Origin of the sequence: Nocardioides sp. zg-1308, assembly GCF_013155375.1 — a bacterium.
Classification (GTDB): Bacteria; Actinomycetota; Actinomycetes; order Propionibacteriales; family Nocardioidaceae; genus Nocardioides; species Nocardioides renjunii.
The window spans coordinates 284,492-745,864 of sequence record NZ_JABJQY010000004.1 but is presented as its reverse complement, the minus strand read 5'-3'; the positions used below and the strand labels follow the sequence as shown (position 1 = coordinate 745,864).

Below are 461,373 nucleotides of genomic sequence, written 5' to 3'. Positions count from 1 at the left end.
CGGGACCGCCGACGCGGTCAACGAGCGCGTGATCGCCTGCGCGGAGGAGCGGGGCGTCGTGCCGTCGGGCCTGTGGCGCGCGGCCGACGTGCCGGGCTGGGCCGAGACCGAGCTGACCTGCTACGAGCCCGCCCTGGCCCGCGATCCTTCGGAGGTGGCCCGGATGCTGGCCGAGGTCGTCCTGGGGCCGTCGGCGGCTTCAGAGACCTGAGGTGCGTGGCCTACATTCCTCCCGTGAGTGCCCAGGCCCCTTCCGCTGTCATCCTCGTCCGCGCGACGAGCTTCGTCCCCAACCCGGCGACGGCTGCCGACAACGCCTTCCAGGCCGACGCCCCTCCCGGGCAGTCCGACGAGGCCACGTCGGCGAAGGCCGTCGCGGAGATGGACGCGCTGGCCGCGGCGCTGCGGGAGGCCGGCGTACGGGTCCACGTCTTCGACGACGACGACCACACCCGCCCCGACAGCGTGTTCCCCAACAACTGGCTGTCCACCCACGCGGGAGGCACCGTCGCGGTCTACCCGATGTATGCCTCCAACCGCCGCCACGAGCGGCGCGCCGACGTCCTCGAGATGCTCAAGTCGGAGTACCGCGTGCAGACCGTCGTCGACTACTCCGGGCTCGAGCCCGACGGCGTCTTCCTCGAGGGCACCGGCGCGATGGTGCTCGACCACGTCTCCCGCGTGGCCTACACCGCTAAGAGCCACCGCGCCGACGTGACGGTGCTGGAGCGCTTCTGCACGGACTTCAACTACGAGCCGATGGCCTTCGACGCGATCGACTCCGACGGCGTGCCCGTCTACCACACCAACGTGATCGCGTGCGTCGGCACGGAGGTCGCGATGATCGCCCTCGAGATGATCCCCGACGAGCACCGGCGCGAGCAGGTCTGCGAGCGGCTCGCGGTCACCGGCCGCACCGTCATCGAGCTCACCGAGGAGCAGATCCGCGAGTTCGCCGGCAACGCCGTCGAGCTGTGCGGTCGTACGTCGACGGGCAAGCGCCGCTACGTCATGGCCATGTCGGCCCGGGCCAAGCGCTCGCTGCGGCCCGACCAGGTGGCGGCCATCGAGGAGTCGTGCGAGATCGTCGCCGTCGACATCCCGACCATCGAGCTGGCCGGCGGCTCCGTGCGGTGCATGATCGCCGGAATCCACCTCGACCGCCGTCCGCCACTGGCCGAGGCCGAGCTCACCGAGGCGGTGGCCGCGATCAACGAGGACAACCCGGTCACGCCCGACGGCCGCTACGTGGCCATGGCCGACGCCTGAGCCTCGTTCTCGAGGATCGGGCGGAGCCGCGACGGGTCCTGCTCAGACTGGGCTCGTGGGCGAGGAGCCGCGCACCGGTCCTCAGGTCGCGAGCTGCACGAGCAGCACGAGGTTGAGCGCGATGATCGCCCCGGCGGCGAGGGCTCCCGCGACGGTCGTGACCCGGCGGTTGACCAGGGAGCCCATCACGTCGCGGCGCGCGGTGAACCACACCAGCGGCACGAGCGCGAACGGGATGCCGAAGGACAGCACGACCTGCGAGGCGACCAGCGCCTGCGTGGGGTCGATGCCGACGGCCAGCACCACGACGGCCGGGAGCAGCGTGACCAGCCGGCGCACCGCCAGGGGGATGCGTCGCCGGATGAAGCCCTCCATGATCACCTGTCCCGACAGGGTGCCGACGCTGCTGGAGGCGAACCCCGAGGCCAGCAGGCCGAGGGCGAACAGCAGCGCGGCGGCCTGCCCGAGGGTCTGCCCGAGGGCGGCGTGGGCGCCCTCGATGGTGTCGATGCCCCGGCCGGACAGCGCCGACGCGGCGACGAGCAGCAGGGAGAGGTTCATCAGCCCGGCGATGGTCATCGCGACGACCACGTCGACACGCTGGCCGCGCATCACCGTGCGTCGCTCGGCCTCGGACCGGGCGTGCAGCCGCTCGCTGGTGAGGGCGCTGTGGAGGTAGATGGCGTGCGGCATGACGGTGGCGCCGAGCATGCCGGCGGCCAGCATCACGCTGTCGGCCCCCGCGAAGCGGGGCAGGGTGCCGTCGAGCACCGCGATCGCGTCGACGCCGCTGATCGCGACGTCGTAGACGAACCCGACCAGGATGACGCCGAGCAGGCCGACGATCACCGTTTCGAAGTGCCGGTGGCCGGTGCCCTTGAGCGCCAGCAGCGCGAAGGCGACCAGCGCGGTGATGGTGCCGCCGGCGAGCAGCGGGAGGTCGAAGAGCAGCTTGAGCGCGAGCGCGCCGCCGACGACCTCGGCGAGGTCGGTGGCGATGGCGACCAGCTCCGCCTGGCCCCACAGTCCGCGGACGACCGGACGGGGCAGGTGCGCCCGGCACAGGGCGGGCAGGCTCATGCCGGTGGCGACGCCGGCCTTGGCGGAGAGGTACTGGATGAGCATCGCCATCACGTTGCTGACGACCACCACCCAGACGAGGAGGTAGCCGTAGGCCGAGCCGGCGGCGATGTTGGTGGCGAAGTTGCCCGGGTCGACATAGGCGACCGCCGTGACGAACGCGGGGCCGAGCAGCGGCCACAGGCGGGTGGATCGGCGCCGGGCACCCGTGCCCCCGGTGCCCGGGCCCGCCGGACCCGTGGCCCGGCGCGTCGGGGGAGCGGCGTACCGCTTCGTCTGGAACACCTCAGCCCTCGTTCCACGGGTCGACCTGGGCGAGGGTGCGGGTGCGGCGTCGCCGGTCGATCAGCCGCGTGACCACCTCGGCCAGGACGAACAGCACCATCATCGGGACGGCGAGCATGAGCATCGAGAACGGGTCGGTGGAGGGGGTGGCGATCGCGGCGAACACCACGGTGCCCATCAGGATGATCGAGCGGTGCCGGCCGAGCTGGGCGCCGGTGACGACCCCCGCGAGGTTGAGCAGCACCAGGAAGAAGGGCAGCTCGACGGCGAGCCCGAAGACCAGGAGCATCCGGGTGAAGAACGAGAAGTAGTCGCCGAACTCGACCAGGTTGTCGAGGCCGTCCGGGGTGAAGCCGATGAGCACGCCGAGCCCCTTGGGGAGCACGTAGTAGCCCAGGGCCACACCGCCGATGAAGAGCGGACCCGCCACGATGGCGAAGACCCGCGACCACCGCTTCTCCCGCTCCAGCAGGCCCGGCACGACGAACGCCCACGCCTGCCAGAGCCAGTAGGGGCTGGCAGCCATGAGCGCGGCGACGCCGCACAGCTTGAGGTGCAGCATCAGCGGTCCCGTGGCACCGGCGACGTACGCCGTCGTGGTGGTGTCGGCGCCGACCAGGTCGCGGGCCTGGTTGTAGGGACCGAGGACGAGGGACAGGAGCGGGTCGAAGAAGAGCAGGGAGACGAAGAACGCCACCACCAGGACGAGCGCGGACCGGATGAGCCTGGCCCGCAGCTCGCGCAGGTGGTCAGCCAGGGTCATGTGCCCGGCCGAGGCACCGGGTCGGCTGGGGGAGACCCGCAGCACGGAGACGGCAGTGGCGATCGACATCGGTGGCTCCCGTCAGCCGCGGGGTGCGTCGTGCTCGCGGGGCGTCTCGACGACGGGCGTCTCGACGATGACCGGCTCGGACACGGCGTGCGCGGCGCGTACGCCGTCCTGGTGGCCGACCGCGTGGTCGACCTTGTGGTCGACCTTGTGGTCGTCCTTGTGGTCGTCCTTGTCGCCGTCCATGAGTCCCTTGGTCTCGGACTTGAAGATGCGCAGCGCCTGGCCGGAGCCGCGGGCGAGCTCGGGCAGCTTGGAGGCCCCGAACAGCAGGACCAGGACGGCCAGGATGATGAGCAGCTCCATGCCGCCCAGCCCGCCGACCAGGAGGGTCGTGGTCGTGGAAGTCATGCGGTCTTCCTTTCATCGGGTGTGGCGTGGGGGACGAGCTCAGGCTCGAGCTCGTCGTCGTCCTCGTCCGTGTCGGCCGGGTCGTCACGCTCGGCGAGCGCTTCCTCGACCTGGCGGCGGATGAGCTCGCGCGGGTTCAGGTCGCGCAGCTCGAGGTCGGAGTACTCCTCCCCGAGGGAGGAGCGGAGGTCGTCGCGCACGGAGTCGCTCATGCGCTTGGCGGTCTTGATGCCCTGCGCCAGCTGCTTGGCGAGGCCGGGCAGCTTGTCGGGGCCCATCAGCACGACTGCGAAGAAGGCGATGACCGCGAGCTCGGGCAGTCCGATGCCGAACATGGCGTGTCCTCTCGTCGGCTCGGGGTGGCCCGGGCACCACAGGGGTGCCCGGGCCACCGGGAGCGGTCAGGCCCGGTGCCGGGGGTGCTGCTGGTGCAGCACCCGGTCGACCTCGCGGGACCAGTGGTCCGGCCGCAGCGCGGCGTGGTGCAGGGCGGGGTGCGTGGCCAGCCACGCGGCGCGGAGCACCACGAGGCCGAGCAGCAGCATCCCGACCAGCTCGATCGCCGGCACGACGATCACGCGCTCTTGTTGATGACGCCGTTGACGCCGTCGGGGAAGAACCCGCCCTTGGTGACGGACTTCGGGTTGAGGTAGACCACGTTGAGCACCTCGCCGGCCGAGCGGCTGAAGGCGATGCCGTTGCCGTCGACGGGCGTGATGTTGGCCGACGTGGCGTTGCCGATGGGCTGGTCCCGGTTGCCCTTGCCGTCCAGGCTGTCGCGGGCGTTGGAGATGGCCCGGGCAGCGTCCTGCAGGTCCTTGGAGTAGAGGGCCGAGCGGACGAGGCCGGCGTGGTAGGCCTCGACGGCCAGGATGCCCGCGGCGGCCTCCAGGTAGGTCTTGTTGGAGATCAGCGGGGCCGCGCCCTTGTAGGCCGTGACGCCGACGTCCTCGAAGAGGTAGGCCGCCAGGAGGAAGTTGTTCTCGTTGGCGAACGGGTCGAAGGTCTGGCCGGCCTGGATCAGCCCGGCCGCCGTGGCGGCCGCGGTGAAGCTGGACTGCAGGTCGATCGTGGGTCGGGCGACCTTGGCGCTGCCCAGCGCCTTGCGGAGGAACTCGACGTGGTGGAGCTCGTCCCACGCGATCTCCTTGGCGTAGTTGTAGATCGCCGGCGTCTGGAAGGGGACCTTCTTGCCGCCGACCACGCCGCCCTTCTTGCCCTTGCCCGACGTCAGCTTGTCGTCGATGCCGCGGCCGTAGAAGGCGTAGGAGTAGAACTCCGCCTCGAGGTACTCGAGGTTGAGGGCGAAGTTGAGGACCGCGCCGTCGCTGATCGCGGCGGCCTGCGCGGGCGCCGCGGTCGCGCCACCGAGGGCTCCGGCTCCGACCATGCCGAGACCGGCGACGCCGGCCGACTTGAGGAACAGGCGGCGGTCCGTCTCGTTCTCCGCGCTCCGGTTGATCATGTCTGTGATGACTGCCTTGCCGAACATGCGTACTCCATCCAGTGGCTCTGCGCTCAAGGACGCCCAGCCTCTGGCGACCCCGCCGGGACTGTGGCCCGGCTGGTGTGACGCAGGGCATTCGGCGTGACGGGGCCCGGCGGATTGGATGGTGTGCCGGGTTCACACCCGCGCGGGTGAAGGGGAGCGCTCCGAGTCGTAGAGCCGGAAGAGCCAGTACGCCGCCACCGCGCACAGCAGGTGCCACGCGGCGTGGCCCTGCAGCACCGAGTCCGGGTCGCACCAGCCGGCGTTGCTGAGCAGCCAGATGGCGAAGGCCAGGAGCATCGCCGCGAGCGCGACCACGCCGTGGCGGAAGGCGATGACCGTGTCCCCACGACGCCAGATCCGGGTCTCGAGGACGACGGCCACGACGAGGAGGACGCCGAAGGCGAGGTTGCCGGAGTAGTGCACGACGGGGATCGGCTCGGGCCACAGGCCGACGACCTCGCAGGCGGCGACGCAGGCGACGTACGCCGCCGCGAACGCCGCCGGGCCGCGGCGGGTCCAGCGCACCCATGCCCACGACGACGCGAAGCCGGCGACGAGGTACATGCTCAGCATGTCGAGGTGGCCGCCCCACTCGGTCTGGGTGGCGTGCATCGCCGCGGACGCGGGGCCGAGCAGCACGACGACGCAGGCGTAGGCGGTGGCGACCGCGGTGGGCATGACGCGTGGCGACGTGGCGCTGTCCGGCGGCCGGTGCGCGGCGCGGCCGGCGACCAGGAGCCCGGCGACGACGAAGCCGAGGTTCGACAGGGTGTTGACCGGCTGGCGGACCCAGCCGCCGTGCGGCGCCTCGCAGAAGTCGGCCCCGCGTCCGACGTCGGGGCCGAGCCAGCCGCCGCCGACGGCAAGGGCCAGCAGTGCCGTGGAGACAACGGCGACTGCGCCGGTGACCACCAGGGGACGGGTCATGGCGCGATCGTAGGGCGCCCGGGGCGCGGGCCCCGGACGCACGAGGCCCCGCCGGCGGTGTCGCCGGCGGGGCCTGTGGTGTAGCGGGTGGTCAGGCGCCCTGCGTCACCGGCTGCGCGTCACCTGCACGACGGTGGGTCGCGGGCCGCTGAACTGCCCGGCAGCGGGTGCGCCGCCGGCCGGGACGAAGTCGGGGAAGCGCGACTGCGGCGCGTCCCAGGTCCCGTCCTCACCGGGGTGCTGCACGGCGACGAAGACGGAGCCGTCGCGGTCGTGGACCACGGGTCCGCACGTCTCGGCCCCCGACGGGACGGCCAGGAACTGCTGGACCCGGCCACGCTCGGGACCCTCGACCGGCACCTTGAAGAGGCCGTCGCTGACCTTGATGGCGCTGGGCTGGCCGTCGGTCGAGACCCAGAGGTTGCCCTCGCTGTCGAAGGCGACGTTGTCGGGGCAGGAGATCGGGGAGACGGGCCCGGTCCAGCCGCCGAAGTAGGTGCCGGCGGAGGCCGCGTCGCCGCAGATCAGCAGCAGGTTCCAGGTGAACTGGTCGACGGTGTGGTCGCCGTCGGCCGGGATCAGCTCCACCACGTGGCCGTCCTTGTTCAGCGGGCGCGGGTTGGGCTCGGTCGGCCCCTCCTTGCCCACCTTGCCGCGGTCGGTGTTGTTGGTGCAGGCCACGTAGACCCGGCCGCTGTGCCGGCTCGGCTCGACGTCCTCGGGACGGTCCATCTTGGTGGGCTGCACGGCGTCGGCGGCCAGCCGCGTGTAGACCAGCACCTCCTCGATCGTGAAGCCGGGCACCATCGACTGGCCGTCGCGGGTGAGGGGGAGCCACTCGCCGGTGCCGTCGCTGACGCCGTCCTCGAGGCCGTCACCGGTGAAACGGGCCACCGACAGGTCGCCCTCGCTGAGCAGGCGCAGGTTGTGGCGGCGGGCCCACCAGCTGTTGCCCGGACGGATCCGGTCGCGGGACACGAAGCGGTAGAGGTAGTCGAAGCGCTCGTCGTCGCCCATGTAGGCCACCACGTGGCCGTCGCGGTTGACGATGACGTTGGCGCCCTCGTGCTTGAAGCGACCCATCGCGGTGTGCTTCACGGGCGTGGAGGTCGGGTCGGTCGGGTCGACCTCGACGATCCAGCCGAACCGGTTGGGCTCGTGGACGAAGTCGGGGGAGGTCGCGTCCCAGCGCGGGTCGAGCGAGCGCCAGTTGCGGGTGTCCTGGGTCGCGGAGAGGCCGTAGCGGGCCTCCTTGGGGTCGGTGCCGGTGGCGCGGAAGTACTGGTTGAAGTTCTCCTCGCCCGACAGCACCGTGCCCCACGGCGTCGTGCCGCCCGCGCAGTTGTTGATCGTCCCGCGCACGACCCGGCCCGTCGGGTCCTCCTTGGTCGTCAGCAGCTCCGAGCCGGCGGCGGGACCGTCGACGGCGAAGGGCGTGTCGAGGGTGATCCGGCGGTTCAGCCGGGCGCCGGGGACGTACGTCCACTTCTCGCCGCGCCGGCGGCGCCGCAGCTCGACCACGGACATGCCGTGCGCCGCCCAGGCCGTGCGGATGATGGTCGCCGGGTCGGTGCCGGGCGGGAACATGATGTTCTCGTTGGTGTACTCGTGGTTGCACACGAGCAGGGCGCTGGTGCCGGAGCGGCTGGTCTCGATGATGTCGAGGTAGTCGTTGTTGTAGCCGAACTGGCCGGCCTGCGCCTCGGGGGACTGGCGGGCCTGGTCGAAGGCGGGCGCGCCGCGCAGGATCGGGTCGCCCCAGCGGAGGATCGGGTCCCAGCGGTAGCCGGCCGGCACGCTCACGGTGTCGACGGTGACCGCGGCGGGGGCGATGGCCGTGAACGGGAGGCCGTGCGCGCCACCGCCGTGGCCGTTCCCGTGCCCGTGGCCGCCACCCTTGCCGGGCTTCGCGGCGGCGGGGAGCGCCGGCACCGCGGTGAGGGCGGCGACGGCCACACCCGTGCCGACCACGGAGCGGCGGCTCAGCGCCTGGGCGGCGACGTCGCGGAAGTAGGACGTCTCGGTGGTGTTGGGGGCGGCCAGGGAGCAGGCGTCACCGCAGCGGAGGTGGCAGGTGACCGCGCTCCGGTTGCCGTGCGTCTGGCCGGCCATCGGGAGCAGGGTCGGGCTCGTGCGAAGAGTCATGGGGGGACTTTCCGAGGAGAGGTGATCGGACGCCCCGACTCTGGTCATCCCGGTCGCCCCGCGGAGGGCGGGGAGGTGGACGGTCGGTGAACAGCGGTCGGCCGCTCCGCGAAGCGGCTGCGGGGGTCAGCGGCGGTGTGCGCCGCGCAGCCGTACGTCGACCCAGACCAGGCGGTGGTCGCTCGCCGGGAACGGGTAGACGCCCACCAGGCGGCTGAAGAGCGGGTCGCTGGTCGGCAGCCAGTAGACGCCGGCGCCGCGGACCTGGAGCGTACGGCTGGGCAGGACGTAGTCGGCGCGGAGGTTGCCCGGCCCCCTGCCGACGAGGTCGTCGAAGTCGGCGGTGTCCTCGGCGTCCGGGCCGGTGTGCGTCAGGTTGGCGCCGGCCTGGAGCCGGGCCTGCTCGACGGCGCCCGTGGACGTCGGGTGCGGGTCCTGGACGCGCGGGTGGTCGAGGAGCTGGTTGATCGCCTCGTCGACCGAGTCGCCGTCGTAGGGGTCGGCGTTCTGGTCTCCGGCGATCACGAAGTGCCGGTGGCGCTCGAGGCCGCCGCGCCGGCCCTCGTCGTCGTAGATGTAGCCGGCCTGCCGGCCACCGCTGACGTAGTCGGCCCAGAAGCGGATCTCGTCGTGGTTGCGCGTGCCGTTGCGGTCCTCGGTGCCGTCGAAGGTCGGCGGCGTCGGGTGCGAGACGAGGAAGTGCACGGGCTCGCGACCCGGCACCCGGATCGGCACGTCCCAGTGCGACTTCGACGAGAGCCGGAAGACGTCGAGCTCGGCGGGGGAGTACCAGTCCCGCGGCGCGGGCGTGGCGGGGTCGTCCGGGAGCAGCGCCCCGGGCATGTCCTTCCAGAGGAAGTCCTGGAAGGTGCGGACGTCGTCCGAGGCGATCGGGTACTTGGAGTAGACGACCATCCCGTACTGGCCGGGGAACGTGCCGAAGCCGTACGCGTCGTTGCCGCCCTCGACGGTCCCGCTGTTGTCGAGGTCGAGGCCGCTCGGGACGCCGGTGTTGACCGGGGCGACGAAGTAGTAGGGGTAGTCGACCGGCGCGGCGCCGTTGTGGCCGACCTCGAGGTAGTTCTCGCGGAACAGCTCGGCCGCCACGCCGCCCTCGACGTAGTCGAACTCGTTGATCAGCAGCACGTCGGGGTCGGTGCGCTGGATCGTCTCCGCCACGGCGGCGGCCTGCGGGTCGTCGGGTGTCGAGAGGTCGCTGACGAGCTCGCCCGCGGTCAGGCGGTTGAGTGAGGCGTTGAAGGTCGAGAAGCGGAGCTCGGCGTGCTTCGGGCCGTGCCCGTGGCCGTGGCCGTGGCCGTGGCCGTTCCCGTGGCCGTGCCCGTGGCCGCCTCCGGGTCCTCCGGCGTCGGCGGGGAGCGCCAGCCCGGCGACGGCGAGGGCGGCGGTGGTGGCCGCGGTGGCGAGGCTCGTGACGAGGGAGGGGCGGGTGCGCATGGGGAGGACCTTCCGAGTGGGGGTCCGGCCAACCTACGACGGGGCGCGACGGGCCGGGAAGGCGCCGGGGGAGGCGTTGGCGGAGGTCTCACCTCGTGTTCAGCGGGTGGTCACCTGGCGCCTGCGGTCGTGGGGTCCGCGCGGTTCCTCGCCACGAGGATCGCGGAAGATCCGAGCCATCTGGTGACCCGGATCTTCCGCGATCCGCCGGCGGTCCCCGGATATCCGGTGACTCCAGAGGCCGGACCCCTGAGATGCTGGCGCCGTGATCCCCAGCCCTCGCCGTACGGCGCTGCTCCTGGTCGGCTGCGTCGTGCTGGGCACGGGCGTGGCGATGCTGCTGGCGGCCGACCTCGGCTCCGACGGCTACTCGACATTCGTCAACGGCCTCTCCCTCTCGAGCGGGATCGACTTCTGGATCGTCAACCTCGTCGTCGGGGTGCTGCTGGTCGCGCTCGCGGCCCTGCGGGGCGTCCGCCCGGGCGTCGGCACGGTGGTGCAGGTCGTGCTGGTCGGTGTGACGGTCTCGGTGGTGCTCGACCTGCTGGCGACGCCCGACGACCTGGTGTGGCGCTGCGTGCTGCTCGCGGCGGCGTTCCCGGTGCTCGCGGTCGGCATCGCGACCTACCTCGGCAGCCACACCGGGGCGGGGCCGGCCGAGGCCGCGGCGCTCGCCTGGGACCCGCCGGTGCCCTTCAAGTGGACCTACAGCATCGTGCAGGGCGGGGGTGCGCTGGGCGGCTGGCTGCTGGGTGCGACGGTCGGCGTGGGCACGCTCGCGGTGATCCTGCTCCTCGGTCCCGCGGTGGAGCTGACGGCCCGGATCCTGTCCCTCGAGATCCACCAGGAGACGGATCCCGCACGCGAGGACGCTGCCTAGGCTGGTCGGCATGCTGATCGCCGAAGAACTGTTCCTGCTCCTGCGTCGCGACGACGGCAAGGCCGAGAGCGCCACCGCGCAGAACGGCTACGGGCTCGCCGCCGCGGTCGTCACCGACCTCGTGCTGGCCGAGCGCATCACGCTCAGCGACGACAAGGACCCGCGGATGACCGTGACGGCGCCCCACCCGACCGGCCACCCCGTGCTCGACGCGGCGCTCGAGCGCCTTTGCGACCGCGACGGGAAGAAGCTGTCGTCGCTGGTCACCGACGGCAGGCTCGCCGCCGTGGAGCCGGTGGCGCTCGCGCTCCGCGACGCGGGGGTCGTCGACATCGAGGAGAAGCGGGCGCTCGGGCTGGTGCCGGCGAAGTACCCGGTGCGTGACCCCGAGCCCGAGCGGCGCGTGCGCGAGCGCCTGCGGACCGTGCTGGCGGGTGGTACGCCGCAGCCGGCGGACGCCACGCTGCTGGCGATCCTGCAGGGGCTGGGCATCGCAGCGAAGGTGCTCGAGGACGAGGCGGGCGGCCTCGGTCGCAAGGAGCTGAAGGCCCGGATCGAGGACGTCGCCACCCATGTGCAGGCAGGGACGGCGGTGGCGCGGGCGGTCGAGGCCATGAACACCGCGATCATGACCGCAGCGATCGTGCCCGTCATCATCTCGACGACCGGGAGCTGAGCCCGGGGCCGGGCTCGAGCCGCCCCGGACGTGCGTCGTGGGGCCGCAGCACACTGCGCAAGGGCTGCGACCCCACGACGGGAAGTGGGTCAGGCGGTCAGCTCGGCCGGCTCGCCGGAGCGGTCGGAGCCGTGCTGGGCGATCTCGATCTTGCGGGGCTTGGCCTTCTCCGCGACCGGCACGACCAGGCGCAGCACGCCGTCGGCGTACGCCGCCTCGATGCGGTCGAGGTCGAGGTTGTCGCCGAGCACGAGCTGGCGGCTGAAGGCACCCCTCGGGCGCTCCGAGGCGAGCGCCTCCCAGTCGCCGTTGCGGGCGACGCGCTCGGCGCGCACGGTCAGCACGTTGCGCTCGACGTCGAGGTCGATGCTGTCGCGGCTCACGCCGGGCAGGTCGAACTCGATGACGAAGCGGTCACCCTCGCGCCAGGCGTCCATCGGCATCACGGCCGGACGGTTGGTCGTGCCGAGCAGCTGCTGGGTCAGGCGGTCGAGGTCACGGAACGGGTCGGTCGTGCGAAGCAACATCGTCTCCTCCTTGGGTCAGCCGGGTGGTCCTCGCGGATCCACGACCTGTATTGCTGGATACAGGTTTGTTATAGCGCCGGCGTGAGGCATGATCAAGTCCTCAGCAGGATTTTCTGGTCGCGGCGGAGGAGGTCGGATGACGAGCAGCGACGACGGCGTCTACGCCATCTCGGTGGCCGCCTCCATGGTGTCGATGGAGATCCAGAACCTCCGCGTCTACGAGCGCCGCGGGCTCCTGACCCCGGGCCGGACCGCCGGCGGCACGCGCCTCTACAGCGCCGACGACGTCGAGCGGCTGGAGCGGATCCGCGACCTGCTGGCCGAGGGGCTCAACCTCGCGGGCATCGCCCGGGTGCTGGAGCTCGAGGACGAGGTGTCAGCGCTCCGCGGCGAGCTCGGCGAGCGACCCGACGCCGCGGAGTCAGCCTGACGCCGGACGGCTCGTCAGCACCCGGACGGCGAAGTCGGTGGTGAAGTCGTTGTCGAGGAACCCGACCACGCGGGTGACCCGGTCCAGGTCGAGGGGCAGCAGCCCGCGCGACCCCGGGACGTCGGGCGTGAGCCCGAGGTCGAGGTCGTGCCGCCCCGACATCATCTCGACGTTGAAGTCGTAGCGCTCGCGCGCGCCGGGCGCGGTGAGGCGGCGTACGACGGTCGCGCCGACGCGACGGCCGCCGGTCTCGGCCGACCAGTCGTCGAGGGCGTCGAGCAGCGCGTGCCCGCCGTTGTGGTCGATGTCGGCCCAGGCCGCGTCCATCGACCCGGCAACGTCGAGCAGGATCGCCGCCGTCTTCTCGCCGATCCCCTGGACGCCGGGCAGGTTGTCGCTGGAGTCGCCGCGGAGGGCGGCGAAGGCGAGGTAGTTGGCCGCACGGACGCCGTACATGTTGAACAAGCGCGCCGGGTTGAGCATGGGCGAGCCGTGGATGCCGCCGTCGATGAGCCGCAGCACCTGCGTGTGCGGACTGATGTGCGCGAAGGCGTCGCGGTCGGAGGTGATGATCACGCAGTCCCACCCGTGGGCCTCGGCCCACGTCGCGCCCGAGGCGTTGACGTCGTCGGCCTCGAGGCCCGGTGGCGTCAGCGTCGCCAGGCCGAGGGCGTCGAGGAGGGCGCCCGCGCGGTCGAGCTGGTCGACGAGCTCGGGGTCCTTCTCGGCGCGGCCGGCCTTGTAGTCGGGATAGGCCTCCCGGCGCACCGAGCCGGTGCGGTCGTCGAGGCCGAACAGGACGGCGTCGGGAGCGATCGTGTCGATCGACTCGAGGATCTGGCGCAGCATGCCCTGCAGGGCCCAGATCGGCCGGCCGTGGCGGTCCCGGAGGCCGGTGTGCGCCCGGGCGTGGTGGTTGCGGTGCAGCAGCGATGGTGCGTCGACGACCAGCAGCAGCCTGCGGGGGCGGGAGGCGGCTCGGGTCAGGGCGGGTCCGGTCATGGCGATCAGCCGTAGCCTAGGGGGTCCCTCACCGGGTCCGACCGGTCCCGACCCCCGCACCCCAGGGAGAGCACGCCTTGATCTTCATCACCGCCAAGTTCGCCGTCCGCCCCGAGCACGCCGACGCGTGGCCCGAGCTGTCCCGGTCGTTCACCGAGGCCACCCGCGCCGAGGAGGGCTGCCTGTGGTTCGACTGGTCGCGCAGCCTGGACGACCCCGACGAGTACGTCCTCGTGGAGGCGTTCCGCGACGGCGACGCGGGTGCGGCGCACGTCGGCTCCGAGCACTTCAGGGCGGCGCAGGCCGAGCTGCCGCGCTACCTCGCCGCGACGCCGCGGATCGTCAGCCACGAGGTCGACCAGGACGGCTGGTCGGAGCTGGGCGAGATGAAGGTCGACTGACCCGTCCACGGCGGCGGTCCGGCGGGACCGTCAGTCGGACACGTCGAGGACGTCGACGACCAGGCGCGGCGGGTCGGCGAGGCCGAACACGCGGAAGGGCCGCTCGTCCCCCTCGAGCCCGACGAGCACCTGCGTGTAGCCCTCGAACCAGCCGATGACGTGGACGTCGGCGATGTCGCCGGCCGGCCCGAGGCGTCGCGGGACCTCGAAGGAGCCCTCCTCGGGCAGGCCCGTCCCCGACGCGCTGACGTTGAGGACGCGATCGCCGCCGAGCGCGACCGCCTCACCGCTGCCCTCGGCGCGGGCACGCTCGACGTGGTTCACACCCCAACCCGGGGTGCCGGTGCCGCTGAACTCGAGCACCACCCGGTCGAAGCCGTCATGGTCGCCGAGTCGTACGTCCTCGAGCTGGAGGTCCCACTCGCCGGAGGGCCGGGCGTCCTGCGCGTCGCCGGGCGGCCCGAAGGGCGGACCCTCCGGCGCCGTGGACGGCGAGGTGGACCGCTCGTCCGCCGGGCCGGTCGGCGGGCCGCCGGCGGAGCTCGCCGCGGAGCCGTGGCCCGCGCCGGTCCCGCAGGCCGTCAGCAGGAGTGCGCCGAGCGTCGCCGACAGTGCCGCGCGGAGTCGTGGGGTCACGGTCGCAGCAGGACCTTGCCGCGGCGTCCCGGCTCGGCGCTGGCCCGCGCGGCGTCGGCGATCTCGTCGAGGCCGAAGACCTCCTCCACCGGCAGCGTCAGCGCGCCGGAGCCGATGCCGGAGACGAGCTCGCCCATCAGCGCGGCGCGCTTCTCCCGCGACATGGCTGCGAAGACCCTGCTGCCCCAGAAGCCCTTGATCGTGACCTGCTTGAAGATGACGTCCCCCGAGCCGATCTCGAGGGTCGGCGACGCCATCGCGCCGAAGACCACCAGCACGCCGTCGTCGGCGAGCAGGGAGACGACGTCGCCCGCGGCGCTGCCGCCGACCGAGTCGACCCCTGCCACGACCGGCGAGTCGCCGACGACGTCACGGACCCGGTCGCGCCACCCGTCGTCGTCGGTGGCGACCACGCGCTCGATGCCCTGCTCGCGCAGCTCCTCGACGCCGGCGGAGCGACGCACGAGCCCGAGCACGTGGACCCCGCGGGCCGCGGCGAGCTGGGCGACCAGGCGGCCGACCGCGCCGTTGGCGGCGTTCTGGACGATCCAGTCGCCCTCGGAGAGGTCGAGGAGGTCCAGCAGCGCGATCGCGCTGAACGGCATCGAGACGAGCTGGCAGGCGGCCTCGTCGCCGATCCCGTCGGGCACCGGCACCAGGCCGGCCGCCGGCGCCACGATGAGCTCGGCCCAAGCGCCGAAGCTGCCTCCGGTCGCCACCCGCTGGCCGACGGCGAGGTGCTCGACGCCCTCGCCCAGGGCCTCGACGACGCCGACGGCCTCGGTGCCGGCACGGGCGGGCATCTCCGGCTTGAAGCCGTAGCTGCCGCGCACGGTCCAGAGGTCGTGGTTGTGGATGGGGGAGAGCAGGACCCGCACGAGCGCCTGTCCCGGGCCGGGCTCGGGGTCCGGGACCTCCTGGACCGAGAGGACCCGGGCGGGGTCACCGAACTGGGGCTGGACGAGTGCACGCATGCCGCCAGTCAAACAGGTGGGCGCGCGGACCGGCGAGGCAGACTGGGGGCATGCCGCCGGAGCCGAAGACCTGCCAGTCCTGCGGGCGCACCATCGAGTGGCGCAAGAAGTGGGAGCGCGACTGGGACCAGGTGCGCTACTGCTCGACGTCGTGCCGCAAGCGTGGGGTGAGCGACGTCGACCGACGGCTGGAGGAGGCGATCACCGACCTGTTGGCCCAGCGCGCCGCGTCGGCGACGATCTGTCCGTCCGAGGCGGCCCGGCAGGTGGGCGGCGACGGTGACGCGTGGCGCGAGCTGATGGAGCCCGCCCGGCGGGCCGCCCGGCGCATGGTCGACCGCGGAGAGGTCGAGATCACCCAGGGTGGTCGGGTGGTCGACCCCTCCACGGCCAAGGGCCCGATCCGGATCAGGCGGCGTTAGCGGCCCGCCGGAGCCTCAGGCGCCGAGACGGCGGAAGGCGCGCACCGACAGCGGGACGAACACCGCCGTCAGCACGGCCGGCCAGGCGACCGCGAGGAGCAGGGCGTGGTCGGCCAGCAGGCCCTCGGTGATCCCGGTGGGGTTGCCGAACAGCTGACGGCACGCGGCGGCGGTGGCCGACACCGGGTTGAGGTCGGCGACGACGCCGAGCCACCCCGGCATCGTCTCGGGCGGGACGATGACGCCGGAGAGGAAGCCGATCGGCCAGACCAGCACCTGCACGGCCACCATCGCCCCCTCGGACCGGAACGCGAGCCCGAGGAAGATGCCGAGCCACAGCACCGCGAAGCGCAGCCACAGCAGCAGGCCGACGGCGACGAACGCGTCGAGCAGGCTGCCCGAGACGCTCCAGCCGATGAGCAGCCCGCCGCCCATCAGCACGGCCAGCTGGACCGCCGAGTTGAGCAGGTCGGCCATCGCCCGGCCGAGCGGGACCGCCACCCCGCTCATCGGCAGCGAGCGGAATCGGTCCATGACGCCGCGGCGGGAGTCGGTCGCCATCGCGGCCATCGTGCTCTCGACGCCGAACATCATCGACAGCGCGAGCATCCCTGGCAGCAGGTAGGCGAGGTAGTCACCGCCGCCCGGCAGCGCCACGGCACCACCGAAGAGGTAGCCGAAGACGAGGACCAGCATGACCGAGAACGCCATCCCGAAGACGGGCGTCCACGGGTCGCGGAGCCAGTGACGCAGGTCGCGACCGGTGACCAGCCAGCTCTCCCGGGCGGTGCTGGCGAGCGTGTGGGTGGGGGAGGTGTGGATGGTGCTCATCGGGCGGCTCCTTCGGTGACGGTGACGGTGTCCGCGACGGTGTCTGTCTCGGTGAGGTGGAGGAAGACCTCGTCCAGGGTGGGTTGGCGTACGTCGACCTCGACGCCGGTGATGCCGGCGCGGGCCAGCGACTCCCGGGCCGCACCGGCGTCGGCGCCGATCGGCAGGGTCAGCACGGGCTGGTCGCCCCCGAGCCGGCTCTTGAGCTCCGTCGGCGTCCCCTCGGCGACGACCCGACCGTCGCGCAGCACCGTGATGCGGTCGGCGAGGCGGTCGGCCTCCTCCATGTGCTGCGTCGTGAGCAGGACCGTGGTGCCCTCCGCGACGACCTCGCGCACCATGTCCCACACGTCGGCGCGGGCCCGCGGGTCGAGTCCGGTCGTCGGCTCGTCGAGGAAGAGCAGGACCGGACGCAGCACCAGGCCGGTGGCGATGTCGAGGCGGCGCCGCATGCCGCCGGAGTAGGTGGAGACCGGGCGGTCGGCGGCCTCGGTCAGGCCGAACCGCTCGAGCAGCTCCTCCGCACGGGCGCGGGCGGGCGCGTGGTGGAGGCCGTGCAGGCGGGCGAAGAGCACGAGGTTCTCACGCCCGTGGAGCTTCTCGTCGAGCGCGGGGGACTGGCCGACGAGGCCGACCGCCCGGCGGACGCCGGCCGGGTCGGTGCGCACGTCGCGCCCGGCCACGCTCACCTCGCCCTCGCCGATGCGGGTCAGGGTGGCACTGGTGCGCACCAAGGTGGTCTTGCCGGCGCCGTTGGGCCCGAGCAGGGCGTGCACGTGGCCGTGCTGCACGGTGAGGTCGACGCCGTCGAGCGCCACCGTCGAGCCGTAGGTCTTGCGCAGTCCGCGGATGGTCAGGGGAGCAGTGGACATCTCGTCCTCCTTGTTTCGTACGCTGTACGACGATGAACGCGCGGAGCCTAGCATTTGTTCCGTACGTTGTACGAGGTAGTTAGGATGGCCGGGTGACCGACCCCACCGCCGACCGTGCCCTGCCGCTCCTGTGGCGCGGGTCGGGCGCCGAGGGCGCGGCCCCGCGACGAGGCCCGCGCCCCAAGGTGTCGATCGACGACGTGGTCGACGCCGGGATCGAGGTCGCCGACGCCGCGGGCCTCGACACGCTGTCCATGCGCGGGCTCGCCCAGCGCCTCGGGATCGGCGCCATGACGGTCTACACCTACGTGCCCGGACGCGACGAGCTGATCGTGCTGATGACCGACCAGGTGCTGGGGCGGACCGAGCGACCGGCGCACCCCGACGACACGCGGCGGCGGCTGGAGGCGGTCGCCGAGGCGGCGTACGCCGAGTACTCCGCCCACCCGTGGCTGCTCGAGGTCGCCGGCCTGCGGGCCTGGCTGGGCCCGCACGCCGCCGACCGCTACGAGTGGCAGCTCACCGCGGTCGAGGGCCTCGGGCTCGACGACCTCGAGATGGACCGGACCGTCGCGCTGCTGGACGGCTGCGCCTCGTCCGCGGTCCGGGCCCGCCAGGAGGTCCGGCTGGCCGAGCGGAGCTCCGGTCTGACCGAGCTCCAGTGGTGGGAGGCCAACTACGAGCTGCTGGGCGAGCTGATGGCCGGGCGGAGCTATCCGCTGGCCGGCCGGGTGGGCACGGCGGCCGGGGAGGCCTACCAGGCGGCGAGCGACCCCGAGGGCCAGTTCCGCTTCTCCCTCGACCGGATCGTCGACGGCCTGCTGGTGCTCCTCGACCGATGAGCGACGGGTGGGTGGCGGCCCGCGTCGCCACCCGGGTCGCCGCCTGTGGTCACCGGGGGAGGGGGAGACCGTGCTCGATGATCTCGAAGGCGTCCGCGGCAGCGACGAAGTCCACGTCGAGCGGGTAGCCCGCGATCAGCAGCCCTCGCTCGAGCGCCTTGCCGGCCTCGGTCTCGTCGAGGCCGTGGAGATCCGTGAGGACGGTGCGGAGCTCGTTCGTCCACACCGGGCCCAAGGCAGGCAGGCCGAACGAGGGGGTGTTGCCCATGTGGGTCCTTCCGGAGCTGGTGGTCGCCCATCGCCCAGTATGCCCCGGGCCGGAGCATGCAGCAGCACGGCCCGGCCACCGCGACCCCTCGCCGGTGGGGCACTCACTCCTCGAAGAGCCGGTCCTCGGCCTCGCTCGAGGTGACCTCCAGCCTCAGGGCCAGCACCTGCTGCGGTGGCAGCCCGAGGCGGGACATGATGACCTGGACCTGCGGCAGCACCCAGCTGTAGGACTGCAGGGCGACGCGGTCGGCCTCGGTCCGCACGCGCACCCAGACCACGGGGTCACCCGCCCGATCGGGCAGCCAGTGCGCCTCGAGCACGCCGGCCGGGGCGAGCGAGGCCACGACCGGCAGCATCGCCGCGTCCGCGGCCCGTCGCAGCTCCTCGCTCACCCCCGCCACGCTAGCGGGTGCAGCGGCTCAGGACTCGAGCCTCTTCGCCACGTCGAGGACCCGCGTCACGAGGTGGTCGAGGGCGGTGTTGGCGGTGTCGTCGACCCCGCCCTGGCCCGTGACGACGCCGACGCCGTAGGGGTTGCCGTCGTTGAACTTGGTCTGGTCGGTGTAGCCGGGCGGCACGATGATCCCGCCGAAGTGGGCGAAGGTCGTGAGCATGGCCAGGATCGTCGTCTCCTGGCCCCCGTGCAGGGTCTGGCTGGAGGTGAAGGACGCGTAGACCTTGTCCGCCAGCCGGCCCTCCTGCCAGAGGGGTCCCAGGGTGTCGATGAAGGACTGGAGCTGGCTGGTGACGTGGCCGTAGCGGGTGCCGGAGCCCATGATCACGGCGTCGGCCCAGTCGAGGTCCTCGGGCTCGGCGACGGGCTGGTCGGCCACCGAGGCGGCGTGGGCCGCCCAGGCCTCGACGCCCTGCACGACCTCGTCGGGGGCGGTCTCGCGGACCCGGCGGAGGCGGACCTCGGCGCCGCGGGCCTCGGCGGTCTCGGCCATCCGTGTCGCCATCGTGTGAGCGGTGCCGTAGCTGGAGTAGTAGACGATCGCTAGCTTGGTCATACCTTGGACGCTAGCCGGGGACCGGTGGGCGGTCCCCGTCCGGGAGGGTGGGAGCGACGTGCGCACGACGGTCTTCACGAACGCAGCCGTCTTCGACGGGACGTCCTACCGCGGCCGCGTCGGCGATGTCGTGGTGGACGCCGGCCGGGTCGTCGCGGTCGGACCGGACCTCGCGCCCGCCGGGGCGGCGGTCGTCGACGTCGCCGGAGGCCTGCTGCTGCCCGGCTTCACCGACGCCCACGTCCATCCCGTGCAGGGCGGGCTCGAACGCCTCGGCTGCGACCTGAGCGGGCTCCCGGCCGACGCCGCCGCCTACGTGGCGCACGTCGCCGCCCATGCCGCCGCGCACCCGGACCAGGAGTGGGTGCAGGGCGGCGGCTGGGCGATGGCAGCCTTCCCGGGCGGGCTCCCGACCGCCTCCGCCCTCGACGAGGCGGTCGGGCCGCGGCCCGTGGCCCTCGCCAACCGCGACCACCACGGCATGTGGGTCAGCTCCCGGGCCCTCGAGCTGGCCGGCATCACTGCGGCGACCGCGGACCCTGCCGACGGCCGCATCGAGCGGGACGAGCACGGGCAGCCGACCGGGATGCTCCACGAGGGCGCCATGGACCTGCTGGCGGGCGTCCTGCCACCGGCGGACGACGCGCAGCTCCACGCCGCCCTCCTCGAGGGCCAGCGGCACCTCCACTCGCTCGGCGTCACCGGCTGGCAGGACGCGATCATCGGGGCGTACTCCGGCATGCGCGACGCCGGACCGACGTACGCCCGCGCGGCGGCGGGCGGCGACCTCACCGGCTCGGTGGTCGGGGCGCTCTGGTGGGACCGCGAGCGCGGCGCCGAGCAGGTGGCGGAGCTGGTGGCGCGGCGCGAGGCGTACTCGGTCGGCCGGTTCGCCGCGACGGCGGTGAAGATCATGCAGGACGGCGTGGCGGAGAACGGCACGGCGGCGCTCGTCGAGCCCTACCTCGACCGGTGCGGCCACGCCACGCGCAACACCGGGATCTCGTTCGTCGACCCCCGCGAGCTGCGCGGGCACGTGGCAGCGCTCGACGCACACGGGTTCCAGGTCCACGTCCACGGCCTCGGTGACCGGGCGGTGCGCGAGGCGCTCGACGCGCTCGATGGCACCGACCCCCGGCGGCGGCACCACGTCGCACACCTGCAGCTGGTCCACCCGGCCGATGTCCCGCGCTTCGGGGCGCTCGGGGTGGCGGCCAACATCCAGGCGCTCTGGGCCTGCCACGACGACCAGATGACCGAGCTCACCATCCCGTTCCTCGGGGAGGAGCGGGCTCGTCGGCAGTACCCCTTCGCCGACCTGCACGCCGCCGGCGCGCGGCTCGTCGCCGGAAGCGACTGGCCGGTGAGCACCCCCGACCCGCTGGCGGCGATCCACACCGCCGTGCACCGGACGTCGTACGACGAGCCGGGTCCCGCCGGCACGGACCCGTTCCACCCGGAGCAGGCGCTCGACGTCGAGGTGGCGTTCGCGGCGTACACGAGCGGGTCGGCCTGGGTGAACCACCGCGACGACGCCGGCAGGATCGCGCCCGGCGCGGTGGCCGACCTGGTGGTGCTGGACCGCGACCCGTTCACCGCACGGCACGAGATCGGTGCCGCGCGGGTCCGCTCCACCTGGATCGACGGGACGTGCGTCCACGAGGCGTGACTCGTCAGCAGGGTGTGTCCCGCGACCCCGGTGGGGTACTGCTCCGCCGACGTTGAGCAGTGGCGTGATGGACCCGCGTCCTGGAAGTGATCGACATGCGTGCCACTGGATCTCCTCCTCCCAGCCCGGTGGAGCAGGACCACCGCGCAGCCGCCGGTGACGGGCGCGCGCGGGGCTCAGGTGCCGCAGAAGGTCGTGTAGGCGCCGAAGGACTCGGGGGCGGGCAGGGCGTGCTGCTCGAGCCCCGGGCGCTCGTCGTAGGGCGAGGACACCGCCTCGAGCAGGCGCTCGAGGGGTGCGAGGTCGCCCGCCGTGGCCGCGGTCAGCGACTCCTCGACGAGGTGGTTGCGGGGGATGTAGACGGGGTTGACGCGGTCCATGGCCTCGGCGTCGGGCGACAGTGCCGACCACCGCTCCGCCCAGGCGTCGAAGCCGGCGAGGTCGAGCACGAGGCTGCGGGCCGGCTCGGCGTTCCCGCGTGCCGCCGCACCCAGGCCGCGGAAGAACGACGTGTGGTCGACGTGGTTGTCCTGCATGAGCGTGACGAGGTCCGTCACCAGCGGCGAGGCCGTCGCGTCGTCGGTGTCGGGGGACAGGCCGAGCTTGGCGCGCATGCCCGACGACCAGGCGGCGCTGTACTGGTCGCGGAAACGGCCCAGCGACTCGGTGGCGATCGCGACGGCGTCGTCCTGCTCGTCCGCCAAGAGCGGCAGCAGGGTCTCGGCGAAGCGGGCCAGGTTCCACTCGGCGACGACCGGCTGGTTGCCGTAGGCGTAGCGCCCGCCGGTGTCGATGGAGCTGAAGACGGTGGCGGGGTCGAAGACGTCGAGGAAGGCGCACGGGCCGTAGTCGATCGTCTCGCCGGAGATGGTCGTGTTGTCGGTGTTCATCACCCCGTGCACGAAGCCGACCAGCATCCACTGCGCCACCAGCGAGGCCTGGGCGGACACCACTGCCTCGAAGAGGGCGAGGTGCGGCTGCTCCGCCTCGGCGGCCACCGGGTGGTGGCGAGCGATGGCGTGGTCGGCGAGGCGGCGCAGGAGGTCGAGGTCGCCGGTGGAGCGGGCGTACTGGAAGGTCCCGACGCGCAGGTGGCTGCTGGCCACGCGCGCCAGCACCGCTCCCGGGAGCACGGTCTCGCGGTGCACCTCGCGCCCGGTCGCGACGACGGCGAGCGAGCGGGTGGTGGGGATGCCCAGGGCGTGCATGGCCTCGCTGACGACGTGCTCGCGCAGCATCGGACCCACGGCCGCCAGGCCGTCGCCGCCACGGGAGAACGGCGTTCGGCCCGAGCCCTTGAGGTGCAGGTCGCGCACGCGGCCGGAGCGGTCTCGCAGCTCCCCGACCAGCAATGCCCTGCCGTCGCCGAGCCGCGGGGAGTAGCCGCCGAACTGGTGGCCGGCGTACGCCTGGGCGACGGGGGTCGCTCTCTCGGGGACGCGGGTGCCGGTCAGCAGGCCGAGGCCGTCGTCGGTCCGCAGCCACGCCGGGTCGAGGCCGAGGTCCGCGGTCGCCGGCTCGTTGAGCACGAGCAGCCGCGGCTGCGGCGCCTCGAGGCCCTGCCACGGCATCGCGAGCTCGGGGAGCTCGCGCGCGAACTGGTCGTCCAGCGAGATGGTGGCCAGGGTCGTCGACTGTGCCTCGATCACCCCGTCGACGATACGTCGCGGACCTGAGCCGACCACCCCTCGGGGCGGGACGGGGTCGGGACCGGTCAGCTGCCGCCGGCGGGGAGGGCCTCGAGCATCACGTCGGGGTTGTCGCGCGCGGTGACCATGGCCCGCCACTGGTCCACGAACAGCGCCAGCCGCGTGCCGTCGCTGCGCTCGAGGACCTCGACGCCGCGGATGCCGGCGAGCGCCGCGGCGCCGGCGGCGTCCGTGCGCCGGGCGACCTGGTAGTCGAGCCGCGAGAACCGGATGGGGGAGTTGAACTCGTGGGTCATCCGGTCCTCGACGACCTCGAACTGCATGGGGCCGACGGCGGCGAGGACGGGGTTCTGGTCGCCGCGCAGGTCCGAGCGCAGCACCTGGACCACGCCCTCCTGGTCGAGCTGCTCGATGCCGCGACGGAACTGCTTGTAGCGACCGATGTCGCCGGCGCTGGCCGTCACGAAGTGCTCGGGCGCGAAGCTGGGGACCGGCGGGTACTCGATGGGGTCGCCGACGTAGACGGTGTCGCCGACCCGCAACGACTGCGCGTTGACGAAGCCGACGATGTCGCCCGGCTGCGCGGTCTCGACCGACGTGGTCTCGCGGCCGAAGACCGCCTGGGCGAACTTCGTCGCGAAGGGTCGCCCGGTCGTGGCGTGGGTGACGACCATGCCGCGCTCGAACGTCCCGGAGACGACCCGGGCGTAGGCCAGGCGGTCGCGGTGGGCGTTGTTCATCCCCGACTGCACCTTGAACACGAAGGCGCTGAAGTCGTCCTCGACCTTGCGGACCGAGCCGTCGACGCCCTCGGTCGGGCTCGGGTCCGGTGCCAGGTCGAGCAGCAGGTCGAGCAGCTGGGCGACACCGAAGTTCTGCAGGGCCGAGGCGAACATGACGGGGGTCGTCTCGCCGGCCAGGAAGCGCTCCTGGTCGTGGTCGGCCTCGTCGAGGGCGAGCAGCTCGTGCTCCTCGACCGCCGCCGCCCACGTGGCGGCGTCGTCCGGCTCGACCTCGTCGGGGCCCATCCGTCGCTCGGGCGCACGGGTCGCGCCGCCGGCGGTGCGGGTGTACTTCACGAACTCACCCGTGCGCCGGTCGATGACGCCGCGGAAGTCGCCCGCCTCGCCGACGGGCCAGGTGAGGGGCGTGGGCCGCAGCTTGATCTTCTCCTGGATCAGGTCCATCAGCTCGAGGGCCGAGAGCCCGGGGCGGTCCCACTTGTTGATCACGGTGATCACCGGGATGCCGCGCAGCGCGCACACCTTGAACAGCTTGAGGGTCTGCGGCTCGAGCCCCTTGCCCGCGTCGACCAGCATCACCGCGGAGTCGACCGCGGACAGCACCCGGTAGGTGTCCTCGGAGAAGTCGCTGTGGCCGGGCGTGTCGACGAGGTTGACCACGTGGTCGCGGTAGACGAACTGCAGGGCGGCGGAGGTGATCGAGATCCCGCGCGCCTTCTCCATCGCCATCCAGTCCGACACCGTGGCGCGCCGGTCGCCCTTGCCGTGCACGGCCCCGGCTTCGGTGATCACCCGCGCGTGCAGCGCGAGCGCCTCGGTCAACGTGGACTTGCCGGCGTCGGGGTGGCTGATGACGGCGAACGTACGACGGGGACGGGTGTCGGGCACCGGGGAAATCTACCCGTCGGGGCGTGCCGACCCCCAGCCCACGGCTCAGCGATCGTCGTCACGCTCGCGGGCGACGGCGTCCTCCTTGTCCTGCACGAGCTCCTGCGCGACCAGGCGGATCTTGCGGTTGCTCGTGCTCGAGTCCCGCAGCAGGTAGTTGAACGCCGCCTCCTTGCCGATGCCGTGGCGCTCCATCAGCAACCCGATCGCCGTGCCGATGACCGTGCGGGTGCCGATGGCGGTCTTCAGCTGGTCCGCGGACTCCACGTGCCCCAGCGCGGCGCCGGCCTGGACGGCGAAGTGCTCGGCCACGCCGACCGACCCGCCGTCGATTTGCTCGGTCGTGGTCGAGTGCAGGTTGAGGCAGATGGCGCCCCGGGAGTCGCTGAAGAGCATGATGCCGAGCTGCGAGCGCAGGCCCAGGGGAAGGGCTCGCCTGATGTAGGCCGGCCACCGCTGCTCGTGGCGTGCGTCGTTGACGAGCACGACCTCGTCCAGCTTGCCGGCCTCGACGCACGGCCCGCCGCGCGCCTCGGACTGCACGCGGTCGAACTGCCGGGCGAGGTCCGTCGTCACGGCGAGCGTCTCGAGGTGGCGGTCCTCACGGATGCGGGAGACGCTGACGTGCTCGAACTCCGGGAGGCAGCGGGCCGCCTGCTCGACGATCTCCTGCAGCACGTCGGAGGGCGTCCGGTGCTTGGCCATCGCCTGGGTGGCCCGCGTGAGCGGCTCCAGGGTGTCTCGTTCCATCAGTCGGGTGGCTCTCTTCGCGCACAACGCCGTGCTTCGGCAGCCACATGATGCCATTGCCACCCAAGCACCAGTGCGTCGCGACGTGCCCGGTGGCGCGGCTCACGGTGCGGGTGGTGCGGCGGCCAGGCCGGGGTCCTCCCCGGCCTCGGCCAGGGCGTCGTGCACGAACCCGCTCGCCAGCAGGTTGCCGACCGTGTCGGCGACGAACCGGGCGGCCGCGTCCGTCCGGTCCCGCGGGATGCCGACGGCCTGTCGGATCTGCATGAACGCGGGCTCGAGGACGCGATGCGTCGGGTGCTGGGCGACGAACGCCACGGCCGGCTGGCGAATGCCCGCGCCGACGTCGAGGTGCTCGGCGAGGTAGACGTCGATGCCGTCGGTGCCGCGCACCACCTCGGCCTCGCGGAGGGTGCGGGTGAGGAACAGGTCGTAGGCCGACCCCTCCTTCACGCCGACGCGGGTGCCGGTGCGGTCGACCTCGCCGGCCGAGGCGGGGCCTCGGCCACGTTGGGTGACGTAGACGCCCTCGATCGCGAGGTAGGACGGGCTGAAGCGGACCTCCGCCTCCCGCGCTGGGTCGACGGCCAGGAAGGTGAGGTCCGCCTCGCCGCCCGCCATCGCGGCGTACGCCTCGCGCGCGGCGTGGAAGCAGAGGAGCTCCAGCGGCACGTCGAGGCGTGCGGCGAGCTCGCGGGCGATGGCGACCGTGACGCCGCCCGGTTCGTCGTGCGTCCCGTGGGCGAGCACCGGGTTGCCGAGGTTGATCGTGGCGCGCAGGACCCCGGTGGGCGCCAGGTCGCGCACGACGTCGTCGGAGGGTCTCATCGCGACGACGTCCGGAGGTGACGACCCGGAGCCGGGGTGTCCGGCGCGGACGCAGCACAGCGACTCATGGGGGTCGTCACTGGTGGTCCGGGACGCGCTCGAAGACCGCTGCGAGACCCTGGCCGCCGCCGATGCACATGGTCTCGAGGCCCCAGCGCGCCTCGCGGCGGCGCACCTCGTGGGCGAGGGTGGCGAGGATCCGGGCGCCGGTCGCACCGACGGGGTGGCCGAGGGAGATGCCGGACCCGTTCGGGTTGAGGCGGTCGTCGCCCGGGTCCACCTTCCACTCGCGCAGGCACGCGAGCACCTGCGCGGCGAACGCCTCGTTGAGCTCGATCACGTCGATCTCGTCGAGGGTGAGCCCGGCGCGCTCGAGGGCGGCGGCGGTCGCGGGGACCGGGCCGATGCCCATCACCTCCGGGCCGACGCCGGCGACGGCCCACGACCTCAGCGCGAGGAGGGGGCGCAGGCCGCGGCGGTCGGCTTCCTCGCGTGTGGTGACCAGGCACATGGCTGCTCCGTCGTTCTGGCCGCTGGCGTTGCCGGCGGTGACGGTCGCCCCGGGGTCGACCTTCTGGCGCACGGGCCGCAGGGCGGCGAGCTCCTCGAGGGTGGTCTTCGGTCGGGGGTGCTCGTCGCGGTCGACCACCACCTCGGGCTGTCCCCGGCGGCCCGGCACGGTGACGGGCACGAGCTCGTCGTCGAACCTGCCCGCGTCGTGGGCCGCGCCGGCCCGCTGCTGCGAGCGGACGGCGAGCTCGTCCTGCTCCTCACGGGAGATGCCGTAGTCGCGGCGCAGGTTCTCCGCCGTCTCGAGCATCCCGCCGGGGACCGGGTGGTCCCTGCCGCCGGCGGTCTCACGGGCCCGGTCGAGGCGGTCCACCAGCTCGACGCCGCCGCTGCGGACGCCGGTGCGCAGGCCGAGGGCGTAGTGCTCGACGTTGGACATCGACTCGACGCCACCGGCCACGACCACCGTGGCGGCACCGCTGGCGACCTGCCCCGCGGCGTGGAGCACGGCCTGGAGTCCGGAGCCGCAGCGGCGGTCCAGCTGGAGGCCGGGCACGCCGGTGCCGAGGCCTGCGTCGAGGGCGGCGATCCGGCCGATGGCGGGGTGCTCGCCGCTGGGGTAGGAGTGGCCGAGGACCACGTCGTCGACGTCGCCCTCGCCCAGGCCCGTACGCCGGACGAGCTCGCGCAGCGTCTGCGCGGCGAGGTCCGTGGCGGAGAGCGGGGCGAGCGCGCCGCCGAAGCGGCCCACGGGCGTGCGGACGGGCTCGCAGATCACGATGTCGACCATGGGGCCGACGCTATCCGAGCGCGCGGGCCGGCTCGGCGGGGGCGGGAAGTGCCGGCGCTGGTGCCGGCGGCTCGAGGCGCGGGGGATCGACCCGGTTCGTGTCCTTGAGGTAGATCCAGCCGACCCCGCCGTAGGTGAAGACGTTGATGCCGACGGCGGCGACGAGGAAGACGAGCGTGGCGACCACGGCGACCTCCTCGTGTCGACGACCGGGTCACCTCGAGTGCACCACTGCCGCGGGGGCGGCGCCTCACTCGTGGCGGGGGAGGGGTCCCACGTCGCTGTGGCGGCCGGGGCGCAGCCGTGCGTGCCGGAGACCCGGTCCGGGGCCGTCCTTGGCGGCGAGCGCATCGGCGACCACGCCGGTGGCGAAGGCGTACACGGCCTTGTGCAGCAGGTCCACGGCCAGCTCCTTGCGCGGCCAGGTCTGCGGAGGTGCGCCGACCCCGGTCAGGTTCTCCAGGACCTGGTCGGTGGTGAGCCGCACGACCATGAACTTGGCCGACGACACCGGACCCCGCAGCCCGGCCTGCGCCATCAGCGACCGCACCGCACCGACGAGCGCGGCCTGGCCGTAGTGCATCGTCAGGTTGAGGACCCGATCCTTCCTCTGCTCGGGCAGACCGGTCACCCTCGCCAGCACCCGGGCCGGGACGTACGAGTCCGGCCGCCCGGTGAGCCGCTGCTCGAGCTTCTCCCCGGCCGTCATCGCCGCGGCGCCCACCGCGCCGGCCACCAGGCCCTGCCACACCACCCGTCGGATCATGCCCAGCCGTACCCGGGTCGCCGGGGGTCATGCCGGTGGGGGCGCTCCTCTGTGCGGCCGGTGCCGGGTGTGCCTGGCGCTCCGCCGGGCGGTGGCTGGGCGGCATTCCTGCGTCCAAGGACGTGGCTGGCGCACCGCCGGCGGGCTCGATGTGCGACGTGGCCTGCGGAGGAAGCTGTGCTTCGGGGCGGGGGTGACTGGTCTGTACACGTGCCACTGCTTGGCCTGTTTGCACCGAGGCGAATCGTGTCTGCGGCTGCACGGGATGGGGCTCGCATCAGGGGAGCCTGGGCGAGCAGGGCGACGGCCGTCCGATGCCGGGACGTGCCGGTGGCCCCGCCGTGGTCAGGTCGGCGGGGTGTGGGGCGGGGTCATGGTCGCTCGGGTGGAGCCGGCTCGTGGTCGGACGAGTCGGGACCGGGGATGCGGGTGGTGCCGGTGTGGTCGCGTCGGTAGCAGTGGCCGTGCGGGCTGGTCCACTCGTAGACACCCGGCGCGGTCACGGCGTAGCGCCAGGCTGTGTGGGTCTTGAGTCGGTGGTGCCAGCGGCACTCCGGTGCGAGGTTCGAGGGCACGGTCGGCCCCGGCTGGGGAGTGCCCTCGGCGTCGGCGTCGTGGTCGTACGGGACGACGTGGTCGATGTCGCAGCCCCGGGCGGGGCGGGTGCACCACGGGAACACGCAGGTGCGGTCGCGCAGGATCACCTGTTCGCGGATCCGGTCGGGGATGTCGTAGCCGGGTGAGGTGAGCTCGGCGGTCAGGTCGATGAGCGGCTTGACGGTGACCTTGGTGCGGGAGTCGCGGCACCAGTCCTTGACCTGCTCGAGGAGGACGAGCCGCTGGCCCTCCTCCATCCGGCCGGTGGGACCGAACACGGTGTCCAGCCGGTCGAGCCCGTCGAGGCTGGCGTCGAAGTGGGCGTGCAGGACGACTTCCCGGGCGATGGGCAGGCCGTCCTCGCTCCTGGCGGCGGTCGAGCCTTGGGCGTGGAGGTCGAGCGCGGTCTGGGTCCGGGCCAGGTCGCCCAGCGCTTGCGAGCGACGGGAATCCAAGGGTGCTGCCGAGCCGAGTGCCTTCAGCGTCCCCGCGCCGTGGGCGAGGGCCCGGTCCAGGTCGAGGGCGTCGGCGATGTCGAGCTCGGCCTCGAACCGCATGGTGCCGGCGTAGTGCACGTCCTCGGAGTGGAGGGTGGCGTGGCGCGGGTCGACCGACAGGTAGCCGTCCTCCGGATCACTCGTGGGGTCGTGGGCGTCGAGGTGGTGGCGCTTGATCGTCTCCGCGACCAACCGGTCCAGCTGCGCGGGACCGACCCGCCCGGCGACGGCCGCGACCTGGGCGTCGACCCACCGCGCTGCTTCGACCGTGAGGGACGCGGTCGAGTGGATCGTGGCTTCCGCGACCGTGCGGGCCCGCCACGCCGGCACCGCACCGGCCTGGACCTGCGCCCACAGGCGTGGGAGGCGGTGCCGCAGCTCGAGCGCATGGCCGATGAGCCGCTTCGCCGACGTGGAGGAGATGCCGAGGACGGTGCCGAGCTCGGCGATGCAGAACTCCGCCACCGCCGGACAGCCCTCGCCGGCGATGGGCTCCTCGTGCTCGAGGCCGTAACGGCCACCGTCGGCGAAGACCGCGGCGGTGTGGATCGACTCCGGCGGGTGCAGGTCCGCCCACCGGGCGGCCACCTCCAGCACGTCCGCTGCCGCGCGGTCCTCAGCGGCCTTCCGGTCGCGGGCGAGTGCCAGCAGCGCGGAGGCCGAGAGGTCCTCGACCTCTGCCTCGGGTGCCGCTGCCAGCGTCTCGATCATGTGTTCGATTCTACGGTGGACCACCGACAACGGCGCGAGCTCGGACAACGCCGTGGAAGGGGTCTCGATACGCCTCGTTCCCCGGCTACTCGACCACCGAGAGCAGTGAGGTCTCGATACGCCTCGCTCGCGCCTCGCTCGGCTACTCGACCACCGAGAGCAGTGAGGTCTCGATACGCCTCGCTCGTGCCTCGCTCGGCTACTCGACCACCGAGAGCAGTGAGGTCTCGATACGCCTCGCTCGCGCCTCGCTCGGCTACTCGACCACCGAGAGCAGTGAGGTCTCGATACGCCTCGTTTCTCGGCTACTCGACCAGCGACGTGGGAGGTCTCGATACGCCTCGTTCCTCGGCTACTCGACCACCGAGGAGACCGCCGAGCCCCCGGGCACCCACCCCCACCCCTGCGGTCGTGAACGCGTGTGCCGTGCCCGCTGGTGGGTACCGCATCGGTCCGAGACCACGAGGTCGAGACGACGAGAGGGAGGGCCCCGTCATGGCGACGAACCGGCTCAGGAACGACAAGCGCGCCGAGGGAGGCGTCCGGATGACCGACGACAGCCTCCGGGTGCGGCAGCTCAGCCACTACCAGTTCTCCTGGACCGCCGGGGAGGGCGGCCAGAGCGGCACCTGGACGCTCCAGCTGGTGCTGGACGAGGGAGCGTGGGAGGAGGTCCTCACCGTCACGGCGGAGGACGCCGACAACCTGCAGGACACCCTGCGCAACACGAAGAGCGTCTTCTACGACATCGACCGTCGCGTGTTGATGTTCGGGGTGACGAAGAGCGGCGAGTGACCACGAGCGGCGAGTGAGAACGGGGCCGTGTCGTGCATCGGTGGTCGTCCTGGCTGAACGGCACCCTCGCGCTGGGGAGCGTGGGGGTGTGCGCCGCGCTGGTCACGTGGGGGCCGTTGCGGCTGGTGGCGGTGGCCATCCCGGTCACCTGCATCGTGACGCTCGCGCACGTGCTGGTGCGCGTCGAGCACCGGACCACCGGGGGCGTGCTCGGGACGTGCGTGTCGGTCGTCCGGTCGTCCGCCTCCGCCACGTCGCTGCTCCTGCTGGCCTACGTCCTCGCGTCCCTGCACCTCGGGCTCGGCCTGCTGCTCGTGGCCGGGCTGGTGGTCACCGCGCCGCCGGTGCGTGACGCCGTACGACGACGCAGCCGGCTGCAGCGGGTCGGGTGGAACCCGGCCGCACCGGACCCGGCGGCGGTCACGCCGAGCGGCGTCGCGCACCTGACCGACTCCGAGCTGACCCACGCCTGGTGCCACACGTCGCGGGCGTTGGACGGTGTCACGCACCCCGGCCGGCGGCTGGCGCTGGTGGTCACCCGCCAGCACCTGCTCGACGAGATGTGGGCCCGCGACCGCGAGGCGCTCGAGGCGTGGGTCGCCTGCGGTGCCCGACCCGCCGACCGGCCGCCGCGCTACTTCCGCCAGCCGTGACGGCACGGGTCCGCTAGGCCGGTCCCGGCTCGAGGACGACGACCGACCACGACACGGGCGGCAGGGTCAGCGTGATCGCGTCGCCGTCGACGCGGAGGGTGCTGTTGTCGCGCACCCCGACCCGGGTCGGGTCGGCGAGCGTGTTCACCGCGTGGTGGTCGTCGTCGTGCAGGGTCCGGGCGTGGCCCCTTGCGAACGCCCGCCCGCCGGCGACGACGACGTCGAGCTCCACGGGCCCGGACTGCGAGCGGTTCACGACGAAGAGGCTGACTGTGCCGTCCTCGTCCCGCGTGGCGGCGGCGTCCACGAGCGGGACCACGCCGTGGCGCGCGGTCTCCTGCTCGTCGCACTCGATCCGCACGGGCAGGCTCGACCCGCGGGCGTGGCGGGACGTGAGCGCGAACGGGAAGAACGTGGTCTGCCGCCAGGCCGGACCGCCCGGCTCGGTCATGACGGGGGCGATGGCGTTGACGAGCTGGGCCAGCGAGGCGCTCCTGACCCGGTCCGCGTGGCGCAGCAGCGAGATGAGCAGGCTCCCCACCACGACGGCGTCCGCCACCGTGTAGACGTCCTCGAGCAGGCGCGGCGCCCGCGGCCAGTGGTCGAGCGAGGTGATCCGCTCCTCCGCCTGGAAGCGGGAGAGGTACCAGACGTTCCACTCGTCGAAGGAGATGTCGACGCGGTGCTCGCTGCCCTTCACGGCGCGGACGTGGTCGATCGTCGCGACGACCGAGTCGATGAAGGCGTCCATGTCGACGGCCGAGGCGAGGAAGCTCGCGAGGTCGCCGTCGCGCTCCTCGTAGTAGGCGTGGCAGGAGATGAGGTCGACCTCGTCGTAGGCGTGGGTCAGCACGGTGCGCTCCCACTCGCCGAAGGTCGGCATGTCGCGGCTCGAGGACCCGCACAGCACCAGCTCGAGGTCCGGGTCGAGGAGCCGCATGGCGCGCGCGGTCTGCGCGGCGAGCTTGCCGTAGTCGTCGGCGGAGCGGTGCCCCAGCTGCCAGGGCCCGTCCATCTCGTTGCCCAGGCACCACGTGCGTACGCCGAACGGGTGCGGGCGGCCGTTGCGCGCCCGCTCGTCCGTGCGGGTCGTGCCGCCGGCGACGTTGGCGTACTCGAGCAGGTCGAGTGCCTCGAGCGTCCCGCGAGTGCCGAGGTTGAGCGCCAGCACCAGGTCGCTCCCGACCTCCTCGAGCCACTCGGCGAACTCATGGAGGCCGACCTCGTTGGTCTCGGTGGAGTGCCAGGCCAGGTCCAGCCGCGTGGGGCGTGACTCCCGCGGTCCCACCCCGTCCTCCCACCGGTAGCCGGACACGAAGTTGCCACCGGGGTAGCGAACGGCGCTCACGCCCAGCTCGCGCACCAGCTCGACGACGTCGGTGCGGAAGCCGCGCGCGTCGGCGCTCGGGTGGCCGGGCTCGTGGACGCCGGTGTGGATCGCGCGGCCCACGTGCTCGACGAAGGCACCGAACAGGCGCCGGTCGACGGGGACGCCGGGGCGCTCGAGGTCGACGACCAGCCGGGCCTGCCCGCTGCTCACCGGTCCACCACCACCTCGAGGTCCGGCCGGTCGGCCGAGAGCTCCACCGTCGCTGTGCCGTCAGGGGTGGTCACCGAGTAGGTGCCCGCCCAGCCGTGCAGGACGACGCTGCCGCGCTCGTCGGTGCGCGCGTAGGTCGGGGCCAGCCACCACTCCTCCTTCACCAGCCTGCGCAGGGCGTCGTACGCCGGCTTCGGGGTGCCGTCGGCGCGGACGAGGCCCGACGGCGCCCCGAGCCACGCCCCCGCGTCGGTGATGCCCCAGTAGGTCACCGCGGCGACGGAGGGGTGGGACAGCAGCGTGCGGTAGTGCCGGACGATCTCGTCGGCCTGCCGCTCCTCGCCCTCGGCGGTGGAGGGCCAGTGCTCCGGCTGGAAGTCGTTGAGGTCCTCGATGTGGGCCGGCATCGTGTCGCCGGACACCAGGGTGGTCTCGCTGAGGTGGAGCGGCAGGCCGTAGCGCGCGAACCGGTCGAGGACGGCGAGCGTGCGGTCCTCGCCCCAGTAGCCCTGGTGCATGTGGCTCTGGAGGCCGATCGCGTCGATCGCGATCCCGGCCTCGAGCACGCCCTCGATCAGGCACTCGTAGGCGGTCGACATGTCGAAGTCGTTGAGGACGAGGGTGGCCCGCGGGTCGGCCGTCCGGGCCTCGTCGAACGCCAGCCGGATCGTCGCCAGGCGGCCTCGGCTGCGGCACAGCCGCGTGACGGCGTTGGTCGTCTCCTCGTTGTCGAAGACCGGCATGATCACGACCTCGTTGATCACGTCCCACGTCGGCACGAGCCCGTCGAAGGCCGACACCTCCCGGCGGACCCGCGCGCGGACCGCCTCCTCGACCTCGGCGTCCGGGAGCTCGTCGAGCCAGGTCGGCGCCAGCGTGTGCCACACCAGCGGGTGGCCCTTCGTCGCGACGCCGCGCTCCTGCAGCCAGCGGGCGGTGACGAGGAGCCGCTCGGTCTGCGGCTCGCCCCGCACGGGCTCGAACCCCTGCCAGTAGAAGGGCAGCGTGGCGGTGTTGAACACGTCCAGCCACAGGTCCACGAGCCGCGCGGCGGCGTCCGGCTCCGCGCCACCGAAGACGTTGCCTGCCGCCGTCGTCTCGCCATTGGCGAGGCCGACGAAGTCGAAGCCGATGTTGCCGAACGCGAACGCGTGCCGCTGCTGCTCGACGACCACGTCGGTGCCGGCGAGCGGCGTGCCGTCGCTGCGTCGTACGGTCACGTCGGCGCGCAGCACGCGGTGGTCCAGGGGACTGTGCGAGTCGACGTCGCGCGGGCTCTGAACCGGGTCGAGCGAGGGCATGGGACCTCCAGCGAGGGGCGGGACGTGTGAAGGACATCACGGGAACGGATCGATGTAAAACGTTATCGATAACGATTGACAAGGGGTAGAACCGTCGTTCAGGGTCATCCAGTGTGGTCCACGTCACTCCGGCGTGGCGCGGATGAAGGAGGATCTCGATGCCTAGGAGCACCCGAGTGGCGGGACTCGCCGCTCTCTGCGCCGTCACGTTGATGACAGCGGCCTGCGGTGGCGACGACAGCGCCTCAGGCGACGGCGACGCCAACACGATCACCTGGTGGCACAACTCCAACAACGAGCCGGGCAAGGGCTACTACGAGCAGGTCGCCAAGGACTTCGAGGCCGAGAACCCCGGCATCGACGTCAAGGTCAGCGCCATGGCGCACGAGGACATGGTCAGCAAGCTCGAGGCGGCGTTCCAGAGCGGCGACGTGCCGGACGTCTACATGGAGCGCGGCGGCGGCGAGCTCGCCGACCACGTCGAGGCGGGGTTGACGAAGGACCTCTCGGAGGCGGCGTCCGAGGAGATCTCCAAGCTCGGCGGCAACGTCGCCGGCTGGCAGGTGGACGGCAAGACCTACGCCCTGCCGTTCTCGGTGGGCGTCGTCGGCTTCTGGTACAACAAGGCGCTCTTCGAGGAGGCCGGCATCGAGGCGCCGCCGACCACCATGGACGAGTTCTACGACGTGGTCGACCAGCTCAAGGCCGCCGACATCACGCCCGTCTCGGTCGGTGCCGGTGACAAGTGGCCCGCTGCCCACTACTGGTACTACACCGCCCTGCGCACCTGCCCCCAGGACGTCCTGGAGGGTGCCGTGACCAGCCTCGACTTCTCGGACCCGTGCTTCGTCGAGGCGGGTGCGGCGCTCGAGGACGTCATCGCGGCGGAGCCGTTCAACCCCGGTTTCCTCACCACGCCCGCGCAGGAGGGAGCGACCTCCGCCTCCGGCCTGCTCGCGACCGACAAGGTCGCCATGGAGCTGGCGGGTCACTGGGAGCCGGGCGTCATGCAGGGACTCACCGACGACGGCAAGGGCCTGGGGGAGGACACGGGTTGGTTCCCGTTCCCCGAGGTCGAGGGCGGCGCGGGTGACCCGACGGCACAGCTCGGCGGTGGTGACGCGTGGGCCGTCGCAGAGGGCGCGCCCGACGAGGCCGTCGACCTGGTGAGGACGCTGCTCTCGGACGAGGTGCAGACCGGCTTCGCCGAGAACGACATGGGCCTGCCGACCAATCCGGCCGCGGGCGGTGCCGTGAGCGACCCGGCGCTCGCCGAGCTGCTCAGCGTGCGCGACGAGTCGCCCTACATCCAGCTCTACTTCGACACCGCCTTCGGCACGTCCGTCGGTGGCGCGATGAACGACGAGATCGCGCTCCTCTTCGCCGGTCAGGCGAGCCCGGAGGACGTCGTCGAGGCCACGCAGCAGGCTGCCGACCAGGAGATGTGATCACGAGCATGACCGATCAGGGCGCCACGATGGTGGCAACTCGACCGGAGGAGGGGGCCGCCCGCCGCGCGACGTCGCGCCGGGCGGCCGCCCGGCCGCCGCGCCTCGGATGGGGTCAGCGCCTCGAGGTGCTGCTCTTCGTGGCCCCGGCGCTCGTCCTGATGTCGATCTTCATCGTCTGGCCGGTGGTCTCCGCCGTGCGGATGTCGTTGTACCGATGGAAGGGCTTCGGCCCGATGGACGACTTCGTCGGCTGGCAGAACTACAGCCTGGTGCTCGGCGACGACGTCTTCACCGGTGCCGTCGGGCACAACTTCACGATCGTGGTGGCCTCGATCGCGGTCCAGCTCCCGATCGGCCTGGGCCTGGCCCTCCTGCTCAACCGCAACATCCGGTTCCGCGGCGTGCTGCGGACCGTGGTCTTCGTGCCGTACGTGGTGGCCGAGGTCATCGCCGGCGTCATCTGGTTCCAGCTGCTGCAGCCCGGCTACGGCCTCGTGGACACCCTCGTCGGAGCCGTCGGCCTGACCCCGCCGGAGCAGGGTTTCCTCGGCAGCCCCGACATCACGTTGTGGACGGTGTTCGTGGTGCTGACGTGGAAGTACGTCGGGCTGGCCGTGCTGCTCTTCCTCGCCGGTCTGCAGAACATCCCGCAGGAGCTCTACGAGTCCGCGCAGATCGACGGCGCCTCGTGGTGGCAGACCCAGTGGCAGATCGCCGTCCCGCTGCTGGGGCCCACGATCCGGACCTGGGCGTTCCTCTCGATGATCGGCTCCATCCAGCTCTTCGACATCGTGTGGGTGCTGACCGGTGGCGGCCCCGCCAACGCGACGACCACGATGGCGACGTACCTCATCAACCAGGGCACCTCCCGGGGCAACTACGGCATCGCCGGCGCCGCGTCGGTCGTGCTGTTCGTCATCGCGCTCGTGATGGCCGTGCTCTACCAGGCTCTCGTCCTGCGCCGCGACAGCCAGGAGGCACGATGACGACCGGGACGGGGACGCAGAGGTTCGGCGGCGGGGGACCGCTGGTCTACGGGCTGGCTGCGATCGTGGCCGCGCTCACCCTCGGGCCGGTGGTGTACGGCGCGCTCGGCGGCTTCCGCAGCAACGAGCAGCTGGCGCGGGACCCGGCCGGCCTGCCCGACCCGTGGGTCGGCACCAACTACGAGAACGTCTTCAGCAACAGCGGCTTCTGGACCTATGCCCTCAACTCGACGGCGATCGCAGTGATCACGACCGTGGTCACCGTCCTGTGCGGCGTGATGGCGGCCTATCCCCTCGCCCGCTACCGGTTCCGCTTCCGTGAGCCCCTCTTCATGGTCTTCGTGCTCGGGCTGCTCTTCCCGCTCGCGGTGGCGATCATCCCGCTCTTCATCCTCATCACGCGCAACCTCCAGCTCGGCAACACCTGGTGGGGCGTCGCGCTGCCGCAGGCTGCGTTCGCGCTGCCGATGACGGTCGTGATCCTGCGGCCGTTCCTGATGGCGCTGCCCAAGGAGCTCGAGGAGGCGGCGCTCATCGACGGCGCCTCGCGGGTGAGCGTGTTCTGGCGCATCGTGCTGCCGCTGTCGGTGCCCGGGATGATCACCGTGGGGGTCCTGGCCTTCGTCGCCTCGTGGAACTCCTACCTGCTTCCCCTGCTGCTGCTGCGCGACGAGATGCGTACCCTGCCCCTCGGGGTCGCCGACTACTCCACCGAGTTCTCGGCCGACACCGCGGGCGTCCTGGCGTTCACCACCATCGCCATGATCCCCGCACTGATCCTGTTCCTCGCGCTGCAGGGCCGGATCGTCAACGGCCTCCAGGGCGCGGTCAAGGGCTGAGGGCACGCTGATGGCGGATGCTGACGGGAGAGGCGGGGTGTCACGGGTGAAGGAGCGCATCGTGGAACCGACGGACACGGCGGTGCCGGTGCACGGTGACGCGCGCCGCGGCATGGGGCGGGTGACCATGCAGCAGGTGGCGGCGGAGGCCGGGGTGTCGGTCTCGACCGTCTCCAAGGTCATCAACGACCGCTACGGCGTGGCGAGCGAGACCTCGCGGGTCGTCACCGAGGTCATCGAGCGGCTCGGCTACGAGGCCAGCCTGGTCGCGCGCAGCCTGCGCAACCGGCGTACGAACGTGATCGGCGTGCTGGTCGCGGACTTCGAGCCGTTCAGCACCGAGGTGCTCAAGGGCGCCGCCGACGCGATCCGCAGCACGGGCTACGAGCTCGTCGCCTACTCCGCCGGCGGCCGGGTCGACGCCCACGTCGGGTGGGAGCGCCGCTACCTGTCCCGCGTCATGGGCACCCTGGTCGACGGGGCAGTGCTCGTCACGCCGACCATCACCGAGGTGCAGTACGAAGGACCGATCGTCGCGGTCGACCCGCACACCGGACCATCCGACCTGCCCACCGTCACCGCCGACAACCTCGGCGGCGCGCGGCTCGGGGTCGACCACCTGATCGCGCTCGGGCACCGCCGCATCGGCATGGTCACCGGCCGCCCCGACCTGGTCTCGGCGCAGCTGCGCGAGCAGGGCTACCGCGACTCGCACGCCGCCGCGGGGATCGCGGTCGACGAGCAGCTCCTCGCGGCCGGTGCCTTCGAGCCCGAGCCCGCCCGCGCCGCAGCCCGCTCCCTGCTGGAGCTGGCCGATCCGCCCACCGCGATCTTCGCGGCCAACGACCTCTCCGCCCTGGCCACCCTGGAGGCCGCCGCGGAGCTGGACATCGACGTGCCCGGCCGCCTGTCGGTGGTGGGCTTCGACAACATCCCGGAGTCCGCGCTCGCGCACCCGCCTCTCACGACGGTGCAGCAGCCGATCCGGCAGATGGGAAGGGAAGCGATATCGATGCTCGTCACGCTGATCACCGGCGACCACGTGGTGGAGGAGGTGCACGTCAGCCTGGACACCACGCTGGTGGTGCGCCGATCCACGGCAGCTCCGGGCGGCGCCTCATGAGCGAGGTGTGGCAGGACCCGACGGCCGAGGTGGCCGAGCGGGTCTCGGACCTGGTGTCCCGGATGACGCTGGAGGAGAAGGTCGCCCAGCTGTCCGGGGTCTGGGGCGTCGACCCGACCGTGGGCGACATGGCGCCGATGCTCCGCGACGCGATGGGACCGGTGCTCCCGTGGGAGGAGGTCATCGCCGACGGCCTCGGCCAGCTGACCCGCCCCTTCGGCACCGAGCCCGTCGAGCCCGCGGAGGGCGTGCGCGCGCTGGCCGAGCGGCAGCGCCAGGTCGTCGCGGCCAACCGCTTCGGCATCCCGGCCCAGGTCCACGAGGAGTGCCTCACGGGCCTCGCCGCCTGGCGGGCCACCGTCTACCCCTCGCCGCTGTGCTGGGCCTCGTCCTTCGACCCTGCGCTCGTGGAGCGGATGGGTGCCCGGATCGGGGCGACGATGCGCAGCCTCGGCGTGCACCAGGGCCTCGCGCCGGTGCTCGACGTGGTCCGCGACCTGCGCTGGGGACGCGTCGAGGAGACGATGGGTGAGGACCCGTTCTGGGTCGGCACGACCGGCGCGGCCTACGTCCGCGGCCTGGAGAGCGCCGGCGTGGTCTCCACGCTCAAGCACTTCGCCGGCTACTCCGCCTCCCGCGCGGCCCGCAACCACGCCCCCGTCGGGATGGGGCCCCGCGAGCTCGCCGACGTCATCCTGCCGCCGTTCGAGATGGCGCTGCGCGCCGGAGCCCGCTCGGTGATGAACTCCTACACCGACACCGACGGGGTGCCGGCGGCGTCCGACCGGGCCCTGCTCACCACGCTGCTGCGCGACACCCTCGGCTTCGACGGGACGGTCGTGGCCGACTACTTCTCCATCGCGTTCCTGTGCACCCTGCACCACGTCGCCGAGACCGACCAGGACGCCGCCGGCCTCGCGCTGGAGGCGGGCATCGACGTGGAGCTGCCCTCGCCCAACGCGTACGCCGACCCGCTGCTCGCCGCGGTGGTCGCCGGCAAGGTCGACGAGAAGCTCGTCGACCGGGCGCTCTTCCGGGTGCTGCGCCAGAAGTGCGAGCTCGGGCTGCTCGATCCCGGGTGGCGACCCGTCGAGTCGTCCAAGTCGCTCGACCTCGACGACCCCGAGTCGCGGGAGGTGGCGCTCGAGCTCGCGCGTCGCTCGGTCGTCCTGCTCAGCAACGACGGCACGCTGCCGCTGCGGCCCGACGCCAGGCTCGCCGTCGTCGGCCCCCGCGCCGACACGTTCGAGGCGATGCTGGGGTGCTACTCCTTCCCGATGCACGTGCTGGTGCACTACGACGGCATCGAGCGCGGTGTCGACATCGCGACGGTGCGCGAGGCGCTGGCCGCCTCGCACGACGTCACCCACGCGCTCGGCTGCCCCGTGCTGGGCGGCGACGACAGCCAGATCGAGGAGGCGGTCGCGGTGGCCGCGGAGGCCGACGTGTGCGTGGTCGTCCTCGGCGACCAGGCGGGCCTCTTCGGCAACGGCACCTCGGGGGAGGGCTGCGACGTGGCCGACCTCCGCCTGCCCGGACGCCAGGAGGAGCTGCTCGAGGCGTTGCTCGCGACCGGCACCCCCGTCGTGGCCGTGTTGCTCGTCGGCCGGCCCTACGACCTCAGCCGGCAGGCCGACCGGCTCGCTGGCCTGGTCTGCGGGTTCTTCCCGGGCGAGGAGGGCGCCCGCGCCGTCGCGGACGTCCTCACCGGCCGGGTGGACCCGTCGGGACGCCTGCCGGTGAGCTTCCCTGGCGCCGGCTCGACCCAGCCGTCGACCTACCTCGCGCCCACCCTCGGGCAGCGCAGCGAGGTGAGCGTGGTCGACCCGACCCCGCTGTTCCCGTTCGGCCACGGGCTCTCCTACGCGAGCCCGACCTGGGGGCCGGTCACCTCGGCCGGCGGCACCACCTGGGACGTCGAGGGCACCGCCGAGGTCTCCGTGGAGCTGCGCAACGACACCGACCGCCCGGTGAGCGACGTGGTGCAGGTCTACCTCCACGACGTTGCCGCCTCGGTCGTCCGGCCCGTCCAGCAGCTCGTCGCGGCCGCCCGCGTCGACCTGCCCCCGGGCGCCGCCCGGCGCGTCACCATCGGGCTGCACGCCGACCTCACCTCGTTCACCGGGCGCGACCTGGTGCGCATCGTGGAGCCCGGCGCGGTCGAGCTGTGGGTCGGTGCCTCGAGCGCCGACATCCGCGGCACGGTCGCCCTGGACCTCACGGGGTCCGCGCGGCAGGTGGGCGCCGAGCGCGTGCTCGAGCCGACGGTGGCGATCGAGACGCCCTGATGCAGGTCGACTGGCCGCTGGAGCAGGCCCGGGCCCACCACCCCGACCTGCCCGCACCGGACGACCTCGCCCGGTTCTGGGCCGACACCCTCGACGAGGAGCCGGTGGAGGTCCGCACCGAGCCGGTCGACAACGGCCTGCTCGGCGTGGACTCCCACGACGTGACCTTCACCGGCCACGGCGGCGCGCCGGTGCGGGCGTGGCTGCACCTGCCCGCCGCGCCCCTCGTGTCCGGCCGGCTGCCCGGTGTCGTCCAGCTCCAGGGCTACAACGGCGGACGCGGCCTCGTGCACGAGCACGTCTTCTGGGCGACGGCCGGTTTCGCACACCTCGTCGTCGACACGCGCGGGCAGGGGAGCGGCTGGACGACCGGCGCGACGGCCGACCCCGGCCCGAGCGGCCCCTCCCAGCCGGGGTTCCTCACCCGCGGCATCGAGGCGCCCGAGACCTACTACTACCGACGCGCGTACGCCGACGCGTGCCGGGCCGTGGAGGTGCTTCGCGGGCACCCGGCAGTCGATGCGCGGCGGGTGGTCGCCGCGGGCGCCAGCCAGGGCGGCGCGCTGGCGCTGGCCGTCGCCGCCCTCGTCCCCGACGCGGTGGCCGCCGTCCTGTGCGACGTCCCGTTCCTGTGCGACGTGCGGCGCGCGGCAGCGATCGCGCAGTCCGACCCCTACCTCGAGCTGGTCCGCTACCTCGCCGCGCACCGCGACCGGGTCGAGCAGGCCTTCGCCACGCTGGCCTACTTCGACGGTGCGGTGCTGGCCCGGCTCGCGACCGCCCCGGCCCTGTTCTCCGTGGCGATGATGGACCAGGTCTGCCCGCCCACCACCGTGTTCGCCGCCTACAACGCCTACGCCGGTCCCAAGGACATCGAGGTCTACGAGTTCAACGGGCACGAGGGCGGCGAGGCGTTCCAGCGCTCGCGCCAGCTCGAGTGGCTGGCCACGACCCTGGCCCCAGCCCTCTGAGCGACGACAGGGCGCCGACCGTCTGCGAGCATCGGGCCATGGACGTCGAGCTGCTCAGCGCCGACCGGCTTCGCTTCGACGACGGGACCCCCGTGCGGGCCGCGTCGGCCGTCGCGGCCCTCGGCGACGGCCACCTGGTGGTCTCCGACGACGCCACCCACGCGGCATGGTTCCGCCGCGGGACGGCGACGAGCGTACGGCTCCTGCCGCCCGTCGCCGGGCACGAGCTGTTCGACGAGGCCTCCGGCACCAAGCACCTGAAGCCCGACCTGGAGACCGCCTGCCGGGTCGAGGTCGACGGCTCGCCGGCGCTCCTGGTGATGGGCTCGGGGTCGTCGCCGGCGCGGATGCGGTGGTGCCTGGTGCGGCTCGAGGACGACCGACCGGCGAGCGTGGTCGCCGACATGGCCGACACCTACGCCTCGGTCGCGGCCGCGCTGGACGTCCACGCCGACGTGCTCAACCTCGAGGGCGCCTGCCTCGTCGACGGCACGCTGCGCTGGTTCCACCGGGGGCTGCCGTCGGCCGGCCTGCCCTCGGCCAGCGTCGACCTCGACCTGGCCGCCGCCCTCTCCGTCCTGCTCGGTCGGTCGGGCGCGGCGGACCTGACGCCCACCCGTCCCGTGCACTACGACCTCGGCACCGCGGAGGGCGTCGGCCTGGCCGTCACCGACGTCGTCGCCCTGCCCGGCGGCGACCTCCTCGCCAGCGCGGCGGCCGAGGACAGCCCCAACGTGCGGGACGACGGACCGGTGGTCGCCTCGGCCCTGGCGCGGATCCGCGGCGACCGGGTCGTCGACGTCGTGCCGCTGCCCGAGCTCGACGGCAGCGTCATCAAGGTCGAGGGACTGATGGTCCTCGACGCCGACGAGGAGCAGGCCACCCTGCTCGCGGTGACCGACGTCGACGACCCGGACGCCGCGTCCTGGGAGGCCCGGCTCAGGGTCCGGCTGTGAGGTTCTGCTGCGAGGTCCTGCTGGGTGCCGGCGACGCCCGGGCGAGACCGTCAGCCCTCGACCGAGCCGTCGTGCCGGCCGAGCCGCACGGAGTGACCCGCGCGGATGCTGGTGGCGATCTCGCCGATCGTCGCCTCCGACACCGCCCTGATGCCGCGGCCCTGCAGCTGCTCGCGCAGCGTCTGCTCGACGTCGATGTCGGGGGTGCGGGTGTACCTCGTCGCGGTCGCGTCGACCGCCTCCTGCGCCACGTCCTGAACGGGCGCTCCCAGGTCTCCGTCACGGGCCATCTCGAACTCCATCCGGTTGCAGTACCCCGAGCCGTCGGGTCGATGAACCCGGGGGCACACGTGTCCGAGTCGCTGCCCCCGCGCGGGGCCTACGGGGTCCGCGACCGGGACACGTGTCCGAGTTGCTGCCCTCGCGGCGGGCGTACGGGGTCCGCGACCGGGACACGTGTCCGAATTGCTGCCCCGCCGACGCCCCCACCGGCAGCGCGCCGGCGCCTGCCGCATGCCCGCACGCCCGACGGGGTAGCGGAGGGCGTACGGCACCTACCGAGACGAGGACGGCGAGCATGGCTGACGACTTCAAGAAGGGCGACCACGTGACGTGGAAGAGCCACGGCGGCACGGCCGAGGGCGAGGTCGTCCGCAAGATCACCGAGGACACCGAGGCGGCCGGGCGGCAGGTGCGAGCCAGCAAGGACGAGCCGCAGTACCTCGTCAAGAGCGAGAAGAGCGGCGGGGAGGCCGTGCACAAGGGCTCGGCCCTCACGAAGAAGTGAGCACCGAGGAGCAGGTCGACGTGGTCCTGCGCGGCGGGGCCGGTGACGGCATGCTGGCCGTGGCCGACGCTGCCGGCGCGGCGGTGTCCTTCGAGGACGTCGGGGGCGGGTCGATCACCTACGTCCCCACCGACCGGTCGGAGGAGCACGACGGCCGGCAGATGGCGGTGTACGAGCCGGCTACTTGATGCCGGTGCGCGCGAGGCCCTGCACGAAGTAGCGCTGGAGCAGGACGAAGAGCAGCACCAGCGGCAGGCAGGTGATGAGGGCGGCCGCCATCAGCCCGCCGTAGTCGGCGTCGTACTGCCCCTGGAGGAAGCGCAGCGAGACCGGGAGCGTGTAGAGCGCCGGGTCCTTGAGCGCGATCAGCGGCCAGAGGAAGTCGTTCCACTGCGCCATGAAGGCCAGCAGGACCAGGACCGCGATGAGCGGCTTGCAGAGGGGCAGCACGATGCGGAGGAAGATCCGCACCTGCCCGGCGCCGTCCATGGTGGCTGCCTCGATGAGCTCGTCGGGGATCGCCAGCAGGAACTGGCGGGCGAGGAAGATCCCGAACGCGGTCGCGGCGGACGGCAGGATCACCGCCCAGAAGGTGCCGAACAGGCCGAGGTCGATCACCGTGCGGAACTGCGGGAACATGATCGCCTGGGCCGGGATCATCATCGTGGAGATGATCAGGACGAACACGGCGTCCCGGCCGAGGAAGCGCAGCTTGGCCAGGGCGTAGCCGGCCAGCAGGTTGACCGTCACCGAGAGCGCGGTGGTGATGCCGGCGACCATCACCGAGTTGAGGAACCAGGTGCCGACCGGGAACCGGTCGAAGAGCCGGGTGAAGTTCTCCGTGGTGAACGCGTCGGGCCACAGCTGCGCGCCCGAGTCGAAGAGGGCGTCGCGCGGGGTGAAGGCGACCACGAGCATGCAGTAGAGCGGGAACAGCATCACCGCGCACACGACGGCGACCACGAGGAAGCGCACCCAGCGGCTCACCGGACACCTCCGCTGCGGGCCTCGCGCCGCTCCCGATGGAGCCGGAGGACCACGACCACGAGGGTGAGCAGGAAGATCACCACGCCGATCGTCGAGCCGTAGCCGAAGTCGCGGGTCGGCCCGAAGCCCTGGTCGTACGCGTACGTCACCAGCATCTCGGTGTCGTTGCCCGGGCCGCCGCCCGTCATCACGTAGACGATGTCGAACACCTGGAAGGACCAGATGATGTTCATGACGACGAGGAAGAAGGTCGGCGCCGACAGCATCGGCACGGTGACCCACCAGAAGCGCTGCACGGCGCCCGCGCCGTCGACCTGGGCCGCCTCGTGGATCTCGCGCGGCACGTCCTGCAGCGCGGCGAGGTAGATGACCATGGCGAACCCGACGCGCGTCCAGACGGTCATCACGACCACCGACACCATGGCGAGGGTGCCGTCGGTCTGCCACCGTACGTCGTCGATGCCGACCGCGGCGAGCATGCCGTTGAGCATGCCGACCCCCTCGTCGAACATCAGCAGCCCGATCAGCGCGACGACGAGGCCGCTGATGACGATCGGCACGAAGATGATCGTCCGCAGGACGGTGCGGGCCGGCACGGCGGTGTCGAGCAGCACCGCGAGCACCAGGCCGATCGCGATGCTGGTCGGCACGGTGGCGAGCGTGAACACCAGCGTGTTGGTCAGCGTGCGCCAGAAGACGTCCTCCGACAGCAGCCGCCGGTAGTTGTCGGTCCCGACCCAGCTGCTCGGTCCGAACGACGAGACGTCCTGGAACGACATCAGGATCGCGGAGACGAGCGGGACGAACAGGAAGAGGACAAGCAGCACGAGGTTGGGCGAGACGAAGGCGTAGCCGACGAGCGACTCACGCCACGAGCGGCCGGCCGGTCCCGTCCGCCCCGGACCGTTGGGGAGAGGCGCCCCAGCGGTCGGGGGCGTGGCGGCCGGGGCCGCCTGCGTGGACGTGCTCATGCCCGGTGCGTCCTCAGCCCGCCGCGGACTCGAGCGCGTCCGCGATGTTGGTCAGGGTGTCGTCCACCGACTGGCCGTCGACGAAGCACAGCTCGAGCTCGTTCTGCAGGACGGTGTTGATCTCGGCGAAGAACGGCACCGTCACCTGCGCGACGTCGTCGGGCGTGAGCGTGGTGGCCTGCTCGACGAAGGTCGGCATCAGGTCGGGGCGTACGGCGAAGTCGAGCTCGGTGTCCACCAGCGACTGGCGGGTGGGCAGCTCGGTCGTCTCCTCGCAGAACGTACGCATGTTGTCGGGGTCGACCATGAAGCGCAGGAACGTCGCGGCCAGGTCGGCGTTCTCCGTGGCGGCCGCGGCGACCAGCGCGTTGCCACCGAGGTCGGTGCTGGCCCGGACGTCGCGCGGCTGGTAGGTCACCTGCCACTCGAACCCGTCGCCGATGGTGGTCTCCATCGACGGGAGCAGGAAGTCGCCGACGAAGGCCATCGCCACCTTCTGGGACGCGAAGGCGGTGTCGGGGTAGGTGGCGCCCTTGACGGAGGTGTTGGGCGGCACCCAGCCCTTCTCCAGGAACTGGCGGGTGAACTCCAGGGCCTTGCGACCCTCGGCGCTGACGATCTCGGGGGTGCGCAGGTCCTCGCCGAGGAGCCGGCCGTCGGCCTCGAACAGCCAGGTGAGCCAGCGGTAGGCGCCGAGCTGCTGCCAGTCGTACGCGAACGGGAAGACGCCGTCCGGCAGCGAGGCCCGCAGCTGGTCGGACACGGTGGCGAACTCCTCCCACGTCCAGGCCGAGTCGAGGGAGTCCGGGACGCCGGTGATGCCGGCCTCACGCAGCAGGCGGGGCTGGTAGACGACAGCGGTCGTGTCGGTCTGGTGCGGGACGCCGAACGGCGTGCCGTCGTACTGGACCGCCTGGTAGAGCGCCGGGATGAGGTCGTCGGTCAGGTCACCCTCGAGCTGGTCGCTCAGGTCGAGCAGCTGGTCGGTGCTGCTGTAGGTGCCGAGGGTGGGGTAGTCGACGCGGAAGACGTCGGGCGGGCTGCCTGCCTGCAGCTCGGTGTCGATGCCGGTGAACATCTCGGCGTAGGGCACCACCTCGAGCTCGACCGTGACCCCCTCCGCCTCGTTGAAGGCCTTGACGAGGCGGGTGAACGCGGACTTCTCCGCGTCGCTCGCCCAGGTCTTGAACCGCAGCGTGTCGCCACCGCCGCCGCCGCTGCTCTCCGGCCTCGAGAAGCCGCCGCAGGAGCTGAGCGCCGACGAGGCGGCCACCCCGCCGAGGCCGCCGAGCAGCGCGCGGCGGGAGAGGGTGAACGACGTGGGCATGCCCGAGGGACTCGCACTCATGGAACACACCTTCCCTCATCCGTGGACGGCTTCGCACCTACCTGTCGGGGTGAGGTTTGCCTGCGCACGTTGCCTACATTTTGACCCCGCGCCGCGAGTGGGCTTCGCTGGCTCGATGACGACGGTGGATGCGGCGGACAGGGACGCAGGGCTTCGCGACGTGACGGACCGGTTCGTGGACGCGCTCGGCGCCGACCGGCTCATCGAGTTCCCCGTCACGGAGCTCGACCACGTCGGCGTCCCGGTCTGGGCGACGTGGTGGACGGACGCCGACGGTCGCGGCGAGTCCTCCACGTCGGGCATCGGCTACGGCGCCAGCGAGCTGCGGGCCCGCGTCGGCGCGCTGGGGGAGTGCGTCGAGCACGTCGCCTCGCGCCGCGCCCTGACCGGGCGCCCCGTACGCCACGGGTCGCTACGGGAGATGCGGGACCGTCACGGCCCCCCGGGGGTCGTCGACCCGCGCCTCCTCGGGCTGCCGGCCGGCGCGGACTTCGACGACGACCGGGCGCTGGCGTGGTGGCCGGTGCGCCGCGTGCGCGCGGGCGTGGTCACCGACGAGCAGGTGTGGGCGCCCGTGGAGCACGTCGCGAGCGCCGGCGGCGAGCTGCCCGCCGAGGCCCCGCCGGGCGGCTGGCTGATCACGCCGGTCACCAACGGGCTCGGCGCCGGCGGCACGCTCGAGCAGGCGATCTCGCACGGCGTCCTCGAGGTGCTGCAGCGCGATGGCAACGGGCTGACCTTCCGGGCCCTCGACACCGGCGTCGTGCTGGACCTCGACGGCGTCCGCGACCCCGAGACCCTGGCCGTCCTCGAGCGGCTGCGGTCGGCCGGGGTGGACGTCCTGGCCAAGGTGGCCGCGACCGACTTCGCGATGGCCGACATCGACGTGGTCGGCATGGCGCCCGGGGACGACGTGCTGTCCGCCACCGCCTGCGGCGAGGCCGTGCACCCGGACCGGGAGGTGGCCCTGCGCAAGGCGGTGCTGGAGTTCGCCAGCGCCCGCGCGCGCAAGCAGCTCATGCACGGCCCGCTCGACGCCGTGCGCGCCGTGGCACCGCCGGACCTCGTCGCCCAGCTCGCCCGTGTGGACCCCGCGGCGGAGGAGCAGCGGGTGCTGGACGCGATGGTGGCGTGGCTGCGCGCACCCCGGGAGGTCTGGGAGCCGCCGCTGCGCCGCACCGTGCTGTCCCGCGTGCGCACCGTGCCGTTCACCGACCTGCCGACCGCGGAGGTCGCGCCCGGCGACCTGCTGCCCGAGCTGTGCGCCCGCCTCGAAGCCGAGGGGCACGAGGTGCTGGTGGCCGACCTGTCGCCGGCCGGCGCGGACCGCGTGCACGCCGCCAAGGTGCTCGTGCCGGGCCTCGAGGTGGAGACCGTCGCCTACGCACGGATCGGTGAGCGCAACGTACGCCGCCTGCGCGAGGCCGGTCGCGACGACCTGGTCCGGGTCGGCGACGCGCCGCCGGGCTGGGCGCGGGTCCACCTGACCGGCGAGGCGGAGGAGCGGCTGGGCGGGCCGGCGTGGCTCGACCGCGCCGCGCTCGACGCCGTGGCCGGCGACCTGCTGCCGCTCTATCGCGAGCCGGGCTGGCAGGCCGCTCAGTCGGCGATGCGGACGTAGGCCGTGTTGGTGATCGCCCACCTCACGCCGGACGACAGGACCGCGTCGCCAGCCGTGGTGCCGGCGACCGGGACCGTGCCGTGGAGGAAGGCGAAGGCAGGGGGGACCGTCCCGGTGACCTCGGTGAGCCGCCGGACCGGTTCGTGGATCTCCCGCTCGGCGTCCTCGTCGGTGCGGATGTCGACCGCTGCGCTGTGGTGCGCGGTGTGCGCCGCCACGACGTGGCGTTCGGAGATGCGGGCGAGGTCGTCCCACGTCATCAGCCACGGCGCGTCCGGCTCGTCGGGGAGCAGCCCGATGTCGTGGGCGTCGGCATAGGCCCGCTGCTCCTCGGCCGGCACGTCGAGCGCGCCGGTGGGCGGCAGGAACCAGCCGGTCAGGCCCAGCTCTTCGAGGACGGGTGCGGCCACGGTGACGTGGTTGAGGTAGGCGTCGTAGAAGCACAGGGCGACGCCCGGGCGGTCCAGCCCCCAGTCGCCGGTCTCGACGAAGCGGTCGAGGTGCTCGGGTCGCACCGGGTCGAAGCGCGCGGCGTACCAGGCGAGCTCGGCGCGCAGCCGGGCCCGGTCGGTCGCCGGGGTGTTGTGCCAATTGACCACCCGCAGGAAGCGGCCCGCGGCGAAGGCGGCCCGCTGGCTCGCGGGAACGAGGAGCTCGCTCACGACTGCCGCCCCTCGTGCGACGGCTGCTCGGGGCGGGCGTGAAGGTGCCGGTCGCTCAGCACCACGAGCACGTCGATCAGCTCGCGGCCACCGCCGGTGAGGTCCGGGGCGTCGGGCGGCTCGTGCGCCGACCGCGGGAAGCCGGCGGCGGCCAGGGCGTCGTGGTAGTGGTCGAAGAGCTCGGCCAGCCGGGTCGCAGCCGGGTCCGGAGCGGAGTCAGTGGCGGGCGCCGGACGGCCCGGGCGCGCGTCGGCCACGGCGACGTACATCGCGATGCCCTCGCGCTCGAGCTCGGCGCTGCGGCACTCCTCCAGCGCCGCGAGGACGTCGGGTGCGGGTGCTGTGGTGAGGTCGTCGGACAGCATGCACCGGAGCCTGTCACAGGACGCCGCAGCGGCCCGGTGGATGGTCGCGGGCGATCGGGGTACGACGCGCCATGGACACCGAGATCAGCCTGGTCGTCGACGGCACGCCGCACGCGGTGGTCGTCGACACGCGGACCACCCTCCTCGACGCACTGCGCGAGCGACTGGGCGTCACGTCGCCCAAGAAGGGGTGCGACCACGGCCAGTGCGGGACCTGCACGGTCCTCCTCGACGGGCGCCGGCACCTCACCTGCCTCTCGCTCGCCGTGGCACAGGACGGGGCCGAGGTCGTCACCGCGGCCGGGCTCGCGGACGGCGGCCTGCACCCCGTGCAGCAGTCCATGCTCGAGCACGACGGCTACCAGTGCGGCTACTGCACCCCCGGACAGGTGTGCTCGATGGTCGGCATGCTCGACGAGGCGGCCCAGGGCCACCCCAGCCACGTCACGGACGACCTCACCGCCGACGTGGAGCTCGACGACGCGGAGGTCCGGGAGCGGATGAGCGGCAACCTGTGCCGCTGCGGCGCCTATCCGGGCATCCTGGCGGCGGCCCGTCAGGCGGCACGCGGATGAGGGCCCTCGACTACCGGCGGGCCGGCTCGGCCGAGGAGGCTGTGGAGCTGGTCGCGACGCACCCCGGGGCCAGGTTCCTGGCCGGCGGCAGCAACCTCGTCGACCACCTCAAGCTCGGCATCACCGCACCCGGGCTTCTGGTCGACGTCAGCCGCCTGCCGCTCGACACCGTCGAGCACCTCGACGGCGACCACGGCAGCGTCCTCCGCATCGGCGCCAACGTCCGCAACAGCGACCTCGCCGCCCACCCGGTCGTCCGCTCCCGCTTCCCCGTCGTCGCCCGCGCCACGCTCGCCGGCGCGTCCGGCCAGATCCGCAACCAGGCGACGACCGCCGGCAACCTCCTGCAGCGCACCCGCTGCGTCTACTTCCAGGACGTCACCACGCCGTGCAACAAGCGGGACCCGGGGAGCGGCTGCTCGGCCATCGGCGGCTACGGGCGCTACAACGCCATCCTCGGCGCCAGCGACCAGTGCGTGACCACGCACCCCTCCGACCTCGCCGTCGGACTCGCCGCCGTGGACGCACCGTCGTGGTGCTCGGCGCCGAGGGGGAGCGGCGGATCCCCTTCGAGGACCTGCACCGCCTGCCCGGGGACCGCCCGGAGGCCGACACCACCCTCGCGCCGAGCGACCTCGTCACGGCCGTCGAGCTGCCGATGGGTCCCGAGGTCGAGCGCTCCACCTACACCAAGGTCCGTGACCGTGCGTCGTACGCCTTCGCCCTCGTCTCCGTCGCGGCGACGCTGCGGCTGGAGGACGACCGCGTCGACCGCGTCCGCATCGCCTGGGGAGGCGTCGCGCACAAGCCGTGGCGCGCCCGTCGGGCCGAGGAGGCGCTGACCGGGGGGCCTCTTGACGAGCAGGCGGTCCGCGCCGCCGTCGACGAGGAGCTCGCCGCGGCCACGACCGACGACGAGACGGCCTTCAAGGTCGCGATGGTCCGCAACACGACGACCATGACGCTGCTGGGCCTGGCGGGGGAGGCGGCACGATGACCGAGCAGCAGACGCGGACCGTCCGGCCCCGCTCCATCGGCACCTCGCTGGACCGGGTCGACGGGGTCGAGAAGGTCACCGGACTCGCGTCGTACGCCGTCGAGCACGGCGCCGACGACGGGGTCAGCGCCCCGCTCAGCCTGTGGCTCGTCACCTCGACCGTGGCCAGGGGACGGGTCGCCCGGGTCGACGCGTCGCGCGCCCTGGACCACCCGGGCGTGACGGCGGTCCTCGACCACACGAACGCACCCCGTCTCGAGCAGACCGACAACGGCGAGCTGGCGATCCTGCAGGACGACCGCGTCGGCTTCCGCGGCCAGGTCGTCGCCCTCGTCCTCGCCGAGACGTCGGAGGCGGCGCGCGAGGGCGCGGCGCTGGTCGACGTCGCCTACGAGCAGGAGCCGCACGAGGCGGAGCTGCGCGAGGACAACGCCACCTACCGGCCCGAGCAGGTCAACCCCGCGATGGAGACCGACACCGACGAGGGCGACGTGGACGCCGCCTTCGCCTCGGCGCAGGTGCTCGTCGAGCAGACCTACCGCACGCCCTACGAGCACAACAACCCGCTCGAGCCGCACGCGACCGTCGCGTGGTGGGAGCAGCACGACGGTCGCGACCTGCTCTCGATGTACGACTCGACGCAGGGCGTGCACGGCGTCGTCCAGGCCCTCGCGCCGATGCTCGGGCTCGAGCCCGACCAGGTGCGGGTGCGGGCGCCGTACGTCGGGGGCGGGTTCGGCAGCAAGGGCGAGGCGCACGCCCACGTCATGGCGACCGCGCTCGCCGCACGCACGACAGGGGGCCGCCCGGTCCGCCTGGCGGTCACCCGCCAGCAGATGTTCGCCCTCACCGGCTACCGCACGGCGACGATCTCGCACCTGCGCCTCGGCGCCGACGCCGACGGCCGGCTGACCGCCATCGAGCACGCCGTGCAGGAGCAGACCTCCGTCGTGCGCGAGTTCGCCGAGCAGACCGCCTCGCCCACGCGGATGCTCTACGCCGCCCCGAACCGCCGCACCAGCCACCGGCTCGCGCGGCTCGACGTGGCCGTCCCGTCGTGGATGCGTGCTCCCGGCGAGATGCCGGGCATGTACGCCCACGAGGTCGCCATGGACGAGCTCGCCGTCGCGTGCGACCTCGACCCGATCGTGCTGCGCGAGCGCAACGAGCCCGACCTGGACCCCGAGACCGGCAAGCCGTTCAACGACCGCCGTCTGCTCGACTGCCTGCACCGCGGCGCCGAGCGGTTCGGGTGGGACGCCCGTCCGCGCGAGCCGCGGGCGGTGCTGGACGGCGACTGGTGGGTCGGCACCGGTGTCGCGTCGGCGACCTACCCGGCCATGAGGCAGCCGGGCAACAGCGCGCGCGTCACGTCGCTGGGCGACGGCCGCTACGCCGTCGCGATCGGCTCGGTCGACATCGGCACGGGTGCCCGCACCGTGCTCACCCAGATCGCCGCCGACGCGCTCGAGGTGGACCCCTCGGACGTCGACCTGGAGATCGCCGACAGCCTGCTGCCGTCGGCATCGGTCGCCGGCGGGTCGTCCGGCACCAGCTCGTGGGGGAGCGCGATCGTCGCGGCCGCGCAGCTGTTCCGCCACGACCACGGCGCCCGACCCGACCCGGGCCTGCACACCACTGCGTCCGCGGCCGACGACCCGGCCGCCGAGGAGCTCGCCTTCCACTCCTTCGGCGCCGTGTTCGCCGAGGCGCGCGTCAACCGCTGGACCGGGGAGGTCCGCGTGCCGCGCCTCCACGGGATCTACTCCGTCGGTCGCGTCATCAACCCGAGGACCGCGCGCTCGCAGCTCGTGGGCGGGCTCGTCATGGGCCTCTCGGCCGGCCTCTTCGAGGAGTCCCACCGGGACCCGCGCTTCGGTCACGTCGTCACGCAGGACCTCGCGACCTACCACGTGGCCTCGCACGCCGACGTGCTCGACGTGGACGCCGAGTGGCTCGAGGAGTCCGACGAGGCCTTCACGCCCATGGGCTCGCGCGGCATCGGCGAGATCGGCATCGTCGGCACGGCGGCCGCGGTCGCCAACGCGACGTTCCACGCGACCGGCGTACGCGTGCGCTCGCTGCCGCTCACGCCCGACCACTTCCTGGAGTGACCTCCCGGTCCGGCGGCGGCGGTCGGGACCCGCGAGCCCCTACGGTGTCCCCATGAGCCCTCGCCGGTGGGTGGTCGCCCTCGAACGCGCCTGGGACTCCACCCGCCTGCGGCGTGACCGCTCGAGCCCGCCGACGCACTTCCGGATCGAGCCCTACATCGGCCACGGCGGCCCCGACGGCGTGGTCGTGCGGGGCCGCGTCCTGGACAACCCGCCCGGCACCGACGCGGTGGACGGCGAGGGCGTGGGTGCCGCCGTGCGCCGCACGCTCCAGCACTTCGCGACCCGCGAGCTGCCGGGCGTGCCGCTGCGGGTCACGGTGGCGGGCGCCGTGGCGGAGACCGTCACCGACGAGGAGGGCTACTTCCGGGTGCGGCTGGAGCCACCGCCGGGCGCCCTGACGAGCCCGTGGACGCCGGGCACGGTCGAGCTCGTCGGCGACTACCGGGGGACCACCGCGCCCGCGGCCGTCGTGCAGGTGAGGGTCCCGTCCGCCGAGGCACGCTTCGGCATCCTCTCCGACGTCGACGACACGATCCTGGAGACCGGCGTGCAGCGGGTGCTGCGCATGGTGCTGCGGACGCTGACCGGCTCGTCGCTGACCCGGACGCCGTTCCCCGGGGCGGTGGAGCTCTACCGGGACCTGGAGGCGAGCGTGAACCCGGTCTTCTACGTCTCGTCGAGCCCGTGGAACCTGCACGCCTTCCTGCTCGCCTTCCTCCGGCACCGCGGCTTCCCGCTGGGACCGGTGCTCCTGCGCGACCTCCTCGGGACCTGGGCGGGCCGCGAGCACAAGGACGACCGGATCCGGGAGGTGCTCGACCTCCACCCGCACCTGTCCTTCGTCCTGCTCGGCGACTCGGGCGAGCACGACCCGCAGATCTACGCCGAGACCGTGCGGGCCTACCCGGGCCGCATCCTCGCCGTCTACATCCGCGAGGTGCGCCTCGACCCCGGCGACGGCCGTGTCGAGATGGTCTCGGGCAGCTGGGGCTCGGAGGTGCCGTTCGTGCTCGCCGCCGACACCGACGCCGTACGCCGGCACGCGACGGGGCTCGGCCTGCTCTGACCGGCTGCGGGCGAGGGGCTGAGGACCGCTCAGCGGCCGTCGTCGGGCACGACGAACCCGGACTCGTAGGCCCGGATGACCGCCTGCGTGCGGTCACGGACGCCCAGCTTGGCCAGCACGGCGGCGACGTGGGTCTTCACCGTCTCCAGGCCGAGGTGCAGCTCGACGGCGATCTCCGGGTTCGACAGGCCACGCGCCACCGCGCGGAGCACCTCGCCCTCCCTCGTCGAGAGCCTGGCCATGTCGGGGGCGCTCGCGACCGGCTGCCGCGACCGCTGGCGCACCAGGTCGCGCAACCTCGCCGGGAAGAGGAGGGTGTCCGGCTGCGCGGCCAGCCGCACCGCGGTGACGACGTCGTCGGCCGGGGCCCGCTTGAGCAGGTAGCCCCGGGCGCCGGCCAGCAGCGCGTCGTAGACGTGGTCGTCGTTCTCGAACGTCGTCAGCACGACGACCGCGGGCGGCCGGTCGGCCGCCATGATGGTGCGCGTCGCGCTGATGCCGTCGACCCGGGGCATCCGGATGTCCATGAGGACGACCTCGGGCCGCAGGCGGCGCACCTGCGAGACCGCCTCCGCGCCGTCCTCCGCCTCGCCGACGACCTCGATGTCGGACTCCGTGGACAGCGTGACGGAGATGCCGCGGCGGACCAGGGGCTCGTCGTCCACGAGCAGGACCCGCGTCACCGCGCGGCTCCGAGGGGCAGCACGACGTGCAGCCGCCAGCCGTCGTCGACCGGACCGGCGGTCGCGGTGCCGCCGATGGCCGCGGCCCGCTCCCGGATGCCGCGCAGTCCGTGGCCGCGCCGGCCGCCGGCGCGCGACGCGGCCGGCCCGGCGCCGCTGGTCACCTCGAGCGTGACGGCGCGCTCGCCCCGGTCGAGTCGCACGCGGCACGGCCCGGACCCGTGGCGCAGCACGTTGGACAGCGCCTCCTGCGTCACGCGGTAGAGCTCGCGCGAGACCACCTGCGGCAGCTCGACGGCCGGGGACGGCACCTCGAGGGTCACGTCGAGGCCCGCGCGCCGGGCGGCGTCGACGAGGTCGGGGAGGGCGGTGAGGTCGGGGCTCGGGCGCTGCGGCACGTCCTCGACCCGCAGCAGGCCGAGGACGTGGTCGAGCTCGCCGGCCGCCCGGCGGGCCGCGCCCTCGATCGCGGCGAGCGCCTCCGCGACGAAGTCCGGGTCGGAGTGCTGGACGCGTGCGGCCGCGGCGGCCTGCACCGTGACCAGGCTCAGGGCGTGCCCGACGCTGTCGTGGATCTCGCGGGCGATCCGGTGGCGTTCACCCAGGTCGACGGCCTCGCGCTCCAGGCGGTCCACGCGCTCGCGCAGCGACGGCCCGAGCAGCACCGGGGCCAGGCGTCGCAGGCCGGTCACCAGCAGCGCCGCGACCACCGGGACGCCGAGGATGGCCGGCACCAGCAGCCACGGGCTCCGTTCGAAGGCCACGACCGGCACCGCCGCCGCCCAGACGGCGAGCGCCGCCCCGGCCAGCGCGTGCGTGCACAGCCAGCCGACACTGCGCCAGCGGTCGTGCCAGTGCGCGGCGGCCTGCGGAGGCCCTCCGTCGAAGGTCACCAGGAGCATCGACTCGGTCGCGACGCCCTCGATGCGGCGTACGGCGGGCACGGCGCCGACGACGACCAGGAGGAGCGCGCCCAGCAGGACCGCCGTGGTGACGATCGCCCATCGCGGCACCCCCTCGGCGTCGACCAGGGGCGAGACGAGGAAGCCGGCCAGCAGGGCGAACGCGAGCGCCAGCGCGGCGCCGAGCATCACGAACGCCAGCCCGAGGAACGCGGTGGGCCCCAGCGTGGCGGCAACGGCTCGGCGCGTCAGGCTCACGGTCCCATCGTGTCAGGTCCGCGCGGCCCGCGGTCTCCCTCGCACGGGGGAGCGGGACCCCTCACGAGCGGGGGGCGCCGGCCGCCGCTGCGGCGCGACGGTGGAGGCATGGACACCACCACACCCCTCGCCCACCCAGACCTTCCAGCCCACCCGGCCCACCCACCCGGCCCGTCGGACCCCCGCTCGCTCGGCCGGGCGCGGACCGCGGCCGCCGTCACCTCGGTCCTCGTCACCGCGATCGGCGCGGCGTGGTTCGCCGGCGACACGCTCTGGTACTTCGCCGCGGACAGCGACCGCGGCAGCACCTCGCTGCTGACGCTCGTGCCGAAGCGGGTGGACGCGACGCTCGCCGTGCTCCTCGGGGCCGTCGGCCTCGTCGCCGCCCTCGCCGCCCGTGGGCGCTGGCTCGTCGGGGTGGCGGTCGTGCAGGTGGTGGCCTTCGTGCTGCTCGCCGGGGACGCGGGCGTGCTGCTGCTGCTCGCCTACCTGACGGCCCTGCTCTTCCCCGTCGCGCTCGTCGCGTGCCTGCTGTGGGGCGCGGCCCGGCACCGGTCGGCGCGGATCGGCCTCGGCATCCTGCTGGCCGTCGGCGGCGCCGCGGTCGTGGGCAGCGGCATCTTCGACGGCGAGAGCCTGCGCTCCCTCGGGGACGGGCTCGGCACCGGCGTCCGCCGCCACCTCGCTCCGCACCTCGTGGTGACCCTCTTCGTCGGCCACGGCCTCCTCTGGGCCGCCATCGGGATCCGCGCGGCGAGGTCGGTGCGTCACGCCTGCGAGGCGTGCGGACGGCCCGGGAGCGGTCGGCTCCTGCTGCGCTGGCGCGTGCCGGTGACACTCCTCGCCGCGGCGTGCGGCCTGCCGTACTTCCTGGTCCGGCTCACCTGGCTCACCGGTGACCCCTTCGGCGTCGACGGCCACGCAGTGGACGCGCAACCCGGACTGCAGCTGATGGGCTTCCTCCTCGGCCTCACCGGTCTCGTCGCGGCCGTCCTCACGATCGGCCTGCTCCGGCCGTGGGGACGCGTGTTCCCAGGGTGGATCCCCGTCATCGGGCGCCGTGAGGTCCCGGTGCTGTTCCCCACGCTGGCGGCGGGCCTCGTCGGCGTCCTGATGACCGTGGCGGGCCGCGCGATGGTGCAGTCGCACCTCCACGAGGCCGCGACCGGCGGGGAGACGCGCCTCCTCTACCTGTTCGTGCTGCCGTTGCCCGTCTGGGGGCCGGCGCTGCTGCTCGCCGCTGCCGCCTACTACCTGGCGCACCGCGGGCCGTGCGCTGACTGCGGCCGGGGCGACGCGACGCCGAGCCCCGCCGGAACTCGGGCGCAGCGCCCCTGTAGCGAACACGCCCGGTGACGCCGTCACGCTGGTCTACGCTGTGCCGGTGACTGAAGAGGATCGACTCATCGAGGCGTCGCGCCAGCTGGCCGCCGCCCTGCGCCCGGGCGACCTCGACACCACCCTGGCCAACATCACGGCCGCGGCGGTCGACGTGCTCCCGGACGTCCAGTGGAGCAGCCTGACGATCCGGCACGCCGACGGCCGCCTCGAGACCGTGGCCCCGACCCACGACGTCCTCCTGGACGTCGACGCCGCGCAGTACGAGCTGCGGGAGGGGCCCTGCTACGAGGCGGCCACCGACACGGTCCACGTGACGTCCCCGGACCTGGCGGCCGACGAGCGGTTCCCCCGCTACGCGCCGGTGGCCCTGGAGGCCGGCATCCGGGCCCAGGCGGGCATCCGGCTCTTCGACGCGCCGGGCTCCAACGGCGCGCTCAACCTCTACTCCGCGACGGTCGGTGCCTTCGCCGACCTGGAGATCCTCTCCCAGCTCTTCGCGCACCAGTCCGCCGTCGCGCTCGACTACGCCCGGCAGATCGACCAGCTGCAGGAGGCCGTCTCGACCCGGCAGCTCATCGGGCAGGCGGTCGGCATGGTGCGGGAGCGCTACACCCTGGACGAGGCGCGGGCGTTCGGCTTCCTGACGCGCCTCTCGAGCCACGAGAACGTCAAGCTGCGCACCGTCGCCGAGCGGATGCTGCAGGCGCACGACGCCACCCGCTCCTAGGTCTGCCGATGCACCCTCGCGCTCCCTCGCTGGGCGCCGGACCTCGCATCCGCCGGTCGCCGGCGCGGCGTGACGGGATGCCCGGCCCTAGGGTGAGTCCTGTTGTCAACCACGATCAAGGGAGAACAGATGAACAAGCGTGAGCTCGCCGATGCCGTCGCCGAGAGCACCGGGCTGTCCAGGTCGCAGGCGGAGGGCGCCGTCGAGGCGGTCGCCGAGGCGATCTCCAAGGCCCTCGCCGCCGGTGACAAGGTGACGGTTCCCGGCTTCGGCACGTTCGACGTGCGCGAGCGCGCCGCCCGCACCGGCCGCAACCCGCAGACCGGCGAGTCGATGGACATCGCGGCCTCGAGGAGCGCCGGGTTCAAGCCGGCCACGGCCCTCAAGCAGGCGCTCAACGGCTGACCTGAACGGTCGGGTCGGGGGCCGCCTCACGGCGGCCCCCGACCTTTGTCCATCCACGGGCGTGCGCCAGCGATCGGCCCTCTCCGGCCCCGGCTTCGCTGCCGTTCGGCGCGTCTGCCCCTCGGTCCCAGCCCTTCGGGTGACCCCCGGGGCGAGCGACTTGTCACCTGATCTGGACCTGTGGCAACTTCTCTCCACCTGGCTCGTTGGAGACCACGGCGAGCACCCCTTGCTGCACGAGAGGAGTGACCGCCGTGGTCTCCGTGTCCGTCGTCCCCGAGCACCCTGTGCACGCCATGGCCCCCACCGGGCGCAGTGAGCGCCAGCACCGCACCGAGTCCATCGTGTCCCACCTGCGGCTGGTCGAGCCGAGCTCGTCCGACTCGCTCGACCTGACCCGCCAGCTCATCGAGAGCAACACCCGGTTGGCCCGCTCGATCGCCTCCCGCTACAAGAACCGCGGCATCGACCTGGACGACCTCGAGCAGGTCGCACTGCTCGGGCTCACCAAGGCCGCGCGCCGGTTCGACCCCACCGCCGGCCACGACTTCATGGCCTTCGCCGTCCCCACCATCCGCGGGGAGCTCCGCCGCTGGTTCCGTGACCACGGCTGGACGGTCCGCCCGCCCCGCCGTGTCCAGGAGCTCCAGGCCCGCATCATGAAGGCGCAGGGCGAGCTCGAGCAGGCGCTCGGTCGCTCGCCCCGGCCCAGCGAGATCGCCGCGCACCTCGGTGAGGACCTCGACGCCGTGGTGGAGGCGCTGTCGGCGGACGGCTTCTTCACGCCCACGTCGCTGGACGCTGCGGTCGGCGACGGCTCGTCGGGGCTCGCCGACCTGCTCGGCGAGGAGGACCCGGCGATGCGTTCCGCCGAGGCGCGGGCGGTGCTCGATCCGCTGCTCGCCGCCCTGTCCGACCGCGACCGGTCGGTCCTGCGCCTGCGGTTCTACGAGCAGCGGACCCAGCAGGAGATCGCCGAGGCGTTCGGCATCACGCAGGCCCAGGTGTCGCGCATCCTGGCGCGGATCCTGGCCGAGCTCCGCGCCCGGCTGGCTGACCCCGGGGCCGACCCGGCGGCAGGCCCGCCGGCAGGCCAGGCTCCAGACGGGTGCCCCACCCGCTGCGTGACCTACGCGTCGCCGGTCACCCGAGCAGGCTAGACACCACGCGAGCCGCCACCGGGCCCGGCAAGGCCCCGGTGGCGGCTCGTGCTGTCCTGGCGCCGTCGCGCATGCCTTCTGGTGCGCCGCCGCAAGGGTTTTGCACGGATGTCGTGAAAAGTGCCGGTGCTTATGTGTTGACGTCGACGAATCGGCGTCCCTAGTGTGACGTACATCACGGTGACCGCCCGTCGCCGTCTCGGGGCAAGAAGGGCGTCGTCGCCATGGCACGAGAAGTCAGGCCGTCAGGTCGAGACCGCCGAGGACCGGCCGGCGCCCGCAGGAGCCGGCGCCGGCCCGCAGGTGCCCTCGCGTCCGCCTGCCCCACCGTCATCCCGCCGTGCCCGACCACGACACGGACCCCCGCTCGGTCACCAGAAGGCAGGACAGCATGAGCATCCTCCGCACCTCGGCAGCACGTGTCCGGACGTCACTCGCAGGGCTGGTGGCGGTGGCGGTGGCGAGCGGTGGCGTGGCCGTCGCCCCTGCCGCCGCCGAACCGGAGGCGCCCGACGTCGCGGCGGCGGGAACCGCGGCCGGCGCTGGAGCCGCCCGGTCCGCCGCCCTGGCGGTGCCGACCTACGACGTCCTCGTCTTCAGCAAGACCACCGGCTTCCGCCACGGCTCGATCGGTGCCGGCATCCGCTCGATCAAGCGACTCGGCGCCCAGTACGGCTTCACCGTCGACGCCACCGAGGACGCCGGGCAGTTCACCGCCGCCAACCTCGTGCAGTACGAGGCCGTCGTCTGGCTCTCGACGACCAGCGACGTGCTCGACGCCGCCCAGCAGGCGGCGTTCGAGGACTACATCCAGGCCGGTGGCGGCTACGTCGGCGTCCACGCGGCCTCCGACACCGAGTACACCTGGCCCTGGTACGGCGACCTCGTCGGCGCCTACTTCCAGAGCCACCCGGCCGGCACCCCCACCGCCACGATCGACGTCGAGGACACCACCACGGCCTCCTCCTGCGCGTTGCCGGCGCGCTGGGAGCGCACCGACGAGTGGTACAACTTCCAGGGCCCGGACAACCCGGTGGTCAACGGCGGTGGCACCGACTACAGCCCCCGGACCAACGGCAACATCAACGTGATCGCGACGCTCGACGAGTCCACCTACGTCGAGAACGACGGCAACGGCACCGACGACGACCACCCGATCGCGTGGTACCAGGAGTTCGACGGCGGCCGCAGCTTCTACACCGGCGGCGGCCACACGGACGCGTCCTTCTCCGAGCCGCTGTTCCGCCTGCACCTCCTCGGCGGCATCCAGTACGCCGCCGGCCAGGAGCCCGACGCGTGCACGGCCGTGCCTCCCACGGACGCGTCGTTCGAGCAGGTCACCCTCGCCAAGGGCGTCGACAAGGTCGGCGAGCCGATGAGCATCTCGGTGCTGCCCGACGGGCGGGTCCTGCACAACGCCCGCGACGGCCGGATCTTCCTGACCGACCTCGAGGGCAACACGACCCTCCTGCACGACGTCCCGATCTACTCCCACGACGAGGACGGGCTGCAGAGCCTCACGGTGAGCCCGACCTTCGAGGACGACGGCTGGGTCTACCTCTACTACGCCCCGCCGCTGGCGACGCCGACCGGTGACGCCCCCAACGACGGCACCGCCGCGCAGTTCGCCACCTGGCAGGGCTACAACGTCCTGACCCGGATGAAGATGGTCGACGACGACCTCGTGCCCTCGACCGAGCAGGAGCTGCTGCGGGTCGAGGCCGACCGGGGGATCTGCTGCCACGCCGGTGGGGCCATCGACTTCGACGCCGACGGCAACCTCTACCTGTCCACCGGCGACGACTCGAACCCGTTCGCCTCGGACGGCTACGCGCCGCTCGACGAGCGAGCCACCCGCAACCCGGCGTACGACGCACAGCGCAGCGCAGCCAACACCAACGACCTGCGCGGCAAGCTGCTGCGCATCACCCCCGACCCGACCGCGGCGTCGTACTCGATCCCGGAGGGCAACCTCTTCGACGAGTCGGCCGGCACCGGGGACCGGACGCGCCCGGAGATCTACGCGATGGGCTTCCGCAACCCGTTCCGGATGACCGTCGACAAGCGGACCGGCTACGTCTACCTCGGCGAGTACGGCCCGGACGCCGGTGGCGCCAACCCCAACCGCGGCCCCGGCGGCATCGTGGAGTTCAACCAGGTCCGCGAGGCGGGCAACTTCGGCTGGCCCTACTGCACGGGCAGCAACACCCCGGCCGAGACCTACAACGACTGGGACTTCGCGACCAACACCACCGGCCCCAAGTTCGACTGCACGGCGCCGGTCAACAACAGCCCGCGCAACACCGGCCTGACCAACCTGCCGCCGGCCCAGCCCGCGTGGATCAAGTACGACGGCGGCAACGTCACCTACGGCGGCGTCACCACCAACGAGTTCGGCGGCGGCGGCGAGGGCCCGATGGCCGGCCCGGTCTACAACTACGACCCCGACCTCGAGTCCGACGTGAAGTTCCCCGAGTACTTCGACAACCACTTCTTCGCCGGTGAGTGGACGCGCGGCTGGATCCGCGACGTCGCGATGGACGCCGAGGGCGACGTGGTGGGCATCGACCCCTTCTTCGAGTCCTCGACGCTCTACGCCGCCATGGACATGGAGTTCGGCCCCGACGGCTCGCTCTACGTCCTCGACTACGGCAACGGCGGCTACTTCACCGGCAACGAGAACTCGGCCGTCTACAAGATCAACGCCATCAACGAGGGCGCCCGCTCGCCGTCGGCGTCCGCCACCGCCACGCCCAGCTCGGGAGTGGCCCCGCTGACGGTGCAGTTCTCGAGCGCCGGGTCGCGCGACCCCGACGAGGGCGACTCGATCGTCGGCTACGCCTGGGACTTCCAGAACGACGGCACGGTCGACTCCACGCAGCCCGACCCGACGTTCACCTACACCGCCAACGGCGTCTACGACGCCCGCCTCACGGTGACCGACGAGACCGGCCGGACCGGCGTGGCCACGGCGGTCGTCACCGTCGGCAACACCCGGCCGACGGTCGAGATCGAGCTGCCGCCCGACGGTGGGTTCTTCGAGTTCGGCGACTCCGTGCGGGTCAAGGTCACGGTGACCGACCCCGAGGACGGGACCGTCGACTGCTCCAAGGTCGAGATCGACTACATCCTCGGCCACGACTCGCACGGGCACCCGCTCAGCTCGCGCACCGGGTGCGACGTCGTCCTGCCGACCGTGCAGGACCAGGGCCACGACGCCTCGGCCGACATCTTCGGGGTGATCAACGCCAGCTACACCGACGGCGGCGCCGGGAGCATCCCCGCGCTCATCGGTGAGGACGAGGTCGTCCTGCAGCCCAAGCGCAAGCAGGCCGAGCACTACGACTCGCAGCAGGGGGCCGCCACCGAGGCCACCACCGACCCGCTCGGGGGGTCCAGCAACCTGTCCAACATCGACGCCGGCGACCACGTGTCCTACCGGCCGATCAGCCTCTCGCAGGTGCCGAGGCTGCGGTTCCGGGTCGCGTCCGCCGGCGCCGGGGGCACCATCGAGGCCCGCCTCGACAGCCCGACAGGGCCGCTCGCCGGATCGGTCACCGTGCCGGTGACCGGCGGCTGGCAGCAGTGGCAGTTCGTCGACATGGACATCGCACCGTCGGCGCAGGAGGGCTCGCACGAGCTGTTCCTCGTCTTCACCAACCCCGACCCGACGGCCACCGGCCTGTTCAACCTCAACTTCTTCGACGCGGCCGGCAAGGGTGTCTCGGTCAACTCCAAGCCCCAGGTCGGCGCCCAGGGCACGCCCACGCAGGGCACCGCTCCGCTCACCGTCGACTTCACCGGCTCCGCGTCCGACTTCGACGGTGACCAGCTCACCTACCAGTGGGACTTCGGTGCCCCGGGCGCCGGCGACACGGCCACCACCCTCGACGCCGAGTACACCTACACGGAGCCCGGCACCTACACCGCCCGCCTGAGCGCGACCGACCCCTCTGGGGCCACCGGCTACGCGACGGTCCCCGTCCGGGTGCTGAGCTCGTGCGGTGTCCAGCAGTCCGACGAGTTCGACGGCACGACGCTCGACGGCAAGTGGGACGTCATCCGCGACAGCGGCGACTGGAGCGTCGCCGACGGCGGGCTCCGGGTGCCGATCAGCAGCGGCAGCCTCTACGGGCCCGGCGGCAACGCGGAGGACATCATCGTGCAGCGGGCGCCCGACGGTGCGTTCCAGGTGACCGCCAAGGTCACCGCCGACGTGAGCGAGAACTACCACCAGGCCGGTCTGCGCCTCTACTCCGACGACGAGAACTGGGCCTCGGTCCACCTCATCTCGGCCGGGGGCAACCGCGACGTCGAGTTCATCTACGAGGCACAGGGCTCGCCCCGCAACAACGCCGAGGACAAGCTCGGTGGCGTCCCCGTCGGCTTCCCGACCACCTACTACGTGCGGCTGACGTCCGACGGGACCGACCTGCGGGCGTCGTACTCCGCGGACGGCCAGACGTTCTCGCCCGTCGGACGGCCGGCGCCGATGAGCACCCTGGCCGACCCGAAGATCGGTCCGGCCGCCGTCTCCGGTGGCGCGACGTCCAGCCCGACGGCGACGTTCGACTGGATCCGCTTCGACCCCGACGGCACGAGCGGCTCGACCGACCCGACCGACGAGTTCGACGGGGCCGAGCTCGACGGCTGCCGGTGGAACGCCTCCGTGCGCGAGGACCCCTCGCGCCACGAGGTGGCCGGCGGTGCGCTGACGATCACCACGACAGGAGGAGACCTCTACCAGACCTCGGACCCCTCCGGCACGACGAACCTGCTCCTGCAGTCGGACGCCGGCACGACCGAGGACTACACCCTCGAGACGCGGGTCTCCACGACCTTCACCGACGGCTACGCCCAGGCGGGCCTGCTCGTCTACGGCGACGACGACAACTACGTCAAGCTCGACCCCATCTCCGACACCAACGCCGGACGCATCAACCGGGTGGAGCTGCGCTCGGAGTCGAACGCCGCGATCCTCAACCCGCAGCCCGAGCTGGCCGCCCCGGCCAACGTGACGTCGTACCGGCTCCGGCTCACAAAGGTGGGCACCAGCTACACCGGTGAGGTCGCGTTCGACGGCGGTGACTGGCAGCCCATCGGCACCGTGACCAACCCGACGGCCGACATGGACTTCGGTCTCTTCGCCATCGGGGTGCAGCAGCCCGGCCGGACCGCGACGTTCGACTACTTCCGGGTCACCCCGGCGGCAGCCGCCAACCGCACGCCGGTCGCCGACGACGACGCGGCGATCACCACGGCAGGGAGCGCGGTGAGGATCTCGGTCCTGGCCGGCGACACCGACCCGGACGGCGACCCCCTCACCGTCGAGTCGGTCACCGATCCCGCCGGCGGCAGCGCCAAGCTCGCCCCCGCAGGCACGGTCCGCTACGCACCCGACGACGGCTTCGCCGGCAGCGACACGTTCGACTACACCGTCGCCGACGGCCAGGGCGGCACCGACACGGGCACCGTCACCGTGACGGTGACCGAGGCCTGCGACCTGGAGACGCCGGACGACACCTTCGAGGGCGACGCCCTCGACACGTGCCGCTGGAACGCCGTGGTGGCGGGTGACCCGACCAAGCGCCGGGTCGCCGACGGCCGCCTGTTCATGACCACGACGCCGGGCGAGATCTACCAGTCCGGGACCGGCAAGTCGAACCTCGTCATGCAGTCCGCCGACCACGCCGGCGAGGACTGGACGCTCGAGACCCACGCCGACGTCTCGTCCCTCGACGGCGGCTACAGCCAAGCGGGTCTGATGGCCTACGGCGACGACGCCAACTACGTCAAGGTCGTGGTCATCGCCGACGACGGCAGGACGGCTCCCAACCGGGTCGAGCTGCGGTCAGAGGTCGACAACGCCATCGTCGGGACGAACCCGCAGCCGGAGCTGGCGATCCCCGCCGGCACCGACCTGACCGACATGCGGCTCCGCCTGACGAAGGCCGGCACGGCCTACTCGGGCGCGGCGTCGTTCGACGGTGGTGCGACGTGGGTCGACCTGCCGCGGGCGGTCGACAACGCGATGGTCGACCCGCGCTTCGGCATCTTCGCCGCGGGCGTGGTGCAGGAGGGCGACGAGGTCTCCTTCGACGCCTTCCTCGTCGACGGCGTGGACCCGGTCGACCCGGTCAACACGGCGCCGGTCGCTGTCGACGACGCGGCGACCACGCCGCAGGGCACCGCCGTCGCCGTCCCGGTGCTGGCCAACGACACCGACGCCGACCCCGACGACGAGCTATCCGTGACGTCGGTGACGTCGCCTGCGCACGGCACCGCTGTCGTGGCCGCCGACGGGACGGTGACCTACACCCCGACCAGCGGCTACGCGGGCGGTGACTCGTTCGACTACGTCGTCAGCGACGGTGAGGACACCGACACCGGAACCGTCACCGTGACCGTCACCCGGGTCGCGCAGCCCACTCCGGACACCCGGATCACCTCGGCGCCGCGCGGCACCACCCGGGCCACCACGGCGGTCATCCGGTTCACGGCCACCGGCCCCGGTGCCGGGGCGGCGACCTTCGAGTGCTCGCTCGACGGGTCCGCCTTCACGGCGTGCACGTCGCCCCGGACCTACCGCGACCTGCGCGACGGTGAGCACGTGGTGCGGGTGCGCGCGGTCGGCCCCGACGGTGCCGACCCGACGCCGGCGACGGTGACCTGGACGGTCGACAACACCGGCCCGCGGGTGCGGGCACTCACCCCGACCGGCACGACCCGCGACCGTACGCCCGAGGTCGGTGCGACCGTCACGGACGCGCGGTCGTCGGTGCGCGGCCGGTCGCTGGCGCTGTCGATCGACGGCAAGCGGGTCGACGGCGTGCGCTTCGACGCGAGGCGGGACCGGATGACGTGGCTGCCCGAGCGCGCCCTGGCTCGCGGCCGGCACACTGTGCGCCTCGTCGCCGAGGACGCGCTCGGCAACCGGACCGTCACCACCTGGAGGTTCACCGTCCGGCGCTGAGCCGGCGACGGCGGGAGCGTCACACGTGCCGCACCACGACGCTCCCGCCGTCGACCTCCCACCGCTGGTCGAGGCGGACGTTCTCCAGCAGCCGGCGGTCGTGCGAGACGAGCAGCAGCGCTCCGTCGTACGACGCCAGCGCCTGCTCGAGCTGCTGGATCGCCGGCAGGTCGAGGTGGTTGGTGGGCTCGTCGAGGACGAGCAGGTTGACCCCGCGCGCCTGCAGCAGCGCCATCGCCGCCCGGGTGCGCTCACCGGGGGAGAGGCGGGAGACCCGGCTGGTCACCTGGTCGGCCTTGAGCCCGAACTTCGCGAGCAGCGTGCGCACCTCGGCCTGCGTCATCTGCGGGACCGCGGCCTCGACGGCGTCCCCGAGCGGGAGCTCCTCGTCGAGGACGGTGCGCGCCTGGTCGATGACCCCGACCGCGACGGAGGCACCCAGCGACGCCGACCCGGTGTCGGGCGGGGCCTCACCGAGGAGGACTCGCAGGAGGGTGGTCTTGCCGGCCCCGTTGGGGCCGGTGATGCCGATGCGGTCGCCCGCGTCGACCTGCACGGACACCGGCCCGAGGAGGAAGTCGCCCAGCCGGCACGTCGCCTGGTTGAGAGTGGCCACCACGCCGCTCGATCGCGGTGCGGCGGCGATGTCGAACTGGAGCACCCACTCCTTGCGCGGCTCCTCGACCTCCTCCAGCCGGGCGATGCGCGACTCCATCTGGCGGACCTTCTGCGCCTGCTTCTCCGACGACTCGGTGGCCGCCTTGCGCCGGATCTTGTCGTTGTCGGGGTTCTTGCGCATCGCGTTGCGCACGCCCTGGGAGCTCCACTCGCGCTGGGTGCGGGCCCGCTGCACCAGGTCGGCACGCGTCCCGGCGTACTGCTCGTACGCTTCCCGCGCGTGCCGTCGGGCGATGGCGCGCTCCTCGAGGAAGGCGTCGTAGCCGCCGTCGTAGACGGTGACCTGCCCCTGGGCCAGGTCGAGCTCGACGATCCTCGTGACGCACCGCGCGAGGAACTCCCGGTCGTGCGACACGAGGACGACACCGCCGCGCAGGCCCTGCACGAAGCGCTCGAGCCGCTCGAGGCCGTCGAGGTCGAGGTCGTTGGTGGGCTCGTCGAGCAGGACCACGTCGAACCGGCTCAGCAGCAGCGCGGCGAGCGCAACCCGTGCCGCCTGGCCGCCCGAGAGCCCGGTCATCAGGCTGCCGGGACCGACATCGAGCCCGAGGTCGGCGAGCGTGGGTGCCAGGCGCTCGTCGAGGTCGGCCGCGCCGCTGGCCATCCAGCGGTCGAACGCGACCGCGTAGGCGTCGTCGACGCCGGGGTCGCCCGAGCCCAGGGCCGCCGCCGTCGCCTCCATCGCCGCGGTCGCCTCGCTCGCGCCGGTGCGGCGGGCGACGTACTGCGCGACGGTCTCGCCGGGCACCCGCTCGTGCTCCTGGGGGACCAGCCCGACGAACGCGTCCCTCGGCGAGCACGCCACGGAGCCGGCCAGGGGTGATGCCGCTCCGGCGAGCAACGAGAGCAGCGTCGACTTCCCCGCACCGTTGGCTCCGACGACGCCGATCACGTTGCCCGGCGCGACGGTGAGGTCGAGTCCCTCGAACAAAACGCGGTGACCGTGCCCACCGGACAGGTCCTTCGCGACGAGCGTGGCGGTCACGCGGACGAGCCTATCGCCGAGCCCGGGTCCGGCAGCCCCGCGGGTCGCAGGGGTGCACACACCGCTCGGGATCGGGTACGAAGGAGCATGGCGACCCTCACCGACGACCAGGTCCGGCAGCTCGACTCCTGGTTCCGCGCGGCCAACTACCTCTCCGTCGGCCAGATCTACCTGATGGACAACCCGCTGCTGCAGCGAGGCCTGGTGCCTGAGGACATCAAGCCGCGCCTGCTCGGCCACTGGGGAACGACCCCGGGACTCAACCTTCTGTGGACCCACCTCAACCGGTTGATCCGTGAGCGCGACGTCGACGCGATCTTCCTGGCGGGCCCCGGCCACGGCGGCCCGGCGGCCGTCGCGAACGCCTGGCTGGAGGGGACCTACAGCGAGGTCTATCCGCACGTCGGCGACGACGCCCGGGGGATGCAGGAGCTGTTCCGTCAGTTCTCCTTCCCCGGCGGGGTGCCGAGCCACGTCGCCCCGGAGACCCCGGGCTCGATCCACGAGGGCGGCGAGCTGGGCTACGTCCTCTCGCACGCGTATGGCGCCGCGATGGACAACCCCGACCTCGTGGTCGCCGCGGTGGTGGGGGACGGCGAGTTCGAGACCGGACCCCTGGCCACGTCCTGGCACGCCAACAAGTTCGTCGACCCCGTCAACGACGGGGCGGTGCTGCCGATCCTGCACCTCAACGGCTACAAGATCGCCAATCCCACCATCCCGGCGCGCATCCCGCGCGAGGAGCTGCACGACCTGCTCCGCGGCTACGGGCACGAGGTGCTCACGGTCGAGGGCGACGACCCCGACGACGTCCACCGCCAGATGGCCGCAGCCCTCGACGAGGCGCACGACCGGATCCGCGAGATCCAGCGCGCCGCCCGCGAGGACGGGGACGTCGAGCGGCGCCCGTGGCCGATGGTCCTGCTCGTCACGCCGAAGGGCTGGACCGGGCCGGGCGTCGTCGACGGCGTGCAGGTGGAGGGCACGTGGCGCTCGCACCAGGTCCCGCTCGCCGGCACCCGCGACAACGACGAGCACCGGGCGCTCCTCGAGTCGTGGCTGCGGTCCTACCGTCCCGACGAGATCTTCGACGACGACGGGCGGCTGGTGCCGGAGCTCCGGGAGCTGGCGCCGGCGGGGGAGCGGCGGATGAGCGCCAACCCCCACGCCAACGGCGGCCTGCTGCGGCGTCCGCTGCGGCTGCCGGACTTCCGCACGTCCGCGGTCGAGGTGGAGTCGCCGGGTGCGTCGGTGCACGAGGCGACGCGGGTGCTGGGCACCTACCTGGTCGACGTGGTGCGCGACAACCCCGATAACTTCCGCATCTTCGGTCCCGACGAGACCGCCTCCAACCGGCTCGACGCGGTCTACGAGGTGACCGACAAGGTGTTCGCGGGAGAGATCCTCGACGTCGACGAGCACCTCGGACGCTCGGGCCGCGTCGTCGAGATGCTGTCGGAGCACACGTGCCAAGGGTGGCTGGAGGGCTACCTCCTCACCGGTCGGCACGGCCTCTTCAGCTGCTACGAGGCCTTCATCCACCTCGTGGACTCGATGCTCAACCAGCACGCGAAGTGGCTCAAGACCACGCGCACGATCGACTGGCGCCCGCCGATCGCGTCGCTCAACTACCTGCTCACCTCGCACGTGTGGCGCCAGGACCACAACGGCTTCTCCCACCAGGACCCGGGCTTCATCGATCACGTCGTCAACAAGCGGGCCGAGGTGGTCCGCGTCTACCTGCCGCCGGACACCAACACCCTCCTGTCGACGATGCGTCACTGCCTCGACAGCACGCACTACGTCAACGTCGTCGTGGCCGGCAAGCAGCCGACCTTCGACTGGCTGGACGCCAAGGCCGCCGACCTGCACTGCGCCCGCGGGCTCGGCATCTGGGACTGGGCCTCCACCACCGACGGCGACCCCGACGTGGTGATCGCCTGCGCGGGCGACGTGCCGACGCTCGAGGCCCTCGCCGCGACGGCCGTCCTGCGCGAGCACCTGCCCGACCTCGCGGTGCGGTTCGTCAACGTGGTCGACCTGATGCGCCTGCAGGACGAGACCGAGCACCCCCACGGCCTCTCGGCGCGCGACTTCGACACGGTCTTCACGGCGGACAAGCCCGTGATCTTCGCCTACCACGGCTATCCGTGGCTGATCCACCGGCTCACCTACCGCCGCACCAACCACACCAACATCCACGTGCGTGGCTACAAGGAGGAGGGCACCACCACCACGCCCTTCGACATGGTGATGATGAACGACCTCGACCGCTACCACCTCGTCATGGACGTGATCGACCGCGTCCCGGGCCTGGGCCAGCGCGCCGCGGGCCTGCGGCAGCAGATGGTCGACACCCGCCGCCGGGCGCGCGCCTGGACGCGCGAGCACGGCGAGGACCTGCCGGAGGTCCGCGACTGGGCGTGGGCGTCGGAGGCCAGCCCCGGGCGCAGCGCCTCGCCGTCGACCACCGCGCAGCCCGACACGTCGGCCGACGACAACTGAGCCCGCCGACCACTGGGCTCGCCGACGAGCGAGACGGCCGACCACCGCTGGCCGCCCCGTCCCGGTAGCCTGCCGTCGACCGACTGGTGACCGTCCCACCACGTGCACCCTGTCCAGGAGGAGGCCCCGATGCCGGTGACCCGAGGATTCTCGCGACGTCGCGCCGAGCCACCGCGGCGCCTGCCTCCCGGGCAGTACGACGTGGGTGCCGGCTGGCCGGTGCTGACCGCCGAGGCGACGCCGCGGATCGCCCGCGAGTCGTGGAGCGTGGGCGTCGACGGCCTCGTGGAGCGACCCACCACCTGGACGTGGCAGGAGGTGCAGCAGCTGCCGCGGTCGTCCTACCAGGGCGACATCCACTGCGTGACGACCTGGTCGAAGTTCGACACGCTGTTCACCGGCGTGTCCGTCGACACCCTGCTCGAGGCCGCCGGACCGCTGCCGGAGGCCGGGTTCGTCATGGCCCACTCCTCCACGGGCTACACGACGAACCTGCCCCTGGCCGACATCACCGACGGCCGGGCGTGGATCGTCTGGGAGCACGACGGACGGCCGCTGACGGCCGAGCACGGCGGCCCGGTCCGGTTGCTGGTCCCGCACCTCTACTTCTGGAAGTCCGCCAAGTGGATCAGCCGGCTCGAGCTGACGGCGGAGGACCGCCCCGGCTTCTGGGAGCGCAACGGCTACCACGACCGGGGCGACCCGTGGCTCGAGCAGCGCTACCAGGGCGACCCGTGACCGGCGGCGACGCGGTGGCGCTCGAGGACGAGTTCGCGCCGGGCGGCACGGGTGCGACGGCGTGGACGACCGGGCGCATCATCACCAAGGAGCTCCCCGCGCCGCACCTGGTCCGGCTGCGCCTGCACGTGGAGGACCGGCAGCGCCACTGGCCCGGACAGCACTACCTGCTCCGGCTGCGTGCGCCCGACGACTACACCGCGCAGCGGTCCTACTCCGTCGCGTCCGACGACAGCGACCCGCTCGTCGAGCTGCTCGTCGAGAGGCTCCCGGACGGCGAGGTCTCGGAGTTCCTCGCCGACGTGGCCGAGGTCGGCGACGTCCTCGAGATGCGCGGTCCCATCGGACGCTGGTTCCGCTGGGACACGCGCACCCCCGCGCTGTGCCTGGTCGGTGGCACCGGCGTCGTGCCGGCGATCTCGATGATCCGCGCGGCCCGCCACCTCGGCCGCTCCGACCTGCTCCGGGTGCTCGCCGTCGCGCGCACCCCCGAGGAGCTCCCCTACGCCGAGGAGCTCGCGCGGGCGGGCGCCACCATCGCCTTCACCCGCCACGCCACCAGCACGCGGCCCGCCGGCCCGCCGACCGCGGCCGAGGTCGCCCCGCTCCTGGCCGGCGCCGAGGTCGCCTACGTCTGCGGGTCGTCCCGGTTCGCCGGCTTCGGCGAGGAGCTCCTGGTGGGGTCCGGGTTCAGCCCGGAGGCGATCCGCGTCGAGCGGTTCGGCGTGACGGGTAGCTAGGCTCGGACCCATGGCGCGCAGCGTGTACGTGGCCGGTGTCGAGGGGTTCACCGGCAAGTCCGCGGTGGCGCTCGGTGTGCTGGAGCAGCTCTCGCGCCGGGTGGCGCGCGTCGCGGTGTTCCGGCCGGTGGTCCGTGCCGAGGCGTCGACGGGCGGCGTCCACGACTACGTCCTCGACCTGCTCGTGTCGCACGACTCGGTCTCGCTGTCCTACGACGAGTGCGCCGGCGTGAGCTACGACGACGTGCACGCCGACCCCGACGGCGCGATGGACCGGATCGTCGCGCGCTACCACCAGGTCGCGGAGAAGAGCGACGCCGTCGTGGTCGTCGGCAGCGACTACACCGACGTCGGCGCACCGGCCGAGTTCGCCTTCAACGCGCGCGTCGCGGCCAACCTGGGTGCGCCGGTCCTGCTGGTCCTCAACGGCCACGGCCGCAGCGTCGACCAGCTCCGCACGGCGGCCGCGATGGCCGAGGCCGAGCTGGCCGCCGGCCACGCGACGCTCTTCGCCGTCATCGCCAACCGCGTCGACCCCGACGCCACCGACCGCACGGCGGCGGCGCTGCGACGCGACGGCACACCGGCCTTCGCGCTGCCCGAGCAGCCGCTGCTCAGCGCTCCCTCGGTCGCCGAGCTGATGGCGGCGTGCGACGGCCGTCTGGTCCGCGGCGACGAGACCCAGCTGGCGCGGGAGGTGCCGGGCCTCGTGGTGGCGGCGATGACGATGCCCAACGTGCTGGACCGACTCTTCGACGGTGCCCTCGTCGTCACCCCCGGGGACCGTCCCGAGGTGGTCCTCGGGGTGCTCACCGCCCACCAGTCCGCCAGCTTTCCGCAGATCTCCGGCATCGTCCTCAACGGCGGGCTCGAGCTGCCCGAGCAGGTCGGGCGGCTGCTCGACGGGCTCGACGTCGCCCTGCCGATGATCGCCACCGACCTCGGCACCCACGCCACCTCGACGGCGTTGACCAACCGCCGAGGGAGGCTCGACAAGGACTCGCCGCGCAAGATCGCGACGGCGCTGACCCTCTTCGCCGAGAACGTCGACGGCGAGGAGCTGATGAGCGGGCTCGAGGTGGCGCGCACCTCGGTGGTGACGCCGCTGATGTTCGAGCACCAGCTCCTCGACGACGCGATCGACGACCGCCGCCGCATCGTGCTGCCGGAGGGGGAGGAGGAGCGGATCCTGCGTGCCGCCGACATCCTCCTGCGCCGCAACGTGGCCGACCTGACCCTGCTCGGCGACCCGATGGTGGTCCGCGCGAAGGCAGCCCACCTCGGCATCGACGTGTCCGGGGCCCAGCTGCTCAGCCCCTACGACGAGGAGCTGCGCGAGCGGTTCGCGCAGGAGTACCACCAGCGGCGCGCGCACAAGGGTGTCGACCTCGAGGCCGCCCGCGACATCGTGGTCGACGTGTCCTACTTCGGCACGATGATGGTGGAGCTCGGTCTCGCCGACGGGATGGTGTCGGGGTCGGTGCACACCACCGCGCACACCATCCGCCCCGCGCTCGAGGTCATCCGCACCGTCCCCGAGGTGTCGGTGGTGTCCTCGGTGTTCTTCATGTGCCTGCGCGACCAGGTGCTGGTCTACGGCGACTGCGCCGTGAACCCCGACCCCACCGCGACCCAGCTCGCCGACATCGCCATCGCCTCGGCCCGCACCGCGGCGGCGTTCGGGGTCGAGCCGCGGGTCGCGATGCTGTCCTACTCCACCGGAACCTCCGGCAGCGGCACCGACGTCGACAAGGTCACCGAGGCGACGGCGCGGGTCCGCGAGCGCGCACCCGACCTGCTCGTCGAGGGCCCGATCCAGTACGACGCCGCGATCGACGCCGCGGTCGCGCGCACCAAGCTGCCCGACTCCGCGGTCGCCGGCCGGGCCACCGTCTTCGTCTTCCCGGACCTCAACACGGGCAACAACACCTACAAGGCCGTGCAGCGCTCGGCCGGCGCGCTGGCCGTCGGCCCCGTGCTGCAGGGGCTGCGCAAGCCGGTCAACGACCTCTCGCGCGGGGCGCTGGTGCGCGACATCGTCAACACCGTCGCGATCACCGCGATCCAGGCCCAGGGACAGGCCCAGGAGCAGGCCCAGGGACAGGCCCGGGAGGAGCGGTCGTGACGCGGCGGGTGCTGGTCCTCAACGCCGGGTCGTCGTCGCTGAAGTACCGCCTCCTCGACGGCGTCTCCGGCGTCGCCGAGGCGTCCGGCTCGGTGGAGCGGATCGGCGAGGACAGCGGGACGCTCACGCACTCGGTCGGCGGGCAGGACCACACGGAGGAGCGTCGGGTCGCGGACTTCGAGGACGCGCTGCGCTCGGCCCTCGGCGCCTTCGACCGCCACGGCCCGCCCATCGACCGGGACAGCCTGGCCGCGGTGGGTCACCGGGTCGTGCACGGCGGGGACCTCTTCGCCGAGCCGGTCCTGGTCGACGACCGCCTGCTCGACACCGTCGAGGACCTCGTCCCGCTGGCGCCGCTGCACAACCCGGCCAACCTGGAGGGCCTGCGGGTCGCGCAGCGGCTGTTCCCCGACGTGCCGCAGGTCGCGGTCTTCGACACCGCCTTCCACCAGACGATGCCCGAGCGCGCCTACACCTACGCGGTGCCGGCGAGCTGGCGCGAGGAGCACCGCATCCGGCGCTACGGCTTCCACGGCACGTCGTACGCCTTCGTCTCGCGCCGCGCCGCGGAGCTGCTCGGACGGGCGGTCGAGGACACGAACCTCGTGGTGCTGCACCTGGGCAACGGCGCGTCGGCCGCGGCCGTCCGCGGCGGCCGGTCGGTGGACACGTCCATGGGGTTCACCCCGCTCGAGGGACTGGTGATGGGCACCCGCTCCGGTGACGTCGACCCGGCGATCCACGGCCACCTGCACCGCGAGCTCGGCTGGTCGCTGGACGAGATCGACCGGGCGCTCTACCGCGAGTCGGGCCTGCTCGGGCTGTCCGGCGCCAACGACTTCCGCGAGGTGACCCGGCGTCGGGCGGCCGGCGACGAGGCCGCCACGCTGGCCTTCGACGTCTACGCCTATCGCGTGCGCAAGTACGTCGGGGCCTACTACGCCGCGCTCGGCGAGCTGGACGCCGTCGTCCTCACCGGTGGCGTCGGGCAGCACAGTGCCGAGCTGCGCGCCGCCGCCCTCGGCGGGCTGGAGCGGCTCGGGATCGTGCTCGACCCCGCACGCAACGAGGCCCGGGCGACGGACGCCCGCGCAGTCTCGGCCGACGGGTCGGACGTCGCCGTGCTCGTCGTGCCCACCGACGAGGAGTGGGAGATCGCCCGGCAGGCCCTGGAGGTCGTGGAGGCCTAGGGCCCCGCGGGCGGCGGCGGGCTCCCGGCAGCCTCCCGCCCCACCACGCCGAGGGTGCGAGCGACCGCCGCCACGGTCGGGGTCCGGGCGCGCCGGGTGAGGAGGAAGACCTCGCGGCCGAGGTGGCCGTACCTGAGCGGTCGCACGGCCACCCCCGCCGCGACGGACCCCACGGCGAGGTCCGGGAGGAGGGCCCCCGCACCGGTCGTGCGCACCAGCTCGAGGAGGATGGCGAAGTCGTCGGAGGTGTAGCGGAGGTCCGGCTCGAACCGGCCGATCTCCCGGCAGGCACGCAGGTGCATCTCGTGGTGGCCCGTGCCCGGCTGGCAGGCGGCCCACCGCAGGTCGGCCAGGTCGGCGAGGTCGACGTGCGTCGCGGACGCGCGCGGGTGCCCGGCGGGCAGGACCACGTGGATGGCCTCGCGCAGGACCGGCTGCCGCTCGAGCTCGGGGTGCACGACCCGTGGCTGGCCGTCGTACTCGTCACCCACGAGGACGTCGAGCTGCTGCAGGCGCAGGGCCGGCACGGCCAGCTCCACCTCGGTCTCGGTCGCCTCGACCCGGATGCCCGGGTGCGAGTCGGCCAGCACCCCGACGGCCGGGGCCACGATCCTGAGGAAGGCGGACTGGAACGCCGAGATCCGCACGGTCCCCGTGAGCCTGCCCGCGGCCACGGCGGCGACCTCCGCCTCGGCCGCCTCCACGCCCTCGAGCAGCAGGTCGGCGTGCCGCACGAGGACGTGGCCGGCGTCGGTGAGCCGGACCCGACGGCCCACGCGCTCGAGGAGCGGCGCCCCGGCCTCGCGCTCGAGGACCGCGAGGTGCTGCGAGATCGCGCTGGGGGAGTAGCCGAGCGCGCCGGCTGCCGCGTGCAGCGTGCCGCGGACGTGGACCTCGCGCAGCAGGCGGAGGCGGTGGAGGTCGAGCATCCGTTCAGTATGACTGAACAAAATGCTTCGCGAAGTCGCGGTGGACCTGAACAGTGCTCGGACCGAGACTGGACGACATGGGACCTCTGGCGTGCCTCCTCTCCGCCGTCGCGTTCGGCGTGATGGCCGTCTTCGCCAAGCTGGCCTACGACGACGGCGTGACGCTCGAGGCCCTGCTGCTCGTCCGGTTCGGGGTCGCCGGGGCCTTGTTGCTGACCGTCGCCGGTCTCCGGAGGAGGTTCCGCGGCACCAGCCGGCGAGCCGTCGTCGCGGGCCTGCTGATGGGGGCGGTGGGGTACGCCGCCCAGGCCGGCCTCTACTTCGGTGCGCTGACCCGCGTCGACGCCTCCCAGGTCGCGCTGGTGTTCTGCGTCTACCCGCTCCTGGTCATGGTGGCCGCGGTGCTGACGGGGCGCGAGCGGGCGTCGCGCACGCGGGGAGCCGCGCTGGCCGTCGCGTTGCTCGGGGTCGCGCTGGTGCTCGGCGGTGCGTCGGCGGACGGCTTCGACGCCGGCGGGGCGGCCCTCGCCCTCGGGTCGGCCGTCGTCTACTCGGTCTACATCCTCGTCGGCGACCGGGTGGCGGCCGCCGACCCGCTCGCCTTCGCCGCCCTGGTGTGCTGTGGCGCCTTCGGCACCTTCGCCGTGTGGTCGGCGGCGCGCGGCGTCCCCGACCTGGCCTTCCCGGCCACGGGGTGGCTGTGGCTCCTCCTGATCGCCCTGGTCAGCACCGTCGCCGCGATCGTGCTGTTCTTCTTCGGCCTCGCCCGCGTCGGGCCGACGGTCGCCTCGATCCTCTCGATCGTCGAGCCCGTGGTCACGGTGACCGGCGCGGCGCTCGTCTTCGGCGAGTCCCTGTCCGTGCGGCAGGCGTGCGGTGGGCTGCTGGTCCTCGGGGCCGTCGCCATCGTGCAGTGGCCGCGTCCGCGCGCGGCGTCGCCGGCCGGCGGGGGACCGGGCCGGACGGCCGACCCGGTCCCACGAGGCAGCGATGCAGTCAGCCCGCGGTGACCGCGCTGCGTGCGGCTTCGTCGATCGTGCCGGCGACGACGTCCGGCTGGGTGATGAAGACGGCGTGGCTGGCCGCGACCTCGGTGACCTCGGCCCCGATGCGTGCCGCCATGTGCTGGAGCATGGCCTGGTCGAACGCCCGGTCCTCGGTGGCGATGACCGCCCAGCTCGGCTTGGTGCGCCAGGCCGCGTGGGCGACGGGCGCGCCGAACGCGGACATGTTGACCGGCACCTGCGAGTCGCGCAGGAAGGCGGCCTGCGCGTCGTCGACGTCGTGTGCGAAGCCGGCCTGGAACGTGTCCGGACGGAGGAAGCCGTAGCCGTCGTCGCCGACGTCGATGACGAACTCGGGCGTGGGGGCGAAGCCCTCGTACTGCTGGCCGGTCGTCTCGCCCGTGTCGGGGGCCAGTGCGGAGACGTAGACCAGGCCGACCACGTCGGGGTGCCCGCCCGCCTCGGTGATCACCGTGCCGCCCCAGGAGTGGCCGACGAGGATGGTCGGCCCGCCCTGCCGGTCGAGGACCCGCCGGGTCGCCGCCACGTCCTCGGCGAGCGAGGTGAGCGGGTTCTGGACGATGCTCACCCGGTAGCCGCGGGCGGTGAGGCGCTCGTGCACGCCGCGCCAGCCGGCGCCGTCGGCGAAGGCGCCGTGCACGAGCACGACGTTGCGCACGGACTGGTCGTCGGGGATGGCCTCGGCGGGCGCGCGGTCGAAGGTGTCGGTGGTCATGGGGGAGTCCTCTCGGGGGATGTGGTCCTGCCTGGTCCCGTCGAACCTAGGAGCCGGCGATGCCCGGTCGCTTCAGTCAGATGACCCAATCCGCAGGGCGGGCGAGCGCGGATCGGGGAGGAACCGGCGGGATACCATCGCGCATGCCACCGGCCCTCGTCGGACGGGACGACGAGGTCGCCGTGCTCCGCGCGCTCCTGGGCCGGTCGGCGGACCACGGGGCGGTGCTGCTCGTCCGGGGCGAGCCGGGAGTGGGCAAGTCGTCGCTCCTCGACGTCGTCGCGCGGGAGGCCGTCCAGGCGGGCCGGCAGGTCCTGCGCGTGACCGGCGTCGAGTCCGAGGCGCAGGTGCCGTGGTCCGGTCTGCACCGCCTGCTCGGGTCGGTCCTGCCGCTCGCCGACCGCCTGCCCGAGCCGCAGCGTGCGGCGCTGCTCTCCGCGTTCGGCCTGGCCGCGCCGGCCGCTCCCCCCTACCTCGTGGGCTACGCGGCGCTCGAGCTGGTCGCCGACCGCGCTGCCGACGCGCCGGTCGTGCTGCTGGTCGACGACGTCCAGTGGATCGATCCGGCCAGTGCGTGCGCCCTGGCCTTCCTCGCCCGGCGGATCCAGGACGAACCGGTGGCCGTGGTCGCCGCCCAGCGCGACGGCGTCGACTCCGCGCTCTCGGACGGCACCTTCCCCGAGCTGGTCGTCGGCCCGCTCGACGACACGCACGCCGCCGAGGTGCTGGAGCGCGCCGGAGCCCTGTCGACGGGCGCCCGGCGCGAGGTCCTCCGACTGGCCGAGGGCAACCCGCTCGCCCTGGTCGAGCTGTCGAGGTCGTGGACGCCGACCGACGCGGGCCTCGTCGCCCCGGGTGCCATGACGTCCCGTCTCGAGCGGGCCTTCGCGCGACGCCTCGAGGACCTGCGCGACGACGTACGCCTGGCAGCGCTCGTCGTGGCGGCCGACGACACCGACTCGCTGGTCGAGGTCGTCCGCGCCACGGAGCTCGTGGCCGGGGACTCCCACGCCGAGGACCTGCTGGCGGAGGCGGTCGACGCCGGGGTCCTGGTCGTGGAGGGCGGCGCGGTGCGCTTCCGGCACCCCCTCGTCAGGTCGGCGTGCTACCAGGGAGCCACGCCGTCCGAGCGCCGCGCGGCCCACGCGGCGCTGGCGGAGGTCCTCGTCGCGTCCACAGGACGGCGCACGTGGCACCTGGCCGCCTCGACGGTCGGCCCGGCAGACGACGTCGCCGACGACCTCGAGGCCGCGGCCGACCGGGCCATCGAGCAGGGCGCCACCCGCGCCGCCGTCGCAGCACTGGCCCGGGCCGCCGAGCTGAGCGGGACCGCACTCGAGCGGGGGCGCCGCCTGGTCGGCGCCGCCGAGCTCGCCTTCGACTCCGGCCTCTACCAGGAGGGCACGGCGCTCCTCGTCCGGGTCGACGCCGCCGACCTGTCAGAGGAGCACCGGCTGCGGCTCTCGTGGCTCCACGAGGTGTTCGGCGACCGGGCCTGGTCGGGGGCGGCCAAGGTGCCGGCGCTGTGCGACGTCGCGAGCAGGCTGGCCGCGGAGGGGGAGCGCGAGCACGCCCTCAAGATGATGGTGAGCCTGGCGCTGCGGTGCTGGTGGTCCAACGCGGACGCGACCACCCGGCTCGGGCTGGTGGAGGCGGCCGAGGGCGTCGGTGCCGCGCCGGACGACCCCACGCTCCTGGCGATCGTCGCCTATGCGGCTCCGGTCGAGCGGGGCCGCGCCGTCGGGCAGCGGATCGCCGCGCTCACCCCCGGTGTCCTCGGTGATGCCATCGACGACCTCGACCTGGGCGCCGCGGCCACCGGCATCGGCGCCTTCCCCCTGGCGGCTCCGCTGCTCGACAGCGCCGTCTCACGCTTCCGCTCCCGCGGCGAGATGCCGCTGCTCCTGCAGGCGCTGGTGTCCCGCATGCTCACCGACCACCACCTCGGGCGCTGGCAGGCGGCGCGGGCCGCGGGGGACGAGGTGCAGCGGCTGGCCGTCGACACGGGCGAGCGCCTGTGGGGCATGGCGGGCGCGGCCACCGAGGCGCTCGTGGCCGCGGCCCAGGGCGACGACGAGGGTGCGGACTACCTGGGCAGGACCGCGGAGGCGTTCTTCCTGCCGCTGGGCGCCCACACCTTCCTCGCCCCGGTCGAGCTGGCCCGGACGCTCTCGGCGGTGGCCCACGGGCGTCACGAGCAGGCCCTCCACCACGTGCGCCGCGTGTTCGACCCCGCCAGCCCGGTCCACCACGCCAACGCCCGCCACTGGGGGTCCGTGGACCACGTCTTGTCGGCCCTGGCGCTCGACCGGCGCGCCGAGGCCGGGCAGGTCGTCGAGGAGCTGGAGTCGGTGTGGGAGGCCTCGCGATCGCCCCTCGTCGGCGCCTCCCTGCTGGTCGCCAGGCCGCTGGTCGCGACCGGGTCCCGGGCCGAGGCGCTCTTCGTGGACGGGCTCCGGGGCGGCCTCGTGCCGTGGCCGTTCCTCCACGCCCGGCACCTCCTCGCGTACGGCACGTGGCTGAGGCGGCGCCGGCGCTCGCGGGACTCCCGGCCCCACCTGCGGTCGGCGCGCGACATGTTCGAGGCGCTGGGGGCCGCGCCGTGGGTCGACCAGGCGAACCGCGAGCTGCGCGCGTCGGGGGAGACGGTGCGCGAGCCCGACCGCGGAGCCGGCGACCTGCTCTCCCCGCAGGAGCGCCAGATCGCCCAGCTGGCCGCGTCGGGCCTGACCAACCGCGAGATCGGTCAGCACCTCTACCTCTCCCACCGCACGGTCGGGTCGCACCTCTACCGCATCTTCCCCAAGCTCGGCATCACCTCGCGCGCGCAGCTCGTCTCGGCGCTCGGTGGGTCCCGGCCCGGGACGGGTGCTACGTGACCTCCGAGCGGCGCAGGGTGAGCAGCCCGACGACGAGCGGGACCACGATCCAGATCATGGTGGTCGAGGCGAGCATCGCCCACTCCTCACCGGTGTTCGTGACGCCCTCGAAGAGCTCCAGCTGCGTGTAGTTCCAGTCGATCCACGGCTGCAGGTCGAGGAACCACTCCCGCACGAGGGCGAGCAGCTCGAGGACGCCGGGCAGCACGAGCGAGACCACGAAGTAGGCGACGATCGCTGCGGCCGAGGCCCGCAGCACCACGCCGAGCGTGAAGCCGATCGCCATGCCGACCAGGTTGGCGAGCACGATCTGCGGTGCGGCGGCGAGCGACACGTCCCAGACGGTGTCCACGCCGGCGAGCGCGGAGCCGACGACGTTGCCGACGGCGCCCACCGCGAAGGCGACGACCATCGAGCCCAGGCCCACCACGACGGTCGCGATCGCCTTGGCGCCGATCACCCGTCCTCGGCTCGGGACCAGCGTGAACGTGGTGAGCCCGCTGCGCTGGCTCCACTCGCTCGTGACGGCGAGGATCGCGATCATCGGCAGGATCACCGACATCGGGAGGCCGATCGCGGCCGCGAAGCTCTCGTAGGTGACGGAGCTGTCGGGGGCGAAGACGATGACGGCCCCCGTGGCGACGACCGACAGGACGCCGATGCTGACGAGCATCCAGAACCCCGAGCGGGTGTCGAACATCTTGCGCAGCTCGACCGTGCCCAGCCGGGCGGTGGGGACGGGAGGGGAGGACCGGCGCGCCGGCGCGGCCTGTGTGGTGGCGGCTGTCGGGACGGTCGTGGCGGTCATGCCGCAGCTCCTTCGCGTTGGGTGTCGGCAGTGAGTGACAGGAACATGTCCTCGAGCCCGGCGCCCTCGGCCGAGCGGAGCTCGGTGAGGGCGATGCCGGCGGTCAGGGCGACGGCTCCGACCTGGGCTGGGTCGGCATCCGTGCGGACCGAGCCGTCGCTGGCGACGGTGCTGGGGATCCCGGCCTGCTCGAGCGCGTGGGCGAGGTCGCGGGGTGACGTCGAGCGGGCGAGCGTCCCGGCGGCGGCGAGCAGCTCGTCCTTGGTGCCGGCCGCGACGATCCTGCCGTCGCCGATCACCACCAGGTCGTCGGCGATGACCTCGATCTCGTGGAGCAGGTGCGAGGACAACAGCACCGTGCCGCCCCGGCCGGCGAACCCCGTGAGCAGGTCGCGCATCCACCGGATCCCCGCGGGGTCGAGCCCGTTGGCGGGCTCGTCGAGGATCAGCACCCTCGGGTCGCCGAGCAGCGCGGTGGCGATGCCGAGGCGCTGACGCATCCCGAGCGAGTAGTCGCGCACGCGGCGCCCGGCCTCGGTGGGGGTGAGACCCACCAGCCGCACCATCTCCTCGACCCGGGCGCGTGGCAGGCCCATGGTGTCGGCGGCGATGGTGAGGATCTCGCGTCCGGTGCGGCCGGCGTGCTGGGCCGAGGCGTCGAGGAGGACGCCGACCTCGCGACCGGGGTTGGGGAGGTCGGCGAACCGGACGCCGTCGATGGTGGCCGAGCCGGACGTCGGGGCGGTGAGACCGACCATGACGCGCATCGTTGGGACCGAGGAAACCGGTCACGCGGCCGGGCCGGGCGGTGAAGGAGACGTCGTCGACGGCGGTGAAGCCGGCGTACCTCCGGGTCAGTGACTCGACTGTGATCATGGCCCAACCCTCGCGGCGTCGCGCGCTGGGCGTATCGGTTCGACGGCTCGTCCTGCCCTGACCGAAAGTACGGGGCCGCGAGGTCGGGTCGGACTTTCGGCCGGTACGGCGACGGCGCTCCATCCCTACGCTGAGGGGGTGAGCACTCCACTGCGGTCCCTGCTGCAGGAACCGCGGCCCCCGTCCGCACCGGTCCGGGTGTGGTGGGACTGGGCGCTGCTGGCGGTCGTGACGGTCGCCGGGGTGCTGGAGGGTGTCCTGCGGGAGGACCTGCCGCTGCCGGGCCTGTCGGTGCTGCTGACGGTCGGACTGGCGCCGCTGCTGCTGTGGCGACGTACGCACCCGCTGGCAGCGGTCGCGACCACCTTCGGCGTGGTCGCCGTCGTGGACGTCGGTCTGATCGCGTCCGACGCACCGGCGCTCGACGTCTACACGATGCTCTACTTCCTGCTGCTGCCCTACGCGCTGTTCCGGTGGGGGTCCGGGCGAGAGGCGGTGGCGGGCCTGGCGATCATCCTGGTCGCGGCCACGCTGGGGTTCTTCGTCAGCTGGACGGGGATCGCCGACGCGATCGGCGGGCTCGCCGTCCTGATGTCCGCCTTCGCCCTGGGCTGGGCCGCGCGCTCCCAGCACGGCGCCCGCGAGCGACGGCTGGAGCAGGCGAAGTCGGAGGAGCGGGTCCTGCTGGCGCGCGAGCTGCACGACACGGTGGCCCACCACGTCTCCGCCATCGCCGTCCAGGCACAGGCAGGGCGGGCCCTGGCGGCGACCCACCCGTCGTCGCCGCTGGAGGCCCTGGAGGTGATCGAGGTGGAGGCGTCGCGCACGCTCGCGGAGATGCGGGCGATGGTCCGGGTGCTGCGCAACGAGGCACCCGTCGACTACGCCCCGCAGCCCGGCGTGGCCGACCTCGAGCGGCTGGCCGGGGCGTCGCCCGCCGGGCCACGGGTGCAGGTCAGCGTCGACGGTGACGTGACCTCCCTCCCGGCGGCGATCGACGCGGCTGTGTTCCGGATCGCCCAGGAGGCGGTCACCAACGCCCGGCGGCACGCCCGCAACGCCACGGTGATCGACGTGTGCGTCGACGTCGACGAGTCCACGGTCACGCTCGTCGTCCGCGACGACGGCGACCCGGCGGCCGCCGACCCCGCGCACGAGGCGGGGTTCGGACTCACCGGGATGGTGGAGCGCGCGCTGCTCCTGGGCGGCGCGTGCCGGGCAGGTCCCGGTGCCGGTCGCGGCTGGGCCGTCAGCGCGACGCTGCCCCTGCAGGTGCCGGCGTGAGCATCCGGGTGCTTGTCGCCGACGACCAGGACCTCGTGCGGACCGGGCTCAGGCTGATCCTCGGCACCCTGGACGGCATCGAGGTCGTGGGGGAGGCGCGCGACGGTCAGGAGGCGGTGCGGCTGGCCCGCGAGCTCCGTCCCGACGTGTGCCTGATGGACATCCGGATGCCCGTCCTCGACGGGGTCGAGGCGACCCGCCTGCTGGCCGGGCCGGGCGTCTCGGACCCGGTCGCGGTCGTCGTCATCACCACCTTCGACCTCGACGAGTACGTCCACGGCGCCCTGGCGGCCGGCGCCTCCGGCTTCCTGCTGAAGGACGCCGGACCGGAGCTCCTCGGCGAGGCGGTCCGGGCGGCCACCCGGGGCGACTCGCTCATCTCGCCCAGCATCACCCGCCGGCTGCTGTCGACGTTCGCTGGCACGGGCCGGGCGGCACGTCCCGCCCAGCCCCTCGACCCGCTCACCGAGCGCGAGGAGCAGGTGCTGCTCACCATCGCGCGGGGTCGCACCAACGCCGAGATCGCCACCGAGCTGCACATCAGCCTCAGCACGGTGAAGACCCACATCGGCGCGCTCATGGCCAAGCTCGGTGCCCGCAACCGGGTGGAGGTCGCGATGTGGGCCTACGAGACCGGGCGGGTCCGGGAGTAGTGCGGGCCCCCTGGACTGGTCGAGGAGGGACGTGCCGCTCGATCGCCGCACCCGGCCGGAGAGGTCCGGCCTCAGGCGAGAGCCTTCTGCTTGATCGCGTCGAACTCGGCCTGGTTGATGGTGCCGGCATCCATGAGGGACTTGGCCTGGGCGATGTCCGCGGCCGCACCGTTGGTGGTGGCGACGGACCGGATGTAGTCCTCCTGCTGCGCCCGTGCCTGCTCGAGGACACGGTTCTGCCGCTGCGCCATCCCGGGACCCCGCATCGCGAGGTAGACCAGCGCGGTCAGGAACGGCACGAAGACCAGGGCGAGCACCCAGGCCGCCTTGGCCAGACCGGACAGGTCACGGTCACGGAACACGTCGCTGATGATGGTGAAGAGCACCATCAACCAGGCGACGAACACGTAGCTGATGATGATGAACCAGATGATGTCCCAGAAGCTCATGGCGGTCCTTCTCTCCTGTGCCGGAGGTGGCACTGGCGGGAGCCTGACGTGCCTGCTGGTCGCGTGCCTCATCCGTGCCGGGTGAGGCCCGCTGTCGAGGCGACGGCCGGGTGACGACCGTCGAGGTCGTCCGGGACGCCTCAGACCAGCCCCTGCCGTCGTGCTGCGGTCACGGCCTCGGCCCGGGTATGTGCCCCGAGCTTGCGGTAGACGGCACGAGAGTGCGTCTTGACCGTGTTGGACGACAGGTACAGCTCGTCCGCTATCTGCCGCAGGCTCATGCTGCCCTGCAGCAGCTGCAGGATCTCCATCTCCCGCTCGGTGAGCTCCTGCCCGGCGAGGCTGCCCACGTGCGTCGACCTGAGCGTCCTCCGAACGGCCTCCGTGCGGACGTGCATCGCCGTCATGCCGTCGGCGTACGCCGCCGTCCGTGACTCGAGCTCGCCGAGGAGGCTGGTGGCGAGGGCGGTCTCGCCGGCCTCGGCGGCCACCCCGGCGTGGACGAGGAGGTGGTGGATCATCCCCCACGGGCCGTGGGCTGAGGTGTCGCGTCGCAGCTCCAGCCCCCTGCCCAGGATGACGAGCGCATCGTCGACCCGGCCGACTGCTGCGCGTGCCCGACCGAGCGCCGTGTAGGCCAAGGAGGCTTGGGGCACTGCCCGCAACCCGTTGGCGTCGAGGACTTCCATGGCCCGCTCCGCATGTTCCTGGCTCTGCTCCAGGTGGCCCAGCTCGTCCTCGACGAGCGACTCCGTGGCCAGGCTCAGAGACCTGATGATGGAGGGGGCCCGATCGTTGTGCCTGGCCTCGGACAGCGGGACGCGGGCCCGGTCGAGGTCGCCTGCGACGTAGTAGGCGTGCCCGAGCGCGGTCTGGGCGAGTGCGTAGAACGGCGAATGGCGATCGGTCTCGAGGGTGGCGGCGCGCTGCGCCGAGGCACGCATGGTGAGGGGGCCGCCGTATCCGAAGAGGCCCTCGATCATCGCCATGGCAGACTCCACCGACCGTGTCCCGTCAGGAAGCGGTCCATGGTCTCGATGGTCCCGCAGCGCCGCCAGGCTGGCCTCCAGCGTGGACTCGTCGCCGATCAGGGCTGCCAGCCATGCGGCGTTCACGGTCGCTGCGGGTGGGGCTCCGTCAGGGGACGGCCCGAGGGCCGCGGACCAGCCGAGCACGGTGGCGACGCGTCCCGCGTCGACGTACTGGAGCCAGTGGCGCTGCGCGAGCGTGGCAGCACCCGGGGCGTCACCAGCAGCGATGAGGTGGCTGATCGCCTCGTCGACGTGGCCCGCCTCGGTGAACCACTGGGCGGCTCGGGAGTGCAGGGTGGCGACGTCATCCGGACGCGACACCTCGAGCTCGGTGCGCGCGACGGCCGCGAACAGGTGGTGGAAGCGATACCAGTGCCCGTCCTGGTCCAGCGGCGTGAGGAACAGGTTCGTGCGTTCCAGGTCGCGGAGGATGGTGGCCGATCCTGTGCTTCCGCGCACGTGGTCGCACAGAGAGGCAGTGAAGCGCTCGAGCAGCGAGACCTCGGTGATGAAGTCACGGACGTGGCTCGGATGCCGACCGAGGACCTCCTCGGTCAGGTAGTCGGCGGTGAAGCGGTTGCCGTCGCGAAAGGCGCGGACGACGGCGCTGGGTGCCGACCGGCCCTCGAGCGACAAGGAGGCGAGATAGACGCCGGCGGGCCAGCCCTCGGTGCTCTCCATGAGCAGGTCGAACGACTCGGGGTCGAGCTCGACGTCGCTGCGCCCGAGCAGCAGTCCGGCCTCGTGAGGCGTGAAGCCCAAGGCGTCCGATCGGAGCTCGAGCAGGTCGCTCGATGCCCGGAGCCGCCCCAGTCGTAGACCCGGGTCCGACCTGGTCGAGATGAGCAGGTGCGCCTGGGGCGGCAGGTGAGCGATGAGGAACTCCACCTGCGAGTGGGTGCGCGCGTCCTGGACGTACTGGAAGTCGTCGAGCACGATGACGATGTCGTCCGGTGCCGCGCGAAGGGCGTCGACGATGGCAGTCAGCGTCGAGCCAGGAGTGGTGGTGGCGCCGACCGTGCGGTCGACGGGTCCACCGGTCTCGAGCCGGCATCCCGCGCGCTCGAGTGCCGCAGCCACGTGGGCCCACAGCCGGTTGGCGTCGTTGTCGCCCGAGTCGAGGGACACCCATGCTGCCCGGGGGTGCTCCGCCTCCAGCCACTGCGCCAGCAGGGTCGTCTTCCCATACCCGGCGGGAGCGGCCGCCAGCGTGACGGGGTGGTCGCACACCGCACCCAGCCTCGTCAGCAGGCGCTGCCGCGGCACCCAGCTCTCGCGCGGTGGAGGCCACCGGAGCTTCGCCTCCAGGAACGGGTCGACCGTGGCGGCCGGAGCGGCTGGCACGTGGTCGCGACCACGCCTGCCGTCAGCGCTCCCCGCCATCATCGTGCTCCTCGTCTGCGCCTGTGACGCCAGTCTGGCCCGATGTCTCACCCCATCGTGGAGCCGGACCAGACCGCGAGACCGGCGCGTCGAGCGGGGTGCGGGAGCTGTCGGATGGAGGGAGCTGTCCGCCCGACGTGCTGACCACCCGGCCGCTCACCCGGCGGGGGTGAGCCGTGGCCCCGTCGTGGAGCGCCATATTCGGCGCTGGAACCCATCCGGCAGGTGCCGATCGAGCGGCGGTGGTCGGACGACCTGGAAGGCAGCTGCCCGTGGAATCGACTCTGGTCAAGGTCGGCGAAGCCGACATCGAGTGCTTCGTGCACGGCACCGGGAGGTCCATCATCCTCCTGCCGGGCGGCAGCTTGTCCGTCGGCTATCTCTCCGACCTGGCGAGCGCCCTTGCCGCGTCGGGCCTGTGCGCAGTGCGGCTGAACCCACGAGGCGCCGGACGGAGCGTGGGGCCGATGGAGGACCTGACGCTGCACGACTACGCATCGGACGTCGCCGGTGTGGCGCAGGAGCTCGGCCTCGCTCCCACGGTCGTGCTCGGACACGCCTTCGGCAACCGCATCGCGCGAACCGTCGCCGCCGACCGCCCGGACCTCGTCCGAGGCGTCGTCCTGGTCTCCGCGGGTGGGAAGGTCGAGCCGGTCCCCGAGGCACAGCGCGCGTTGGCGACGCTGTTCACGCCGACCGCCACGGAGGCCGAGGTGGTGGAGGCGATGCGCTGGATGGTGGGCTCGCCGGAGAACGCGGCGAGCGTCTGGGAGCGGTTCAAGGGCGACCGCGCTCCAGGGGCGGCCGCGGCACAGATGAGCGCCGCCCGAGCCACCCCTCTGGAGGAGTGGTGGGCTCCACCCGGTGACGTCGCCTACCTCGTGGTGCAAGGTCTGGACGACGCTCCGGCGCCGCCGGCGAACGGGCATCTCCTGAAGGACGAGCTGGGTGATCGAGTGACCGTGGTGGACATCCCCGACGCCGGACATCTGCAGCCGCTCGAGGCGCCGTCGGTGGTGGCCGAGGCCGTCATCTCGTTCGTCTCGTCCCTCGACGATCCCGTGCCGTCGGGCCGGCCCGTGCGATCGAGCGGGAGCTGAGGAGCGATGGAGCTCAGCAGCGTGATCCTGGTCCTCGCCCAAGTGGCGGGTCTGCTGTTCGTCATCGCCAGCATGCTCGCGATGGGCCTGGCGCTCACCATCCCCCACATCCTCGCGTCGGTGTCGAACGTGCGCCTGATGCTCTTCGCGCTGGGGGTGAACTTCATCCTCGTGCCTGGCCTCGCCTATGCGGCGGCCGAGCTGCTCATCTCCGACGACAACCCGGGGCTCAAGACCGGTCTCATCCTCGTCGGCGCGGCGGCGGGAGCGCCGTTCCTCCCGAAGCTGGTGCAGACCGCCGGCGGACCGCTCGGGCTGGGTGTGGGGCTCATGGTCGCGCTGATGGTGGTGACCATCGTGTACCTCCCGCTCGCCCTCCCGGTCCTGCTCCCCGGCGACGTGCAGGTCGACTCGTGGGAGATCGCCAAGTCCTTGATCTTCCTCATGCTCCTGCCCCTCGGCGTCGGGCTGCTCGTCCGAGCCCGCTACCAGGAGCTCGCGGCCAGGTTCCAGCCCGTCGCCACCCAGGTGTCGACGATGGCGGTCGCGTTCTTGATGGTGACCCTGCTGGTGGTCAACTTCCGTCAGATCGTCGACACGGTCGGTACGGGAGGCATCCTCGCCGCGCTCATCGTCCTGGCCGGCTCGTTCGCCGCCGGCTTCGTCGTGGGCGGTCGTCCCGAGGAGAACCGATCAGTCCTCGGCCTCGGCACGGCTCAGCGCAACCTGTCTGCGGCGATCGTCGTCGCCGCGCAGAACTTCGGGGACGATCCCGAGGTCATCACCATGGTCATGGTGGTCGGTGTCATCGGCCTCGTGATGCTGTTCGCCGTTGCCGGCGAGCTGGGGAGGCGGTCGAAGGCCCGCGCCACCGCCGAGCCGACCGAGCCTGCGACCAACGCCGGCTGACTGCCACCGCGAGCGTGAGGAAGGGAAGTGCCCCATGGTCACAGCTGGGCCGGAGCGCCGCACGGTCGAGGAGCGCACGGCGCTGGGCAAGCGTTCCCGCGAGCGGGCACCCCGGTCCGGGCAGGCGGCCTGGGCCCCACCACCGGACCGGGTGGACCCGGTCGCGCTGCTCGAGGAGCAGGGCCTGACCCGTGAGCAGGACCTGTTGCCGGTCCGGTACGGGCGGATGATGGCGTCGGCGTTCACGTTCTACCGCGGAGCGGCGAAGATCATGGCCGCCGACCTGCGCCACACCGACACGGCCGGCCTGGACGCCCAGCTGTGCGGCGACACCCACCTGTCGAACTTCGGCATGTTCGCCTCGCCCGAACGCATCCTGCTGATCGACCTGAACGACTTCGACGAGACGCTGCCCGGCCCCTTCGAGTACGACGTGAAGCGGCTGGCGACGAGCGTCACGATCGCGGCGCGCCACAACGGGTTGACCGAGGACGAGGCACGGGAGGCGACCTCGGCGTCGGTCACTGCCTACCGCACCGCGATGACGGAGTTCGCCGGCATGCGCACCCTCGACGTCTGGTACGCCCGTCGCTCCGAACGCGACTTCAGTGCCGCGCTCGCGGAGGCGGCGGAGAGCCAGACGGACAAGAACCGCCGCAAGGTCGTACGAGAGGCATCGCGCGCCACGGCGAAGGCCGTCCGGAAGGCACGGACGCGCGACAGCTCCCAGGCGCTGGCGAAGCTCGCCGAGCACGTGGACGGCAGCTACCGGATCGCGAGCCGGCCACCGAACATCGTTCCCGCACGCGAGCTCAGTGGCGTGATGGGAGTCTCCTCCACCGAGCTGCAGTCGGCGATCGAGACGCAGTTCGCCGCATACCGGGCGTCGTTGCCAGACGACCGACGTCACCTGCTCGACAGGTTCGAGCTGGTCGACGTGGCCCGCAAGGTCGGGGGAGTCGGCAGCGTCGGCACCCGCACCTACATCGCCCTGCTCCAGGGGCGCGACGAGCGGGACCCACTCTTCCTGCAGGTGAAGGAGGCGACGAGGTCGGTGCTCGAGGACCACCTGCCGGCGAGCGGCTACGACCAGCCCGGCGAGCGGGTGGTGCGTGGGCAACGGATGATGCAGGCGGCGAGCGACATCTTCCTGGGCTGGGCGCCGGGCGTGGAGACCGACCGCCACTACTACTGGCGCCAGCTGCGGGACATGAACGCGTCGGCGGACGTCGAGTCGATGGCCGGTCCGGTCCTGACGCTGTACGCACGCGAGTGCGGGTGGACGCTGGCCCGCGCCCATGCCCGGTCCGGTGACCCGGTCGCCATCTCGGCCTACCTGGGGAGGGGCGACGACTTCGACGGCGCCGTGACCGAGTTCGCCAGCGCGTACGCCGACCAGAACGAGCGGGACTTCGACGAGTTCAGGCAGGCGGTCCGGAGCGGACGACTGGCGGCCACCGACGGGGTCTGACCGACCGCGGACCACCCGTCCCGGGGGAGGCGACCGGCTGCGCCCCCGCGGCACCCTGCGGCATGGGCCGGGAGTCGGGAGCGGCGTCAGCCGGCGCAGCCGGGGGCTTCGTGCTCCTCACACTGAGCTCCGGCCAGTTCCTGATGACCTTGGACAGCTCGGTCATGAACGTGTCCATCGCCCAGGTCGCCAAGGACGTCGGCACGACCGTCACCGGCGTCCAGACGGCCATCACGTTGTACACGCTCGTGATGGCCACCCTCATGATCACCGGCGGCAAGATCGGCACGATGATCGGGCACCGCCGCGCGTTCTCGATCGGGTGCGTCATCTACGCGGCGGGTTCCCTGACCACCGCCCTGGCGCCGAGCCTCGCCGTCCTCATCCTCGGGTGGTCGTTCCTCGAGGGCATCGGAGCCGCACTCATCATGCCCGCGATCGTGGCGATGGTGGCGTCGAACTTCCCGGCGGACCAGCGCCCACGCGCCTACGGCCTCGTCGCCGCGGCCGGAGCGATCGCCGTGGCCGCGGGTCCGCTGATCGGCGGCGCCTTCACGACGTACCTGTCCTGGCGACTGGTGTTCGTCGGCGAGGTCGTCGTGGTCGTGGTGATCCTCGTGATGGTCCGGAGGTTGCAGGGCGTCGAGAGCCGACAGGCGTTCGCCCTCGACCACGTCGGCGTCGTGCTGTCCGCTGCCGGCCTCGGGACCGCCGTGTACGGCGTCCTCCGGTCGGGCGAGTGGGGCTGGGTGCAGGCCAAGCCGGGGGCGCCGGACCTGATCGGCCTGTCCGGCACGCTGTGGCTGGTCCTGGGCGGTCTCGTCATCGTGCGGGTGTTCTTCTGGTGGGAGCAGCGGGTCACAGCGTCTGGTGGAGAGGCGCTCATCGACCCCCGGGTGCTGGGCAACCCGGTGCTCGTCGGCGGGCTGCTCATGTTCTTCTTCCAGTACCTCATCCAGGCCGGTCTGTTCTTCATCGTCCCGCTCTTCCTGTCCGTCGCCCTCGGGCTGAGCGCCGTCGAGACCGGCGTCCGGCTGCTCCCGCTGTCGGTGGCCCTGCTGGTGGCCGCCGTCGGCGTGCCGAAGGTCTGGCCCGGCGCATCGCCGCGACGCGTCGTCACCGTCGGGCTGGCCCTCCTCCTGGCCGGTGTCGTCTCACTGATGGCGGCCCTGGAGGTCGGGGTCGGTGCGGAGGTCGTCACCGTTCCGCTGCTCCTGGCCGGTCTCGGCGTCGGCGCGCTGGCGTCGCAGCTGGGTGCGGTGACGGTGTCCGCCGTGCCCGACGAGCAGGCCGGCGATGTCGGGGGGCTGCAGAACACCTCGAGCAACCTCGGTGCCTCGCTGGGCACGGCGCTCGCCGGCTCCGTGCTGATCGGCGCCCTGACCGCCAGCCTCGTGCAGGGCATCCAGGACAACCCGGACGTGCCGGCTTCTGTGTCCATGTCAGCATCTGTCGAGCTGTCCGGAGGCGTTCCGTTCGTCTCGACCGCCGACCTCGAGGCGGCGCTCAGCGACGCGGACGTCGCCGGTGCGACCGCCGACGCGGTGGTCGAGGAGAACGAGTCGGCGCGCATCGCCGGGCTCAGGGCCAGCCTGGCCATCCTCGCCCTGCTGGCGACGGTCGCGCTGTTCCTGACCCGTTTCGTCCCGCGGTCACCAGTCGGGCGGCTCCCCGCCGAGACGGCGAGCGGTCCGCCCGGAGCGGCCTGAGCCGGACCCCCACCGCACGTGCGTACGACGCGGCACTGACGGGGGCCGAGCGTCCCGCGCACCTGGGTCGTCACTAGCCAACTCAGACATGCGAAACGCCGCCGAACGACCGGGAGGTCGATCGTCGGCGTTCCTGCCTATCAGCGAGGATCCAGGCTCAGCTGTCGTAGTAGAGCCGAAACTCCAGTCTTAGGTGTAGCCGCGTTACTGTGTTTCCGGAGGTCAGGCGTCCAGGATGTCAGATTTCAAACTTCACGAGTGCTCCCCGCCGAGGGTCTGTGGAGGGACGGTTCGGGGGAAACTCGGGGGAAGGCAGCTGAGCCAGGGCTGCCGTGTCCGATTAGACACCTCGCACGCCATCCTCCGGCGAGGGACGGGGCCATGGGCTTTGCGCAGGCGCAACGGGCGCGATGATGCGCAGCACGGGATGGACGTTGGCGACTCGGTGCGCTCCCACAGGGACCCGGCCCAGGCGGTGCAAGCTGCACCTTGGGCAAGGACAGCCAACATGCTGATGCGAGCGAGGTGATCGCCGACGACGGGGTGGTCTGCGACGGCGCAGGCAGCGTTCGGAAGGGCGTACGTCAGCGGTCGAGGTAGCGCCCTCCAGCCGTCATGAGCGGTAGTCGGTTTCCCGGAGCGTCGGGGCCCGCACGTCGCGTGCGCGCGAGCTCGCACGAAGTTGTCGCCGTGCCCGCGGGCCCGGTCGGGCGGGCTAGAAGGTGACCAGCACGACGCCGTCGATGTCGACATCGCGAAGAACCCGTGGTCGTCGTGGGCCACGCGGCGGCCCAGCTATGCCGGGGAGGTAGCTAATGGTCCCGTCGTGCCGTCGGGTGCGCTGGAGCTGGCGAACGTACCCCGGTGGGCTCTCGCGCAGGCCCTGCAGGAAGTGATGGAAGTACGGTCCGGGGTAGTGACCAGTGTCTTCGGGCACCTCGGGGAACAGCGGAGCGCCTGGGATGGTGATCGCTTCGGCGCTCGCCGCCGACAAGCCACGCGCCCGGTGCTCGGAGACAGCTTGGAAGATCCGCTTGGCAACCTCGAGTGGACCCTGCTGATTCTCTAGCAGGAAGTCGCGCAACTGGCCGGGCGGGATCTCGCGAAGGTTCAGGTCCCGCACCGCGCCGCTGGCTATGCCCGGGTCAACGAGGTTCTCCAAGGGGACCGATTCGGTAAGCACCAGGTCTGCGGTGGTTGTCGGAGACCAGACGTCGGCCAGCTGGTAGGCGCTGATCATCGAGATCGCCATCCTCCGGCAGCCTAAGCAGTTGGGTTCGCGGTCGTGGAAGCAGGGCATCTCAGCCCGGAACACCCGCCCACCGGTGTAGACGCCGTACATCGCGGGTACCTCGAGCTGGCGTGCGGTGGCAAGGAGGTCAGAGAACTGCCTACCCTCCTTGTGACGGATGTCGACCTTCCACCTGCCATTGTCAAGGTTCAGGCGCTTGGCCTGCACCAGCATTCCGAAGCAGGCGCTGCTGGCCTGGTCGAGGAACCACCACAGGTAGTCGGCGCCTGTCGCTTGGCCTTCCTGCACCCGGTTGAACGGAATGACTGTCACCACCGGCAGGCCCTGATGGCTGCAAACCTCGGTCACAGTCTCCTCCGACCACCCCACCCGCGCCCGATCGCGATCGTCCATGTGGGCCTCTGCGGCCACGCGGATGCGCGTGAACGCCTCCAGTACTTCTGTCTTGCCCATCAGTCGGCTTTCGCTTCGAGGTAACCGATCGGTCCACCGCTCGCGACCACAATCCGGCTGTGCATGATCTGCTTGGCCAGGCCGCGCAGGTGGCCAGGCGTGTCCTGCGGGTAGGTGACCTCCATGCCGGGGTGCACGCGGGCGAGGAGCTGTCCGGCGTAGTGATGCCGCGGCGTGTCCTCGTCGGCTCGGGTGATGCTCCCAGCGGTTCCGAGGATCCGGTAGACCGCAACCGGGAAGGTCGCCACGCTCACCGCGAAGAGTTCGTTGTCGACCACCCGGTGCATGTCCGAGCGCCACCAGCGCAGGCTGGCCGCCTCGAGGTCCTCGTCGCTGTGCTCGACGTGGAAGCCCATCCAGGTCCGGCGATCGTCAGGGTACTTGTCGCGGTCAGCCGACGCGCGGGCGTCGGTGCGTAGCACCGTCAATTCTCCATCGAGGACCTGCAGCCGTTCCCTCCCAGTAAGTCTTGCGATCGAGTCGGCCTTGATCGGGAGGCCGAGAATGCCGGCCTTGACGAGCTTGTCGACGCCGGCCGGGTTGAGCTCCAGTCGAGCGGCGGCCTGAGTTCGGTTGAGGGTGGCCGGGCGCGGGGTCGGTGTCGCGGCAGGCGCGAACGTAGGCAGGGGCATGTTCTTCCCTTCGGTAGGGGCCGGCCCTGGACCTTGCTGGTCCCTGGGCATCGGTACACCCCGACGGTAACTTGTGTTGACTAACGCACGAAGTCCCGCGGATGCCTCGGGACCGCCCATGCCGGCTTGGACCGCATTCGGTTCGCAGACGGACGAGATGCGAAACCCAAAGCCCGCACGCAACAGTCAACGGAGGGCCGATGACGGACGTGGCGACCAGTCCGTGCTTGGGGCCTGGCGTAGCGGGTGCGTCTAGGTCACGCCGTCGGCTGCAGCCTTTAGGCTCCCACTGTGCCTGCGCCCGACGAACGCCCAGAACAGGACTACGCCGAGGCATTCTTCAGCCTCCGGGCCCCCAGGGTCGCCATCGTCTTCCCGGCCGATACACCGCACTGGGACTTCTTCGCCCGCAAGGCGCTATGGCGGGCGAACCAACTCTGGGGCGGGGCCGGATTCGTGCTCGTTCCCCACCACGCTGGAGACGTCTCCGACAGCGTCCTGCGGGGGGTAGCGGCTTACGACCCTGACTACGTGGTCGGCCATCAGGTGAGTTGGAAGGAGCTGCTCACCGCGTACCCGAAGGCACGGGACATGTTCGTGGACGAGCATGGCGCGAAGATCGACTTTCAGACCCTGTCCCTCAACGATTCGGCAGAGACGGCGCCAGCAGCAGACCCCAACACAGAGCGAGCCAGACGGACGGTTGCCGTCGCCTGCCAGGTGTACCGACGGCGCCACGAGCCGGAAGCGTCGCCAACGCCGGACCCCAAGGTGCCGGTGCGCTGGGACCAGGCTTGGACGGAGCCTGATGAGTCCCATACGCAGCTAGATGACGGTGAGCACCTCACGGCAACGGCGGCGTTCGGCGCCCAGGGCGAGGACATGTACTTGGCGACACCGTCGGACCTTGCCGGTGAATGGGGGGCTTGGAGTGCCGCCCTCATCGGTGTCTTGAAAGAACCGGACCTGCCCGCGCTGGCGGTAGCGGAGCGTCCCGGTGAAGCGCAAACGGATGCGGACAGCAACGAGCATGTCGGCCCGACGATTACGCCCGATGGGTCGACCGGGCTGTCAGCCTCAGATCCAGCGGACGCGGCCGAGATCGCTGCCTGGTTCTACTCTCATCTCGACCGCCGCTCGCGAGTCGTGGACCCGAGGCCGCCGACACGCTTTGCCCATCATCCTGACGAGCTGCAAGTCGATGTCGACACCACGACACTCTCAAGCGCTTGGGACTGCACCGCTCAAGCACTGGTGCCAGTCGGCGACGCTTTCGCAAGGCGACGCATCACTCTTGTCGTTGGCGACACCGCAGACGACTTCGCGGTCGCGCTGATCTACCACAGGCTGTACGCCAACACGATCTGGATCCACTCGCACTGGTCACCAAAAGCCGGGGGGAGAGCGGGTAGGACGGCCCGAACGGCCCTGACGATGCTTGGCTACCGAACTCGCCAGCTTGGCCACGCCGTGATCACCACCACGTCCGAAAGCGAGCTTCTGCTCAATGACGTGGCCGACATCATCGGACGCACCGCCCGACAGGACGAGACCGCGGACAACAGGACCGCATTCGGCAAGTCTCAGACAAGCGGCCCGGTCGGAGGGGACGATCCGACAACGTCTACTGAACCGGGGGGCCACCGGGGATCTACGCGGCGCGCGAACCCACGACTGGACCCGCTGCGGGTAGAGCTATCAGCGGCATTCCCTGAGAGAGGAATGCTCCACTTTGCCGTTGCGGAGTCGTACTCGACCCGGCTGACCGTGCCGGTCCTCTGCAACGACAAGGCCGTCGTCATGACCGCCACGCCACCGGCTCTGCGTCCCTCGGTAGCAACGTTGAATGGCGCAGACGCAGCCTGGCACGTCGATCTCCTTATAGCCGGAACGACAATGCCTTCTGGACGCGGTCTCGACGGCGAGCACCTGGCGGCGAGCGGCGATGCGAAGTACGAGACGTGGATCCGGTCCGGTAACCGCGGCGTCAGTTACGAGAGCCGGAGGTACGACTTCGTTCCTGCCGGTGCGAACCCCGAGCAACGGCTAGCGCGCCCGCGACTTCAGATGTTGTCACTGCAGGAGTGGTGCCGTGCCATGGCCACGCAGGTGGGATACGACGTCGGCTGGTCTGACGCCGGTCGCCGGGCTCGGCTCTTGGAACGACTGTGGGGCGACCGAAGTCTGATGACGACCGACTTCGCCGGCACCTTCACCGATCTGGCGCGCGCCTTCTCTCCAGGCGGCAAGAGCAGTAGAGAGGCGTACCCAGACGGCAGCGGAGTCCTCATCACTGGCGTGGGAGCCTTTCTTACGTTCCCCGCGATCCGAGACGTCCTGGTCCCGGCCGCCGCCAGCGGCGGCAAACAGCAACCAACTGAAGTACGTGACCTCGAGGCTCGAGAGCGGCTAGACACTTACGTGAACCGCGGCATCATCCGCCGTGGGCTCATCCTGGGTTGTCGCATGTGTGAGGCACCCAGCTTCGTGCCCGTCGGCGATGTCCGACAGAACAACCGATGTCCTCGGTGTGGGTCAGAGAACAGCCTGACGCTCGAGGCCTGGCGTACGCCAGCGAACGAGCCGTCGTGGTTCTACGACCTCCATCAGGTCGCGCGCGACTTCCTTCGCGACAACGGCTACGCGCCTGCTCAATTAGCCCACCACTTGTCCGCAGGCGCCCGGATCTACGCCGACTGCGCCGAGATGAACCTCCTTCGGCGGGGCACGCGGGCATCCGTCGCCGAGGTCGATCTCGTGTCCTTTGCCGATGGCAAGCTTCTGACGGCCGAGGTAAAAACCTGCGACTACATCGGCAACTCGACTGCCGAACGCAAGGCTGCAGCGAACAAGAGAATCCATTGGGCGGCCGTCCTCCAAGCAGACGAGGTGTTGTTGGCCTCTACCGAGGCGTCGTGGCAGCGCAGCAGCGTCGAAGCCATGCGCACGAAACTCGCTGACGCGATCTCGTCGCGGACCTTCGCGCCTGACCGCACACCGCGGCTCCGTCTCATCAACAACCTCGGCAAGACCAACCTCACCACCACCTATGTGAATCTCTAACTCTGCGGGCGGCAGATCGTGACGCGTATCGACGTCGGTCGGTCCGTCCGAGGTAAGCGCGCCAAGCACGGTGGTTGTCAAGACTCGGCCAGTGCGCTGCGCGAGGTCCCACCGAAGTGCGCCGGACGTCGCCGCTTCAGGCATACGCGGACCGGTGGCGACTGCGTCCGCTACGGACTCCGCAGCTTGCAGCGGTAGCACTCGTTCCCCAAGGGCTTGTCGGCCCCGCCGCAGTCCCCGCAGTGGGGGCACACGTAGTTCGAATCCGACTCTCCATCGCGCCAGCAAGGCGACGCCAGGGCGTCCTGGCCGTACGTCCGCTCGACCCAGCCAGGACCGGAGGATGCCCGCGGCGGTACCTGGCGGGTCGGTGCAATGAATGGGATCCGACCCCGGCACCGCGCGCAGCGGTGGTGTCCCCAACGTGCCCCGCAGGAGCAGGACACCAGGAGCAGGTCGTCGACGCGGTCCCGATCCAAGGCCCTCACATCGGCTCGTTGGCCGCAAGCGGGACAAGACATGACGCGGTCCGCGCGCTCACCGGCGTCTGCGATCAGCTTCGGCAGCCGCTCGATCACGCCCGTGTGATCGCGCTCCCAGCCGGTTCCGCGAGCGCTCGCGAGCCGATCCCTGACCCACCCGTCCAACGCCGCAGTCTCGCCAGGATTCAACCGTCGACGGACGTGCAGCACGTCCTGGTCAGCACGGAAGAACAGGGAGGGGAGTGGATGAGCGGAGATCTGCCCGTCTAGGAGCGAGGTGATCACCCGTCGCGCGATCGGGCCGGCGACGTCAGCGACGACCGGGGGGTACGCTTCGAGCGCCGGGGCTCGTACGGCGAGCGCCACTGCGCGGGCGACTCGCTCGAGGCTGGTCGTTTCCAGCGGCGTGACCGGTACGGCGGAGACCCGCGTGCGTCCGTTCGGACCGTCGCCACCAGCCGATGTCAGTGGTTGCGCCAGAACGCCGGGCAGCGCGGACACCGGGCGGAAGGGTGCGAGGTAGACGACCACGGACGGGTCGGTGACCTGAGCCTGGACAGCGGACCAGCGTGCGAGCGCGTCCTCGGGACGGTCCGCGGGGCCGACGAGATCGATGAGCGGGATGAACCGTGTGCTGTGTCCTTCCGAGGCCAGCAGAACCGTGTCCTGTTCGGTCCACGTGAGCTCGGCGGCCGCCCAGGTCGCGGGACCGTTCAGCTGGAGCGTGCGCCCCTTGACCGGAGCATGGTCGCGCTCTGGTCGGTAGCCGAGGTCGTCAAGAGCACGGACGATCAGAGCGAGGGCGTAGGCGCTGAATGCAGCGTGCCGTTCCGCGAGGCGGGCGGCCCGCTCGTCTGCGGACTCGACGGCTCGGTCCCCACGTTCATACGCCTGCCAGACCACGCCGGCTGCGTGATAGTGACGGTCATTGGCGATCACGTTGGTAGGGCGGAGCTGGCGCTGGCTTGTACGTCGGTCGCCGAGCAGGCGCACCAGCGGCCGTCCGCGGAGCACCCTCACCGCGGCCGCCAGCCGCTCGAGTTCAGCGAGGGTCTCGGCAGCCTGGTGCGACAACGTGCCGGGATCGGACTGACCGCCACCCCAGAACGCGTAGAGGCGCTGGCGGCGCAGGTATGTGCCTTCCGCGGTCGCGTCGCTCAGGTCGGCCAGGTCGGTGCTGGCTCGCCTTAGCTGGCGGATCCGCCGAGCGAGCCCGGAGGAGAGGATCGGGTGAATCAGCTCGTTCACCATCCGGTTCTCGTACAGGTCCGCGTCGTCGACGCGCAGCAGCGCGAGCGCCCGTCGGGGGATTGGGCCCAGAAGGGTGCGACCGGCCCAGTCCTCGGTGTTCGCTGCGAACCGTTCGACGGCCCTCTTCGCGGGCCGGCGAACCCGAGGCACGGGCAGCAGCTCGACCTCGTCGTTCAGCCTGGTGAGATAGGTCTGGCAGATCCGTGCGAGTGACGGGAGGTGCTGGGCGAGGACGCTCTCACGATCTGCGAGCAGGAGGTCGTCGTCTCGGCGCACGGTCGGGTCTGCGGCGAGGGCGAACAGGACCCAGGACTCCGAGCCGGTCCGGTCCCGCAGCTGGGCGACGTGGTCGGCGAGCGCGTCCAGGTCGTCCGAGGCAGCCCGGTCCCGATCCGACGCAGGATCGAGCACGTAGCCGTCGTCGTCCAGCCATCGCCCGGTCCACCCGTTCTCCGGTGCTGTTGGACGTCCCGTGAGCCGGTCGATCCCTGTGTGCATGGCTAGCCGAGACCACCCTTCAGTCGGTGCATCTCGTCGTCCAGCTTGGTCAGCGAGCGGGTGGGTGAGCCGGGCTCCAGCCGGTCCCAGACCTCCGCGAGCTGGTCCCGGAGGTCGGCCAGCTGGTCGGACGTGATCTCGAACTGGTCGCGGAGCTTGCGCATGATTTTGGCCTCGATCACGTGGTCGACGGCCTCGGTCAGCGAGCCGCCGGCGGCCAGGTCGACGGGCACGAAGCGACCGAGCTGGACGTTCAACCGGTTGGCCCATCCGATCCGCAATGGCGTGAACAGCGGACGCACGTCCTCGGCGAGGAAGCGCCGCGCCCTGTCTGCCGCGGCCTTGTGCTCCTTCTGGGCCGCGGCGAAAGCGTCCTGGAGCGCGCTGAAGGAGACGGGGTCCCGGGCCTCCTGAGCTTGCGCCGGGAACGGCTCGTAGGTGTGCGGCAGTTCCTGGACGTGGGCACGGTCGTACGTCTTGTCGGCGAACGACACGGTCGTCTCGTCGTGGTTGGCAGTGCCGACGAACCAGACGTGCGGCGCCAGCGGCATCTTGGAGCCATCGGTGAACCGCGCAGGCACGTTCGGCACCGGACTGTTCAGGATGTCGAGCACGGCGCCGCGCTCGACGTTCTCCAGCTTGGAGAGCATCGTGCTGAAGTACTGCTCGGGGTGTGCGAGGTTCATCTCGTCTAGGACGATGACGGCCGGCACATTGGCGTTCGCGGGGAGGAGGGCGCGGTAGAGAGCCTTGGTGAACTCGGTCTCGCTGAATCTCTTCTCGAACGCGTTGTAGAAGCCGAAGAGGTCGTCCTTGTCCCGCCAACCCGCCTGGACCTCGACCACGCTGCTCTGGCCACCCAGCGCGTTGAAGAACTCGATCGGCAGACTCGTCTTGCCTGTGCCCGAGATGCCCTGCAGCAGGTGGAGCCGACTCGACGCGAGACCCGCGAGGAACAATCGCACGTCAGTCTCGGCGTAGTAGAACTCCCGCTCGCCAGCCATGCGGGACCGCACCTCGTCCGTGAGGCTGCGCAGGTCGAGATCGCCGGAACGGGTGGACGGCACGCGGTGCATGGCCGGGTTGTCGTCGTAGTTGCTCAGGGTGACGAACGGCTTCTTCTCCGCTTCTTCGCCCTGCAACACGCCCCAGCGTTCGCCCATCTCCTCGAGAGCGGCCCGCAGTCCGGCGTTCTGTCGTTCTAGACCCAGGTTGATGTCGCGAGCCGTCTCCACGTCTCCCACGGCGATGAGCTGGCGCTCGAGGCGCTGGACGGCCTCATCCCGCTGGCGGCGCCAGTCGCCCGCGTCGAGCTCAGCCTGACGGGTCCGGTCCGCGGCCGCGCGCAGGTCGGCAAGCAGCGTGTCGTCGGGAACGTTCGTCAAGCGGTCCTGCAGGATCTCGATCTCGGTTCGCAGCCGTGCGTTCTCCTCGACGAGTCGTTCCGGCCGTTCGCCGAGCCGGTCCAGCCTGGACCGCATCTCAGCGTTCTCCGCCTCGGCTGCCTCACGCGCCTCGACCTCCTTCTGACGCAGCCGCTCAGGCCTCGCGAGCTTCAGGGCGAGGTCAGCCTCGGCGAGTTCGCGTTCGTGCTCGCGCTGCCTTTTTTGGAGAGCCTTCTCCTGCTCGAAGAGCGCGCGATCGGCATCGAGATCCCGAGCCGCACGCTCGTGCTCTGCACGGGCGCGGGCGAGCTCGCCCAGGTCCGCCTCGAGTCGGACGCGTTCACTGGCCAGCGCGGCTCGCTCCTCGGAGGCGCCAACAGCCCGCCGGCTCGCCAACTCCTCCTCCAACCCGTTGATCTCGACCTGGAGTGCGTCCCGCCTGTTGCGTAGCTGCTCGGTTGCCTTGGTCTGCTCGCTTGCGAAGCCCGCGGCGGCGTCAGCTCGCTGGTCCTCGAGCGATCGCTCGTCCGCAACGACCGCCCGCTCACGCTCGGTGACGTCGTTCTTGAGCTTGGTGAGCTCCTGCTTCTCATCCCGCAGGGCGCGCTCTCGGCTGTCGAACGCCGCCTCGCGCGCGTCGGCGCGCTCCGAGGCTCGACGCCACAGATCCTTGGCACGCGTCGCGCTCGCCCAAGCCTCGCGAAGCTCCTTTTCCAGGACGCGGAGGTCGTCAGGCGCACCGGCTGCGCTCGGCAGGGGATCGTCGCCGTCGACGTCCGGTGGCACCGTGTGGTTCTCGATGTCCGCGAGGAGGTCCTCGAGCGGCTTTGCCGTTCCCTGAGCAGGCCTCTGAGGCTGCCGCGCCGGGGTCCGGTTCTTCTTGCTAGCCATGCTGACCTTCCTGAGCGTTGAGAGCCTGGCGTCCGAGGTCCTCTACCTCGCGTGCGCACCGGTCCACTCGTTCGAACTGTCCGTTGGTGCAGCGCAGCAGCACGAACTCTGCCCCAAGACTGGCGATCGCGACCGCGTTCACCGAAGCGAGGTCGGGTCGGTGCCGACTCTCCAGGGCCAGCTTGACCACGGCTCGAGCGGTACGCCGGGCGTCGGGGTCATCGGCGCCGAGCAACGCTGCCGCGTCCGACTCGGCAAGCCCGAACGCCGCGGCAAATGAACGCATGTCGACGGTCGCCGGCGGCACCGTGGCGGGGTCGACTTCGATGCGAAACCACGTCTCAGCGCAGTAACGCCCCAGGACCAGCTCGACGGAGTCCAACAGCCGCTCGGCGGCTGGCGCCGATCGGTGGGCTTGAAAATCGTGGCGCGCCCGGGACAGCGCGGCCACTGCTCGTCCCAATGGGGAGTCGGCACGATCCGGGACGGTCGAGGCGGACTCGGTCGCGACGGCTCGGGAGATCCAGGTGCGGAGCACGGCCTGCTTCTCCGCGCCCTCACGAAGTGCGCGAGTCAGGCGAAGCTGCGGGCGTCCGGTGACATCGGTGACGACGATCTCCCCGTCCACGACCAGCACCGGATGCACGAGGAGACACGTCTCGGACGCGCCGACCAGCCGCAGGCGCGGCTCGCCGAACGACTTGTTCGACGTCAACCGGGCGAGCTCGTACGGGGTCGGCCGCGCCGGCTCGGAGCGACGCGCGAACAGCGCCACCGCGCTGATCGGGCGGGGATTGCCGGTGGTCCCAGGCGAGAATGTCGCTTTATGTTGCCCCTGCCACCGGATCCCAACCGGCGGAAACTGCGGGCCGATCACCGGGCAGAGGTCGTCGGAGATCAGGTCGCGGTACGTCCAGCCGACGTCCGCGGTCTCGCTGACCAGCGTGCGGCCGTCCTCGGCGACCTTGATGCGCTCCAGCCTCACACGGGCGACCAGGTGGTCGATCAGGTCGTGCGGCAGCTGCAGCGCCTCGCTGATCTGCAGTGCACCGCAGCCGACAGCGGTCAGTCGAGCAACGGTGGTGAGCAGCACGTCGCCGCGCTCGCGCTTGACTCCGTCGACCAAGGTTCGCCATCGCTGGGCGGGGGCGAGCACCGCGAGCGTTGTGCCCCCGTCAAGTTCGGCGGCGAGATGCACCGGGAGCTCACGCTGGTCGTAGGTGGCCATCGATCCCCCTGCAGAGCTCGAAGAACGCGGCCAGCGCGGGCACCGTCGTTTTGGCGTCGTCGTGGGTGAACATGGCTGAGTCGCCGACGACAACCAGCAGCTTGCGTTGTCGGCTCATGGCGACGCAGAGCCGGTTGGGCAGAGCTAGGAAACCGAAGCGGGGACCGTGGCGCGGGCCGAGGCGTTGCGATCGCGTGGTGGAGAGGTACACCACGTCGAACTCGCGGCCCTGGAAGGCGTCGACTGTCCCCACCCGCACGCGTTCCATGCCGTCGGCGGTCCAGAGGGCTCGGGCCGAGGGCGCGAGTGAGAAGTCGTTCCCCTCGCGGACGGCGTAGCCGACCCGCTCCAACTCCTCCCAGACAGCTCGGACCTGTCCGGAGTAGAACGCGATGACGCCGAAGGTGAGATGCGGAACGGCCGTCAGGGCCGCGACCAGCTCACGGACGATCACTTGGGCCTCGATCTTGCGGGTCTTGCTCTGACCGGCCTCAGGCCCCATCGTCGCCGGTACGTCGATCCACGCCGCTGGCCGTCCGTCGTACGCCGTCAAGCCGTGCTGGAACTCGGCCGGGTCCGGGCGGCCGTTGCTGAAGGCCTCCCCGTGCTGGGCGTAGAACTGCGCGTTCACGAACTCGCCGAGGACGGGGTGGGTGCGGAACTGCTGGTCCAAGGTGACGATGCGTCGGATCCCGTCGGTGCTCTCCAAAGTGCGCAGCTGCTGGAATAGCTGCTCGAACATCGACTTCTCCAGAACCCGCTTGAGCTCGGCATCGGGATCCTTGCCCTCTAGGGAGTCGACGACCTCTTCATCGAGCAGTTGTGGGAGCTGCCGGTGATCTCCGACGAGGATGATCCGGCGTCGAGCCAGGGTCAGGGGGATCAGTAGGTCGAGCGGGTTGGCGCGCGCTGCCTCGTCAACGATGACGGTGTCGAACTCCAGGGTGGCCTGGATGTCCTTCATCGGGCCCGCGACGGCCTGCTGACAGGTCGCCGCGAGGGCGCGGGAGTGCGTGCCGATGGCGTTCTCGATGGTCTCGGGTTGCTCGAGGAGGGCACCCCGGAAGTCCTCGACGATCCGGTCTGCGGCTGATGTGACTTCCAGAACGCGCGCGTCGGCGGCGGACAGGGATCGTTGTAGGAGTGCGATGAGCTCGGGCATGGATGCTGTGACCGCGGAGCGGGCGCGCGAGGTCAGGAGCCGGTCGAGTACGTCGTTCTGGAGCTGTGATGCCGCGGCCAACATGTCCGGGTCGGCTTCGCGAGCACGAGCGAGGCGAGCGAGGAGCGCCGCCTGTCCCTCGGAGAGCGCGGCGCTCACCCCCTCGTCAGTGAGCGCGCTCGCGGCGTTGTCGGCGCCGTCGTCCTCGAACGTCACCGCTGTGGTCCGCAGCGCCCGGACGCGACGAAGGATCTCGACGAACCGTTCTTGGGTGTGCTGGAGGCCGACCTGATGCTTCAGCTTGGCGATCAGGTCTTCGGCGTCGACTGCGACCTCGGAACCGACCAGTGCTGCGCGCGCCGCCAGCCAGCCTAGGACTTCGATGCTGCCGGCTATGTCTGCGTGCATGAGTCGGTACGCCGTCGTTCGGTCACGGAGCTCTATCCAGTCGCGCACGAGTTGGCTCTCCTCGCGTCCGGCGTGGTGCTCGTCGATCCGTGCAACTGTGGCGCGCGCCCATTGCGCGATCTGCGTGTTCCCGCTCTGCCCGCTTCGGGTGGCGACCTTGATCGCCGGGAGGCGGCCGTCGTCGGCACCGAAGGCGAGGTTGTCGACCGCATCGTGCTGGTAGCTGGTTAGCAGGGTACGGCGGATCGCGGCTGGGTGGTTGGCGTTGATCTCGGTCAGCCGGGCGTTGACAGCGGCGATCACTCTGGTCTTGCCGGTCCCGGGTGGACCCTGGATGAGGGCGATGTCGGGGGTGTTCAGCGCGATCGTGATCGCGTCGACCTGTGCTGCCGTTGGCGGCGCGCCGAGGGCATCCGAGGATCGCCGCGAGAGCGGTTCGTGGTGTTCGAGCCGTCCGGGAGCCAGCGGCGACTGTCCCGCGAGCACGCGCGAGAGCTGGAGGACGGGAAACGCGCGAGCACTGACTGCCCGTGCCTGAGCCTCGTGGCGACGCTTCAGGCGAATCCGGTCGGCGGTGAAGGAGCCGGAGAGCACCCCCCTCCTGGGCAGGTCGACCCCGTAGTCGTCCACGTCGGGCTCGATCACGACGGTGCCGCGGGTGCTCAGCATGGCGGATCCGGCCAGGGTCCGGCGGCCAGTCGTAGGGCGTGAGTCGACACCTGACTCGTCGTAGGCTGCCTCCGCACCGGCCTCAAGGGCGATCTCGCCCACCTTGAGCGCCTCCAGCAGTCGGCTCGACCGGACGCTGGGCACGAGGTCGAACTCCCAGCGACCGTCCATCAACCTGCGCCGGTCGTCGTACGCCGCTGTCCCAGCCAGCCGGGCTGTTCGCTCGCGACTCTCGCGCTCGATCACGTTGTAGCGGTTCCACACCTGGAGGTAGGAGTTGTCGGCGTCGGTAAGGCGGCGTAGCTCCGCGCGATCGGCTGCCGTCACCTTGCCGAGGCGCGTCGCGTCTACGAAGCGGACCGATCCGTGTACCAGGCACACGGTCCCCGGCTCGCGTCCGCGGCGCGACGTGACCCGTTCGACGAGCAAGCGGTCCGCGACGAGTCGGACGTCGACGTAGTGCGACTGGCCGACTAGACGGAACGCCTGGACGTTGAGGTCCCGCGAGCCGCCGCCACTGACGATGAGTGCGGGACCCGGAGCGTCAAACCCAATCTGCTCGTCGAGCCAGGCCAGGACCTCGTCCGCGCGCCGGCGTCTCAACTGGGCGACCCCCACCGCGATCCGGTCGAGTGCCTGCTCGTCGACGCCGATCTCCCGCGTCCCGGCCCAGTGCTCGACCTGATCGAAGGGAGTGACACGGAGCCGCACCCCCTGGTCGACCGTCACCACCTCGGCGACGTATGCACGGGAGGTCACGACCTGCGTCAGCCATTCGGCGTCGGGCTCGTCGGGCTCTGCGCAAAGACTCGTCGTGGTGCCGTCGAGGATCGCGATGCCGCCCGGCGTCACCGCCACGCGCACGGGCTGTCCGTCCCGGATCGGCGCTTCGCTGATCCGAGGTAGGTCCAGGAGTCGCGTGCTGTCCCCACCCACCGACTCGAGCCTCATCGGGGGCCCGTCCAGCGAAGCGCGATAAGCCGAGGCGGTCGCCCGGGGACTGTCACTCGGAACCACGGCGTGTCGCCAGAGGGAAGGCGGAGGCTTGTGATTGGTCGTCCATCAGTGTCTGTGACCTCGGCGTCGCCCTCGCCGCGGACCTCGACGCTCTCGCCGTGCGCATACAGCGTGACCACCGTCGCGACCCCCTCCGAGGATCCCCAGATGTGACGCGAGTTGAGATCCGTCTGGCTTCCGCGTTCGAGGGCGATCACGTGGCACTGCGAGGCAGGACTCGGGTCCTGGTCGGCGACGTGCACCGAGACCACCAGCGTCCGACCGACCGGCGCCAAGCACAGTGGGCAGGTCGCAGTGGTGCGGTACATGGTCCAAGCACATCCGCTCGGGCACGCGACGGTGTTGTCATGGGCGCTGTGAAGAGCATCGCGCCACGCGGCCGCACCAGGGCGATGCCGGGGGTCTAGCTTGCCGGCGACGAACGTGCGCTCGGCGGTCTGGGCGAGCCGGGTCGTCATGCCCAGCGACAGGAGAGTCGAGGTCAGAGGGGTCGCGGGGGAGTTAGCGCTGTCGTCAACAGGTCCGATGTAGTCGAAATCTCCGGCGTCCACCCGGTCGTACGCTTCGTCCGCAGCAAGGTCCTCGCTGGCGGCGCCTGCTAAGGGGTGGCTCAGAAATAGCATCTTGAACGCGGTGATCGCGAGGCTGTAAGCGTCGGCCAGGGTGCTCGGTGGGCCGAGCGACTCGGGCCGAGAACGCTCGGGTGCCAGGTAGCCGCGCATCCCCATCACCCGAGTCGTCGCACCGTAGGCAGAGGTGAGGTTGTCGGTGTCGATCAGCCATGTCTCAGAGAGCGCCTGGTCCTCGGAGACCAGGACGTTGTTTGGGTTCAGGTCAACGTATGCAAGGGCTCGGTCATGCAGGGCGACGATCAGGTCCGCTAACCGGGCAGCCACCGCGAGGCGCCGTCGAAGTCCTCCCGAGTCGCGGTACCAGGCAGCGTCGTGTCCGGTGCCGAACTGCCCAGGCAGGTAGGCATCGGCCAGGGTCGTCATGTCTCGCGCCAGACGCATGACGTACCCCGGGCGGTCGCCTCGCAGCAGCGTGGTAGGGCCAGCGACGTTGAGACCGTCGAGCGGCAGTCGGCGCACCTCTGCGATGCGGGATAGGGACTCCGGCGCGAACAGCAGCTTGATCGCGAGGTCTGGCTGGCCGACGACACGGTGCACCACGCCCTGGCCGCCCTTGGCGATCTGCTCCCCGAGTTGGTACTCGACGTCGGCTTCGTCGATGACGTAACGAACCTCAGAAATCGTCATCCTGCCAGACCATGTGATCGATGGACTCCCCGCCCGACATCGAGGAGGCGTCCGCCACGACGCCCGTCACCGTCGCCTCGGTGACGGTCATTGTGACGAACTGCAGGAACGTGCGGATCCGGGTCGCGTCCCCGGCCCGGTGGACCAGGCCACCGCTGAAGGCGGCGAGCATCTCGCGATCGGCTTCCTCGCCCACGCCCAACGCAAACCGGGTCGCCTTCGCGCCGCGGCTGCTCGCCAGCAGTGTGGAGAGCTGCTCGCGCCAGTCGTCGCTCTGGTTGGGGATTCCGTCCGAGACCAGGGCGATCGTCGGCCGGTGCGAGTTGGAGGGCAGCGCCGACGTGTCGCTGATCAGCTCCTGCGCGCGAGCGAACGCCTGGCCAAGCGGGGTGCGTCCGCCGGCCTCGAGCGTCGTGAACGCCACTTCGGCGACCGGGGTGTGTGCGAGGACGACCCGGGCATGCTCACCCCCGAAGGCGACGAGCGAGAGTCGGATCGAACCGGTGCGGGCATCGGCCTCCTTGAGGGCGCCGATCATCTCCCGGACGCTGTCGTTGAGCACTTCGATCTTGTCGTTTGTGCGCATGCTGCCGCTGGTGTCGAGCAGCAGCACCACCGGCAGGGCACGAGGGACGATGGCGGGAACGTCGAGTATGGACACAGTCGCCTCTCAGGCAGGGGTCGGCGGGGGAGCGACAAGGGTGGCGCCAGCGGGTGCTGCGGCGCCACGGTCAGGGATGTAGGCGCCGCGCGCGTAGCGCTTGCCCGAGAGTCGGAATTCCACAACTCCGCCGGCGATGCTGACGAACTCGTGCAGCTCCATCCTTTGCTCAACGCCGGCCGGGATCGGGTCTTTCCGACCGTCCTCGCGCACCAACGACGTCCCGTTCTTCGAGCCGAGGTCCGAGACCAGGATCCGGCCCCCCTGGTTGCGGAACGCGACGTGCTCACGACTGATGAGCGTCTGATTGCTTGCGACGAGCGGACGGAGGTCGAAGCGGTCCTCGCCGCCACTTCGGCCGAATGTGAGACGAGCCCCCTCGACCAGAGGGAGGTGCGCGACGTCGTTGCCCTCAATCAGCAGCTTGAGCTCTCGTGTCTGCGCAGCCTCGCCGACATCATGCAGCGGCTGGCGACATTCAGGGCACACCGCCTTGCCGAACTTGTTGTAGGGAAGGGTGTCGATCGCCGACGCTGCACTGCTCGGGCACCTCGGGTTGCTGCAGGCCCATTCCCGGCGGAGCATCTGGCGCCCCTCCGGCGTGCCGAGGTTGCGCGGCTTCAACGCCGCCGCCTCGCCGTACTGCGAGACGTCCTCGTCCCGCACGTGGCCCATCTCCGAGCGCCGGAGCGACACCCCGTTTGCGGAGAAGTCGAAGCTGTAGAAGCGGTCGCTGTTCTGGAGCCACACGAAGTCGCGACGAAGGTCGCGGTAGAGGTCGCGTGTGAGTACCTTCGCGTGCGGGTGCTTCTCCGCCATCTCGCAGACGAGCGGGTCGGCCCACGCCGCCCGGGTCCCGCGTCCTGCGGCCTGCCAGGCGGCGAAGCTCGCCTGGTCCGCGTCGTCCAGCAAGTACCACGACTTGTGGTCGAGCACCCCGTAGAACACGGCCCGCTCGTCCATCTCCTGCCGCCAGAGCGCGATCAAGGCGTCCATGCGGTGCCAGCCCGGATCGTCGTCGTCGCGCACCACCGTCGACACATCGACGATGACAGTAGGGGTCCGCATCAGAGCTCTCCTTCGGTGCCGCGACAAGTCCGAGCGAGCGTAACTGCGGGACAGGGCGCGTGAGTGTGGTTCAGTCGGATCCTGCGGCCGACGGCGCGGTGCGTTGCCAGGCAGCGACGAGCTCGCGGCGAAGTGCCCCGGAGGAACGACCCGCCTGAACCACGTCGTCCCAAGCGAGCCGGGCCGCCTTCTCAACGGCGGGATCCTGCACGACCAGGCCCGTGCGGTGGGCGACCGCGACCGTGTCGGCGACCAGAGCAGCCTTCTTGATGCGAGCCATGACTGGCGTCCTTCCGTCGGGATCGTCCCGAGTGAGGGACGAAAAGCAGCCTAACGCTAAGTGACCACGCTAAGTCAATAGGTCAGTGCTTAGTCATGCTAAGTTGAGGCTATGAGTGTGTCGACCAAGGCCATGGGTCGGGCGATCAGGACGCTGCGCGAAGAGGCCGACCTCAGTCAGCAGGAACTCGGGGAGCGCGCCGGCTACAGCAAGGGAGCCGGCGCCGGGGTGTCGATGTCACGGGTCGAGGCCGGTCGCATGAGGCCGGGACCAGCCAAGCTCGGTGGGATCGCGCACGCCCTGGGAGTCTCGCTGGAGCTCCTCGCCGAGACCGCCGAGCAGCTCGTGCCTGAGGTAGAGGCGGAGGATGAGCGCGCGACGCGGGAGGCGGCCGCGAGCCCTCGGCCCGTCGAGGGGTCCACCTCGGGGCTACCGCTCAAGCAGCGACTACCGATGCTGCAGACCGCGATCGATCGGCGCATCAAAGCGGTCGAAGACTTGAGCGACCGGTTCAACGCTGAGCACGACCGAGCCCGCGATGACTTCTTCGTGCCGTTCATCGTCACCGCGCAGCAGGTTCGCGGTGCGCCGCGCCCACCTGAACCGGCCGCGCTCGGCGAGGAGGAGCTGGCCGATCCGGACGCGGTCGCGGACTACCGCCTGACCGTGACGACCAGCAGAATTGCCAACAACATCGGTGCAACCGCTGGGGGTGCCGCCGTGGGTAGCGCGGTCGGCGGAGCGGCCGCCTACGGGACGTTCACCGCCGCAGCCATGTTCGGGACGGCCTCGACGGGTGCAGCCTTGTCCGGGCTCCAAGGCGCGGCTGCCACGAGCGCCACCTACGCATTCCTCGGCGGGGGGAGCCTTGCTGCCGGGGGTGCGGGAGTGGCGGGCGGGGTCGGTGTCCTAGCCGGCATCGTCGCCGCCCCGGCGGCCCTGCTGGCAGTCGCTGGTTACGTGTGGATGTCGCGGCGCAACAAGCAGAAGGAGCGCGAGGCCCATGCGCGCCTCGACGCGGTCGAAGTCGAGCTACTTGTCTCGGAGCGGGGCTACGAGGCACTCCTCGACGCAATCGCCGGTGCGGCCGACCTCCTCGACTACATCGCCACGCACGCCGGTCACGCGCAGGGCAGGTGGAGCAAGGACCTGGGCCCCGACCTTCCCGTCGAGTGGGCAGACCTCACGGCCGCGCAGCGTGACCAGTACGACGGGTTCCTCTCGATCGCGGCGTGCCAGATCTCGGTGGCGAACTTAAACTTCGCGGCCTTCTCGGCGGTACGCGACGGAGACCTCGACGACCTGATCCGTTCAACCAAGGAGAATCTGACCCACGCGCGTGAGACGGTCTCGAACCTCGTCTAACCGTGCCTCCGTCGGGCGCCCCGACATGGCTCCCGCACCGAAAAAATGACGATGGCGGCTCGGCACGATAGTCCAGTCGCCCCGGCCGCGAGCGCGTTCCTGCCCTCCTTCAAACGAGAACTTGCGCGCAATCAGCGTCATTCATGCAGTGCTATGTACCGCTGGACGCAGTTGGCTCTCGTCTGGCGACCCGCTGTTCGAGTCGAGGCACATGCTCATGGGCCAGTCCGACGCTCGTGCGCGGGGACTATGAGCAGAACATCCTCCACTCCGTGCTCGGCCAGAACCCGGCGCACAGCCCGGGGTCTACCGCCGCGCGTGTGGTCATCGCACCACGCGACCGCCTTGACGTCTGGGCTGCTTTCCAACCAGATGCCAGCGCGCTTCAACTTCCGATCGACATAGTCACGAGATCCACCGGTGTCATCCTTTTTTGCCTACGCGTCGTTTGATTCGCAGTTGATCCTGTGGGAGTCGAACATCGCCCAAGCATCAGCCGGATCTATCTTGCGAGCGCTGTACCAATAGCACCCCCGACAGTGCACCACGGTGTAGCCGGTGGCGGTCTCGGACCCTGTTCCCTCTGGTTCGGACATCGTGCTTACTCCTCACATGGTCGACATCCCTCGAACGACCGCAAACCCCGCGCGCGGTGGTCCAGGTCGGGCATGCCGGTAAGCCTAGGTCTCGGCGCCGAGACGACAGACCACCCGGCGTTCGGAGTGCCCGGTGGTCTGCTTCCAGAAACCTGATCAAGCGTGAGCTGGTTCCGACCGCTGCGATGGTTTCTCAGCAATTCAGCCGGTAGCACCGCCTACAGAACGATCCGCCATCGAAGCTGCGATGACGGCTCGTGCTGAGGCGCGAGCGGACTGTGTGCGACGTAGGTGCGATGTACGCGTGTCCGCGGGTCAGAGGCTCACCGAGGGCAAACGTCGTAGTAGCACCGAAACTCCGATCGTGCTCGCGGTGGATACAGGCCGTTTCCGCAGGTGAGAGCCACACTGTGTCAGGTTTCGTGTCCGCTGCAGTCCCACTCGAAGTGAGTTGTGGGGGAAATTCGGGGGAAGACACGCGACGAGCGACCTCATGCTCATGCGATGCGGAGCGGCCAGGCACCTCGCTTGAGGGTCGGACAGGGGCGCCCAGCGCGACGTGCGCAGCGAGTGGGGTGGTGCTTGACCTGGTGGTCATGCGGGTCTGTCGGTGCGCGCAGGCAAGATGGCCTGCGTGAGCGAAGCGATCCCTGAGGCCGAAGCCTTCCTGCGTTTCAGACTTGAGGAGATGTCGTCGCGCAACGAACACCACCGATTCGAAGAGATCGCGGCTCGCGTCGCGCACAAGCGCATCAGTGCAAACATCCTCGTCGCGACCGGACCTGTCAGCGCCGGCGGAGACCAGCAGCGTGATGCGGAGACGTTCCACACCAGGATCCCAGACGAGCTCCCGCACGCCACGGGGTTCGCTGCCTCCGCCAGTACCTCTCCGATCGTGGTCGCCTGCACGGTCCAGCGCACCGGCCTACGGCAGAAGGTCCGCGACGACCTCGCGGGCATCTGCGCCGAGGACGCCGCAGCGGTCGGACATGTCGCCTTCTTCTGCGTACATCCCATCTCGGAGGGGCACACCCACGAACTACAAAGGTTTGCCCGGGAGACATACGGGGTGACTCTCGACATCTTCTGCGGCGACGACATCGCCACACAGCTCGCCCAGCCGGACTTGATCTGGGTCGCGCGTCACTACTTAGAACTCCCGTCCTCGATGGTGCCGCCACCCGAAGGCGATCCGGCGCCCGAGTGGTACACCGAGCTGCTCGACAAGCTCCGACGCAACAACGGACCCAGCATGCTGACGCCTGCCACCCAAGGCGAGGTGACCGAAGGACTGCGGTTCGCAACCTGGGACGCCGACGCCAACGCCGACATCCCCGAATGGCTGGCGTTCATGCGCTCGTTTCTCTCACACACGGACGAGGACGAAGCCGACGGAGAGCTGGCGTTCCGTGCCTGCTACGAGATTGCGGTCGCGCGATTCCGCGGAACCGGTGTAGCCGAAGACATCGAGGACCTTGTTCGGCGCGCGCTCGAGTACGCGTGCACTAGCGAGCAGCCCAACATCGTCGACGACGCCGTGACCCTCGCGTCGTACTGGGGTGTCATGTGGACCACTGGCGTAGGGCGCGCCGACGCCGTCGAGATTGCCGCGGCACTGCAACGCCTTCGCGAGCACGTGTCCTCACTCCTCATCGGCACCAATCCCGACACCCATCCGGTACGCGCCGCGTCCCTGAACGGGACGCTTGCGTTCTCCTACCTGCTGCCCAACTGGGAGCTCGCCGCATCCAGCTACGGCACGCCTGAGCCCGCAGAGCGTGCCCGCCACGTCGGGGTCATGCTGGATGACTTCGAGGTCAACGTGGGGCTTCTCGACCCCCGCTACTTCATTGGTCTCAAGCAGGCTATGGAGCAGTTGGATGCGCTGATCGACCTCCTTCCTCGCGCGAAGCCCTACTCGGTGCGCCAACTTGCGCGGGTCTTCAACCTGGTGGCTCCGCTGACCGTCGAGCACCCCTCCTACGCGAAGGTCCGCGATGGTCTCGACGAGGCCACCGCTGCGGTCCGCGGAGATGCCGCCACGGCTGAGGCGTGTCGCGACCGGGGGACCGCGTTCCTAGAGGCGGATCAACCCCTGCATGCGTTGGCTGAACTGCACACCGCGAAGGTCAAGTGGTTCAACGGCGACACGATGTACGGCGCCATCCTCACCATGCGCTTCATCGCACAGGTCTACGCGGAGCTGGGCCTGATGTACGCCGCCAAGATGTACGGGTGCGCAGCCGCGACCCTCGCTTTGTTATCCGATGACACCGACGTCAAGTCCCAGCTCCCGAAGGCGCTGCTGGAGAGCGCGGGCTTCGCCCAGCGGGCTGGAACGTGGGTGGACGCCGCGGCGCTGACAGAGGTCGCACTTCTTGCCCGCGCCCAGTTCATGGTGGACGGGTTCGACTACGACACGAACCCCGACTTGGCGCACCACGAGACCAACGCAGCCCTTGAGCTGGCAGGAATCCGAAGCTTCTGGCCGGAGATCGAGCCCCTCATCGCTGCCGCCCACCCGACCACACGGTGGTACGAGGGCCTCGTCGAGCTCATCGAGACCGACGGCTCAACGTTCGACCTGAGCGAAGACGAGTTCCAAGACCGAGCCACAGCGCAGCTCGGGGGACCCGTCCTGAGCGATGTCGGCCCTAGCCGCATCATCGACTTCACTGCGCTGGGCGTGCGGTGGACCTTCACTTTCGACAACGACCAGACATCTGTCCTGACCGCCGAAGCGGCCGTGGCAACCTTTCAGGTGCTCCTCGCCGACATCGCGCACCTGCACCCGGTGCTCATCCCAGCGACCGTGCACACGACGATCGACGTTGTGCCCGGAGCGGACCGAGCAGACGACAACATCGAGATCGACGAATCCAATTCAGAGGTGCACGCCCAGATCACGCTGACAGACGACTGCGCAGACGCCGACGCACGATGCCAGGCGTTGATGGTCATAGGTTTCCAGCTCATCCAGTCGGCGCATGTGCGTCCGCCCGGCGAACTTCAGGACCTCATGGAGCCACTATTCCGGGGCGGCATTACACACAAGATCGCAATCGGCAGGCCCTACGAGGAGACCACGCGGCTCTTCCCGCCGGAGCACTACACGCGACTTGCGGAAGCGACCCGCCCAGCATCGTCCGACTCATTTCGACCGACCGATCGGCCGGCGCTCGCGGCCTCGACCAAGCGAGGTCCGGGCTACGACGAAGCTGCCTCGCTCCGGACCATTCGGGAGCGCTACGAGGTCACGAATGACGCTCTGCGATACACGTTGCCCCGCATCCTCGCCGACGCTCACGGCCGGGCACAGATCGAACGCCTGCGCGCGGACGGGTGGCTCGACTGGCAGATCTTGGTCACGTTCCTCAATGCGGCCCTCAATTGGAAAATGCAAGTCGCCGGAATGACGCCCGACCATCACGACAACGCTGCGCTCATGAGGCTCGCCCGCGCTCCGGAGACTGCCGACTCCCCGGAGATCCCGCTCAGCGTGTTCGACGCGGACGACCTCGAACTGCACTTCTTCATGCAGACCGTCACTGTCGCGCGTCGATGGAACGTCCGTGGGCGAAACGAAGGCAAGGAAGAGGGCGCGTTGCGAGACCTTCTCACGCGGCGCTATCGGTACGCGGTCGATGATGTCCCTCATCGCGATCTCCTCGACTGTGTCGACGCTGATGGGGCTCTCCTGCCGCTGCTCGACATCAACGAGTAAGTTCAATGGCCCATAACTCGAGTCACATTCCTACCGATCGCTTAGGGACGAACCTTGTTCGCTGACGACGCGCGGCTGTCGCATCGCGGCCTGCCCAAGGAGGTGGCTGTGGTCGGCGCAAGACTCGACCGCAGTGTCGAGCATTTCGGCGCATTCCGAGACGCCTGGGCAGCTCACCTCGATACCAGCCCCCATACCGTCGGTGTCGAGGTTGGTGACGACGGGCTGGGCCGCATCGTGTTCACGCGCCTGCAGGAACCTCCTGCGAAGTTGTCCCTCATCCTGGGTGAGTTCCTCTACGAGCTACGCGCCGCACTCGACAATGCTCTGTACGCCGTAGCCATCCTGGACTCCGGACAAGACCCCCCACCCAAGGCGTCAGCCCTCGAGTGGCCAATCTGCGCTGATGAGAAGACCTGGAAGTCACATCGAGATCGCCGGCTGAGTGCGCTCTCGATCGAAATTCAGGACGCTCTTTACGCGATCCAGCCGTTCCAAGCGGAATTGCCCAGCTGGAACTGTCTCAGGATCCTCAACGAGATGGCACGCACCGATCGGCACCGCGCAGTCCACTTCGTCACGTCGTTCGCGTCGAACGGGTGGCTCCAGCACGACATGAACCTTGTAAAGGATTTGCAGGTCTTCCCAGGCCCCGTGGCCCCTGACGGGACATTGGCGACCTTCCGATGGCTCGGCGACTTCCCCATCAACCCCGACTACCTCGATGGCGGGACCGAGTTCGACGTCGAGGTAGCTGGAGTCGAGCTCGGGCCGGGACCCAACGGTGACGAGGACGTCAGACCATGGCGCACTTTCGAAGGACGACTCCGCGCGCTTCACCGTGCGGTCACCGAGTACGTGTATGGCCTGATCGACCTGGGAATCGAACTTGCCTACGAGCGCGAGCATGGCATGGACGCGAAGCCGCCGTGTTAGACCGACGTGCTGCATTACTGGCGGGCCCTACTCAGGCTGTCTGGCGAACGTCGAAGCCGTCGCGATTGTCAGGCAGGTAGTCAGGAACTGTGGCGTACCACCACGACATTTGTGCGAGTCGGCTCCATCTATCCACAGGCTCGGACGTGGAGGTGCCGTAGAACGCGTGCAAGGGAGGTGACCGTGCGTCTCGAGCGCCGCTTCCGCCCAGGCTGGGCTGGTGCCAGTGATGCGCCCGGTGTCAATGTGCCGAACACCTCCCCGCTCAGAGCAGGCTGGCGTAGGTTGCTACGCAGTAAGGACAGAGGCCGGTCTTGACGGGGAGAGATGGACGTCTTCAAGGTCCACGAGCAGGTGATCGAGGACTACCGCGCCTTCACCTCGGGGTTCGTGGAAGTACGCGACGAGCGCATCAAGGCGTTCGTCGACCAGCAGTTCGACGACGGCGTGCAGTGGCCTGACCCCTGGGTCGGCCTGAACCCATCCTTCGCCAGCGGCGGTGCGGTCTCCGAGCTAGTCGCCGAGGACCTTCTGCACCCCGAGGCCGCACGGATCTTCCGCCGCAAGGAAGGTCCGCAGGACGCCGGCCGGGACCCACTCGTCCTGCACCGCCACCAGCGCCAGGCCCTCGAGGTCGCACGAACGGGCGCCAGCTACGTGCTGACCACCGGCACCGGATCCGGTAAGTCCCTGGCCTACATCGTCCCGATCGTCGACGCGGTCCTGCGCGAGAACGAGGAGCGAGGCAGCCGACGCCCAGGCGTGAAGGCGATCGTCGTCTACCCGATGAACGCGCTCGCCAACTCGCAGGTGGAGGAGCTACGGAAATTCCTGCAGTTCGGCTACCCCGAGGGCGGCGAACCGGTGACGTTCGCCCGATACACAGGCCAGGAGAGCCCTGACGAGCGCCGCCGCATCCTTGCGGGCCCCCCCGACATCCTGCTGACCAACTACGTGATGCTCGACCTCGTCCTGACGCGCCCCGACGAGCGCAACCAGCTGGTCAGGGCGGCGCAGGGGCTGCGATTCCTCGCGCTCGACGAGCTGCACACCTATCGCGGCCGGCAGGGCGCCGACGTCGCCCTGCTCGTCCGCCGCCTCCGCGACGAGTGCCGGGCCGATGACCTTCAGGTGATCGGCACCAGCGCGACTATGTCGAGCGAGGGCACCCTCGAGGAGCGAGCGACAGTGGTGGCCGGCGTGGCGACCCGCCTCTTCGGGACCGAAGTCCGCCCCGAGCACGTGGTGGGGGAGACGCTGGTCCGCGCCACTCCAGACGTTGAACCTGATGCCGCACGGCTGGTTGGTTCGATCCGTGCGAACGGCACCCAACAGGAGCGCGACTTCGAGGCGTTTGTCGGCGACCCGTTGACCAGCTGGGTCGAGACGACGTTCGGTCTTGCGATCGAGACAACGGCTACTGGCACCGAGCGTCTCGTCCGTCGCCCTCCCACGACCCTGCCAGAGGCGGCTAACGAACTGTCGGAACTGACCGGCCTCGACGGGCCCACATGCGCGATTGCGCTCCGCAACGTCCTACGCGAGGGATCCGCGGTCGCGCACCCGACGAGCAAGCGACCGATCTTCGCGTTCAGGCTTCATCAGTTTCTTTCCAAGGGCGACACGGTCTACGTGTCGCTGGAGCCCGAGCCGACACGTCACATCACCGGCAGCTACCAGGTCCGGGTGCCTGGGCAGCCCGACAAGGCGCTCCTGCCGCTCGGCTTCTGCCGCGAGTGCGGCCAGGAGTACCTCGTGGTCGCGCGCACGACGGCAGACGGCGAGAGCCAGTTCGTGTCGCGCCGCGACGCCGACGCCAGTGGAGGCGATGCCGTTACTGGCTACCTCTACGTCTCCTCCGACTACCCGTGGCCGGACAAGGACGTCGAGATCAACCGCGTCCCCGAGCCGTGGCTGGTCACCGACCCGGAGACCGACCGGGTCGAGGTCATCGACAGCAAGAAGAAGTACCTGCCGACACCGGTCTGGCTCCGTCCTGACGGCAGCATCGACGGCACACGCGCCGGGCTCCAGGCGTGGTTCGTCTCCACGCCCTTTGCGTTCTGCATGCGGTGCGGGGTCTCCTACGAGCAGGTACGCGGCCAGGACTTCGGCAAGCTAGCCACGCTGGACGCCGAGGGCCGGTCCAGCGCAGTCTCCCTGCTGTCCGCGTCGGTTGTCCGCAGCCTGAAGACGCTGCCCGAAGCCCAGCTGCCTCCCACGGCACGCAAGCTCCTCGCCTTCGTCGACAACCGTCAGGACGCCAGCCTTCAGGCCGGCCACTTCAACGACTTCGTCCAGGTCTCCCAGCTCCGGGCCGCGCTCTACGCGGCGCTGGTCAAGTCCGGCCCCGACGGACTCACCCATGATGTCCTCGCCGACGTCGTGACCGAGACCCTCGGTCTGCGGATGGCCGACTTCGCCCAGGCGCCGGAGGTGAAGTTCAGCGCGAAGAAGGACGCCGAGCGAGCTCTGCGAGGCGCCGTCGAGTACCAGCTGTACGTCGACCTGCAACGCGGCTGGCGTGTCACGATGCCCAACCTCGAGCAGACCGGACTGCTCAAGCTGGCCTACCGCGACCTTCCCGAGCTCGCCGCCGACGAGGAGTCCTGGGACGGCACCTACCTGCTCGATCAGATCAGCGCCGCGCAACGGCAGGAGCTGTGCCAGATCCTGCTCGACGAGCTGCGCCGGGTCCGGGCGATCGCCGTCGACTGCCTCACCGAGGACGGGTTCGACCGGCTCAAGCGGCTCACCCGCGCCCACCTCATCGAGCCGTGGAGCATGGGGGAGGACGACCGCATGGTTGAGGCCGGAGTGGCGATCCCGCGTCCGGCCAGGGCCGGCGGCCGACGGTCCGTCCTGGCCGTCTCCGGCCGAGGGGCCTTCGGCAAGTACCTGCGCCGCGACGTCGCCGGGCTGCCCGACAACGCAACGCTCACCTCTGAGGACTCCGGGCGGGTCATCGTCGACCTCTTCAGGGTCCTGACCCGGGCAGGCCTCCTCGTGCAGAGCGAGGTTGAAGACGGCGCCGGCTACCGGATCAACGCCGGTGCGCTGCGCTGGATCGCCGAGAACGGCACGTCCGGGGCAGGTGACCCCCTGCGCAAGTCGTTCGCCGGCGAGGAGACGGCACGGGTCAACCCCTTCTTCCGTGAGCTCTACCGCGACCTCGCACGCGGCTTCGCCGGACTCCTCGCACGCGAGCACACCGCGCAGGTCTCGCAGGAGGACCGCCTCGAGCGCGAACGCCAGTTCCGTGCAGGTGAGCTGCCCCTGCTCTACTGCTCGCCGACCATGGAGCTCGGCGTCGACATCTCCGACCTCAACGCCGTCGCGCTCCGCAACGTTCCGCCCACCCCGGCGAACTACGCCCAGCGTTCGGGTCGTGCCGGCCGCAGCGGTCAGCAGGCGCTCGTGCTCACCTACTGCTCCACCGGCAACGCCCACGACAGCTACTGGTTCCGACGTTCACGCGAGATGGTCGCCGGATCCGTGATCGCCCCACGCCTCGACCTGACCAACGAGGACCTGGTCCGGTCCCACGTCCACGCCATCTGGCTGGCCGAGACCAACGAGTCGATGAAGTCTTCCATCACCTCCCTGGTGGACGCCGACAGCGACAATCCCCGCTACGCCCTGTTCCCTGACCTCTGGCGCGCCGTGACCGAGCCCGACGTGGCACGTCGTGCCCAGACCCGGGCCGAGCGCGTCCTCGCCGGCCTGCGCCACACGTGGCAGCTCGACGGGGGAGACCCCACGTGGTGGTCCGACGTGTGGGTGCACGACCAGGTCGCCCGCGCGCCACAGGCCCTCGACGGTGCCTTCGAGCGGTGGCGGACGCTCTACCGCACTGCCCTCACCGAAGCCAACGAGCAGCACAAGCTGGCCCTCAGCACGACGGCGAGCAGGTACGACCGCACGATCGCGGAGCGGCGCCGCACCGACGCACGCAACCAGCTTCGCCTGCTCCGCAACGACGACTCCGAGATGGGTGCCACCGACTTCTACAGCTACCGCTACTTGGCCAGCGAGGGCTTCTTGCCCGGCTACTCCTTCCCGCGGCTACCTCTGGCGGCGTACATCCCTGCCCGCCGCGGCGGCAACCATGACGGCGACTACCTCCAGCGTCCCCGTTTCCTCGCGATTTCCGAGTTCGGACCGAACAGCCTGATCTACCACGAAGGCGCCCGCTACGAAGTCACGCGGATCCAGCTTCCTCGGGACCCCGGCGACACGAGCGGCGGCGGCGCCATCACGGAGACCGCCAAGCGCTGCAACTCCTGCGGCTACCACCACCCCGTGCAGGTCGGCACCGACGTGTGTGAGAACTGCGGCGAACAGCTCGGCGCGACCCAGCACGGGCTGCTCCGATTGCAGACGGTGTTCACCCGTCGACGCGAACGGATCAGCAGCGATGAAGAAGAACGCCGCCGGTCCGGCTTCGAGCTGGAGGTCTCCTACCGGTTCCCCCAGCGCGGAGGCGCACCAGACTGCATCCGCGCGGAGGCGGCTCGCCAGGGCATCACGATCCTCGAGCTCACCCACGCCGAGGCCGCCGACATGCGGATCACCAACGTCGGACGTCGGCGCCGGAAGAACCCCGACGACCGCGGATTCTGGCTGGACCTGCGCGAGGGACGCTGGCTGACTGACAAGCAAGCCACGGACACCACTGTCGACACCGACGACCTCCCGGACGCCCAGGACGTCAAGGAGCGCGAGAAGGTCGTGCCCTTCGTCCAAGACCGCCGCAACATCCTCATCCTCCGTGCCGCCGCGCACCTGCCGGAGGAAGTCTCGGTCTCTCTCCGCTCGGCGCTTGAGCGCGCCATCGAGGCGGAGTTCCAGCTCGAGGACGCCGAGCTCGACAGCAGAGACCTACCCGACCCGGACGACCACGGCCGCATGCTCCTCACCGAGGCCGCCGAGGGCGGCGCCGGCGTGCTGCGTCGCCTCGTCGACGAGCCCGAGGCGATTCAACGTGTCGCACGGACAGCGCTCGAGATCATCCACTACAACCCCGACACCGGTGCCGACCTCGACCACGCCGACGGCGCGACCGTTCGTTGCGAGCGCGGCTGCTACGACTGCCTCCTCTCCTACGGCAACCAGTACGAGCACACGCTCATCAACCGCCACAGCATCGTCGAGATCCTCCGCAGCCTCCTCGACGCCCGCGTCGAAGCCGGAGCCGCCGGACGCCGCCGCGCCGACCAGGCCGACTGGCTCGCCAAGCTCGGCGACTCAACGCTAGAAGCCCGTTTCATCGCCTGGCTCCAGGACACGGGTCGCCGCCTTCCCGACGACGCCCAGCGCACCGTCGAGGCCTGCCGCGCCCGACCCGACTTCATCTACAACAGTGACATCAAGGTGGCCGTGTTCATCGACGGTCCCCACCATGACCGGGAGATCCAGAAGCAGCGCGACCGCGAGGCAGAAACCCGCCTCACCAACGCGTCCTGGCTCGTGATCAGATTCCGGCACGACGACGACTGGCCCACCCTCGCCGACCAGAACGAGTGGCTGTTCGGTCCCGGAAGGAGCACCACCCGATGAGCACCACCCACGCCGTGGGCAGCCTGGTCCGAGCCCGCGGTCGCGAGTGGGTCGTCCTGCCGGGAACGACACCCGACTTCCTGCTCCTCCAGCCCCTCGGCGGCGGCAGCGCCGACATCGCCGGAGTCTTCCCCGACGAAGGCGTCGAGGCCGCCACGTTCCCGACCCCCACCCTCGACGACCTCGGCGACAGCACCGCCACCGCCCTGCTGCGCACCGCGCTACGCGTCGGATTCACCGCCAGCGCCGGCCCGTTCCGGTCGCTCGCCGGCATCTCGGTCAGCCCCCGCAGCTACCAGTACGTCCCCCTCCTGATGGCCCTGCGCCAGGAGGTAGTCCGCCTCCTGATCGCCGACGACGTCGGCATCGGCAAGACCATCGAAGCCGGGCTCATCGCCGCCGAGCTCCTCGCCCAAGGCTCCGCCCAGCGGATGGCCGTCCTGTGCTCCCCAGCGCTGGCCGAGCAGTGGCAGCGCGAGCTCTCGGCCAAGTTCGGCATCGACGCGGTCCTGCTGCTCACCAGCACCGTCAAGAGCCTCGAGCGCGGCCTGATGATGAACGAGTCGCTGTTCGACCGCCACCCGCACGTCATCGTCTCCACCGACTTCATCAAGTCCGACCGACGTCGCCACGACTTCCTGCTCCGCTGCCCCGAGCTGGTGATCGTCGACGAGGCGCACAACAGCGTCGCCGGGTCCGGTCTCGGGCAGAAGGGCCGCCACCAGCGCTACGAGCTGCTGCGCGACCTCGCCGCCGACCAGAACCGGCATCTCGTCCTCGCCACCGCTACCCCTCACTCCGGGGACGAGGAAGCTTTCTCCAACCTCGTCGGGCTGCTCCACCCGGACCTCGGCAGCGCCGACCTCGCGAGCCCCAAGGGTCGCGAGCTCCTTGCCCGGCACTTCGTCCAGCGTCGCCGCGGCGATATCCGCCGCTACCTTGACGAGGACACGCCGTTCCCCAGCGACCGGCTCACCCTCGACGTTCCCTACAGCCTCTCCCCGGCCTACCGCGACCTCTTCGACGACGTGCTCGCGTACGCACGCGACCAGGTCCACCTGGACGCCGGGAGCCCGAAGGCTCGAGTGCGCTGGTGGTCGGTCCTCGCATTGCTCCGCGCCCTCGCGTCCAGCCCCCGCGCCGCGGAAGCCACCCTGCGCACGCGCGCGGCCAACAGCGAGGCCACTACGGTCGGCGAGGCCGACAGCGTCGGCCGCGCCGCCGTCCTCGACGAGAACGACGACGAGTCGCTCGAGGGCATGGACACCACGCCCGGCGCCCTCATTCAGGACGACAGCGACGGCGAGAGCGACGAGTCCACCACCCCCAGCGCCACCGAACGCCGCCGCCTGCTCGACTTCGCACGTCGCGCCGCGCAGCTCCACGGACCCGACCAGGATCGCAAGCTCGGCAGCCTGACCGACCAGGTCAAGAAGCTTCTTGCCGGCGGAGACAATCCCATCGTCTTCTGCCGCTTCATCGACACCGCCCACTACGTTCAGGAGCACCTCGCCGACGTCCTCAGCACCAAGCGATCGCGGGTCACGGTCATCAGCGTCACCGGTGAGCTGCCGCCCGCCGAGCGCGCGCGTCGCGTCGCCGAGCTCACCGCCACCGAGGGCATGCACGTCCTTGTCGCCACCGACTGCCTGTCCGAGGGCGTCAACCTCCAAGAGGGATTCTCGGCCGTCGTCCACTACGACCTGTGCTGGAATCCCACCCGCCATGAGCAACGCGAGGGGCGCGTCGACCGCTACCTCCAGCGCAAGGACGTCGTCCGCGCGTTGACGCTCTACGGTGAGGACAACGGCATCGACGGGATCGTCCTCGACGTCCTCATCCGCCGCCACCGCGCAATCGCCAAGGCCACCGGCGTCGCCGTTCCCGTCCCCGGCGACGGCCAAGGCCTCATCGACGCGCTCGCCGAAGGACTGCTGCTGCGCGGTGAGTCCTCCCGCGACCAGCTCATGCTCGACATCGATCTCAACGCGAAGGCCGCCGAGCTCGAGAAGGCATGGTCGTCTGCGGCGGAGAAGGAGCGGGCATCCCGCGCACGCTTCGCCCAGAACACCATCCAGCCCGAGGAGGTCGCTCAACAGGTGGAGGAGGTTCGCGCGGCACTCGGCTCGCATGGCGACCTCGAGAAGTTCCTCACCGCCTCGCTGAGCTCGCTTGGGTCCACCATCACCTCCACCGATGACGGCTTCACCGCGGTCACCGCCGCACTGCCGCTCGGTGCCCGCACCAGCCTCCCGCCGGGCCTGCACGACCCGCTGCCGTTCCATGCCGACCCGCCAGCCGATCGCGGCCACGCCGTGATCGCGCGCACCGACCCCGCTGTCCAGGCACTGGCGCGCTACGTGCTCGAGAGCGCCCTGGACTCCACCGTCGCACCGCGCGCGCGACCCGCACGCCGTGCCGGCGTGATTATCACGGACGCCGTCAACACCCGCACGACCCTGCTGCTCGTGCGACTCCGGTTCCACCTCACCCTGCCGACCACGTCCGGGCCCAGGCAGAAGGTCGCCGAGGACGCCGCAGTCCTGGCATTCGAGGGCCCGCCGGACGCAGCAGCATGGCTCACCGACGACGACGCCGAACGCCTCGTCTCGGCTCGGCCCGCCGGCAACGTGCCGCCGCCGGTCGCCCAGCAGTGGATGCAAGGCGTCCTCAGCGGGCTCGACGCGCTGCAGCCGGTCCTGGCTCAGGTCGCCGAGCACCGCGCGCAACGGATCCTCGACGCACACCTCCGAGCCCGCGCCGGCACGGGCAGGGATGCAGAACGATCACGCCGCGGCCTCACCGTCACCCCCCAACAACCCGTGGACATCCTCAGCGTCCAACTGCTCATGCCCACCGGAGGCGCACAGTGAGCCCCCAGCCCATGACCGCAGCCGCTACCAGCGCCCGGCTCTCCGCCGTCCGGGTCGTCGGCGGACTGCTGCCGAACGACGTGGTCACAGCCGTGCTGGCCGGCACTGTCGGCGGCCTCAGGAGCAACGACTACCACCTCGGATCCGAGACACCTCGAGAAGCCGCCGCCCGTGCCTGGACCCATCTCCTCGCCACCTACCGGCGCTTCCGCGACGACCTCGCCACGCTCCCCGCAGGCGACCCGGCCGTTGCTCTCACCCGGGAGCGTTGGCTCAGTCAGGTCCTGGCCGACCTCGGCTACGGCCGGGTCCCGGCCACCCCGGCCGGTGGCCTCAGCGTCGGCGAGGGCGCGGCGGCCAAGTCCTACCCGGTCAGCCACCTGTGGGGCAGGACCCCGATCCACCAGCTCGGGTGGGGCGTTCCCCTCGACACGCGTAGTGCGGGTGTCGCTGGCGCCGCCCGCGCTCCGCACGCGATGTTGCAGGAGCTGCTCAACCGCACCGACGACTACCTCTGGGCGATCCTCACCAACGGGCGCACCCTGCGGCTCCTGCGCGACTCCACCACCCTGACCGGGTTCGCCTACGTCGAGTTCGACCTCGAGACCATGTTCGACGGCGAGCTCTTCTCAGAGTTCGCGCTGCTCTACCTCCTCGTCCACCAGTCTCGCGTCGAGGTCGCCGACGACGCCGCACCGAGTTCCTGCTGGCTCGAGCGGTGGCGCACCACCGCCATCGGCCAGGGTGTACGCGCGCTCACGCTGCTGCGCGACGGCGTCGAGACCGCCCTGGAGACCCTGGGCACGGGGTTCCTACAGCACCCGGCGAACTCCGCGCTGCGCGGAAAGATCGCGGACGGCACCGTACGCCTCGCCGACGTCCACGCGGCGCTCCTTCGCACCGTCTACCGGCTCCTGTTCTGGGCCGTAGCCGAGGACCGCGACGCGCTGCTCGCGCCGGACGCCACCGCCGAGCAGCGGACCCGCTACCAGGGCTACTACTCCTCGGCCCGCCTGCGCGACTTGGCACTCAAGCGCCACGGCAGCGGACACGACGACCTCTGGCAGTCAGCCACGTTCGTCCTCGACGCCCTCGGCCGATCCGGGGGAGAGCCCCGCCTCGGGCTGCCGGGCCTCGGCGGGCTCTTCAGCACCACCGCCGCCGACGTGCTCGCCGACTGCCGTTTGCCCAACACCGCGCTGCTCTCGGCAGTCAGGTCGTTGTCCGTCGTGCAGCCCAAGGGGGAGCCTCGACGGACGGTTGACTTCGCCCACCTGGGCGCCGAGGAGCTCGGCTCCGTCTACGAGTCACTTCTCGAGCTCGTGCCGCGCTACGACCCGGTCAGCCACGCGTTCAGTCTGGAAACACTGGCCGGCAACGACCGGAAGACCTCCGGCAGCTACTACACCCCCTCCGAGCTGGTCGAGCTCGTCCTCGACACTGCGCTCGACCCCGTGCTCGACGACGTCGAGAAGCGCACCCGGACGCCAGAGGAGCGGGCCGAGGCCCTGGTCGAGCTCAAGGTCTGTGACCCCGCCGTCGGGTCGGCACACTTCCTCGTCGCAGCCGCCCGCCGGATCGCCCTACGCCTCGCCGTGGCCCGCACCGGAGAGCTCGACCCCACCCCCACCGACTACTCGGATGCCCTCCACGACGTCGTCGGCAGCTGCCTCTACGGCGTCGACATCAACCCCATGGCCGCCGACCTCGCCAAGGTCAGCCTGTGGCTCACCGCCATGACCCCCGGCAAGCCCTTGTCCTTCCTCGACCACCACATCAAGGTCGGCAACGCCCTCCTCGGCGCCACCCCGGCCCTGCTCCGCGACGGCGTCCCCGACGCCGCCTTCACCGCCCTCACCGGCGATGACAAGAGCGAAGTCACCCGGTGGAAGAAAGCCAACAAGGCCGAACGCGCCAACCGCGGCGGCGACGACCTCTTCAGCGACACCGCAGCCGACCTCGACCCGACCCACGCCCGCACCATCACCACCGAGGTCGACCGGGCCCTCCGAACCGCCACATCACTCGACGAGGTCACTTTCGCAGCCCAGCGCTACGCCACCCTCGAAGGCGACGCTGAGACTCAACGGCACCGACTCGCCGCCGACGCCTGGTGCGCGGCCTTCCTCGGGGACAAGACTCCGACGTCGGTCCCCATCACCACCGCGGTCGTGGACGCCATCGCCGCCGGCACCGCCGACGAGACGATCATCAACGCGGTCCACGCCATCGCCGCCAGACACCGTCTGTTCCATTGGCACCTCGAGTTCCCCGAGGTCTTCCGCATCCCGGGCGACGGCCCTGCCGGCGACACCTACGGCTGGACGGGCGGCTTTTCGGCTTCGCTCGGCAACCCCCCTTGGGAGCGGGTGAAGCTCCAGGAGCAGGAGTTCTTCGCCACCCGCGCCGACGACATCGCCAACGCCAGGAACGCTGCCGCCCGCAAGAAAGCCATCGCCGCGCTCGAGGACAGCGAACGCCACGCCCTCTTCGTCGAGTTCAACGACGCGAAGCGTCGCTCCGAGGCCGAGAGCCACTTCCTCCGCACGAGCGGCCGCTACCCGCTCACCGGAGTCGGCGACGTCAACACCTACCAGGTCTTCGCCGAGCACTTCCGGGCATCGCTCTCCACCCATGGACGCAGTGGCGTCATCACGCCGACTGGCCTTGCGACGGACGCCACAACGGCGCCCTTCTTCGCCGACACTCTGGCGAAGGGTCGACTGGTGGCGTTTCTGGACTTCGTGACCGGGCCGGAAGTCTGGAGCGGCATCGGCCACAATCGCTTCCGCTTCGCCATCTCGTGCATGACCGGAGGCGAGCGCTCAGTGGAAGCCAAGCTGTCCTTCTACAAGCGACACCCTCGCGAGGTCGCTGTACCCGGGGCCACTTACGCGCTGTCAGCCGAGGAGCTGCTCCTGCTCAACCCGAACACCGGGACACTGCCCATTTTCGCGAACCGGATCGATGCTGAGATCACTCTGGGCTGTTACCGACGGCACCCGGTGCTTGTGAGGGACGGCGGCGCAAACCCCTGGAGCCTGACCTTCGTTCGCCTCTTCGACATGGCGAACGACTCCAACCTCTTCATGGCGCCGGACGATCTGGAAAACGCCGGCGCGATCTACGACGGCTGGTCCTGGAGGGCGCCAGACCGGTCCTGGCTGCCCCTGTACGAGGCAAAGATGCTCACCCACTGGAACAACCGGCTCGCTGGGTACGCAAACCTGCCTGAAGGGTTCCTCGGAACGTCCATACCGCGTCTGACGGTCGACGAGCTCGATGATCCAGATGCTGATGTGCTGGCTCGGTACTGGGTCGAGAAGGACGTCGTTCTAGGCGCCGTGCCGGGGTGGTGGGAGCGGGACTGGCTGTTCGGGTGGCGCGACATCGCCCGCGCAGACGACGCCCGCACATTCGTCCCAAGCGCGTTGCCGCTCTCGGCAGTCGGCGACAAGTTCCTGTTGGCGTTCCCACTGGAGCCAAAGCACGCACCACTGCTTCAGTCCGTCTGGTCGTCGATGGCGTTCGACTTCGTGTCTCGGCAGAAGATCAGCGGAACTGGAATGAAGTACTTCTTGGTCAAACAACTGGCGTGCCCAACCCCGGCAACTTTCGACGAACTCGTTCCATGGGCGAGCACGACTCTCGCGGAGTTCGTACGCCCTCGCGTGCTGGAGCTGACCTACACCAACCACCGGATGGCCGGGTACGCCCTCGACGTTCTAGCCCTGCCTGCCGGGTCCGCCGTTGGTGGGCCGTTCCGTTGGCTCCCGGAACGCCGCGCCCAACTCGTCGCCGAGCTCGATGCCGCAATGATGCACGTCTACGGCCTGTCCCGTGCCGAGGCCGAACACGTCCTCGACTCGTTCCCCATCGTTCGTCGCAACGAGGAGCGCGCCGCGGGGGAGTACCGCACAAAGCGGCTGGTCCTGGACGCCTACAACGCCCTCGCCGGTGCGGCCGCCACCGGCGTCCCGTTCGCCTCTCCGCTCGACCCGCCGCCCGGCGACGGCCCACGACACCCGGAGCGTGACCGATGACCAGTGATCCCAGCGACGCAGCCGAAGCGGCACCTGACACCGACCTGAAGCCGGATGTCGACTGGCCTGCGCGCTATCGCCTGCGTCTGCGCGAAGCGATGGTCGTGCTCGCTGAGCAGGACGAGCCGACCGCGGACGTCTTCACGCCGGCCGCTGAGCGAGTACCGCTCACGGCCTACGACGCCAGCCTCACCAAGAGCGGCAAGGGCCGCGCCTCGATCAACCTCGGGTGGAACCTCACCACCATCATCGAGCACGCCGGCTGGCTCCATGCCACGAGTGAGGGCGGCTATCGGCTGACCCGGGAGGGCCGCGCGGCACTCGAGAGGCTCCGTGACCCTCAGGAGCTCTACGACGAGGCCAACACCAGCTACTCCACCTGGGACGAGGTCCGCAAAGCAGCGCTCGACGAGCCGACGGCGGATCCCAGCACGGACATCCTGCACACCGGAAGCGGCCACGCGCGCCTAGCCGTCGAGCCGGTGCTCGAGGCGTGGCGCACCGGAGGATCGGCGTTCGTGCCAAACGGGGCCGTCTGGACCGAGCCGAGCGCACGCGAGCTCGCGGCGTACCTGGCCTCGACGCCGTCGACGGCGCAGATCACGGCGACGATGCCGGGGCTGGAGTCGCTCTCGGCACGCGTGTTGGCGTCGGAGGCTCTGGTGCTGCTGGTCGGCCCGCTCAGCGACATGGTGGGGAGCACGAAGCGCAGCCGGGTCCGCAACCCGCTCGTGCCACCGGTCGACCCACCCGGCCTGCCGTGGGAGCTGTCCGCTCACCTCGAGCAGGGCTTCGTCCACGGAGGACAGGCCCTGATCGCCACGCCCATGGCGATGCTCGCCTCCTTCGTCGACATTCTGGTGGCATGGTTCGAGCGGCCCGTGGAGGAGCGCGCGGCAGCCTGGGATGACCCTTGGCTCTTCCGCGACCTCGTCACGTCTCCCTCGGGCGTCGACGGGCGCGTCGCGGCGCTGCTGTGCGTCGTCGTGCACCCGGGGTCGTTCACCACGATCCTGCGGCCGGCCGACCGGGCGGCGATCGTCGAGGCTCTCGCCACGGACGCCGACCAGGTGACCGGTGACGTCGAGAAGGACCTGAAGACCATCACGCTGCGCCTGCAGGGCGAGTCTGGCGGGGCGCCGGTGCGCTACGACCAGGCGCCGCTGGTGCAGGCCTGGAGCGACGCCGAGGGGGGCCGAGCGTGGTTGGTCCGCGGCGAGGTGGACCAGCAGAACCGCGTGCCCACCTGGATGCGGCAGGCGATCGTGTCGATCACCGTCGGGAAGCTGACCCAGCTGCCGAAGGAGCTGACGCAGAAGTCGCTGAGCGACCTGGTCGACGAGCACTACGGCGACCTTCAGGTGGTAAAGCGGGAAGCGAAGAAGCGGGACGTCCTCTCCTTCGCCCTCGGCATGACCGACGGCGACCTCGTCGCGACCGTCGATGGTGGCGCGCTCCGGCTGGGGGTTGTGCAGGACGAGCCCGCGCGGCTGCAGTCGATCGGCGGCATGACACTGCTGACCCGGGCGGTGACGTGGTATCCGGACCTCGCACCCGAGGTGAAGTCCCTTCCAGCGAGCATCCGTACCCGGGTGAGGTTCAAGGGCGAGGACGTGCTGGACCTCACCGACCTCGCGAGCGCCCTTGCCGACCTACGCCCCGAGGACGAGGAGCCCGAACGCCCGGAGGATCTGGGGGATCAGGACGACCTGGCGATGCCGAAGAGCGCCGAGCCCGAACAGACCGATGTAACGCCAGAAGTCGTCGAGCCGGCAGTCCTGACGTGTGACGAGGCGGCGCTGGCGGCGCAGCTCCACCATGCGGACGCGTCATGGATCTCCGAGCTGCTGATCAGCATCAACGAGCGGCGGCAGGTAGTGCTGGAGGGCCCACCCGGGACGGGGAAGACCTTCCTCGTGCAGGCGCTGCTGGAGGCCTGCGGGCTCACGGAGGCGCAGTCGGCGCTGGTCCAGTTTCACCCCACCTACTCCTACGAGGACTTCGTGGAGGGCTTCCGTCCGGTGGAGACGACAGACGGCGGCGGCGCGTCCCTGACAGTGACGCCCGGGCCGCTGAAGCGGATCGCGGAGGAGGCGCGCAACGCGCCCAGCAAGCCGTTCGTGCTGGTAATCGACGAGATCAACCGTGCCAACATCGCCAAGGTGTTCGGCGAGCTGTACTTCCTGCTGGAGTACCGCGGCTCCGAGGTCGAGCTCCTCTACAGCGCGGGAGAGCGGTTCGCGCTGCCGCCGAACCTGTTCGTCATCGGCACGATGAACACCGCTGACCGCTCCATCGCCCTCCTAGACGCGGCGATGCGGCGTCGGTTCGTGTTCTTGTCAATGGGGTCCGAGGAGCCTGCGCTCTCGGGCATGCTGCGCCGCTGGTGCCTTGCAAGCAACCGGCCGCCCGCACTGGCAGACCTCCGCGACCGGCTCAACGCCGAGATGGAGAAGCGCGGCTTGGACGCGGCGCTAGCTTTCGGCCCGTCGTACTTCATGCGGGACGGAGTCGAGACCCCGGCGGCGCTCGGCCGCTTGTGGAGGCGCGAGCTCCGTCCGATGCTGGTCGAGCACCACTACGGCAAGCACCAACAGGTCGACGCGTGGTACCCGTTCCCGGCGTGGGTCCGCGAGCTGGGGCTCGGCGCCCCCACGGCCGATGCGGAGCAGGTTGACGACGCGATGGTGGGCGACGCCGGTGCCGGCACGCAGTGACCTGGAGCGGCTGTCCGAGGGACAGACGCTGTACCCGGTCGACCTCACCACAGCCGAGGCCGCAGCGCTGAACACCTCGCAGCTGGTGAAGGCGATCCCGGATGAGCTCGGGTGGAGAGTCACCGCCGAGTACTGGGTCGGTGCGGTGGCCCGCGGCGACCTCGTTGTGCGGGTCGCGCCCAAGATCGGGGCGGTCCAGGTGCTGCGGCTTCTTGCCATGGCGGACGGCGCCTCCGACCTGACGGTCGACGATCAGCGGGTCGCGGTTGCGGACGATGCCGACTTGTCCGCTGTACTGGCACGCATGTTCGTCCTCGAGGCCGAGCACGCGCTCGCGGCAGGTCCGCTGCGCGGTTACCGGACCGAGGACCAGACGCTGCCGGTGCTACGCGGAAGGTTGCGGCTGCGGGACCAGTACCTGCGGCGGTTCGGGCAGCTGAGTCCGCTCGAGGTCACGGTGGACGAGTGGACGGTCGACACGGCGGAGAACCGCCTCATCCGATCGGCCGCACTCGCCCTGCTCGCTCTGCCCGGCCTGGTGCCCGGGGTGGAAGCTGATCTGCGTCGGCTGGACCGGATGTTGGTCGAGGCCGATCGTCTGGTACCCGGTGCTGCGCTGCCGGCATGGCAGCCGACGCGTCTGAATGCACGGTTGCACGCCCTGCTCGGGTTGTCCGAGCTGACGCTGCGACACCTGAGCGTCGAGAGTAGGGCGGGGGCCACCGTCGTCCACGGCTTCCGCGTGAACATGGCTCACCTGTTCGAGCGGCTAGTGGCTCGGCTGCTGGCCGACGTGGACCCGGCGTGGTCGGCCCAGGTCACTTTGCCGCTCGACCAGTTGGAGACGCTCGTGATCCGCCCGGACCTGGTGCGTGACGACGGCACTGGGCGGAGCGGCGTCGCGGACACCAAGTACAAGGTCCTTGACGACGCCGGCAAGGTCTCGAACGCCGACATCTACCAGCTCGTCACCTACTGCGCCCGTCTCGGCCTCACCGCCGGACACCTGATCTACGCCGACGGCGGAACTGCTCCTCCGCCATACGAGGTGACAGGCACCGACGCCGCGATCGCGGTCCACCGGATCGACCTCACCGCTTCACCCGACGCCTTGCGGGCCAAGGTGTCGGAGCTGGCAGCAAGACTGACACCGACAACAACCGGCACGGCACTGAAAATGGTGGAGAGCGCGTGAGCGACGACGAGACTCCGGACGCCGTCGAGATCCAACTGGTGGCCGACGACCACGGCCTAGCGGTACTCGGGGAGCCCAGCGCCGTCGAGCAGTTCCTCGCCTCAGAAGGGCTGGTTGCCGTAGGACCGGCGTCAACCGGCCTGGGCGTCGGACGCCTCCGTGGCCTAACGCGGACCGGCTCCGTGACGGCCCAGGCTGGGTCGGACATCGCCGCGAACTCGGGACGCTGGGTGAAGCTCAGCGAGGAGTCAGCCAAGGCCGTGAAGAAGTACGGGCTTCGGGAAAGCTCGAAGAGCGGCCTGTCGACCGGCGTGGTCAAGGGGGACAAGGGGCAGATCAAGGGCTTCGTCGAGTTCGTCCGCGGGCCCGGGACCGGTCTCACCAACCCCGCCATGCTCGCCGGCGCAGCCGGCATCATGGCGCAGCTGGCCATGCAGCAGACGATGGACGAGATCACCGACTACCTCGAGCGCATCGACGCCAAGCTCGACGACGTTCTGCGTGCGCAGAAGGACTCCGTGGTCTCGCGGCTGACCGGCGCGGGGATGGCGATCGACGAAGCCATGACGGTCAGTCGCGCCCGGGGCAAGGTCGACGAGGTGACCTGGTCGAAGGTGCAGAACCTTTCCACCACCATCGCCGAGGTCCAGGGTTATGCACTGGCACAGCTCGACGCGCTGGCCGACAAGCTTGAGTCCGCCGGCAAGGTGTCGGACATCGCGAGCGCGACCGGTGCCGCTGCGTCGGTGACCCAGGAGTGGCTGGCGGTGCTGGCGCGCACCTTCCAGCTGCAGGAGGGTCTCGACGTCCTCGAGCTCGACCGCGTGCTCGACGCATCGCCGGATGAGGTCGATGACCACCGCCGGGGGCTGGAGGAGGCCCGTCGCAAGCGCCTCACCGACATCGGCGTAGCCACCGAGAGACTGCTCGTGCGGATCGTCGCGGCCGCTGGCACCGCCAACGAGAAGGTCTTGCTGCATCCCGCCGCGTCACCCAAGACGGTGCGCGCGAGCGAACGGGTCAGCGGCACCATCCTCGACTTCCACGGACTGCTCGGACTGCAGACGACCCGCGAGGACGTGGAAGTCCGCCGGTGGTCATCCGCGGCCGGGGACATCCGAGACCGGGCACTCGAGACCGGCGGGCACGGCGTCGGGGCGATCCGGCGCGGAGGAGGCGCGGCCGCCACGCGTGTCCGTGAAGGCGCAGGTGGTGCGCGTCGATCGGTGCAGGCGCTGCCCAGCCGCGTAAGGCCCGGTCGTGGCCGACGGGCTGACGGTGCCGAGAACGCTCAAGAGTGACGTCGCGCTCCTAACCGGCGGAACTTTGTAGCGGATCGAGACCAGCCTGCAGCCACCTTCAAGGGCCCCAGTACACGTAGTCCATCGAAAGAAGGAAAGACTCACCGTGCAGCAGACCAACCGCGTGAACGCCGTACAAAGGCTAGCGGGAGCTATGGGTATCGCGTCATGGAAGACTCGGGCCACGCTCAAGGAATACGCCCTCGCTTCTGACGCAGCGGGAAGGATCCTTGAAAAGAAGGGGGCGGGGGTCGCAACAGCTGTACCTAGCAGGTGGTCAGTCAACGAGGTCGGTGTCACCGACGGTTCGATGACTAGCCTTTGGAGGCATGCGCAGGTCGGGTCGACCTACGCCATCACCTCGCAGGCCGAGTCGCAGGTGCTGGGCGGCGACCTGGCGATCGTTGATGGCGCCGACAGCTTGCGGATCTACCAGGCCAAGCTGGTCGAACGAGTGGACACGGCGACGAACGAGTACGTGCTGAAGTCCCCGTTGACGCACGCGCACACATTTCTGCTGCACACCGGTACCTTCGACTGGGACGGGCGCACATTCAAGAAGCGAGGCTTCCTCGCGCTTTACCAGCAAGACCTCGGCCTTATCCCCGGCACTAGAACTCCGACTCGTTCCGTTTGGTGGGCGGCGACGGCAACTTCGGTGAACGCACCACCGCTGGGTGCGGTGTACTACTGGGACATGATGGGCGGGACGCAGAGGAACCCAGCTCGCATGGCCTCCGCGCGAGGAATCATGGCAGCCCCGATTCCTCCGTTGCCGGCGCCGAAGAAGGTCGACCGAGTCCCCTTATTGGACAGTTGGCCCTGGGAGTTTTTCGTAGCAAACGTCTGGACCGGACCGTCTGCCGGTGGAGACAGCGACGACGCAAGCCCGCGCAGTTCCCAGCGTTATTTCGAAGGAGCTCCGTCTCCGCTCGTCGTGTCCACCGGTGACGCGGTCCTCTCTAGCGACCAGCGAGCTGACTTCGCCGCCCGGCTCTTCGACGACCTCTATCGGGACCAGCCGGCGTCACTTACCGTCGCCTTCGTATGAGATGTCGCCTCTCGGGTGGTACCCGTGTTCAACCCTCCACAACTGGGGCCTCACATTGGGTGAAATTGCGAGGCACTCACTTTCTCTGTGGTGGCGGTCGCTATGAGAGGACCGCTCGCGGGCCCCTGTAGGAGCGGTTTGCGTGCTCGTCTGGAACTCGGCTAGGAGTCGCGGTCGTAGACAACGATTCGGGCATGGCGGACGATCGCGCGGATGAAGCCTTCCCCGCGTTGCATCAACGAGTGCTCAAACCGGTGATTCGAGCCATCGGGGCCGAGGGAAAGAGGTCGACCGCGCACGCGAGGGTGTCAGTCGAAAGCGGCCGTCGCCTGGTTGTTGGCATCGTCACCGCTCCGGTAGTAGCGGTTCTGGACCGTGGCGATGTTGGTCCAGCCGCCGGCGGCCATGAGGGCGCTTTCGGACAGCTTCTTCTGGTCGACGCAGATGCGGGCGAATCGGTGGCGCAGGGAGTGCCAGGTCAGGCGAGCGTCGCGACGGCGCGAGACCCGTTCGACGAACTTCTCACCGTCCCACTGGTGCCAGGTGTCCTCGTAGACGTCGATCGGCCACCCCGCCTTCTCCATGGCGGGCAGGAGGTGGTCGGCGTTGAAGGAGGTGTGCCAGAGCATGCCTCCGTTCTCGGCAGGGAAGAGCAGAGCCTCGGGGTTGGTGCCTGCGGCCTGCTCGTGTCGCGCCTGGTCGACGCGTTTGCGCATCTCGTCACGGAGGGGGTAGCCGGTGAAGGATTCGCGGGCCAAGGGGATGCGCCGCACGCTGTTGCCCTTGGGCAGGCACCTGCGGTCCTCGTCGGCCTTCCCGTTGGGGTTGATCTGCCAGTGGATGTGGATGTGCGCGGACGGGTCCTCGTCGCAGCCGTCGGGGTGAGCGTCGTCGGCCGTGAGCTGGAACTGCTCGCCCCACCGGGGGCCACCGTTCGCCGCGAGCTCGGGGGCCATGGCACCCCAGAGCGGGAAGCTGTCGGCCAGAGCCGAGCCGAGTGCCCGGACCTGGACCGCGCTCGGGGCGTCCTCGTCGCGGACGAACATGTACGCGTCGCCGCTGTGCCGCGAGCGGGCAGGGGAGTCAGCCCTCTCCACGATGCGTGACACCCTCGACAAGGCGGGGTCGGGGGCGAGCGCGCCTCGCGGCAGGACCTCCGCCTGCCGGTACGAGATGTACTTGCGCTTGCCCGCCCAGGTGAGGAAGGCGCGCATCGCGGAGGTGTTCTGCCGCACCATGTTGTAGGTCCCGCCCTGTGCGCGCATCGTGTCGATCACCTGGCGCTCCAGGTCGATGTCCATGCAGCGCAGGCCCGCGTGCCCGTACAAGCAGCGGTTGAGAGCCTTGCGCATGTTGTTGCGCTGGGCGGGCTTCCACAGCTCGGGCTTGTTGGTGCGCTTGTGCGGGTAGGGGCTGCGTCCCTCTGTGATCAAGAGGTCGACCGCGTCGCGGAGAGAGGTCATCGCGAGGGGGCCGACGGCCAGGTCGAGGCGGGCGTTGATCTGAGTGGCCTTGGCTCGTGCGGTCTGCATGGTCGGCCCGCCGCTCGTGTCGCCCCGGGTGCCGTCGGGCTCCGTCCACTTGAGCCGAAAGTAGCCCTTGGAGCAGCGATCGAAGATGTTGACCTTGCCGATGCTCTCGAGCGGGAGGGTGCGCTTCTGGGTCTGTGTCATGGACCGACCGGTCCGGCGCGAGCCAAAGCCGCGCAATCGCTGCGCGCCCGCGTGCCAGAAGTTCTGACGCGATGCCCACCCCGTGTCAGTTCGCCGGCTCAGCCCTACTCGAACAGCGCCAGCCCACGCGCGGTGTGCTCGCGGCCAGTCCGGTAGTACCGGTGCAGCACGGTCAGCTCGTTCTCCCATCCGCCCAGTGCCATCAGGACGCCGGGATCGGCGCCGTAGACGTCGATGGCGACCCGGGCGAACCGGTGTCGGAGGGAGTGCCAGGGCATCACAGCCAGAGTCCGGGTCCGGGTCCGGCGGGCGTAGCTCCCCGTCCGCGCGTCCCAGACGTCCCGCTCCTCCTCCCAGACGCGCAGCGGCCAACCGGCCTCTTGCATGGCGGGTCTTAGCACGTCGGCCTCGAACGCCGAGTGCCACCACATGCCGCCGCGCGGTGCCGGGAACAGCAGGGCGTCGGGGTTGGCGCCGGAATGCTGCTCAGCCAGCGCTGCGGTGAGTCGAGCAGCGACCATCGCCTTTAACGGAGTGCCGGTGAACGACTCAGTCGCCAGAGGCGCGATGCGGGTCTTGTCGCCCTTCGGTCGGGCGCGCCGTCCGTTCGGGCAGTCCGCGGGCGCGCCCGGGTCGACGGCCCAGTCGATGTGGAAGTGCGACTGCTCGGCTTCGTTGCACCCGTCGAGGTGGACGTCGGGGGCGCGCAGCTGGAACTGCTCACCCCAGCGCGGCCCGAAGTTCGCTGCGAGCTCCGGCGCCAGGGCACCCCACGTGCCCACGACCCGCTCGAGCGCGGCGGAGAGCGCTCGGACCTGGCCAGCGGACGGGGCGTCCTCCTCGTGGACGTAGTCGTCGGCCTGCCCCACGCGACGGGCCCGGGTCCGTCGTGTCGGTGCCTGGGTGCCCTTTACCGCTGGTGCCGGCATGACGACCCGCGGCGGGAGCAGCTCGGCCTGGGTGATGGTGAAGAAGCTGGGGGAGTGGCGGTACCCCCACAGCAGGAACGACCGCAGCGCCGTGGTGTTGATCCGCACCATGTGTGGTGTTCCCGCTTGAGCGCGCATCCGGTCGAGCACCTCGCGGGTGACGTCCATCACTGCGACGTGTGCGTGTCCGCGCAAGGCACGACCCAGGTTGTCCTCGATCTAAGTGCGGGTCGATCGCTTCCACGGACGGCCGGTGTAAGGGCTGCGTCCCTCGTCGAGGTATCTCGTGAAGAGCTCGTCCAGTGTGGCGGCGGCTTGGGGACCGGCCGCCCGGGCGAGCCCGGCGGCGATGTCGGCCGCCTTGGCCCGTGCAGCGTCGAGGTCGCGCCCGCCCGAGGTGTCCGCGCGTCTACCGTCGAGGCCGGTCCACCGCAGCCTGAAGTAGCCGCCGGGGCTGGCGGGGGCGAACACGGCGACCTCGCCGACCACCTCCACGGGGCGGCTCCGCGGTCCACCGCGGCCGCTCACGAATGCCGCCCGGTACGCAGGCGCGCCAAAGCCCCCGCCCGTGGGCCGCCAGATCCTCGGGGGAATCCGGGGGAAACCCGGGCAGGGGCTTCGCGTTTGTGCAGGTCAGGGCCGGTAAGACCCCTGTGGCTCAGATGTCGTAGTAGAGCTCGAACTCGTGCGGGTGCGGCCGCAGCTGCACCGGGGCGATCTCCTGGGTCCGCTTGAAGTGGATCCACGTCTCGATCAGGTCGTCGGTGAAGACACCGCCGGCCGTCAGGTAGTCGTGGTCCGCCTCGAGGGCGTCCAGCACGGCACCCAGGGAGGTCGGCACCTGGTCGATGTCGGCCATCTCGTCCGGCGGCAGCTCGTAGATGTCCTTGTCGATCGGGTCGGCCGGCTCGATCTTGTTCTGCACGCCGTCGAGGCCGGCGAGCATGAGCGCGGCGAAGGCGAGGTAGGGGTTCGCCGACGGGTCGGGGAAGCGGGTCTCGACGCGCTTGGCCTTGGGGTTGGCACCGGTGATCGGGATGCGGACCGAGGCGGAGCGGTTGCGCGAGGAGTAGACCAGGGAGATCGGCGCCTCGAAGCCCGGCACCAGGCGGTGGTAGGAGTTCACCGTCGGGTTGGTGAACGCCAGCAGCGACGGCGCGTGCGCCAGGATGCCGCCGATGTACCAGCGGGCGGTGTCGGACAGGCCGGCGTAGCCGGTCTCGTCGAAGAACAGCGGCTCGCCGTCCTTCCACAGCGACTGGTGGACGTGCATCCCGGAGCCGTTGTCGCCGAAGATCGGCTTGGGCATGAACGTGACCGACTTGCCCTGCTCCCAAGCGGTGTTCTTGATGAGGTACTTGAACTTCATCACGTCGTCGGCGGCCTTGAGCAGCGTGTCGAAGCGGTAGTTGATCTCCGCCTGGCCGGCCGTGCCGACCTCGTGGTGGGCACGCTCGACGAGCAGGCCGCACGCCTCGAGGTTCTTGACCATGTCGGCGCGCAGGTCGCTGTAATGGTCGTAGGGCTCGACGGGGAAGTAGCCGCCCTTGAGCCGGGTCTTGTAGCCCTTGTTGTCGCCGTCGTCCTTGCCGGAGTTCCACCAGCCCTCGACGGAGTCGATGTGGTAGTAGCCCTCGTTGACGCCGGTGCTGTAGCGGACGCTGTCGAAGATGTAGAACTCGGCCTCGGGGGCGAAGTACGCCGTGTCGGCGATGCCGGTCGAGTCGAGGTAGGCCAGCGCCTTGCGCGCGATGTTGCGCGGGTCGCGGCTGTAGGCCTCGCCGGTGATCGGGTCGTGGATGAAGAAGTTGACGTTCAGCGTCTTGGACTTGCGGAACGGGTCGACGTACGCCGTGGTCGGGTCGGGGAAGAGCGACATGTCCGACTCGTTGATCGCCTGGAAGCCGCGGATGGAGGAGCCGTCGAAGCCGAGGCCGTCGTCGAACACGCTCTGGTCGAACGAGGACACCGGGACCGTGAAGTGCTGCATCACACCCGGCAGGTCGCAGAAGCGGACGTCGACCATCTCGACGCCCTCGTCCTTGATGAACTTCAAGAGCTCATCGGAGTTGTTGAACATTCGGAGATCCTCCTTGACGGCGGCGAGCGCACGTCGAGTTGCAGCGTCACGGAACGGGGCCTCGTTGCACCGTGCCGCCACGCTAGGCGGGAGCAGTTTCCTGACCGTATCCCGATTGTTTCGGCCGTGTTACAAGTGCCCGGTCGGTGGCCGCCGTACGGACCCCACCTAGGCTGGGAGCGTGTCGAGCGTCGTAACACCGGAGCTGCGGTCCGCCACCTGGGGCCGGCGGGTCCTCGCGCTGTTCATCGACTGGGTGACGTGCCTCGCCATCGTCGAGGGCCTCGTCGCGACCGGGTTCCTCGGCGGCAACCCCAACGGCCTGGGCACGCTGGCGCTCTTCGTCGTCGAGTCGGCGCTGTTCACCGCCGTGACCGGCGGCTCGTTCGGCAAGCTCGCCACCCGGCTGCGCGTCATCCGCCACGACGCCCCGGGCCAGCCCGTGTCGCTGCTGCGGGCGCTGGTGCGCTCGGTGCTGATCGCGCTGCTCGTCCCGCCGCTGCTGACGTTCGACGGGCGCGGCCTGCACGACGTCGCCGCGGGGACGCGGACCGTCGCGCTCTAGGCGTGCTGGTCGGGTCAGCGGCCGCGCTGCTGCGAGCGCATCCCCTTCATGGAGGTCGGGACCGGGCCCTTGGGCAGCGGCAGCTTGCCGCGCTGGGCGTCGAGGGCCCTGAGGCGCTGGAGGATGTCGGTCATCTCGGCCGGCTTCACCGAGCGGCCGAGCTTCTGCACGTGGCGCACCAGCTTGGGCAGCGGGACCTCGCCCTCGCCCCGGCCGCAGACGACCTCGTGGATGGGCACCTCGTAGGCGACGCGCTCGTGCTTCTTGCGCTCGGTGACGAGCAGCTGCTTGACGCGGCTCTGGCTCGAGCCCTCGCCGACCAGGACGATCCCGGGCGGACCGACGACGCGGTGCACGACGTCCTGCTGCTTGGTGAAGCCGACGACCGGGTCGACCTTCCAGCCGCGGCGCAGCATCTGGAGCGCACCCGCGGCGGCGGCCGGCTGGCCCTCCATCTGGGTGTACGCCGCCTTCTGCGCACGGCGGCCGAACACCAGCAGCGTGCAGAGCAGGCCGATGAGCAGGGCGCCGACGATCGAGATGATCAGCGAGATGGTGCCCGAGCCCGGCAGCAGCCACATGACGCCGAAGCCGATGGCCGCGCCCAGGACGAAGACGCCCAGGAGGATCCAACCCAGGCGCGGGTCGCTGCGCTTGGCCATCGTGTAGGTCTGCATGATCTGCCCGCGGCGCGAGCTCGGCGTGGGTGCGGCGGTCGACATCAGGATGGCCCTGTCCAGCTAGGTGCGGTCGGTGAGGTGGAGCGGGTGGGGTCGGGACGTGCCCGACGGGGGGCGGTTCAGGCGGTCGCGGCGGCGCGCGCGTCCATGGCCTGACCGTACAGCCGTCCGGCGCGGTAGGACGAGCGGACCAGCGGACCCGACAGCGCGCCGGCGAAGCCGATCTCGTCCGCCTCGGCCTTGAGCTCGACGAACTCCTCGGGCTTGACCCAGCGCTCGACGGGGTGGTGCCGGGGGGAGGGGCGGAGGTACTGCGTGATCGTGATCAGCTCGCACCCGGCGTCGTGCAGGTCGCGCAGCGCCTGACTGACCTCCTCACGGGTCTCGCCCATGCCGAGGATCAGGTTGGACTTGGTCACCAGGCCGAAGTCGCGGGCCTGGGTGATGACGTCGAGCGAGCGGTCGTAGCGGAACGCGGGGCGGATCCGCTTGAAGATCCGCGGGACCGTCTCGACGTTGTGGGCGAGGACCTCGGGACGCGACTCGAAGACCTCGGTGAGGAGGTCCGGCTTGCCGTTGAAGTCGGGGATGAGGTTCTCCACGCCCGTGTCGGGATTGAGCTCGTGGATGGCGCGCACCGTCTCGGCGTACAGCCAGGCGCCGCCGTCGGGCAGGTCGTCGCGGGCGACGCCGGTGATGGTGGCGTAGCGCAGCTGCATCTTCTGCACGGACTCGGCCACGCGGCGCGGCTCGTCGCGGTCGAGCGGCTGGGGCTTGCCGGTGTCGATCTGGCAGAAGTCGCAACGGCGGGTGCACTGGTCGCCACCGATGAGGAAGGTGGCCTCGCGGTCCTCCCAGCACTCGAAGATGTTGGGGCAGCCGGCTTCCTGGCACACCGTGTGCAGCCCCTCGGACTTCACCAGGTTCTGCAGCGAGGTGTACTCCGGGCCCATCTTGGCCCGGGTCTTGATCCACTCCGGCTTGCGTTCGATCGGGGTCTCCGCGTTGCGGATCTCCAGTCGGAGGAGCTTGCGTCCTTCAGGTGCGGGAGCGGTGGTCACACGCCTCACTCTACGACGGCGTCCGGGCGCCCCCAACTCGCCCTGAGCCGGAGCCGGAGGCACGTCCCGGGGACGACGCCGCGCTGAGCGGCGTACGCCTCAGGCGCCCGGCCGGACCAGCTCGATGCGCGGCGCGCGGGCCGGCTCGGGACGCGGCTCGTAGTCGGGCGTGGCGTCGTAGGGCTGCCAGGCGAGGTAGGCCGACAGGTGCTCGCGCACGCTCGGCAGCACGTCGCGCACGGTGACGTCGCGCCCCAGCTCCTGCGACAGCGAGGTGACGCCGGCGTCGGCGATCCCGCACGGCACGAACCGGTCGTACCAGCCGAGGTCGACGTCGCAGTTGAGCGCGAAGCCGTGCATCGTCACGCCGCGGCTGACCCGGATGCCGATGGCGGCGATCTTGCGCTCCGGGCCGCGGTCGTCGGCCCGCAGCCACACCCCGCTGCGCCCCGGCACGCGCGCCGTGGTGACCCCGAGGTCGGCGCACACCGCGATCAGCGCCTCCTCGACGCGACGGACGTAGTCGACGACCTTGACGTGGTCGGGCAGCCGGACGATCGGGTAGCCGACCAGCTGGCCGGGGCCGTGGAAGGTGATCTTGCCGCCACGGTCGACGTCGATGACGTCCGCGCCGCCCGGGTCGAGCGGCCGCTCGTGGGGGTCGGTGCGCTTGCCGGCCGTGAAGACCGGCGGGTGCTCGAGGAGCAGGACCGTGTCGGGGCGGCTGCCGGCGACGACGGCCTCGTGCACGTGGCGCTGGGCGTCCCAGGCGGCGAGGTAGTCGACGGCGTCGTCGCCGAGGCCGGCGATCTCGTAGTCCAGCGGCATGCCGCGAGCCTACGCCGCTGGCCTCGGCCGCCGGGTGGGGGACACGTGTCCGAGACGTTGCCCTCGTACGCCCGGCGCGGGAGCGGCTTCTCGGACACGTGTCCGGGACATGGCCCTCGTACGGCCGGCGCGGGGGCGGCTTCGCGGACACGTGTCCGGGACATGGCCGTCGTACGGCCGGCGCGGGGGCGGCTTTTCGGACACGTGTCCCCGTCACCCGCACCCCGAGCGGCCTGTGGATGACGCCTGCAGCAGGATCGGGGATCCGCCACGCTGGACAGGTGGACCCCCGACGCCTCCTGCCCGTCCTCGCGGCGCTGGCCTCGGCCTGCGTGGCGGCGACGCTGGTCGTGTCGCTCGGCCGGGCCGGCGAGGACGCTCGAGGTGGCGCGTCACCCGCGGAGCGAGCGACGCAGGCGGCCGGGGCGGTGACCGACGGACCGGCCGCCATCCTGGCGCACTGGGACGCGCGGCGGGCGGAGGCGTGGGCCGCCGCGGACGCGGAGGCGCTGGCGGAGCTGTACGTCGCCGGCTCGCGCACCGGGGCGGCGGACGTGCGGCTGCTGCGCGACTACCGCGAGCGCGGGCTCACCGTCGAGGGACTGACGACCCAGCTCCTGGCCGTCGAGGTGGTGGAGCGGACGCCGGACCGGCTGGTGCTGGTGGTCACCGACCGCGTCTCGGGCGGCCGGGTGGTCGGCGCGGACACCGATGTCGTGCTTCCTGCCGACCGGGCGTCCACGCGCCGGGTGGTCCTGGTGCGGGACCACGCCGGCGGGGGAGCGGCCTGGCTCGTGGCCGAGGCGTCCGCCCGGGGCGGAGCTCAGGACAGGGCGGCGGCGAGGACCTCGCGGACGTCCTCGTCCTCGAAGTCGTAGCCCGCACGCTCGAGCGCCGCGGGGCGGGCGTTGACCGAGCCCAGCAGCTCGGGCGCCATGTCGCCGGCAGCCGCCTTCAGGACCGAGCCGGGCACCGCGAGGAACGCCTTGCGGTGCAGCGCGTGGGCGAGGGCCCGGGTGAACTCGGCGTTGGTGGGCGTACGCGGGCAGCACAGGTTGAAGGGCCCCGAGACGTCGCGCGACTCGATCAGGTAGCTCGTCGCGCCGATCCAGTCGCGCAGCGAGATCATCGGCATGTGCTGCTCGCCCGAGCCGAGGCGGGCGCCGCCACCCGCTTGGAAGAGAAGTCGGAGCTGCTTGAGCGGGGGAGCCGTGCGGTCCATCACCGGAGCCGTGCGCAGGACGCACACCCGCGAGCCTGCGGCGCGGGCCTCCTCGGCGGCCTCGTCCCACTCCCGGGCGACCCGGGTGAGGAGCGCGTCGCCGCGGCTGTCGGACTCCTCGGTGACCGGGGCGTCGCCGTGGTCGCCGTAGAAGCTGATGCCGTTGCCGGCCATGAACGCCGCCGGGCGCTCGCTCGCCGCGATGGTCCGGGCCAGCAGCCGGGTGGTCGCGACCCGCGACTCCATGACCTCCTCGGCCCACTTCCGCGAGTGCGGGTTGCCGGCGACGCTGGCGCCCGCGAGGTTGACGACGGCGTCGGCGCGGTCGACGACGGCGGCGTCGATCTGGCCGGCGGCCGGGTCCCACCGCGACTCGTGCTCGGAGGCCGGCTCACGCCGGACGAGCGCGGTCACCTCGTGCCCGTGGACCCGGAGGTGGTCGGAGAGGTGGGTGCCGAGGAAGCCCGACGCTCCGGCGATGAGGACACGCATGCCTCCACCCAACCATGTGCTCCAAGCTGGTCCGGGCGGCTCCGCGGCGTCAGCCGGCCAGGTGTGCCCAGCGCGCGGAGAGCTCGGACCACGGGCCGTCGTCGACCACACGACCGGAGTCGAGCACGACCACCCGGTCGGCCTGGGCGAGCGCGGCGGACTTGCTGGTGGCTCCGATCACCGCAGCGCCGCGGGCGCGAAGCGCGTGCCACAGCTCGATCTCCGTGCTCGCGTCGAGCGCCGACGACACGTCGTCGGCCAGCAGCACGTCGGCCTCGGCCGCGAGCGCGCGGGCCAGCGCGAGCCGCTGGACCTGGCCTCCGGAGAGGCGGACGCCGCGGTGGCCGACGAGGGCGTCCGGGCCGCCGGCCTCGGCCACGTCGCGGCCCATGCGGGCCGCCTCCAGGGCGGGCACGACCGCGCGGTCGGGGTGGTCGAGGGCGACGTTGCCGGTGAAGGTGCCCGAGAGCACGCGCGGCACCTGGGCGACGTGCGCCACGCGACCGGGCCGCAGCGTGGTCTGGGGGTCGGTGACGACCTCGCCGTTCCACCGGATCTCGCCGGTGCTGGTCACCAGCCCGGCCAGCGCGCCGAGGAGGCTGGACTTGCCCGAGCCGACCTGGCCGAGCAGCAGCACCAGCTCGCCGGCCGCCACGTCGAGGTCGACCCCCTGGACGCCGAGGGTGCCGTCGTCGTGGATCGCGTCGAGGTCACGGATGCTGAGCGAGTGCAGCGGCTCGCGCGGTGCCCGGTCGGGCGCGGGGCCGGTCCCGGCGACGAGGTCGACGCCGGGCGGCAGGTCGACGAGGTCGCCGCCGCCCGCGAGCTCGCTGGTGGCGTTCATCCAGGCGCGCACACCGGGGGCCTCGGTCACGACGGAGCCGGCCACGCGGCCGAACCAGTCGAAGCCGCTGACCGCGTTGGCGATGAGCAGCGCGGTCGCGAGCTCCCACCGGCCGGTCAGCAGGCCGGCCCACGCCGCGACGACGCCGCACTGCACCATCACGAGCGGCACGCCGTCGAGCAGCGCCTGGACGCGGTGCTCGCGGACGGCCGCGTCGACCCGGCCGCCGTCGACGTCGCGCAGGTGCTGGTGCACCTGGGGAGTCGCGGCGGCGAGCTTGACCGTGCGCACCGACTCGAGGGCCGACACGAGTGACTGCCCGAACGTCGCCCGCGCGGTGGACGCAGCGGCCGCGGACCGGCCCGCCACCCGACGGCCGAGGGTCGAGGCGAGCGCGGAGACGACCATCACCGTCAACAGGACCGCCCCGGCGACCCAGGTCTGGGCGATGAGGGCGGTGAGGGCGGCCACGATCAGGCCGTTGACGAAGTCGACCCAGCGGTCGGTGTAGCGCGCCAGCCGGTCGGCGTCCATCGTGCGGGCGACGACCTCACCGGGCGGCGTGCGGAGCAGGCGACGCTGAGAGGTCTGGCCGTGGAGCACCGCCGCACGCACCCGGAGCCGCACCTCGACCCACCAGTGGGGGTAGGTGCGGAACGCCTGGGCGAGCAGGAACGGCGCGACCACCAGCGAGGCGACCAGCGCGAGCAGGAGCAGCCCCGGGCTGTCACCGGCCTGGAGGTCGGTGACGATGTGTCCCCAGACCCAGCCCGTGATGGCGCCGAAGGCACCGGTGAGGGAGGACAGCAGGAAGAGCACGGCGCCCAGCAGCCCCCACTGCGGCTGGATGCTCACGGTGTGGAGCACCGCCCTGGCCAGGCTCGGGGTGGGCGCGAGCTGGGGCGGCGGCGGGGGAGTCGTGCTGCGGCGCACCGACCCGATCGTGGAGTCGTCGTGGTGGTGCTCCTCGACGACCGCCTCGTGGGCGGCGGCCGCGAGGAGGTCGCGGAAGGGACCCTCCTCGGCCGCGAGCCGCGCCCGGGGGCCCTGCTGGACGACACGGCCGGACTCGAGCACGGCGACCTGCTCGGCGCGCTCGGTGGTGGAGAGCCGGTGGGCGACGAGGATGCCGGTGCGTCCGGCGATCAGGCGGTCGGCGGCACGGACGACGCGGGCCTCGGTGACCGGGTCCATCCGGGCGGTCGCCTCGTCGAGGACGACGACGCTGACGTCGCGCACGAGGAGCCGGGCGAAGGCGACCAGCTGCTCCTCGCCCGCCGACAGGCTGGTGCCCCCGGGTCCGAGGACGGTGTCGAGGCCCGCGGGGAGGCCAGCGACCCAGTCGGTGAGGCCGAGCTCGGCGACCGCCGCCTCCACGGTGGCGCGGGGCGCGTCGTCGAACAGGGTGATGTTGTCGGCGAGCGTGCCGGCGAGGACCTCGGTGCGCTGCGTGACGACGCCGACGGCGGCCCGCAGCTGCTGCAGGTCGAGGTCGAGCACGTCGACGCCGCCGAGGAAGACCGAGCCGCGGGGCGGCTCGACGGCGCGGGAGAGCAGCGAGGCGAGGGTCGACTTGCCGGAGCCGGTGCGGCCCACGAGCGCGCACGTGTGGCCGGCGGTGAGCAGCAGGTCGACGTCGCGTAGCGCGAAGGTGCCGGTGCCGTAGCTGAACGCGAGGTGGCGGAACTCCACGTCGAGCGGACCGTCGGGCACGGGGAGGCCGCCGGTCGGCTCGGCCGGCGAGGCCAGCATCCCGCGCAGCCGGAGCACCGCGCCGAAGCCCTCCTGGAGGTCGGGCAGGTGGCGGGCGAGCATGTCGACGCCGCCGACGAACATCGTCGTGACGAGGAAGAGGGTCACCAGCCGCGCGGTCGACAGGTCGCCGGACAGCACCAGCGCCACGCCGACGACGCCGACCGCGGCGAGGGCGCCGTGGAGCAGGCCGCCGCTGCGGCGGGTGATGCGGACCTCGACGGCCAGCACCGCGTCGAGGGTGCGGTGGACGACGGAGGCCAGGTGAGCGTTGCGGCGCAGGACGTGGGCCTGGCCCAGCGACGTGCGGAGGTCGTCGCGGGCGGCCACGCCCTCCTCCGTGGAGGCGGCGTGGTCGGTCCAGGCGGCCTCCTCGACCACCTTCTTGAGCGCCACCTGGGGCAGCAGCTTGCGGACGACGAGGAACGTCGCGACCGCCGTCAGCGGGAAGAGGAAGACCGCCGGCCACCAGGTCAGGGACGCGACCACCCACAGCGGGCCGGAGGCCAAGAACGTGCGCGCCGCCTGCCAGACGCCCCAGCGCATCAGCTGGCCGACCTCCCAGGTGTCGTCGTCGATGCGGTCGAGCACCTCGCCGACGGCCTGCTCGGAGAGCTCGGAGAGCGGCTGGGCCATCGCGGCGTCGAGCAGGTCGGAGCGGAGCCGGCCCTCGGCCCGGTCGCAGATGCCTGCCCAGATCGTCTTGGCGACGGTGTCGATCACCGCACCGCCGACGACGCAGGCCGCGAGCAGCACGAGCAGGCCCTCGGTGGGGCTGTCGGCGAGCCGGCCGGCCACCATCGACCCGAGCGACGCGGCGACGGCGCCGAGGAGCGACATCGAGAAGCAGAGGTAGCTCAGCGGACGGCGCACGCGCCGCCAGTCGACGGGCTGGCGGTGTGCGGGGAGCCCCGACCCGGAGGTGGTCGCGTCGGTGGGGCGGGAGGCTTCGGTGATCGTCACGGTGTCTTCAGGCTAGGTGGTGGAGCCGACAGCGCGCTCCCGAATAAGGGTGGGGCCGCGCACACCACAGGACCCCGGCCGACGGGTCGGCCGGGGTCCTGCGTGGGAGCTGCTGCTCCGGGTCGTGCGGCGCTCCTCAGACCTCGAACTGACCGGCCTCGAGGCGCTTCTTGACCTCCTGGAGGAAGCGGCCCGCGTCGGCGCCGTCGACCAGTCGGTGGTCGTAGGTGAGCGACAGGTGGACCATGTGGCGCACCGCGATCGTCTCGCCGAGGTTGGGGTCGTCGATCACCACGGGACGCTTCACCACGGCACCGGGGCCGAGGATCGCGACCTGCGGCTTGTTGATGATCGGGGTGTCGAACAGGGCCCCGAAGCTGCCGAGGTTGGTGATCGTGAAGGTCCCGCCGGACAGCTCGTCCGGGGTGATCTTGTTGGTGCGGGTGCGCTGGGCGACGTCGGCGATCTTCTTGGCCAGGCCGGCGATCGAGAGGTCGCCCGCCTCCTTGACGACCGGCGTCAGCAGGCCCTTCTCGGTGTCCACGGCGAAGGCGATGTTCTCGCGGTCGAAGTAGGTCACCTCGCCCTTCTCGGCGTCGATCGCCGCGTTGAGCTTGGGGTGCAGCTTGAGCGCGTCGATGGCGGCCTTGGCGAAGAACGGCAGGTAGGTCAGCTTCACGCCCTCACGGGCCAGGAAGTCGGCCTTCGCGGCCTCGCGCAGCCGGGCGATCGAGGTCACGTCGACCTCCATCACCTGCGTCAGCTGGGCGGCCTCCTGCAGCGACTCGACCATGCGCGTGGCGATGACCTTGCGCAGCCGCGACAGCGGCTCGGTCGTGCCGCGCAGCGGCGACGGCGCGGACGACGTCGGTGCGGCCGCCGGGGCAGCGCTGGCGGCAGCAGGAGCGGCGGCCACGGGTGCGGCCTGCTGGGCCTGCTGCTGGCTCTGCTGCTGGGCCGCCGCGGCTGCGTCGAGGACGTCCTGCTTGCGGATCCGGCCACCGACGCCGGTGCCCTGCACCGCGCCGAGGTCGACGCCGTGCTGGTCGGCCATCTTGCGCACCAGCGGGGTGACGTACGCCGTCTGGTCGCGGCCGCCCTCAGCGGAGCCGGACGCAGACCCGGAGACGGAGCCGGCCGCGGGGGCCCGGCTCGCGGCGTCGTCGCGCTGGGGCTCGGGCTCGCCCTCGGCCGTGGGGGCGTAGGGTGCCTCACCGAGGGCGCGCGGCTCGGCCTCTTGCTGCTGCGCCTGCTGGGGCTGCTCCTGCGACTGCTCCTGCTGAGCGGGGGAGTCCTGCTTCTCCGCCTCGGGGGTCTCGTCGCCGGGGGGCAGGCTGCCGGTCTCCTCGGCGATCTGCTCCTCCTGCTCGGCCTTCTTCTCGGCGTTCGCCTCGTCCTTGGGCTGCGCCTCGGGGGCCTGCGGCTCACCCTGCGAGCCGCCGGAGCCGGCGTCGCCGGAGCCGATGATCGCGAGCTCGGCGCCGACCTCGACGGTCTCGTCCTCCTCGGCCTTGATCTCCAGCAGGGTGCCGGCGACGGGGGAGGGGATCTCGGTGTCGACCTTGTCGGTGGAGACCTCGAGCAGCGGCTCGTCGACCGCGACCTCGTCGCCGACCTGCTTGAGCCAGCGGGTGACGGTGCCCTCGGTGACGGACTCACCCAGCGCGGGCAGCGTGACCGGCGTACCGGCGCCGCCGCCCGAGGACGAACCACCGGAGGACGAGCCGCCGGACGAGGCTGCCTGCTCGGCCGCGGGCTCCTGCTCGGCGGGGGCGTCCTCCTTCTGCGACTCGGGGGTCTCGTCGCCGGGCGGCAGGCTGCCGGTCTCCTCGGCGACCTGCTCCTCCTGCTCGGCCTTCTTCTCCGACTGCTCCTCGTCCTTCGGCTGAGCCTCCGGCTCGGCGGAGTCGGAGGCGTCGCCGGCCGACTCGCCCTCCTCGCCCACGACGGCGAGGACCGCGCCGACCTCGACGGTGTCGTCCTCGTTGGCCTTGATCTCCAGCAGGGTGCCGGCGACGGGGGAGGGGATCTCGGTGTCGACCTTGTCGGTGGAGACCTCCAGCAACGGCTCGTCGACGGCAACCGTGTCACCGACCTGCTTGAGCCAGCGGGTGACGGTGCCCTCGGTGACGGACTCGCCGAGTGCGGGGAGGGTGACTTCGGAGGCCATGTGGTTCCTTCGCTCGCGTGTGGGTGGGGTTCAGGTGTCAGGAGTGGGCGTGCAGCGGCTTGCCGGCGAGGGCCAGGTGCGCCTCACCGAGGGCCTCGTTCTGCGTCGGGTGCGCGTGCACCAACGGGGCGACGTCGTCGGCGTGCGCCTCCCAGTTGTAGATGAGCTGCGCCTCGCCGATGAGCTCACCGACGCGGTCTCCCACCATGTGGACGCCGAGCACGGGGCCGTCGGTGAGGCCGACCAGCTTGACGAAGCCCTGGGTCTGCAGGATCTGGCTCTTGCCGTTGCCGCCGAGGTCGTAGGTCACCGTGGTGACCGCGTCGCCGTGCAGCTCACGGGCCCGCGCCTCGTCGAGGCCGACGGAGGCGATCTCGGGGTGGGAGTACGTCACCCGCGGGATGCCGGTCTCGTCGACGGGCTGCGGGTCGAGGCCGGCGATGTCCTCGGCGACGAAGATGCCCTGCTGGAAGCCACGGTGGGCCAGCTGCAGCCCCGGGACGATGTCGCCGACGGCGTAGACGCCCTCGACGTTGGTGCGGCAGCGCTCGTCGGTGAGGACGAAGCCGCGCTCCATCTCGACGCCCTGCTCGGCGTAGCCCAGGCCGTCGGTGGACGGTCCGCGGCCGACCGCGACGAGCAGCAGCTCGGCCTCGACGACGTCACCGCCCTCCACGGTGACCGCGACGCCCGTGTCGGTGGTCTTGACGCTCTGGAACGGCGTGCCGGTGAGGAAGGTGATGCCGCGCTTGCGGAAGGCCCGCTCGAGGGCCTTGGAGGAGGCCTCGTCCTCGGCGGCCACGAGGCGTGGCAGGGCCTCGATGATCGTGACGTCGGCGCCGAAGGACCTCCACACGCTGGCGAACTCGCAGCCGATGACACCGCCGCCGAGCACGATCACGGAGGCGGGGACCCGGTCGAGCCGGAGCGCCTGCTCGGAGGTGATGACCTTCTCGCCGTCGACCTCGAGGCCGGGCAGCGTCCTGCTGTAGGAGCCGGAGGCGAGCACGACGGTCCTGCCGGTGTGCTCGGTGCCGTCGACGGTCACGGTGCGCGGGCCGGTCAGCGTGCCGGTGCCCTCGATCACGGTGATGCCGCGGGACTTGATGAGACCGGTGAGGCCCTTGAAGAGCCGGTCCACGACCTTGTCCTTGTAGGAGTTCACGCCGACCATGTCGATCCCGTCGAGGCTGGCGTGGACGCCGAACCTGGCGGCGTCGCGGGCCGAGTCGGCGACCTCCGCGGCGTGGAGCAGGGCCTTGGTCGGGATGCAGCCCACGTGGAGGCAGGTGCCGCCGAGGTTGCCCTTCTCGACCAGTCCGACCGTCAGCCCCAGCTGGGCCGCCCGCAGGGCACAGGCGTAACCGCCCGAACCAGCCCCGAGGACGAGTACGTCGTACTCACCGTCCGCCACAGATGTCCCTCCACACTTCGACTCGTCCCTGCCGATCCACCGCGGGCCCGTCGAGATCCCGGGTCCGGGCGCGTCCATCTTTGCACTCTTTGTCAGGCTGTCCACACCGGGTCAGGGTCAGCCCGGACGTCAGCCGAAAGGTGGAACCGGACGCCGAACGGCGGGGGCGGTGGGCAGGCTCCGGCAGAATGTCCGCCATGGGCATGTTCGACCGATTCCGGCGCAAGGGGCGCACCAGTCGTCCGGCGCAGGACGCCGCGCGCACCGGCTCCACCCGCGTGCGCGCCTCCGACGGCGACGACGTGCGCCATCTCGAGGCCTTCGTCACCACGCGGCAGGGGGTCGAGGGGTTCGTCGAGCCTCGCACCGCGGTGAGCGACGTGACCATCCTGCTGGTGGCCCACGACGGTGAGTGGACGCGCCGCCGGGTGCCGAGCGTGAAGTGGGCCCACGACTTCGCCAACCGCAACCGCGTGCCGTCCTACGACGCCGCCGTGGTCGGCGTGCCGCAGCGGATGCGCGACTACAACAAGCGCAAGAAGGCCGAGGGGATCTGACCCCGGCCGGTCAGCCCTCGGCCAGCGACCGAGCGAACGCGACGAGCGTGGTGACGCCGAACCCGGTCGCGCCCGAGGGGACGTGGCCGTAGGGACCGCCGGTGTTGATCTCCTTGCCGGCGATGTCGAGGTGCGCCCACGGCAGCCCGCCGGTGAACTCGCGCAGGAACGCCGAGGCGTAGAGACCACCACCCCACCGCACCCAGTCGTGCTGGAGCAGGTCGGCGACCTTGGAGCTGGTGATCCGCTCCGACATCTCCTCGGGGATCGGCATGGGCCAGTGCTGCTCGCCCGCGGCCACGCCCGCGGCGAGGACGGCGGGGACCTGGTCGTCGGTGCCCATCACCGCGCCGACCTTGTCGCCGAGCGCCAGCTGCATGTGGCCGGTCAGGGTGGCGATGTCGACCACCACGTCGGGCTGCTCCTGCACGGCCATCGACAGCGCGTCGCCGAGCAGCATGCGGCCCTCGGCGTCGGTGTTGGCGATCTCGACGGTCGTGCCGTTGTGCATCGTGATCACGTCGCCGGGACGCGTCGAGGTGGCCGAGACCATGTTCTCCGCCATCGGCGCGAAGGCGGTCACCTTCACCGGCAGGCCCAGCCGCGCGATGGCGAGGGTCGCGGCGACCACGCTGGCCGCGCCGGCCATGTCGCCCTTCATGTTGAGCATGCTGGACGACGGCTTGATGGTGAGGCCGCCGGAGTCGAAGGTGACGCCCTTGCCGACCAGCGCGAGGTGCGCGACGGCGTTCTTCGGCGCCCACGTGAGCCGCACCAGCCGCGACGGAGCGGCGGAGGAGTCGCCGACGCTGAGGATGCCGCCGCAGCCCATCTCCGCCAGCTGCTCGTGGTCGAACACCTCCAGCTTGACCTTGGGGGCGCCGCGGCCCTTGGTGACCTCCTGGTGCGCGGCCGTGACCAGGTCGGCGAGGAGCGGCGGCGTGCAGTCGCGGGGCGGGGTGTTGACCCAGTCGCGGCAGAGGGTGACCGCGTCGGCGAGGACCTCGGCCGACTCGAGCGCCGCGACGGCCTCGGCGCGGCGGGCGAGGGCGGTCAGCACGACGACGTCGGTGGGTCCGGTGGACTCGCTCGTCGTGGACTTGTAGGCGGTGAAGGTGTAGCCGCCGAGGCGGTGACCCTCGACGACCGCGGCGACGAGCTCCGGGGTCTCGCTCGGCAGGGCGAGGGCGACCGACGCCGCGTTGGCGACGCTGCGGGCGGCGACGCCGGCAGCGCGGCGTACGGCGACGGGGTCGGCGGGGTCGTCGCCGAGGCCGACGAACACCAGCAGGGGCGCCTTGACCTCGTCGCGGGTGGGCGCCTTCACGGCCTCGCCCGCCTTGCCGGTGATGCCCATCGTGGACAGGAACGGGCCCAGCCGCCGGCCGTAGGCCTTGCTGACCTCCTCCGCCGCGTCGCACAGCCGTGGACCCTTCTCACCGGCGACCACTCCCACCACGACGGCGTCGGCTCGGGTCTTGGCGGGGCTGGCGGTGCGCAGGGAGTACGTGGTCACCGGGGCATGCTAGGCGAGCCCAAGGCGGGGCGGGTGGCGAGATCCGCTGAGGTAGGTTTCGGCGCATGGCCGCCACGCTCAAGCAGTCGCCCCTCCATGACCGCCACGAGGCCCTCGGAGCCAAGTTCGCGGAGTTCGGCGGGTGGTCGATGCCGCTGGAGTACCCGACCGGGGTCGTCAAGGAGCACACCACGGTCCGCGAGACCGTCGGCGTCTTCGACGTGAGCCACCTCGGCAAGGCGATGGTGGCGGGTCCGGGCGCTGCCGAGCTCGTCAACGCCACGCTCTCCAACGACCTGGCCAAGATCGAGCCGGGCAAGGCCCAGTACACCCTCTGCCTCGACGAGTCCGGCGGCATCGTCGACGACCTGATCGCCTACTGGCACGACGACGAGCACGTGCTGCTCATCCCCAACGCCGCCAACGCCGCCGAGGTCGTGCGCCGGTTGCAGGCCGCCGCACCCGCGGGCGTCAAGGTGGTCGACCACCACGACGACTACGCCGTGCTGGCCGTCCAGGGCAGCCGCTCGGACGAGGTGCTGGAGAAGGTCGGCCTGCCGACCGGCCACGGCTACATGTCCTTCGTCGAGGCCGAGCTGCACGACACCGGGGTCGGCGTCGTGGTGTGCCGCACGGGCTACACCGGCGAGCGCGGCTACGAGCTGGTCGTCGTCAACGACGCCGCGGGCGAGCTGTGGGACGCGCTGATGGCCGCCGGCGCCGAGCACGGCATCACCGCTTGCGGCCTCGGCGCCCGCGACACGCTCCGCACCGAGATGGGCTACCCCCTGCACGGCCAGGACATCGGGTTGGACACCAACCCGGTCGAGGCCGGGCTCGCGTGGGCGGTGGGCTGGAACAAGGAGTCCTTCTGGGGTCGCGACGCGGTCGTCCGGGTCAAGGAGGAGGGACCCAGGCGCCGGCTGCGTGGTCTCGTCGCCCTCGGCCGTGGCATCCCGCGGCCCGGGATGGGGGTCACCCTCACCCACGACATCCCCCTGGCCGACATCACCTCCGGCACCTTCTCCCCGACGCTCAAGAAGGGAATCGGCCTGGCGCTGATCCCGACGATGATCGCCGAGGACGCACAGGTCGGCGTCGACGTCCGCGGCCGGCGCGAGATCTTCCAGCTCGTCAAGCCGCCGTTCGTGGACCCGTCGGTCAAGGAGTCCTGACGTGCTGCCCGGACAGCCGCCGACCTTCCGCCCGCCGTCGGCCTCCGAGCGGCCGTGGTGGTGGCGCCTCGAGGACGCCTCGGGCGAGGCCGTCGAGCTCGCCGGCTACTCCGGGGAGCGGTTCGGCACGCAGGGCGACGCCGAGTCGTGGGTCGGCGAGATCTGGGCCGAGCTGGCCGAGCACGGCGTGGCCGCGGTGACCCTGTTCGAGCACGAGCGGCAGGTCTACGGGCCGATGCCGCTCAGCGCCTGAGCCCATCCACGCCGGGTCCGGCTCCGAACCACGGGTCATGGGAGCGGACGCGGACTTCACCCGCTACCTCGACGCCCGCTGGGCCGACCTCGTCGGCGGCCTCGAGGACGAGGGCGTGCCACCCGACGAGGCGCGGCTCGCGGTCGCCGAGACGCTCCTCGCCAGCCGGGGCTCGTGGTCGCGCCGCGTCCGCGAGGAGCAGGTCGACGTCAGCCTGTGGGCCGAGCTCCGTGAGCGCACCGGTCTGCCCGCACGCCCCGGTGAGCCGGTCCCGCACGGCGTACGCCCGTTCGACCCGCGCGACACCCCCGCCCAGTGGCTGACCCGGGCGGAGGCGGCCCGACGCGCCCGACGCGCCCGCGGCGCCAGGCGGGCCGTCGCCGGCCTGCTCGTGGCGGCCCTGCTCGCGGCCGGGTGGGCGTGGTGGGCCGCCCGGCCGGCACCGGTCGAGGTGCGCCGGGAGGCCAACCCCCTGCCAGTGGTCTGGTACGCCCAGAACGAGCTGCACCTCGCCGACGTGGTCGTGGGCCTGACGGGCGTCGAGGAGTTCGTCTCCTGGGGCTCGGGGGCAGCCGCGCGGCTGCGCTCGGGAGAGGTCGTCCGCATCGACGCCGACGGTGACGTCCACGGCACCGACGCCCCGCCCGCGCAGCTCGACGACCCGCCCGAGGCTCCTCCGCTCCCGGCGCTCGGCGCCTACGACGTCGTGGTCCAGAGCGCGCCCGTGCCGGGTGGCGGGTGGGCCCACCTGTTGGACTCCTCGCGCCGCGACGGTGGGCAGGACGCCGTACGCCGCTCGGAGTCGGGGCGCCGGGCCCTGGTGGTCTGCTCGGCCGACCTCCGCTGCGGCGAGCCGCGGACCATCGTCGAGTCGGGCGGCGGGACCATCCGGCTGCGGTGACCGGTCGCCCGGATGCTCTAGGGTCCCGAGCCGTGGCCGAGGCACTGTGGACGGGCGTGGCGGAGGCCTACGCGAGGAGCTTCGCCGGCCTGTGCGCCGGAGCGATCCCTGCCGTCCTCGACGGCCTGCCGAAGGGTGGGCGCCTGCTGGACGTCGGCTGCGGGACGGGCGAGCTGGTGCGCGCCGCGCGCGGTGCCGGCGCCGACGCGATCGGCGTGGAGCCCGACCCGGCGATGGCGGCGATGGCGGGCACCGCGCTCGACGACGACGTGGTCGTGGCCGGCCTGCCCGACCTCCCGCTCGCCGAGTCGGGTTTCGACGCGGTGACCGCCAACTTCGTGCTCAACCACGTCGACGACCCCCGGGCCGGAGCGCGCGAGCTGGCGCGTGTCGCGGCGCCCGGGGCGGTGGTGCGGGCCACGATCTGGGGGAGCACCCCACCGCCTCAGGCGGTGATGTGGAACGGGCTGCTCGACTCCGTCGGTGCCGTCCGCCCGCCGGTGCCGCGGCTGCCGCCTAGCCGGGACTTCGACCGGTCGGCCCACGGGCTCGCCGGCATCCTCGCCGAGGCCGGCCTCGCCGTCACCGCCGCTGGGACGCGCGCGTGGACGTGGCGGGTCCCGGCCCACGACCTGTGGACCGGCCTCACCTCCGTCGGCAGCTTCGGTGTCCTCTGGCGGGCCCAGTCCGCCGCCGTGCAGGCCCGCCTGCGCTCGGCGTACGACGCACTGGAGCCCCGGCTCGCCTTCGACGTCGAGTGCGTGCTGGTGGAGGCGCGGGTGCCGCGGTCCTGAGCGCGACCGGACCACCGCTTGACCTCATGTCCACGTGAGCTCCTAGCGTCCGCCAGGACGAGTCGGCGACGAGCGAGCGGGGACGGACGATGATGCAGGCGATCGTGCAGAGGGCGTACGGCGGCCCGGAGGTGCTGGTGCTGGAGGACGTCGAGGCGCCGGACCCGGGGACGGGTCAGGTGCGCGTCGCCGTGACCGCCGCCGGGGTGCACCTGCTCGACGCGACGCTGCGCGAGGGGGTCGCCGGCCCCTTCGGGCGGGCCGAGCTGCCCCTGACGCCCGGCCGGGAGGTCGCCGGGGTCGTGGACGCGGTCGGGCCCGACGTCGACCGGTCGTGGCTCGGCCGGCGGGTGGTCGCGCACCTCGGTGTCCTCAGCGGTGGCTATGCCACCCGCGCGCTCGCCCCCGCCGCGGCGCTGCTCCCGCTCGCCGACCACGTGACCGAGGCCGACGCCGTCGCGATGGTGGGGACCGGTCGCACGGCCCTCGGCATCCTCGAGGAGGCCGCGATCGGCCCGGACGACACGGTGCTGGTCACCAGCGCGGCCGGTGGGCTCGGGACGCTGCTGGTCCAGGCGGCCGTGCAGGCGGGGGCGAGGGTCGTCGGGGTGGCCGGCGGTGCGGCGAAGTCGGCCCTGGTGGCGTCGTACGGCGCGCACCCGGTCGACTATCTCGAGCCCGGCTGGCCCCGCGAGGTGTCCGACCTGCTCGGCGACGAGCGCCCGGTGACGGTGGCCCTCGACGGCGTCGGCGGCGCCGTGGGTCGGGCCGCGTTCGAGCTGGTCGCCCCGGGCGGGAGGCTGGTCATGTTCGGCTGGACCGCCGGCGAGGCGATGCCGCTGACGGCGCAGGACGTGTTCGAGCGCGGTGTCGCGGTGACGGCCGCCATCGGCGCGCGGATGTTCGCCCGTCCGGGCGGGATCCAGGGCCTCGCCCGGGAGGCGGTGGAGCGGCTCGGCACCGGCGCCTGGCGACCCACCACGACCGGCTTCCCCCTCGCCGACGCCGCGGAGGCGCACCGGGCCCTGGCCGGGCGGCGAACCACCGGCAAGGTTGTCCTGCTCACCTGAGCGCGCGTCGTACAGTCGTCCCGTGCGCGCCTACCTCGACCTGCTCCAGCGGATCCTCGACGAGGGCGTCGAGAAGACCGACCGCACCGGCACCGGCACGCTGAGCGTCTTCGGCCACCAGATGCGCTTCGACCTCGCCGAGGGCTTCCCGCTGGTGACCACCAAGAAGGTGCACACCCGGTCGGTGTTCGGCGAGCTGCTCTGGTTCCTGCGCGGCGACACCAACGTGAAGTGGCTGCAGGACCGCGGCATCACCATCTGGGACGAGTGGGCCGACGAGGACGGCGACCTCGGACCGGTCTACGGCTACCAGTGGCGGTCGTGGCCGACGCCCGACGGGCGGCACGTCGACCAGGTCGCGCGGCTCGTCGAGGGGATCCGCACCAACCCCGACTCCCGCCGCCACATCGTCTCGGCGTGGAACGTCGCCGACGTCGACGACATGGCGCTGCCGCCGTGCCACACGCTGTTCCAGTTCTACGTCGAGCCCACCGCCACCGGCCCCGGCCGGCTGTCGTGCCAGCTCTACCAGCGCTCCGCCGACACCTTCCTCGGCGTGCCCTTCAACATCGCCTCCTACGCCCTGCTGACCCACATGGTCGCCCAGGTGACCGGGCTCGAGGTCGGCGACTTCGTGCACACGATGGGCGACGCGCACCTCTACCTCAACCACGTCGAGCAGGCCCGGCTGCAGCTGTCCCGCGACCCGCGTCCGCTGCCGCGGCTGGTCCTCAACCCGGCGGTCACCGAGATCGACGGCTTCGACCTCGAGGACCTCGCCCTCGAGGGCTACGACCCGCACCCCGGCATCAAGGCCCCCATTGCGGTCTGAGGGCGCCTCGGGCTCGCCCCGTCCCGGCCAGCGGGTGGTGCTCGTCGCCGCCCACGCGCGCAACCGCGTGATCGGCGCCGGCGGCGAGATCCCGTGGCACCTGCCCCACGACTTCGCGCACTTCAAGCGCGAGACGCTCGGGCACACGCTGGTGATGGGCCGGCGCACCTGGGACTCGATCGGGCGGCCCCTCCCGGGACGGGCCACTGTGGTGGTGACCCGCGACGCGTCCTTCGACCCGGGCTTCGAGGGCGTGCTGGTCGCGCACTCGCTCGAGCAGGCCTTCGCCCTGGCGGCGGAGCTCCCCGGCGACGTGATGGTCGCCGGAGGCGGCGAGATCTACTCCCTCGCCCTGCCCCTCGCCACCCACCAGGTGCTCACCGAGGTCGACGCGGCGCCCGAGGGCGACGCGTTCTACCCCGACTACCCCCGAGACGAGTGGGTCGAGGTGCGCCGCGAGGTGGGCGATGGCTGCGAGTGGGTGTGGCTCGAGCGCCTGGACCCGGCGGCGTGAGCACGCCCGAGCTGCGCCTCCGCGTCGACCCCGCATCGGACGTGCCGCCCTTCGAGCAGGTGCGCGAGGGCATCCGCGCGCAGGTCGACTCCGGCGAGCTGCCCGCCGGCTCCCGCCTGCCGCCGGTGCGCGCGCTGGCGACGTCGCTCGACCTCGCGGCCAACACCGTGGCCCGCGCCTACAAGGAGCTCGAGGCGCTCGGCGTCGTGGAGACGCGCGGGCGCGCCGGGACGTACGTCGCCGGTCGGGGGGTCTCGAGCTCCGTCCGCGCGGCCGCGTCGTCGTACGTCTCGGCGGTGCGGTCGCTCGGGCTCTCCGACGACGCCGCGCTCGACGCCGTGCGCCGGGCGCTCGGCCAGTGACCCGCGTGGTCCTCCTCAACGGCCTGCCGGGCGTCGGCAAGTCCACCCTCGCCCGCCGCTGGGCCGCCGAGCACCCCGGCACCCTCGTGTGCGACATCGACCTGCTGCGGACCTGGGTCGGCGGCTGGCGCACCTCCTTCGTCGAGGTCGGCGCGGCCGTCCGACCCGCCGCGCAGGGGCTGATCGCCGGCTACCTGGCCGCTGGTGACGTCGTGCTGCCCCAGCTCATCGCCGACCCGGGCGAGCTCGACGCCTTCGCCGAGGTCGCCCGCGGGGCCGGCGCCTCGTTCCAGCACGTGGTGCTGCGTGATCCCTCCGCTCGCACCGGCCGCGCCGCCGGTGAGCGCTTCCGGCGGCGCTCCGGCGACGACCCGTGGCACGACGAGGTGCGGCGCCTGGTCGCCGAGGCGGGCGGCGACGCGCTCCTGGGCGACTACGTGCGCCGGCTGTCCGCCCTCGTCGAGGACCGCCCCGGCACGCTCGTCGTGGACTCGGTCGAGGGCGACGAGGGCACGACGTACGCCGCGCTGGTGGCGGCCCTCGCCTGAGGCGTGACGCGATGTCGGGCCCCGGGCGCGGGCGTGGCAGTCTCGGTCGCGTGCAGGAGCCAGGGGCATCGACAGCAGGACGACCCGGGGAGCGGCACATCGTCGTCGCCGCGGTGGCCCTGGTCCGTGACGGCTGCGTCCTCACGGTGCGCAAGCGCGGCACCCAGCGCTTCATGCTGGTCGGCGGGAAGCTCGAGCCGGGGGAGTCGGCGAGGGACGCCGCGCTGCGCGAGACGCGGGAGGAGGTCGGCCTCGCCATCGAGTCGGCCACGCTGCTCGGCGAGTTCCTCTCCGAGGCGGCCAACGAGCCCGGCCACACCCTGCACTCCACGGTGTTCTGGGTGGAGTCCGACGCCGAGCCGGTCGCGTCCGCGGAGATCGCCGAGGTGCGGTGGACGCCGCTGCGCGACCACCCCGACGACCTCGCCCCGATGCTCGAGCACCACGTGCTCCCGGTGATCCTGAGCACAATTACCAACAGGTAGCCCAGCGCTACTCCGCTGTGCAGATCGAGTGGATCTGTGCTCGGTATCAATGGTCCTGTCCACTTCGGACCACTGATTCCAGAGCAAGGAAACATCTATCGTGTCCGATCGGTCGTACCGCCCCTCCTTCGTCGTGCGAGCCCTCGTGGCTGTCGCGGTCGTCGGCTCGAGCCTCGCCACGGCGACGGCCGCGGAGGCGGGCACCCTCGACGACCTCGCCTGCGCCGTGGGCTCGCTGACCGCTCCCGTCCGGCTCGACGCCGCGCTCGACTCCGGCGTCAGCGCGGCGCTGGTGCGGGTGCGCAACGCGCTCACCGCTGACGAGCTGGACCACCTCGTCGAGGACGACTCGGTGTGGATCGACCGGTGCGCCCAGGTCTTCGTCGTCGACGAGGCCGCGCCCGAGGGCGAGCGGGTCGTCGCGGACGCCGCGCCCCAGCAGGGCGTGCCCGACGACGTCCTCGACCTGTCGTCGCGACCGGGCTCGGCCCGCACCATCTACCTCGACTTCGACGGCTCGACCGAGGCCGGCACGCGCTGGAGGAGCGGTGAGCAGATCGTCTCGCCCGCCTACTCCATCGACGCCGACCGGACGACCCTGAGCGACGTCGAGCGGGCCCAGGTCCTCCTCGCGTGGCGGGTCGTGTCCGAGGACTACGCGCCGTTCGACGTCAACGTCACGACCCGCGAGCCGGCCGCGTCGGCCCTGACCCGCAGCAGCGCCACCGACCCGACCTACGGCATGCACGTCGTCGTCACGCCCACCAACTCCGTCGGAGCGGGCTGCGGCTGCGGCGGCTCGGCGTACGTCGGCGTCTTCGGCAACCCGGGAGGCAACAACGCCCAGCCGGCCTTCATCTTCACCAACGGCGCCGGGACCGGTGGCGACAACCTCGGCCAGGTCATCAGCCACGAGGTCGGCCACACCTTCGGCCTGAGCCACGACGGCACCGCCACGTCGGACTACCACGTCGGCGCCAAGGGGTGGGCCCCGATCATGGGCGCCTCCTACAACCGCCGCGCCTCGCACTGGTCCAGCGGGGAGTACGCCGGCGCCGACAACGTCGAGGACGACGTGGCGATCATCGCCCGGACCGCCCCGCTCCTCGCCGACGACCACGCCGGCACCCGGACCGGCGCCACCCGGATCTCCACCGGGACCACGACGGCCGGCCTCATCACCTCGCGCACGGACACCGACGCGTTCACCTTCACCGCCGACGGCCCGACGACCCTCGAGGTCGCCGGCCCGGACGGCTTCTCGAACCTCGACGTGCGGCTGACCGTCCTCGACCCGCTCGGACGCACCGTCGCGACGGTCGACCCGGTCGCGGACGTGGCGTCCGACCAGTCCATGGCCGCCACCTGGGCCGCCGACCTGGCGCCGGGGTCCGTGACCTACACCGCGGTCGTCGACGGTGTCGGGCACGGCGACCCCGCCGAGCCCGGGCGCTACAGCGACTACGGGTCGATCGGGACCTACACGGTCTCCCTCCGCGACGGCCTGCCGACGCCGACGGCCAACAACCCGGCGCCCGACCCGACCCAGCTCCCGACCCAGCCCCCGACCCAGCCCCCGACCCAGGCGCCGGCCCCGACGCCGACCTCGACGCCCGCGCCGACCCAGCCCACCGGCCAGGCCCCCGCGACCCCGCCGTCGACCCCCGCGCCCAGCCCCGGCACCCCGGCGGCGACGCACGCGGGCACCGGCGCGGCCATCGGCTTCGCGACCACCAGCCTTCCCCGCGCCCGGCACGGCCGGAAGTACCACGCCGAGATCCGGTTCACCGGACCCGTCTCCGAGGCCCGGGTCGACCGGCGCCTGCCGCAGGGTCTGACGTGGCGCGTCGTCGGCGACCGGATCGTCATCACGGGCACGGTGCGCAAGCGCACGGTGGGCCGCTTCGCCACGGTGCTCACGGCGGGGGACACCTCGGTCCGCCGCCAGTTCCGCCTCGTCGTGCGCTAGGCGGGCCCGGACGTCACTTCGGCGGCAGCGTCCGCACGTGGGCCGCGCCACGCCCGACCCACAACCGGAGCCGGTCGTCGTCGGCCAGCGCCTCGCCGGAGACCAGCAGCCAGCCGTCGAGCTCGCGGCCGCGCATCTCCATCGGTCGTACGGCCTCGCCGTCGACCCACTCCTGGCCGCGGGCCGGGTCGACGCGGACCATGAGCGCCCCGGCGCTGCCCGCCGCCACCGCCATGTGGCCGTCGAGCATGAAGCCGAGACCGCCGAACATCCTGCGCGAGGTCAGCCCGGGCTCGCCGTCGAGCAGGTCGTGGATGCGCTGCGCCAGCAGCTCGTCGTAGGCCATGCCCCAGCGTAGGGCCACGCGGAGCGGCTCGCCGCCGACCGCTCGACGAGGCAGGAGCGATAACCTTCGACCATGAGCTCCAACGTCCCGTTCGGCCGCCTGCTCACGGCGATGGCCACCGCGTTCCACCAGGACGGCTCGGTCGACCTCGACGGCACGGCCCGGATCGCCGCGCACCTGGTCGACCACGGCAACGACGGCGTCGTGGTCAGCGGCACGACGGGGGAGAGCCCCACGACGTCGGTGGCCGAGGACGCCGAGATCCTGCGGGCGGTCCAGGACGCGGTCGGCGACCGCGCCACCGTCATCGCGGGCGTCGGCACCAACGCGACCGCCCACTCGGTCGAGCTGGCGCGCCAGGCGGAGAAGGTCGGGGTCGACGGGGTGCTGCTCGTCAGCCCCTACTACAACAAGCCGGGCCAGGTCGGCCTGCGCCACCACTTCACCTCCGTCGCCGAGGCGACCGACCTCCCGGTCATGCTCTACGACGTGCCCGGCCGCACCGCCACGCTGATCGAGCTCGAGACCTACGAGGCGCTGCGCGCCTACGACCACGTCGTGTCGGTCAAGGACGCCTCAGGCCTCCTGCCGCGCACCGCCCAGCTCACCGAGATGGGCTACGCCGTCTACTCCGGCGACGACGTCGCCACGCTCGGCTACCTCGCCTACGGCGGTGTGGGGCTGGTGTCGGTCGTGGCCCACGCGGCCGGCCACCAGCTCGCGTCGATGCTCGACGCCTGGGTCCGTGGGGACCACGCCGAGGCGCTGCGGATGCACACCTCGCTGCTCCCGGCCTTCGACGCCGTGATGGGCGTCCCCAACTACGGAGCCACCACCGCCAAGGCAGCCCTCGAGCTGCTCGGCGTGCTCGACAACCGCCGCGTCCGCGGCCCACTGGTCGCCCTGGACGACGACGAGGTCGGCGCCCTGCGTGCCGGGCTCGCCGCCGCCGGCCTCCTGTGACAGGCAGTGACATCCAGACCGAGAGCCAGCTCTCCGACGAACCGAGGAAACCCTTGAGCCATCCCCACCCCGACCTGAGCGCGCCCGCCCCCCTCCAGGCCGGAGGCCTCCGGGTCATCCCGCTCGGAGGGCTGGGCGAGGTCGGTCGCAACATGACCGCCTTCGAGTACGACGGCCGGCTGCTGCTCGTCGACTGCGGCGTCCTCTTCCCCGAGGACCACCACCCCGGCGTCGACCTGATCCTCCCCGACTTCGAGCCGATCCGGGAGCGGCTCGACGCGGTCGAGGCGCTCGTGCTGACCCACGGGCACGAGGACCACATCGGCGCGACGCCCTACCTCCTGCGCGAGCGCGGCGACATCCCACTGGTGGGCTCCAAGCTGACCCTGGCGCTGCTCGGCTCCAAGCTGCGCGAGCACCGGCTCCGCGAGACGGCGCAGTACGAGGTCGCCGAGGGCCAGACGATCACCTTCGGCCCGTTCGTGCTCGAGTTCGTCGCGGTCAACCACTCCATCCCGGACGCCCTCGCGGTCGTGATCCGCACCGGCGCCGGCGTCGTGCTGCACACCGGCGACTTCAAGATGGACCAGCTCCCGCTCGACGGCCGGATCACCGACCTCAACGAGTTCGCCCGCCTCGGCGACGAGGGTGTCGACCTGTTCCTCACCGACTCGACCAACGCCGAGGTGCCGGGCTTCACCACGTCCGAGAAGGACATCTCCCCGGTCCTCGAGGGGGTCTTCGCCAAGAGCGACCAGCGGATCATCGTGGCCTGCTTCGCCTCGCACGTGCACCGTGTCCAGCAGGTGCTCGACGTCGCCGTCGCGCACGGGCGCAAGGTCGGCTACGTCGGCCGCTCGATGGTGCGCAACATGGCCATCGCCCAGGAGCTCGGCTACCTCACCGTGCCGCCCGGGGTGATGGTCGAGGCCAAGGAGCTCGCCGACCTGCCCCCGGAGAGGCAGGTGCTGATCTCCACCGGGTCCCAGGGCGAGCCGCTCTCGGCTCTGAGCCGGATCGCGCAGCGGAGCCACTCCTTCGTGCACCTCGAGGAGGGCGACACCGTCGTCCTGGCGAGCTCGCTGATCCCGGGCAACGAGAACGCCGTCTACCGCGTCATCAACGGGCTCTCGCGCCTGGGCGCCAACGTGGTGCACAAGGGCAACGCCCTGGTGCACGTGTCCGGCCACGCCAGCGCCGGCGAGCTCCTCTACTGCTACAACATCGTCAAGCCGCGCAACGTGATGCCGGTGCACGGCGAGTTCCGCCACATGCGCGCCAACGCCGACCTGGCCCGCGCGACGGGCGTCCAGAACGTCGTCGTGGCCGAGGACGGCGTCGTCGTCGACCTCGTCGACGGCGTCGCCAAGATCGTCGGCAAGGTGGAGGTGGGATACGTCTTCGTCGACGGCACCACCATCGGCGACATCTCCGAGGCCTCGATGAAGGACCGCCGCATCCTGGGCGAGGAGGGCTTCCTGTCCGTCATCGTCGTGGTCGACTCGGTGACCGGCAAGGTCGTGTCGGGCCCGGAGATCCACGCACGCGGGTTCGCCGAGGAGGAGGCCACCTTCGACGAGATCCGGCAGCCGATCATCGACGCCATCAACTCCGCGGTCGCGGACGGCGCCAACGACTCCTACCAGCTGCAGCAGACCGTGCGGCGGGTCGTCGGTCGCTGGGTCAACCGTGCCCACCGCCGACGTCCGATGATCGTCCCTGTGGTGATCGAGGCGTGACGGCCCTACGATCCCCTTGAGGTAGGAGTGGGCCCTGTCCTCGTGGGGAGGTGGGCATGCCGCGCAACCAGGGTGCGCTGAGCCGTCTGGCGGAGCTGATGCGGCGCGTCAACTCCTCCACCGACACCGAGTCGATCCTCGAGGAGATCGCCCACGGCGTCGTCGACGTGCTGGGCTACGGCGTCGCGGCCATCGCCCGCCTCGAGGGCGACGTCCTGGTGATGACCAACGTCGCCGGGCCGCCCGAGGTGGTGGAGGAGATCCTCCACCGGCGGACGCCGGCCGAGCAGATCCTCGACGAGTTCCGCGAGGCCGACAAGTGGGGGATCCTCCGGTTCGTCCCGGCGGGACGGATGTCGGAGGAGCGCCTGCGCGCCGCGTGGATCCCGCAGCTCGAGACCCACGACGACCCGGACGCGTGGCACCCCCAGCACGCGCTGTACGCCCCGCTCTACTCCGCCAGCGGTGAGCTCCTCGGCAACATGGCCGTCGACCTGCCTGCCGACGGCCGGGTCCCCGACGGGGCCGACCGCGAGCTGCTGGAGATGTTCGCCGTGCAGGCCGGGGTGGCCCTGTCCAACGCCCGCGAGCGCGAGCGCCTCACCGACCGGGTGCTGCTGGACCGGATGCTGGCGACGGTGGCCGGCACCGCCACGCTCCACGACCTCGCCGAGGCGCTCGGCACGGCCGTCGCCTCGGTCACCGAGGCCTTGGGTGCCGCGCAGGGGTGGGTGCGGACCTTCCCCACCGACGCCCAGGGCAGCCAGCTGGGCGTCGGGGCCCCGCGCCCGTACGCCCCGGAGCACTTCGTGCCGGAGCTGCGCGAGGAGCTCACGGCCATCGAGGACCTCCCCGTGCTGGTCGAGGTGGGCGTGCGCGACGCCGGCTCGTCCCTGCTGCCCCGCAGCGCCGAACGCCTCCAGCAGCTGATGCGCGGCACGGCCGTGGACCGGGTCGTCGTGTGCCCGCTGGTCTCCCAGGACGACCTCGTGGGCTACCTGGTCCTCGGCTTCCTGCGCGACGCCCGGGCCTTGACGCCCGCCCAGGCCGACGCGGTGCTGGAGGTGGGCCGGCTCCTCGCCCAGGCGGTGCGTGCCTCCCGCGTGCTGGAGACCGAGCAGCGCCTGGTCCAGGAGCTGCGCGAGCTCGCGCGCTACCGCAGCGAGCTCATCGCCACCATCTCCCACGAGCTGAAGACCCCGTTGACCGCGATCCTGGGGCACGCCGAGCTGATCGCCGACCGCTACCCCGACCTGAGCTCGGTCGACGCGATCATCCGCAACGCCGGCCGCCTCAACAACCTCGTGGCCAACCTGCTGCACTACTCCCGGATCCAGGGCCGGCGCGAGACCGTGCGCCGGGCCGTCGACCTCGCCGAGCTGTGCGAGGCGAGCGTCGACCTGCTGAGCATCCGCGCCAAGCAGTCCGGGGTCGGCCTCTCGTTCGACGGCTGCGGGTCGACGCCCGTGGTGGTCTTCGGCGACCCCGAGGAACTCGCCCGGGTGATCGACAACATGGTCGACAACGCCGTGAAGTACACCCCCGAGGACGGCTCGGTCACCGTCTCGATGACCGTGGGGGACGACGAGGTCAGCGTCGAGGTGGCCGACACCGGTCTCGGCATCTCGGCGACCGACCAGGCCCACGTGTTCTCCGCCTTCCACCGCTCCACCAACCCCAACGCCCTCTCGGTGCCGGGCACCGGGCTGGGGCTGCCGATCGCCCAGCGGATCGCCGAGTCGCACGGCGGCACCCTGTCGGTGACCTCCGAGCTCGGCGAGGGCAGCACGTTCCGCTTCACCCTGCCGCTGCGCTCGCCGCGAGAGGCCGGCTGAGCCCGACCCCGTCGACACCCCCGTCCGCGTCCAGCCGGACGGCGCGGTCCATCGCCTCCAGCCCGACGGTGCCGTGGGTGATCCACACGACGGAGCGGCCCTCGCTCGCGGCGGCCCCGAGCATCTCGCCGGCCACGGCCCGCGCGGTGGCGCCGTCGAGGTGGGCCGTCGGCTCGTCCAGGACGAGGACCGGGGCGTCCGCCAGCAGCGCGCGGGCCAGCGCCAGCCGTGCCCGCTCGCCGCCCGAGACCTCCCGCGAGCCCGCGCCGACGTGCGTGTGGATGCCGGCCGGGAGGCCGTCCACCCACGTGCCGAGGCACGCCCGCTCGAGCGCGTCGCGCACCTCGTCGTCGGTGGCGCCGGGGCGGGCGAGGCGCACGTTCTCCGCCACGGTGGACGCGAAGACGTGCGGGTCGTCATCGACCAGGCCGACGGTGCGGCGTACGTCGTCGAGCGCCAGCTCCCGCAGGTCCGTCCCGGCGAGCGACACCTGCCCCGCGACCGGGTCGACGAAGCGGACCAGGGTCGCGGCCAGGGTGGACTTGCCGCTCCCGCTGGGGCCGGTGACGCCGAGGTGCTCGCCCGGCCGCAGGCCGAGGTGGTCCAGCGACACGACCGCGCGGTCCGCCCAGCCCAGCGCGACGTGGTCCATCTCGACGTCGTGGGCACCGGTCAGCGGTCGTGGCCGGGCGGGGTCCGTGACGGCGGGCGCGGTGGCGGCGAGCCGGTCGAGGCGCCGGCGGGCGGCTGCTGCCCGGACCGACAGCGCACCCGCGTCGGCGAGACCCGCGGTGACGTCCGCCAGCGCCAGGGGCAGGAGCAGCAGGAGCGCCAGGACGGCGGGACCCACCGAGCCGGGGTCGACGAGGACGGCGACCGCGACGACGCCGAGCCCCGCGGCGAGCGTGGTGAGCGCGGTGGCGGCCGCCACGGCTCGGGAGGAGCGGTGTATGGCCTCGGCGAGCGCGGTGGACCCGTCCCGCACGTCCGCGAGGGCCCCGTCGGTGGCTCCCCACTGCTCGAGCTCCCTCACCCCGTGGGCCACCTCCTCGACCCTCGTGGCCAGGTCGGCCCGACGGGCCAGGACGTGCGGCTCCGCGGTGGCTGCGCCGTGGCGGGCGAGCAGGTAGGCGGCGGCGCCCGCCGCCACCACCCCGAGCACGACGAGGCCGGCGGCAGGGTCGAGCAGTGCCGCCAGCACCGCGGCACCCGCGCCGACGAGCGCGGCCGTCGCGACCGGCTGCCGCACCCGCAGCCGCTCGTCCAGCAGCGCGTCGACGTCGTCCACGACCTGGGTGAGCAGGTCGCCGCGACGCGGGCCGAGCCGGCCCGGCACCAGCGGGACGAGGTCGGCGTAGACCCGGGCCCGCCGCTCGGCCAGCTCGCGCAGCACCACGTCGTGGCTCAGCACGCGCTCGGCGTGCCGCAGGACCGGCCGGGCCAGGCCGAACAGCCGCACCCCGACGATCGCGACGACCAGGTGCAGCACGGGCGGCTGCTCGCTGGCACGGGTGATGAGCCAGCCCGCCGTCGCGGTGAGCGCGACCCCGGACGCGGTGGACAGCGCACCGAGCACTGTCGCGGTCGCCATCCCCCAGCGGGGGCGGGCGGCATCCTCCACGGCGTCGTCGACGGGCACCGGTGCGGGGCGCGCCGTGGACGGGCGGCGGTCGGCGACGGGCGCGGCTGCCGCGGTCCGCTCCGCCGCCTCCACCCCAGCGGCCGCGGGCTCGAGCCGGACCACCCGGTCGGCGGCGGCGAGCACGGCGGGCCGGTGCGCGACGACCACGACGAGGCTCGTCCGGGCCAGCCGCGCGACGGTGTCGAGCAGCACCTGCTCGGTCTCGTCGTCGAGGTGGGCGCTCGGCTCGTCGAGCAGGACGACCGGTCGCCCGGCCAGCACCACCCGCGCCAGCGCGACGCGGGCCCGCTGGCCGGCGGAGAGCCCGGCGCCGTCCTCGCCCAGCGGGGTCGCCAGGTCCTCCGGCAGTGCACGCACCACCTCGCGCAGCCCGACGCTGTCGAGCGCCTCCCAGACCTCGGCGTCGCCCGCCGTGGGGTCGCCGAGGCGGACGTTGGCCGCGACGGTGTCGGCCAGCAGCCACGGTCGTTGCGGCGCCCACGCCACCTGGTCGCGCCACCACCGCGGGTCCACCTCGCCGAGTGGCGTGCCGCCGACGAGGACGTCGCCGACCCGTGCCGGCAGCTCGCCACGGAGGGTGGCGAGCAGGGTCGACTTCCCGCAGCCCGAGGGCCCGGAGACCGCGACGAGCCCGCGGGCGGGCAGCTCGAGGTCGAGCGGGGCGGTCAGCGGGGCGTCGTGCCGGACGGCGAGGCCGCGCAGCACCACCGCGGTGGACGCGGGCCTCGTGGCGGGAGCCGGGGCCACTGACGAGCGGGCCAGCAGCTCGTCGGCGTCCGCGAGGGCCGCCGTGCCCTCCGCCGCGGCGTGGAACTCGGCGCCCACGCGGCGCAGCGGCCAGTAGGCCTCCGGCGCCAGCAGCAGCACAGTGAGCGCGACCCGGAAGTCGACCGACCCCGATGCGAGCCGCAGCCCCACGGTGACGGCGACGAGGGCCACCGACAGCGTGGCCACCAGCTCCAGCACCGAGGAGGAGGCGAAGGCCACCTTGAGGGTGTCGACGGTGGCGCGGCGGTGGTGGTGGGTGACGGAGCGGATGGTGGCCACCTGCGCGTCGGCGCGACGGTGCGCGACCAGCGTCGGCAGGCCGCGCACGACGTCGAGGAAGTGGCCCGACAGCGTCTCGAGCGCGCGCCACTGCGTGCGGGCCCGGTCGCGGGTGGTGAGGCCGACGAGCACCGCGAAGACCGGGACGAGCGGCAGGGTCAGCGCCACGACGAGCCCGGACAGCGGGTCCAGCCAGGTGATGGCCGCGAGCGTGACCACCGGGAGGACGGCCGCGGGGACGAGCGCGGGGAGGTAGCGCGTGACGTAGGGCTCCACGCCGGCCACGCCGCGGGTGGCGAGCACCGCCAGGCGCGCGGGGGACAGGTCCGGGACGTGCCGGGCGGCGTCGAGGAGCCGGCACCGGAGAGCACCGGAGACCTCGCCGGCGGCGCGTGCGGACGCGCGCTGGCCGACGTACGCCGTGGCGGTGCGCAGCAGCACGAGGCCGCCCAGCCACCACGCCGGTCCGTGCCAGTCGCCGGCACCGACCGCAGCGACGACCAGCGCCCCGAGCGCGAAGGCCTGCCCGACCGTGGCGAGCCCGCCGAGGACGCCGCAGGCGGCGACGAGGGCGAGGGACGCCCGGGCGGGACGCAGGTGGGGGAGGACCGTCGGGTCGAGCGGCTTCATCGGGCCTCGGCCAGCACCGGTGTCGGGATGTGGCGCACTGAGATCCGCTTGCGGAACACCCAGTAGGTCCAGGCCTGGTAGCCCAGCACGATCGGCGTGAACACCACGGCGACCCACGTCATCACCTCGAGCGTGTACGGCGTCGACGCGGCGTTGGTGGTGGTCAGCGAGAACGCCGGGTCCGTGGTCGACGGCATCACGTCGGGGAACAGCCCCAGGAACAGGCCCGCCACGGCGAGCCCGATGGTGAGGAAGGTGCCGAGGAACGCCCAACCCTCGCGGCCTGCCCGCGCCGCCGCGAGGCCGGCGACGAGCGCCAGGGCGGCAGCCGAGAAGACCGCCGCCGTCACGGCGTTGCCGGTCCGCGCCTGGGTCCAGACCATGAACACCGAGGCGAGGACGGCGGCCAGCGAGCCGGTGCGGACGGCGAGGGCCCGCGCCCGGTGCCGGATCTCGCCGTCGGTCTTGAGCGCGACGAACATGGCGCCGTGCGTGGCGAAGAGGGTGAGGGTGACGAGCCCGCCCAGGAGGCCGAACGGGTTGAGCAGGGTCAGCATGCTGCCGGTGAACTCCTTGTCGGCGTCGATCGGCACACCCGCGGCGATGTTGGCGAAGGCGACGCCCCACAGCAGCGCCGGCACGACCGAGCCGACGACGAGCGCCAGGTCCCACCGGGCCTTCCACGTCGCGTCGTCCCGCTTGTGGCGGTACTCGAAGGACAGGCCGCGGACGATGAGCGCGACCAGGATGAGGAGCAGCGGCAGGTAGAACCCGCTGAAGAGCGTGGCGTACCACTCGGGGAAGGCGGCGAAGGTGGCGCCGCCCGCGACCAGCACCCACACCTCGTTGCCGTCCCAGACCGGACCGACGGTGTTGATCATCACCCGCCGCTCGGTGTCGTCGCGGGCCAGCACGGGCAGCAGCATCCCGACGCCGAAGTCGAAGCCCTCGAGGCAGAAGTAGCCGACCCACAGCACGGCGATGAGGGCGAACCAGACGGTGGTCAGTTCCATGGGAGTCCTTGGGGTCTCGGTGGGGGTCGGTGTCGGGTCGGTGCGGCGTCAGTAGGCGAAGGTGAGCGGGGCGTCCTCGTCGGAGCCGCCGACCCTCACCCGGGGAGGCTCCTCGAAGGGGTCGGCGCCCTTGCGGACGTAGGTCACGAGCAGCTTCACCTCGACCACGGCGAGGACGGCGTAGAGCGCGGTGAGGACGACGAGCGACGTGGCCGCCTCGAAGACCGAGACTCCGGGGGAGACCCCCGACTCGGTGGTCATCAGCCCGAAGACGACCCAGGGCTGGCGGCCCATCTCGGTGAAGATCCACCCCCACGACGAGGCCAGGGTGGTGGCGATCGGCAGGCTCAGGCCGAGGGTGCCGAGCCAGCGCACGCCCGGCGTACGGCCTCGCCGGGTGAGCCACAGGATGAGTGCGGCGCCGCCGGCGGCGAAGAAGCCGAGGCCCATCATGAAGCGGAAGGACCAGTAGGTGACCGGGACGATCGGGACGTAGTCGCCGTCGCGCTGGGCCGGGTCGGCGCTGTCGAGCTGGCCGTAGGTCTCGGCGTACTCCTCCTTGAGCGGGTTGATGCCCTCGACGGTGCCGTCGAAGGAGCCGGTGCCGAGGAAGGACAGCAGGCACGGCACGGTGAGGGCGAACTTCTCGTGCTCCCCGTCGGGCGTGCCGATGGTGAGGATCGAGAACGGGGCGCAGCCCTCGCTGGTCTCGTAGAGGCCCTCCGCGGCGGCCATCTTCATCGGCTGCACCTCGGTCATCACCTTGCCCTGCAGGTCGCCGGTGATCCCGACGCCGAGGCCGGCCAGCAGCGTCACGACCGCACCGATGCGGATCGCGCCGTGGTACATCGGCCGGTCGGCCTCGTGGCGCTTGCTCATGTAGAGGTAGGCCGAGACGCCGAGGAGGAAGGCGCCGGCGGTCATGTAGGCCGCGAAGATCACGTGCGGGAACGTCACGACCTGGACCTTGTTGAACATCACCGCCCAGAAGTCGGTCAGCTCGGCGCGACCCGACTCGGGGTTGAAGCGGTAGCCGACGGGGTGCTGCATCCACGAGTTGGCGGCGAGGATGAACCACGACGAGGCGAGCGTGCCGAGGTGCACCAGCCACATGCAGCCGGCGTGCAGCCCGCGCGGGAGCTTGTCCCAGCCGAAGATCCAGAGGCCGAGGAAGGTCGACTCGAGGAAGAAGGCGAGCAGCCCCTCGATCGCGAGGGGTGCGCCGAACACGTCGCCCACGAAGCGCGAGTAGTCCGACCAGTTCATCCCGAACTGGAACTCCTGCACGATGCCGGTCACCACACCGATGGCGAAGTTGATGAGGAAGAGCTTGCCGAAGAACTTGGTCAGCCGGAGGTAGTCCTCCCTGCCGGTCCGCACCCAGGCGGTCTCGAGCCCGGCGATGACGGCGGTGAGCCCGATCGTCAGCGGCACGAACAGGAAGTGGTAGACGGTGATGATCCCGAACTGCCACCGGGCGATGTCGAGCACGTCCATGGGAACCCCTTCGGCGCTATTACTACATCCTGTAGTAAATACTACTCCGTGTAGTAGTTCGGCGCAGCACCGCCTAGACTCCGGGGCATGAGTCCTCGGTCACGGATGGGTGAGCTGGAGCAGGCGGTCCTCGACGCGCTGTGGGAGCTCGACACGTCGCGCGGCGCCAGCGGTCGCGAGGTGCACGAGCGCCTCGGTGACCGCGACCTGGCCTACACGACCGTGATGACCGTGCTCGACCGGCTGGTCGGCAAGGACGTCGTCGTGCGCGAGCGGGACGGGCGCGCCTTCCGCTACGCGCCGCGGCTGACCCGCGCCGCGATGACCGCCGAGCTCATGCGCGAGGCACTGGAGGGCACGGGCGCCGACCGTGACCAGGCCCTCGTCTCGTTCGTCGGCGAGGCCAGCGCCGAGGACCTCGCGGCCCTGCGCCGTGCCCTCGCCGAGATGGACTGACACGGTCGGCCGGCCGTGCTCACGCCGCTCGTCCTCGGCGCGCTCGCCGTGCTGCTCGCGGGGCCGGTCCCCTGGGCGCTGTCGCGCTGGTCGGGGCTGAGGCGTACGCCGGCCGCGGCCATGCTGCTGTGGCAGAGCACGGCGCTGGCCGCGGTGCTCGCGGCCCTCGGTGCGGGGCTCTCACTGGCCACCGACCGGCTGTGGGAGCCGCCCGTCGCCGCGGTCGACGTCGTCGTCGCCGCCCTGGCCGGTGCGGTCACGGTGGTGGTGACCGCCCGGGTCCTGCTGAGCGCGCACCGCACCGGCACGGCGCTGCGGCGCGCGCGCCGGGTGCACCGCGAGCGGGTCGACCTGCTCGCGAGGACGGACGGGGGAGTGTCCGTGCTCGAGCACGACCTCCCCGTGGCCTACTGCGTGCCGGGCATGAGCGGGTCGCGCATCGTCGTGTCGCGCTCGACCCTGACCAGCCTCTCGGCCGACGAGCTGGCCGCGGTGCTGGAGCACGAGCGCTCGCACCTGCGCTCGCGCCACGACCTGGTGCTCGAGGCGTTCGCGGTGCTGCACCGCGCCTTCCCGCGTTGGGTGGCCAGTGCGGCGGCCCGGCACGAGGTGGAGGTGCTGGTGGAGGTGCTCGCCGATCGCGCCGCCGTACGCACGGGCGGGCGCCGGGCGCTCGCGTCCGCGCTGCTCACCCTCGCCGGCTCGACCGCGCCCGCCGGGTCGCTCGGCTCGGCCGGGTCGCTGGCGGCGCGGGTGGAGGTGCTGCGCGACACTCGCCCGCACCGGGTGCAGTCACTGGGCGTGATGCTGCTCGCCGCGGCGATCCTCGCCGTGCCGACGCTCCTCGTCGTGCTGCCCTGGCTCAGCGGCCTCGACGCACGCTGAGGACGCCCGAAGGCCCCGGCGGATCGCTCCGCCGGGGCCTCCGGTGATGGTGCTGGTGCTGCTGGGTGGTGCTCAGCTGCTGCTCGGGGTCAGCGGGTGACCCGGAACGTCAGCGTGTCCTTGCTGCGGGCCACGGTGTCGGAGCCGAGGTACGTCACCTTCACCGTGTGCTTGCCGGCCTTCAGGCCCTTCTTGAGGGTCCAGCCGGCCTTGCCCTTCTTGAGCTCGACCTTCGCCTTCTTGCCGTCGATCTTGATGACGACCTTGCCCTTGACGGCGACGTCGGCCTTCACGGTGACCTTGAAGGTGACCTTGTCGCCGGCCTCGGGCTTGGCCGGCTTGACCTTCACCTTGGTCTTCGAGTCGGCCTTGGTGGCCGCGAGGACGGTCGCGGTGAACGTCGCCGACGACTTGCCCTGGGTGCGGCTGCCGGAGTAGGTCGCGGTCAGCTTGTTGGCGCCCACCGGCAGGTCTGCCGGGAGAGCCACCGTGGCCTTGCCGTTGGCGTCCAGGTCGGCGCTGCCGAGGACCTGGCCCTTGGCGTCGGTCACCTTGACCTGGCCCGTGGGCGCGGAGCCCACGCTGCCGTCGCGGCTCACGGTGACGTCGACCGAGGAGGCGGTGCCGTAGGTGGTCGGCTCGGGCTTGCGCACCGCGACCAGCTTGGTCGGCAGCTTGCAGTCGATGAGCCTGACGTTGTCCACGGACCACCCGATGACGCCGCTGCAGCCGTCGCGACCGATGTCGAAGCGCATCTGCAGGGTGTCGCCGGACTCGAGGCCCAGGGCCGTCAGGTCGACCACCGAGGTGCCCCAGCCGGACTCCAGGGTGCCGCCGTCGGTGCCGGTGAAGGCGTCCTCACCCGCGAGCGGGTTGGTGTTGCCGCCGGCTGCCGTGGTCAACGTGGTCGGCGGGTTGTAGAGGTACGCCTCGGCCGGCACGGCCGCGAAGGAGCCGCCGTTGACGCTGACCTTGAGGTTGCCGCCGTCGTAGCCCAGCTCGGTCGAGACCGAGTGGTCGAAGGCGAGCTTGGGGTTCAGCACGTCGCCGACCTCGATGACGGGGCTGGCGATCGAGTCACGGCTCGAGAAGTCCCCGGCGCCGTTGGTGCACGCACCCTCGTCCGGGGCCGGGCCGAAGGCGACCTTGCCCGGGTGGTTCTCGACGGACGTGGACTGCCACGGCTCGTGGATCCCGCCCTCGAACACGACCTCGTTGCTGGCCGTCCAGCCGGCGAGACCGTCCTCGAAGTTCTCGCTCCAGCTGACCTCGTTGACGAAGCCGTCGCCGCAGAGCGACGGGGCCTTCGGGTCGAGCAACGGCTGGAAGTCGCACTGCACGGGCTCCGCGCGGAGCTCGGTCGCCGTGATGACCTTGGCCAGCTCGGCGCAGTCGGCCGCGGTGATGGGCGCCGCCGGCTGCACGTCGTTGTCCGCGAGGCTGACCTTGTTGATCGGCTTGCCGGTCAGATCGACGCAGGACGCCTCGAGGCCGTCGGCCAGGTCGGTGAAGTCCGAGGTCGGCGTGAGGTAGGCCGACTGGGTGCGCCACCAGATGTTGGACGCCTTGTCGAAGCCCATGCCGGCCATGGTCTGACCGTTGTAGGTGCCTCCGTCGACGGCCAGGGCGTAGGCGTGGTTGGGCACGCCGGAGTTGCTGTGGACGCCGCCGCCGTCCTCGGTGCTGCACTTGTACTCGGCGTCCGAGACCTTGCCCGGGTCGCCGTAGCAGGTGGGCGTCCACATGTCGCGGATCGCGCCACCGAAGGCCGAGGACTTCTCGCTCAGGACCCAGCGGGCGTTGTCGTCCTTGGCCGCCGCGTCGATGTCCTTGACGGTCATCGTCACCGCACCGACGGACTTGATCTTGCCCGCCGCCACGGCGTCGACCATGAGGCCGTAGATCGGGAAGTCGCCGCCGGCGGCAGCCGGCGAGCCGTTGGTGATGTTGCCGACCACGATGCCGGTCGCGCCGGCGTCGACGGCGTTCTGCACCTTGTCGTTGAGGATGCAGGCGCCACGGTCGACGTAGACCCACTTGCCCTTGACCGCGGCCGCGTTGGTGAGGTCGGAGCAACCGTCCGACGCGGTGCCGATGGGCTTGTTCGCGGCGTCGACCTCGATCGGGTCCACACCGGCGACGACGTCGGCCGTCACGCCGGCCTTGTCGAAGACGGGACCGTGCTGGAAGGGCACGGCCCATTCGCAATCGCCGGCCACCGACGCCGGCGCGTTGATGGTCGCACCGATCTCACCACGGGTGTAGCGCGAGCAGAGGCCGGCCGTGCGCTTGACGCCCAGGTCGCCCTCGCCCGTGTCCTCGCGGCCGTTGAGGATGTCCTGGGTCTCTCCGAACACGTCCGACATCGACTCGTTCAGCGCGCCCGACTGCCACTGGTAGATCAGGCCGGAGGTGTAGTCGGTGTAGGCGTGGCTCCACTCGTGGCCGACGGTGTCGTCGTCGTAGACGCCCGGGCAGAAGCTGGTGTACTGGCCGTTCCAGGACGCGTTGGGGCACCGGTCGGCGCGGTTGTGGACCATGTACATGGTGCCGCCCTCGCCGTCGAAGGAGTCGCGGCCGAACATGTTCTTGTAGAGGTTGTAGATCTCGCCCGCCGAGGCGACCATGTTCTGCTGGTCCTGGGTGAGGCTGCCGGGGAGCGGCTGGCCCTCGCGCCAGACAGGAGCGAGCGTGTCGTCGCTGACGTCGTCCGGGGTGTCGCCGTCGTCGGTGACGGTCAGGAGCCGACGGTCGCGCGCCTCGTGGATGCGGGAGTAGCGGTTGACGGGCTTGAGGCTGGTGCTGTCGAGCAGCAGGACCTCACGGACGGTCCCGCTGTCCTCGGTCACGTTGGAGACGTCGACCTGCCAGGCCAGGACGGCCTCGCCGTCCTCGCCCCTCACGGAGCCCTTCCGGTAGACGACGAGCTCGGCCCCGTCGGCGCGCAGCCCGGACGTGTCGACCGCGGTGTCCGCGTCGGACATCGGCGGAGCCGCCTCGACGATCGCCACGGCCGCCTTCGCGGCCTCGTCGCGGCTACGACGAGGGGTCGTGCTGAGGGACAGCCCCGGCGCGGCGAAGCCGGTGACCGAGGTCAGGTCGCCCTGCTTGTCGAGGTTGGCCTTGAGGCCCGACCCGAAGACGGGGACGCCCTGGTAGGTCTGCGTGTAGGTGACGGTCCAGCCGAGCGGTCCCGACTCGACTCGAACCTGCTCGAGCTCGTCGCTGCGAGCGCCGAGCACGGTGGCGTACTCGTCGAGGTAGGTGTCGGCTTTGGCGGCCGCGCTCGTGGCGTCGGTCGCGGACGTGCCGGGGAGCAGGTCGCCGTTGGAGCGGACGAAGCCCGCCTTGCCGGTGGCGGCTTCCCTGCTGATGGCGACCGAGCCCTCGGCCTGGTCGCGGAGCTGCGAGAGCAGCGAAGGTGCGGCACCGGGTGCCGCTGTTGCTTGCGCGCCGAGCGTGGGCAGAGCGGCCAGGCCGGCCCCCACGACTGCGAGTGCAAGCCCCCTGTTGAGGAGCTTCACGTGTGTTTCCTCCAGTGTTCGTCGCCACGCGGCTCCGATCGGCCGGGTGACCCGGGTCACCATAAGCACCTGTCCGGTCGGTCAGGAAGACCCCATGGTCGGTTTTCGTCCGATATCCGCCACCCGCCGGACGATCTGCTGCTAAGGGCCCGGGAAGCGGGACGCGTGGTCGAAGTTCTCAGGACACGCAGCCGTGTGATCCCTGTGGCTGGTGTGACTTGCCCGTAGGGTTCCCGGCATGGCGACCCGTACGTCTTCCCCGCCGGGGTCGCGGAGCTCGAGCACGTCCGGAACCAAGGGCAGCACCAAGGCCTCGAGCACCCGATCACGGAGTACCAGCAAGCGCCCCGCCCCTCGCTCGACCTCGTCGAGGGGGCGGAGCGGCTCCACCGCGTCCAAGCGGCGCCCCGCCGCGCGTCCGGCCCCCCGCGCCGTCCGCAACGGCGCCGGTCCGGTCTCCCGGGCCTTCGGAGCCCTCGCCCGCGGGGTCGTGGCCGTCTGGCTCGGCATCGCCCACGCCGTCGGTGCCGTCGCGCGCTCGATCGGACGGTCCGCACGCGACCTCGACCCCGAGCACCGCCGCGACGGTGCCGGGCTGTTCCTGATCGGCGTGGCCCTCGTCGTCGCCGCCGCCGTGTGGTGGCAGCTGCCGGGCGGTGTCATGGACTTCGCCCGCTCGGCCACCGCCGGTGCCGTCGGCAAGGTCGGCTGGCTGGTGCCGCTGTTCCTCGTCTACGCCGGGTGGCGGACGCTCCGCGACCCCGAGCGCAACGGTCCGGTGGGTCGCCAGGTCATCGGCTGGGCCGCGTTCGGCCTCGGCCTGCTCGGTATCGTGCACATCGCCAACGGCAACCCGCAGCCCGTGCTCGGCGACGCCAGCAACCTGCAGGAGGCCGGGGGAGCGGTCGGCTACGTCACCTCGAGCCTGCTGCTCGACCTCATGCAGACGCCGTACGTCGTGGTGCCGCTGCTGGTGCTGCTCGCCACCTTCGGCATCCTCATCATCACCGCCACGCCGGTCTACCAGGTCCCGGTCAAGCTCGCCGCGCTGCGCGACAAGGCGCTGGGCCGCTCCGCGGCCGAGCCCGAGGCAGCGTCGGAGGACGACGACGCCACCCGGCCCGCCCGCACGCGTCGTCGCTCGATGCTCGACCAGGACGAGATCGACCCCGAGATGGGCGACCCGGCCTACGACAGCCCGGTGCTGGCCGACCGCGAGCTCAAGAAGCGTCGCAAGAAGAAGGACGCCGAGCCGTTCGAGGACTACGGCATCGACCTGTTCGCCGACGCCCCGACCGAGGTGGCGCCGGCCGTCGAGCCGGCCCCCGTCGTCGTCAAGGACGCCGACACCGGCCCCGTCGAGCCGCCGCCGCACACGCCGCTGCCCGCCCGCGTCGAGCAGCTCGCCCTGTCCGGCGACATCACGTACTCGCTGCCCGACAACTCCGCGCTCAAGCCGGGCTCGCCGCACAAGGCGCGGTCCAAGGCCAGCGACGCGGTCGTCGAGCGGCTGATGCAGGTGATGGACGAGTTCGGCATCGACGCGACCGTCACCGGCTACACCCGTGGCCCGACCGTCACCCGCTACGAGGTCGAGCTCGGCCCGGCGGTGAAGGTGGAGAAGGTCACCGCCCTCTCGAAGAACATCGCCTACGCCGTGGCGTCCGCCGACGTGCGGATCCTGAGCCCGATCCCCGGCAAGTCCGCCATCGGCATCGAGATCCCCAACCTCGACAAGGAGATCGTCTCCCTCGGCGACGTGCTCCGGTCCGGCACGGCCCGCGCCGACCACCACCCGATGGTGGCGGGCCTCGGCAAGGACGTCGAGGGCGGTTTCGTGGTCGCCAACATGGCCAAGATGCCGCACCTGCTCGTGGCCGGTGCGACGGGCTCCGGCAAGTCGTCGTTCATCAACTCGCTGATCACCTCGATCCTGATGCGGTCGACGCCCGACGAGGTGCGGATGATCATGATCGACCCGAAGCGGGTCGAGCTGAACGCCTACGAGGGCGTGCCGCACCTCATCACGCCGATCATCACCAACCCCAAGAAGGCCGCCGAGGCGCTCGCCTGGGTCGTGCGCGAGATGGACATGCGCTACGACGACCTGGCCAACTTCGGCTTCCGTCACATCGACGACTTCAACAAGGCGGTCCGGGCCGGCAAGGTCGAGGTCCCGGCGGGCAGCGAGCGCAAGGTCACGCCGTACCCCTACCTCCTCGTGATCGTCGACGAGCTCGCCGACCTGATGATGGTCTCGCCGCGCGACGTCGAGGACTCGGTCGTCCGCATCACCCAGCTCGCGCGTGCGGCCGGCATCCACCTGGTGCTCGCCACGCAGCGGCCGTCGGTGGACGTCGTCACCGGCCTGATCAAGGCCAACGTGCCGTCGCGGCTCGCCTTCGCCACCAGCTCGCTCGGCGACAGCCGGGTCATCCTCGACCAGCCGGGCGCGGAGAAGCTGGTCGGACAGGGTGACGGGCTCTTCCTGCCGATGGGGGCCAGCAAGCCGGTCCGCGTCCAGGGCTCGTGGGTCACCGAGGCCGAGATCCACCAGGTCGTCAAGCACTGCAAGGACCAGCTCGAGCCGACCTACGTCGAGGACGTCACGGCCCCGGCCTCGGCGAAGCGCGACCTCGACGACGACATCGGCGACGACATGGAGCTCGTGGTCCAGGCCATCGAGCTCGTCGTCTCGACCCAGTTCGGCTCGACGTCGATGCTGCAGCGCAAGCTGCGCGTCGGCTTCGCCAAGGCCGGGCGCCTGATGGACATCATGGAGAGCCGCGGGGTGGTGGGCCCCAGCGAGGGCTCGAAGGCCCGTGACGTCCTGGTGAAGCCCGACGAGCTGGATTCCGTGATCGCCACGTTGGAGGGGGGAGCCTGATGGGCGCCGCAGCAGTGCACGAGACAGAGGTCGGCCACGACCAGCACGACGAGCACGAGGGGGAGGGCCTCGCGGTCGCCCCTGACCACGTGGAGGTACGTCGCCACGCCGGCGTCGCCGCCGGGGTCGGTCTGACCGCCTCGGCGGTCGCCATCGCCTACTTCGCCCGCGCGACGCAGAGCGGCTCGGTCCTTGACTGGGCCTTCGTCGTCGCCATGGGCCTGCTCGCCGCCTACTGGCTCGTCGGCCTGGTCGACGCCCGGACGCCCCTGCTGGTCGCCGACGCGCAGGGCATCCGGATCCGTCTCGGCCGCACGTGGCGCGGCCTGCCGTGGTCCGCGGTGCACCACGTCGAGCACACGCCCCGCCAGGGCCTGCTGCGTGACGGTCGCCTGGTCGTCGTGCCGCACAACCCCGAGCTGGTCGAGTCCGAGCTCACCGCCGCCGGCAAGCGGCACGCCGGCGTCTCGCGGCTCATCCACGGCGCTCCCTTCGCCGTCCCGCTGGGCCTGTCCACCCGCGTCGTGGGCGCCGGTGACGACCTGACCGAGGCGTTGGGCCGGGTCGCCCGCGACGCCGGCCAGATCGTGGTGCTGGAGCCCGAGGCAGCGCCGTCGTCGGAGGTTGAGTCGTCGTCGGAGATCGAGGCCCCGGAGATCGAGGCCCCGGAGATCGAGGCCCCGGAGATCGAGGCCCCGGTGGTCGAGGCCCCGGTCGACGACGTCCCCGTGGCGCCAGTCGTCGCGAGCCCGACGCCCGCCGCGCTGCGCGAGACCGGCGCCGCCCGTCGCTCGGAGGTCCGTCGCGACTACGCCGAGCCGGAGCAGGACGACCTCGAGGGTCGCGAGCTGCGCCGCCCCGGTCGGGTCAGCCTCGTCGAGGAGACCCAGTCGTGGGGCGACCGCGTCCGCGCCATCGCCCGTCCGGGCGAGCCGGTGGAGCCGCTGGTGCTCGACGACTTTGAGGTCGAGCCCGCCGAGGACCCCGTCATCGGCCCGGAGCTCGCTGCCGCCCGTACGCGTCTCGGCCTGTCGGTCGACCAGCTCGCCGACCGCACCCGCATCCGCCCCCACGTGATCGAGGCCGTCGAGGTCGACGACTTCGAGCCGTGCGGTGGCGACTTCTACGCCCGTGGGCACCTGCGCACCCTGGCCCGGGTGCTCGGGATCGACGTCGCCCCGCTGCTGGCGTCGTACGACGAGCGCTACGCGCACGCCCCGATCAACCCGCGCCGGGTCTTCGAGGCCGAGCTGGCGACCGGTGCGCACGGCTCCATCCGCGGCACGCGTGGCGGTCCCAACTGGTCGGTGCTGGTCGCCGTCGTCATGGCGCTGGTGCTCGCCTGGTCCATCGCGCGGCTCGTGATGGACACCCCGCCCGAGCTGCGTGGCTCGACGCCGGTGCTCAACGGCTCCGGTGGCCCGCAGGGTGGGGGCAGCGCGCCCGTCGCCGACCCGGTGGCCGTGGTGCTCACCGCGCCGTCGGGTGGCGCGAAGGTCGTGGTGCGCGACGCGCTCGGGGAGATCGCCTTCCGCGGAAGCCTGGCCGTCGGCCAGAGCCGTGAGCTCCAGGCGTCGCCGCCGGTCCGCGTGCAGTCCACCGACGGGGCCGTGACGGTCTCGCTCGCCGGCGCCGATGCGCGTGCGGTGGGGGAGCCGGGCACTGCCGGCCAAGGGACCTTCGTCGCCGACTGAGCCGGCCGCTGCCCGGGTCAGGCGGCGCCGAGGGCCTCGAGCCGTCGCCGCGCGTCGGCGAGGCCCTTCTCGTTGTCGGCGACCTCGACGTCGCCGGTGAGGTCGTCGGAGGCCAGGCGCGTCGCGAAGTAGACACCCTGGACGGCCTCGCGGAAGAGCCGGAACGCGTCGAGGTGCTGCATCTCGGTAGGGTCGAGCGGCCCCGTCGCCTGGTAGGCGCGGAGGAACGTCGCCGCCTCGTGCGGGCCACCGAGGTACATCACGGCCGACGCGACGTCGTAGAGCACCGGCCCACGCCGGGCTCCGGCCCAGTCGATGAGCCCGGTCACCTGGGTCTCGTCGTCGTGGACGAACGCCTCGGGCGCGGGGTCGGTGTGCAGCACCGACCACATCAGGCGCAGCGAGTCTGTCGCGGCCCGGGCTGCCTCGATGGCGGCCAGGAGCCACGGGTGACTCTCCACCCCGGGCGCCGCCGGACTGAGCCAGTCCTGGGCGAACGTGGCGGTGCGCGGTCCGACGCCCGGTTCGCTTGCCACGTGGACACCAGCGAGGACCTCGGCGATCCACTCCTGCTCGGCATCGGTGTCACCGACGAGCTCGCGGCCCGGCACGTGCTCCAGCAGCGCGAGGGCGTGCTCGGTGACGACGATGCGGCCGTCGAGCGCCGGGACCGGGCGGCCGGTCAGGAACCCGGCCGCTGCCAGCATCGTGGCGACGTCGGCACCTGCCGCCAGGTCGGCCACCCCCGATGCCGGCACGAGCTTGGCGACGTAGACCGCTCCTCGGTGCTCGACGAGCCACGTGCTCGAGTTCATGCCGCCGTCCAGCGGCCTCACCCGAGGCGCGTCAAGCCCCCAGAACCGGGTCAGCAGCTCGCTCGGATCGATCACAGGTGCACCGTCTCATGCCGGTTCGCTCAGCTCTTGGTGGCCGGAGGTCCGTCCGTGGTCGTGGCGGGCGCGCCGATGGCCCCGCTCGCCTCGGGCCGGCGGGGTGCGGGGCGGGGTCATGGTCGGTCGGGTGGCTCGGGGTCGTCGGCGGCGCGCGGCGGGGTGTCGATGCGGGTGGTGCCGGTGCGGTCGCGGCGGTAGCGGTGCCTGTGGGGGCTGGTCCACTCGTAGACACCGGGCTTGATCACGTCGTAGCGCCAGGCGGTGTGGGTCTTGAGGCGGTGGTGCCAGCGGCACTCGGGTGCGAGGTTCGAGGACACGGTCGGCCCCGGCTGGGAACGGCCCTCGGCGGCGGCGTCGTGGTCGTAGGCGATGACGTGGTCGATGTCGCAGGCCCGCGCTGGGCGGGTGCACCACGGGAACACACACGTGCGGTCGCGCAGGATGATCTGTTCGCGGATCCGGTCGGGAATGTCGTAGCCCGGTGCCGTGAGCTCCGCGGTGAGGTCGATGACCGGCTTGACGGTCACCTTGGTCCGAGAGTCGCCGCACCAGTGCTTCACCTGGTCGAGGAGGACGAGCCGCTGCCCCTCCTCCATCCGCCCGGTGGAACCGAAGACAGTCTCCAGCCCCTCGAGGCTGGCGTCGAAGTGGGCGTGCACCGCTACCTCCCGGGCGATGGGCAGGCCGTCCTCGCTCCGCGCGGCGGTCGAGCCTTGCGCGTGGAGGTCGAGGGCGGTCTGGGTGCGCGCCAGGTCGCCCAGCGCAGCCGATCGTCGGGCGTCGAGCGGAGCGTGTGAGCCGAGGGCCTTCAGCGTCTCGGCGCCGTGGGCGAGGGCTCGGTCGAGGTCGAGGGCGTCGGCGATGCCGAGCTCGGCCTCGAACCGCATCGTCCCGGCGTAGTGCACGTCCTCGGAGTGGAGGGTGGCGTGGCGCGGGTCGACGTGCTGCCAGCCGTCCTCTGGATCCTTCGTGGGGTCGTGGGCGTCGAGGTGGTGGCGCTTGATCGTCTCCGCGACCAACCGGTCCAGCTGCGCGGCACCGACCCGCCCGGCGACGGCCGCGACCTGGGCGTCGACCCACTGCGCCGCCTCGACTGTGAGGGACGGGGTGGCATGGATCGTGGCCTCCGCGACCGTCCGCGCCCGCCACGCCGGCACCGCACCGGCCTGGACCTGCGCCCACAGCCGCGGGAGCCGGTGCCGCAGCTCGAGCGCGTGCCCGATGAGCCGCTTCGCCGACGTCGACGAGATGCCGAGGACGGTGCCGAGCTCGGCGATGCAGAACTCCGCCACCGCCGGACAACCCGGGCCGGCGATCGGCTCCTCGTGCTCGAGCCCGTAGCAGCCATCGTCGGTGAACACCGCAGCGGTGTGGATCGACTCCGGCGGGTGCAGGTCCGCCCAGCGGGCGGCCACCTCCAGCACGTCCGCTGCCGCGCGGTCCTCAGCGGCCTTCCGGTCGCGGGCGAGTGCCAGCAGCGCGGAGGCCGAGAGGTCCTCGACCTTTGCCTCGGGTGCCCCTGCCAGCGTCTCGATCATGTGTTCGATTTTACGGTGCACTACCGACATCGGCCCGAGCTCGAGAGATCTGTTGAGGAGGTCTCGATACGCCTCGCTCGTCCCTCGCTCGGCTACTCGACCACCCACAGGAAGCGGGTCTCGATACGCCTCGCTCGTGCCTCGCTCCGGCTACTCGACCACCGGGGAGGGGGTCGCGGTACGCCTCGCTCGTGCCTCGCTCCGGCTACTCGACCACCGAGGAGGGGGGTCTCGATACGCCTCGCTCGTCCCTCGCTCGGCTACTCGACCAGCAAGGACAAACGCCTCGCTCCGCTACTCGACCAGCGAGGAGGGCGGACGTCTCGTGGCAGCCCACTCGACTACTCGAGCAGCAACACGACCGAGGCAAGACACCGCCCCCAGGTGACCCCACCCCCCGTGAGAGCCGCCTCACCGCGCCGCTGGTGCGGGTCGGAGTGGCGGGGCACGGCATACTCACGATGCGATGACGACTGACACCGAGCTGCCCCCCACCCCGCTGAACGTCGCGGTGGTCACGCTGGGCTGCGCCCGCAACGAGGTGGACTCGGAGGAGCTCGCCGGACGCCTCGAGGCGGGCGGGTTCGTGTTGGTCGAGGATCCCGAGGACGCGGACACCGTCCTGGTCAACACGTGCGGCTTCGTCGAGGCCGCCAAGAAGGACTCCGTCGACACGCTGCTCGAGGCCGCGGACCTCAAGGAGTCGGCCGGCAACGGCGGGCGTGCGCAGGCCGTCGTCGCCGTGGGCTGCCTGGCCGAGAGGTACGGCAAGGACCTCGCGGCGTCGCTGCCCGAGGCCGACGCCGTCCTCGGCTTCGACGACTACCCCGACATCGCGTCCAAGCTCCGCGCCATCGTCGCGGGGGAGACCCACCACCCCCACACGCCCTCGGACCGTCGGCGGCTGCTGCCCATCTCGCCGGTGGACCGTGACGCCTCCGGGATCTCGGTGCCCGGCCACCAGGACGCCAGCACCCCCGCCGCCACGCTCGTCGCCGAGCCGGGCGACCTCACCGACATCGGCGCGGGCGCGCCGGCGACGGGACCCCGCGCCGTACGCCGTCGGCTCGACGCGGGCCCGATGGCGCCGCTCAAGCTCGCCAGCGGCTGCGACCGTCGCTGCACCTTCTGCGCGATCCCGAGCTTCCGTGGGTCCTTCGTCAGCCGCCGCCCGAGCGACGTGGTCGCCGAGGCGCGCTGGCTCGCGACGCAGGGCGTCAAGGAGCTCTTCCTCGTCAGCGAGAACTCGACCTCCTACGGCAAGGACCTCGGCGACCTGAGGCTGCTGGAGACCCTGCTGCCCGAGCTGTCTGGCATCGACGGCGTCAAGCGCGTCCGCGTGTCCTACCTGCAACCGGCCGAGACCCGCCCCGGCCTCATCGAGGCGATCGCCTCGACGCCCGGCGTCGTGCCGTACTTCGACCTGTCCTTCCAGCACGCCAGCGCCACGGTGCTGCGCCGGATGCGCCGCTTCGGCGACCCCGAGAGCTTCCTCGGGCTGCTCGACCGGGTGCGCACGCTGGCCCCGCTGGCCGGCGTACGGTCAAACGTCATCGTCGGGTTCCCCGGCGAGACCGAGGACGAGCTGCAGGTGCTCTGCGACTTCCTCGAGGCGGCGCGGATGGACGTCACCGGCGTCTTCGGCTACTCCGACGAGGACGGCACCGAGGCGGCGGGCTTCGCCGACCACCTCAAGCTCGACGAGGACGAGATCCGTGCCCGCACCGAGCACGTCACCGCCCTCGTCGAGGAGCTCAACGCCCAGCGGGCCGAGGAGCGCGTCGGCGAGGAGGTCGTGGTGCTCGTGGAATCCGTCGAGGACGGCGTCGTCGAGGGCCGCGCGGCCCACCAGGGCCCCGAGGTCGACGGTACGACGCTCCTGCTGGGCGCCGCCGACGCGCAGGTCGGCCACCTGCTGAGCGCCACGGTCACCGGCACCGACGGGGTCGACCTCGTCGCGCGCGTGGACGGAGCGGCCCGATGAGCACGGACCCGACGCACGCCGAGCAGCGCCAGGTGTCGAACTTCAACATCGCCAACGTGCTGACCACCCTGCGCATCGTGATGGTCCCGTTCTTCGGCTGGGCGCTCCTGCACGACGGCGGCGACGACCCGCTGTGGCGGTGGGTGGCGTTCGCGCTGTTCGCCGTCGCGATGATCACGGACAAGATCGACGGAGACCTCGCCCGCAAGCACGACCTGGTCACCGACTTCGGCAAGATCGCCGACCCCATCGCCGACAAGGCCATCACCGGCATGGCCTTCATCGGCCTGTCGGTCGTCGGCGACGTCTGGTGGTGGGTGACGGTCATCGTGCTGCTGCGCGAGTGGGGCGTGACGCTGCTCCGGCTCTCCGTCCTCAAGCAGGTCGTCATCCCGGCCGCGTGGAGCGGCAAGGTCAAGACCGTCCTCCAGGCCGTCGCCCTGTCCGGGCTGATCTGGCCCCTGCCCCACGGTGACGCGCACGGCGGTGCCTTCGACTTCTGGCCGGGTCCCCTGGGCGAGGTGCTGTTCTACGTCAGCCAGGTCCTGCTGGCCGGCGCCGTCGCGATGACGATGTGGTCGGGCTGGGAGTTCGTCCGTGAGGTGCGCAAGCAACGGAACGCCGCGCCCGTCTGAGACGTAGGTCACACGTCCACAAACGGCCGCCTGAACTTTTGGCAACACTGGCAGGAAAAGGTCGTGCCGCGCCTCCCTTTTCGGGGTCCCGCTGGGTGAAGATGCGTCGGTCACATCCACCCGAACACCCCGGAGCACACATGCGCACACCTGCGCTCCCCTCGCCGCGCCACATCGCGGCAGGAGCGGGCCTGGCCCTCTTGGCGGCCGGACTCACCCCCCTTGCAGCATCGGCCAACCCCGCCGGCACCGGCCTCGTCATCAACGAGGTCTACGGCGGCGGCGGCAACACCGGCGCCGTCTTCACCAACGACTTCATCGAGCTCCACAACCCGAGCACGTCCGCGATCTCGGTGAACGGGCTGAGCCTCCAGTACCGCTCGGCCGCGGGCACGGGTGCGCCGGGGACGTCCAACGTCTTCTCGCTGCCGAACAAGACGATCCAGCCGGGTGGCTACTTCCTGGTCCAGGCGGCGCCCGGCGCCACCGTGACGGACAAGCCGCTCCCCGTCATCCCGGACGCGCAGACCACGGGCACGAACCTCAACCTGTCGGGCACCGGCGGTCAGGTCTACCTGGTCAACGGCACCGCACCCCTCGACGCCGGCACGGGCACGATCTCCAACGCCAGCGTCGTCGACTTCGTGGGCTGGGGGACGACGACGACCAGCTACGAGGGTGAGGTCGTCGCGCCGGCCACCCGCAACTCGGCGCCCGCGACCACGAACGCCACGTCGATCTCGCGCAAGACCGCCGGCACGGTCGTCCAGGACACCGACTCGAACGCCGCCGACTTCGCGACCGCCGCGACGCCCAGCCCCACGACGACGTCCGTCGCCGGGCCGCTCACCGTCGCCCAGCCCGGCAACAAGTCGGGTCAGGCCGACGTGCCGATCGCGCCGTTCACCCTGACGGCCACCGGTGGCACCTCGCCCTACACCTGGTCCGCGACCGGCCTCCCGGCCGGAGTCACCGTCGCCGGCAACGGCGCGGTCTCCGGGACGCCGACGGCGCCCGGCACCTACACCGTCACGGCGACGGCCACCGACTCGGCCACGCCGACCGCGGCGACCGATGACGTGACCTTCACCTTCACCGTCACGGCGGCGCCGACGCTCATCCCGATCTCTGCCGTGCAGGGCACCGGTGCGGTCTCGCCGCTGGTCGGCCAGAAGGTCATCACCCGAGGCATCGTCACCGCGACCTACCCGAGCGGTGGCTTCCGCGGGTTCTACATCCAGACCCCCGGCTCCGGGGCGGCCAACATCGACCTGGCCGCGCACACCGCCTCCGACGGCGTCTTCGTGCGCCAGCCGAGTGGCTCGATCGACGGGTTCCCCGGCGACTACGTCGAGGTGACCGGCAACGTCACCGAGTTCGCCGGCGCCACGCAGATCGAAGCAGCGGCGGCCGACATCACGCCGCTCGTCGGCCAGAACCCGGCGGCCGTCGTGACGACCACCACCGCCACCTGGCCGCGCGCCGCGGCGCAGAAGGAGTCGCTGGAGGGCATGCGCTACCGCCCGACCGGCGACTTCACCGTCACCAACACCTTCTCCACCAACAACTTCGGTGAGGTCGGGCTCGCCCAGGGCACCAAGCCGCTGATCCAACGCACCGAGGTGGAGCTGCCCGGCCCGGCCGCCTCCAGCGCCACCGAGGCGGACAACCTGGCTCGCGGCGTCGTCCTCGACGACGGCTCCTCGACCAACTTCCTCCTGACGGGCAACGCCACCGACTGCGCACCGCGGCCGACCGGCTGCCTGCTCAACGGCGACCAGACCCCGCCGTACGTCTCGACCACCAAGCCCATCCGGGTGGGCGCGCGCGCCACGTTCGTCGCCGATGTCATCTTCACGGAGGGCGGCTCGCCGAGCGCCCCGACCTACCGGTTCCAGCCCCTCACCACGGTGGTCGGCCCGACCAACGCCGGCTCGCCGGCGACGTTCGAGAACACCCGTACGGCGGCGCCGGACGAGGCCCTCATCAACGAGGTCGGCACCGCTGACCTCAAGATCGCCTCGTTCAACGTGCTGAACTACTTCACGACCCTCGGCGACGCCAACGACGACAACATCGGCGACGGCGGGTGCACGCCGTTCCGCGACCGCGACGACGACGGCAACACCGTCAACGGCGGCTGCGACCAGCGCGGTGCCTGGGACCCGCAGGACTTCCAGCGCCAGCAGTCGAAGATCGTCTCGGCGATCAACGCCCTCGACGCCGACGTCGTCGGGCTCATGGAGATCGAGAACTCCAAGCAGCTCGGCGAGACGCCCGACGAGGCCACCAACAGCCTCGTCGCCGCGCTCAACGCCGAGGCGAGCGCCGGCACGTGGGCGGCGAACCCGTCCTCGACCGAGCTCCCGGCCGACGGCATGGACGTCATCACCAACGCGATCATCTACAAGCCGGCCAGCGTGGACCGCATCGGCGAGTCGCGTGCGCTCGGCACCCTGAGCGACGCCGGCGAGGCGTTCGACAACGCACGTGAGCCGGTCGGCCAGGTGTTCCGCAGCGACGCCGGCGGCGACCCGTTCCTGTTCGTCGTCAACCACTTCAAGTCCAAGGGCTCGGCCGGTCCCAACCCGGGCGACACCGACACCGGCGACGGTCAGGGCGCGTCCAACGGCTCGCGCAAGCTGCAGGCCACGGCGCTGCGCGACTGGGTCACCGGCCTCCAGGCCGAGACCGGCGTGCAGTCGGTCGTCATGGGCGGCGACTACAACTCCTACGCCATGGAGGACCCGCTGCGGATCCTCTACGACGCCGGCTTCACCAACGTCGAGCAGCACTTCGACAACGGCGAGTTCTCCTACTCGTTCTCGGGGCTGTCCGGCTCGCTGGACCACATCCTCGTGAACGACGCGGCGCTCAAGCGGTCGACGGGCACGGACATCTGGAACATCAACGGCGGGGAGTCGCTGGCGCTGGAGTACAGCCGCTGGAACTACCACGCGACCGACTTCCACGCCGCGGGCCCGTACCGGTCCTCCGACCACGACCCGGTCATCCTGGGCTTCAGGAAGACGGCGCCCACGGCACCGCCGGTCGTGGCGGACACGTCCGTCACCGGCTCCGCCGGCACGGTGGTCTACGGCAAGACCGGCTCCGTGACGGTGAAGGTCGCCCCGGCGACCGCCACCGGCACCGTGACGGTCGCCAAGGGCGCCACGGTCGTGGGCTCCGCCACGCTGGCGTCGGGCCAGGGCACGGTCACGCTGGCCGCGAAGTCGCTGCCGGTCGGGACGCACACGCTCGCGCTCGCCTACTCGGGCGACGCAGGGCACAAGCCGTCCACCGGCTCGGTCACAGTCGCGGTGAGCAAGGCCGACCCCACTCTCGGGGCGAAGGTCACGCCGAAGAAGGTCAAGGTCGGCAAGAAGGCCACGGTCAAGATCACCGTGTCCGCCCAGGGCTTCACGCCGACCGGCAAGGTGAGCGTCAAGGTCGGTGGCAAGACCTACCGGGCGACCCTGAAGAAGGGCCGCGCCGTCATCACGCTGAAGGCCTTCAAGAAGCCGGGCACCTACAAGGCGAAGGTCTCCTACTCCGGCGACGCGACCACCGAGGGGGCGGGCACCCGCGTCACCGTGAAGGTGAAGCGCCGCTGAGCCGGACCCGCACGAGTGGCCCGGCCGTCCAGCCAGGACGGCCGGGCCACTCGGCACACCCCCTGCCCGCAGGGAGCCGCACCACTGTCCGACGGTCGGGTTATGGTGACCCGACTCACACGCACTTCCACCCGAAAGGCCCACTCGTGTCAGCATCACGAACCGGTCGCAGACTCGCTCTGACGACCTCCCTGACGGGGCTCCTCGTAGCTCCGCTCGCCGTCGTCGGCCTGGCCGCGCCGGCGCACGCCGCACCCGTCGACATCCAGATCCTCGGCACCAACGACTTCCACGGCCGCCTCCTCCCCAACACGAGCAGCGGTGCGCAGGAGGCCGGCGCCGCGCAGTTCGCCGGTGCCGTCAAGCAGCTCGAGGCCGGTTTCGCAGGTCCCACCGTCTTCGCTGCCGGCGGCGACCTCATCGGCGCCTCGACCTTCGAGTCCTTCATCCAGCGCGACAAGCCGACCATCGACTCGCTCAACGCCGCGGGGCTCGACGTGTCCGCCGCCGGCAACCACGAGTTCGACGCCGGCTACGGCGACCTCGTCAACCGCGTGATGGGTCCCTACGACGCCACCAGCAACGCCGAGGGCGGCGCCGCGTGGCAGTACATCGCGGCCAACGTGCGCAAGAAGTCGGACGACTCCTACGCCCTGCCCGACATCACCGCGCGCACCCCCGATGCCAACGACACCTCCGACGGCGGCACGTGGACCACCACGGCCGGCGGCGTGAAGATGGGCTTCATCGGCGGCGTCACCGAGGACCTGCCCTCGCTGGTGAGCCCGTCCGGCATCGCCGACCTCAAGATCAGCAGCATCATCGCCGAGACCAACGCCGCCGCTGACCGGCTCAAGGCCCAGGGCGCCGACATCGTCGTGCTCCTCGTGCACGAGGGTGCTCCCGACACCACCGAGGCGTCGGCGCGCAGCAACGACAACGCCTTCGGCCGGATCGTCAACGGCGTGGACGGCGACGTCAGCGCGATCATCTCCGGCCACACCCACCTGGCCTACAACCACGTGATCAACGGCCGCCCGGTCGTCTCGGCCGGCCAGTACGGCACGAACCTCAACCGCCTCGTCTTCACGGTCGACCCGGTCGCCGACACGGTCGTCCTCAAGAGCGGCGACATCGTCCGCGCCAACACCGTGACGGTGGCTGACGCCGGCGCCCTCGCCACCAAGGCCGCGGTCCAGGAGATCGTCTCCAAGGCGGAGGCCCAGGCCAACGTGCTCGGCGCCCGCGTGCTCGGCAAGGTCGGCGGCGCGTTCAACCGCGCCAAGCTCGCCGACGGCACCACCGAGAACCGCGGTGGCGAGTCCACCCTCGGCAACCTCGTCGCCGAGGTCCACCGCTGGGCCACCTCGACCGCCGAGGCCGGCGCCGCGCAGATCGCGTTCATGAACCCCGGCGGCCTCCGCCAGGACATCGCCGGCCCGGCGGACGTGACCTACAAGCAGGCCGCCGTCGTGCAGCCCTTCGCCAACACCCTGGTCAACATGAAGATGACCGGCGCGCAGATCAAGACTGTGCTCGAGCAGCAGTGGCAGCGCGACGACAAGGGCGTCGTGCCCACCCGTGCCTTCCTGCGCCTCGGCACCTCAGAGGGCTTCTTCGCCACCTACGACCCCAGCCGCCCCGAGGGCAACCGGGTCACCGGCATGTGGCTCAACGGCAAGGCGATCGAGTCGGGCACCCAGTACTCCGTGACCGCCAACTCGTTCCTCGCCGGCGGCGGTGACAACTTCCGCGGGTTCAACGCCGCCACCGCCAAGCGCGACACCGGCAAGTCCGACCTGCAGGCCATGGTCGACTACATGGCCGCGAAGGCCGCCACGACCCCGCTGCCGGTCAAGGCCGACCAGCGCCAGGTCGGCGTCAGCTGGCCCGCCGGCGCCCCGCGCTTCTACCGCCTCGGTCAGGACCTCAAGCTGAACCTGTCGTCCCTCGCCATGAGCACCGCGGCCGACCCCAAGGACGCCTCCCTCGCGGTCAAGGTCGGCAACGCGTCGGTGTCCTCGGTCCCCGTCGACAACACCGTGTCGACGACGGCCCAGGACGACGAGACCGGCAAGGCCGCCGTGTCGATCTCCCTCAAGGGCAAGGTGCGCAAGGGCAAGCAGCTGCTGACCTTCACCGGTCCCACCACCGGCACCACGTTCACCCTCCCGGTCGACATCCGCAAGGCCAAGGCGGAGCTCAAGGCCCGCACCAAGCCCGGTCGCATCGTCAAGGGCAAGACCCGCGCTCGCCTGAAGATCAAGGCCTCGGCCCTGGGCATCAAGGCCGTGACCGGCAAGCTCGTGGTCAAGGTCGGCGGCAAGAAGTACACCGTCAAGCTCAAGAACGGCAAGGCGACGGTCAAGCTCGACCGCTTCGCCAAGACCGGCACCAAGCGCGTCGTCGTGAAGTACGCCGGCAGCAACAAGGTGCGCACCAAGACGGCCGTCGTGAAGATCAAGGTGCGCCGCAAGTGACGCACTGATCGACCCAGCACGAACCCGGAGGCCCGGTCATCGTCCGCGATGGCCGGGCCTCCGGTGCGTCCGTCACCCGAGGGCGAGCGCCGCCTGCACGAGCGCGAGGTGGCTGAAGGCCTGCGGGAAGTTGCCCGCCATCCGGCGGCGGTCGGGGTCGTACTCCTCCGAGAGCAGGCCGACGTCGTTGGCCAGGTCGCACAGCCGGTCCATCAGTTCCTCGGCCTGCTCGCGCCGTCCCGCCGCCGCCAGCGCCGACACCAGCCAGAACGAGCACGCCAGGAACGGGTGCTCGTCGCCGGAGAGGCCGTCGACGCCGGTCTGGGTGCGGTAGCGCAGCAGCAGGCCGGAGTGCATCAGGTCCGTCGTCACCGCGTCGATCGTCCCGAGCACCCGCGGGTCGTCGCCCGGCAGGAAGCCGACGAGCGGGATGGTCAGCAACGACGCGTCGACCTCGTCGGTGTCGTAGTGCTGGGTGAAGGTCCCGCGCGCGCTGTCGAAGCCCTTCTCGAGCACCTCGTCGCGCACCCGGTCGCGCAGCTCGCGCCACCGCTCCAGGGGGCCGTCGAGCCCGTGGTCCTCGACCGCCTTGACCGCACGGTCGAAGGCCACCCACACCATGACCCGCGAGTGGGTGAAGTGGCGCTGCGGTCCCCGGATCTCCCACAGTCCGTTGTCGGGCTCGTCCCAGTGGTCGGCGAGGTCGTCGACCAGCGCCCGCTGGAGCGCCCAGGAGTTGTGGCTCTCCTCCACGCCCGCCCGCCGAGCCAGCTCGAGGGCGATCATCACCTCGCCCAGCACGTCGTTCTGGCGCTGCGAGACCGCTCCGTTGCCGATGCGCACCGGTGTGCTGCCGGCATAGCCGGGCAGGTGGTGCAGCTCGCGCTCCGGCAGCTCGCGACCGCCGTCGACGGTGTACATGATCTGCAGGTCGGCCGGGTCGCCGGCGACGGCACGCAGCAACCACTCGCGCCACCGGTGCGCCTCGTCGACGTAGCCGGCGCCCAGCAGCGACTCCAACGTCAGCGCGGCGTCGCGCAGCCAGCAGAAGCGGTAGTCCCAGTTGCGCTCGCCGCCGAAGTCCTCGGGCAGCGACGTCGTCGGGGCGGCCACGATGCCGCCGGTCTCGGCGTGGGTCATCATCAGCAGCGTCAGCAGGCTGCGGCGCACCAGGTCGGCGTGCGGCACGGTGCCGGGGGAGCGCTCGGACCACGACTGCTGCTCGGCGGCCGTCGCGCGGATGCGCTCGTCGAAGCTGAGGGGCTTGGGGACGTCGCGCCACGAGCGGACCCACGTCGTCGAGAAGGTCATCTCGTCGCCGGCGGACAGCTCGAACTCGTCGCGGTGGTGGCCGCGCTGACCGTGGGGCAGGCGCGGGCCCCGCAGGATGAACTTGTCCGGCCCCGCCACCGCGACGACGACCTCGTTGCCGTGCGCGTGCTCACGGCTCACCCACGGGCGGACCTTCCCGTAGTCGGTGCGCACGACCCAGTCGTGGCGGATCCGCACCGTCCCGCGCGTGCACGTCAGGCGGCGTACGACGTCCGCGCGGCCGTCGCCGGTCGGCATCAGGTCGAGCAGCACCACCTCGCCGTCCGCGGTCGCGAAGGTGGTCTCGAGCAGCGCAGTCCCGTCGACGTACCTGCGGCTGCAGGCGACCACCTCGTCGGCCGGCGCGAGGAGCCAGCGGCCGTGCTCCTCGGTGCCCAGCAGCGCGGCGAAGCAGGCGGGGGAGTCGAACCGCGGCAGGCACAGCCAGTCGATCGAGCCGTCCGTGCCGACCAGCGCTGCGGTGCCGTTGTCACCGATGAGGGCGTAGTCCTCGATGGGGAGTGCCATGCGGATAGTGTCGCCGACATGTGGTCGGACGACGCGCTGGCGCGGCGCGTGCTCGAGCAGCTGGCCCGACGCGGCGAGACGGTCGCGACCGCGGAGTCGCTCACGGGCGGGATGCTCTCGTCCTGGCTGACCGACGTGCCGGGCGCCTCGAGGTCGTTCGTGGGCGGCGTCGTGTCCTACGCGACGCGCGTCAAGGTCGCGGTGCTCGACGTGCCCGCCGACGTGGTGGACCGGCACGGCGTGGTGTCGGAGGAGTGCGCGATCGCCATGGCGCGCGGGACGCGGGCCCGGCTCGATGCCTCGTGGGGCGTCTCGACCACCGGCGTCGCGGGCCCGGACGAGCAGGAGGGCAAGCCCGCCGGCACCGTGTGGGTGGCCGTCGCGGGCCCCGACGCGGTCGAGGCGCGCAGGCTCACGCTGCACGGCGACCGGAGCACGATCCGGCGGGGTGCGTGCGAAGGCGTGCTGTCCGCCCTCGAGGGCCTGCTCGTCCGCTGAGCGCGGAGCGATCCGCTCCGACTGGGCGTCTGCCCGCGGGACTAATGAGCCCTCGGGTAGCGTTGGGGCAGAAGACTTCCTCCCGCCTCGACGAAGGACTGTGCGCATGGTGCTCTTCCGACGACTGCTCGGCGACGTGCTGCGCGGTGCGCGGATGCAGCGGGGGATGACCTTGCGGGAGCTCTCGGCCGAGGCCCGGGTCAGCCTGGGCTACATCAGCGAGATCGAGCGGGGTCAGAAGGAGGCGTCGTCCGAGCTGCTGGCGTCGCTGTGCCAGGCGATGGACCTGCCGCTGTCCGACGTGCTGCGCGACGTCGCCGACGCGGTGGCCCTCGAGGAGGCCGCCGTCCTGGCGAGCACGCAGATCACCGCCGTGCGCCGAGCCGGCGACGTGGTGGCCTCCGCCGCCTGAGGCCCGCCCTCACCGCTCCGGCTGGCAGCTGGGGCACCAGTAGGCCGCGCGCTCGCGGCCCGGCTCACCCAGCATGGTGACCGCGATCGGGGTGCCGCAGCGGCGGCAGGGCGACTTGTCGCGCCGGTAGACCCACATGCGCTCGCGCTCGCGCAGGTTGCCCGTGGTGGACTGGATGGCGCGGTCCTTGTTGACCTCGAGCATCTGCTTGGCCCGGCGGACCAGGCGGGTCAGGTCGGGCACGCCGGCGACCTCGGTGGCGGGGTTGACGCCGCTGGTGAAGCACAGCTCCGCCATGTACATGTTGCCGACGCCGGCCAGGTTGCGCTGGTCGAGCAGCGCCTCCCCGACGGGGCGGGCCGGCTCGTGCCGGAGGTTGTGCAGCGCCTGGTCCTCGTCCCAGTCGGGCCCCAGCAGGTCGGGGCCGAGGTGAGCGGTGAGCTCGGCCTCGGCCTCGCGGGGCACCAGCTCGACGATGCCCAGCTGGAAGCCGACCGCCTTGCGCCCCTCGATGCCCAGCACGAGCCGGACCTGGACGTCGGGCCGCCGCCACTTCTCGCCGTCGGGGTAGACGTGCCAGGAGCCCTCCATCTTGAGGTGGGTGTGCAGCGTCCAGGCGCGCTCGTGGTCGATGCGCGTGATGATGTGCTTGCCGCGCGACAGCGAGCGGATGACGGTGCCGCCGGTCAGGTCGACGGTCGCGAAGGCCGGCACCCGGAAGTCAGTGAGCGTGAGCCGGTGGCCGGTGAGGGCGCGGTCGAGCTTGGTGGCCGCGCGCCAGACGGTGTCTCCCTCAGGCACGGATCCTCAGCCCCTTGGGCGTCGCGACGAACCCCGCGGCCGACAGCGCCAGCCGGATGGGCGTCTCGCCGCCGTTGCCGATGAGCGCCTGGCCGTCGGCCTTCTCCACCGTGAGCCGGCCCAGCGCGCCGCGGCGGGCCGCGTCGGCCAGCGCGGTCATGGCCGGGGTGAGCACGTCGGGGTCCTCGGTCCAGGTGAGGAGGGTGCGTCCGCCGCGCTCGACGTAGACGGTGAGGTCGCCGTCGACGAGCACGACCAGCGCGCCTGCCTTGCGGCCGGGACGGTGGCCGGTGCGCTCGGCGTCGGCCTCGGGCCACGGCAGGGCGGCACCGAAGACGTTGGCCGGGTCGGTCGCGGCGAGGGCGACGACGGTGGGCTTGGTGCCTCCCTTGGCGCTGTCGGGCTCGGCGAAGGTGCGGAGCCGGTCGATCGCCCCCGCGCTGCCGAACTGAGCGGCGCCGAGGCCCTCGATGAAGTAGCCGCGGCGGCAGCGGCCGGTGTCCTCGAACGCGCTGAGCACCTTGTAGACGCCGGCGAAGCCGCCCACCACGCGCTCGCTCATCACGGCGCCGCGCGTCACCACGCCGTGCCGCTCGAGGAGGTGCTCGGCGCGGGCGTGCGCGCGCCGGGTCGGGTCACCGTCGCGGTCGGGCAGCAGCGCCCAGCGCCCGGCGGTCTCCGGCGGCCCGGTGCGGGCGGGCATCCGGCCGCGGGTCGTCCTGCCCATGCGCGGGGGCGTGCGACGCGAGCGGTGCGACGGCGTGCCGCTGCGGACGAGGGCCCGCAGGGGCGTGAGGGTGTCGTTGGTGACGAGGCCGCGCCACACGAGCTCCCAGAGGGCGGTGCTGAGCTCGGCGTCGGTGGTGGGGCCGACGCGGTCGGCGAGCTGGCGGAAGAACCACGCGCCGCCGGGGTCGAGCGCGTCGAGCACGGCGCGCTGGAGGCCGGTGGGCTCGTCGCCCTCGAGCTCGGGCAGGGTCAGGTGGGCCTGGTCGGCGAGGTGCAGGCTGACCCACCCGTCGCTGCCGGGGAGCGGGGAGTGGCCGGTCCAGATGACCTCGCCCGAGGCGGTGAGCTCGTCGAGCATCGACGGCTCGTAGTCGCGCACGCGGGCCGCCAGCACGAGCGGCTCGAGCGCGCTCGCCGGCACGGGGCACCCGGCGAGCTGGTCGATCGCCGCCACCACCCCGTCGACGCCGCGCAGCGTGCCGCCGACGCGCTGCCAGGCGGGCAGGAACCGCGCCACTGCGTCGTGGCCGACCGGCTCGATCTCCTGGCGCAGCCGGGCGAGGGAGCGGCGGCGCAGCTTGCGGAGCACCTCGGCGTCGCACCACTCGTTGCCGGCCCCGGAGGGCCGGAACTCGCCGTCGAGCACCCGGCCCCGGTGGGCGAGCCGCTGGAGGGTCTGGCGCGCCACGGCCTCACCGAGGCCGAGCCGCCCGGCGACCTCCGCGGTCGTGAAGGGGCCGTGGCTGCGGGCGTAGCGGGAGACGAGGTCGGCGAGCGGGTCCTCGGGCAGCTGGAGGAACGCGTCGGGGGTGCCCACGGGGACGGGCACGCCGAGGCCGTCGCGCAGCCGGCCGATGTCCTCGATCGCGGTCCACCGGTCCTCGCCGGCCATCCGCACCTCGACGACGCGGCGTACGTCGGCCAGCGAGGCCAGCCAGCCCTCGACGTCGGCCCCCTCGACCGCGCGGGCGCGGATCTCGGCGGTGGACAGCGGGCCGACGAGCCGCAGGAGGTCGGCGACCGCCTCGGCGTCGCGGGCGCGCCGGTCGTCGGCGAGCCACTGGAGCTCGGCCTCGACCTCGGCCAGCACCTCGGGGTCGAGCAGCTCGCGCAGCTCGGCGCGACCCAGCAGCTCGGCGAGCAGGCCCTGGTCGAGCGAGAGGGCGGCGGCCCGACGCTCGGCGATCGGGGAGTCGCCCTCGTAGACGAACTGGGCGACGTAGCCGAAGAGCAGGCTGCGGGCGAAGGGGCTGGGCTGGGTGGTGGCGACGTCGACCACGGTGATCTCGCGGCGCTGCACCCGCCCGAGCAGGGCCACGAGCGCGGGGAGGTCGTAGACGTCCTGGAGGCACTCGCGCACCGCCTCGAGCACGATGGGAAAGGCAGGATATTGCGACGCGACCTGGAGCAGCTGCGCGCTGCGCTGGCGCTGCTGCCACAGCGGGCTGCGCCGGCCGGGGTCACGACGCGGCAGGAGCAGGGCCCGGGCCGCGCACTCGCGGAAGCGGCTGGCGAAGAGCGCGGACCCGCCGACCTCCTGGGTGACGAGCTGCTCGATCTCCTCGGGCTCGAAGACGATGATCTCGCCGGTCGGCGGCTCGGCGTCGGTGTCGGGGATCCGGATCACGATGCCGTCGTCGGACGCGACGGCCTGCCCGTCGACGTCGTAGCGCTCGCGCAGCCGGGCGTTGATGGCGAGTGCCCACGGCGCGTGGACGGGGGTGCCGTAGGGGGAGTGGACCACGAGGCGCCAGTCGCCGAGCTCGTCGCGGAACCGCTCGACCACGACCTGGGTGTCGTTGGGCACGACCTGCGTGGCCTCGCGCTGCTCGCCGAGGTAGGTGACGAGGTTGGCGGCGGCGTTGGCGTCGAGGCCCCGCTCGCGCACGGACGCGACGGCCTTGTCGTGCGGCTGGGCGGCGAGCTCGCGCGTGAAGGCGCCGACCGCTGCCCCGAGCTCGGCGGGCCGGCCGAGGGCGTCGCCCTTCCAGAACGGCAGCCGCCCCGGGATGCCCGGCGCGGGCGTCACCAGCACCCGGTCGTGGGTGATGTCCTCGATGCGCCAGCTGGTGGCACCCAGCGCGAAGACGTCGCCGACGCGGGACTCGTAGACCATCTCCTCGTCGAGCTCGCCGACGCGGCTGGCCTTCTCGCCGACGAGGAACACCCCGAAGAGCCCGCGGTCGGGGATCGTGCCGCCGCTGGTCACGGCCAGCCGCTGGGCACCGGGCCGACCGCTGAGGGAACCGGTGACCCGGTCCCACACGATGCGGGGGCGCAGCTCGGCGAACTCGTCGCTGGGGTAGCGGCCGCTGAGCAGGTCGAGGGTGGCGTCGAAGGCCGAGCGGGGGAGCTGGGAGTAGGAGGCCGCCCGGATGAAGAGGGCGAACATCTCGTCGACGTCCCACTCCTCCATCGCCAGCATCGCCACCACCTGCTGGGCGAGCACGTCGAGCGGGTTGGTGGGGATCGACAGCTTCTCGATGGCGCCGCTGCGCATCCGCTCCACGGCGACGGCGGTCTGGGCGAGGTCGCCGCGGTGCTTGGGGAAGAGCACGCCGCGGCTGGTCTCGCCGACCTGGTGGCCGGCACGCCCCACGCGCTGGAGGGCGCTGGCCACGCTGGGCGGCGACTCGATCTGCACGACGAGGTCGACCGACCCCATGTCGATGCCGAGCTCGAGGCTGCTCGTCGCGACCACGCAGGGGAGCCGCCCGCGCTTGAGGTCGTCCTCGATGATCGCCCGCTGCTCCTTGGAGACCGAGCCGTGGTGGGCCTTGGCGATGACGGTGTCGGCGCCGGTGCTCTGGCCCGACTGCGCCATCACCTGGGCGGGGGAGCGGCCGCCCTCCTCGACCTCGACGCCGGCGCGCTCGGTCGCGATCTCGTTGAGCCGGGCGGTGAGGCGCTCGGCGAGGCGCCGGGAGTTGGCGAAGACGATCGTGGAGCGGTGCTGCTCGACGAGGTCGACGACGTTCTCCTCGACGTGGGGCCAGATGCTCGTCGAGCGGCCCGGATCGCCGGACTCCTCGTCGTACTCCTCCGGCATCGTCATGTCCTCGACCGGCACGACGACCCGCAGGTCCCACTCCTTGGTGCTGGGCGGGGAGACGATCTCGACGGGCTGGGTGCCGCCGAGGAAGCGCGCCACCTCCTCGAGGGGACGCACGGTCGCGCTCAGCCCGATGCGCTGCGCGGGACGGTCGAGCAGCGCGTCGAGGCGCTCGAGGCTCAGGCCGAGGTGGGCACCGCGCTTGGTGCCGGCCACGGCGTGCACCTCGTCGATGATGACGGTGTCGACCCCGCGCAGCGTCTCGCGCGCCTGGCTGGTGAGCATGAGGAAGAGCGACTCGGGCGTGGTGATGAGGATGTCGGGCGGCGTCGTGCCGAGCTTGCGCCGGTCGGCCGGGCTGGTGTCGCCCGAGCGCAGCCCGACGGTGACGTCGGGGACCGTCGCCTCGAGCCGCTCGGCCGTGTTGCGGATGCCGGTCAGCGGCGCGCGGAGGTTGCGCTCGACGTCGACGCCCAGCGCCTTGAGCGGGGAGATGTAGAGGACACGGGTGCGCCGCATCTTGTCGTCGGGTCGCTCGGTGCTCAGCAGCCGGTCGATGGCGTGCAGGAAAGCGCTCAGGGTCTTGCCGCTGCCGGTCGGGGCGACGACGAGGGCGTGCTTGCCGGCGGCGATGGCGTCCCAGGCCCCCTCCTGCGCCGGCGTCGGGCTCGCGAAGGACGCCTCGAACCACGCGCGCGTGGGCGCACTGAAGCGGTCGAGGGCGGTCATGGCCCCGAGTCTGCCACTGGCGTACGACACCGGGCGGCGGCTACAGCTCGAGCTCGCGCAGGGCACGGCCCCGCGAACCGGCCAGCTGGCCCGTCCTCCTCGACCACTCGGAGACGTCGGTGTCGCGCAGGCTCTGGAGCTGGTGAGGGTCGCTGGCGAGGTCGTAGAGCTCCCACTCGCCGGAGCGGACGTGCTCGACGTAGGACTGCGACTCCTCGCGGAGCATCGCCCAGTCGAGGTTCGTGTTCTCGACCAGCAGGCGGCGGCGCCAGGAGGACCAGTCGCCGGACCTGAGCGGCTCGAGCATCGAGCGACCGTCCAGGTCGCGCCCGGCGTCCGGGTCGAGCCCGGCGATGTCGAGGGTGGTGGGCATCAGGTCGACCTGCGAGACAAGCGCGTCGACCGTGCGCGGCTCGACGCCCGGCCCGCGGACGACGAACGGGATGCCGGCCGACTCCTCGTAGGGCTGCGACTTGTGGAAGAGCCGGTGCTCGCCGAGCAGGTAGCCGTTGTCGGAGACGAAGAAGATCCACGTCCTCCTGAGCTGGCCGGTCCGCCGCAGGACGTCCAGCACGCTCCCGATCCGGTCGTCGACGTCCTGCAGCTCCTCCAGCTTGCCCTCGTAGATCTTCCGCATCCGGCGGCGGTCCTGGGGCGGGAGGTCCCGGATCCACGAGGGCTTGTCGCCCATGTCGGGCTCGTTGAGCGCCGGTGGGTCCCACTCGACCCCGTCGAAGTCGTCGGCGTGCTCGGGGCTCGGCGTGTAGGGACCGTGGGGCGCCGTCGGCGCGTACACGGCGAACCACGGACCGGTGTCGCGGTGCCGGCGGATGAAGCGGCGCAGGCGCTGGGCGGCGAAGGCGTCGAACTCGCGTTGCGACCCGACCGTCCGCACGGTCCCGTCGACGTTCACGCGGGGGTCGTCGACCATGCCGTCGAGGAGGGCGATCCAGCGGTCCCAACCGGGGGCGACGTACGACGGCTGCTGTGCGAGCCCGTTCATGTACTTGCCGAAGTAGCCGGTGTCGTAGCCGGCCGCCCTCATCCGCGTCGCCGCCGTGTCCCGGTCGTGCCCCTGCGCCACGAACGGCGGATGGGTCATGTTGCTGTCGCACCCGTGGTTGTGGGGATAGAGACTGGTGAGCATCGAGGCGCGCGCCGGACCGCACAGTGGCATCGCGCTGTAGCCGCGCCGGAAGTGCACGCCCTTCCTCGCCAGGCGTCTCCAGGTCCGGTCCATCGACCTCAGCGTGGAGCGCATCTGGTCGTCGGTGATGATCCAGAGCACGTTGTCGGCCATGGCCCCCACCCTACGGAGCCCGGCGGTCCTCAGGCGGAGCGCGCGTACGCCGCCGGCGTGACCCCGAGCGTCCGTCGGAAGTGGCGCGTCAGGTGCGCCTGGTCGTGGAACCCGGCCTCGACCGCGACGACGCCCGGCGGCGTGCCGGCGAGCAGCAGCCGTCGCGCCACGTCGACCCGACGACCCACGAGGTAGCGGTGCGGGGAGATGCCGAGCTCGTGGCCGAAGGCACGGACGAGGTGCGACGGACCGGCCCCCAGCACCGCCGACGCGGTCGCCAGGCTGATCCCGTCGACGACGTGTGCGTCGAGCAGGTCCTGGAGCCGTCGCGCCAGGGTGGGCGCCCGTCCCCGGGCAGGCGCCGCGTCCGTGCGGTCGAGGTGGCGACCGAGCCGTGCGGTGACGATCGCGAGCCAGGTCTCCGCCGCGAGCTCGTCGCCCGGTCGCTGGACGGCGCGGTGCACGCGGTCGACCGCGGCCCACAGGGACGGGTCGGTCCAGTCCGGCCGGTCGACGGCCCGGCCCAGCCGCTGGACATCCACCTGGCTGGTGTCGAGGTAGAGCACCCGCTTGCGGAAGCCCTCGGCGCCGACCGCACGGCCGTCGTGGGCGACGTGGGGAGGCAGGAGGACGACGCGCGACGGTGCGGTCTGGTGCTCGCGACGGTCCAGGTCGTAGCGCACGCCGCCGGCGTCCACCAGCAGCACCGTCCAGGCGTCGTGGGTGTGCTTGGGGTAGGCGTGGCTCGTGAAGGCGGCGTGCAGCACCTCGGTGAGGCCGGGGACGTCGGGGCGCCACGCCCGGACGCGCGTCGCCGGGGCCACGGGGGCCGCCGGGTGCGCCGGGTCCGCCATGGCAAGAACGTACAAGACCGGATGCCGTGGGCGAGCCGACGATGACCGGATGAGCGACTTCCCGACCCCACCGTTCGACTCCAAGATCGCGATCGTCGTCCGTGACGACCTCGCCACCTGGCAGCGGCTCAACGTGACGGCGTTCCTCGCCAGCGGCGTCGCCGCGGCGCACCCGCAGCTCGTGGGGCTGCCGTACGTCGACGCGGACGACACCACCTACCTCCCGCTGCTGGGCATGCCCGTGCTCGTCTTCGAGGCGGACGGGGGGACCCTGCGTGCGGTGCGCGAACGTGCCGTGCGCCGGGACCTGCCGCTCGCGCTCTACGCCGCCGACATGTTCCGGACCGGCCACGACGAGGCCAACCGCGCGGTCGTCCGCGCGGTCGCCGGGGCGGACCTCGACCTGGTCGGCGTCGCGGTGTTCGGTCCCAGGAACGCCGTGGACAAGTCGGTCAAGGGCGCGGGCCTGCACCCGTGAGGTGCGGCCTGTTCCTGACGCCGGCCCACGCCCCGCCCAGCGCCGTCACCGCGACGAGGGCGATGGCGAACCCCGTCCAGTCGCCGACCGGGAGGTGGCGCCCGACCGCGTAGAGGGCAGTGTTCACGACGGCGTAGACCGCGCCGTACTGGAGGATCCGCCGGACCGGTGTGAGGCCGACGTGGCCGTCCGCGACCGGCCGGTTCGCCCGGCGGTAGACCTGCCACGGGGCGCTCATCACGACCGCGTCGAGGAGGTAGCGCGAGTTGTCGGTGTCGTCGTCGACGGGGCGCAGGCCGACCAGCTCGGCGCGGTGCCGCTCGACCCCGCGCTGCACCAGCCCGAGCGCGACGGCCAGGACGAGCGCGACGAGGGCGGTGACGGCGTACGCGGCGAGCGGACCGAGGAGGGCATGCATCCGCAGGTAGACCCAGTAGCCGGGGATGTCGTCGGCCACCTGGTAGACGGGGAACACCGTCACGCACCACAGCCGCGCGAGCGCGAACCGGCGCCGGTCCGTCGCGCTCGGGCCGTCCCCGGCGACCCCCGCAGCCAGGGCGCGGGTGATCTCGGCGTTCCGGGCGAGCATCTCCTTGAACACGTCGATCGCGTCGGGCACGTAGCGCCACACGCTGAGGACGGCACCCTCGGCGGCACTGACGGCGATCGTGCGTGCGGACATCGGGACTCGGCTCTGTCGGCGGCGCGGGCGAGGCCTGCGCGCGCGCTGCCCAGCATCGTGGCAACGACCGTCGCGCGCCAGAGCGGGACCGGACCTCACCTCGGCACGGCGGCGACGAGCTGCGGCAGGAGCCACGGGGCGATCCACCCCTGGACGCCCGACGGAGTGAGGTGCAGCCCGTCCGAGCGGACCTGGTAGCCGCCGGCGGTCCAGGTGAAGCGACCCCCCGGGGAGATCCGGGCGCCGAGGTCGACGACCCTCACGTGGGGGTGGTCGCTCGCGACGCTGCGCAGCAGGTCGTTCCAGGCCGTCACGCGGTGCGGCTCGTCCTCGGGGAACAGGCTGCCGTCCAGCTGCTCGCCGCGCCGGTTGTAGGGCTCGGTGGCCAGCAGCACGTGCGCCCCGCGGGCTCCGACCGTGCGGATGGCGAGGTCGAGCTCGGACCGGAGGTGCGCGTCGAAGGCGGGATCGCCGACGTGCGTCCACCGCCCCTCGAGCACGCGGTCCATCGTCTCCCACCTCCCGACGAGGACGAGCGCGACGTCCGGGTCGTCCCGGGCGACGTGCGAGCGCCAGATCCGCGGCCAGTCCCGGCACGTCGGCATCAGGCCGGCGTAGTGGCGCCCGAAGTAGCGGAACGGCGCCGTCCGGCTGATCCCGCACCCCATGAGCGTGCGGTCTCGCACGTCCAGCTCGGGGTGGGCGGGCAGGTAGTTCACCAGCGTCCACGCCACCGAGTCGCCGAACACGTCGACCACCACGGGCTGGCCCGGTCGCCGCCGGTGCAGCTCCGGGGTCGGGCGCGGGGTGGGCCGCTCGCTCCCCGCCTTCGTCCGGTCCCGGGTGCGGTCGCGGTCGCCGTCCTCGGACGTACGGCCGTCCCCACCGTCGTCGCCGCCGTCCTCCCCCCGGAGGAAGCGGTCGAGCGCGACGGACGCGTCCGCCTGCTGCACGGGCAGCGACGGCACCGTCGTGGTGGCGAGCAGCACCACGGCCCCCGCTGCCAGCGCCACCCCCGCCTCGGCGACGCCGAGCACGGGACGCCTCGGGTGCAGTCCCCGCTGGACCGGACGCTCGACGAGCACGTACGAGACGGCGGCGATGCCCACGGTCAGCAGGCACCGCACGGCGAGCAACGTCAGGCCGTCCAGCCCGGTCCGGTCGGCGTTGGCGGCGACGAACACCGGCCAGTGCCAGAGGTAGACGCCGTAGGAGATCCGGCCCAGCGCCGGCAGCGGGGGCAGCGAGAGCAGCCGGGCGGACCACCCGGACGGGACGAGGACGACGTGGGCGATGACCACCGCCACCGCGAGGGCGACGGCCGCCATGCCGCCGCGGTAGAGCGCCGGGTCCGTCCCGGACAGCCGCGTCGAGGCTCCCACCACGACCGCCGTGGCGAGGGCGGCCAACGCACCCAGCGCCGTACGACGCCAGCCGCGGGCGGCGGGTCGCGGGGCGACGGACGTGAAGGGCCGCTCGCGCAGCGCGGCGCCCCTCTCGCCGCGGACCGCCAGGAACGCTGCCAGGGCCGCTCCGACGAGGATCGCGCCTCCCCGGGTGTCGGTGCCGTAGTAGGCCCGGCCCGGGTCGGCGGGGGACCACACCGCCGCGAGCGCGACCGCCGAGGCGACGGCGCCGACGCCGCACAGCACGACCAGCGCCCACAGGCGGGCCCGCACCCGGCCCCCGTCGGAGCTGCCCGCGGACGTGCGGGGCGTGCGACAGCCGACCAGGACGGCGCACAGGACCAGGGGCCACAGCAGGTAGAACTGCTCCTCGATGCCGAGCGACCAGGTGTGCTCGAGGGGCGACGGCGCGGCCGTCTGGGCGAAGTAGTCGCCGCCGCGGAGGACCATGCGCCAGTTGGCGACGTAGAAGAGGGCCGCGATGCCGTCGCCGCGCAGGAGGCGGACCTCCTCAGGCGGAAGCAGGGCCCGCGCGCCGACCGCCACGGCCGCCACCACGAGCAGCAGCGCCGGCAGCAGCCGCCGTGCCCGACGTCCCCAGAAGGCGGTCAGGTCGATCCGGCCGCCGGTGCGGGCCCACTCCGCGAGCAGGAGCGTGGTGATGAGGTAGCCGGACAGCACGAAGAACGCGTCCACGCCGAGGAAGCCGCCGCTGGCCCACGACACGCCGCCGTGGAAGGCCAGGACGCCGACGACCGCGACGGCACGGATGCCGTCCAGGGCGGGGACGTGGGCCATGACGACCCTCCGGAGGTCGCGGTCGGGATCTTCCATGGTGGACCTGCGGCCGCGGTCTGTCATGGGTCGCGAGTCCCGACGGCCCGGGACTACCGGGCGGCGGTGCGCCCCGAGGCCGTGAACCTCTCGCGGTACGACGTCGGCGTGGTGGCGTAGGCCGCCACGAAGTTCTGCCGGAACGTGACGACGCTCTGGAAGCCGCAGGCCGTCGCCACCCGGGTCATCGGCCACGTGGTGGTCTCGAGGAGGGTGCGGGCCTCGTCCAGCCGGCGGGCCAGGACCCATCGCGCCGGAGTGGTCCCGGTGACCTCGGCGAACCGGCGGGTGAAGTTGCGGCGGCTCATCCCGGCCCGGTCGGCGAGCTCGTCGACACCGAGGTCGCGGTCGAGGTGCGCCAGCGCCCAGTCGAGCGTGGGTCCGAGGTGGCCGACCCCACCGGCGTCCGGCACCGGGCGGTCGACGTACTGCGCCTGGTTGCCCTCGCGGTGCGGCGCCACCACGAGGTGCCGGGCCACCGTCGTGGCCGCGGCGGCGCCGAGGTGGGAGCGGACGATGTGGAGGCAGGCGTCCAGCGCCGAGGCCGTCCCGGCCGAGGTGAGGACGTCGCCGTGGTCGAGGTAGAGCGCCACCGGGTCGACCCGGACGCCGGGGCGGCGGGCCGCGAGCTCGGACGTGACCGCCCAGTGGGTGACCACGCTGCGGCCCTCGAGCGGCACGCTGTCGACCACCGGGAACGCGCCGAGGCAGAGCCCGGCGATGCTGGCGCCGCGGGCGTGGGCGGCGCCCACGAGCGAGACGAGGGACGCGCCGGCGGGTGGCAGGTCGGTCGGCCACGACGGGAGGACGAGGAGGTCGGCGTCCGCGACGCTCCCGGGGTCCCCGACGTCGTCGACCACGAGTCCCTCGGCGGTGCGGACGGCCCGGCCGTCGTCGGTCCACACGGTCGTGCGCCAGCCCTCGGCCAGCCCGAGGCGGCCGACCTCGCCGAAGACGAGCAGCGGCGCGGCGAGGTGGAACATCGTGATGCCGTCGAAGGCGTGCACGCCGATCCTCATCGTTGGCCCGATCTCATCGAAGGTGGTCTCAGCTGCCGCTCACGCTACCGGCCTCGGGCACGTCAGGCTGGGGGAAGACCCACCCGTCACCGAAGGAGCCCCATGTCCAGCCCCCGCCGCGCCCTCGTCGTCGTCGACGTCCAGCAGGAGTACTTCGACGGCCCCCTGCAGATCCAGCACCCCCCGCGCGAGGAGTCCCTCGCCCACGTCACCCGTGCGATGGACCTCGCGACCGAGGAGGGCCTGCCGGTCGTCGTGGTGCAGCACGAGCTGCCCGAGGGTGCTCCCGTCTTCGCCGTCGGGTCCGCGGGCTGGGCCCTGCACCCCGAGGTCGAGAAGCGCCTCCAGCCCGGCTGGAAGCGCGCCAGCAAGGACAAGGGCAGCGTGTTCGCCGGCACCGACGTCGCCGAGTGGCTGGCCGAGCAGGGCGTCGACACCGTCACCGTCGTCGGCTTCATGACCAACAACTGCGACATCGCGGCCGCCGTCGAGGCGGAGGGCCTCGGCCTCGCCGCCGAGGTGCTGTCGGACGCCAGCGGGGCCATCCACCTGGCCAACGAGGTGGGCAAGGTCCCGGCCGAGGTCCTGCACGAGACACTCCTGGTCCTGCTCCACTCCAACTTCGCCGCCGTCGCGACCACCGAGACGTGGGCGAGCGCGGTCCGCGCAGGGGAGCCGCTGCCGAAGAGCGACCTCGGCACCTCGGCGATGCAGGGACGCGCCGCCTTCGCCGGCTGACGTGACCCCGGCCCGCCGGCCGCCCCCGTGACGCCGGTCGCCCCTTGACGCCGTCGCCCCTTGACGCCACGGGGCCGGCTCTCCACTCTGGGCACGACGGTCGCCGACCGCTGGAGGAGCCATGGCCCGGAGCGCGTTCACCGACCAGACGTCGCCGACGTGGACCAACTGGGTCGGCAACCAGTCCTTCACACCCGCCCGCGCCGCCGCACCGCGCGACGAGGAGGAGGTCGCCGCCCTCGTCCGCCGGGCGGCCGAGCGCGGGGTCGGCGTACGCGTCGCCGGTGCCGGGCACTCGTTCACGCCGGTCGTGCAGACCGACGGCCTGCTGCTCGACCTCGCGGCGCTGAGCGGTGTCGTGCACACCGACCCCGTCGGCAAGCGCGCCACCGCGCTGGCCGCGACGCGGATCCGCGACTTCTACGAGCCGCTGTGGCAGGCCGGCCTCGCGCTGCGCAACCAGGGCGACATCGACACCCAGCAGATCGCCGGCGCGGTGGCCACCGGCACCCACGGCTCGGGCACCCGCTTCACGAGCCTGTCGGGGGTGGTGCGCGGCGCGCGGATCGTCACCGCCACCGGCGACGTCCGCGACGTCGACGGCTCCGACCTCGACCTCCTGCACGCCACGCAGGTCTCCGTCGGAATGCTGGGCGTCGTCACGCGCCTCGAGCTCGAGGTCACCGACGCCTACCGCCTGCGCGAGCAGGTCGGGCTGCGGTCGTGGGACGACGTGACGGAGCACTGGGACGAGCTGGTCGACCAGCACCGCCACTTCGGCTTCTTCTGGCTCCCGACCGAGGAGTCCGGCGCGCTCTACAACCTCGACGGCCACGGCGAGCGGCTGGCCAATCAGTGCTACGTCAAGGTCTACGACGAGGTCGGCCCGGACGTCGCCGACGACGACACGGTGGGCCGTCGCGTCGACCGGTGCTACCGGATCTTCCCCATGGTCTACGACCCGAACTTCCACGAGCTCGAGTACTTCGTCGCGCTCGAGCGCGCCCCGCAGGCGCTGCAGGCGGTCCGCGAGCTGATGCTCCGCAGCCTCCCGGACGCGGTCTACCCGCTCGAGGTGCGCACGGTCGGCGCGGACCGCGCGTTCCTGTCACCGCAGCACGGCACGGCGACCGTCGTCATCTCGGTGTCCGGCAAGCCCGGCACCGACTACTGGGCCTACCTGCGCTCGGTCGACGCGCTCCTGGCCGACTTCGACGCCCGGGTGCATTGGGGCAAGCTGCACTTCATGACGCCCGAGCGGCTGCACGCGCTCTACCCGCGTGCCGCCGACTTCATCGCCCTGCGCCGCGAGCTCGATCCCGAGGGGATGTTCCTCAACGACCACCTGCGCCCGCTCTTCGCCTGAGCCGGCCTCACCCCGCGGCGGGTGCGTCCAGCACGTCGCGCCACGAGTGCCGGGGGTCGAACCCGACCAGCTCGCGCGCCTTGTCGATCGCGTAGAACGTCTCGTCGCGACCCATCTCGCGACGCACCTCCACCCCGTCGTAGAAGCGCTCGCGGACCTCGTCGTTCGTGGCCGCCACGGACAGGTCGGCGTTCGCGACGTTGAAGACCTCGTAGCCCAGCCCGTCGGTCACCAGGCAGCGCTGCACCATCTGGCCGAGGTCGCGCACGTCGATGTAGGCGAAGACGTTGCGCCGCCGCAGGGACGGGTCGGCCACGAACGCCGGGAACCTCTCGGCGTACTCGTGCGGCTCGATGACGTTGTTGATCCGCAGGCCGTAGACGTCGGCACCGGTGCGCGCGTGGAACGAGCGCGCGGTCACCTCGTTGGCGACCTTGGACATCGCGTAGGAGTCCTCGGGGACCGTCGGGTGCTCCTCGTCCACCGGCAGGTAGAGCGGGCGCCGCTCGCCCTGGGCGAAGCAGATGCCGTAGGTCGTCTCGGAGGAGGCGAACACGACCTTGCGGACGCCGAGGCGGGTGGCCGCCTCGAGCACGTGGTAGGTGCTGAGCACGTTGGCCGCGTACGTCGCCGCGTCCGAGGTCAGCAGGATCGCGGGCACCGCCGCGAAGTGGACGACCGCGTCGTAGGACGGCTTCTCCGGCAGGTCGAGCTCCGCGGCGGTCGCCAGCCCGGCGAGCGCCGAGTAGGTCTCGCCCGCGTCGGTGAGGTCGACGCGGAGGTCGGCCACCGCCGGGTGGCCGAGGGGGGTCAGGTCGGCGTTGGTGACCTGGTGGCCCTGCTCGGCGAGGTAGGGAGCGACGTGCCGGCCGGCCTTGCCGCTGCCGCCGGTGAAGAAGATGCGCATGGCCCTTCATACCCCGGCGGCGGGCGGCGACCCCGAGCGGGGCCGCCACCCAGCGGGCGGTCTCACCAGGGCTGCACGCCGCTCTCGTCCCGGAACGTCCCGGTGGGGCCGTCGTCGGGCAGGGTCGCGAGCTCGAGGAAGACCGCGGCGCCCTGCTCGGGCGTACGCGTCCCTCGGTGGCCGTTGAGGTCCGTGGCGACGTAGCCCGGGCACCCGGCGTTGACCAGGACGCCCGCGCCGGCGAGCTCCTTGGCGTACTGGACGGTGATGGCGTTGAGGTAGGTCTTGGAGGGCGAGTACGCCGCCGAGATCGGGCCGACGGCCTCGTCCTGGGCGGTCTGCAGGGTGAGCGAGCCGACCGTGCTCGAGACGTTGACGACGCGGGGCGACGCGGCGCGGCGCAGCATCGGCAGCATCGCGTTGGTGACCCGGATGACGCCGACGACGTTGGTGTCGACGACCTGCAGGACCTGCGCGGCGCTGACGCGGCTCGGCTCCTGCGGCATGCCGCCGGTGATGGCGGCGTTGTTGACCAGGACGTCGAGGCCGCCCTCCTCCTCGAGCAGGACCGCCGCGGCGGCGACGCTCTCGTCGTCGGTGACGTCGAGCGGGACGCCGAACACGTCGAGCCCCTCGGCCCGCAGCTTGTCCACGGCCTCCTCGCGGCGACCGGGGTCGCGGGCGCCGACCCCGACCCGGAAGCCCGACCGGGCCAGGCCCGCCGCGATCTCGTAGCCAATGCCCTTGTTGGCGCCGGTGACCAGCGCTGTCTTCTTCATGGTGTTCCCGTGGGTGGTCTCTGACATGCCTCGATCCTGTGCTCGTGGGCCCGCGGGGTTCCAACACCGATCGGGTGGCGGCCGATACCTGACGGGTATGAGGGCTGGTCGGGGCGACGTAGGCTCGGGGTCGTGGAGACCCGCGAGCTGCGCTACTTCGTCGCCGTCGCCGAGGAGTCGCACGTCGGCCGCGCCGCCCAGCGCCTCGGGATGGCGCAGCCACCGCTGTCGCGGGCGATCGCCCAGCTCGAGCGCCGGCTCGGTGCCGAGCTCTTCGTGCGCGGACCCCGCGGTGTCGAGCTGACGACCGCCGGGGAGACGCTGCTGCGCGAGGGCCGCGCGGCCCTCGCCGCCGTCGAGGCCGCCGAGCGGCGCACCCGCCGGACCATCGAGGCGGGCGGGCGACCGGCCGTGGTGCTCACCGCCAAGGCCGGCGCGTCCGGCGAGCTGATGGCCAAGCTGCTGGACGCCTACGCCGCAGAGCCGGACGCCGTCGACGTGGAGGTCGTGCTCAGCCCGCCCGGGCACCAGTCGGCCATGCTGCGCGACGGGCGGGCCGACGTCGCGCTGCTGCACCTGCCCTTCGACGACGTGAGCGGCTTCGACGTCGACACGCTCGCGGTCGAGGACCAAGCCCTGATCCTGCCCGCCGGCCACCCGGCGAGCCGCCGGACCTCGATGACCCTCGCCGAGGCCACCTCGATCCCGGACCTCCCGCTGCCGCGGTGGCCCCACCTCGACGGCACCTACCCCGACGGTCCGGGGCCCGAGCTGCGCGACCTGACCCAGGTGCTGCAGCTCGTGCGGCTCGGCCGTGCGGCGATCGTGCTGCCGGAGTCGGCGCAGGCCGACCTGCGCGACGGGCTGGCCGTCGTCCCGGTGTCCGACGCCCCGCGGGTCACCACGGTCATCGCGTGGCCTCCGCACAGCACCTCGACCGTCGTCGCCGGCCTCGTGCGCACCGCCTCGCGCCTCTGAGCAGCACCGCCCGGTTGGCGGAGCCGCGCACGATGGACCCATGAAGCCGGCGACCGTCCTCCGCCGCGGCCTCGTCGCGGGCCTCGTGCTCGCCCTCGCGCCGGCGTGCTCCTCCGACACCGCGTCCTCGGGTGCGCTCGGGCCGTCGACGGCCGAGGACGACGCCGCCTGGCCCTTCGAGGTCGAGCAGGTCGACCGGTTCGGCGAGCCGTGGGCGATGGCGTTCCTGCCGGGCAGCGGCGACCTGCTCGTCACCGAGCGCAGCGGCACCCTCCACCTGCGCGACGCCGCGAGCGGCGAGCGGGTCGAGGTCGAGGGCACGCCCACGGTGGTCGACGCCGGGCAGGGCGGGCTGGGAGACGTCGTGCCCGCGCCGACGTACGAGGACGACGGCGTCGTCTACCTCAGCTGGGCCGAGGCTGGCGACGGTGGAGTCGGGGCCGCGGTCGGCCGCGCCCGGCTCGAGACCGGCGGCGGGGCACCCCGGCTCGAGGACCTCGAGGTCGTGTGGCGGCAGACGCCGAGGACCGACGGCGACGGGCACTTCAGCCACCGCATCGCGTTCTCGCCCGACGGCCGGCACCTGTTCGTGTCCTCGGGCGACCGCCAGCTCGGCGATCCGGCGCAGGACACCGGCAACACCCTCGGCACGATCGTGCGACTGACGCTCGACGGGGACCCGGCGCCGGGCAACCCGATGGCCGACGAGGGCGGGGCGACGGCCGAGATCTGGAGCTGGGGGCACCGCAACCCGCTGGGTCTGGACTTCGCGCCGGACGGGAGGCTGTGGTCTTCCGAGATGGGGCCGGAGGGCGGCGACGAGCTCAACCTCGTCGAGCCCGGGGCCAACTACGGCTGGCCGGAGGTGTCCGACGGCAGCGACTACGGCGGCGGGGAGATCCCGGACCACGCCGAGGGCGACGGCTATGCCGCCCCGGCCGTGTCGTGGAACCCGAGCATCTCGCCCGGCAGCCTGATGGTCTACGGCGGCGACCTCTTCGAGGACTGGCAGGGCGACGCCTTCCTCGGCGCGCTGTCGGGCGAGGCGCTGGTCCGCGTCGACCTCGACGGCGAGACCGCCGGCGAGGTCGAGGTGTACGAAATGGGCGAGCGGGTGCGGGCGGTCGAGGAGGGCCCCGACGGCGCCGTCTGGGTGCTCGAGGACGAGGGCGGCGGGCGGCTGCTGCGGTTGACTCCCGCGGACTAGGCGTCAGCCGCGTCGCGGCGTGCGGGCGTCGCCCGGCAGTCCGAACTCCGTGCGGACGCCGGGGCTGAAGCCGACGTGGTCGGGGGGCCGTGCGGCCAGGTCGGGCAGACCCACGGACGCCATCAGCTCGTCGTCGAGGGCGAGGACCTCCGCGTCGTGCACGGGCCACGCCTCGTGGCGGTTGGGGACGTAGAGGGTGCGGCCCCACCACCGGGTGTGCAGGCCCCACCGGGCGCTGAGGAAGTGGTCGAGCTCGGTGGGCTCACGGACGGCCCCGGCGCGGACGACGACGTGGCTCGTGGGCCGTGGCCCTCCCCGCCGCGGTCCGGGTCGGCGCAGCCGGGCGTCGTACGTGTGCACGTCTCCGTCGCGGTGGTAGCGCATCCGGGCCCACCGGTAGGGCACGCCGAACGAGGCGCGCGCACCGAGGACGACCGCGGCGCGATCGGTGTCGAGGCTCAGGAAGACGATGCCGCGCCGTCCCGTCTCGTCGACGGAGTAGAGGCGCACGTTGGTCTCGAGGAAGGTCCCCAGCCACGGCACGGCCGGCCCGCGGCCCAGACCCGCGTCGACCATCCGGAAGGGGATGAGCCCGACGTAGGTCCGCCCGTGGAGCGTGTCCGGGCGCACGCCCGGCGGCATCCGGTGGGCCACCTCGGCCGGGTCGACCGCCCAGTGCAGGAAGGTCAGGTCGCGCCAGAGCTGGCTCATGACGACGGTGCGCGTCATGGCCGGTGCGTCCGGCGACACGGGCTCGACGGCGGGGTCGTCCACCTCCTCACCCTAGGCGCCCCTCGAAGGGCGCCGGCCCCACTCGCTGCCCGGCCGGGACTCGACCGTCGGTGATCGTTTCCGCGATGTCCCCGTCCTGATCTAGTGTCGGCGAGCGTGACGGACTCCATGATCTCGGCGCGGGGACTGCGCAAGTCGTTCGGCGACTTCGAGGCGGTGAAGGGGATCGACGTCGAGGTCCACAAGGGGGAGGCGTTCGGGTTCCTCGGCCCCAACGGCGCCGGCAAGTCGAGCACCATGCGGATGATCGCCTCGGTCAGCCCGGTGACCTCGGGCGAGCTGCGGATCCTCGGCATGGACCCGGCCACCGACGGTCCGGCCATCCGCGGCCGGCTCGGGGTCTGCCCGCAGGAGGACACGCTCGACAACGAGCTCAACGTCCTCGACAACCTCTACATCTACGGCCGCTACTTCGGCATCGACCGCGCCACCTGCCGCGAGCGCGCCCGTGAGCTGCTCGAGTTCGCGCAGATCACCGAGAAGGCCAAGGCCAAGGTCGAGGACCTCTCGGGCGGCATGAAGCGGCGCCTCACCATCGCGCGCAGCCTCATCAACAACCCCGACCTGCTGCTGCTCGACGAGCCCACCACCGGGCTCGACCCCCAGGCCCGCCACGTCCTCTGGGACCAGCTGTTCCGGCTCAAGCAGGCCGGCGTCACGCTCGTCATCACGACCCACTACATGGACGAGGCCGAGCAGCTGTGCGACCGCCTCGTCGTGATGGACAAGGGCGTGATCGCCGCCGAGGGATCGCCGCGCCAGCTGATCGAGGAGCACTCGACCCGCGAGGTGGCCGAGCTGCGCTTCGGGGTCGGCGAGCACGAGGCGCTGGCGGGGAAGGTCGAGGACCTCGGCGAGCGGGTCGAGGTGCTGCCCGACCGCCTGCTCGTCTACAGCGACCACGGCGAGGAGGTCGTCACGGCCGTGCTCGACCGCGGTCTGCAGCCGATCGCCACCCTCGTGCGTCGCTCGACGCTCGAGGACGTCTTCCTGCGGCTCACCGGCCGGAGCCTGGCGGACTGAGGGCACCGACATGGCCACCGACACGACGCCACCGACCCGCCGGACCCGCTCGACCGCTCGGACCCCTCGCCCGACCGGGTCCCTGTCCGCAGCCGAGGGCATGTCCCGCCAGTACGACTACTGGCTCACCGTCCTCAAGCGCACCTGGCGCGGGGGAGTGGTCAGCAGCTTCCTCACCCCGCTGCTCTACGTCGTCGCGATGGGCGTGCTGCTCGGCGGGTTCATCGAGGGCGACCCCGAGCGGCTCGAGGGGGCCACGTCCTACCTCGCCTTCGTGGTGCCCGGCCTGGTCGCCTCGCACGCCATGACGATCGCGGTCAGCGAGACGACCTACCCCGTGATGGGCGCCATCAAGTGGCACAAGACGTTCTACGCCCAGCTCGCCACGCCGCTGGCGGTGCGCGACCTGGTCAACGCCTTCATCGGCTTCGTGATGTTCCGCGTCGCGTCGGCGTGCGCGGTCTTCATGCTGGTGCTGGCGCCGTTCGGCGTCTTCGCGACCTGGTGGGGTCCGATCCTGGCGTGGCTGTCGCAGCTGCTGGTGGGCTTCGCGTTCTCGACGCTGGTCTTCGCCTACAGCGCCCGACTGAGGTCCGAGGAGGGCTTCGGCATCCTCTTCCGCCTCGGCGTCATCCCGCTGACCCTCTTCTCGGGGGCGTTCTTCCCCATCGGCAACCTCGGACCGGTGCTGGAGTGGGTCGCCCGGCTGACCCCGCTGTGGCACGGCGTCTCGCTGTCGCGGATGTTCTGCGTCGACCGGGTCGACTGGTCGCTCGCGCTGCTCCACGTCGTGGTGCTCGTGGTGCTCACCGTCGTGGGCTGGGTGCTCGCCGTCCGCAACCTCGACCGACGGCTGGAGACCTGAGATGGCGGTCCTCGACGGCATCCCCGCCCCGCTGACGCCGGGCGCCGCGACCAAGGTGCTGGTGCTGCGCAACTACGTCGTCTACCGCGGCGCGTGGAAGCTCTTCATCACCGGCTTCCTCGAGCCGGTGTTCTACCTGTTCTCGATCGGCATCGGCGTCGGCCAGCTCATCGACACCTTCGAGTTCCACGGGCAGGCGATCCCCTACGCCGAGTTCGTCGCCCCGGCGATGCTGGCGACCTCGGCCTTCAACGGCGCACTGCTCGACTCCACCTACAACGTGTTCTTCAAGCTGAAGTACGAGAAGCTCTACGACCAGATGCTGGCCACGCCGCTGTCCACCGGCGACATCGCGCGCGGCGAGATCGTGTGGGGGCTCCTGCGGGGGTCGGTCTACTCCGCGGCGTTCCTCGTCGTCATGGCGCTCATGGGGCTGACCAGCTCGTGGTGGGCGCTGCTGGCGCTGCCGGCCACGGTGCTCATCGCCTTCGCCTTCTCGGCCGTGTGCATGGCCGCGACGACGTGGATGAAGAGCTGGCAGGACTTCGACAAGATCACCCTCGCCCAGATGCCGCTGTTCCTGTTCTCGGCCACCTTCTTCCCGATCGAGGCGTTCGGCGACGGCGTGCTGCGCTGGGTCGTCGAGGCGACGCCGCTCTACCGCGGCGTCGTGCTGTGCCGCGAGCTCACCACCGGCGTCGTGACGTGGGAGTCGGGCGTCTCGGTCGTCTACCTCGTCGTGATGGGCATCATCGGCCTGGCCGTCGTACGCCGCCGGCTGGACGCGCTGCTGCTCACCTGACGCTTCGTCGCTGGGTCTTCAGGGGGCCTGGGGGTGGCGGCAGATCGCGTTTGGCGGGGGTCGTACGTGTGATGTGCCGCCACCTCCGCACCGGCCGCCCGGTGGTGGCGGCAGATCGCACGCTGGCGGGGGTCGTACCTGTGATGTGCCGCCACCCTGCAGGGCCGCCACCTCGTCGACCAGCCGGCGATGTGCCGCCACCTCCGACGACGGACCCCCCAGCCTCAGTCCTCCACCACCTGCCGGTGCGGCCGGCCGGGGTCGTCGTACGCCGGCTCGGCCTCGCCGGCGCGCAGGGCCTCCAGCTGCGCGCACACCGCCAGGCCGTAGAACAGCGAGATGGACGACAGCAGGCTCCACAGCAGCAGGGCGAACACCCCCGCGAGCGGGCCGTAGGTGCTGCTGAAGGAGCCGCTGGCGTTGACGTACGCCGCGAGCCCGGCCGCGGCCGCCATGCTTCCGAGCACGGTGATGGCCGACCCCAGCGCGAGCCAGGAGAGGGCGGGCTGGCGGCGTCGGGGAGCGTGGTCGAAGAGGATCGCGATGACGACGACGAGCGCCAGCAGGCCCAGGGGCCAGCGGCACCACTCCCACGCCAGCCGCGCGCCCTCGGACCAGCCGTACTCGTCGACCATCGCGTCGCCGAACGCGCCGCCCGCGACCAGGGCGAGGAAGCCCAGCCCGAGCGGGCCCGCGAGCAGGGCGGTGAAGACGGCGGCGCGGCCGTACTTGTGCAGGGCGGGGCGGTCGCGCCGGATGCCGTAGATGCGGTTGCCGCCGCGCTCGACCTGCGCCATCGCCGTGGTCATCGAGAACAGGGCGAACACCAGGCCGAACGCGAGCGCCACCTCGCCGGCGCCCTCCGAGCCGCTGGTCAGGGCCTGCACGAAGGCGTCGTCGTCGCCGCTGGTCGGGGAGACGGCGTTGACGGTCGCGGCGACCACGGCGGCGGGCCGGTCGTCGTCGATGTCGGCGGCGAGCCCCATGACGGCCAGCAGGAACGGCACCACGGCGAGGCAGGTCTGCAGGGCGAGGGCACGGCTGTTGGTGAAGCCGTCGCCGTAGCGGAACCGGACGAACGACTCGACGAGGATGCGGCGCAGGCCGTGGTGGCGCGCGAGGTGCCAGGCGTCCTCGGCGTCGAGCTCGTCGCCGTCCATCTCGGTCGTCACCGGGACGGTGCGGGCCGTGGTCATGGCGGCACCCTATGCGGGGGCGGGGTGGGGATCGCCGGTCAGGATCGGCTCAGCCGAGCCTCCGCTGCAGCCACGCCACGTCGATCCACCGGTCGTGCTTGCGCCCCACCTCGCGCATGGTGCCGACGTCCTCGAAGCCGCACGCCCGGTGCAGGGCGAGGCTCGCCGGGTTGGGCAGGGCGACGGCGGCGACGACGAGGTGGACGCCGTCGTCGGCCAGGTGCGCCAGCAGGGCGTCGTACAGCGCCCGGCCGATGCCGGCGCCCTGGTGCCCCGGCGCGACGTAGACGGTGCTCTCGCGGGTGTGGCGGTAGGCCGGCTTGGGCCGGAACGGCGACGAGGTGGCGTAGCCGGCCACACCGCCGTCGTGCTCGGCGACCAGGAAGTGGTCGCCGGTGCCGGTCGCGGCGAGCCGCTCCTCCCACTGGGCCGTCGGACGCCCTTCGAGGTCGAAGGTCGCGTGGCCCCGACGCGCCTCCCTCGCGTAGATCGCGGCGACCGCGGGCAGGTCGGCGGGAAGTGCGCGACGGATGTCCATTCCTCGCATTGTCCTCGGCGGCGCGGCTGGTTGGATGGCGGGCATGAGCATCACGCCCGACACCAAGGACTGGACCTGGGTCCTCGAGAGGCCGTGCGCGGAGTGCGGCTTCGACCCCGCCGCCCAGGGGCTCGCGGACCTTCCCCGCCTCGTCCACGACACGGCGACGACCTGGTCGCAGGTGCTCGCGCGCCCCGACGTGGCCGCTCGCCCGGCCCCGGACGTGTGGTCGCCGCTGGAGTACGGCTGCCACGTCCGCGACGTCCACGCGCTGTTCGGCCAGCGCCTGCACCTCATGCTCGAGCAGGACGAGCCGACCTTCGCCAACTGGGACCAGGACGCCACCGCGGTCGAGCGCGACTACGCCGCGCAGGACCCCGCCGTGGTCGCCGCCGAGCTGGTGGAGGCGGCCGGCGCCGTCGCCGGCACCTACGCCACCGTCACCGACGCGACCAGGGGACGTCGCGGCGTGCGGTCCAACGGCGACGTCTTCACCGTCGAGACGCTCGGCAGCTACCACCTGCACGACGTCGTCCACCACCTGCACGACGTGGGCGTGGTGCCGCCCCGGTGAACGAGACCGTCCGCGCCTACGACCTCGACGCCAGGGCGTACGCCGTCCACGCGCCGCCGATGCCCGACGCCGTCCGCGCCGACCTCGAGGCGCTCGCCGCCGCGACCGGTGAGGGCGCCCGGGTGCTCGAGGTGGGCTCGGGTGCCGGCCGCGACGCGCTGCTGATGGAGCAGCTCGGGCTCGCCGTGCGCCGCACCGACGTGACCCCCGCCTTCGTCGACCTCCTGCGCGGGCAGGGCCACACCTGCGACCTGCTGGACCCGCTCACCGACGACCTCGCTGCGCCGGAGGGTCCCTACGACGCCGTGTGGGCCAACGCGTCGCTCCTGCACGTGGCGCGCGACGACCTGGGCGCCGTCCTCGCCCGGCTGGCCGCCGTCACCCGTCCGGCCGGCATCCTCCGGATGTCGGTCAAGGAGGGCGACGGCGACGGCTGGTCGACGCACGGGTCGATCCGGCTCCCGCGTCACTTCACCTACTGGCGTGCCGGACCGCTGGAGCAGGTCGCCGCTGCCGCCGGCTGGTCGGAGGTGTCGGTGCGCTCCTGCATCCCCGGCACGCGGGGCGAGGCCTGGTTGGCGCTGTCGGCGCGGCGTGGTCAGGTGGTCGCATGAGGCACACCGAGTTCTGGGCGCGGCTCGACGCGGCGCTGGGCCGCGACTACTCCCGCACGTGGGCGGAGCTGACCGTCGTGCGCGACCTCGACGGCCGCACCACCCAGGAGGCGCTGGACGCCGGCGTGCCGCCCAAGCAGGTGTGGGCGGCCGTGTGGCGCCAGCTGGAGCTCCCCGCGAGCGAGCGGTGAGCAGCCGCGTCGGGACCGACCTCGACCTCGAGGCCGTCCAGCGCCGCACCGTCCGCACGCTCGTCGTCGCCCAGGCGGTCGGGGCGGTCGGCGTCACCATCGGGGTCGCGACCGCCTCGCTGCTGGCCCGCGACATCTCCGGCAGCGAGACGATGGCGGGGCTGGCGCAGACCTTCCAGGTCCTCGGCACCGCCGCGGCGGCGTACGCCCTCGCGCGGGTCATGCGACGGCGCGGTCGGCGCGTGGGGATTACCCTGGGCTACCTCGCGGGTGCCACGGGTGCCGTCCTCGCCGTCGTCGCGGGCGTGGTCGACTCCATGCTCGTGCTGCTGGGCGGCGCGCTGCTGCTCGGGGCGACGTCCGCGGTCAACAGCGGCTCCCGTTACGCCGCCACCGACCTGGCCGCCGAGGAGCACCGCGCCCGGGCGCTGTCCGTGGTCGTCTGGGCCACGACGATCGGCGCCGTCGCCGGGCCCAACCTCGTCGGGGTCGGCGGTGCGACGGCGCGCCGGCTCGACATCCCCGAGCTCACCGGCGGCTTCGCGATCGGGGCGGTCGTCCTGGTCCTGGCGGCCGGGTGGGTGTGGCTGCGGCTGCGGCCCGACCCGCTGCTCCTGGCCCAGCACACGGCGGGCGTGGTGCCGGCCGACGGGCCGGAGCCGCGCGGCCGGTCGTGGGGACGCTTCGTCGCCGTGGTCCGCGACGTCCCCGCCGTCGGCGCCGCGGTGGTGGCGATGGCGTGCGCGCACGCGGCGATGGTGACGGTGATGATCATGACGCCGCTGCACATGGAGCACGGCGGGGCGCACCTCGAGGTGATCGGCTTCGTGATCTCCATCCACGTGCTCGGGATGTTCGCGTTCTCCCCGCTCGTGGGGTGGGCCGCCGACCGCCACGGCCGCTCGGCGGTCCTGGTGACCGGGGGAGTGGTCCTGCTGGTCTCGCTCGCGCTGTGCGGGCTCTCGCCCGAGGGCTCGTCCTGGCAGATCTTCGCCGGGCTGTTCCTGCTCGGGGTCGGCTGGTCGTGCGCCACCGTCGCCGCCTCGACGGTGATCGCCGACCGCACGCCGATCGAGGCGCGCACCGACGTGCAGGGCACCTCCGACATGGCCATGGCCCTCACCGCGGCCGGTGGCGGCGGGCTCGCCGGGGTCATCGTGGGCGCGCTCGGCTACCCGGCGCTGGCGCTGTTCGCGGCGCTGCTGGCGGGCGCGGTCGTGGTGGCAGGGCGCCTGACCCGCGCACCGGCCTGACCCGCCTCCGACCGGGTGGGCGACACGCCGGGCCGGGAGCCACCGTCGAACACCTGTTCGGGCTACTGTCTGTCCACAGGTACGACGAGGGGCGAGGTTGTCCACAGCGTCGGCCGTCCTGATCAGGGACTGTCGGTGGCTCGCCCTAGCGTCGAAGACGTACCTCACACATCACGACGAGAGAACGGGACACAGCAATGGCTGGTGCAGACCGCGAGAAGGCCCTCGACGCCGCGCTCGCACAGGTGGAGAAGCAGTTCGGCAAGGGCTCGGTCATGCGACTGGGCGACGAGACGCGTGCCCCGCTCGAGGTGATCCCCACCGGGTCGATCGCCCTCGACGTGGCCCTCGGCCTCGGCGGCCTGCCCCGCGGGCGCGTCGTGGAGATCTACGGTCCGGAGTCCTCCGGAAAGACCACGGTCGCCCTGCACGCGGTGGCCAGCGCCCAGGCGGCCGGCGGCATCGTCGCCTTCATCGACGCCGAGCACGCGCTCGACCCCGACTACGCGAAGAACCTCGGCGTCGACACCGACGCGCTGCTGGTGTCCCAGCCCGACTCCGGTGAGCAGGCGCTCGAGATCGCCGACATGCTGATCCGCTCGGGTGCCCTGTCGCTCATCGTCATCGACTCCGTGGCCGCGCTCGTGCCCCGCGCGGAGATCGAGGGCGAGATGGGCGACAGCCACGTCGGCCTCCAGGCCCGCCTGATGAGCCAGGCGCTGCGCAAGATGACCGGTGCCCTCAACAACTCCGGCACCACCGCGATCTTCATCAACCAGCTGCGCGAGAAGATCGGCGTGATGTTCGGCTCGCCCGAGACCACCACCGGTGGTCGCGCGCTGAAGTTCTACTCCTCGGTGCGCCTCGACGTGCGCCGCATCGAGACGCTGAAGGACGGCACCGACATGGTCGGCAACCGCACCCGCGTCAAGGTCGTCAAGAACAAGGTGGCCCCGCCGTTCAAGCAGGCCGAGTTCGACATCATGTACGGCAAGGGCATCAGCCGCGAGGGCGGCCTGATCGACGTCGGCGTCGAGGCGGGCATCATCCGCAAGGCCGGCGCCTGGTACACCTACGAGGGCGACCAGCTCGGCCAGGGCAAGGAGAACTCGCGCAACTTCCTGCGCGACAACCCCGACCTCGCCAACGAGATCGAGAAGCTGATCCTCGAGAAGCTGGGTGTCATCCCGGCCGTCGACAAGCCTGCCGACGACCTGAGCGACGAGCCCATCGGGGTCGATGACTTCTGAGTCGCGTCCCGCGCCCGACTGGGTCGGTGACGTCGGGCTCGGTGTCCGGGCGTGGGTGGGGGAGACCCCACCCACGCCGGCCGAGGCGTCTCCGGAGCGCTCCGCGGGCACCGGGCGCGGCAAGGGCGGCCGGGACGGCCGGAGCGGCAAGGGCGGCCGGAGCGGCAAGGGACGCAACCGGACGTGGGAGGAGCGGGAGGCCGCCCGGCTCGCCCGCGAGGAGGCGGCGGCCGCCGAGGTCGAGGCCGACCCGGAGGCCGTGGCACGCAAGATCCTCCTCGACACCCTCACGGGGCAGGCGCGCACGCGCCAGGAGCTGGCCGACAAGCTGGCCAAGCGCGGGGTTCCCGACGACCTCGCCGCCGGGCTGCTCGACCGGTTCACCGAGGTCGGCCTGATCGACGACGGGGCGTTCGCGCGGCAGTGGGTCGAGAGCCGGCACCGCAGCCGTGGCCTCGCGCCCCGGGCCCTGGCCCAGGAGCTGCGTCGCAAGGGCGTCGACGACGAGGACACCAAGCTCGCGCTCGAGCAGATCGACGAGGCGGACCAGCGCCACGCCGCCCGTGAGCTGGTCGACAAGAAGCTGCGCTCCATGCGGGGGCTCGACACGCAGGTGGCGACGCGTCGGCTCGCCGGGATGCTCGCGCGCAAGGGCTACTCCGCGGGACTGGCCTTCTCCGTTATGCGCGAGGCGCTGCGCGAGAGCCACGACGAGGTCGACGACCTCGAGCCGCCCGACGTCTGAGACGGGTCGGACCGCCACTTCCACCCCGCCGCCGGGCTCTGGTGGGATGGGTGGGTGAGCAACGAGCGCGAGGTCCTCACCTACGAGCTGTTCGGCACGGCCACGCGCGAGCTGGCGCAGGAGGTCGCCGACTCCGGCTTCGAGCCCGACATCGTCCTGGCCATCGCGCGGGGCGGCCTGGCGCTCGGCATGGGTCTCGGCTACGCCCTGGCGGTGAAGAACATCTCGGTCGTCAACGTCGAGTTCTACACCGGCGTGGACCAGCGCCTCGACGTGCCGATCATGCTCCCGCCGACCCCGGCCGCCGTAGACCTCTCGGGCCTCGAGGTCCTCATCACCGACGACGTGGCCGACACCGGGCGCACCCTCGAGCTCGTGCACGACTTCCTGCGCGGGCACGTCTCGGAGGCGCGCACCGTGGTGGTCTACGAGAAGCCGCAGTCGGTCATCAAGCCCGACTACTCCTGGCGTCAGACCGAGCGCTGGATCGACTTCCCGTGGTCCTCCCTGCCACCCGTGGTGCCCGGCCGCCTGGCGCACTGACGCCGGTGGACCGCACGACCGTCCGGGTCCGGGCCGACGACGACGAGCTCGTCGACGCGGTGCTCCCCGCGGAGTCGTGGGCCGCGGCCGCCCGGCGCGTCGCCGCGCCGACGGGGAGGACGCCGGTCGCCACCGACCTGTCCGGGGCGGTCAAGGAGTTCGTCGTCGACCGCGACGTCACCGTCGACCTGCGGGCGATGACCCGCGGCGACCTGCCGCTGCTCGCGCGGTGGCTCGCCTCGCCGCACCTACGGCGGTGGTGGCACGCCGACGGCGAGCCGACCCGCGAGCGGGTCGCGGCGGCGTACGGCCCGGGCGTCGATGGCACGACACCGACCCGGCTGTGGGTCGTCGAGGTCAACGGTCGCTCGATCGGCTTCGTCCAGGACTACCGCGTCGGCGACCACCCGGGCTTCGCGCTGCTCACGGCGCGCCCCGACGCCGTCGGCCTCGACTACGTCATCGGCGAGCCCGAGTGGGTCGGCCGCGCGCTCGGCCCCCGCGTCCTGTGGACCTGGATGCTGCGGGCGATCGGCCGCTACCCGGACGTGGAGGAGTTGTTCGCGACACCCGACCACCGCAACGCCGCCTCGCTGCGGGTCCTCGACAAGGTGGGGTTCGAGCGCGGGACGTGGTTCGACGAGCCGCAGGCCGACGGGAGCGTGGCCACCGTCGTCGGGTGCACCCTCGACGTCCGCCGCGTCCTGGGCTGAGGTGCGAGCCTCGGCCGGTGGGCCATGATGTGCCCATGACGACCTCCGCGATCGCCGACGCCGTACGCCTCGCCCCGGGGCGGGTGGACCTCACCGCCATCGAGACCGACGCGGCGCCGGGCTTCGACGGCAGCAAGTCCGACGGCAAGGCGGCCCTCGCTGCCATGGCGCCCGAGCTCGCCGACCTGCAGGAGCGGCTGTGGGCCGAGCGCACCGCCGGCTCCGAGCGTCGGGTGCTCGTCGTGCTGCAGGGGATGGACACCAGCGGCAAGGGCGGCGTGCTGCGCCACACCATCGGCCTCGTCGACCCGCAGGGCGTGCGCATCACCAGCTTCAAGGCGCCGACGGAGGAGGAGCGCGCGCAGGACTTCCTGTGGCGCATCGAGAAGGGCCTGCCGGCTGCCGGATACATCGGCGTCTTCGACCGCTCGCACTACGAGGATGTCCTCATCGCGCGGGTGCGCGGCTTCGCCGACCCCACGGAGGTCGAGCGCCGCTACGGCGCGATCAACGAGTTCGAGGCCCGCCTGGCCGACGAGGGTGTCTCCATCATCAAGTGCATGCTCCACATCGGTGCCGACGAGCAGAAGGTGCGGCTCGCTGAGCGGCTGGCGAACCCCGAGAAGCACTGGAAGTACAACCCCGGCGATCTCGACGAGCGCGCCCTGTGGCCGGCCTACCGGGAGGCCTACGAGGTCGCGCTCGAGCGCACCAGCACCGACGTCGCCCCGTGGCACGTCGTGCCCTCGGACAAGAAGTGGTTCCGCAACCTCGCGGTCGGCCAGCTGCTCCTCGACACCCTCCGCGGGCTCGACCTGCAGTGGCCGGAGGCGGACTTCGACGTCGCCGCGGAGCAGCAGCGCCTCGCCGAGGAGGCCCCGGTCCGGTGAGCGCCACCGCACGTCCCGGCGCCGCTCCCGCCGGGCTCCCGACCGTCGCGGTCACCCGCTACGTCACCCCGCTCCGCGAGGGCGGCAGCCTGCCCGGCGTCGTCGAGGGCGACGACCTCGGCACCTACGTCTGCAAGTTCCGCGGCGCGGGCCAGGGCGCCAAGGTGCTCGTCGCCGAGGTCGTGGTCAGCGGGCTCGCCACCCGGCTCGGCCTGCGCACCCCGCGGCTCGTCGTCCTCGACCTCGACCCCGAGCTCGCCCGCTACGAGGCGGACGAGGAGGTCCAGGACCTGCTCAACGCGAGCGTGGGGCTCAACCTCGGCATCGACTTCCTGCCCGGCTCCTTCGGCGTCGACGGCCAGGTCAGCGCGGCCGACGACGAGGGGGCCCGGGTGCTGTGGCTGGACGCGTTCACTGCCAACGTCGACCGCTCGTGGCGCAACCCCAACCTGCTGATGTGGCACGGCGACCTGTGGGTCATCGACCACGGCGCGTCGCTCTACTTCCACCACGGCTGGCGCTCGGGCGTCACCGACCCGGCGAGGTTCGCAGCGCAGCCGTGGGACGTCGGCGGCCACGTCTTCGAGACCTGCACCCGGCGGGCGCGCGAGCTGGACGAGGAGCTGTCCGCCCTGCTCGGGCCGGAGGTGTTCACCGAGGTCCTGGCCGAGGTGCCCGACGTCTGGCTGGAGCCGGTCCCCGGCGCGGAGACCACCGACGCGCTGCGGGCGGCGTACGTCGACTTCCTCACCGCCCGGCTCGGCACCCGGCAGTGGCTCCCGGAGGCGGCGTCGTGATGGCCTACCAGTACGTCGTCCTCCGGTGCGTGCCCCGTCCCGACCGCGAGGAGTTCCTCAACGTCGGCGTGGTGCTGCACTGCCAGTCGTCGGACTTCCTCGATGCCGACTGGTCCGTCGACGCCGACCGGCTGCGCGCGCTCGACGCCCAGCTCGACGTCGACCGGGTCTGCGAGGCCCTGACGTTCGTCGACCTGGTCTGCCGCGGGGACGAGCGCGCCGGCGAGGCGGCGCGGCAGTCCCTCGGCCAGCGCTTCGGCTTCCTGAAGGCACCGCGCAGCACCGTGCTCCAGCCTGGTCCCGTCCACGGCGGGATGACGCAGGACCCGGCCCGTCAGCTGCGGCACCTGCGCGAGCGCCTGGTCGGCTGAGCCGGGGCGCGGCGCGATGACGTACGTCGGTGCGGTCCGTGCCGCGCTCGCCGAGGTCGGAGACCCGGAGCGGGCGGCGCAGCAGCAGGCCTACATGAAGTCGGACCTGCCCTACGTCGGCCTGGGCTCACCAGAGCTGAAGAAGCTGCTGCGGCCGCTGCTGCAGGAGCACAGGTTCGTCGACCGCGGGTCCTGGGAGGCGGCGGTCCTGGAGCTGTGGGAGGACGCGGCCCGTCGCGAGGAGTGGTACGCCGCGATCGCGCTGCTGCGGCACCGCGCGTACCGCGGGTGGCTCGACCCCGACCTGCTGCCGCTGCTGGAGGAGCTGGTGCGCACCGGCGCGTGGTGGGACGTCGTGGACGAGATCGCCGGTCACGTCGTGGGCCACGTGCTGCTCGAGCACCGCCCCGACGCGACGCCGGTGATGGACGCGTGGTCCGTGGACGCCGGCAGCCTGTGGGTCCGGCGTACGGCGATGCTCGCGCAGCTGCGGCACCGCGAGGACACCGACACCGCCCTGCTCGCCCGCGTGCTCGTCGCGAACCTCGACGACACCGCCTACGGCCGGGAGTTCTTCGTGCGCAAGGCGCTCGGCTGGGCGCTGCGCCAGCACGCGCGGACCGACCCGGACTGGGTCCGCGCCTTCGTCCGGACGCACGACGACCGGCTGAGCGGGCTGTCGCGCCGCGAGGCGCTCAAGCACCTCGGCTGACGTCATGGCGACGGGTCGCCGGAGCGACCAGCCCCCATGACGTCGGGCGCGAGCGTCATGGCAACCGGTCGCCGGAGCGACCAGCCGCCATGACGTCAGGCGACGAGAGGACCTCAGACGGGGACGAGCTCCACCGCGCCGACGGCGTAGCGAGCCAGCACGGCCCGCGCCACGGCGGGGTGGGCGCCCAGCGGGTCGGAGACGGCGACGGCGCCGGCCTCGACGGCGAGCTCGGTGGCCCGGTCCGGCAGGCGGCCGGGGGCCAGGAAGAACGACGCGACCGCGATGTGGCGCTTGCCCTCGGCGCGGAAGGCGCGCACCGCCTCGCCGGCGGCCGGGGGAGCGGCCGACGCGAACGCCGCCGTGACCGGGAGCCGGTGGCGGGCGCCCCAGGTGCGGGCGATCCGGGCGACCGCCTGGTTGGCGAGCGGGTCGGACGAGCCGGCCGCGGCGAGCACGAGCGCGTCGAGCTCCCGGACCCGCGCGGCCTTCAGCGCGTCGCGCAGGCGGACGTCGAGGACCTCGAGGAAGGCGGCCTCCATGCCGAGGATCCGGCTGGCCTGGATGCGGACGCCCTCGTGGCGGGCCATGGCCGCCGCGACGGCCTCGGGGACGTCGACCTTGGCGTGGTAGGCCTCGGTGAGCAGGAGCGGGACGACGACGATCTCGTCATGGCCGGCCTTGACCAGCCGGTCGACCACGGTGTCGAAGCTCGGCTTGGAGAGGTCGAGGAACGCCGTCTCGACCCGGAGGTCGGGACGCATGGCCTTGACCTCGGCGACGAGCGCCTTGATCGTCGCGGCTGAGCGCGGGTCCCGGCTTCCGTGGGCCAGGGCAACCAGAGCAGGAGCAGCCATCAGGGGTGCCTCCGATCGTGCGTAGTGGTGCGGTGGTGCTGGGTGGGCTCGACGTCGTTGTCGGTGTTCGGGGGTGCGGTCGTGGAGCCGCGGGGTGGCCTAGGCATGGATCCCGCACTCCGTCTTGGTGGTGCCGGCCCACCGACCGCTGCGCGGGTCGTCGCCGGGGGCGACGCGGCGGGTGCAGGGCCAGCAGCCGATGCTGGGGTAGCCGTCGTGGAGGAGCGGGTTGACCAGCACGCCGTTGTCGACGATGTAGCGCTCGACCTGCTCGTCGCTCCAGCGGGCGAGGGGCGACACCTTGACCTTCCCCTTGCGCGCGTCCCAGCCGACGACCGGCGCGATGACCCGGTTGTGGGTCTCGGCGCGGCGCAGGCCGGTGGCCCAGGCGTCGTAGCGCGAGAGCGCATCGTTGAGCGGCGCGACCTTGCGCAGGGCGCAGCAGAGGTCCGGGTCGGTCTTGTAAAGGTCCGTGCCGTGCTCGGCGTCCTGCTCGGCCACGGTCTGCTTCGGAGTGATGGTCAGCAGGTTGACCGGCAGCGTCGCCTCGACGGCGTCGCGGGTGCCGATGGTCTCGACGAAGTGGTAGCCGGTGTCGAGGAAGACCACGTCGATGCCGGGGGCGACCTTCGACGCGAGGTGCGCCAGCACGGCGTCGCCCATCGAGGAGGTGATGGCGAAGCGGTCGCCGAACGTCGCGACGGCCCACTCGATGATGACCTCGGCGGGCGCCAGCTCGAGCTCGGCGCCGACGTGGGAGACCAGCTCGCGCAGCTCCTCCGGCGTACGTCCCTCGGTGTGGGTGCCCTTGAAGGCGCGCGCGGCGCGGGTGGAGAGGCTCACGGGGCACCTCCCTCGGTGCGGGGGTCGCGGATCATCCCGGTCATCTGCACGGTGAACCCGCGCAGGCACGAGCGGCACTCCCAGGCACCCGCGCCCTCACGGGGGAACAGGTTCTCGTCCCCGCAGTAGGGGCAGTGGAAGGGCTGTGCTCTCTCAGACATGGGCGCGCCTGGTCATGCCGGGACCGGCTCCGGCTCGCCGCGCAGCAGCCTCTCGTCGGCGCGCGCGACCCAGTCGGCGAAGCGCTCGCCGTCGGTGCGGTCCCCGAGGTACGCCGAGACGACCGCGGTGACGTAGTCGTCGAGGCCCGCGCTGGTGACCTTGTGCGCCCGCAGCTTGCGACCCATGACGGGGTTGAGCCCGAGGGCGCCGCCGAGGTGAACCTGAAAGCCCTCTACCTGCTGGCCGTCGGCGTCCATGACGAGCTGGCCCTTGAGCCCGATGTCGGCGACCTGGGTGCGGGCGCAGGCGTTGGGGCAGCCGTTGACGTTGACCGAGATCTGCGTGTCGAGGTCGGGGAAGCGCTTCTCCAGCTCGGTGACCAGGCGGCGCGAGCGCTCCTTGGTGTCCACGATCGCCAGCTTGCAGAACTCGATGCCGGTGCAGGCCATCGTGGAGCGGCGCCAGTTGCTCGGGCGGGCGGTGAGCCCGATCTTCTCGAGGTCGTCGGCGAACCGCTCGGTGTCCTCGGCGGCGACGCCGATCACCACCAGCTTCTGGTAGGCGGTCAGCCGCGCGCCGCCGGCGCCGTACGCGTCCACGAGGTCGCCGAGCGCGGACAGCGTCGTGCCGTCGATGCGGCCGACCACGGGCGCGGCGCCGATGTAGAAGCGGCCGTCCTTCTGCTCGTGGATGCCGATGTGGTCGCCGGGCGTGACCGGAGCCGCGGGGGAGGGGTTGTCGACGAGCGCGCGGTGGAGGTACTCGTTCTCGAGGACCTCGCGGAACTTCTCCTTGCCCCAGTCGGCGAGCAGGAACTTCAGGCGGGCCTTCGAGCGCAGCCGCCGGTAGCCGTAGTCGCGGAAGATGCCCGCCACGCCCTCCCACGCGTCGGCCACCTCGTCGAGGGGGATCCACACGCCGAGCTTGTGGGCGAGCATCGGGTTGGTGGACAGCCCGCCGCCGACCCACAGGTCGAAGCCGGGGCCGTGCTCGGGGTGGACCGTGCCGACGAAGGACACGTCGTTGACCTCGGGCGCCACGTCGTGGCTGGGGTGCCCGGTGAGCGCGGTCTTGAACTTGCGCGGCAGGTTCGAGTACGCCGGGTTGCCCAGGATGCGGCGCTTGATCTCGGCGAGCGCCTCGCTGCCGTCGATGATCTCGTCCTTGGCGATGCCGGCGACGGGCGAGCCGAGGAACGGCCGCGGGCTGTCGCCGCACGCCTCGAGCGTGGTGAGGCCGACCGACTCGAGCCGCTCCCAGATCGCCGGGACGCTCTCGATCTCGATCCAGTGGTACTGGATGTTGTTGCGGTCGGTGATGTCCGCGGTGTTGCGGGCGTACGACGTCGAGCACTCACCGAGGGCGCGCAGGGCCGGCCCGTCGAGGATCGCTCCGTCGGTGCGCACGCGCATCATGAAGAATCGGTCGTCGAGCTCCTCCTCCTCGAGCTGCGCGGTCTTGCCCCCGTCGAAGCCGGGCGCACGCTGCGTGTAGAGGCCCATCCACCGGAACCGGCCGCGCAGGTCCGCGGGATCGATCGAGTCGAAGCCGCGGCGCGAGTAGGTGAAGAGGATGCGGTCCCGCACGTTGAGCGGGTCGTCGTCCTTCTTGGACTGCTCGTTCTTGTTGAGCGGCTCGGTGTAGCCGAGCGCCCACTGGCCCTCGGCGCGCTTGGGGCGCGGGATCTCGGTGCTCTGGGCGGCCTGGGGCTTGAACCGGAGGTCGGGCATGGTCAGGAATATCCTGTTCGCTGAGGAGTGCCGCGCGCGACGTTGAGCGCGGAGAAGACGTGCTGGGGGGCGGCGTCAGCGATGCCAACAGGTCGCGCTGCCCACGCGCATGAGGTCGACATGACGTCGGACCACGAGGTGCGCGTGGGTGGAGGCGGTGACCATGTCAAGAAGTCTCAGTCACTGGACACCGGTTCCACAAGGCGAAATCTTGTCATGTGAGATGGCGCTCCGACATGTGAGACGGCGGGGGCTGGCGACGCTTGTGGAGGACCACTGGTGCGGTCCAGGTCACACCGTCCGCGCCCGCGCGACCTCGTACGTCGGTCCGCGACGTGGCCTCTAGGCTGTGGCGCATGACGGACTCCCTGATCAGCAGCGCGTACTCCCAGGCCCTCGAGGTCATCGCCTCGGTGGAGCCGCGGATCGCCGAGGCCACCCGCCAGGAGCTCGCGGACCAGCGCGGATCGCTCAAGCTGATCGCGTCGGAGAACTACGCGTCGCCGGCCGTGTTGCTCACCATGGGCACCTGGTTCAGCGACAAGTACGCCGAGGGCACCGTCGGGCACCGGTTCTACGCCGGCTGCCAGAACGTCGACACGGTGGAGGCGCTCGCCGCCGAGCACGCCCGCGAGCTGTTCGGCGCGCCGTATGCCTACGTCCAGCCGCACTCGGGCATCGACGCCAACCTCGTCGCCTTCTGGTCGATCCTGGCCAACCGGGTCGAGACCCCCTACCTGCAGAAGCTGCAGACCAAGAACGTCAACGAGCTCACCGAGGCCGACTGGGAGACGCTGCGCCACGAGTTCGGCAACCAGCGCCTGCTCGGCATGTCCCTGGACGCCGGGGGCCACCTCACCCACGGCTTCCGCCCGAACATCAGCGGCAAGATGTTCCACCAGCAGCAGTACGGCACCGACCCCGGGACGGGGCTCCTCGACTACGACGCCGTCGCCGCCAAGGCCCGCGAGTTCAAGCCGCTCGTGCTGGTCGCCGGCTACTCCGCCTACCCCCGCCGGGTGAACTTCGCCAGGATGCGCGAGATCGCCGACGAGGTCGGCGCGGTGCTGATGGTCGACATGGCGCACTTCGCCGGCCTGGTGGCAGGCAAGGTGTTCACCGGTGAGGAGAACCCGGTGCCCTACGCCCACATCACCACCACGACGACCCACAAGTCGCTGCGCGGGCCGCGCGGCGGCATGGTGCTGGCGCAGGAGGAGTTCGCCGCCGACGTCGACCGCGGCTGCCCGATGGTGCTCGGCGGCCCGCTCTCGCACGTGATGGCCGCCAAGGCCGTCGCCTTCGCCGAGGCCCGCACCACCGAGTTCCAGGGTTACGCGCAGAAGGTCGCCGACAACGCCAAGTCGCTCGCCGAGGGCTTCCTCAGCCGCGGCGCGAACCTGGTCACCGGCGGCACCGACAACCACCTCGTCCTGCTCGACGTGTCGTCGTTCGGGCTGACCGGCCGCCAGGCCGAGTCCGCGCTGCTCGACGCCGGGGTGGTCACCAACCGCAACTCGGTCCCGGCCGACGCCAACGGCGCCTGGTACACCTCCGGCGTCCGCCTCGGCACTCCCGCGCTCACCACCCGCGGCTTCGGCCACGACGAGTTCGACACGGTCGCCGACCTGATCGTCGACGTGCTGAGCAACACCGAGGCCGGCACGACCAAGGCCGGCGGCCCGAGCAAGGCGTCGTACGTCCTGGGCGACGGCGTGGCCGACCGCGTCACGAAGCGGTCGGCGGAGATGCTCGACAAGCACCCGCTCTATCCAGGGCTCGTCCTCAGCTGACGCGGCCGACCGCGCGGCCTGTGGGGAACCTCGTCCACTCGGGGGTGAGGTTCAGCTGCCAGTTGCGCCAGCCGAGGTAGATCCACCACGCGAAGTGGGCGATCCCGAGCAGGATGGCGCCGACGGCGGCGACCCAGGCGCCGAGCGGCCACAGGACGAACGCGGTGACGCCCGCGGCGACGATCGTGTTGACCGCGATGATGAAGACCCCGGAGCTGGCCGCGACGTGGCTCGCGCTGCGCGCCGGCCCCATCGTGTAGGTCTGGGCGATGCCGGCCTCGTCGTCGGTGAGGCCGGTGATGAAGTACGGCTCGAGGCCGGGGTCGATGTCGAGGTAGCCCGCCCGCAGCCGGTTCATCCCCTTGACGAACATGTAGTCCTCCTGGCTCGCGTTGTGCACGCGGAAGGCCGTGAGGGTGCCCGTGGTCAACAGGGTGAGGCCGAGGACGATGGCGAGGAACCGGAAGGTGTCGGTGTAGCCCACGCTCTGCCCGACCAGCGCCAGGAACAGCAGGCTGGCCGAGGTGAACATCAGCTGGGCGGTGATCCGGCCCATCACCTCGTTCCACGTCTGGCTGCGCACTGCGAGCAGCCCCCAGTGCTCCGTGGCGAGGATCTGCGCCCGTACGGCGGGTGGCACGGGCTCGGGGACCGGCTGGCTCATGGCGCCTCCTCCGGTCACGGTAGACCCACGCGGGGGTGGGCGGCACCCCTCCCGAAGCGGTGTCCCGCTCGCGTCATCCACAGGACCGGCGTACGGACCGAACGCACGTCCGGACGGCCGACCTAAACGTGCACGGCCAGCCGCAACCGTCGTTCGGTCCGTTGGTCCGCGCGCCTAGGCGAGCGAGCGGTAGAGGTCGACCGTGCGGGATGCGATCGAGCCCCAGCTGAAGGACTCCTCGGCGCGCCGGCGTCCTGCCTCGCCGAAGGTACGCGCGCGGTCGGGGTCGCTGACGGCGTCGGTCAGGGCGGCGGCGAGGTCGGCGACGTACTGCTCGGGGTCGAGCGGCGTGCCGGTGCCGTCGGTGGCCTGCTCGATGGGAACCAGCCAGCCGGTCTCGCCGTGCACCACGACCTCCGGGATCCCTCCGGTCGCGGTCGCGACGACGGCGGTCTCGCAGGCCATCGCCTCGAGGTTGACGATGCCGAGCGGCTCGTAGATCGACGGGCAGGCGAAGACGGTCGCCGCGGTGAGCAGCGCGACGACGTCGTGCCGGGGGAGCATCTCGGCGATCCACACGACGCCGGACCGCGTGGCCGCGAGGTCGTCGACGAGCCCGCGGACCTCGGCCTCGATCTCCGGGGTGTCCGGCGCTCCCGCGCACAGGACGAGCTGGACGTCCTGCGGGAGCGCGGCGGCCGCGCGCAGGAACAGCGGCAGACCCTTCTGGCGCGTGATCCGCCCGACGAAGATCACGCTCGGGCGGTCCGGGTCGACGCCGAGCTCGCGGACCCGGTCGGGGTCGGGCGCAGGCGACCACTGCGTGGTGTCGATGCCGTTGTGCACGACGTGGACCCGCTCGGGGTCGACGGACGGATAGCTGCGCAGGACGTCGTCGCGCATCGCCGCGCTGACGGCCACGATGCCCGCCGCGTGCTCGTACGCCGTCCGCTCCACCCAGCTGGACAGGGCGTAGCCGCCGCCGAGCTGCTCGGCCTTCCACGGCCGCATCGGCTCGAGGGAGTGGGCGCTGACGACGTGGGGGATGTCGTGCATCAGCCCGGCGAGGTGACCGGCCATGTTGGCGTACCACGTGTGGGAGTGCACGAGGTCCGCCCCGGCGCAGTCGTCGACCATCGCGAGGTCGACGCCGAGCGTGCGGATGGCGGCGTTGGCGCCGACCAGCGACTCGGGCTCGGCGTAGGCCGTCGTGCCGGCCTCCGACCGCGGCGCCCCGAAGCAGCGCACCCGGGCGTCCACGTCGGGCAGCACCCGCAGCGCGCGGACGAGCTCGGCGACGTGCACGCCGGCGCCGCCGTAGACCTCCGGTGGGTACTCCTTGCTGAGGACGTCGATGCGCATGAGCCGAACGTAGCCTGAAGGGAGGTCGACCCGCGCCCCCGCGGAGGGCTAGTTTCGAGGCATGGCAGCCACGCCGAGTCGCAAGAAGGTCCTCGCCGTCGTCCTCGCAGGTGGTGAGGGCAAACGGTTGATGCCGCTCACCGCCGACCGGGCCAAGCCCGCGGTGCCGTTCGGGGGGATCTACCGGCTCATCGACTTCGCCCTGTCCAACGTCGTGAACTCCGGCTACCTCAAGGTCGTCGTGCTCACGCAGTACAAGTCGCACAGCCTCGACCGGCACGTCACCACGACGTGGCGGATGTCGAACCTGCTGGGCAACTACGTCACCCCGGTGCCGGCGCAGCAGCGCGTCGGCAAGCGGTGGTACCTCGGCAGCGCCGACGCGATCTACCAGTCGCTCAACCTGCTCACCGACGAGCAGCCCGACATCGTGGTCGTGGTCGGCGCCGACCACGTCTACCGCATGGATTTCTCCCAGATGGTCGCCGACCACGTCGAGTCCGGCGCCGGCTGCACCGTCGCCGCGATCCGCCAGCCGATCAGCCTCGCCGACCAGTTCGGCGTGATCGACGTCGACCCGGGCAACCCGCAGCGCATCCGCGCGTTCCTCGAGAAGCCCACCGACCCGGTCGGCCTGCCCGACGCACCGGACGAGGTGCTGGCCAGCATGGGCAACTACGTCTTCGACGCCGACGCCCTGCGCGACGCCGTGACCCGTGACGCCGAGGCCGAGCAGTCCAAGCACGACATGGGCGGCGACATCGTGCCGTGGTTCGTCGACAAGTCGGAGTCCGCGGTCTACGACTACAAGGACAACGAGGTCCCGGGCGCGACCGACCGCGACCGCGGCTACTGGCGCGACGTGGGGACGATGCGGTCCTACTACGCCGCCCAGATGGACCTGGTCTCGCCGCTGCCGGTGTTCAACCTCTACAACACCGCCTGGCCGATCTACACCAGCTACGGCCCGCACCCGCCGGCCAAGCTGGTCGAGGGGGCCAGCGGCGCGCAGGTGTCGACGTTCAACTCGATCCTGTCGCCCGGCGTCGTCGTCAGCGGCGGCACGGTCAACCAGTCTGTGCTCTCGCCCGCCGTGTGGGTCAAGGACGGCGCGGAGGTCTCCGACTCGGTGCTGATGGACGGGGTCCGCATCGGCGAGGGCGCCGTCGTGCGCAACGCGATCATCGACAAGGGCGTCGTCGTCCCGCCGGGCGTGCACATCGGGGTCGACCAGGACGCCGACCGGGCCCGCGGGTTCGTCGTCGACGAGGGCCTGACGGTGCTCTCCAAGCAGCAGCCGGTGCCCGAGGGCTAGGGCAGGTCGGCGCGACGCCCGACGAGGAACTCCCGCTCGACGTCGTTGCGGCACGCCGCGATCGCCTGGTCGTACGCCGCCCGCGCCGCGTCGACGTCGCCGGTCCGCGCCAGCAGCTCGGCCCGCACGGCGGCCGGGCGGTGGCTGTCGGGGATCTCGAGCCCCTCGAGGGCGTCCAGCCCGGCCGCGGCTCCGCGGTCCTCGGCGACGGCCACGGCACGGGCCAGCCGCGCCGACGGCGAGGGCGCGACCTGCAGCAGCAGGTCGTAGCACTCGACGATGCGGTCCCAGCGGGTGTCGGCGGCGGTCGGCGCGGTGGCGTGCTCGGCCGCGATCCGCCCCTGGAGGACGTACGACGCCGCCAGCGGGCTCAGTGGTCCGGCGAGGCTCGGGTGGGCGAGGAGCCGGGTGGCCTCGGCGACCTCGTCGTGGTGCCACCGGGTGCGGTCCTGGTCGGTGAGCAGGACCAGGTGGCCGTCGCGGACGCGGGCGTCGCGGCGCGAGTGCTGGAGCAGCATCAGCGCGAGCAGCGCGACCAGCGCCGGCTCCTCGGGGCGCAGGCCCAGCACCACCCTCACCAGCCGGATCGCCTCACCCGACAGCTCGGCGCGCAGCAGGTCGGGCCCGGTGCCGGGGGAGTAGCCGGCGGTGAAGGCGAGGTAGGCGGTCTGCGCGACGATGTCGAGCCGCTCGGGCAGCACGGAGGAGTCGGGCACGGCGAAGGGGATGCCGGCGCCGACGATGCGCTTCTTGGCGCGGGTGATCCGGGCGGCCATGGTGGGCTCCGGCACGAGGAAGAGCCGCGCGATGTCGGCGGTGGGGACCCCGAGCACCAGCCGCAGGCTCAGCGCCCCGGCGGACTCCGGCGCGAGCGCCGGGTGGGCGCACATCAGCACCAGGCGGAGCACGTCGTCCTCGACGAGGCTGCCGGCGTCGGCCATCGTGCGCGCCCCTTCCTGGTGGTGCTCGGCGTCGGTGAGGAGGACGGGCAGCTTGCGACGCGCCACCTCCTCGGTGCGCAGCCGGTCGAGCACCCGTCGTCGCGCGGCGGTCATCAGCCAGGCGGCCGGGTTGTCCGGCACCCCGTCCTCGGGCCACCGGCGACTGGCCGACTCCACCGCGTCACCGAGGGCGTCCTCGACCAGGTCGAGCCGGCGGAACTGCGCCAGGAGCAGGGCCACGAGCCGGCCCCACTCCTGGCGCACGACCTGTTCGAGATCGGTCACCGGATCAGTACGGATCCACGGCCGGCGAGATCTGGATGTCGTAGGCAGGGAGGATGCCGAGCAGCTCGACGAGCACGTCGAGGTCGGGGGCCTCGATGAGGTAGAAGCCACCCATCGCCTCGATCACCTCGGCGTACGGCCCCTCGGTGAGGCTGGTGCGTCCTCCGCGCGTGCGCACGGTGGTCGCGTGGCTCGGGCCGGCGAGGGCCTCACCGGCGAGGATCGTCACGCCCACGCGCTCGCGGCAGGCCTCGTCGAACGCCTCGAACTGGCGCATGACCTCCTGCTGTTCCTCCTCGGTGTGGTCGGGCCATGCCTTCAGCTCGCCGTCTCCGATCAGCAGCACCAGGTACTTCACGACGCTGCCTCCTCGCCGGTGATCTTGCGGTGGACCTCCACGGCGTCTCCCGTGGTGGCGAGGATCCGGCACACCGCCATCAGGTCGTCGAGGTCGTCGGTCCGGACCTCGTAGTAGCCGCCGAGCTGCTCGGTGGTCTCGGTCCAGGGTCCGTCGGTGACGGTCTCCGCGTGGGGCGCGATGGACTTCGCCTCGGACGCACGCGGCAGCTCGGCCCCACCGATGATGGTGTGTCCGCGCCGCTCGAGCTCCTCGGTGAAGCGCCCGTGCACGTCGTAGGTGGCCTTCTTCTCCTCCTCGGGCGTGTCCCACCACGCCTCGGTGTCACCGAACAGCAGCACGATGTAGTCGGTCATGTTTGTCTCCTCACTCGGCCAGTCGTCGGAGCTCGATGTGCTCGCCACGACCCGCGAACCGCTCGCAGGCGGCGCGCAGGTCGGCCTCGTCGTCGCTCTCGACGAGGTAGAAGCCGACCACCTGCTCGGCCGTCTCCGAGAACGGACCGTCCGTCACGAGTGCCTCGCCGTCCGTGCCGGGGCGCATGGACGTGGCGCGGTCGGAGGCCTCGAGGGGACCGCCGACCACCAGCACGTGCCCTCCGGCGGAGAGGTCGCGGTGGAACTGCTCGTGCGACCGCTGCCCCTTCTCGTGGACCTCGGGCGGCAGCTCGGCCCACTCCGCCTCGGGTGCGGGCAGCAGGATCAGGTAGCGGCTCATCGTCGGTGAGCTCCTTCGGTTGTCGCGGACCGCAGGGCTGCGGCCTCACCCCTCTGACGGGTCCAGACTGCCGGAATCGACACGAGGACGGGGACTTTCTCGACGGGGCACGCCGGACCCACCAAGATGGGGCCCATGGCCACCCACGAGAGAGCAGGACAGCCCGCCCGCACCGAGGACCTGGTGGACGTCTCCCACCTCGTGACGGCCTACTTCGACCTGGAGCCCGACCCCGACGACGTCTCCCAGCAGGTCGCGTTCGGCACCAGCGGCCACCGCGGCACGTCGCTCACCACGTCCTTCAACGAGGTCCACATCGCCGCCACGACGCAGGCGATCTGCGACTACCGCAAGGAGCAGGGCTACGACGGACCGCTCTTCATCGGTCGCGACACCCACGCGCTGTCCGAGCCGGCGTGGGCCACCGCGCTGGAGGTCCTCGTCGCCAACGACGTCACCGTCCTGGTCGACGACCGCGACGGGTTCACCCCCACCCCGGCGGTCAGCCACGCGATCCTGCGCGCCAACCAGGGGCGCACGTCGGGTGCGGGGCTCGCCGACGGCATCGTCGTCACGCCGTCGCACAACCCGCCGCAGGACGGCGGGTTCAAGTACAACCCGCCGCACGGCGGCCCGGCCGACTCCGACGCCACGAGCGTCATCGCCGCGCGTGCCAACGAGCTGATCCGCGGCAACATCGAGGGCGTACGACGCGTCGCCTTCGCCAAGGCCCGCGCCGCGGTCGGCGACTACGACTTCCTCGGGACCTACGTCGACGACCTGCCGACCGTCCTCGACCTCGACGCGATCCGCGACGCCGGCGTCCGGATCGGCGCCGACCCGCTGGGCGGGGCGAGCGTGGCCTACTGGGGCGAGATCGCCGAGCGGCACCGCCTCGACCTCTCGGTGGTCAACCCGCTGGTCGACCCGACGTGGCGGTTCATGACGCTCGACTGGGACGGCAAGATCCGGATGGACTGCTCGTCGCCCTACGCGATGGCCTCGCTGGTGGGCCGCAAGGACGAGTACGCCATCGCCACCGGCAACGACGCCGACGCCGACCGGCACGGGATCGTCACGCCCGACGCGGGCCTGATGAACCCCAACCACTTCCTCGCCGTGGCGATCGCGCATCTCTTCGGCGGGGCGCGCCCGGAGTGGCCGGGGACGGCGCGCATCGGCAAGACCCTCGTCTCGAGCTCGATGATCGACCGGGTGGCCGAGTCGATCGGCAAGCCCCTGGTCGAGGTGCCGGTCGGCTTCAAGTGGTTCGTGCCGGGCCTCATGGACGGCTCCTTCGGCTTCGGCGGGGAGGAGTCCGCCGGCGCCTCCTTCCTGCGCCGCGACGGCTCCACGTGGACGACCGACAAGGACGGCATCCTGCTCGCGCTGCTGGCCAGCGAGATCCTCGGTGCGACCGGTCGGACGCCGAGCGAGCACTACGCCGAGCTGGTCGCCCGCCACGGCGACCCGGCCTATGCCCGCATCGACGCGCCCGCCGACCGCGACCAGAAGGCGAAGCTCGCCGCGCTGTCGCCGGAGGACGTCACCGCCACGACGCTGGCGGGCGAGGACATCACCGGCAAGCTCACCGAGGCGCCGGGCAACGGCGCGAAGATCGGCGGCCTCAAGGTCACCACGGAGTCGGCGTGGTTCGCCGCCCGCCCGAGCGGCACCGAGGACGTCTACAAGATCTACGCCGAGTCGTTCCGCGGGCCCGACCACCTCGCGGAGGTCCAGGCCGAGGCCCGGGAGGTCGTGTCGGCCGCCCTAGCGTGACGCGCCCACCGGCCCCGCCTCGATCGGCTGGCGGGGTGCGTGCCAGTGGGGGCGGGCGTCGTCCTGTCGGGACGGCTGCTCGTCACCGTCGATCGACGCGCGGGAGAAGCTGACCGCGACGATCGAGTCGAGCCGCACGAGCACCTGGTTGCCGGCGCCGTCGTCGAGGATCACGCCGAGGCCGTCGGAGCCGACGACCGTGCCGTCCAGCCACGTCCCGGACACCAGGACCCGCACGGCGGAGCCCGCGTCCTTGGCGTGGCGCAGCAGCGTGCCGACGGTGAACAAGGTGCTCGACTGGCTGGACATGGACGGACCCCCCTGGCAGGACTTCCGGCGACCCTACGTCGCTCCCGCCGCCGCGCCGCGGGTGTTCGGGGAACCTTGACCGAACGTCCGTTCTCGCCTGGCCCGTCTGGACCACTGCCCATCAGCCGATCGGCGTCGCGCGCTCCACGACCTGCCGCAGCGAGCCGCTGGTCAGCATCCCGAACGTCCCGCCGTACGACCCCCCGAACCGGCTGCCGCAGAACGCGTCGGCCACCTCGGGCGGGGCGAACCGGACCAGCAGCGAGCCCTGGAGGCACGCCGCCATGTGGCCGGCCAGCCGGCGCGCGCCCGCCTCGGGGCCGCCTCCGGTCGCACCGGCCTCGCCGAGCAGGGCGAGCGTGTCGTCGACCGCCCGGTCCAGCCGGCTGTCGCCGCCGCGGGCCGCGCCGACCTCGGTGATCCAGGCCTGCAGCACCTCCGGCTCCCGGCCGAGGGCGCGCAGCACGTCGAGCGCGTTGACGTTGCCCGAGCCCTCCCAGATCGAGTTGAGCGGGGACTCGCGGAACAGCAGCGGCAGCCCGGAGTCCTCGACGTAGCCGTCGCCGCCGAGGCACTCGAGCGCCTCGGCGACCATCGCCGGGGTGCGCTTGCAGACCCAGAACTTGGCGAGGGGAAGGGCGATGCGGCGCAGGGCCACCTCGTGCGGGTCGCCGGGTTGGTCCACGGCGGCGGCCAGCCGCATCGCCAGGGCGGTGGCGGCCTCCGACTCCACGGCGAGGTCGGCCACGACGTTCTGCATGAGCGGCTTGTCGACGAGCAGGCCGCCGAACGCGGAGCGGTGGCCGACGTGCCACGAGGCCTCCGCCAGCGCGTGCCGCATCAGCGAGGCGGAGCCGATCACGCAGTCGAGCCGCGTCGCGGCGACCATCTCGATGATCGTGCGCACGCCGCGCCCCTCGTCGCCGATGCGCTGGGCCAGGGTGCCGTCGAGCTCGAGCTCGCCGGAGGCGTTGGAGCGGTTGCCGAGCTTGTCCTTGAGCCGGACGACGTCGATCCGGTTGCGGGTGCCGTCGGCGAGGACGCGCGGCACCACGAAGCAGGTCAGGCCGCCGTCGGCCTGGGCGAGGACGAGGAACACGTCGTTCATCGGGGCCGAGGTGAACCACTTGTGGCCGTGGAGCGTGTACCACCCGTCCTCGGCGGTCGGGACCGCCCGCGTCTGGTTGGCGCGCACGTCCGAGCCGCCCTGCTTCTCCGTCATGCCCATGCCGGCCAGGGCGCCGACCTTCTCCGACCTCGGCCGCACGCCGGGGTCGTAGGAGCGCGCCGCCAGCAGCGGCGTCCACTCCTCGGCGATCGCGTCGTCGGCCCGCAGCGCGGGCACCGCGGCGTACGTCATCGAGATCGGGCAGCCGTGCCCCGGCTCGGTCTGCGACCAGGCGAAGAAGCCCGCCGCGCGGCGCAGGTGGGCGTGCGGGTCGCCGCCCTCCTGCTGCTCCCACGGCGCCGCCTGCAGGCCGTGGCCCACCGCGCGCTGCATCAGCCAGTGCCAGGAGGGGTGGAACTCCACCTCGTCGATGCGGGTGCCCCAGCGGTCGTACGGCGTCAGCCCGGGGTGGTGGCGGTTGGCGAGCATGCCGTGCTCGCGCGCCTCCGCCGACCCGGCCTCGGCCCCCAGCGCGACGAGGTCGTCGACGACCTCCGGTGACCCGTGGCGGGCGACAGCCTCGGTGAGGGCGAGGTCGGACGTGACGACGTTGTGCCCGACGAGGGCGGGCGCCTGGTTGGTGGCCGTGCGCGGGTCGGTCATGGCGCCCACCGTAGGCGGTGGCGCCGACGCGGGGGAGTGACATCACCCACGCGTCGCGGCGGGGGACCCGCGGCCGGGCTGCGGTCGTTCGGGAGTGCTGCTCGATAGCGTGGGCGCATGGTCGAGGCGAGCGAGGAGGAGCCCGCCCCGCGGCGGGCGGAGGTCCTCGCGCGCCGCTGGAGCGAGCACCTGTGGCGCATCATCGTCACGTCCGTCGGCTCGTGCCTGCGGCACCGGGTGACCGGTCTGGCCGCGGAGGCGGCGTTCTTCGCGGTGCTGTCGGTGCCGCCGCTGGTCTTCGCCCTCGCGGGGGCGATCGGCTTCGTCAGCGACCGGTTCACCGACACGCAGATCGAGGACGTCAGCAACGCGGTGCTCGAGATCTCGCGCCAGGCGCTCACCGACCGGGCGGTCGACCGGATCATCGAGCCGACCATCAACGAGGTGCTGACCGGCGGTCGCTACGACGTCATCTCGATCGGCTTCATCCTCGCCCTGTGGTCGGGCTCGCGCGCGCTCAACGTCTTCGTCGACACGATCACGATCATGCACGGGCTCGGCGGGCACCGCGGGATCGTCGCCACGCGGGCCCTGTCCTTCGTGCTCTACGTCCTCGCCATGGTCACCGGTGCCGTGAGCCTGCCGCTCGTGGTGGCCGGGCCCTCGCTCGTCGACCGGCTGCTCCCGCCGCGGCTCGACGTCCTCAACAACCTCTACTGGCCGGTCGTCCTGCTGGTGTGCATCTGCTTCCTCGCCACGCTCTACCACGTGTCCGTGCCGGTGCGGACGAACTGGAGCTTCAACCTCCCCGGCGCCACCTTCGCCCTCTTCTGCTGGATCGCGGGGTCCTACGTGCTGCGCTGGGTGCTGACGGTGACCGCCGCCGAGTCGCGCTCGATCTACGGCCCGCTGGCCGCGCCGATCGCCGTCCTCCTGTGGCTCTACCTCCTCGCCCTCGCCGTGCTCATCGGGGCGGCGGTCAACGCCGCCTTCGACACGGTCTTCCCGCAGAAGAACACGACGCGCGCCCGGATGGAGCTGGTGCAGCGCCTGCGGGAGCGGATCAGCGTGCGAGACTCCTGACCGTGCAAGCGCCCACCAACCACCCCAGCGTGGGACGGGTCTCCCTGCCCGACCGGGTGCGGTCGCCGTGGTGGGAGCTCGGGCGCCGGCTGCTGCTGGCGATGGCGATCCTCGTCGGCACGGTGCTCCTGGTCTTCTTCGACCGCGGGGGCTACCGCGACGGCAACGACCCGACCAACACGATCACGCTGCTCGACGCGTTCTACTACACGACCGTCACGCTCAGCACGACCGGCTACGGCGACATCGCCCCCGTCTCGCCCCAGGCCCGGCTGGTCAACGCGCTGGTGATCACGCCCGCGCGCATCGCCTTCCTGGTCCTGCTGATCGGCACCACCCTGGAGGTCCTCGCCTCCCAGGGACGCGAGATGTTCCGGGTCGCCCGGTGGAGGAAGAAGATGGACCAGCACGTCGTCGTCGTCGGCTACGGCACCAAGGGCCGCAGCGCGATCGACACCCTCGTGAGCAACGGCTACGACCGCGACAGCATCGTGGTGGTCGACCCCGGGGTGGTCGCCATGGAGGAGGCCAACCGCGACCAGCTCGTCGGCATCGCCGGCGACGCCACCCGGCGCGGCGTGCTGCGGCAGGCCGGCGTGGAGAAGGCCACCCACGTCATCATCACCACCGACCGCGACGACTCCAACGTGCTCGTCACCCTCACGGTCCGCCAGCTCAACCCCGACGCCTGGATCGTGGCGTCGGTGCGCGAGCAGGAGAACGTGCCCCTCATGCGGCAGTCCGGCGCCAACTCGGTCATCACCTCCTCCGACGCGGTCGGCCGCCTCCTCGGGCTCTCCTCCATGTCGCCGATGCTCGGCTCGGTGATGGAGGACCTGATGACCTACGGCGAGGGCCTCGAGGTCGCCGAGCGCGACCTGCTGGTCAACGAGGTCGGCAAGCAGCCGCAGTCGCTGCCGGACCAGGTGATCGCGGTGATCCGCGACGAGAAGGTCTACCGCTACTTCGACCCGGTGGTCTCGCTGCTCGCGCGCGGCGACCGGCTCATCGTCGTACGCCCTGCCAAGGAGCTGCCGTGGGCGCCCCGACCGGGCACCCACGGCGAGGACCTGGCCGACGACGAGGACTGAGGAACCACGCTCCGTGATCGCCTCCCACGCCCATCGCTTCGTCTTCATCAAGACCCGCAAGACCGCCGGCACCAGCCTCGAGATCGCGCTGTCGCGGCACTGCGGACCCGACGACATCGTCACCCGGATCAGCCCGGCCGACGAGGAGCTGCGCGCGGCCGCCGGGGGAGTGGGCCCGCAGAACGACGACACCTCGCCCAGCTCGTACGCCCACATGGGCGCCCGCCGCGTCATCGACGTCATCGGCCGCGAGACGTGGGACGCCTTCTTCACCTTCGCTGTCGAGCGCAACCCCTACGACGTCGTCGCGTCCTCCTACCGCTACAGCGCCCGCAAGCCGAGCTTCACCAAGACGTTCGCCGAGTTCGTCCGCACGCCGAAGCGGATGGAGCGGCTCGCGCTCAACGAGCGGCTCTACCGGCTCGGCGGTCGCGTGGTCGTCGACCGGGTCTACCGCTACGAGGACCTGCCCGCCGCGGTCGAGGACGTCTCCGCCCGCCTCGGCGTGCCCCTCGACCTCCCGCACGCCAAGCAGGGGAGCGGCCCGCACTACCGCGAGCTCTACGGACCGGGTGACGCCAAGATCGTGGCGCAGCGCTTCGCCCGCACCATCCGCGAGTTCGGCTACGAGTTCTGAGGCTCGGGTCCCGGCCGGCTGCCCGGGCTGCTGGCGACTCCCCACCGCCTCATGCGAGCGCGAGGTCGACGAGCAGGTCGGCGTGGGCGACCGCCGAGTCGATGACCGGCAGCGGTGCGTCCTCGGGGCCGACGAGGAGCCCGATCTCGGTGCAGGCGAGCACGACCGCGTCCGCGCCGCGGTCCGCGAGGTCGCGCATGACCTCGACGTACGCCTCGCGCGACGACGGCAGGAAGATGCCCTGGGTGATCTCGTCGAACACCACCCGGTCGACGAGCTCGCGACCGGCGGCGTCGGGGACGACCACGGAGATGCCGTGGCCGGCGAGACGGTCGGCGTAGAACGTCTCCTCCATCACCCACGTGGCGCCGAGGAGGCCGAGCGTCGTCCAGCCCTCGCGTGCGGCGACGGCTGCGACCGCGTCGGCGATGTGGACGGCGGGCCCCTCGGCCGCGGACTCGAGCGCGGCGAAGTTCTTGTGCATGAGATTGGTGCACAGCGCGACGAGGTCCGCACCGCCCGCCTCGCAGCGGCGCGTCGCGTCGGCCAGCAGCCGTGCCGAGCCGTCCCAGTCGCCGCGCAGCTGGCAGTCGCGCACCTCGGCGAAGTCGAGCGACTGCAGCGAGATCCGGGCCGACGCGTGCCCGCCCAGGCGGGCGGCGACCTGCTCGTTGATGAGCCGGTAGTAGGTCGCGGTCGAGTGCCAGGACATGCCTCCGATGAGGCCGATCGTCTTCATGGCTCCATGGTGGTCAACCGGCGGGCTCAAAGGAACCCCCGTTCTCCTTGGGCGGCCCATAAGCGATGCTAGGCCCATGAGCCTTGATCCCCGACGCGTCCTGATCTTCCGCGAGGTGGCCCGGCAGGGATCGATCAGCGCCGCCGCCCGGGCGCTCGGGTGGACCCAGCCCGCCGTCAGCCAGCACCTCGCCCGGATCGAGCGGGACGTCGGAGGGCCCCTGCTCCTGCGCGGTCCCAGCGGGGCGACCCCGACCGAGGCCGGGGTGGCGCTCCTCCGCCGTGCCGACGTCCTCGCCGCCGAGCTGCACGCCGCCGAGGAGGAGCTCGCCGCCCTCACCCAGCTGCGGGCGGGGCGGGTCCGGCTCACGGCCTTCCCGTCGGCCGCAGCCACCCTGGTGCCCGAGGCCATCGGCGCGCTCGCAGTCGACCATCCCGAGATCGAGGTCGGCCTCGACGAGGCGGAGCCGCCCGAGGCGATGGCCGCCGTCGCGGCGGGGGACTCCGACCTCGCCCTCGTCTTCGGGTACGACGGCCCGCCGGAGGCCATGGGCCTGCTGACCTGGCAGCCTATGCTCGACGAGCCGGTGCACCTCGTCGTGCCGCCCGGCTGGCGGGGACCCGGGCGGCGTGGCCTCGCGGCCCTGGCCGACGCGGACTGGATCGGCGGCTGCGTGCGGTGCCGCAGCCACCTCGTCGCCTGCTGCCAGGCAGCCGGCTTCTCCCCGACGCTGCGGCACACGACCGACGACTACGTCGTGGTGCAGAACCTGGTGGCCCGCGGGCTGGGGGTCACGGTGCTCCCCGCCTCCGCCCTCGCCGCCTACCGCCACCCCGACGTGCGCGTGGTCGATCTCCCCGCGCTCGGACGCCGCCACATCGGCCTCGCCCATCGCCACGGCGCCGAGGCCGTGCCCGCCACCGCGGCCTTGATCGACCGGATGCGTGAGGTGGTCGCCACGGCGGAGCGACGGTGACTCCTCTGCCCGGGCGCCGACACCCGCGACACGCGCGTGGTCTCGCCCTAGGCTCGTGAGGATGGTGGACAACGTGCTGTGGATCATCACCGACGACCAGATGCGCTGGACGCTGAGCAGGATGCCCAGGACGCGGAAGCGGCTCGTGGGCAAGGGCGCGGAGTTCAGCCGCGGCTATGCCGCAATCCCGCTCTGCGGTCCGGCACGCGCCTCCATCCTGACGAGTCGCTACCCCCACGACCACGGCTGCCTCACCAACGCGACCCACACGCGGTTCGTCGCGCAGCGCCACGACCGCGACACCGTCGCCACGCGGATGCGGGCTGCCGGCTACGACACGGGCTACTTCGGCAAGTACATGAACGGCATGGGCCGCGACGCCACGTACGTCGCCCCCGGGTGGGGTCGCTGGGTGGGCTCGTCGGTGGGTGACCGGGAGACGGTCAACGTCGACGGAGAGCTGCGCGAGCTGGCGAGCCGCCAGGCGGTGGAGCGGTTCGCCTACAGGAAGCTCCGGCGCTTCGTCAGGCGCCACCGGGACACCGGGCCCTGGTTCGCGGTGTGGGGGCCGACGGCGCCGCACGCGCCGTACACACCGTCGCCCGCGCACCGCCACGACTTCGACGACGTGCAGTGGGACCCGCCCGCCCTCAACGAGGCCGACCTGTCCGACAAGCCCACCTGGATGCGCGACCTGCCGCCGCAGGAGCGGGCGGAGATGCGCCGGCTGCTCGAGGGGAAGCTCGAGGAGCTCCAGGACCTCGACGACCAGATCGGCCGGCTGCTCGCGCTGCTGAGGAAGACCGGTCAGCTGAGGCGGACCTGGATCTTCCTCGTCTCCGACAACGGCTACCTGCTCGGCGAGCACCGCCTGGTCCACAAGGAGCAGCCCTACGAGGAGTCGAGCGGCATTCCGTACGTCGTCCGCGGCCCCGGGGTCAGGCCCGGCACCCGACGCGCGCTCGTCTCGCAGGTCGACCTGATGCCGACCACCCTCGACATCGCCGGCCTCGATCCCGACGCCGGCCGGGACCTGTCGGGGCGCTCGATGCTGCAGCCGCTGCGCACCGGCGACTGGGGGCGTTGGCGACGCCGCCTCCTGGTCGAGAACCCCGACCTGGGGTGGGCGATGCTGCGGGAGGGGTCCACCGCCTACATCGAGCACCACGAGCGCGGGGAGTGGGAGCTCTACGACCTGGAGTCCGATCCCCACCAGCTCGAGAGCCGCCGGGGAGCCGACGTGACCGACGTGTCCCGGCGGTTGACGCTGCTCCGTCAGGCGCGGGGGAAGGAGCTGCGCGCGCGAGAGGTCTAGCCCCTCGGCAACCCGGCCGTCCGACCGGAGCACGTCGGGTCAGGCGTCGTTGGCGCAGCGGAACCCGATGTTGCCCGACGAGGACTCCGCCGTGTTCGACGAGCGGGCCGCCACGCGGTAGCGGTTGCAGTAGCTGTCGTGGCAGAGGTACGACCCGCCGCGCATCACGCGCGACACCTGGGCCTCGTCCGTGCCGGTCGGATCGCTCGCCACCGGGTCGACGACCGCCTCCTCGCCCGCGCGCTCGGCGTACTCGGTGGGGCGGAAGGCGTCCTGGCACCACTCCCACACGTTGCCGACGGTGTTGTGCAGCCCGTAGCCGTTGGGCTGGAAGGCGGTCGCCGGCGCGGTGGTGAGGTGGCCGTCGTCGAGGGTGTTGCGGCGCGGGAAGTCGCCCTGCCAGATGTTGCACCGCCACCGGCCGCCGCTCATCAGGTCGTCGCCCCACGGGTAGCGCGCGCGGTCGAGACCCCCGCGCGCCGCGTGCTCCCACTCGGCCTCGGTCGGCAGTCGCTTGCCGGCCCAGGTGCAGTAGGCCTGCGCGTCGCGCCAGGACACGTGGACGACGGGGTGGTTCTGGAGGTCGGCGATGCTCGAGCGCGGTCCCGCCGGGTGGCGCCAGTCGGCACCGCGCACGGCGAGCCACCACGGGACGCCGGCGGCGCGCTGCAGGACGTCGGCGGGTGCCGCCTGGACAGCCAGGTGGAAGACCGCCGAGACGCCGTCGCGCTCGGCGTCGGTGACGTGGCCGGTCGCCTTGGCGAACGCGGCGAACTGGGCGTTGGTGACGGCCCTGGAGTCGATGAGGTAGGACGACAGCCGCACGAGGTGGACCGGCCGCTCGCCGTCGGCGGCGTACCCGTCACCGTGGCTGTCACCCATCCAGAAGTCCCCGGCGGGCACGCGCACCTGGCCCCGCGTGCTGCGCGCGCCTCGCGCCAGGACTGCCTCCGGCGGGCGCTCCGCCACCGGTGCCGACCGGTCGGTCGTCGGGGCGCAGCACGACCCGACGTGGGATGCCTCGAGGTGCGTCGCCATGGGACAAAAGTACAGCAGGTCGATGGTCTTGATCCGGTTCAGGCGCCGGGGCCGTGGACGGGGTCGTCCCACGAGCGGTTGCCTGACTAGAGTAAGTACATAGAGAAGGTGCAAATTAGCGCCAGACCACTCGGAACTGCTCGAACCCACTCGGACAAGGACCATCAATGCCCCCTCGGAAGATGTTCACGGCCCTGGCCCTCCCGGCCGTGCTCACGCTCACCAGCGTCGCGCCGGCCCTCGGTGTCGTGCAGCCGGACAGCGCCCCGGGCGCTGCCGCACCGCGCGACAAGGCGCCACGCCCCAACCTCGTGTTCGTCATGGCCGACGACCTCGGTTGGGCCGACCTCAGCAGCGGCCTGCCCAACGGCGGCTTCGCCAACGACTTCAACGAGACGCCGCACCTCGACCAGCTCGCCGCGGAGGGCCAGGTCTTCACGGAGGCCTATGCCTCGGTGCAGTGCAGCCCGACCCGGACCGCATTGCACACCGGCCAGTACGCCACCCGCCCGACCAACAACGTGTACGCCGTGAGCGGCATCGCCGGCCAGGCGGGCGACCCCCTGCTCGGTGCCCCGCACGGTCGTCCGGCCGATGGTCGCTCGGCGGTTCCCACCGACTACACGACCCTCGGCGAGACCCTGCAGCGGGCCGGCTACGCCACCGGCTACTCGGGCAAGTTCCACGTGGCGGGGTCTGCGGACGAGATCGTCGCCAGCCACGGCTACGACGAGAACTGGGGCGGCAGCCAGAACTCGCACGCGACCTACTACTTCGCGACGAGCAACCAGTTCAACGACTCGGTGTCGCCGAGCCTCGACCAGTTCGCAGCCGACTACACCCAGGACTACGTCGACGCGAACATCGCGCCCTACAGCCGCGGCGTCAGCGAGGCCCAGCTCGACGCACTGGTCGGCACCGACAAGCACGTGACCGACGCGCAGACCGACGCGGCCATCGACTTCATCGACCGCAGCAAGGACGAGCCGTTCTTCGCCTTCGTCAGCGAGTTCGCTCCGCACTTCCCGGTCAACGACGCCCAGGCCCGCCCCGACCTGCTCGTGAAGTACCGGGCCAAGGCCCCCGGCAGCTCCCCGGCCAAGCCGTCGTACGGCGCCCTGACCGAGGGAGTCGACCAGTCGGTGGCCCGGATCGTCGACTACCTCGAGGAGACCCCCGACCCGCGCAACGGCGGCAAGCCGCTCGCGGACAACACCCTGGTCATCTTCACCTCCGACAACGGCGGCGAGGAGGACCCCGTCGAGGCGGGAGCGGACAACGGCCCGCTCCGCGAGGACAAGGGCTTCAAGTACGAAGGCGGCGTCCGCGTCCCGTGGATCGTGTGGAGCGGCGGTCGCGACCTGGTCCGCGGTGGCGGTCGCAGCAACGAGACGCTCGTCAACAGCACCGACCTCTACACGACCCTCGCGTCCTACGCCCAGGCCGCGCTCCCGGCCGGGGTCCCGCTCGACGGCGTCGACCTGAAGCCCGCCTTCAGCCGCGGGGCGACGATCAACCGTGACCACTTCCACCACGTCCCGGGCTACGTCCGGTTCGGGGGACAGCTGCAGTCGCGACCGTTCTCCAGCGTCCGCGACGGCCGGTGGAAGCTCTACCACGACTACACCGACGGCTCCTTCGAGCTCTACGACCTCGAGGCCGACCTCGGCGAGACCACCGACCTCGCCGCCCGCAGGCGCGGGCTCGTCCAGCAGCTCGGGAAGAAGCTGGTCGAGTGGCTCGACGAGACCGACGCACCGCTCGCGACCCTGCGCGCGGGCCAGCCGACCCGGGTGCTCGAGGACGTGACTGGCTGGACGTACGCCGAGGGCCAGGTGACCCGCCACCGCCGCGACACGCTCACGATCGAGCCCGGCGACGAGGTGCCGTTCGTCCTGCCGCGGCCGTGACGACGCACCGCGTTCAGGCGTAGCCCGTCTCCTGCCGGCCACGCGTGATGTCGAGGTGGTGCGTCACGACCTCGCCCAGCGAGACGGAGTCCACGGCGACGGTCACGATCGTCGCTCCCTCAGCGGCATGGCGCGCGGCGTCGTCTCCGTCGTAGGCATGGACGCCGACAGGCATCCCGGCGGAGACGGCGCCCGCGATGATGGAGGACAGGACCGGGCGCAGGTCCGCCGAGCGATCGGCGCCCGCAAGCCCCAGGGACAGGGAGAGGTCCCCGGGGCCGACGTAGATCCCGTCCAACCCCTCCACCCGCACGATGGCGTCGAGGTCGTCGAGTGCTGTCCGCGTCTCCACCATCACGATGACCAGCGGCTGATCGGCACCACCGGACAGACGCCCGATGGACCGCCCACCGGCTGGGGCGTAGCGGGTGGCGGCGACGACCTCCCGGGCGTGCTCGGCGTCGCGCACGTTGGGCACGATGACGCCGCCGGCGCCGAGGTCGAGCGGGCGCCCGACATCGGCGAACTGCGGGCTGCGTGTCCGCACGAGCGGGACCGAGCCTGCTGCCCTGATGGCTGCGGCAACCCCGGGGAGCTCGGCTTCTGTCGCAGCCCCGTGCTGCAGGTCCACGACGACGAAGTCTGGACCGGTCCTCGCGAGGACCTCGGCGCTCACGACGCCCGGCAGCAGGCTCCACACCCCGTGGCAGGGCTGTCCCTCGGACAACCGCCGCCGTACGACGTCCTCGTTGATGACCATGGCGACATCCTCCCTCGGCTCGCACGACTGCGATGGCCGGGTCGATCACGACGTCCGCCGCCACGCCAACGAGCCAGGCGCTCAGTGCAGAGCCGGGGACGGTTGATGGTGGCGACCTCGCCTGTGGATGAGCGCGTACGAGGCGCGGCGGGTGGGTTGACGCCGCACTTGCATTTTACAAGTATGAGGTCATGAGCCTCTTCATCACCTGCCCGGTCGAGAGTGTCGACCGCTCGACCGCCTTCTACTCCGCCCTCGGCTGGACCCTCAACCGTGAGATGTCCGACCACAACGTGTCGTGCTTCGCGATCGCCCCGGACCAGTACGTCATGCTGGGCAGCCGCGAGATGTACGCCGGCGTGGGCGGCGTCGAAGACCTGGTCGGCGGGCCCGACACGCCGTCGAAGGTCACGGTCTCGTTCGACCTCGGCAGCCGTGAGGCGGTCGACGCGCTCGTCGAGCGCGCGGAGCGCGCCGGTGGCCGGGCGGGGGACACCGACGACTACCCGTTCATGTACCAGCGCCAGTTCGACGACCCCGACGGCTATCACTACTCGCCGTTCTGGATGAAGCCGGACGCCGCCCCGGGCTCGTGAGCGATCTCCGCGCCGCCCTCGACGTCCTGGGGGCGCGGTGGGCACTGCTCATCGTGGAACGACTGCTCGACGGGCCCCAGCGTTACGGCGACCTGCAGCGGGACCTGGGCGTGCCGACGAACATGCTCGCGACCCGACTGCGGGAGCTGGAGGCTGCGGGCGTGCTGACCCGTCTGCCGCTGCGGCACAACACCCGGGCGTACGCGTTGACGGATCGTGGACTCGCCGCGCGCGGGGCGGTCGAGGCGCTCGCGCGCTGGGGCGCCGAGCAGGCGCGACCCGGATGAGCACCCGTGCGTGCCTCTCTCGGGCCGTCCCAGCCGGCCCGTAGGCCGTGCTCGGCGTGGCGTCGGCCGGGCGATGCCGAGGCTTGGCTGGTCGATGAGCGGCGCTTCCTGGCCGCGGGGGCGGTGGGGAACAGTCAGGCGCAGTCGCGGCAGACGAAGGGGTGTTCCGACACCTTGGCGCTGCGGTGGCGCACGAGGAAGCACACAGAGCACGAAAACTCGTCGTGCTGCTCAGGCACTACTTCGACGGTCAGCTCCTCGTGCGACAGGTCAGCTCCAGGCAGCTCGAAGGCCTCGGCGGCCTCGTTCTCGTCTTGGTCGACCTTGCCGGAGTTTGCGTCTCTGTCAGTCGCAGTGAGTCGGAGAGCTTCAAGGCTCTCCTCCTTCTGCTCCTCCTCGCTCTTGCGAGAGGCGTCGTAATCGGTGGTCATGATGAAGAACAATCCTCCTTTGGGGCGCACGCCTTGGTTCCGTGCGGCAGTGCTGAAGCGATGGCGAAGCCGCGGCCGTTGGAGACGTCTCTGCGCGACCAATTCGTCTACGCGTTCAACACACGGTCCGCTGCGCATCCATGCGCCCGGTCCCTTGCGACTGCGACCTGCACACGAGGTCGTGCGGCGGGCAGCTGCCTGTCGGCACCATAAGGCGGCTTCGACTGCTGAAGGTTGAGCGCGTTGCCTGTAGGCAGGCGCCACGACCACGGTGATGCAGACGCTGGCAGCTCGGATCTCGACACGACGAGGCGCTCGGGCCGGCCAAGGGGCAGTGGCCGTTTCTAGGCCGCGTCGCCTCCCACGGGCGGCTCGGACGAGGCGGGTTCGAGGTGCCAGATCTCCAGCAGCTTGAGGGCGAAGACACTCGCGCCGTGCAGGCTCAGCACGCCACCTTGCGCCTCGGCGCGAGACTTTGCCAGAGCGAACGCGAAGAGGGCGGTGTGGTCGAGAAAGGTGACATCACTCAGATCGACGAGGATGTGAGCTCCCGGGTGGGCCTTGACTGCCACGTCCAGCACGTCCAGGGCGTGCGAAGCAGCGAAGTCGAGTTCCCCGGCGAGCACCACAACCACCCATGGGGTGCAGGTCGCTGGAGCCAGTCCCGATGCGCCGGGCGTGTTGTTGAGCACGATCATGTGTTTTCCTCCAACCGCACAGCGGTGCGGACAGGTTGCGCGCCCTGTCGAGGAGGCCAGCACCTCGGGGCGACAAGGAATGTCGCGCCACCGAGGTCCGGGGTAGCAGCCACGTGAAATGTGACTGGACTCAGCACACCACGTCCGTCGTCATGCGGCAACCCTCGACAAGGCTTTCCTTGGCTCGAACCGCTTGGTGTCGCACGCGCGGTTCGTTTGTGCCGACAGGATCATCGCCAATCAGAGCAGCAGCTCGACGACCTTGAGTCAGCTCCTACCAGGATCCCCGCGGCGCGCTAGCAGTCTTCGGCAGGCTCCACGACCGCGCGCCGGGCATCTGGCCTCATGCGGGTTACTTAGGGGGCCTCACGACCCGTCGCCATGTGCAGGCGTGGGTTGCCTCCACGGCTCCCAGGTGAAAGGGCCCCCGACCTGCTGTTTCCGCAGGTCAGGGGCCACTCGACGGTGGTGGGCGATACTGGGTTTGAACCAGTGACCTCTTCCGTGTCAAGGAAGCGCGCTACCGCTGCGCCAATCGCCCGGGTCTTGAGTTGTTCACATCTGGGGGAGAGGTGGGTACGGGATTTGAACCCGTGTAGACGGATTTGCAGTCCGTTGCCTCGCCTCTCGGCCAACCCACCGTGGAGGTCCAAACAAGTACGGCGGAGACCTTCCGAGCGGACAACGAGACTCGAACTCGCGACCTCAACCTTGGCAAGGTTGCGCTCTACCAACTGAGCTATGTCCGCCTGCATCCTCGGCCGTTTCACCGGCCTCAAGTGCGAGTGGAACAGTAGTACATGGCTTGCGCGGGGCCAAAATCGCCCCCCCGACCTGGCGTGTTCGGGGCCCTAGGGTGGACCCATGCGCGCGTGGCTCAACGGTGACCTGCTGATCGATCCGTCCCAGGGGGCCGTCGCGGTCACCGACCACGGCTTCACCGTGGGGGACGGCGTCTTCGAGGCGGTGAAGACGCTCGGGGGACGCCCCTTCGCGCTCACCCGCCACCTGGCGCGGCTCGAGCGGTCGGCCGCCGGCCTCGGGCTGCCCGTCCCCGACCTCGACGACGTACGACGGGGGGTCGAGGCGGTCCTCGCCGACGGGAGCGAGGCCGACCCGGTCGGGCGGCTGCGGATCACCTGGACCGCCGGTCCGGCGCCGATGGGGTCCGGGCGTGGCGACGGGACGCCGACCCTGGTGGTCGCCTACAGCGCCATCGACGCCGCTGCTGACGCGACGACGGTCGTGACTGTGCCGTGGACCCGCAACGAGCACGGCGCGACAGCGGGCCTCAAGACCACCTCGTACGCCGACAACGTGATCGCGCTCGCCCACGCCAAGGCGGAGGGCGGCAGCGAGGCGATCTTCGCCAACACGGCCGGCAACCTCTGCGAGGGCACGGGCTCCAACGTGTTCTACGTCATCGACGACGAGCTCCGCACCCCGAGCCTCGCCGTCGGGTGCCTGGCCGGGATCACGCGCGACCTGGTCATCGAGTGGTGCGGCGCCCGCGAGGTGGACGAGCCGCTCGTCGAGGTGCAGCGCAGCGCCAGCGAGGCGTTCCTCGTCTCCACCACCCGCGACGTGCAGGCCATCTCGCGCTGGGACCACCGCGACCTGCCGGCCCCGGGACCGGTCACCCAGCGGTGTGCGGAGACCTGGGCCGCCCGCGAGGCTGAGACCATGGAGCCGTGAGCACTTCCGACACCACCCTCGACCCGGCCATCGCGGCGCGGCTCCGCCACACCGCCGAGGGACTGGTCCCCGTCGTCGTGCAGCAGCAGGGGTCCCGCGAGGTCCTCATGCTGGCGTGGGCCGACGACGAGGCGCTCGCGCGGACCATCGACACCGGCCGGGCGACGTACTGGTCCCGCTCGCGCCGTGAGTACTGGGTCAAGGGCGACACCTCCGGCCACGTGCAGTGGGTCAAGGAGATCCGCCTCGACTGCGACGGCGACACGCTGCTCTTCGTCGTCGACCAGGTCGGCGCTGCGTGCCACACGGGCGACCACACCTGCTTCGACGCCGACCTCGTGCACCGCGTCGATGGCTGACGAGGCGGGCGGCGCGGCCAGGTCCCGGCGCACCTTCGGACCCGTGGTGCTGCTCGGCCTGGCGGGCGCCGCGCTGGCGGCCGTTGCGGGCAGCAAGCCGTGGGTCGAGGGGACCTCGGGGTCGGTCAGCTCGGACACGGACGACGCGATGGCGTCCGTGCTCGCCCTCAACAGCGCCGCCGAGTCACCGCTGGCGGCCGCCCTGGCGCTCGCGCTGCTCGCCTGCTGGGGCGTCCTGCTGGTCACCCGCGGTCGCGTGCGCCGCGCGGTCGCCGTGCTGGCGCTCGTCGCGGCGGTCGGGCTGGTCATCACCACGGTCGAGGCCTTCTGGAGCCTGCCCGACACGCTCGCCGACGCCCTCCTCGAGGTGTCGGGCACCGACACCGTGAGCACCGGGATCACCGCCTGGTACGTCGCCGGGCTGGTGGCCGCCGCCCTGAGCGTCGCCGCCGCCGCTGCGGCCCTGCGCTTCGTGGGCTCGTGGCCCGAGATGGGCACGCGCTACGACGCCCCGACCGGCACGCGCGGGGAGCCCGACGGCGACCGGTCGGCCGTGCCGACCGACAACATCGACATCTGGAAGGCCCTCGACGAGGGTCGGGACCCGACCGCCTAGACTCGGTCGCGCAACCGCTCGAGTCGACGAAGGAGCACCACGATGGCTGCTGGCCACGGCAACACCCCCGCTGCTTGGACCGCCGTCGGGGTCGCGATGCTCGGCTTCGTCGTCGGCAGCGTCGCCCTGCTGCAGATCCCGGCCAACGAGACCCTGCTGTGGATCGGCATCGCCATCGGGCTCATCGCGTTCCCGCTCTTCCTCGTGCTGTCCAAGCTCGGCTTCAACGCCTCCGAGCACTGAGCCACGGGCTCGACCGGCCGAGTCCGGCCACTGGGCACCGCCGCCGGCCGGGCTGGGCCCGGGTGAGAGGCTGAGCGCATGCCTGCGACCGCCTCCGTGCTCGACGACATCGTCGCCGGAGCACGCGACGACCTCGCGCGCCGCGAGGCCGCGCTCCCGCTCCCCGAGCTGCGTGCGCGCCTCGCGGACGCGCCGGCACCGCGCGACCCGATGCCGGCGTTCCGCGGCCCGGGATCGAGCGTCATCGCCGAGGTCAAGCGCCGCAGCCCGAGCAAGGGCGACCTCGCCGACATCCCCGACCCGGCGGCGCTCGCGGCGGCGTACGCCCGTGGCGGTGCGGCCGCGATCTCGGTGCTGACCGAGGAGCGACGCTTCGGCGGGAGCCTCGACGACCTGCGCACCGTCCGCGCGGCGGTCGACACCCCGCTGCTGCGCAAGGACTTCATCGTCGAGACCTACCAGCTCGTCGAGGCCCGCGCCGCCGGCGCCGACCTCGCGCTGCTGATCGTGGCCGCGCTGGACGACGACACGCTGCGGCGGTTGGACGACGAGGCCCGCGAGCTGGGCCTCACCGTGCTCGTCGAGGTCCACGACGAGGCCGAGGCCGAGCGCGCCCTCGCCCTGGGCGCCGGCCTGGTCGGCGTCAACAGCCGCAACCTCAAGACCCTCGAGGTCGACCCCGACGTCTTCGGCCGGCTCGCCCCGCACCTGCGCGGCGACGCGGCCCTGGTCGCCGAGAGCGGCATCACCGGCGTGCCCGACGTCCAGCGCTTCGTCTCCGAGGGAGCCGACGTGGTGCTGGTCGGCGAGGCGCTGGTCAAGGACGGCGACCCCGAGGCCGCCGTGCGAGCGATGACAGGAGTGACGGCGTGAGCCAGCAGACGACCGAGACGACGAGCCCGACCACGAGGTACGACGCCGACGAGCGCGGCTACTTCGGCGGGACCTGGGGCGGGCGGTTCATGCCCGAGGCGCTCGTCGCCGCACTGGACGAGCTGACCGTCGCCTGGCACGACGCGATGGCGGACCCCGCGTTCGTCGCCGACTTCGAGCGGGTCCTGCGCGACTATGCCGGCACGCCGAGCCGGCTCTACCACGCCGAGCGGCTCTCCGAGACCGTCGGCGCCCGGGTGCTGCTCAAGCGCGAGGACCTCAACCACACCGGCGCCCACAAGATCCGCAACGTGCTCGGCCAGGCGCTGCTGACCAAGCGGATGGGCAAGACCCGGGTGATCGCCGAGACGGGCGCCGGGCAGCACGGCGTGGCCAGCGCCACCGCCGCCGCGTGGTTCGACCTCGACTGCACCGTCTACATGGGGGCCGTCGACACCCGCCGCCAGGCGCTCAACGTCGCCCGCATGCAGCTGCTGGGCGCGAAGGTCGTGCCGGTCGAGTCCGGCAGCGCGACGCTCAAGGACGCCATCAACGAGGCGCTGCGCGACTGGGTCGCCAGCGTCGACCACACCGCCTACCTCTTCGGCACCGCCGCGGGTCCGCACCCGTTCCCGAGCATGGTCCGCGACTTCTGCCGCGGCATCGGCGACGAGGCCCGCGCACAGTGCCTCGAGCAGTACGGCGTCCTGCCGGACGCGGTCGCGGCGTGCGTCGGTGGCGGCTCCAACGCCATCGGCCTGTTCACCGCGTTCCTCGAGGACGAGGGCGTCGAGATCCACGGCTTCGAGCCCGGCGGTGACGGCGTCGAGACCGGCCGGCACGCCGCCACCATCCACGCCGGCGAGGCCGGGGTGCTGCACGGTGCCCGGACCTTCGTCCTCCAGGACGAGGACGGCCAGACGGTCGAGTCGCACTCCATCTCCGCCGGCCTCGACTACCCCGGCGTCGGCCCGCAGCACTCGTGGCTCGCGGCCGACGGGCGGGCGACGTACACCCCCGTCACGGACACCCAGGCCATGGAGGCCATGGCGCTGCTGAGCCGGACCGAGGGCATCATCCCGGCCATCGAGTCCGCCCACGCGATCCACGGTGCGCTCGAGGTGGCCAAGCGGCTCGGCCGCGAGAAGGGCCCCGACGCGACGATCATCGTCAACCTCAGCGGTCGCGGCGACAAGGACATGGGCACGGCCATCGAGTGGTTCGGCCTCGGCGACGCCGAGGAGGGCCCTGAGGCCGACCTGGAGCAGGCCGCGAAGGAGGCCACCCAGTGACCGCGAGCTCCACCGCCACGGCCTTCGCGACCGCACGGGCCGAGGGACGCTCGGCGCTCATCGGCTACCTCCCCGCGGGCTACCCGAGCGTCGAGGGCTCCATCAACGCGATGCGCACGATGGTGGAGGCGGGCTGCGACGCGATCGAGATCGGCCTCCCCTACAGCGACCCCGTCATGGACGGCCCGACCATCCAGGCAGCGGCCCAGCAGGCGCTCGACGCGGGCGTGCGCACCAGCGACGTGCTCGACGTCGTCGCCGCGGTGGCCGAGACCGGCGTGCCGACGGTGGTGATGACCTACTGGAACCCCATCGAGCGCTACGGCGTGGAGCGCTGGGCCGGCGACCTGGCGAAGGCCGGGGGAGCGGGGCTCATCACGCCCGACATCACCCCCGACCACGGATCCGCGTGGGTGGAGGCCGCCGACGCACACGACCTCGACAAGGTCTTCCTCGTCGCGCCGAGCTCCACCGACGAGCGCATCGCGCTCACCGCCGAGGCCAGCCGCGGGTTCGTCTACGCCGCCGCGGTCATGGGCGTCACCGGCGCCCGCGACGCCACCTCCGACCTCGCCGGGCCGCTGGTCCGCCGCGTGCGGGCGACCGGCGACATCCCGGTAGCCGTCGGCATCGGCGTCAGCAACGGCGACCAGGCCGCCGAGGTGGCCGCCTTCGCCGACGGCGTCATCGTCGGCTCGGCCTTCGTCCGCTGCCTGCTCGACCACGCCGGGGACGAGGCCGCCGGTCTGGACGCCCTGCGCGCGCTGACCACCGACCTCGCCGAGGGCGTGCGCCGTGGTCAGAACTAGTGCCCTGCGGGCGAGTGCGGCAGCAGCGCTCCTCGGGCTGATGACCGCCTGCGGCGGCGGCGCGGGAGCCGGCTTTGGCTCGATGGAGCTCACGGGCACCGTCCTCGACCCGCCGTTCGAGGTGTCCTCGACGCCGCTCGTCGACACCGAGGGTGCCCCCTTCAGCCTGACCGAGGACACCGACGAGGACCTCACCCTGGTGTTCTTCGGCTACACCAACTGCCCCGACATCTGCGGTCAGGTCATGGCCACGCTGGCGGGCGCGTTGAGCCGGCTCTCCGACGAGGAGAAGGAGCAGCTCGAGGTCGTCTTCGTGACCACCGACCCCACCCGCGACGACGCTGCCGTGGTCGAGGACTACGTCGACGCCTTCGACCCGAGCATCGTCGGGCTCACCGGCGACCTGGCCGACATTCGAGAGGTGGCGTCGAGCATGAAGGTCGCCATCGGCTACTTCGACCCCGACGGCACGGAGCTCGACCCGGGCAGTCTCCCGGCCACCGGCTACGAGGTCGACCACGGCACCCAGGTGTTCGGGATCGGTCCCGACGACGGCGTCGAGACCTTCTGGGGCTCCGACGTCTCGCAGGCCCAGCTCGCCCACGACGTCACGATGTTGCTCGACCGAGGATGATGCTCCCCATGTTGTCCCTGCAGTCGCCCCTGGTGACGCTGATGTCCATCCCCAGCCCGTCCGACGGCGTGTGGAACCTCGGCCCCGTGCCGATCCGCGGCTACGCGCTGTGCATCATCCTCGGCATCGTCCTGGCCATCTGGATCGGCGAGCGCCGCTGGGTGGCCCGCGGCGGCGTCGCCGGCGAGGTCAGCGACCTCGCCATCTGGGCGGTGCCCTTCGGCCTGGTCGGCGGCCGGCTCTACCACGTCGCCACCGACTGGGAGCTCTACTTCGGCGAGGGCAAGAACCCGGTCACGGCGCTGTACGTCTGGCGCGGCGGCCTCGGCATCTGGGGCGCGATCGCCCTCGGCGCCGTCGGCGTCGCCATCGGCGCCCACCTGCGCGGCATCAAGCTGCTGCCCCTCCTCGACGCGCTCGCCCCGGGCGTGCTGGTGGCCCAGGCGATGGGTCGCTGGGGCAACTGGTTCAACCAGGAGCTCTACGGACGTCCCACCGACCTGCCATGGGGACTCGAGATCGACGTCGACCACCGGCCCTCGCAGTACCTCGACGTGCCGACCTTCCACCCGACGTTCCTCTACGAGTGCCTGTGGGTCCTCGCGGCCTTCGCGCTGCTCGTCTGGCTCGACCGCCGCTTCCAGCTCGGGCACGGCCGCGTGGTCGCCCTCTACGTCATGTTCTACACAGCCGGCCGCGGCTGGATCGAGAACCTGCGCATCGACGACGTCCAGCTCGACGACGTGCTGGGCCTGCGGCTCAACGTGTGGACCTCCATCGTGCTGTTCGTGCTCGCGGCCGCCTGGTTCGTGTGGTCCGCGCGCCGCCACCCCGGACGCGAGCAGGTCGTGCGCACCCGTCCGCTGGAGGACGACGACGCGACCACCGACGGCACCCCGGACGAGTCCTCCGACGACGCCGGCCACGACGCCTCCCACGACAGCACCGACGACACCCGGTCCTCGGGATCGACGGCGTCCACGCAGGGCCGCTCCACGGCCGATCCCACGGCCTGAAACACGGCGCCCCGGCGTCGGTGGCCGGTGATAGATTCCGTCTCGCTCGGGCCAACGTCGTCCCCAGCGGTCACGCCCACCACTCAGCCTGACCGGGCCCCCGCCCGCGATCGCCGAGACGACGACGGGAGAACCAGTGTCCTCGACGCACGCGTTCCCGCCGAACTTCCCACCGCCGCAGGGCCTCTACGACCCGCGCCACGAGAAGGACGCCTGTGGTGTCGCCATGGTCGCGACGCTGACGGGCGAGGCCAGCCACGACATCGTGGTCAAGGCGCTCACCGCGCTGCGCAACCTCGACCACCGCGGCGCCGCGGGCGCCGAGGTCAACTCGGGCGACGGGGCCGGGATCCTGATGCAGGTGCCGGACGCCTTCCTGCGCGACGTGGCACGCGAGGCGGGCTTCGAGCTGCCCCCGGCGCGGGCGTACGCCGTCGGCACCGCCTTCCTGCCCGGTGACGCCGAGGCGGTGGCCGCGACCCGTCGCCGCATCGAGGAGATCGCCGACGAGGAGGGCCTCGCCGTCCTCGGCTGGCGCGAGGTGCCGGTCGACGACTCGACGCTCGGCGCGACCGCGCGCAGCGTGATGCCGGCCTTCGCCCAGGTCTTCGTGGCCGGCAAGGGCTCGCGGGTCAGCGGCATGGCGCTCGAGCGCCTGGCGTTCTGCCTGCGCAAGCGCGCCGAGTCCGAGACCGACGTCTACTTCCCGTCGCTGTCGTCACGCACCCTCGCCTACAAGGGCATGCTCACGACCGACCAGCTCGACCGGGTCTTCCCCGACCTGACCGACGAGCGGGTCGCCTCGGCGATGGCGGTCGTGCACTCGCGCTTCTCGACCAACACCTTCCCGAGCTGGCCGCTGGCGCACCCCTTCCGCTTCATCGCGCACAACGGCGAGATCAACACCGTGATGGGCAACCGCAACTGGATGCGCGCCCGCGAGGCGCTGCTCGAGAGCGACCTGATCGGCGGCGACCTGGAGCGCCTCTTCCCGATCTGCACGCCCGGCGCGTCGGACTCCGCGTCGTTCGACGAGGTCCTGGAGCTCCTCCACCTCGCCGGCCGCTCGCTGCCGCACGCCGTGCTGATGATGATCCCGGAGGCGTGGGAGAACCACGGCGAGATGGACGCCAGGCGCCGGGCGTTCTACGAGTTCCACTCGATGCTCATGGAGCCGTGGGACGGCCCCGCGTGCGTGGTGTTCACCGACGGCACCCAGATCGGTGCCGTGCTCGACCGCAACGGCCTGCGCCCGTCGCGCTACTGGGTCACCGACGACGGCCTCGTCGTGCTGGCCTCCGAGGTCGGCGTGCTCGACCTCGACCCGGCGACCGTGGTGCGCAAGGGCCGGCTGCAGCCCGGCCGGATGTTCCTCGTCGACACCGAGGAGCACCGCATCATCGAGGACGAGGAGATCAAGGGCCAGCTCGCCGCCGAGCACCCCTACGACGAGTGGCTGCACGCCGGTCTCGTCCACCTCGACGACATCGACGAGCTCGAGCACATCGTCCACACGCACGCCTCGGTCACCCGCCGCCAGCAGATCTTCGGCTACACCGAGGAGGAGCTGCGCGTCCTGCTCAGCCCGATGGCCAACACCGGTGGCGAGGCACTCGGCTCGATGGGCACCGACACCCCCATCGCCGCGCTGAGCGAGAAGCCGCGCCTGCTCTTCGACTACTTCTCGCAGCTCTTCGCCCAGGTGACCAACCCGCCGCTCGACGCGATCCGCGAGGAGCTCGTCACGTCCCTCAGCGGCTCGATCGGACCCGAGGCCAACCTGCTGGAGCCGGGCCCGGCGTCGTGCCGCCAGATCGTGCTGCCGTTCCCGGTCTTCTCCAACGACGACCTGGCCAAGATCCGCCACATCAACCGCAACGGCGACATGCCGGGCTTCCAGGTCCACATCGTCCGCGGGCTCTACGACGTGGCCGGGGGAGGGGACGCCCTCGCCGCCCGGCTCGACGAGCTGTGCGCCGAGGTCTCGGCCGCCATCGCCGAGGGAGCGCGGATCATCGTGCTCTCCGACCGCCACGCCACGGCCGAGCTGGCGCCGATCCCGTCGCTGCTGCTCACCGGTGCGGTGCACCACCACCTGGTCCGGGAGAAGACCCGCACCCAGGTCGGCCTGCTCGTCGAGGCCGGTGACGTCCGCGAGGTGCACCACGTCGCATTGCTCGTCGGCTACGGCGCGGCCGCGGTCAACCCCTACCTCGCCATGGAGTCGGTGGAGGACCTCGCCCGCGAGGCCTACTACGTGAAGGTCGAGCCGGAGCAGGCCGTCGCCAACCTCATCAAGGCGCTCGGCAAGGGCGTGCTCAAGGTGATGTCCAAGATGGGCGTCTCGACGGTCGCCTCCTACACCGGGGCGAAGATCTTCGAGTCCGTCGGCCTGTCCCAGGCGGTCATCGACCGCTACTTCACCGGTACGACCTCCAAGCTCGGCGGCATCGAGCTCGGCACGATCGCCGAGGAGGTCGCGCGCCGCCACGCGACGGCGTACCCTCGTGGTGGGATCGCGCCGGCGCACCGCGAGCTGCCCGTCGGCGGCGAGTACCAGTGGCGTCGCGAGGGCGAGCCGCACCTGTTCGACCCCGAGACGGTGTTCCGGCTCCAGCACTCGACGCGCACCGGCAGCTACGACGTCTTCAAGCAGTACACCGACCGGGTGAACGCCCAGTCCGAGCGCCTGATGACGCTGCGTGGGCTGTTCACGTTCAAGGACGGCGTGCGCGAGCCCGTCGACATCGACGAGGTCGAGCCCGTCTCCGAGATCGTCAAGCGGTTCTCGACCGGCGCCATGTCCTACGGCTCCATCAGCCAGGAGGCGCACGAGACCCTCGCGATCGCGATGAACCGGCTGGGCGGCAAGTCCAACACCGGTGAGGGCGGCGAGGACGCCGACCGGCTCCACGACCCCGAGCGCCGCTCGTCGATCAAGCAGGTCGCCTCCGGCCGCTTCGGCGTCACCTCGGAGTACCTCACCAACGCCGACGACATCCAGATCAAGATGGCGCAGGGCGCCAAGCCCGGCGAGGGCGGCCAGCTGCCCGGCCACAAGGTCTACCCGTGGGTGGCCAAGACCCGGCACTCCACGCCGGGGGTCGGCCTGATCAGCCCGCCGCCGCACCACGACATCTACTCGATCGAGGACCTGGCGCAGCTGATCCACGACCTCAAGAACGCCAATCCGTCGGCACGGGTGCACGTCAAGCTGGTCTCGGAGGTCGGCATCGGCACCGTCGCCGCGGGCGTGTCCAAGGCCCACGCCGACGTCGTGCTGGTCTCCGGGCACGACGGCGGCACCGGCGCCTCCCCGCTGACCTCGCTCAAGCACGCGGGCGGTCCGTGGGAGCTCGGCCTCGCCGAGACCCAGCAGACGCTCCTGCTCAACGGGCTGCGCGACCGGATCGTGGTGCAGGCCGACGGCCAGCTCAAGACCGGCCGCGACGTCGTGGTGGCGGCACTGCTCGGCGCGGAGGAGTACGGCTTCGCCACCGCGCCGCTGGTCGTCAGCGGCTGCATCATGATGCGCGTGTGCCACCTCGACACCTGCCCGGTGGGCGTGGCCACGCAGAACCCGGTGCTGCGCGAGCGCTTCAGCGGCCAGGCCGACTACGTCGTGAACTTCTTCGAGTTCATCGCCCAGGAGGTCCGCGAGCTGCTCGCCGAGCTCGGGTTCCGCACCCTCGACGAGGCCATCGGCCAGGTCGGCACCCTCGACGTCGCCCAGGCGATCGACCACTGGAAGGCCGCGGGCCTCGACCTCCGGCCGATCCTGCACCAGGCCTCCCGCCACGGCGAGTTCGGCCAGTTCGAGGACCAGGACCTGCGCTGCACCAGGACGCAGGACCACGGCCTCGACAAGGCGCTCGACAACGAGCTCATCGACATCGCGCGGCCGGCGCTGGAGTCCGGCGAGCCGGTGCGCGCGCAGGTCCAGGTCCGCAACGTCAACCGCACGGTCGGCACGATGCTCGGTCACGAGGTGACCAGGCGCTACCGCGGTGCGGGGCTGCCCGAGGGCACGATCGACATCACGCTCACCGGGTCGGCGGGCCAGTCCTTCGGCGCGTTCGTGCCGCGTGGGGTGACCCTGCGCCTCGAGGGCGACGCCAACGACTACGTCGGCAAGGGCCTGTCCGGAGGCCGCCTGGTGGTGCGCCCCGACCGGGCCGCGACCTTCGAGGCCGGCGAGCAGATCATCGCCGGCAACACGATCGGCTACGGCGCCACGTCGGGCCAGATCTTCCTGAGCGGCCGGGTCGGCGAGCGGTTCTGCGTCCGCAACTCCGGCGCCAGCGCCGTCGTCGAGGGCGTGGGCGACCACGGCTGCGAGTACATGACCGGCGGCGTCGTCGTCGTCCTCGGTCCGACCGGGCGCAACTTCGCGGCCGGCATGTCGGGCGGCTACGCCTTCGTGCTCGACCTCGACGAGGCGCGGGTCAACCGCGAGCTCGTCGAGCTCGCGCCCGTGGGCGGCAAGGCCGCCGACGAGCTCAGGTCCCTGGTAGAGCAGCACGCGGAGGAGACCGGCTCCGCCGTCGCCACCGCGCTGCTCGCCGACTGGGACTCCGCCCTGGCGCACTTCACCGAGGTGATGCCGAGGGACTTCAAGCGCGTGCTCGACGCTCGTGAGGAGGCCCTCCAGGAGGGGCTCACCGAGGACGAGGCCAACGCCCGGATCATGGAGGTGCTTCATGGCTGACCCCAAGGGATTCCTCAAGCACGGCCGCGAGGTCGCCTCCCGCCGCGAGGTCGCCGAGCGGGTGCACGACTGGAACGAGGTCTACCCCGACGGAGTCGGGCGTGCGCTGCTGCCGATCATCAACACCCAGGCCGGACGCTGCATGGACTGCGGCATCCCGTTCTGCCACCAGGGGTGCCCCCTGGGCAACATCATCCCGGAGTGGAACGACCTGGTTTGGCGTGACGACTGGGACGGCGCGATGGACCGGCTCCACGCGACCAACAACTTCCCCGAGTTCACCGGCCGGCTGTGCCCAGCCCCTTGCGAGACCGCCTGCGTGCTCGGCATCAACCAGGACCCGGTGACCATCAAGAACGTCGAGGTCTCCATCATCGACCGGGCCTGGGGCTCGGGCTACGTCCGCCCGGAGCCGCCGGAGTGGCTCTCGGGCAAGACGGTCGCCGTCATCGGCTCCGGCCCCGCCGGCCTCGCCGCCGCCCAGCAGCTCACCCGGGCCGGGCACACCGTGGCGGTCTACGAGCGCGCCGACAAGATCGGCGGGCTGCTCCGCTACGGCATCCCCGAGTTCAAGATGGAGAAGAAGCACCTCGACCGGCGCCTGGACCAGATGCGCCGCGAGGGCACAGTCTTCCGCGCCGGGGTCGACGTCGGGGGCGACCTGACCGGCCAGCAGCTGCTCGACCGCTACGACGCGGTCGTGCTCGCCATGGGCGCGACCGCCGCCCGCGACCTCCCGGTCCCGGGCCGCGAGCTGGGCGGCATCCACCAGGCCATGGAGTTCCTGCCCCAGGCCAACCGCGCCTCGCTCGGCGAGCCCCCGACGCTCGACGGCTCCGAGCAGATCGTGGCGACCGGCAAGGACGTCGTCATCATCGGTGGCGGCGACACCGGCGCCGACTGCCTCGGCACGTCGATCCGCCAGGGCGCCCGCTCGATCACGCAGCTGGAGATCATGCCGCAGCCCGGCTCGGACCGGCCGACGGGCCAGCCGTGGCCGACGTACCCCATGACCTTCCGGGTCTCCTCGGCCCACGAGGAGGGCGGTGACCGGGTCTACGCCGTCTCGACGCAGGAGTTCGCCGGCGACGCCGACGGCCACGTGTCCGGCCTCCGGCTGGTCGAGGTCGACGAGAGGTTCCAACCGGTCGAGGGCACCGAGCGCGAGATCCCCGCGCAGCTGGTGCTGCTCGCCATGGGCTTCGTGGGTCCGGAGAAGGCGGGCCTGGTCGAGCAGCTCGGCGTGGAGCTCGACGAGCGCGGCAACGTCCGGCGCGACGCGTCGTACGCCGCCTCGGTGCCCGGCGTCTTCGTCGCCGGCGACGTGGGCCGCGGCCAGTCGCTGATCGTGTGGGCCATCGCGGAGGGCCGCAGCGCGGCCGCCGCGGTCGACGCCCACCTGACCGGGTCGACGACGCTCCCGGCGCCGATCAAGCCGCACGAGCGCCCGCTGGTCGTCTGACACCCGTGGAGCGGTGAGTGAGGCAGGTTCTCCGGATGGAAAACCTGCCCCACTCACCGCTCCGGGTGGACGAACCCTCGTTGGAACGATCCAACTTCCGCTAGGGTTGAGCACGTGCGTAGAGCCAAGATCGTCTGCACCCTCGGCCCAGCGGTGAACACCCCCGAGGGCATCCGAGCACTCGTCGAGGCGGGCATGGACGTCGCCCGGCTCAACATGAGCCACGGGGCGTACGCCGACCACGAGGCCGTCTACCGGCTGGTCCGCAAGGCCTCCGACGACACCGGTCACGCGATCGGCATCTTCGCCGACCTCCAGGGTCCGAAGATCCGCCTCGAGCGGTTCGCCGACGGCCCGGTGAAGCTCAAGAAGGGCGCGACCTTCACGATCACCACGCGCGACGTCATCGGTGACGTCGACATCTGCGGCACGACCTACAAGGGGCTGCCCGGTGACGTGAAGCCGGGCGACCCGCTGCTCATCGACGACGGCAAGGTGCGGCTCAAGGTCGTCTCCGTCGACGACACCGACGTGGTGACCGAGGTCGTCGTGGCGGGCAAGGTGTCCAACAACAAGGGCATCAACCTGCCCGGCGTCGCCGTGTCAGTGCCGGCGCTGTCGGAGAAGGACACTGAGGACCTGCGCTGGGCGCTCAACCTCGGCGTCGACTTCATCGCCCTCAGCTTCGTGCGCAACGCCCGCGACGCCGAGGACGTGCGCGTGATCATGCGCGAGGAGAACATCCACGTCCCCGTGATCGCCAAGATCGAGAAGCCGCAGGCCATCGACAACATCGACGAGATCGTCGACGCCTTCGACGGCATCATGGTCGCCCGCGGCGACCTCGGCGTGGAGTGCCCGCTCGAGGACGTCCCGATCCACCAGAAGCTCATCATCGACAAGGCCCGACGCAACGCCAAGCCGGTCATCGTCGCCACCCAGATGCTCGAGTCGATGATCAGCTCGCCCGCGCCGACCCGCGCCGAGGCCAGTGACGTCGCCAACGCCGTCCTCGACGGCGCCGACGCCGTGATGCTCTCGGGCGAGACCAGCGTGGGGGAGTACCCCATCGTCGCCGTCGAGACGATGGCGCGCATCGTCGCCTCCACCGAGGACCACGGCCTGAGCCACATGGCGGCCGTCGCCTGGAACCCGCACACCCGCGGCGGCATCATCGCCAAGGCCGCGGCCGAGGTGGCCGAGCGGGTGGGCGCCAAGTACGTCGTCGCGTTCACGGTGAGCGGTGACTCGGCCAAGCGGCTCTCGCGCTACCGCGGCCCGATCCCGGTCCTCGCCTTCACCCCGGAGGCGCGCACGCGCTCGCAGCTCGCGCTGACGTGGGGCGTGGAGACCTTCCAGGGCGCCGAGGTCGAGCACACCGACGAGATGGTGCGCCAGGTCGACGAGGCGCTGCTCCACATCGGCCGGGTCAAGGAGGGCGACCTTGTCGTCATCATCGCGGGCAGCCCGCCCGGCATCCCCGGCTCCACCAACGCGCTCCGGATCCACCGGATGGGCGACGCGATCAACGGCCAGGCCCCGGCCTACCGCCGGGCCTGACCGCTCCGTCGAGCGGTGCCTGAGCCACATAGCGTCCCGCTGGCGACGGTCGGGCCACCGGTCGCCTGATCGCCCCGTACGTCCTCGCGCGGGACGTCATGGCCGCGCGTCGCCCGGGCGGCCAGTCGCCATGACGTCGGTCGACGAGGTCATGGCCGGCGGTCGTCAGGACCACCAGGGACCATGACGTCCGGGCGTGCGGTCATCCGGACGGAACGGCCGTGCGGTGCCCCGGGTGAGATTCGAACTCACACTGAATGCTGTTTGAGAGCATCGCCTCTGCCGTTGGGCTACCGGGGCCTGCAGGGGGGAAACCGTACCCGACTAGCCTTGCCGTCGTGACGCAGCCCGACGCCCCGACCCCCAGCCCCGACGGCCCTCGCCGTGTGGTGATCGCGGAGGACGAGGCCTTGATCCGGATGGACCTGGCCGAGATGCTCGGCGAGGAGGGGTACGACGTCGTGGGGCAGGCCGGCGACGGCCAGAAGGCCATCGAGCTGGCCCGCGACCTGCGCCCCGACCTGGTGATCCTCGACGTCAAGATGCCCGTGCTGGACGGCATCGCGGCGGCGGAGACGATCGCGGGGGAGCGGATCGCGCCCGTCGTCATCCTCACCGCCTTCTCCCAGCGCGACCTCGTCGCCCGGGCGCGCGACGCCGGCGCGATGGCCTACCTCGTCAAGCCGTTCCAGCGCGGGGACCTGGTGCCCGCGATCGAGATGGCGGTCAGCCGCTTCGCCGAGATCACCGTGCTCGAGCGGGAGGTCTCGGACCTCCAGGAGTCCCTGGCGACCCGCAAGTCGGTGGACCGGGCCAAGGGCGTGCTGCAGGAGAAGCTCGGGATCAGCGAGCCCGACGCCTTCCGCTGGATCCAGAAGACGGCGATGGACCTGCGGCTGTCGATGAAGCAGGTCGCCGACGGCGTGGTGGAGCACGGAGTGGCCGGCCTCGGGGGCCAGGGCGAGGCAGTCGCGGACGACGCCTGACCGCCGCCTGATCCGCCACGCTGTGTGCACGCGGTGTTTCGGGACCGTTTCCGGTGCAGACCAGTTGGTCACGAAACGGCAACGGCCTGCGTCTCAGGAGTCCCAATCGTGTCCCGCGCCACATCCGGGGTGTTAGGTTCCCGCCACGAGGCTGCCGAGGTGGTCAGCCCAAAAGCCCAAGAACAACGGAGGGATCCATGATCCGCTCATCCAAGACGTGGCAGGCTGCCGCCATCGCGGCCGCTGCCGGTCTGGTGCTCAGCGCGTGCGGAACCACCGACACCGATGGTGGTGGCGGCGGCGACGCGTCCGGCGAGGACTGCAACTTCAAGATCGGTGCGATGGGTGCGCTGTCCGGCGCCAACGCCAGCATCGTGATCCCGTCGGTCGACGGTGCCGAGCTGGCCCTGAGCCAGTGGGACGGCGGCGACTGCGAGGTCAGCCTGGAGCGCTTCGACACCGAGGGCGACCCGGCCAAGGCGACCCCGGTCGCGACCCAGATCGCCGGCGACGAGACGTTCATCGGCGTCATCGGTGGCGCGTTCTCGGGCGAGACCCGCGCGACCAAGACGATCTACCAGGACGGCGGCGTCCCGATGATCAGCCAGTCGGCCACCGCGACCGACCTGACGCAGGACGAGCCCGTCGAGGTCTTCCACCGTCTCGTTCCCTACGACGACTACCAGGGTGCGGCGATCGCCAAGTACCTGACCGACGAGGTCGGCGCCTCCAAGGTGTTCGTCGTCGACAACTCCGAGGCCTACGGCGAGCCGCTGGCGGACCGCGTCGAGGAGACCCTCGGTGACGCCATGGTGCAGCGCGACAAGACCCAGGTCGGCCAGACCGACTTCGCGCCCACCATCTCCAAGATGGAGTCGGCCGCGCCGGACGCCATCTTCTACGGCGGCTACATCGCCGAGGCGGCCCCGCTGCTCAAGCAGATCCGTGACGCCGGCATCGACGCTCCGTTCGTCGGTGGCGACGGCCTCTACGGTGCCGACTTCGGCAACGCCGTCGGCCCGGCCGGCGAGGGTGCCGTCGTGATGTGCCCCTGCGCCCCGATCGAGGAGGACAGCACCTTCGCTGCCGACTTCGAGGCCGAGTTCGGCTCCGCTCCCGGCGCCTACGCGGCCGAGGGCTACGACGCGATGAACGTCTTCCTCGCCGCCCTCGACGACGGTGCGCGCAGCCGCGAAGAGGTCCTCGAGTTCATCAAGGGCTACCAGGAGGAGGGCCTCAGCAAGGAGGTCGCCTTCGACGACGCCGGCGACGTGCCGGCCGAGAACGTCTCCTACTGGGCCTACAAGAACACCGACGGCGTCCTGACGCCCGAGGTGGAGGTCGCGCCCGAGGGCTGATCCACGACCGACAACAGCACCGCGGGGGCGGCCGGCACCATCGGCCGCCCCCGCTCCATGGCCCGACCGGGCCTGAGTCTGAGAGGGGTCCCGCGTGGACTTCGACGCCTTGATCAGCGGGCTTGACCGACACACGCTCGACGGCATCACCCGCGGATCGATCTACGCGCTCGTCGCGCTCGGCTACACGATGGTGTACGGCGTGATGAAGCTGATCAACTTCGCCCACTCCGAGGTCTTCATGGTGGGAACCTGGACCGTGCTGGGGGTCTACACCGTCCTCGGTGCCACCGCCGGCTCCAGCATCGGCATGGTCATCGGGGCCACGCTGCTCGCACTGATCGCGGCGATGCTCGCCTCCGCCGGCACCGCGCTGGCGGTCGAGCGGATCGCCTACCGGCCGCTGCGCAAGAAGGGCGCTCCGCCCCTCATCTTCCTCATCACCGGCATCGGCTGCTCGATCGTGCTGGTCGAGACCTTCGGCCAGGTGCTGCGGGCCTTCTTCGGCCCGCCGTTCGGCCGCGTGACGGTCAACATCCCGTCGGTCCTGGAGACCAAGGTGGTCTTCACGATCCCCGGGATCGACCTCGCCGTCACCAACACCCGGCTGCTCATCATCATCGGCGCGATCGTGATGATGCTGGCGCTGGACACCTTCGTGAACAAGAGCCGCCTCGGTCGCGGCGTCCGCGCCGTCGCGCAGGACCCCGACACCGCGTCGCTGATGGGTGTCAACCAGGACCGCGTCATCATGCTGGTCTTCGTCCTCGGTGGCGCCATGGCCGGCGTCGCGGCGCTGCTGTTCACCATCCAGTACGACATCACCAAGTTCGACATCGGCTTCATCATCGGCATCAAGGCCTTCACCGCGGCGGTCCTCGGGGGCATCGGCAACCTGCGCGGTGCGCTGGTCGGTGGCCTCCTGCTCGGCGTCGTCGAGGTGTACGCCTCCCAGATCTGGGACTCCAGCTGGACCGACGTGACCGCGTTCGTGGTCCTCGTCCTCGTCCTCATGTTCCGGCCCACCGGCCTGCTGGGTGAGTCCCTCGGAAAGGCACGCGCATGAGCACGATCATGGACTCCTACCGCGGGCTCAAGCTCGGCAACCGCTGGGACAGCGCTCCCCGGTTGTTCAAGATGTTCCTGCTGCTGCTGGTGGTCGCGTTCGCGTTCTACCTGCCCTACCTCAACATCCTGCCGTTCGCCTACGTGCGCACCGACCTGAACCCCACCGGTTCGGACTGGGCGAGCGTGCTCTTCCTCATCGTCGTCTACATGATCGTGGCGGTCGGCCTCAACGTCGTGATCGGGCTCGCGGGCCTGCTCGACCTGGGCTACGTCGGGTTCTACGCCCTGGGGGCCTACTCGGTGGCCCTCTTCGGCTCGCCGTCGTCGCCGGTGGTGGAGGCGCTGCAGTCGCGCTTCGGCTTGTCGGAGGACTGGGCGGTCCCGTTCGCGATCTGCATCCCCATCGCGATCACGATGTCGCTGATCGCCGGCGTGATCCTCGGCGCCCCGACGCTGCGGCTGCGAGGCGACTACCTCGCGATCGTGACCCTCGGCTTCGGCGAGATCATCCGCATCACCGCCCGCAACCTCGACAACGTGACCGGCGGCGCAGCGGGCATCACCCAGGTGCCGGTGCCGCCCGGGCCGGAGGTCGACGGTCGCTCGTTCTTCAACACGATCGACGCCGAGCGCTGGTACTGGCTGGCGCTGGTCATCCTGCTGATCATCATCTGGCTGACCCTCCGGCTCGAGCACAGCCGCGTCGGCCGCGCCTGGCTGGCCATCCGCGAGGACGAGGACGCCGCCGCAGTCATGGGCGTCGCGGGCTTCAAGTTCAAGCTGTGGGCCTTCGCCATCGGCGCGTCCGTCGGCGGGCTGGCCGGTCTGCTCTTCGGCAGCAAGCAGCAGTACGTCGAGCCCAACGCGTTCATGCTCAACCTGTCCTTCCTGTTCGTGGCCATGGTGGTCATCGGTGGGTCCGGCAACGTCGTCGGCGTGCTCGTCGGCGCCTTCCTGCTGACCTACCTGCCCGAGCGGTTCCGCGAGCTCCAGGAGTGGCGCCCGTTCGCCTTCGGCGTCGCCCTCGTCCTGGTGATGGTGCTGCGCCCGCAGGGCCTGGTGCCGAGCAGGCGGAGAGCACGCGAGTTCGAAGATCGACGACACGAGGCCGAGGAGGCTGCTGCCGATGTCTGAGCAGACCACGCACGACACGGGCATCGAGGTCCTGCCGGACACCTCGGACCACGACCTGATCGCGCTCGAGGCCACCGGGGCGAAGGGTGAGGTCCTGCTCGAGGTGGACCACGTCACGCTGCGGTTCGGTGGTGTCGTCGCCCTCGACGACGTCCACTTCGAGATCCGTCGCGGCGAGATCCTGGGCCTGATCGGCCCCAACGGTGCCGGCAAGACGACCTGCTTCAACGCGATGACCGGCGTCTACACCCCGACCGAGGGCACCATCCGGTTCAAGGGCCAGGAGATCTCGGGCCAGAAGTCGCACAAGATCAACCAGCTCGGGATCGCCCGCACGTTCCAGAACATCCGGCTCTTCCCGGAGATGTCGGCGCTGGAGAACGTCATGGTGGGCTGCGACGCCCGCCACAAGACGAGCGTGCTGGGCGCGTTGTTCCGTGCCTACCGGGTCCGCCCGTCCGAGGAGGAGCTGCCGGCCAGCGGCATCCGCCGCAGCTTCGCGAAGGTGTTCGGCATCAGCCGCCACACCCTCGAGGAGCGCGCCGGGCGCCGTCGGTCGATGGAGCTGCTCCGCTTCGTGGGGATCTCCGACCGGGCGCACGAGCTGGCGCGCAACCTGCCCTACGGCTACCAGCGTCGTCTGGAGATCGCGCGGGCCCTGGCCACCGAGCCGGAGCTGATCTGCCTGGACGAGCCGGCAGCCGGCTTCAACCCGGCGGAGAAGGAGGACCTCATGGGCCTCATCCGCCGGATCCGCGACCTGGGCCACACGGTCCTGGTCATCGAGCACGACATGAAGCTGGTCCTCGGCGTCACCGACCGGATCGTGGTCCTCGAGTTCGGGCAGAAGATCGCCGAAGGCAGCCCCGAGCAAGTTGCCCGTGACCCGAAGGTCATCGCCGCCTACCTGGGAGAACCCGACGATGCTGCTTGAGATGAAGGACGCCGTGCTCAGCTACGGCAAGATCGAGGCGCTCCACGGCATCTCCGTGGAGGTCAAGGAGGGCGAGGTCGTCTCGCTCATCGGCGCCAACGGCGCCGGCAAGACGTCGACGATGCGCGCCCTGTCGGGCGTCCGCGGCCTGGCCTCCGGGTCGGTCGTGTTCGACGGCGAGGACGTCACCAAGCTGCGCGCCGACCAGCGCCTGCGCAAGGGCCTGGTGCTGTGCCCCGAGGGTCGCGGCATCTTCCCCGGCATGACGGTGACCGAGAACCTCAACATGGGCGCCTACACGCGCAAGGACAAGGACGCCATGGAGGAGGACTACGCGCGCGTCTTCGACCTCTTCCCGCGGCTGATGGAGCGTCGCAAGCAGGTCGCCGGCACGATGTCCGGTGGCGAGCAGCAGATGCTCGCGATCGGACGCTCGCTCATGTCGCGTCCCAAGCTGCTCATGCTCGACGAGCCGTCCATGGGCCTGGCGCCGATGCTGATCCAGCAGATCTTCGACATCATCACCGAGATCTCGCAGCAGGGCACCACGATCCTCGTCGTGGAGCAGAACGCCAAGCAGGCGTTGTCCCGCAGCGACCGGGCGTACGTCCTCGAGACGGGCCGGATCGTCAAGACCGGCACCGGCGAGGAGCTTCTCGACGATCCCTCGGTGCGAGAGGCCTACCTCGGCGTAGCCTGATCCGGGACCGGGGGATAGTGTCGCCCGGGTGGTGCCGCGAAGGGTCGGCAAAGGGGGCCACGGTGGGTGCTCGAGGAAATGGTGGGTCGATGAGTCGGACGCCGGTGACCGTGCGCAAGGCAGAGCCGTACGACGTGGCGACGCTGCGTGAGCTGTGGAGCGACATCCTGCGCAAGGGTGCTCGCGAGGACCAGCTCGCCGACGTCGCACGCATCGTCGAGACGGCGTCCGAGCGCGCTGACCAGTGCGTCGCCGTGGCCGAGGTCGACGGCGAGGTGGCCGGTGCGGTCTACCTCGAGGCGACGACCTTCACCCCCCTCAACCTCGAGCCCGCCGTGCTCGCCGTCTCCCCGCACGTCTTCCCGCAGTTCCGCCGCAAGGGCGTGGGCAGCGCGCTGATGGAGGTGGCCTGCCGGTTCGCCGAGCAGCACGGCATCCAGCACGTCCAGACCGCCGCGGCGTCGGAGGCGCGCGACGCCAACCGGTTCATGGCCCGACTGTCCTTCGCACCGCAGGCGACCCTGCGGGCGGCCGCGACCAGCTCCGTGCGGTCGCGGCTGCCGCAGGCCCGTCAGGCGACCCCGGCCGCCAGCAGCCGGCAGCGCATCGACCGGGTGCTCGCCGCGCGCCGCACCCGGCGCGAGCGCGTCGTACCCGGCTGACCCGCAGCCGCCGCAGCTCGCGGTGGCGGAGGCTCAGCCGCCCTGGGTGGGTGCCGGCACCAGCGCGCAGGTGATGCGCGAGGTGCACACGCGCTTGCCGCGCTCGTCGGTGATGACGATCTCGTACGACGTCGACGTGCGGCCGAGGTGGACCGCGGTCGCGACCCCGGTGACGGTGCCCGACGTGGCGGCGCGGTGGTGGGTGGCGTTGATGTCCACGCCGACCGCGATCTTCTCGGGGTAGGCGTGGATGGCCGACCCGATGGATCCCAGCGTCTCGGCCAGCACGACGGACGCGCCGCCGTGCAGGAGGCCGAAGGGCTGGGTGTTGCCCTCGACGGGCATGGTCGCCACGACCCGCTCGGCGGACACCTCCACGAGCTCGACGCCCATCTTGTCGTTGAGCCGGCCGTTGCCCTGCGGCATGAAGTCGATCAGCTCCTGGACGCTCAGTCCCGCCAGCGTGGCGGGGGCGGATCCGGACGGGGACGCGGGTGCATCGCTCATGCGGCCATTGTGTCGGAGCCGGGCCCGTTCCCGGGCGCAGGGCTGTCGGTCCCGGCCGCTAGAGTCGGCGGGTGCCTGGAATGAGTGCCGCGTCGACCGAGCAGACACGCCCCCGACTCCTGCTGCTGGACGGCCACTCACTGGCCTACCGCGCGTTCTTCGCCCTGCCGGTGGAGAACTTCGCGACCGCGTCCGGACAGCACACCAACGCGGTCTACGGCTTCACCTCGATGCTGGTCAACGTGCTCCGCGACGAGGTGCCGACGCACGTCGCGGTCGCCTTCGACAAGTCGCGCCAGACCTTCCGCCTGGAGGAGTACAGCGACTACAAGGCCAAGCGCAACAAGACCCCCGACGAGTTCGGCAGCCAGCTGCCCCTCATCCGGCGGGTGCTCGACGCGCTGCGGATCCAGCACCTCTCGATGGACGGCTACGAGGCCGACGACATCATCGCGACGCTCGCCACGCAGGGCCTGGCCGAGGGGATGCAGGTCCTGATCATGACCGGCGACCGCGACTCCATCCAGCTCGTCACCGACGACTCCACGGTCCTCTACACGATGCGGGGCGTGAGCGACCTGGCTCGGCTGACGCCGGCGGCCGTCCAGGAGAAGTACGGCGTCCCGCCCCACCGCTATCCCGAGCTCGCGGCCATCGTCGGCGAGACCTCCGACAACCTCCCCGGCGTGCCGGGCGTCGGCCAGGGCTACGCCGCGAAGTGGATCAACCAGTTCGACGGCCTCGACAACGTGATCGCCCGCGCCGACGAGATCACCGGCAAGAAGGGCGAGGCGCTGCGCGAGCACCTCGGCGACGTCATCCGCAACCGCCGCCTCAACGCGCTGGTCCGCGACCTCACGCTGCCGGTGCGACCCGACCAGCTGGTGCGCCAGCCGTGGGACCGCACCGAGGGTCTCGAGCTGCTCGACGAGCTGGAGTTCCGCGGCGAGCTCCGCTCCCGGCTGCTCGACACCATCGACCCCGACCCGGGCGAGACCTTCGAGGCCGAGTCGGGCTTCGAGCTCGACGGCCGCCGGCTCGGCGCCGGCGAGGCAGCCGCCTGGCTCGACACCCACGCCCCCGCCGAGGTGCGGGTCGGTGTCTCGGTGCAGGGCAGCTGGCGGGCCGGCACCGGCGAGGTCGTCTCCGTCGCGGTGGCGACCGGCGACGGCCAGGCGGCGTGGATCGACGTCTCCGACATCGGCCCCGACGACGACGCGGCGGTGGCCGCGTGGCTCGCCGACCCGTCGCGGCCCAAGGCCCTCCACGACGCCAACGGCCCGAGCCTGGCGCTGGCCGCCCGGGGCTGGGAGCTCGGCGGCCTGCAGGTCGACACCGCGCTCGCGGCCTACCTGGTCCAGCCCGACCAGCGGTCCTACGCCCTCGCCGACCTCACGCTGCGCTACCTCAAGCGCGAGCTGCGGCAGGACGCGGTCGACACCGAGCAGCTGAGCTTCGACGCGATGGACGACACCACGGCGAGCGACACCGCCATGCTGACCGCCCGCGCGGTCCTCGACCTCGCCGACGCCCTCGACGGCGCCGTCGAGGAGCACGGCGGCACCCGCCTGCTGCAGGAGGTGGAGCTGCCGCTGATCGGGACGCTCGTGCGGATGGAGCAGGTCGGCATCGCGGTCGACTCCGACCACCTCGAGGGCCTGGAGTCCGAGTTCGGCGACCAGGTCCGCGCGGCGGCCAACGACGCCTACGACGTCATCGGCAAGGAGATCAACCTCGGCTCGCCCAAGCAGCTGCAGGTGGTGCTGTTCGACGAGCTCGACATGCCCAAGACCAAGCGCACCAAGACCGGCTACACCACCGACGCCGACGCGCTGCAGCAGCTGTTCGAGAAGACCGAGCACCCCTTCCTCCAGCACCTGCTGCGCCACCGCGACGTGATCCGGCTGCGCCAGACGGTGGAGGGGCTGCTCAAGACCGTCGCCTCCGACGGTCGCATCCACACGACCTACAACCAGATCATCGCGGCGACCGGCCGGCTCTCGAGCACCGACCCCAACCTGCAGAACATCCCCATCCGCACCGAGGCCGGGCGCCGCATCCGCGAGGGCTTCGTCGTCGGCGAGGGCTACGAGTCGCTGATGACCGCCGACTACAGCCAGGTCGAGATGCGGATCATGGCCCACCTGTCCGAGGACGCGCTGCTCATCGAGGCGTTCCGCTCCGGCCAGGACTTCCACTCCATCACCGCTGCCCGGGTGTTCGGGGTCGACGCCGCGGACGTGAGCGTCGAGCAGCGCGCCAAGATCAAGGCGATGAACTACGGCCTCGCCTACGGCCTGTCGGCGTTCGGGCTGTCCCAGCAGCTGCGCATCGACACCTCCGAGGCGCGGGGCCTGATGGACGAGTACTTCCAGACCTTCGGCGGGGTCCGTGACTACCTCGGCGGCATCGTCGACGAGGCGCGGCGCTCCGGCTTCACCGAGACGATCCTGGGTCGTCGCCGCTACCTCCCCGACCTCACGAGCGACAACCGGCAGCGACGAGAGACCGCGGAGCGGATGGCGCTCAACGCGCCCATCCAGGGCTCGGCCGCCGACCTGGTCAAGGTCGCCATGCTGGGCGTCGAGCGGGCGCTCGCCGAGCAGGGGTTGCGCTCCCGGATGCTGCTCCAGGTCCACGACGAGCTCGTCTTCGAGGTGGCGCCCGGCGAGGCCGACGCGCTGGCCGAGCTGGTGCGGGTCGAGATGGGCGGAGCCGCCGACCTGGCGGTGCCGCTCGACGTGTCCATCGGCACCGGCCGCAGCTGGCACGACGCGGCGCACTAGGTCCCGCGCCCCGCAGCAGCAGCTGGTGCGCGGGCTGGGCGTCAGCCCGGCAGCGTGCCCGGGAGGGGCGGCGGGGGAGCGTCCCGGGCGATGCGCAGGCTCGCCAGCGTGAGCACGACGAGCAGGACGGCGTCGACGGACACGACCGTGGTGACGAGCGCCGCCACCGATCCCGCCTGCAGGCCCAGCACGACGATCGCGACGAGGGCCCCCCACACCAGGAGCACCGAACGACGCGCCTGGCGCGCCAGGACGGCGTACACCTGGAGCTGCAGCATGGCCAGCACGGTGCCGAGCGCGGCGAACACCCAGAGCAGGTCCTCGACCTCACCGAAGTCGGAGCCGCCGACGAAGATCATGGCGACGCCCGACAGCAGGCGTGCGGCGGCCACGGCCAGCACGCCGAGGACCCCGATGGCCAGCAGGCTCCGCACCAGCGCGCGCTTGCGGCTCTCGGGCGAGGCCATGTCGGGGAAGGCGATGACGACGATGAACTGCGGCAGGAACAGCATCACCTTGGTCATGATCAGGCCGGCGGCGTAGAGCCCGGCGTCGTGGTCGTCGAGCACGTGGCGCGCCATCACGATGTCGACGCTCGACAGGGCGAAGAAGACGAAGAGCACCTGGGCGTTGTGCACGCTCTCGACCAGCATCGACCGCGCGGAGTGCTCCGGCGCCGCCACGTCGGGCGTACGACGCTCGCGCAGCACCCACCAGCCGACCGCCACCGGGAACAGCAGCCCGAGCGTGACGCCGAGCACGGCGGCCGTCGCGTCGGGGCGCCAGAGGATCAGCGACGTGCCGACGACGAGGCGCGGGATCCCCCCGGCCAGGTAGAACACCGACAGCGCACCCCACCGGCGCTCGCCCTGCAGGACGCCCGCCTGCCCTCCGGCGAGGGTGAGGGGGACGACCGCGAGCGAGACGATCGCGGCGGTCAGGAGGTCGTCGAGGTTGAGCAGCCGGTTGATCACGGGGCAGAGGACGAGCATGACCACGCCGGCGACGAGCGACACCCTGGTCGTCAGCGACAGGACGGTCCTCTCGATGGCCGCGACGTTGCCGCGGTCGACGGCGATCCGCCGGGCGGCTGTGGCCTGGAGCCCCAGCGCCCCCACCTGCAGCACGATCAGGAGGCTGAGGCAGGCCGCGAGCGCGCCGTACTCGCTGGGACCGATGATCCGTGCGGCCAGCATGGTGAAGCCGTACGTCGCGATGTTCATCACGCTGGTGGCCACCGCGACGGACGTGCCGTCGAAGGTGCGCCTGCTGCGCACGCTGCTCGGGGCCGTCACCCGCCGCATCCTAGGTTCCCGGGCCCGCCGGCGCCGCCCCGGTGCCGCCCCGGTGCCGTCCCGGCGACGTCCGCGTGGTCGCGGCCCGGGGTGGCCGTGGTGGAGCAGCGCAGACCCTAGGGTGGTGTCCCGTGCGGCGACGGACGAGCGAGGGAGCCCTCCGTGCCGCTCCGGTGCTGTGGTCGCTCCTCCTCGCCGTGGTCCTCCTGGGCGGGGCGCTGGGGCCGGGATTCGTCCTCACCTACGACATGGTCTGGGTCCCCGACCTCTCCGTGCGCCCCGACTTCCTCGGGCTGGGATCCGGACTCCCGCGCGCGGTGCCGTCGGACCTCGTGGTGGCCCTCCTCGACGAGGTCGTCCCGGGGATGCTGCTCCAGAAGGCGGCGCTGCTGCTGTCGCTCGTCCTCGCCGGCGTCGGTGCGTGGCGGCTGCTGCCACCGGGGAGCCGGGTGGCCAGCGTGGCGGCGGCCACGGTCTACGTGTGGAACCCGTTCGTGGTCGAGCGGCTGGGTATCGGCCACTGGCCGCTGCTGATGACGTACGCCGCGCTGCCGTGGATCCTGCGCGCGGCACGCGGCTGGGGGGCGGGCGAGCGGACCTCGGCCGGCGTGGTGCTGTGGGTGGCGGTCGGCAGCCTCAGCCCCGTCGGCGGCATCCTCGCCGCGGTCTTCGCGCTGCTGTGCGTCGCGGCGCCGCGTGCGGGTGCGCGCCGTCGCCTGCTGTGGACCGGGTGCGCCGCCGCTGCGCTCAACGCGCCGTGGATCGTGGCGGGCGCCCTGCACGCGTCGAACGCCGTGAGCGACCCCGTGGGGGTCGAGGTGTTCGCCGCCCGTGGCGAGGGCGGCGCGCCGACCCTGGTCAGCCTCCTGGGCCTCGGTGGCATCTGGAACGCCGACGTGGTGCCGGTCTCGCGGACCACGTGGGCGGGCGTGGTCGCGGTCCTCCTCGTCCTCGTGGTCTGCGCCGCCGGGGTGCGCGCGTGGCGCCGGTCCTCCCCGCGCGGGGAGGTCGTCGCGCTGACGACCGCGGGCGTCGTGGGCCTGCTGGTGGCGCTCGCCGGGTCCGTCGCACCCGGAGCGGTGGAGTGGCTGGTGGCCCACGTGCCGGGCGGGGGACTGGTGCGCGACGGCTCGCGGTTCGTCGCGCTGCTCGCCCCGCTCCAGGCGATCCTGTTCGGGTTCGGCGTGGCACGGATCGCGGCGGCCGTCCCGGCCCGGCAGCTGGGAGCGACGGTGGCGACGGGCCTGGTCCTGGCTCCGCTCGCGCTCATGCCGGACGCGGCGTGGGGGCTCTCCGGGCAGCTGCGCGCGGTCTCGTACCCCGACGAGCTGGCCGAGGCGAGAGCGGCGATGCAGGAGGAGCGGGCGGCAGGTGCCGCGGGCGACCTCCTGTCGCTGCCGTTCACCTCCTACCGGCGCCCCGGGTGGAACCACGGCCGGCGCGTCCTCGACCCGGTCGGTCGCTGGTTCCCGGTCGACTACCTGGCGAGCGACACCCTCGTGGTCTCGGGCCGCGTGGTGGGGGGCGAGGACGAGCGTGCGGCCCGTGTCGCGGACCTCCTCGGGACGCTGACCGGCGCCGAGCTGACGCAGGCGCTGCGTGACGAGGGCATCGGCTGGGTCGTCGTGGACCGCGAGGCCACCCGCGCCGTGGCCGCGGAGACCGGCGAGGAGCCTCCGGACGTCGCCGGTGCCGTCGAGGTCCACGGCGGGCGGCTCTACACGCTGTCGCGGCTCGGACCCGGCGACGTCGCCGACCCGGAGCCGCCCGGCGGACGGCGCCTGGCGTACGCCCTCCTGGCGCTGGCGTGGGCGTCGGCGGCCGCCGCGGTGGTGCTCGCGGCCGCCCGTCTCGTGCTCGTCCGGACCGGTCGTGGCGAAATGCGCCGCCGCCGTTGACGAGGTGCTACCGTGCTCCCGACCTAGTGAAGTGGAGTGTGTGCCGTGCAGGGACAGATTGCTGGCATCGTGGCGGTTGTCGTCGGGTTCGTTCTCGCCGGCCTCACCACGGTCGGTGTCGTGACCACCGTGAGCAGCGCGCCGTCGCAGCCCGAGCAGTCCGTCATGGACTACGGCACCAACCAGGACTCCGAGTAGTCCCCGGCCGCTCCGCGGCCCCGCACCACCACAGATCGCCTTCCAGCACCACCGTCCGCCCGTCGTCCATGACGACGGGACCGACGGTGGTGCCGCTGCGTACGGACGGTGCCGGCGTCGCCCGTCGCGGCTGCGGACGGACGCGGTCGGCGGACTGAGGCGCCGGACTGAGGCGCCGGCTCAGGGGCCGTCCGGGTCCTCCACGGCCACGCGGCGCTCCTGCAGGACGTCGGCCAGGACGTGCGCGAACGAGTTCTCCGAGTGCGTCCACGAGAACGTGTCCGACATCTCGCGCGCACCCTTGCCCAGGCGCTGGCGCTCGGCGCGGTCGTCGACGAGGCGGCGTACGGCCTCGCTGAACTCGTCGGGTGCGTCGACCAGCAGCCCGGACGCGCCGTCCGCGATCGACTCGCGGGTGCCGCCGGCCGAGGCGTAGGCGATGGTCGGCACGCCGTGGCTGCCGGCCTCGCCGACGACGATGCCCCATCCCTCCTTGAGCGAGGGGAGCAGCATCAGCCACGAGCGGGCGAGGATCTCGTGCTTGCGCTGCTCGGTGACGTGGCCGTGGAAGACGACCAGGTCCTGCGCGCCGCGGGACGCGACGTAGGAGCGCAGGTCGTCCTCCCACCAGCCGTTGCCCACCACGTCGAGGCTGACGTCGGGGTGGACCTGGCGGAGCGCGACCACCGCGTCGATCGCGTGCTCCACCTGCTTGTGCGGGACGAGGCGGCCGAGCACGCAGAGGGCGGGGGTGGGGCTCCGCGGCACGTCGACGACGGGAGCCGGCGAGGTGCCGTTGTGCACGACAGCGATCCGCTCGCTGCCGATGCCCAGCGCGATCAGCTCGCCGCGCGTGGACCGCGACACCGCGATGTACTGCGCCCGGCGGTAGATCCGCGGCGCGAGGAAGCGCTCGATCCACCAGCCGAGCCGGCCGATGAGGCCCGGGAAGACGACCGGCCACTGCTCACGGTGCACGTGGTGCACCAGGACCACGACGGGTGCCCGCGTCACCAGGCGCGTGAAGAAGGGAAGTCCGTTCTGCACGTCGACGACCATGTCGACCTTGCCGAACCGCCGCAGCAGCAGGTGCAGCGCACCGAGGAGGTAGATCGCGAGGTGGTCGCCGCGGCGGACGAAGCGCACGCCGTCGACGACCTCGTCGGCCGGTGCGTTGTCGTGGGAGGCGCAGAAGATGGTGGCCCGCGCGCCGTGGCGCACCAGTCCGCGCGCCATCGCCTCGACGTAGCGCTCGGACCCTCCGCCCTCGGGGTTGCTGGTGTCGCGCCAGTTGAACAGCACGACGTGGCGTCCCGCGAGCGACACCGCCTCTTCTGCCTCCATGCGGCGAAGGTTACCCGTCAGTTCACTTCCACGGGACTGCTCCGGCGAACCTGCCATACTCCCGGACCATGTCCGCCCTGACGGCCCTGCGGGTCTTCCACCAGCGACGCATCGCGGTGCCGGTGCCCGACGACGCCCTCGTCCTCGACGTCGGCAGCGGTGACAAGCCCTCGTGGCGCGCCGACGTGCTGCTCGACCGCTACACCGGGGCCGAGTTCGCCGCCCAGCGGTCCGGCCGCGCCGCTGCACGCGTCTCGCGCCCCCTCTTCGACGCCGACGCGGCCGACATGCCGTTCCGCGACGGCGCCTTCGACTACGCCATCTGCTCCAACCTGCTCGAGCACGTCCCCGACCCGGCAGCGGTGGCCCGTGAGCTGAGCCGGGTGGCCCGGGCCGGCTACATCGAGGTGCCGGAGGCGGCCAGCGCCAAGATCGTCGACTTCCCCAGCCACGTGTGGTGGTGCCGGCTGGAGGATGGGGGCGCCGAGGGCAGCTCCGAGGGCAGCTCCGCGGGGGACGCGCCGACGCTCGTGCTCACCGCCAAGCAGGCGCCGTACTTCGACGCCGAGATCCACGCCTACATCGAGCGCGCCGGCGTCCGCGACGACCTCGACAGCGTCCTCAACCGGCACTTCGAGCACCGCGTCATCCAGTACCACTGGTCGGGCGCCGTCCGGCTGCGGACCGAGGGACGGCTCGATCCCGACTTCTTCGCCGCGGCCCTGCGCGCGCCCGGTCACCAGCGCGGCTGGGAGGCGGGCGCCGTCCAGGCGCTGACGGCGGCGTGGACGTTGCCGACCCGCCGCCGGCGGCGCGACGTACGGATCCCGTTCAACCAGGTGGTCAAGCCCGAGCACCAGCGCGCCGACGACGCCGTCCTCGAGCGGCGCATCTACCGGCTCGACGCGGCGGCCGGAGGTGCTCAGCAGGAGACTCAGTAGGGGTCGTAGGGGCTCTCGTGGCCGAACAGCCGGCGGGCCAGCGGTCGCAGCCGCAGCCGGAGGAGGACCTTGACGGCGACGTTGCGCAGCCACCACGGCACCTCCTGCAGGATGCGCCACCGGTCGGCCGCCGACGGGGCGCCGACCCGGAACAGCGCCATCGACCCGGCGCGACGCTCGTAGCGGAGACGGCGCGAGGGCAGCACGTGGGCCAGCACGCCGAGGGTGACACCGATGGAGGAGTAGCAGTCGTGGACGAGGATCGGGGCCCCCACCGGGAGGTGCGCCGCCCACTTGAGGTCGTCGGTCAGCGTCCAGTAGTCGTGCTTGCCGTCGATGTAGAGGTAGTCGATGCCGCGCGTCCAGCCGGGTCGCGCCCGCGTGCTGTAGTCGGCCACCAGCTCGACCGTGTCCGCCAGGCCGGTCTCCGCCACGTTGCGCTCGAACTTCGTCCGGGTGGTCACGCCGCCGAACAAGCGGCCCTCGACGAAGGGGTCGACGGCCACGACCCGGCCCTGCAGCGCGCGGGCCGCGGTGGCCAGGACGACCGTCGACTTGCCCTGGTGGCTGCCGATCTCGACGATCAGCGGACGCTCCGGCAGCTCCTGCGCGGTGTCGAAGAGCAGCCGCGCCTGGTCCTCGGTGAGCCACCCGGGGATCGCCGAGGCGACGTCCCAGGTCGCCTCGAACCCGGCGGGCTGGCAAGCAGTCATGTGAAGTCCCTCGGGCGTGGATCGGCGCGGCTGGTCCGGAGTACCGACGCAGAATATAGACTCACCGCCGCCCGAGCGGATCGACACGGAAGGCAGCCGCAGTGACCGACGGCTCCACCGCCCCGGTCCGCCGGCGTCCCTCTCGGTCGGACCCGTGGCTGCTCGGCGTGCACGTGCTCGTCGTCGTCTCCGTCGTCGTGCTGAACCTCTTCCAGCAGACCGGACGCATCACCTTCGACACCAAGCTCGACCTGCAGCTCGACCCCGCCGACCTGCTGGCGCGCAGCTCCAGCCTGTGGAACGGCGACTGGGCCCTGGGCGGCCTGCAGAACCAGGCGTCCGGCTACCTGTTCCCGATGGGGCCGGCCTTCCTCGCCGGGGAGCTGCTCGGGGTCCCGATGTGGATCTGGCAGCGGCTGTGGTCCGCGCTCGTCATGCTGCTGGCCTACGAGGGGGCCCGTCGGCTCGCGGCCTCCTGGCCCGGCATCGGACGCGCGGGCGCGATCCTGGCAGGGCTCACCTACATGCTCGCCCCGCGCGTCCTGACGACCGTGGGCGGGCTCAGCGGCGAGACGCTGCCGGCGGCGGTGCTGCCCTGGACGGTGCTCCCACTCGTGCTCTTCCTCCGAGGACGGCTGCGCGGCTGGGTGGCATTCGTGCTGTCGGCGTCCACCGTGCCCCTGATGGGCGGGCAGAACGCCACCCTCGTGGTGGCGTGCCTGGTCCTCCCGGCGCTGCTCCTGGCCCTCGCCTCCGGCCGGTCGGTGCGCCGTCGCCTCACCGACCTGGTCGGGTGGGGCGCGCTGGTCGGCGTCGCGACGCTGTGGTGGGTCGTCCCGCTCCTCCTGATGGGCGCCTACTCCCCGCCGTTCCTGGACTTCATCGAGTCGGCCGAGACCACGGCCGGGGACACCGGGTGGCTGTCGTCGCTGCGCGGGACCAGCCACTGGGTGGCGCTCTTCCCCGGCGGGGGCAACATCGGCTGGGCCGGTGGCTACGAGCTGGCGTCCTCGACGCTGCTGATGGTCCCGACGGTCCTGGTCGCGGCCATCGGACTCCTCGGCCTGCTGCAGGCGGGCCTGTGGGAGCGGCGGGTGCTCGCGGTGTCGGTGCTGGTCGGCCTCGCCGTGCTGACCGCCGGGAGCGGCGGCTGGGCCGGTTCGGTCTTCTCCGAGGCGTGGCTGCAGGCTCTCGACACCTCCCTGGCGCCGCTGCGCAACATCCACAAGTTCGACCCCGTGGTGAGGCTGCCGCTCGCGCTCGGCGTGGGGGCGTTCGTCACGAGCGCCGTGCCGGCCACGTGGCGACGCACGGCCGGTTCGACCGTCCTGCCGGTGCGGACCATCGCTGTGGCGGTCACCGGTCTCCTCGTCGTGGCCGCCGCCGGCCCCGCGGCCGCGGGGTCGCTGCGGACCGAGGGCGGCTTCGAGGACGTCCCCGACAGCTGGCGCGACGCCGTCGCCTACCTGGGCGACCGGCCGGGCCCGACCCGGGCCATCGTGCTCCCGGGGGCCGGCTTCGCCGTGCAGACGTGGGGCCGCACCATCGACGAGCCGGTCCAGGTCCTCGACCCGTCGCCGTGGATGGCGCGCGCCCAGGTCACCGTGGCCCCTGCGGGCACCCTGCGGCTGTTGGACACCGTGGAGCAGTCGGTCGCCGAGCCGCGACCGCAGCGGCGGCTCGCCGCAGCCCTGCAGGCGCTCGGCGCGACCCACGTCATCGTGCGCAACGACCTGGACCCGGACGCGACCGACGCACCCGAGCCCGAGGTGGTGCGCGCCGCCCTGGGGCACGTGCCGGGGGCCCGGGTGGCCGGCGCCTTCGGCAGCACGTCGCGTGGTCTGCCCGCCGTCGAGGTCTACGAGCTCGCGCACGACGACGAGCCCCGCGTCGAGGTCCAGGACTGGGCGGACCGGTCGGTGGTCGACGGCGGGCCGGAGGTCGTGCCGGAGCTGCGCGCTGCGGGCCTCGTGCCGGACGACGAGGCGACCGTGCTGGCCGCCGACGGCGAGCAGGCGGACATCGTCACCGACGACCTGCGACGCGTCGAGCGCAGCTTCGGGCGCGTGCACGACGCGCGGTCGGCGGTGATGACCCCGTCCGAGGCCTACCGCGTCACCCGGCTCGCCCACGACCACAGCGACGGCGCCATGCCCGCGGACCGGACGACGGCGGCGTACGACGGTGCGGCGGAGATCGTGGCGTCGAGCTCCGCGGGCTACGCCGACGTGCTCGGTCCGGTGCGGCCCGAGCTGAGCCCCTACGCCGCCTTCGACCGGTCGATCTGGACCTCGTGGGCGAGCGCGCCCCTGTCCGCACCGCAGGGCCAGTGGATCGAGGCCCGCTTCGACCGGCCGACGCCCGTGCGCCAGGTGTCCGTGTCGTTCGACACGTTCGCCGGGGCGCGGGTGACGTCGGTGCGGATCACCACCGAGGACCGGTCCGTGGTGGCGGACGTGCAGGCCGACGGCACGGCGCCGCTCGTCGACGTCGACGACGACGCGGCGTCGCGGATGCGCGTCACGGTGCTCGGTGCGGCGGCCGGACGCGGCCAGGTGCGGCTCGCCGACGTGCGCATCGCCGACCACGACGTCACCCGCTCGCTGGTGGTGCCCGGGGCGGTCTCGTCGGCGACCTCGGTGTTCCTCACGAGCGAGGCGCCGCGACGGGCATGCGCCGTCGACGGCGACGACGCCTACGTCGGCTGCGAGCTGTCCCGCCAGGTCGAGACGTCGGAGACGGCGGGGTTCGACCGCACCATCACGGTCGCGGAGAGCGGCGAGTGGCGCCTCAAGGGACGCGTCGTCGCCACCCACGGTCCCGAGCTCGACCGCCTCTTCGCACCGCTGTCGGACCGGCAGGTCGGCGTGACGGCGAGCAGCACCTACGCGGGCGACCCCGCGGTCACGGCGGCCGGGGCCGTCGACGGGCGCCCCGAGACGGGCTGGACGTCGTCACCGGGCGATCCTGCGCCGGCCCTCCAGCTGGCATGGGGCCCCCGACGCAAGGTGACCAGGGTCGTGGTGACGTCCTCGCCCGGGCAGCCGGGCGCCCTGCCCGAGGCGTTCCTCGTGGACGGTGGTCCGGGGACGGGCGAGCCCCAGCTCGTCGCGACCGCCGGCCCGGACGCGGGGGAGATGCGCCCGGTGCGGACCAAGCAGCTGCGGGTCACCGCCTTCGGCGAGGCCGGGCTGGAGGGCGTCGGCGTGGCCGAGGTCGAGGTCGCCGGCATCGAGGACCTGCGCCACGAGCCGGACCCGGCGACGCCCACCGGTGCCGCCTGCGGCTTCGGTCCCACCATCGAGGTGGGTGGGCGAGTCGTGCAGACGCGGGTCACCGGCACGCTGCGCGACGTGCGCTCGGGCGGCGACCTGGCGGTGGTCCCCTGCGGGAAGCGGTCGGTCTCGCTGTCGGCCGGCGAGCACCGGGTGCGGGTGGTGAACCCCCCGGGACTCGCCACGACCACCCTGGTGCTGGCGCCGTCCCCGCCGCCGGCGGCGGCCGCCAGCACGCGCCCGTCCGTCCTGGCGTGGTCGGCGACGCACCGTGAGGTCGAGGTGTCGGCCGGCGCCGAGTCCGTGCTCGCCGTCACCGAGAGCCACAACCGCGGCTGGACGGCCAGCCTCGACGGCGTCGAGCTGCGCCCGGTGGTCCTGGACGGGTGGCGGCAGGGCTTCGTCCTCCCGGCCGGGGCGACAGGGGTGGTCGAGCTCGACTACGGCCCGCAGGTGCCGTTCCGGGTGTCGCTCGTCGGCGGCCTCGTCCTGGTCGGCCTGCTGCTCCTGCTCTCGGGGTTCCTGCTCGTCCGCCGCGTCGGCCGGGCACCGGCGCCTGCGGCGGACGAGGAGGCCGGCGACCCCGGCGGGCCCGCGCGTCGGTCGTCCCGCGGGTGGCAGCTGGTCCAGCTCCCCGCCGTCCTCGTGGTCGGCATCGTCTCGTTGCCCCTCGCGGTGGGAGCGCTGGTCGCGTGGGCCACGCGGCACCACCCGCTGCACCTGGTCTCCGCCGCCTGCGCCGCCGCGCTGGCGTTCGCCGGGCTCATGGCCGTGTCCGCCTCCGAGGTGGTCGTGCCCCCGGTAGGGTCCGACGTCGTCGTGGCGCTGGTCGTGGGCGTCGTCTGCGGCCGCGTGCTCGTGCGTCCATGACCACCGTGGAGCCGGGTTCGCCCGCCCGGAGGGGAGGAGGAGCGTTGACGGTCGCCGGTGTCCGCACCCTCGTCGTCGCCGTCCTCGCCGCTGCAGTGGCCGTACGAGTCTCCGGCGCGCAGGCCGTCACCGGCGCGTACGCCCGTGTCGCCGCCGCCCCGACCGCGTCGCTGCGCAGCGCGGCGGACGGTTGGAGCGTGTCCGGGACGTTCGGCGACGCCACCGCCCAGGGGCTGCGGGACCTGCCGCTGGCCGTCTGGTCCTGGCTGGCCGACCTCGTCGGCGCGCCCGCGTCCGTCGCTCGCACCGGCTGGTGCGTCCTGGTCTTCGTGCTGGCCGTGGTCGGGGCGGTCCGGCTCGGCCGTGCCTGCTCGGGGCGGGCGAGCACGCAGCGGCGGCACGGGACGGTGGACGAGCCGTGGAGCCCGTGGGTCGCCGCGGCGCTCTACGCCTGCGGGCCGCTGCTGGTGACCACGGTGCTGCACGCCCCGGGTGACGGCCTCGTCGTCGCCCTCCTCCCGTGGGTGCTCGTCCCGCTCGTTGGTCGCGACGTGGGCTGGCGGCCCGCGGCCGGGTCGGCCGCCTGGCTCGGGCTGGCCGGGGTGGGGAGCCCGCCGTGGGGCCTGGTGGCGCTGCTCGCCGGTCTCGTCTCCGCGGCCGTGACGTCGCGCCACGCGGGCGGCGCCCGGCAGCTGCTGCGGTGGTCGCTCCTCGCGGCCGCGTCCAGCGCGTGGTGGCTCGCGGCCTACGCCTGGGAGGTCGCCCACGCCGTGGAGGTGACGGGTCTCGTCGCCTCGCCGTCGGCGCTCGCGCTGGGCGACACGCTCGGTCTTCCGTCCGCCGAGCCGCTGTGGCTGGTGCTCCTCGCGTTCGCGCCCGCAGTGGTGGCGGTCGCCGCGCTGGTCCTGCGGGTCGGCACCGAGCTCGTGCTCGTCGGCGCGCTGCTGGGGACGTCCCTCGTCGCGGCGGTGGTGGGGATGGCGTCCGACGGATGGCCGTCGTGGCTGCCGGTGCCCGCGTCCTCGGCGACGGCCACCGACTCCGTCCCGGCGCCGTGGGTCGCAGTGCTGGTCTGGGTCGCGCTCGCCGGCCTGGTGGCGTGGTCGCCGCTCGTCGAGCACCTGGGCTCGCGGTCGCCGGCCGGGGTCGCCGGGCCGTGGACGCGTCGCACCGGCGCGGCCGTCGCCGGTCTCACCGTCCTCGGGCTGGTGTCGGTGGCGGGCCCGGTGCTCGCGGTCCAGGAGCGTACGTCCGAGCGCGCGGACATCGACCGGGCGCAGTGGGCGGAGGTGGCGAGGTGGTCCGCGACCGCTCCTCCGGGACGCGTGCTGGTGCTGCCGGCCGTGGCGGACGGGCGAGTGGACCCGGTGGTGGCGGAGGCGCTCGTCGACCGCCCGTGGGTGGCGCGCGACACCGTGCCGCTGTCCGGGGCAGCGGCCACCGCCGCCCTCGACGACGCCGTGGCCCGACTCGAGCGCGGACTCGACGGACCGGGCACGGCCGCCGCCCTGCGCCACCTCGGCATCTCCTACGTCCTACTGCGCAACGACGTCCCGGCGGCCGTCGACCGCGAGCGACCGGTCGGCCTCGTCCGCCACGCCCTGTCGCGGCAGGGGGCCTCGCGCGTCGCCGTCGTGGAGGCAGCCGGCGAGGCGCCGGCCGGCCTCGTGGACCTCGGCGTGCACGACCCGGGCGGGACCATCGAGATCTGGGCCCTCGACGAGGCGGCCGACGGGTCCGTCCACGCGGGCGCGCCCGTGTCCGTGCTGGGCGACAGCGGGGTGGTCGGCGACCTGGCCGACGCCGGGCTGGAGCCCGAGCAGGCGCTCGTCCTGGGGCGTGGTCCGGACGGGACCAGCGACGCCGTCTCCGACAGCGCGCGACGGCGCGACGTGGACCAGCGGGTGGCGTCCGACCCGTTCGGCCCCGTGGTCGGGGCCGATGAGCCCTGGACCGCGGTGCCGGCCGGCGCCGCGCGGACGCCGACCGCCTCCCGGGGCCTGTCGGGTGCTGACGAGGTGCGCGCCTCCTCCTCGGCGGCCGACCTCGACGGGCACCGGCGCCTCACCGGTGCGGTGCCGGCCGCGGCCGTCGACGGCAACGGGTTCACCGCCTGGCAGTCGCGCCGCGGCACCGTCGTGGGGGAGTGGTGGGAGATCGCCTTCGACGGGACCACCGACTTGGCCGACGCCTCGCTCCAGGTCGTCCAGAACGCCTTCGCGTCCCACCTCGTCTCCCGGGTGGTCCTGCAGTCCGACGACGGGTCGACGGAGGTGGACGTCCCCGCCGACGGCCTGGTCCCGTTGGCGGCCGTCGGCCGGACCGACCGCCTGCGGGTCGTGGCCACGGGCGTCACCGGCCCCGCGTCGGGCGACAGCAGCTTCGCGATCGCGGAGCTGTCGGTGCCGGGCCTCGAGGTCGAGGAGGAGCTCGTCGTCGCCGGCGGGGCCACCGCCACCTGGGTCCTCGCCGCCCGCCCACCCAGCTTCGCGACGTGCGTGCCGTCCTACCCCGTCGGGGGCGCCGGTGACCCGGCCGCGAGCGAGACCGTGTGCAGCCGGGCAGTGGGCGTCGACGGTCCGGACTCGGGCTCGTTGGCGCGCGTCGTCACGTCCGAGGGGAGCGTGGAGGTCGGCGGACGGGTGTGGCTCCGGGCGGCGGACAGCGCCGAGTCGCGCGCGCTCGCCGACCGGCTGGCACGCCCCTCCGTCACCGCGACCGGGTCGAGCGTCGCGTCCCCCGACCTCGTGGGCGACGCCCAGGCGGCGGCCGACGGAGACCCGTCGACCGCGTGGCGGCCCGCGCCGGAGGACGCCGCCCCCACGCTCGCGCTCTCCTGGGACCGGCCGACGCGCGTCACCGGCCTGCGGGTGACCACCGCCGAGCGCGAGCTCGCCTCCACGCCCAGCCGCGTCGTCGTCGGCTTCGACGAGGGCACCGACCCGGTCGCCGCCGAGATCGGCGACGACGGGGTGGTGCGGCTGCCGCCCGTGCGGACGCGGTCCGTGTCGGTGATCTTCGGCGCCGACCAGCCCGTGGGCTCCGTCGACTCGGTCACCGGCGCCACGGTCGCGGTGCCGATGGCGCTGTCGGAGGTGGAGGTGATCGGCGGCCCGGAGACCGAGTACGACGCGGACCGGTCCGAGGAGCTCGGCTGCGGCTCGGGACCCGACGTCACCGTCCACGGCGAGACGTACGAGACCGCGGTCCGGGTGTCCGCGCGCCAGCTGGTGGAGGCGTCACTGGTGACCGCCCGGCTGTGCGAGGAGCCGACGCTGCCGGCCGGTGAGGCGCGGGTCAGCGTCGAGGCGTCCTTCTCGTGGACCCCCGTCGGTCTGGTGCTTGCGCCCCCCGACGGCTTCCTGGGCGACGTGGCCGAGCTCGGGTCCGCGGTGGACGCTCCCGCGTCGCTCCCCGCGGGGGTCATCGCCGTCGATCCCGACGGCCGGTCGGTCGAGGTGGACGGGCCGTCGACCGTCGCGCTCGCCGTGCCGGCGGGCACCGGCTGGAGCGCGGTCGCCGACGGTGCCGAGCTGCCCACGCTGACCGTCGACGGCTGGGCGCAGGCGTGGCAGGTCCCCGAGGGTGCCGAGCGGGTCAGCCTGCGCTACTCGTCGGTCGAGGTGCTGCGGGTCGCGGCCGGCGCCGGGGCGTTCGGCTGGCTGCTCGTGCTCGCGGTGGCGCTGGGCTTGCGGCCGAGGAGGCGCCGGCCGTCTCCGGCGGCCCCGGACCAGCGTCGCGACCAGGCGATGGTGGGTCGCTCCACCCACGCGTAGGTCGCCGCTCCGAGCGGGATCGAGATCGCCAGCACGCAGGCGAGCCGCCACACCAGCCCGAGCAGGCCGTCGGGGAACGTGAGGTCGCGCTCGAGCACGACCACGACGGGGACGTGCCACAGGTAGATCCCGTAGGACCACCGCCCGACGGCGCTGAACCACCGGGTGCCGAGCAGGCGGCTGAGGGGCACGTCCAGGGGGGCGAGGACCACCACGCAGAGCAGGAGCCAGGCGATGCTGGCGGCCGACCAGCTCCGGACCTGCTCCTCCGCGAAGGTCACCGGGACGAACCCCGTCGGGCCACCGAGCGACGAGGTGGCCACCAGCGTGAACGCCAGGGCGATCACCAGCGGCGCCCACGGGTCGCTCACCAGCGCGGTCAGCCGGCCGGCCGTCACGATGCGCGCACGCCGCGCCTCGACGAGCAGCGCGACGAACGCGCCCCCCGCGAAGCAGTAGAGGAAGGAGGGGAGCCAGTAGGGGTAGGTCAGCTGCCCGAGCAGGTCGGCCTTCGACGCCCAGGTGCGCCAGCCGATCGAGACGGGCAGCGAGAGCGCCAGGCCGGCGGTGCACAGCCAGAACGCCCTGACACCGGACAACCGGCGTGCCAGGTGCCCCGAGATGCCGGCCATCACGGGCAGCGCGACGTACCACGACACCTCCGTGGCGAGGCTCCACGTGTGCAGCAGCGCCTCGCGCATCGGCTCCGCCTCGTAGATCCAGGTGAGCGTCACCGCCCGCCACCAGCCCTCGGCGCCGACCGGGCGCGACGCCGGGACGACGACCGCGACGACGACGAGGACGAGCCAGTAGGCGGGGAAGATGCGTGTGGCCCGGCGCAGCAGGTAGGGGCCGAGCGCGGGCCTGTCTTGCAGGCCCAGGCTCCACCGCGCCCACGGCCGGTAGAGGAGGAACCCGGAGATCACGAACAGGCTCACCGGTCCGTAGGTCGGCAGGCCGAGCCAGTCGAACTCGGTGCGGCCGGCGGTGTGCATGAGCACGACCATCAACGCGGCGAGGCCGCGGAGCCCGGTGAGGCTGGCGATCTCGGCCGCCCGTCGGGCCGCCGCCTCGTCGCCCGGCGTGTCCTCCCACGTCACCGCGGTGCTGGCTACCACGCGGGCGATTAGATCACGCGCGACCGCCGCGCGGGTCCGTCCGATCGAGCTCGCGGCACCCGGCCATCGACTACAGTCGCCGCGTGCCGCAGCAGTCCGTCCCACCATCCTCGGCCTGGGCACCCACGCTGCGACGCTCCGTCCGGCTCTTCCGCGCGTTCCGGCTCGAGCAGACCCGGCCCGACGTCTTCTACGGCGCGCTCGCCGAGGACTCCGTCGGGCACCTGTCGGAGTACGCCGACCTCGCCGGGAGCCGGATGCTCGACGTCGGAGGTGGCCCGGGCTACTTCCGGCGGGCGTTCGAGGACGCGGGAGCGACCTACTTCGCCCTCGACGCCGACGCCGGCGAGCTCTCCGGGCTCGGCGAGATCTCGCCGAGGACGGTGCTGGGCAGCGGCATGCAGCTGCCCTTCGGGGACGGCACGTTCGACGTCTGCTACTCCTCCAACGTGCTCGAGCACGTGTCAGAGCCGTGGCGGATGGCCGACGAGATGGTCCGGGTGACGCGACCTGGCGGCATCACGTTCATCTCCTACACCGTCTGGTTCGGCCCGTGGGGCGGGCACGAGACGGCTCCGTGGCACTACCTCGGCGGGCGCCGCGCGCGCCGCCGCTACCGGCGTACGCACGGGCACGAGCCCAAGAACAGGTTCGGCGAGTCGCTCTTCGCGGTGACGGTCCGCGCAGGCCTGGACTGGGCGCGCGAGCAGACGGACGCCGAGGTCCTCGACGTCGTCCCCCGCTACAACCCGCGGGCCGCCCGCTGGCTGACGTACGTCCCGGTGGTGCGCGAGGTCGTCACCTGGAACCTCGTCATCGTCCTGCGCCGGCGATGAGCCCACCGACCACGAGCAGCCCGACGGCGATCACCTGGCGGTTCCGGCTCGTCGCGTGCTGCCTGGTCCTCGTGGCCCTCGCCTTCTCGCAGCGCCCGGGACGCATCGTCAGCGACACGAAGTTCGACCTCGTCGCCGACCCCGGCGCGATGCTCGGGCGGGCGCTGCACATGTGGGACCCGTCGGGTGGCTTCGGGCAGATCCAGAATCAGGCCTACGGCTACCTCTTCCCCATGGGGCCCTTCTTCTGGCTCGGCGATCTCCTCACGGTGCCCGGGTGGGTCGTCCAGCGGACGTGGTGGTCCCTGCTGCTGGTGGTCGCCTTCCTCGGCGTCGTCAAGCTGTGCGCCGCGCTGGACCTCGGGTCGCCGACCAGCCGCATCGTCGCGGGCTTCGCCTACGCGCTGTCGCCCCGCATCCTGACCACCATCGGCCCCATCTCCATCGAGGGCTGGCCGATGGCGCTGGCACCGTGGGTGCTGGTGCCGCTCGTCCTCGGCTCGCGGGCCGGCTCACCGCGGCGGGCCGCGGCGCTCTCGGCGCTGGCGGTCGCGGCGGTGGGCGGGGTGAACGCGGCCGCGACCTTCGCCGTCATCCCGCTCGGCGCGGTGTGGCTGCTCACCCGCTCCGCGGGGCCCCGGCGCCGGGCGCTGATGACGTGGTGGCCGCTCCTGGTGGTCGCGGGCACCGCCTGGTGGCTCGTCCCGCTCCTCCTGCTCGGTGCGTACAGCCCGCCGTTCCTCGACTTCATCGAGACCGCCTCGATCACGACCTTCCCCACGACGCCGTTCGACGTGCTCCGCGGCACCTCGCACTGGGTCCCGTACGTCGACTCGACCTGGCGCGCGGGCAACGACCTCGTCTCCACGGGCTACGTGGCGCTCAACGGCGCAGTGCTCGTCGTGCTCGGGCTCGCGGGCATCGCGCTGCGGGGCAACCCGCACCGGCAGTTCCTGGCCCTCGGCACGTTGCTGGGCCTCGTCCTGGTGTCGCTGGGGCACTCGGGCAGCGTGTCGGGATGGTTCGCCGCCGACGAGCGGTCCGCGCTCGACGGCGTGCTGGCGCCGCTGCGCAACGTGCACAAGCTCGAGCCGCTGGTGCGGCTGCCGCTCGTCCTGGGGCTGGCGCACCTGCTCGCTGCCGCCGCAGCACGCGTGCGGTCCGCTCCGCCACGGTCGTTCCGCGAGCGGCTGGAGGACGGCGACCGCGTGGCGTACGCCGGTGTGCTGGCGCTGAGCGTCGTCGCCGTGGCGGGCGTCGCGAGCCCGGCGCTCGCCGGACGCCTGGCGCCGGCCGACGACTTCGAGGCCGTCCCCGGCTACTGGGAGCGAGCGGTGTCGTGGCTCGGCACGACCGCCGACCGCGACCCGGACGGGACGACCGCGCTGCTCGTGCCCGGCTCCAGCTTCGCCACCTACCTGTGGGGCACCCCCGAGGACGAGCCGGCACAGGCCTACGGCGTCGCCGGGTGGGCGGTGCGCAACGCCGTGCCGCTCGCGCCGCCGGGCAACATCAGGATGCTCGACGCCGTCGAGGCCCGCCTGGCCGCCGGCCGGCCCTCGCCGGGCCTCGCCGCCTACCTCCGCCGGGCCGGGGTGGGGCGGCTGGTGGTGCGCAACGACCTGCGTGCCTCCGACGACGTCCCGCTCCCGGTCCTGGTGCACCAGGCGATCGAGGGCTCACCCGGGCTCACCAAGGTCGCCGAGTTCGGCCCGGACGTCGGCGGGCCGGTGCGCCTCGACGAGGACGACGAGGAGAACGACGAGGAGGCCGACGAGGAGCGGCCGCGCCGGGTGGTCGTGGACGGGGGCTGGCACGCCGACTACCCGGCCGTCGAGGTCTACGAGGTGGCCGGCGCCGGAGCGGCCGCCGGAAGCCCGGCCCCACCGGTGGTGGTGGGCGGGCCGGAGGACCTCCTCGACCTGCTCGACGCCGACCTGCTGGGCGACGAGCCCGCGGTGCTCGCGCTCGACGCACCGGACGGGCCCGACGGCGGTGGGCTGGTCCTGACGGACGGGCTGCGCCGTCGCGAGGCGACCTTCGCCCGCGTGCACGACGGCCGGTCGGCGACGCTCGCCCCGGACGACGACGGTCGCAGGGGTGCGCCGGCGCGCGAGTACGTGCTGGAGGACCAGGCCCGCTGGGAGACGACGGCGCAGGTGCTCGGGGCGCGCTCGGTCGACGCGTCCGGGTCGCGAGCCTTCGCGGACACCATCGGCCCGGTGCTGCCGGAGACACTGCCGTACGCCGCCTTCGACGGCCGGCCGGAGACGGCGTGGGAGTCGGGGATCCCGCGCAGTGACGAGGACCCCTGGGTGCGGGTGGTCCTCGAGGAGCCCCGCGAGGTCGGGCCGGTGACCGTCGTCGCCGGCGAGACCCAGGGTGACGACGCGACCTCCTTGGTGGTCGAGACGGAGGCGGGCACGTCCGAGGCCCGGACGCTGCTGCCGGGGGAGTCGGTCACGCTCGTGCCGCCGGCGGGCCCGACGTCGTGGATCCGCGTCGCGGCGGCCCCGAGCGACGGTCCCGCGAAGGGCCTGTCCATCGCCGAGGTGCGCGTCCTGGGGCTCGACCTCGACCGGACCCTCGTGCTGCCGGAGGTCCCGGCCGGGTGGGGCGCACCCGACCACGTGCTCCTCGCGGCGCCCACCAGCCGCGGCGCCTGCGTGGAGGTCGGGAGCGACGTGCGGTGCGCCCCCGGACGGCAGCGCCCGGACGAGGACGGCGGTGTCATCGACCGGACGGTCCGCCTGGGCACCGGCGCCGACTACGAGGTCTCGGTCGGCGTGCTCCCGGTGGCCGGCGACGCGCTCGAGGGACTGCTGCAGCGCAACCAGCTCGTCAACGTGACGGCCTCCTCGACGGGTGCGCCGGACGCTCGCGCCTCCGCGGTGGCCGCGATCGACGGGGCCGGTGGCACGACGTGGATCGCCGACGTCGACGACCCGGCCCCGACGCTCACCCTCAACTGGATCGTGAAGCGTCCCGTGCGTGCGATCGAGCTCGGGCTCGACCGCGAGGCCGCGGCCGCCCCGGCCACCCGCGTCGAGCTCGTGCACGACGCCGGACGACAGACCGTGGAGCTCGACCCCGACGGCTATGCCCGGGTGGAGCCATTCCGCACCACCCGCCTCGAGGTCCGGGTCCTGGACTCCGCGCGGGCCGGGACCCGGTCCGCCTTCGGCGGCATCGACCCGGTGGGGGTCGGTGTGAGCGAGCTGCGGGTGAGCGGCGTCGGTCTGCTGCCGATCGAGCTGCCGGAGACACCGGTGGACATCGGCTGCGGGTTCGGTCCCGCGCTGCGCGTGGGCGGCGACATCTACGCCACCAGCGTCACCGCCTCCGCCCGGCAGCTGTTCGACGGCGAGCTCGTGACCGCCCGCGCCTGCGGGCCTGCGACGGTCGGCCTCGGGTCGTCGACCACGCGGGTCGTCAGCACGCCCGCACCCGCGTTCCGGCCGGTGCGGGTGGTCCTCAGCCGGCCCGGGGCCGCGGCGCTCGGGACCTCCCCGTCCAGCGCCACCCTCCGGCCCACCTCGCCCGTGACCGCCGGGCTGGCGCTGGAGGACGCGGACGCGCCCTCGGTGGCGGCGCTGCACCAGAACGTCAACGCCGGCTGGCACGCGCGGCTCCCCGACGGCGAGGAGGCGGCGGACCTGACCGTCGACGGGTGGCAGCAGGGCTGGCGGGTGCCGGCCGGTACCGACTCGCTGGACCTGCGCTACGGCCCGGACCGGACCTACCGGGCGGCGCTGCTCGGCGGCGCCGCCCTGCTCCTCGTCCTGCTGCTCGGCGCCGTGGTGGTGCCGCGCCGCGGCTCGGCGGCGCCTCCCGTGCGCACCGCGGTGGCGGGATGGGTCGTCCCGGTCGCAGGTCTGCTCACCCTCGGCCTGGTCGCAGGGTGGCCGGGCGTCGGCTGGGGCGCCCTGGGCGCCGGTCTCGGCCTCGTCGCCCGCACGCGCTTCCCGGCAGCCGTCGTCGCCCTCGCCGCCGGGGTGCCCCTGCTCGCGGCCGCCGGCGTCTACTGGTTGCGGCCGCTCGGCTCGGAGGACGGCTGGGCAGGGGCGCTGCTCGCCCCCCAGCTGCTGGTGGCCCTGTCGCTGGGCGCCTGGCTCGCCGCCGTGGCGGCCCACGGGGGACGGATGTCGCGCAGCCGCTGGGAGGGTCGCTCCACCACCCGGTGAAGCACCTCGGAGACGGCGACCGAGGCGAGGAGCGTGAGCGAGAACAGCTCCAGTCCACGGCCCTCGAACAGCGGCATGTCGCGCCACTCGGTGATCAGCTCGAGCAGCAGCAGGTGCACGCAGAAGATCCCGTAGGACAGGTGCCCGAGGTGGCGGAGCACGGGACGCGACAGCACCCGGGCGAAGCGCCCGTCGGCGGGCGCGAAGACGCCCGGCAGGACGATGAGTCCCGCGACGGCGGCGTACAGCAGGTTCTTGGTCAGCGCCGCACCCAGCGTCGGGGGAGTCAGGTCCGCGGGCCCGGCGACGGGCGTGGCGGCGACGGCGAAGAGGGCCGCGGCCGAGAGCCAGCACAGGCCGGGTGACCGGCCCAGCTCCAGGACCAGCACGGTCAGCCGGTCCCGGGCGCCCCGGTCGCGGTGGCGGGCCCGCGTGACCGTCCGGGCGAGGACCAGGCCGACCGCGAACCACGTGAGGTAGGACGGCAGCCAGAGCCGCATCATCGTGTCGCCCGTGTCCAGGCGCACCGACAGGTCCAGCAGCCAGACGACGGTGGTCGCCACCATCGCGAGGACCACGGGGGCGAGGCGGGCACGCCCGGGGCGTCCGTCCCGGCGGGGGAGGGCCAGCCACATCAGGGCCGGCAGGACGACGTAGAAGGCCACCTCGGTGGCCAGGCTCCACATCTGGGTCAGGCCGTCGGGCAGCTGGTCGTCGACGTAGATGTCGGCCAGCAGGAGCGTCGAGGCCCACTGGCCTGGCCCGGCGTCGTCGTTGCCGGGGAGCAGCGACAGGGCGGCGACGGCCGTGATGACGTAGACCGGCGCGAGCCGAAGGGCGCGCTTCCACAGGTAGCGACCGGTCGACGGCGCCGGCCGTCCCGTGCGGTGCCGCTCGAACCACGGCAGGGACAGCAGGAACCCGGACAGCACGAAGAACACCGCCACGCCCACGTCGAGCCGCGCGAGCGCCCAGCCCCACACCGGCTCGGAGTAGTCGCCGGCCCAGAAGGCGGCGTGCGTGGCGAGGACGGCGATCGCGGCCAGGGCGCGCAGCGAGTCCAGGACGGGGAACGTCGTCGCGACGCTCGAGTCGTCCGGGCGCTGCATGGAGCGATGATCGCACGCGGTGCCGCGCCCGGCGGCACTATCGTGCGCGCATGCCGCTCCTGCGCCGTGTGGTCGCCGTCCTGTCCCGCCTGCTCGCCACCTCCCGCGACCGCGGTGTCGTGGACGTCCTCGGCTCGTCCACGCGGTGGGGCTGGGGGTGGCTCACCGGGGGACCGCGGGCGCGCCGCGCGCCCGGCGGCTTCGGCTGGGACGGACGGACGCTGCCCTACTTCGTCCACGGCTACCACTACACCTGGCTCAACGAGCGCGCCGTCGAGGTGGCCCTCGCGCTGGACCTGCTCGAGCGGCACCCCGGAGCCGAGGTCCTGGAGGTCGGCAACGTGCTCGGGCACTACGCGGACGTGTCGCACGTCGTCGTCGACAAGTACGAGCAGGCGCCCGGCGTCCTCAACGCCGACGTCGCCGACCTCGACCTCGGCAGGACCTTCGACCTCGTGCTGGCCATCTCCACCCTCGAGCACGTGGGGCTCGACGAGGACGACCTCGACCCGGCCAAGCCCGCCCGGGCCATCGAGCGGCTGCGGGCGCACGTCAGGCCCGGGGGCCGGTTGTGGATCACCCACCCCGTGGGCTACAACCCCTCGCTGGACGCGCAGCTGCGATCGGGCGAGATCCCGTCGAGCCGGATGCGCGCGCTGGTGCGCGAGAGGCACCGCAACAGCTGGCGGGAGGTGGTGCCCGAGGAAGCCTGGGGGACGCCGTACGACCGGCTCCTCTACACCGCCCACGCGGTCGTCGTGGTCGAGATCGACGCGCGGTGAATTTGCCTTCGAAGTTGGGTGCCACGTAGGTGACTGGCTGGTAACGTGCGCGCGTCACATGAGCCGAACGAGGGAGCACCAAGAGTGAGCAGGAAGCTCGGAGTCATCTTGACGGGGGTGGGCGTCTTCTTCCTCGCCGTGGCCTTGCTGGCGAGGTTCTACGCCTACGACCGCCTGGCTGTGGTCCCGCTGGACCAGGACACGGTCTCGGTGTCCGAGGGCCCGGACGCCACGATCTTCGACATCGCCAGCCAGCAGGAGATCACCGTCGACCTGGTCTCCACCCGCAACGTCGTCGGTGACGTCGAGGCCTCCGAGGAGGCCAGCGACGAGCTCGGCCGCGACATCGCCGTGTGGGAGACGCTGGTCTACACCGACGAGCCCGGCGCCGAGGTCAGCCCCGACGACCCGCCGCGCTCCGGCAGCCACGACCGCGTCGCCTTCGACCGGCACACCGGCGAGACCGTCAAGTGCTGTGACACCTTCACCGCCACCACCGCCGACGACCGCGGCGTGGAGGTCAAGGACACCATCGGGTTCGAGGGCCTCTACTTCAAGTTCCCCTTCCAGACCGAGCAGAAGACCTACCAGTTCTGGGACGGCTCGCTCGGCGAGGCTCCGGACATCGAGTTCCAGGAGGCCGAGACCATCGAGGGGCTCGAGGTCTACCGCTTCGAGCAGCAGATCGCGCCGTCGACCGTCGGCAACATCACCGCACCGGCGGCGTTCTTCGGCATCGACGAGGAGGGCGACGTCACCCTCGACCGCGTCTACTCCAACACCCGCACGCTGTGGATCGAGCCGGAGACCGGCGTGATCATCCGCGGCCAGGAGGACCAGCTCACCGTCGCCGAGTACCAGGGGGAGGAGGTGGCCACGCTCACCGACGTCGTCATCGGCTACAACCCCGACACCGTCTCGGAGAACGTCGACACCTACTCCTCGCTCGCCACCCAGCTCAAGATCGTCCGCATCTGGCTGCCCATCGTGGGCGGCATCCTCGGCCTGCTGCTGCTCGTGGCCGGGATCGCGATGATGGCCCGGCAGCGCAACCGTCCGGCGCACACCGCCTGACGAGGAACCACCCACCCCACCCGCACAGCGGTCGGGGCGACGGCCGGCGGGATCACCCCGCCGGCCGTCCGCACGTCGTGGGGTCCGCGCCCCGCGCCGACGACTCGCGCCCGTCGTCGCGACCGTCCCCGTCCGTGTCCGCGTCGGCCGGATCGGTGCGCACGGTCCGGCCGTCGAGCAGCCGGTGCCCGGTGACCTCGCGCAGGTCGGCGATGCCGTCGCCGTCCGTGTCGCGCCGGAAGGGCAGGCTGCTCGTGCGCCGCCGGGCGACGGCGGGTCCCGAGCACAGGACGACCCGCTGCCGGACCACGTAGCCGCGGACCTCTCGGCCGTCCGCCATGCCGTCCCCGTCGCTGTCGGCGTCCCGCGGGTCGGTGCCGGTGCCGAGGCCGGTGACCGACAGTCCGAGCGCCTCGACGACGGTGGCGGCCAGCAGGGCGTGGCCGGCGTCGGTCAGGTGGACCCGGTCGGCGCCGACGAGGTCCGCGCGGTCCGCGCCGAGCGCGTCACGCTCCTCGAACGCGGCTCCGGCGTCGACGTACGCGACGCGGCGCAGGCCGAGGGCGGTCCCGCGCAGCGCCTCGCCGTACGCCGCCCACGCCTCGACGCCCACCTGGTAGCGACGCACCGGTCGGACCAGGACGTGGCACGGCGGACGGTCGCTGAGCGCGTCGATGCGTCGGATCGTGTCCAGCACCTGCGCCCGGTAGGCGTCCGCCGGCACGCGGGCGACGGAGTCGTTGGAGCCGATGAGGTGCACGACGCACGTCGGCTGCAGCTCGCGCACCGCGTGGGCGTGCGCGTCGGTGAAGTACGTCGCCGCGGTGGCGCCGCCGACACCGCCGTTGACGCCCTGGACACCGGGGGAGTCGTCCGGCCGTCGGGTGCTGCGCCGCAGGTCGCGGACCGGGGCGGGCGCCGTGCCCGACGGGAAGGCCCCCTGCAGGCGGGTGACGACCTGGTCGACGTAGCGGTTGCCGGTCGTGCTGGCGCCGACGCCGTACGTCGTCGACGACCCGAGGAAGAGCAGGCGCACGCTGCGGACGCCGCGCTGCGCGAGTGCGGTCGTCAGGGGGACGAGGTCGGGCTGGCTCAGGGCGCTGGCGCCCAGCTCGCGGCGGTCGGACAGGCCGTCACGGTCGCGGTCCGTCCGCGCCGCGGCGTCGCGCGACACTCCGGTGACGACCACCTCGCCGACCACCTCGCCGACCACCCCGTCGACGCGGCCGGCTGCGGGGGCGGCGACGGCCATGAGCATCGTGCATCCGGCCGCGGACATCACCAGCGCTCGGGCGGTCGTCCTCGTCCGTCGCGCGGCGAGGGGGTGACGAGGCGGACGGAGCACGGGGGCAACGTACCTCCCCGCGATGGTCGCGGCAGCCGGACGACCGGTCCCGTCACCCGGCAGGGAGGTCCCGGGTGTCCTGCAGGTGCGCCACGAAGATGGCGGTGCCCGGCGTGAGCGTCCCGCGGGTGCGTGACCAGCCGCCCCACACGCGGTCGTGGTGCTCGGGCCACTCGGGCTCGACGAGGTCGACCAGCCTGAAGCGGTGCGCCGCCAGCAGCCGCACCCAGTCGCCGAGGGTGCGGTGGTGCTCGACGTAGGACACGACGCCGGACGCGTCGTCGATCTCGACGTAGGGGGTGCGGTCCCAGTAGGACTGCGTCGCCGTCAGGCCCGGCTCGCCCGGGTCGTCGGGGAACATCCACCGCGTGGGGTGGGTGACGGAGAACGCGAACCGCCCGCCGGGGCGCAGCACGCGGGCGACCTCGCCGACCGCCCGGTCGATCTCGGCGACGAACTGCAGGGCGCCGAAGGAGCAGAAAACGATGTCGAAGCTGCCGGGGGCGAAGGGGAGGTCGGTCGCGGTCCCGTGCACGGACGGCACCCTGACCCCGGTCTCCTCGTCGAGGCGGAGCGAGTGCTGGAGCTGGCGGTGGGAGAGGTCGAGGCCGAAGCCGCGTCCGCCGTGGGTGCGCACCCAGCGCGAGCACTGTCCTGCACCGCTGCCCACCTCGAGGACGTCGAGGCCGCGCACGTCGCCGAGCACCCGCAGCTCGTCCTCGGTGTGCCCCTCGGGGCCCCAGACGAACCCGGCGTCGCCGAGGAACGCACCGTGGGTGGCCTGGTACTCGTCGGCGTAGCGGTCCCAGTCGGGCCCGTTGGCGGCGCGTGACTCCCGCTCGGAGACCGGTCGTCGCTCGACCCGCACCGACTGGGGTTCGTGATCGTGCACCCCCGGAGCGTAGAGGAGCCGGCGCACCGGACAGGAGCCTGTCCGGTGCGCCGGCGTGGTGCGGGGCGGGGCTGCGGCGTGTCAGCCGATGCCGGACGTCCCGCGCTCGCTGGCCGAGCGGCCGTTGCGCACCTGCGGGTCACGCGGGCCCGAGCGCCAGTCGGCCGGGTCGGCCTTGGCGCGGACCTCGGCGCCGTCGCGGACGCCACCCCGGTCGGTGTCGCACTTGGTCGGGTCGGTCTTGGCCTTGCCGAAGCGCTTGTTGGCCTTGCCGGTCGTCTCGACCTTGTCCTTGAGGCCGTCGCGGTCGGTGTCCTTCTTCGTCGGGTTCGACCGGGTCCTGCCGATGACGAAGCTGCCCTTGCGCGTCTTCACCTTCTGCTTGATCTTGTAGCCCGTGACCTCGCGGCCGTCGCTGAGCCCGTCCTTGTCGGTGTCCTTGCGCAGCGGGTCGGTGGTCACCGTGATGGACTTCCGGGCCTTCGTGCCGCAGACCTCGAAGCGCTCGCGGACCTGCACGCCCTTGACCTCGGCACCGTCGCCGAGCCCGTCGTTGTCGGTGTCCGCGTCGAGCGGGTCGGTGCCGTGGGTGGTGACCTCGGCGCCGTCGGTGAGCCCGTCGTTGTCGGTGTCCGCGTCGAGCGGGTCGGTGCCGTGGGTGGTGACCTCGGCGCCGTCGGTGAGGCCGTCGCCGTCGGTGTCCGGGTTGTTCGGGTTGGTGCCCTCGGCGGTCTCCTGACCGTTCGGCAGGCCGTCACCGTCCGGGTCGGTCGGGTCGGGCACGACGGTGAAGGTCACCGAGTCCGAGCCGCTCGCCGTGCCGTTGTCGTCGGTCTGGGTCGCGGTCACGGTGTGCGGGCCGGCGCCGAGCGGCGTGCTGGGCGAGCACGACCAGGTGCGGTCCTGCCGCACCACCGCCGTGCACAGGACGGTGTCGCCCTCGCGGACGGTCACGGTCGCGCCGGGCTGGCCGGTGCCGGAGATCGCCGGCGTCGAGTCCGTCACGACCGCCCCGGCCGCGGGGGAGGTGATGTCCGGTGCCGCAGGGGCGCCCGACTGGGGACCGCTGTCGCACTCCACGCCGCCGCTGGGCGCGGTGGCGTCCACGGCCGACGGCGCGACGGCGAGCGACACGTCGGCGACCGTGATCCGAGGTGCCGGGGCCGGGAGGGTGATGACCTCGAGGTCGACGCGGAAGAGGGCGTCCAGCGTCGCCCTGCCGGTGGCGCCGGCGGACTGCTGGGTGGGCTGGAACGCGGTGATCGTCAGGTCGACGAGCGCGTCGAGGCCAGACGGGAGCGCGATGGTGCGCGGCTGGCTGTTGAGCGGGATGGGGATCTGGTTGCCCTGGATCGTCGCGACGACGGTGGGCGGGCTGGCGTAGCCGGCGGAGCCCGTCGTCCCGTCGGAGCGCGCCTGGAGGACGACGGGGTTCGTGACGTCGACGGTGACCAGACCGCCGAGCAGCTCGACGTCGCCCACGGTGGTGGTGGCGCTGGAGAGGACGTCCGAGCCACCGACGCCGTCGTCGACGAGGTAGGTGCCGGTCCGGGTCTCGGACGCCTCGACGTCGACGAGCGCGCCGCTGACGCCGGGGAGGAACGCCGGGATGGTGCCCACGGTGCTGCGCGCCAGCGTCGTACGCGACTGGGACAGCGTGCGGGTGCCGTTCACGCCGGGCACGCAGGAGTCGCCGCCGGACCACGCGGCCTGCGTGTCACCCTGCACGAGGCCGATGTCGGCCAGCGGGGCCAGCGGGACGGGCGCGAGCGTCTCCGGCGCCGGGTCGCTCGACGGCGGCGCGGTGGCGGTCTGGGAGTCGGTCTGGATCGGCACGTTGCCGAAGAGCAGGTCGGCGTCGAGGTTGGACGACGTGGCGGTGGAGCTGCCGCTGCCGCTGGCGGCGCTGGTGACGGCGCTCCGGCTGTGCCCGATCTCGACGTCCGCGACCGACCCGGGTGCGAGCGGTGCCAGGAGGTCGGCGCTCAGGTCGACGATGTCCGCGTGCGCGGAGCCGGAGTACGCCGCCGGCAACGGCGCTGCCGACGCGGGCGCTGCGGTGAGTCCCAGGAGCGATCCCGGGAGGACGACGGCCATGGCTGCGAGCGACGCCGTCGTGACCCGGCGCGAGTGCCGGGGTGGGTGTGTGTGATGCATCTGTGCCCCCTCATGTAGTGGCGTCGAGCGGATTCTCGGGAAACCCACGCGACGGATACCTGCGATCAAACGGATCAACGACGAAGCCACGCAGAGGTAACACAAAGGTTCCCCGTAGGGGTGAGACGCGCGTCGTGCCACGATCAGCGGGTGAGCGACCTCGAGCTGTCACTGGACCCCTTGGCGGGCGGCCACTCGGGCCGGACCTTCCTCGGAGAGGTGGGTGGCGAGCGTGCGGTCGTGCGCATCTACCCGCCGGGCGACGGCCGTGGCTCCGCGGCGCCGGAGGTCGACCGGGCGGTGCTGCGCCTGGTGCGTGGACTGGTGCCGGTGCCCGAGGTGCTCGAGGCGAGGCGGGAGGACGCGGCCTCGGGGCTGCCGGGCCTGCTCGTGACCGCGTACGTGCCGGGCGAGCGCGGTGACCTCGTGCTGCCCGGCTTGGACGAGGACGGCACGCGCCGGTTCGGTCGCTCGATGGGCCGGGTCGCCGGCACGCTCGCCGGGATGCCGATGCTGCGCCCGGGACCGTTCGTGGACCCGGACCTGTCGGTCGGCCGCTTCCCGGGCGACGACCTGGGGGAGTGGATCGAGTCCCGGCTGCCCGGCTGGCCCCAGGGACGACGAGCCAGCCTCGTGGAGGCGGCGGGGCCGGCCCAGGACGTGCTCGACACCGTCGGTCGCACCTGCGTGGTGCACAGCGACCTCAACCCCAAGAACGTCCTCGTGGACCCCGGCACGCTCGAGCCCACCGCCGTCCTCGACTGGGAGTTCGCCCACGCCGGCCACCCGTGGACCGACGTCGGCAACCTCGTGCGGTTCGAGCGCCACCCGGCGTACGTCGAGGCGGTGCTGGAGGCGTGGACGGGCCTGCGGGGCGGCAGTCCTGAGGAGCTCCTCGCCGGCGCCCGTGCCGCCGACCTGTGGGCGCTGATCGACCTGGCCGCGCGTGTCGGGACGAACCCCGTCGCCGATCGCGCGGACGTGCTGCTCCGGGCGATCGCGGAGACCGGCGACCTGCACGCGTGGCCGTTCGGGGACTGACCCGGGCAGCACGCGGCCGTGCTCCCGGCGGCGGTGGGCCACCGGGAGCACGGGTCCGGTCGGATCAGGTCGGGGTCAGCCCATCCCCGCCGGGAGCGGGTCGCTCCCGTCGGCCCGGCCGAGCGGCCGGCGCGGGCCGGACCTCACGTCGGACGGGTTGGACTTGGCCTTGGCTCCCGTGGTCGATCAACGACATACCCACAAATAGGTAACACGGCGCATCGCCGCTGCAGGTCGGAACCCCGGAATCCGGTGCACGTCACACGGGCCGAGGAGGGTGCCGGGGCCGACGTCGTGCGGGCGTGCGCCGAGCGTGGCGTGAGCGTGCCGCCCGGTTGGACGCGGACGGTCGGACCCGCGTACGCTTGGGAGTTGCGCCACACGTCTGCCCGGCTTCCATACCGAGCGAACCCCGGCTCGCCGTGCCCCTGTCAGTGACCCGTCACCGATGAGAGGCCAGTGAAACAGACGGTTGCGCGCGTCCGCACGACTCCACCCATCCAAGGAATCACTTCCCATATGACGAGCACGCTCTCCACTCTTCCGGACTACGACGCCCCGCAGGTGGCTGTCAACGACATCGGGTCCGAAGAGGACTTCCTCGCCGCTATCGACGAGACCATCAAGTACTTCAACGACGGTGACATCGTCGAGGGGACCATCGTCAAGGTGGACCGCGACGAGGTCCTCCTCGACATCGGCTACAAGACCGAGGGCGTCATCCCGTCCCGCGAGCTGTCGATCAAGCACGACGTCGACCCCAACGAGGTCGTCACCGTCGGTGACAAGGTCGAGGCCCTCGTCCTCCAGAAGGAGGACAAGGAAGGCCGCCTGATCCTGTCCAAGAAGCGTGCTCAGTACGAGCGTGCCTGGGGCACCATCGAGCAGGTCAAGGAGGAGGACGGCGTCGTCGAGGGCACCGTCATCGAGGTCGTCAAGGGCGGCCTCATCCTCGACATCGGCCTCCGCGGCTTCCTGCCCGCGTCCCTCGTGGAGATGCGTCGCGTCCGCGACCTGCAGCCCTACGTCGGCCAGACGCTCGAGGCCAAGATCATCGAGCTCGACAAGAACCGCAACAACGTGGTCCTGTCGCGCCGTGCCTGGCTCGAGCAGACCCAGTCCGAGGTCCGCCACGGTTTCCTCACCCAGCTCCAGAAGGGCCAGATCCGCAAGGGTGTCGTGTCCTCGATCGTCAACTTCGGTGCCTTCGTGGACCTCGGTGGCGTCGACGGCCTGGTCCACGTCTCCGAGCTGTCGTGGAAGCACATCGACCACCCGTCCGAGGTCGTCGCCGTCGGCGACGAGGTCACCGTCGAGGTCCTCGACGTGGACATGGACCGCGAGCGTGTCTCCCTGTCGCTGAAGGCGACGCAGGAGGACCCGTGGCAGCACTTCGCCCGCACCCACCAGATCGGCCAGATCGTGCCGGGCAAGGTCACCAAGCTGGTGCCCTTCGGCTCGTTCGTCCGTGTCGAGGAGGGCATCGAGGGCCTGGTGCACATCTCCGAGCTGGCCGAGCGCCACGTGGAGATCCCGGAGCAGGTCGTCCAGGTCAACGACGACGTCATGGTCAAGATCATCGACATCGACCTCGAGCGTCGCCGGATCTCGCTGTCCCTCAAGCAGGCCAACGAGACGTCCGCCGCCGCCGACGTGGAGGAGTTCGACCCGACCCTCTACGGCATGACCGCGACCTACGACGAGCAGGGCAACTACGTCTACCCCGAGGGCTTCGACCCCGAGACGGGCGAGTGGCTCGAGGGCTTCGACGAGCAGCGCGCGACCTGGGAGGAGCAGTACGCCAAGGCGCACGCTCGCTGGGAGGCGCACGTCAAGCAGCAGGAGGAGGCCAAGCAGGCCGAGGTCGAGGCCGGCGAGGCCACGTCCTACTCCTCGGGTGGCGACACCGAGGTCGAGACCGGTGGCGACACCGGCGGCTCGCTGGCGTCCGACGAGGCGCTGCAGGCGCTCCGCGAGAAGCTCACCGGCGGCCAGGCCTGATCGGCTGACCCCCACGCACGACCGCACGACACGACGGCCCGCCGGGATCACCCGGCGGGCCGTCGTCGTACGCCCGGGTGGGCCGCGGACGTGGACGGGTCGGCTAGAACTGGCACATGACTGGACGTGGAACGTCGGCCCTGGTCCTCGGCGGCGGAGGCATCACCGGCATCGCGTGGGAGCTCGGGATCCTGCACGGGCTGGCGGAGGCGGGGGTCGACCTCACCGGTGCCGACGTCGTGGTCGGCACGTCGGCGGGCTCGGTCGTCGGCGCCCAGCTGGGCAGCGGCCTGTCGCTCCCCGGCCTCTACGCCTCACAGCTCGAACCGCCGGACGCCGAGCTCGGTGGGCGGCTCTCCCGGATCGCCGCACTCAAGCTGGTGCCGCCCTACGTCCTCCCCGGCAGCGGTCGCGACAAGCTCGCCCGGGTCGGCCGGGTCGCACGTGCCGCGCACAAGCCGGGCAGCGTCGACCGCGAGGGCGTGATCCGCTCGCGGCTGCCGGTCCACGACTGGCCGGACCGGGACCTCCGGATCACCGCCGTGGACACCGACAGCGGGGAGTTCACCGTCTTCACCCGCGAGTCCGGCGTCGACCTCGTCGCGGCCGTCGCCGCGAGCTGTGCCGTGCCGACGGTGTGGCCGCCCGTCTCGATCGGCGGCCGCACCTACATGGACGGCGGCATGCGCTCCACCGCCAACGTCGACGTCGTCGCCGGTGCCGAGCGAGTGGTGGTGCTCGCCCCGCTGCCCAGGGCGTTCAGCAAGAACACGTCCATCCGGGCGCAGATGGAGAAGGTGGCGCCCCGCGCGTGGTCGGTCATCACCCCCGATCCCGAGGCGCTCGCCGCCTTCGGCCGCAACCTGCTCGACCCGGCCAAGCGGGCTGCCGCGGCCGAGGCGGGCCTGCGCCAGTCAGGGGACCTCGTCGACCAGGTCCGCGGCGTCTGGGCCGCCTGAGCACCGAGCCACTGGACGACGAGAGGCCCGCCGGGGATCTCCGGCGGGCCTTCGGGGTCGTACGTCACGCGGGTGCGGACCACGCGTGGTCAGGAGCGGTGGACGAGGTGGCCGCGCTCCTCGATGAGGCCGAGCTCATCGAACGGGTGGCTGGTGGACGAGGGGCCGGCGAACCGGTCGTGACGGGCGTAGCTGACCAGCAGCGAGACGAGGGCGGCCAGGACCAGAAGGACGATGATCGTGTTCATGGCAGTAATCCTCCGCTCATCCAGTTCCTGCCACCAGTGGCAGGAATGACAGAGTTAGTTGATTTACTGCCACGGGTGGTGCAGGGTGGGCCGCATGAAGAAGATCGTCGCGGTGGTGCAGGACGGTGCTGAGCCGTTCGGGCTCGGGTCGATGTGCGAGGTGTGGGGCGAGCCCTACCACCCCGACGACGACAACCCGGTCTTCGACTTCCTCGTCGCCACCCCGCGTCCCGGACGCGTGCGGGGCGCCACGGGATACGACCTGCACGTCGACCACTCGCTGGAGGACGCGGCCGACGCGGACCTCCTCTGCCTGATCCCCAAGCGCGGCTACCTCGAGCCGTCCCCCGAGGTCGTCGAGCTGGTCCGGGCGGCCCACGGCCGCGGCGCCCAGGTCTTCGCCCACTGCACGGCCGCGTTCATGCTGGGGGAGGCCGGCCTGCTGGACGGGCGCCGCGCGACCACGCACTGGCGCCACGTCGACGAGCTCGCCACGCGCTTCCCGGAGGCGACGATCGACGGGAACGTGCTCTACGTCCAGGACGGGTCCATCGTGACCGGCGCCGGCTCGGCGGCGGGTCTCGATGCCGCGCTGCACGTGATGCGCCAGCACTTCGGCGCCAGGGTCGCTGCCACCACGGCCCGTCGCATGGTCGTACCTCCGCACCGCGACGGCGGGCAGGCGCAGTTCATCGCCCGCGCCGTCCCGGTGTGCGAGTCGGAGGCACTGGCGCCCCTGCTCGCCTGGATCAGCGAGCACCTCGGCGAGGAGCTCGACGTGGACACCCTGGCCCGGCAGATGCACATGTCGGCCCGCACCTTCGCGCGGCGCTTCAAGGAGGAGACCGGGACGACCCCCTACAGCTGGATCCTCGGCGAACGGGTCCGGGCCGCGCAGGAGCTGCTCGAGCAGACCGACCACTCGATCGACTGGGTGGCCGCCGAGGTCGGCTTCGGCAACGCCGCCACGCTGCGCCACCACTTCGGTCGCTCGCGCGGCGTCAGCCCCCAGGAGTACCGGCGCACGTTTCGGACGCCCGCCTGAGACGACCCCGCCGCTCGGTAGCCTTGCCCGTGTGAACGCGACTGCGCTGGCCGACCTGTCCGCCGACGAGCTCACCGCCCTGCTCGAGGAGCAGCGTGCGGCCTACGAGCAGCTGAAGTCGCGGGGCCTCAAGCTCGACCTCACGCGTGGCAAGCCGTCGGCCCAGCAGCTCGACCTGGCCGACGAGCTCCTCCGCCTGCCCACCACCACGAAGGACTCCGCCGGCGTCGACGTACGCAACTACGGCGGCCTCGAGGGCCTCGAGGAGCTGCGCGAGATGTTCGCCGAGCTCCTGTGGGTCGAGCCCGAGCAGGTCGTGGCCGGCGGCAACTCGAGCCTGACGATGATGCGCGACTGCCTGGTCTGGCTGGTGCTCTTCGGCGGCGTCGACTCCGAGCGCCCGTGGGGCCAGGAGGAGAAGGTGCGCTTCGTGTGCCCGGTGCCCGGCTACGACCGCCACTTCACCCTCCTCGAGAGCCTCGGCATCGAGATGGTGACCGTCCCGATGCGCGAGGACGGCCCCGACGTCGACGCGGTCGCCGCGCTCGTCGCAGACGACCCGACGTTCAAGGGGATGTGGGTCGTCCCGACGTACGCCAACCCGTCCGGCTCGATCGTCAGCCAGGACGTGGCCGCCCGGCTGGCCGCGATGCCGACCGCAGCACCGGACTTCAAGATCTTCTGGGACAACGCCTACGCGCTGCACCACCTGACCGAGGAGGAGGCGAAGAGCGCCGACATCCTCACCCTCGCCTCGGCGGCCGGGCACCCGCACCGTCCCCTCATGTTCGCCTCGACGTCCAAGATCACCTTCGCGGGCGCGGGGGTGGCCTTCCTGGCCGCCTCGACGGACAACGTCGCGTGGTACCTCGGACACCTCGGCAACGGGTCGATCGGACCCGACAAGGTCAACCACCTGCGCCACGTCGAGTTCTTCGGCTCGCCGCAGGGGGTCCGCGACCACATGGTCAAGCACCGCGAGATCATCGCGCCCAAGTTCGCCGAGGTGGACCGCGTCCTCACCGAGCGGCTCGGGGGGCGCGGCGTGGCGACCTGGAACACGCCCGCCGGGGGCTACTTCGTGAACCTCGACGTCGTGCCCGGCACGGCCAGCCGGGTAGTCGCGCTGGCCAAGGAGGCCGGCATCGCGCTGACGCCGGCCGGCTCGTCGTTCCCCCACAAGCAGGACCCGGACGACACCAACATCCGGCTGGCGCCGACGATGCCCCCGCTCGCCGAGGTCACCGAGGCGATGGAGGCGGTCGCGACCTGCGTCCTGCTGGCCGCCGCCGAGAAGGCGACCGCCTGACTGCTGGGTGACCCGGCCTCAGGCGGCGACGCGCTCGGCGCCGAGACCGCCGCGGACGAGGTCGGTGTAGCGCCCGCCCCGCAGCAGCAGCTCCTCGTGCGTGCCGAGCTCGACCACGCGTCCGCGGTGCAGGACGGCGATCTGGTCGGCGTTGCGGACCGTCGAGAGCCGGTGCGCGATCGTGATGGTGGTGCGGGTGCGGGCGACGTCCTCGAACGCGGCGAGGATCGACCGCTCGGTCTCGTTGTCGAGTGCGCTGGTGGCCTCGTCGAGGACGAGCACCGCGGGGTCGCGCAGGAGGGTCCGCGCAATGGCGATCCGCTGCTGCTCGCCGCCCGAGAACCGGTGCCCGCGGGAGCCGACAAGGGTGTCGTAGCCCTCCGGCAGGGACACGACGAGGTCGTGGATGCGGGCCTCGCGGCACGCCTGCTCGATCTCGGCGTCGGTCGCGTCGGGGCGCGCGTGGCGCAGGTTGTCGCGCACGCTCGCGTGCATCAGGTAGGTCTCCTGGGTGACCACCCCGACGAGGTCCGCGAGGTCGGCCTGGGCGAGGTCGCGCACCTCGACGCCGTCGATGGTGACGCGACCACTGGTTGCGTCGTGCAGGCGCGGGACGAGTGCGGCGAGGGTGGACTTGCCGCTGCCGGTCTCGCCGACCAGGGCGAGCGTCGTGCCCGCCGGGACGCGCAGGTCGATGTCGGTGAGCACCGGCCGGTCCTCGTCGTACGAGAAGCCCACGTGCTCGAGGCGGACCTCGCCGCGCGCGTCGGCGCGGGGGAGTCGGGCGGGGCTGGCCGGCTCGGCGATCTCGACCGGGAGGTCGGCGTACTCGAAGATGCGGCTGAACAGGGCGAGCGAGGCGGTGATGTCGACACCGACGTTGAGCAGGCCCATGAGCGGGCGGAACAGGTTGCCCTGCAGGGCGATGAAGGCGACCAGCGTGCCGATCGTCATCCCGCCGGAGGTCGCGGGGAAGCCGGCGGCGAGGTAGATCGCCGCCGGGACGGCGGCGAACACGATGTTCATCGTCGCCATGCGCCAGCGACCGGCCAGGCGGGAGCGGATCTCCAGGCCGACGAGGTCGGCGGAGGTCTCCTCGAACCGCGCGGTCAGGCGGGGGGAGGCGCCCAGGGTCTTGGTGAGCAGGACGCCGCTGACCGACAGGCCCTCCTCGATCTGCACGTGCAGGTCGGCGAGGCGGCGCTGGCGCTCGGCGGTGACCCGGTGCCGCATCCGGGCGACCTGGCGGGTCAGCAGCACGGCGGGCGGGAGGACGACCAGGGAGATGAGGGCGAGTCGCCAGCTCAGGGCGACCATGGCGACGGCGGTGCCGACCACCACGGTCAGGTTGGCGGCGATCGACGTCGCGGTCTGGGTCACGACGCCCTGCATGCTGCCGATGTCGTTGACCAGGCGCGACTGCACCTCGCCACCGCGGGTGCGGGTGAAGAAGCCGAGCGACTGGCGCTGGAGGTGGGCGAAGAGGTCGCTGCGCAGCCGGTGCATGACGCGCTGGCCGACGGCCGTGGAGAGCCACGTCTGGACGACGCCGATGACGGCGGTCGCGACCGCGACGCCGAGCATCGCCGCGATCAGGACCAGCAGGAGGCGTACGTCCTGGCGCGGCAGCGCCTCGTCGATGACGTGGCGCACGAGGAACGGCTGCGCGAGCCCGACGCCCGAGCTCACGACGATGAGGGCCACGACGACGGCCAGCGTGGCGCGGTGCGGGGCGAACAGCCGGGCGATCCGCCGCAGCGAGACCGGCGACTCCGACAGCTGGCGCAGGTCCGCGGGGTCGGGACGGCCGCGGCGCGAGCGGCCGGGGCCGCGAGTGGTGGAGTGGTCATCCATGCGACCAGCTCCTCTCTGGAGGTGGGACAAGAGGTGAGGTAGCCTCACTATGAGGTGACAACCCTACCGATGGGGGAGATATTCCCGTGGACACCGCACACCCGGACACCGGCGACCTCGTCCTGGCGCTGGCGCGCCGGGTGCGACGGACGTACGCCGAGGCGCTGGCGCAGTGGCACGTCACGCCGTCGCAGTCGCGGGCCCTGCGCGTGCTCGAGCGGACGGACGGGATGCGCCCGTCGGCCCTGGCGGACGAGCTGCGCATCGCCCCGCGCTCCGCGACGGAGGTCGTGGACGCCCTGCAGCACCGCGGCTGGGTGCAGCGTGCCGCCGACCCCACCGACCGGCGGGCGACCACCGTGACCCTCACCGGGAGCGGTCGCGACCTGGTGGGCAGGATCGACGACGTGCGTCGCCAGGCGTCCGAGCAGGTCCTGGCCGTGCTGACGCCGGCGCAGCGTCGTACGCTCCACGAGATCCTGACCGTCGTCCTGGGGGAGGACCCGTGACCGTCCGCGTCGGCCTGACCGGAGGCATCGCCTCGGGCAAGAGCACCGTCTCGTCGATCCTCGCCGAGCTGGGCGCCGTGGTGATCGACGCCGACCTCATCGCCCGGGAGGTCGTCGCGCGGGGCACGCCGGGGCTCGCGGCGGTCGTCGAGGAGTTCGGCACCGGCCTGCTCACGGCCGACGGCGACCTCGACCGGCCGGCGATGGGCGCCCTCGTCTTCTCGGACGACGACGCACGCCGGCGCCTCGAGGCGATCATCCACCCGCTCGTCCACCGACGCAGCGCCGAGCTCGAGGCCGACGCCGACCCCGGTGCCGTGGTGGTCCACGACATCCCGCTGCTGGCCGAGGTCGGCCGCGCCGGCACCTTCGACGCCGTGGTCGTCGTCGACGCCCCCGCCGAGCTCCAGGTCTCCCGGATGGTGGAGCACCGCGGGTGGTCGCGCGAGGAGGCGGAGTCGAGGATCGCCGCCCAGGCCAGCCGTGAGGACAGGCTCGCGATCGCGACGCACGTGGTCGTCAACACCGGCTCGCTCGACGACCTGCGCCAGCAGGTCGAGGACGTCCACGCCGACCTCCTGGCCCGGGCGTGACGTTTCCCGGATGTCGCGGTCGGGCCGGTAACCTCCCCGGCGTGCTCCCGCTCCGACCCCGCCTGGCCGTGATCGCAGCAGCAGCCCTGCTGGCGAGCGGCTGCGCGAGCCTCGACGCGGGTCCGGACGACGCCGCACCGGCCACCTCCTCGAGCCGCTCGGAGGACCGCGGGCCGACGTCCACGCCCACGGCGACGGAGACCCCCGTCGACCCCGACACCCCCACGTCGTGGGGCCCCACCGTCGGCGAGGTCGAGGAGGCGCGCGAGCTGGTCAGCACGTGGACGCCCGAGCAGCTCGCCGGCGGTGTCATCGTGGGTCGCTTCCACGGCACCGACCCGCAGGAGCCTGCACGGATGGTGCGCGAGCTGCACCTCGCGGGCGTGTCGGTGACGGGCGACAACGTGGTCGACGAGCTGCAGGTGCGCACGATGACCGCCGCGCTGGCCGCGGCGGCCGGGGCCGACGGCCGCGACTTCCCGCCGGTGGTGGGCGTCGACCAGGAGGGCGGCTACGTCTCGCACCTGCGCGGCGTCGCGACGGAGTTCCCCCACTTCCAGTCGGCCGGACTGGCGATCGAGGCGGACGCCCGCCAGGGCCGTCGGGTCACCCGCGCGGCCGCGCTGACCACCGGGCTCGAGCTGCGCGACCTCGGCTTCACGTGGGTCTTCGCCCCCGTCGCCGACGTCACCGTCGGCGCGGCCGACCCGACGATCGGACCCCGCTCGCCGTCGCAGGACCCCCGGACGGCCGCCCAGGCCATCGGCGCGGCGATCAAGGGCTACGACGACGCCGGCATCGTCTCGACCGTCAAGCACTTCCCCGGCCACGGCACCGCCACGAGCGACAGCCACGACACCCTGCCGGTGGTCGACTCTCCGCTGGCCGAGATCGAGGCGCACGACCTGCCCCCGTTCGAGTCGGCCATCCGGCAGGCCGCGCCAGCGGTGATGCTGAGCCACCTCGACCTCACGGCCGTCGCCCCCGGCGTCCCGGCGTCCATGGCCCCCGAGGTCTACTCCCTGCTGCGGGACGACATGGGGTTCGAGGGCGTGGCGATCACCGACTCGATGGGCATGGGCGCCGTCGCCGGCCGTCCCAAGCCGGCGCTGCAGGCCCTCGTGGCCGGGGCCGACCTCCTCCTGATGCCAGTGGACACCGCGGTCACCCACCAGGTCGTCGTCGACGGCATCGCGTCGGGCGAGGTGTCGCGCGAGCGCGTCGAGGAGGCCGCCGCGCGCGTCGTGGCGCTGCAGCGGTGGCAGGCCCGGGTGGCAGCACAGCGGCCCGTGCCTGCCGACGTGGTCGAACGGGCACGGGCCGCGAGTGCGGACCTGTTGTCCGCGGCGTACTGAGTCCTCAGGCAGCCAGATCGGGGTCGCCGGCGCGGCGCAGCTTCTGCAGCGCCTCCCGCTCGAGCTGGCGCACGCGCTCGGCGGAGATGCCGTGGCGGGCACCGATGTCGGCGAGCTTGTGCTGGCGGCCGTCGGCGAGCCCGTAGCGGGCCCGGACGATGTCGGCCGAGCGCTCGTCGAGGATGCCGACCAGGTCGTCGAGCCGCTGGCGGGCCTCGGCGTCGAGGACGTTGAGGTCCGGACCCGGCGCGGTCTCCTGGGCCATCAGGTCACCGAGCGAGGTGTCGCCGTCCTCGTCCACCGGGGTGTCCAGCGAGACGTGGTCGCGGCCCCAGCTCATGAGGTCGAGCACCCGGTCGATGTCCATGCCGAGCTCGGTGGCGATCTCCTGCGGCTCCGGGTCGCGGCCGAGCTGGCGCTCGAGCGTGCGGCGGGCGCTGCCGACCTGGTTGAGCTCCTCGACCACGTGGACGGGCAGGCGGACCACGCGGGCCTGCTGCGCGATGCCGCGGGTGATGGCCTGGCGCACCCACCAGGTGGCGTACGTCGAGAACTTGTAGCCCTTGGTGTAGTCGAACTTCTCGACCGCGCGGATCAGGCCGGTGTTGCCCTCCTGGATCAGGTCCAGCATCGGCATCTGGGAACGGCCGTACTTGCGCGCGATCGACACCACGAGGCGCAGGTTGGCCTCGATGAAGCGGTCGACGGCGAGGCGGCCCTGCTCGGCGAGCCACTCGAGCTCGGCCTCGTTGGCGCTCATCGGGGCGCCGCCCTTGCGGCGACCGACCCGGCCCGTGTCGAGCAGGTGCTGGGCCAGCAGGCCTGCCTCGATGGTCTTGGAGAGCTCGACCTCGGTCTCGGCGTCGAGGAGCGGGGTGCGGGCGATCTCGTCCAGGTAGAGGCCGACGCTGTCGCGGCCCTCGATCTCACGCGTGGTGGTGGTGCGCTTCGGCTGTGCGGTGCTCATCTCAATCCTCCTGCGTCCTCGTGCGACCACCCCGTGCCGCACACCTGTTCCAACACCTGTGTTCGAAGCGGGATTCCCGTCCGGATTGCGGTGCCTTCATCTCAAGTGACGAGCCAGTTCCTCCGGGAGTTTCCTGATCCCGGAACTCTCAGGGACTTCTCAGGGGTTCCCCGGGGACACTGGCCCCATGCGCACCGTGACGGACCCCTCGACGGAGCCATCCCGGGTCGACCTGAACGCCGACCTGGGCGAGGAGGTCACCGACGACGCGGGGCTGCTCGAGGTGGTGACGAGCGCCAACGTCGCCTGCGGCTTCCACGCCGGCAACGCCGAGGTGATGCGCGCGGTGTGTGCGGGGGCCGTGCGGCGCGACGTCGTGGTCGGGGCGCAGGTGTCGTACGCCGACCGGGAGGGCTTCGGGCGCGTGGCCCGCGACGTCCCGGCCGACCTCCTGCGCGACCAGGTCGCCGAGCAGGTCGGTGTCCTGACCGGCATCGCGCTCGCCGAGGGCGGGGGAGTGGCCTACCTCAAGCCGCACGGCGCGCTCTACCACCGGGTGGCGGTCGACGAGGAGCAGGCGACGGCCGTGCTGGACGGCTCCGGCGACCTCCCGGTGCTGGGCATGCCCGGATCGCTGCTGCTCGAGCTGGCGCGCCGACGTGGCCGGGAGGTGCGGCTCGAGGGGTTCCCCGACCGGGGCTACACCGACGAGGGGCGCCTGGTGCCCCGTGGGCAGCCGGGCGCGCTGGTCACGGACCCGGACGAGGTGGCCGCGCGAGCGGTGCACCTGGCGCGCTCGGTCGACTCGGTCTGCGTGCACGGCGACTCACCGGGCGCCGTGGCCGCCGCCCGTGCCGTACGCCGCGCGCTCGAGGCCGCCGGGACGACCGTGACCAGCTGCTGGTCCTCCACAGCCTGAGCGTCGAGCTGTGGAGACAGCCGCCGTGGCTGTGGAGCGGAGGACCACTTCTGTGGGGAACCCTGTGGGACCGCAGGTTTGTCGCGCGCACCCCTTGCGAGGGGTGGTCCGGGCGGCATAGAACTCTCTCACCGGAGCCGCTTCGGCGGGGCCGGGGATCGGATCGGACGAACTGTTCCACCCGGCGAGCTCGCTCGCCGCGCAGGCCCGGTGACGGGGTCGGCGGGGACGGGGATGCCGGATCGGTGGGTCGGACGTCACCAACCCGACCGAATCGAGGGGCTCCTGATGCTCATACCATCGGGAGCCCCTCACCTTTTTCGCTTCCGAGGCTGCCGACTCGCTTCCTCGTCCGCAACTCCGCACCGGTGAACGCTGGGCGACGCCCCGGGGTGCCGCCTCCGCGGGCGCCCGGTCCGGGAGCGCGATGATGGCCCCGTGCGGGTGATCACGGTCGGTGCGCGGGCGTGCCTGGTGGAGGTGGGCGGTGCCGTCGAGGCGGCCTCGCTGGCCGCGTGGCTCCGCACCTCCGGCCCCGACCACGGCCTCGCACCGGACGAGGTGGTCCCGGCCGCCACGACGGTCCTCCTCGACGGCGTCGACCCCGCCCCGGTGCAGGCCGTCCTGGCGCACTGGGCGGGTGGACCGGCGGGTGGAGCGGGACCGCTGGTGCGGGTGCCGGTCACCTACGACGGGCCGGACCTCGAGGCGGTCGCCGGGCACTGGGGCTGCTCGGCGGGGGAGGTCGTCGACCTGCACACCTCCGTCGAGCTCGTCGCGGTCTTCTCGGGCTTCGCGCCCGGCTTCACCTACCTCTCCGGCCTGCCCCGGACGGTGCCCCGGCTGGCCACGCCGCGCGCGCGGGTGGCGCCCGGCTCGGTGGCGCTGGCCGACACGTGGTGCGGCATCTACCCCACCGCCTCGCCCGGCGGCTGGCAGCTGATCGGGTCCACCGACGTCGTCCTGTGGGACGCGACGCGCGACCCGCCCGCGCTGCTGCCTCCCGGCGCGCGGGTCCGCTTCGAGGCAGTCGGATGAGCATCGAGGTGCTCGACCCGGGTCCGCTCGCCACGCTGCAGGACCGTGGCCGGCGCGGGTGGGCCCACCTCGGGGTGCCGCGGGCCGGTGCCCTCGACCGCGGGGCGGCCGCGCTGGCGCTGCGGCTCGTCGGCGGCGCCCCGGACGACGCGGTGGTGGAGACCACGCTCGGCGGCATCGTGCTGCGCACCCACCGGGCGGTGACCCTCGCCGTCACCGGCGCGCCCTGCCGGGTCGGCGTCGGTCGTCGGGCAGTCGCCCACGGGGCACCGGTCACGGTCCCGGCCGGCGCCGTCGTCACGGTGGGCCCCGCGACGGAGGGCGTGCGCTCCTACGTCGCCCTCGCGGGCGGGCTGGACGCGGACCCGGTCCTCGGCTCCCGTTCGACGGACACCCTCGCCTGGGTGGGCCCACCCCGCCTCGCCGCGGGACAGCTGCTGGCGGTCGGGCGGCCGGGGCCCCTGCCGGAGCCGCCTGCTGCGGTCGTCGTACGCCGTCGCGAGCGGGTGCTGCGCCTGCACCCGGGCCCGCGGGTGGACTGGCTGGCCGGGGCCGCGTGGGCGGGCCTCGACGGGGCGGAGTACGCCGTGGCGCCCGACAGCGACCGGGTCGGGCTCCGGCTCACCGGCCCGCGGATCGCCCGTCGCGAGGGCGAGCTGCCCAGCGAGGGCATCGTGCTCGGCGCCGTGCAGCTGCCGCCCTCGGGCGAGCCGGTGGTGTTCCTGGCCGACCACCCGACGACGGGCGGCTACCCGGTGGTCGCGATCGTCGACGACGACGACCTCGACCTGTGCGCCCAGCTGCGGCCGGGGGAGCGAGTGGTGCTTCGGGTCGTGTGAGCAGTCGCCCGCGCTCAGTCCTCGGCGGGCGGCTCGAAGCGGTGCAGCGCCGGGTCGTCGGCCCGGAAGCTGCGGACGGGACCGGGCGGCGTCTCGGCGGTCTCGAAGCGGACGGTCACCACGCCCGACCCGGCGCCCCACACCCAGCCGGGCCCCATCTCGTCGTGCACCACGTCGGCGCCCGGCGGCCACGAGCGGCGCGGGGGCTCCGGGAGCACCACGTCCTCGGGCTCCTCCTCGCCGGGCTCGTCGCCGAAGAGGTCCTCCTGCACCCAGTCGGCCAGTCCCGACATCCCGACCCCGAGCAGGCGCACCCCGCCGGTCGTGTCGAGGTCGCCCAGCAGGGAGCGGGCGACGCGGGCGATGGTGCTGCCGTCGTCGGTCGGGCTGGACAGGGTGCTCGACCGGCTGAGCGTCGTGAAGTCGTGCAGCCTCACCTTGATGGTGACCGTGCGCCCGGAGGTGCCGTTCTTGCGCATCCGGGTGCCGACCTCCTTGGCCTGCCTGGTCAGCAGGCCCTCCATGAGGCGGCGGTCGGTGATGTCGGTGTCGTAGGTGCCCTCGACGCTGACCGACTTCGCCTCGCGCTCGGCGACGACCGGACGCGAGTCCTGGGCGCGGGCGAGCCGCCACAGGCCCTGGCCGAGCGCCTGGCCCAGCAGCCCGACGAGCTCGTCCTCACCGACCCGCTCGAGCTCGGCGATCGTGTGGATGCCCGCCCGCCGCAGGCGCTCGGCCGTGGCCGGTCCGACGCCGGGGATGACCGTGACCTTCATCGGCCGCAGCAGGTCGAGCTCCGTGCCGGGTGGCACGACCGTCATGCCGTCGGGCTTGTCCAGCTCGCTGGCCACCTTGGCGAGGAACTTCGACGAGGCGATGCCCACCGTCGCCGTCAGGCCCCCGGTGACCTCGTGCACCGACGCGCGCAGGCGTTCCCCGGCCTCGGTGACCGTCGCGACGTCGAGGTCCGGCAGGCCGGCCGCGGCGAGGTCGACGAACGCCTCGTCCAGCGAGAGCGGCTCGACGAGGGGCGACAGGTCGCGCAGCACCTGCATGACCCGCTTGCTGGTCTCGCGGTAGGCGTGGAAGCGGCCGCCGAGGAACGCGGCGTGGGGACAGCGGGCGCGGGCCTCGCGCGTGGACATCGCCGACCCCACCCCGAACTTGCGGGCCTCGTACGACGCCGTGGACACCACGCCGCGGCCACCGGTCCCGCCGACGATGACCGGCTTGCCGCGCAGCGACGGCTTGTCGCGCTGCTCGACGGCGGCGAAGAAGGCGTCCAGGTCCAGGTGCAGGATCGACGCGGTGGTGCGCACGCGGGCATTCTCGCAGCCCACCAACCGTCCACAGGCCGCGCCTCGGCCGCTTCCTCCACAGGGTCGCGAGGGACTCGGCATGGCTCGTCGGTGGGCACGGGAACGGTCGTCGTCATGGATCCCACACACGGCACACCAGACCCAGTCCGGACCTCGGACCCCCGCCCGGCCTCCGCGGCCCCGCCCGACCCCGCACCGACGCGCCTGCGCGCACGCACGCCCAGCGACATCGCGGCCTTCGTGCCGCTGGCCCTCGGCTTCGTCCCGGAGCGGTCGGTCGTGATGCTCAGCATCGGCGCCCCGGGGATGAACGCCCGCGTCGACCTGCCGCACGACCCCGACGACGTCGACGACGTGGTCGAGGCCCTGCTCCGCCCGGCGCGACGCAACGGCGTGCGCGAGGTGGTGGTGGTCGTCTACGACGACGACACCACCGTGGCCGACGAGGCCGCCTGGTCGCTCCACGAGGAGCTCACCGCCACCGGCATCGAGGTGCGCGAGGTGCTGCGCGTCCACGACGACCACTGGTACGCCGTCCTCCCGGGCGCGCCGCTCGCGGCCTACCAGGGCGTCCCGTTCTCGCTCGTCGACCACGCCTTCACCGCCCAGGGCGTGTTCGACGGTCGGGTGACCCACGCCAGTCGTGAGGCGCTCCGGGCGACCCTCGCGCCGGACCCCACGGCTGCCATCGCAGCGTCCGACGTGGTGAGCGCCGCCGTGCTGCCGCCGGGCGCGCTGGCCGCGCTGGTCCGCCGCCACATGCGAGGCGGCTCCACGCTCTCCCGCGCCGAGCTCGCCTCGGTGGCCGCGACGGTCGTGGTGCCCGCCCGGCGCGACGAGGCGTGGGTGTGGCTGGGCCGGGCCGAGGCCCGCAGCGCGTGCGAGCTGTGGTCGGACGCCGTACGGCGCCTGCCCGGCTCGCACGTGGCGGGCCCGGCCGCCGTGCTGGCGTTCTGCGCGTGGCTGGTCGGCGACGGTGCCCTGTCGTGGTGTGCCGTCGACCGGTGTCGCGAGGCGGAGCCCGCGCACTCCCTGGCGGGGCTCGTCGCCCAGCTGCTCGAGTCCGCCACGTCGCCCGACGAGTGGGAGTCGCTGCGACCGTCGACGGGTGCCAGTGGTGACCCGGCCGCGTGAGCGGGCAGGGCCCGGGCGGTTCCCCGCCACGACGCGGGTGACTAGGGTGCCGTCATGGGAGAAGAGGTCGCGAACCAGGAGTTCAGCCGGGCCGACCGGACCCGGCACCGCGAGAAGGTGCGGCGCAACCTCGACGTGTTCGCCCGGATGCTGCGCGAGGCGGCGTTCGACACCGACGACCCGATGACCGGCCTCGAGATGGAGCTCAACCTCATCGACGACGCGGGCGACCCGGCGCTGAAGAACGCCGAGGTGCTCGAGGCCATCGCCGACCCCGACTTCCAGACCGAGCTGGGCCAGTTCAACATCGAGATCAACCTCGCCCCGGCCAAGCTCCGCGAGGGCGGCCTGTCCACCTTCGAGGACAGCCTGCGCCGCTCGCTCAACGACGCGGAGGAGAAGGCCGTCAAGGTCGGCGCCCACCAGGTGATGATCGGCATCCTGCCGACGCTCGCCGAGGGGCACATGAAGCTCGAGTCGCTCAGCTCCAACCCGCGCTACAAGCTGCTGTCCGAGCAGATCCTCGCGGCGCGCGGCGAGGACATCACCATCAGCATCTCCGGGCGCGAGCGGCTCACCACGACCGCCGACTCGATCGTGCCGGAGGCGGCCTGCACCAGCACGCAGTTCCACGTGCAGACCTCGCCCGACCAGTTCGCGGCCTACTGGAACGCCGCCCAGGCGATCGCGGGCGTCCAGCTCGCGGTGTCGGCCAACTCGCCCTACCTGCTCGGCAAGGAGCTGTGGCGCGAGACGCGCATCCCGCTCTTCGAGCAGGCCACCGACACCCGCAGCGAGGAGCTCAAGGCACAGGGCGTGCGCCCGCGCGTGTGGTTCGGCGAGCGGTGGATCACGTCGGTCTTCGACCTCTTCGAGGAGAACGTCCGCTACTTCCCGGCGCTGCTCCCGGTGACCGACGAGGAGGACCCGCTCGACGTCCTCGAGTCCGGCGGCACCCCCGAGCTCCACGAGCTGCGGCTGCACAACGGCACCATCTACCGCTGGAACCGGCCGGTCTACGACATCGCCGGTGGGGTGCCGCACCTGCGCGTCGAGAACAGGCTGCTGGCGGCCGGCCCGACCGTGGCCGACACCATCGCCAACGCCGCCCTGTGGTTCGGCCTCGTCCGCTACCTCGTCGAGAGCGAGCGGCCGCTGTGGTCGCAGATGTCCTTCTCCGCCGCCGAGGAGAACTTCCACGTCGCCGCGCAGATGGGCGTGGAGGCGCAGGTCTACTGGCCCGGCATCGGCCAGGTCCGCGCCACCGAGCTCGTGCTGCGCCGGCTCCTGCCCATGGCCCGGGCGGGCCTCGACTCGTGGGGCGTCCCCGCCGAGGAGAGCGACCGCTACCTCGGGATCATCGAGCAGCGCTGCCAGGCCGAGGCCAGCGGGTCCTCGTGGTTCGTCGAGCGGGTGCGCCAGCGCGGGGGAGCCGACCGCTACGACGCCCTGCGCGCGACGCTCCTCGACTACCGCGAGCGGATGCACAGCAACGAGCCGGTGCACGCCTGGGACTGAGCCGTCCCTGCCGGGCGCGGCCGGTCAGCCGGCCGGTCGTCGCCGCAGCCGGCGCCACTCCCGGCGTACGCCGCTGACGGGGTCGAACCAGCCGCGGCGGGTCACGACGACCAGGCCGAGCGGCAGCCCCAGGGACGCGCAGGCCCACGTGGCGGGGCCGAGCCAGCGCAGGTCGTCGTCGTGCGGGCTCAGCTCGCCGGGTCGGGTGAGCCACAGGTGCGGCCGCGGCGTCAGGCCCTGCGCGTGACGGAGCAGCGCGAGGACGACGTCCGCCCGGATCCCGGCATCGGTCAGCGCAGGGTCCTCGACGTGGCGGGCGCACCGGCCGGGGACGCCGGCGTGGAGCGTCGTGGGGAAGCGCCGCTGCCGCTGCTCCTCCACCAGCTCGAGCGTGGCCGCGCGCAGGACGATGTGGGTGTGGCGCTCGATCGGAGCCTGCAGGCCGAGGTGGCGAGCGGCGTGCACGACGACCGGACCACCGGCGTGGGTCTGCTTGCTCGGTCCGGGGTGGGCCATGACCCCACCCTGCCGGAGGTGGGGCTCCGCAACCCGCCTGTCCACAGGCTGCCCAACCCCGTCCGTTTCCGTTACGGTGCCAACAGGCCGGCGGCGAGGCGCTGCGGGCCACGAGAGGAGACACCATGGGCACCGTCGTCGTCGGATACGTCCCCAAGCCGGAGGGCGAGGCTGCCCTGTCCGCGGGCATCAACGAGGCCAAGCTGCGCGGCAGCAAGCTGGTCGTCGTCAACTCGCACCGAGGAGGCCAGGAGTTCGACGGACCCAAGGCGCGTGCCGCGGAGGACGACCTCGCGGGCATCAGGGCCACGCTGGAGGAGTCCGGCGTCGAGCACGACATCCGCCAGCTGGTGCGCGGCTTCGAGCCCGCCGAGGACCTCATCAGCATCGCCGAGGCCAACCACGCCGAGCTGCTCGTCATCGGCCTGCGCCGTCGCTCGCCCGTCGGCAAGCTCATCCTCGGCAGCAACGCGCAGCGCGTGCTTCTCGATGCCCCCTGCCCGGTGCTCGCAGTCAAGGCGCAGTAGCCGCCGCTGCAGCACCTCCACCAGCCCCGACCGGTCCGGCGCGCGACGTCATGCGGATGGGGCAAGGCCCTGCGCCGTCCGTGTGACGTCCCGACGTTCTCGGGCAGGATGGACGCCATGGCGATCCAGATCACCGGCGACCCCGCCGCCGACAAGGTCCTCGACGACTCCGCGTTCGCGCTGCTGGCGGGGATGATGCTCGACCAGCAGTACCCCATGGAGCACGCCTTCCGCGGCCCGGCCAAGGTGCTCGACCGGTTGGGCACCTTCGAGCCCGCGGCGATCGCGGCGGCCGACCCCGAGCAGTTCGCGGCGATGGCGTCCACCCCGCCGGCCATCCACCGGTTCCCCGGCTCGATGGCGGCCCGTCTGCAGGAGCTCGCCCGCATCGTCGAGGACACCTACGGCGGCGACGCCTCCCGGTTGTGGACCGAGGCCGCCGACGGCAAGGACCTGCTCAAGCGGGTCATGGCGCTGCCGGGCTTCGGCAAGCAGAAGGCCCAGATCTTCGTGGCGCTGCTGGCCAAGCAGCTCGGCGTGCGCCCCGACGGCTGGGAGCGCGTGGTCGGTGACTACGCCCTCGAGGGACACCGCTCGGTCGCCGACGTGGTCGACGCCGACTCGCTGCAGAAGGTGCGCGACTTCAAGAAGGCCAAGAAGGCCGAGGCCAGGACCGCGACGCAGCCGCCCGCCGAGTAGGCCGTGGAGCGGGCCGCGGCGGGCCTGATGGGGGACCGCGTGGAACCCCGTGGCAGAATGACGACGCGGCTCTTGACGTCACCGGGCCTCGCCGCGCCCCGAAGCTGTTTGACGAGAGGTGTTCGTGTCCTCACACGCACGCAAGTTGCTCCCCGCGGAGGTGCTCACGCACCCCTCCATCGCCGCTCTGGTCGCCGGCGCCACATCGACCGGCACCGTGTCCCCTGAGGACGTGCGACGCGCCAGTGACGAGGCCGGTGTCGAGCCCCGGCACCTGAAGGCCCTGCTGGTGCACCTCAGCGGTCTGGGCATCTCCGTCCAGATCGACGCCGCCAGCTCGCGCGCGGTCGCTGCGACCAGCAAGCGTGCCGCGACGTCCGCGGCGGCGAAGAAGGCCCCGGCCAAGAAGGCGCCCGCGACCAAGGCGGCCGCCGCGACGACCGCCGAGGCCCCCGCCAAGAAGGCCGCGGCGAAGAAGACCGCCGCCAAGAAGGCCGCCGACACCCCGGTCGACCCCGCGGCCGACGTCGTCGACCTCGGCGCCGCGGCTCCCGTGGTGATCGGCCCGGACGGCAAGAAGCTGCTGCCGGACATCCCCGACGAGGTGTTCGAGAAGGACGTCGCCAAGGACCCGACGATCAAGGAGGACGAGAAGCAGGCCTTCACCGTCTCCGCGGCCGACGAGACCGACGAGCCCGAGCAGCAGGTCATGGTGGCCGGCGCCACCGCCGACCCGGTGAAGGACTACCTCAAGCAGATCGGCAAGGTCCCGCTCCTCAACGCCGAGATGGAGGTCGAGCTCGCCAAGCGCATCGAGGCCGGCCTGTTCTCCGAGGAGAAGCTCGCCAAGGGCGGCCGGATCAGCCCGAAGATGCTCGAGGAGTACGAGTGGATCGCCGAGGACGGTCGGCGCGCCAAGAACCACCTCCTCGAGGCCAACCTGCGACTCGTGGTCTCGCTCGCCAAGCGCTACACCGGCCGCGGGATGCTGTTCCTGGACCTCATCCAGGAGGGCAACCTCGGTCTGATTCGCGCGGTGGAGAAGTTCGACTACACCAAGGGCTACAAGTTCTCGACCTACGCGACCTGGTGGATCCGCCAGGCGATCACCCGCGCCATGGCCGACCAGGCCCGCACCATCCGCATCCCGGTGCACATGGTCGAGGTCATCAACAAGCTCGCCCGCGTCCAGCGGCAGATGCTCCAGGACCTGGGCCGCGAGCCCACGCCGGAGGAGCTGGCCAAGGAGCTCGACATGACCCCCGAGAAGGTCATCGAGGTCCAGAAGTACGGCCGCGAGCCCATCTCGCTGCACACGCCCCTCGGTGAGGACGGCGACTCCGAGTTCGGTGACCTCATCGAGGACTCCGAGGCGATCGTCCCGGCGGACGCGGTCTCGTTCACCCTGCTGCAGGAGCAGCTGCACGCGGTGCTCGACACCCTGTCCGAGCGCGAGGCCGGCGTGGTCTCGATGCGGTTCGGCCTCACCGACGGCCAGCCCAAGACCCTCGACGAGATCGGCAAGGTCTACGGCGTGACGCGCGAGCGCATCCGCCAGATCGAGTCCAAGACGATGTCGAAGCTGCGGCACCCCAGCCGCTCGCAGGTCCTGCGCGACTACCTGGACTGACTCACCGCAGCACCACACCGCAGCACCACGGACGCCGAACAGCGCCACCCGGTCGGGTGGCGCTGTTCCGCTTCCGGGAGCCGGTGACGCCGGGAACAGGCTGTGGCACCGGTCACACCGCGCTCGCTAGGGTCGGGGCTTTCCGACCAGAGGAGCGCCCCGTGTCCGACCACGCCCGCCCGGCGACGTACCGCACGCTCGACGAGGTCGAGGAGACCCTCAGCCCGGCGGAGCAGCGCTTCGAACGGCTGCGCCGCACCTCGGGCCTGGTCGCCGGACCGGTGGTCGCGGTGGTGGTCTACCTGCTCTGCTCCGGCCTGGACGACCCGGCGCAGAAGCTGGCCGGGATCCTGAGCCTCGTCATCGTGTGGTGGATGACCGAGGCGATCCCGATCCCGGTCACCGCCATGCTCGCGATGGCGCTGTGCGTGGTGCTCGGCGTGGCACCGGCCGAGGAGGTGTTCGCGCTCTTCGGCAACTCCACGATCTTCGTCTTCATCGGAGGCTTCGTGCTGGCGGAGGCGATGCGCAAGCACGGCCTCGACAAGCGGTTCGCCTACGGCGTGCTCAGCATCCCGGGCGTCGCCTCGTCCACGGTGCGCGTCGTGGTGGCCTTCGGGATCATCAGCGCCAGCCTCAGCGCCTTCGTGTCCAACACGGCGAGCGCCGCGATGCTCATGCCGATCGCGATGGGGATCATCGGGTTCCTGGCCGGCCGGGTCGCGTCGCAGTCCGACGAGGACACCGACCCCGACGACGTGCGCCGGCTCCGCTTCTCGACCGCCCTGCTGTTGATGGTCGCGTACGGCGCCAGCGTCGGCGGACTGCTGACCCCCGTCGGCAGCCCGCCGAACCTCATCGGTCGCGAGCTGATCACCCAGGAGACCGGCGAGGAGATCCCCTTCTTCACCTGGATGCTGCTGGCCTTCCCCGTGGTCCTCCTGATGTTCATCGCCCTGTGCGTGGTGCTGCTCCGGCTCAACCGGCCGGAGACCAAGCGGATCGAGGGCGCTGAGGAGTTCATCCGCGAGCAGCGTGCCGAGCTGGGTCGGATGAGCCCCGGCGGGCGCAACACCCTGATCGCGTTCGGGATCACCGTGACGCTGTGGATCTTCCCCGGCGCCGTCGCGCTCGTCACCGGCGGCGAGGGTGCGTTCTACGAGAGCGTCGCTCTCCACCTCCAGGAGGGTGCCGTCGCGATCCTCGGCGCCAGCCTGCTCTTCCTGCTGCCCATCGATTGGCCGCGGCGCCAGTTCACGATCACCTGGAACGACGCGGCCCGGATCGACTGGGGCACGATCGTGCTGTTCGGCTCCGGCATCGCGCTCGGCGGGCTCCTCGGCTCGACCGGTCTGGCCGAGACCATGGGCACCGGGCTGAGCGACCTTCTCGGTGTCAGCTCGCTGCTCTCGATCACGCTGCTGTCGACGGTGATCGCCGTCGTCATCAGCGAGACCACCAGCAACACCGCGAGCGTCGGCGTGGTGGCGCCGATCGCCATCCAGCTGGCCATCGCGGCCGACGTCAACCCGGCGATCCCGGCCCTCGCGGCGGTGTTCGGCGCGTCGTACGGCTTCATGCTCCCGGTCTCGACGCCGCCCAACGCGATCGTCTACGGCACCGGGCTGGTGCCCATCACCCGGATGATCCGCTCCGGCATCGTCTTCGACGTCATCGGCATCGTGATCATCGTGGCGGGCGTGACGACCATGGCCAACGTCCTGGGCATCGGCTGACGCGCCTGCGCATCGGCTGACGCGCAGGCCGGGAGGGCCGGACCCGCCACCCTTGACGTGGCCGGCGGACAGGCGCAGGATCGCAAACGCGAAGACTTCTTCGCGTTTCCTTCTCGGGAGGCCCCTCATGCTCGGACGACCCCTGCTCACCACGTCGGCCCTGGCCGGCACCCTGCTGCTCGCGACGGCGATGCTGTCGGGCCTGGCGGCACCGGCCCAGGCCGACCCGCTCCCACCGACCGCCGTCGCGATGGGCGACAGCTTCATCAGCGGCGAGGGAGCCGGTGGCTACGTCGCCGTCACCGACCAGTCGGGGGTGGCCCAGGGCTTCCCGGGGTGGTCCGCGCCCAACAGCAACCCCTACTTCTGCCACCGCTCCGCCCACGCCTCCATCCAGGTCGCCGACCTGCCCGGGATCACCCAGCGCGTCAACCTCGCCTGCTCGGGCGCGCAGCCCGCCGACATGGCATCCGCCTCCAGCGCCCGGCCGGCGGGGCGCACGGTCGCCGCCCAGGTCGACCAGCTCCGCGAGGTGGCGCGGACCGGTGACGTCGACCTCGTCCTGCTGGGCCTGGGCTCCAACAACAGCCAGTTCACCTTCGGCGGCGTCGCCGCCGAGTGTGCCGGGCGCTTCGTCGCCGACGGCTACACCGGTTGGTGGGAGGTGTGGATCCACTTCGTCAACTGGGTCACCGGTGAGGAGCTCAACGAGCGGGCCTGCTCTGACGCGGACTTCGCGACCGCGGCGCAGCTGCAGGCGGCGCGCGCGGAGACGACCGTCGCGGTCCGCCAGGTCCTCGACGTCCTGGCCGAGGTCGACGCCGACGGCGAGCACCGAGTGGTGCTCCAGGACTACACCAACCCGCTGCCGCCGGCCTACGCCGAGCAGTACCGCACCGAGGACGGGCGCAGCGACACCCGCGACAAGTACCGCGCGCTCGTCGACGAGAGGTACGCCGCGGGGTGCCCGGCCGACATCGACACGCTCGCCCCGGCGCACCGCTTCAGCCAGAACCTCGGCGGGCTCGTCGCCGGCGTGGCCTCGACGCTGCAGGCCGAGCGGCCCGGGACCGACATCACCTACCTCGACGTGCAGCGTGCCTTCGACGGCGCGCGCCTCTGCGAGAACCCCGGGAGCCCGGGCAACGCGCTGGCCACCCCGCTGCGGGTGATGGACGGGCCCAGCGGGGTCCACGTGCAGAGCTTCGGCCCCTACGACAAGCTCGACATCAAGCGCGTCACCGACACCTGCCAGTCCTACTACCAGACCTGCCAGGAGTCGTGGCACCCGAACGCCGCCGGCCACCAGGCGCTGGGGCGTTGCCTGAGCGGGGCCTGGACGGCGACGGAGGCGACGCGCGTCAGCTGCGCCCGCACGTCCGCGGGCAGCATCGTCGTCCAGTGAGGCGCCGGTGAGCCACGCCGGGTCCGGGGGAGCCAGGGGAGGAGCCGGGAGGGCGCCCGCTGCGCCCTCCCGGCGCCGTCCCCAGCAGGTGCGCTCCCAGGAGACGGTCGACCGGATCCTCCTCGCCGCCGACCACGAGATCGGCGAGCGCGGGCTGGCCGGCGCGAGCACCACCCGCATCGCGGCGCGGGCCGGGCTGTCCGTGGGTGCGCTCTACCGGTTCTTCCACGACCGGGACGCGATCGCCGACGCCCTCGCGGCCCGCTACCTCGAGGCCGTGACGCCGGCGTACGCCGACGCGGTGTCGCAGGTGTCGTCCCTCGAGGACCTCGAGGCGGTCGTCGGCGTGCTGGTCCGGCGGGCGGCCGACCTGCAGCTGGAGCACCCCGGCTACTACCGGCTCACCGAGGAGCTCGCGCCCGAGCGCGGCGACTCGCCGGCGCGGGTCGTGCGCGAGCACCTGCTCGACCTCTTCACCGAGGCGCTGCGGAGGGCGGGCGTCGCCACGCCCCCGCCCGAGCTGCGCGCGGTCGTGGAGCTCTGCATCGAGACCGTGCGGCACACGCTCGCCCACCACCCGGCACAGGACCCCGGACGGGCGGCGTCGCTGGCGGAGCTCGAGCTCATGCTCGGCGCCTACCTGAGCTCCCGGCTACGGTGACGGCATGGTCGCAGCGAGGGGCTCCGCCGCCGCCGTCCTGGCGGCCCTGCTCCTGACCGGGTGCTCGCCCTCGGCCGACCCGCCCGGTGCCACGGCGGCGACGTCCGAGCCCGGGACCGGCGGGGCCGCACCTCCGAAGTCCTCCGCCTCCGAGCCGGCTGCGGCCTCGGAGGCGCCCGAGCAGCCGGTGTCGCCCGCCCCGCCCGACCCCGTCTCGGCCGCCGACCTCGACCCGGACACCGCCGTGCGCGCGGTCCGACACCTGGCGGGGCAGATCGGCGCCCGCGAGGCGACCGGACCGGCGTACGCCCGAGCGGCCGGATGGGTCGCGCGCGAGCTGCGTGGCCTCGGCTACGACGTCGAGCGCCAGCGTGTCGACGTCCCCGCGGGGACCTCGTGGGGCGTCGACGTCCCGGCCGGAAGGTCGGTGAACGTCGTCGCCGCGCCGCCCGGGTTCGACCCCGCGCAGCCCCACCTCGTCGTCGGCGCGCACCTCGACACCGTGCCGCAGGCGCCCGGGGCCGAGGACAACGCGTCGGGCGTCGGGGTGCTGCTGGCCGCCGCCGAGGCGGCCGCGGACCGTCGTACGCGGCTGCCGGTGCTCTTCGTCGCCTTCGGCGCCGAGGAGCCGCGCGGACCCACCGACGACGACCACCACTACGGCTCGCGGCAGTACGTCGCGCAGCTCACGCCGCAGGAGCGTCGGGCGATGCGCGCGATGGTCTCCCTCGACCGCGTGGGCGTCGGCGCGCGGGTGCCGGTGGGCTCCGCCGGCGCCTCCGACCCGGTGCAGCGCAGCCTCCTCGCCGCGGCCCGACGGGCCGGGGTGCCCACGGTCGCCGACGGCGAGCAGCGCAGCAGCGACCACTGGTCGTTCGTCCGCGACGGGCTTCCGGCGGCACGGCTCGGCTCGACGCCCTATGCCGGCTACCACTCGGCCGGGGACGTCCCGGCAGTCGTGTCGCCAGCGCAGCTCGAGCGTGTCGGGCGTCTGGTGCTCGCCTGGCTCGCGCCCCCTCGGTGACCCTCAGCCGAGGCCGGCGCAGGCGCGCAGGGCGGCCACGTCGGAGCGGAAGTCCGCTGCGGCCGCACCCGTGACGGCGCGCGCCAGCCCGTCGGCGCCGATGGCGCCCGGCCACCAGCGTGCCCGCGTCACGGTCGCCCGCCCCGACCGCTCGCGGGCGGGCCGGACGGTGAGCGTCAGCACGCCCGTCGGGCCGGGGGAGTACCACGCGAAGTTGCCGAGACCGTAGGCCACGTAGGCCTCGCCGAGACGCCCGTCGCCCCGCAGCTCGTGGGCGTGCGTGCCGGCGACGACATCGGCTCCCGCGTCGACCAGGCGGCGGGCCAGGGACCTCTGGTCCGGGCTCGGGCAGCGCTCGCCCTGCACGCCCCAGTGGAGGTAGGCCACCACCGCGTCCGCCTCACGCGCTGCCCGCCGCACGGTCGCCAGCAGGCGTGCGGGGTCCATGGCGTCGGCGGTGCCGGCACGTCGGTCGGTCGCGGCCCACTGCCCGGTCGGGTCCGCGGTCGGGTCCTGGTCGGCCACGGACGCCGTCACGGTGGCGACCACGGTGCCGTCGACGTCGGTGAGCGCCGGCCGGTACGCCTCGTCGGCGGTGCGGCCGACCCCGATCACCGCGAGCGGGGGGTCGGCCCCTGCTGCTGCCCGCGCGGCGCGCAGCGTGCTGGGCAGGCGGGCACGGCCGAAGTCGACGGCGTGGTTGTTGGCCATCGTGGCCACGTCCACGCCGGCTGCGGCGAGGGCCGTGAAGGCCGCCGGTCCGGCGGAGAAGGTGAAGCGCTTGCCCGGCGCGGGACGCCCGCCCGAGCCGACGGAGGTCTCGAGGTTCACCACGGCGAGGTCGGCCGACGAGAGGACGCGCGCCACGGGCGCGAGCGCCGTCGCCGGGTCCGCCAGGCGTCCGGCGAGCGGCCCCTCGAAGTGGACGTCGCCGGCCAGGGCGATGCGCACCGCAGCCGGCCGGGCAGGCGCCGGGCTCGGCTCGCGCGGGGCGGTGGTCGACGGGGACGGGTCCGCGGGCGTGGACGCCGAGGGCGACGTCGTGGGGGCGTCCGGGGGCGGCGGGCCCTCGGACGACGTGCAGCCGGCGAGCAGCACCGCCAGCAGGACCGCGAGCACCAGCGCGGCCGGCACCGGCGCGCCGACCGGGCGGCTGCGGACCCGGGGCGACATGGGTCGGATTCTCACACGTCGGCGTGCCGCCCCGCGGGCGCTCCCACTTCGCCCGCACGAGGGTGGACGCGTCAGGGGTGGGGGGTGCCACACTCGGGACATGAGGTCTCGGACAGTCCTGGTCGCCACAGCGTCGGTCGTGCTCGCCGGCGTCGTCGCCGCTCCCGCGCACGCGGAGTACTACGCCGTCGACGACCCCGCGGACGCGCCGACGTCCCTGACCGACATCCAGCGGTTCGAGGCCAACCACGGGGGCGACAACCTGCTGGTCCGGGTGCGCTTCACCGAGCTCATGCGCTCGAGCGTCGCCGGGGTCTCGGTCTTCCTCGACACCGACCGTGACCGGAGGGGCGCCGAGTACGTCCTCAGCAGCGGCCTCGGCGACGGCACCGACTACGTCCTGACCCGGGCCGAGGGGTGGCGGGCCGTGGACCGACGCGTGCGCTGCGACTACTCCGCGCGCCCGCGCTGGGGCAAGGACGTCTTCCGCGCGGTGATCGGTCGCGACTGCTTCGACCGGGTGCCGCAGGTGCGGGTCTCGGTCAGGATGGGCGACCAGGCAGATGGCACGCAGCCGGTGGTGGACTGGGCGCCGAAGCGCCACCGCTGGAGCGTCCCGATCGCCTCCGGCCTCGGCGCCTGACCGAGGCGGTCCGACCGCGGGCCCTAGGCGGCTGCGACCAGTGCCACCGCGAGCCCGCACAGCACCAGCCCGAGGCCCTGCGAGCCCTGGATCCGCTCCTTAAGCACGACGGCGGCCAGCGCGATGGTGATCGCTGGGTAGAGCGAGGTGAGGACCGAGGCGATCGTGAGCAGGCCGCTCTGCGTGGCCAGCAGGAACGTGACGGTCGCGGCGGTGCCCAGCAGCCCCGCGGCCGCGCCCCAGGCCTGTGAGCGGTCGTGTGGCCACCACCGTGCCCCCAGGGCGCTGGCGGTGAGGGCGACGGCGACCGCCGCGACGAGCTGGGCGAGCGCGAGCGGCGCGAGCCCGGCCTCCTCGGGCACCTGGCCCATGGCCGCGAAGAGGACGCCGAAGCCGATCCCGGCCAGGACGCCGTCGACGATCCCGGCCGCGAGGTCGCCCGAGGTCCCCGGCTCGCGGCTGACCAGCCAGATGCCGGGCACGGCTGCCAGGATCCCCAGCCAGACCAGCGCGTCGGGCCGCTCACCGGTGGCGACGCCCACGCCGACCGGGAGCAGGGCCGCCCCCACGGCCGAGATGGGCGCCACGACGCCCATCCGACCGGCCGCGAGGCCGCGGTAGAGGAAGGCGCCACCGGTGCCGCTGCCGATACCTGCGAGGGCGCCCCACCACAGGTCGGCCCGGGTGGGGGAGCCGTCCGTGGCGAGCGTCAGCACCACGGCGCCGGCGAACGCCGCGACCGAGCCGATGAAGGCGACGGGCCATGCCGACGTACGACGGGAGGCGAGCCCGCCGACGAAGTCCGAGAGCCCGTAGGCCAGGGCGGCGGCGAGGGAGAGCAGGACGGCCATCGGCGCCTCAGGTGGCCGTGACGCCGACGACCCAGACCACGGCTGCGAGGAACGCGGCGACCAGCTCGATGAGGATGGAGACCCCGACCGCCCGCAGCGCCGCCATCGTGGACGGCCATGCCTGCGCGCCGCCCACCCGTGCCCGCTCGGCGGCGTAGACGCCCAGGACGAAGCCGATGAACATGCCGACCAGGGGGATGACGAAGAACCCCACGAAGGCCAGCACGCCACCCGCGACCAGGGTGCGGTTGGGGACGCCTGAGGCCTTGAGCCGGCGGCCGGGGACCAGGTACTTGACGACCGAGCCGCCCACCAGCAGGAGCGCGCACGCCGCGAACACCGCCCAGGCCGTCGACCCACCGATCTCCAGCGCCCACACGAGGACGGCGCCGAGCACCAGCAGGGTGCCGGGCAGGACGGGGACGATGATGCCCGCGATGCCGACGGCGATCGCGACGGCGACGACGAGCTCCATGGCACTCACGGGCAGAGCCTCCCAGAGGACGCAGATCGGCCCCGGAGAGCGTGTCCGGGGCCGATCTGGAAGTAGGTGTGGGTCGGGTCGTGCTCAGGCCTCCGGGGCCGGGGTGGCCGGGGTCTCCAGCTTGTGCGTCTCGTCGTGGACGCTCGCTGCGACCTCACGGAGCTTCTCGCCGTGCTCGCGAGCGTGGTGGGCGCAGAAGAGCAGCTCACCTCCGGTCTGGAGCTCCACGCGGAGGTAGGCCTGGGCACCGCAGCGGTCGCAGCGGTCACCGGCCGTCAGGACGGCCTGGGTGGGTGCGGTGGCAGTGGTCACGTCAGCCTCATTTCTTGTTCATCGGTGTCTGGCCCAACGTAGCCCTTGGGGCAAAGATTCCCCTCGAGCACTTGTAGATCGAGAACTCGTGCAGTCAATCACGTCACACTCCTCCGCGCTGGCGTTGTCCACCAACCGTCGGCGGCCGTTGCAGAAGCGATACGGATAGGTGCCCCACGCTAGACCGCCTCATGCGCGCCCACGGCCAGCGTGCCTCCGTCGACGCCCGGCGTGTCGCAGGTAGGTTTGCTCCTTGTGGCAGCACCGGCGGACAACACCTACAACGCAGCGCACCTCCTGGTCCTCGAGGGCCTCGACGCCGTACGCAAGCGGCCGGGCATGTACATCGGCTCCACCGACACGCGCGGGCTGATGCACTGCCTGTGGGAGATCATCGACAACGGCGTGGACGAGGCCCTGGCCGGCGTCGCGCACCGGGTGGAGGTGACGCTCCACGACGACGGCTCGGTCGAGGTCTACGACGACGGGCGCGGCATCCCGACCGACAAGGAGCCGAAGACCGGCCTGTCGGGCGTCGAGGTGGTGGCCACCAAGCTGCACGCCGGCGGCAAGTTCGGCGGCGGCTCCTACGTCGCCACGGGCGGCCTGCACGGGGTCGGCCTGTCGGTGGTCAACGCGCTGTCCTCCCGGATGGACATCGACGTCGACCGCTCGCCGACCCAGCAGGGCCTGTCGTTCCAGCGCGGCGTGCCGGGCGTCTTCGACGGCGAGGGTCCGGCGGCGCCGTTCACCCCGCAGTCGGGCCTGACCCGCAAGGGCAAGCGGGTCGCCAAGGGGCGCACCGGCACGCGGATCCGGTTCTGGCCGGACCGCCAGGTCTTCACCAAGGACGCCCGCTTCGAGATGGAGGGCCTCATCGGGCGCGCCCGGCAGACGTCCTACATCGTGCCGGGTCTCGAGCTGGTGATCCGCGACCAGCGCTCCTCGGAGATGGTCGAGGAGAAGTTCCGCCACGACGGCGGCATCGCGGAGTTCGTCGAGTTCCTCTCCCACGGCGAGCCCGTCACCGACATCCTCCGGCTCCAGGGCACCGACACCTTCACCGAGACGGTGCCGCTCCTCGACGACAAGGGCCACATGACGCCCCAGGAGGTCGAGCGCGAGCTCACCGTCGACGTCGCGGTGCGCTGGGACACGGCCTACGACACCGAGGTGCGCTCCTTCGTCAACGTGATCGCGACGCCGAAGGGCGGCACCCACGTCAGCGGCTTCGAGAGCGCTCTCACCAAGACGTTCAACGACGCCATGCGCGCCGGCAAGGTGCTGCGCTCGGCTGACGCCGACGTCATCAAGGACGACGTGCTCGAGGGTCTGACCGCCGTGGTGACCGTGCGCCTGGCCGAGCCGCAGTTCGAGGGCCAGACCAAGGAGATCCTCGGCACCCCGGCCGCGCGCGGCGTCGTACGCAAGGTGGTGGGCGGGGAGCTCAAGGCGTTCCTCACCTCGACCAAGCGCACGGAGAAGGCGCAGGCCAAGCTCCTCATGGAGAAGGTCGCCGCGGCGTCCAAGACCCGGCTCGCGGCGCGCCAGCACAAGGAGAACCAGCGCCGCAAGAACGCGCTCGAGTCCTCCGCCCTGCCCGCCAAGCTCTTCGACTGCCGCAGCGCCGACACCGAGCGCACCGAGCTCTTCATCGTCGAGGGCGACTCGGCGATGGGCACCGCCAAGGCGGCTCGCAGCAGCGAGTTCCAGGCGCTGCTGCCCATCCGCGGCAAGATCCTCAACGTCCAGAAGGCCACCGTCGGCGACATGCTCAAGAACGCCGAGTGCGCCTCGATCATCCAGGTCGTCGGCGCCGGCTCGGGCCGTACGTTCGACCTCGAGTCCGCGCGTTACGGGCGGATCATCCTGATGGCCGACGCCGACTCCGACGGCGCCCACATCCGGTGCCTGCTGGCGACGCTGTTCTTCAAGTACATGCCCGAGCTCGTCCGCGACGGGCGGCTCTACTCCGCCGTGCCGCCTCTGCACCGCATCGAGCTGTCCAACCCCAAGAAGGGGATGGACAAGTACATCTACACCTACTCCGACGACGAGCTGCAGCGCCGGCTCGCCGAGCTCAAGAAGAAGAACGTCCGCTGGAAGGACCCGGTCCAGCGCTACAAGGGTCTCGGCGAGATGGACGCCGACCAGCTGGCCGAGACGACCATGGACCCCCGCTACCGGACGCTGCGCAAGCTCACCATCGACGACGTCGACGAGGCGAGCCGGGTCTTCGACCTGCTGATGGGCTCCGACGTCGCGCCCCGCAAGGAGTTCATCGTCCAGGGGGCCTACGAGGTGGACGTCGAGGCGCTGGACGCCTGAGCGGCCCCCGCGAGCTGAGCGCCGTACGACGACCGCGCCGGGCCGGCGCGACGCTGACAGTGGTTGTGGCGACGTGCCCGCCTCAGTAGGTTTGTGGCTCGCGTCACACCGCTGCCGACAGGGAGACACATGCCCGACGAGAAGTTCGACTACATCGTCATCGGATCGGGCAGTGCCGGCGGCGTGGTCGCCGCGCGGCTGACCGAGGACCCGGACGTACGGGTGCTGCTGCTCGAGGCCGGCCCGGCCGACGACGACGACAACATCCACATCCCGCTGGCGTTCTCCGCGCTCTTCAAGACGAAGTGGGACTGGAACTACGAGACGACCCCGCAGAAGCACCTCGCGGGACGCCGGGCCTACTGGCCTCGGATGAAGGCGCTCGGCGGCTGCTCCTCGATGAACGCGATGATCTACATCCGCGGCAACCACGCCGACTACGACGAGTGGCGCGACGCCTACGGCGCGACCGGGTGGGGCTTCGACGACGTCCTGCCCTACTTCCGCAAGGCCGAGGCCAACACCCGGCTGGGCGGCCCGTTCCACGGCACCGACGGTCCGCTGCACGTGGAGGACCGGACCTACGACCACGAGCTGAGCACCGCGTTCGTGGAGGCCGGCGTCGCCGCGGGGCTGAAGCGCAACGACGACTTCAACGGCGCCGAGCAGGAGGGTGTCGGGCTCTACCAGGTGACGTGCCACAAGGGGCGGCGCTGGTCCGTCGCCGACGCCTACATCCACCCGGCGGACACGCGCCCCAACCTCACCGTCCGCACCGAGTCCTTCGTGACGCGCATCGTGCTGGAGGGCAACCGCGCGGTCGGCGTCGCCTACACCCGCCGCGGCGAGCAGCTGGTGGCGCGGGCGGAGGCCGAGGTCGTCCTCAGCGGGGGCGCGATCAACAGCCCGCAGCTGCTGATGCTGTCCGGCATCGGCCCCGGTGCTCACCTGCGCGACATGGGCATCGACGTCGCTGTCGAGTCGTCGGGCGTGGGACAGAACCTGCAGGACCACCCGGCGGCGGGCATCCTCAGCTACACCCGCGACACGACCGACATCGCGGAGATGCTCGGCCTGCGCAACCTCGTGAAGTGGAAGGCGACCGGCAAGGGCCCGCTGAGCTCCAACGTCGGGGAGGCGGGCGCGTTCTACACCTCGCGCGACGACCTCGCGCTGCCCGACGTCCAGCTCCACGTGGCGCCGACCGGCTTCTACGACAACGGCATGCACGAGCCCGTACGCCGGGCGCTTACCACGGCCATCACGCTGGTCAACGTCCAGAGCTCGGGCCACGTGCGGTTGCGCTCGGCGGACCCCACCTGGCACCCCGAGATCGACCCGGGCTACTTCGACGACCGCGCCGACCTCGAGGCCATGATCGGCGGGTTCCGCACCGCCCTGGAGGTCCTGCGCCAGGGTCCGATCGCGAGGTTCGTCGACGAGCCGTGGGTCCCGGCGTCGGCCGACCCGAGCGACGACGAGATCATCGAGGGCATCGGGCGGCTGGGCCAGACGCTCTACCACCCGGTCGCGACGTGCGCCATGGGCACCGTGGAGGGCAGCGTCGTCGACCCGCAGCTCCGGGTGCACGGCGTGGAGGGCCTCCGGGTCGCCGACGCCTCGGTCATGCCGCGGGTCCCGCGCGGCAACACCAACGCCCCCACCATCATGATCGGCGAGAAGTGCGCGGATCTCGTCAAGGAGTCCCGATGACCAGCACCCTCCAGCCCACTGCGACCGCCGGCGCCGGCGAGACCTTCGACTCGCTCGACCCCGCCACCGGGGACGTCGTCGGCACCCACCCCGTCGCCGGGCGCGACGAGGTCGACGCGGCGGTCGCCCGTGCGCGTGACGCGGTCGACTGGTGGGGCAACCTGTCGTTCGACGAGCGGGCCGACTTCCTCCTCACGTGGCGCTCGGTGATCACCCGCCGCATCGCCCAGCTGGCCGACCTGTCGCACCGCGAGACCGGGAAGCCGCACGGTGACGCCCAGCTCGAGATCGTCCTCGCCATCGAGCACATCGCCTGGGCGGCCAAGAACGCCAAGAAGGTGCTCGGGGCGCGCAAGGTCGGCTCCGGGCTCCTGATGGCTAACCAGGCGGCGACCGTGGCCTACCACCCGCTCGGCGTCGTCGGCGTGATCGGACCGTGGAACTACCCGGTGTTCACCCCGCTGGGGTCCATCGCGTACGCCCTGGCCGCCGGCAACGCGGTGGTGTTCAAGCCGAGCGAGTACACCCCCGGCGTCGGCCAGTGGCTCGCCGACTCGTTCCGCCAGGTGGTGCACGGGCGTGACGTGCTGCAGGTCGTCACCGGCCTCGGCGAGACCGGCAACGCGCTGTGCCGGGCGCGGATCGACAAGCTCGCGTTCACGGGCTCCGGACGCACGGGCAAGCTGGTCATGGCCGCCTGCGCCGAGAACCTCACGCCGGTCGTCATCGAGGCCGGCGGCAAGGACTCGCTGATCGTCGACGAGGACGCCGACCTGGCCAAGGCGGCGGAGGCGGCGCTGTGGGGCGGGATGGCCAACGCGGGACAGACCTGCACCGGGACCGAGCGCGTCTACGTCCACCGCAACGTCTTCGACGCCTTCATGGCCGAGATCCTCGCCCAGGCCGACGGCCTCCGCGCCGGTGCCGACTCCGCCGCCCAGATCGGGCCGATCACGATGCCGTCACAGCTGGGCGTCATCAGGAGCCACATCGACGACGCCGTCGCCCGGGGCGCGCGGGCGGTGCTCGGAGGGCCCGACGCCGTGGGGGAGCGGTTCGTCCAGCCGACGATCCTGACCCACGTGCCCGAGGACTCCACGGCGATCACCGAGGAGACCTTCGGCCCGACGCTGGCGATCAACCCCGTCGACAGCATGGAGGAGGCGGTCCGCCTCACCAACGCGACCCAGTACGGCCTGGCGGGCGCGGTGTTCTCCAAGGCCAACGGCATGTCGATCGCGCGCCGCATCCGGTCCGGCATGACGTCGGTGAACTCGGTCGTCTCCTTCGCCGCGGTGCCTGCCCTGCCCTTCGGGGGCGTCGGACAGTCCGGGTTCGGCCGGATCCACGGGGCCGACGGGCTGCGCGAGTTCACCTACGCCAAGGCGATCACCCGGCAGAAGTTCGCTCCGGTGATGAACCTGACGTCCTTCGCCCGCGACGCCGCGACCGACGGCAAGGTCGCGCAGCTCATCACGCTCCTGCACGGCGGCAAGCAGACCCTCAAGTAGCCCGCCCCGGCGGGAGGGCGTACGTCAGACGTGCTGGGTGAGCAGCCCGGTGTCGACGTCGTAGAGGAAGCCGCCGACCGCGGCGCGCTCGCCGATGAGCGGGTGCGTGCGCACCTTGGCGACGTCCTGGCGCAGCTGGTCGAGCTGGTCGGTCACGACGCCGAAGGACTGCCAGCTGGCGTCGACCCCGGCCGACTCGCCGACCCTGGCCCGCAGCTCGTCCTCCGAGGCGGAGGCCATCGCGCAGCGGGTGTGCGGGACCACGAGGACACGCTGCACGTTGAGCAGGTGCACGCCCAGCACGAGCGCCTCGAGGGCCTGGGGCGTGACGCGGCCGCCGGGGTTGCGGAAGATCTTGGCGTCGCCGTGGCGGAGGCCGAGCATCCGCAGCGGGTCGATGCGCGAGTCCATGCACGTCACCAGCGCGATGCCGGCGTGGGCCTTGCCGTCGAAGCCGCCGAGGTCGAAGGTGTCCGCGAACTCGCGGTTGGCCCGCATCAGGTCGTCGAAGTCGCTCACGACCGGCAGGGTAGCGCCCCTCAGACCGACCCGGAGAAGACGTCCCGCGCGCTGAGCCGCGTCGGCCCGACCTGCCGGAGCAGCACCAGCGCGAGCGCCGCTGCCACCACGGCGCAGCCCGCCGCGCCCCAGAAGACGGCGTGCTCCTGGGCGATCCCGGCGACCCGCAGCAGGTCGGAGAACTCCTTGCACCGGCTCCTGCCGTCGCAGACGTCCTGCACGGCGGGCACGGCGCCCTGCTCGGCGTAGTAGCGGCGCAGCCCGATCGTGGTGAGGGCGGAGATGCCGACGAGCATGCCGACCATGCGCGCGACGACGACGAAGGCGCTGGCCACCCCGTGGGCGTCGTCGTCGGTGAAGGCGAGGAGCGCGGCGTTCACGGGTGCCAGGGCCAGGCCGAAGCCCAGCCCACCGGTGACCAGGGCGAGGTTGGCGATCGGCTCCTCGATGGTCGTCAGCCCCCAGCGGGTCATCAGCACGAACCCGGCGGCCGCCATCAGCATGCCGATGGCGGTGACGACGCCGGGGGAGAGGAACCGGATGAGGTAGCCGCCCGCCACCGCGCCGACAGGGAGCGCCAGCAGGAAGCGGACCAGCACGAGGGCGGCCGGCAGCTGGTCGTCGGGGTAGACGGTGGTGCGGGCGAAGAGCGGGATGTCGATGAGGGCGGCGATCAGCGCGGCACCCACGAAGAAGCTGACCAGCAGCGCCCCCCACGCCGGCGTACGCCGCAGCGCGCCGCGGGGCACGAGCGGGTTCGCGGCGCGGCGTACGTGCCACACGAAGGCCACGGCGCCGAGGACCGCACCCAGGAGGTACCACCGGCCGCGGGGCGAGAACACCTCGATCTTGGGATCGGCGGTGGCGAAGGCGAGGATCACGCCGCCGAGGGCCGTGGCGAGCAGCAGCGCCCCGACGAGGTCGGCCTCGACCAGCACGCGACCCCAGCCGCGCAGGTCCAGCAGCGGGTGCGGGGCGAAAGCGCACCAGGCGAGGAGCAGGACGAGCGCCGCCATCGTCGCGGCGCCGATCGGCGTGAGCCAGCGGCCGTCGCCGGCGAACGGGATGAACAGCTGGCCCCAGGTGAGGTCGCGCATGAGCGACGGTGGTCGGAGGAAGACGACGGCACCGCCGGCGACCGTGGCGAGGGCGAGCAGGAGGCCGACGACGTCCGGTCGGCGCCGTTCCCGGCGCTCCCGGTGCTCCTGGGCCTCCCGGTGCTCCCGGGGGGCGAGGGCGCGGATGGCCGCGGCGAGGACGAGGCCGACGGCGAGGTTGATCGCGAAGATCGCTCGCCAGTCCGCGAAGGCGAGCACCGCCGCGCCGAACAGCGGTCCGAGCACCGAGCCGATCTCCTGCACGGCCGACACCACGCCCAGCGGGACGCCGCGCCGCTCGACGGGGTAGAGGTCGGCGACGAGCGCCAGCGTCGCGGGGACGAGACCGCCGCCGCCGACGCCCTGCAGGAAGCGACCCGCGACGATGCTCGGCATGTCGTAGGCCACGGTGGTGATGAGGGAGCCCAGCGCGAAGAGCACGAGCGCCATGACGAGCACGGGCACGCGGCCGCGCAGGTCGGCGATGCGTCCGATCAGCGGGAGCATGGCGACGTAGCCGAGGAGGAAGCCGCTGACGATGGGCGCGGCCCGCTGCAGCTGGTCGATCGGGACGCCGACGCCGGTCATCATGTCGGGCAGCGCGAGCACGACGACGTACGTGTCGGCGGCCGCGAAGGCCACGGCGACCGCCGCCATGGCGAGGAGCAGCCGCGAGGTGCGGGCGAGCCCGGCCGGCTCGCTCACGGTGCGGTGATGTCCTTCTCCGTGCCGTAGTCGGCGAAGTCGACCGTGTAGGTCATCGGGTCGGTGCGGGGGTAGAAGACGCCGGTGAGCGTCGCCTTGCGCAGCTCACCCTCGTCGGTGACCTGCCACTCGACGTCGAAGGTGTCGCCGGAGGACGAGGGGATGACCGCGTCCATGGCGTCGCCGGGCACGGTGCCGGAGTAGGTGGTGAGGACCTCGGAGTTGTTGGAGCCGCCGCGCACGCTCTCGCCGGCCTTCGGCGAGTCGGTGAGCCCGAGCAGGCCGGCGAACCCGTCCTGGCCGATGAGGCCGGACGGGTCGGGGGCGCCGTACTCCTTGGGGTCGACCTCGTTCCAGCCCGGGGTGAAGGGCAGCTGGGCGTAGACGGTGTCGTCGACGGCGATGACCGGCACGTCGACGGTCTGGCCGGCGAAGACGACGGTGATGGACCCGTCGAAGGCCGGTGCCTGGGTCAGGGTGCCGGCCGCCCGGGTGATGCCGGAGACGCCGTCGGGCAGCGAGGGCGTCGAGAGGGTCAGGTCGACGCCGCTCGTCTCGGTCAGCCGGGTGGAGGCCTCGGCCAGGATCTCCTCGGGCGTCTGGCTCTCCGCCTCCTCGCCGCCGCCGTCGTCGCCCGAGCAGGCGGCGAGCGTGGGCACGGCCAGCAGCACCCCGGCGAGAGCGGTGGCGAGACGTCCGGTGGTCCGGGCACAAGCGAGCATGGGCTCAGCCTTCCACAGGGGCGGGCGCCGGGTCGGACGGCGCGGCACCGGCGGGGCCGAGCTGGGACGCGACCTGCGCCGCGACGGGCGAGGCGACGGCGGCGATCGGCTGAGGGGCCGGCACGCCGGACCCGTCCCGCCTGCCGTTGGCCTCGGGCAGGTCGACGGGCGCGCCGCTGGCGGCAGCTGCCCGGGCGGGGCCCGGTCCGGCCCACGCCGCGACCAGGACGTCCTCGCCCTTGAGGAAGCGGTGGCTGCGGACGCCCCCGGTGGCGCGTCCCTTGCCGGGGTACTCGCTGAACGGCGTCACCTTGACCGCGCCGGCCTCGGTGCCGGGGAGCGCGGTCGAGGACCCCGAGGCGGTCACCACGACGGCGTCCGAGGGGTCGAACGCCCCGAAGAACGCGACGTGCTGGCCGGCGCCGAGCTTGATGCCGGCCATGCCGCCGCCGGAGCGGCCCTGCGGGCGGACGCCGGCGGCGGGGAAGTGGAGCAGCTGGGCGTCGGAGGAGATGAAGCACAGCTCCTCCTCCCCGGTCACGAGCTGCACCGCACCGACGACCTCGTCGCCGTCCTTGAGGCCGATCACCTCCCACTCGTCGCGCCCCAGGACCTCGGGGTTGACCCGCTTGACGACACCGTCGCGGGTGCCGAGCGCGAGGCCGGGGCCGTCGGTGGGCAGCGAGGTGAGGGCGAGGGCGCGCTCGCCGGTGTCGAGGGGGAGGATCTCGGTGAGCGGGAGGCCGCCCTGGAGGTTGGGGTCGTTGGCGGAGTCCGGCAGCTCGGGCATGTCGAGGACGCCCACCTTGAGCAGCCGACCGCGGCTGGTCACCACGCCGACCTCGCCCCGCGCGGTCGTGCGGACCGCGCTCGTCACCACGTCGTGGTTGGCTCGACCCTCGCCGTGCCCGGGGGCGGTGGCGGACGTCGTACGGGCCAGGAGGCCACTCGACGACAGCAGCGCGAAGCACGGGTCGTCGGCGACCTCGAGCGGCGTGGCGGACGCGGCCGTGACGGTGGTGCCGGCCGAGGCGAGCAGGACGGTGCGCCGCGGCGTGCCGTGCTCCTTGGCGACGTCAGTCAGCTCGTCGGAGACGACCTTCCGGAGCAGCTTCTCGTCGGCGAGGATCGCGTCGAGGTACTCGATGGTGCGCTCGAGCTCGGACTTCTCCTTCTCCAGCTCGATCCGGGAGAACTTGGTCAGCCGGCGCAGCGGCATGTCGAGGATGTAGTCGGCCTGCGCCTCCGACAGCTCGAAGACGGAGATCAGCCGCTCCTTGGCAGCGGCGGCGTTGTCCGAGCTGCGGATCACCTGGATGACCTCGTCGATGTCGAGGATCGCGATGAGGAGGCCGTCGACGAGGTGCAGCCGGTCGGCGGCCCGTGCGCGGCGGAACGAGGAGCGGCGGCGGACGACGTCGAAGCGATGGGCGAGGAAGACCTCGAGCATCTCCTTGAGGCCCAGCGTGCGCGGCTGGCCGTCGACCAGCGCGACCGCATTGATGCCGAAGGAGTCCTCGAGCGCGGTCTGGCGGTAGAGCTGCTCGAGGATGGCCTCGGGGACGAAGCCGTTCTTGATCTCGATGACCAGGCGCAGGCCCTGGTGGCGGTCGCCCAGCTGCTTGACGTCGGCGATGCCCTGCAGCTTCTTGGCGAGGACCAGCTTCTTGATCTGCTCGACGACACGCTCCTCGCCGACGCCGTAGGGCAGCTCGGTGACGACGATGCCCTTGCGCCGGGGGGTCACGGACTCGATCCGCGCCGTGGCCCGCATCCGGAACGTGCCGCGGCCGGTGTCGTACGCGTCGCGGACGCCGTCGAGGCCGACGATCTTGCCGCCGGTGGGCAGGTCGGGGCCCGGGATGTAGCGCATGAGGTCGTCGAGCGTGGCCTTTGGGTGCGTGACGAGGTGCTTGAGGGCCTGCACGACCTCGACGAGGTTGTGGGGGGCGATGTTGGTCGCCATCCCGACCGCGATGCCGGCGGCGCCGTTGACGAGCAGGTGCGGGATGGCGGCAGGGAGCACGACCGGCTCGGTCTCGCGCGAGTCGTAGTTGGGCTTGAAGTCGACCGTGTCCTCGTGGATCGAGGCCGTCATGGCGACCGCGGCGGGCGCCATCCGGCACTCGGTGTAGCGCATCGCGGCGGGCGGGTCGTCCGGCGAGCCGAAGTTGCCGTGCCCGTCGACGGTCGGCAGGCGCATCGACCAGGGCTGCGCCATCCGGACCAGGGCGTCGTAGATCGCGCCGTCGCCGTGCGGGTGCAGGCGGCCCATCACCTCGCCGACGACGCGGGCGCTCTTCACGTGGCCGCGGTCGGGCCGCAGCGACATGTCGTCCATCGTGTAGAGGATGCGGCGCTGCACCGGCTTGAGGCCGTCGCGCGCGTCGGGCAGGGCGCGGGAGTAGATGACCGAGTAGGCGTACTCCAGGAACGACGACTGCATCTCGTCACGGATGTCGGTGTCGAGGATGTGCTCCTCGAAGTCGTCCGGGAGGGGCTGTTTCGTCGTACGTCGTGCCATGCGGGCCATTGTCCCCGCTGGCCCGCCGAGTCCGGCTGGGGGCTCGCCGGGGCGGGGCGACCTCTTCCGCCGGCGATCGCGTCTCGACACGCCTCGCTCGAGAAGAGGCGTCCTCTCGATGGTCGAGTAGGTCGCGAGCGCCAGCGAGCGGGCGTATCGAGACCCGGCCCTCAGCCGTCGGCCCTCTTCTGCCGGCGCGAGAAGTCCTTCCTCGCCAGGGGCGGCAGTCCTTCGTAGTCGCCGGCGATGAGCGCCAGCCTCTTCGCGCGGCTCCAGCCCTGCACCTGCTTCTCGCGGGCGAAGGCCAGGGCGACGTTCTCGTGCTCCTCGTGCCACACCAGCTCGACGGGCCTCCGTCCACGCGTGTAGGCCGCGCCCACGCCGCTCTCGTGCTGGAACAGGCGGGTGAAGAGGTCCCGGGTGCTGCCGACGTAGAAGGAGCCGTCGGCGCACCTCAGCATGTAGACGTAGGCGGTCATCGTTCGAGGGTCGTCGTCCGGGGTGGTCGGTGACAGGGGGTGGGCGGGATCTGTGGACGGGTCTCGATACGCCTCGCTCGTTCCTCGCTCGGCTACTCGACCAGCGATGAGGCGTCCGCTGCTCGACCCGTGATGGATCCGGCGTCGCTCGGATAGATTGACGGGGTGACCGAGACGGAGGAACTGCGCACAGTGCCGCCGGCGCCGCGCCACTGGGAGGCGGACGTCCTGCTGCGCGACGGCCGCACCGCGCACATCCGGCCCATGCAGCCGGAGGACCGCGCGCTGCTGGTCGAGTTCTACAGCCGGGTCTCCGACCAGTCGAAGTACTACCGCTTCTTCTCGCCCATGCCCGAGCTCTCCGAGCGCGACCTCGACCGGTTCACCAAGGTCGACCACCGCGACCGGGTGGCGATGATCCTGACCGTCGCCGGCCAGATGATCGCCGTCGGTCGCTACGACACCATCCGCCCGGGCTACGCCGAGGTCGCGTTCCTCGTCGAGGACCGGCACCAGGGCCGCGGGATCGGCCAGCTCCTCCTCGAGCACCTCGCCCAGGCGGGCCGCGAGCGTGGGATCGAGGAGTTCGTCGCGGAGGTGCTGCCCGACAACCAGGCGATGATCCACACCTTCAAGGACGCCGGCTACCAGGTGAAGAGCGCCTTCGAGGACGGCGTGATGGAGCTGGTGTTCCGGATCGACCCGACCGACACCGCGATCGGCGTGATGGAGCAGCGCGAGCACCGCGCCGAGTACGCCTCGATCGAGCGCTTCTTCTCCCCGAAGTCGGTCGCCATCATCGGCGCCAGCCGGCGCCAGGACACCATCGGGCGGGCGCTGGTGCGCCACCTCGTCCTCGGCAACTTCTCCGGCCGGATCCACGTCGTCAACCCGAGCGCTGACTCGGTGGCGGGCATGCCCGCGTGGAAGACGGTGGGGGAGATCCCCGGCGAGGTCGACGTGGCGATCGTGGCCGTCCCCGCCGAGTCCGTGCAGGACGTCGTGCTCGACTGCGCCGCGAAGGGGGTCCACGGCCTCGTCGTCATCTCCTCCGGCTTCGCCGAGACCGGCGAGGAGGGCCGGATGCGGCAGCGGCGCCTGGTCGGGCTCTCCCGCTCCTACGGACTCCGGCTGATCGGGCCCAACGCGCTCGGCATCATCAACACCGACCCCGACGTCTCCCTCAACGCCTCGCTGTCCTCGGTGATGCCGCCCCGCGGCCGCGCCGGGTTCTTCTGCCAGTCCGGCGCGCTCGGCTCGGCCATCCTGGAGAAGGTCCAGAACCGCGGCCTCGGCCTCACCACCTTCGTCAGCGCCGGCAACCGCGCCGACGTCTCCGGCAACGACCTCCTGCAGTACTGGGAGGAGGACGACGCCACCGAGGTCGTGCTGCTCTACCTCGAGTCAATTGGCAACCCGCGCAAGTTCTCCCGCATCGCCCGCCGCGTCAGCCGCCGCAAGCCGATCGTCGCCGTACGGTCGGGCCGCAGCTCGCAGGGCGTGCCGATGGGCCACGCGGTCCGCAAGATCGGCGCGCCTCCCGAGGCGGTCGACGCCATGTTCCGGCAGGCCGGGATCATCCAGGTCGAGTCGCTGGAGGAGATGTTCGACGTCGCCCAGCTGCTGGCCCACCAGCCGCTGCCGCGCGGTCGCCGGGTCGCCATCGTCGGCAACTCCGACGCGCTCGGGCTGCTGGCCGCCGACGCCGCCAACTCCGTCGGCCTCGTCGTCAACCGGCAGGAGGCGCTGGGCGCCGACGCCACCGCGGAGGACTTCGAGGACGCCCTCGACGCGGCGATCGACGACCCGGAGGTCGACGCGGTCGCGGCGATCTTCATCCCGCCGCTCAACGTCGCGGGCGCCCGCGAGGACGTCGCCAACGTCCTCGCCGCCGTCGGCGAGCAGTCCGACAAGCCGATCGTGTCGACGTTCCTCGGCACCGAGGGCGTGCCCGAGCTGCTGCGGGTGCCCGACGTGGCCGGCTCCAGCGCCGGCCGCGGGTCCGTGCCGTCGTACCCCGCCGTCGAGGCCGCCGTGCGTGCCCTCGCCCGCGTCGTCGAGTACGCCGTGTGGCTGCGCGTGCCGCAGGCCCCGCCGGTCGAGCCGAGCGCCAACGACCTCGACGCGGCCCGGCACCTGGTCAACGAGGTGCTGATGAACCACCCCGAGGGCCGCGACCTCGACTTCCACGAGCAGCACCGGCTGCTGCGCGCCTACGGCATCGACCTCTGGGACACCTACGCGGTCGAGACGCTCGACGAGGCGACCACGGCGGGGGAGACGCTCGGCTGGGACGTGGTCCTCAAGGCCACGGCCGACCACCTGCGCGACCGCCCCGACCTGGCCCACGTGTGGCGCAACATCGACAGCGCCGACGAGATGGCCGTCGCCTGGCGCTCGCTCAACGACCTCATCACCGACCCCGAGCGGGCCGGCTTCGTGGTGCAGCGCAACGCGCCGCCGGGGGTGCCGGTCACCATCGCGACGATGGAGGACCCGCTGTTCGGCCCGGTGCTGTCGTTCGGGATCAGCGGCCCGCTGACCGAGCTGCTCGGCGACAAGTCGTTCCGGATCCCGCCGCTGGCCGACCACGACGCACAGGACATGGTGCGCGAGATCAAGGCCTCGCCGCTGCTGTTCGGCTACCGCGGCAGCGAGATCGTCGACGTGGCCGAGATCGAGCGGCTGGTGCGCCAGGTCGCGCAGCTCCAGCACGACCTGCCGCAGGTGCGCGCCCTCCAGCTGCCGCTCGTCCTGGCCGGCGCCGAGGGGGCGACGGTGCTCGGCGCCAACGTGCGGGTGGAGCCGGTGAAGGACCCGCGCTCCGACTGGTTCGTGCGGCGCCTCAGCACGATGCCGGGGGACACTCTCCCCGACTGAGCCCGGTTGCGTGACAGACTGCGACCATGCCCCGCTCCACCCGTGACGCGGACGTCTCCCACGACCTCCGCCAGGCGATCCAACGCACCGGCTACTACCCCGAGGTCGTCGCCGACGGCGTCTTCTCCGCGGCCGGGGGTGAGGAGGTCGTCTCCTACTTCGTGCACCACGAGACGACGTTCGACCACGAGGAGGTACGCCGCCACCTGACGGCGCTGCTGCTCACGCCCACGCGGCTGGTGATCGCCCACACCGACGAGCACCCCGGCGACGACCTGCTGCCCGAGCCCTACACGTCCACGACCACCGAGGCGGTGACGCTGACCTCGATCCGCACGGTCGTGGTCACCCGCATGGTGGCGAACCCGACCGCGGGCGTCGCCCCGCCGGCCGAGGCCGTGCTGACGATCGGCTGGGGTGGGGTGGGCCGCCTCGACCTCGAGCCCGCCGCCTGCTCCGACCCCGAGTGCGACGCCGACCACGGCTACACCGGCACGCTGGCCGGCGACGACTACACGCTCCGCGTCTCCGCGGCGGCCGAGGGCACGGACGCCGTCGCCGGCCTGCTGGCCTTCTCCGACGCGCTCTCGGCGCGCACCCGAGGGTGACGGACCACCTCGGCGGGGGTCCGGCGTTCACGCCACCCGCGTACGGCGACCGCTCGCTGGCCGACGTCGTCCCCTCGATCGGTCGCGCGCTCGGCGTGGACCTCGACGGGCACCCGGTGGGCCTCGAGCTGCCCCCGGCGCCGTCGTACGTCCTCTTCCTCGTCGACGGGATGGGCGCCGAGCTCCTCACCCGCTACGCCCACTCCGCGCCCTACCTCGCCTCGCTCGCCGGTGACGGGGCGACCGGCACCGCCGGCGTGCCGTCCACGACCGCCACGTCGCTGACGTCGCTCGGCACCGGCCTCGTGCCGGGCGCACACGGGCTCGTGGGCTTCACGGCGCGCATCCCCGGCACCGACCGGCTGCTCAACCACCTCTGGTGGGACAAGTCCGTCGACCCGGTGGACTGGCAGCCGCACCCGACGGCGTTCGGCCGGCTGGCGCACGCCGGCGTCCACGTGACCTCGGTCAACAAGCGTGAGTTCGACGGGTCCGGGCTGACCGTCGCCTCGCAGCGCGGGGTGACGTACGTCGGTGCGGACCGCGTCGGCGAGCGGATCGCGGCGACCGTGAGCGCCTCCGCGCACCAGCCGTCGCTCACCTACGTCTACGACTCCGACCTCGACTGGACCGGGCACAAGTTCGGCGTCGCCTCCACCCAGTGGCTCCAGCAGCTCGCGATGGTCGACGCCCAGGCCGAGCAGCTGCGCGAGGCCCTGCCCGCCTCGACGCGGATGCTGGTCGTGGCCGACCACGGCATGGTCGACAGCCCGCGCGAGGCCCGGGTCGACGTCGACGAGGTCCACGGCATGCGCGACGGCGTCGCGCTGCTGGGCGGCGAGGCCCGGTTCCGCCACCTCTACTGCGCGGCGGGAGCGGTCGACGACGTCGTCGCCACCTGGCGCGAGGTGCTGGGGGAGCGGGCCACCGTCGTCACCCGCGAGGACGCCATCGGCCGCGGCTGGTTCGGGGACGTCCAGCACGGCGTGCTGCCCCGCCTCGGCGACGTGATGGTCGCCTGCCACGACGACACGGCGATCGTCTCGTCGGTCGACTTCGCCTACGAGGACACGCTCGTCGGGCTGCACGGATCGCTCACCTCGGCCGAGATGCTGATCCCGATCCGCGTCGGCTGACCCCCGCCACTCCACCTGGAGTCCCTGAGCGACTCACGGCCGAGGCCGGGCGTGTCGGACGACCACAACCTGGCGCATCCGCGCCCCGCCCCGCGGCGTACGACGTCGACTGCGGGCTTCTGGTCGTCCGACGCGCCGCGGCCTGTCGGACAGGACGAAGTCAGCCGATCGGCATGGGCCACGCGGGGCGCGGACGTCTCGCGGTGGGGTTCGTCCTGTCCGACATGCCCAGCCATCCGTCTTGAGTCCCTGAGCGACTCACGGCCGAGGTCAGCCGAAGGGGAGCGGCTCGGGAGCGAGGCTGACGGCCTTGGCGCGCGCGGCGGTGAGCCGGCGGCGGTGGTGCTGGCGGCACAGGACCTCGTACGCCACGTCGGCGGGCGGCTCGTCGGCCTGGTCGACGTCGCCCACGACGATCACCTCGCCCTCGACGACCATCGCGCCGTTCTCGGTGCGGGCGTTGTGGGTGGCCCGCTTGCCGCACCAGCACAGCGCCTCGACCTGGAGCACGTTCATCCGGTCGGCGAGCTCGACGAGGCGGGCGCTGCCGGGGAACAGCAGTGACCGGAAGTCGGTCAGGATCCCGAATGCGAAGACGTCGATCTGCAGCTCGTCGACGACCTTGGCGAGCTGGTCGATCTGCGCGGCGGAGTAGAACTGGGCCTCGTCACAGATGAGGTAGTCGATGCGGCCCCCGCGGGTCAAGGAGTCGACGACGTAGGCCCAGAAGTCGAAGTCGGTGTCGACCTCGAGCGCCTCGTGCGTCAGCCCGAGCCGGCTCGACACCACCGCCGCGCCGGACCGGTCGTGGATGGTGAAGATCCGGCCGATGCGCCCGCGGGCCGCGTGGTTGTGGTTGGTCTGGAGCGCCAGCGTCGACTTGCCGGAGTCCATCGTGCCCGTGAAGAAGTGCAGCTCAGCCATGTCCCGGGGATCTTGTCACAGCCCGCGTCCGACCTGGCGGCTACCGTGCCGGGCATGGACGAGGACTTTGCCCGGACCGACGCCGAGGCGGGTGGCCGCGGCCCGCTGATCAGCCCCGACGAGCTGGCAGCCGAGCTCGACCGGGTCACCGTGCTGGACGTGCGCTACGCCATGGGCGGCCCGCCCGGACGCGAGGAGCACGCGGCCGGCCACGTCCCGGGGGCGGCCTACGTCGACCTCGACCGCGACCTGGCCGCCCCGCCGGGCGCCGGTGGCCGCCACCCGTTGCCGGACGAGGCGTCCTTCGAGGCGGCGATGCGGCGGGTCGGGGTGGGTCGTGACCGGCCGGTCGTCGTCTACGACGACTGGCAGGGGCGGGCGGCCGCGCGCGCCTGGTGGCTGCTGCGCCACCACGGGCACGCCGACGTGCGGGTCCTCGACGGCGGCTGGTCGGCGTGGCTCGAGGACGGGCACCCGGCGGAGTCCGGCGAGACCACCCCGGAGCCGGGCGACTTCTCGGTCTCCGCAGTCAAGGGGACCGCGGTGGTGGACGCCGACGACGTGCTCGGCGTCGACGTGCTCATCGACGCGCGAGCGACCGAGAGGTACGCCGGCGAGACGGAGCCCGTGGACCCGGTGGCCGGTCACATCCCGGGCGCCGTCAACGTGCCGACGACGGACAACCTCGACGAGCGGGGGCGCTTCCTGCCGGCCGACCGGCTGCGCGAGGCGTACGCCCGGGTGGGCGCCCACACCGACGGCACGGTGGCTGCCTACTGCGGCTCGGGGGTCACCGCCGCCCACGACCTGCTCGCGATGGAGGTCGCCGGCATCCCCGCGGCGCTCTACCCCGGCAGCTGGAGCGGCTGGGTCACCGACCCGGAGCGACCGGTCGCGACAGGACGTCGGCCCGGACCTCGTCGCCCACGCTGATCCGGCCGCCGGACTCCGGGACCATCGAGACGGCGAACACCGTCTTGCCACCCAGGAGCCGGTGCCGGGCGAGGGTCCGGATCGGCTCCTTGGCCGTGGTGAGGGTGTGCGCGTCGATCGTCGTCATCACGCACCGGCTCGTCGGCTTGGCGACCCGGAACCGGACGCCACCGACGGTCACCGCCTCCCACTGGTCCTCCGCGAACGGCTCGTCCCCGTCGACGACCAGGTTGGCGCGGAACCGCTCGACCGGCAGCGGCTCCGGCGGCTCCTCACCGGCCTCGAGCGCTCGCTCGAGGATCCAGTCGTTCAGCCGACGCAACGAGGCCAGGGAGGCGATGGTGACGGGGAAGGCGTCGGCGAAGGCGGTGTGGTCGCCCTCGGCCGAGAAGCCCGGCTGGAGCCGGCGCTCGGTCGGGTCGTGACACCAGACGAGGCGCAGGTCCGAGCGGCCGAGGGCCTCCGCGAGCCAGCCGTCCGCCTCCGGGGCCGGGACGGCGTGCAGGTCCAGGGAGAACAGGCGTACGTCGACCGGCGGGCCGTCGGGCACGTCGAGGTCCAGGTCCGCCAGGCCGGGGGCGCGCAGCCGCAGGGCGCCGGTCACGGACGCGTCGGTGGCGGGCGTGTCGGCGACGACGCGGAGCGTCGCGTGGGCCTCCCGCGCGGAGACCAGCCGCCCGTCGGCGTCGACGAGCATCCAGGAGCGGTCGTCCTCGAGCCCGCGCGCCAGCACGGTGGCCGACGGGACGGGGCGGACGGCCCCGGACTTCAGCGGGTGGACGTTGAGCTGGACCAGACGCACGGCGTCAGCCGGCCGGCGGGGGAGCGGCGCTGACCTGCGAGGCGCTCATCCGCGCTCGCTCGGGCCGCCGAACATGATCTCGTCCCAGCTCGGCACGGAGGCGCGGCCCCGCTTGCGGGCCGGCTTGGCGCGGGGCTCGTCGCGCGTGTCGGCGGCGGGCTGCTCGGGCTCGCGCCCGGGGCGGTCGTCCTCGGTCGACGTGGACCCGGCCGCGTCGGTCTGGTCGGTGCCGTCGAGGTAGGCCTCGACCGACTGCTCGGCGCCCAGCGACGGGTCGGAGATCTCGATCGTGGTCTCGTTGGCCGACTCGGCGGTCACCATCTCGATCGCGTCGTCGCCGAGGGCGTCACCGCTCGCGCCGGCGCGATCGTCGGTCCCGGCGTCACCCGCGAGCGGGTCGTCGCCGACGGCGCTGAGCCGGCGCTGCCGCGCTGCCGCGAGGTCGTCGGCGGCTGCCTGGGACGGGGCCGCGGGCGCGATGTCGCCGATCAGCCAGTGGGCGTCCTCGTCGTCGACGGTGACGAAGTTGCCGCGGGGGTCGTGGGAGAAGGTGGCGGTGCCGACGCGGCCCGCGACGTCGTAGAGGGCGGTCAGGGTCCAGCGACCGTCCTCGCGGCGCCAGGCGTCCCACTCGACGCCGCCCGGGTCGACGTTGTGGGCGCGCAGGTGGGCGGTGACGGCGTCGCCGAGGGTGCGCGCGCCGGACTCGCTGGCGCGGCGGCGTACGGACGCGAGCTGCGCGCGCTGGGCGACGTGGGCGCGCTCGGCCATGACGGGGGCGGCGAACGGCGCGATCTTCTCCACCGACGTGCCGGCGGCGTGGGCCACCGCCTCGGGGGTCTCACCCGCGCGGATGCGGGCCTGGATGTCGCGGGGGCGGAGGCTTGATTCCATCGGGATCTCCAACTGGCCGTTGCTGGCGGGTGCGTCCGAGAGGGCGCGGCGGAGCTTCGCGTCGATCACCAGGACGTGCTCCTGGCCCGACTCGTCCACCAGGCGCAGGAGCTTGCCGTCCCCGCTGCGTCCGGTGAACGTCAGCTTGGCCATGGACGGCGGACTCCTGCCTCGGGAGGGTGGGCGATGCGCGGGGCATCCGTTCGCTCGAGCCTACGCCAGCGAGGTGCTCCGCCACCGCTTCGGCTGCGGCGCGCCGACGTGCGTGCCACGGCCAGGGCCTAGCCTTCGGGGCGTGCCTGAGACGGAGCTCGCCACGTCGCTCGTCGTGCTCGACCTGGTCGGCATCTTCGTGTTCGCCGTGACGGGCGCGCTGGTCGCCGTGCGCAAGAACCTCGACCTCTTCGCCGCGATCGTCCTCGCCGGGGTGACCGGCCTCGGTGGCGGCTTCCTCCGCGACGTGCTGCTCGGCGCGACGCCTCCCGCGGCCCTCGCCGACTGGCGCTACCTCCTCGTCCCGCTCGCCGCCGGCGCCCTGACCTTCGCCTTCCACCCGGCGATCGGGCGCCTCGAGCGTGGCATCACCCTGCTCGACGCCTTCGGGCTGGCGCTCTTCTGCGTGACCGGGGCGCTCAAGGCCGTGGAGCTCGGCGTCGGTCCCGTGCCGGCGGCGCTGCTCGGCATGGTCACCGCGATCGGCGGCGGCATCATGCGCGACGTGCTGGCCGGACGGGTGCCGGTCATCTTCGAGGGCGCCCTCTACGCGACGCCCGCCCTGGCGGGTGCCGCCGTCGCCGTGCTCCTCGACCGGACCGACCTGCCGACGGTGGTCGTGGCCGCCGCCGGCTTCGCCACCTGCCTGGGGTGGCGGCTGCTGGCCCTCGTGCGGGGCTGGCAGGCGCCGATGCCCCGCGGGCCAGCCAACGTCTGACCCGCCCACCGGCGGACCTCAGGCCCCGAGCACCCGCCGGAGGTGGTCGTTGGCGAAGACCCGGTCCGGGTCGAGGCGGTCGCGGAGGGCGAGGAAGTCGTCGAAGCGGTCGTACGCCGGCGCGAGGTCGGCCGCGGTGCGGGTGTGCACCTTGCCCCAGTGGGGCCGACCGCCGGCCTCGCGCAGGATCGGCTCGAGGCCGCCGAAGTAGGCCGTGTGGTCGGTGTCCTGCGGGACGTGGAAGGCGAGGTAGAGGGTGTCGCGGCCGTGGGCGGTCGACAGCGGTACGTCGTCCGCCGGGGCGGTGCGGACCTCGACCGGGAAGGCGATGCGCCAGTCGCTCGCGTCGATCACCCGGCGGCACTCGCGCAGCACGTCGAGGCCGACCTCGCGCGGGACGGCGTACTCCATCTCGCGGAAGCGCACCCGACGCGGGCTGACGAACACGCGGTGCGCGAGGTCGCTGTAGCGCCGCTCGGACAGCGCGCGGCCGGCGACGCGGTTGATCCTCGGCACCAGCGGCGGGACCCGCGAGCCGACCCGGCAGAGGCCGCCGAAGACGGAGTTGGACACGAGCTCGTCCTCCCACCAGGCGGCGAGCCGCGACGGCGGCTCCTGCTCGCCCGGGTCGAGGTCGGTGCGGACGTTCTGCTTCACCATCAGCCGGTCGGTGTGCGGGAACCAGTAGAGGTCGACGTGGTGGGACGCGGCGACCATCTCGTCGTAGGACGCCAGCCCGCGGGCCCAGGTCATCGGCTCCTCGTGGGCCTCCACGACGAAGAGCGGCTCGACGTGGAAGGTCAGGCTGGTGAGGATGCCCAGCGCCCCCAGGCCGACCCGGGCCACCTCGAGGACGTCGGGGTTCTCCTGCGCCGAGGCGCGGACCACCTCGCCGGTGCCGGTGACGAGCTCCAGCCCGGCGAGCTGCGCGGCGAGCCCGGCGGCCACGCCACCCGTGCCGTGGGTGCCGGTCGAGGTGGCGCCGGCGAGCGTCTGCTCGGCGATGTCGCCCATGTTGTGCAGCGACAGCCCCAGCCGCTCGAGCGCGAGGTTGAGGTCCTTGAGCGGGGTGCCGGCGCGCGCGGTGACCGTCATGGCCTCGCGGTCGACCGCGAGGACGCCGGTCAGGCCGTCGGGTCGCAGCAGGGTGTGCTCGGGCGCGGCGATGGCGGTGAAGCTGTGCCCGGTGCCGGCCATCTTCACCGTCCGGCCGGCCTCGCGGGTGCGGCGCACGACGTCGACGACGTCCTCGACCGAGCGCGGCGTCTCCACGTGCCGCGGCACGGCCTCCTCGAGGCCGGACCAGTTGCGCCAGGTGTGGCCCGTCGGACCTGGCTGCACGGGTGGGGTCATGCCCGCACGCTAGAGGACGGGCGGGCGGTCTGGGCGGCGAGCGCTCCGAGGACACCGCCGGCGAGCGCGACGCCGTACGCCGCCGACGCGCCGCTGTGGTCGACCACGAACCCCGCGATGCTCGCGCCCGGCGCGACGCCGGCGACGATCCCGGTGTGCAGGATCGCCATGCCCTCGGTGAGCCGCCCCGAGGGCACGCCCTGCTCCACCATCGTCATCGCGCCGATCATGGTGGGCGCGATGGCGAGGCCCCCGACCAGCAGCACGACCGCCATCACCGGGATCGACTGGACCAGCATGAGCGGCGCCATCGCCAGCGCCATGGCCGCGGAGCCCCAGCGCAGCCGGACCTCGGGACCGCTGCGCCAGGCGACCGCGCCGGTGACCAGGCCGGCGACGAGGCTGCCGAGGGACCAGACGGCGAGCAGCCAGCCGGCGACCCAGCGCTCGCCCTGCTCCTCCGCGAACGCCACGGTGGTGACCTCGGCCGCGCCGAAGAGCGCGCCGAGCGTCAGGCAGACCAGCGCCAGGGGGAGGACCAGCCGCCACGGCATCGCGGGACGGACCCCGACGGGGCCGGAGCTGCGCCCGGCCGGCGGCTCGGTGGAGCGCTGCGCGGCGAAGGCGAACGTCCCGACCACGCCGGCGACGAGGGCGGACGTCAGACCGGCGACCGGGTGCCAGCTCGTGGCCAGCAGGGTGACGAGGACAGGACCCACGACGAAGACGACCTCGTCGAGCACCGCCTCGAGCGCGAACGCGGTCTGCTTCTCGCCGGCGTCGTCGAGCAGGTACGACCAGCGCGTCCGCACGCTGGCGCCGACCTGCGGGAGCGCGGCGCCGGACACGGCGGCGAAGAGGTAGGTCCACACGCGCGGCCAGTCCTGCTCGACCGCCAGCATCATCAGCGCCAGCCCGGCGCCGAAGACCGAGATGGCCGCGGGCAGCACCCGCGCCTGGCCGAAGTGGTCGACCCACCGACCGTGCAGCACCGCGAACGCCGCCTCGGACAGCACGAACGCCGCGGACACCGTCCCGGCGAGGCCGTAGGAGCCGGTGCGCCCCTCGACGAGCAGCACGATGCCGAGCCCGACCATGGAGATGGGGAGCCGGGCGACGAGTGCGGCGCTGCTGAAGGCGAGGGCGCCCGGGCGCGCCAGCACCCGGCGGTAGGAGTCGAGCATCAGCGTGATGGTAGGGCGGCCTACGCTGGCGACATGAATCCTGCGGGTCACCCCGACGTGAAGCCGTACGACGCCCTCCTGGTGCTCTCCTTCGGAGGCCCGGAGAAGCCCGAGGACGTCGTCCCGTTCCTCGAGAACGTGACGCGCGGGAGGGGCATCCCCCGCGAGCGCCTCGAGCAGGTCGGCGAGCACTACTTCCTCTTCGGCGGCAAGAGCCCGATCAACGACCAGAACCGCGCCCTCATCGCCGCCCTCGAGAAGGACTTCGCCGACCAGGGCATCGACCTCCCGGTCTACTTCGGCAACCGCAACTGGGACCCCTACCTCGCCGACACGCTGGCCCGCATGGCCGCCGACGGGGTCGAGCGGGCCGCGGTGTTCGCGACGTCGGCCTACTCCTCGTGGTCGTCGTGCCGGCAGTACCGCGAGAACCTCTGGGACGCCGTCGAGGAGACGCCCGGTGCCCCGCGGCTGGACAAGCTGCGCCAGTACTACAACCACCCCGGCTTCATCGAGCCCGCCGTCGACGCGTGCCTCGCCGCGCTCGAGCAGCTGCCCGACAACGGCGACGCCGCCCGCCTGGTCTTCGTCACCCACTCGATCCCCACCGCGATGGCGGACACCAGCGGGTCCGAGGACCCGCTCGGGCAGCGGCGCCCGGCGTACGTCCCCCAGCACCGCAGCGTGGCCGACGAGGTGGCCGCCCGGGTCAGGGCCGCCACGAACCGGACCCACCGCCACGACCTCGTCTACTGCTCGCGCTCCGGCGCCCCGTCGACGCCCTGGCTCGAGCCGGACGTCAACGACCACCTCGAGGAGCTCGCCAGCGACGGCGTGACGCGCGTGGTGCTCGCACCCATCGGCTTCGTCTCCGACCACATGGAGGTCATCTACGACCTCGACACCGAGGCGATGGAGACCGCCGAGAAGCTCGGCATCCAGGCCGTGCGCGCCGCCACCGCGGGCGTCGACGAGCGCTTCGTCGCGATGGTCCGCGACCTGGTGCTCGAGCGGGCCGCGGCCGAGCGCGGTGAGCAGCCCGAGCGCCCCGCCGTCGGCGCGCTGCCGCCGGGCCCCGACATCTGCGGAGCAGGCTGCTGCCCCAACCCGCGCGGGCCGCGCCCGGCCCTCTGCGGACGCGACTCGTGACGGCCGCGCCCGACGCCCTGCGCGACCTGGCCCGCTCGATCGCCCACGAGGGCGCCGCACTGGCCCGCGAGATGCGACAGGACGGCATCGACGTCGCCGACACCAAGACCAGCGCGGTCGACGTCGTGACCGAGGCGGACCGGGCGGTGGAGGCCCTCGTCCGGCAGCGGATCACCGCCCAGCGACCCGACGACGCCATCCTCGGCGAGGAGGGCGACGACCGCCCCGGCACGAGCGGCGTCCGCTGGGTGGTCGACCCGATCGACGGCACGGTCAACTACCTCTACGGGCTGCCGGACTGCGCGGTGTCGATCGCCGCCGAGGTCGAGGGGCGCGTCGTGGCCGGGGCCGTGGTGACGATCCCGACGGGCCTCGAGTACGCCGCGGCGGAGGGCCACGGGGCCACCCGCGACGGCCGGCCCATCGCCGTACGCCCCACGCCGCCGCTGGCGGAGCGCCTGGTGCTGACGGGCTTCGGTTACCGCCGCGAGGTGCGCGAGCACCAGGCCCGGTGCGTCGCCCGGCTGCTGCCGGAGGTCCGCGACATCCGGCGGATGGGCTCGTGCGCCCTCGACCTGTGCCACGTCGCCGACGGCAGCGCGGACGCCTACGTCGAGGCCGGGCCGCACCCGTGGGACTGGTCGGCCGGAGGCCTGGTCCTGCGCGAGGCCGGCGGGCGCTTCGACCTGCTCGACGGCAGCCTGGACCTGGGGGACCACTCGGTCCGCAACGTCGTGGTGGGCGCACCGGCCCAGGGCTGGGACAGCTTCGTGGAGGCGCTCGCGCAGGCGGGGTTCCTGGCGGCGCCGTCCGCCTGACCGCAGCCTGGCCGCCGACCTGTCACCCGCCCCCAAGGGTGGCGCGACCCCCGCGGGGGTGGCGGGAATAGGGGGACGTGGCCCACTGTTCACGCGACACGTCGCGGACCGGCTCACCACGGAGCCGATCCATGGTGCACAATCTGGCGCCGACGATGAGCACAACTCGACTCGGGCCCGCCGCGATCCGGCAGGCACGAGGCACAGCATGGGGAGAGGGAACCGATGGCCACCGACTACGACGCACCACGCAAGTCCGAGGAGGACCAGAGCGAGGAGAGCATCGAGGAGCTCAAGGCCCGCCGCCACGACAAGAACTCGGGCAAGGTCGACGAGGACGAGACCGAGGCCGCTGAGTCCTTCGAGCTCCCCGGCGCCGACCTCTCGCACGAGGAGCTCGCCGTCGAGGTCATGCCGCGGCAGGACGACGAGTTCACCTGCATGAGCTGCTTCCTGGTGCACCACCGCTCGCAGCTCGCGGACGAGAAGAAGCTCATCTGCCGCGACTGCATCTAGGTCCACGCACCTGAGGTCCTGTCGCACAGGCACGCACCGAGGCCCCGACCCGTCCCGCGAGGGACAGGCCGGGGCCTCGTCACGTGTCGGCCCGAGCCGGGCCGGTCAGGCCGGTCAGGCCTGGTCGCCGGCGCGGAGGCCGGGCGGCCGGTGGCCGGTCGACCTGGTGTAGTAATCGGCCGCCCGTCGCTGCGCGAACATCCGGGCGAGGGCGATGATCGCCCCCGTGACGGCGGCCCACGCGACGGCCTCGCCCACACCGACGTCGGGGTCGGCCGGGTTCTCGGGCGGGTTCTTGCCGGTGCTGACCTTCCAGCCCTTGTCGATCGCCTTGCGGGCGACCGCGGCCGCGCCCAGGGCGCTCACCAGCGAGAAAACGGTCCACATCTTCGAGCTGTCCTCTGCCATGGCGGCAACCCTACCCAGCGCGTCAGCGGGTCCGCGCCGCCTCTAGGGCTGAGACGAGGGCGTCGGGCCGACGGCAGCTGACCAGCCAGTAGGGAGTCGGGTCGGCGGGGTCGGCGATGTCCACGCGCACCCCGCGCTTGAGGTAGGGGCGCAGCAGGAGGTAGGCGCGCGCGTCGGCCTCCACGCCCGCCAGGCGACGTACGTCGTCGGCGCCGAGGGGGGTGACCGCGCCCACGTGCTCGAGCGGCACCTGCGCCCGGCCGGCCCGGAAGGCCTGCCGGTCGACCGCGACGCGGGCGGACCCGTAGGAGACGAACAGCGCGACCATGACGGCCAGCGCCCCGGCCGTCACCGACCACGCGACCACCTCCGGCGTGGCCGCCAGGACGGCCAGCCACAGGGACGCCACCAGCATGGTCCCCTGCGCCCACCAGCGCAGCGGGACGGTGAGGCGTTCGGCGTAGTCCACGGCGCAGAGCCTATAGATTCACTCCTCGTGCCCGACGCCCACCTCACGCCCGACCCCGGGGCCTACCTCGGGCCCGACCTCGAGATCGCCGTCGTCCGTCTCGACCCCGGCCTGCCGCTGCCGTCGTACGCCCACCCCGGCGACGCCGGAGCCGACCTGCACACCACCGTCGACGTCACCCTGGCGCCCGGCGAGCGGGCGCTGGTGCCGACCGGGCTGTCCGTCGCGCTGCCCGAGGGCTACGTCGCGCTGGTGCACCCGCGCTCGGGCCTCGCGGCGCGTCACGGCCTGTCGATCGTCAACACGCCGGGCACCGTCGACGCCGGCTACCGCGGCGAGATCAAGGTCCTGCTGATCAACCACGACCCGGTCGAGGCGGTCACGCTGTCCCGCGGCGACCGCATCGCCCAGCTCGTCGTCCAGCGCTTCGAGCGCGCTCGCTTCGTCGAGGTGGGGGTGCTGCCGGAGTCGGTGCGGGGAGCCGGGGGTTACGGTTCTACGGGTACCGGTGCGCGTCCATGACCCGGGACGCCTCCGGGGTCCACCGACGGCCCACCACCAAGGAGTTCTGACGTGAAGTTCCGCCGCAAGGCAGAGGCCACCGACACCGTCGCCGACGCGGCCGCGGAGACCGCGGGCGACGCCGGGGCGGGCACCGCGTCCGCCGGGCGCGGCGCGGGACCGTTCGACGTCTCGCAGGTCGAGGGCGACGGCACCGACCGTGCCGACCTCGGATCGCTGCTGGTGCCCGCCATCGCCGACCGCGAGCTGCGGCTGCAGGTCGACGAGGCGAGCGGCCAGGTCCGCGCCGTCATGCTGGCCGGCTCCGACGGCGCCTGCGAGTTCCAGGCCTTCGCCGCTCCGCGCAACGGCGACCTGTGGTCCGACGTGCGGCCGCAGATCGCCGAGGACATGGCCCGCCGCGGTGGCCAGGCCGTGGAGCGCGAGGGCCGCTGGGGCACCGAGCTGGTGTGCCAGATGCCGGTCAAGCGCCCCGACGGCTCCACCGCGCTGCAGCCGTCGCGGATCATCGGGATCAACGGTGACCGCTGGATGCTGCGGGCCTCGTTCCTCGGGCGCCCGGCGCTCGAGCCGGAGGAGACCCCGGAGTGGGAGGACGCGCTCGCGCAGGTCGTCGTACGCCGTGGTGAGGGCGCGATGCCCGTCGGCGAGCCTCTGCCCGTGAGGCTGCCGGACGACGCCCGCCGGGTGAGGTGAGCCGTGCCGGAGAAGAGCCGCCTGCGCCAGGCGCTGTCGCGGTGGGCGGACAGCTCGGAGGCGCACCAGCGTGACCTCCGCCAGTCCTACGCCACCCACGAGGCGGTCGCGATCGCGGACGCGCCCGAGCGCGAGCACGTCGTCGTCAACGGCGTGCTGCGCACGGTGACGCTGCGACCGCGTGGCGGCGTGCCGGCCCTCGAGGCCGAGCTCGACGACGGCTCCGGCGTCATCACCGTGGTGTGGCTCGGCCGCCGCCGCATCAGCGGCGTCGACCCCGGCCGCTCGGTCACCGTGGCCGGCTGCATCGGCCGCCAAGGCGGCGTCCCCATCATGTTCAACCCGCGCTACGAGCTGCTGCCGTGACGGACCAGACGCCGGCCGGGACCGGTGACCACACCTCCGACCTGACGTCCGAGATGACCTCGGACCTGACCCCCGGCCTGACCTCGGAGCGGCCCGCGCACCCGGTGGAGACCGACACGGTCGAGGCCGTGGTGCGACAGCAGCTCTCCAAGGCGCTCGGCGGCCGCCGCGGCATGGCCGAGGCCGCCGTGCCGACCATCCTGTTCACCGCCACGTGGCTGACGATGCGCGAGCTCGAGCTCGCGCTGTGGGTGAGCATCGGCGCTGCCGTGGTGCTGCTCCTGGTCCGGCTCGTGCAGCGCTCCACCGTGCAGTTCGTCGTCAACGCCCTGTTCGGGATCGCGATCGGCTGGTACTTCGTGCACCGCTCGGCAGCCTCGGGCGGCTCCGAGCAGGACCAGGCCCTGGCCTACTTCCTGCCCGGCATCCTCTACAACGGCGGCTACGCCGTCGTGCTGGCGTTCACCTGCCTCATCGGCTGGCCGCTCGTCGGCTTCATGGTCGGCAGCATCACCGGCGACGCGACGGCGTGGCACTCCGACCGCCAGGTCGTGAAGCTGTGCAGCCGGCTCACGTGGCTGCTCGTCGCCCCCTGCCTGCTCAGGGTGGCGGTGCAGGCACCGATCTGGCTCGCGGGCACCTCGGGGTCGATCGACCCCGATGCTGCCGTCGCGGCGCTGGGGGTGCTCAAGATCGTCCTCGGCTGGCCGCTCCAGCTCGCGGCACTCGGCTCGATGGTGTGGCTGCTCTCGCGCAACCGCACGCCGGTCACGACCGGTCCCGCGCCCGCCTGAGCAGCGGGCCGCGACTCAGTAGTGGCCGGGGGAGAGCAGCTGCTCGAGGTCGTGCTCGACCTCGGCGGGCACGACGAACAGCAGCTCGTCGCCCGACTCGAGCGGCTGCTCGGCGTCGGGGGTGTAGACCTGTCCGTCGCGCAGGATCGTGACGAGCGCGCAGTTGTCGGGGAAGGGCACGAGCCCGCTGGGCGTGCCGACGTAGGGGGAGTCCGCGGACAGGGTGAGCTCGACGAGGTTGGCGTTGCCCTGCCGGAAGGTGAACAGCCGGACGAGGTCGCCGATCGAGACCGCCTCCTCGACGAGCGCCGACATGATGCGGGGCGTCGAGACGTTGACGTCGACGCCCCACGCCTCGGTGAAGAGCCACTCGTTGTTGGGGTGGTTGACCCGGCCCACGGTGCGGGGCACGCCGAACTCGGTCTTGGCGAGCAGGGAGGTGACCAGGTTGGCCTTGTCGTCACCGGTCGCCGCGATCACCACGTCGCACTTGCCGAGCTGGGCCTCGGCCAGCGAGGACAGCTCGCAGGAGTCGGCCAGCAGCCACTCGGCGTCGGGCACCCGCTCGGGGCGGATCGACGAGGGGTTCTTGTCGATCAGCAGGACCTGGTGGCCGTTCTCGATGAGCTCGCGGGCGATCGATCGGCCCACTGCTCCGGCTCCGGCGATGGCGACGCGCATGTCTACGGTGCTCCTGGCTTCGGTCTGGTCGATCAGTCGTTGTCGGGGCCGGCCTCGAGGACGGCGTAGGCATGGGCGGCGTGCTCCTCGCGCATGACCAGGTGCAGCATGTCGCCCTCCTGCAGCACCGTCTCGCGGGTCGGCAGCATGCCCTCGCCGAGCCGGTCGATCCACGCGATCCGGCTGCGCGACTGCATCTGGAACTCCACCGTGCGGTGGCCGATCCACGCCTCGGGGATCGGGACGTGGTCGACCCGGATGGTGCCCGACGGGTCGCGGAAGTCGGGCTCGGCGCCGGCGGGGAGGATCCGTCGCAGGATCTGGTCGGCGGTCCACTTGACCGTGGCGACGGTGGTGATGCCGAGGCGCTGGTAGACCTCGGCGCGGCCCGGGTCGTAGATGCGGGCGACGACCTGCTGCAGGCCGAACGTCTCCCGCGCCACGCGCGCCGCGATGATGTTGGAGTTGTCGCCGCTGGACACCGCCGCGAAGGCGTCGGCGCGCCGGATGCCGGCCTTCTCGAGCACCTGCTGGTCGAAGCCGTAGCCGGTGATCTTGTCGCCGTTGAACTCCGGGCCGAGGCGCCGGAACGAGTCGGGCTCGCTGTCGATGATCGACACCGTGTGGTTGCGGTCCTCGAGGCTGCGGGCGAGCGTCGAGCCGACGCGGCCGCAGCCCATGATCACGACGTGCACATCCGAACCGTATCCCAGCGTGGATCACGGTGGTCGCGGGTCTAGGCTTCCCGCCTGTGAGTGTCGGCGACGTGTCCAAGCGCATCCTGCTCGGTCGCAAGCTGCGGAGCAGCCAGCTCGGGGAGACCCTGCTGCCCAAGCGCATCGCCCTGCCGGTCTTCGCCAGTGACGCCCTCTCGTCCGTCGCCTACGCACCGGACGAGATCTTCATCATGCTCGCCGTCGCCGGCGCCTCGACCTACGTCTGGTCGTGGAAGATCGGCCTGGCGGTGGCGGTCGTGATGCTCACCGTGATCGCGTCCTACCGCCAGACCGTGCACGCCTATCCCTCGGGCGGCGGCGACTACGAGGTGGCCACGGTCAACCTCGGCCGCAACGCCGGCGTCACCGTGGCGAGCGCCCTGCTGGTCGACTACGTCCTCACCGTGGCGGTGTCGATCTCGTCGGCCGCGCAGTACGCCGCCGGCGCCGTGCCGTCCCTGATCGGGCACGAGGTGACCGTGGCGGTCGTCGCGATCGTGCTGCTCACGGCGATGAACCTGCGCGGGGTGCGGGAGTCCGGTGCCTTCTTCGCCGTGCCGACCTACCTGTTCATGACCGCGATCCTCGGCATGTGCGCCTACGGCCTGCTGCGCCTGCTGGCCGGCGACCTGCCCGAGGCGGAGAGCGCCCAGCTGGTCATCGAGCCCGAGCCGGGATGGGACGGCCCGCTCACCCAGGTGGCCCTGATGTTCCTGCTCGCCCGGGCCTTCTCGTCCGGCTGTGCGGCCCTCACCGGCGTCGAGGCGATCAGCAACGGCGTGCCGGCCTTCGAGCGGCCCAAGAGCCGCAACGCGGCGACCACCCTCCTCCTGCTCGGCCTCATCGCGATCTCGATGATGATGAGCGTCATCGTGCTGGCCAAGCAGATGAGCATCCGGTTCGTCGACCCGCACCACCTCGAGCGGCTGCGTACGGCGGGGGGCGGGGCGCTGCCCGAGGGCTACGAGCAGCACCCGGTGATCTCGCAGATCGCCGCCGGGGTGTTCGACCACTTCTCGCCGGGCTTCTACTTCGTCGTCAGCGTGACCGGCATCATCCTCGTGCTGGCCGCCAACACCGCCTTCAACGGCTTCCCGGTCCTCGGCTCGATCCTCGCCCAGGACGGGCTCGCGCCGCGCTCGCTGGGCTCGCGGGGCGACCGCCTGGCCTACAGCAACGGCATCGTCTTCCTCGCCGCGATGTCGATCCTGCTGATCTGGGCCTTCGACGCCGAGACCACCAAGCTCATCCAGCTCTACATCGTGGGCGTGTTCGTCTCGTTCAACCTCAGCCAGCTCGGCATGATCCGCCACTGGACCCGGCACCTGCGCACCGAGACCGACCCGGCGGAGCGCCGCCGGATGCTGCGCTCGCGCGCGATCAACACCTTCGGGCTCGGGATGACCGCGGTCGTCCTGGTCATCGTCCTGGTGACGAAGTTCCTCGCCGGTGCGTGGATCACCATCCTGGCGATGGGGTTCTTCTTCCTCGGCATGCAGGCCATCGGTCGCCACTACGCCCGCGTCGAGCTCGAGCTCGCGGCGGACGAGCAGGACAAGGTGATGCCGACCCGCGTCCACGCCATCGTCCTGGCGGCCAAGCTGCACAAGCCGACGCTGCGCGCCCTCGCCTTCGCCCGGGCCACCCGCCCCAACGTCCTCGAGGCGATCTACGTCAGCATCGACGCCAAGGCCACCAGCCGGCTGCTGGAGGAGTGGGACGAGCGGCACCTCGACATCCCCCTCAAGGTGCTGCACTCGCCCTACCGCGAGGTGGTGCGCCCGATCGTCGAGTACACCCAGGAGATCCGCCGCGCCAGCCCGCGTGGGGTCGTCGCGGTCTACATCCCCGAGTACGTCGTGGGCCACTGGTGGGAGCAGCTGCTGCACAACCAGACCGCGCTGCGGCTCAAGGGCCGGCTGCTCTTCACCCCGGGCGTCATGGTGATCTCGGTGCCCTACCAGCTGCGCTCGTCCCAGGTCGCCCAGGAGCGGGGGAAGCGCGACGAGGGCCGCGTCCACGCCGGCGACCTGCGGCGCGGACGGGTGACCTCCCGCGGTGGCCGGTCGCGTCCGGGTGACGACACGTGAGCCGTCGTACGAACCGTCCCCGCAAGGCACGCGGCCGCTCGCGGGTGGGGGAGCGCTTCGAGGCCGAGGTGGGCCCGGTCGCCCACGGCGGGCACTGCGTGGCGCGGCTCCCGGAGCCGGAGTCGCGCGTGGTCTTCGTCCGCCACGCGATCCCCGGTGAGCGCGTGGTCCTCGAGGTGACCGAGGGCACCGACGGCGACCGGTTCTGGCGCGCCGACGCCGTCGAGGTCGTGGAGTCCTCGCCCCACCGCGTCGTCCCGCCCTGCCCCTATGCCGGCCCCGGGCTCTGCGGCGGCTGCGACTTCCAGCACGTCGCCCTGCCCGTGCAGCGCGACCTCAAGACGGCCGTCGTGCGCGAGCAGCTCGTCCGGCTCGGCAGGCTCGACCCGGCGTCGGAGCTCGTGAGCGGCCTGCAGGTGGAGGCGCTGCCCGTTGCGGGTCGCCCCGACGACGGGCTGCGGTGGCGCACCCGCCAGCGCTACGCGGTGCTGCCGGACGGACGCCCCGCCATGCGCGGGCACCGCTCGCACCACCTCGTGCCGGTCGACGACTGCCTGATCGCGGTCGAGGAGGCACGGCCCCGTCCCGGCGTGGAGCCCGGACGTCAGGGCGAGTGGTCGCCCGGCGAGCCGGAGGCCATGACGTCGCACGACGTGACGACCGGCAGCTCCACCGTCCCGTTCAGCGTGGCCTCCGACGGGTTCTGGCAGGTCCACCCCGAGGCGCCGGGCGCGCTGGTCGGTGCCGTGCTGGACCTCCTGCGGCCGGCGCCGGGGGAGCGGGCCCTCGACCTCTACGCCGGCGTCGGCCTCTTCGCCCGCTTCGTCGGCGAGGCGACCGCGGCGCGGGTCGTCGCGGTCGAGGCCGACCGCACCGCGTGCCAGCACGCCCGCGCCAACCTCGCCGGGCTCGATCGGGCCGCCGTGGAGTGCGGGCCGACGGACAAGGTGCTGCGCGCGGGCCTCGACGAGCCGTTCGACCTCGTGGTCCTCGACCCTCCCCGCGAGGGCGCCAAGCGCGCCGTGGTGGAGCAGGTCGTCGACCGCCGCCCGCGCGCGGTGGCGTACGTCGCCTGCGACCCCGCTGCGCTCGGTCGCGACGTCGCGATCTTCGCCGAGCACGGCTACGCCCTCGCCGCGATCCGGGCCTTCGACCTGTTCCCGATGACGCACCACGTGGAGTGCGTCGCGCTGCTGGAGCCGGTCCACCGCTGAGCCCGTGAGGGCGTCACCTGGCTGCTTGTCAGGCGGGAGCGGGCGGGGGAGGGTGGCGCCATGGCCACCTACGCCGTCAACCCGGCCGCCGTCGCCCGTGCCCGCGAGCTGATCGACGCCCGCCAGTACGTCCTCGACAGCGACTGGGGACGGGTGCAGCCGAATGCGGAGGCCGAGAACGCGTTCCTCGAGCGGCACTCCTGGGAGGACTACGCCGGCTGGCACCTCGGGCTGACCGAGGGCGCCAACGACGAGACGAAGGCGCGGTACGCGTTCGTCGTCGGCGACCTGCGGCGGGTGCACCGGTCCGCGCTCATCGCGTGCGTCTACCGGGCCTCGGAGTGGCGGCACAAGCAGGTGGAGCTCGCGGCGCACGAGCTGCTCCAGCACCTCGACGCGAGGGCCGGCATCTCCTGACGGGCGGGTCGACGGCCGGTTGGCGTACCCCTCGACATCATGTATCTTGATGTCGAGAGAAGTCGTTGCCCGAACTTAGGGTCGCCTGCCTTCCCGTCCCTCCACGTGCGACGGCAAGATGGACGCGAACCCGCGAACTCCCCGAGGAGATGTGGCTGATGGCCAGTCAGGACAGCTTCGGTGCCAAGGGCACCCTGGACGTGGACGGACAGTCCTACGAGATCTACCGCCTCGACGCGGTGAAGGGCGAGGGCCTCGACGTCGAGAGCCTGCCCTTCTCGCTCAAGGTGCTGCTGGAGAACCTGCTCCGCACCGAGGACGGCGCGGACATCACCGCCGACCACATCAAGGCCATCGCCGGCTGGGAGGCGAGCGCCGACCCCGACCAGGAGATCCAGTTCACGCCGGCGCGCGTGATCATGCAGGACTTCACCGGCGTCCCCTGCGTCGTCGACCTCGCCACCATGCGCGAGGCGATGGCCGAGCTCGGTGGCGACGCCACCAGGATCAACCCGCTGGCGCCGGCCGAGATGGTCATCGACCACTCCGTCATCGCCGACGTCTTCGGCAGCGCCGACGCCTTCGAGCGCAACGTCGAGATCGAGTACGAGCGCAACCGCGAGCGCTACCAGTTCCTCCGCTGGGGCCAGGGCGCCTTCGACGACTTCAAGGTCGTCCCGCCCGGCACCGGCATCGTGCACCAGGTCAACATCGAGCACCTCGCGCGCGTCGTGATGGTCCGCGACGGCGTGGCCTACCCCGACACCTGCGTCGGCACCGACTCCCACACCACGATGGTCAACGGCATCGGCGTGGTCGGCTGGGGCGTGGGCGGCATCGAGGCCGAGGCCGCGATGCTCGGCCAGCCCGTCTCCATGCTGATCCCGCGCGTCGTCGGCTTCAAGCTCAGTGGTGACCTGCCCGAGGGCGCCACGGCGACCGACCTGGTCCTCACCATCACCGAGATGCTGCGCGAGCACGGCGTGGTGGGCAAGTTCGTCGAGTTCTACGGTCCGGGCGTCTCCGTGCTGCCGCTGGCCAACCGCGCCACGATCGGCAACATGAGCCCGGAGTTCGGCTCCACGATCGCGGTGTTCCCGATCGACGAGCAGACCATCGACTACCTCCGGCTCACCGGCCGCAACGACGAGCAGCTCGCGCTCGTGGAGGCGTACGCCAAGGAGCAGGGCCTCTGGCACGACCCCGAGGCCGAGCCGCGCTACTCCGAGCGGCTCGAGCTGGACCTGGCGACCGTCGTCCCGTCCCTCGCCGGCCCCAAGCGCCCGCAGGACCGCGTGTCGCTGTCGGAGGCCAAGGAGGCGTTCCGCACGGCGCTCGCCGACTACGTCAGCGAGGGCGTCACCGGTGGCGACGACCGCAAGCCGGGCGTGCCCCAGCAGGAGCAGCCCGAGGGCGTCACCTCGCGCGTCGACGAGGCCTCGGCCGAGTCGTTCCCGTCCAGCGACGCGCCCGCCTCCAACGGCGGCGGCGGTGGCGGCAACGGCAGCGGGCACCCGGACGACTGGCACGACCACGCGGCCGCCGCGTCCGGCAGCCGGCCGAGCAACACGGCGTCGGTCACGCTGGCCGACGGCACCGAGTTCGAGATCGACCACGGCGCCGTGACCATCGCGGCGATCACCTCGTGCACCAACACCTCCAACCCGTCGGTGATGATCGGTGCCGCGCTGGTCGCCAAGAAGGCCGTCGAGAAGGGCCTGCAGCGCAAGCCGTGGGTCAAGACGACGCTGGCCCCGGGCTCCAAGGTCGTCTCCGACTACTACGAGAAGTCGGGCCTCACGCCCTACCTCGACAAGCTCGGCTTCAACCTCGTCGGCTACGGCTGCACCACCTGCATCGGCAACTCCGGTCCCCTCATCCCCGAGGTCAGCCAGGCCGTCAACGCCAACGACCTCGCGGTCGTGTCGGTGCTGTCGGGCAACCGCAACTTCGAGGGCCGGATCAACCCGGACGTGAAGATGAACTACCTGGCATCGCCGCCGCTGGTGGTCGCCTACGCGCTGGCCGGCTCGATGGACGTCGACCTGTTCAACGACCCGCTGGGTCAGGACACCGACGGCAACGATGTCTTCATGCGCGACATCTGGCCGACGGCCAAGGAGATCGAGGACGTGATCGCGCAGGCGATCAGCTCCGACATGTTCGACTCCAGCTACCAGGACGTCTTCGCCGGCGACGAGCAGTGGCGCTCGCTGCCCACGCCGGAGGGCAACACCTTCGCGTGGGACGAGGACTCGACCTACGTCCGCAGGCCTCCCTACTTCGACGGCATGCCCGACGAGCCGGAGCCGGTCACCGACATCGTCGGCGCGCGGGTGCTGCTCAAGCTGGGTGACTCGGTGACCACCGACCACATCAGCCCGGCCGGTGCCATCAAGAAGGACAGCCCGGCGGGCCGCTACCTCGCCGAGCACGGCGTCGACCAGCGCGACTTCAACTCCTACGGCTCGCGCCGCGGCAACCACGAGGTCATGATCCGCGGCACGTTCGCCAACATCCGCCTGCGCAACCAGCTCGCGCCGGGCACCGAGGGCGGCGTCACGCGCGACTTCACCGCCGACGGCGACGTCACCACGGTGTTCGAGGCGAGCCAGAACTACCAGGCCGCCGGCACCCCACTGGTCGTCCTGGCCGGCAAGGAGTACGGCTCCGGCTCGTCGCGCGACTGGGCGGCCAAGGGCACGGCCCTGCTGGGCGTCAAGGCGGTCATCGCCGAGTCCTACGAGCGCATCCACCGCTCCAACCTGATCGGCATGGGCGTCATCCCGCTCCAGTTCCCGCCCGGCAAGACCGCCGACGACCTGGGGCTGACCGGTGCCGAGATCATCTCGATCAGCGGCATCACCGAGCTCAACGACGGCACCACGCCGAAGACCGTCACGGTCAAGGTCGAGCCGGCTCCCGGCACCGACCAGGCGCACGGCGAGACGAGCGAGTTCGAGGCGACCGTGCGCATCGACACCCCTGGTGAGGCGAACTACTACCGCAACGGCGGGATCATGCAGTACGTCCTCCGCAGCCTGCTCAAGGGCTGAGGTGGCGGACTTCCTCGAGCGTGCGCAGGCGGCCGTCGGTGACGACGGCCGCCTGCCGCTCGGGCGGATGCCCGCCTGGGACGTGTTCCCCTTCGAGCGCGGCGGCCTGCGGGCGCGGCCGCTGACCGAGTTCGCCGACCCCGAGCCCGACCGCCGCCAGGACCCGGCCGACTGCCGGACCTGCCGTGCGCTGGGCCGGGACACCGAGGTGCTCCACCTGGGTGAGCGGCTCGCGGTCGTCCGTCCGGCCGCGACCAGCCTGCCGTTCGTCGCCAACGTCGTCGCCCGTGAGCACGAGCTCATCGAGGACCTCGATGACGCGGGCCACGTCGAGCTCGGCCGCCTGCTCGCGCGCACGTGTGCCGCCGTCCGCGCGCTCGACGGTGTCGGCAACGCCCACATCACCAAGTGGGAGAACGGCAGCGGACACCTCTCCGTCAACGTGATGGCGCGCCCGCGCGGCGTGCTCCAGCTCCGCGGCTCCAACCTGCCGGTCTGGGCCGACATGCTGCCCGACATCCCGCAGGACGAGTACGACGCCCGCGCCGAGGCCGTGCGCGCCGCGCTCGCCTGAGAAAGCTCGCCGCGGCACCCCACCAAGTGCCGGGCTCGCGGCGTGTGGACGTGTGAGAGTGTCCGCACCCGCGAGGAGACCGCCATGTCCGCACCGCCCACCGACGTCGTCGACCGGCTCGAGCGACTGGCCGGTCACGCCCCTGGAGGCACCGTCGACCCCGACGCGGTCTGGGCGCGCGGACGGCGTCGCCAGGGACGTCGTACGGCGTCGGTGCTCGCGGCGATCGTCGCGGCCGGGGTGCTCGCCGCTGCAGTGACGCCTGCGGTGCTGGCCCGGGTCGAGCCACCGGTCGCCGCCTCGTCGCAGCGGATGGTGCTGCCCGACGTGCTGGAGGCCCCGGGGGCCTGGACTCCCGCGTTCACCGTGACGCCCCGCCGGTTGTCCGCGGTCGGCGTCGGGCAGCGCGCAGGCCTGTGGTCGTCCTCCGCCGCCCTGTGGGGTGTCGACGCCGGCACGGGCGAGGGTCGCTGGCTCGAGCTCCCCGGCGCCCTGCCCACGGCCGAAGCGGATGCCCAGCTGTCGGCCGACGGCCGTCGCCTCGCCTACTGGGTGACGGGGACGACCCCCGGTGAGCCGATGTCGATGGGGGGGACCGAGGACGACACGCCCGTGGTGGGGCTCGCCGTGGTGGACCTCGAGACGGGCGACGTGGTCCGGTGGGACGTCGAGTCGGAGCACGGCCTCGCGGTCCAGGGTCTCGTCTGGGCCGGTGACGTCGTGTGGTGGCAGGGAGGGCCGGTCACCCCGCTCGGGAGCGGTAGGACCAGCACCGACATCGAGACCCACGTGTGGGACGTCGAGACGGACGAGAGGTCGGTGATCGGAGGCAAGGATCCGCGTGCAGCGCTGTACCTCAACGAGGCCGGCCACGCACCGCAGGGGTTCGTCACCCTCCCTCGCACCTTCCGGCTCCAGCGCGTGATGGAGGCCGAGGACCCCGTGTCGCTGCGGATGGACCTGCCGCCCGACGCACCTTCGACAGCCGGCCTGTTCGATCCCCAGATGGCGACGGACGGGACACGCGTCGCGGCGCTGATGGTGCGGGAAGCCGCGGTGTTCGACGACGCCGAGGCCAAGGAGCTCCTCGTCGGGAGCGCGACCGAGGGGACCGTGGTCCTGGAGCCGGTCGAGGGCGTGGGGGCGCAGTCCCTGCTGGGGTGGCGCTCGCCGAGCGAGGTCGTGGCGTCGATCCCGACGGTCGTGGACGAGTCACAGGTGATCCGCGGCCGGCAGGTCTCGGCGGTCGACGTCACCACGGGTGCGCGCACGGAGCTGCTCGAGCTGCGGGGCGCGTTGCCGGTCAGTGTGGCGGCGGAGGCGTGGACCGCCGAGGTGGTGGAGGCGCCCGACGCGCCGTTCGCGCCCGACCCCCGACTGGTCGGGGTGGGCGGGATGGTGGTCGTCGTCTTCTTCGTCTCCCTCGTCCGCGACCTGAGGCGGCGCCGTGGCCACCCCTGAGGGCTTCACGGAGTTCGTCGTGGCGCGGCAGGCGGCGCTGCTGCGCACGGCGTACCTCCTCACCGGGCACGCGCAGGACGCGGAGGACCTCGTCCAGGCCACGCTCGTCAAGGTCGTCCCGCAGTGGCGGAGGATCGCCGACAACCCCGAGCCCTACGTCCGCCGGGTCCTCGTCAACGAGAACGTCTCCCGGTGGCGCCGCCGGCGGTGGCGTGAGCACAGCACCGGCGACCTCCCCGACGTGCTGGCCGCCGAGCCCGACCGGGCCGAGCTGCTCGCCGTCCGCACGGCGCTGGCCACCCTGCCTCCACGGCAACGCGCGGTGATCGTGCTCCGCTACTACGAGGACCTCTCGGAGGCCGACATCGCGGCGACGCTCGGGATCGCGCCGGGGACGGTGAAGTCCCAGGCCCGCGACGGACTCGCGAGGCTGAGGCAGGCGCTCCCCGACGTGGAGGGCGCCGGTAGCCTGACGCGGTGAGCGACACCGAGACCCCCGACGGTGCCCACCCCGACTCCCACTCCGAACCGCACAGCGACCCCGGCGAGCAGGCGTACGCCGCCGCACCGGTGTTCGAGGGGGCGACGGAGCCGGTCGAGGAGCGGCACTCCAGGCGCCTGCCGCTCGTCCTCGCCAGCGTGGCCGCCGCGCTGGTGCTCGGCGCAGCGCTCGCCGCGCCGCTCGTCGACCGGGCGCTGCGCGGCGAGGAGCAGGCGCAGCGCGCCCTCGACCTGAGCCTGGTGGAGACGTGGGACGTCACGGACCGCAGGCACACCGACGACGACCTGACCTACCCGCAGGACCCACCCGCCGGTGGGGCGCACCACCCCGTGTGGCTGGCGTGCGGCGTCTACGACGAGCCGGTCCGCGAGGAGAACGCCGTCCACGACCTCGAGCACGGCACGGTCTGGATCACCCACGACCCGGGCCTGTCCGACGACGACGTGGACGCGCTCGCAGCCCAGCTGCCGGACAACGGCATCCTGTCGCCGCGCGAGGACCTGCCGTCGCCCGTCGTGGTCACCGTGTGGGGCGCCCAGCTCCGCCTCGACGGCGCCGACGACGAGCGGCTCGGGCTCTTCCTCGAGGAGTACGGCGACGGCCAGACGGCGCCGGAGATCGGCGTCTCCTGCCGGGGCGGCACCCCCGATCCCGGCGGCGCCCTGCCGGGTGAGGGCACCAACGCCTGACGACGTGCAGGATCCGAGCCACCGGCTCCGATAGCCTCGCCGCATGCTCGTCGCCTTCTCGATCTCGCCCGTCGCCCAGGACCCCAGCGGGTCGGTCACCGAGGCGGTCGCCGCCGCCGTCCGGGTCGTCCGTGAGTCCGGCCTGCCCCACGAGACCAACGCGATGTTCACCAACATCGAGGGGGAGTGGGACGAGGTCATGGCCGTGGTCAAGCGCGCCGTCGACGTGGTGGCCGAGGTGTCGCCGCGCGTCGGACTGGTCCTCAAGGCCGACATCCGGCCCGGCCACGAGGGGCAGCTGACCGCCAAGGTCGAGCGCATCGAGGAGGCGCTGCGCCGTGCTGAGTGAGACGCGCAGCTACCGCACCGGCGGCGAGGAGGTCGTGCTCGACCTGACCCGCGACGCGGCCGACTTCGTGGCAGGCCGTGGCGACGGGCTGCTGCACGTCTTCGTGCCCCACGCGACCGCCGGCATCGCCGTGATCGAGACCGGGGCCGGGTCGGACGACGACCTGCTCGCCGCGCTGGGCGACCTGCTCCCCGCCGACGACCGGTGGCGGCACCGGCACGGGTCGCCCGGGCACGGCCGCTCCCACGTGATGCCCGCCATCGTGCCGCCGCACTGCACCGTCCCCGTGCTGGCCGGTGAGCTGGCCCTGGGCACCTGGCAGAGCATCTGCCTGGTGGACCTCAACGTCGACAACGCCCAGCGCGAGGTGCGCTGGTCCTTCCTCGAGGGCTGACGCGTGGTGGCCGTGGAGATCCGCCCCGCCGGTCCGGCCGTCGCCGACGCCGTGCTGCAGGTGGTCCGTGCCGCCTTCGGCGCCGGCGGGTCGGCGCACGGGGACCAGGTGGCCGACCTCTGGGCGGAGGTCCGGGCGGGGGAGCACCTGCTGGCCGAGCGGGTGGCGGTGGTCGACGGCGAGGTCGTGGGCCACGTGGGAGTGAGCCACTGCTGGATCGACGCGCGACGCGAGCTCGTCGCGGCGTGCATGCTCTCGCCGCTCAGCACCGCACCCGCCCACCAGGGTCGGGGCACGGGCACCGCCCTCGTCGCCGCCGCGATCGAGGCCGCCCGCGGCCTGGGCAGGCCGGCGATGTTCCTCGAGGGCAGCCCGTCCTTCTACGGCGCTCGCGGCTTCGAGCCCGCGGCCGCGCACGGCTTCGAGGCGCCCAGCCGCCGGGTGCCGGCACCGGCGTTCCAGGTCGTCCCCCTCGCCCTCGAGGGCTGGATGACGGGTCGAGTGGTCTATCCCGAGGTCTGGTGGCGGCACGACTCCACCGGCCTCCGCGACCCCGACCTGGCCGAGGTCGAGGCAGCACTCGGACTCTCCTGACCCCGCCGAGCGATCGAACACACGTTCGATAGGCTGGCGCGGTGTTCCCTGTCCCGCAACCGCCCCGGCGGGCCACGCCGCCCCAGGGTCACCGCGGCGTCGCCCCGCCCGGCTGGCCGCGACAGGTGCGGCCGCCGGACGCCCCCGACTGGGAGACCACCGCGGCCAGCTGGCTGCTCGACCTCTGCCCGCCCGACTACCGCCGGTTCCCCGGGCTGCGGCGTCACGTCGTGGTGCTGGCGCGCTTCGCCGTGCTGCACGTCGAGGCGCAGCAGCTGGCGACCCGGCGCGGGCTCAGCGAGATCCGCGGCGACCTGAAGGACGTCGCCAACGAGGCGGTCGTCGAGGCCGCGGTGCAGACCTTCCAGCTCGAGGACGCCCGCCTGCTCGGCGTACGCCGCGAGGTCGGGCTGGTCGAGGAGGCGCTGCGCGGTCGTCGCTACCGCGTCCGGATGTGAGGTCCCGCCCCCGCCGGTGGCTAGGGTCGCGCCATGCATCGCTTCGCGGCCGTGGCCGTGGCCGTGTTCGACCTTTTCGGCCGGCTGCTGCTGCAGGAGCGTGACGAGGACGCGCCCCACGACCCCGAGCGCTGGGGCTACCCCGGCGGTGACCTCGAGCCGGGGGAGGACTTCGTCACCGCCGCGGTGCGCGAGCTGGAGGAGGAGACCGGGCTGGTCGTCGACCCCGCGCGTCTCCAGTCCCTCGGCAGCCACCGGTTCCGCAGCGCGTCGTGCGGTGAGGACGACGTCTTCGAGCTCTTCGCCGTGCGCCTGTCGGTCTCCCAGGACGACCTCGTGTGCGGCGAGGGCCGGCAGGTGCTCCTCGTCGACCCGTCCGACCTGGGCGACCGGGAGCTGCACCAGGCCGCCGCGCTGACCCTCGACCGGGTGCGGGAGTGGCACGCCACCTCGGTGCGCACCGACTTCGTCCAGGTGACGCTGGTGGACCCGCGCGGCCGGGTGCTCATGCAGGAGCGGGACGAGCACGCCCCGGTCTGGCCCGACATGTGGTGCTTCCCGGGCGGCGGCCTCGAGGAGGGAGAGGAGCCGGCGACGGGTGCGGCGCGCGAGCTGGCCGAGGAGACCGGCGTGGTGCTGGCCCCCGAGGAGCTCACCGACCTCGGCCTGTTCGAGCTCGCCACCGACCGCGGCACCTTCCGGTTCCACGCCTTCGTCGCGCGTACGACGCTCACCGACCGCGACGTGGAGTGCCACGAGGGCCGGCAGATGGTCTTCGTCGACCCCGACCCGCTGCCCGGGCTGGACCTCGTGCCGTCGACGGCTCTCGTGGCGCCGGCGCTGCTCGAGTGGATCGCGCAGCACCCGCGCGGCGGGGATGACCACAGGCGGCGCTTCGCCGGCGTGATCCTCGTCGATGCGCGCGGGTGGCTCCTGCTGCAGGAGCGCGACGAGCACCCCCGGATCGACCCGGAGAAGTGGGGCCTGGCCGGCGGCCACCTCGAGCCGGGCGAGGACTTCGTCGTCGGGGCGGAACGCGAGCTGGAGGAGGAGACCGGCGTCCGGCTCGAGCCGGACCAGCTGGCGCTGCTCGGTGAGTTCGCCGTCGACCACCGCGAGGCCTACGGCACCTGGGACCTCATGCAGGTGTTCGCCGCGCGCACCGACCTCACCGACGCGGACATCGACTGCCGCGAGGGTCGGCAGATCGTCTTCGTGGACCCCGAGGTGGCGCGGGGGCTCGACCTGAGCGCCGCGGCGGTCGACATCGTGCCCGCCTTCCTCGCCAGCCGGCTCTACGCCACGATGGCGCCATGACCTCGCCGAGCCTGACCGTCCACCCCGTCCCGTCGATGGGGGCCGAGGACGTGGTCGTCTCGCCCGACGGCCTGGTGCTCACCGGCACCGAGGACGGGGCCATCTGGTCGCTCGACCCCCGCACCGGCAGCACCCGGCGGGTCGCCGACACCGGTGGCCGGCCCCTCGGCCTGGAGCTGCTCGACGGCGAGCACCTGGCCGTCTGCGACGCCGAGCGCGGCCTGCTCCGCGTCTCCCTGGCGTCCGGCGCGGTCGAGGTCCTGCTGGACCGCGTGGACGGCGAGCCGATGAAGTTCTGCAACAACGCCGCCGTCGCGAGTGACGGCACCATCTGGTTCAGCGACTCCTCGCTGCACTTCGGCGTCGCTCGCTGGAAGGACGACTTCGTCCAGGACACCCGCACGGGCCGGCTGCTGCGGCGCGACCCCGACGGCAGGGTCACCGTCGCCCTCGACGGCCTCGCCTTCGCCAACGGGGTGGCCCTGGCGGCGGACGAGTCGTACGTCTGCGTGGCCGAGTGCCGCGGGCGGACCGTCGTACGCCTGTGGCTCAGCGGTCCGCGTGCCGGGGAGCGCGACCACCTCGTCACCGACCTGCCGGGCTACCCCGACAACATCAGCCGGGGCAGCGACGGGCTCATCTGGGTGGCGGTCGCCAGTCCGGTGGACGCCCTGGTCGAGCGACTCGGCTCGGCCCCCATGGTGCTGCGCCGGGCGGTGACGAGGATCCCCGAGGCGCTGCAGCCCAAGCCGGCGCGGACGATCCGCGTGCAGGCCTACGACGACGACGGCCGGCTCGTCCACGACCTCGACCTCGCCCCGCCCGGTCACGGACCGGGCTACCACATGGTCACCGGCGTGCGGGAGCACGACGGCCGGGTGTGGATGGGGAGCCTCCATGAGCCGTCGGTGGCGGTCCATGACCTGGCATGAAATAGACTCGGGCCCCATGGCACTCCTCGACTCGATCGCGTCACCGCGCGACCTCCGCGACCTCTCGGCGGAGCAGCTGGACGAGCTGGCCGCGGAGATCCGCGACCTGATGATCCGCACGGTGGCGACCAACTCCGGTCACCTCGGGCCCAACCTGGGCGTCGTGGAGCTGACGCTGGCCATCCACCGGGTCTTCGACTCGCCGCACGACCGTGTCGTCTTCGACACCGGGCACCAGTCCTACGTCCACAAGCTCGTCACCGGGCGCCACGTCGGCTTCGGAACCCTGCGCAAGGAGGGCGGCGTCAGCGGCTACCCCAGCCAGGCCGAGTCCGAGCACGACATCGTCGAGAACTCCCACGCCTCCACCTCGCTGTCCTACGCCGACGGGCTCGCCAAGGCCTACGCCATCAAGGGCGAGGACCGGCACGTCGTGGCCGTCATCGGTGACGGTGCGCTCACCGGCGGCATGGCCTGGGAGGCGCTCAACAACATCGCCATCGCGCAGAACAGCCGCCTGGTGATCGTGGTCAACGACAACGAGCGGTCCTACACCCCGACGATCGGCGGCCTCGCGACCGCGCTGACCTCGCTACGCACCAACCCCCGCTACGAGCAGGTCCTCGACCTGGTCAAGAAGCGGCTCAACGCCGTGCCCGGTGTCGGCCACGCGGCCTACGACGCGCTGCACGCGGTGAAGAAGGGCATGAAGGACGCCCTGGCGCCCCAGGGCCTGTTCGAGGACCTGGGCCTCAAGTACGTCGGCCCGGTCGACGGCCACGACCGCGCCGCCATGGAGCAGGCGCTCACCCACGCCAAGAAGTTCAACGGCCCCGTGATCGTGCACGCCATCACCCGCAAGGGCCAGGGCTACGACCCGGCGCTGCGCCACGAGGCCGACCAGTTCCACGCCCCCGGCCCCTTCGACGTCCAGACGGGCGCGGAGAAGCCCAAGGGCAAGATCTGGACCGACCACTTCTCCGAGGCCATCGTCGACCTGGGCGCCCGCCGCGAGGACGTCGTGGCCATCACCGCCGCGATGATGCACCCGGTCGGGCTCGACGTCTTCGCCGCGACCTACCCCGAGCGCACCTTCGACGTCGGCATCGCCGAGCAGCACGCCGTCACGTCGGCCGCCGGCCTGGCGATGGGTGGGCTGCACCCGGTGTTCGCGGTCTACGCGACGTTCCTCAACCGGGCCTTCGACCAGGTCCTCATGGACGTCGCGCTGCACAGGTGCGGCGTCACCTTCGTGCTCGACCGCTCCGGCGTCACCGGTGACGACGGCGCCAGCCACAACGGCATGTGGGACATGTCGATGCTCCAGGTGGTCCCGGGCCTGCGCCTCGCCGCCCCGCGCGACGTCACGCGCCTGCACGAGCTCCTCGACGAGGCCGTGCAGGTCGACGACGCCCCGACAGTGGTCCGGTTCCCCAAGGGCCCGCCGCCCGCCGACATCCCCGCCGTCGACCGTGTCGGCGGTGTCGACGTGCTCGTCCGCGAGGGCGAGCAGGACGTGCTCGTCGTGGCGGTCGGGTCCATGGGCACCACCGCGGTCGAGGTCGCCTCCAGGCTCACCGCGCAGGGCATCGGCGTGACCGTCGTCGACCCGCGGTGGGTCAAGCCGGTCGACCCGGCCGTCATCGACCTGGCCCGCGAGCACCGGCTCGTCGTGAGCATCGAGGACAACGGCCGCGTCGGCGGCTGCGGTGCGGTGCTCCTGCAGACCCTCAACGACGAGGGCGTGCACACGCCGTTCCGGCTGCACGGGATCCCGCAGGAGTTCCTCGACCACGCCAAGCGCGATGCGATCCTCACCCGCATCGGCCTGGACGCGCAGACCATCGCCCGCGCCATCGTCGAGGACGTCACCGCCCTCGGCGAGGGCGTCACGCTGGTCGAGGTCGACCACCCCGCCTGACCTGACTCGACGGTAACGACGGCAGCCGCCTAGGTTGCTGGCATGAGCCTGTTCCGCACCAAGTCAGTCGAGCAGTCGATCGCCGAGACGGAGGAACCGGAGCACCGGCTCAAGAAGAACCTCGGAGCCCTCGACCTGACGATCTTCGGCGTCGGCGTGATCATCGGCGCCGGCATCTTCGTCTACACCGGGCTCGTGGCGGCGACCAACGCCGGGCCCGCGATCGCCCTGTCGTTCCTCATCGCCGGCCTGGCGTGCGCGCTCGCGGCCCTCTGCTACGCCGAGTTCGCCTCGACCGTGCCGGTCGCCGGCAGCGCGTACACGTTCAGCTACGCCACGTTCGGGGAGCTGGTCGCCTGGATCATCGGCTGGGACCTGGTCCTCGAGTTCACCGTGGGGGCCTCGGCGCTCGCCGCCGGGTTCTCCGGCTACCTGCAGAACGTCCTCGAGGGCACGCCCCTCGAGGTGCCCGAGTCCCTCGCCTCGGCGAGCGACGGTGTGGTGAACCTGCCGGCCGTGCTCATCGCCCTGCTCGTCACCGCGGTGCTCATCGGCGGGATCAAGCTCTCCAGCCGGATCAACCAGGTCATCGTCGCGATCAAGCTGGCCGTCGTCGGCCTGGTCATCGTGATGGGGGTCGGCTACATCAAGACGGCCAACTACTCGCCGTTCATCCCCGAGAGCCAGCCGACCGGCGGCGGCGAGGCCGACTTCTGGAAGTCGCCGCTCATCACCACGATCTTCGGGCTCGAGCCCGCCGTGTTCGGCATCGGGGGAGTGATCGCCGGCGCGGCCATCGTCTTCTTCGCCTTCATCGGCTTCGACGTGGTCGCCACGACCGCCGAGGAGACCCGCAACCCCCAGCGCGACGTCCCGATCGGCATCCTCGGCTCGCTCGCGATCGTCACGGTGCTCTACATCGCCGTGTGCCTGGTGATCACCGGCATGCAGTCCTACAAGGACATCGACCCCGACGACGCGGCCCCGCTCGCCACGGCCTTCGACCAGGCGGGGGTCGAGTGGATCGGCAACGTGATCTCGGTCGGGGCCACCATCGGCCTCACCGTCGTCGTGCTGATCCTGATGATGGGGCAGACGCGCGTCGCCTTCGCGATGGCGCGCGACGGCCTGCTGCCGCGGTCGCTGGCCAAGGTGCACCCCAGGTTCGGCACGCCCTACCGGATCACCGCGATCACCGGCATCGGCGTCGCGCTGCTCTCCGGCTTCGTCGACTTCGCCACGCTCGGCGACCTGGTGAGCATCGGCACCCTCTTCGCCTTCGTCCTGGTCAGCGTCGGGGTCCTCGTGCTGCGGCGCACCCGTCCGGACCTGCCGCGCGCCTTCCGCACGCCCGCGGTCGGGCTGATCGCGACGCTCTCGGTGCTGCTGTGCTTCTACCTGATGCTCAACCTCATCGGCGAGACCTGGGTCCGCTTCCTCATCTGGATGGCCATCGGCCTGGTCGTCTACTTCGTCTACGGCCGCTCGCACAGCCGCCTCGGCCGGGGCGAGACCCTCGGGCTGTCCGACGCCGACCGCACCGCCTGACCGGGCGGTTCCTGCCCGTCCCGGACGCCGACCGGGCACTTCCTGCCCGTGATGGGGCAGGAAGTGCCCGGTCAGCCGTCTGAGCGTGCCCGGTGGGCGCGGTGGATCAGTGGAACCGCTGGCCGGTCGCCTTCTCCGAGATGCCCGCGACGTCGAGCAGGAACGTCAGGCCGCCGTTCCAGAACGAGAAGCCGGCGCCGGTGATCATCGCCAGGTCGATGTCCTGGGGAGCGGCGACGACGCCCTCGTCGAGCATGAGCCGGGCCTCCTCGGCGAGGCCGGACAGCGTCCGCTCGCGGACCTCCTCGGCGGTCAGCACCACCGGGTCGGCGGGCTTCTCGAGAAGCGCCTCGACCTCGGGGTCGAGGGCGCCGTCGGGTCCGTAGTAGGCCGTCTTCCTCGCCGCCACGATCCGCTCGAGGGCGGGGGAGACGTAGAAGCGGTCGGGGAACGCGCCCCTGAGCGTCTCGTTGTTGTGCAGCGCGATGGCGGGGCCGACGAGCGAGAGCAGCACGAAGGGCGGCATCGGTGCGATGCCGGCGAAGGCGTTGTCGGCCACCTCGACCGGCGTGCCCTCGTCGACGATCCGGCCGACCTCGCTCATGAACCGCCCGAGCAGCCGGTTGACGATGAAGGACGGGCTGTCGTTGACCAGGATGGTCGTCTTCTTCAGCGCCTTGCCCGTGGCGAAGGCGGTGGCCAGCGTCGCGTCGTCGGTGGCCTCTCCCTTGACGATCTCGAGCAGCGGCATCACCGCGACGGGGTTGAAGAAGTGGAAGCCGACGACCCGCTCGGGGTGCTCGAGGTCCGACGCCATCTCGGTGATCGACAGCGAGGACGTGTTGGTGGCCAGCACGCACTCGGGGGAGACGACCTTCTCCACGTCGGCGAAGACGGTCTTCTTGACCGCCATCTCCTCGAAGACGGCCTCGATCACGAAGTCGGCGTCGCCGAACGCGACCTGCTTGTCGGTCTCGCCGGAGACCAGCGCCTTGTGCCGGTTGGCCTTGTCCTGGCTGATCCGGCCCTTGGCCAGCAGCTTGTCGATCTCGGCGTGGACGTAGGCGACGCCCTTGTCGGCCCGCTCCTGGTCGAGGTCGGTCAGCACGACCGGCACCTCGAGGCGGCGCACGAACAGCAGCGCGAGCTGGCTGGCCATCAGGCCGGCACCCACGATGCCGACCTTGGTGACCGGTCGCGCGAGCGACTTGTCGGGGGCGCCGGCGGGACGCTTGGCCCGCTTCTGCACCAGGTCGAAGGAGTAGAGCGAGGCCAGCAGCTCCGCCGTCTGCGACAGCGCGTGCAGGGCGTCGTCCTCGGCGGCGAAGCCCGCGTCACGGTCGGTGTGGCGTGCGGCGGCGATCAGCTCGACGGCCTTCGCGGCGGCCGGGGAGCCGCCACCGGTCCGGGAGGCCACGATGCCCTCGGCCCGCCTGATCGCGGCGTCCCACGCGTCGCCACGGTCGACCTCCGGCCGCTCCACGGTCGTCTCGCCGCGCAGCACCGAGGCGGCCCACAGCAGCGACTGCTCGAGGAAGTCGGCGCCGTTGAAGACCGCGTCGGCCAGCCCGAGGTCGTACGCCGCCTGCCCGCCCAGCGTCTTGCCCTGGTTGAGCGGGTTCTCGAGGATCAGGGTTACGGCCTTGTCCGCACCGACCAGGTTGGGCACCAGCCACGCGCCGCCCCAGCCCGGGACGAGGCCGAGCATGACCTCGGGCAGGCCGAGCGCGGGGGCGGAGTCCATGACGGTGCGGTAGGTGCAGTGCAGCGCCACCTCCAGGCCGCCGCCGAGGGCGAGGCCGTTGATGAGCCCGAACGACGGCTTGCCGCCGTCCTGCAGCTTGCGGAAGACCGCGTGCCCGAGCTCCGCCACGATGCGTACGGCGTCGGGGCCGCCGCCCTGGATGGAGGTGAGGTCGGCGCCGGCGGCCAGGATGAACGGCTTGCCGGTGACGGCGATTGCGTCGACGGTGTCGTCGGCGAGGGCGGCGTCGACGGCCTCGTCGAGCGAGAGCAGCGACGCGGGGCCGAAGGTGTTCGGCCTGGTGTGGTCCTCGCCGTTGTCGAGGGTGATCAGGCCGAACGTCGCCCCGGGCAGGGCGACCGTGCGCAGGTGCGCGCGGGTGACGCGCTCGGCGTCGGAGACGATCGTCCGGGCGCGCTCGACGATGCTGGGGTCGTGGGGGGTGCTCACTCGGTGTCTCCCGTCGAGTCGTGCGAACCGTTCCAGTGCGGGTTCTCCCAGATCACGGTGCCGCCCATGCCGATGCCGATGCACATGGTCGTGAGGCCGTAGCGGACCTCCGGGCGCTCCTCGAACGCCCTCGCGAGCTGGTTCATCAGGCGTACGCCGGACGAGGCCAGCGGGTGGCCCATCGCGATCGCGCCGCCGTAGGGGTTCACGCGCTCGTCGTCGTCGGCGATGCCGAAGTGCTCGAGGAACGCCAGCACCTGCACGGCGAAGGCCTCGTTGACCTCGAAGGCCTCGATGTCGTCGATCGTGAGGCCGGCGAGGCGCAGCGCCTTCTCGGTGGCCGGGATCGGGCCGGCGCCCATGACCTCGGGCTCGACGCCGACGAAGGCGTAGGTCACCAGGCGCATCTTGACCGGGAGGCCGAGCTCGCGGGCGGTCTCCTCGTCGGCGAGCAGCGCGGCGGTGGCGCCGTCGTTGATGCCGGCGGCGTTGCCCGCGGTCACGTTGCCGTGCGAGCGGAACGGCGTCTTGAGGCCGGCGAGCGACTCCATGGTCGTGTCGGGGCGCATCGGCTCGTCGGTGGTGGCCAGGCCCCAGCCGGCCTCGGCGGAGCGGGTCGCCACGGGCACGAGGTCCGGCTGGATGAGCCCGGCGTCGTAGGCGGCCTTGGTCTTCTGCTGGCTGCGGACGGCGTACGCGTCCACGCGCTGCTTGGTGATCGTGGGGTAGCGGTCGTGGAGGTTCTCGGCCGTCTTGCCCATCACGAGGGCGTCGGGGTTGACGATCCGCTCGGAGAGGATCCGCGGGTTGGGGTCCACGCCCTCGCCCATCGGGTGGCGGCCCATGTGCTCCACGCCGCCGGCGATGGCGACGTCGTAGGCACCGAAGGCGATGCCAGACGCGGTGTTGGTGACCGCGGTCATCGCACCGGCGCACATGCGGTCGATGGAGTAGCCCGGCACGCTCTGGGGCAGGCCGGCGAGAAGCGCGGCGGTGCGGCCGAGGGTGAGGCCCTGGTCGCCGATCTGGGTGGTGGCGGCGATGGCCACCTCGTCGACCCGCTCGGGCGGCAGGGACGGGTTGCGGCGCATCAGCTCGCGGATGGACTTGATGACGAGGTCGTCGGCACGTGTCTCGGCGTACTGGCCCTTGGCCTTGCCGAACGGGGTGCGGACGCCGTCGACGAAGACGACCTCACGCTGTGGACGGGACACTGGCTACTCCCAGGCTCGGGGAACGGGGCGCGATCAGGTTACCCCTCGGTAACAATGCCTGCCCACGAGGGCGGGTGTGTGTCAGGTCACTCGGGCCCGGTCACTAGGCTGGCGCCATGGCCGAACGACTCGTGCACATCGTCGACGATGCCGAGGTGCTGGCCGACGCCGGCGACCTCACGCTGGTCGTCGTGCTCACCGGATTCCTCGACGCGGGCAAGTCGGCCGAGCTCGCGGCGTCCCACCTCGCGGAGCTGTCCGACGGCAAGGTCGTGGCGACCTTCGACGTCGACTCGCTCCACGACTACCGCGCCCGCCGCCCACCGATGTCGTTCGTGCGTGACCACTACGCCGACTACGAGGCCCCGCGGCTCGTCGTGCGCGCGCTGCGCGACACCGGCGGTACGCCGTTCCTGCTGCTCGCGGGGCCCGAGCCCGACATCCGGTGGGAGGCCTTCATCCGTGCCGTGCGTGAGGTCGTCGAGCACTTCGGCGTCTCGCGCACCGTGAGCCTGGGTGCCGTGCCCATGGCCGTGCCGCACACCCGTCCCATCGCGATCACCCCGCACGCCAACCGTCCCGACCTGGTGCCGGGCGAGAGCCCGTGGCAGGGCGAGCTGCGGGTGCCGGCGAGCGCGCAGGCGCTGCTGGAGCTGCGGCTGGGGGAGTGGGGCCTCGACGCCCTCGGGTTCGTCGCGCACATCCCGCACTACCTCGCGCAGATGGAGTACCCCCAGGCCGCGCTCGTGCTGCTCGAGCACCTCGAGATCGGCGGGCACCTCACCATCGACCTCGGCGATCTGCGCGAGGCCGCCGAGATCACCGAGACCGAGGTCGACCGCTACCTGTCCTCCCACGACGAGGTCGGCGAGGTCGTGCGCGGGCTCGAGCAGCAGTACGACTCCTTCCGCGAGGCGGAGGCGGCCGGCTCGTCGCTGCTCGCCGGCGACGGCCCGCTGCCCACGGGCGAGGAGATCGGCAGCGCCTTCGAGGCGTTCCTCGCCGACCTCGACGACTCCAAGGGCGAGGGCGAGGACCCGGCCGCCGGCTGGGAGGACCGCTGATGGCCGGCAGCGCCGAGGAGCTCGCCGGCCTGCTCGACCTCGAGCGGCTCGAGGTCGACCTCTTCCGGGGTGCGCAGGCGAAGACCTCGCGCCAGCGGGTCTTCGGCGGGCAGGTGGCCGCCCAGGCCGTCGTGGCCGCGACCCGCAGCGTGGACGGCGACTTCGTGCTGCACTCGCTCCACTCCTACTTCCTCCGCCCGGGCGACACCTCGGTCCCGATCGTCTACGACGTCGAGCGCATCCGCGACGGCCGCTCCTTCGTCACCCGCCGGGTGTCCGCGCGTCAGCACGGCCGGCCGATCTACTACATGACGGCCAACTTCCAGGTCCCCGAGCCGGGCCTCGAGCACCAGGACCGCATGCCCGACGTGGTCCCGCCCGAGCAGGGGTTCCCGCTGGTCGAGCTGGCCCGGGCACAGGGCCCCGAGACGGCCGAGCACTGGGAGCGCGAGTGGTCGGCGCTCGACGTGCGCCACGTCGGCATGACCGGCCAGGGGATCGACGAGGACGCCGAGCACGCCGCGCGCGCCCGGCTGTGGATCAAGGTGGACGGTGCCCTCTCCGACGACCCCACGACGCAGGCGGCGGCGTTCACCTACGCCAGCGACCTGACGCTGCTCGGCGCCGCCCTGGTGCCGCACGGCATCAACATCGCCTCGCCCAAGCTGCAGCCCGCCTCGCTCGACCACACGATCTGGTTCCACCGGCCGTTCCGGGCCGACGAGTGGTGGCTCTACGACCAGTTCTCGCCGTTCGCCGGCGGAGCGCGCGGGCTGGCGCTCGCACGGGTGTTCACGCGGTCGGGCGAGCTGGTCGCCACCGTCGCGCAGGAGGGCCTGATCCGCCTGCGCGACGGGCGCACGCCGTGACGGAGCAGCGGCTCAGGCCGAGGTCGTACGCCCCACCAGGTGCGGCGAGCCGTCGCGGGGGCTGCTGACCGCGAAGGCCCAGCCGTCGTCCTCGCGGCGCGCGGCGTACGCCACGGTGCCGGGGAGCAGGACCGGCTTCTTGAACGCCACCTCGACCGTGACGGCTTCGGGCAGCCGGTTCTCGATCGCCGCCACCGAGCGGGCCTTGGTCCACATGCCGTGGGCGATCTGCCGCGGGAAGCCGAGCGCCTTCGCGGTCAGCGGCCAGAGGTGGATCGGGTTGGCGTCGCCGGACACCCCGGCGTACGTGCGGCCCAGGTCGGCCGGCAGCCGCCACTCCACGCCGCCGGTCGGTGGGTCCGGCAGGGTCAGGCCGGGGCCCGGCTCGCCGTCAGTCGTGTGCCCGCGCCGGAGGTAGGTCGAGGTCGACTCCCAGGCCGTCCCACCACCGGCGGAGACGGTGGTGACGAAGTCGAGGAGGACCCCCTTGGCGTGCGGGCGAGGGATGCCGGCGGCGGTCGTGACGTCGACCTCCTCGCCGACGCCGATCACGCGGTGGGCGGTGATCGTGTTCTCCACGTGCACCAGCCCGACGGCGGGGTAGGGGAAGGCCGGGTCGGCCATGATCGCGGTGTGCAGCGGGAACGCCAGCAGGTGCGGGTAGGTGAGGGGTACGACGTCCTTGCGCGGGAAGCCGCACACCGCGGCGTACGCGTCGACGCGGGCGCGCTGCACCACGACGCCCCGGCGGGACCAGGTGAGGCCGCCGAACTGATCTGCCGGGCGCTTGCGCACGCCCGGCAGCCGGTTGACCACGGGCAGGGCGGGCAGGGCGGCGCGGACGAGCGTCGTGATGCCGCCCGGCTCGCCGTCGAGCGTCCTCGTGCCCGGCATCAGGCGCCCAGCATCATCTGGCCGCAGACGCGGACCACGTTGCCGTTGACGGCACCCGAGCCGGCGCCGGCCAGCCAGGCGATCGTCTCGGCGACGTCGACGGGCAGACCGCCCTGCGACATCGCGTTGAGGCGCTGGCCGACCTCGCGGGTCGCGAAGGGCACTGCGGCGGTCATCTGCGTGACGATGAAGCCCGGCGCGACCGCGTTGATGGTGATGCCGTCGCCGAGCTCGTCGCGCAGGCTGTCGATGAGCCCGATGACCCCGGCCTTGGACGCGGCGTAGTGGGTCTGGCCGACGTTGCCCGCGATGCCGGCGATGGAGGCGACGCCGATGATGCGTCCGCCCGGGTTGACCACGCCGGCGTCCAGCAGCTCGCGGGTGATCAGCTCCGGGGCGGTGACGTTGACCGCGATCACGCTGCTCCAGCGGTCCGCGGCCATGTTGGCGAGCTTCTTGTCGCGGGTGATGCCGGCGTTGTGGACCACCACGTCCACGCCACCGTGGTGGGTGCGGAGGTGGTGGGCGATCCGCTGCGGCGCGTCCTTGGCGGTGATGTCGAGCACCAGGTGGTCGCCGTCGAGCTCGGCCATGAGCGTCTGGAGCTCGCTGGCGGCCTGCGGGACGTCGACCCCGACGACGGTCGCGCCGTCGCGGTGCAGCACGCGGGCGATCTCCTCGCCGATGCCGCGGCTGGCGCCCGTGACGAGGGCGACCTTGCCGGCCAGCGGCCGGGACCAGTCGGCCACCTCGTCGGTCGTGGTCGGTCCGTGCGCGCCGATCCGGACCACCTGGCCGGAGACGTAGGCCGACTTGGGGGAGAGGAGGAACGCGAGCGTCGAGGCGATCGCTCCGTCCGCGGCAGGGGCGACGTAGACCAGCTGGACCGTGCCGCCACGCCCGACCTCCTTGCCGAGGGAGCGGGTGAAGCCCTCGAGCGCGCGCTGCGCGACGCGCTGCGATCCGGTGGCCTGCTCCGGCGGCGTACCGATCACGACGACGCGGGGGCAGGTCTCGAGGCGCCGCACCAGCGGGGTGAAGAACTCCTGCAGCTCGACCAGGGCGGTGGTGTCCTCGATGCCGGTCGCGTCGAAGACGAGGGCCTTGGCGCGCGCGCCCTCGCCCAGCTCGCGCGCGGAGGCGATGCCGAGGCCGTCGAGGGTGGTGGGGAGCACGTCGGCCAGCCGGCCGGACCCGCCGAGCACGACGAGACCGTCGACGAGCGGGGCGCCGTCGGTCCAGCGCTCCAGCGCGGTGGGATTGGGCAGGCCCAGGTTCTTCACGAGCAGCTGCCCGATCGAGGTGGACACGAAGCCCTGGTAGCGGTCGCTCATGGTGGCAGGTCCCTCTTCGCTGTCGGGTGGTGGAGCCGGGTCGATGACATGCAACTGGGTGTTCGAACGGGAGTCCAGATTTCGTGACGTGCCCCTCAGGGCGTTGGCCCCGGATGCGTCACCGGCAAGGATAGGAACATGCAGCCCACCACCCGCCCGGTCGCCGTCGTCGGCGGCAACCGCATCCCGTTCGCCCGCTCCAACACGGTCTACGCCGGGGTGTCCAACCAGGAGATGCTCACCGCGGCCATCGACGGACTCGCCGACCGGTTCGACCTCCGCGGCGAGCGCCTCGGCGAGGTGGTCGCGGGAGCGGTCCTCAAGCACGCTCGCGACTTCAACCTCACCCGTGAGTGCGTGCTCGGCTCCACGCTCGCACCCGAGACGCCCGCCACCGACATCCAGCAGGCCTGCGGCACCGGGTTGCAGGCGGCGATCCAGGTCGCCGGCAAGATCGCCCTCGGCGTGATCGACGCGGGCGTGGCGGGCGGCACCGACACCACCTCCGACGCCCCGGTCGCGATCAGCGACAAGCTGCGCCGCAAGCTGATGCGGGTCAACGCCGCCAAGGACACCGCCGGCCGGCTCAAGGCGCTCGGCTCCATCCGTCCCGGCGACATCGGGCTCGACATCCCGCAGAACGGCGAGCCGCGCACCCGGCTCTCGATGGGCGAGCACGCCGCGCTGACCGCGCTCGAGTGGCGGGTCAGCCGCGAGGCGCAGGACGAGCTCGCTGCTCGCTCGCACCACAACCTGGCGCGGTCCTACGACGAGGGCTTCCACGACGACCTCGTCACGCCGTTCCGCGGCGTCGAGCGCGACAACCACATGCGGCCCGACTCCACCGTCGAGAAGCTGGCCACCCTCAAGCCGGTCTTCGGCAAGGGCTCGGCCGCGACGATGACGGCCGGCAACAGCACGCCGCTGTCCGACGGCGCCTCGGCGGTGCTGCTGGCCAGCGACGAGTGGGCCGAGGAGCGCGGCCTGCCCGTCCTCGCCCACCTCGTCGACGCCGAGACGGCCGCGGTCGACTACGTCAACGGCCACGAGGGCCTCCTGATGGCACCGGCGTACGCCGTCCCGCGGATGCTGGCGCGCAACGGCCTGACGCTGCAGGACTTCGACTACTACGAGATCCACGAGGCGTTCGCCTCCCAGGTGCTCGCGACCTTGGCCGCCTGGGAGGACCCGGTGTTCTGCCGGGAGCGGCTCGGTCTCGACGAGCCCCTCGGCTCCATCGACCGCGACAGGCTCAACGTCAACGGCTCGTCGCTGGCGGCGGCGCACCCCTTCGCCGCCACCGGTGGGCGGATCCTCCCCGTCGCCGCCAAGCTGCTGGCGCAGAAGGGTCAGGGCCGCGCCCTCATCTCGATCTGCGCCGCCGGTGGCCAGGGGGTCGTGGCGATCCTGGAGCGCTGACCGGCGCGCTGACCGGGCACTTCGTGCCCGTCCTGCTCGGCGACCGGGCACTTCGTGCCGTCTGACGGGCAGGAGGTGCCCGGTCGGGGTCCGGGACGGGCACGAAGTGCCCGCTCACCTGTAGGGTCGCCCCCGATCGACATCCTTTAACGAGCCGTCCCGTGAGGCGGAGAAGGAGGTCCGGCGCGCACATGCCTGCCACCACCGACGAGACCAGCCCCGGGACCGGCCCCGAGCGGGCCGACCGCACCGTCCTCGACGCCCGTGACATCTCCCGGGCGCTGACCCGGATCTCGCACGAGCTGCTCGAGCGCAACAAGGGCGCCACCGACCTGGTGCTGCTCGGCCTGCACACCCGCGGCGTACCCCTGGCCCGGCGCATCGCCGACAAGATCGCCACCGTCGAGGGCGCGCCCGTCGCGGTCGGCGAGCTCGACGTGACGATGTACCGCGACGACCTGCGCTCCCAGCCCACCCGGCGCGCCCACAAGACGGCCCTGCCTCCCGGCGGGATCGACCGCAAGGTGGTCGTGCTCGTCGACGACGTGCTCTTCTCCGGCCGGACGATCCGGGCCGCGCTCGACGCCCTCGCCGACCTCGGCCGGCCCTCCGCCGTGCGCCTCGCCGTCCTCGTGGACCGCGGCCACCGCGAGCTCCCGATCCGCGCCGACCACGTCGGCAAGAACCTGCCGAGCGCGCTCGCCGAGCGCGTCAGCGTCCGGCTCAGCGAGGTCGACGGCACCGACGAGGTGACGATCTCGTGAAGCACCTGCTCTCCGTCGACGACCTGTCGGCCGACGCCATCCAGCAGCTCTTCGAGACCGCCGCCGACATGCACGACGTGCAGCGCCGCGAGGTCAAGAAGCTGCCGGCGCTGCGCGGCCGCACAGTCGTCAACATGTTCTTCGAGGACTCCACCCGCACCCGGTCGTCGTTCGAGATCGCCGGCAAGTGGCTCTCCGCCGACGTCATCAACGTCAGCGCCAAGGGGTCCAGCACGTCCAAGGGCGAGAGCCTGCGCGACACCGTGCTCACCGTCTGCGCGATGGGCGTGGACGGGCTCGTCATCCGGCACCCGGCCAGCGGCGCGGCGCTCCAGGTCAGCGAGTGGGTCGACGCCTCGGTCGTCAACGCCGGCGACGGCACGCACGAGCACCCCACGCAGGCGCTCCTCGACGCCTACACACTGCAGCGCCGCCTCGGCTCCCTCGAGGGGCGCCACGTGGCGATCGTCGGCGACCTCACCCACAGCCGGGTCTTCCGCTCCAACATCCAGTGCCTGACCAGGCTCGGTGCCCGCGTCACCGTGGTGGCGCCGCCCACGCTGATGCCCAGCGGCGTCGGCGCGTGGTCGGCCGCGGCCGGGTTCGAGACGTCGTACGACCTCGACGACGTGCTGCGGCGCGACGGCGGTCCGGACGCGGTGATGATGCTGCGGGTGCAGCGCGAGCGGATGACCGGCGCCTACTTCCCGAGCCCGCGGGAGTACACGGTCGGCTACGGCCTGACGCGCGACCGGCTCGCCGTGCTCGGCCCGGACGTGCCGATCTGCCACCCCGGGCCGATGAACCGGGGCCTCGAGATCGCCGCGGACGCCGCGGACGCCGCCCAGTCGGTCGTGCTGGAGCAGGTGTCCAGCGGCCTGGCGGTCCGTATGGCCGTGCTCTACCACCTGCTCGCCGGAGAGTCCGAAGGAGGGATGGCCTGATGTCGCTGGTGATCGAGGGAGCCTCGCTGCTGGGCGAGGGGACCACCGACCTCTACGTCGACGACCACGGGATGCTCGGGGACTCGGCGCCCGCGGGGGCGGAGCGGATCGACGCTGCCGGCCTCGTCGCGCTGCCCGGCCTCGTCGACCTGCACACGCACCTGCGCGAGCCGGGCCGCGAGGACGCGGAGACGATCCTGACCGGGTCGCGCGCGGCGGCGCTGGGCGGCTACACCGCTGTTCTGGCGATGGCCAACACGACGCCGGTCACCGACACCGCCGAGGCGGCGACGCGTGTGTGGGAGCTCGGTCGCGAGGCCGGCCTCGTCCACGTCCAGCCCGTCGGCGCGGTCACCCGGGGACTCGGCGGCGAGGAGCTCGCCGAGCTCGGGCTCATGCACCGCTCCCGCGCGGGCGTCACCGTCTTCTCCGACGACGGCAGGTGCGTCCACGACGCCCGCGTGATGCGCCGGGCGCTGGAGTACGTCAAGGCGTTCGGCGGCGTGGTGTCGCAGCACTCCCAGGACCCGTCGCTCGCCGGTCCGGCCGCGTGCTGCCACGAGGGCGAGCTGTCGGGCCGGCTCGGCCTGCCCGGCTGGCCCGGCATCGCCGAGGAGGTCATCGTGGCCCGCGACGTGATGCTCGCGCGGCACACCGGTTCGCGGGTGCACGTCGCCCACGTCTCCACCGCCGGCTCCGTCGACGTGCTGCGGTGGGCGAAGGCGCGGGCGGAGCGCGACGGGACGTGGTCGGTGACCGCCGAGGTGACCCCGCACCACCTCCTCCTGACCACCGACCTGCTCACCGGCTACGACCCGACCTACAAGGTCAACCCGCCGCTGCGCCCGCAGGAGGACGTGGACGCGCTGCGCGAGGCCCTCGCCGACGGCACGATCGACGCGGTCGCCACCGACCACGCGCCGCACGCCCGCCACGACAAGGAGCACGCGTTCGTCGACGCCGCGTTCGGCATGGTCGGCCTCGAGACCGCGCTGGCCGTCGTGCGCACGGCGCTGCCGCAGCTGTCGTGGCCCGACGTCGCGCGGGTCATGTCGGTGACGCCCGCCCGCATCGCCGGCCTCGCCGACCAGGGCCGGCCGCTGACGCCGGGCTCACCGGCGCACGTCGTGCTGGTGGAGCCCGACGCGGCGCTCACGGTCGACCGCGACGCCTCGGCGTCGCTCTCGCGCAACAACCCCTGGCACGGGCGCAGCCTCACCTCGCGGGTGGTGCACACGGTGTTCGCCGGCCGGGTCACCGTGCGCGACGGCGCGCTCGCCGACGCCTGACCTCGCGCTCAGCCGACCACGCCGGTCGCCGGGTCGCGGTCGGTGAGGCAGTAGACCTGTCCGCCCGGGGCGGTCAGCACCGTCCAGAAGTCGTTCACGCGAACGAGCCGGGCACCGAGCGCCACGTGGCGCTCGGTGTCGCCGGCGCGGTCGGCCGAGGCGAGGTCGGGGTGGGCCCGCACGGGTCCGTCGGGCTCGCCGAGGTGCTGCAGCAGGATCCGCGGCTGGTCCGGTGCCACCAGCCGCGCGAACCCGGGTCCGGTCGCCTGCTGCAGCTCGCGTCCGGTGAGGTCGCGCCAGAAGGCGACCTCCGACTCCCAGTGGGCGTCCGGGACGTCGAGGCAGACCTGGTCGAGGATCGTCGAGCCGTCCCGCACCAGCGCCGGCTCGCCCTCGACGAGCGTGTGGCAGAACGTGAAGCCGCCGGGGGAGCGCATCACCTCCACGCCCTCGTAGGTCCACGCCGGCGTCGCCCCGAGCGCCCGCGCCCGGGCGACGGCCGCCGGGCGGTCGCGCGAGTCGAGGTCGAGGTGGATGCCGGCCGGTGCGGCCACGGCCTGCACCTTGACGTACGCCGACCCTGCCGCCGGCACGAGCGTGAGGAACCGGCCGTCCTCGCCGCGACGCTCGGACGGCTGCGAGCCGGTGACCGCCGACCAGAAGGCGACCGCGCGCTCGACCTCGTCGGCCGGCGTGTCGAGGAAGATCTGGAGCCAGGCCGTCATGCGGCCATCCTGTCACCGACCGGACCGCCGCTGCCGGGCGTAGCGTTGTGGTCCATGAGCAGCGAGGCATCCGCGCCGGCACCGTCCGTGATCACGACTCCCGAGCAGCTCGAGGCGCTCCTCGGCACGCCGGCGGAGCGGGCCCGCACCAAGGAGCGCTCGCGCCTCACCGACATCGACCGCGCGTGGCTGGCCGCCTCGCCGTTCTGCGTCCTGTCGACCGCGGACGCGTCCGGTCGCTGCGACGCGAGCCCGAAGGGCGACCCGGCGGGCTCGCTCGTCCACGTCGTCGACGACACCACGATCGCGATCGCGGAGCGCCCGGGCAACCGCCGCGTCGACGGCTACCGGAACCTCCTCGAGAACCCCCACGTCGGCCTGCTCTTCGTGGTGCCGGGTCGCGGCGACACCCTGCGGGTGAACGGCCGCGGTCGCCTGGTGACCGACGCCCCGTTCTTCGACGACATGGCCGTGCGCGGCCGGCGACCGGTGCTGGCGCTCGTCGTGGACGTCGAGACCCTCTTCTTCCACTGCGCCAAGGCGTTCCGTCGCTCCCGGCTGTGGGAGCCCGCGTCGTGGACGCCCGACGCGGTGCCCGCCCGGGCGGTGATCGCCCACGAGCTGGAGCCGGTCGCCGGCCAGGGGCTGGCCGAGCTGGAGGACTACTACCGCCCGGAGAACTACGACCGGGGCCTCTACTGATGGCCGCGCACCCCCGGCTGCTGCACACCGTCCTCGACGCCGTGGACGTACGCCGGGAGGCGGAGTTCTGGCGTGAGCTGCTCGGGCTGGTCTACCGAGCGGGCGACGAGGTCCCTCCCGATGGCCCCGCGGCGGACGACGCCGACTGGCTCGTCCTCACCCACCCGGACGGCCGGCGCTGCCTCGCCGTCCAGCAGGTCGCCGAGCAGCCCCGCAGCACCTGGCCCAGCCAGGACGTGCCGCAGCAGCTGCACCTCGACCTCACCGTCACCGACCTCGCCGAGCTGGCCGCCCAGCACGACCGGGCGGTCGCGCTCGGTGCCACCGTCCTGCTCGACCGCACAGACGACCCGGACGAGCCGCTCTGGGTCCTCGCCGACCCCGAGGGTCACCCGTTCTGCATCTTCGTGGGCTGAGCGCCGGCGGCCCTCAGGCCTCCCGGTTGACCCGGATGCGGTTGTTGGCGCCCCGGACGGACACCTTCGTCCGGCCCTCGCTCACCACCACCAGGTTGTTGGGACCGACCACCCTGAGCGAGGGCAGCCGGGTCAGCCGCACCTTGTTGTTGGCGCCGCGGACGACCACGGCGTTCGCGCGTCCGGCACGCAGGCTCGCGTTCGACGTCCTGACCAGGACGTCACCGGTGCGGTCCGCACGGAGGCTGACGTTGCCCTCCCGCAGCTCCACGCGCCCGACCGTGCCGGTGAAGGCGGCGGAGTCGTTGCCCCTCGCCAGCGTCACGTCGCCCGCGCTCGGGCCCCGGACGCTGCTGTTGCCGCCGGCGACGGACACGGTCCCGAGGTGGCCGCTGGCCACGACGTCTGTGTTGGCGCCGGTGACCGTGAGGCTCGCGGCCGCCGGCATCGTCACCGAGGTGTTGCTGCCCGACACCACCACGTCGACGCAGACGCCGGTGATCGTCACCGTCTCGGTGCTCTCGGCCACCGTCACCGAGCCGCCCATGCAGTCGAGGACCACGTCGGCGTGCGACGGTGCCGCGCCCACGAGCAGGGCGCAGGTGAGGGAGGCGGAGAGGAGAGCAGCGCCGGAGGTGGCGCGGCGGGACCGGAGGGGCGTCGTGTGCGTCATGACGCGATGCTGCCCCGTCGCAGCGCCGGGAAACCGGGCGCGTCGAAATCGGTTGGCGGCCGGCCCGGAGGGCGCCTAGGCTGGTGGGCACCATGTGGATCCAGGACTGACCCGACTCGCGACCGCGGCGGCGCCCCTCCGGCGCCCGGTGCCCGGCGAGTCCTCCCCTGACCCTCGAGGACGTCCGCATGCCTGCCACCCATCCCACCCCCTCCACCACCTCGGCCACCTCGGCCACCTCGGCCCCGCCCTCCTCCGGCACCCTCGCGCCGCTCGTCGTCGGCGGGCTGTCGGTCGCCTATCCCGACCGCGCGGTGCTCAGCCACGTCGACCTGCTGGCCCAGCCGGGTCGGCGCATCGGGCTCGTCGGCGAGAACGGCGTCGGCAAGTCGACCCTGCTGCGGGCCGTCGCCGGCAGGCTCCCGGCCCGGGCCCGGGTCACCGGCACGGTCACGGCGCCGGACGACCTCGTGCTGCTCGGCCAGGAGCCGCCGTTCCGTGACACGGCCACGGTCGCGGAGGTGCTGGCGATGACCCTCGAGCCGCTGCGGACGGCCGTCGTCGAGGTCGAGCGGTCCGCCGGCCGCGTCGGCACGGCCGAGGGCGACGCGGCGTACGAGCGGGCGCTGGAGCACGCCGTGGCGCACGACGCCTGGGACGCCGACCGGCGCGCGGTGCTCGCCGCGGCCCGCATCGGGCTCGACGGCCTCGACCCGGACCGCGTCGTCGCCACCCTGTCGGGCGGCCAGCGCACCCGGCTGGCGCTGGCGACGATCATGACGTCGCGGCCGGCGTGCCTGCTGCTGGACGAGCCGACCAACCACCTCGACGACGACGCGGTCGAGGTGCTGACCGCGTTCCTGCGCGACCTGCCCGGGGTCGTGCTCCTGGCCAGCCACGACCGCGTGCTGCTGGACGACGTGTGCACCGACCTCGTCGACCTCGACGCCGGCGCCCTCGGCACCGACGGCAGGGGCGGGCGTCGGTTCGGCGGCGGCTGGTCGGCGTACGAAGCCGCGCGGGCCGACGCCCGTCGGCGGTGGGAGGAGACGTGGGCCGCGCAGCAGGAGGAGATCGCCCGGCTGCGCGAGGGGACGCGGATCGGCACCGGCGCCATCGCCCACGACCGCGGCCCCCGTGACGGCGACAAGTTCATCTACTCCTTCAAGGGCGGGCGGGTCGAGCAGGCGCTGGCCCGGCGCAAGAAGGACGCGCAGCGCCGGCTCGAGGTCGCCGAGCGCGAGCAGGTGCGCAAGCCGCCCGTGCCGCTGTCCTTCCGCGGCGACCTCACCGCGGCGGCGACCGGACGCCTCGTCCAGGTCCGCGACGCCGAGGTGCGCGGTCGGTTGCGCCTGGCCCGGCTCGACCTGGCGGCGGGGGAGCACCTGCTGGTGACCGGCCCCAACGGCTCGGGCAAGTCGACGCTCCTCGGGGTGCTGTCCGGCCGGCTCACACCCACCGGCGGCTCGGTCGACGTCTCCGCGCGCACGGTCCGCGAGCTCACCCAGGACCCGGAGGTGGACGACCCGGCGCGCTCGGCCGGGGCGACGTACGACGCCGCGGTGCGTGACCTCCTCGACCCGCCCGCCCTGCGCGACCTCGGCCTGCTGCACCCGCGGGACCACCGCACGCCGGTCGGCAGCCTGTCGGTGGGCCAGCGACGCCGCCTCGGCCTGGCGGTGGCGATCGCGGCCGCACCGGACCTGCTGCTCCTCGACGAGCCGACCAACCACGTGTCCCTCGCGCTGGCCGGCGAGCTCGAGGAGGCGCTCGCCACATCTCCGGGAGGCGTCGTGCTGGCCTCGCACGACCGCTGGCTGCGCCGGCGCTGGGAGGGGTCCGCACTGGCGTTGACGGCCTGGTGAGGACCGGCGCTGGTGAGGGGTCGCAGGGCCCGCCGGCTCGTGGACGGGATGCCGTCGCGGGGCGGGTCCGCTGGTAGGGTCTGCGACGGCTCGAACATCCTTTAACGATCCGTCCCGTGAGGCGGAGAAGGAGGTACGGCATGGCATCGCCTGCCCGGAATCTGCCCCACCGGACCCCGCCCGTCCCGGCCCTGATGGTCCTCGAGGACGGCCGCGTCTTCCGCGGTGAGTCCTTCGGCGCCGAGGGCGAGACCTTCGGCGAAGCGGTCTTCTCCACCGGCATGTCCGGCTACCAGGAGACGCTGACCGACCCCAGCTACCACCGCCAGGTCGTCGTCATGACGGCCCCGCACGTCGGCAACACCGGCATGAACGACGAGGACACCGAGTCGTCGCGCATCTGGGTCGCCGGCTACGTCGTGCGCGACCCCGCCCGGGTCCCGTCGAGCTGGCGCAGCGTGCGGACGCTCGCCGACGACCTGCGCGACCAGGGTGTCGTGGGGATCAGCGGCGTCGACACCCGCGCCCTCACCCGGCACCTGCGCGAGCGCGGCGCGATGCGGGTCGGCATCTCCACCACCGAGACCGACGTCGACCGGCTGCTCGCCCGCGTGCGGGAGTCCGGCGAGATGGCCGGTGCGAACCTCAGCGAGGCGGTCAGCACCCCCGCGGTTTACGTCGTGCCTGCGCAGGGCGAGAAGCGCTTCACCGTCGCGGCGGTCGACCTCGGCATCAAGGCCAACACCCCGCGCATGATGAGCGAGCGCGGCATCGAGGTGCACGTGCTGCCCGCCACGGCCAGCCTCGAGGACGTCCAGGCCGTCGGCCCCGACGGGCTGTTCTTCTCCAACGGGCCGGGCGACCCCGCCGCGACGACCGGGCAGGTCGAGCTGCTCCAGGACGCGCTGCGCGCCGGGATCCCCTACTTCGGGATCTGCTTCGGCAACCAGCTCTTCGGCCGCGCGCTCGGGTTCGGCACCTACAAGCTCAAGTACGGGCACCGCGGCATCAACCAGCCGGTCATGGACCGCACGACCGGCAAGGTCGAGGTGACCTCGCACAACCACGGGTTCGCCGTCGACGCGCCGCTGACCGGGACGACCACGACCGAGCTCGGGGAGGCCGCGGTCAGCCACGTGTGCCTCAACGACGACGTCGTCGAGGGCCTCGAGCTGCGCGACGCCGAGGGCAACCTCACGGCGTTCTCCGTGCAGTACCACCCGGAGTCCGCGGCGGGCCCGCACGACGCGGCGTACCTCTTCGACCGGTTCACCGACCTGATGGCCGGCTCGTCCGGCCGGACCAGCACCAGCACCAGCACCGACCGCAACACCGACCGCAGCACCGACCACGAGGGAGCTCGCTGATGCCGAAGCGCACCGACATCAGGAGCGTCCTGGTCATCGGCTCCGGGCCGATCATCATCGGCCAGGCGGCGGAGTTCGACTACTCCGGCACCCAGGCCTGCCGCGTGCTGCGGCAGGAGGGCCTGCGGGTCGTGCTGGTCAACTCCAACCCGGCCACGATCATGACCGACCCCGAGTTCGCGGACGCGACGTACGTCGAGCCGATCACGCCCGACTACGTCGAGAAGGTGATCGCCAAGGAGCGCCCCGACGCCCTGCTGGCGACCCTCGGCGGGCAGACGGCGCTGAACTGCGCGATGGCGCTCGACAAGGCGGGCACGCTCGAGAAGTACGGCGTGGAGCTCATCGGCGCGTCGATCGAGGCGATCGAGCGCGGCGAGAACCGCCAGGAGTTCAAGAAGATCGTCGAGCAGCTCGGTGGCGAGTCCGCCCGCAGCGTGATCTGCCACACGGTGGACGACCTCCTCGCGGCGGCCGACGAGCTCGGCTACCCGATGGTGGTGCGCCCGTCCTTCACCATGGGCGGCACCGGCTCGGGCATGGCCTACGACGAGGCCGACCTGCGCCGCATCGGCGGCTCCGGCCTCGCCGCCAGCCCGACCACCGAGGTGCTCCTCGAGGAGTCGATCCTCGGCTGGAAGGAGTACGAGCTCGAGGTCATGCGCGACCGCGCCGACAACACCGTCATCGTCTGCTCGATCGAGAACCTCGACCCGATGGGCGTGCACACCGGCGACTCGATCACCGTCGCGCCCGCCATGACGCTCACCGACCGCGAGTACCAGAAGATGCGCGACCTCGCGATCGGCATCATCCGCGCGGTCGGCGTCGACACCGGTGGCTGCAACATCCAGTACGCCGTCAACCCCGCCGACGGCCGGCTGATCGTCATCGAGATGAACCCGCGCGTCTCGCGGTCCTCCGCGCTGGCCTCCAAGGCCACCGGCTTCCCGATCGCCAAGATCGCCGCCAAGGTCGCCATCGGCTACACCCTCGACGAGATCCGCAACGACATCACCGAAGAGACCCCGGCGTCGTTCGAGCCGGCCCTCGACTACGTCGTGGTGAAGGTGCCGCGCTTCGCGTTCGAGAAGTTCCCCGAGGCCGACCCGACGCTGACCACCCACATGAAGTCGGTCGGCGAGGCGATGGCCATCGGCCGCAACTTCACCGAGGCGCTGCAGAAGGCGCTCCGCTCGCTGGAGAGCAAGCACGCCCCCTTCGACTGGCACAAGCACTTCGACGACGACCTCGCCACCCCCGCCTCGAAGGCGGCGCTGCTCGAGGAGATCAAGGTCCCGCACGACGGTCGCCTCAAGAAGGTCATGGACGCCATCCGGGCCGGCGCGACGCCGGAGGAGATCTTCGACGCCACCGCGATCGACCCGTGGTTCGTCGACCAGCTCGCGCTCATCAACGAGGTCGCGGTGCAGCTCATCGACGCCCGTGAGCTGACCCCCGAGCTGCTGCGCCTGGCCAAGCGGCACGGCTTCTCCGACGAGCAGGTCGGGCGGATCCGCGGCCTGAGCTCCGACGTCGTGCGCGGGGTGCGCCACGCGCTCGGGATCCGGCCGGTCTTCAAGACCGTCGACACCTGCGCGGCCGAGTTCGCCGCCCGCACGCCCTACCACTACTCGTCCTACGACGAGGAGACCGAGGTGCAGCCCCGGGCGGAGGGCAAGGAGGCCGTGATCATCCTCGGCTCCGGCCCGAACCGCATCGGCCAGGGCATCGAGTTCGACTACAGCTGCGTCCACGCCTCGCTGGCGCTGGCCGAGGCCGGCTACGAGACGATCATGGTCAACTGCAACCCGGAGACGGTGAGCACCGACTACGACACCTCCGACCGGCTCTACTTCGAGCCGCTCACGCTGGAGGACGTCCTCGAGATCGTGCACGCCGAGCAGCAGGCCGGCCCGGTCGCGGGCGTGGTGTGCCAGCTCGGCGGGCAGACGCCGCTCGGCCTGGCCCAGGGCCTCGCCGACGCCGGCGTGCCCATCGTCGGCACCACCCCGGAGTCGATCCACCTCGCCGAAGAGCGGGGCGCGTTCGGCCGGGTCCTCGCCGACGCGGGCCTGCCGGCGCCCAAGCACGGCACCGCGACGTCGTACCCCCAGGCGCAGCGGATCGCGCACGAGATCGGCTACCCCGTCCTGGTGCGTCCGTCCTACGTGCTCGGCGGGCGCGGCATGGAGATCGTCTACGACGACGGCGCGCTCGAGGCCTACCTGGAGAAGTACGTCGCCAACGGACTCATCAGCGAGCGCCAGCCCGTGCTCGTGGACCGGTTCCTCGACGACGCGGTCGAGATCGACGTCGACGCCATCTTCGACGGCGAGGAGCTCTTCCTCGGCGGCGTGATGGAGCACATCGAGGAGGCCGGCATCCACTCGGGCGACTCCTCGTGCGCGCTGCCGCCGATCACGCTGGGCCGCGAGGAGATCGACCGCATCCGCCGCTCCACCGAGGCGATCGCGCGCGGGCTCGACGTCCGTGGCCTGCTCAACATCCAGTACGCCCTCGCCTCCGACGTGCTCTACGTCCTGGAGGCCAACCCGCGCGCCTCGCGGACCGTGCCGTTCGTCTCCAAGGCCACGGCGACGCCGCTGGCGAAGGCGGCGGCCCGGGTCATGCTCGGCGAGTCGATCGCCGACCTGCGCACGGCCGGGGTCCTGCCCGCCGAGGGCGACGGCGGCCACCTCGCCGACGGCTCGCCGATCGCGGTCAAGGAGGCGGTCATGCCGTTCGACCGCTTCAAGACCGCCGACGGCCGCACCGTCGACGCCCTGCTCGGGCCGGAGATGCGCTCGACCGGCGAGGTGATGGGGTTCGACGCCTTCTTCGGCACCGCCTTCGCCAAGGCGCAGGCCGCCGCCTACGGCTCCCTCCCGCTGTCGGGCAAGGTGTTCGTCTCGGTCGCCAACCGCGACAAGCGGCACATGATCTTCCCGGTCAAGCAGATCGCCGACATGGGCTTCGAGATCCTCGCGACCGCCGGCACCGCCGAGGTGCTGCGCCGCAACGGGGTGCAGGCGACCGTGGTCCGCAAGCACTCCGAGGGCCCCGGACCCGACGGCGAGCCGACGATCGTGGGGCTCATCTGGGCCCGTGAGGTCGACCTCGTCATCAACACCCCGCACGGCGCGACGAGCGGCGGCTCGCCGCGGATGGACGGCTACGACATCCGCACGGCCGCCGTGTCCACCGACATCCCGTGCATCACCACCATCCAGGGCCTCGGTGCCGCGGTGCAGGGCCTGGAGGCGATGCGCCGCGGCGACATCGGGGTGTGCTCGCTGCAGGACTGGGCGGCCCGGCTGCGCGGCGCCGGCGAGCGGACCGCCTGAGTCGTGCGCCCCTACGACGTCGTCTTCGAGCAGGCCCTGACGCGGGCCGACCCCGAGCGCATCCACCACGCGGCGTTCCGGGCGATCCGGGCCGCGGGTCCGCTCACCCGGCGCGCGGTGCGGGTGCCGGGTGCCCCGGTCCACGCGATGGGCCTGCGGTTCCCGCACCCGCTCGGCCTGGCCGCGGGCTTCGACAAGAACGCCGTGGGGATCGACGGCCTCGCCGCGTTGGGCTTCGGCCACGTCGAGGTCGGCACGGTCACCGGCGAGGCGCAGCCGGGCAACCCGCGCCCGCGGCTCTTCCGGCTGACCGCCGACCGCGCGATCGTCAACCGGATGGGCTTCAACAACGACGGCGCCGAGGTGGTCGCCCGACGCCTGACCGCCTGGCGGGACGCGCACCACGAGCGGAGCCGCCGGGCCGCCCGGCGCAACGGGTTCGCCACGTCTCCCGGTGCGCCACCCCCGATCCTCGGGGTCAACATCGGCAAGACCAAGGTCGTCCCCGAGGAGGAGGCCGCGCGCGACTACGAGAAGTCCGCCGGCCTGCTCGCCCCCCACGCCGACTACCTCGTCGTCAACGTGTCCTCGCCCAACACGCCCGGCCTGCGCGACCTGCAGGCCGTCGAGAAGCTCGAGCCCCTGCTCGCCGCCGTACGCCGTCGCGCCGACGAGGTCCGGCCCCACGACCGGGTCCCGCTGCTGGTGAAGATCGCGCCAGACCTCAGCGACGACGACGTCCTCGCCGTCGCCGACCTCGCCGTCGCGAGCGGCCTCGACGGGATCATCGCCACCAACACGACCATCAGCCGCGACGGGCTGGCCAGCAGCGCGGACACGGTCGAGGCCACCGGCGCCGGTGGCCTCAGCGGCCGCCCCCTGACCCACCGCTCCGAGGCCGTGGTGCGGATGCTGCGCGACCGGGTCGGTCCCGACCTGACGCTCATCGGCGTCGGGGGGATCACGACGCTCGACGACGCCCGCCGCCGCCTCGCCGCCGGCGCCGACCTGCTCCAGGCCTACACCGCCTTCGTCTACGAGGGCCCGCTCTGGCCGCGACGCATCGTGCGGGGGCTCGCCGCGGATGCCTGACCGCGATGACGGCGTCGATGACAGCGGCGATGACGGCGGCGATGGCTGAGCGCCCGGCGGAGCCGCGCGGCCCGGTCCACGTCGACGGCGAGGTGGTCGCAACCAAGCGGGTCGGCGGCTACCGCCACCTCACGCTCACCGCGCCGGGGGTCCCCGAGCGGTTCCGCGCCGGCAGCTTCGTGGCGGTGACCGTGGAGGGCCACGTGGCCCGGCGTGCCCTGTGGATCCACCGCGTGCGCGCCTCCAGCGCCTTCGGACCGACGCTCGACGTCGTCGTCGACGTGCGGGGGAGCGGCACCGCGTGGCTGGCGGCCCAGCCGGTCGGCACGAAGGTCGCCGTCACGGGGCCGCTGGGCCGTCCGTTCGCGCTGCCCAAGGAGGCGGTGTCCTGCCTGCTGGTCGGCGAGGGCTACGCCGCAGCACCGCTGTTCCCGCTCGCCGAGCGGCTGCGCGAGCGCGGCTGCGCCGTGTCGCTCGTCGTGTCGGCCCCCGACGAGGCGCACCTGCTCTCCGCGCTCGAGGCCCGCCGCTCGGTGCGCTCGGTCACCGTGCTCACCGCCGACGGGTCCGTGGGGCAGCGCGGCACGGCCGCCGACCACCTCGACGACCTGGTCCGCCGCAGCCGGGCCGACGTCGTCTACGCCGCCGGCCCCACCGACGTCCTCCGCAGCGCCGCGTCCGCGGCCGAGCAGGTCGGGGCGTGGAGCCAGGTCGCCGTCGAGGTGCACACGCCGTGCGGCACCGGGCTGTGCCACGGCTGCCCGCTGCCGGTGGTGGGGGAGGACGGCGTGGACCGTGTCGTCCGGGCCTGCGCAGAGGGCCCGGTCGTCCGCGGCGACCGCGTCCGGTGGGACGCCCTGTGAGCGCGCGGGTCCCCGGACCGGTCATGGTCGCCGCCGGCTGCGGCGGCACCGGTCGCGAGCTCGAGGCGTACGCGGGCCCGGCCGGCCTCGACGGGCTCGACCTCGTCACCCGGTCCATCACCCTCGACGCCCGGCCCGGCGGCCCGGGGCCGCGCCTGGTCGAGGTGCCCGGCGGGCTGGTCAACGCCGTCGGCCTGCCCAATCCCGGCCTCGAGCACTTCCTCGCCACCGAGCTGCCGTGGCTCGTACGGGCCGGCGTGCGGGTCACCGTGTCAGTGGCCGGCGCCACCATCGGGGAGTACGCCGACCTCGCGCGGCGCCTGAGCCGGGCCCCGGGCGTCGCCGGCCTCGAGGTCAACGTCGGCGCCCCCGACGAGGCGGGCGCCGGGCTGTTCGAGGTCCGCGAGCCCTTCCACGCCGCCAGCGTCGTCGCCGCCGTCCGCCGCGAGTTCCCCGCCGACCGACCCGTGCTGGCCAAGCTGCGTCCGGACGTGTCACGGATCGTCGAGGGCGCCCGCGCCTGCCACGAGGCCGGCGCCACGGCCGTGGTGGTGGGCAACGCCGTCCCGGCCGCCTTCCCCGACGGCCGAGCCGGGGGTCTGAGCGGCCCGGCCGTGGCACCGATCGCGCTGCGCTGCGTCACCGCCGTCCGGGACGCGCTGCCCGGCGTCCCCACGATCGGGTGCGGCGGCGTCCGTGACGCCGCGTCCGCCCGCGCCTACCTCGCCGCCGGTGCGAGCGCCGTCCAGGTGGGCACCGCCCTGCTCCACGACCCCACGACGGTGGCCCGGCTCCGGGACCACCTCACGCCGACCTCCGAGGAGATGCGATGACCCCCTTCGGCACCCGACTGGCCCGGGCCGTCGACCAGCGCGGCCGCTTCTGCGTCGGCATCGACCCCCACGCCGCCCTGCTGCAGGAGTGGGGGCTCTCGGACGACGTCGCCTCCCTGGAGCGCTTCGCGCTGACGGTGGTGGAGGCGGTGGCGCCGGTCGTCAGCGTCGTCAAGCCGCAGAGCGCGTTCTACGAGCGGTTCGGCAGCAGGGGCGTCGCCGTCCTCGAACGGGTCGTCGCCGAGTCGCGCGACGCCGGCGCGCTCGTGCTGCTCGACGTCAAGCGCGGTGACATCGGCTCGACCAGCCAGGCCTACGCCGACGCCTACCTCGACCCCTCCTCGCCCCTGGCCGCGGACGCGATCACCGCGAGCCCGTTCCTCGGGTTCGGCTCGCTCGGCCCCATGGTCGAGGCCTGCCACGAGCACGGCGGCGGGCTGTTCGTCCTCGCGCTGACCTCCAACAAGGAGGGACCCGAGGTGCAGCGGGCCCGCGCCGAGCACGGCACGGTCGCCGGCACGGTGCTCGCCCACCTGCGCGCGCTCAACGCCGGTGCGGACCCCGTCGGGTCGTTCGGTGCCGTGGTCGGCGCCACCATCGCCGACCACGACGAGGACCTCGACATCAACGGCCCCTTCCTCGTGCCCGGCTACGGCGCCCAGGGCGGCACGACCGACGACCTCGCCCGGGTCTTCGGCGCCGCCGCCCGCTGGGCGCTGCCCAGCTCCTCGCGCGAGGTGCTGCGGGCCGGCCCTGACGTGACGGCACTGCGCGACGCGGCCCTGCGCGGCAACGACGCCGTCCGGTCCCTGGGCGCGTGAGGCGGCTCGCCTTCCTCCTGCTGCTGGCCGCCCTGGCCGACGAGGCCCCGGGCGACATCGCCGACGACTGGGCCGCGGTGATCGACCCGCTGCGCGACCTCCGGCAGGTCCTGGCCGACCACGGCGTGGACGCGTCGTCGTACGCACGCAAGCCGCCGGTCGGTCTCGACCGCCACGCGCGTCGGACCATCGAGGCCGCCGCCCGCCGGGTCGGCTCCGCGCGCGCCGTCGAGGCGATGGCGGCCCTCGAGCACCACGCGAGGGACGTGTGCGGGACGCCGCTGTCCCGCTAGGTGACGCCCGGTGATGGTGAACGTCACGTCGACGGACCGGCGCCGAGGGCTCGATTGCCTGCCCGCTCGCGACGTGACTAGATTGAGCCACCACCGCCGGACCCCCGACCTCCCGAAGGACAGCTTTCGTGGCCTTGCCCCCTCTGACGCCCGAGCAGCGCCAGGCAGCCCTCGACAAGGCTGCGGCCTCCCGACGCGAGCGGGCCGAGGTCAAGAACCGCCTGAAGAACTCCGGCGGGTCCATCCTCGACGTGCTCCACGAGGGGCAGACCAACGAGGTCATCGGCAAGATGCGGGTCGTCGAGCTGCTGCAGTCGGTGCCCGGCCTCGGCCGCGTCCGTGCCCGCCAGGTCATGCAGCGCCTCGGCATCGCCGAGAGCCGCCGGGTCCGCGGGCTCGGCGTCAAGCAGGTCGCGGCGCTCGAGCGTGAGTTCGGCCCCGACCCGTCGTGATCGAGGCAGAGCCCGCTCCCGCGGCAAGCACCCCCACCCGCCGCTCCCGGCTGATCGTCCTCGCCGGCCCCACCGCCGTCGGCAAGGGCACCGTGGCAGCCGCCGTGCGCGAGACCCACCCGGAGGTCTGGCTGTCGGTGTCCGCGACCACCCGGCCGCCGCGGCCCGGCGAGGAGAACGGCGTCCACTACTGGTTCGTCTCCGACGAGGAGTTCGACGCCATGATCGACAAGGGCGACCTGCTGGAGTGGGCGGTCGTCCACAAGGCGGCCCGCTACGGCACTCCACGGGCCCCGGTCGAGCTCGCCGTCGCCTCCGGGCACCCGGCGATGTTGGAGATCGACCTCCAGGGCGCGCGCCAGGTGCGCGAGACGATGCCCGAGGCGCTGTTCGTCTTCCTCAAGCCGCCGTCGTGGGACGAGCTCGTACGCCGCCTCGTCGGCCGCGGCACCGAGAGCGAGGCCGAGCGCGAGCGCCGGCTCGAGACCGCGCGGGCCGAGCTGGCCGCCGAGAGCGAGTTCGACGTGACCATCGTCAACCACGAAGTTCACGCTGCTGCCGACGAGTTGGTAGCCTTGATGGTTGGTCCTGCTTCACCCTCTTCTGACTAGCGAGGCACCTGCACCGTGGCTTCTCCCAACATCGCCGCCGAGGGCGTCACCAACCCCTCGATCGACGACCTGCTCACCAAGACCGACAGCAAGTACAAGCTGGTGCTCTACAGCGCCCAGCGCGCCCGTCAGATCAACGCCTACTACTCCCAGCTCGGCGAGGGCCTCCTCGAGTACGTCGGCCCGCTCGTGGACACCCACGTGCAGGAGAAGCCGCTCTCGATCGCGCTCCGCGAGATCAACGACGACCTGCTGACCTGCGAGGACATCGACCCCGCCGCCGAGGCCGCCGCCGCTGAGGCCGCTGCCGCCGCGCCCACGGAGTGACGCGAGCCTCCTGGTGACCGCGGTCGTCCTGGGCGTCTCCGGCGGGATCGCGGCCTACAAGGCCTGCGAGCTGCTGCGCCGGTTCACCGAGTCGGGGCACGACGTCACCGTCGTGCCCACGGCCTCGGCGCTGGAGTTCGTCGGCGCCCCGACGTGGGCCGCCCTGTCGGGCAAGCCCGTCTCCGCCACGGTGTGGGCCGACGTCCACGCTGTGCCGCACGTCCAGATCGGGCAGCACGCCGACGTCGTCGTCGTGGCGCCGGCCACGGCCGACCTGCTGGCCAGGGCCGCCCACGGGCTGGCCGACGACCTGCTCACCAACACCCTGCTCACCGCGCGCTGCCCGGTCGTGTTCGCCCCGGCGATGCACACCGAGATGTGGGAGCACCCGGCCACCCAGGCCAACGTCGACACCCTGCGCCGACGAGGCGCCGTGGTCATCGAGCCGGCCGAGGGCCGGCTCACGGGCGCCGACACCGGCAAGGGCCGCCTGCCCGACCCGGCCGAGATCTTCGAGCTGGTGCTCGGGGTGCTCGACCGGGGTGCCGACGCGGCGCAGGACCTCGCCGGGCGCAAGGTCGTCGTGTCCGCCGGCGGCACCCGCGAGTACCTCGACCCCGTCCGGTTCCTCGGGAACCGCTCGTCCGGGTTGCAGGGCTACGCCCTCGCCCGGGCCGCCGCCTCGCGCGGTGCGCACGTCACGCTCGTGAGCGCCAACGTGTCGCTGCCCGATCCGGCCGGCGTGGGCGTCGTACGCGTGGAGACGACCGAGCAGCTGCGCGAGGCCGTGGTGGGCGCCACGGCCACCGCCGACGCGGTCGTCATGGCGGCCGCGCCCGCCGACTTCCGGCCCACCGCGGTCAGCGACGCCAAGATCAAGAAGGCCGGCGACGGCTCCGCGCCCGCCATCGAGCTGGTGCAGAACCCCGACATCCTCGCCGAGATCTCCCACGACCGGGCCCGCGCCGGAGCGGTCGTCGTCGGCTTCGCCGCCGAGACCGGTGACACCACCGGCTCCGTGCTCGAGCTCGGGCGCGCCAAGCTGGCCCGCAAGGGCTGCGACCTGCTCGTCGTCAACGACGTCAGCGGGGGAGCGGTGTTCGGCAGCACCGACAACGAGGCGGTCATCCTGGGGGCCGACGGCACCGCCGTCGAGGTCGCCCGGGGCTCCAAGACCGCCCTGGCCCACGTGATCTGGGACGAGGTCGCCCGGCGATTCGTCGGGTGAGACACACGTCCCGGATGCTGGTCAGCCGCTAGGTTTCTCCCCGACCGTTCCACACAAGAATTGAGAGCATCGTGGCTGGACGCCTGTTCACCTCCGAGTCCGTGACCGAGGGGCACCCCGACAAGATCGCCGACCGGATCAGCGACTCGGTCCTCGACCACCTCATGGCGGAGGACCCCGACCGCGCCAACCTGCGCGTCGCCGTCGAGACGCTGCTGACCACCGGCCTGGTGGTGGTGGCGGGCGAGGTGCGCACCACCGCCTACGCCCCGGTGGCCGACATCGTCCGCCGGGCGATCCTCGACATCGGCTACGACTCCTCGGAGAAGGGCTTCGACGGCACCACGTGCGGCGTCCAGGTCGCGATCGGCGCCCAGTCCAGCGACATCGCCGCCGGCGTCGACGCCGGCCACGAGTCCCGCGTGGGCGACTCCGACGACGAGCTCGACAAGCGCGGCGCCGGCGATCAGGGCCTGATGTTCGGCTACGCCTGCGACGACACCCCCGAGCTGATGCCGCTCCCGATCACCATCGCCCAGCGGCTCGCCCAGCGGCTGACGCAGGTCCGCAAGGACGGCGTCCTGCACTACCTGCGCCCCGACGGCAAGACCCAGGTCACCATCGAGTACGACGAGGACGACCGCCCGGTGCGCATCGACACCGTGGTGCTCTCCACCCAGCACGACCCCGACATCGAGCACGCCCAGCTCGAGGCCGAGATCAAGCAGCACGTGATCGACCCCGTGCTCGCCGACTTCTCGCTGCCCTCCGAGGGCTATCGGATGCTGGTCAACCCGACCGGCACCTTCGTCATCGGTGGCCCGATGGGCGACGCCGGCCTCACCGGTCGCAAGATCATCGTCGACACCTACGGCGGCATGGCGCGCCACGGCGGCGGCGCCTTCTCGGGCAAGGACCCCTCGAAGGTCGACCGCTCGGCCGCGTACGCCATGCGCTGGGTGGCGAAGAACGTCGTGGCCGCCGGGCTCGCCCGCCGCTGCGAGGCGCAGGTCGCCTACGCCATCGGCAAGGCCGCGCCGGTGGGTGTCTTCATCGAGACCTTCGGCACCGGCGTCGTGCCGGACTCGCAGATCCAGGACGCCGTGCTCGAGGTCTTCGACCTCCGCCCGGCCGCGATCATCCGCGACCTCGACCTGCTCCGCCCGATCTACGCCCAGACCTCGGCCTACGGCCACTTCGGTCGCGAGCTGCCCGACTTCACGTGGGAGACGACCGACCGCGCGGAGAAGCTGAAGGCGGCCGCGGGGGTCTGACGGCTGGGCCGACGTTGGCGGCCGTGGCGCCCTACGGTTTCCCCGCATATGCGGGGAAACCCGAACTTCTCGAGCCGTACACGCCCCGAGAAGTTCACAAACTCCTCGGGGAGTCCGGCCCCGTCGGTGGCCGCTGACAGAATCGCCCGCATGACCTCCCACGACACCCCGGAAGCAGACATGCTCCCGGGGCTTCGTGCCGCGGTGGACGACGCCCGGGCGAAGGCGGCGGCGACCCGGCGCCGCAAGGCCGCGGCGTGGGAGCCGGCCGCCACCGACCCGGTCGCGCGCGTGCTGGTCGACATCGCGCTGGCCCACCTCGACCGGCCCTTCGACTACGCCGTCCCGGTCGGCATGGCCCAGACGGCCGTGCCCGGGGCGAGGGTCAAGGTGCGCTTCGCCGGCCAGGACGTCGACGGGTTCGTCGTCGAGCGCGCCGGCGAGACCGACCACACCGGCGCGCTGCAGCCGCTGCGGCGCGTGGTGAGCCCCGAGCCGGTGCTCGCCCCCGAGATTGCCGAGCTGAGCGAGACCCTCGCCCGGACGTACGCCGGCGCCCGGTCCGACGTCCTGCGCCTCGCCGTCCCGCCGAGGCACGCCGCCACCGAGAAGGTGCCGTCCGAGGCCGCCCCGGCGCTGCCCGCCGCCACGGCACCCCGCGCGTGGTCCGACGTCGAGCACGCAGCACCGTTCCTCCGCCGGCTGGCGGCGGGGGAGTCGCCGAGGGCCGTGTGGTCCGCCGCGCCGGGCGACGACTGGCCCGCGATGGTCGCCGAGGCCGTGGCGGCGACCTACGCCGCCGGGCGCGGCGCGCTGGTGTGCGTGCCGGACCGGCGCGACGTCACCCGCGTCGACGCCGCGCTCCGCGCGCTGCTGGGCGAGGGCCACCATGTCAGCCTCACCGCCGACGGGGGACCGGCCGCCCGCTACCGCGACTTCCTCGCCGTCTCGCGCGGGGCCCGCAGGATCGTCGTCGGCACGCGCTCGGCCGCGTTCGCGCCGGTCCACGACCTCGGCCTGGTCGTGCTCTGGGACGACGGCGACGACCTCCACGCCGAGCCGCGTGCGCCCTACCCCCACACCCGCGAGGTCCTCGTCACCCGGGCCGAGCAGCAGTCGACGGCGGCGCTGCTCGGCGGGTTCGCACGGACCCCGGAGGCGCAGCAGCTGCTCGCGACCGGGTGGGCCCGCGAGCTGACCACGCCCCGCGAGGTGCTGCGTCGCCGGGTCCGGGTCGAGGCGGTGCCCGCCGAGGACCGGGCCGTCGGCACCCGCATCCCCCGCACCGCCTACGACGCCATCCGCAGCGGCCTGACGTCGGGGCCCGTGCTCGTCCAGACGCCACGGGCCGGCTACGCCGCCTCGCTGGCCTGCGACACCTGCCGTACGCCCGCCCGCTGCTCGGTGTGCAGCGGACCGCTCGCGCTGGCGGGCCCCGCCGCCCCGCCCCACTGCCGCTGGTGCGGCCACGTCGAGCAGGCCTGGGCGTGCCCCACCTGCGGCGGTCGGGGACTGCGTGCCCCGGTCCGCGGCGAGGCACGCACGGCGGAGGAGCTCGGTCGGACCTTCCCCGGCACCACGGTCCGCAGCTCCAGCGGCGAGCGCGTCCTCGACACGGTGCCCGCCGCCGCCCACATCGTCGTCGCCACGGTGGGCGCCGAGCCCGTCGCCGACGGCGGCTACGCCGCCGTGGTCGTCCTCGACACGTGGCTGAGCCTGGCCCGTGACGACATGCGCGCCGCGGAGGAGGCGCTGCGCCGGTGGCTCAACGCCGCCGCGCTGGCGCGCCCCGGCGGCCACGTGGTCGCCGTCGGCGACCCCGCACACCCGGCGCTGCAGGCACTGGTCCGGTGGGACCCCGCCGGCTACGCCCGTCGCGAGGCCGACGAGCGCGCGCAGGCCCACCTGCCGCCCGCCGCCCGGCTGGCGACGGTCACCGGCGACCTCGGCGCGCTCGACGACGTGCTGCACCTGCTCGACGTCCCGGAGGGCGCCGAGGTGCTCGGCCCGGTGGCGGTCGGCGACGAGCACCGCGTCCTGCTGCGCGTGCCCTGGACGCAGGGCCCGGCCCTCTCCGCCGCCCTGGGCGACCTCCAGCGGGTCCGCTCGGCCCGCAAGCTCGACCCCGTGCGGATCCAGGTCGACCCCCTCACGATCTAGCGCGGGTGCTGGCCGGGTCGGCGGCCTCCCTAGACTTGTGACCTCACGGTCCGGGCGCCCGACCGGCCGCCGACCGCTCCTCCGCACCGCCCCACCACACCGACCCACACCTCAGGGAGATCCGTGGCCGTCCAGCCGATCCGCCTCTTCGGCGACCCGGTGCTCCGCCAGCGAGCGATCGAGGTCGACAGCTTCGACCGGGAGCTGCGCCAGCTGGTCACCGACCTCACCGACACGATGCTCGCCGCGCCCGGCGCGGGCCTGGCCGCACCGCAGATCGGTGTCGGGCTCCGGGTGTTCACCTGGCACGTGCACGGCGAGCTCGGCCACCTGGTCAACCCGTCGCTGGAGCTCTCCGAGGACACCCAGGACGGCGCGGAGGGTTGCCTGTCGCTGCCCGAGCTGACCTACGACTGCCTGCGCGCGCTGTCCGTCGTCGCCACCGGCTTCGACATGCACGGCGAGCCGCAGCGGATCGAGGCCTCGGAGCTCCTGGCGCGCGCCATGCAGCACGAGACCGACCACCTCGACGGCATCCTCTTCATCGACAAGCTCGACACCGACGCCCGCAAGGCGGCGATGAAGGAGATCCGCGAGTCCGAGTGGTTCGGCCTCGAGAAGCCCACGGTCCGGGTCAGCCCGCACGCCACCCACGGGTTCGCCCGATGAGCGCGGCCTGATGCGCGTCGTCTTCGCGGGCACGCCCGAGGTGGCGCTGCCCGCCCTCGACGCGGTCGCCGCCAGCCGGCACGAGCTCGTCGGCGTCGTCACCCGCCCCGACGCCCCGAGCGGACGTGGCCGCCGTCTGGTGGCCAGCCCGGTGGCCCAGCGCGCCGACGAGCTCGGCGTACCCGTCCTCAAGCCGACCCACCCGCGCGAGCCCGACTTCCAGGCGGCCCTGGCCGGGCTCCGGCCCGACGCGTGCCCGGTGGTGGCCTACGGAGCGCTGCTGCCGCAGCCGGCGCTGGACCTCGTGCCGCACGGCTGGATCAACCTGCACTTCTCGGTGCTGCCGTCCTGGCGCGGAGCCGCGCCCGTCCAGCACTCGCTGTGGGCCGGTGACGAGGTGACCGGGGCGACCACCTTCCGGATCGTCAAGGAGCTCGACGCGGGTCCGGTCTTCGGCGTGATGACCGAGCGGATCCGCCCCGGCGACACGGCGGGCGACCTCCTGGCTCGGCTGGCGGAGGGGGGAGCGGGCCTGCTCGTGCAGACGCTCGACGGCATCGAGGACGGCACGCTCGAAGCGCGTGAGCAGCAGGCCGAGGGCGTCTCGTTCGCGCCCAAGATCACCGTCGAGGACGCCCGGATCGACTGGGCGCACCCCGCCGTCGCGATCGACCGCCAGGTGCGCGCCTGCGACCCGGCGCCGGGCGCGTGGAGCACCTTCGGAGGCGAGCGCATCAAGATCGGGCCGGTCCACCCGGTCGAACGCGAGCCGCTGCCCCCCGGGGTGCTCGACGTGACCAAGAACGCCGTCCTCGTGGGCACCTCCACCTCACCTGTTCAGCTCGGGGACGTGAAGGCGTTCGGCAAGAAGCAGATGGCGGCCGCCGACTGGGCGCGCGGCGTACGCCTCGAGTCGGGCGCCCGCCTCGGTGACTGACGCGCGTCGCCTAGGGTGCGGGGGATGAGCTCCCCAGCGAAGCGGCCCGCCCGGCCGGAGGACGTCGACGAGATCTGCGGCAGCCTGCCCGACACCGAGCTCGGCACGTCGTGGGGCGACCGCCCGACCTGGAAGGTCCCCCGCGGCGACAAGGGCAAGGGCTTCGTCCTGCACCGCGCGCCGCACCAGAACGCGGTGGACCCGGCCACGGGGGAGATGTACGACGACCTGCTGGTCATCGTCACGCCGACCGAGGCCGAGAAGCACGCGCTCGTCGAGGACGAGTCGACGCCGTTCTTCACCATCGACCACTTCAACGGCCATGCCGCCGTGCTGGTGCAGCAGTCCCGGCTCGGCGAGATCAGCCGCGAGGAGCTGGCCGAGGTGATCACCGAGGCGTGGGCCGCGAAGGCCCCGCAGAAGCTGGTCCGGGAGCACTTCGGTGAGTGAACGGCGCCGCCCGGTCGACCGCCCGCGGCGTGCGGCGCTCGACGTGCTCACGGCGGTCCGCACCGACGAGGCCTACGCCAACCTCGTGCTGCCGCAGGTGCTGCGCAAGCACGGCCTCGAGGGCCGCGACGCCGCTCTCACCACCGAGCTGGCGTCGGGCGCCATCCGCATGCAGGGCCTCTACGACCCGATCATCGACGCCTGCCTGACGAAGCCGCGGCTGCAGGCGGGCGTGCGCGACGTGCTCCGGCTCGGCGTCCACCAGCTGCTCTCCATGCGCGTGCCCGACCACGCCGCGATCTCCACCAGCGTCGACCTCGTGCGCGCGAGCGTCGGCCAGGGCCCGGCAGGCCTCGTCAACGCGGTGCTGCGCAAGGTCAGCCGCCGTGACCTCGACGCCTGGGTCGCGGAGGTGGCTCCCGACCGGATCACCGACCTCCTCGGCCACCTCGCCACCGCCCACTCCCACCCCCGCTGGGTGGTCGAGCTCCTCGCCGAGGCCCTGCACGACGGCGACGGCGACGGCGGCCGCGATGGCGACGGGACGGAGCTCGAGGCGCTGCTCGCTGCCGACAACGCCCCACCGCGCGTCACCCTCGTCGCCCGACCCGGCCTGGCGGGCGTGGAGGAGCTGGAGGCCGCCGGTGGCAGCCGCACCAGCCTGTCGCCGTACGGCGTCGTGCTGGGCGGCGGCGACCCGGGCGGCGTGCCGGCCGTGGCCGAGGGACGTGCGGGGGTGCAGGACGAGGGCTCGCAGGTCGTCGCGCTGGCGATGGCGCAGGCGGCGCTCGAGGGACGTGACGAGCGCTGGCTGGACCTGTGCGCCGGCCCCGGGGGCAAGGCCGCTCTGCTCGGCGCGCTCGCCGCCGAGCGAGGAGCCGTGCTGGTGGCCCACGAGCGCCAGCCGCACCGCGCCACGCTCGTCGCCTCAGCGGTCCGCGCGCTCCCCGCGGGCAGCGTGCACGTGCTCGCCGGTGACGGTGCCCGGCCGGCGTGGGTGCCGGGCACCTTCGACCGGGTCCTGGTGGACGCACCCTGCACGGGCCTGGGGGCGCTGCGGCGTCGGCCGGAGTCGCGGTGGCGACGCGCGCCGCGGGACCTCGACGTCCTGGTGGCGCTCCAGCAGGTCCTGCTCGACGTGGCGCTGGAGTCGGTGCGGCCCGGTGGCGTCGTGGTCTACGCGACGTGCTCGCCGGTGCGCGCCGAGACGGTCGAGGTCGTGGAGGCCGTGCTCGGGCGTCGCGGCGACACCGACGAGGTCGACCGGTTCCAGCTGTGGCCGCACCGCGACGGCACCGACGCGATGTTCGCCTCGACGCTGCGCCGCCGGGCCTGACCCGGTCGGACGACGGCGCTCAGTCCAGCAGGTGGCGCAGGTAGGCCTGCGGCTCGGCGAGGTAGCGCCGCCAGTGCTCCACGAGCGCGAGGTCCTCCCACGCGCTGTCACGCAGGCCCCACTCGCCCACCTCGAGGATGCGGGCGCCCGGCATCGCCGCCAGGACCGGGGAGTGGGTGGCGCACAGGACCTGGCCCCTGCGCTCGACCACCCGCTGCAGGGCGGCGACGAGGCCGAGGGTGGAGGAGAACGACAGCGCTGCCTCCGGCTCGTCGAGGCAGAAGAAGCCGGTGCCCGAGAACCGCGTCTCCAGCACGGCGAGGAAGGACTCGCCGTGGCTCAGCCCGTGGAAGTCGACGTCGCCCTCGCCCGACGTGCTCGGGTGGTCCTCGATGTAGGAGTACCAGCCGTGCATCGTCTCGGCCCGGAGGAAGAACCCCCACCTGGTCGACCCGGCCCCGCGCACCAGCTGGAGCGCCTCCCCGAGCGGGGACTCGGTGGATCGGGTGGAGTGCCGGCTGTGGACGCTGCCGCCCTCGGGAGAGAGCCCGAACGCGGTCGCGACCGCCTCGACCAGCGTCGACTTGCCCGAGCCGTTCTCGCCGACGAGGAACGTCACGCCGGGACCGAGGTCCAGGCCCTCGTCGAGGACCTGCGCCACGGCGGGGATCGACGCCGGATAGCTGTCCCGGCGCAGGCCGTGCGCGGAGCCGGCCTCCACACGCCGCACGGGATGTCGCGGGACGTCCCCACCCCTCAGCGGCATGCCCGCACGCTAGCCGAGCGGAGGAGCATCCACCCGCACAGGTGGGTCCCACCCAACATTCGGCATTCATCTGCAGGCCGCCTGTTCACAACCCGCGTGTAGCCCACCATGATGGAGTGAGCACGGCGCACCGGAGGGGTGCGCGGTGCATCGGGGAGCAGGACACGGATGCGGTTTCTCAGGACTCTGACAGGCGTCGCGGTCACGACGGTGCTCGTGACGACGGGCGCGGGCCCGGCCCGGGCCGAGGGGACCCGTACGCTGACGGGGCCCGCCACGGGCGACGCGAGCGCGTTCATCACCTACGTCGGGTGCACCAGCCTCTTCGCCGATGCCGCCGCACCGCAGTCGCGGCTCAACCTCGGCCCCTACTCCGCGCCGATGGGCCGCCGATCCCTCGGGCTCGTGCCGGCCGCCCGGGGCAGCGCCTCGGGGCCCTACTCCGAGTTCGGCTCCCTCACCCGGCTCGACGCCTCCGTGTCGGTCGCCGCCACCGCCGGCAGCACGGGTGTGTCCTACGTCCTGGCCGTGACGCGCACGAGCCCCCGCGGCACCGCGTGGAGCGGTCGCGCCGACGTCGCCGCGGCGCCCGGCTCGTGGTCGACCGTCTCGGCCTCCAGGCTCAGCTACGACTGGACCCTGGTCGACCTGCCCACCGGCGCCCCGCTGGGTCCGGCCGGGACGGCCACACCCGCCGCCTTCGCCGAGGAGCACGGCGACGGCAAGGGCTTCGTCGTCACCGGCTTCGGGTGCGACGGCAAGGCCTTCAACCTCGACGCCGTCCGCGGGTCCGGGTCGACGTTCGACTTCGAGGGCATCACCCTCGCCACCGCCATCGCCGCGGAGCGCACGCGGGTCCCCGCGGGCGACGAGGTCGCCATCACCGGCCGGGTGACCGACGCCGGCGGGCGCGTGACCGGCGACCCGCTCGTCCTCGAGTCCCGTGCGCCCGGCGGCGCCTGGAAGCCGGCCGGCGACCCGGTCCTCGCCGAGGCCAACGGCGTCGCGCGCGTCGTCGTACGCCTCACGGAGACCACGGAGCTGCGCTGGCACCGGCCCGAGAGCCAGTACGCCGACGAGGGCTGGTCGGAGACGGTGACCGTGACGGTCCAGCAGGCGCCCGAGCAGACCGCCGAGCAGAGCCCGGGGCAGACCCCGGCGCAGGAGCAGGGCGGGCAGTCGCAGCAGGGACAGGAGCAGGACCAGGGGCAGGACCAGGGGCAGGACTAGCCCGGCCCGGGCCTCGGGCCCCACTAGGCTCGCTCCCATGGCGTCGCCCTTCATCGAGATCGAGGTCGACGACCGCGTCGTCAAGGTGACCAACCCCGACCGCGTCTACTTCCCGCCCACCGGGTCCGGGCACGGTGGGGCGACCAAGCTCGACCTCGTCGAGTACTACCTCGCCGTCGGCGACGGCATCGTCAACGCCCTCCTCGAGCGCCCGTGCATGCTGCACCGCTTCCCCAAGGGGATCGAGGGCGACAAGGTGCACCAGAAGCGACTTCCGGCCGGCGCCCCGCCGTGGGTCGAGACGGTCCAGCTGTTCTTCCCGCGGTGGAAGCGCACCGCGGACGAGCTGTGCGTCACCGAGCTGGCCAGCGTGATCTGGGCGGTGCAGATGTCGACCGTGGAGTTCCACCCGTGGAACAGCCGGCGCGAGGACACCGAGAAGCCCGACGAGTGGCGCATCGACCTCGACCCCGGGCCGGAGTGCGACTGGGCGACGGTGCAGCGCGTCACCCACGTCACCCGCGAGGTGCTCGACGAGCTGGGCGCAGTCGGCTTCCCCAAGACCAGCGGCGGCTCGGGCCTGCACGTCTACGTGCGGATCCCGCCCGACCACGGCTTCCAGGACGTACGCCGAGCCGCGCTGGCGTTCGCCCGCGAGGTCGAGCGCCGGGCCGGGGGAGAGGTGACCACCGCGTGGTGGCGCAAGGACCGCGACCCGTCGCAGCTGTTCGTCGACTACAACCAGAACGCCCGCGACCACACCATCGCCGCGGCGTACTCGGTGCGCGGCGTGCCCAGCGCCCGCGTCTCCGCGCCGGTGCGGTGGGAGGAGGTCGACGACTGCGAGCCGGACGACTTCACGATCTTCACCATGCCGGAGCGGTTCGCGCGGATCGGGGACCTGCACGCCGACATCGACGCCCACCCCTTCGACATCGCACCGCTGCTCGCGTGGGCGGATCGCGACGAGGCGGAGGGCGCGGCGGCGCCACCCGAGCCCGACGAGGACCAGCCGCCGACCTGAGGTCCACCGGACATCCCTCTCGGCAGGGTCGGTCCCACAGCCCCCGCACAGGTCGTCCTCACGGTTCTCTCACCCTCGTCGCCTACCGTCGAGGCATGCAGAGCGACGCGCACACCCGGCCACGCCGCACCGACCGGGTCGCGGTGGTGGTCAACACCGCGTCACGGACCGGTGCCCGCTCGCTGCCGTTGCTCGAGGCGGCCCTGCGGCCGACGTCCGACTTGGTCCTCATCCACCCGGCCCACGGTGGCGGAGAGCTGGCCGGTGCCCTCGAGCGGGCCATGGAGTCCGAGCCGGACCTGCTCGTCGTCGGGGGCGGCGACGGCACCATCGGCTGCGCGGCCGACCTCGTCGCCCACACCCCCACGGTCCTCGGTGTGCTGCCGCTCGGCACGGCCAACGACTTCGCCCGCACGCTCGAGATCCCCGACACCCTCACTGCGGCCGTGGACACGCTGCTGCACGGCAAGGTGGTCGATGTCGACCTCGGCCGCGTCGACGGCCGGGCCTACCTCAACGTCGCCTCGATCGGGCTGTCCGTGGCCGTGGCGCAGCGGCTGACGCCGGGCCTGAAGCGACGGCTGGGCCGCTTCGCCTACCCCGTCGCCACGGTGGCGGCCTACCGCTCCCACCGACCGTTCGACGCCCGCCTCGAGCTCGAGGACGGCACGGTGCTCGAGCTGCAGGACCTCATGCAGGTCGCGGTCGGCAACGGCCGTCACTACGGCGGCGGGCTCACGGTCGCGCCTCGGGCCTCCATCGACGACCACCTCCTCGACGTGTACGCCGTCGTGCAGGGCCGGTTGCGCGACCACGTGTCGGTTGCCCGCCTGCTGCGGACCGGGCACCTCGTCGACCACGACCGGGTGCACCACGTCACCGCCCGCCGCCTCCGGCTGGTGACCGACGAGCCGCTGGAGGTCAACCTCGACGGGGAGGTCGCGGCCCGGACGCCCGCGACCTTCGAGGTCGACCGCAACGCCCTGCACGTCGTCGTACCGGCCGGGAGCCGTGCCGCGCGGATGGATGGTCGCGCCACTGCCTAGGATCGACCCGTGGGCATCCAGATCACGCCGAGCATCCTCAACGCCGACCTCTCGCGCCTGGCCGAGGAGGTGGCGCGGATCCCCAGCGCCGACTGGGTCCACGTCGACGTGATGGACAACCACTTCGTACCCAACCTGACGCTCGGGCTGCCCGTCGTCGAGTCGCTGGCCAGGCACGCCTCCCAGCCGATCGACGTCCACCTGATGATCGAGGACGCCGACCGCTGGGCACCGGCCTTCGCCGAGGCCGGGTGCGGCTCGGTGACGTTCCACGCCGAGGCGGCGAGGGCCCCGGTGCGGCTCGCCCGGGAGATCCGCGGGCAGGGCGCCCGCGCGTCGATGGCGCTGAAGCCGGCGACGCCCGTCGAGCCCTACGAGGCGATCCTGCCCGAGCTCGACATGCTGCTGATCATGACCGTCGAGCCGGGCTTCGGCGGGCAGAAGTTCCTCGACCTGTGCCTGCCCAAGATCCGCACCGCCCGCGAGCTCGTGCGCAAGCACGGCGGCGAGACGTGGCTGCAGGTCGACGGCGGCGTGTCGCTGGAGACGATCGAGCGCTGCGCGGAGGCCGGCGCGGACGTGTTCGTCGCCGGGTCCGCGGTCTACTCCGCGGACGACCCGGACGCGATGGTGCGCGAGCTGAGGGCGAAGGCCGAGGCCGTCGGGTCATGAGCCCGCGGGCGACGGTCGACGACATCCACGCCACCGCGCGGGCGATGCCGCACGTCACCGTCTTCCGTCCCGACAGCAATCCCGTCTACCAGGTCGGCAGCAAGTCGTTCGTCTTCTTCCGGACCCCGCGACCCGACGCCGTCGACCCGGACACGGGGGAGCGCTACGACGACGTCGTCGTGATCTGGGTGGCCTCCGAGGGCGACAAGCAGGCGCTGCTCCAGGACGAGCGGCTGCCGTTCTGCACCACGCCGCACTTCGACGGCCACCCGTCGGTGCTCCTGCGGGCGTCGCGGGTCGGCGAGGTGGACCGCGACGAGCTCGTCGAGATCGTGCAGGACGCGTGGCTCGCGCAGGCGTCGGCCCGGCGCAGGCGGCTGTGGCTCGAGGAGCACCGGCTCGAGGAGTAGGACGGGGTCCGTAGGTTGGCGGCATGACCGAGTCGGTGTGGGACTACCCGCGGCCCCCGCGGGTCGAGAAGAGCGGCGAGCACGTCGTGGTGACGTACGCCGGTGTCGTCGTGGCCGACACGACGGCGAGCCTGCGGGTGCTGGAGACCAGCCATCCGCCGACCTACTACCTGCCGGTCGCCGACTTCGTCCCCGGCGTCCTGCGCCCGGGCGACGGCGCCTCCTGGTGCGAGTGGAAGGGTCAGGCCGACTACCTCGACCTGGTCGTCGGCGACAATGTCCTGCCGGCGGTGGCGTGGACGTACCCGACGCCGTCGAAGGGCTTCGAGGCGCTGCTCGACCACGTCGCGCTCTACCCCGGCCGCGTCGACCGGTGCACCGTCGACGGCGAGGTCGTCGAGCCGCAACCGGGCAGCTTCTACGGCGGCTGGATCACCTCGCGGGTCACCGGGCCCTTCAAGGGAGCACCGGGCACCTCAGGCTGGTGACGCCCGGCCGTGCGGGCTCGAGATCGGGTTGGGCGGCGTGATCGTGGAAGATCGAGGTCACCCGGTGGCTCGGATCTTCCGCGTTGCGCCGGGAGTCACCGGATATCCGGTGACCGCCCCGCGGCGACCAGGCGGCCAGACGCCCCCGACACTCACCCCGCGAAGAGCGTCAACCGCTGGCGGATGATCTTGCGGCGCAGCACCACGCGGCGCTTGCCGTCGTTGCCGATCCGGAGCCGGTCGAGCTCCCAGCCGCCGTGCTCGGCGCGCTCGACGAGCATCCGGGTGACCACGCTGCGGGAGAAGTCCTTGGGCAGCACGAGCGTCTCGAACTCCCACTCCACGCCTCGCGCCGGCGGGCGGCGCTGCGTCCTGGCCATGTGATCTCCTCTCGGGTGCCGACCCGCGGTCAGTCGGCTGACACGTCGTCGAGCGCGTCGACGATCTCGGGCGGAAGGGTGAGGTCCTCGGTGCTGAGCGCACCGTCGAGCTGGGCTGCGGTCCGGGCGCCGACGACGGGAGCGGCCACGCCGGCGCGGTCCCGTACCCACACCAGGGCGACCTGCAACGGCGTCCAGCCCAGGCCGTCGGCGGCACGGGCGACGGCCTCGACGATGCCGCGGCCCCGCTCGTCGAGGTAGGCCGACACGAACCGGGCGAAGTGCTCGCTCGCGCCGCGGGAGCCGGACGGGGTGCCGGTGCGGTACTTGCCGGTCAGGACGCCGCGACCGAGCGGCGACCACGGCAGGACGCCGAGCCCGAGCGCCTCCGCGGCGGGCAGCACCTCGTGCTCGACCTGGCGGTTGAGCAGGGAGTACTCGACCTGGGTGGAGGCGAGCGGGGTCCGTCCCGGCACCGCCCGCTGCCAGGTGGCTGCCTGGGCGGTCTGCCAGCCGGTGTAGTTGGAGACGCCGACGTAGGAGGCGCGTCCGGAGGTCACGGCGAGGTCGAGGGCGGTGAGGGTCTCCTCGACGGGCGTCTCGTCGGTCCACACGTGCACCTGCCACAGGTCGACGTGGTCGACCCCGAGCCGGGCCAGGGACGCGTCGAGGGTGGTCAGCAGGTGTCCGCGGGAGGTGTTGGTGACCCGCTCGCCCGTACGCCGGGAGATGCCGGCCTTCGTCGCCAGCACGACCTCGTCACGGGCGACGACGTCGCCCAGGAGCGAGCCGATGAGCTCCTCGCTCGCCCCGTCGCCGTAGCCGGCGGCCGTGTCGAGCAGCGTGCCGCCCGCCTCGACGAACGCGGCCAGCTGGTCACGCGCCTCGTGCTCGTCGGTGTCGCGGCCCCACGTCATGGTGCCGAGGCCCAGCCGGGAGACCTTGAGGCCGGTGGCACCGAGGGAACGCTGCTGCATGGAGGTGAGAGTAGCCACGGGTGCTGCACGGACCCGAGGGGACGCGCCCGTAGGCTCCTGCCCTGTGATGGATCTCCTCAAAGCCGTCGTCCTCGGAGTGATCCAGGGGCTGACCGAGTTCCTGCCGATCTCGAGCAGCGCGCACCTCCGGATCTTCCCCGAGCTGTTCGGCTGGGGCGACCCGGGCGCCGCGTTCACGGCCGTGATCCAGATCGGCACCGAGCTCGCGGTGCTCATCTACTTCCGCAAGGACATCTGGCGCATCGGCAGCGCCTGGGTCCGCTCGCTGTTCCAGCCGGAGTACCGCGGCACGCTGGACTCGCGGATGGGCTGGTTCATCATCGTCGGCTCGCTGCCGATCGTGGTGCTGGGCGTGCTGCTCAAGGACGTCATCGAGCGCGACTTCCGCAACCTCTGGATCATCGGCACGACCCTCATCGTGATGGGCGTCGTGCTCGGCATCGCCGACCGCGTGGGACGCACCGACCGCCCGATCGGCAAGATCACCCTGAGGGACGCCGTGCTGATGGGCCTCGCGCAGGCGCTGGCGCTGATCCCCGGCGTGTCCCGCTCCGGCGCGACGATCTCGATGGGCCGCTTCCTCGGCTTCGACCGCGAGGCCGCAACGCGCTTCGCCTTCCTGCTGGCCATCCCGGCCGTGGTCGGGGCGGGCCTGTTCGAGCTCAAGGAGATCCCGAACGGCCACAACGACTTCGGGTGGGGCCCCACGATCACCGCGACGGTGGTGTCCTTCGTGGTCGGCTATGCCGCCATCGCGTGGCTGCTGCGCTACGTCAGCACGCGGTCCTACACGCCGTTCGTCATCTACCGGATCCTGCTCGGCGCCGGGACCCTGGCGCTGCTCAGCGCCGGGGTGCTGACCGCCTGAGCGTGCCGACGAGCAGGACCAGCGCGACGACCTGCGTGACGGCCACGACGACCACCAGCGCCGTCAGCGAGCGCTCGTAGAGCCAGCCCGCCGCCGTCCCGCCGACGACCGCCAGGAGGCCCTGGATGCCGGCGAACACGCCGTACGCCGTCGCGCGCCGGGGCGCCGCCACGAGGTCGGCGACGACCGCCTTGATCGTCGAGTCCTGGACCCCCTGCGCGAACCCCCACGCCGCGACGCCCGCGAGCACCGCCGCCAGCGCCGAGCCGAGGGCCAGCGCCGGCACGAGCGCCACCAGCACCGGCACGACCAGCAGGACGCGCGGACCCGTGCGGTCGTAGACCGACCCGACCACCAGCGCCGCCAGGGCCTCGACGGCCATCGCGGCGGCGTAGAGGAGGGGCACCGCCGCCACGGGCAGGACGCCGTCGATGGTGAGGTGGTAGCCGATGATGCCGAAGGTCACCAGTCCACCGGTGGTCAGCGAGGCGGCGACCGCGTAGCGGAAGAAGTCGCCCGACAACCCGGCTCCGGCGGCCTCGGCCCACCAGCCGCGCCGGGGCTCGTCCTCCGTCGCGACCGGCGGGACGGAGGCGTCGTACGACGCCGGGTCGGGCACCCGCCGGCGCAGGGCGAGCAGGAGGAGCATCGCGACGGCGCCCGGCACCGCCAGCACGGCGAGGCCGGCCCACACCGAGGCCACGGCGACCGCCGCCGAGACGACCAGGGGCCCGGCGAAGGCGCCGACCTGGTCCAGCGCCTTGTGGACGCCGAACCCACGGCCGCGGCCCACGGAGGTGGCGACGTGCGCGAGCAGTGCCGACTTGGACGGCGAGCGGATCGCCTTGCCCAGCCGCTCGAGCAGGATCATGGTGGCGGCGAAGGCGAGCCCGGCCGCCCCGAGCCGTGGCGCGAGGGCGAGCAGCGGGACGCACACCGCTGTGAGGCCGTAGCCGAGGATGGTCAGCGACCAGTAGCGGCCGGTGCGGTCGGCGACCGGCCCGAACGCCAGCCGCAGCACCAGTGCCACCGCCTCGCCGGCACCGGTGACCAGGCCGACGACGACGGCGGAGGCGCCGAGGGCGGCCAGGACGGGACCGTAGACGGAGCGGGCGCCCTCGTAGACCATGTCGGCGGCCAGGCTCACGAAGCCGAACCACCACACCACGCGCCAGGCCGAAGGAGCGGACGTCGCCGCCTCCCGGTCCGGCCTCACAGCCACCCGGACTTCTTGAACCAGGCGAAGAGCCCCAGCGACACCCCGACCATCAGGAGCAGCGCGAACGGGTAGCCGTAGGCCCAGTGAAGCTCGGGCATGTGGTCGAAGTTCATGCCGTAGATCCCCGCGATGAGGGTCGGCACGACGATGAGCGCGGCGCCGGCGGAGATCTTGCGCATGTCCTCGTTCTGCTGGACCGAGATCCGGGCCAGGTGCGCGTCGAAGGCCGAGGACAGCAGCCCGTCGAGGTTGTCGACGACCTCCGAGACCCGCTGGAGGTGGTCGGCGACGTCGCGGAAGTAGGTCGCGGTCTCGGCGGTGATCTCGTCGTCGGCGGCCGTGGCGAACTTGCGCATCGGCTCGCGCAGCGGCATCACGGCGCGGCGGACCTCCGCGATCTCGCGCTTGAGGACGTAGATGCGGGTGGAGTCGTCGGTGCGGGCGGGGGAGAACACCGACTCCTCGACCTCGTCGACGTCGATCTCGAGGGCGGCCCCGACCCGCTCGTACTCGTCCACGACGCGGTCGCACACGGCGTACAGCACCGCCATGGGGCCGTGCTCGAGGACTTGGGCCCGGTCCTCGAGGTCGCGCCGGGACGCGGCGAGGTCGATGCCTTGGCCGTGGCGGACCGTCACGACGAAGTCACGGCCGACGAACATGTTGATCTCGCCGGTCTCGACCGCGTCCTCCTCGTCGACGTACCAGAGCGTCTTGATGACGAGGAACAACGTCCGGCCGTAGCGCTCGAGCTTGGGCCGCTGGTGGGAGTCGCCGGCGTCCTCGACGGCCAGCGGGTGCAGGTCGAAGGTGTCGGCGATGACCGCGAGCTCCTCGCGGCTCGGGTCGTGGACGCCGATCCACTGGAAGTCGCCGGGGGCGCACGGCACCCGCACAGCACCGAGGCTCTGGTCGTCTCCCTCGCCGAGCGGGACCCGCTTGCCCTGGTGGTAGAGGGCGTTGTCGACGATCACGCGCTCAGGCTAGTGCCACTAGGGTCGCGCTGTGCCCACTGTGATCCTCGTCCGACACGGCCGCTCGACGGCCAACGCGACCGGCGTCCTGGCCGGTCGGCTGCCCGGCGTGCACCTCGACGAGTCGGGCGTGGCGCAGGCTGCCGCGGTCGGCGAGCGGCTGGCCGGCGTACGCCTCTCCGCCGCGGTCACGAGCCCGCTGGAGCGGTGCCGGGAGACCTGCCGGGAGATCACCTCCCGCCAGGCCGAGCCGCTGCGCGCCACCACCGACCGGCTGCTCTCGGAGTGCGACTACGGCGAGTGGCAGGGCCGCCCGCTCAAGGACCTCGCCAAGGAGAAGCTCTGGAAGACCGTCCAGGCCCAGCCGTCCGCGGCCACGTTCCCCGGCGGGGAGTCGATGCGGGCGATGCAGGACCGGGCGGTCGCCGCCGTACGACGCCACGACGCCCGGGTCGCGGCCGAGCACGGCGAGGACGCGGTCTGGCTCGCCGTCAGCCACGGCGACGTCATCAAGTCGATCCTCGCCGACGCCCTCGGCACCCACCTCGACCTCTTCCAGCGCATCCACGTGGACCCCGCGTCGGTCTCCATCGTGCGCTACACGGAGGCGCGGCCCTTCGTGGTGGGCACCAACACCCACGCCGGGGACCTCTCGTGGCTGACGCCCCCCAAGAAGGCCCGACGCCGCTCGTCGCGTGCCGCCCGCGCCGACGCCGAGGTCGGCGGAGGGGCCGGTCCCGACACCATGACCGGCACGCAGCCAGCCACGCCCTAGGGTGAGTGGCATGCCCGTCGTGCACCGCTTCGACCCGCCCGAGCGCTTCGTCGCCGGCACCGTTGGCGAGCCCGGCCAGCGCACCTTCTTCCTCCAGGCACGCGAGGGCGCCCGGCTGGTCAGCGTCTCGCTGGAGAAGCAGCAGGTGCAGGCGCTCGCCGAGCGGATCGACGAGCTCCTCGACGAGCTGATGCGAGCGGCCGGGGACGAGGTGCTGATCCCGGCCATCGCACCGAGGGACATGGCGGACAGCCAGCCGCTGGAGCAGCCCATCGAGGAGGAGTTCCGCGCCGGCACGATGACCCTCTCGTGGGACGGCGCCGACGAGCGCGTCGTGGTCGAGGTCTTCCCGTTCACCGAGGCGGCCGTGGTCTCGCCCGAGCAGCTGCAGGAGGACCTCGAGGACCTGCTCGAGCCGGAGCCCGAGGAGATCTTCCTGGTCCGCATCACCGCGGCCGCGGCGCGGTCCTTCGTCGAGCGCGCCCGCACCGTCATCGGCGCCGGTCGCCCCGACTGCCCGTTCTGCGGCGAGCCCGTCGATCCCGCCGGGCACCTGTGCGTCCGCGCCAACGGCTTCCGGCGTCGTGACCCCTGACCCTCGCTCCTCGGTCGCCCGGCCCGACGGCTTCCCGACCGGTGAGCTAACGCTGCACGGCCGGGTGCTGCCCGCCAGCAACGCCACCTTCGTCGGCGAGATCGCGGGCGTGCGCGTGGTCTACAAGCCCATCGCGGGGGAGCGGCCGCTGTGGGACTTCCCCGACGGCACCCTCGCCGCCCGCGAGGTCTCGGCGTACGCCGTCTCGGAGGCGCTCGGCTGGGACATCGTCCCGCCCACCGTCCTCGACGACGGGCCGCACGGCCCCGGCATGGTGCAGCTGTGGCGCGACGAGGCCGACGACCAGTCGCCCGTCGACATCGTGGCCGAGGACGAGCTGCCCGCCGGCTTCCGCCACGTCTTCGACGGCCTCGACGCCCACGACCGCGCGGTGTCGCTCATCCACGAGGACACCGCGCCGCTGCGCCGGATGGCGCTCTTCGACGTCGTGGTCAACAACGCCGACCGCAAGGGCGGGCACGTCCTGCCGATGACCGACGGGCACCGGCACGGCGTCGACCACGGGCTGACCTTCCACGTCGAGCACAAGCTGCGCACGGTGCTGTGGGGATTCGTCGGCGAGCCGATCTCCGACGACGAGACGGAGGGCCTGCGCCGGCTGGCCTCCGCCCTCGACGGCGACCTGGGGAGCACCCTCGCCGACCTGCTCGCCGAGGAGGAGGTCGCCGTGACGACCCGGCGGCTGTCCCGGCTGCTGGCCCGCGGGGAGTTCCCCGCGCCCGCCTCGTCGTCGTACCCCGTCATCCCGTGGCCGCCCTTCTGAGACGCGCAGCGACGTCCGAGGACAAGGTCTGCGCGTGGGCGCGGCCAGATCGAGTAGGCCCGCGGGCGACGCACGAGCCCGCGAGAGGCCGGATCGAGATCGAGACGGGCAGCGACGGTCGGAGGCTCACCACCGGCGGATAGGCTGCGCCACATGCGTGCCTGGTCGTCACCCGACGTTCCCCGACTGCCCGTCGCCGGCCCGGTCGTGCGGTTGCACGACACCGCCAGCGGCACCGTGGTGGCGACCAGCCCGGAGGGTCCCGCGCGCATGTACGTCTGCGGCATCACGCCCTACGACGCGACCCACATGGGCCACGCGGCGACCTACGTCGCCTTCGACCTGCTCAACCGGGCCTGGCGCAACGCCGGCCACGAGGTCACCTACGTCCAGAACGTCACCGACGTCGACGACCCGCTTCTCGAGCGTGCCGACAAGGTCAAGATCGACTGGCGCGAGCTCGCCGAGCGGGAGACGCAGCTGTTCCGCGACGACATGGAGGCGCTGCGCGTCCTGCCGCCGGCGCACTACACCGGCGCGGTCGAGTCGATCCCCCAGGTGATCGCGCTCATCCAGCGGCTCGAGGAGGCGGGGGCTGTCTACACGGTCGAGGACGACCTCTACTTCTCCGTGACCGCCGACGACAGCTTCGGCTCGGTGTCCGGCCTCGACCGCGACGCCATGCTGGAGATCTTCGCCGAGCGCGGGGGCGACCCCGACCGCGAGGGCAAGAAGGACCCGCTGGACTGCCTGCTCTGGCGCGCCGAGCGACCGGGCGAGCCCGCATGGGACAGCCCGTGGGGTCCGGGCCGGCCCGGGTGGCACATCGAGTGCTCCGCGATCGCCCTGGACCACCTCGGCACCACCTTCGACGTGCAGGGCGGTGGCAGCGACCTGGTGTTCCCGCACCACGAGATGTCCGCGGGCGAGGCGCAGGTCGCGCACCCGGGCGAGCGCTTCGCGCGGGTCTACGCCCACGCCGGGATGGTGGCCTACGACGGCGAGAAGATGTCGAAGTCCAAGGGCAACCTCGTCTTCGTCTCCGCGCTGCGGATGAGCGAGGTCGACCCGATGGCGATCCGGCTCGTGCTGCTGCGGCACCACTACCGCAGCGACTGGGAATGGACCGACGACCAGCTGTGGGACGCCGTGGACACCCTCGCGACGTGGCGTCGCGCCCTGGCCCTGGGCGCGGGCGCCGACTCGGCGCCGGTGGTCGAGCGGGTGCTCGCCGCGCTGGCCGACGACCTCGACGCCCCGACCGCCGTCGCCGCCGTGCAGGACTGGGTGGAGGCGACCCTCGGCACGACCGGCCTGGCCGACACCTCGGACCGCGAGGCGGCGGCCAAGATCCACCGCCTGCTCGACGCGGCGCTCGGCCTGTCGCTCTGACGTACGCCGTCCCGTGCGTGGGCGGTGAGTGAGGCAGGTTCTGGACGCTGGAAACCTGCGTCACTCACCGCTCGTACGCCGCCCGGGTCGGGGCGGTGAGTGAGGCAGGTTCTGTGCGCTGGAAACCTGCGCCACTCACCGCTCGTACGCCGCCCGAGTCGGAGCGGTGAGTGAGGCATGTTTTTGACGCCGGAAACCTGCGTCACTCACCGCTCGGACGGGCGAACGACGCAGCGGTGCGTGAGCCACGTGTGAGCTCACGACAACGTGGCTCACTCACCGCCCGCCCGAGCAGCCCTCAGTCGGTGTCGCGGCGTTTGAGGTAGCGCTCGAACTCCCGAGCGATCGCCTCGCCGCTGGCCTCGGGGAGGTCGGCGGTGTCGCGGGTCTCCTCGAGCGCGCGGACGTAGTCGGCGACGTCCTCGTCCTCGGCGGCGAGCTCGTCGACGCCCCGCTCCCAGGCCTTGGCGTCGTCGGGCAGGTCGCCCAGCGGCATCGGCGCCTGCAGCAGCTCCTCGAGCTGGCCGAGCAGGGCGAGCGTCGCCTTGGGGCAGGGCGGCTGGGCGACGTAGTGGGGGACCGCCGCCCAGTAGGACACCGCCGGGATGTCGAGCTGCAGGCAGGCGTCGTTGAAGACCCCGACGATGCCGGTCGGCCCCTCGTAGGTGGACTGCTCGAGGTCGAGCCGGTCGACCAGCTCGGGCTCGCTGGCCGTGCCGGTCACCGGGATGGGCCGGGTGTGCGGCGTGTCGGCGAGCAGCGCGCCGAGGGTGACGACGAGCTCGGCCCCGAGGTCGTCGCACGCGGCGAGGAGCTCGGCACAGAACTGGCGCCACTTCATGTTGGGCTCGATGCCGCGCACGAGGATCACGTCCCGGTCCAGCTCGGCGGGCCGCGCCACGGCGATACGGGTCGTGGGCCAGGTCAGGCGGCGGTGCCCGTTGTGGTCGGTGGCGATGACGGGTCGGTTGACCTGGAAGTCGTAGAACTCCTCCGGGTCGATCGCGCCGATCACCTCGGCCTTCCACTGCTCGATCAGGTGGTCGACCAGACCGGACGCCGCGTCGGCAGCGTCGTTCCACCCCTCGAACGCGGCGATCACCACGGGGGAGACCAGGTCCTGCACGTCGTCGAACTCGATCACCTCCCCAGCCTAGGCCTCATCGCCAGCGCGGAGGCGCGACCGGCCCTCCGGAGCGCGTCGTCGTGATTTCGTACGCCGTCCGCGCGAGTGCCACCATGTGGGAACCCAGTCCGCGTGTCGGACGACCTTCCTAGGCTGGCCGTACGCCAGCGAGAGGCTGTCGTCCACGAGAGAGGGCACATCCGTGAAGCCGCAGCACCGCCCCGACGCCACCGACGCGCTGACGTCGATCCTGAGCGAGCGGATCATGGTGCTGGACGGCGCGATGGGCACGGCGATCCAGCGTGACCGCCCGGACGAGGCGGGCTACCGCGGCGAGCGCTTCGCGGACCACCCCAGCGACCTGGTCGGCAACAACGACCTGCTGACGCTCACCCAGCCGCAGCTCATCCGCGCCATCCACGAGGACTACCTGACCGCTGGCGCGGACGTCATCGAGACCAACACGTTCAACGCCAACGCGATCTCGCTGAGCGACTACGGCCTCGAGTCGCTGGCCTACGAGCTCAACTACGAGGCGGCCCGGCTGGCCCGGCTCGCCGCGGACGCCGTCGCGACCGACGACCGGCCGCGCTGGGTGGCCGGCGCGCTAGGGCCGACGACCCGCACCGCGTCCATCTCGCCCGACGTCAACGACCCCGGTGCGCGCAACGTCAGCTTCGACCAGCTCGCCGAGGCCTACCTCGTCGCTGCCCGCGGCCTCGTCGACGGCGGCTCGGACCTGCTGATCATCGAGACGATCTTCGACACCCTCAACGCGAAGGCGGCGATCTTCGCGGTCGAGACGCTCTTCGAGGAGCAGGACCGGCGCTGGCCGGTGATCATCTCCGGCACGATCACCGACGCCTCGGGACGCACCCTCTCGGGCCAGGTCACCGAGGCGTTCTGGGACTCCGTGCGCCACGCGCGGCCCCTGGCCGTGGGCCTCAACTGCGCGCTCGGCGCGCGCGACATGCGCCCCTACGTCGCCGAGCTGTCCCGCCTGGCCGACTCCTTCGTGTCGGTCTACCCCAACGCCGGGCTGCCCAACGCGTTCGGCGAGTACGACGAGACGCCCGACCAGACGGCGGCCGTCTTGGAGGAGTTCGCCGAGGCCGGCTTCCTCAACCTGGTCGGTGGCTGCTGCGGCACCACGCCCGACCACATCGCCGCCATCGCCACGGCCGTCGACGGCAAGGCACGGCGCGAGCCGGTCACCCACCAGCCCGTGATGCGGCTCTCCGGGCTCGAGCCGCTGACGATCACCGAGGAGAGCCTGTTCGTCAACGTCGGTGAGCGCACCAACATCACCGGCTCCGCCCGCTTCCGCAAGCTCATCAAGGACGGCGACTACGACACCGCCCTGACCGTCGCCGCCCAGCAGGTGGAGGCCGGTGCGCAGGTCATCGACGTCAACATGGACGAGGGCATGATCGACGGCGTCGCCGCGATGGACCGCTTCCTCAAGCTCATCGCCGCCGAGCCCGACATCAGCCGCGTGCCGGTGATGGTCGACTCCTCGAAGTGGGAGGTCATCGAGGCCGGCCTCAAGTGCGTCCAGGGCAAGGCGATCGTCAACTCCATCTCCATGAAGGAGGGCGAGGAGGCGTTCCGCGACCACGCCCGGCTGTGCCGCAAGTACGGCGCCGCCGTGGTGGTGATGGCCTTCGACGAGGACGGCCAGGCCGACAACCTCGAGCGCCGCAAGGCGATCTGCGAGCGGGCCTACCGGATCCTCGTCGACGAGGTCGGCTTCCCGCCCGAGGACATCATCTTCGACCCCAACGTGTTCGCGGTCGCGACCGGCATCGAGGAGCACGCCACCTACGGCGAGGACTTCATCGAGGCCACCCGCTGGATCAAGGAGAACCTGCCGGGCGCCAAGGTCAGCGGCGGCATCTCCAACGTGTCCTTCTCCTTCCGCGGCAACAACCCGGTCCGCGAGGCGATCCACGCGGTCTTCCTCTTCCACGCCATCCGGGCCGGGCTCGACATGGGCATCGTCAACGCGGGCGCCCTGGTCGTCTACGACGAGGTCGATGCCGAGCTCCGCGAGCGGATCGAGGACGTGGTCCTCAACCGGCGTCCCGACGCCGCCGAGCGGCTGCTGGAGGTCGCCGAGCGCTTCAACGTCGCCGCCGGCGACGTCGAGGTCGCCGAGGACGAGTGGCGCGCGCTGCCGCTGCGCGAGCGGATCACCCACGCCCTGGTCAAGGGCATCGACGCGCACGTCGAGGCCGACACCGAGGCGCTGCGGTCCGAGATCGCCGAGGCCGGCGGGCGGCCCATCGAGGTCATCGAGGGTCCGCTGATGGACGGCATGAACGTCGTCGGTGACCTGTTCGGGGCCGGGAAGATGTTCCTGCCGCAGGTGGTCAAGAGCGCCCGCGTGATGAAGAAGGCGGTCGCCTACCTCATCCCGTTCATCGAGCAGGAGAAGCTCGACAACCCCGCCCTCGCCACCGCCAAGGACACCAACGGGACCATCGTCATGGCCACCGTGAAGGGCGACGTCCACGACATCGGCAAGAACATCGTCGGCGTGGTCCTCCAGTGCAACAACTACGAGGTCATCGACCTCGGCGTGATGGTGCCGGCACAGAAGATCCTCGACACCGCCGCCGAGGTGGGCGCCGACATCATCGGCCTGTCCGGGCTGATCACGCCCTCGCTCGACGAGATGGTCAACTTCGCCTCGGAGATGCAGCGCCAGGGCCTCGAGATCCCCCTGCTGATCGGCGGCGCGACCACGTCGCGGGCCCACACCGCGGTCAAGGTCGACCCGAAGTACGACGGCCCGGTGGTCTGGGTCAAGGACGCCTCCCGGTCGGTCCCCACCGCCGCGGCGCTGCTGCACGAGACCGGCCGGGCCCGGCTGATGGCCGACGTGCAGGCCGACTTCGACTCGCTGCGCACCCGGCACGCCGCCAAGCACGACCGGCCGATGGTGCCGCTCGAGCAGGCGCGCGCCAACGCCACCCCAGTCGACTGGACCGGCTACGAGCCGCCCGCTCCCGCCGTCCTCGCGCGGCCCGGCTCCGGGGCGGCGGCGGAGGGCAGCCAGGTGACCCGCCACGTGCGGACGCTGCGCGACTACGACCTCGCCACGCTGCGGCCCTACATCGACTGGCAGCCGTTCTTCAACGCCTGGGAGATGAAGGGCGCCTTCCCCGACATCCTCAACAACCCGAGCTCCGGCCAGGCGGCGCGCAAGCTCTACGACGACGCCCAGGCGATGCTCGACCAGATGATCGAGGAGAAGTGGATCCGCGCCCACGGCGTGGTCGGCTTCTTCCCGGCCAGCGCGGTCGGCGACGACGTCGAGGTCTACCTCGACGACGAGCGCAGCGAGGTCCACGCGACGCTGCACCACCTGCGCCAGCAGGGCCAGCACCGCGACGGCGTGCCCAACCGCTCGCTGGCCGACTACGTCGCGCCGAAGGAGACCGGGCTGCGCGACCACGTCGGCGCCTTCGCGGTGACCGCCGGCGACGGCCTGTCCGAGCGGGTGGCGGCGTTCCGCGACGAGCTCGACGACTACAACGCGATCCTCATCGAGTCGCTGGGCGACCGCCTCGCCGAGGCGTTCGCCGAGCGGCTGCACGAGGTCGTCCGCAAGGAGCTGTGGGGCTACGCGCCCGACGAGGACCTCGACAACGTGGGGCTGATCAAGGAGCAGTACGACGGGATCCGCCCCGCGCCGGGCTACCCCGCCTGCCCCGAGCACACCGAGAAGACCACCCTGTGGGAGCTGCTCGACGTCGAGGAGCAGACCGGCATCCGGCTCACCGAGTCGATGGCGATGTGGCCCGGCGCGTCGGTCAGCGGCTTCTACTACTCCCACCCGCAGGCGCAGTACTTCGTCGTGGGCCGCCTCGGCCGTGACCAGGTCGCCGACTACGCCGAGCGCAAGGGCTGGACCCTCGCCGAGGCCGAGCGGTGGCTCTCGCCCAACCTCGGCTACGACCCCGAGGACTGACGACCCCGACGGCTGACGACCCCGAGGACCTCCGGCTCAGGCGACGACGGCCGCCAGCATCACCATCGGCAGCGACACGACGGAGGCGACCGAGGTGACGAGGGTCAGCGTCTTGAGCGTCCCCTTGGTCGAGAGGCCGAGCAGCGACTTGAACATCCAGAAGAAGTTGCTGTTCACCTGGAGGGCGAACATGGCGCCCGACGCGATGGCCAGGCCGATGACGATGGGGGAGATCGTCAGCGAGTCGAGGATCGGCGCGATGATGCCCGCGGCGGTGATGGCGGCGACCGAGACCGACCCGATCGCGAGGTGCAGCACCGCGGCGATGAACCACGCCAGCAGGATGCTCAGGACCACCGGGGCGCCCTCGTCGGCCTGGAAGAGGTCGCCGAGGACCTTGTCGAGCCCGGTCGCCTCGATGACGGCGCCGAGCGACCCGCCCACGCCGGTGATGAGCAGGATCTCGCCCGTGGTGTGGAACCCGTCCTCCATGGCCTCGTTGGTCCGCTCCGAGCCGGCAGACACGCGCGAGAGCGTGTAGGCCCCGAGCAACCCGATGAAGAGCGCCATGTTGGCGTCGCCGAAGAAGGCGATCGCGTCGTTGGACCAGCCGCCGAGCTCGGCGAAGGCGCCGAAGGCGATCAGCAGCAGCGGGACCAGGATCGGGAGCATCAGGACGACGAGCGGCAGGCGGCGTACGCCCTCCTCGCTCTCCGTCGCGGTGGCGGAGGCCTCGGTCTGCGCGAGCGCCTCCTCGGACGTCGACGCCTCGCCGGTGAGGTAGGCCCGGTCGGCGGCCTCCTGCTCCATCATCGCCTCGTCGACCTCCTCGTCGGTCTCGGGCTTCCAGAAGCCACCGGCGTGGAAAAGCAGCCGCATGAGGAGAGTCGAGACGAGGGCCGTGGCGAGGCCGATGACCACGCCGTAGAGGAGCCAGTCGCCGAGCCGGATGTCGAGGAGTCCCGCGATCGAGATGGCGGCGAGGCCCGGGATGACGAACACGTAACCGGCGAAGATGCCGCAGCCCAGGGCGGAGGCGAGCACCGGGAGCCCGATCTTGCCGATGAACGGCGAGGCCGAGCGGGCGACCGGGGCGGCCAGGACGACCTGCACGTCGACGTAGATGGACGGCATGACGACCGCGAGCATCGACGTCAGGGCGTACGGCAGGCGGCCCGCGCCGACGCGCTGGACGAGCTGGCCCACCAGGCGCCGGAACGCGCCGGTGGAGTGCAGCAGGGCCCCGATGAGCACGCCGAAGCCGATGAGGAGGCCGACCTCGGCCATGATCCCGCCGAAGCCGGCCGTGATCGCCTCGATCGTCCCGGCGAACCCGACGCCCGCGGCGAGGCCGAGGTAGAGCGAGCCGAGGATCAGCGAGATCACCGGGTCGATGCGGACCTTGATGATCAAGGCGATGACCAGCAGGATCGCGATGCTGGTGTGGACGGCGACCATTGGCGTGCTCCTTCGGGCCCGAGTGGCCCCTCTGTCTACCGGGACGCAGCCACGATTGGCCAGTGGCGCGCCCGGAGGACGCTCCTCGACCGGCCCCGACCGGCCCCGACCGGCCAGGGCACCCGGGCGCCGAGCCGGGGTGCGGGCTCAGGCGGTCTCGCCGACGGTCGAGCGGTCGAACCGGTCGAGCACCCTCTGGATCGCCCAGCCGAGGGCGACGGAGAACACCGTCACCATGAGGGCGAAGGTCACCGCGGCGACGAAGCCGTCGATGCGAAGGCGCGTCGTGAGCACCGAGGCGAGCCACACGACGCAGCCGTTGACGACCAGCGTCAGGGCCGCGAGGGCCAGCACGTTGTCCGGGCTCGGGAGCCATCGGAGGGCCAGCTGGGCGACGACGTTGGCGGCGGCGATCAGTGCGGCGACCACCAATGCGGAGAGCGGTCCGCCGCGGAAGTCGACGTCGGGCGTGACCCAGGCCGCCAGGACGACGGCGAGGGCGAGGAGCACCCACCGCAGGATGAACGCCACGACGGTCACGAGCCCTCCTCAGCCGGGTGCTGCCGGCGCCCACCGGCACCGGTGGGCAACTCTTCCGACCGGCTCGGGTCGACGACCTCCCCCGATCCGGGGGAGATCGCGCGGGGAGGTCCGGGGCGTCAGCGGTCGATGGGCGCCAGCCGTTCGCGCAGCTGGTCGACCCGGGCACGGTCCCAGCCGGGCGGCTGCACGACGGCGTACCAGGCGTCGAGCGGCTGGGTGCCGTACTTGTGGCCGTGGTCCTCGTCGAAGTCGTTGCTGACGGCCATGTCGACGGCGAGCTGCAGGAAGGTCGTGACCGGGGCCCACTCGATGGCCGGGTTGACCGCCGGGTCGAGCGGCTCCTCGAGCCAGTCCGGCTCGTCGGCGAGGGTGTCCCAGTCCCACCACACGATCGGGTCGTCGCCGTGCTGGAGGAACACCGTGTGGGCGGTGCGCCCCTCGAGGTCGGCGGCGCGGTTGGCGAAGACGTACGACTCGCCGTCACCGACCACGGGAGCGACCTGCCGGGAGCCCGGCTCGCGCACCCGCTCGGCCTCGCGACGCAGCCGCATCGTCTCGGGAGGGCCCACCCACACCGCACCGTCGACCCGCTCACGGCTGTCGGCGAGGGAGTCGAAGACCTGCGAGCCACCGAAGGAGCCCAGGCTCTCGCCGGCGACGTAGAGCCGGGGGCGGTCGTCGCCGAGTGCCGCGAGCCGGGCCTCGACGGCCTCGACGAGGGCGACGGCCGTGTCGCCGGCGGCCGCCGACTCGGAGAGGAACGCCAGCGGGCTGGGCAGGTGGGAGTACTGGACGGTGACGGTGGCGACGTCGCCGTCGTGGAAGTACTCCAGCGGCTGCACCAGCTGCTCGTTGATCCAGCCGGTGCCGGTCGGGATGACCACCAGCAGCGCCTCGCGCTCGAACCCGCCGAAGCGCTCCATCTCCTCCACGGCCAGGTCCACGCGCTCCTCGACGGTGTCCGCGGAGGCGCGGCCGACGAAGACGCGCACCGGCTCGACGACCTCACCGGTCGCGAGCTCCTCGAGGTCTGCGGTCGTCGGCCCGCGGGTGAGGAACCGCCGGCCCTCGCGGCCGGCCTCGTCCCACTGCACCTCGGAGTCCGGGCCACCGGATCGCAGCCGCGACGTCGGGGGCTCGGGAGCACCGCCGAGGTCGCGGTCGCCGAGCGCGAAGGCCGCGTTGAAGCCGTCGAGGGTGCGTTGCAGGACGAGGTTGTTGAGCGAGGCGAGCACCACCCAGCCGACGAGCACCAGCGCCAGCCCTGCGGCGATCCAGGCCGGCAGCAGCCACGTGCCGACCCGCGTGGTGAGGCGCCAGAGGAGCGTGAGCAGTCGTCCGACGGCGAAGAGGACGAGGGCCACCACCGCCGCGAGCAGCAGCGTCCCGCCGAAGACGAGCCAGTACGACGACCGCTCGTAGCCGAGCCGCTCCCAGGTCCACCGGTGGGCCGCCAGCGCGTCGAATGCCGCCCAGGTCGCGTAGGCGATGCTGAGCGCGACCACCGCCACGCGCACCTGGCGGTCCCGGGCCGGGTCGAACGGGTGCCAGGGCCAGTCGAACCGGACCCGGAGCCAGGTGAGCAGCCGGGTCAGCCCGAGCCCGACGGCGTAGCCCAGCGCCAGGGAGATGCCCGTGAGCACCCCCTGGAAGAACCAGGTCCGCGCCAGCAGGGACGGCGCCATCGACTGCCCGACGAACCACGCCGCCAGCACGACGCCGAGCAGGCTCGGACGACGCAGCGCCCGCGACCAGCGCGGCTCGGCCCGAGCAGCGTCGGCCGGGCCGCGGTCGGGCGAGGTCGGCCTCGTCACGGTCGCCACCTACGCCACCTGGAACAGCAGCCCGAAGCCGTCCTTGATGACGAGCAGGACCGCACCGTCGTAGTAGACGGAGTCCGAGCGCCCGTCCACGACGGACAGGACGATGCCCTCGATCGTCCGGTCGGGCTCGCGGCACGCCGTACGCGTCACGGTCGGCGGCGCGAACGAGACCGCGACGCGGTCGACCGTGACCCGGGTGCGCCCGACGTTGCAGCCGGTGTCCAGCCGGGACAGGCCGTCCTGCCCGACCACCAGCCGCGGGGTGCGCACCCGGGAGGGGAGCCGGGACGTCGATTGGTCCGACACCGTGCCCACGACGGACCACGTGCGGCCCAGCAGCGTGTCGAGCGGGACCGGCGGCTCCCGCTCGAGGACGAGCGTGGTGCCGTCGGAGTCCAGGTGCAGGTCGGCGCCGTCCGTGGTCGCGGTGACGCCAGCGGTGAGCAGCTCCGCGAGCCAGGCGTCCTGCGCGGTGACGTCGTCGTCGCACGCCATCATCGTGGCGGCGGGTCCGGCCTCCCAGCTGAGCACCCCGTCCTCGATGGTGTAGGCGCCGAACGACGTGTTGCACCCGCCTGACACCGCCATCGTGTCCCCGTCGAAGGACAGCTGCACCTCTGTGTCCTCGACCAGCTCGCGACCCTCCACCGAGGACGAGACGAAGGAGGCGGCCTCCAGCAGCGCCATGTCGCTCCGCAGCGGCTCGAGCGCGGGGGAGCGGGCCGCGCCGGTCTCGCCGTCGGAGCCACAGCCAGCGAGGAGCCCGGCCGTCGCCAGGACGACCGCTGCGGCGCGCGCACGGAGAGCGCCGGCCGGCCCTCGGCTGTTCGGCGGCCTCGACATGGGTCCTCCTGGGCGTGGGCGGGCGCGTCGGCTGCTGCGACGTCGCCAGCCCACCATCCGCGCGATCGTCCCGCCCTCACGCATTTCGGGTGAAGGACGTCGCCCACGGCCCCGTCGACGGCCCGGGCCGCCGACTGCACGACGGGTCGCCCGAAAATGGTGAGGCTGACGACGGCCGGCATGCCTAGCGTCGAGGCGTTGCCATCCCTCCGACCGAGGGGGCGCCTCGTGTCCGACTCGTTGACCGACGGCAAGCGGAGGAACCCGTGAACAAGGCGTTGCTGAGCTCCCTGACCGAGAAGGAAGCGGCTCTGGTCCGCGAGGCGGACCCTGCCGGCCTGCTCGACCTCGACGAGGACCAGCTGCTCGAGCTGCACGACCGGGTGAGGCGCGAGCGGACGAAGCACCTGAAGGTCTACCGCCGGGGCGCCAGCGCGGCCGTCGCCGACGTCGGCGGCCGCGGGAAGGCGTACGACCGGAACCAGCGTGCCCGCGCCAAGGCGGAGGTCTTCGAGTCCGTGCTGGCCCAGGTCAGCCGGCAGGTCAGCGCAGCGGCGAGGAACGCCGCGCAGGAGCTGCGGGCCGAGCGGATCGCCGAGGCTCGGTCCGCCACCGGCGGCGGACCACCTCGCCCGGCGTCCGCGAGGGACGGGGGTACGCCGATGCCCAGCACCCGGCGCCGCACGACGCGCACGACCGGTGGCCTCAAGAAGGACGCGTCCTCCCGTGCGCAGGGCGCCCGCCGCCAGGTCGCGCGCGACGCGCGCTGAGCACCCGACGGAGGCGACCCCGCCGGAGGCGTGGAGCGGCGCGCGCCGCGAGATCGGTCCCGCAGATCCGCGCGTCGGCTCGCGTCGCGCGAGGGACGCCGCGCACGACCTTCTCCCCGGCCGGTCCCACCGCGAGCGCCGCTGCGCTCACTCGTATCGGGCGAGGTGTCAGGTGCGGCCGGTGGGTACTGATGGGTTCAGAGGTGAACGACATGCCGACGCTGACGGCCTGGTGCTACCGGACGCCCTTCGGGGCGAGGCGGGGCGAGCTGCGCCTGCGCCGGCTGCAGGACGCGGAGGCGCTGGAGGTGCACTGCGCGATCGTCGTCACCTGGGTGCACGGCGCGCACCGACCCCGGACGGCCCACGTGCGCCACCGCGTCCGGACCGAGCTCGACGACCCCGTGACCCTCACCGCGCTGGCGCGGGTGGTCCTCGAGGTGGCGACTTCGGACGCGCCACCCGCGGCCGCGGACGCGGCCGCCGGCCGCCTGCGAGGGACCGGCGTCGACAGCGAGTTCCTCGTCGCCACCGCGCGGCACTTCGTCCCCGGGTGCTCGGTGCTGCTCGTGATGTCGGGCCGGGCGGACCTCGACGTCGTGCGGTCGCTGGTGCAGCGGGGACTCGCGGCCGGCGAGGTGGAGCTGGTGCGGACCGAGCTGGCCGCGGACGGCGTACGGCAGATGGCGGCCCTTCTCGACGCTCCCGATGCGTGAGAGCCGCTCCGCTCCTCAGAGGGGCCAGACCAGCGGGACGACGACCAGTGCGACGACGAACCACCACACCAGGACGGGGAGCCCGAGCTTCCAGTAGTCGCCGAACCGGTAGCCGCCGGGGCTCATGATCATCATGTTGCCGGGCGTCGAGATGGGGGTGAGCAGCGCCGCGCACCCGGCGATCGCGACCGCCATCAGCAGGGGCTTCGCCGACGTCCCCGTCGCCTCGGCCGCGGCCAGGGCGATCGGTACGACGACGAGGACGGTCGCGGTGTTGCTCACCACCTGCCCCAGGACGGCGGTGAGGACGAAGAGTGCGGCCAGCAGGAGGATCGGGCGACCCGAGCCCACCGCGTCGATGAGCAGCGACGCCACCCGGTCGGCCGCCCCGCTGGTGCGGATCGCGGTCGAGAGCGGGATCAGCGCACCCACCAGCACGATCGTCTGCCAGGAGATGCAGCGGTAGGCCTGGGTCACCGAGACGACCCGGAGCAGCACGAGGCTCACGGCGGCGGCCATCCCGGCGATGGCCGGAGGGACCCGGCCCGAGCCGAGCATGGCGACGAGCGCGACCAGCACCAGCACGGCGAGGGTCGCCCTCGGTCCCCAGGCGACGGTCTGGCGACGCACGAGGTCGGGGGAGTCGACCAGCAGCACGTCCCGGTCGCGGTTGAGCCGGTCGAGCGCCGACCAGCGACCGTGCAGGAGGATCGCGTCGCCCTCCGCGAGCTCGATCGGGCCGTCGCCGCGGTCGGTGCCGAGCCGCTGAACGGCCAGGATGATCAGCGCGTTCTCGCGCTTCATGCCCCGGTGCACCCGCTCGCCCACCAGGCGCGAGCGCGGCGGCACGACCACCTCCGCCGCGCCCGCCTCCCGGTTCATCAGCCCCTGCCCGTCGCCGACGCCGACCATGCTGACGGCGAGGCCGTGCTCGAGCGCGAACTGGGTGACGTCATGGGGTGCGCCCGTCACGACGAGGGTGTCGTCGTCGCTGACGGGGCCCAGCACGACCGCGCCCGCGGGGGACTCGGCCGCCACGACGCGTACGCCGTGGTCCGCGCCGAGGCTGCGCGCAGGCCCCTGCCCGACCAGGTCCGAGCGGGAGCGCACGCGCAGGCGGTAGAACCCGTCGGTCACCTGGTACTGGCCCTCGAGGGTCTCCGCCAGGGCGCCGAGGTCGGGGGCGGCGTGCTCGGGTGTCCGTCGCGGGAGCAGGCGCGGCCCGAGGAGCGCGCAGAGCGCCACCGTCCCCACCAGCAGCGGGAGGCCGACGAGGGCGAAGGAGAAGAAGGGGAACGGTCCTTCCCCGGCGTCGCTCGCGGCCTCGGAGATGATCACGTTGACCGGGCTGCTCATCAGCAGCAGCATCCCGCCGGCGCTGCCCGCGAACGCCACGGGCATCAGGAGCCGGGAGGCCGGCATCCCGATGCGGTGCCCGACCAGCACGACCAGCGGCAGGAGCGCGGCCACCGCCCCGTTGAGCGTGATGAGCGACGTGAGCACGGCCGACAGCAGGCACACCGCCACGAGCACCCGGGTGGCGCCGGTGCCGGCGCGCTCGAGCAGGAGGCGGCCCGCCCACGTCGTCACCCCCGTCGAGTCGATGGCCTCGCTCACCACGAAGAGCGTGGCGATGAAGATCACGACGGGATCCCCGAACCCGGCCACGGCCTCCTCAGTGGTGACCAGGCCGGTGGCCCACAGTGCCAGTGCCGCGAGGACGGCCACCACGCCGACCGGGAGCCGGTTCCACACGAAGAGGGCGACGACCAGCCCCAGGACCACCAGCGCCGTGGTCGCGTCGTCCAGCGTCATCCCGCCGCCCTACTCGAGCTGCACAGGCGAGCCGGGACCCCAGGGGATCTCGAGGAGGTACCAGCCGGTGAACAGCAGCGTCCACGACACCAGCACGACCACCGTGTAGGGGAGCATCATCGAGATGACCGTGCCCATCCCGGCGGAGGCGCGGTAGCGCTGGCAGACCAGGATGATGAAGGGCAGGTAGACCATCAGCGGCGTGATGACGTTGACCGGCCCGTCGCCCACGCGGTAGGCGGCCAGCACGGTCTGCGGGGCGATCCCGAGGTTGTAGAACAGCGGGATGAAGATGGGGGCGATGATCGCCCACTTGGGGATCACCCCCGGCATGATCATGTCGATGACGACGACCAGCAGGATGAAGCCGATCAGGAGCGGCAGCGCCCCGATGTCGGCGCTTCCGAGCAGGTCGGCGAGCTGGGTCGCCACGACGTTGGAGATGTTGGAGTAGTTGAAGAAGGCGATGAACTGGGCGATCAGCAGCATCAGGAAGATGAGGCCGCCCAGGCCGTTGAAGGTCTTCACGATCGCGTTGATGACGTTGGTGCTGCCGGTGAGGCTGCCGGAGCCCTTGCCGTAGCCCAGCCCGGCGGCGAGGAACAGCATCGAGATGATCAGCAGCAGGCTGCTCATGAACGGGGAGTTGCCGAAGATCTCACCGGTCTCGGGGTTGCGCAGCGGCGCGCCGGGGATGAAGGTCAGCGCGCAGATGATCGCGACCGCGACGAGGGTGTAGATCCCGGACAGTCGCAGCCCGCGGGACTCGTGGGCGAGCTCGTCGCCGGCGGGGACGTGGTCGACCGGGGCGTCGGCGGGGCGCTCCGCCGGGTCCCACCTGCCGGCCCGCGGCTCGATGTAGCGCTCGGTGAGGATCGTCATCACCGCCGCGGTGAAGAGGGTGGACACGATGGCGAAATAGAAGTTGTTGGTGACGTTGAGCGGCTCCGCGCCCGGTGCCACGCCGGCCACGATCTCGTTGGTGACCTCGGTGATGATCCCGTCGGCCGGGGTGATGAGGATGTTGACGAAGAACGACGCGCTGACCCCGGCGTACGCCGCGGCGATGCCGACCAGGGGGTTGCGTCCCAGGCTGGCGAACGCGGCGGCGCCGAGGGGGATGAGCACCAGGTAGCCGGCGTCGGAGGCCACGCTGGAGATCCCGCCCAGCAGCACGATGATGAACGTGATCGCGCCGGCGGGGGCGACCTGCACCATCTTGCGGATCAGGGCCGCGATCAACCCCGCCTCCTCGGCGACCCCGACCCCGATCATGGCGACGAGGATGACCGCGACCACGCCGAAGTCGTTGAAGTTCTGCACCGCCGTGGTGAACATGTAGCGGATGCCGTCGCCGTTGAGCAGGCTCTCGACCTCGATGGTCTCGGTGCGGACGTCGTACTCGGGGATCGCCTGCTCCGGCTCGTGGTCCAGCGAGGGGTACGAGCTGCCGCCGGCGTCGTAGTCCTGGCTGACGCCCGTCTCCTCCGCCTCGGCGACCTCCGTGGTGACGCTGACGTCGGCCCACGCCAGGACCGCCGAGAGCACGATGACGCCGACGATCAGTGCCAGGAAGATGATGGCCGGGTGCGGGACCTTGTTGCCGACCCGCTCGATCCACCCGAGGAAGCCGCCGGAGCTGGTCTCCTCGGCGGCCGTGGTGCTCATCGCGGGGATCCCGGCGACTCGAACCGCGTCGCGAGCTCGATCAGCAGCTTCGCGCCGAAGCCGCTGGCGCCCTTGTTGCGCCAGGTCCGGACCGCGGGCTGCTGCGCCGTGCCGGCGATGTCGACGTGGGCCCACGAGACCCCGTCGACGAACTCCTCGAGGAAGAGCGCGGCCGTGATCGACCCGGCGTTGGCCCCGCCCATGTTGGTCATGTCGGCGATCGTGGACACGAGCTGCTCGCGGTAGGGGCGGTGGAGCGGGAGCTCCCACACCGGCTCGTCGGCGACGGCACCTGCCTCCCGGAGCCGGGCCACGAGGCTCGCGTCGTTGCCCATCACGCCCGCGACGTCCACGCCGAAGGTGCGCAGGCAGGCGCCGGTGAGCGTCGCGACGTCGACCACCGCGTCGACGCCGTCCTCGACCGCGAGGCAGAGCCCGTCGGCCATCACCAGGCGACCCTCGGCGTCGGTGTTGAGCACCTCGACGGTGGTGCCGTTGCGCATCCGCAGGACGTCACCGAGCTTCATGGCCGAGCCCGACGGCATGTTGTCGGTGCAGCACAGGTAGGCGGTCACTGAAGCCCGGCACCCCAGGTCCCGCAGCGCGGTCATCGCGCCCAGGATGGCCGCGGCGCCGGTCATGTCGTTCTTCATCTGGGCGTGCGACTCGTCGCTCGGCTTGAGGCTGATCCCGCCGGAGTCGTACATGATCCCCTTGCCGACGAGGCCGAGGTGGCCGACGGGGGAGTCGGGCCGGTAGGACAGCTTGATGAGCCGCGGCTCCTCGACGCTGCCGCGGTTGACGCCCAGGATGCCGCCGCAGCCCATCTCCTCGAGCTGCGCCCGGTCGAACAGCTCGACCTCCAGACCGGCCATCGGGGCGAGCTCCGTCGCCACCTCGCCCATCCGCTCGGCGGACAGCGTGGTGGCCGGGCAGTTGGACAGGTCCCGGCTGATCATCGCAGCCCGGGCCACGACCTCGCCGCGGGCCGCACCGGCGCGTACGTCGTCCACGAGCTCGGGCGGCGCCACGAGGGTGAGGGCGGTGAGCGTGGGTTCGTCGCCGCCGGCCCCGACGAAGAAGCGCCACCGGGCGAGCAGCACACCCTCGACGACGGCCTGGGCGAAGTCGGCCGGCGGGACGGCCAGGTCGGCGCCGGGCAGCTCGACGGCGAGCGTCGTCTGGCGCGGCACGGCCCGCGCGAACGTCGCAGCCAGGTCCCGCACGACGGTGGTGTCCACGGATGCCGCGGCGCCGACGCCGAGGGCCACCAGCGCCCTGCCGGCGGGGTCGGGCAGGACGACGACCTGGTGCGCGGCTCCGGTGAAGCCGAGCACGGCGAGCTGGGCCGCGTCGGTGCCCAGGTCCCCGGGAGGGTCCGCACCCTCGCTCACCGGGACGGCGAGTGCAGCAGCCTCGGCCACGGACGGGAGCGAGTCGGTGACGCGGACCTCGGCGGGGTGGCGGAGTGAGGGGACGGGATCGATCTCGCGGGCCGCGCTGCTGCTCACCGTGGACCTCCTGACGGGGCTGTGGGCACGCGACGAGGATGGTCGGCGCAGCGGTGGCCGAGGCTCCCCCGATTCGGGCGATTCGGCGCGCGCCGCCTGCGGCGCTACCTCGGAGGCGAGGATGTCGAGTCCCAGGCGGCGCGCGAGGTGCCTCGTCGCGAGCTGCCCGCGGACGCTGTTGCCGGCGTCGTCGAGGAGCGGCGAGAAGGTGGCGAGCGCCCCCTTGCCCGGCGACACCGTGACGATGCCACCCGCGATGCCGCTCTTGCCCGGCATGCCGACGTCGAAGAGCCAGTCGCCCGACGTCTCGTACATGCCGGCCACGGTCATCACGGCGAGGGTGGCGTGCGCGGTCTCGGCGTCGACGACGCGTCGGCCGGTCACGGGGTTCGTCCCGCCGTCGGCGAGGGTCGCGCCCATCACCGCCAGGTCGGTGGTCGTGACGGAGAGGCAGCTCTGCCGCGTGTAGACCTCGACCGCGTCGGCGGCCTCGCCATCGAGGGCCCCGACGGCAGCCAGCATGTTGGCCAGGCCCCGGTTGCGGTGGTTGGTCGTCCGCGCCGAGTGCAGGATCTCCTCGTCCAGGACGAGGTCGCGGCCGGCGAAGCCGGACAGCGCCGCGTGGACGAGCTCCCACCTCTCCTCCGTGCTCGCTCCACCGACGAGGCTCGTGGTCGCGATGGCGCCGGGGTTGACCATGGGGTTGGTGCGGCCGCGCGCGTCGCGCTCGACGGGGACCGTCGAGCTGAACGGCATCCCGGTGGCGTTGACGCCGACGCGCCGGCGTACGGACTCGATCCCGCGGAGCTCGCACGCGAGGGCGAAGACGAACGGCTTGGCCACGCTCATGATGGCGAACGGCACGCCGGCGTCGCCGGCCGCGACGACGCCGCCGGCCGTCGAGACGAGGCTCAGGCCGAAGAGGTCGGGGTCGGCGGTCGCGAGCGCCGGGTAGACGGTGGAGAGGGAGCCGTCCGTCACGGTCCGGAACAGCTCGTGGGCCTCGGTGACGCGGGCCCGGGTCGTCGCGGGTGCGGGGAGGAGCCCGGCGGAGACGTGCCGGTGGTCGCGGGTCATGACGGGGCCACGTCGTCGCGGTGGCGACCAGGCGCGGAGGTCGGCGTCCGGCGTGGCGGGACGAGTCCGAGGCGCCAGGCCGCGAGGGTGAGCGCGCCGAGGACGATCGGTCCGCCGAGCGTGACGGTCCGCCAGACGACCAGCCCGGCGATCGCCGCTGCCTCCACCCCGTCCCCGCCGACGGCCACCATCTCGGCGACGAGCAGCCCGTCGACGATGCCCAGGCCCATGAGCGGGAACAGGGTGAACGGATAGACCAGGCAGAAGGCGACGTAGACGTCGAGGGCCGGCACGGCGCCCGCCCCGACCCCCACGAAGCGCAGCGTGAGGACGACGATGGTGGCGTCCACCAGCACCATCGCGACGAGGCCGAGCACCGAGACTGCCAGGTGTGACCGGAACCCCGCCGCCACGTGCGTGCGGAACGTCACGGCCGACTCGCTCCACTGCTCGGGGTCGGTCGCGCTCCGCACGCGGCGGACGGCCCGCCCCGCTGTGCGGCCGACCCTCGCCGCGGTCGACTCGCGCCGTACGGCGGCCAGGGCGACCGCGAGGATGGTCCCGGCCACGAGGGTGCTGAGCAGCACCCGCGCGACCGGTCCGGTCTGCCACCGGGTCGCGACCAGCAGGGCCGCGCCGACCAGCGGCATCGCGAACCGCACGGTGTAGAAGACGATCGTGTTGGCGACCGCGCCCGCCAGGGCCACGGGCGCCGGGACGTCCCAGGACGCGAACATCCTGAGCCGCACCAGGATGTCGCTGGGAGGTGGCGCGACGACGGCGAGGAGGTGGGCGGTGAGGTCGTTCACCAACGCACGCAGCATGCCGAGGCCGGGGATGAACAGGGCGAGCGGGAGGGCGTTGAGCCCGTTGCGGACCAGCAGGAGGCCGACGAGGGCGGCCAGCTCCGGCCACGACAGCTTGCCCAGCGAGGACCGGACCGCCGACCAGTCGACGTCCCCGACGAAGCGGAGCGCCAGCCACACGACGACCACGCACAGCGCCAGCACCCCGAGCCGGCGCGCCGGGTGGGCCCGGGGAGCGGCCGACCGGTCCACCTCGGGGTTGGCGTCGTCCACGTCGTCGTCCACACCGTCGGCCATGGGCCGGATGCCTACGCGGCCACGCCAGCGGGCGGCTGCTGTCCCGCCCACTGCTCGTGGACGGACGCGCGCCAACGGTCCAGCTGACGCACCTGCACGACCACGCCAGCCACTCCGAGCCCGACGTACGCGAGCCACCACCACCACGTGTCACGGAGGACCGCAGTGGTCGAGGCCTCCACGAGGTCCGAGGAGTCCAGCGTCCCGGTGAGGAAGAGCACGCCGGTCAGGGCGAGGCTGCTGCCCGAGAACGCGCTGAGCGCCACGAGCACGACGACGGGCAGGTCCGCCGCAACGGCGGCGGCGCCGAGGGCCAACCCGGTGACGACGCCGACGAGCACGATCAGCCAGGACCACGACACCCCGAGCGCCACCATCAGGTCCGTCCCGAGGGTGAAGCCGAACGCGGCCATGGCGATGAGGATCGCGACGACGAAGAAGGCGTAGGCGACCGCTCCGAACAGCAGCCCCGCAGCGGCGGCCACCGCCAGTGCCAGCGCTCCGGCCAGGAACGAGTCGCCGGTGGTGGCAGCCACCAGCCCGGCGCCGGTCGCGAAGCCCACCACCGAGGCCCACAACGTGATGAGGACGCGGAGCACCACGGCCCCGCGCAGGCAGAGCAGCAGCCCGACACCGACGGCGACCAGGCCCAGGACGATGTCCGCCACGTCGCATCCTCTCGCTCGCGCGGTCGCCCGGGACTGCGACCGACAGGCGCCACGGTCGCGGCTCCCGACGCGGCGGGCACCCCCTGAATCGGGTGAGAGGAGCGCCGGACACCGGGGTGCGGCACTCACCCGGATCGGGGGAGCACGCACCGCCCGAGCGGTGGAGACGATGCGGGGACCCGCCGCGCCACCAAGGCACGCCGACGAAAGGGAAGCCTCCATGGGAACGCTCACCGTCTGGAAGTTCGACACCGCATCCGGAGCAGACGACGCGACGGACACGTTGCGCGAGCTGGCCACCAAGAACCTCATCACCATCCACGACGCGGCGACCGTCCGGTGGGAGGAAGGCAAGAAGAAGCCGAAGACGCGTCAGCTCAACAACCTGGCGGGGGCCGGCGCCATGGGCGGGGCCTTCTGGGGCATGTTGTTCGGCATGATCTTCTTCGTGCCGCTCCTCGGCGCGGCGATCGGCGCGGCGTCCGGGGCGCTGGCCGGCTCCCTCAACGACGTCGGCATCGACGACGGCTTCATCAACCGGGTCAGGGACCAGGTGACCCCCGGGACCTCGGCGCTGTTCGTGATGAGCTCGGACGCCGTGATGGACAAGGTGAGCGACGCCTTCTCCTCGCACCGTCCGGAGCTGATCTTCACGAATCTGAGCGACGAGCAGGAGAGCGCCATCCGCGAGGTGTTCGCGGACTAGTCCCGGCCCGCCACCCTGTCGGTGGCTCGCCGGCTCAGAGCAGCTCGAGCCGGCGCGCCACGGACAGGGCCTCGCTGCGCCGGCTCGCACCGAGCTTGCTGTAGAGGCTCGACACGTGCGTCTTGACGGTGTTCTCGGAGACGAACAGGCCGGTCGCGATGTCGGCGTACGTCGCGCCCCTCGCCAGCTCCCGCAGGACGTCGCGCTCGCGCGGGCTCAGGTGGGTCGTCACCAGCGGCTCGGCCGTGTGGCGCTCCCGGGTCGTGGGGGTCGACGCCGCAAGGGCCGAGGTGATGTCGGGATGCTGGCCGGTGAGCTCCACCAGCTGGCCGAGCCAGGGATCGGTCCGGGTGCCGAACCGGCGCAGCAGCGCGTGCACTCCGGTCCCGTGCCGGCTCCAGCCCAGGAACGCGACGTAGTTGGCGCGGCTCTCGGTCGCGCGGACCGCGGCCAGCACCGCGACCCGGGCTCCCTGTGCGTCACCGAGCGCGTCGAGGAGCTGCGCCCGTCCGACGAGGGCCAGCGCGCGGCACGGCGGCTGGTCCAGGACCGCGTGGTCGGCCGCCGCGGCGAACTGGTCGACCGCGAGCCGCAGGTCGCCGCCCAGGTCGGCCGCCACGCCCCGCAGGAGCAGCGCCTCTCCCAGGTGCCCGTGCTCGTGCAGCTCCGCGGTGAGGGTCCGCAAGGTGGTCCGGTCGTCGCACAGGGCGGCGAGGTAGCCGCGCTCGATGAGCAGCGCCGCGCGGAGGTGGCGCGGGAGACCCGAGACGTCGATGACGGCCTGCAGCGTCCGCTCGGCCTGGATCACCGATCCCTCGGAGAGCTGCACCCGGGCGTCATGCACCTGCTGCCAGAACCGAGTCGTGGCGTCGGCCGGGTGCACCACGTCGTCCGCCCGGTCCGCGCCCGACGGCTCGGCCGGTGGGAGGGGCAGGGGGAGGGACATCGGGAGCGTGGACATCGACGCGAGGCGCGAGTAGAGGAGGGCACGGTGCCGAGGGACACCCAGGCCGGCCCCGAGGTGCTGCATGGACTCGAGGCTGCGTGCGGCCAGCCGGCCGGCGACGTGCTCGCGCCCACGCATGTAGTAGAGGCCGGCGAGGTGGGTCAGCGCCGCCGCGGCATGGGCCGGCAGCCCCAGCTCGTCGCCGAGGCGCGCCGCCCGGAGGAGGTTGGTCTCGGCGGGCACCAGCATCCCCAGCGTGAGCTGGACGATCCCCAGCTCACCCAGCACGTGGGGCTGCAGGTCCGCGGGCGTGCTGGAGAAGGACGGCGAGTCGACGCGCTCCTGCGCGAGCCTGGCGACGGCGTCGAGGGGCTCGAAGCCGGCGCGGGCGCGCATGAGGCGGGCGCACAGGTGCTGCGCGCTGAGTCGGTGGCTCGGGACGGCTGCGCCGCCCACCGAGCGGAACAGCCGGTCGAACCAGTGCATGGCCGACTGCACGTCACCGTGGACCCACCGCTCGACGCCGAGCACGAACCAGCTCTCGGGACGGCCCTCGAGCACGTCGGGCCACCGCTGGGCGAAGGCGACGACGTCCTTGTCGTGCCCGCGCATGAGCAGGCGCGTCCCGTCCTCCACCAGTCGCTCGGCCGCCGCCTCGGCCAGGCCCAGGTCGACCAACCTCCCGAACGCCGCCACCGTGTCGCCCCGACCGACGTCGAGGCGGACGGCCCGCAGCACGGTCGCGCGGGCTCGTTCGACGTCCACGCCACCCGCCGCGACCCGTCGCCGCACCACCTCGGCGAGCAGGGGGTGGATCCGGAAGCGCGCCTCACGCGTCCTGCGTGGACCGTCGGCCGGCGCATCCTCGGCAGGGCCCGGCTCGGAGCGGGTGACCAGGAGACCGGTGGACTCCAGGCCGTCGAGGACGAGCCCGGCGCCGCGGTCGTTGGTCAGGTGCGCCGCGGTCCCGGGGGACACCTCGTGCTCGCTGGCCGTGCAGAGCAGGAGGTGGCGCTCGCGCGGGGTGAGGGTCGCGAACACCTCGCTCGCCACCTGGTCGGCGACCTCCGAGCTGCGGTGCGAGATCCGGCGCACGGCTGCGGCGGGGTCCGGTGACGCCGCCACCAGCCGGGACGTCAGCACGACGACGGCGCACCAGCCCTCGGCGCGGGTGGCGATCGTGGCCACCACCTCGGGGACGGTCGTGCCGACGTGCTGCTCGACCAGGCGCGCGGTCTCGTCGTCCGAGAGCCGCAGCACGTCGCCGCGCAGCTCGGTGAGGTGCCCGAGGAGCTGGGGCGCCAGCCGAGTGAGGGGCAGGTCCCACCGGCTCAGGAGCAGGACCCGCAGGCGCTGGGGAGCGTCGTCGAGCCGCGCGTCCAGGAGGCGGACAGCCGACACGGGCAGGGCGTGGGCGTCGTCGATGACCACGAGCCCGGGGCGGGAGCCGTGACCGCCGCCGGGGGCAGCGGACTCCAGGACGGCGTCGAGGCGGGCCGCGTCGAGGCCGCGGTGACCGTCGAGCCACACCACCTCCTGCAGGTCCGCGTCCGCTCGCGCCTCCCGCAGCCAGCCGGCCACGCCCAGCGTCTTCCCGGCGCCGGCCGGCGCGACCAGTGTGGTCACCGCCGCGCCCGCGGCGGCGTCGAGCCGGCTCCACAGCGCCAGCCGGGGGACGTACGTCCGGGGCAGGCGGGGAACCCCCGCTGGGGCGCGCTGGGGCGCTGGTCGGACGGGTGGTGCGGTGGTCGGGTCGTTCATGTGGTGCGTGCCTCCCCGGAGCAGCGCGTCGCACGACGGCCGCGGGCCAGCGCACCCTCCCAAGTGCACGTGCTGGCGCCACTAGGTCGCGCACCTCACCCGTACGGGTGGGGTCGTTCGAGAGTACCGCTGCTGGGGCGGGTGGGGTCAACACGTCCGCGGCGCTCGAGCCGCGTGCCCGGGGTCGGTCGCGCTGTCGGTCGCCCAGTCGGTCGCGCCGCTCGAGAACTCCGGACGTCCACCGTTGGCGCGCACGTCGTCGTCGGGTCACGTCGGGCACCTAGGCTGGGACGCCGTACGCACCGACGAACGAGCTCCCCGGAGGACACCCTGAGCACCACCGCTTCCCCCGTCCCTGCTGGCCACGGACCCGACGCCGACGCAGGAGCGCCGCGACCGGCAGCGGTGCTGTGGGACATGGACGGCACCCTCGTCGACACGGAGCCCTATTGGATCGCCACCGAGTACGCGATGGCGGAGAAGTACGGCGGGACCTGGTCCCAGCAGCACGCGTTGAACCTCGTGGGCAACGCGCTGCTGGAGTCGGGCGACTACATCCGGGTGCACATGGGCATCGACCGGACGCCGCAGCAGATCGTCGACGAGCTGCTCGACGGCGTCGTAGCCCGGGTGGAGGAGCACGTGCCGTGGCGACCGGGCGCTCGGGAGCTGCTCACGGACCTCGTCGTCAACGAGGTGCCGTGCGCGCTGGTGACGATGTCGTGGCAGCGCTTCGTCGCGCCGATCCTGGCCCAGCTCCCGACGGACACGTTCGCGAGCGTCGTCACCGGCGACCGCGTCGAGCTCGGCAAGCCGCACCCCGAGCCCTACCTGACCGCGGCCGCGGAGCTCGGGCTGGCGGCGGAGGACTGCCTCGCGATCGAGGACTCCAACACCGGCGCGACGTCGGCGGTGGCCGCCGGCTGCACCGTGCTCTGCGTGCCCAACCACGTGCCGATCCTCGAGGGCGAGCGACGGGTGTTCGCGGACACGCTCGACGGACTCGACACGGCGGCGCTTGCCCGCCTCGTCACGTCGTAGGGACCCGCGGCGGCTCTTCCAGTGGCGGGCCCGGACCGCGCCGGGCACGTGGAGACACGTGACCGGACCGTGACCATGTCGCTGTGGCCCGGCTCACTTCCGGCGGTCTAGGGTGCGGTGCACACCCCCGATCGCATACCGGACGGAAGGACCTCGGATGTCTCGAACACGCACCGTGGCGACATGGACCACGGCTGTCATGGCAGCCGCCGCACTGGCTGGCTGCGCCGAGAGCGACCGCGACGAGGGCAGCGGTGGCAGCGGTGGCAGCGGCAGCAGCGACGCCACCTTCGTCTTCGGCGCCGCCGGCGCCCCGGAGATGTTCGACCCCTTCTACGCCACCGACGGCGAGACGTTCCGTGTCACGCGGCAGATGTTCGAGGGCCTCCTCGGCATCGAGCCCGGCAGCGCCGAGGTCGTCCCCGAGCTCGCCACGGAGTGGACCCCCAACGAGGACGGCACGCAGTGGACCTTCACGCTCCGCGACGACGTGACCTTCCACGACGGCGAGCCGTTCAACGCCGAGGCCGTCTGCTACAACTTCGAGCGGATGTTCGACCAGAACGACGCCGGCCAGGTCGCCGGTGAGTACTGGGGCTACGTCATGGGCGCCTTCGCCAACGACGCGGACAACTCCCTCTACCAGGGCTGTGAGGCCACCGGCGAGTTCGAGGCCGTCGTCACCATCAGCGGTCCGACGTCCGGCTTCCCGACCATGCTGACCCTCGAGTCGCTGTCGATGCAGTCCCCGAAGGCGCTGGAGGAGGGCGACGCCAACGGCATCGCCGCCGAGGGCGAGGGCTTCTCCTTCCCGGAGTACGCCGACAACCCGGTCGGCACCGGCCCGTTCACCTTCGGCGAGTACGACGAGGCCAACGGCACCATCAGCCTCGAGCGCAACGATGACTACTGGGGCGAGGCGGCGAAGGTCAGCGAGCTGGTCTTCCGCGTCATCCCCGACGAGAGCACCCGTCGCCAGGAGCTCGAGGCCGGCAGCATCAACGGCTACGACCTGCCCAACCCGGTCGACTGGAACGCCTTGGAGGAGTCGGGCAACACCGTCGAGATCCGCGACGCGTTCAACATCCTCTACATGGGGTTCAACCCCGACACCAACCCGCAGCTGCAGGACCTCAAGGTCCGGCAGGCGCTCAACCTCGCCATCAACCGCGAGCAGCTCGTGCAGACGCAGCTGCCCGAGGGCGCCGAGGTGGCGACGCAGTTCATGCCCAAGACGGTGAGCGGCTACAACACCGAGCTGGCCGCCCCGGAGTACGACCCGGAGAGGGCCCAGGAGCTGCTCGCCGAGGCCGGCGCGGAGGGGATGACCCTGACGTTCGCCTACCCGACCGAGGTCAGCCGTCCCTACATGCCCGACCCGCAGAAGCTCTACGAGGCGCTGCGCACCGACCTCGAGGCGGTCGGCGTCAAGGTCGACGTCAAGACCGCGTCGTGGAACGGCGGCTACCTCGACAACGTGACGGCCGGCAAGTACGACGCCTACATCCTCGGCTGGACGGGCGACTACGACTCGCCGTTCAACTTCATCGGCACGTTCTTCGGCAACCTCAAGGAGAACGACTTCGGCACCTCGGCCATGCCGTGGGGCAAGCAGCTGGCCGACGACCTCAAGGCCGCCGACGCCATCGTCGACGAGGCCGAGCGCTCCGCAGCGTTCGAGGAGATCAACGCCCAGATCATGGAGGACTACCTCCCCGGTCTGCCGATCAGCCACTCCCCGCCGGCCCTCGTGGTCGGTCCGGGCGTGGAGGGCGTCATCCCGAGCCCGCTGACCGCCGAGGAGTTCGACTCCGTCACCGTGAGCGGTGAGTGACGCACCCCGACCGGTGTCCTGACCGGTCTGAAGCGTCCTGAGTGAGCCAGGGGGTCGTCCTGCGGGGCGATCCCCTGGCCCACGCCGTGTGTGAGGAGAACCATGCTTCGCTTCGTCCTACGACGCCTGCTGCAGATGCTGGGCGTCGTCCTGGCCCTGTCCCTGCTCGTCTTCTTCTGGTTGAGGTCCCTCCCGGGGGGACCTGTCTCCGCGCTCCTGGGCGAGCGGGCCACACCCGAGCGACGAGCGCGGATGGAGGAGGCGCTCGGGCTGGACGAGCCCCTGCCCGTGCAGTACCTGCGCTACATGCAGCGAGCGCTGAGAGGCGACTTCGGCGTCTCCACCAAGGTGCTGCCGGGTGAGGACGCGCTCGACATCTTCTTCGCGCGTCTGCCGGCCACCATCGAGCTCGCGTTCTTCGCCCTGGCGATCGCCATCCTCCTCGGCATCCCGCTCGGCTACCTCGCTGCCCGGCGCCGGGGGACCGCCCTGGACAACACCGCGGTGATCTTCTCGCTGGTGGGCGTGGCCGTGCCCGTCTTCTTCACCGGGTTCCTCCTCAAGTACTTCTTCGCCGTCGAGTGGGACCTCCTCCCGGTCT

The 461,373-nt window shown here is 72.4% G+C and carries 392 protein-coding genes, 4 tRNA genes and 3 pseudogenes (2 of these 399 only partly in view); 238 read left to right on the top strand and 161 right to left on the bottom strand.

All coding sequences use genetic code 11. The features are described from left to right. Both HN031_RS18280 and ctlX read left to right on the top strand, forming a co-directional pair. A protein-coding gene (locus tag HN031_RS18280; RefSeq protein WP_172273483.1) for a beta-eliminating lyase-related protein crosses the window boundary here: on the top strand, window positions 1-211 show its 3' end. 899 nt of this gene lie to the left of the window's left edge; only the last 211 of its 1,110 coding nucleotides appear in the window; its start codon lies beyond the left edge, outside the window; its stop codon occupies window positions 209-211. A 23-nt stretch (window positions 212-234) separates the two neighbouring features. Continuing rightward, window positions 235-1,269: a citrulline utilization hydrolase CtlX gene (gene ctlX / locus HN031_RS18275; RefSeq protein WP_172273480.1), complete on the top strand. Its 1,035-nt coding sequence runs from the start codon at window positions 235-237 to the stop codon at window positions 1,267-1,269. An 81-nt stretch (window positions 1,270-1,350) separates the two neighbouring features. On the opposite strand, the gene HN031_RS18270 is transcribed toward ctlX, so the two are convergent. From HN031_RS18270 to HN031_RS18230, 9 genes are all read right to left on the bottom strand, one after another. Beyond that, entirely contained in the window at window positions 1,351-2,634 is a 1,284-nt protein-coding gene (locus tag HN031_RS18270; RefSeq protein WP_172273477.1) for an Nramp family divalent metal transporter, read from the bottom strand. A gap of 1 nt (window position 2,635) precedes the next feature. Further along, a complete protein-coding gene (tatC, locus tag HN031_RS18265) occupies window positions 2,636-3,466 on the bottom strand; it encodes a twin-arginine translocase subunit TatC (RefSeq protein WP_172273474.1) in 831 nt (276 codons plus the stop codon). A 12-nt stretch (window positions 3,467-3,478) separates the two neighbouring features. Then, window positions 3,479-3,814 (bottom strand): twin-arginine translocase TatA/TatE family subunit, encoded by a 336-nt coding sequence (gene tatA / locus HN031_RS22070; RefSeq protein ID WP_172273471.1) that lies wholly within the window; start codon window positions 3,812-3,814, stop codon window positions 3,479-3,481. Further along, window positions 3,811-4,149 carry a twin-arginine translocase TatA/TatE family subunit gene (locus HN031_RS18255; protein ID WP_172273468.1) on the bottom strand — a complete coding sequence of 113 codons (339 nt, stop codon included), beginning with the start codon at window positions 4,147-4,149 and terminating at the stop codon, window positions 3,811-3,813. Before HN031_RS18255 ends, tatA begins: the two co-directional genes overlap by 4 nt. 66 nt (window positions 4,150-4,215) lie before the next feature. Beyond that, complete coding sequence (locus HN031_RS18250; RefSeq protein ID WP_172273465.1) at window positions 4,216-4,392, bottom strand: hypothetical protein; 177 nt, start codon at window positions 4,390-4,392, stop codon at window positions 4,216-4,218. Continuing rightward, on the bottom strand, window positions 4,389-5,306 hold the full coding sequence (locus HN031_RS18245; protein ID WP_172273462.1) for a ferritin-like domain-containing protein: 918 nt from the start codon (window positions 5,304-5,306) through the stop codon (window positions 4,389-4,391). Before HN031_RS18245 ends, HN031_RS18250 begins: the two co-directional genes overlap by 4 nt. A 132-nt stretch (window positions 5,307-5,438) precedes the next feature. Beyond that, window positions 5,439-6,233 carry a ceramidase domain-containing protein gene (locus tag HN031_RS18240; RefSeq protein ID WP_172273459.1) on the bottom strand — a complete coding sequence of 265 codons (795 nt, stop codon included), beginning with the start codon at window positions 6,231-6,233 and terminating at the stop codon, window positions 5,439-5,441. A gap of 105 nt (window positions 6,234-6,338) precedes the next feature. Then, window positions 6,339-8,378 (bottom strand): PhoX family phosphatase, encoded by a 2,040-nt coding sequence (locus tag HN031_RS18235; RefSeq protein ID WP_172273456.1) that lies wholly within the window; start codon window positions 8,376-8,378, stop codon window positions 6,339-6,341. A 126-nt stretch (window positions 8,379-8,504) separates the two neighbouring features. Further along, window positions 8,505-9,833: an endonuclease/exonuclease/phosphatase family protein gene (locus HN031_RS18230; RefSeq protein ID WP_172273453.1), complete on the bottom strand. Its 1,329-nt coding sequence runs from the start codon at window positions 9,831-9,833 to the stop codon at window positions 8,505-8,507. 265 nt (window positions 9,834-10,098) lie between these two features. Here HN031_RS18230 and HN031_RS18225 point away from each other — a divergent pair, with 265 nt between their 5' ends. Both HN031_RS18225 and HN031_RS18220 read left to right on the top strand, forming a co-directional pair. Next, window positions 10,099-10,713 carry a hypothetical protein gene (locus tag HN031_RS18225; RefSeq protein WP_172273450.1) on the top strand — a complete coding sequence of 205 codons (615 nt, stop codon included), beginning with the start codon at window positions 10,099-10,101 and terminating at the stop codon, window positions 10,711-10,713. Between the two features lie 10 nt (window positions 10,714-10,723). Then, window positions 10,724-11,389, top strand: a complete 666-nt coding sequence (locus HN031_RS18220; RefSeq protein WP_172273447.1) for a GPP34 family phosphoprotein — start codon at window positions 10,724-10,726, stop codon at window positions 11,387-11,389. An 89-nt stretch (window positions 11,390-11,478) separates the two neighbouring features. Here the strand turns inward: HN031_RS18220 and HN031_RS18215 are convergent, their stop codons facing one another. Then, complete coding sequence (locus HN031_RS18215) at window positions 11,479-11,916, bottom strand: Hsp20/alpha crystallin family protein (RefSeq protein WP_172273445.1); 438 nt, start codon at window positions 11,914-11,916, stop codon at window positions 11,479-11,481. Window positions 11,917-12,052: 136 nt separating this feature from the next. On the opposite strand from HN031_RS18215, the gene HN031_RS18210 reads away from it, so the two are divergent. Further along, window positions 12,053-12,346 (top strand): MerR family transcriptional regulator, encoded by a 294-nt coding sequence (locus HN031_RS18210; RefSeq protein ID WP_172273443.1) that lies wholly within the window; start codon window positions 12,053-12,055, stop codon window positions 12,344-12,346. On the opposite strand, the gene HN031_RS18205 is transcribed toward HN031_RS18210, so the two are convergent. Beyond that, on the bottom strand, window positions 12,338-13,348 hold the full coding sequence (locus HN031_RS18205) for a 5'-3' exonuclease H3TH domain-containing protein (RefSeq protein WP_172273441.1): 1,011 nt from the start codon (window positions 13,346-13,348) through the stop codon (window positions 12,338-12,340). The two genes, HN031_RS18210 and HN031_RS18205, sit on opposite strands and share 9 nt — an antisense overlap. Before the next feature lie 77 nt (window positions 13,349-13,425). On the opposite strand from HN031_RS18205, the gene HN031_RS18200 reads away from it, so the two are divergent. Beyond that, window positions 13,426-13,749, top strand: coding sequence for a putative quinol monooxygenase (locus HN031_RS18200; RefSeq protein WP_172273439.1), 324 nt, complete (start codon window positions 13,426-13,428; stop codon window positions 13,747-13,749). Between the two features lie 30 nt (window positions 13,750-13,779). Here HN031_RS18200 and HN031_RS18195 read toward each other — a convergent pair whose 3' ends face one another. Beyond that, on the bottom strand, window positions 13,780-14,385 hold the full coding sequence (locus HN031_RS18195) for a hypothetical protein (RefSeq protein ID WP_172273437.1): 606 nt from the start codon (window positions 14,383-14,385) through the stop codon (window positions 13,780-13,782). Then, window positions 14,382-15,359, bottom strand: coding sequence for a zinc-binding dehydrogenase (locus HN031_RS18190; protein WP_172273435.1), 978 nt, complete (start codon window positions 15,357-15,359; stop codon window positions 14,382-14,384). Before HN031_RS18190 ends, HN031_RS18195 begins: the two co-directional genes overlap by 4 nt. A 50-nt stretch (window positions 15,360-15,409) precedes the next feature. Here HN031_RS18190 and HN031_RS18185 point away from each other — a divergent pair, with 50 nt between their 5' ends. Beyond that, window positions 15,410-15,781, top strand: coding sequence for a DUF2256 and DUF3253 domain-containing protein (locus HN031_RS18185; RefSeq protein ID WP_172273433.1), 372 nt, complete (start codon window positions 15,410-15,412; stop codon window positions 15,779-15,781). A 15-nt stretch (window positions 15,782-15,796) separates the two neighbouring features. Here HN031_RS18185 and HN031_RS18180 read toward each other — a convergent pair whose 3' ends face one another. Next, on the bottom strand, window positions 15,797-16,612 hold the full coding sequence (locus HN031_RS18180) for an ABC transporter permease (RefSeq protein ID WP_172273431.1): 816 nt from the start codon (window positions 16,610-16,612) through the stop codon (window positions 15,797-15,799). Further along, a complete protein-coding gene (locus tag HN031_RS18175) occupies window positions 16,609-17,484 on the bottom strand; it encodes an ABC transporter ATP-binding protein (RefSeq protein WP_172273429.1) in 876 nt (291 codons plus the stop codon). Before HN031_RS18175 ends, HN031_RS18180 begins: the two co-directional genes overlap by 4 nt. A 92-nt stretch (window positions 17,485-17,576) precedes the next feature. Here HN031_RS18175 and HN031_RS18170 point away from each other — a divergent pair, with 92 nt between their 5' ends. Next, on the top strand, window positions 17,577-18,326 hold the full coding sequence (locus HN031_RS18170; RefSeq protein WP_172273427.1) for a TetR/AcrR family transcriptional regulator C-terminal domain-containing protein: 750 nt from the start codon (window positions 17,577-17,579) through the stop codon (window positions 18,324-18,326). 49 nt (window positions 18,327-18,375) lie between these two features. On the opposite strand, the gene HN031_RS18165 is transcribed toward HN031_RS18170, so the two are convergent. The 3 genes from HN031_RS18165 to wrbA form a co-directional block, all read right to left on the bottom strand. Then, a complete protein-coding gene (locus tag HN031_RS18165; RefSeq protein WP_172273425.1) occupies window positions 18,376-18,594 on the bottom strand; it encodes a hypothetical protein in 219 nt (72 codons plus the stop codon). A 103-nt stretch (window positions 18,595-18,697) separates the two neighbouring features. Continuing rightward, window positions 18,698-18,988, bottom strand: a complete 291-nt coding sequence (locus HN031_RS18160; protein ID WP_172273423.1) for a hypothetical protein — start codon at window positions 18,986-18,988, stop codon at window positions 18,698-18,700. A 27-nt stretch (window positions 18,989-19,015) separates the two neighbouring features. Further along, window positions 19,016-19,606: an NAD(P)H:quinone oxidoreductase gene (wrbA, locus tag HN031_RS18155; protein ID WP_172273421.1), complete on the bottom strand. Its 591-nt coding sequence runs from the start codon at window positions 19,604-19,606 to the stop codon at window positions 19,016-19,018. 58 nt (window positions 19,607-19,664) lie between these two features. Here wrbA and HN031_RS18150 point away from each other — a divergent pair, with 58 nt between their 5' ends. Next, window positions 19,665-21,275: an amidohydrolase gene (locus tag HN031_RS18150; protein ID WP_172273419.1), complete on the top strand. Its 1,611-nt coding sequence runs from the start codon at window positions 19,665-19,667 to the stop codon at window positions 21,273-21,275. A 176-nt stretch (window positions 21,276-21,451) separates the two neighbouring features. Here HN031_RS18150 and HN031_RS18145 read toward each other — a convergent pair whose 3' ends face one another. From HN031_RS18145 to HN031_RS18110, 8 genes are all read right to left on the bottom strand, one after another. Continuing rightward, a complete protein-coding gene (locus tag HN031_RS18145; RefSeq protein ID WP_367650815.1) occupies window positions 21,452-22,924 on the bottom strand; it encodes a YdiU family protein in 1,473 nt (490 codons plus the stop codon). A 65-nt stretch (window positions 22,925-22,989) separates the two neighbouring features. Further along, window positions 22,990-24,555 (bottom strand): peptide chain release factor 3, encoded by a 1,566-nt coding sequence (locus tag HN031_RS18140; RefSeq protein WP_172273417.1) that lies wholly within the window; start codon window positions 24,553-24,555, stop codon window positions 22,990-22,992. Between the two features lie 45 nt (window positions 24,556-24,600). Then, window positions 24,601-25,305, bottom strand: coding sequence for a GAF and ANTAR domain-containing protein (locus HN031_RS18135; protein ID WP_172273415.1), 705 nt, complete (start codon window positions 25,303-25,305; stop codon window positions 24,601-24,603). A gap of 102 nt (window positions 25,306-25,407) precedes the next feature. After that, window positions 25,408-26,133 carry a transporter substrate-binding domain-containing protein gene (locus HN031_RS18130; RefSeq protein ID WP_172273413.1) on the bottom strand — a complete coding sequence of 242 codons (726 nt, stop codon included), beginning with the start codon at window positions 26,131-26,133 and terminating at the stop codon, window positions 25,408-25,410. Between the two features lie 76 nt (window positions 26,134-26,209). Then, window positions 26,210-27,433, bottom strand: a complete 1,224-nt coding sequence (locus HN031_RS18125) for an acetyl-CoA C-acetyltransferase (protein WP_172273411.1) — start codon at window positions 27,431-27,433, stop codon at window positions 26,210-26,212. 10 nt (window positions 27,434-27,443) lie between these two features. Then, window positions 27,444-27,620, bottom strand: coding sequence for a hypothetical protein (locus HN031_RS18120; protein WP_172273409.1), 177 nt, complete (start codon window positions 27,618-27,620; stop codon window positions 27,444-27,446). 63 nt (window positions 27,621-27,683) lie between these two features. Then, window positions 27,684-28,199, bottom strand: a complete 516-nt coding sequence (locus HN031_RS18115) for a hypothetical protein (RefSeq protein ID WP_172273407.1) — start codon at window positions 28,197-28,199, stop codon at window positions 27,684-27,686. Window positions 28,200-28,570: 371 nt separating this feature from the next. After that, window positions 28,571-30,004 carry an HNH endonuclease signature motif containing protein gene (locus tag HN031_RS18110; protein WP_172273405.1) on the bottom strand — a complete coding sequence of 478 codons (1,434 nt, stop codon included), beginning with the start codon at window positions 30,002-30,004 and terminating at the stop codon, window positions 28,571-28,573. 495 nt (window positions 30,005-30,499) lie between these two features. Here HN031_RS18110 and HN031_RS18105 point away from each other — a divergent pair, with 495 nt between their 5' ends. Further along, a complete protein-coding gene (locus tag HN031_RS18105; protein WP_216652533.1) occupies window positions 30,500-30,799 on the top strand; it encodes a hypothetical protein in 300 nt (99 codons plus the stop codon). A gap of 32 nt (window positions 30,800-30,831) precedes the next feature. Beyond that, complete coding sequence (locus HN031_RS18100) at window positions 30,832-31,452, top strand: hypothetical protein (RefSeq protein ID WP_172273402.1); 621 nt, start codon at window positions 30,832-30,834, stop codon at window positions 31,450-31,452. Window positions 31,453-31,465: 13 nt separating this feature from the next. On the opposite strand, the gene HN031_RS18095 is transcribed toward HN031_RS18100, so the two are convergent. Together HN031_RS18095 and HN031_RS18090 are read right to left on the bottom strand one after the other, a co-directional pair. Beyond that, complete coding sequence (locus tag HN031_RS18095) at window positions 31,466-32,992, bottom strand: alpha-N-arabinofuranosidase (RefSeq protein WP_367650814.1); 1,527 nt, start codon at window positions 32,990-32,992, stop codon at window positions 31,466-31,468. Beyond that, window positions 32,989-34,293 (bottom strand): endo-1,4-beta-xylanase, encoded by a 1,305-nt coding sequence (locus HN031_RS18090; protein WP_172273399.1) that lies wholly within the window; start codon window positions 34,291-34,293, stop codon window positions 32,989-32,991. Before HN031_RS18090 ends, HN031_RS18095 begins: the two co-directional genes overlap by 4 nt. A 158-nt stretch (window positions 34,294-34,451) precedes the next feature. On the opposite strand from HN031_RS18090, the gene HN031_RS18085 reads away from it, so the two are divergent. From HN031_RS18085 to HN031_RS18055, 7 genes are all read left to right on the top strand, one after another. After that, window positions 34,452-35,741, top strand: coding sequence for an ABC transporter substrate-binding protein (locus HN031_RS18085; RefSeq protein WP_172273396.1), 1,290 nt, complete (start codon window positions 34,452-34,454; stop codon window positions 35,739-35,741). A gap of 8 nt (window positions 35,742-35,749) precedes the next feature. Next, the gene (locus tag HN031_RS18080) at window positions 35,750-36,730 is read left to right on the top strand and encodes a carbohydrate ABC transporter permease (protein WP_172273393.1); all 981 of its coding nucleotides are present in this window, start codon (window positions 35,750-35,752) and stop codon (window positions 36,728-36,730) included. Further along, window positions 36,727-37,569: a carbohydrate ABC transporter permease gene (locus tag HN031_RS18075; RefSeq protein ID WP_172273390.1), complete on the top strand. Its 843-nt coding sequence runs from the start codon at window positions 36,727-36,729 to the stop codon at window positions 37,567-37,569. The genes HN031_RS18080 and HN031_RS18075 overlap by 4 nt, the downstream gene beginning before the upstream one ends. Before the next feature lie 61 nt (window positions 37,570-37,630). Next, window positions 37,631-38,692 (top strand): LacI family DNA-binding transcriptional regulator, encoded by a 1,062-nt coding sequence (locus tag HN031_RS18070; RefSeq protein ID WP_367650813.1) that lies wholly within the window; start codon window positions 37,631-37,633, stop codon window positions 38,690-38,692. Continuing rightward, window positions 38,689-40,980, top strand: coding sequence for a beta-glucosidase (locus tag HN031_RS18065; RefSeq protein ID WP_172273387.1), 2,292 nt, complete (start codon window positions 38,689-38,691; stop codon window positions 40,978-40,980). The genes HN031_RS18070 and HN031_RS18065 overlap by 4 nt, the downstream gene beginning before the upstream one ends. Next, window positions 40,980-41,951, top strand: a complete 972-nt coding sequence (locus HN031_RS18060; protein ID WP_172273384.1) for an acetylxylan esterase — start codon at window positions 40,980-40,982, stop codon at window positions 41,949-41,951. Before HN031_RS18065 ends, HN031_RS18060 begins: the two co-directional genes overlap by 1 nt. Window positions 41,952-41,989: 38 nt before the next feature. Then, complete coding sequence (locus tag HN031_RS18055) at window positions 41,990-42,907, top strand: hypothetical protein (protein WP_172273381.1); 918 nt, start codon at window positions 41,990-41,992, stop codon at window positions 42,905-42,907. Between the two features lie 50 nt (window positions 42,908-42,957). Here HN031_RS18055 and HN031_RS18050 read toward each other — a convergent pair whose 3' ends face one another. Continuing rightward, entirely contained in the window at window positions 42,958-43,197 is a 240-nt protein-coding gene (locus HN031_RS18050; protein ID WP_172273378.1) for a hypothetical protein, read from the bottom strand. Between the two features lie 287 nt (window positions 43,198-43,484). Here HN031_RS18050 and HN031_RS18045 point away from each other — a divergent pair, with 287 nt between their 5' ends. Both HN031_RS18045 and HN031_RS18040 read left to right on the top strand, forming a co-directional pair. Next, window positions 43,485-43,694: a DUF2945 domain-containing protein gene (locus HN031_RS18045; RefSeq protein WP_172273375.1), complete on the top strand. Its 210-nt coding sequence runs from the start codon at window positions 43,485-43,487 to the stop codon at window positions 43,692-43,694. After that, window positions 43,691-43,882 (top strand): hypothetical protein, encoded by a 192-nt coding sequence (locus HN031_RS18040; RefSeq protein ID WP_172273372.1) that lies wholly within the window; start codon window positions 43,691-43,693, stop codon window positions 43,880-43,882. The genes HN031_RS18045 and HN031_RS18040 overlap by 4 nt, the downstream gene beginning before the upstream one ends. On the opposite strand, the gene HN031_RS18035 is transcribed toward HN031_RS18040, so the two are convergent. Genes HN031_RS18035 through HN031_RS18025 form a run of 3 tightly spaced genes read right to left on the bottom strand, consistent with a single transcriptional unit; the run spans window position 43,875 to window position 47,000 of the window. Then, entirely contained in the window at window positions 43,875-44,681 is an 807-nt protein-coding gene (locus HN031_RS18035) for a carbohydrate ABC transporter permease (RefSeq protein ID WP_216652532.1), read from the bottom strand. The genes HN031_RS18040 and HN031_RS18035 overlap by 8 nt on opposite strands. After that, window positions 44,678-45,652, bottom strand: a complete 975-nt coding sequence (locus HN031_RS18030) for a carbohydrate ABC transporter permease (RefSeq protein WP_172273369.1) — start codon at window positions 45,650-45,652, stop codon at window positions 44,678-44,680. The genes HN031_RS18035 and HN031_RS18030 overlap by 4 nt, the downstream gene beginning before the upstream one ends. 13 nt (window positions 45,653-45,665) lie before the next feature. Next, on the bottom strand, window positions 45,666-47,000 hold the full coding sequence (locus HN031_RS18025; RefSeq protein WP_172273366.1) for a sugar ABC transporter substrate-binding protein: 1,335 nt from the start codon (window positions 46,998-47,000) through the stop codon (window positions 45,666-45,668). Window positions 47,001-47,160: 160 nt separating this feature from the next. On the opposite strand from HN031_RS18025, the gene HN031_RS18020 reads away from it, so the two are divergent. Further along, complete coding sequence (locus tag HN031_RS18020) at window positions 47,161-48,621, top strand: YcaO-like family protein (protein ID WP_172273363.1); 1,461 nt, start codon at window positions 47,161-47,163, stop codon at window positions 48,619-48,621. Here the strand turns inward: HN031_RS18020 and HN031_RS18015 are convergent. Beyond that, window positions 48,600-49,283, bottom strand: a complete 684-nt coding sequence (locus tag HN031_RS18015) for a polysaccharide deacetylase family protein (protein WP_172273360.1) — start codon at window positions 49,281-49,283, stop codon at window positions 48,600-48,602. The two genes, HN031_RS18020 and HN031_RS18015, sit on opposite strands and share 22 nt — an antisense overlap. Next, complete coding sequence (locus tag HN031_RS18010; RefSeq protein ID WP_172273357.1) at window positions 49,280-49,648, bottom strand: hypothetical protein; 369 nt, start codon at window positions 49,646-49,648, stop codon at window positions 49,280-49,282. Before HN031_RS18010 ends, HN031_RS18015 begins: the two co-directional genes overlap by 4 nt. A 71-nt stretch (window positions 49,649-49,719) precedes the next feature. Between HN031_RS18010 and HN031_RS18005 the strand changes: the two genes are divergently transcribed. The 5 genes and pseudogenes from HN031_RS18005 to HN031_RS17990 all read left to right on the top strand — a co-directional run bounded on the left by HN031_RS18005 (window position 49,720) and on the right by HN031_RS17990 (window position 54,403). Beyond that, a complete protein-coding gene (locus tag HN031_RS18005) occupies window positions 49,720-50,223 on the top strand; it encodes a 2Fe-2S iron-sulfur cluster-binding protein (protein WP_172273354.1) in 504 nt (167 codons plus the stop codon). Continuing rightward, window positions 50,220-50,690: pseudogene (locus HN031_RS22405) on the top strand (xanthine dehydrogenase family protein subunit M); the annotation flags it as partial. The gene HN031_RS18005 and the pseudogene HN031_RS22405, both read left to right, overlap by 4 nt. Before the next feature lie 65 nt (window positions 50,691-50,755). Continuing rightward, on the top strand, window positions 50,756-51,220 hold the full coding sequence (locus HN031_RS22400; RefSeq protein ID WP_367650812.1) for a xanthine dehydrogenase family protein subunit M: 465 nt from the start codon (window positions 50,756-50,758) through the stop codon (window positions 51,218-51,220). Next, on the top strand, window positions 51,217-53,334 hold the full coding sequence (locus HN031_RS17995; protein WP_172273351.1) for a xanthine dehydrogenase family protein molybdopterin-binding subunit: 2,118 nt from the start codon (window positions 51,217-51,219) through the stop codon (window positions 53,332-53,334). Before HN031_RS22400 ends, HN031_RS17995 begins: the two co-directional genes overlap by 4 nt. 52 nt (window positions 53,335-53,386) lie before the next feature. Continuing rightward, window positions 53,387-54,403, top strand: coding sequence for an App1 family protein (locus HN031_RS17990; RefSeq protein ID WP_172273347.1), 1,017 nt, complete (start codon window positions 53,387-53,389; stop codon window positions 54,401-54,403). A 29-nt stretch (window positions 54,404-54,432) separates the two neighbouring features. Here the strand turns inward: HN031_RS17990 and HN031_RS17985 are convergent, their stop codons facing one another. Both HN031_RS17985 and HN031_RS17980 read right to left on the bottom strand, forming a co-directional pair. Next, window positions 54,433-55,086, bottom strand: a complete 654-nt coding sequence (locus HN031_RS17985; protein ID WP_172273344.1) for a response regulator transcription factor — start codon at window positions 55,084-55,086, stop codon at window positions 54,433-54,435. Then, entirely contained in the window at window positions 55,083-56,246 is a 1,164-nt protein-coding gene (locus HN031_RS17980; protein WP_172273341.1) for a histidine kinase, read from the bottom strand. The genes HN031_RS17985 and HN031_RS17980 overlap by 4 nt, the downstream gene beginning before the upstream one ends. Window positions 56,247-56,354: 108 nt before the next feature. On the opposite strand from HN031_RS17980, the gene HN031_RS17975 reads away from it, so the two are divergent. The 5 genes from HN031_RS17975 to HN031_RS17955 all read left to right on the top strand — a co-directional run bounded on the left by HN031_RS17975 (window position 56,355) and on the right by HN031_RS17955 (window position 66,852). Beyond that, entirely contained in the window at window positions 56,355-57,602 is a 1,248-nt protein-coding gene (locus HN031_RS17975) for a hypothetical protein (protein ID WP_172273338.1), read from the top strand. Window positions 57,603-57,630: 28 nt separating this feature from the next. Then, window positions 57,631-58,314, top strand: coding sequence for a GAF and ANTAR domain-containing protein (locus tag HN031_RS22395; protein ID WP_172273335.1), 684 nt, complete (start codon window positions 57,631-57,633; stop codon window positions 58,312-58,314). 114 nt (window positions 58,315-58,428) lie between these two features. Next, window positions 58,429-58,719, top strand: a complete 291-nt coding sequence (locus HN031_RS17965; protein WP_322424361.1) for an HU family DNA-binding protein — start codon at window positions 58,429-58,431, stop codon at window positions 58,717-58,719. Window positions 58,720-58,973: 254 nt separating this feature from the next. Then, window positions 58,974-59,879 carry a SigB/SigF/SigG family RNA polymerase sigma factor gene (locus tag HN031_RS17960; RefSeq protein ID WP_216652530.1) on the top strand — a complete coding sequence of 302 codons (906 nt, stop codon included), beginning with the start codon at window positions 58,974-58,976 and terminating at the stop codon, window positions 59,877-59,879. A gap of 391 nt (window positions 59,880-60,270) precedes the next feature. Continuing rightward, the gene (locus HN031_RS17955; RefSeq protein ID WP_172273329.1) at window positions 60,271-66,852 is read left to right on the top strand and encodes a ThuA domain-containing protein; all 6,582 of its coding nucleotides are present in this window, start codon (window positions 60,271-60,273) and stop codon (window positions 66,850-66,852) included. A 19-nt stretch (window positions 66,853-66,871) separates the two neighbouring features. On the opposite strand, the gene HN031_RS17950 is transcribed toward HN031_RS17955, so the two are convergent. Continuing rightward, entirely contained in the window at window positions 66,872-68,515 is a 1,644-nt protein-coding gene (locus tag HN031_RS17950; RefSeq protein ID WP_172273326.1) for an ABC-F family ATP-binding cassette domain-containing protein, read from the bottom strand. Between HN031_RS17950 and HN031_RS17945 the strand changes: the two genes are divergently transcribed. The 5 genes from HN031_RS17945 to HN031_RS17925 all read left to right on the top strand — a co-directional run bounded on the left by HN031_RS17945 (window position 68,468) and on the right by HN031_RS17925 (window position 75,813). After that, a complete protein-coding gene (locus tag HN031_RS17945) occupies window positions 68,468-71,020 on the top strand; it encodes a phosphoketolase (protein WP_367650811.1) in 2,553 nt (850 codons plus the stop codon). The genes HN031_RS17950 and HN031_RS17945 overlap by 48 nt on opposite strands. Before the next feature lie 129 nt (window positions 71,021-71,149). Continuing rightward, window positions 71,150-71,758 carry a sulfite oxidase-like oxidoreductase gene (locus tag HN031_RS17940; protein WP_172273320.1) on the top strand — a complete coding sequence of 203 codons (609 nt, stop codon included), beginning with the start codon at window positions 71,150-71,152 and terminating at the stop codon, window positions 71,756-71,758. Next, window positions 71,755-72,498 (top strand): FAD-binding oxidoreductase, encoded by a 744-nt coding sequence (locus HN031_RS17935; protein ID WP_367650810.1) that lies wholly within the window; start codon window positions 71,755-71,757, stop codon window positions 72,496-72,498. The genes HN031_RS17940 and HN031_RS17935 overlap by 4 nt, the downstream gene beginning before the upstream one ends. Before the next feature lie 10 nt (window positions 72,499-72,508). Next, window positions 72,509-74,623, top strand: a complete 2,115-nt coding sequence (pta, locus tag HN031_RS17930) for a phosphate acetyltransferase (RefSeq protein ID WP_172273317.1) — start codon at window positions 72,509-72,511, stop codon at window positions 74,621-74,623. Then, complete coding sequence (locus tag HN031_RS17925) at window positions 74,620-75,813, top strand: acetate kinase (RefSeq protein WP_172273314.1); 1,194 nt, start codon at window positions 74,620-74,622, stop codon at window positions 75,811-75,813. Before pta ends, HN031_RS17925 begins: the two co-directional genes overlap by 4 nt. Here HN031_RS17925 and HN031_RS17920 read toward each other — a convergent pair. Next, complete coding sequence (locus tag HN031_RS17920) at window positions 75,810-76,742, bottom strand: LysR family transcriptional regulator (protein WP_172273310.1); 933 nt, start codon at window positions 76,740-76,742, stop codon at window positions 75,810-75,812. The genes HN031_RS17925 and HN031_RS17920 overlap by 4 nt on opposite strands. 77 nt (window positions 76,743-76,819) lie before the next feature. Here HN031_RS17920 and HN031_RS17915 point away from each other — a divergent pair, with 77 nt between their 5' ends. Next, on the top strand, window positions 76,820-77,752 hold the full coding sequence (locus HN031_RS17915; RefSeq protein WP_172273307.1) for a DMT family transporter: 933 nt from the start codon (window positions 76,820-76,822) through the stop codon (window positions 77,750-77,752). On the opposite strand, the gene HN031_RS17910 is transcribed toward HN031_RS17915, so the two are convergent. Then, the gene (locus HN031_RS17910) at window positions 77,739-78,482 is read right to left on the bottom strand and encodes an alpha/beta fold hydrolase (protein ID WP_172273304.1); all 744 of its coding nucleotides are present in this window, start codon (window positions 78,480-78,482) and stop codon (window positions 77,739-77,741) included. The genes HN031_RS17915 and HN031_RS17910 overlap by 14 nt on opposite strands. A gap of 143 nt (window positions 78,483-78,625) precedes the next feature. On the opposite strand from HN031_RS17910, the gene HN031_RS17905 reads away from it, so the two are divergent. Next, window positions 78,626-81,361 (top strand): LuxR family transcriptional regulator, encoded by a 2,736-nt coding sequence (locus HN031_RS17905; protein ID WP_172273301.1) that lies wholly within the window; start codon window positions 78,626-78,628, stop codon window positions 81,359-81,361. Here HN031_RS17905 and HN031_RS17900 read toward each other — a convergent pair. Together HN031_RS17900 and HN031_RS17895 are read right to left on the bottom strand one after the other, a co-directional pair. Further along, the gene (locus HN031_RS17900; RefSeq protein ID WP_172273298.1) at window positions 81,354-82,169 is read right to left on the bottom strand and encodes an ABC transporter permease subunit; all 816 of its coding nucleotides are present in this window, start codon (window positions 82,167-82,169) and stop codon (window positions 81,354-81,356) included. The two genes, HN031_RS17905 and HN031_RS17900, sit on opposite strands and share 8 nt — an antisense overlap. Continuing rightward, window positions 82,166-82,927, bottom strand: a complete 762-nt coding sequence (locus HN031_RS17895; RefSeq protein ID WP_367650809.1) for an ATP-binding cassette domain-containing protein — start codon at window positions 82,925-82,927, stop codon at window positions 82,166-82,168. Before HN031_RS17895 ends, HN031_RS17900 begins: the two co-directional genes overlap by 4 nt. Window positions 82,928-83,183: 256 nt before the next feature. Between HN031_RS17895 and HN031_RS17890 the strand changes: the two genes are divergently transcribed. Together HN031_RS17890 and HN031_RS17885 are read left to right on the top strand one after the other, a co-directional pair. Continuing rightward, entirely contained in the window at window positions 83,184-84,329 is a 1,146-nt protein-coding gene (locus HN031_RS17890; RefSeq protein ID WP_172273295.1) for a histidine kinase, read from the top strand. After that, entirely contained in the window at window positions 84,326-84,982 is a 657-nt protein-coding gene (locus tag HN031_RS17885; protein ID WP_172273292.1) for a response regulator transcription factor, read from the top strand. Before HN031_RS17890 ends, HN031_RS17885 begins: the two co-directional genes overlap by 4 nt. A 71-nt stretch (window positions 84,983-85,053) precedes the next feature. Here HN031_RS17885 and HN031_RS17880 read toward each other — a convergent pair whose 3' ends face one another. Together HN031_RS17880 and HN031_RS17875 are read right to left on the bottom strand one after the other, a co-directional pair. After that, a complete protein-coding gene (locus tag HN031_RS17880) occupies window positions 85,054-85,431 on the bottom strand; it encodes an SHOCT domain-containing protein (RefSeq protein WP_172273289.1) in 378 nt (125 codons plus the stop codon). Window positions 85,432-85,571: 140 nt separating this feature from the next. After that, window positions 85,572-87,845 (bottom strand): LuxR C-terminal-related transcriptional regulator, encoded by a 2,274-nt coding sequence (locus tag HN031_RS17875; RefSeq protein WP_172273286.1) that lies wholly within the window; start codon window positions 87,843-87,845, stop codon window positions 85,572-85,574. A 176-nt stretch (window positions 87,846-88,021) separates the two neighbouring features. Here HN031_RS17875 and HN031_RS17870 point away from each other — a divergent pair, with 176 nt between their 5' ends. From HN031_RS17870 to HN031_RS17855, 4 genes are all read left to right on the top strand, one after another. Beyond that, on the top strand, window positions 88,022-88,945 hold the full coding sequence (locus HN031_RS17870; protein ID WP_172273283.1) for an alpha/beta fold hydrolase: 924 nt from the start codon (window positions 88,022-88,024) through the stop codon (window positions 88,943-88,945). A gap of 6 nt (window positions 88,946-88,951) precedes the next feature. Further along, window positions 88,952-89,854 carry a bile acid:sodium symporter family protein gene (locus HN031_RS17865; RefSeq protein WP_172273280.1) on the top strand — a complete coding sequence of 301 codons (903 nt, stop codon included), beginning with the start codon at window positions 88,952-88,954 and terminating at the stop codon, window positions 89,852-89,854. Window positions 89,855-89,888: 34 nt separating this feature from the next. After that, window positions 89,889-91,325 carry a DUF2252 domain-containing protein gene (locus HN031_RS17860; protein ID WP_172273277.1) on the top strand — a complete coding sequence of 479 codons (1,437 nt, stop codon included), beginning with the start codon at window positions 89,889-89,891 and terminating at the stop codon, window positions 91,323-91,325. Window positions 91,326-91,435: 110 nt separating this feature from the next. Continuing rightward, complete coding sequence (locus tag HN031_RS17855; protein WP_367650808.1) at window positions 91,436-93,034, top strand: MFS transporter; 1,599 nt, start codon at window positions 91,436-91,438, stop codon at window positions 93,032-93,034. A gap of 715 nt (window positions 93,035-93,749) precedes the next feature. Here the strand turns inward: HN031_RS17855 and HN031_RS17850 are convergent. Next, window positions 93,750-94,739: a hypothetical protein gene (locus HN031_RS17850; RefSeq protein WP_172273270.1), complete on the bottom strand. Its 990-nt coding sequence runs from the start codon at window positions 94,737-94,739 to the stop codon at window positions 93,750-93,752. After that, window positions 94,739-95,371, bottom strand: a complete 633-nt coding sequence (locus HN031_RS17845) for a hypothetical protein (protein WP_172273267.1) — start codon at window positions 95,369-95,371, stop codon at window positions 94,739-94,741. The genes HN031_RS17850 and HN031_RS17845 overlap by 1 nt, the downstream gene beginning before the upstream one ends. A gap of 291 nt (window positions 95,372-95,662) precedes the next feature. Here HN031_RS17845 and HN031_RS17840 point away from each other — a divergent pair, with 291 nt between their 5' ends. Continuing rightward, window positions 95,663-98,434 (top strand): hypothetical protein, encoded by a 2,772-nt coding sequence (locus HN031_RS17840; protein ID WP_172273265.1) that lies wholly within the window; start codon window positions 95,663-95,665, stop codon window positions 98,432-98,434. A 170-nt stretch (window positions 98,435-98,604) separates the two neighbouring features. Here HN031_RS17840 and HN031_RS17835 read toward each other — a convergent pair whose 3' ends face one another. The 8 genes from HN031_RS17835 to HN031_RS17800 all read right to left on the bottom strand — a co-directional run bounded on the left by HN031_RS17835 (window position 98,605) and on the right by HN031_RS17800 (window position 110,693). Continuing rightward, window positions 98,605-100,578, bottom strand: coding sequence for a hypothetical protein (locus tag HN031_RS17835; protein ID WP_172273263.1), 1,974 nt, complete (start codon window positions 100,576-100,578; stop codon window positions 98,605-98,607). 89 nt (window positions 100,579-100,667) lie between these two features. Next, window positions 100,668-102,941, bottom strand: coding sequence for an AAA family ATPase (locus tag HN031_RS17830; RefSeq protein WP_172273261.1), 2,274 nt, complete (start codon window positions 102,939-102,941; stop codon window positions 100,668-100,670). Next, the gene (locus HN031_RS17825) at window positions 102,934-104,169 is read right to left on the bottom strand and encodes a hypothetical protein (RefSeq protein ID WP_172273259.1); all 1,236 of its coding nucleotides are present in this window, start codon (window positions 104,167-104,169) and stop codon (window positions 102,934-102,936) included. The genes HN031_RS17830 and HN031_RS17825 overlap by 8 nt, the downstream gene beginning before the upstream one ends. Then, on the bottom strand, window positions 104,147-107,359 hold the full coding sequence (locus tag HN031_RS17820; RefSeq protein WP_172273257.1) for a DEAD/DEAH box helicase: 3,213 nt from the start codon (window positions 107,357-107,359) through the stop codon (window positions 104,147-104,149). The genes HN031_RS17825 and HN031_RS17820 overlap by 23 nt, the downstream gene beginning before the upstream one ends. Then, window positions 107,356-108,684: a serine/threonine-protein kinase gene (locus tag HN031_RS17815; RefSeq protein ID WP_172273255.1), complete on the bottom strand. Its 1,329-nt coding sequence runs from the start codon at window positions 108,682-108,684 to the stop codon at window positions 107,356-107,358. Before HN031_RS17815 ends, HN031_RS17820 begins: the two co-directional genes overlap by 4 nt. Continuing rightward, on the bottom strand, window positions 108,671-109,297 hold the full coding sequence (locus tag HN031_RS17810; RefSeq protein ID WP_172273253.1) for a VWA domain-containing protein: 627 nt from the start codon (window positions 109,295-109,297) through the stop codon (window positions 108,671-108,673). Before HN031_RS17810 ends, HN031_RS17815 begins: the two co-directional genes overlap by 14 nt. 57 nt (window positions 109,298-109,354) lie before the next feature. Further along, window positions 109,355-110,413, bottom strand: coding sequence for an FHA domain-containing protein (locus tag HN031_RS17805; protein WP_172273251.1), 1,059 nt, complete (start codon window positions 110,411-110,413; stop codon window positions 109,355-109,357). Between the two features lie 70 nt (window positions 110,414-110,483). Beyond that, a complete protein-coding gene (locus HN031_RS17800) occupies window positions 110,484-110,693 on the bottom strand; it encodes a hypothetical protein (RefSeq protein ID WP_172273249.1) in 210 nt (69 codons plus the stop codon). Between the two features lie 117 nt (window positions 110,694-110,810). Between HN031_RS17800 and HN031_RS17795 the strand changes: the two genes are divergently transcribed. From HN031_RS17795 to HN031_RS17750, 10 genes are all read left to right on the top strand, one after another. Next, window positions 110,811-112,058, top strand: a complete 1,248-nt coding sequence (locus tag HN031_RS17795) for a helix-turn-helix transcriptional regulator (RefSeq protein WP_172273246.1) — start codon at window positions 110,811-110,813, stop codon at window positions 112,056-112,058. 1,230 nt (window positions 112,059-113,288) lie between these two features. After that, window positions 113,289-116,378 (top strand): hypothetical protein, encoded by a 3,090-nt coding sequence (locus HN031_RS17790; RefSeq protein ID WP_172273243.1) that lies wholly within the window; start codon window positions 113,289-113,291, stop codon window positions 116,376-116,378. A 54-nt stretch (window positions 116,379-116,432) separates the two neighbouring features. Next, complete coding sequence (locus tag HN031_RS17785) at window positions 116,433-117,314, top strand: hypothetical protein (protein WP_172273240.1); 882 nt, start codon at window positions 116,433-116,435, stop codon at window positions 117,312-117,314. Between the two features lie 327 nt (window positions 117,315-117,641). After that, window positions 117,642-122,873 carry a DEAD/DEAH box helicase gene (locus HN031_RS17780; protein ID WP_172273237.1) on the top strand — a complete coding sequence of 1,744 codons (5,232 nt, stop codon included), beginning with the start codon at window positions 117,642-117,644 and terminating at the stop codon, window positions 122,871-122,873. Continuing rightward, window positions 122,870-125,746: a helicase-related protein gene (locus tag HN031_RS17775; protein WP_172273234.1), complete on the top strand. Its 2,877-nt coding sequence runs from the start codon at window positions 122,870-122,872 to the stop codon at window positions 125,744-125,746. The genes HN031_RS17780 and HN031_RS17775 overlap by 4 nt, the downstream gene beginning before the upstream one ends. An 11-nt stretch (window positions 125,747-125,757) precedes the next feature. After that, a complete protein-coding gene (locus HN031_RS17770; RefSeq protein WP_172273231.1) occupies window positions 125,758-129,789 on the top strand; it encodes an N-6 DNA methylase in 4,032 nt (1,343 codons plus the stop codon). Next, window positions 129,786-132,506 carry an AAA family ATPase gene (locus tag HN031_RS17765; protein WP_172273228.1) on the top strand — a complete coding sequence of 907 codons (2,721 nt, stop codon included), beginning with the start codon at window positions 129,786-129,788 and terminating at the stop codon, window positions 132,504-132,506. Before HN031_RS17770 ends, HN031_RS17765 begins: the two co-directional genes overlap by 4 nt. Beyond that, a complete protein-coding gene (locus HN031_RS17760; RefSeq protein WP_367650807.1) occupies window positions 132,490-133,701 on the top strand; it encodes an McrC family protein in 1,212 nt (403 codons plus the stop codon). The genes HN031_RS17765 and HN031_RS17760 overlap by 17 nt, the downstream gene beginning before the upstream one ends. Then, entirely contained in the window at window positions 133,698-135,002 is a 1,305-nt protein-coding gene (locus tag HN031_RS17755) for a hypothetical protein (RefSeq protein WP_172273222.1), read from the top strand. The genes HN031_RS17760 and HN031_RS17755 overlap by 4 nt, the downstream gene beginning before the upstream one ends. 106 nt (window positions 135,003-135,108) lie before the next feature. Beyond that, on the top strand, window positions 135,109-136,053 hold the full coding sequence (locus HN031_RS17750) for a hypothetical protein (RefSeq protein ID WP_172273219.1): 945 nt from the start codon (window positions 135,109-135,111) through the stop codon (window positions 136,051-136,053). 308 nt (window positions 136,054-136,361) lie between these two features. Here HN031_RS17750 and HN031_RS17745 read toward each other — a convergent pair whose 3' ends face one another. From HN031_RS17745 to glnA, 4 genes are all read right to left on the bottom strand, one after another. Then, a complete protein-coding gene (locus tag HN031_RS17745) occupies window positions 136,362-137,726 on the bottom strand; it encodes a site-specific integrase (RefSeq protein ID WP_172273216.1) in 1,365 nt (454 codons plus the stop codon). Window positions 137,727-137,830: 104 nt separating this feature from the next. Continuing rightward, complete coding sequence (locus tag HN031_RS17740) at window positions 137,831-138,823, bottom strand: hypothetical protein (protein ID WP_172273213.1); 993 nt, start codon at window positions 138,821-138,823, stop codon at window positions 137,831-137,833. Window positions 138,824-138,874: 51 nt separating this feature from the next. Further along, on the bottom strand, window positions 138,875-139,183 hold the full coding sequence (locus tag HN031_RS17735; protein ID WP_172273210.1) for a hypothetical protein: 309 nt from the start codon (window positions 139,181-139,183) through the stop codon (window positions 138,875-138,877). Between the two features lie 130 nt (window positions 139,184-139,313). Further along, window positions 139,314-140,735, bottom strand: a complete 1,422-nt coding sequence (gene glnA, locus HN031_RS17730) for a type I glutamate--ammonia ligase (RefSeq protein WP_172273207.1) — start codon at window positions 140,733-140,735, stop codon at window positions 139,314-139,316. Window positions 140,736-140,916: 181 nt separating this feature from the next. Between glnA and HN031_RS17725 the strand changes: the two genes are divergently transcribed. Beyond that, on the top strand, window positions 140,917-141,300 hold the full coding sequence (locus HN031_RS17725; RefSeq protein WP_172273204.1) for an RDD family protein: 384 nt from the start codon (window positions 140,917-140,919) through the stop codon (window positions 141,298-141,300). A gap of 14 nt (window positions 141,301-141,314) precedes the next feature. Here HN031_RS17725 and HN031_RS17720 read toward each other — a convergent pair whose 3' ends face one another. The 3 genes from HN031_RS17720 to lipB form a co-directional block, all read right to left on the bottom strand. Beyond that, window positions 141,315-142,022, bottom strand: coding sequence for a DUF4191 domain-containing protein (locus HN031_RS17720; RefSeq protein ID WP_172273201.1), 708 nt, complete (start codon window positions 142,020-142,022; stop codon window positions 141,315-141,317). Between the two features lie 77 nt (window positions 142,023-142,099). Next, the gene (lipA, locus tag HN031_RS17715; protein ID WP_172273198.1) at window positions 142,100-143,041 is read right to left on the bottom strand and encodes a lipoyl synthase; all 942 of its coding nucleotides are present in this window, start codon (window positions 143,039-143,041) and stop codon (window positions 142,100-142,102) included. A 99-nt stretch (window positions 143,042-143,140) separates the two neighbouring features. After that, window positions 143,141-143,869, bottom strand: a complete 729-nt coding sequence (gene lipB / locus HN031_RS17710; protein WP_172273195.1) for a lipoyl(octanoyl) transferase LipB — start codon at window positions 143,867-143,869, stop codon at window positions 143,141-143,143. A gap of 281 nt (window positions 143,870-144,150) precedes the next feature. On the opposite strand from lipB, the gene HN031_RS17705 reads away from it, so the two are divergent. Further along, window positions 144,151-144,747, top strand: coding sequence for a hypothetical protein (locus HN031_RS17705; protein ID WP_172273192.1), 597 nt, complete (start codon window positions 144,151-144,153; stop codon window positions 144,745-144,747). Here the strand turns inward: HN031_RS17705 and HN031_RS17700 are convergent. From HN031_RS17700 to lpdA, 4 genes are all read right to left on the bottom strand, one after another. Then, window positions 144,693-145,583, bottom strand: a complete 891-nt coding sequence (locus HN031_RS17700) for a TIGR01777 family oxidoreductase (RefSeq protein WP_172273189.1) — start codon at window positions 145,581-145,583, stop codon at window positions 144,693-144,695. The genes HN031_RS17705 and HN031_RS17700 overlap by 55 nt on opposite strands. Window positions 145,584-145,632: 49 nt before the next feature. After that, a complete protein-coding gene (locus HN031_RS17695) occupies window positions 145,633-149,142 on the bottom strand; it encodes an ATP-binding cassette domain-containing protein (protein ID WP_367650806.1) in 3,510 nt (1,169 codons plus the stop codon). Window positions 149,143-149,278: 136 nt separating this feature from the next. Continuing rightward, window positions 149,279-151,312, bottom strand: a complete 2,034-nt coding sequence (sucB, locus tag HN031_RS17690) for a 2-oxoglutarate dehydrogenase, E2 component, dihydrolipoamide succinyltransferase (protein ID WP_172273186.1) — start codon at window positions 151,310-151,312, stop codon at window positions 149,279-149,281. 37 nt (window positions 151,313-151,349) lie between these two features. Then, window positions 151,350-152,726, bottom strand: coding sequence for a dihydrolipoyl dehydrogenase (gene lpdA, locus HN031_RS17685; protein WP_322424002.1), 1,377 nt, complete (start codon window positions 152,724-152,726; stop codon window positions 151,350-151,352). A gap of 197 nt (window positions 152,727-152,923) precedes the next feature. Here lpdA and HN031_RS17680 point away from each other — a divergent pair, with 197 nt between their 5' ends. After that, complete coding sequence (locus HN031_RS17680; RefSeq protein ID WP_172273180.1) at window positions 152,924-153,283, top strand: hypothetical protein; 360 nt, start codon at window positions 152,924-152,926, stop codon at window positions 153,281-153,283. A 10-nt stretch (window positions 153,284-153,293) separates the two neighbouring features. On the opposite strand, the gene HN031_RS17675 is transcribed toward HN031_RS17680, so the two are convergent. Continuing rightward, window positions 153,294-154,799, bottom strand: a complete 1,506-nt coding sequence (locus HN031_RS17675; RefSeq protein WP_172273177.1) for a leucyl aminopeptidase — start codon at window positions 154,797-154,799, stop codon at window positions 153,294-153,296. A 65-nt stretch (window positions 154,800-154,864) separates the two neighbouring features. Here HN031_RS17675 and gcvT point away from each other — a divergent pair, with 65 nt between their 5' ends. From gcvT to HN031_RS17620, 11 genes are all read left to right on the top strand, one after another. Continuing rightward, complete coding sequence (gene gcvT, locus HN031_RS17670; RefSeq protein WP_172273174.1) at window positions 154,865-155,974, top strand: glycine cleavage system aminomethyltransferase GcvT; 1,110 nt, start codon at window positions 154,865-154,867, stop codon at window positions 155,972-155,974. Window position 155,975: 1 nt separating this feature from the next. Then, window positions 155,976-156,227 (top strand): hypothetical protein, encoded by a 252-nt coding sequence (locus tag HN031_RS17665; protein ID WP_322424004.1) that lies wholly within the window; start codon window positions 155,976-155,978, stop codon window positions 156,225-156,227. Window positions 156,228-156,264: 37 nt separating this feature from the next. After that, window positions 156,265-157,128, top strand: a complete 864-nt coding sequence (locus HN031_RS17660) for a hypothetical protein (RefSeq protein ID WP_172273171.1) — start codon at window positions 156,265-156,267, stop codon at window positions 157,126-157,128. A 32-nt stretch (window positions 157,129-157,160) separates the two neighbouring features. Beyond that, on the top strand, window positions 157,161-157,922 hold the full coding sequence (locus tag HN031_RS17655; protein ID WP_172273168.1) for a class I SAM-dependent methyltransferase: 762 nt from the start codon (window positions 157,161-157,163) through the stop codon (window positions 157,920-157,922). A gap of 89 nt (window positions 157,923-158,011) precedes the next feature. After that, the gene (locus tag HN031_RS17650) at window positions 158,012-158,992 is read left to right on the top strand and encodes a zinc-binding dehydrogenase (RefSeq protein WP_253943493.1); all 981 of its coding nucleotides are present in this window, start codon (window positions 158,012-158,014) and stop codon (window positions 158,990-158,992) included. A 22-nt stretch (window positions 158,993-159,014) separates the two neighbouring features. After that, a complete protein-coding gene (locus HN031_RS17645; RefSeq protein WP_172273165.1) occupies window positions 159,015-159,824 on the top strand; it encodes a thymidylate synthase in 810 nt (269 codons plus the stop codon). Then, complete coding sequence (locus HN031_RS17640) at window positions 159,814-160,338, top strand: dihydrofolate reductase (RefSeq protein ID WP_172273162.1); 525 nt, start codon at window positions 159,814-159,816, stop codon at window positions 160,336-160,338. The genes HN031_RS17645 and HN031_RS17640 overlap by 11 nt, the downstream gene beginning before the upstream one ends. Further along, complete coding sequence (locus HN031_RS17635) at window positions 160,335-160,700, top strand: GntR family transcriptional regulator (RefSeq protein ID WP_322424007.1); 366 nt, start codon at window positions 160,335-160,337, stop codon at window positions 160,698-160,700. Before HN031_RS17640 ends, HN031_RS17635 begins: the two co-directional genes overlap by 4 nt. Then, window positions 160,697-161,248 carry an AAA family ATPase gene (locus HN031_RS17630; RefSeq protein ID WP_172273159.1) on the top strand — a complete coding sequence of 184 codons (552 nt, stop codon included), beginning with the start codon at window positions 160,697-160,699 and terminating at the stop codon, window positions 161,246-161,248. Before HN031_RS17635 ends, HN031_RS17630 begins: the two co-directional genes overlap by 4 nt. 50 nt (window positions 161,249-161,298) lie before the next feature. Beyond that, a complete protein-coding gene (locus tag HN031_RS17625; protein ID WP_367650805.1) occupies window positions 161,299-161,733 on the top strand; it encodes an NUDIX domain-containing protein in 435 nt (144 codons plus the stop codon). A gap of 100 nt (window positions 161,734-161,833) precedes the next feature. After that, window positions 161,834-163,702 carry a M12 family metallo-peptidase gene (locus tag HN031_RS17620; RefSeq protein ID WP_172273153.1) on the top strand — a complete coding sequence of 623 codons (1,869 nt, stop codon included), beginning with the start codon at window positions 161,834-161,836 and terminating at the stop codon, window positions 163,700-163,702. A gap of 13 nt (window positions 163,703-163,715) precedes the next feature. Here HN031_RS17620 and HN031_RS17615 read toward each other — a convergent pair whose 3' ends face one another. After that, on the bottom strand, window positions 163,716-164,048 hold the full coding sequence (locus tag HN031_RS17615; protein WP_172273150.1) for a TfoX/Sxy family protein: 333 nt from the start codon (window positions 164,046-164,048) through the stop codon (window positions 163,716-163,718). Between the two features lie 72 nt (window positions 164,049-164,120). Here HN031_RS17615 and dapA point away from each other — a divergent pair, with 72 nt between their 5' ends. From dapA to HN031_RS17600, 3 genes are read left to right on the top strand one after another with little or no spacing between them, the layout of a single operon-like run. Then, window positions 164,121-165,011, top strand: a complete 891-nt coding sequence (gene dapA / locus HN031_RS17610) for a 4-hydroxy-tetrahydrodipicolinate synthase (RefSeq protein WP_172273147.1) — start codon at window positions 164,121-164,123, stop codon at window positions 165,009-165,011. A gap of 53 nt (window positions 165,012-165,064) precedes the next feature. After that, a complete protein-coding gene (locus tag HN031_RS17605) occupies window positions 165,065-166,750 on the top strand; it encodes a ribonuclease J (RefSeq protein ID WP_172273144.1) in 1,686 nt (561 codons plus the stop codon). Window positions 166,751-166,806: 56 nt separating this feature from the next. Continuing rightward, window positions 166,807-168,585: a GAF domain-containing sensor histidine kinase gene (locus HN031_RS17600; protein ID WP_172273141.1), complete on the top strand. Its 1,779-nt coding sequence runs from the start codon at window positions 166,807-166,809 to the stop codon at window positions 168,583-168,585. Here HN031_RS17600 and cydD read toward each other — a convergent pair. From cydD to HN031_RS17585, 3 genes are read right to left on the bottom strand one after another with little or no spacing between them, the layout of a single operon-like run. Then, the gene (cydD, locus tag HN031_RS17595) at window positions 168,548-171,904 is read right to left on the bottom strand and encodes a thiol reductant ABC exporter subunit CydD (RefSeq protein WP_172273138.1); all 3,357 of its coding nucleotides are present in this window, start codon (window positions 171,902-171,904) and stop codon (window positions 168,548-168,550) included. The two genes, HN031_RS17600 and cydD, sit on opposite strands and share 38 nt — an antisense overlap. Next, window positions 171,901-172,917 (bottom strand): cytochrome d ubiquinol oxidase subunit II, encoded by a 1,017-nt coding sequence (cydB, locus tag HN031_RS17590; RefSeq protein ID WP_172273135.1) that lies wholly within the window; start codon window positions 172,915-172,917, stop codon window positions 171,901-171,903. Before cydB ends, cydD begins: the two co-directional genes overlap by 4 nt. Window positions 172,918-172,965: 48 nt before the next feature. After that, on the bottom strand, window positions 172,966-174,414 hold the full coding sequence (locus HN031_RS17585; RefSeq protein ID WP_172273132.1) for a cytochrome ubiquinol oxidase subunit I: 1,449 nt from the start codon (window positions 174,412-174,414) through the stop codon (window positions 172,966-172,968). An 87-nt stretch (window positions 174,415-174,501) separates the two neighbouring features. On the opposite strand from HN031_RS17585, the gene HN031_RS17580 reads away from it, so the two are divergent. Both HN031_RS17580 and HN031_RS17575 read left to right on the top strand, forming a co-directional pair. Beyond that, window positions 174,502-174,870 (top strand): BlaI/MecI/CopY family transcriptional regulator, encoded by a 369-nt coding sequence (locus HN031_RS17580; protein WP_172273131.1) that lies wholly within the window; start codon window positions 174,502-174,504, stop codon window positions 174,868-174,870. A 15-nt stretch (window positions 174,871-174,885) separates the two neighbouring features. Continuing rightward, window positions 174,886-175,755 carry a M56 family metallopeptidase gene (locus HN031_RS17575; protein ID WP_172273128.1) on the top strand — a complete coding sequence of 290 codons (870 nt, stop codon included), beginning with the start codon at window positions 174,886-174,888 and terminating at the stop codon, window positions 175,753-175,755. Between the two features lie 89 nt (window positions 175,756-175,844). Here the strand turns inward: HN031_RS17575 and HN031_RS17570 are convergent, their stop codons facing one another. Further along, on the bottom strand, window positions 175,845-179,279 hold the full coding sequence (locus HN031_RS17570) for a M4 family metallopeptidase (RefSeq protein WP_172273125.1): 3,435 nt from the start codon (window positions 179,277-179,279) through the stop codon (window positions 175,845-175,847). A 238-nt stretch (window positions 179,280-179,517) separates the two neighbouring features. Here HN031_RS17570 and HN031_RS17565 point away from each other — a divergent pair, with 238 nt between their 5' ends. Further along, window positions 179,518-182,166, top strand: coding sequence for a DNA translocase FtsK (locus HN031_RS17565; protein ID WP_172273122.1), 2,649 nt, complete (start codon window positions 179,518-179,520; stop codon window positions 182,164-182,166). Continuing rightward, window positions 182,166-183,860, top strand: a complete 1,695-nt coding sequence (locus HN031_RS17560; RefSeq protein WP_172273118.1) for a RodZ family helix-turn-helix domain-containing protein — start codon at window positions 182,166-182,168, stop codon at window positions 183,858-183,860. The genes HN031_RS17565 and HN031_RS17560 overlap by 1 nt, the downstream gene beginning before the upstream one ends. Window positions 183,861-183,877: 17 nt before the next feature. Here HN031_RS17560 and HN031_RS17555 read toward each other — a convergent pair whose 3' ends face one another. Next, window positions 183,878-184,750: a phosphotransferase gene (locus HN031_RS17555; protein ID WP_172273115.1), complete on the bottom strand. Its 873-nt coding sequence runs from the start codon at window positions 184,748-184,750 to the stop codon at window positions 183,878-183,880. A 116-nt stretch (window positions 184,751-184,866) separates the two neighbouring features. Continuing rightward, window positions 184,867-186,291 (bottom strand): HNH endonuclease signature motif containing protein, encoded by a 1,425-nt coding sequence (locus tag HN031_RS17550; protein ID WP_172273112.1) that lies wholly within the window; start codon window positions 186,289-186,291, stop codon window positions 184,867-184,869. Window positions 186,292-186,790: 499 nt separating this feature from the next. Here HN031_RS17550 and rimO point away from each other — a divergent pair, with 499 nt between their 5' ends. The 4 genes from rimO to HN031_RS17530 all read left to right on the top strand — a co-directional run bounded on the left by rimO (window position 186,791) and on the right by HN031_RS17530 (window position 195,004). After that, window positions 186,791-188,275, top strand: a complete 1,485-nt coding sequence (gene rimO, locus HN031_RS17545) for a 30S ribosomal protein S12 methylthiotransferase RimO (RefSeq protein WP_216652600.1) — start codon at window positions 186,791-186,793, stop codon at window positions 188,273-188,275. Further along, window positions 188,272-188,910: a CDP-diacylglycerol--glycerol-3-phosphate 3-phosphatidyltransferase gene (gene pgsA / locus HN031_RS17540; RefSeq protein WP_172273106.1), complete on the top strand. Its 639-nt coding sequence runs from the start codon at window positions 188,272-188,274 to the stop codon at window positions 188,908-188,910. The genes rimO and pgsA overlap by 4 nt, the downstream gene beginning before the upstream one ends. 140 nt (window positions 188,911-189,050) lie before the next feature. Further along, window positions 189,051-192,524: an ExeM/NucH family extracellular endonuclease gene (locus HN031_RS17535; RefSeq protein WP_172273103.1), complete on the top strand. Its 3,474-nt coding sequence runs from the start codon at window positions 189,051-189,053 to the stop codon at window positions 192,522-192,524. Between the two features lie 146 nt (window positions 192,525-192,670). Continuing rightward, window positions 192,671-195,004: a bifunctional UDP-sugar hydrolase/5'-nucleotidase gene (locus HN031_RS17530; protein WP_367650804.1), complete on the top strand. Its 2,334-nt coding sequence runs from the start codon at window positions 192,671-192,673 to the stop codon at window positions 195,002-195,004. Window positions 195,005-195,076: 72 nt separating this feature from the next. Here HN031_RS17530 and HN031_RS17525 read toward each other — a convergent pair whose 3' ends face one another. Next, window positions 195,077-196,843, bottom strand: a complete 1,767-nt coding sequence (locus HN031_RS17525) for a glycoside hydrolase family 15 protein (RefSeq protein WP_172273100.1) — start codon at window positions 196,841-196,843, stop codon at window positions 195,077-195,079. An 18-nt stretch (window positions 196,844-196,861) separates the two neighbouring features. Between HN031_RS17525 and HN031_RS17520 the strand changes: the two genes are divergently transcribed. Together HN031_RS17520 and HN031_RS17515 are read left to right on the top strand one after the other, a co-directional pair. After that, complete coding sequence (locus tag HN031_RS17520; RefSeq protein ID WP_172273097.1) at window positions 196,862-197,341, top strand: CinA family protein; 480 nt, start codon at window positions 196,862-196,864, stop codon at window positions 197,339-197,341. Between the two features lie 106 nt (window positions 197,342-197,447). Continuing rightward, window positions 197,448-197,753 (top strand): helix-turn-helix domain-containing protein, encoded by a 306-nt coding sequence (locus HN031_RS17515; RefSeq protein WP_172273094.1) that lies wholly within the window; start codon window positions 197,448-197,450, stop codon window positions 197,751-197,753. Window positions 197,754-197,762: 9 nt separating this feature from the next. Here HN031_RS17515 and HN031_RS17510 read toward each other — a convergent pair whose 3' ends face one another. From HN031_RS17510 to HN031_RS17495, 4 genes are read right to left on the bottom strand one after another with little or no spacing between them, the layout of a single operon-like run. Further along, window positions 197,763-198,554, bottom strand: coding sequence for an Fpg/Nei family DNA glycosylase (locus HN031_RS17510; RefSeq protein ID WP_172273091.1), 792 nt, complete (start codon window positions 198,552-198,554; stop codon window positions 197,763-197,765). Beyond that, window positions 198,547-203,064 (bottom strand): ATP-dependent helicase, encoded by a 4,518-nt coding sequence (locus HN031_RS17505; RefSeq protein WP_172273088.1) that lies wholly within the window; start codon window positions 203,062-203,064, stop codon window positions 198,547-198,549. Before HN031_RS17505 ends, HN031_RS17510 begins: the two co-directional genes overlap by 8 nt. Window positions 203,065-203,104: 40 nt before the next feature. Continuing rightward, a complete protein-coding gene (locus HN031_RS17500) occupies window positions 203,105-204,364 on the bottom strand; it encodes a sulfatase (RefSeq protein WP_172273085.1) in 1,260 nt (419 codons plus the stop codon). Window positions 204,365-204,393: 29 nt separating this feature from the next. Further along, window positions 204,394-205,218 (bottom strand): AraC family transcriptional regulator, encoded by an 825-nt coding sequence (locus tag HN031_RS17495; RefSeq protein ID WP_172273082.1) that lies wholly within the window; start codon window positions 205,216-205,218, stop codon window positions 204,394-204,396. Window positions 205,219-205,267: 49 nt separating this feature from the next. Here HN031_RS17495 and HN031_RS17490 point away from each other — a divergent pair, with 49 nt between their 5' ends. Further along, window positions 205,268-205,696 carry a DUF2000 domain-containing protein gene (locus tag HN031_RS17490; RefSeq protein ID WP_172273079.1) on the top strand — a complete coding sequence of 143 codons (429 nt, stop codon included), beginning with the start codon at window positions 205,268-205,270 and terminating at the stop codon, window positions 205,694-205,696. On the opposite strand, the gene HN031_RS17485 is transcribed toward HN031_RS17490, so the two are convergent. The 3 genes from HN031_RS17485 to HN031_RS17475 all read right to left on the bottom strand — a co-directional run bounded on the left by HN031_RS17485 (window position 205,671) and on the right by HN031_RS17475 (window position 209,625). Beyond that, complete coding sequence (locus tag HN031_RS17485) at window positions 205,671-206,378, bottom strand: hypothetical protein (RefSeq protein WP_172273076.1); 708 nt, start codon at window positions 206,376-206,378, stop codon at window positions 205,671-205,673. The genes HN031_RS17490 and HN031_RS17485 overlap by 26 nt on opposite strands. 95 nt (window positions 206,379-206,473) lie before the next feature. Next, window positions 206,474-208,582 (bottom strand): acyltransferase family protein, encoded by a 2,109-nt coding sequence (locus HN031_RS17480; RefSeq protein ID WP_172273073.1) that lies wholly within the window; start codon window positions 208,580-208,582, stop codon window positions 206,474-206,476. Window positions 208,583-208,671: 89 nt separating this feature from the next. Further along, window positions 208,672-209,625, bottom strand: coding sequence for a helix-turn-helix domain-containing protein (locus HN031_RS17475; protein WP_216652528.1), 954 nt, complete (start codon window positions 209,623-209,625; stop codon window positions 208,672-208,674). 114 nt (window positions 209,626-209,739) lie between these two features. Here HN031_RS17475 and HN031_RS17470 point away from each other — a divergent pair, with 114 nt between their 5' ends. Both HN031_RS17470 and HN031_RS17465 read left to right on the top strand, forming a co-directional pair. Then, window positions 209,740-210,375 carry an isochorismatase family protein gene (locus HN031_RS17470; RefSeq protein ID WP_172273067.1) on the top strand — a complete coding sequence of 212 codons (636 nt, stop codon included), beginning with the start codon at window positions 209,740-209,742 and terminating at the stop codon, window positions 210,373-210,375. 121 nt (window positions 210,376-210,496) lie between these two features. After that, window positions 210,497-211,741 carry a D-arabinono-1,4-lactone oxidase gene (locus HN031_RS17465; protein ID WP_172273064.1) on the top strand — a complete coding sequence of 415 codons (1,245 nt, stop codon included), beginning with the start codon at window positions 210,497-210,499 and terminating at the stop codon, window positions 211,739-211,741. A 7-nt stretch (window positions 211,742-211,748) separates the two neighbouring features. Here the strand turns inward: HN031_RS17465 and HN031_RS17460 are convergent, their stop codons facing one another. Together HN031_RS17460 and HN031_RS17455 are read right to left on the bottom strand one after the other, a co-directional pair. Further along, complete coding sequence (locus tag HN031_RS17460; RefSeq protein ID WP_172273061.1) at window positions 211,749-212,648, bottom strand: NAD(P)-dependent oxidoreductase; 900 nt, start codon at window positions 212,646-212,648, stop codon at window positions 211,749-211,751. Between the two features lie 62 nt (window positions 212,649-212,710). Then, the gene (locus HN031_RS17455) at window positions 212,711-213,454 is read right to left on the bottom strand and encodes an SDR family oxidoreductase (RefSeq protein ID WP_216652527.1); all 744 of its coding nucleotides are present in this window, start codon (window positions 213,452-213,454) and stop codon (window positions 212,711-212,713) included. Window positions 213,455-213,559: 105 nt separating this feature from the next. Here HN031_RS17455 and HN031_RS17450 point away from each other — a divergent pair, with 105 nt between their 5' ends. Together HN031_RS17450 and HN031_RS17445 are read left to right on the top strand one after the other, a co-directional pair. Further along, window positions 213,560-214,405 (top strand): LysR family transcriptional regulator, encoded by an 846-nt coding sequence (locus HN031_RS17450; protein WP_172273058.1) that lies wholly within the window; start codon window positions 213,560-213,562, stop codon window positions 214,403-214,405. Window positions 214,406-214,445: 40 nt separating this feature from the next. After that, window positions 214,446-215,612 (top strand): PQQ-dependent sugar dehydrogenase, encoded by a 1,167-nt coding sequence (locus HN031_RS17445; protein WP_172273055.1) that lies wholly within the window; start codon window positions 214,446-214,448, stop codon window positions 215,610-215,612. Window positions 215,613-215,615: 3 nt separating this feature from the next. On the opposite strand, the gene HN031_RS17440 is transcribed toward HN031_RS17445, so the two are convergent. Next, window positions 215,616-216,386, bottom strand: coding sequence for a DUF2071 domain-containing protein (locus tag HN031_RS17440; RefSeq protein ID WP_322921781.1), 771 nt, complete (start codon window positions 216,384-216,386; stop codon window positions 215,616-215,618). A 126-nt stretch (window positions 216,387-216,512) separates the two neighbouring features. On the opposite strand from HN031_RS17440, the gene HN031_RS17435 reads away from it, so the two are divergent. From HN031_RS17435 to HN031_RS17425, 3 genes are read left to right on the top strand one after another with little or no spacing between them, the layout of a single operon-like run. Beyond that, entirely contained in the window at window positions 216,513-217,427 is a 915-nt protein-coding gene (locus HN031_RS17435) for an ABC transporter ATP-binding protein (protein ID WP_172273761.1), read from the top strand. 10 nt (window positions 217,428-217,437) lie between these two features. Beyond that, a complete protein-coding gene (locus tag HN031_RS17430; protein ID WP_172273052.1) occupies window positions 217,438-218,292 on the top strand; it encodes an ABC transporter permease in 855 nt (284 codons plus the stop codon). A gap of 1 nt (window position 218,293) precedes the next feature. Next, a complete protein-coding gene (locus tag HN031_RS17425) occupies window positions 218,294-219,094 on the top strand; it encodes an ABC transporter permease (protein WP_172273049.1) in 801 nt (266 codons plus the stop codon). A gap of 224 nt (window positions 219,095-219,318) precedes the next feature. Here HN031_RS17425 and HN031_RS17420 read toward each other — a convergent pair whose 3' ends face one another. Both HN031_RS17420 and HN031_RS17415 read right to left on the bottom strand, forming a co-directional pair. Continuing rightward, window positions 219,319-220,290, bottom strand: a complete 972-nt coding sequence (locus tag HN031_RS17420) for a YihY/virulence factor BrkB family protein (protein WP_172273046.1) — start codon at window positions 220,288-220,290, stop codon at window positions 219,319-219,321. A 49-nt stretch (window positions 220,291-220,339) separates the two neighbouring features. Beyond that, complete coding sequence (locus HN031_RS17415) at window positions 220,340-220,828, bottom strand: GNAT family N-acetyltransferase (RefSeq protein WP_216652526.1); 489 nt, start codon at window positions 220,826-220,828, stop codon at window positions 220,340-220,342. Between the two features lie 43 nt (window positions 220,829-220,871). Between HN031_RS17415 and HN031_RS17410 the strand changes: the two genes are divergently transcribed. From HN031_RS17410 to HN031_RS17355, 12 genes are all read left to right on the top strand, one after another. Continuing rightward, a complete protein-coding gene (locus HN031_RS17410; RefSeq protein ID WP_172273040.1) occupies window positions 220,872-221,402 on the top strand; it encodes a DinB family protein in 531 nt (176 codons plus the stop codon). Further along, complete coding sequence (locus HN031_RS17405; RefSeq protein WP_216652525.1) at window positions 221,399-222,016, top strand: class I SAM-dependent methyltransferase; 618 nt, start codon at window positions 221,399-221,401, stop codon at window positions 222,014-222,016. The genes HN031_RS17410 and HN031_RS17405 overlap by 4 nt, the downstream gene beginning before the upstream one ends. Further along, the gene (locus tag HN031_RS17400; protein WP_172273037.1) at window positions 222,013-222,207 is read left to right on the top strand and encodes a DUF3046 domain-containing protein; all 195 of its coding nucleotides are present in this window, start codon (window positions 222,013-222,015) and stop codon (window positions 222,205-222,207) included. The genes HN031_RS17405 and HN031_RS17400 overlap by 4 nt, the downstream gene beginning before the upstream one ends. Further along, entirely contained in the window at window positions 222,204-223,460 is a 1,257-nt protein-coding gene (locus HN031_RS17395) for an MFS transporter (protein ID WP_172273035.1), read from the top strand. The genes HN031_RS17400 and HN031_RS17395 overlap by 4 nt, the downstream gene beginning before the upstream one ends. Window positions 223,461-223,657: 197 nt before the next feature. Then, window positions 223,658-224,710: a recombinase RecA gene (recA, locus tag HN031_RS17390; RefSeq protein ID WP_172273032.1), complete on the top strand. Its 1,053-nt coding sequence runs from the start codon at window positions 223,658-223,660 to the stop codon at window positions 224,708-224,710. After that, on the top strand, window positions 224,700-225,455 hold the full coding sequence (locus HN031_RS17385; protein ID WP_172273029.1) for a regulatory protein RecX: 756 nt from the start codon (window positions 224,700-224,702) through the stop codon (window positions 225,453-225,455). Before recA ends, HN031_RS17385 begins: the two co-directional genes overlap by 11 nt. Before the next feature lie 54 nt (window positions 225,456-225,509). Continuing rightward, window positions 225,510-225,998, top strand: coding sequence for a phosphoribosyltransferase family protein (locus tag HN031_RS17380; RefSeq protein ID WP_172273026.1), 489 nt, complete (start codon window positions 225,510-225,512; stop codon window positions 225,996-225,998). Between the two features lie 5 nt (window positions 225,999-226,003). Then, complete coding sequence (locus tag HN031_RS17375) at window positions 226,004-226,711, top strand: GNAT family N-acetyltransferase (RefSeq protein ID WP_172273023.1); 708 nt, start codon at window positions 226,004-226,006, stop codon at window positions 226,709-226,711. A 35-nt stretch (window positions 226,712-226,746) separates the two neighbouring features. Then, the gene (locus HN031_RS17370) at window positions 226,747-227,601 is read left to right on the top strand and encodes a PPK2 family polyphosphate kinase (RefSeq protein ID WP_172273020.1); all 855 of its coding nucleotides are present in this window, start codon (window positions 226,747-226,749) and stop codon (window positions 227,599-227,601) included. Beyond that, window positions 227,598-228,398, top strand: a complete 801-nt coding sequence (locus HN031_RS17365) for a HipA family kinase (protein WP_172273017.1) — start codon at window positions 227,598-227,600, stop codon at window positions 228,396-228,398. Before HN031_RS17370 ends, HN031_RS17365 begins: the two co-directional genes overlap by 4 nt. Next, on the top strand, window positions 228,398-228,769 hold the full coding sequence (locus HN031_RS17360) for a DUF3037 domain-containing protein (RefSeq protein ID WP_216652594.1): 372 nt from the start codon (window positions 228,398-228,400) through the stop codon (window positions 228,767-228,769). Before HN031_RS17365 ends, HN031_RS17360 begins: the two co-directional genes overlap by 1 nt. Before the next feature lie 16 nt (window positions 228,770-228,785). Continuing rightward, window positions 228,786-229,481: a DNA alkylation repair protein gene (locus HN031_RS17355; RefSeq protein WP_172273011.1), complete on the top strand. Its 696-nt coding sequence runs from the start codon at window positions 228,786-228,788 to the stop codon at window positions 229,479-229,481. A gap of 113 nt (window positions 229,482-229,594) precedes the next feature. Here HN031_RS17355 and HN031_RS17350 read toward each other — a convergent pair whose 3' ends face one another. From HN031_RS17350 to HN031_RS22390, 5 genes are all read right to left on the bottom strand, one after another. Next, on the bottom strand, window positions 229,595-230,338 hold the full coding sequence (locus HN031_RS17350; protein WP_172273008.1) for a sirohydrochlorin chelatase: 744 nt from the start codon (window positions 230,336-230,338) through the stop codon (window positions 229,595-229,597). A 99-nt stretch (window positions 230,339-230,437) separates the two neighbouring features. After that, window positions 230,438-231,181, bottom strand: a complete 744-nt coding sequence (locus HN031_RS17345; protein WP_172273005.1) for a phosphoadenylyl-sulfate reductase — start codon at window positions 231,179-231,181, stop codon at window positions 230,438-230,440. Further along, a complete protein-coding gene (locus tag HN031_RS17340; protein WP_172273003.1) occupies window positions 231,178-231,342 on the bottom strand; it encodes an Insertion element protein in 165 nt (54 codons plus the stop codon). The genes HN031_RS17345 and HN031_RS17340 overlap by 4 nt, the downstream gene beginning before the upstream one ends. Window positions 231,343-231,354: 12 nt before the next feature. Next, window positions 231,355-233,073, bottom strand: a complete 1,719-nt coding sequence (locus tag HN031_RS17335) for a nitrite/sulfite reductase (RefSeq protein WP_172273000.1) — start codon at window positions 233,071-233,073, stop codon at window positions 231,355-231,357. A 75-nt stretch (window positions 233,074-233,148) separates the two neighbouring features. Continuing rightward, the gene (locus HN031_RS22390; RefSeq protein ID WP_363321295.1) at window positions 233,149-233,238 is read right to left on the bottom strand and encodes a putative leader peptide; all 90 of its coding nucleotides are present in this window, start codon (window positions 233,236-233,238) and stop codon (window positions 233,149-233,151) included. Between the two features lie 191 nt (window positions 233,239-233,429). Here HN031_RS22390 and HN031_RS17330 point away from each other — a divergent pair, with 191 nt between their 5' ends. Then, window positions 233,430-234,866, top strand: a complete 1,437-nt coding sequence (locus HN031_RS17330) for a glycine hydroxymethyltransferase (protein ID WP_172272997.1) — start codon at window positions 233,430-233,432, stop codon at window positions 234,864-234,866. Here HN031_RS17330 and HN031_RS17325 read toward each other — a convergent pair. Both HN031_RS17325 and glgA read right to left on the bottom strand, forming a co-directional pair. Next, window positions 234,859-235,530: a hypothetical protein gene (locus HN031_RS17325; RefSeq protein ID WP_216652524.1), complete on the bottom strand. Its 672-nt coding sequence runs from the start codon at window positions 235,528-235,530 to the stop codon at window positions 234,859-234,861. The two genes, HN031_RS17330 and HN031_RS17325, sit on opposite strands and share 8 nt — an antisense overlap. A 174-nt stretch (window positions 235,531-235,704) precedes the next feature. After that, on the bottom strand, window positions 235,705-236,892 hold the full coding sequence (glgA, locus tag HN031_RS17320; protein WP_172272994.1) for a glycogen synthase: 1,188 nt from the start codon (window positions 236,890-236,892) through the stop codon (window positions 235,705-235,707). Window positions 236,893-236,953: 61 nt separating this feature from the next. Here glgA and glgC point away from each other — a divergent pair, with 61 nt between their 5' ends. Next, window positions 236,954-238,207, top strand: a complete 1,254-nt coding sequence (gene glgC / locus HN031_RS17315; protein ID WP_172272991.1) for a glucose-1-phosphate adenylyltransferase — start codon at window positions 236,954-236,956, stop codon at window positions 238,205-238,207. On the opposite strand, the gene HN031_RS17310 is transcribed toward glgC, so the two are convergent. Genes HN031_RS17310 through HN031_RS17295 form a run of 4 tightly spaced genes read right to left on the bottom strand, consistent with a single transcriptional unit; the run spans window position 238,204 to window position 240,508 of the window. Continuing rightward, window positions 238,204-239,433, bottom strand: coding sequence for a DUF6596 domain-containing protein (locus HN031_RS17310; RefSeq protein ID WP_172272988.1), 1,230 nt, complete (start codon window positions 239,431-239,433; stop codon window positions 238,204-238,206). The two genes, glgC and HN031_RS17310, sit on opposite strands and share 4 nt — an antisense overlap. Window positions 239,434-239,437: 4 nt before the next feature. Continuing rightward, window positions 239,438-239,791 carry a YciI family protein gene (locus tag HN031_RS17305; RefSeq protein ID WP_216652523.1) on the bottom strand — a complete coding sequence of 118 codons (354 nt, stop codon included), beginning with the start codon at window positions 239,789-239,791 and terminating at the stop codon, window positions 239,438-239,440. Further along, entirely contained in the window at window positions 239,788-240,147 is a 360-nt protein-coding gene (locus HN031_RS17300; RefSeq protein ID WP_172272985.1) for a YciI family protein, read from the bottom strand. Before HN031_RS17300 ends, HN031_RS17305 begins: the two co-directional genes overlap by 4 nt. Before the next feature lie 10 nt (window positions 240,148-240,157). Further along, window positions 240,158-240,508 (bottom strand): YciI family protein, encoded by a 351-nt coding sequence (locus HN031_RS17295; RefSeq protein ID WP_172272982.1) that lies wholly within the window; start codon window positions 240,506-240,508, stop codon window positions 240,158-240,160. Between the two features lie 135 nt (window positions 240,509-240,643). Between HN031_RS17295 and pgm the strand changes: the two genes are divergently transcribed. Next, window positions 240,644-242,287 (top strand): phosphoglucomutase (alpha-D-glucose-1,6-bisphosphate-dependent), encoded by a 1,644-nt coding sequence (pgm, locus tag HN031_RS17290; protein WP_172272979.1) that lies wholly within the window; start codon window positions 240,644-240,646, stop codon window positions 242,285-242,287. Here pgm and HN031_RS17285 read toward each other — a convergent pair. Together HN031_RS17285 and HN031_RS17280 are read right to left on the bottom strand one after the other, a co-directional pair. Continuing rightward, entirely contained in the window at window positions 242,279-242,596 is a 318-nt protein-coding gene (locus tag HN031_RS17285) for a hypothetical protein (protein WP_172272976.1), read from the bottom strand. The two genes, pgm and HN031_RS17285, sit on opposite strands and share 9 nt — an antisense overlap. 121 nt (window positions 242,597-242,717) lie before the next feature. After that, the gene (locus tag HN031_RS17280) at window positions 242,718-244,367 is read right to left on the bottom strand and encodes an acyl-CoA dehydrogenase family protein (protein WP_172272973.1); all 1,650 of its coding nucleotides are present in this window, start codon (window positions 244,365-244,367) and stop codon (window positions 242,718-242,720) included. Between the two features lie 117 nt (window positions 244,368-244,484). Here HN031_RS17280 and HN031_RS17275 point away from each other — a divergent pair, with 117 nt between their 5' ends. Genes HN031_RS17275 through HN031_RS17265 form a run of 3 tightly spaced genes read left to right on the top strand, consistent with a single transcriptional unit; the run spans window position 244,485 to window position 247,178 of the window. Further along, on the top strand, window positions 244,485-245,450 hold the full coding sequence (locus tag HN031_RS17275) for a YihY/virulence factor BrkB family protein (RefSeq protein ID WP_172272971.1): 966 nt from the start codon (window positions 244,485-244,487) through the stop codon (window positions 245,448-245,450). Between the two features lie 2 nt (window positions 245,451-245,452). Next, on the top strand, window positions 245,453-246,541 hold the full coding sequence (locus tag HN031_RS17270; protein WP_367650803.1) for a TrkA family potassium uptake protein: 1,089 nt from the start codon (window positions 245,453-245,455) through the stop codon (window positions 246,539-246,541). Window positions 246,542-246,554: 13 nt separating this feature from the next. Further along, window positions 246,555-247,178: a hypothetical protein gene (locus HN031_RS17265; protein WP_172272969.1), complete on the top strand. Its 624-nt coding sequence runs from the start codon at window positions 246,555-246,557 to the stop codon at window positions 247,176-247,178. A 49-nt stretch (window positions 247,179-247,227) separates the two neighbouring features. On the opposite strand, the gene HN031_RS17260 is transcribed toward HN031_RS17265, so the two are convergent. Continuing rightward, window positions 247,228-247,917: an aspartate/glutamate racemase family protein gene (locus tag HN031_RS17260; protein WP_172272967.1), complete on the bottom strand. Its 690-nt coding sequence runs from the start codon at window positions 247,915-247,917 to the stop codon at window positions 247,228-247,230. Between the two features lie 76 nt (window positions 247,918-247,993). Between HN031_RS17260 and HN031_RS17255 the strand changes: the two genes are divergently transcribed. Beyond that, window positions 247,994-248,893 (top strand): LysR family transcriptional regulator, encoded by a 900-nt coding sequence (locus tag HN031_RS17255; RefSeq protein WP_172272965.1) that lies wholly within the window; start codon window positions 247,994-247,996, stop codon window positions 248,891-248,893. Window positions 248,894-248,954: 61 nt separating this feature from the next. Next, window positions 248,955-250,208, top strand: coding sequence for a sulfatase-like hydrolase/transferase (locus HN031_RS17250; RefSeq protein ID WP_172272963.1), 1,254 nt, complete (start codon window positions 248,955-248,957; stop codon window positions 250,206-250,208). A 39-nt stretch (window positions 250,209-250,247) separates the two neighbouring features. Here the strand turns inward: HN031_RS17250 and HN031_RS17245 are convergent, their stop codons facing one another. After that, window positions 250,248-251,246 (bottom strand): formylglycine-generating enzyme family protein, encoded by a 999-nt coding sequence (locus HN031_RS17245; RefSeq protein WP_172272961.1) that lies wholly within the window; start codon window positions 251,244-251,246, stop codon window positions 250,248-250,250. A gap of 167 nt (window positions 251,247-251,413) precedes the next feature. Between HN031_RS17245 and HN031_RS17240 the strand changes: the two genes are divergently transcribed. Next, entirely contained in the window at window positions 251,414-253,156 is a 1,743-nt protein-coding gene (locus tag HN031_RS17240; RefSeq protein WP_172272959.1) for a sulfatase-like hydrolase/transferase, read from the top strand. Between the two features lie 13 nt (window positions 253,157-253,169). Here the strand turns inward: HN031_RS17240 and HN031_RS17235 are convergent, their stop codons facing one another. Beyond that, the gene (locus HN031_RS17235; RefSeq protein ID WP_172272957.1) at window positions 253,170-253,916 is read right to left on the bottom strand and encodes an HpcH/HpaI aldolase/citrate lyase family protein; all 747 of its coding nucleotides are present in this window, start codon (window positions 253,914-253,916) and stop codon (window positions 253,170-253,172) included. A 191-nt stretch (window positions 253,917-254,107) separates the two neighbouring features. Between HN031_RS17235 and HN031_RS17230 the strand changes: the two genes are divergently transcribed. Next, entirely contained in the window at window positions 254,108-254,512 is a 405-nt protein-coding gene (locus HN031_RS17230; RefSeq protein ID WP_172272954.1) for a VOC family protein, read from the top strand. Further along, window positions 254,509-254,799, top strand: coding sequence for a helix-turn-helix domain-containing protein (locus tag HN031_RS17225; protein ID WP_172272951.1), 291 nt, complete (start codon window positions 254,509-254,511; stop codon window positions 254,797-254,799). Before HN031_RS17230 ends, HN031_RS17225 begins: the two co-directional genes overlap by 4 nt. A gap of 134 nt (window positions 254,800-254,933) precedes the next feature. Here the strand turns inward: HN031_RS17225 and HN031_RS17220 are convergent, their stop codons facing one another. The 5 genes from HN031_RS17220 to HN031_RS17200 form a co-directional block, all read right to left on the bottom strand. Further along, window positions 254,934-255,230 (bottom strand): DUF4193 family protein, encoded by a 297-nt coding sequence (locus HN031_RS17220; protein WP_172272948.1) that lies wholly within the window; start codon window positions 255,228-255,230, stop codon window positions 254,934-254,936. 344 nt (window positions 255,231-255,574) lie between these two features. Next, window positions 255,575-255,928, bottom strand: a complete 354-nt coding sequence (locus HN031_RS17215; RefSeq protein WP_172272945.1) for an STAS domain-containing protein — start codon at window positions 255,926-255,928, stop codon at window positions 255,575-255,577. Window positions 255,929-256,394: 466 nt separating this feature from the next. Then, window positions 256,395-256,469, bottom strand: a tRNA-Val gene (locus HN031_RS17210). 29 nt (window positions 256,470-256,498) lie between these two features. Continuing rightward, a tRNA-Cys gene (locus HN031_RS17205) sits at window positions 256,499-256,569 on the bottom strand. Between the two features lie 35 nt (window positions 256,570-256,604). Continuing rightward, window positions 256,605-256,677 (bottom strand) — tRNA-Gly (locus HN031_RS17200). A gap of 115 nt (window positions 256,678-256,792) precedes the next feature. Between HN031_RS17200 and HN031_RS17195 the strand changes: the two genes are divergently transcribed. The 12 genes from HN031_RS17195 to pyk all read left to right on the top strand — a co-directional run bounded on the left by HN031_RS17195 (window position 256,793) and on the right by pyk (window position 271,195). Then, on the top strand, window positions 256,793-257,623 hold the full coding sequence (locus HN031_RS17195) for an aminotransferase class IV (protein ID WP_172272943.1): 831 nt from the start codon (window positions 256,793-256,795) through the stop codon (window positions 257,621-257,623). Then, a complete protein-coding gene (gene hisI, locus HN031_RS17190) occupies window positions 257,620-257,982 on the top strand; it encodes a phosphoribosyl-AMP cyclohydrolase (RefSeq protein WP_172272941.1) in 363 nt (120 codons plus the stop codon). Before HN031_RS17195 ends, hisI begins: the two co-directional genes overlap by 4 nt. Then, window positions 257,975-258,598 (top strand): Trp biosynthesis-associated membrane protein, encoded by a 624-nt coding sequence (locus HN031_RS17185; RefSeq protein WP_172272939.1) that lies wholly within the window; start codon window positions 257,975-257,977, stop codon window positions 258,596-258,598. The genes hisI and HN031_RS17185 overlap by 8 nt, the downstream gene beginning before the upstream one ends. A gap of 42 nt (window positions 258,599-258,640) precedes the next feature. Continuing rightward, window positions 258,641-258,841, top strand: coding sequence for an HGxxPAAW family protein (locus HN031_RS17180; RefSeq protein ID WP_172272937.1), 201 nt, complete (start codon window positions 258,641-258,643; stop codon window positions 258,839-258,841). A 78-nt stretch (window positions 258,842-258,919) separates the two neighbouring features. Beyond that, on the top strand, window positions 258,920-259,714 hold the full coding sequence (trpC, locus tag HN031_RS17175; RefSeq protein ID WP_172272935.1) for an indole-3-glycerol phosphate synthase TrpC: 795 nt from the start codon (window positions 258,920-258,922) through the stop codon (window positions 259,712-259,714). Then, window positions 259,711-261,006, top strand: coding sequence for a tryptophan synthase subunit beta (gene trpB / locus HN031_RS17170; protein WP_172272933.1), 1,296 nt, complete (start codon window positions 259,711-259,713; stop codon window positions 261,004-261,006). The genes trpC and trpB overlap by 4 nt, the downstream gene beginning before the upstream one ends. Beyond that, the gene (gene trpA / locus HN031_RS17165) at window positions 261,003-261,815 is read left to right on the top strand and encodes a tryptophan synthase subunit alpha (protein WP_172272931.1); all 813 of its coding nucleotides are present in this window, start codon (window positions 261,003-261,005) and stop codon (window positions 261,813-261,815) included. Before trpB ends, trpA begins: the two co-directional genes overlap by 4 nt. Further along, on the top strand, window positions 261,802-262,449 hold the full coding sequence (locus HN031_RS17160; protein ID WP_172272928.1) for an SCO family protein: 648 nt from the start codon (window positions 261,802-261,804) through the stop codon (window positions 262,447-262,449). Before trpA ends, HN031_RS17160 begins: the two co-directional genes overlap by 14 nt. A gap of 8 nt (window positions 262,450-262,457) precedes the next feature. Next, window positions 262,458-263,465, top strand: a complete 1,008-nt coding sequence (lgt, locus tag HN031_RS17155; protein WP_172272925.1) for a prolipoprotein diacylglyceryl transferase — start codon at window positions 262,458-262,460, stop codon at window positions 263,463-263,465. Between the two features lie 136 nt (window positions 263,466-263,601). Beyond that, window positions 263,602-268,173, top strand: a complete 4,572-nt coding sequence (gene gltB / locus HN031_RS17150) for a glutamate synthase large subunit (RefSeq protein ID WP_367650802.1) — start codon at window positions 263,602-263,604, stop codon at window positions 268,171-268,173. Further along, window positions 268,166-269,635, top strand: a complete 1,470-nt coding sequence (locus HN031_RS17145) for a glutamate synthase subunit beta (RefSeq protein ID WP_172272922.1) — start codon at window positions 268,166-268,168, stop codon at window positions 269,633-269,635. The genes gltB and HN031_RS17145 overlap by 8 nt, the downstream gene beginning before the upstream one ends. 114 nt (window positions 269,636-269,749) lie before the next feature. Beyond that, window positions 269,750-271,195, top strand: coding sequence for a pyruvate kinase (gene pyk, locus HN031_RS17140; RefSeq protein WP_172272919.1), 1,446 nt, complete (start codon window positions 269,750-269,752; stop codon window positions 271,193-271,195). Window positions 271,196-271,422: 227 nt separating this feature from the next. Here pyk and HN031_RS17135 read toward each other — a convergent pair. Next, a tRNA-Leu gene (locus HN031_RS17135) sits at window positions 271,423-271,495 on the bottom strand. 38 nt (window positions 271,496-271,533) lie between these two features. Here HN031_RS17135 and HN031_RS17130 point away from each other — a divergent pair. The 7 genes from HN031_RS17130 to HN031_RS17100 all read left to right on the top strand — a co-directional run bounded on the left by HN031_RS17130 (window position 271,534) and on the right by HN031_RS17100 (window position 278,037). Next, window positions 271,534-272,181, top strand: coding sequence for an ANTAR domain-containing response regulator (locus tag HN031_RS17130; protein ID WP_367650801.1), 648 nt, complete (start codon window positions 271,534-271,536; stop codon window positions 272,179-272,181). A 197-nt stretch (window positions 272,182-272,378) separates the two neighbouring features. Next, on the top strand, window positions 272,379-273,539 hold the full coding sequence (locus tag HN031_RS17125; protein WP_172272916.1) for a branched-chain amino acid ABC transporter substrate-binding protein: 1,161 nt from the start codon (window positions 272,379-272,381) through the stop codon (window positions 273,537-273,539). A 94-nt stretch (window positions 273,540-273,633) separates the two neighbouring features. Then, window positions 273,634-274,605 carry a branched-chain amino acid ABC transporter permease gene (locus tag HN031_RS17120; protein WP_172272913.1) on the top strand — a complete coding sequence of 324 codons (972 nt, stop codon included), beginning with the start codon at window positions 273,634-273,636 and terminating at the stop codon, window positions 274,603-274,605. Next, window positions 274,602-275,741 (top strand): branched-chain amino acid ABC transporter permease, encoded by a 1,140-nt coding sequence (locus tag HN031_RS17115; protein ID WP_172272910.1) that lies wholly within the window; start codon window positions 274,602-274,604, stop codon window positions 275,739-275,741. Before HN031_RS17120 ends, HN031_RS17115 begins: the two co-directional genes overlap by 4 nt. After that, window positions 275,734-276,675: an ABC transporter ATP-binding protein gene (locus tag HN031_RS17110; protein ID WP_172272907.1), complete on the top strand. Its 942-nt coding sequence runs from the start codon at window positions 275,734-275,736 to the stop codon at window positions 276,673-276,675. Before HN031_RS17115 ends, HN031_RS17110 begins: the two co-directional genes overlap by 8 nt. After that, window positions 276,668-277,375, top strand: coding sequence for an ABC transporter ATP-binding protein (locus HN031_RS17105; RefSeq protein ID WP_367650820.1), 708 nt, complete (start codon window positions 276,668-276,670; stop codon window positions 277,373-277,375). The genes HN031_RS17110 and HN031_RS17105 overlap by 8 nt, the downstream gene beginning before the upstream one ends. Window positions 277,376-277,464: 89 nt before the next feature. Next, a complete protein-coding gene (locus HN031_RS17100; protein ID WP_172272901.1) occupies window positions 277,465-278,037 on the top strand; it encodes a GNAT family N-acetyltransferase in 573 nt (190 codons plus the stop codon). Window positions 278,038-278,070: 33 nt separating this feature from the next. Here HN031_RS17100 and HN031_RS17095 read toward each other — a convergent pair whose 3' ends face one another. After that, a complete protein-coding gene (locus HN031_RS17095) occupies window positions 278,071-278,544 on the bottom strand; it encodes a hotdog fold thioesterase (RefSeq protein ID WP_172272898.1) in 474 nt (157 codons plus the stop codon). Window positions 278,545-278,624: 80 nt separating this feature from the next. Here HN031_RS17095 and polA point away from each other — a divergent pair, with 80 nt between their 5' ends. Continuing rightward, a complete protein-coding gene (polA, locus tag HN031_RS17090; protein WP_172273745.1) occupies window positions 278,625-281,330 on the top strand; it encodes a DNA polymerase I in 2,706 nt (901 codons plus the stop codon). Window positions 281,331-281,371: 41 nt separating this feature from the next. Here the strand turns inward: polA and HN031_RS17085 are convergent, their stop codons facing one another. After that, window positions 281,372-282,625 (bottom strand): oligosaccharide flippase family protein, encoded by a 1,254-nt coding sequence (locus HN031_RS17085; protein WP_322424089.1) that lies wholly within the window; start codon window positions 282,623-282,625, stop codon window positions 281,372-281,374. A 131-nt stretch (window positions 282,626-282,756) separates the two neighbouring features. On the opposite strand from HN031_RS17085, the gene HN031_RS17080 reads away from it, so the two are divergent. Both HN031_RS17080 and HN031_RS22060 read left to right on the top strand, forming a co-directional pair. Next, on the top strand, window positions 282,757-284,523 hold the full coding sequence (locus HN031_RS17080) for a hypothetical protein (protein ID WP_172272892.1): 1,767 nt from the start codon (window positions 282,757-282,759) through the stop codon (window positions 284,521-284,523). A gap of 69 nt (window positions 284,524-284,592) precedes the next feature. Further along, window positions 284,593-284,721 carry a hypothetical protein gene (locus tag HN031_RS22060; RefSeq protein ID WP_301539531.1) on the top strand — a complete coding sequence of 43 codons (129 nt, stop codon included), beginning with the start codon at window positions 284,593-284,595 and terminating at the stop codon, window positions 284,719-284,721. A 180-nt stretch (window positions 284,722-284,901) separates the two neighbouring features. On the opposite strand, the gene HN031_RS17075 is transcribed toward HN031_RS22060, so the two are convergent. Then, window positions 284,902-286,065 carry a glycosyltransferase family 4 protein gene (locus tag HN031_RS17075; RefSeq protein WP_172272889.1) on the bottom strand — a complete coding sequence of 388 codons (1,164 nt, stop codon included), beginning with the start codon at window positions 286,063-286,065 and terminating at the stop codon, window positions 284,902-284,904. Window positions 286,066-286,133: 68 nt separating this feature from the next. On the opposite strand from HN031_RS17075, the gene HN031_RS17070 reads away from it, so the two are divergent. Further along, window positions 286,134-287,006, top strand: a complete 873-nt coding sequence (locus HN031_RS17070; protein WP_172272886.1) for a bifunctional 2-polyprenyl-6-hydroxyphenol methylase/3-demethylubiquinol 3-O-methyltransferase UbiG — start codon at window positions 286,134-286,136, stop codon at window positions 287,004-287,006. Here the strand turns inward: HN031_RS17070 and HN031_RS17065 are convergent. Then, entirely contained in the window at window positions 287,000-287,719 is a 720-nt protein-coding gene (locus HN031_RS17065; protein WP_172272883.1) for a class I SAM-dependent methyltransferase, read from the bottom strand. The two genes, HN031_RS17070 and HN031_RS17065, sit on opposite strands and share 7 nt — an antisense overlap. Before the next feature lie 101 nt (window positions 287,720-287,820). Here HN031_RS17065 and HN031_RS17060 point away from each other — a divergent pair, with 101 nt between their 5' ends. Both HN031_RS17060 and HN031_RS22385 read left to right on the top strand, forming a co-directional pair. Next, a complete protein-coding gene (locus HN031_RS17060; protein WP_172272880.1) occupies window positions 287,821-291,864 on the top strand; it encodes an alpha-(1->3)-arabinofuranosyltransferase family protein in 4,044 nt (1,347 codons plus the stop codon). Beyond that, window positions 291,861-293,750, top strand: a pseudogene (locus HN031_RS22385) (alpha-(1->3)-arabinofuranosyltransferase family protein); the annotation flags it as partial. The gene HN031_RS17060 and the pseudogene HN031_RS22385, both read left to right, overlap by 4 nt. Before the next feature lie 1,721 nt (window positions 293,751-295,471). Here the strand turns inward: HN031_RS22385 and HN031_RS21680 are convergent. Beyond that, window positions 295,472-296,758, bottom strand: coding sequence for an acyltransferase family protein (locus tag HN031_RS21680; RefSeq protein WP_367650800.1), 1,287 nt, complete (start codon window positions 296,756-296,758; stop codon window positions 295,472-295,474). An 83-nt stretch (window positions 296,759-296,841) separates the two neighbouring features. On the opposite strand from HN031_RS21680, the gene HN031_RS17050 reads away from it, so the two are divergent. Together HN031_RS17050 and HN031_RS21675 are read left to right on the top strand one after the other, a co-directional pair. Further along, the gene (locus HN031_RS17050; RefSeq protein WP_172272874.1) at window positions 296,842-297,594 is read left to right on the top strand and encodes a class I SAM-dependent methyltransferase; all 753 of its coding nucleotides are present in this window, start codon (window positions 296,842-296,844) and stop codon (window positions 297,592-297,594) included. Further along, window positions 297,591-299,690: pseudogene (locus HN031_RS21675) on the top strand (alpha-(1->3)-arabinofuranosyltransferase family protein); the annotation flags it as partial. The gene HN031_RS17050 and the pseudogene HN031_RS21675, both read left to right, overlap by 4 nt. 1,925 nt (window positions 299,691-301,615) lie before the next feature. Here HN031_RS21675 and HN031_RS21670 read toward each other — a convergent pair. After that, window positions 301,616-302,887: an acyltransferase gene (locus HN031_RS21670; RefSeq protein ID WP_253943492.1), complete on the bottom strand. Its 1,272-nt coding sequence runs from the start codon at window positions 302,885-302,887 to the stop codon at window positions 301,616-301,618. Window positions 302,888-302,937: 50 nt separating this feature from the next. Between HN031_RS21670 and HN031_RS17040 the strand changes: the two genes are divergently transcribed. Beyond that, on the top strand, window positions 302,938-303,669 hold the full coding sequence (locus tag HN031_RS17040) for a trans-aconitate 2-methyltransferase (RefSeq protein WP_172272868.1): 732 nt from the start codon (window positions 302,938-302,940) through the stop codon (window positions 303,667-303,669). A gap of 84 nt (window positions 303,670-303,753) precedes the next feature. Next, window positions 303,754-304,743, top strand: a complete 990-nt coding sequence (locus HN031_RS17035; protein ID WP_172272865.1) for a DUF3068 domain-containing protein — start codon at window positions 303,754-303,756, stop codon at window positions 304,741-304,743. A 52-nt stretch (window positions 304,744-304,795) separates the two neighbouring features. On the opposite strand, the gene HN031_RS17030 is transcribed toward HN031_RS17035, so the two are convergent. The 3 genes from HN031_RS17030 to HN031_RS21125 form a co-directional block, all read right to left on the bottom strand. Then, window positions 304,796-305,995 (bottom strand): GDSL-type esterase/lipase family protein, encoded by a 1,200-nt coding sequence (locus HN031_RS17030; protein ID WP_172272862.1) that lies wholly within the window; start codon window positions 305,993-305,995, stop codon window positions 304,796-304,798. Window positions 305,996-306,140: 145 nt separating this feature from the next. Beyond that, complete coding sequence (locus tag HN031_RS17025) at window positions 306,141-306,980, bottom strand: class I SAM-dependent methyltransferase (protein ID WP_367650799.1); 840 nt, start codon at window positions 306,978-306,980, stop codon at window positions 306,141-306,143. An 81-nt stretch (window positions 306,981-307,061) separates the two neighbouring features. Next, window positions 307,062-309,077 carry an Ig-like domain-containing protein gene (locus HN031_RS21125; RefSeq protein WP_216652522.1) on the bottom strand — a complete coding sequence of 672 codons (2,016 nt, stop codon included), beginning with the start codon at window positions 309,075-309,077 and terminating at the stop codon, window positions 307,062-307,064. Window positions 309,078-309,287: 210 nt separating this feature from the next. Between HN031_RS21125 and HN031_RS17015 the strand changes: the two genes are divergently transcribed. The 3 genes from HN031_RS17015 to HN031_RS17005 all read left to right on the top strand — a co-directional run bounded on the left by HN031_RS17015 (window position 309,288) and on the right by HN031_RS17005 (window position 313,138). Then, window positions 309,288-310,178: a phosphotransferase gene (locus HN031_RS17015; RefSeq protein WP_172272859.1), complete on the top strand. Its 891-nt coding sequence runs from the start codon at window positions 309,288-309,290 to the stop codon at window positions 310,176-310,178. Window positions 310,179-310,697: 519 nt separating this feature from the next. Then, the gene (gene rpsA / locus HN031_RS17010; protein WP_172272856.1) at window positions 310,698-312,179 is read left to right on the top strand and encodes a 30S ribosomal protein S1; all 1,482 of its coding nucleotides are present in this window, start codon (window positions 310,698-310,700) and stop codon (window positions 312,177-312,179) included. Window positions 312,180-312,295: 116 nt separating this feature from the next. Beyond that, window positions 312,296-313,138 carry a patatin-like phospholipase family protein gene (locus HN031_RS17005; RefSeq protein WP_172272853.1) on the top strand — a complete coding sequence of 281 codons (843 nt, stop codon included), beginning with the start codon at window positions 312,296-312,298 and terminating at the stop codon, window positions 313,136-313,138. A gap of 89 nt (window positions 313,139-313,227) precedes the next feature. Here the strand turns inward: HN031_RS17005 and HN031_RS17000 are convergent, their stop codons facing one another. Next, window positions 313,228-313,386 (bottom strand): hypothetical protein, encoded by a 159-nt coding sequence (locus tag HN031_RS17000; RefSeq protein ID WP_172272851.1) that lies wholly within the window; start codon window positions 313,384-313,386, stop codon window positions 313,228-313,230. Window positions 313,387-313,480: 94 nt separating this feature from the next. Between HN031_RS17000 and HN031_RS16995 the strand changes: the two genes are divergently transcribed. Both HN031_RS16995 and HN031_RS16990 read left to right on the top strand, forming a co-directional pair. Further along, on the top strand, window positions 313,481-314,431 hold the full coding sequence (locus HN031_RS16995; protein ID WP_172272848.1) for a GlxA family transcriptional regulator: 951 nt from the start codon (window positions 313,481-313,483) through the stop codon (window positions 314,429-314,431). Between the two features lie 31 nt (window positions 314,432-314,462). Next, the gene (locus HN031_RS16990) at window positions 314,463-315,740 is read left to right on the top strand and encodes an aminotransferase class I/II-fold pyridoxal phosphate-dependent enzyme (RefSeq protein ID WP_172272845.1); all 1,278 of its coding nucleotides are present in this window, start codon (window positions 314,463-314,465) and stop codon (window positions 315,738-315,740) included. Between the two features lie 18 nt (window positions 315,741-315,758). Here HN031_RS16990 and HN031_RS16985 read toward each other — a convergent pair whose 3' ends face one another. Beyond that, entirely contained in the window at window positions 315,759-317,594 is a 1,836-nt protein-coding gene (locus HN031_RS16985) for an ABC transporter ATP-binding protein (RefSeq protein ID WP_172272842.1), read from the bottom strand. 86 nt (window positions 317,595-317,680) lie between these two features. Here HN031_RS16985 and HN031_RS16980 point away from each other — a divergent pair, with 86 nt between their 5' ends. Genes HN031_RS16980 through HN031_RS16970 form a run of 3 tightly spaced genes read left to right on the top strand, consistent with a single transcriptional unit; the run spans window position 317,681 to window position 320,051 of the window. Continuing rightward, window positions 317,681-318,103 carry a MarR family transcriptional regulator gene (locus tag HN031_RS16980; RefSeq protein WP_172272839.1) on the top strand — a complete coding sequence of 141 codons (423 nt, stop codon included), beginning with the start codon at window positions 317,681-317,683 and terminating at the stop codon, window positions 318,101-318,103. Beyond that, on the top strand, window positions 318,100-318,696 hold the full coding sequence (gene coaE, locus HN031_RS16975) for a dephospho-CoA kinase (RefSeq protein ID WP_172272836.1): 597 nt from the start codon (window positions 318,100-318,102) through the stop codon (window positions 318,694-318,696). The genes HN031_RS16980 and coaE overlap by 4 nt, the downstream gene beginning before the upstream one ends. Before the next feature lie 41 nt (window positions 318,697-318,737). After that, window positions 318,738-320,051, top strand: coding sequence for a glycoside hydrolase family 3 N-terminal domain-containing protein (locus HN031_RS16970; RefSeq protein WP_172272833.1), 1,314 nt, complete (start codon window positions 318,738-318,740; stop codon window positions 320,049-320,051). Window positions 320,052-320,055: 4 nt separating this feature from the next. On the opposite strand, the gene HN031_RS16965 is transcribed toward HN031_RS16970, so the two are convergent. After that, window positions 320,056-321,018, bottom strand: coding sequence for an RNA polymerase sigma factor RpoD/SigA (locus HN031_RS16965; protein ID WP_172272830.1), 963 nt, complete (start codon window positions 321,016-321,018; stop codon window positions 320,056-320,058). 187 nt (window positions 321,019-321,205) lie between these two features. On the opposite strand from HN031_RS16965, the gene HN031_RS16960 reads away from it, so the two are divergent. The 3 genes from HN031_RS16960 (at window position 321,206) to HN031_RS16950 (ending at window position 323,814) form a co-directional block, all read left to right on the top strand. Then, window positions 321,206-321,937 (top strand): 5-oxoprolinase subunit PxpA, encoded by a 732-nt coding sequence (locus HN031_RS16960; protein ID WP_172272827.1) that lies wholly within the window; start codon window positions 321,206-321,208, stop codon window positions 321,935-321,937. Window positions 321,938-322,375: 438 nt separating this feature from the next. Beyond that, complete coding sequence (locus tag HN031_RS16955; protein ID WP_172272824.1) at window positions 322,376-322,975, top strand: allophanate hydrolase subunit 1; 600 nt, start codon at window positions 322,376-322,378, stop codon at window positions 322,973-322,975. Next, the gene (locus HN031_RS16950; protein WP_172272821.1) at window positions 322,972-323,814 is read left to right on the top strand and encodes a biotin-dependent carboxyltransferase family protein; all 843 of its coding nucleotides are present in this window, start codon (window positions 322,972-322,974) and stop codon (window positions 323,812-323,814) included. The genes HN031_RS16955 and HN031_RS16950 overlap by 4 nt, the downstream gene beginning before the upstream one ends. A gap of 14 nt (window positions 323,815-323,828) precedes the next feature. Here HN031_RS16950 and HN031_RS16945 read toward each other — a convergent pair whose 3' ends face one another. Continuing rightward, entirely contained in the window at window positions 323,829-325,133 is a 1,305-nt protein-coding gene (locus HN031_RS16945; RefSeq protein ID WP_172272818.1) for a DNA polymerase IV, read from the bottom strand. Window positions 325,134-325,247: 114 nt separating this feature from the next. Between HN031_RS16945 and HN031_RS16940 the strand changes: the two genes are divergently transcribed. Together HN031_RS16940 and HN031_RS16935 are read left to right on the top strand one after the other, a co-directional pair. Continuing rightward, window positions 325,248-326,267: a DUF4192 domain-containing protein gene (locus HN031_RS16940; protein ID WP_172272815.1), complete on the top strand. Its 1,020-nt coding sequence runs from the start codon at window positions 325,248-325,250 to the stop codon at window positions 326,265-326,267. 54 nt (window positions 326,268-326,321) lie between these two features. Then, window positions 326,322-327,785 (top strand): glutamate-cysteine ligase family protein, encoded by a 1,464-nt coding sequence (locus HN031_RS16935; RefSeq protein WP_172272812.1) that lies wholly within the window; start codon window positions 326,322-326,324, stop codon window positions 327,783-327,785. A 24-nt stretch (window positions 327,786-327,809) separates the two neighbouring features. Here the strand turns inward: HN031_RS16935 and HN031_RS16930 are convergent, their stop codons facing one another. Continuing rightward, window positions 327,810-328,301, bottom strand: coding sequence for a hypothetical protein (locus HN031_RS16930; RefSeq protein WP_172272809.1), 492 nt, complete (start codon window positions 328,299-328,301; stop codon window positions 327,810-327,812). A 125-nt stretch (window positions 328,302-328,426) separates the two neighbouring features. Between HN031_RS16930 and HN031_RS16925 the strand changes: the two genes are divergently transcribed. From HN031_RS16925 to HN031_RS16895, 7 genes are all read left to right on the top strand, one after another. Continuing rightward, entirely contained in the window at window positions 328,427-328,828 is a 402-nt protein-coding gene (locus HN031_RS16925; protein WP_172272806.1) for a universal stress protein, read from the top strand. Between the two features lie 117 nt (window positions 328,829-328,945). Beyond that, window positions 328,946-329,527 (top strand): HhH-GPD-type base excision DNA repair protein, encoded by a 582-nt coding sequence (locus HN031_RS16920; RefSeq protein ID WP_172272803.1) that lies wholly within the window; start codon window positions 328,946-328,948, stop codon window positions 329,525-329,527. A gap of 118 nt (window positions 329,528-329,645) precedes the next feature. Further along, window positions 329,646-331,157, top strand: a complete 1,512-nt coding sequence (locus HN031_RS16915) for an RNA polymerase sigma factor (protein ID WP_322921851.1) — start codon at window positions 329,646-329,648, stop codon at window positions 331,155-331,157. A gap of 161 nt (window positions 331,158-331,318) precedes the next feature. Beyond that, window positions 331,319-332,893, top strand: a complete 1,575-nt coding sequence (locus tag HN031_RS16910; protein WP_172272800.1) for a DASS family sodium-coupled anion symporter — start codon at window positions 331,319-331,321, stop codon at window positions 332,891-332,893. Window positions 332,894-333,020: 127 nt separating this feature from the next. Further along, window positions 333,021-334,298, top strand: a complete 1,278-nt coding sequence (locus HN031_RS16905; protein WP_172272783.1) for a hypothetical protein — start codon at window positions 333,021-333,023, stop codon at window positions 334,296-334,298. A 7-nt stretch (window positions 334,299-334,305) separates the two neighbouring features. Beyond that, window positions 334,306-334,959 carry a TetR/AcrR family transcriptional regulator gene (locus tag HN031_RS16900; RefSeq protein ID WP_172272780.1) on the top strand — a complete coding sequence of 218 codons (654 nt, stop codon included), beginning with the start codon at window positions 334,306-334,308 and terminating at the stop codon, window positions 334,957-334,959. A gap of 4 nt (window positions 334,960-334,963) precedes the next feature. Next, entirely contained in the window at window positions 334,964-335,983 is a 1,020-nt protein-coding gene (locus HN031_RS16895) for a M28 family metallopeptidase (RefSeq protein WP_172272735.1), read from the top strand. Between the two features lie 3 nt (window positions 335,984-335,986). Here the strand turns inward: HN031_RS16895 and HN031_RS16890 are convergent, their stop codons facing one another. After that, window positions 335,987-337,156, bottom strand: a complete 1,170-nt coding sequence (locus HN031_RS16890) for a CapA family protein (protein ID WP_172272732.1) — start codon at window positions 337,154-337,156, stop codon at window positions 335,987-335,989. Window positions 337,157-337,256: 100 nt separating this feature from the next. Here HN031_RS16890 and HN031_RS16885 point away from each other — a divergent pair, with 100 nt between their 5' ends. After that, window positions 337,257-337,799: a hypothetical protein gene (locus tag HN031_RS16885; protein WP_172272729.1), complete on the top strand. Its 543-nt coding sequence runs from the start codon at window positions 337,257-337,259 to the stop codon at window positions 337,797-337,799. Between the two features lie 23 nt (window positions 337,800-337,822). Here HN031_RS16885 and HN031_RS16880 read toward each other — a convergent pair whose 3' ends face one another. From HN031_RS16880 to HN031_RS16870, 3 genes are all read right to left on the bottom strand, one after another. Next, window positions 337,823-338,650, bottom strand: coding sequence for an EamA family transporter (locus HN031_RS16880; protein ID WP_172272726.1), 828 nt, complete (start codon window positions 338,648-338,650; stop codon window positions 337,823-337,825). Between the two features lie 7 nt (window positions 338,651-338,657). After that, entirely contained in the window at window positions 338,658-339,125 is a 468-nt protein-coding gene (locus HN031_RS16875; RefSeq protein ID WP_172273738.1) for a DUF456 domain-containing protein, read from the bottom strand. A gap of 93 nt (window positions 339,126-339,218) precedes the next feature. Continuing rightward, window positions 339,219-339,446, bottom strand: a complete 228-nt coding sequence (locus HN031_RS16870) for a hypothetical protein (protein WP_172272723.1) — start codon at window positions 339,444-339,446, stop codon at window positions 339,219-339,221. 255 nt (window positions 339,447-339,701) lie between these two features. Between HN031_RS16870 and HN031_RS16865 the strand changes: the two genes are divergently transcribed. From HN031_RS16865 to HN031_RS16855, 3 genes are all read left to right on the top strand, one after another. Further along, window positions 339,702-341,774, top strand: a complete 2,073-nt coding sequence (locus tag HN031_RS16865) for a type IIA DNA topoisomerase subunit B (RefSeq protein ID WP_367650797.1) — start codon at window positions 339,702-339,704, stop codon at window positions 341,772-341,774. Window positions 341,775-341,903: 129 nt separating this feature from the next. Next, complete coding sequence (locus HN031_RS16860; RefSeq protein WP_172272717.1) at window positions 341,904-343,487, top strand: GMC family oxidoreductase; 1,584 nt, start codon at window positions 341,904-341,906, stop codon at window positions 343,485-343,487. Then, window positions 343,484-344,998 (top strand): aldehyde dehydrogenase family protein, encoded by a 1,515-nt coding sequence (locus HN031_RS16855; protein WP_172272714.1) that lies wholly within the window; start codon window positions 343,484-343,486, stop codon window positions 344,996-344,998. The genes HN031_RS16860 and HN031_RS16855 overlap by 4 nt, the downstream gene beginning before the upstream one ends. Before the next feature lie 24 nt (window positions 344,999-345,022). Here HN031_RS16855 and HN031_RS16850 read toward each other — a convergent pair whose 3' ends face one another. From HN031_RS16850 to HN031_RS16830, 5 genes are all read right to left on the bottom strand, one after another. Continuing rightward, complete coding sequence (locus tag HN031_RS16850; protein ID WP_367650796.1) at window positions 345,023-345,517, bottom strand: beta-class carbonic anhydrase; 495 nt, start codon at window positions 345,515-345,517, stop codon at window positions 345,023-345,025. 20 nt (window positions 345,518-345,537) lie between these two features. Beyond that, a complete protein-coding gene (locus HN031_RS16845; protein WP_367650795.1) occupies window positions 345,538-347,319 on the bottom strand; it encodes an MFS transporter in 1,782 nt (593 codons plus the stop codon). Beyond that, window positions 347,316-348,041: an LppX_LprAFG lipoprotein gene (locus tag HN031_RS16840; protein ID WP_172272711.1), complete on the bottom strand. Its 726-nt coding sequence runs from the start codon at window positions 348,039-348,041 to the stop codon at window positions 347,316-347,318. The genes HN031_RS16845 and HN031_RS16840 overlap by 4 nt, the downstream gene beginning before the upstream one ends. Window positions 348,042-348,045: 4 nt before the next feature. Further along, complete coding sequence (locus HN031_RS16835; RefSeq protein ID WP_172272688.1) at window positions 348,046-350,565, bottom strand: DNA topoisomerase (ATP-hydrolyzing) subunit A; 2,520 nt, start codon at window positions 350,563-350,565, stop codon at window positions 348,046-348,048. Between the two features lie 170 nt (window positions 350,566-350,735). After that, a complete protein-coding gene (locus HN031_RS16830) occupies window positions 350,736-351,044 on the bottom strand; it encodes a GIY-YIG nuclease family protein (RefSeq protein WP_172272685.1) in 309 nt (102 codons plus the stop codon). Window positions 351,045-351,209: 165 nt separating this feature from the next. On the opposite strand from HN031_RS16830, the gene HN031_RS16825 reads away from it, so the two are divergent. The 3 genes from HN031_RS16825 to HN031_RS16815 are packed head-to-tail and all read left to right on the top strand — an operon-like array spanning window position 351,210 to window position 355,668. Beyond that, entirely contained in the window at window positions 351,210-353,924 is a 2,715-nt protein-coding gene (locus HN031_RS16825) for a GNAT family N-acetyltransferase (protein WP_322424123.1), read from the top strand. A 26-nt stretch (window positions 353,925-353,950) separates the two neighbouring features. After that, window positions 353,951-354,532 (top strand): DUF5998 family protein, encoded by a 582-nt coding sequence (locus HN031_RS16820; RefSeq protein WP_172272682.1) that lies wholly within the window; start codon window positions 353,951-353,953, stop codon window positions 354,530-354,532. Then, on the top strand, window positions 354,529-355,668 hold the full coding sequence (locus HN031_RS16815) for a nucleotide pyrophosphatase/phosphodiesterase family protein (protein WP_172272679.1): 1,140 nt from the start codon (window positions 354,529-354,531) through the stop codon (window positions 355,666-355,668). The genes HN031_RS16820 and HN031_RS16815 overlap by 4 nt, the downstream gene beginning before the upstream one ends. A 270-nt stretch (window positions 355,669-355,938) precedes the next feature. Here the strand turns inward: HN031_RS16815 and HN031_RS16810 are convergent, their stop codons facing one another. Beyond that, on the bottom strand, window positions 355,939-356,592 hold the full coding sequence (locus HN031_RS16810; protein ID WP_172272676.1) for a thymidine kinase: 654 nt from the start codon (window positions 356,590-356,592) through the stop codon (window positions 355,939-355,941). A 54-nt stretch (window positions 356,593-356,646) separates the two neighbouring features. On the opposite strand from HN031_RS16810, the gene HN031_RS16805 reads away from it, so the two are divergent. Continuing rightward, window positions 356,647-357,525: a sulfurtransferase gene (locus HN031_RS16805; protein WP_172272673.1), complete on the top strand. Its 879-nt coding sequence runs from the start codon at window positions 356,647-356,649 to the stop codon at window positions 357,523-357,525. On the opposite strand, the gene HN031_RS16800 is transcribed toward HN031_RS16805, so the two are convergent. Continuing rightward, window positions 357,464-358,327, bottom strand: coding sequence for an MOSC N-terminal beta barrel domain-containing protein (locus HN031_RS16800; RefSeq protein ID WP_172272670.1), 864 nt, complete (start codon window positions 358,325-358,327; stop codon window positions 357,464-357,466). The genes HN031_RS16805 and HN031_RS16800 overlap by 62 nt on opposite strands. 45 nt (window positions 358,328-358,372) lie before the next feature. Then, the gene (gene sepH, locus HN031_RS16795; RefSeq protein WP_172272667.1) at window positions 358,373-359,374 is read right to left on the bottom strand and encodes a septation protein SepH; all 1,002 of its coding nucleotides are present in this window, start codon (window positions 359,372-359,374) and stop codon (window positions 358,373-358,375) included. 142 nt (window positions 359,375-359,516) lie between these two features. On the opposite strand from sepH, the gene HN031_RS16790 reads away from it, so the two are divergent. Next, the gene (locus HN031_RS16790; RefSeq protein ID WP_322424127.1) at window positions 359,517-360,152 is read left to right on the top strand and encodes a trimeric intracellular cation channel family protein; all 636 of its coding nucleotides are present in this window, start codon (window positions 359,517-359,519) and stop codon (window positions 360,150-360,152) included. An 18-nt stretch (window positions 360,153-360,170) separates the two neighbouring features. On the opposite strand, the gene HN031_RS16785 is transcribed toward HN031_RS16790, so the two are convergent. Together HN031_RS16785 and HN031_RS16780 are read right to left on the bottom strand one after the other, a co-directional pair. Next, window positions 360,171-361,505 (bottom strand): D-arabinono-1,4-lactone oxidase, encoded by a 1,335-nt coding sequence (locus HN031_RS16785; protein WP_172272661.1) that lies wholly within the window; start codon window positions 361,503-361,505, stop codon window positions 360,171-360,173. Then, window positions 361,502-362,689 carry an MFS transporter gene (locus HN031_RS16780; protein ID WP_172272658.1) on the bottom strand — a complete coding sequence of 396 codons (1,188 nt, stop codon included), beginning with the start codon at window positions 362,687-362,689 and terminating at the stop codon, window positions 361,502-361,504. The genes HN031_RS16785 and HN031_RS16780 overlap by 4 nt, the downstream gene beginning before the upstream one ends. A 33-nt stretch (window positions 362,690-362,722) precedes the next feature. On the opposite strand from HN031_RS16780, the gene HN031_RS16775 reads away from it, so the two are divergent. The 3 genes from HN031_RS16775 (at window position 362,723) to HN031_RS16765 (ending at window position 365,172) form a co-directional block, all read left to right on the top strand. Beyond that, window positions 362,723-363,838 (top strand): ferrochelatase, encoded by a 1,116-nt coding sequence (locus HN031_RS16775; protein WP_172272655.1) that lies wholly within the window; start codon window positions 362,723-362,725, stop codon window positions 363,836-363,838. Beyond that, window positions 363,835-364,656, top strand: a complete 822-nt coding sequence (locus HN031_RS16770; protein WP_367650794.1) for an inositol monophosphatase — start codon at window positions 363,835-363,837, stop codon at window positions 364,654-364,656. The genes HN031_RS16775 and HN031_RS16770 overlap by 4 nt, the downstream gene beginning before the upstream one ends. Window positions 364,657-364,881: 225 nt before the next feature. Then, entirely contained in the window at window positions 364,882-365,172 is a 291-nt protein-coding gene (locus HN031_RS16765; protein WP_056600397.1) for a DUF4193 domain-containing protein, read from the top strand. A 114-nt stretch (window positions 365,173-365,286) separates the two neighbouring features. Here HN031_RS16765 and HN031_RS16760 read toward each other — a convergent pair whose 3' ends face one another. Together HN031_RS16760 and HN031_RS16755 are read right to left on the bottom strand one after the other, a co-directional pair. Then, entirely contained in the window at window positions 365,287-365,580 is a 294-nt protein-coding gene (locus tag HN031_RS16760; protein WP_172272652.1) for a DUF4235 domain-containing protein, read from the bottom strand. A 22-nt stretch (window positions 365,581-365,602) separates the two neighbouring features. Then, window positions 365,603-366,049, bottom strand: a complete 447-nt coding sequence (locus HN031_RS16755) for a DUF3093 domain-containing protein (RefSeq protein ID WP_172272649.1) — start codon at window positions 366,047-366,049, stop codon at window positions 365,603-365,605. 27 nt (window positions 366,050-366,076) lie between these two features. Between HN031_RS16755 and dut the strand changes: the two genes are divergently transcribed. The 4 genes from dut to HN031_RS16735 are packed head-to-tail and all read left to right on the top strand — an operon-like array spanning window position 366,077 to window position 368,427. Next, window positions 366,077-366,571 (top strand): dUTP diphosphatase, encoded by a 495-nt coding sequence (gene dut, locus HN031_RS16750; protein WP_172272646.1) that lies wholly within the window; start codon window positions 366,077-366,079, stop codon window positions 366,569-366,571. Window positions 366,572-366,622: 51 nt separating this feature from the next. Continuing rightward, window positions 366,623-367,267, top strand: a complete 645-nt coding sequence (locus tag HN031_RS16745; RefSeq protein ID WP_172272643.1) for a DUF3710 domain-containing protein — start codon at window positions 366,623-366,625, stop codon at window positions 367,265-367,267. Between the two features lie 3 nt (window positions 367,268-367,270). Further along, complete coding sequence (locus tag HN031_RS16740) at window positions 367,271-367,633, top strand: OB-fold nucleic acid binding domain-containing protein (protein ID WP_172272638.1); 363 nt, start codon at window positions 367,271-367,273, stop codon at window positions 367,631-367,633. Continuing rightward, a complete protein-coding gene (locus HN031_RS16735; protein WP_367650793.1) occupies window positions 367,630-368,427 on the top strand; it encodes a DUF3159 domain-containing protein in 798 nt (265 codons plus the stop codon). Before HN031_RS16740 ends, HN031_RS16735 begins: the two co-directional genes overlap by 4 nt. A 15-nt stretch (window positions 368,428-368,442) precedes the next feature. Here the strand turns inward: HN031_RS16735 and HN031_RS16730 are convergent, their stop codons facing one another. Next, window positions 368,443-369,108: a TrkA family potassium uptake protein gene (locus HN031_RS16730; RefSeq protein WP_172272635.1), complete on the bottom strand. Its 666-nt coding sequence runs from the start codon at window positions 369,106-369,108 to the stop codon at window positions 368,443-368,445. A 32-nt stretch (window positions 369,109-369,140) separates the two neighbouring features. Then, window positions 369,141-369,803 (bottom strand): TrkA family potassium uptake protein, encoded by a 663-nt coding sequence (locus tag HN031_RS16725; RefSeq protein ID WP_172272632.1) that lies wholly within the window; start codon window positions 369,801-369,803, stop codon window positions 369,141-369,143. Between the two features lie 56 nt (window positions 369,804-369,859). Between HN031_RS16725 and HN031_RS16720 the strand changes: the two genes are divergently transcribed. The 16 genes from HN031_RS16720 (at window position 369,860) to HN031_RS16635 (ending at window position 387,340) form a co-directional block, all read left to right on the top strand. Continuing rightward, a complete protein-coding gene (locus HN031_RS16720) occupies window positions 369,860-371,914 on the top strand; it encodes an APC family permease (protein ID WP_172272629.1) in 2,055 nt (684 codons plus the stop codon). Beyond that, the gene (locus HN031_RS16715; protein ID WP_172272626.1) at window positions 371,911-373,128 is read left to right on the top strand and encodes a TRAM domain-containing protein; all 1,218 of its coding nucleotides are present in this window, start codon (window positions 371,911-371,913) and stop codon (window positions 373,126-373,128) included. The genes HN031_RS16720 and HN031_RS16715 overlap by 4 nt, the downstream gene beginning before the upstream one ends. A 60-nt stretch (window positions 373,129-373,188) precedes the next feature. Beyond that, window positions 373,189-373,545 carry a hypothetical protein gene (locus HN031_RS16710; protein WP_172272624.1) on the top strand — a complete coding sequence of 119 codons (357 nt, stop codon included), beginning with the start codon at window positions 373,189-373,191 and terminating at the stop codon, window positions 373,543-373,545. A 158-nt stretch (window positions 373,546-373,703) separates the two neighbouring features. Further along, window positions 373,704-376,601, top strand: coding sequence for an aconitate hydratase (locus HN031_RS16705; protein ID WP_172272621.1), 2,898 nt, complete (start codon window positions 373,704-373,706; stop codon window positions 376,599-376,601). Window position 376,602: 1 nt separating this feature from the next. Beyond that, complete coding sequence (locus HN031_RS16700) at window positions 376,603-377,175, top strand: hypothetical protein (RefSeq protein WP_172272618.1); 573 nt, start codon at window positions 376,603-376,605, stop codon at window positions 377,173-377,175. 84 nt (window positions 377,176-377,259) lie between these two features. After that, window positions 377,260-378,636: a hypothetical protein gene (locus tag HN031_RS16695; protein ID WP_172272615.1), complete on the top strand. Its 1,377-nt coding sequence runs from the start codon at window positions 377,260-377,262 to the stop codon at window positions 378,634-378,636. Beyond that, entirely contained in the window at window positions 378,623-379,117 is a 495-nt protein-coding gene (locus tag HN031_RS16690; RefSeq protein WP_172272612.1) for a SigE family RNA polymerase sigma factor, read from the top strand. Before HN031_RS16695 ends, HN031_RS16690 begins: the two co-directional genes overlap by 14 nt. Next, entirely contained in the window at window positions 379,114-379,827 is a 714-nt protein-coding gene (locus HN031_RS22380) for a DUF3105 domain-containing protein (protein WP_216652519.1), read from the top strand. The genes HN031_RS16690 and HN031_RS22380 overlap by 4 nt, the downstream gene beginning before the upstream one ends. A gap of 43 nt (window positions 379,828-379,870) precedes the next feature. Continuing rightward, complete coding sequence (locus tag HN031_RS16680) at window positions 379,871-380,176, top strand: MTH1187 family thiamine-binding protein (RefSeq protein WP_172272609.1); 306 nt, start codon at window positions 379,871-379,873, stop codon at window positions 380,174-380,176. Beyond that, a complete protein-coding gene (locus tag HN031_RS16675; protein ID WP_172272606.1) occupies window positions 380,166-380,570 on the top strand; it encodes a YjbQ family protein in 405 nt (134 codons plus the stop codon). Before HN031_RS16680 ends, HN031_RS16675 begins: the two co-directional genes overlap by 11 nt. A 3-nt stretch (window positions 380,571-380,573) precedes the next feature. Next, complete coding sequence (locus HN031_RS16670; RefSeq protein WP_172272603.1) at window positions 380,574-381,164, top strand: GNAT family N-acetyltransferase; 591 nt, start codon at window positions 380,574-380,576, stop codon at window positions 381,162-381,164. Window positions 381,165-381,205: 41 nt separating this feature from the next. Next, on the top strand, window positions 381,206-381,622 hold the full coding sequence (locus HN031_RS16665) for a hypothetical protein (RefSeq protein ID WP_216652518.1): 417 nt from the start codon (window positions 381,206-381,208) through the stop codon (window positions 381,620-381,622). Window positions 381,623-381,655: 33 nt separating this feature from the next. After that, window positions 381,656-382,939 (top strand): NUDIX domain-containing protein, encoded by a 1,284-nt coding sequence (locus HN031_RS21660; RefSeq protein ID WP_253943491.1) that lies wholly within the window; start codon window positions 381,656-381,658, stop codon window positions 382,937-382,939. Next, a complete protein-coding gene (locus HN031_RS16645; RefSeq protein ID WP_172272600.1) occupies window positions 382,936-383,871 on the top strand; it encodes an SMP-30/gluconolactonase/LRE family protein in 936 nt (311 codons plus the stop codon). The genes HN031_RS21660 and HN031_RS16645 overlap by 4 nt, the downstream gene beginning before the upstream one ends. A gap of 16 nt (window positions 383,872-383,887) precedes the next feature. Further along, complete coding sequence (dxs, locus tag HN031_RS16640) at window positions 383,888-385,792, top strand: 1-deoxy-D-xylulose-5-phosphate synthase (RefSeq protein WP_172272597.1); 1,905 nt, start codon at window positions 383,888-383,890, stop codon at window positions 385,790-385,792. Window positions 385,793-385,834: 42 nt separating this feature from the next. Next, window positions 385,835-387,340, top strand: a complete 1,506-nt coding sequence (locus HN031_RS16635; protein WP_172272594.1) for an amino acid permease — start codon at window positions 385,835-385,837, stop codon at window positions 387,338-387,340. Between the two features lie 106 nt (window positions 387,341-387,446). Here the strand turns inward: HN031_RS16635 and HN031_RS16630 are convergent, their stop codons facing one another. Beyond that, the gene (locus HN031_RS16630; protein WP_172272590.1) at window positions 387,447-389,534 is read right to left on the bottom strand and encodes a 3-hydroxyacyl-CoA dehydrogenase NAD-binding domain-containing protein; all 2,088 of its coding nucleotides are present in this window, start codon (window positions 389,532-389,534) and stop codon (window positions 387,447-387,449) included. Further along, the gene (locus tag HN031_RS16625; RefSeq protein WP_172272587.1) at window positions 389,531-390,748 is read right to left on the bottom strand and encodes a thiolase family protein; all 1,218 of its coding nucleotides are present in this window, start codon (window positions 390,746-390,748) and stop codon (window positions 389,531-389,533) included. The genes HN031_RS16630 and HN031_RS16625 overlap by 4 nt, the downstream gene beginning before the upstream one ends. Before the next feature lie 116 nt (window positions 390,749-390,864). Between HN031_RS16625 and HN031_RS16620 the strand changes: the two genes are divergently transcribed. Both HN031_RS16620 and HN031_RS16615 read left to right on the top strand, forming a co-directional pair. Beyond that, window positions 390,865-391,812 (top strand): PAC2 family protein, encoded by a 948-nt coding sequence (locus HN031_RS16620; RefSeq protein WP_172272584.1) that lies wholly within the window; start codon window positions 390,865-390,867, stop codon window positions 391,810-391,812. Then, the gene (locus tag HN031_RS16615) at window positions 391,812-392,681 is read left to right on the top strand and encodes an acyl-CoA thioesterase II (RefSeq protein ID WP_172272581.1); all 870 of its coding nucleotides are present in this window, start codon (window positions 391,812-391,814) and stop codon (window positions 392,679-392,681) included. Before HN031_RS16620 ends, HN031_RS16615 begins: the two co-directional genes overlap by 1 nt. A gap of 12 nt (window positions 392,682-392,693) precedes the next feature. Here the strand turns inward: HN031_RS16615 and HN031_RS16610 are convergent, their stop codons facing one another. Then, the gene (locus HN031_RS16610) at window positions 392,694-393,575 is read right to left on the bottom strand and encodes a MaoC/PaaZ C-terminal domain-containing protein (protein WP_172272578.1); all 882 of its coding nucleotides are present in this window, start codon (window positions 393,573-393,575) and stop codon (window positions 392,694-392,696) included. Further along, the gene (locus HN031_RS16605; protein ID WP_172272575.1) at window positions 393,575-394,909 is read right to left on the bottom strand and encodes a 3-oxoacyl-ACP reductase; all 1,335 of its coding nucleotides are present in this window, start codon (window positions 394,907-394,909) and stop codon (window positions 393,575-393,577) included. The genes HN031_RS16610 and HN031_RS16605 overlap by 1 nt, the downstream gene beginning before the upstream one ends. Before the next feature lie 138 nt (window positions 394,910-395,047). Here HN031_RS16605 and HN031_RS16600 point away from each other — a divergent pair, with 138 nt between their 5' ends. The 4 genes from HN031_RS16600 (at window position 395,048) to HN031_RS16585 (ending at window position 399,325) form a co-directional block, all read left to right on the top strand. Next, entirely contained in the window at window positions 395,048-396,328 is a 1,281-nt protein-coding gene (locus tag HN031_RS16600; RefSeq protein WP_172272572.1) for an acetyl-CoA C-acetyltransferase, read from the top strand. 191 nt (window positions 396,329-396,519) lie between these two features. Next, on the top strand, window positions 396,520-397,092 hold the full coding sequence (pyrR, locus tag HN031_RS16595) for a bifunctional pyr operon transcriptional regulator/uracil phosphoribosyltransferase PyrR (RefSeq protein ID WP_172272569.1): 573 nt from the start codon (window positions 396,520-396,522) through the stop codon (window positions 397,090-397,092). Further along, window positions 397,089-398,036 (top strand): aspartate carbamoyltransferase catalytic subunit, encoded by a 948-nt coding sequence (locus HN031_RS16590; RefSeq protein WP_172272566.1) that lies wholly within the window; start codon window positions 397,089-397,091, stop codon window positions 398,034-398,036. The genes pyrR and HN031_RS16590 overlap by 4 nt, the downstream gene beginning before the upstream one ends. After that, a complete protein-coding gene (locus tag HN031_RS16585; protein WP_172272563.1) occupies window positions 398,036-399,325 on the top strand; it encodes a dihydroorotase in 1,290 nt (429 codons plus the stop codon). Before HN031_RS16590 ends, HN031_RS16585 begins: the two co-directional genes overlap by 1 nt. Window positions 399,326-399,333: 8 nt before the next feature. Here the strand turns inward: HN031_RS16585 and HN031_RS16580 are convergent, their stop codons facing one another. After that, the gene (locus HN031_RS16580) at window positions 399,334-400,050 is read right to left on the bottom strand and encodes a VOC family protein (protein WP_172272560.1); all 717 of its coding nucleotides are present in this window, start codon (window positions 400,048-400,050) and stop codon (window positions 399,334-399,336) included. A gap of 54 nt (window positions 400,051-400,104) precedes the next feature. Between HN031_RS16580 and HN031_RS16575 the strand changes: the two genes are divergently transcribed. Beyond that, on the top strand, window positions 400,105-400,752 hold the full coding sequence (locus HN031_RS16575; protein WP_172272557.1) for a pyridoxamine 5'-phosphate oxidase family protein: 648 nt from the start codon (window positions 400,105-400,107) through the stop codon (window positions 400,750-400,752). After that, on the top strand, window positions 400,752-401,168 hold the full coding sequence (locus tag HN031_RS16570) for a VOC family protein (RefSeq protein WP_172272554.1): 417 nt from the start codon (window positions 400,752-400,754) through the stop codon (window positions 401,166-401,168). Before HN031_RS16575 ends, HN031_RS16570 begins: the two co-directional genes overlap by 1 nt. A gap of 13 nt (window positions 401,169-401,181) precedes the next feature. Here the strand turns inward: HN031_RS16570 and HN031_RS16565 are convergent, their stop codons facing one another. Further along, window positions 401,182-401,841 carry a DUF3060 domain-containing protein gene (locus HN031_RS16565; protein WP_172272551.1) on the bottom strand — a complete coding sequence of 220 codons (660 nt, stop codon included), beginning with the start codon at window positions 401,839-401,841 and terminating at the stop codon, window positions 401,182-401,184. 188 nt (window positions 401,842-402,029) lie between these two features. Here HN031_RS16565 and HN031_RS16560 point away from each other — a divergent pair, with 188 nt between their 5' ends. From HN031_RS16560 to HN031_RS16475, 18 genes are all read left to right on the top strand, one after another. Next, on the top strand, window positions 402,030-403,706 hold the full coding sequence (locus tag HN031_RS16560; RefSeq protein ID WP_172272548.1) for an ABC-F family ATP-binding cassette domain-containing protein: 1,677 nt from the start codon (window positions 402,030-402,032) through the stop codon (window positions 403,704-403,706). Window positions 403,707-403,846: 140 nt separating this feature from the next. Next, window positions 403,847-405,073 carry a glutamine-hydrolyzing carbamoyl-phosphate synthase small subunit gene (gene carA / locus HN031_RS16555; RefSeq protein ID WP_172272545.1) on the top strand — a complete coding sequence of 409 codons (1,227 nt, stop codon included), beginning with the start codon at window positions 403,847-403,849 and terminating at the stop codon, window positions 405,071-405,073. Continuing rightward, window positions 405,073-408,420 (top strand): carbamoyl-phosphate synthase large subunit, encoded by a 3,348-nt coding sequence (gene carB / locus HN031_RS16550; RefSeq protein WP_172272542.1) that lies wholly within the window; start codon window positions 405,073-405,075, stop codon window positions 408,418-408,420. Before carA ends, carB begins: the two co-directional genes overlap by 1 nt. 3 nt (window positions 408,421-408,423) lie before the next feature. Next, window positions 408,424-409,512 (top strand): quinone-dependent dihydroorotate dehydrogenase, encoded by a 1,089-nt coding sequence (locus tag HN031_RS16545; RefSeq protein WP_172272539.1) that lies wholly within the window; start codon window positions 408,424-408,426, stop codon window positions 409,510-409,512. Window positions 409,513-409,553: 41 nt separating this feature from the next. Beyond that, window positions 409,554-410,375 carry a dihydroorotate dehydrogenase electron transfer subunit gene (locus tag HN031_RS16540; protein ID WP_172272536.1) on the top strand — a complete coding sequence of 274 codons (822 nt, stop codon included), beginning with the start codon at window positions 409,554-409,556 and terminating at the stop codon, window positions 410,373-410,375. Then, window positions 410,372-411,208: a nitronate monooxygenase gene (locus HN031_RS16535; RefSeq protein WP_172272533.1), complete on the top strand. Its 837-nt coding sequence runs from the start codon at window positions 410,372-410,374 to the stop codon at window positions 411,206-411,208. The genes HN031_RS16540 and HN031_RS16535 overlap by 4 nt, the downstream gene beginning before the upstream one ends. After that, window positions 411,205-412,029, top strand: coding sequence for an orotidine-5'-phosphate decarboxylase (gene pyrF / locus HN031_RS16530; RefSeq protein ID WP_172272530.1), 825 nt, complete (start codon window positions 411,205-411,207; stop codon window positions 412,027-412,029). The genes HN031_RS16535 and pyrF overlap by 4 nt, the downstream gene beginning before the upstream one ends. Beyond that, a complete protein-coding gene (locus tag HN031_RS16525; protein WP_172272527.1) occupies window positions 412,026-412,322 on the top strand; it encodes a hypothetical protein in 297 nt (98 codons plus the stop codon). Before pyrF ends, HN031_RS16525 begins: the two co-directional genes overlap by 4 nt. A 128-nt stretch (window positions 412,323-412,450) precedes the next feature. Continuing rightward, window positions 412,451-412,774, top strand: a complete 324-nt coding sequence (gene mihF / locus HN031_RS16520; protein ID WP_172272524.1) for an integration host factor, actinobacterial type — start codon at window positions 412,451-412,453, stop codon at window positions 412,772-412,774. Then, entirely contained in the window at window positions 412,771-413,385 is a 615-nt protein-coding gene (gene gmk, locus HN031_RS16515; RefSeq protein WP_172272521.1) for a guanylate kinase, read from the top strand. The genes mihF and gmk overlap by 4 nt, the downstream gene beginning before the upstream one ends. Before the next feature lie 15 nt (window positions 413,386-413,400). Further along, window positions 413,401-413,712 (top strand): DNA-directed RNA polymerase subunit omega, encoded by a 312-nt coding sequence (gene rpoZ / locus HN031_RS16510; protein WP_172272518.1) that lies wholly within the window; start codon window positions 413,401-413,403, stop codon window positions 413,710-413,712. A 13-nt stretch (window positions 413,713-413,725) separates the two neighbouring features. Next, window positions 413,726-414,940 carry a bifunctional phosphopantothenoylcysteine decarboxylase/phosphopantothenate--cysteine ligase CoaBC gene (gene coaBC, locus HN031_RS16505; protein WP_367650792.1) on the top strand — a complete coding sequence of 405 codons (1,215 nt, stop codon included), beginning with the start codon at window positions 413,726-413,728 and terminating at the stop codon, window positions 414,938-414,940. A 71-nt stretch (window positions 414,941-415,011) separates the two neighbouring features. After that, window positions 415,012-416,214: a methionine adenosyltransferase gene (metK, locus tag HN031_RS16500; protein ID WP_172272515.1), complete on the top strand. Its 1,203-nt coding sequence runs from the start codon at window positions 415,012-415,014 to the stop codon at window positions 416,212-416,214. Between the two features lie 150 nt (window positions 416,215-416,364). Beyond that, window positions 416,365-418,374: a primosomal protein N' gene (locus tag HN031_RS16495; RefSeq protein ID WP_172272512.1), complete on the top strand. Its 2,010-nt coding sequence runs from the start codon at window positions 416,365-416,367 to the stop codon at window positions 418,372-418,374. A 123-nt stretch (window positions 418,375-418,497) separates the two neighbouring features. Further along, window positions 418,498-419,043, top strand: coding sequence for a peptide deformylase (gene def, locus HN031_RS16490; protein WP_172272509.1), 546 nt, complete (start codon window positions 418,498-418,500; stop codon window positions 419,041-419,043). A 10-nt stretch (window positions 419,044-419,053) separates the two neighbouring features. After that, window positions 419,054-419,980, top strand: coding sequence for a methionyl-tRNA formyltransferase (gene fmt, locus HN031_RS16485; protein WP_172272506.1), 927 nt, complete (start codon window positions 419,054-419,056; stop codon window positions 419,978-419,980). A gap of 24 nt (window positions 419,981-420,004) precedes the next feature. After that, window positions 420,005-420,430 (top strand): MmcQ/YjbR family DNA-binding protein, encoded by a 426-nt coding sequence (locus tag HN031_RS16480; protein WP_172272503.1) that lies wholly within the window; start codon window positions 420,005-420,007, stop codon window positions 420,428-420,430. Beyond that, window positions 420,423-421,766, top strand: a complete 1,344-nt coding sequence (locus HN031_RS16475) for a transcription antitermination factor NusB (RefSeq protein WP_172272500.1) — start codon at window positions 420,423-420,425, stop codon at window positions 421,764-421,766. The genes HN031_RS16480 and HN031_RS16475 overlap by 8 nt, the downstream gene beginning before the upstream one ends. Window positions 421,767-421,785: 19 nt before the next feature. On the opposite strand, the gene HN031_RS16470 is transcribed toward HN031_RS16475, so the two are convergent. Further along, window positions 421,786-422,532 carry an AAA family ATPase gene (locus HN031_RS16470; RefSeq protein ID WP_172272497.1) on the bottom strand — a complete coding sequence of 249 codons (747 nt, stop codon included), beginning with the start codon at window positions 422,530-422,532 and terminating at the stop codon, window positions 421,786-421,788. A 216-nt stretch (window positions 422,533-422,748) separates the two neighbouring features. On the opposite strand from HN031_RS16470, the gene HN031_RS16465 reads away from it, so the two are divergent. From HN031_RS16465 to HN031_RS16440, 6 genes are all read left to right on the top strand, one after another. Next, window positions 422,749-423,762, top strand: coding sequence for a hypothetical protein (locus HN031_RS16465; RefSeq protein WP_172272495.1), 1,014 nt, complete (start codon window positions 422,749-422,751; stop codon window positions 423,760-423,762). Between the two features lie 37 nt (window positions 423,763-423,799). Continuing rightward, on the top strand, window positions 423,800-424,786 hold the full coding sequence (gene ligD / locus HN031_RS16460; RefSeq protein ID WP_172272492.1) for a non-homologous end-joining DNA ligase: 987 nt from the start codon (window positions 423,800-423,802) through the stop codon (window positions 424,784-424,786). Window positions 424,787-424,881: 95 nt separating this feature from the next. Then, the gene (locus HN031_RS16455; protein WP_172272490.1) at window positions 424,882-425,832 is read left to right on the top strand and encodes a lipid kinase; all 951 of its coding nucleotides are present in this window, start codon (window positions 424,882-424,884) and stop codon (window positions 425,830-425,832) included. A gap of 9 nt (window positions 425,833-425,841) precedes the next feature. Then, on the top strand, window positions 425,842-426,504 hold the full coding sequence (gene rpe, locus HN031_RS16450) for a ribulose-phosphate 3-epimerase (protein ID WP_172272488.1): 663 nt from the start codon (window positions 425,842-425,844) through the stop codon (window positions 426,502-426,504). Further along, window positions 426,501-426,914, top strand: coding sequence for an MmcQ/YjbR family DNA-binding protein (locus HN031_RS16445; RefSeq protein WP_172272486.1), 414 nt, complete (start codon window positions 426,501-426,503; stop codon window positions 426,912-426,914). Before rpe ends, HN031_RS16445 begins: the two co-directional genes overlap by 4 nt. 23 nt (window positions 426,915-426,937) lie before the next feature. After that, complete coding sequence (locus HN031_RS16440; protein WP_172272484.1) at window positions 426,938-427,402, top strand: DUF427 domain-containing protein; 465 nt, start codon at window positions 426,938-426,940, stop codon at window positions 427,400-427,402. 152 nt (window positions 427,403-427,554) lie between these two features. Here the strand turns inward: HN031_RS16440 and HN031_RS16435 are convergent, their stop codons facing one another. Both HN031_RS16435 and HN031_RS16430 read right to left on the bottom strand, forming a co-directional pair. Next, window positions 427,555-427,782: a DUF5703 family protein gene (locus tag HN031_RS16435; RefSeq protein WP_172272482.1), complete on the bottom strand. Its 228-nt coding sequence runs from the start codon at window positions 427,780-427,782 to the stop codon at window positions 427,555-427,557. A 29-nt stretch (window positions 427,783-427,811) separates the two neighbouring features. Continuing rightward, window positions 427,812-428,759 (bottom strand): aldo/keto reductase, encoded by a 948-nt coding sequence (locus tag HN031_RS16430; RefSeq protein ID WP_172272480.1) that lies wholly within the window; start codon window positions 428,757-428,759, stop codon window positions 427,812-427,814. A 67-nt stretch (window positions 428,760-428,826) separates the two neighbouring features. On the opposite strand from HN031_RS16430, the gene HN031_RS16425 reads away from it, so the two are divergent. After that, a complete protein-coding gene (locus tag HN031_RS16425) occupies window positions 428,827-429,648 on the top strand; it encodes an undecaprenyl-diphosphate phosphatase (protein ID WP_172272478.1) in 822 nt (273 codons plus the stop codon). Here the strand turns inward: HN031_RS16425 and HN031_RS16420 are convergent. Further along, on the bottom strand, window positions 429,623-430,870 hold the full coding sequence (locus tag HN031_RS16420; protein WP_367650791.1) for an MFS transporter: 1,248 nt from the start codon (window positions 430,868-430,870) through the stop codon (window positions 429,623-429,625). The genes HN031_RS16425 and HN031_RS16420 overlap by 26 nt on opposite strands. Continuing rightward, window positions 430,861-431,841, bottom strand: coding sequence for a magnesium/cobalt transporter CorA (gene corA, locus HN031_RS16415; RefSeq protein ID WP_172272475.1), 981 nt, complete (start codon window positions 431,839-431,841; stop codon window positions 430,861-430,863). Before corA ends, HN031_RS16420 begins: the two co-directional genes overlap by 10 nt. 31 nt (window positions 431,842-431,872) lie before the next feature. On the opposite strand from corA, the gene HN031_RS16410 reads away from it, so the two are divergent. The 4 genes from HN031_RS16410 (at window position 431,873) to mshC (ending at window position 435,387) form a co-directional block, all read left to right on the top strand. Beyond that, on the top strand, window positions 431,873-432,616 hold the full coding sequence (locus HN031_RS16410) for a histidine phosphatase family protein (protein ID WP_172272472.1): 744 nt from the start codon (window positions 431,873-431,875) through the stop codon (window positions 432,614-432,616). 10 nt (window positions 432,617-432,626) lie between these two features. Next, a complete protein-coding gene (locus HN031_RS16405) occupies window positions 432,627-433,211 on the top strand; it encodes a DUF3090 domain-containing protein (protein WP_172272469.1) in 585 nt (194 codons plus the stop codon). After that, a complete protein-coding gene (locus tag HN031_RS16400; protein ID WP_172272466.1) occupies window positions 433,201-433,995 on the top strand; it encodes an SCO1664 family protein in 795 nt (264 codons plus the stop codon). Before HN031_RS16405 ends, HN031_RS16400 begins: the two co-directional genes overlap by 11 nt. A gap of 153 nt (window positions 433,996-434,148) precedes the next feature. After that, window positions 434,149-435,387 (top strand): cysteine--1-D-myo-inosityl 2-amino-2-deoxy-alpha-D-glucopyranoside ligase, encoded by a 1,239-nt coding sequence (gene mshC, locus HN031_RS16395; RefSeq protein ID WP_172272463.1) that lies wholly within the window; start codon window positions 434,149-434,151, stop codon window positions 435,385-435,387. Between the two features lie 298 nt (window positions 435,388-435,685). On the opposite strand, the gene HN031_RS16390 is transcribed toward mshC, so the two are convergent. Continuing rightward, window positions 435,686-436,531: a PAC2 family protein gene (locus HN031_RS16390; protein WP_172272460.1), complete on the bottom strand. Its 846-nt coding sequence runs from the start codon at window positions 436,529-436,531 to the stop codon at window positions 435,686-435,688. Between the two features lie 184 nt (window positions 436,532-436,715). Here HN031_RS16390 and metH point away from each other — a divergent pair, with 184 nt between their 5' ends. Continuing rightward, on the top strand, window positions 436,716-440,489 hold the full coding sequence (metH, locus tag HN031_RS16385) for a methionine synthase (RefSeq protein WP_367650790.1): 3,774 nt from the start codon (window positions 436,716-436,718) through the stop codon (window positions 440,487-440,489). A gap of 36 nt (window positions 440,490-440,525) precedes the next feature. On the opposite strand, the gene HN031_RS16380 is transcribed toward metH, so the two are convergent. The 4 genes from HN031_RS16380 to HN031_RS16365 form a co-directional block, all read right to left on the bottom strand. Next, on the bottom strand, window positions 440,526-441,947 hold the full coding sequence (locus tag HN031_RS16380; RefSeq protein ID WP_172272457.1) for a GntP family permease: 1,422 nt from the start codon (window positions 441,945-441,947) through the stop codon (window positions 440,526-440,528). Window positions 441,948-442,094: 147 nt separating this feature from the next. Continuing rightward, the gene (locus tag HN031_RS16375; RefSeq protein WP_172272453.1) at window positions 442,095-442,487 is read right to left on the bottom strand and encodes a phage holin family protein; all 393 of its coding nucleotides are present in this window, start codon (window positions 442,485-442,487) and stop codon (window positions 442,095-442,097) included. A gap of 119 nt (window positions 442,488-442,606) precedes the next feature. Next, a complete protein-coding gene (locus HN031_RS16370) occupies window positions 442,607-444,304 on the bottom strand; it encodes an alpha/beta-hydrolase family protein (RefSeq protein ID WP_172272450.1) in 1,698 nt (565 codons plus the stop codon). A 9-nt stretch (window positions 444,305-444,313) separates the two neighbouring features. Continuing rightward, on the bottom strand, window positions 444,314-445,156 hold the full coding sequence (locus HN031_RS16365) for an META domain-containing protein (protein ID WP_172272447.1): 843 nt from the start codon (window positions 445,154-445,156) through the stop codon (window positions 444,314-444,316). Window positions 445,157-445,422: 266 nt separating this feature from the next. Between HN031_RS16365 and HN031_RS16360 the strand changes: the two genes are divergently transcribed. Further along, the gene (locus HN031_RS16360; protein WP_172272444.1) at window positions 445,423-445,926 is read left to right on the top strand and encodes a hypothetical protein; all 504 of its coding nucleotides are present in this window, start codon (window positions 445,423-445,425) and stop codon (window positions 445,924-445,926) included. Between the two features lie 212 nt (window positions 445,927-446,138). Continuing rightward, window positions 446,139-446,642 (top strand): hypothetical protein, encoded by a 504-nt coding sequence (locus HN031_RS16355; RefSeq protein ID WP_172272441.1) that lies wholly within the window; start codon window positions 446,139-446,141, stop codon window positions 446,640-446,642. A gap of 15 nt (window positions 446,643-446,657) precedes the next feature. On the opposite strand, the gene HN031_RS16350 is transcribed toward HN031_RS16355, so the two are convergent. From HN031_RS16350 to HN031_RS16325, 5 genes are read right to left on the bottom strand one after another with little or no spacing between them, the layout of a single operon-like run. Further along, window positions 446,658-448,457: an SLC13 family permease gene (locus HN031_RS16350; RefSeq protein WP_172272438.1), complete on the bottom strand. Its 1,800-nt coding sequence runs from the start codon at window positions 448,455-448,457 to the stop codon at window positions 446,658-446,660. Window positions 448,458-448,466: 9 nt separating this feature from the next. Then, complete coding sequence (locus tag HN031_RS16345) at window positions 448,467-450,125, bottom strand: AbgT family transporter (protein WP_172272435.1); 1,659 nt, start codon at window positions 450,123-450,125, stop codon at window positions 448,467-448,469. Beyond that, entirely contained in the window at window positions 450,122-452,713 is a 2,592-nt protein-coding gene (gene glsA, locus HN031_RS21120) for a glutaminase A (RefSeq protein WP_216652517.1), read from the bottom strand. Before glsA ends, HN031_RS16345 begins: the two co-directional genes overlap by 4 nt. Beyond that, window positions 452,710-453,816, bottom strand: coding sequence for a hypothetical protein (locus HN031_RS16330; protein WP_172272432.1), 1,107 nt, complete (start codon window positions 453,814-453,816; stop codon window positions 452,710-452,712). Before HN031_RS16330 ends, glsA begins: the two co-directional genes overlap by 4 nt. A gap of 11 nt (window positions 453,817-453,827) precedes the next feature. Next, window positions 453,828-454,484, bottom strand: a complete 657-nt coding sequence (locus HN031_RS16325) for a DUF4203 domain-containing protein (RefSeq protein WP_172272429.1) — start codon at window positions 454,482-454,484, stop codon at window positions 453,828-453,830. Between the two features lie 220 nt (window positions 454,485-454,704). Here HN031_RS16325 and HN031_RS16320 point away from each other — a divergent pair, with 220 nt between their 5' ends. Beyond that, complete coding sequence (locus HN031_RS16320) at window positions 454,705-455,190, top strand: DUF1269 domain-containing protein (protein ID WP_172272426.1); 486 nt, start codon at window positions 454,705-454,707, stop codon at window positions 455,188-455,190. Window positions 455,191-455,224: 34 nt separating this feature from the next. Here HN031_RS16320 and HN031_RS21655 read toward each other — a convergent pair whose 3' ends face one another. Continuing rightward, window positions 455,225-457,897 (bottom strand): LuxR C-terminal-related transcriptional regulator, encoded by a 2,673-nt coding sequence (locus tag HN031_RS21655; RefSeq protein ID WP_172272423.1) that lies wholly within the window; start codon window positions 457,895-457,897, stop codon window positions 455,225-455,227. Between the two features lie 405 nt (window positions 457,898-458,302). On the opposite strand from HN031_RS21655, the gene HN031_RS16310 reads away from it, so the two are divergent. From HN031_RS16310 to HN031_RS16300, 3 genes are all read left to right on the top strand, one after another. Further along, window positions 458,303-458,938, top strand: coding sequence for an HAD family hydrolase (locus tag HN031_RS16310; RefSeq protein ID WP_367650789.1), 636 nt, complete (start codon window positions 458,303-458,305; stop codon window positions 458,936-458,938). Between the two features lie 199 nt (window positions 458,939-459,137). After that, entirely contained in the window at window positions 459,138-460,772 is a 1,635-nt protein-coding gene (locus HN031_RS16305; RefSeq protein WP_216652516.1) for an ABC transporter substrate-binding protein, read from the top strand. A gap of 102 nt (window positions 460,773-460,874) precedes the next feature. Further along, on the top strand, window positions 460,875-461,373 hold the start of the coding sequence (locus HN031_RS16300) for an ABC transporter permease (protein ID WP_172272414.1). It continues 512 nt past the right edge of the window; 499 of the gene's 1,011 nt are visible here — the first part of the coding sequence; it begins with the start codon at window positions 460,875-460,877; the stop codon falls past the right edge of the window.

Excerpts from the sequence above, each read along its gene's own strand:
- HN031_RS18130 (WP_172273413.1), bottom strand. The coding sequence starts at position 26,133 with ATGAGACCCTCCGACGACGTCGTGCGCGACCTGGCGCCCACCGGGGTC.
- HN031_RS17250 (WP_172272963.1), top strand. The coding sequence starts at position 248,955 with ATGGTGGACAACGTGCTGTGGATCATCACCGACGACCAGATGCGCTGG.
- HN031_RS17800 (WP_172273249.1), bottom strand. The coding sequence starts at position 110,693 with ATGGCTCGCATCAAGAAGGCTGCTCTGGTCGCCGACACGGTCGCGGTC.
- HN031_RS17740 (WP_172273213.1), bottom strand. The coding sequence starts at position 138,823 with ATGGACGTCACCCGCGAGGTGCTCGACCGGATGCGCGCTCAAGCGGGA.
- HN031_RS17125 (WP_172272916.1), top strand. The coding sequence starts at position 272,379 with ATGATCCGCTCATCCAAGACGTGGCAGGCTGCCGCCATCGCGGCCGCT.
- HN031_RS17745 (WP_172273216.1), bottom strand. The coding sequence starts at position 137,726 with ATGACACAGACCCAGAAGCGCACCCTCCCGCTCGAGAGCATCGGCAAG.
- dxs (WP_172272597.1), top strand. The coding sequence starts at position 383,888 with ATGGCACTCCTCGACTCGATCGCGTCACCGCGCGACCTCCGCGACCTC.
- HN031_RS18010 (WP_172273357.1), bottom strand. The coding sequence starts at position 49,648 with ATGCTGTCCGACGACCTCACCACAGCACCCGCACCCGACGTCCTCGCG.
- HN031_RS18185 (WP_172273433.1), top strand. The coding sequence starts at position 15,410 with ATGCCGCCGGAGCCGAAGACCTGCCAGTCCTGCGGGCGCACCATCGAG.
- HN031_RS17260 (WP_172272967.1), bottom strand. The coding sequence starts at position 247,917 with ATGAAGACGATCGGCCTCATCGGAGGCATGTCCTGGCACTCGACCGCG.
- HN031_RS17185 (WP_172272939.1), top strand. The coding sequence starts at position 257,975 with ATGGCTGACGAGGCGGGCGGCGCGGCCAGGTCCCGGCGCACCTTCGGA.
- HN031_RS18220 (WP_172273447.1), top strand. The coding sequence starts at position 10,724 with ATGCTGATCGCCGAAGAACTGTTCCTGCTCCTGCGTCGCGACGACGGC.
- pgsA (WP_172273106.1), top strand. The coding sequence starts at position 188,272 with ATGAGCACGGACCCGACGCACGCCGAGCAGCGCCAGGTGTCGAACTTC.
- HN031_RS16705 (WP_172272621.1), top strand. The coding sequence starts at position 373,704 with ATGGCCAGTCAGGACAGCTTCGGTGCCAAGGGCACCCTGGACGTGGAC.
- HN031_RS17905 (WP_172273301.1), top strand. The coding sequence starts at position 78,626 with ATGCCACCGGCCCTCGTCGGACGGGACGACGAGGTCGCCGTGCTCCGC.
- HN031_RS16355 (WP_172272441.1), top strand. The coding sequence starts at position 446,139 with ATGCCGACGCTGACGGCCTGGTGCTACCGGACGCCCTTCGGGGCGAGG.
- HN031_RS16560 (WP_172272548.1), top strand. The coding sequence starts at position 402,030 with ATGCCTGCCACCCATCCCACCCCCTCCACCACCTCGGCCACCTCGGCC.
- HN031_RS18190 (WP_172273435.1), bottom strand. The coding sequence starts at position 15,359 with ATGCGTGCACTCGTCCAGCCCCAGTTCGGTGACCCCGCCCGGGTCCTC.
- HN031_RS16710 (WP_172272624.1), top strand. The coding sequence starts at position 373,189 with ATGGCCACCTACGCCGTCAACCCGGCCGCCGTCGCCCGTGCCCGCGAG.
- HN031_RS17815 (WP_172273255.1), bottom strand. The coding sequence starts at position 108,684 with ATGACGATTTCTGAGGTTCGTTACGTCATCGACGAAGCCGACGTCGAG.
- HN031_RS16575 (WP_172272557.1), top strand. The coding sequence starts at position 400,105 with ATGAGCAGCGAGGCATCCGCGCCGGCACCGTCCGTGATCACGACTCCC.
- HN031_RS17115 (WP_172272910.1), top strand. The coding sequence starts at position 274,602 with ATGAGCACGATCATGGACTCCTACCGCGGGCTCAAGCTCGGCAACCGC.
- HN031_RS17285 (WP_172272976.1), bottom strand. The coding sequence starts at position 242,596 with ATGTCCAGCCAGTCGAGCACCTTGTTCACCGTCGGCACGCTGCTGCGC.
- HN031_RS18255 (WP_172273468.1), bottom strand. The coding sequence starts at position 4,149 with ATGTTCGGCATCGGACTGCCCGAGCTCGCGGTCATCGCCTTCTTCGCA.
- HN031_RS21660 (WP_253943491.1), top strand. The coding sequence starts at position 381,656 with ATGCATCGCTTCGCGGCCGTGGCCGTGGCCGTGTTCGACCTTTTCGGC.
- HN031_RS17420 (WP_172273046.1), bottom strand. The coding sequence starts at position 220,290 with ATGACCACGGCCCGCACCGTCCCGGTGACGACCGAGATGGACGGCGAC.
- HN031_RS17615 (WP_172273150.1), bottom strand. The coding sequence starts at position 164,048 with ATGGCCTACGACGAGCTGCTGGCGCAGCGCATCCACGACCTGCTCGAC.
- HN031_RS16880 (WP_172272726.1), bottom strand. The coding sequence starts at position 338,650 with ATGGCCGTCCTGCTCTCCCTCGCCGCCGCCCTGGCCTACGGGCTCTCG.
- HN031_RS18045 (WP_172273375.1), top strand. The coding sequence starts at position 43,485 with ATGGCTGACGACTTCAAGAAGGGCGACCACGTGACGTGGAAGAGCCAC.
- HN031_RS18135 (WP_172273415.1), bottom strand. The coding sequence starts at position 25,305 with ATGGAACGAGACACCCTGGAGCCGCTCACGCGGGCCACCCAGGCGATG.
- HN031_RS18230 (WP_172273453.1), bottom strand. The coding sequence starts at position 9,833 with ATGCGCACCCGCCCCTCCCTCGTCACGAGCCTCGCCACCGCGGCCACC.
- HN031_RS17235 (WP_172272957.1), bottom strand. The coding sequence starts at position 253,916 with ATGGTCATCAACGAGGACGTCGTACGGCGGCGGTTGTCCGAGGGACAG.
- sepH (WP_172272667.1), bottom strand. The coding sequence starts at position 359,374 with ATGGCCAAGCTGACGTTCACCGGACGCAGCGGGGACGGCAAGCTCCTG.
- pta (WP_172273317.1), top strand. The coding sequence starts at position 72,509 with ATGGCGCGCAGCGTGTACGTGGCCGGTGTCGAGGGGTTCACCGGCAAG.
- HN031_RS17355 (WP_172273011.1), top strand. The coding sequence starts at position 228,786 with ATGACGTACGTCGGTGCGGTCCGTGCCGCGCTCGCCGAGGTCGGAGAC.
- HN031_RS17180 (WP_172272937.1), top strand. The coding sequence starts at position 258,641 with ATGGCTGCTGGCCACGGCAACACCCCCGCTGCTTGGACCGCCGTCGGG.
- HN031_RS16320 (WP_172272426.1), top strand. The coding sequence starts at position 454,705 with ATGGGAACGCTCACCGTCTGGAAGTTCGACACCGCATCCGGAGCAGAC.
- HN031_RS17410 (WP_172273040.1), top strand. The coding sequence starts at position 220,872 with ATGAGCATCACGCCCGACACCAAGGACTGGACCTGGGTCCTCGAGAGG.
- HN031_RS17560 (WP_172273118.1), top strand. The coding sequence starts at position 182,166 with ATGGGCGCCGCAGCAGTGCACGAGACAGAGGTCGGCCACGACCAGCAC.
- HN031_RS18055 (WP_172273381.1), top strand. The coding sequence starts at position 41,990 with ATGGACGTCGAGCTGCTCAGCGCCGACCGGCTTCGCTTCGACGACGGG.
- HN031_RS17220 (WP_172272948.1), bottom strand. The coding sequence starts at position 255,230 with ATGACCACCGATTACGACGCCTCTCGCAAGAGCGAGGAGGAGCAGAAG.
- HN031_RS16405 (WP_172272469.1), top strand. The coding sequence starts at position 432,627 with ATGCCCGTCGTGCACCGCTTCGACCCGCCCGAGCGCTTCGTCGCCGGC.
- HN031_RS18075 (WP_172273390.1), top strand. The coding sequence starts at position 36,727 with ATGACGACCGGGACGGGGACGCAGAGGTTCGGCGGCGGGGGACCGCTG.
- HN031_RS17300 (WP_172272985.1), bottom strand. The coding sequence starts at position 240,147 with ATGACCGACTACATCGTGCTGCTGTTCGGTGACACCGAGGCGTGGTGG.
- HN031_RS17955 (WP_172273329.1), top strand. The coding sequence starts at position 60,271 with ATGAGCATCCTCCGCACCTCGGCAGCACGTGTCCGGACGTCACTCGCA.
- HN031_RS18235 (WP_172273456.1), bottom strand. The coding sequence starts at position 8,378 with ATGACTCTTCGCACGAGCCCGACCCTGCTCCCGATGGCCGGCCAGACG.
- HN031_RS17460 (WP_172273061.1), bottom strand. The coding sequence starts at position 212,648 with ATGCGCATCTTCTTCACCGGCGGCAGCGGCAAGGCCGGCCGGCACGTC.
- HN031_RS17875 (WP_172273286.1), bottom strand. The coding sequence starts at position 87,845 with ATGGCGGGGAGCGCTGACGGCAGGCGTGGTCGCGACCACGTGCCAGCC.
- HN031_RS21125 (WP_216652522.1), bottom strand. The coding sequence starts at position 309,077 with ATGGCCGTCGTCCTCCCGGGATCGCTCCTGGGACTCACCGCAGCGCCC.
- HN031_RS17780 (WP_172273237.1), top strand. The coding sequence starts at position 117,642 with ATGGACGTCTTCAAGGTCCACGAGCAGGTGATCGAGGACTACCGCGCC.
- HN031_RS17400 (WP_172273037.1), top strand. The coding sequence starts at position 222,013 with ATGAGGCACACCGAGTTCTGGGCGCGGCTCGACGCGGCGCTGGGCCGC.
- HN031_RS17000 (WP_172272851.1), bottom strand. The coding sequence starts at position 313,386 with ATGAACACGATCATCGTCCTTCTGGTCCTGGCCGCCCTCGTCTCGCTG.
- HN031_RS18085 (WP_172273396.1), top strand. The coding sequence starts at position 34,452 with ATGCCTAGGAGCACCCGAGTGGCGGGACTCGCCGCTCTCTGCGCCGTC.
- HN031_RS17805 (WP_172273251.1), bottom strand. The coding sequence starts at position 110,413 with ATGCGGACCCCTACTGTCATCGTCGATGTGTCGACGGTGGTGCGCGAC.
- HN031_RS17110 (WP_172272907.1), top strand. The coding sequence starts at position 275,734 with ATGTCTGAGCAGACCACGCACGACACGGGCATCGAGGTCCTGCCGGAC.
- HN031_RS17480 (WP_172273073.1), bottom strand. The coding sequence starts at position 208,582 with ATGGCCCACGTCCCCGCCCTGGACGGCATCCGTGCCGTCGCGGTCGTC.
- HN031_RS17275 (WP_172272971.1), top strand. The coding sequence starts at position 244,485 with ATGGTCGAGGCGAGCGAGGAGGAGCCCGCCCCGCGGCGGGCGGAGGTC.
- HN031_RS18080 (WP_172273393.1), top strand. The coding sequence starts at position 35,750 with ATGACCGATCAGGGCGCCACGATGGTGGCAACTCGACCGGAGGAGGGG.
- HN031_RS17860 (WP_172273277.1), top strand. The coding sequence starts at position 89,889 with ATGGTCACAGCTGGGCCGGAGCGCCGCACGGTCGAGGAGCGCACGGCG.
- HN031_RS17280 (WP_172272973.1), bottom strand. The coding sequence starts at position 244,367 with ATGACCGACCCGCGCACGGCCACCAACCAGGCGCCCGCCCTCGTCGGG.
- fmt (WP_172272506.1), top strand. The coding sequence starts at position 419,054 with ATGCGCGTCGTCTTCGCGGGCACGCCCGAGGTGGCGCTGCCCGCCCTC.
- HN031_RS16985 (WP_172272842.1), bottom strand. The coding sequence starts at position 317,594 with ATGGATGACCACTCCACCACTCGCGGCCCCGGCCGCTCGCGCCGCGGC.
- HN031_RS16430 (WP_172272480.1), bottom strand. The coding sequence starts at position 428,759 with ATGCAGCAGCGTTCCCTCGGTGCCACCGGCCTCAAGGTCTCCCGGCTG.
- HN031_RS18065 (WP_172273387.1), top strand. The coding sequence starts at position 38,689 with ATGAGCGAGGTGTGGCAGGACCCGACGGCCGAGGTGGCCGAGCGGGTC.
- wrbA (WP_172273421.1), bottom strand. The coding sequence starts at position 19,606 with ATGACCAAGCTAGCGATCGTCTACTACTCCAGCTACGGCACCGCTCAC.
- HN031_RS17650 (WP_253943493.1), top strand. The coding sequence starts at position 158,012 with ATGATGCAGGCGATCGTGCAGAGGGCGTACGGCGGCCCGGAGGTGCTG.
- HN031_RS18090 (WP_172273399.1), bottom strand. The coding sequence starts at position 34,293 with ATGCCCTCGCTCGACCCGGTTCAGAGCCCGCGCGACGTCGACTCGCAC.
- HN031_RS17720 (WP_172273201.1), bottom strand. The coding sequence starts at position 142,022 with ATGTCGACCGCCGCACCCACGCCGAGCTCGCGCCGCGGGCAGATCATG.
- HN031_RS18105 (WP_216652533.1), top strand. The coding sequence starts at position 30,500 with ATGGCGACGAACCGGCTCAGGAACGACAAGCGCGCCGAGGGAGGCGTC.
- polA (WP_172273745.1), top strand. The coding sequence starts at position 278,625 with ATGAGTGCCGCGTCGACCGAGCAGACACGCCCCCGACTCCTGCTGCTG.
- HN031_RS17335 (WP_172273000.1), bottom strand. The coding sequence starts at position 233,073 with ATGCCCGACCTCCGGTTCAAGCCCCAGGCCGCCCAGAGCACCGAGATC.
- HN031_RS16440 (WP_172272484.1), top strand. The coding sequence starts at position 426,938 with ATGACCGAGTCGGTGTGGGACTACCCGCGGCCCCCGCGGGTCGAGAAG.
- HN031_RS16695 (WP_172272615.1), top strand. The coding sequence starts at position 377,260 with ATGTCCGCACCGCCCACCGACGTCGTCGACCGGCTCGAGCGACTGGCC.
- HN031_RS16455 (WP_172272490.1), top strand. The coding sequence starts at position 424,882 with ATGCAGAGCGACGCGCACACCCGGCCACGCCGCACCGACCGGGTCGCG.
- HN031_RS17990 (WP_172273347.1), top strand. The coding sequence starts at position 53,387 with ATGAGCCCTCGCCGGTGGGTGGTCGCCCTCGAACGCGCCTGGGACTCC.
- cydD (WP_172273138.1), bottom strand. The coding sequence starts at position 171,904 with ATGAAGCCGCTCGACCCGACGGTCCTCCCCCACCTGCGTCCCGCCCGG.
- HN031_RS17370 (WP_172273020.1), top strand. The coding sequence starts at position 226,747 with ATGACGACCTCCGCGATCGCCGACGCCGTACGCCTCGCCCCGGGGCGG.
- HN031_RS16930 (WP_172272809.1), bottom strand. The coding sequence starts at position 328,301 with ATGGCCCACCCCGGACCGAGCAAGCAGACCCACGCCGGTGGTCCGGTC.
- HN031_RS17910 (WP_172273304.1), bottom strand. The coding sequence starts at position 78,482 with ATGACCACCGACACCTTCGACCGCGCGCCCGCCGAGGCCATCCCCGAC.
- HN031_RS18025 (WP_172273366.1), bottom strand. The coding sequence starts at position 47,000 with ATGAGTGCGAGTCCCTCGGGCATGCCCACGTCGTTCACCCTCTCCCGC.
- HN031_RS18210 (WP_172273443.1), top strand. The coding sequence starts at position 12,053 with ATGACGAGCAGCGACGACGGCGTCTACGCCATCTCGGTGGCCGCCTCC.
- HN031_RS17455 (WP_216652527.1), bottom strand. The coding sequence starts at position 213,454 with ATGTCAGAGACCACCCACGGGAACACCATGAAGAAGACAGCGCTGGTC.
- HN031_RS16835 (WP_172272688.1), bottom strand. The coding sequence starts at position 350,565 with ATGGCACGACGTACGACGAAACAGCCCCTCCCGGACGACTTCGAGGAG.
- glsA (WP_216652517.1), bottom strand. The coding sequence starts at position 452,713 with ATGACCCGCGACCACCGGCACGTCTCCGCCGGGCTCCTCCCCGCACCC.
- HN031_RS17915 (WP_172273307.1), top strand. The coding sequence starts at position 76,820 with ATGGGACCTCTGGCGTGCCTCCTCTCCGCCGTCGCGTTCGGCGTGATG.
- HN031_RS17070 (WP_172272886.1), top strand. The coding sequence starts at position 286,134 with ATGTCCGCCCTGACGGCCCTGCGGGTCTTCCACCAGCGACGCATCGCG.
- HN031_RS17940 (WP_172273320.1), top strand. The coding sequence starts at position 71,150 with ATGCCGGTGACCCGAGGATTCTCGCGACGTCGCGCCGAGCCACCGCGG.
- HN031_RS16645 (WP_172272600.1), top strand. The coding sequence starts at position 382,936 with ATGACCTCGCCGAGCCTGACCGTCCACCCCGTCCCGTCGATGGGGGCC.
- HN031_RS17485 (WP_172273076.1), bottom strand. The coding sequence starts at position 206,378 with ATGTCCGCACGCACGATCGCCGTCAGTGCCGCCGAGGGTGCCGTCCTC.
- HN031_RS16600 (WP_172272572.1), top strand. The coding sequence starts at position 395,048 with ATGCAGCCCACCACCCGCCCGGTCGCCGTCGTCGGCGGCAACCGCATC.
- HN031_RS16445 (WP_172272486.1), top strand. The coding sequence starts at position 426,501 with ATGAGCCCGCGGGCGACGGTCGACGACATCCACGCCACCGCGCGGGCG.
- HN031_RS16820 (WP_172272682.1), top strand. The coding sequence starts at position 353,951 with ATGCCCCGCTCCACCCGTGACGCGGACGTCTCCCACGACCTCCGCCAG.
- HN031_RS16540 (WP_172272536.1), top strand. The coding sequence starts at position 409,554 with ATGGCTGAGCGCCCGGCGGAGCCGCGCGGCCCGGTCCACGTCGACGGC.
- HN031_RS17920 (WP_172273310.1), bottom strand. The coding sequence starts at position 76,742 with ATGCTCGACCTCCACCGCCTCCGCCTGCTGCGCGAGGTCCACGTCCGC.
- HN031_RS16570 (WP_172272554.1), top strand. The coding sequence starts at position 400,752 with ATGGCCGCGCACCCCCGGCTGCTGCACACCGTCCTCGACGCCGTGGAC.
- HN031_RS18205 (WP_172273441.1), bottom strand. The coding sequence starts at position 13,348 with ATGACCGGACCCGCCCTGACCCGAGCCGCCTCCCGCCCCCGCAGGCTG.
- HN031_RS16855 (WP_172272714.1), top strand. The coding sequence starts at position 343,484 with ATGACCAGCACCCTCCAGCCCACTGCGACCGCCGGCGCCGGCGAGACC.
- HN031_RS16935 (WP_172272812.1), top strand. The coding sequence starts at position 326,322 with ATGGGAGAAGAGGTCGCGAACCAGGAGTTCAGCCGGGCCGACCGGACC.
- HN031_RS17580 (WP_172273131.1), top strand. The coding sequence starts at position 174,502 with ATGAGTCCTCGGTCACGGATGGGTGAGCTGGAGCAGGCGGTCCTCGAC.
- HN031_RS17325 (WP_216652524.1), bottom strand. The coding sequence starts at position 235,530 with ATGAGCCAGCCGGTCCCCGAGCCCGTGCCACCCGCCGTACGGGCGCAG.
- HN031_RS17240 (WP_172272959.1), top strand. The coding sequence starts at position 251,414 with ATGCCCCCTCGGAAGATGTTCACGGCCCTGGCCCTCCCGGCCGTGCTC.
- HN031_RS16905 (WP_172272783.1), top strand. The coding sequence starts at position 333,021 with ATGCTCGGACGACCCCTGCTCACCACGTCGGCCCTGGCCGGCACCCTG.
- HN031_RS21670 (WP_253943492.1), bottom strand. The coding sequence starts at position 302,887 with ATGCAGCGCCCGGACGACTCGAGCGTCGCGACGACGTTCCCCGTCCTG.
- HN031_RS16965 (WP_172272830.1), bottom strand. The coding sequence starts at position 321,018 with ATGAGCACCGCACAGCCGAAGCGCACCACCACCACGCGTGAGATCGAG.
- HN031_RS16760 (WP_172272652.1), bottom strand. The coding sequence starts at position 365,580 with ATGGCAGAGGACAGCTCGAAGATGTGGACCGTTTTCTCGCTGGTGAGC.
- HN031_RS17775 (WP_172273234.1), top strand. The coding sequence starts at position 122,870 with ATGAGCACCACCCACGCCGTGGGCAGCCTGGTCCGAGCCCGCGGTCGC.
- HN031_RS17430 (WP_172273052.1), top strand. The coding sequence starts at position 217,438 with ATGGCCACCGACACGACGCCACCGACCCGCCGGACCCGCTCGACCGCT.
- HN031_RS17385 (WP_172273029.1), top strand. The coding sequence starts at position 224,700 with ATGACTTCTGAGTCGCGTCCCGCGCCCGACTGGGTCGGTGACGTCGGG.
- HN031_RS16860 (WP_172272717.1), top strand. The coding sequence starts at position 341,904 with ATGCCCGACGAGAAGTTCGACTACATCGTCATCGGATCGGGCAGTGCC.
- HN031_RS16480 (WP_172272503.1), top strand. The coding sequence starts at position 420,005 with ATGAGCTCCCCAGCGAAGCGGCCCGCCCGGCCGGAGGACGTCGACGAG.
- HN031_RS17195 (WP_172272943.1), top strand. The coding sequence starts at position 256,793 with ATGCGCGCGTGGCTCAACGGTGACCTGCTGATCGATCCGTCCCAGGGG.
- HN031_RS17075 (WP_172272889.1), bottom strand. The coding sequence starts at position 286,065 with ATGGAGGCAGAAGAGGCGGTGTCGCTCGCGGGACGCCACGTCGTGCTG.
- HN031_RS17490 (WP_172273079.1), top strand. The coding sequence starts at position 205,268 with ATGAGCGACTTCCCGACCCCACCGTTCGACTCCAAGATCGCGATCGTC.
- HN031_RS16620 (WP_172272584.1), top strand. The coding sequence starts at position 390,865 with ATGGCCGAACGACTCGTGCACATCGTCGACGATGCCGAGGTGCTGGCC.
- HN031_RS18125 (WP_172273411.1), bottom strand. The coding sequence starts at position 27,433 with ATGGTCGACATCGTGATCTGCGAGCCCGTCCGCACGCCCGTGGGCCGC.
- HN031_RS16995 (WP_172272848.1), top strand. The coding sequence starts at position 313,481 with ATGAAGAAGATCGTCGCGGTGGTGCAGGACGGTGCTGAGCCGTTCGGG.
- HN031_RS16585 (WP_172272563.1), top strand. The coding sequence starts at position 398,036 with ATGTCGCTGGTGATCGAGGGAGCCTCGCTGCTGGGCGAGGGGACCACC.
- sucB (WP_172273186.1), bottom strand. The coding sequence starts at position 151,312 with ATGGCCTCCGAAGTCACCCTCCCCGCACTCGGCGAGTCCGTCACCGAG.
- HN031_RS16895 (WP_172272735.1), top strand. The coding sequence starts at position 334,964 with ATGGTCGCAGCGAGGGGCTCCGCCGCCGCCGTCCTGGCGGCCCTGCTC.
- gcvT (WP_172273174.1), top strand. The coding sequence starts at position 154,865 with ATGGCCGCCACGCTCAAGCAGTCGCCCCTCCATGACCGCCACGAGGCC.
- HN031_RS18050 (WP_172273378.1), bottom strand. The coding sequence starts at position 43,197 with ATGGCCCGTGACGGAGACCTGGGAGCGCCCGTTCAGGACGTGGCGCAG.
- HN031_RS18005 (WP_172273354.1), top strand. The coding sequence starts at position 49,720 with ATGGACACCGAGATCAGCCTGGTCGTCGACGGCACGCCGCACGCGGTG.
- HN031_RS16890 (WP_172272732.1), bottom strand. The coding sequence starts at position 337,156 with ATGTCGCCCCGGGTCCGCAGCCGCCCGGTCGGCGCGCCGGTGCCGGCC.
- HN031_RS17900 (WP_172273298.1), bottom strand. The coding sequence starts at position 82,169 with ATGACCGCCACGACCGTCCCGACAGCCGCCACCACACAGGCCGCGCCG.
- HN031_RS17765 (WP_172273228.1), top strand. The coding sequence starts at position 129,786 with ATGACCAGTGATCCCAGCGACGCAGCCGAAGCGGCACCTGACACCGAC.
- rpsA (WP_172272856.1), top strand. The coding sequence starts at position 310,698 with ATGACGAGCACGCTCTCCACTCTTCCGGACTACGACGCCCCGCAGGTG.
- recA (WP_172273032.1), top strand. The coding sequence starts at position 223,658 with ATGGCTGGTGCAGACCGCGAGAAGGCCCTCGACGCCGCGCTCGCACAG.
- HN031_RS17415 (WP_216652526.1), bottom strand. The coding sequence starts at position 220,828 with ATGGACATCCGTCGCGCACTTCCCGCCGACCTGCCCGCGGTCGCCGCG.
- HN031_RS17425 (WP_172273049.1), top strand. The coding sequence starts at position 218,294 with ATGGCGGTCCTCGACGGCATCCCCGCCCCGCTGACGCCGGGCGCCGCG.
- HN031_RS17230 (WP_172272954.1), top strand. The coding sequence starts at position 254,108 with ATGAGCCTCTTCATCACCTGCCCGGTCGAGAGTGTCGACCGCTCGACC.
- HN031_RS16920 (WP_172272803.1), top strand. The coding sequence starts at position 328,946 with ATGGCGATCCAGATCACCGGCGACCCCGCCGCCGACAAGGTCCTCGAC.
- HN031_RS17360 (WP_216652594.1), top strand. The coding sequence starts at position 228,398 with ATGGCCTACCAGTACGTCGTCCTCCGGTGCGTGCCCCGTCCCGACCGC.
- glnA (WP_172273207.1), bottom strand. The coding sequence starts at position 140,735 with ATGTTCAACAACTCCGATGAGCTCTTGAAGTTCATCAAGGACGAGGGC.
- HN031_RS17565 (WP_172273122.1), top strand. The coding sequence starts at position 179,518 with ATGGCGACCCGTACGTCTTCCCCGCCGGGGTCGCGGAGCTCGAGCACG.
- HN031_RS16380 (WP_172272457.1), bottom strand. The coding sequence starts at position 441,947 with ATGGTCGCCGTCCACACCAGCATCGCGATCCTGCTGGTCATCGCCTTG.
- HN031_RS16785 (WP_172272661.1), bottom strand. The coding sequence starts at position 361,505 with ATGACCCCACCCGTGCAGCCAGGTCCGACGGGCCACACCTGGCGCAAC.
- HN031_RS16765 (WP_056600397.1), top strand. The coding sequence starts at position 364,882 with ATGGCCACCGACTACGACGCACCACGCAAGTCCGAGGAGGACCAGAGC.
- HN031_RS18060 (WP_172273384.1), top strand. The coding sequence starts at position 40,980 with ATGCAGGTCGACTGGCCGCTGGAGCAGGCCCGGGCCCACCACCCCGAC.
- mshC (WP_172272463.1), top strand. The coding sequence starts at position 434,149 with ATGCGTGCCTGGTCGTCACCCGACGTTCCCCGACTGCCCGTCGCCGGC.
- HN031_RS17040 (WP_172272868.1), top strand. The coding sequence starts at position 302,938 with ATGCCGCTCCTGCGCCGTGTGGTCGCCGTCCTGTCCCGCCTGCTCGCC.
- HN031_RS17500 (WP_172273085.1), bottom strand. The coding sequence starts at position 204,364 with ATGGCCGACAACGTGCTCTGGATCATCACCGACGACCAGATGCGCTCC.
- HN031_RS17515 (WP_172273094.1), top strand. The coding sequence starts at position 197,448 with ATGGTGCTCTTCCGACGACTGCTCGGCGACGTGCTGCGCGGTGCGCGG.
- HN031_RS16435 (WP_172272482.1), bottom strand. The coding sequence starts at position 427,782 with ATGGCCAGGACGCAGCGCCGCCCGCCGGCGCGAGGCGTGGAGTGGGAG.
- HN031_RS16805 (WP_172272673.1), top strand. The coding sequence starts at position 356,647 with ATGGACGAGGACTTTGCCCGGACCGACGCCGAGGCGGGTGGCCGCGGC.
- HN031_RS16775 (WP_172272655.1), top strand. The coding sequence starts at position 362,723 with ATGAATCCTGCGGGTCACCCCGACGTGAAGCCGTACGACGCCCTCCTG.
- HN031_RS17445 (WP_172273055.1), top strand. The coding sequence starts at position 214,446 with ATGAAGCCGGCGACCGTCCTCCGCCGCGGCCTCGTCGCGGGCCTCGTG.
- HN031_RS17245 (WP_172272961.1), bottom strand. The coding sequence starts at position 251,246 with ATGGCGACGCACCTCGAGGCATCCCACGTCGGGTCGTGCTGCGCCCCG.
- HN031_RS17495 (WP_172273082.1), bottom strand. The coding sequence starts at position 205,218 with ATGGCGGACCCGGCGCACCCGGCGGCCCCCGTGGCCCCGGCGACGCGC.
- HN031_RS16960 (WP_172272827.1), top strand. The coding sequence starts at position 321,206 with ATGCGCACCGTGACGGACCCCTCGACGGAGCCATCCCGGGTCGACCTG.
- lgt (WP_172272925.1), top strand. The coding sequence starts at position 262,458 with ATGTTGTCCCTGCAGTCGCCCCTGGTGACGCTGATGTCCATCCCCAGC.
- HN031_RS16940 (WP_172272815.1), top strand. The coding sequence starts at position 325,248 with ATGGATCCCACACACGGCACACCAGACCCAGTCCGGACCTCGGACCCC.
- carB (WP_172272542.1), top strand. The coding sequence starts at position 405,073 with ATGCCGAAGCGCACCGACATCAGGAGCGTCCTGGTCATCGGCTCCGGG.
- HN031_RS17470 (WP_172273067.1), top strand. The coding sequence starts at position 209,740 with ATGTCCAGCCCCCGCCGCGCCCTCGTCGTCGTCGACGTCCAGCAGGAG.
- HN031_RS17535 (WP_172273103.1), top strand. The coding sequence starts at position 189,051 with ATGCGCACACCTGCGCTCCCCTCGCCGCGCCACATCGCGGCAGGAGCG.
- HN031_RS16615 (WP_172272581.1), top strand. The coding sequence starts at position 391,812 with ATGGCCGGCAGCGCCGAGGAGCTCGCCGGCCTGCTCGACCTCGAGCGG.
- HN031_RS17095 (WP_172272898.1), bottom strand. The coding sequence starts at position 278,544 with ATGAGCGATGCACCCGCGTCCCCGTCCGGATCCGCCCCCGCCACGCTG.
- HN031_RS16580 (WP_172272560.1), bottom strand. The coding sequence starts at position 400,050 with ATGACGGCCTGGCTCCAGATCTTCCTCGACACGCCGGCCGACGAGGTC.
- HN031_RS16885 (WP_172272729.1), top strand. The coding sequence starts at position 337,257 with ATGAGGTCTCGGACAGTCCTGGTCGCCACAGCGTCGGTCGTGCTCGCC.
- HN031_RS17660 (WP_172273171.1), top strand. The coding sequence starts at position 156,265 with ATGGGAGCGGACGCGGACTTCACCCGCTACCTCGACGCCCGCTGGGCC.
- glgA (WP_172272994.1), bottom strand. The coding sequence starts at position 236,892 with ATGCGCATCGACGTCCTCAGCAAGGAGTACCCACCGGAGGTCTACGGC.
- HN031_RS17065 (WP_172272883.1), bottom strand. The coding sequence starts at position 287,719 with ATGACTGCTTGCCAGCCCGCCGGGTTCGAGGCGACCTGGGACGTCGCC.
- HN031_RS16345 (WP_172272435.1), bottom strand. The coding sequence starts at position 450,125 with ATGAGCACCACGGCCGCCGAGGAGACCAGCTCCGGCGGCTTCCTCGGG.
- HN031_RS17820 (WP_172273257.1), bottom strand. The coding sequence starts at position 107,359 with ATGAGGCTCGAGTCGGTGGGTGGGGACAGCACGCGACTCCTGGACCTA.
- lipB (WP_172273195.1), bottom strand. The coding sequence starts at position 143,869 with ATGCCGCTGGACTACGAGATCGCCGGCCTCGGCGACGACGCCGTCGAC.
- HN031_RS17520 (WP_172273097.1), top strand. The coding sequence starts at position 196,862 with ATGTGGTCGGACGACGCGCTGGCGCGGCGCGTGCTCGAGCAGCTGGCC.
- HN031_RS18180 (WP_172273431.1), bottom strand. The coding sequence starts at position 16,612 with ATGAGCACCATCCACACCTCCCCCACCCACACGCTCGCCAGCACCGCC.
- HN031_RS17700 (WP_172273189.1), bottom strand. The coding sequence starts at position 145,583 with ATGCGTGTCCTCATCGCCGGAGCGTCGGGCTTCCTCGGCACCCACCTC.
- HN031_RS17825 (WP_172273259.1), bottom strand. The coding sequence starts at position 104,169 with ATGGCCACCTACGACCAGCGTGAGCTCCCGGTGCATCTCGCCGCCGAA.
- HN031_RS17435 (WP_172273761.1), top strand. The coding sequence starts at position 216,513 with ATGATCTCGGCGCGGGGACTGCGCAAGTCGTTCGGCGACTTCGAGGCG.
- ligD (WP_172272492.1), top strand. The coding sequence starts at position 423,800 with ATGGCGTCGCCCTTCATCGAGATCGAGGTCGACGACCGCGTCGTCAAG.
- HN031_RS18175 (WP_172273429.1), bottom strand. The coding sequence starts at position 17,484 with ATGTCCACTGCTCCCCTGACCATCCGCGGACTGCGCAAGACCTACGGC.
- HN031_RS18165 (WP_172273425.1), bottom strand. The coding sequence starts at position 18,594 with ATGGGCAACACCCCCTCGTTCGGCCTGCCTGCCTTGGGCCCGGTGTGG.
- HN031_RS17680 (WP_172273180.1), top strand. The coding sequence starts at position 152,924 with ATGGGCATGTTCGACCGATTCCGGCGCAAGGGGCGCACCAGTCGTCCG.
- HN031_RS16875 (WP_172273738.1), bottom strand. The coding sequence starts at position 339,125 with ATGGAGCTCGTCGTCGCCGTCGCGATCGCCGTCGGCATCGCGGGCATC.
- trpC (WP_172272935.1), top strand. The coding sequence starts at position 258,920 with ATGCCTGCGACCGCCTCCGTGCTCGACGACATCGTCGCCGGAGCACGC.
- HN031_RS17830 (WP_172273261.1), bottom strand. The coding sequence starts at position 102,941 with ATGGCTAGCAAGAAGAACCGGACCCCGGCGCGGCAGCCTCAGAGGCCT.
- HN031_RS17340 (WP_172273003.1), bottom strand. The coding sequence starts at position 231,342 with ATGTCTGAGAGAGCACAGCCCTTCCACTGCCCCTACTGCGGGGACGAG.
- HN031_RS16730 (WP_172272635.1), bottom strand. The coding sequence starts at position 369,108 with ATGCGCGTCGCCATCGCCGGAGCCGGAGCAGTGGGCCGATCGATCGCC.
- HN031_RS17525 (WP_172273100.1), bottom strand. The coding sequence starts at position 196,843 with ATGGCACTCCCCATCGAGGACTACGCCCTCATCGGTGACAACGGCACC.
- HN031_RS16425 (WP_172272478.1), top strand. The coding sequence starts at position 428,827 with ATGGATCTCCTCAAAGCCGTCGTCCTCGGAGTGATCCAGGGGCTGACC.
- HN031_RS18215 (WP_172273445.1), bottom strand. The coding sequence starts at position 11,916 with ATGTTGCTTCGCACGACCGACCCGTTCCGTGACCTCGACCGCCTGACC.
- glgC (WP_172272991.1), top strand. The coding sequence starts at position 236,954 with ATGGCAGCCACGCCGAGTCGCAAGAAGGTCCTCGCCGTCGTCCTCGCA.
- HN031_RS17330 (WP_172272997.1), top strand. The coding sequence starts at position 233,430 with ATGACGGACTCCCTGATCAGCAGCGCGTACTCCCAGGCCCTCGAGGTC.
- HN031_RS17975 (WP_172273338.1), top strand. The coding sequence starts at position 56,355 with ATGGACACCACCACACCCCTCGCCCACCCAGACCTTCCAGCCCACCCG.
- HN031_RS17585 (WP_172273132.1), bottom strand. The coding sequence starts at position 174,414 with ATGGACGTGCTCGACATCGCCCGGTGGCAGTTCGGGATCATCACCGTC.
- HN031_RS16470 (WP_172272497.1), bottom strand. The coding sequence starts at position 422,532 with ATGCCGCTGAGGGGTGGGGACGTCCCGCGACATCCCGTGCGGCGTGTG.
- HN031_RS16925 (WP_172272806.1), top strand. The coding sequence starts at position 328,427 with ATGGGCACCGTCGTCGTCGGATACGTCCCCAAGCCGGAGGGCGAGGCT.
- HN031_RS16635 (WP_172272594.1), top strand. The coding sequence starts at position 385,835 with ATGAGCCTGTTCCGCACCAAGTCAGTCGAGCAGTCGATCGCCGAGACG.
- HN031_RS16330 (WP_172272432.1), bottom strand. The coding sequence starts at position 453,816 with ATGGCCGACGGTGTGGACGACGACGTGGACGACGCCAACCCCGAGGTG.
- HN031_RS16830 (WP_172272685.1), bottom strand. The coding sequence starts at position 351,044 with ATGACCGCCTACGTCTACATGCTGAGGTGCGCCGACGGCTCCTTCTAC.
- HN031_RS17295 (WP_172272982.1), bottom strand. The coding sequence starts at position 240,508 with ATGAGCCGCTACCTGATCCTGCTGCCCGCACCCGAGGCGGAGTGGGCC.
- HN031_RS18110 (WP_172273405.1), bottom strand. The coding sequence starts at position 30,004 with ATGATCGAGACGCTGGCAGCGGCACCCGAGGCAGAGGTCGAGGACCTC.
- HN031_RS17865 (WP_172273280.1), top strand. The coding sequence starts at position 88,952 with ATGGAGCTCAGCAGCGTGATCCTGGTCCTCGCCCAAGTGGCGGGTCTG.
- HN031_RS17845 (WP_172273267.1), bottom strand. The coding sequence starts at position 95,371 with ATGCCCCTGCCTACGTTCGCGCCTGCCGCGACACCGACCCCGCGCCCG.
- HN031_RS18115 (WP_172273407.1), bottom strand. The coding sequence starts at position 28,199 with ATGATCCGACGGGTGGTGTGGCAGGGCCTGGTGGCCGGCGCGGTGGGC.
- HN031_RS16565 (WP_172272551.1), bottom strand. The coding sequence starts at position 401,841 with ATGACGCACACGACGCCCCTCCGGTCCCGCCGCGCCACCTCCGGCGCT.
- HN031_RS16365 (WP_172272447.1), bottom strand. The coding sequence starts at position 445,156 with ATGTCGAGGCCGCCGAACAGCCGAGGGCCGGCCGGCGCTCTCCGTGCG.
- HN031_RS16810 (WP_172272676.1), bottom strand. The coding sequence starts at position 356,592 with ATGGCTGAGCTGCACTTCTTCACGGGCACGATGGACTCCGGCAAGTCG.
- HN031_RS17100 (WP_172272901.1), top strand. The coding sequence starts at position 277,465 with ATGAGTCGGACGCCGGTGACCGTGCGCAAGGCAGAGCCGTACGACGTG.
- HN031_RS22390 (WP_363321295.1), bottom strand. The coding sequence starts at position 233,238 with ATGGTCACCGCCTCCACCCACGCGCACCTCGTGGTCCGACGTCATGTC.
- HN031_RS16495 (WP_172272512.1), top strand. The coding sequence starts at position 416,365 with ATGACCTCCCACGACACCCCGGAAGCAGACATGCTCCCGGGGCTTCGT.
- HN031_RS17030 (WP_172272862.1), bottom strand. The coding sequence starts at position 305,995 with ATGGCCGTCGCCGCCCCCGCAGCCGGCCGCGTCGACGGGGTGGTCGGC.
- HN031_RS16950 (WP_172272821.1), top strand. The coding sequence starts at position 322,972 with ATGAGCATCGAGGTGCTCGACCCGGGTCCGCTCGCCACGCTGCAGGAC.
- HN031_RS17895 (WP_367650809.1), bottom strand. The coding sequence starts at position 82,927 with ATGGTCGGTCTCACCGCCCCGACGTCCGGCTCGGCCACCATCGACGGC.
- HN031_RS16605 (WP_172272575.1), bottom strand. The coding sequence starts at position 394,909 with ATGAGCGACCGCTACCAGGGCTTCGTGTCCACCTCGATCGGGCAGCTG.
- HN031_RS21655 (WP_172272423.1), bottom strand. The coding sequence starts at position 457,897 with ATGAACGACCCGACCACCGCACCACCCGTCCGACCAGCGCCCCAGCGC.
- HN031_RS16305 (WP_216652516.1), top strand. The coding sequence starts at position 459,138 with ATGGCAGCCGCCGCACTGGCTGGCTGCGCCGAGAGCGACCGCGACGAG.
- HN031_RS17350 (WP_172273008.1), bottom strand. The coding sequence starts at position 230,338 with ATGGCTGCTCCTGCTCTGGTTGCCCTGGCCCACGGAAGCCGGGACCCG.
- HN031_RS17600 (WP_172273141.1), top strand. The coding sequence starts at position 166,807 with ATGCCGCGCAACCAGGGTGCGCTGAGCCGTCTGGCGGAGCTGATGCGG.
- HN031_RS18030 (WP_172273369.1), bottom strand. The coding sequence starts at position 45,652 with ATGAGCACGTCCACGCAGGCGGCCCCGGCCGCCACGCCCCCGACCGCT.
- HN031_RS18245 (WP_172273462.1), bottom strand. The coding sequence starts at position 5,306 with ATGTTCGGCAAGGCAGTCATCACAGACATGATCAACCGGAGCGCGGAG.
- HN031_RS17850 (WP_172273270.1), bottom strand. The coding sequence starts at position 94,739 with ATGGGCAAGACAGAAGTACTGGAGGCGTTCACGCGCATCCGCGTGGCC.
- tatA (WP_172273471.1), bottom strand. The coding sequence starts at position 3,814 with ATGACTTCCACGACCACGACCCTCCTGGTCGGCGGGCTGGGCGGCATG.
- HN031_RS16680 (WP_172272609.1), top strand. The coding sequence starts at position 379,871 with ATGCTCGTCGCCTTCTCGATCTCGCCCGTCGCCCAGGACCCCAGCGGG.
- HN031_RS16840 (WP_172272711.1), bottom strand. The coding sequence starts at position 348,041 with ATGCTCGCTTGTGCCCGGACCACCGGACGTCTCGCCACCGCTCTCGCC.
- HN031_RS16350 (WP_172272438.1), bottom strand. The coding sequence starts at position 448,457 with ATGACGCTGGACGACGCGACCACGGCGCTGGTGGTCCTGGGGCTGGTC.
- HN031_RS17505 (WP_172273088.1), bottom strand. The coding sequence starts at position 203,064 with ATGACCGCCCTCGACCGCTTCAGTGCGCCCACGCGCGCGTGGTTCGAG.
- carA (WP_172272545.1), top strand. The coding sequence starts at position 403,847 with ATGGCATCGCCTGCCCGGAATCTGCCCCACCGGACCCCGCCCGTCCCG.
- HN031_RS17255 (WP_172272965.1), top strand. The coding sequence starts at position 247,994 with ATGAGCCTTGATCCCCGACGCGTCCTGATCTTCCGCGAGGTGGCCCGG.
- HN031_RS17880 (WP_172273289.1), bottom strand. The coding sequence starts at position 85,431 with ATGAGCTTCTGGGACATCATCTGGTTCATCATCATCAGCTACGTGTTC.
- HN031_RS17145 (WP_172272922.1), top strand. The coding sequence starts at position 268,166 with ATGGCTGACCCCAAGGGATTCCTCAAGCACGGCCGCGAGGTCGCCTCC.
- HN031_RS17215 (WP_172272945.1), bottom strand. The coding sequence starts at position 255,928 with ATGATCGTGCTCAACAACACGCCCGGCGCATCGGGACTGGCTCCAGCG.
- HN031_RS17005 (WP_172272853.1), top strand. The coding sequence starts at position 312,296 with ATGACTGGACGTGGAACGTCGGCCCTGGTCCTCGGCGGCGGAGGCATC.
- pgm (WP_172272979.1), top strand. The coding sequence starts at position 240,644 with ATGGCCACCCACGAGAGAGCAGGACAGCCCGCCCGCACCGAGGACCTG.
- HN031_RS16610 (WP_172272578.1), bottom strand. The coding sequence starts at position 393,575 with ATGCCGGGCACGAGGACGCTCGACGGCGAGCCGGGCGGCATCACGACG.
- dapA (WP_172273147.1), top strand. The coding sequence starts at position 164,121 with ATGAGCTCCAACGTCCCGTTCGGCCGCCTGCTCACGGCGATGGCCACC.
- tatC (WP_172273474.1), bottom strand. The coding sequence starts at position 3,466 with ATGTCGATCGCCACTGCCGTCTCCGTGCTGCGGGTCTCCCCCAGCCGA.
- HN031_RS17770 (WP_172273231.1), top strand. The coding sequence starts at position 125,758 with ATGACCGCAGCCGCTACCAGCGCCCGGCTCTCCGCCGTCCGGGTCGTC.
- HN031_RS18240 (WP_172273459.1), bottom strand. The coding sequence starts at position 6,233 with ATGACCCGTCCCCTGGTGGTCACCGGCGCAGTCGCCGTTGTCTCCACG.
- pyrF (WP_172272530.1), top strand. The coding sequence starts at position 411,205 with ATGACCCCCTTCGGCACCCGACTGGCCCGGGCCGTCGACCAGCGCGGC.
- HN031_RS16780 (WP_172272658.1), bottom strand. The coding sequence starts at position 362,689 with ATGCTCGACTCCTACCGCCGGGTGCTGGCGCGCCCGGGCGCCCTCGCC.
- pyrR (WP_172272569.1), top strand. The coding sequence starts at position 396,520 with ATGCCTGCCACCACCGACGAGACCAGCCCCGGGACCGGCCCCGAGCGG.
- HN031_RS17465 (WP_172273064.1), top strand. The coding sequence starts at position 210,497 with ATGGCCCGGAGCGCGTTCACCGACCAGACGTCGCCGACGTGGACCAAC.
- cydB (WP_172273135.1), bottom strand. The coding sequence starts at position 172,917 with ATGGAACTGACCACCGTCTGGTTCGCCCTCATCGCCGTGCTGTGGGTC.
- HN031_RS17550 (WP_172273112.1), bottom strand. The coding sequence starts at position 186,291 with ATGATCGAGACGCTGGCAGGGGCACCCGAGGCAAAGGTCGAGGACCTC.
- HN031_RS17995 (WP_172273351.1), top strand. The coding sequence starts at position 51,217 with ATGACCGAGCAGCAGACGCGGACCGTCCGGCCCCGCTCCATCGGCACC.